The organism is Candidatus Hydrogenosomobacter endosymbioticus (assembly GCF_021654655.1).
Lineage (GTDB): Bacteria > Pseudomonadota > Alphaproteobacteria > Holosporales > GW7 > Hydrogenosomobacter > Hydrogenosomobacter endosymbioticus.
In genome coordinates, this window is the sequence record NZ_AP025225.1 from 288,357 (window position 1) to 749,729 (window position 461,373).

A 461,373-nucleotide genomic window follows, 5' to 3' on the forward strand; every position below is an offset into this window, starting at 1 on the left:
GCAACGTATATGCAAGCTACATTTGGATTTAAAGAGTCGGAATTAACTTTCTTTTGGTTTATTATCGTATCTATTGCTATTGTCGTTTTTCCGGTTTGCCTGTCTCCTATTATGAGTTCGCGCTGACCGCGCCCTATAGGAAACAGCGCATCTATTTCCTTTATTCCTGTCTGAAGAGGCTCTGAAACAGACTTACGATCCATAACACCTGGAGCAGGCTTTTCAACTGGTTCATGAGACGACGCAACTATAGGCCCTTTCCCGTCTATAGGGTTTCCCAAAGCATCCACAACACGGCCCAAGAACCCATGGCCCACAGGAACAGTCATCACAGAACCTATTCTGCGCACTATATCTCCTTGCCGTATTTTTCTGTCATCTCCAAATATAACGACCCCAACCATGTCGCTTTCCAGGTTAAGAACCATACCCTTCATACCGGAAGAAAACTCAACCATCTCGCCAGATTCAACATTATCCAGTCCCCAAACTCTCGCTATACCATCTCCAACAGTAAGAACAAACCCAACTTCCTCAACTTTCACATCTCTGTCAAAACCTAAAATTTGCTTCCGCAGAAGTTCCGACACCTCTGAAGCCCTAATTTTGTGACGCTGCATAAATAGCCCCTTCTTCTATACGCTTAAACGACGTCGCCAAAGACGCGTCTATCATAAAATTGTCCCACAAAAGTATTCCACCAAGAATAAGAGTGCAATCTACCTCTATTTTCAATTCAACCTCTCTTCCAATTTTCCTCGATATTTGATGCGCTAGAAATTTTTCGTATTTTTTCGGTATAGGAAGAGCGGAAATCATATACGCTTTCACTACCCCGTTTTGTTGATTTTTCATAAAGTCGAACAGTATAAGAATACTCTGAAGCGAGCTTACTCTTTCATTGTTCACAAGCAGCTCGAAGAAATTTTCTGTTTCTTTTGAGCACTCGAACTGTTTTTTGAACTCTTCAAAAAACTCATACTTATACCTATGAGACAAATATTCGCTTGAGACCAGGTTCCACAGCTCATCCGTGGTCTTTGCCCACAAAACAAACTCTCCGATCTCTCTTCTTACGCTATCTCTTACATCTTTCGGCAAAGAAAACAGAACTTTCGCATATCTCGAACACACGCTGTCGAACGCTATAAGTTCTTTAGGCAACTTCAAGAAGGCTCCTTACAAACGAAAAGCGCACACAACACACGCGCCACTCGCCTACACTATGAAAACACTACAAACTTCTCGATACTATACTATACAAGTATTTAAAATCATTCAACGCAATAAATAGCTTCAGCATACGTCTAGATATGCCCCTGCAAGCGTAAGCGAATAAATGAAAAATCTCCGATTCTCATGAACATATCCACCCTCCGCCTACAAGAACATCTTCTACGAAGAAAACACACGCCTGGCCAGCAGCCACTCCTTTTTCACAAGAGTCAAATATAACTTTTGCCCTATAGGAAGACATAGGAACTATGATGGCTCCCATACAATTTCCGCATGATCGAACTTTAACTTCTGCGCGAAAGGTTTCGCATTTATCTTCAAACCAGTTGACACGCTCCAAACGGACCTCTTTACGCATAAGCTCTCGCTCCGTCCCAACAACAATAGTCTTAGAAAAAGAATCTATAGAAACAACATAAAGCGGGACAGAAACACCCCCCACTCCAAGTCCTCGTCTCTGCCCTATAGTATATCTGCTGCCACAAGCAGCCTTACTAAGGAAGCGGCCACAAGAGTCCATAATACTCCATTCTTCAGAACTTCTGTCAACGCTGCGCACGCTATCCATTTTTTCTATAACTTCTCTGAAACATATGTCTGCGCTTGATTTTTTGCTGCAAACAGAAACAAGACCAAGCTCCTTAGCTCGAGCTCTGGTTTGCTCTTTAGTCATTTCTCCAAGCGGAAATAAAGCATGAACTATATGCTCGCGCAGAACATTAAACAAGAAAAAGCTTTGGTCTCGCTTCTTACATAGAGCTCTTTTAATAAGGTGCCTTGGGCCGTCTTTCGTTTTCCTAGCATAATGACCAGTAGCAAAAAAATCTGCATCAAACATTTTCATAACGACATACAAAAAACGAATTTTTATATGCCTGTTGCAAACAGCGCAAGGAAGCGGCGTCTCTCCACTGTTATAGCTTTCATTGAAATAATCTATTACCTTTGCTTTGAATAAATCACAAACATCAACGGAATAATGTGCCACCATCAACGAGCCGCATACACTTCGTATGTCGTCCCTTGCCAATTCACATGAGTTAGACTCCGATAAGAACATAACCATGTTCACAGCTATTGCATCAAATCCATCTTTAACGATAAGAGCCACGCAAAGAGAGCTGTCCACTCCTCCAGACACGCCCACGATAACTTTTCTCTTTCTCAAATACGCACACATTTCAACTTAACGCCGCTCGCACAAAGCCACAACCATTTGGTCGAATACACCCGCGCGCTATCACAAAATCTGCTCATCCAAATCTGCGACAACTATGCTGACTCACTTTTATCCCCAACAACTCTCTCCAGCTCTTCTTGGGAGCATAGCCCCATAAGAACCGGATTATTGGGAGAAAGATTCGCCGAATTCCAATATGTTTCATCTTTAATTGCCTGAACAGTTCTTTTAGTAGTCCCCAAGAGGTCGCAAATTTGCTTTATTTCTACATGAGGAAAATTTTTTAGTATCCAAAGTATAGCCTCTGGCCTCTCCTGACGCTTAACAATCGGTGTATATTTTTTCTTGTTTTTGCGCTCCTTCGCACACAGATCATAACGGTGAAGCTTAAGCCTTGCAGACTGATCCTTAGAACACCTTTCTATCTCTTCTTCCGTAAGTTGTCCGTTTGCTATAGGGTTGAGCTCTTGTATGTACGACCCAATTTCATTGGCAAGCGCCTCAACCTCCACGATATGCAAATCACAAAACTCTGCTATTTGCCTAAAAGTAACGCAAGTGTTATTGATTAACCATAAAGCTGTAGCTTTGCGCATCAAAGGCCTATCCATAAAATCCTCGTAGTAATAAACTGGTCTATCCCCAACGGGAATCGAACCCGTGTTTTCGCCTTGAAAGGGCGATGTCCTAGACCGCTAGACGATGGGGACGCTGAGCCAATTCTGCATCAAACAGATAAAAAAAACAAGGCTTGCGAATCATACCAGAACACAGTGTAATTTGGGTTTCTTACAGCTCACTTCTTAGGCTATTTTACTCGATTGTCCCACCAAATTTTATGTCAAATAGGCTCAAACCTTTTGTAAATTTGGGAGTAAAGTGATATGCTTTCATAAGGTTGTTTCGCAGATGTGTTGTTGCACTCATAAATAAGGATTCAAAGGATGTATGTATCTCGGCTTAGAGCGACTTTTTTTGTGTTGATTTCTGCCGCTTGCTTTTTACTGTCTGCGGTTGCTTTTCTGCCAAAACATATAAGAGACAACATGCCACACTGGCTTCCAAGCAAGTCTTTGGTCCTGGGACTGGATCTTCAGGGCGGAGTTCATCTTCTGCTTGAAGTTGGAACAAAAGAACTAATGGCAGAACGATATGCTGGAGTTGCAAAGTCTATAAAGGATGCTCTTCGCAAAGAAAAAATACGATATAGCCGTGTAAAAAGCGACTCTAGCGGTGTATCACTTGCGATTGTAAGTGATATAGGAGCTGGAGCTGCGGCCCAGGTTCTGCAAAAATCTCTTCGCAATTTTTCTGGTCAGCTTGATATTAAGCCTTCTGGATCTGGCATGCATATAAAATTTAATACTTCTACAGCCCAACAGATGGTTTCGCAAGCAGTTGAACAATCGATAGAGGTTGTACGAAAAAGAGTTGATGTTGCTGGAACTGCGGAGATTCTCATACAAAAGCAGGGAGAAGACATGATCGTGCTGCAGATTCCTGGGTTTGATGACCCTCAGAGGGTGCGCAGTCTTTTGGGCAAAACAGCTAAGTTGACGTTTAGGTGGGTGGAAGGGATAGCTAAGAAAGAAGATTCTGGTCAGAGCACTGACTCGGCGTCTGTTTTAGCTCCATACAAACAAGATGGAGAGTCCTATTATATGGTTAAAAAAGAGACTTTGCTCACCGGAGAGGACCTGCTTCGTGCATTCCCGTCTCAAGATGAGCGCGGGCTGCCTGCAATAGGAATTGAGTTTACGTCTCAAGGGGGGCGAGTGTTTGCAGAGGTCACCGACCCATCTATAAATAAAGGAAAAATGTTTGCAATAGTACTTGATGAAAAGGTCCTAATGGCCCCGAGAATTAGCGTTCATATTCAGGATGGAAAAGGCATAATAACCGGTGGACAGTATGGATTTTCTGTTCAGGAGGCTAATGACTTATCTCTTTTGATGCGCTCTGGAGCTCTTCCTGCACCTCTTAAAGTTGTTGAAGAAAAAGTTGTTGGTCCGGGCCTTGGAAGGGATTCAATCTATCTAGGTGGCGTTGCGACTCTGATAGCTATAGCAGCTGTATGCGTTTTCATGCTGTGCGCATACTCTTTCTTTGGAATATTTGCTGTTATAGGCGTGTTTTTTAATTTATGTTTTCTTATGGCGGCCCTGATATATATAGGAGCTACCCTTACTCTTCCTGGTATTGCTGGAATTGCTCTTACCATAGGCATGGCTGTGGATTCCAATGTTCTTATAAACGAGAGAATAAAGGAAGAGGTCAGGTCTGGGCGACGATTGATAAGCGCTATAGATTCAGGACACAGGAAAGCTATGAATACAATAATAGACTCTAACGCTACGACTCTTGTTGGCGCGTTCATACTATATCTACTCGGCACTGGAACGGTACAGGGATTTGCAGTAACTCTCGCGCTGGGAATAATAACTTCTATGTTTACGTCGATCGAACTTACAAAATTTTTTATAGTGCTTTGGCTTCAGAGGTTTAATCCAAAGAAGCTTTGGATTTAGGTATGCGCGGAATATGTGTTGTTGTCTTGCTGGGGTTTTCAAATGTGTTCATCTGATGATTATCTAGAACGTTGTTTAAAGCGGAGGAAGTAAAAAATATGGCAATTATCTCTATACCAAATAATGCTAATTTCCCGTTTGCTAAAAACAAATGGATGCCTGTTATACTGTTCGTAGGTTTCATCGCCGCGTGTTTTATAGCATCATTAATCAAAGGAATAAATTACGGCATCGACTTTAAAGGTGGAATCGTCATAGAGGCAGAGCTTCCCGCAAATCAGTCTATGGACCTGAACGAAATTCGAAGCAAACTTAAAAAAGCTTTAGGTAATCGAGAAATCTCTATCCAGGAAATTGGAGCAAAGTCAGGCAAAGCGCTTATGATACGCACAGAGAAAGACGAAAAAAAAGATGTAGAGCATTCTATAAAGCCAATTAAAGACACGCTAGACCATAAAACAGTGTATCGAAAAATAGAGTTTACTGGACCAAAAGTTGGACAAGAACTAATAAACAACGGGATAAAGTCTGTATTTTGGGCTCTTTTTGCTATAACACTGTATGTATGCGTACGGTTTAAGTGGCAGTATGGCGTTTGCTCTATTCTTGCGTTGCTTCACGATTGTGTTGGAATTATCGGATTTTTCGCTGTTTCTCAGAAAGAATTCAACGAAGGAGCCGTGGTTGCGATACTGATAACGGCATCATACTCTATTAACGACACAGTTATAATATTCGATAGGATACGAGAAAAATTAGCAATGAAAAGAGGAACGGATTTTTCAGAAATAGTAAACAGGGGTATAAACGAAACACTTCCAAGAACTATATTGACATCAACGACCACTCTTTTGGCATTATTCACTCTTTATATGTTCGGCGGGAATATAGTAAGTGACTTTAGTTTACCAATATTGATCGGGATATTCATCGGGTCGTATTCTTCTATATTCATTTCAGGCCCTCTTCTTGTGTGGTTTAAAGAACTTGGAGCTACAGGCTCTCTAGTTACTGACGAAAAATCGAATAAAGAAAGCAATTCACCTGTTACCAGCACATGATTATACAAACCCCTTGCAGAGGGAAATTATAAGAAAACGTTTACGGTGTTTTCGGTATTGATTGTGAAACTGTTATAGTGTTTAAATAGAGCATTGGTAGAATAGTGCGAATAGCATGATATAGACAGCCTGCCGGAGCGGATGTAATGAAAAGTTTTTATGTAAAATGTTTGGTCGTTTTTGGAGTTTTCATAGCGATAGCAGCCGGGTCTGTTAAGTTATATGACGACTACTTTATTTCTAGATATTCACTAGTAAATGGTCTAGATCATTATGGATTCCACGACGAGAAACAGAAACAATCCATACAAAGACTCTTCCAGATGGCGTCTATCATACCAGCTGATAAAACTATAGAAGAGTGCTTTCCTAAAAGAGCTTCTGGAATAGAATTTATTTCTGACATAACAAAAGTTGTAGAAGCCACAAAAACGCATTTTACACTTCGTTCTGGAAACCAGGAAAGGTGGGAGGTTTCCCCTCAGGAATGGATGCTACAGAACAAAGAGAAGATTATTTCTGATTTAAAAACGCTCGGTTTCATATCAGCCATATCGCCAAGACACAAATATACTGATGCTGTATGTATTCTTGGAGCATCTGCGCAGCGTATGGAATACAGAATCAGGTATGCGAATTTCCTTATAGGATCTGGAATGAAGGTAAGATCTGTGATTTTGTTGGCAGGAGAGAGATACGCAACAAAAGGTATAGATGGATCTCAGGAATCGCTTTCTGAGGTTGCAAGGAAGTTCGGTCTTAACGACTGGAAGAAAGTAACGGAGACGCATCTAATCCAATACATATACAGTAAATCCGCCCTAAATAGCCGAAAAGATATATTTGTCCACGTAATAGACACTCCTAGGCGCGATTTGCCAAGACCAACTACTCAGACAACGATCATGGAGCTAATCAAGTGGCTGAAAAGTCACCGAGAGGTTCAGGACATCGTGTTTGTCTCTAACCAGCCATATGTAAAATATCAAAAGGCCGTCATTGACTCTATTTTTAAAGCTCAAAATGTGACAGTAAAGTATGAAGTTGTTGGAGGGCCAGTTCTCGATGCGACCAATCCTCAGGCTATTCTGGAAGGGCTTGGAACGTTTATATGGGCAGCGTCCCCGTCGCTGTTGTATTCAATAAAGACTGAAAGCAAAAATTTGTCCCCAGAATTAATGGCTATAGAAGAAGAAACAAAGCAAAAACTGAAGGATTTATATTCTCAGTCTCCGTTTATTTATCAAACTCTTCCTGCAAACCTGAGACCTTGAAAGAAGTTTTTTCCCCTACGTGTGTGTATGAAAGAAGCCACCGCGCTAGCTATGCAAAGTTTAATCGCACATATGTTTGATGCGAGGTAAAATGGGTAGAAGAGTTGCGGCATTCTGGATATGCCCGTGACCGAGGAAAGCAGGAAGAAATACTATAAATACAGTCCCGAAACACGCAGAAAATTTCCCCATACAAAAAGTCGCAATATCCGCGCTGACGACTAAAGGCATCTCGTGAGACGGGCTCCATGCACGGGGGGGGTTCCCCGCTCATTAAATCGCAACGATAGCCGGGCCAGAAAAACCACGCCAGTACTCCACCACAGAAAAACCGACAGCGCACCCGCTCTTAGTTTCTTCGCATATTTTATCACCACCTAAAACAAAATAAAACTATTACGCCGACAACTAACCTAATCCCACCTTTCTAAAAAAACACAACGACAAACTATCACGAAAATATCGCTTCGTCTAAAGCACAAAGCTCGAAAACCCACGTCTATACTTACATAAAACACGCACAAAACCACCGCAAAGGAAAGGCCAAAAAGCCAAAACCCAAAACAGAGTACAACGCACAGCGACTCACATAAAAGCCACATTCCAAGCTAAGCTGAAGAAACCTCCAGCTCCGCGAGCAAGCTACACGGCTTCTCCAGTCTTCTTAGAATACCGAACTTTCTTATCACCATCAAATCTGAATCCAACCCTTGTGGGAGACCCCGTTTTCGAATCAACCAGAGCAACGTTGGAAATATGTATAGGCGCCTCTTTCTCAACCCTTCCACCTTCGGGATTTTTGTAAGAAGGCTTAACATGCCGGATCACAAAATTCGCACCCTCTACAACCACTTTGCAAGAATCACGAACCACGCGAGCAACCTTACCAACATGACCCTTAGACTTGCCAACCGTAACAACTACGGTATCACCTTTACGAATTTTCCACGCCATATCACCAAACCTCAGGAGCTAAAGAAACTATCTTCAAAAAACCATCACGCAGTTCTCTAGGAACTGGGCCAAACACGCGAGTACCCATAGGCTCGTTCTGCTTGTTAATCAGTATAGCCGCATTATCGTCAAACCTAATCACAGACCCATCTTTCCGCTTGATAGAATTGGCAGTTCTAACGATAACAGCCCGCTGCACAGTTCCCTCTTTCACCTTGCTGTGAGGAATCGCCTCTTTCACAGAAACTATGATAACGTCACCAACAACTGCATATCTCCTCTTAGAGCCACCAATAACTTTTATACACATAAGCTCTTTCGCGCCAGAATTATCCGCAACTTTAAGTCTAGTTTGCATCTGAATCATGATACAAGAACCGCATAAAACAAAACCATCCCTGTGATTATAACCAAAGTTTTCACTAATAGCCAGAAATATATCGCTCCGCCCACAGAGCTCACAGCTATTATCCAGCATTTTCTCTCATAGCTAGCGGCAAAATAAGCAAAACACCAACCTCATCTAGCTATCTTTCATCAGAAATTTCTTCGTTCCGGTCCAAGTAGAGATCCGGGAAAAAATACATGACAAAATTTGGAGTGATAGTCTTTAACGGGTTCACCTCAACCGCAGGAGAACCAGTCGGACCAACTATAGAAAAACTGGTTGATAAAACCCCGTCTTCTCCGCCCAACAGCTTACCAATAAACGGTATATACGAAAACATTCTATTGAACATATAAGCTGGGATCAAGGCCCCAGTCATGTTAAACCTCCCTTTATCTAAGTCTATTTTTCCTTTTGCTGAAATTCCCATATTTATTCCATAACAAACGAACTTCTTTACAAACAATGCTGCCTGAAAAGGATCGTATGAAAATTCGCAAGAAATTCTCCTGAAAAAAAAGTCTCTAGACAATAGTTCCAGCGCTCCAGTCGGAGATGCGATAGCAACAAGCTTAGTAAGCAGAGGAGTCCTAACATATACACCCTTTATTACCATTTTTCCAGAGCATGTTCCGTCTCTACGCTGCAGCGCATTAATTTTTATATTACCTCCACAAAGCCTACTCGATATACCGAAGCCGTTTAAAATGGACCCGGCATTCTTTCCTTCAACCACCACTTTGGTCTCATCACTCCCGTTCGGAATTATGTTGACAGATACGCGTCCGCTGTCAGACAAAATTTTTCCCTTTTCTTTTACAAAACCAGATATTTTTCCTGATCTCAAAAATAGATTTGACAAAAACCCAGAAGACTTCGTGGAACCGATAATTCTGTTCCCCTTTATTACCCCGCTCACCTTATGTATTACGCTATTATCGAGTATAAGCTCGCCGCAGCGAACCTCTGCTATCACATTTTTTCCAAGGCTTGTCACTATTTTTTTACTTTTACTTTTAGATCTCTCAGAATCCTCGGCGTTTTTATTAGCTCTTTTTTCTCTTTTTCCTGGCGCTTTTTCTTCCGAAGAAGGTTCCTCACCAAAAAAACCTCTTGCATCTATAGTGTCAGCTTTTATAACGACCTTTTCCGACAATGCATTCGATGAATAGTTTATAACTTTTACAGTTGGCTTTTGGATATAGCAAGAAAATTCCTTAATACTCTGTCCTTCGCTAAATAATGCATCACACAGCATTGATATACTGCCTGATGTTTCTAGATGCGCGCTAGAAATAACTCCGCTTTTATCCATTTTTATTGAAATTTCGCAGACAAGAGGTTGACTTTCTGATTTTTTCACTTGTATCTCGGGAATTTGAACGCACTGATCTGTAAGGTCCATGTTTATGCTTGCGTATGGCTTTGCTTTTTCAGGACAAATCTCGCTAGTTATAATTATTCCTCCTTTTGTATATGGAGAAACGTCTATCCCAACAAGATCGCTAATCTGCGCGCATGAAATCGGGCCATAACGAAGTCTAAGCGTTCCAGATCCACTTTTCTCAAAATCTTGCCTCCATTTTGCTTGCGCGCACGCTCCGTTAAGAAAACCTCTGGCGTCAAGCTCCATTTCCTTATTACTAACAGATATTTTCATTGCCCCGTCTGTAAGAGCAAATGATTTTCCGCTAAATAACACGCTCATTCCACAGTCATTAACCTCGCTGCTCGCAGAAACTATAACGTCTTTCTTTTTTAGATCCTTAAGCAAAGGAAAATGAAATCGAAGATTTGTAGCGGCAAAACCACGAATCGAGGCTATGTCTATTGGAGATTTTTTCAAAAACCCAAGCGGCGGCTTAGTTATTACTTCTATTATATTACGAAAACCGCCAGTTATATGAAGGTCAAGGTCAATATCAGGCACATCTTGGTCTAAACAACATATTATTATCTTGCTTTTGCCAAGACTTTGCCCGCAAAAAGACCCTGACAAAACATCTATATCAAATTTCTTCTCTGTAAATATAGATTTTGCACATACAGATTTCACTTGTGGCATTTCGTCTAAAAATGAAACGCCAACATTTTTTATGTCAAGATTTCCTCGCACTTCTATAACATCATTTTTGTTTTCTGTATGCTCAACACGGATATTACAAGAAACGCTATTAATTTCTCCACCATGAAAGTTTTTTGTTATCCAATCGCGCGCACCGACGGCGAGATTTTTTGGCCAAATGTTCTGTAGCTTCTTAATGGCTACATGACTTTCAAATTTTAACGAAATATCTGATAGCCACTTTTGACCGCATCTATTCGATGACACAGCTCCAAATGCTTTTTCTCCATCTATGCTGCAAGAAATTTTCGGAATTAAAATAAGATTATCGTCCACATGAAATTGTATTTTAGATTCAGCTATGAATATTTTTTCTCCAATAGCGCCTATTACATATGGAGCTTGCTTCGTAATCTTTGTTTTATAAGCGTTATCAGTATTGTTGATCTGGGCTAGCTCTCCATCAATAACAAATTTCCCGCTCGGGAAAGCGGCCCTTCCTCTAATCTGCCCAGCCAACACAAAGCCAGACGAAGAAAAGCCTATCCTAGCTTCTCGTATAGCCGCAAAATAATTCACAGCTTGCGTAATTCCTTCATTATGTGAAATGAAAAAATCTATATCTGCCATTTTTTTGCCCGTTTCAAAATCGGTTATCTCACAAAAGTCTCTATCTGGAAATGCTTTTATATCGATATCGTTTATACAAAAATTTCTACCAGCCAACGAAACATTTAATGTTGTTTTTCTTGCTATTATAGCTTCTACGTTTACAATCTTTTTTATAAATTCAGCTATATCTGTAAATATAGCGTTCCCGTGCGCTCCTGCTCTTTTGTCAAAATCCACTTTGATCACAGAATCATAAAATTCTGCGCTTTGTATGCGCGACCATGAACTTAAAAGCGCTGAAGGAGAAAAGTTAATTACCGCGTATCTAGAAGAAAAACTTTCTTTTATTATAATATTATATGCGCGCAATTCTATATTCTTGTTTATGCTCGGCCAATATACTGATATATCATCAGCTACTATACTCCCGAAGCTTAAATAACGCACAGCCACTATTACCGACATCGGGGCTATGGAAACCCTGAGAGCCAACACCATCGCAGCGAACGATATCGCTATAAAAATCCACGAAAATCCAGACGCAACAGCACGCACTGACCGAATAATCCACCCAACCCGAACGCCGCGGACTCTATCTTCTTTTCCAGAGTTAGGCTCGTTATTGAGCTCGGCTCTTCGCTTCACTTCCTAGTCTACCGATACAAAGCTTCCGCACAATGATACCATATCAAACCGAAGGTAACATTTTTTTCATCATAAGCTAAAACGTTCTGCGCTATGAAAAAAAAATAGCGACTTCACTGCACCCGTTCTTCTGCCTTCCCTAACCACATAGACGCTTCAGATTTTTCTAACCGCGCACTATAACAGATCTATCTGCTTTATCGTATAATAATTTTTCAGCAAGTATGGTTTCTCCCCCCACCATTCGCTGCCCCACCAGAACTCGAGTTACATAGCTGCTTGGAAGGTAAATTTCCATCCTACTTCCAAAACAGATTATTCCATACCTCTCTCCCATGGTCACTTTATCCCCCTGAAATGCTGAGCACACAATCCTTCTAGCAATAAAGCCGGCGATCTGCACGCATGCTATTCTTTCTCCGTCGTACGCCTTTATAACAAGCCTAAGCTGTTCGTTATCGTCGCTTGCCTTCCCCTCAAAAGCAGCAGAAAACTTCCCTCTTTGATACGCCCTGCTTTCTATAACCCCACTTATCGGTATTCGGTTTACGTGCACATCAAATAAACTCAAAAAAATGCTTATTTTACTGAATTTTTCGCTAGATAAACCGATCCCAGGTGCAAAGTCCACATCAGATATATCGATAATAACTCCATCAGAAGGGCTAAGCACAACGCCTTTTTCCATGGAACTTACCCTTTTTGGATCCCTAAAAAAAAGAGCCACCGCAACCATAATAACAGCTATAAAACAAAACACCGACACAGAAAAAAGGCTTGAAATAAAAGCAACAGCAGCAAGAGAGAGCACCAAAATATACCCTCTTCTATCGATCCTAAAATTCAAAAATCGCACAAAATCAAAAAACATATACCCATTTTTCAGGACTCTTTGTACCTGCAACTCTATACAATAGTCACATTTTCGGCAACTTTTTGAGTTGTTTTTTTGCTAGACGATCAATAGCATCTATATACAAATTCGTGTTTTAGAACTATTTTAAGCCTTTATTGTTAACATAACTATGTGGCAAATAAATGAACATTGCATATAAAAAGCAATGTGCAAAAGAGGATATAATGATGAATAAATTTTTACTAGCTTTGTTGGCATTAATGACGCTATCTTTCGGGGATTTCGCCAAGGCTGAAGGAGACGAGACAACTTCTGCTATCAGCAACGATGACGACGATTCAAATCACAACAATGAAAGCAACGACGACAGCAGCAGCGACGACGATGATGATGATGACGACGATGACGAATAGTAATCGCTAAATACAATAAATACAAAGTATTTTTTACAAACGATTCTTGTTAAAACTTTTTTAGAACAGTGGTATGTGGCAGAGACACCAAGTGTTGATGCCACCGCTTTTTATAATAAAAAAGTTAACACCTGCGATAAAAAAATGTAATAAAAAAAGTATATTATGAAAATGACAAACAATAAAATAACCTACGCAATAGTAGCAGCCTTGCTCACTGCGTTTTTACATTATCACAGCTCCATCGCAAAAAAAGGAGGTAACGAAAACGGAGATAAACCAAAATACTCTGACGCCGCAAAAGAAATGTACAAAGAAATATTAGAAAAAGAAACGGAAGAATTGAAAAACCCAAAAAATAACAAAAAGGTCATCCCGCCGTCGTCGCCTTGGTAACACCAACGCAGACATATAAAACCGCGCATAGCACTGCACAACCTAGACTAGCATAAGAGCGGGTGATGGGAATCGAACCCACGTGATCAGCTTGGAAGGCTGGAGCTCTACCATTGAGCTACACCCGCGTAGCCGTGATTTTCTCAAAATTCCGTCGCGTAGTCAATCTAACAAGAAATAAAATCACATTTTACTTCACAGACATCATCACGCCATATTTTATTTTTCTCTAGGAACGTTGAATAACCGAGCACAAACGATATCTTTCTATAATTCACAAGTTTGACTGACAATATGTATTAGTGTAGAATCGCCCCAGCGGATGTTGTGTTAGAGGTTGGGTTATGGGCAAGTGCTGTCCGGTTCTTTCTAAGAAAAAGGTGTTTGGAAATAATGTTAGTCACGCACATAACAAAACACGCCGAACTTTTACTCCTAATTTTCATAAATTCACTTTTCGAAGCGATGCCATGAACACTGACGTTAGGCTTTTGCTGTCACAGAAAGGAAGGAAAACTATAGAGAAGTACGGCGGGATAGACCAATTTTTGAAATCTGCTCCCAGAAGACAACTTGGAGGCCCGCTTATGAAACTTAAGAAGAGGCTTTTGTCTAGCATTGTCGAGCAGTAAAGGTCAATCGTTGTTTTCCGTATCGGACGCACCAGCGGTTTTTGCACTGTTCTGTCTTGTTTCTGTTTTGTTCTTTTGTGTTCGTATTTGCGGTATGCAGTTTGTTGGTTTCGCTTCTTGTTTTTTGATAGCAAACGTTGCATGCTTCTCTTTTTGATGGCATACTCTATCGGCTAGCTGGTTTGCGTTATGTTACCTAATCTTTTAGGCTAATTTTAATGACGGGCTCTGTCGCTGTTTCCTTCTGTGGGAGGTTATATATGGGGCCCACTTGGTACGACTGTCTCTATAAAGATTAAGTAGTTGCGGCCAGCTGGTTCTTACGTGCTATGCCTGAAACGCTGTGCTATCGTGTAAAGACTCTACGTAACAAACCATGTTACTGTGGCTTCTTGTTTGGGTTTACTCAATCAACCGTCAAATACCTTCAATGGCAACACAAAAGAGGCCCGTATTTACAACTGATAAATAATGGTGTATAGGTATTGAATCTTTTTGGCGCGGCTTTGTTACCGTTTTTCTTGGCAGGCGCTTTTACTAAAATAGAGAGTTTGTTGCAAAATGACCAATTTACGAGATATAAAGTCTAAGTCACCTTCTGAGCTGTTGCGCATTGCAGAGGAACTGCAGGTGGAAAACCCTAGCACTCTTCGAAGGCAGGACCTTGTTTTTGCAATATTGAAAAAACAAGCCGAGTCTGACGATCAGATCATAGCAGATGGAGTTGTTGAGGTGTTACCAGACGGATTTGGATTCTTGCGCTCACCGGAAGCGAATTACCTTCCTGGCCCAGATGATATATACCTGGCTCCACAACAAATAAGGAAATTCTCGCTTAAAACAGGAGATATAGTATCTGGAACTGTTCGCCAACCTAAAGATGGAGAAAAGTATTTTGCTCTAAACAAGATAAGCAAGATAAACTTCTGCGATCCGTCGATGTCTCACTCCAGGATAAATTTCGATAACCTCACTCCACTGTTTCCAAACAGAAAAATAGCTATGGAAGCAGGAATCGATCACGAAAACGGCTATCAGGACCTAACCCTTCGAATAATGGACATTGTGTCCCCAGTTGGATTTGGGCAAAGAGCTCTTATTGTTGCACCACCAAGAACTGGTAAAACCGTTATGCTACAGAGCATAGCAAAATCCATTATACGCAATCATCCTGATGCGTTTTTAATCGTTCTTTTGATTGATGAAAGGCCGGAAGAAGTGACCGATATGGCTCGATCTGTAAAATGTGGAGAAGTTATCAGCTCAACATTCGACGAACCCGCTAGCAGACACGTACAGGTCGCAGAAATGGTAATAGAAAAAGCAAAAAGGCTTGTCGAGTTTAAGATGGACGTTATAATACTTCTCGATTCTATAACGAGGCTAGCAAGAGCGTACAACACCGTTGTTCCGTCTTCCGGCAAAGTTCTTACAGGAGGAGTTGACGCAAACGCTCTTCAAAAACCAAAAAGATTTTTTGGGGCGGCTCGAAATATAGAAGAAGGCGGGTCACTCACTATAATAGCAACCGCTCTTGTAGAAACAGGTTCTAGGATGGACGAAGTGATATTTGAAGAATTCAAAGGAACCGGAAACTCGGAAATTGTGCTAGATAGAAAACTGTCAGATAGAAGAACATTCCCAGCTATAGATATAACAAAGTCTGGAACAAGAAGAGAAGAGCTTTTGGTTGATAGGGCTACTTTATCGAAAATGTGGGTTTTGCGTAGAGTTCTCAATCCTATGGGATCAACAGAGTCTATGGACTTTTTAATAGACAAAATAAAAGTTACTAAGAACAATGCAGAATTTTTCACTGTTATGAACAAATAATAAAAAAATTAGAGCTGCTCTATAGGCAAGACAACAAATATATGCCGCTCAATCGGATATACGCAATAGAGCTGCTCTATGAATTACCACAACAAATCCATCAAAACCAAACTCCCTAACCAAAGAAATAAACAAATTCAAATGCCGCAGCTATCGCTGGAGCAAGCGGCACATATTTGCCTTTTTTTTCGCCTCGCGCACCAAAACAAAGTTTTACTAAATTTCTAATCCCGATCGCAATAATCCCAAAACATCCTGTCAATATAAAAAATACCCATACACCGCTAAACTGAAAAAACAATCCACAAGCAGACGCAAATTTAACGTCCCCTCCACCAAGCCCATTTTCTCCGGTTATTTTTGAGGATATCTTCTTCACCAACAACATGACCACGCATATGAAAAGCGCAGCGGCACAACTCTCAAAAAACGACCCGTCAACCATATACGCAGAGCGCAGCAACCCTAAAGCCGATAAAAAAACAACAGATACATTTGGGATGCGCATCGTTATGATGTCGTATACAGATATAAACAAAAGAGCGAAATGCAGGAAAAAGCAAAACACTACATACAATACTTCCACTGAGCTCGCACCTCATAAATTGCTTTGCTGTTTTATTGCACGTATAACGGATGCACATATTTTTTCTGCAGAAGTCTGCCCAACGTATGCGCTCATCGGCAAGCTTAAAACAACTCGGGACAATTTTTCGCATACTGCAAGCGCACGATTCCCAAATACACTCTCGTGATATTTCGAATATGCCTGCTGAGCATGAAGCGGCTTTTCATAATACACAACGCTTGGGACGCCTTCTTCTTTAAGCGCGCAAATAACTGCCTGCCTATTAATGCTCTCTGGAAGCCTTATTGTATATTGCGCCCACACTGAGACCGCATCATCTCTTATTGTTGGAGTTTCTACATATTCGTAAAGCATTTCATTATAAAGCGCAGCTATTTTGTTGCGCTCCTCTATTTCCCACGGAAATATCTCCAGCTTCTGAAGAAGAATAGCCGCTTGTATCGTATCTAGCCTACTATTAACTCCAACCCTAACATTATCGTATTTATTGGATCCCTTGCCGTGAATTCTTATACTCCGCAAAACAGAAGCAATTTCAGGGTTGTCAGTAAATATAGCGCCACCATCTCCATAGCATCCAAGCGGCTTTGCAGGGAAAAAACTCGTCGTAGATATGTCTGCTAACGTGCCAACCTTTTCTCCTTTATACGAAGCTCCAAAACTCTGGGCTGCATCGTCAATTATCCAAATACCATATGAAGACGCAATATCCCTAATAGCATCATAATCGGCCGGCGCTCCGAACAAATCAACTACAATAAGACCAACTATACGCAGCCCAGACTTTTCACTAGCCTCTATTGCAGAAACTATTTTTTCTGGATCAATATTATATGAATCCCACAAAGAGTCTATAAACACCGGCGTAGCCCCGACGCTAGCTACCACCTCAGCAGTAGCCGTAAAAGTGAAACTAGGTACCAGCACTGCATCTCCGACGCCAACCCCAAGCGCCATCAAACTCATTTCAAGAGCATCTGTTCCATTAGCGCACGATACGACATACTTTGCTCCACAAAAATCAGACAGAGCCCTCTCTAAATCGAAAACCTCTTCTCCCATGACATAATCGCCCCTGTCAAGAACTTTTTTTATAGCAATGTCAATTCCACTTCGTATGTTTTTTTGCTGTGCAGCAAGGTCTATAAAAGGCATACAAGAGGCTGAGCTCTTGTTAACATCGGTGTTATTATTCTGGTTACAATTAGCCATAATGAATTCTGCAGAAAAATTATCTATGAAACTATAGCAAATAACTTGACGATTGTCGCGCGAAGCTAAATCCAGAACAGCGTCTTTTTGAAAATAAAATAATTTTAAGCATTGTGAATCGATGTTTCGTGAGAGCTATGATTCGCACAAAGACTCTAGCATATGGTGTATTTGCTTGCCGACAGACAGCCTGCTATACTTCTCTGAAGCATCCTTCACAGCATTCTCTGCAATTTCTTCCCTAAGCTCGTCCACCCGAATCAACAGCTTTATCGCCGCTGCTAATTCCTTAGCAGATTCTTTACGAACTATTATTCCCGTATGCATATGCTGAATAATTTCCTTAGGACCATCTGTATCGGTAGAAACTACCGCTTTTCCATGCATCATAGCTTCGACAACAACAAGGCTGAAGCTTTCCCTAAGAGACGGAACACACACTATATCAACGGACCTATAAAACTCTTCCCTATCAGAAACAAGGCCAACAAATTCCACATATCCGGAAAGATCTTTGTCTATAACAGTTTTTTCCAGGTGTTTTTTAAACTTTCCAACTCCACCTATTATAGCCTTACAGCTAAATCCAGAATTTTTGAGTATCTGCATAGCGTCGATCAAATACTGGAACCCTTTGTCGCGGCTCATCCTGCCTAACGCCCCAATAACAAGAGTTCTCTCTGCCGACTTCTTGCTGCTAGAACTGGTACAAACAACCTCTCTAGCGTCACAAAACACCATATTTGGAATATATCTAGCGCAAGAGGTCTTACCATATTTTTCTAACACTTCCGCGTGCATAGCCTTGTTTATAGAAACCAGCACATCCAGAGATTTCGCGTGCTTAGCATGTCTTTTATCATGAAGAACAGCTATCGTCTTTCGCTTCTTTGCAACAAACCTAGCTATTTTTATCGCCCTCTTTCCATGAAGTATTACAACATCTATCTTTTCTCTGCGAAGTATTGCGCACAGCTTGGCCGCAGCAACAAAATCCCAAGAGCAAACACAATTCAGCTCTTTTATCTTCACTTTACTTTTGTCTATAAGAGAAATGCATGCAGCACCTTTAGGCGCGACCGCAAGACTGTAATGATTAAAATCAGGAAGAATGTTGCAGTAACTCGCGAACGCCTGCTCTGTTCCGCCAACACCACTCATCAGCATCACATTAGCAACACGCACAACCAGCCCCAGATAAAATAACTCTCCACGGTGAAAATATCACTTTCTTTCCTTAAAAATCAATTGAAATTTCGTAACCATGTTGATCAGAACCATATTCCTAAAAAACTACAAATTTTATTGTGGTTAAAAATTAACAACGATGGTGATAAAATTGCGCCATACATTACTAAATTTTGAAAAAATATGTTCATAGATAGCCACTGCCACCTCGACAGGTATGAAAAACCGGAGCTGGAAGAAATTATAGAAAAGTCCAAGAAAGGCGGCATAGCTGCGATGCTAACTGTGTGCACTTCTATGAATAATTTCCAAGATGTAATAAAAATAGCCGAAAAATACGATAATGTATTCGCTAGCGTTGGAATTCATCCTGGAGACGACTCTCTTAGGGACCTCTCACAAAAACAAGTGTTCGACTGGCTGCTATACAATTCCCAGCATGAAAAAGTTGTCTGCATAGGAGAAGCTGGCGTGGATACATCTTCTCCAAACAACATAGATTTGCAAAAATCCATCTTCAAAGCTCATATAAAAGCAGCTATACACACTTGCTTGCCGCTTTCTGTTCATGTGCGAGACGCTCATAAAGATGTAGTAGAAACTGTTAATGCCGTGAATTCAGAAGAAGGCGCAAAAGCAACCGGCGCTATTCATTGCTTCACTGGAACAAAAGATGAAGCCGCCGCAGAACTTGATGTAGGATTTTTTATCAGCTTTTCCGGGATAGTAACGTTTAAAAACGCTGCCCAGGTCAAAGAAGCCGCAAAATTCACCCCTACAGAAAGAATGCTAATAGAAACCGATTCTCCATGGCTATCTCCAGAACCACATAGAGGAAAGAAAAACGTTCCAATATATGTGAATGAGGTAGCAAAATGCATAGCGGCGCAAAAAGGTGTAAGTGTATCAGACGTCGCCAAAACAACATCAAAAAACTTTTTTTCCCTTTTTGAGAAAGCTTCAAGTCACAAAAACTACCATATTATGAGTGAAAACTATATTGTACAAAGAGACAGAGAAAACAAATGAAGATAATTTTTCTTGGCTGCGGAGCGTCAGTGGGCGTTCCTATAATCACTGGCGACTGGGGAAGCTGTTCGGTAAATAACCCTAAAAACATCAGGACAAGAAGTTCTGTTGCAGTCGAAATCAACGGTAAATTGCTTCTTATAGACATGTCTGCAGATATCAGGCATCAACTCTTGAGAGAAAAGATCCGATTCATAGACTCTGCCCTGTGTACGCATTCCCATTTCGACCACGCAGCAGGAATTAATGAATTAAAACCTTTTTTTGTAAAATATGGTAAAAAAATCCCAGTATATGGACACAAAACGACGATGGACGAACTCTGCAGCTGCTACTCACACGTTTTTACACGAAGCGGTACTCCATGCTGCGAAGATATAACTTTTCTGCCATTCCTCACTCGCCACGACGTTGATGGCGAATTTGAAGTTTTTGGAGAACAAATAATCTCATTCCAACAAAGCCATGGTCTCGAATTTAGCACTGGGTTCAGATTTTCGTCTTGGGCATATTCCACAGACGTAAGCGCTCTTGATGAACACGTATTTTCGCTTCTGAAAAACCTTGACCTTTGGATAGTAAGCTGCCTCTCTCAAAGATGGAAAGCAAAACACGCTCCTCTTGAAGAAGTTCTCGAATGGATCAAACGAGTAAACCCAAAAAGAGCAATAATAACCCATATGTCAGCAGATCTTGATTACAACACCCTAAGACAAACCCTTCCACATAGCATAGAACCTGCGTATGACGGAATGGTGATAGAAGTTACATAACAGCTACGCATAAGCTCCTGTCAATCTTTTCAACACAACAAACCAACAGCGCCAGCTCTATGAGGACCAGTACACACTCAGCTGCTTCGCAACCGCTGTTGAGATATGATAGAGGTGGAAAATGGTTGGGAGAGAGGCAGGCAAACGTCTACCTTTTCTCCAACCTCACAGATGCAAAAAACTCGCTCAAAATAAGCGAACACTCTCTCTCCATAACCCCGCCGATTACTTCTGTCGCAAAAAATCCTCTTCCATGTTCATAAAACAGCCGTGGTCCATGATCTATAGCTCCGCATTTATGATCATACGCACCAAAATAAAGCCTACGAACGCGAGCAAGCCGAATCGCATGAGCGCACATAGCGCAAGGCTCTAAAGTTACATAAATGTCGCAACCGAAAAGATACTTAGATCTAAAGTAAGCCTGAGCAGCTTCTATTACCAGTAACTCTGCATGCGCCAACGAGCTTTTATGTGATTCGCAGATATTATGGCCACGAGCAACAACAGCTCCATCAAAAACCACAACGGCTCCAACTGGAACCTCACCTAAACCAGAAGCGCACCTCGCCTGAGCTAGCGCATCAAACATAAACATAAAAAAAACAAACACACCAGAGCCAAAACGCCGCGCAAAAACCGGCCAACCAGCACACAGAACATCAAAAGAAAAGACCAGAAAAAGACAAAGCGAAGAAAAAAACTAAGCCTGCTGGACGATTTTGTCTTTCTTTTCTTTAATCCTAGCTTTCTTGCCGCTCAATCCACGCATATAGTATATCTTAGAGCGACGAACCTTGCCGCGACGAACATTTTCTATTTTCGAAATTTTTGGGCTATATAACTGAAAAACCCTTTCAACACCAACTCCACCATCAGCAACCCTCCTGATGCAGAAAGTAGAGTGAAGACCGGCATTTCTTCTCGCAATACAAACTCCCTCAAATTTTTGAACACGTTCCCTATCGCCTTCAGAAATTTTCACGTGCACTCGAACCGCATCACCCGGAGAAAACTGATCATCAAGCCTCCCCTCACATAGCTGCGCAATCTGCCCGCTATTAAACTTGTCCAACAAAACAGCCCTACTCACGGCGCTAAACCAGATAACAAACCTACTACAGCACCTTATACCATATTTTGCAAAAATATTCTATAGCTCAAGCCACGGTTGTTCAGCATTCATATATGAATTTTTATCTGCGAATCTAAAGCAACGTTAATAACAGATCGGACTCGTATAGTAATAAATCTATACCATCCACTTCGAGCGCTCTTCTTCTAGATTTCCCAACTCTATGGCCAGCCTTATACAGCCCATCAAATCGTTCATATATCGAACGTTATGGCGCACGATCAGGCTTAAGCCCAAAATTTCTTTTGCTTTCATCAAGTGGTGTAAATATGCTCTGCTGTAACGCCTACATGTCTCGCATTCGCACTCACAATCTATCGGCCTCGTATCTTCTTTAAAACACGACTTGGACAGATTTATGTATTCCCGGTCGTGCACATCTTCCTGTGCGTCCTTCCAATAGCTGGATTTTATAAGTGCGCATCCATGGCGACCAAGCCTTGTCGGAACAACGCAATCAAATGTGTCTATCCCTTCCTTAACACCGTTAAATATATCGCGCACAGCCCCAATCCCTAGAAGATGAACTGGCTTATCGATTTGCTTTAAATGGCTCATAGCCATATTAACGACCTCATACATCTGTGGTTTTGAAGCTCCTAAAGACCCTCCTATAGCAATTCCAAAAAAAGGCATAGAAGCCACAAAACACGCGCTTTCTTTCCTTAGATCTGGATACACTCCGCCTTGAACGATTCCATAAAGCCCCTGCCTCGAAGAAGAGTCATCAATAAAAAACTCATCCATACTGCGCTTCGCCCATCTATGGCTCATCTCCATCGAGTCTTTTGTATATTCTTTGCTTACATTAAACGGGGTGCATTCATCAAGAACACAGATCAAATCTGCTCCCAGTTTTTTCTGTACAGAAATCGATCGTTCAGGAGTTAGCGTATGTCTAGATCCGTCTATATAAGATATGAACGAAGCGCCAGTTTCATTTATGCTAACACCAGCTTTCCTGACCCCAAACTGAAGCCCGCGCTTACCTTTCACCTCGCAAGAAACAGAACCGTGCCCGAAACAGAAAATTTGATATCCGCCAGAGTCTGTAAATATCGGGCCATCCCATCCCATGAAAGAATGAAGTCCCCCTGCCTTAGCTATAAGGTCCTCTCCTGGCTGAAGCATAAGATGGTATGTATTCGAAAGCAAAATCTGCGTCTTCTCTTCTGACATTTGCTGGGCCGACAGCCCCTTAACAGAAGCTTTTGTAGCGCAAAATAAAAAAGCAGGAGTTTTAAAAGAACCGTGGGCAGTTGAAATAATGCCTGTTCTCGCAGCACTTTTTTTATCTGTCGACAACACACCGAATTTAAGCATATTAAAAATCACCAATCACAACCGTTTAAGATTTCATTTTAAAAACGATTACTAAAAGTAACAATAGACGCAAAAAATCACCTCCAAAACGACCTGTATTCAACGCTTCATAAATCTAGCCAAACTTTCATAATAAGGCCTTGGTCTGAAGTTACTCTTGCATTCCGTTCACTATATCGCGAAGCAAATCTTTGTCTCGCTCTGTTCCGCCTGCAGCTGGAACATCTTTTTTCTCTGAAGATACGCCGCTTCGGCCGCTTCGACTTTGAGAATAGTTGTGATGCTTTTCTTCATTAGAAGAGTTTTGCCTTTCAGAAACCTTTGGCTCATCACCGGCATCATCTTCCTCATCATTGTTCTCATCAGCTTCATCATCACTTTCCTGGTCTTCTTCATTCGAGCCATTATTATCATCAGCATCTCCGTCATCAGCTCGTCCATTTTCTCCGGCGCTATCGCTCTTGTCTTTTTCTATATTAGGCAGACCTCTTTCATTGCTTGGGTTTATGTCTTCATCCCATTTCTCGCTTGACGGGTCTTCCATATAGATGAGAGCGCGTTCTGTGAAAGCCTTCCATAAATGACTAGCAGGACTGCCTCCTTTCATCGTCTCAAGTGGTTTCGCGTCATCTCTGCCAAACCAAACGCCAGTAACAAGCTCATCAACCATGGCAATAAGCCACAAGTCTTTGTAGTTCTGAGAAGTTCCAGTTTTCCCAAATGCTGTCTTGCCAGGAATCGCGGCATATCTACCTGTTCCATAAGAGATAACTTGCGCCATCATGGTTTTCATCTTTTCGACAACCTCCTTTTCAAGCACTTTTTTCTCACATGGCGTGTACTTATATAACACCTTGCCGTCTTTGTTTTTTATCAACGCTATCCCATAGGGTTTAGCAAAAGTCCCATTATTTGAGATACAAGCAAATGCACCAGTCATCTGAAGAAGGGTGGTTTCTCCTGTACCAAGAGCTATTGTGAGGTTGCGCGGAAGAGGAGTAGTAATGCCAAGCCTTCTGCTTATAGATATGACCTTTTTAACGCCAATTATGCTGGCCAATCTAGCGGCAACAACATTCACGGAAAAAGTAAACGCTCGAGCAAGCGAAATTTCACCGCAAGAAGTGTATTTATAATTTTTTGGAGACCATCCTGCAAATTCAAATTTTGTGTCGCTAATCTTTGATTCAAGAGAAAAACCACGCTCTAACGCAGCAAGGTAAACAAAAAACTTGAACGTAGAACCGGGCTGACGCATAGCATTAGCAGCTCTATTAAATTTGCTTGTCTTATAGTCAAGTCCTCCAACCATCGCACGAACAGCGCCATCTGGGCTGAGAGCCACAAGAGCTACTTGCTCTGCGCTCCATTTAGATCCAACTTTTTCCATGATACGTCTGGCCTGCTGTTCGGCTATTTTTTGGATAGAAGTGTTAATCGTCGTGACAACTTCTATGTCTTCGTCTGAAAGGTCTATCACTTCTGGAAGAGTATCCAAAACCCAGTCTGCGAAATATCTGGAAGAGCTCATTTTCACACCTTCATCAAGCGGCTCTGGCCTAGCCATTATTGCTGCAACTGCGCCCTCAGAAATAAAGCCCGAGTCCACCATAGCTTGAAGCACCTGCTTCGCCCTCTCCTCAGCCCTCTCAGAACTGCTTGCAGGAGAATACCGTGATGGAGCGCGCAACAACCCAACAAGAACAGCAGATTCGTACAGTCCCAGCTCTGTCGCAGACTTACCAAAATACCTACGAGCAGCAGCATCTATACCATATGCCCCGGCCCCCATATACACTCTGTTTAAATACATCGTAAGTATTTGCTGTTTAGTGAATGTGTATTCTATTTGAAATGCAAGTATTGTTTCAGATATCTTTCTGCTGATAGATCTATCGTATGTGGAATATATTTTTTTCGACTGAAGAAAATTTTTTGCAAGCTGCTGAGTAAGCGTGCTTCCTCCTTGCACAACGCATCCAGCTTTTGCATTTCTAAGTAGTGCTCTTGCGAGACCAAATATGTCGATCCCAAAGTGACTATAGAACCTTCTGTCTTCAGTGGCTAATAAAGCATTTATAACGTGTGCAGGGAGTTCTTCGGCCTTAACGCTGCGGCCATATAAATCTCCATACACAGAAATCGTATTTCCATCACTATCAAGTATCGCTATACTTGGCTGCCTTGGAATCACGCTTATTTCTTCTATATCCGGGAGGTCGTATCCAAACCAGAAAAAAATAGCTATAAGAGCTATAATTCCCCAAAGCGCACACATAGCAAAAAACTTCAGAACATACGACAATACAGAAAATGACCGCCTTTTTTTCTTACTAGATGACGCCTTCTGCGCGCTGTTACTTTTATTAAATCTCGTCAGCATATAACTGCCACAATAACTGGCTCAACAAACCCATTCAACAATTCCAGGAGAATATACACTAGAGATTATGAAAAACTCTATACATTTACAAGACTCCGTCAACAAAATCAGTACATCAGACGAGCCAAACGTAAACGCAACAACGACATAAAAATCTGGACGCTGGAGCTATATGCATCTTTCCACATTTCTATTCCAATTTCGGTCGACTTTTACATGAATAAACAAATGAATACTATGCCCCCACATGTTTTGTAATTCATCTCGAGCTCTCATGCCTATTTTTTTTATCGTGCTCCCATTTTTACCTATAAGAAGCTTTTTCTGGCCCAGTTTTTGCACAAACACAGTCTGAAATATCGAAATACCGTCACGAGCAAGATGGCTAAACCGCCCATCATTATCTGAATTTTCTGCAGGATCATACCACCTTTCAGTTTCGACCCTAGAATTATACGGAAGCTCTTGATGAAGCAAGTTAAATATATGCTCCCGAGTAATTTCCGCGGCCATGAATTGCTTTGTAATTTGCGAAACATACCCATCAGGAAACATCCACTCTCCGCGTGGAAGACAATCAAAAATGCTTTGCACAAGATCATCTATTCCGCTGTTTTTCTTGCCAGATATCATAAAAAACTTTTCTATATTTCCAGAAAATTTGGAATACATAGCAGCGATCTCTAATAACGAATCCTTTTCTACAGCATCTGTTTTATTGAACGCTATAAAAACTCGATTTTTATTTTCAACAAGCCTAGAAATCATTTTACAGTTTTGTTCATAATTTGTACGGACAGCGTCAATGATAACGACGCAAATATCCGCATCTCTTGCCCCAGTCCAAGCCGATTTAGCAAGTACCTTTTGCAAAACATCTGTTGGAGCAAAAATAACACCTGGCGTGTCTATGAAAGCTATTTGTTTATTTCCGCGCGACAATATGCCAAAAATCTTTGTCCTGGTTGTGTTGCTTTTTCTAGACACTATAGAAATCTTCTGCCCTAAAATTGAATTAATGAGCGTAGACTTTCCAGCATTGGGTAACCCCAATATTGCAACAAACCCAAAAAACTCCCCTACTAGTTTCCCGTCAAGCTCTATCCCTTTTTGAAAAGCGTCCCCAGCGTCCATATGCTCAGCAAAACCTCCATCCACACGCTCATTATCCTTCTTTATAACGATTATGTCTAATGACGCTAGTTTATATATACAATCGAATTCTGGTCGGAGCAGACAAAGCTTTTATTTTTATATTAATCATTTTTTTGACAAATAGAAGTAAAATGTTTTCATGGAATAGAAACTATATTATAGCATGAAAAAATTATTACTTATGCTTTTGTCGTTGTCTGCGCTATACGGCTTCCAAGATACTCTTGCCGATACGCCCAGCAAAAAAAAACCAGAAAAACAATGGCCTGCTATATATGCGCAAAAAATGCAAAAGAAGCAGCTCGCGTCAAAAATGCAAAAGAAGCAGCTCGCGTCAAAAATGCAAAAGAAGCAGCTCAAAAAAAGAAAGCCGCTTGCGTCAAAAATGCAAAGGAAGCAGCTCAAAAAAAGAAAGCCGCTCGCGTCAAAAATGCAAAAGAAGCAGATCAAAAAAAGAAAGCAGCTTGCGTCAAAAATGCAAAGGAAAATGCTTAACAAAAAATGTTCACACGTTCTGATAAACGTGAGCAAGCTTCTGAAAAAAGGACAAACAAAACAAGCTTGGGCCGCCTCTGGTACGCTAAAAAATTGCCCTATCGAGTATAAAAATGCGTATAAAAATTTGCTTAGCAAGAATAAAAAACTGACAAAACAAATTTCTCACACACAAATTGCTCAGCCTACATTTATCGCGCCACTTGCACCTATGCCAATCATCCAGACAAAATCCGATAAAATCACACAAACACCTGACTTTCAGGATGAAACTCCAATCATAATGGAGACGGCCAGCTCTCTTCCCATAATATCAGAGCTAGGCGCATATAGACGACAACTGTCTGATATTTCAGACACCGCTCTTGGCATGTTTGCACTATACGCCAAAAATATCCTTCCTAGTATGATAGATAATCTAATAAAAGACCATGAAATACAAAAACTTCTCTACAAAAACATTTTGGAAGCAGTTATATCCCACGATGAGAATGAGTCTTTAACAACGGTTTTATCCGTTATGCATAATGCTATCCAGGGTCTTCACCATACAGAAAACACACAAATTATGACAGACATATCAGACATGATAGCGCAACTACCTGATTCAAAAGATAGATTTTATCATACAATAGTCATGTTGGACTTGCTCTCTGATATTACATCTCATAAAGCCGACCCTGCCAGTATAAAGGTGAAGCTGGAACAACTTACGAATGATGTACTTTCAAAGGCAACCGCCCACGCTGCCCCAGCCCATGAGGAGATTATTTCTTCAAAAATCGACCTCCATGATCCGATGTTAGAGCAGGCTCATATGCTTGACAAACAAGAAGAAGAAGAAAAATTATCAACTGCAACTTTCGGAACACCTATAAACAGAATAATAGAGGATTTTGCTCAAGAACACGCAGAAACAATTAAAGGCGCCGCAATTGCGCAAGACCTCGCAACAATTAATAAACTAGAGCAAAAAATAAAAGAAAACGAGAATAAAATAAATACCTTAAAAAGTCAAAATGTCATAATAGAAGAAGTCAGACCGGAAATTATAGAAGCTTTTAACAGTAGCTCTGCGTCAAAAATAGACCAGGTCGCGAAAATAGTGGAAGAAAAAGCTTTTAAGATTATTAAACCATCGCCACAAAAAAACATAGTGAGATATTTTAGCGCCGCATCAAATATAGTCTCTAACTCTAAACATCTTGAAATGTACAAAGATGCTAAAGTAAGCGGAGAGCTAAGAACTGTCATCAACTCAGATGATGTTTATAAAATACTCGGAATAGACAGAGCAAAAGCCGCAGTAATTTCAGGTAAAGATTTACAACGAGAAACTGTACTTCTAGCTAAAATTTGCGGACAAGAAATCAGAAACAGCGGCCTTCCAAAAGAAATACAAAAACCAGTGATGGAAAAAATAAACAGCGCTAAAATGATTGTATCTACGCAAACCGACTCTTCATCAGAAGAATTACTTTCTGAAATAAGACCTTCAAACATAGCAGAAGACTTAGAAAACGAAAATTCCGCCACCCAGACTACAATAGCAAACTTGGAACTAGCAAACCTGGGAAGATTTGAAAAAGAACTAGAATCAGATGCTCCTATGAATTTTTCAAGAACTCTAGGAATTCCAATGTCTATGAGCGGAGACAAAGCATTGGCTATATCTGCTCTCTATCAGTGGAAAAATTATTTTTTGGATAGAGGCAAAGAAGGGCCTTCGAAGCAAATCATTGACGGCATAATCCAAAAAGCATTAAATCGCGCCAAATAGTTGTAGAAGCAATATTTGGTAACTGTGTGTATACAAGGCGGCGCATCAACAATTGAGCGCGCTCGCCTTGTTTTTTATACAGGGATTTTGATTTACCGTATCAGATCAATAACACCCACAAAGCTAAAATTTCTGCGCAACTTACAACTCAAACAAATTCCAGGATGACTCTAGACGCTAGATATCGATTGCAACAGTAATTATAAAACAGATGTCACCTAAACTCCCCTGCGAAATTTTTTGATCATCATTTCTCTCTTAGACTCAGGAGCTAATTCAATCTCTCGTCCTATTTTCCCGACTTGCTTCATAGCCTTTTTCATTGCCTGAAACTGTTTTAATAGCCTGTTTATCTCTTGCACAGACGTACCGCTTCCAGCCGCTATACGAATTTTCCTGGAAGCGTTAAGTGTTTCTGGAAATTTTCGCTCTTTCTTAGTCATTGACGAAATTATTGCAAGCTGAGACTTAAAAGAAGCGTTCTCTATTCTATCTCCAATTTTCTCTTTTATCCTGCGCGCTCCTGGAAGAGAACCTAAAAGCCCCTTTATACCACCTATTTTTTCTATTTGGAGAATCTTTTTTGCAAGATCGTCGAGCGTAAATACACCTTTTTGCATAGAAGAAAACTCTTTAATCTGGTCTTCCTTCGATGCAGCCTCTGCAGCAGTCTCCACAAGCCCAACTATATCACCCATATCCAGTATTCTGTCCGCAATCCGAGAAGGAGAGAATTCTTCCACTTGATCTGGCCTTTCTCCAACTCCAAGCAATTTTATCGGTTTTCCCGTGACCGCTCTAACAGAGAGAGCGGCGCCGCCCCTTCCATCAGAATCGACACGCGACAAACACACACCGGTTAGCCCAACAGAATCATTAAATGCATTTGCTGTGGATATGATGTCTTGGCCAGAAAGTGAATCTGCCACAAACAAAGTTTCAACTGGCGAAAGAGCTTTGTTCAAACTTCGAGCCTCTTCCATAAGCCCTTCATTAACCTGCATCCTTCCTGCTGTATCGACAATCAAAATGTCATACGCTCCGCCCCTGGCTTTTTCTAGAGCGATTTTAGCTATGCCAACAGGAGAAGCTCCTGACTCGCTTTGAAAAACGTCAACACCTATTTGGGCTCCCAAAACTTCTAATTGCTCCATGGCCGCTGGACGATACACGTCAACAGATGCCATCATACTCTTTTTTCCGTAATTTTTTTTCAGAAAAAACGCTAATTTGGCGCTCATCGTAGTTTTACCGCTTCCCTGAAGCCCAACCATCATGATCACAGCCGGATCGCCACTACGGCTATTTTTTACGCGAAAAGAGCTTTCATCATGAGTCATTGTCTTAATCAACTGGTCGTGAACTATTTTTACAACCATCTGCGCCGGATTAACACTTTTTATAATTTTCATTCCCAATGCTTTTTCTTTAGCAGATTCTATAAACTCTTTAGCTACAGATATAGCCACATCAGCCTCTAAAAGAGCTACCCTTATTTCGCGCATAGCAGAGTCTATATCGGCTTCAGTAAGAGCTCCCTTATTTCTTACTTTGCTGAATATATCCCCAAGTTTTTTCCCAAGCGAATCGAACATCAAATACTTCCAAGAGAGATCATTTGTATATTATAGCTACAAATGAGCCTCTGGCACTCTTTAATATGAAGCAACATAGCAAAATCACATACTAGCATAGAATTAAGAAAAACCAACATAAAAGCAAAAATTAATTTTTTCTTTGTAAAATAGAAATCTAAACCATAAAAACTATAAAAACCATGAAAAAATCAATAATAACATTTTTTATATTTATGCTTGCGCCAACGTCTTACGCGAAGATAACAGTCAAACGTGAAGGGTTTGATAAAGAAGACCTGCGGATTTTTAACGAATTGATGGGGCAAAACGCCAATAATGCCAATAACGCCAATAATGCTAATAACGCCAATAATGCCAATAATGCCAATATCGCCAATAACGCCAATAACGCCAATAATGCCAATAATGCCAATAATGCCAATAATGCCAATAATGCCAATAATGCCAATAATGCCAATAATGCCAATAATGCCAATAATGCCAATAATGCCAATATCGCCAATAACGATGACAATACACATAACCCACGCATAGCTGATAAGCTCTCACAGTCTTTTTATATTCCTGAAAAACCCGACAGTAACGGTCCGATAGCCGGTTCAGACAATGCCTATGGTTATGAAGAAGAGGATCATCCAATAAAAATTACACCAAAAGATATCAAATCCAGAGAGCATCTTATAGCGTCGCTCGTTTCAAAAAAAATTATTAGCGAAAAAGATCTCCGCTCAAAGTCTTTTACAGCATTCTGCAACGACGGAACCGCTTTTCTAGTACCAAAAAAATGGCATAAAATAGACATAATCGGGCTTGGCGGACACATATCACATCCTGGTATGCTAAACGTCATAGTATCGTGCGCGCAACACGGAGGGGTGAACTCAGACAAAATACTAGACAACGAAAACGGAAACACTATACCCGTAAACAAAGAAAAAATAAAAAAGATCATTGAGGAAAGCGCCAGTTATAAAAAAAATGGGCTAAAAGTTAGCAAAGAATGTTTAGCAGCTGCATTTGAGGGAAACGTCAATTTCGACAATACCGTCGGTAAATTTGTATGCGAAGGTAGCGGGAAAAATCTATCAGAAGGACAATGCAAAAACTGTGCTCAATTTTTAGACTCGATAAAAAAGTCTCCATTTGAAGTAAACAATGCATTCAAAGGATACACCGCTTCCTCCAGTGGCTATAAAGCATAATTAATATAATTAATATAATTAATAAAACAAAAATACACGATACCATCCAGTATCACCATCACTTTACAGCGCAACTTTGACGTCAGAAATCGCTCTAAGCTCTGCGCTGAAATTATATTTAACAGCGACTATATTTACGCCATTATATATAAAGCTAATAAAAAATAAATTCTTTTATTATAAAATTAATCTATAAATAAAAAACCACTACCTATTATGAAAAAAATTTCAGCAACACTTCTAGCGCTAATTCTGGCGTCAAACTGCAGCGCGTCAAAATTTTTAGACATGTTTGGCAAAAAAAATAAAAAACAACCAACAGAGTTAACATATCAACAACAAAAACAAGAAGAAGAAGAAAAACAGCTGAGTCCAAAACAAAATCAGTTAAAAAAAAGAGGAGATGCTCTTAATCAGATAGCAGACCACTCCAAACAACAGATCGCGCTTTCTGAGCAACTTTTAGAACGCACTAGGCTTTTTAGAGAACAACAACTCGCACAGCAAGAGCAAGAGAGGCAGGAACAGGTGCAAAATGCCTCTTTCACAGTATTCTGCAAAGACGGAAAGGCCTCTTATATAGTACCAAAAAAATGGCATAAAATAGACGTAATCGGGCTTGGCGGACACCCATCTCACCCAGGTATGCTAAACGCTATATCTGCATGCGTAATGCACGGAGGCATCGACATCAACAACGTCATAGACAACAAGAACAATATTCCGGTCGCCTCAGAAAAAATAAAAAAAATCCTTGCAGAAAGCGCAAACTATAAGAAAAAAGGAGAAATACAAAACTACCTCAGCCAGGCCTGCATCATGGCCGCAGCAGAGGGAAACATAAAAGACAAGAGTTCCTTTATGTCCAAAACAAAAACATACAAATGCAGCGGCAGCGGAGCCAGCCTCAAAGCCGGCGAATGTAACGCCTGCGGAGAGTATTTTTACGGCACGCTCCAACAGTTTCCATCAAGAGTAAGCCATGCTTTTGATGGATATAATTCACAATAAATGATCGCTAGTAACATATTCAATGCGCATAGTTTCGAATAGGCCAGAGAACTCTGATGTTTATTTCGAGATATGCGCACATCAACAACAACAATCATTAGCGCCAATCGCAGCAATTATGATATTATTTTTTTCTCCAGCATAAAAAACACTAAACTCCCGTCTTAGCACAAAAAAATGAAAAAATGTAAAAACAACAGACAGTCCCTTACCATTAAAACGCTTTTGGATGGCTTTGCATACTATGATATACTCATACAGAGAGTCTTTATTATCCGAGTTTTATCAATTAATGCGTTGCGGCAACAAACCAGAATGGCTTAAAGTACGCGTGCGCGCGGATGGCTTCGCGAAAACAACAGAAGCGGCGTGCGCAGGAATCATAACTGTTTGCGCGGAATCTAAGTGCCCTAATATCAGCGAATGTTGGTCTAGGAAACACGCCGCCTTTATGATTCTGGGCGATACCTGCTCCAGAAGGTGCACATATTGCAATATAAAAAAAGGATGCCCTTCGTCTCCTGTCGACCCCAAAGAGCCAGAGAAAATAGCTAACGCTGTTGTAGGACTTGGCTTGAGGCACGTTGTAATAACTTCTGTAACAAGAGACGATCTTCCAGATGGAGGGGCCAGTGCGTTTCGCGACGTAATAGTTTGTGTGCGCACGTTATCGCCAAAAACAACCATAGAAATTTTGGTTCCAGACTTCCTAAACAAGCCTGGAGCCCTAGAAATTATAGCGACCGCTGAACCTAATGTTTTTAACCACAACATAGAGACTGTAGAAAGGTTGTTTGGCATAGTCCGACCAGGAGCAAGTTATAGACATTCCCTAAAGCTACTACAAGAAGCAAAACTGATCATGCCAAAGGTGTTCACAAAATCAGGGCTCATGGTTGGTCTCGGAGAAACAGATGAGCAAATAGAAGAGACCATATGCGATCTGCGCAAACATCATGTGGATTTCATCACTATAGGACAATATCTTCGACCAAGCCAAGCCCACGCCCCAGTAGATAGATATCTGTCACCAGCAGAGTTTGAAAACATAAAAAAGCTCTCTATTGAAAAAGGATTTTTAATGGTGTCTGCGTCGGCCCTAACTCGCTCATCATACCACGCAGATAAAGATTTTGAAAAACTAGTAGCTGCGCGAAGCGGCTTACAAATCTCATCAACTCAAAAAAAATATGGCAGCTCACTTACAGCCTAACGCATCTCTAAAAACCATGCGCCACCTCAATAACTCGCATCTGTTGGTTCGCATTTATAGCTCAGGTCTGATATTGCAAAAAAATCAAACTAAAGGCATATGATATCATTAAGCGCACACGTTATTTTCAAAAAATCATGCGCAATAGCACAATTCAAATAAACAGTGTTCAAGATACAAAAACGCTCGCATTAAAAATAGCGCGCCTTATAAGCTCTCCATGCGCAGTCTTGCTCAAAGGCCAACTTGGTAGCGGAAAAACTACATTTACAAAATTCCTTCTCGAAGAGCTAGAAGCCGATACGCAATTTTTCCAAAGCCCAACATTTCCGATAATGCTTCCATATGAATCTGAAAAATTTGGAACATTGTGGCACATAGATCTATATAGGATAGAGTCTGAAAGCGACCTGGTTGAACTATATCTTCCGGAAATATTTTCTAAAAACATATGTATAGTGGAGTGGCCGCAAATAGCAGAAAACCTTTTTTATGGAACGCGCCGACTATTCGTAGAGTTTTCAATGAATAAAGACGGGACTCGAACTGCCAACGCCGGAGAATTGCCAACCTAGATCTAGAATCATTTTACCTCTCAAATACTTATCTATAGTCGATGCTGTTTGGCAGAATTTCCATAATCTCTCTTGCGCGTTTATAGTAAACATCGCTTTTTGGCAGCTTTTTGACAGCTGTTTCTGCTTCCTTTCTTGCCCTATCTATATCTCCGGAAGCAGCATAAAATTCTGCCAAGCACGCACGCATTCTTCCATGATTATTGAGCTTTCCATATGCCCTTCCCAAAAGCTGCCAAGTGAACGCATCCATATCAGAACCTTTAATAAATAAAACCCGCTCTATGTTTCGTATTGCGGACGAAATATCGTCTACGCAATTAGACTCTACCATTATCCTAGCGGCTCCTTGTATCATGTACTGGTCAGACCTACGGGATTCGAGAGCCAGTTTAATTTCTCTAATCGCATCGTGCATTTTTCCAGCCTCAAAAAGTATTTGCGCTCTAATTTCCTGTATAAATGGTTTATTAAAAGCCCCTCCAGCAGACATTTCAAATTTATTTAGACTTTCCAGAGCGCATCTAGTGTTTCCAAGCCTAAAATTAACTATCGCCATCCCATAATTTTTGAAATCTCCATTTACTTTTAGGTTTTGTACGGCCTGCATAGCATCTGACACCGGAGAAGTAAACGCTGTAATTTTCGTTTTTATAATTTGAAATAATTGCTCGAAATTTTTTGGTAATTTAGTATTCTTGCTTATGTCTTTTTGCTCTAAATACGGGTTTTTTTTCATGTGCTGAAGACGTTCGCTGCTGACGGGGTGAGTACGAAAATATATGTTTTGGTCGTCTGACCTCTCTGTCTTTGCGATATATCCTATGAATCTTTCCAAGCCTGAGGTCGGCCATGAAATTTTCTTGAGAACAGACAAAGCAAATTGGTCAGCCGCAGACTCTTGCATTCGAGAGAATCCGCACAGAGATAACGAATGCACATCATTCGCCATAATAAATCCCTGCCCCAAAGCGCTAACATCCTTCGTAATGCCAGCTACAACTGCAGCTATAAGAATTGGGATTACGCTTTTTGAGCGCGAATTTTTCGCGGCTTCAAGCATTTGTATCGAATGATTGCAAACTATGTGGCCGATTTCATGAGCTAAAACACCAATGAGTTCTTCTGCGCATGAAGACTTCTCTATAAGTCCAACATTTATAAATATGTTGGTGTCGGACGCCATAGCGTTAACGTGCGCAGAGTTTACGAGAAAAAATTGGATCTTCTGCTTAGTGCCGCTTGCTCTAACCATAGGATCTATGAATAGCTTCAAAACTTCCTGAACTTCAGAGTCTGTAAGTATGTCCCCGTCTGCAAATTTTATAGGGAAAGTAAAAGCACACCCGTGATAAAACACAACAGAGAAAGCGAAGGCAAAAAAATATGCCACCACCCTACCACAAAAATCAGATAATAACTTTTTCACGTTTTCCATATTTGACAGATGCCGAAAGCAGAAACACGGCGGTTAGTATAACAAATGATCCTATACCAACCAACACGCTCGGCACTTCTGAAAATAATAAAAACCCCAAAAGCGCGCTCGCAACAACCCTTATCGACCCAAGGGGCATAAGGAATGTGACATCGGCAACATGCAAAGCCCTATTAGCGCCTTCATACGCGCAAGCAGTAAAAATTCCAAGAAAAACAAGCCACCCAACTTGCGTCATCGTTGGCACAGACCAAAATGGCAGACTTAAAGATGAAAATACGCATATGCTCATCATAATAAACGCCGTAGTATGGGATGGTGGCATTTTCTGCACAAGATACTTTGACCCAAGGCTTAAAGCACTAAAAAAGCTCACAGAAATAAGAGGAAGCAATATATAAGCCGCTTTTTGCTCCACAGAAAAATCGATATTCTCTAAACACTGCCCATGAGCAACTATAGCGCCTCCTATAATTCCAAGAACTATGGAAGACGCTCGAAGCCAATTAACTCTTTCCTTAAATATAAATATTCCGCCCATAGCCGTGAATATAGATCCAAGAAACCCGAACGAGACAACATTCACGACTGGAATATTTTTCATAGAATATCCCCAAGCAGCAAGGCTTATAGAAGCACATAACCCTATTGCAACGCACGCCTTGTTTTTAAACAAATGTATTGGCACCGTCCTAGCAATCGGCAGCATAAACAAAAAACCAAACAAAAACTGCAAACAAACTATTTCAAGGACGTAAACTTCCTGCCCAAGCTTTTTGAGTAGAACGTTCACGCACGCAAAGCTGAGAGAAGAAAAAACCCGCCACATCGCGCCTCGGAAATACAAAGACTTCTTAAAATCAAATGCACTCATCACTAACACCTCTTCAGAAACTACAGAAACAACACCAGTACCAATATAGCATCTCACAGTACGCCGCTCTGCACGGGGACAAAGCGGACTGATTACTTTACATCAACCCACCACCAGAACTCCCAATAAACCATTCGCAAATCACACGACGCGCAGGTTTTTATTACTTTACAGTTCGGCGGCTGCGTCACCCACATGGGTTATACAGTAACCGATTATTACCGTCAATACACCGTATCTCATACAGCGAACAACAAAAAAAGCGGACACAGCACAAACCGCGTCCGCTTTTCGCTTAAAAATTAATAGCGAAAGTTTTTCGATTTAAAAGTCCATTCCTCCCATACCTCCGTGCGGACCATATCCGCCGCCTCCAGAACCAACACCAGTCTGCTTTTCAACCTTCTCCGAGCTCATAACCTCTGTTGTAGCCATAAGAGAGGCGATAGAAGCAGCGTTCTGTAAAGCCATTCTAACAACCTGCGTAGGATCTACTATTCCTGCTTTGATCATGTCGCAATAAACCTCATTTTGCGCGTCGTAGCCAAAATTTTTATCACCACTTTCCTTTATTTTATTGACAACAACCCCGCCTTCAAGACCAGCGTTTTCTGCTATATATCGAGCGGGATACTCTATAGCTCGCATTATTATCTGCATGCCAAATTCATAATCCTTAGAGCGGAACGACTTACCCTCTATAGATTTAGAAACCGCTCTACCCGCAGAAATAAGAGCAGACCCACCGCCAGCAACTATGCCTTCCGTAAGCGCCGCTTTAGTCGCAAATTTTGCATCTTCAACGCGATCCTTTTTTTCTTTGACGGCAGTTTCAGTGGCGTCTCCTACGCGAATCACAGCAACTCCACCAGACAATTTAGCCAGCCTTTCCTGAAGCTTCTCTTTATCATAATCAGACGTGGTATCTTCTATCTGACGCCTAATTTGCTCGCACCTTCCAGAAATGGCATCCTTGGTTTTCCCAAGCCCACCTTCAACTATGGTTGTTGTCTCTTTATCAACTACTATCCTCTTAGCATGCCCAAGCATATCCACACGAACATTCTCTAGCTTCACGCCAATATCTTCCGATATGACCTGCCCACCTGTGAGTATAGCTATATCTTCAAGCATAGCTTTTCTTCTATCTCCAAAACCAGGAGCTTTCACAGCTACGACCTTAAGCCCTCCGCGCAGCTTGTTCACCACAAGAGTAGCCAGAGCCTCTCCCTCTATGTCTTCTGCGACAACTACAAGCGGCCTACCAGATTGAACTACAGCTTCCAAAATCGGCAATATGGGCTGAATCGAACTTATCTTTTTGTCGAACAGAAGAAAATACGGACTGTCGAGCTCGCAAATCATCTTCTCTGGATTAGTAACAAAATATGGAGAGATATATCCCCTATCAAACTGCATACCTTCGACGATATCCAGTTCCGTTTCACAAGATTTCGCCTCTTCCACAGTAATTACGCCTTCACAGCCAACTTTTTCTATTGCTTTAGCTATTATATCGCCGATTTCATCATCTCCGTTTGCAGAAATAGTGGCTACCTGACGTATAGCTTTGCTATCGTTCTTGACAGTGATACTATTTTTCTTCAGCTCCTCCACTATCATTTTCACAACATCATCGATTCCGCGCTTAACCTCCATCGGATTCATACCAGCAACAACAGCCTTCATGGCTTCTGTCAATATCGCTTGCGTAAGAACTGTTGCTGTCGTTGTTCCGTCCCCTGCGTAGTCAGCGGTTCTAGAAGCGACTTCTTTAACCATCTGCGCTCCCATATTCTCGAATCTGTCAGCGAGCTCTATGTCTTTAGCAACCGTAACCCCGTCTTTAGTTACTCGAGGCGTACCAAACGACTTTTCCAGTACAACATTGCGCCCTTTCGGACCAAGCGTCACGCGCACAGCGTTCGCAAGTTTATTAACTCCCTCAAGAAGCTTATCTCGAGCCTCTTGTGAAAACTTTAATTCTTTTACAGCCATCTGCGCCTCCTTATCCTATAACAGCCATTATGTCAGAGTTCTTCATGATGAGATACTCCTTGCCACCAAACTTCACCTCAGTTCCAGACCATTTGCCAAAAACGACGATATCTCCAACCCTAACGTCCATAGCGATGAGCTCACCGCCGTCAGCGCGCGCACCAGGACCAACGGCTACCACCTTCCCTTCAATAGGTTTTTCTTTAGCGGTGTCTGGAATTATTATCCCTCCTGCAGTCTTTTCCTCAGGTTCAAGCCGCTCAACTAGAACCCTGTCTTGCAAAGGTTTGAAATTCTCAAGACTTCTGTTTGCACTAGACATATCCCCTCCTTCCTTCATGTTACTTTTAGCACTTTAGCTAAGTGACTGCTAAATAATTACCACATTATGAATGCGTTGGCAATAGAAGTTGCAGGGCTATAAAACCGGCCATCTTTACACCCGCCATAGCGCCCCTTCTCTCTTCAGCATAAAACAAAACTCAAAACCACACCTAGAGCTAAATTTAGGTCAATTTCCACCGCCGCAGAGTTATAAAACCGACCCATATACCGCACAAAGCCATTATTAAACACACCGCCTCCGCGCAAAACAAAAAAACCCTGCCACACTCTTCCGCGGGCAGGGCAACAGGAACCACAGTCTCCTAGGTTTAGAGCTGTATGTTTCCTATTTATCAGTCATAGTTCTTCCTTACTTTTTGTTCTGAGCACCTAAATACGGGTCCTGATCTCTATCGGAACCATATGGCCTTTTAAACTGCTGCCCCTGAGTACCTTGCACTTTATCACTTGGTGCCTTAACTTTAAGCATCCGATTCGCTTGTGACATAAGTTGATTCGTCTCCGTTTCAGCTCTACCTCTAACCATATCGGCCAATCGCAAGTTTTCCTGTTCCAACGAACCGATACGAATCGCCGATTCATTATTGCTCTGTTCTAAAATTGAAGCTCTTTCAGATAACTCGCCATATCGTTGATTAAACGTATTTGACTGTTCAATAATCTTTCTATCTAAAGCGGCAACATCTTCAAACAACTGCCGTTGAGCGCGTGACAATTCGGCCGAAGTTCCATTAACACTATCCATAGTACCAGACAGTCGTTGAATTTTTTTGTCAGTATTATCAAGGTCCATCCTAGCCCGATCAGAAGCAGTTCGATCCCTTTCTAAAGACGCAGCCTCCATTCTTTTCTCAAATTCCGTCATTTCCAGGTCTTTCTGCCGTATAAGATCTTCTAGACCTTTAACAGATAAAACAATATACTCATTACATTCCTGTTTAACGTTTTGTAACGAAGATCCAAACTCGGAAACCCTGCTGTCAATCCCGTCAACCACGCCTCTAATCTCGCCATTGAAAGAAGCCATTCGCTCTTCAAAAGCCTTATAGCGTCCCTCCAGCTCACGGACTCTTTTGGAATAATCACCATCAAACTTATCGGAAACATTTTTAACCTGAGAGCTAATCTCTTCTTTGAAAGAATTCAAGCTTCCCTTAAAAAAGGCCTCCATATCTCCCATCTGCTTGCATTTTTCATCATACATAGATTTATATTGGACGCTTAGCCCCTCATACTGTCTGGCTAAATCATCTTTCTTTTCTACAATTTCCAATCTTCTGATAATGTCTGACGGCAGAACCGCTGAATTCTGCGCGGCAAATTGCTGCGCCATACCATTCTTCTGTTCTTCTGCAATCTTCTCAAGATGAGACTTCTGCTGTTTCAAACATCCTATCTCCTTGAGAGACTCTTGCTGCAACGATAACGCGTTATCAAGCTGAGACTTCTGCTGCGCTAGCATGCTCTCAAGATGAGACTTCTGCTGCGCTAGCATGCTCTCAAGATGAGACTTCTGCTGTTTCAAAGATTCTACCTCCTTGAGAGACTCTTGCTGATGCGATAACGCGTTATCAAGCTGAACATTCTGCTGCTCTAGCATGTTCTCAAACTGAACATTCTGCCGCCCGAAACGCTCCCCCCCATCTGCACCTAGTTTCCGCTGTTGAGAAAACCCAGCTTGAAGACCCCTATCACTACCATCATCCACGATCTCTGCACCAAGACGTTGTTTATCTCCAAAATCCGCGCTGGGATGCCCCTTCAGATAACCGCCCTTCTGGCTCATGGGGTTTAAATCTCCAATTTGTTGATCCTGGCTCCACTGGACCAATCGACCATTACCAGCATTTGCACCTAACGGCTCGCTCTGTAGAAACTGTAGCCTAGAAGATTTATGTCTGCTTTGCGTATCATCATTAACTTTGCTTAAAGTCATAAAAGATTTCGACCGGCCCGAAACCTTTTCTATTTCTACTGCACGCTGAAAGATATCTCTAATAAACTGAGCAATACCGCCATTTTCTTGCAAAAACACACTAACACCGCCATTAGGATCTTTGTAATCCGCCAGAGCTATTGGCAAAATATGACGGGTTTCATCAATCTGGAAACTATCGATATCACCATCGTCAATTTTAGAAAGAGCACTAAAAAACGCATCTGAAAAACAGGAGAGCACAACTGATTTTTTATCAGACCCTTTTGATTGGGCAGATCTATCCGCAAACAATTGTCCCGCAGCTTTCCTTAAACTTTCGCTATTCGGTCCCGCCGCACCAACGCCAGCAAAGCTAAATAAAGCCCCAAAAAGCGCCAACGCTACCGATTTTCTAATCGAATTCATACCTAAATTCCTCCTCAAAACACAATTGGCTCACACCATAGCAGCCATTGTAAATTGGTATATATGATCACAACTGTTTTGTAAAGAGACTTATAAAAACTTTTTACTTTAATTATCTAAGGAGACGCTTTAGTGAACTAGTAAAATCTCCTTGTTAAACCCCAACATACCTCAAAATTCTTCAATATCAATTAGGTTGAGTTCCTTGCTCCAAAAATCTGTTTTATTGTAAGAAATTCCTAATATCAGGAAAAGGATTTCCAAATTTTCAATTCTACGATACTGAACATCCCGCACCATACCATCGAGCTCCGCCCACGCGAAACGCATAGAGCAAAAAAAAACCATAGAGGCATGCACGTAGCATAAACATAAAAACAACCAGCTTACCGTACACACCTTGTAGTACAAATTTCGAAGCGCTTTCAACCGATTCAGGTCAAAAGAGACGCCGAGCTGTCGACATTTGTTAAAGCTCACGGTTTATGAGATAATGCTGCCGTGAACTTTGCTTGTTGCTTTGTTTTTGTGAAAAAGTGTTCCGCTTATTTTGCTCTGCCACTCCGAGATTTAGTTGTGTTCCCAGGAGCCGTAGCGCCGCTGTTCATCAAGCGCGATAAATCCATAGCGTCTCTTCAGGCCGCAGCAGACAAAGGAGAGATGGTATTGCTCGTAACTCAAAAATCAGCGAGAATGGACAACCCCGCGATATCAGACGTATACAGTGTAGGCACCCTTGCGTCAATCGTACAAATAACTCGCCTTCCAGATGGAAGCGTTAAAGCTCTAGTAGACGGAAAAAAAAGAGCATTTATCTCGCAAAATTACGATTTTGAAGGATCCAGCCTGTTCACAGCAATGTGTAGCGAAATGGAAACAGTAGTAGAAGATGAAAAAGAGGTGGAAGCGTTGCGACGGCTCCTTCTGACAGAACTAGAACAATATGTAAAAATAAATAAAAAAAATGAGCTAGGAAATTTATCTTCTATATCGCAAATAAAAAACACAGAACGCATGCTAGACATAATATCGTCCCACCTATTAATGAGCCTAGAGCTGAAACAGGAAATTTTGGAGGCCGTGTCGCTCAACCAACGACTAGAGCTTGTCTTCAGCTATCTTGGAGTTGAAATAGAGGTCGCTCACGTACAACGCAGAATATGGAACAGGGTAAAAGACGACCTTGAAAAACAGCAGAAAGAGTATGTGCTTCAGATGCAGCGCAAAGCAATCGATAATGAACTCGGAGACTTGGACGGAACGTCGCGCAATGAACTGTCAGAACTTGAAGATAAAATAAACGCAGCTACGCTGTCTCCTGAGGCAAAAGAAAAGGCGCTCTCCGAACTAAAAAAGCTGCGCTATATGAACACTATGTCTTCAGAAGCAACCGTTATTAGAAATTATCTTGACTGGATTTTAAGCTTACCCTGGGACAAGCCCACCACACTGTGCAAAGACCTGACTAAAGCACATTCTATTCTCAATAAGGAACACTATGGTCTTGATAAAGTAAAAGAAAAAATACTAGAGTTTCTCGCTGTACAAAATAGAACAGAAAAAACTCAAGGATTTGTCCTTTGCCTAGTGGGGCCACCTGGAGTTGGAAAAACTTCTCTGGCAGAATCGATAGCTAACGCAACTGGACGACAGTTTGTACGGTTTTCATTAGGTGGAATAAAAGACGAGGCTGAAATTCGTGGCCACAGAAGAACGTATATAGGAGCTATGCCAGGGCGCATAATACAAGGAATGAAAAAAGCTAAGACCACTAATCCTTTATTCGCTCTTGATGAGCTCGACAAAATTGGGCAAGATTGGCGCGGAGACCCGTCAGACGCGCTCTTAGAAGTTTTGGACAGGTCGCAAAATTTCGACTTCAAAGATCACTATCTCGAAGTTGGATATGATCTGTCTAATGTTATGTTTGTTGGAACTGCCAATTCTATAAATATTCCACCTGCTCTTCTCGACAGAATGGAGATAATTTGGGTATCTGGATACACGGAAGACGAAAAAGTGGAAATTGCAAAAAAACACCTTATTCCGCGAAAAAAAGAAGAAAGCGGGCTTAAGGGTAAAGAGTTTACAATAAGCGATGAAGCTCTGCGAATTATCATACGCAATTACTGTAAAGAAGCGGGCGTTCGCAACCTAGAGCGGGAAATAGCCTCTCTCGCACGCAAAGCAGTTAAAGAAATGATTCTAAACGGAACAAAATCTGTAAAAATCACGAGGAGCAACATAGCCAAATATGCTGGCGTGCCGAAGTTTGTTAATACTGATTCAGAGCTTGACGATAAAGTCGGCGTTACAACAGGGCTAGCTTGGACAGAAATGGGAGGAGACATACTATACATAGAAGCGCTCGTTCTCTCTGGAAAAGGAAACGTCGTCTGCACTGGAAAACTGGGAGAGGTGATGCAAGAGTCTGTAAAAGCAGCTTTAAGCTTTGTAAAATACAAGGCCACCGATTATAACATAGACCCTTCAGTATTTGAAAAGAGCGACATACATATACATGTTCCAGAGGGAGCAACTCCTAAAGACGGGCCATCTGCTGGCGTTGCTATGTGCGCATCAATGGTGTCAGCGCTCACAGGAATCCCAGTGCGCGGAGACATAGCAATGACAGGAGAAATCAGCCTGAGAGGAAAGGTCTTACCAATCGGAGGACTGAAAGAAAAGTTACTTGCAGCTCTTAGATATGGTATAAAAAATGTTCTTATCCCATTTGGTAACATGAAAGACCTCGAGGAAATCCCTCAAAATGTGAAGAGCGAGCTAAACATAATACCTATAACCACGATATCTGATGTTTTAGAAAATTCGCTAAAAAAACGAGATCTCACAGAAAGCGGCAACGCAAGAAACTCTGTCGGCCACAAATCCAGAAAGAAACCTATCAACACTCCCGATTCAGCAGCTGCTCGGTAACATCGGTAATAGGACATGGCCCGGGCTCTAGTTCAGCTCCTGTATTCATACACTCGTCCCTCTTGTAACTATCCGGGACCTATAAACGTTTCATTATATTATTGAAATTATTCAAAAATTATGCAATCATGAAAACCGTTGTTTTTCTTAGAATTTGGTAGATAAATATGAATACACAGAAGATAAAACTCGTGTTTGCGAGTGCGGTTTTCTTTGTTGCGCTGTGCTCGCCAGCCTCCAGCTTCGGTGTTAAGGTAAGGCCAGAAGATGTTGAATATGCTTGTAGAGCGGTGGGGAAATACACTCGCTATTTTGATGAGAGTAAGAACAACCAATCTCGTAACAACTATCTAGAAACGGTGGCAATCAGAATAAACACGGATAGACCTCTAAAAGAAATAGCTTCTCTTTTAGAATGTGGCGATAACAAACGAAACGATGACGACATAATAAAAGAATTTATAAAAATAGCAAGAGATAGGCGCGAAGAGATTGATGGAAAAACCAAACAATCCTCCCAATTCCAATACGACGACAGCCAATTTGCTGAATTTAAGGCGCAGAGCTCACAAATAACACAATTATCTTCTTTATATAAAAAGCTTAACCACCTGCCTACCAACCTTAACTTCACAGCGGGAGACATCACTCTTAGTAATTCTGGCACATTAATAACTCAACCAAAAGATTGTTCATTAGACCACACACTAGAAGGTAATACAGGTAACATACCATTGCATAGCAAAACAAACACCAATGATCAGCGCGAGACATCTGAGGAATCTGGCGGTTGGTTTAGCACAACAATGAAATTGGTAAAGAGCCTTTTCAATTAGGAGATAAAATATGAATACAAATAAAATACGTAAAATAAAACTCGTGTTTGCGAGTGCGGTTTTCTTTGTTGCGCTGTGCTCGCCAGCCTCCAGCTTCGGTGTTAAGGTAAGGCCAGAAGATGTTGAATATGCTTGTGAAAAGGTAGGAACTTACAAGCATTATAATGGAAAATATTATTTGAGGGAACGTGATAGTAGTTCAAATGAACGTGATAGTAGTTCAAATGAATGTTATGACGTACATAGGTTATCCGAAATTATGGCTGAGATGATAAATAACAAACAGACAACAAAAGAAATACAACGATCTTTATACCTGGGTTCAGGGACAGACTATGGGCTAGAAATAATAATAACTGTGATTGCAACAGCGAAAGAAAAAAGAAGGTCTATAATAGCGAAAAAAAGAGAAGCCAGGGCGGAAATAATTGGGGAAACCCCTTTTCAACGCGGATCCTGTAACCATTTTCGAGGCAGATACCGTAATTACTTTCGAGGCCAACCCTATGGAATAAACATGAGAAATCTTGAAAGCGACTATAGCTCGCAGATATCAAATTTATCTTCTCTATATACAAAAATAGAACAAAAATTCACCACACTGGAGGGTTATGCAGAGCGAAAATTCACTCCTCTGGAGGGTTATGCAAGGCAAATCATTAAAAGTGAAGATGCTCTGCGAGAAAAAATTGATACTGTTATTTTGGAGCTGAATCAAATAAAAAACAAACAGCATTTTCCCCAAGATACATTCAATGCACGAGAGATGCCTTTCTCAGAGAAACACGAAGCGCAAGAACAAAAAATATTCTCAAACATTATTATGCAAGACGAATTTTCTCATCATATAAAATGCGAGAAACACGAAGTGCAAGAACAAAAACCCCTTATTAACATCAAAATGGGAGACATCACTTTTAGTAATTCTGGCACATTAATAACTCAACCAAAAAATTGTTCATTAGACCACACACTAGAAGGTAATACAGGTAACATACCATTGCATAGCAAAACAAACACCAATGATCAGCACGAGACATCTGAGGAATCTGGCGGTTGGTTTAGCACAACAATGAAATGGATAAAGAGCCTTTTCAATTAGGAGATAAAATATGAATACAAATAAAATACGTAAAATAAAACTCTTGTTTACGAGCGCGTTTTTCTTTGCTGCGCTGTGCTCGCCAGCCTCCAGCTTCGGCGTTAGGGTCACCGTAGCCGATGTTGAATATGCGCTTAAAGCAGTTGGGAAAAAAACTCCTTATTTTAATTTTGCTCCATCCAACAAGGATCGTATCGAACACCTTGAAACATTAGTGATAAAAATAAACTCCGACCGCCCAGCAAAAGAAATAATGAGCCTTCTACGTGATGACGGTAATGATCGAAACGATGACAAACTAATAGAAGAATTTATAAAAATAGCACGAGACAGAAACGAAGAGGTTAATGGAAAAACTAAACCAAGTTACAACGACAGCCAAATGGCGTTTATTGAAAAAAATCTTAAAGATCAGGGCATGATAATGAAAGAATTATCAAAAAAAGTTTCCGACTTAGAAAACTATGCTGTAAACAGATTTAATGATGTTGTAAGCAAACTTAATATTTTGGATAACCGAATCGATCTCTTAGCCGAAGAGTTGGCTCAAACAAAAATTAAACAACAAGCTCAAGAACAAAGAATTGAAGAGCTAGAAAAAATTCCATCAACTCAGATCAATAATTTTGGAACAAATAATTTCGGCCTATTGGTGAATGAAACTAAAAATAGCACATATGAAAGTAAAAGAATTAACGATATACATATCTCAGGAGCCCCTCAACAAAACAAGAGTTCGCAATCTAAAGAAAAATGCGATGATTCTGGTTGGCAAAATTCATTCGATAGCAAAACTCCAAGCAGCCAAGCTGTCAGTGTTCGTAAGAGCCCTATCGCTATGTGTACTATCTATTAAACTAAACCCCAAACCAAAAACCCACAGCGCAGCGCTGCCGCCACTTAAAGCAGCGCTGTTTTTCCTGAAAATAACTTGTCCCTACCCTGGCGAAACAAATTGCATAAATTTGCCGAACAGTAAATAAAAGCGTATATTTATCAATCATCAACAGCGGCCCTATTGGCAGTGTCAACATGCTATACATTGAAGCGATAAAAGACATAAAGGATGCGATAATTGAAGAAATTTCTGGCTTATGCAAAGGTTACGACGGCGACGTATCTGTAATACCTCCCGATGACGAAAGCAATGGAGACCTCACAACCAACATAGCGTTTGTCATAGCCAAAACTGTACGGAAAAAGCCCATAGATATTGCTTCTGCGATAGCCTTAAGACTGTCGAATCTTTCAACTGTTAAAAGCGCGTCTGCCGTTGGAGCTGGATTTGTGAATATAACACTAGCGAAAGAGATATGGAGCGACGTTGTCATAGAAGTGCTTAAGGATAGATGCGAGTATGGAAAGTCAGATATAGGAGGCGGCGCTAAGATAAACATCGAGTATGTGTCAGCAAACCCAACAGGACCATTACACGCTGGGCACGGCCGAGGAGCTGTCATTGGCGACTCGCTAGCAAACCTCCTTGAATTTGCAGGATTTGACGTCACACGAGAATACTACGTAAACGATGCCGGAAATCAAGTAGAAATTTTGGCGCGCACAGTATACCTGCATTATAAAGCTCTACTGGAAAACCACGATGCGGAAATTCCAGATGGAATGTACCCTGGAGACTATCTAAAAGATGTAGCAAAAGAAATCATAGCTAGTTGTGATAAAAAATGGGTCAATAGTCCGCAGGAAGAGTGGCTTTCCGAGTTCCAGAAAATGTCTGTTGAGATTTTACTTCTAAAAATAAAAGAAGATTTACGCGAACTAGGAATAAACCACGATTTGTTTTCATATGAAAGCCGCCTCCACCAAAAAAAACCTGATATCCAAATGTCTACCGTTGAAGAAGCGGCAGAAAATCTAAAAAGTAAAGGACTTGTATATGAAGGCGCTCTGCCAAAACCAAAAGGGATAGAAGACGAAAATTGGAGCGAGGAAAAGCTTCTCCTGTTTAGGTCTTCAAATTTTGGCGACGAGCAGGACCGAGCTCTCCAGCGCCCAGACGGAAGTTGGACATATTTCGCTGGCGATATCGCATACCATATGGATAAATTTCGTCGTGGATTCAAAAATATCATAGACATTTGGGGAGCCGACCACGAAAGCCATGTAAGAAAAACCAAAGCAGGAGTATGCGCTGTCACAGATGGAGCCGCAAACATGGCCGTCTTGATTTGCCAAATGGTAGCATTCATGGATAACGGCGCACCGGTGAAAATGTCCAAAAGAGCAGGCACATTTGTAACACTCCGAGAAGTTACAGATGCCGTAGGAAAAGACGTGTTCCGTTTTTTCATGCTGACAAAAAAATCCGATACCCATATGGAATTTGATTTTCAAAAAGTGAAAGAACAGTCGAAAGATAACCCAGTGTTTTATGTGCAGTACGCCCATGCACGCTGCAGATCCGTACTGCGCTCATTCGAAAAAATGTTTGGCAAAAATGTATTTAAAGAAGAAGCCCACACTATAAATCCAAATAAAATAGAATTCCGCAGCCTCTCGGACTATCACATTTCAGTCGCAAAAATTCTCGCAGACTGGCCCAGACAAATCGAGCAGACAGCAAAAACGTATGAGTTGAACAAGATCGCTAATTACCTATATAAACTTTCAAGCGCCTTTCACAGACTATGGCAGCAGGGACGGTCAGAGCCCGCCATGCGTTTTCTTAACCAGAGCGACGAAAGGCTGTCCTTTGCTAATGCTGGGTTCGTTTATGCTGTGGCCTCAGTAATCGCGTCTGGCCTTAGGATATTCGGCGTCGAGCCAGCAGAAGAAATTGTTTAACTCAGCTATTCCCTGTATTATTTTTAGCATCGGCTGTTTCTTTCTCAAAAATTTTTATACAACGGATAGTATGTTGTTCTTATGGGGTTGATTTATGGATAACATTTCTCAAAAATTAACAAAAATTTTGAGCCGCTCAACTTTAAAACGCTCGAAACGACCTTTTTTTTCATCGGGACCATGCGTAAAACATGCAGGGTGGAGTTTACAAAAAAGTCTTCAGTATTTTGAAGAAAATTTGATAGGTATCTCGCACAGATCACCTATAGGCGTTTCAAGAGTAGCTGATTTAATAGGTAAGCTTAGAGAAATACTAGAAATTCCACAGTCTCACAAAATAGCAATCCTACCCGCTTCATCCACAGGAGCCATTGAAACGGCTATTTGGAACCTCCTAGGCAAACCAAGAGTTGGAATAGACTCAATCAGCTGGGACTTGTTTAGCAAAACGTGGGAGCTCGACGTGAGAGAGCAGCTCAAAATTCAAGACGTAACTCCTTTTTGCGTGAAGGATATAGAAAATTTACACAACCGCGACCACTCTCGCGATATCTTGTTTTCATTAACAGGGACTACAAGCGGGCTCAGCCTCAACAAAGAGTCATTGAAATTTTTAGAAAAAAGAAAAGGAATATCGGTGTGCGACGCCGCATCTGCTGTTATGACGTCTGAAATAGACTGGTCTCTTCTCGACGCAACAGGATTTTCTCTTCAAAAAGGATTCGGCGCCGAAGCAGGAACAGGCGTCCTTGTTCTCAGCACCATGGCTCTAAAACGATTGTCAGAGTATACCCCGTCATGGCCGATACCAAAAATATTCAGGCTGAAGTCATATGACGGATCAATTATAGATGGCATATTTCGAGGAGAAATGATAAACACGCAGTCACTTTTATGTATAGAAGAAGCAATAGACGCAGTAACGTATGCGCAAAATTCAGGAGGACTAAAACACGCGCTTTCGCAAATAGAGCAAAACTTTAAAGAGCTAGAAAGTTGGGTAAAAGCAAAAGAGTGGGTAATGTTCCTTGTAGAAGACGAAAGATACAGAGCAAAATCCTGTGTATGCCTCAAGATAACGGACAGCTATTTCAACACATTGACGACAGAAAAACAATGGTTATTTCTAAACGAGATGCAGCTCGGCCTTTCGCATATAAACGCTGCCCATAACATAGTTAATCACCCTCTCTGCGGAACGCCCTCTTTGAGGATCTGGTGCGGACCAACCGTTGAGACAGAAGACATTTCGTCACTTCTTCCATGGATCGAACTCGCCTTCACAGCAATGAAAGGTCTCTGTTCTGAAAAATTATAAAATCTCTACTCGATATCTAGCCTACAAGGTATAAAATATGCGTAATTCATTATACTCTAAAGTATAAAGTCGCTTCCGCAGCAGCATCATATCCGGCTGTTATCGCGCAAATATTTTGTCGAACAACAGAGTAAAATACTATATAATTCATGCGTTATCCCAAACGGAGTAATCATGAACAAATCTGTTTTGTCATCAAAATTAAAAACACTTCTAGCAGACAGCTATGCTCTATATATCAAAACTCAAAATTACCACTGGAATGTTGAGGGCTCTGATTTCGTTGGACTGCATACATTTTTTGAAGAAAAATATCGGGACCTGGCTGAGGCCATAGATTCAGTTGCAGAGTTTATAAGAATGCTTGGAGAGAAAGCTCCAGGAACTTTTGCTGAATTTGCAAGCGCAACATCTATAAAAGACGGAGTGAACTCGATTTCTGCTATGGAAATGGTCAGAGACCTTGCGGATGGGCAAAACATCTTACAAAAAACTCTGCATGAAGTTTATGAAGAGGCAGAGAGATGCAGGGAATTCGCGATTTCAGGGTTTGCTTCAGAGCGAATATCAGCGCATAAAAAAGCAGAGTGGATACTTCGCAGCTTGTTAAAATAGAAAATACAACTTCTTCATAAAGAAGCACACTAGCGCTCCGCTCTATGCTGATTTTTATATGTATAAATACAGCTGCGGAGCTTGAGTCTCGTGTTTTCTTAATAAATTGATTTTAATGAGATTTTTTTCAGGATGAGTCACGCAAACTATACCTTTATGCCTATTAATATCTCACAACTTCTCTTTCATGAATAAATTTCGAAAAAGCTCTACCCAATGCCAAACACAGTGCTGCATATATCGCTCATATCTCGCGGAAGACCAGATTGAAAATCTAACCGCTTCTTAGTTCTTGGGTGTATGAATGATAAAGTTTTAGAGTGAAGGGCATGTCTACCTTGCCGCAATTCCATGCTCGCCCCGTATTTAGTAGCTATGCTGTGTGTTTTTCTCGGAGCGTATGTAATATCCCCAAGAATAGGTGTCTTCATGTAAGAGAAATGCACTCTAATCTGATGCGTCCTTCCAGTCTCCAGCGCACATTCCACGATGCTATGCGAAGCTATAGACTTGATAACCTTATAATTGGTCACCGCTCGCTTACCGCCAACGGTAACCACCGCCATTTTTTTTCTGTTTATATGGTGGCGACCTATAAAAGTTTCTATCACACCCATTGGCCTTGTTGGAACACCTATAGTGATCGCCCAATAAGTGCGCTTTATATCTCTCGTCTCAAATTGTTTGCATATTTCAGTGTGGGAAAAATCATTTTTTGCTACCGCCATAAGACCGCTTGTTTCTTTGTCGAGTCTGTGGACGATTCCAGGCTTTTGCTCACCAGAAATTCCAGATAGCGCCTCGCCACAATGAGACAGAAGAGCGTTCACCAGAGTGCCTCTAATATTACCAGCTCCTGGATGGACAACCATTCCAGCCGCTTTATTAATAATAAGAACGTCCTCATCCTCATAAACGACCTCTATGGGAATTTCTTCCGGTATTAATCCACATTTTTCAGGATCAGGGATAAAAAGCTTTATGACATCACCCGATCTAACCCTATAGTCACATTCAGCTATAACATTTCCACAAACACAGACATTTCCAGATTTTATAAGGCTCTGAATTCTCGACCTGCTAACTTCAGGAGCAGCTCCGTGAAGAAAAATGTCCACACGAACAGGGGCTCGCTCATCCTCCATAAAAAATTCCATAATCTTCATGAAAAACAACCTCAAATACCTGTAAATTCAACGCTATTGCAATAATCCAAAATAAACTTCTTTAAAATTAATCTTTCATCGTAAATAAAATAAGCTCTCCTATCTCCTGTTTATATAGCTTTATTCAAGCTACACCAATGCGATGAACACTCAGGAGGACATTGCAAAGAAAATATAAACCCATCTAGCCAATTGGTATCATAGCTCCCGCTGACTATACCCTCGTTCAACGCCAGGCGCTGATGAAGCGGGATGAGAGTCTTCACCCCAGTAATAACATACTCATCTAACGCGCGCTTCATAGTCATAAGACATTCTTCCCTTGTATTGCCATAAGTTATTAGCTTAGCTATTAGGCTGTCGTAATACGGAGGAATTGTATACCCGGAAAATATAAAGCTGTCCACTCTTACATTAGGCCCGCCAGGAGCAAGATAATCTATGATTTTTCCAGGCTGCGGAAGGAACGTCATCGGATCCTCAGCGTTTATTCTACATTCCATAGCATGCCCTCTAAACCTTACGTCTTTTTGTGAAAATCCCAGCTTTCCACCGCTAGCTATTCGTATTTGCTCTTTTACAATATCAATTCCAGTTATCATCTCTGTTATTGGATGCTCGACCTGAATTCTTGTATTCATTTCTATGAAATAAAATTTTCCATCCTCATAAAGAAATTCCAGCGTTCCTGCGCTATAGTAACCGAAGTCCTTCATCGCAGATATCGCTTTTTCAAATATATACTCTCTTTCATCTCTAGAGAGCGCTGGGCTTGGAGATTCCTCAAACACCTTCTGATGCTTTTTCTGCAGAGAACAATCTCTGTCTCCAAGGCACACCATATTCCCGTGCGTATCGCCAAGCATTTGAAGCTCTATATGCCTTGGCTTTGATAAAAACCTCTCAATATAAACACCGTCGTCGCCAAAACTTGCCTCAGCTTCAGATTTTGCGATTTCGAAATTCTCTTTCAGCTCGTCGAGAGAACGAACAACTCGCATACCCTTGCCGCCTCCGCCAGACCTCGCCTTTATCAGAACAGGAAACCCTATTTCTTTCGCTATACCAGCAGCATCTTTTTCCGACGAAACAATACCCAATGACCCAGAGATCACATCAAATCCCAGCTCTATCGCTTTTTCGCGAGCGCTCACCTTATTCCCCATTACGTCCATATGCTCTGATGATGGGCCTATAAACACCATCTTGTGATCACGAACAACGTTTGCGAAATAACTATTTTCTGACAAAAATCCAACACCTGGGTGAATAGCCTCCGCACCAGACACCTCTGCAGCAGAAATAATCGCTGGGATGTTAAGGTAACTGTCGCATGATAAGCTTGGCCCTATGCATACACTTTCATCAGCCAGCTTAACATGCATTGCGTCAGAATCTGCTGTAGAATGAACGGCGACAGTGCTTATCCCCATCTCCTTGCACGCACGCAAAATCCTTAGTGCAATTTCTCCCCTATTGGCAATTAATATTTTTGAAAACATAAATTCTCGAAACAAACAATTCATCTGTGGAAATGCTACTATATTTTTCGCAAAACGAGAAACCGCGTCATAAACATAAGAGCCACACCAATCTCCAGCTACGAATAATCACACTGCCGGTTTGCAAAAAATGATATTGCATCAAGCTTCTTTCGACCATACAATTCTGGCGTTTTTAATGCTTGCGCTTTAATTTCGGTGCCTGCAAATTCCTCTAGAATGCTGTGATTTTATAATGGTTGACTGCACTGCATATCTTTCATAAATAAGTTATAAAATAGGTCTCGTTAACCTTGCCGTGAAGATATGGAGCGCGCTGTCATCTACGTTCGAAAACTACCGCTCCCATACCTGGATCAGAAACAGTTAATTGAAGGTGTTATCCATCATATTGAGCTTTTTTCTCTTCTTCTGGTTTTTCTTCGCCTTTAGACTGGTTTTTAGATTGGTTCTCCAGGTCGCGAATTATCTGTAATTCTTCTCCTGTTATTGAATCTTGTAGCCCTCGTTGATGAAGTTCTGCTTTTTTTCCTATCACTTTAAGAGGCCTCGCTTCCTGCTGTTGCTGATGAGGATATTGTTGTTGCTGAACATCGTGTTGCTGCTGTTCTGCTTTTTTTCCTATCACTTTAAGAGGCCTCGCTTCCTGCTGTTGCTGATAAGGATATTGTTGTTGCTGAACATCGCGTTGATGAAGTTCTGCTTTTTTTCCTATCACTTTAAGAGGCCTTGCTTCCTGCTGTTGCTGATGAGGATATTGTTGTTGCTGAACATCGTGTTGCTGCTGTTCGAGCTTTTGCAAGGCGGCAAGATCTTCCTGCGCCTTTAACATGTCATCGTCGCCAACATTACTAGACGGCTGAGTACTTTTTTCGCTGTTAAATTCCAAATTATCTGAAAAATCAATATGGACTGGATCGTTTACATTGAAGTCACCGTCTATTTCGCTCAAATTAGGTTCATTATCACTGAATTCAGCAACATTGCTAGAAGCATCAACACCATCTACGTCTAAATGCTCGCTATAATTCGGAACCTGTTCCTGATTATCTTTGCTCTGCTTATCCTGCTTCTTCGGCCCAGCAAAACACAAATCACCTTCTACAATTCCTGCTAGAAAACTGATTGCGGCATACGCTCGTAGTAAAACAAACTTTTTCTTCATTTATATAGTATGTTAATATTGTTACTATATAATTATATCTAAAATTTGTTTACTATTTATTACTCGCCAAGATTAGAGCGCAGATTCATAAATTAAAACCCTTCTCGCTAATGAATAAATTACTTGCCTTGTTCATTCTCGCTATCAGACAAGTCTTCTTCGTTACCTTCTGCAATTGCCTTAATTCCAACGCATAATTTCTCGAGCTTATCATAGTCGCTTTTTAAATCCTTCATATCAGACATCGGATCCTTCTTCAACGCCTCTAGACAATGTCGTATTTTCTCAGATAGATGCAAAATTTCACCGGTCTTCTGCGCTTCGCTGAGATCTTTAAGCAATTTATTCACCTTCTTCGAAAGACTTTTCACGCCCTTATTAATTATATTAATTTGATGTTGCTTGGCTTTTTCAAGAGAAACGGGTGCCTGCTGCTTACTTTGCGCAACATTAACTTTATTGCCAACATTATTGCAAATATTCGTTTTCTTATGGATCGGTTTTGGAGCTGCAAAACAATCACTCCCATAAATAACGGCACAACAAAACACAAGGCTACCATAAAATATTATTTTGCTCTTCATTTTAGTCTCCAACATGAGGGCCCTCCTTCATTGTAGGCGCGTTAATAAAAAAGTCAATATTAATTATTAACGATTGCTCTAATATAAACTGCGCACTACGCCAAAGCCTAGCGCAATAAGAATAATAGTTTACGGAATTCCTTGCGTACACCAAATCAATCGATTAGTTTAATTTTCACTCGCAAAGCAAAAAAGAGCCGTCACAAAAAGTGGCGGCTCAGATATTAATAACAGTAAATGCCGCCGCTAATCCTTGAACTGCTTCCGCGCCACGAGCGCGCCTCTGCCACTATTTCCCAGAGGCTAACTTTTCTGCTACTGCAGAGGGAACCTGCTCATACTGCGAAAACTGCATAGAATACGTTGCGCGCCCCTGCGTGAGAGAACGCAGGTTGTTGATATATCCAAACATCGTAGCAAGAGGAGTTGCAGCTCGTATCAGCTTAGCGTTCGCTTGCTGATCCATTTCTGTAATACGCCCGCGGCGACTGTTTATATCTCCGATAACATCTCCCATATACTCCTCTGGAGTAACAACCTCAACACTCATTATCGGCTCTAATATACGAGGGCCAGCGCTTGGGATTCCCTCTCTAAACGCAGCCTTAGCAGCAATTTCGAACGCCATAGAGCTCGAGTCTACATCGTGGTATGATCCATCAATAAGGGTAGCTTGAAAATCTATAACAGGAGCGCCAACAAGAACTCCTGTCTCCTTTGCGAGCTCGAGCCCTTTTTGCACAGACGGGATATACTCTTTAGGAACCGCGCCTCCGACAATTTTGTTTACAAACACAAATCCGCTTCCTGGAGGAAGAGGCTCAAATATAAGCTTTATGTGCGCAAATTGGCCAGCACCACCCGTTTGCTTTTTATGAACATAGTTTATCTCGTGCTTCTTAGTAATGGTCTCTCTATACGCAACCTGTGGAGCGCCTACAGTAGCCTCAACCTTAAATTCGCGCTTCATCCTGTCGACAATAATCTCCAGGTGAAGCTCTCCCATACCTTCTATGATAGTCTGCCCTGTTTCGTGATCGCTAGAATACCTGAAAGATGGGTCTTCTGCTGCCAAGCGAGACAATGATACTCCCATCTTCTCTTGGTCAGCCTTCGTTTTAGGCTCGACCGCAACAGATATAACAGGGTCAGGAAACTCCATACGCTCTAATATGATAGGCTTGCTCTGATCACACAAAGTATCTCCAGTTGTGGTCTCCTTAAGCCCTGCGAGAGCTACTATGTCTCCAGCTCGAGCTTCTTTTATGTCTTCGCGAGAGTTCGCGTGCATCTGAAGCATGCGACCAATTCGCTCTTTCTTGCCCTTAACGGAATTCAGAACACTTTCTCCCGAGCGCACAGTACCAGAATATATACGCATATAAGTGAGAGAGCCTACAAACGGGTCTGTTGCAACTTTAAACGCCAACCCAGAAAATGGAGCGCTAGCACTAGTTTCACGAACTGCGGACTCTTCTTCGCTTCCCGGAATTATTCCTTGAACAGGAGGAATATCAAGCGGTGATGGAAGATAGTCTATGACAGCATCTAACATAGGCTGAACGCCTTTGTTCTTAAACGCAGATCCGCAAATAACAGGAACAAACGCAAATTTCAGCGTTCCAGCTCGAATACACCTTTTTATGTCAGAAACATCAAGAGTTTTTCCAGACAAATACTTCTCCATCACAGAATCATCCTGGTCTGCTATAGCATCAATCATTTCATGGTGCTTCTCCTTAGCCTCTTCAACCATATTGGTCGGGATGTCTTCTATGGAAAATTTAGCTCCTAAACTATCGTCATGCCAACGCAGAGCTTTCATCTCGACGAGATCAACTATTCCTACAAAATCGCTCTCCGCTCCAATTGGAAGCTGAAGAACAACAGGAGTGCATCCAAGCCTATCTCTAATCATTTTCACACAGCGCGAAAAGCTCGCACCCATACGGTCCATCTTGTTCACGAAACATATTCTAGGAACTTTATATTTGTCAGCCTGGCGCCACACAGTTTCTGATTGAGGCTCAACGCCCGCGACTCCGTCAAATACGGTAACAGCACCGTCCAACACACGAAGAGACCTCTCAACTTCTATGGTAAAGTCGACGTGCCCTGGGGTATCTATAATGTTGATCCTATGATCTGACCAAAAACAAGTGGTTGCAGCAGACGTGATAGTAATTCCTCGCTCTTGCTCCTGCACCATCCAGTCCATTATCGCAGTACCTTCATGCACTTCTCCAATCTTATGAGTCCGTCCAGTGTAATACAAAACGCGCTCTGTAGTCGTGGTCTTTCCAGCATCTATGTGCGCCATAATTCCTATGTTTCTATATCTATTTAAAGGCACTTCCTGACTCATAATTTTTTCCTTTCTTACTTACTTAACATTTCATAACAGTAACTCTGGTAACATACCATATAAGATGAAAAAACACACTAATAAACCTGTTGCTCAACTATTCCACAATACACGTATCTTTTCACATTAGCACACACTAGCTCAAAATATCGCATGGCAAAAAGTTATAAAAACCATACAATTTTCACAGTATTTATTAGCATGACCTATTAGCAATTATCATGCTTGGTAGAATAGTTGTTTTAGAATCAAGATCGACCACCGCCAAGAGCTCTATATACAATCCCACATATTGCTATTGAGGCCGTTACCATACAAAAACTAATAACTATTTTTATAAGTAACCGGTTTATTATAGCATAGTCTGCAATTTCAAGCGAAAAAAGATCTCTTTTTCTAGCTTTTGACACTTCATATCTATCAACAGGAGTTGAAAAAAAACCGACCCCTTCCTTGTTATACAAAGAAGCTCCGCCAACAAACATCCCACACCACGACAAATAGTCATCGTCGCTTTTAAACATTCTAGTTATGAAATTTTTATCAATAACTCTTGAGTCATTATAGTTGTCCGGAAAATTGTATAGCATAAACGGACGCGCTATTGAATTTTCCATAAAATAAATTTTAAAAAAGTCTATGAAGTTGGCTGCCACGCACGTTGTCCCAAATATCGAAAATAATAGCAAAAATGCAGCTTTTTTCTTTCTAAAATAGTTGCTGGAGATTTTGTTTTTAGACTTATTTCTTCTCACAATAATCATACAAAAAACATATAAAATAAAAAAAACTACTGACGAGAGCGCAAAATCCATAACAAAATTCTTTGGAGACACCGTGCCACAGCTTCTTCCAACAAGCGCAAAGCTAAAATTTCGCCCATCGTAAAACGGAGCGACGCTATCTATCAGTTCCCAATCGTCCACTGGTTCGCCGGCTTGCTCTCTAGAACCGCTATCTTCCTCGCCTCTAAACCTTCCGCATTCGGTTGGCAACATAGCAACGCAAGGAATTTTTGAATTATATGTCTGCGAATATATTTCTGGTCTTGTTTTGAATATAGAATCTATTGACTTATTTATAAGATTTATTGCAAAAAAACAGCTTCCAACTCCAGATACATACATGATCATCAGAATAAAGCTAAATGCTGTTGCTTTAGAAAGACTCACAGGGTTGTTTTTTCTCTGCGCAGAAAAGCTAGCCCTAGTTATACTCATCGAACACACCTCCAACAACTTCTTCAGCAACCATAGAATTCCGAATTCTTTTATACATAAACGCATGCAAAACTAGCGCAAATACAAAAACGGCAATATCCAAAAAAGACACCAAAATTCTTATTTTTGCCTCTTCGCGCAACGACGTCAGCGCCCTGGACCTGTAAAACTCCATTGCAAACATCTCTCCACCAGCGCTTTCGAATTCAGGATTTCTGTTAAACTTGTTCCTAAACCATGTTTTATAAAGAGAAGCGTCGCTAAATACGGCTCCGTTTCTTAATTCAGGACTTTGTATATATTCTTCTGAAAACTCTGGTACGACACAATCTATAACTGCCTCAGCGAAAAATCGAGATTCGTTAACAATTAATATGCACATAGAGACAATAACCATGAACAAATACGATATATACATTCTTATGACAATATTTGGCGTAGAAAAAACCTGCATTTACATGAAATTGCTATTGCGCATACAAATAATACTCCTCCCCCACTTAAAAACGAGTGAATCCTGCTCCTAAACCATCCATTTTCTCGTTAGTTACTGAACCGCACATCAACCACACACAGAAGGACATGCTATGCTTACAAATACCATATAAAATCTGAAAAACGTTGCTAGCCAACAAGCTCCTCAAGCATCCCCAGATATACTTTTTTTAACATTTCTATATCTAGTACAGAAACGCATTCGTTTACCTTATGCATGGTAGTCTCTGGGAGGCCGAACTCTATGACAGGAGCTAATACAGATAAAAATCTCCCATCTGTCGTTCCACCATCTGTCGATTCTCGCGGCATACACGTAATTTTTCCAACAGATGATTTCACGAAACCTATCAATCCAGCATCATTTGTAAAAAATGCTTCGCCACTTTTATGAAATGATAAAACATGATCTCCAGCCAATTCCGCACACACAGAAGATATCGCGTCACATATAGAATCGCATGTATGAAGCGGATTAAATCGGACACCAAATCGTGCAAAAACCTTCTCTGGAGTAACATTGACAGCATTGTTTCCAACGTCTATAGACGTAACTTCAAGCCTGCTTTTCTGAAACTCTGGAAAAGTAAGTCCGCAATCAAAGTCAATAGAACACAGCTTTCGCAAACAATCAAGCATTCGAGAAATCGGATTATCAAAAAGGTGTGGGTATGCTATGTGTCCTTGCACGCCTCTGCACACAAGCTCTGCGCATACGCTTCCTCTTCGTCCCACATTCACACATTCTCCAAAAATACCTCCTGTCGGCTCTCCTATAAGAAAAAAGTCAGGTATGTAGTTGTTTTTCTGCAGCCAACCAACCATCTGCTTTATGCCATTAGTCCCTGTTCCCTCCTCATCGCTTGTAAGCAGTATGCTTACCATAAGCTTTTCCTCTCCACTTCCTTCGTCTGTCTCAGAATGTTCGCAGCAACCAAAACCTCTATCTTCTAGCTCGCATACCGCAGATAGAAAAGCTGCTATAGCCCCCTTCATATCAACCGCTCCGCGCGCATACAAAACCCCGTTATCCACGGTTGGGGTGAATGGATCAAATTTCCACATAGACAAATCGCCAGGAGGCACGACGTCAACATGTCCAACAAAACATATGTGGCGAATGTTTGGTTTGCTATAGCACGATTTGCTCTTTCTTAAAGCATACGACCTATATGCATACAAATTTGCAGTGTCCTCAATATTTTTTTCTGCGCACCAAAACCCAAGCAACCTCAGGTCGTGAGCGATGTCAGATATTGCGCCATCGTCATTTGGCGTAATGCTTTTGTAAGATAGAAGCGATACAGCAGACTTAACTGGGCACCTATCGATAATAATCACTTTTTTATACGAATATCGCAGATTTCACATCATACTACACATCCATAATTCTCATGTGAATGCTAAAACGCAAATGACGCGGTGTTCGACTCGGATTCGTGATTTAAAATAGATCGACGCTCACGGTTAAAACGAGCTCCAAAACCATTGCCACTTATACATAATCGTAATCAAGTTGTAAAAATCAAACTCAGCTAACGCCGGAAGAGACTCTGCAAATCTCTAGAAGCTAGACACATATATCATCAGATGAGCGGTAGATCGAAACCGTACCCACTTTTGATATATCAACCTTCTTGAAGTTGAGGCGACGCAGTGCTCGTAGGACGCGGGGAAGGAGTTTCAGAAGATTTAGATTCGCTGCCTTCATTATTTCTTACCGCGCGAGCCGCTTTTTTCTTTTTCGGTTTGCATTCAGCAGCGCCGGGTACAGACGATAAACTGCCCATCGATATTATCTCCTTCACTTGCTCGCCACTGAGAGTCTCATAGACAAGAAGGCTATCAGCAAGAGCGCGTACCTTATCCCTGTATGTCTCTATTAGCCCTTTCGCTTTGGCGTAAGATTCTGTAACTATCTTTTCCACCTCTTTGTCTATTTTGCTCATCATCTCCTCTGATATTTTCTCTGACTTAGCAAACGGATTGTACATATCGGCATCGGCTCCTCCACCGTATGCCACAAGAGAAAGGGCGCTCATTCCCCATTCTCTTACCATTTTATTAGCAATTCTAGTGGCCATTCTAAAATCTGACGCAGCACCGGTAGTGATATTGCCCTCTCCAAAAAAAGCCTCTTCCGCCGCTCTTCCTGCCATAGCTACCACTATATCGTCCCAAAGCTTGTTTTTAGAAACAGAAGAATGGTCCCTCTCTGGGATCCTTATAACAACTCCAAGAGCAGACCCCCTCTGGATTATGGTCACCTTATGTATTGGATCCGACTCTTTCGAGAAAAATGCAGCTATTGCATGGCCCGACTCATGAACAGCGACAATTTCCCTTTCCTTTAGAGATAGGGTGGACGACCTCCTCTTGGGCCCCATAATAAGCTTATCTTTACTCTCTTCGAAGTCCTTCATCCCGACAATCTTTTTTTTATTTCTCGCCGCAAGAAGCGCTGCTTCGTTCACTAGGTTCGCAAGATCTGCCCCAGAAAATCCTGGTGTTCCGCGTGCCAAAACGCTACATGAAACATCATCAGAAGCCTTTATCCTCTTCATATATAGCTGGAGTATTTTTTCTCTACCGCCCACATCAGGAAGCCCGACGTACACCTGCCTATCAAATCTCCCAGGCCTTAAAAGCGCCTGATCCAATACGTCCGCTCTGTTCGTTGCAGCCAACACAATTACTTGCTCTTTCAAGCTAAATCCATCCATTTCAACCAGAAGCTGGTTCAGGGTTTGCTCTCTCTCGTCGTTACCTCCGCCGACCCCGATTCCTCTATTACGACCAACCGCATCTATCTCGTCTATAAAAACTATACAAGGAGACTGACGTTTAGCCTGCTCAAACAAATCCCTAACTCTGCTTGCTCCAACACCAACAAACATCTCAACAAAATCGGATCCAGATATAGAAAAGAACGGAACACGCGCCTCTCCAGACACAGCTCTCGCCAAAAGAGTCTTTCCCGTTCCAGGAGGGCCAACAAGAAGCACTCCCCTAGGTATCTTGCCACCAATTTTCTGAAATCTGTGCGGATCACGTAAAAATTCTACTATTTCCTCAAGGTCTTGCTTTGCCTCGTCTATCCCTTCCACATCAGAAAAAGTAGTAGGGTTTTTATTGGGGTCAGAAAGCTGCGCGCGAGATCTTCCAAACCCCATAGCCCTTCCATTGCTATTGTGCATAGGCCTAAAGAAGAAAAACCAAATTCCACCAAGAAGAATAAGCGGAAGCCATGTCAAAAACACCTGAAGCAGCGAAGGAGCAGGCGACTCCGGCTGTCTCGTTTTGATAAAAACCTTGTTGTTTATCAGATTTTGTATCAGGTCTTTATACTGGTAGGGGATATATGTGGAAAACTTCCCGCCAGACTTATACTCGCCGACCAGGCTCTCCCCACGAATAGTAACTTCTTTCACATCAGAAGAATTAACTTTTGATATAAAATCAGAAAACTCTATGGCCTTCACCTGCTCTGGAGCTCCGCCATGAAAAACGTTAAAAACGGAAATCACCAACAGGACGATTATAGTCCAGATAGCGACATTCTTGCCATTATTCCTAATATTCATACTATATTTTGAAGACAACAGTATAAGCCAAAAAAAAGACCCGCAGGATTGGCGTATTCTATCTTATCCATATATTTTTTGCAACTGCTGCATTCTAACATTATTCGCTTAAAGTTTTGTTTGCTAGGTGCGGCGCCAATCCTACCAGCACACAAGAGACCCTCTAACATCAACATGTATGAACCCAGACTTTCCATAAAATCCAACCCCTCCTCGACCTAGCCTGCACGCAGCTCGATGCGCTTCCCTCAGATAACTGCGAGGAAAACTTATGTCTATAGCCTTTCCAAGAATATGATAACTGTTCTTCGCCACCCCCAAAGAGCGTTTATTTAGTGTGTGGTTTGTTTTCAAAGACCGGTATCCAGATATCACTTCTATACGTTTTTCGTAATTTATCGCGGTTTTTATATCGAATACCAATTCGAATATTCTTATATCTATTTTTTTGTGTTCGCCAGTCCTGTGGTCTCTAAGAAATCTGTTCAGTTGTTTTATAGAAGAATTGATATATTTTCCGTTTTTCCAAAATGTAATTTTTATTTCTTCTTTTGTATGAATATTATATAGCCATAATTTTTTTTCTGTATTTCTTTTTCTTGTTGAACGCTTTCGTGTGTTTTTACAAATTGCCATAGCGGATTTTTCCACCGCGCATATGGCCCCTACTTCTAAAAAAACTGTTTCTATACATATAACGCTTATGAAAAACGTAATTTTAAAAAATTTCATCACACTTTTTAAAAATTCAATCATTTAAAAAACTAAAATAGACAAATTTTTAACCATTTAAAAGATAAAAAATATTTTTCAGTTATATGCTGTTGAAAATTCTTTTTTATTTTTTAAATAAGCTTATTTCTTTTATGAGTAACTAGAAGACTTGTATACAATGGTGATTTAGTATACCCTCCACTCTGTGTTGCCTTTAATGGAGTTTTGTTATGAGTCGATCTTCTATAGGTTTTATATTCGCTTGCTGCATGCTTTTTTTGGATGATGGGAAGGCGGAGGCCCGCAGCTTTTGGAAAAAACTTTTCGGTATAAAGGAGAACAAAAAAGGTCGCGCTCACAGACCGAAGAAAAAATCTCCAGATAGGGATAAAATAGAAAGAAAATGTCAGAAAACAAGGGCGCTTAGAGCTGCACTGTATGCAAAAAAGTGTAAACAAAAAGAGCAGATATTTTTCTGTGATAGGTCTGCTAAATCTGCTGACGAATATCTTCAGTCCCTTGCTGATGCATTTTCTCTTTTCAGAGGAGGTGTTAACAGCGGATATAGCTCTATAGAGTTCAAGCTAGACCTTGAACAGTTTGTACCAGGCCAAGAGCTTAAAAAAGAGCTGGGAAAATTCTTTAACCTCACGCATAAAGAATATGGAAGCGTCGGAGAGTTTTTCGGAGCGTTTTTTAGCAATAAAACATTGGAAGACAAAAGCACTAAGGCAGAAGAAAAAAGTCGTATATCGTATAAAGAATACAACTCTTATGTTAAGTGGACAAACGAACTATTCAACAACTTCAAACTTGTAGAAGGATTGGAATCAGACGAGGCTCTTATACGGTTTTGCGAGACTGTATCTCCGAAAATAAGCAAGAAGATAACGACCCTAGGGCATTTAGGGAATTTTCTTGGCCAATACTCTCCAAAAATAGCAGAGAAATATGAAAAAAGACTGAGCAATGCTAAGAAAAATGGCGCTAATAGCGGATCGGACTCTAAAAAAGTGGACAGAGCTTATAGCCGCAGGAAAGCAAAAGTTCTATCTAGAAAAGCGAGCGATGATCTTCGCGGCATAAAGATCAATCACAGAAAAAGTACACAAAATTTCGACCACGATGTGGGACAAAAATCAGAAATTGAATAGGCTCCCCGTTTGCCTATGGGATGGGTGGGATATAGTGGTTCAGTTCTATATCCCACCACACGTCAGACGTGGGGTTGCGCTGTTCGCCGCGAGCACACTCCTACCATGTGTTTACCTATGTCAGCTCCACATACATTTTCATTTCTCAAGCAGCTGCAGGAAGACTCCAACCGACCAGTAATAGCCAACAGCAAGCCCCCCCTAGAGGCCCCCCAGGGGGCGCGCATTCCAACTAACACCCACACAGCCCCAACCACAGCTCTGTTTATATAAGCATTGAAACTACAGCTCCACTCATACAGCTTGCCAATGTACCGGCAAATAGCGCCCACGCACTCAACTCAACAAGCTCCCTTTTCCTCTCTGGAACAAGAGACCCAATTCCTCCGATCTGTATAGCAATGCTTCCAAAATTAGCAAATCCGCATAACGCATACGTCATTATCACACTAGTGCTGTGCGATATCTCTCCCCCGCCAAGTTTAGTCATATCAATCATAGCTGCAATTTCGTTCAACACTGTTTTCGTCGCTAAAAGCTGCCCAGCTACGTGCGCTTCGCTATAAGGAACTCCCATCAACCAAGCAATAGGAAGAAATACATACCCGAGAATAGACTGAAGGGTCACCTCACATCCGAACAAAATACCAGTAACCCCCGCTAAACATTTGTTCGCCAAAAATACAAGCGCAAGCACAACGATAAGGTTAGACGCAATCCCCCACATCAAGTTCAGCCCATCAGCAGTCCCTTGGGAAACCGCCTCCATACTATTGTTAAATTTGTAAGGCATCTCCATTTTGCCAGATGTTTCCTTTCCGCACGACGGTATCATCACTTCCGCTAAAACCAAAGCCGCAGGAACATTTATGACAGATGAGGTGAGAATATGAGCAACTGCAGCTCCAGGAATCAGTTTTTCCAAGAACGTGCTGTACAGCACCAATAGAGTCATAGACGTAGTAGCCATACCAGCAACCATAACAGAAAATAGCTCATTTCTAGAAAATTTTGATAGATACGGTCTAATCAAAAGAGGAGCATCTGTCTGACCGAAAAATATCTTGGCAGCAGCGCACGTCCCAAGAGCTCCACCTATACCAAGCGCTCTTTGCGCAACAAACGACACTCCGTTAACAACAGCAGGAAGAACCCGCCAGTAAAACAGTAACATAGAAATAGCGCTTATGACGATTATCATCGGAAGCGCCTGAAAAGCAAAAACAAACATGTGGTCCGTGTTCGCAACAGGAAACGGAGAAGCCCCTCCTCCAACATAACCAAACACAAACGAAGTGCCCTCCGCTGTCGCTTTCTTCAAAGCCTCAACACCTCGAGAAACAAACAAAAACGCCCTCTGCGTCTGCGGAGCTTTTATCAAAATTGCAGCCAAAACAACCTGCAAAATAAGCCCACTCAGAACCTTGCGAACAGAAACCTTGCGCCTCTTTTCGCTAAAAACAAAAGCGATCGCCAAAAAACTAACAATCCCTAAAACACCGTGAATACATACTTGAACATCCATACACTACCTGCAAAACCCCGAATTCGTATGATTCTACATCACCAAAAGCACCTCTTTCAACTACAAAATCTATAAAGTCTACAAATTGATAGTCCTAGCCTTATTTGCTAGAATCTGTGAGACATTCTTACGTAAGTTTTTGTTCTATGACCGCTGAAATGCCGTATCCCTTTCGAGATTTTGAAGAAAAATGGAGGAAAATATTCGAAAACGGTGGCCGCGAGCCATTTAAAAATAGGCGCAAAAAATTTTGCATCACAATGCCTCCGCCTAATGTGACAGGCCGCCTCCACCTCGGGCACATAATGTCTTCCACAGAGCAGGACATCGTCATTCGATTCAAATCAATGTGCGGGTATGATGCTATGTGGATCCCGGGCCTTGACCATGCCGGAATAGCTACTCAGATGATGGTCGAAAAAGAACTACAAAAAAATGGGACATCAAGGAAACATCTTGGTCGCGAGAAATTTTTAGAGAAGGTTTGGGAGTGGAAAGAAAAATATGGCGGTTTTATCATAGAACAGATGAAACGCATGGGATTCTTAGCCGACTGGTCTAGCCTTAAATTCACTATGGACAGCGACATAAACAAAGCCGTTACAAAGTCGTTCATAGAGTTATATAAAAGGGGATATCTGTATAGAGACCTTCGCCTTGTAAACTGGGACCCGGCTCTTCAAACAGCTTTATCAGACCTAGAAATAGTAAGCAAAGAAGAGCCCGGGACATTCTGGTACATAAGGTATTTCATAAACAACACGCACCAACATATAGACGTCGCAACAACTCGACCAGAAACGATATTTGCAGACACAGCGATCGCTGTCCACCCGGACGATATTCGTTATTCAGATTTTGTTGGTAAAATGGCCGAGGTTCCGCTTATTGGAAGGAAAATACCGATAGTATCAGACCAAGCAATATCTATGAACAAAGGTACCGGCGCTGTGAAAATTACCCCTGCCCATGACTATACGGATTTCGATATAGCAAAACGGCACAGTCTTCCATTTATTGATATATTCGACGACGAAGCCAAAATAAATCGCTCAGCCCCAGAATGGCTTTTTGGGCTAGACCAACAAACAGCAAGAGCGAAAACTCTAGAAGCACTTAAGGACTCCGGCCACTTAGTACAAGAAGAAAATATCTCAATACCAATACCGAGAAGCGAACGAAGCGGCGCCGTGATAGAGCCCCGTTTAACTCACCAGTGGTTTATAGACACGAAGGCTATGGCCAACAAAGCGATGGCTTCTGTGAAAAACAAAGAAGTCACAATCCTTCAGCCCGAACAAGAGCGAAAATTCTTCGAGTGGATGGAAAATATTCGCCCATGGTGCGTCTCGCGCCAGCTATGGTGGGGGCACAGAATTCCTGCTTGGTTTGCTGAAGATAAAGAAAATGGAAAAGAGTTTGGCTCAGCTAATATAGGAAAAGAAGATTCTCGATATGCAGAGAAAAACTTCTTCATAGCAGAAACAGAAGAAGAGGCAAAAAATCAGGCCAAAGAATTTTTTGGTAAAGATGTTGTCCTAAGACAAGACGAAGATGTGCTTGACACATGGTTTTCATCTGGGTTATGGCCATTTTCTGTGCTGGGGTGGCCAGAAAATTCACTTGAAATGAAAGACTATTACCCAAACGACGTTCTGTTTACAGGACACGATATTTTGTTTTTCTGGGTATCACGCATGATGATGTTCGGCTGCGAGCTCACAGGCAAAGCGCCCTTCTCAAAAGTATATCTGCATCCGCTTATTCGTGACGAGTATGGCAAAAAAATGTCTAAAACAAAAGGTAACGTGATTGACCCTATAGAGCTTGCGGACGAGTATGGAGCAGACGCGCTTAGGCTTTCTATGATGATGATAGCCACTCCGTCTTTGTATGTGCGCTTCGGTCAGCGCAATGTTGAGCAAGCAAAAAGTTTCATTACAAAAATATGGAATGTTGGAAAATTTTGCTCTGCCTATAAAATCTCGCTAAACGAATTCGCACTTGCAACTCAGAGGAGCACTGAGCACCCCAAATGGCCAATCAATTCATGGATTTTAATCGAAACAAAAAAAGCTGCAGATTTGATGCGAGAAATGCTAGAAAATTATAAATTTCACGATGCCTCGCATTATATCTGTCAGTTTACGAGAAATATTTTCTGCGATTGGTATATAGAATTTGCAAAGCACGCTATTTCATGCGAAGACGAACAAACAGCAATCGAAACTAAACGCACCCTCGCCGCATGCTTTTCGGATATACTAAAAATGCTACATCCAATCATTCCATTTGTAACGGAAGAGCTCCATAGCTCTCTGTGCAACGTAGACAAAAAACACCAAGAGCCGTCTCCTTTGTTTAAACAGGAATGGCCATCTTCATATAAAGACACAGACAACGAAAGCGACTCTATAAACGTATATAGACTTATGGAAATAGTAAAATCTATACGCAATTTACGGCACACCTTCAGCATCCAATTTTCTACTCCTCTTTGCGTGTGCATAGCAAACCTCAAGGAAGAGAGCTGTGTTAAATTTTTCAAAAATCACTATGAAATGATAAAAAAACTAGTAAAGTTGTCTTCATTCACGTGCAGCGAAAAAAGAGAGTCTTCTGGGAAAGATTTTGTTGGAGCAAGAATCCCTACGAAATTCTGCATTATATACGTAAATTTAGATGGAATTGTTGATTTTAATGAAGAACGCAATCGACTGAACAACTCTATTCAAAAAACAAGAACAGAGATTGCCTCTATCGAAAAAAAGCTTGAAGATCGAGAGTTTTTGGATAATGCGCCGGAAGATGTTGTAGAGAATATGCGTTCAAGATTAATCGATAAAACTGACGTAGCACAAAAACTTCAAGAGGCACTGTCTGCAATATCTCTATAGGCTGCGTAGGCTATGGGCAGCGCCCGCTGTTTTGCATTACAGAAGAATCACAAAAATAATCAAATAAAGTTGACCGCCTCTATAGTCCACGCTGGCGCGTCCTTCAAAATTGAAGGAGCGCCACTTTCTTATCGCGATAAAAACCCACAACTAGCAACAAACACAAATCAGCCATCGTCCTAAAAACTATCTTCCATCGCTCATCTTCTCAAAAATGCCAGAGTGCATTCCTCCTCGATTTCTCAACAACTATGGCTTCCTATCTCCGTCGTCTTTATACTCGGCGTCAACAACATTTTCTTTATCAGATGCATTTCCGCCCGCTGTTTGGGCTTTAGCAGACTCTTCTTTGTATGCAGCTTCTCCAAGTTTCATAGCAGCGTCTATAAGCGTTTGAGTCTTTTCCTTTATAACCTCTGGGTCTGAGCTATTAAGAGCAGACCTTAAATCAGCTAAAGAGGACTCTATTTTAGATCTTTCATCAGAAGACACTTTATCGCCATACTGCTTCAAGTTTTTATCTGTAGTGTGAACCAATGTCTCTGCATTATTTTTTGCTTCTGCTAGCTCGCGCTTTCTCTTATCTTCTTCTGCGTTCATTTCAGCTTCTTTTATCATGCGCTGTATGTCGTCCTCATCCAGCCCTCCAGAAGATTTTATGCTAATACGCTGCTCCTTACCAGTTGCTGTGTCCTTAGCCGAAACGCTTACAATTCCGTTAGAGTCTATATCAAACGACACCTGAATCTTTGGAACGCCTCTTGGAGCTGAGGGAATACCGACTAAATCAAACTGCCCCAGCAATTTGTTGTCTGCGGCCATCTCTCTCTCTCCTTGAAATACCCTGATCGTCACAGCAGACTGATTATCCTCTGCTGTAGAGAACACTTGAGATTTATTCGTAGGTATAGTCGTATTGCGCTCTATGAGTTTTGTAAACACTCCACCTAAGGTCTCTATTCCCAAGGAAAGAGGTGTTACGTCAAGCAAAAGCACATCCTTTACATCTCCTCGCAAAACACCGCCTTGAATAGCTGCACCGATAGCAACCACCTCATCTGGATTTACACTTTTATTAGGTTCTTTGCCAAACATGCGCTTCACGGCCTCTCTCACAGCCGGCATACGCGTCATGCCTCCAACAAGAATTACCTCTTTTATATCAGACACAGAAATTCCAGCGTCGTTAATCGCCCGCCTACACGGCTCCAAAGTCTTCTCGATCAAATCTCCGCATAACTCTTCAAGCTTAGACCTAGAAATGCTCATCTGTATGTGCTTGGGGCCAGTTGCGTCTGCGGTTATAAATGGTAGGTTTATTTCTGCATTCAAAGTGCTGGAAAGCTCCATCTTAGCTTTTTCAGCAGCCTCCTTTATTCTTTGAATAGCAAGCGGATCTCCGCGCAAATCCATCCCGCTGGATTTCTTAAATTCTTGAATGATATAGTCCATAACCTTCTTGTCGAAATCCTCTCCGCCAAGGACCGTGTCTCCATTTGTGGATTTAACCTCAAAAACACCATCTCCAAGCTCGAGTATGGACACGTCAAACGTACCTCCGCCAAGATCGTACACAGCTATATACCCGCTCTGCCCTTTATCCAATCCATACGCTATAGCCGCAGCGGTAGGTTCGTTTATTATGCGAAGCACATTTAATCCAGCAATTCTTCCAGCGTCTTTCGTGGCTTGACGCTGAGAGTCGTTAAAATATGCTGGAACGGTAATTACCGCATCAGTAACCTTTTCTCCCAAATAATTTTCTGCGGTATCTTTCATTTTTTGCAAGATGAACGCGCTTATTTCGCTCGGACTATAGTCCTTATCTTTTACCCTAACCCACGCATCACCATTAGAAGATGCGACCACCTTATACGGAAGAGAGGCAAAGTCTTTCTTCGCAGAGCCATCGTCGAACCTTCTCCCTATAAGTCTCTTTATAGCGTATAAAGTGTTTTCAGGATTTGTCACAGCCTGACGCTTAGCTGGATCTCCAACAATTCGCTCTCCTGTTTTTGTAAACGCAACAACAGAAGGAGTCGTGCGCAGCCCTTCAGAGTTTTCTATTACCTTGTAATTTCCTCCTCCCTCCATAACCGCTACACAAGAATTAGTAGTTCCAAGATCTATACCAATAACCTTTCCCATACATACCTCCACACATTGCAACGCGCCCAAACGAAACCCCACCTATACGGCATGCCACACAAGCAACCACCGCAGCCAGCGCAACGCCTATGGCAGGACTCAAAAAGCGCCTTTCATACTATATTAATACCAAAAAGGAGCCTATAACACAAAGCGTTTCCAAAAAGCCCGAGATCAAAAAGAGCTTTTAATAGATTCTCTTACAGAAGAAATCAAAGCTTCTATACCAAAATGGTTATGCCCACCTCCTTGAGCTATGTCGTCTCTCCCTCCGCACTTTTCACCTCCTACTTTACCTATTGCAGAACTCAGCAACTTAACCGCAGAAAGCCTGTCAACCAGATCATCAGTAACACCAACTATAACAGTCACTTTATGTTTTGCATCAACAGAACCATCGCTCGCATCTTGTGCCTCTATATTAGAGACCATAACAACTCCGGACCCAATTTTTCTTTTCATATTGTCAACTACAGACTTAAGCGACTTTACCTCGTGATTACTAAGAGAAGAATGCCAAAATTGAGCGCTCCCAATACTTTCGCTAACAACACTTGACAGAGCGCAATCAGACGCGCCCATTCGAATTGCTTCTTTTCTGAGAATCTTGTTTTCGTCTATTAAAGCCTCGAGCTTTTGGGGCAACGAATCAATTTCACTCATTGAAATTTTTGCGACAGACGCAATCGTGCGGACTTTCGAATAAATATCCTGAAATAGCTTAAAAGCAGCTTCGCCAGTGATAGCGTCTATACGTCGTACCCCAGACATACAGCTGCTTTCGCCAGTTATCTTGAACACGCCAATCTCTCCAGTTCTTTTAACGTGAGTCCCTCCGCACAGCTCCATAGAAAACGGCGTTACAAAATTCTCGCACATGCCTATAGATACAACCCTAACAACGTCCCCATACTTCTCCCCGAACAGAGCCATCGCTCCGCTATCAGAAGCATCGCTATAAGACATGACCTCAGTTACCACGCTCGTATTTTGCCTAATGGAATCATTAACAATCCGCTCGACATGGGCTATCTCTTCTGCTGTCATCTGTATACCATGGCTAAAGTCAAATCTTATTCGATCATCTGAAACATAAGACCCTTTCTGCATCACATGCTCTCCAAGAACACTCCGCAAGGCTGCCTGCATCAAATGTGTCGCAGAATGATTTGCCATTATCTTTTTTCTTCTCGCAGCATCGATATTAAGATCAACAGAATCACCCATCCTAAATGCCCCATCGCTAACAATAACTTTGTGAATAAACAGCCCATTTACCTTGATGACCTCATAAATTGATGCAAAAGAAGCGCCAGAACGTGACTTCATATATCCTTTATCAGATGCCTGTCCTCCAGACTCCGCATAAAAAGGTGTAGCGTCGACTACTATTGCTGCGCTCTGTCCTGAAATTACCTCGTTTTTTTCCTCGCCTCCAACTATTATGGCCTTTATAGCAGCAGCGCCCCCAATCTCGTTATACCCTGTAAATACTGTCGCAGGAATACGCTGTGACAACGAAGCATATGCCTGACACTCAGGAGAAACTGACGCACACATAAGAGCTCCTTCGCGAGACCGCCTCCTTTGGTCGTCCATAAGCTCATTAAAAGAGCGTTCATCGAGCAAAATCCCTCTATAAGAAAGCTCGTCATTAATCACGTCTATTGGCATCCCGTATGTATCGTAGAGTCGAAATGCATCAGCGCCGCTGAGGGCCTGACCTGGCAGAAGGTCTGATATTATTCTTTGCAAAACAGGCATTCCATTTTCAAAAACTTTGCAAAAACTGTCATATTCCTGCGAAAAAATAGATCCTATAAGAGGCTGGGCCTGCACAAGCTCTTTATAAAAACCTCCCATGTTGTCCACTAGAGTTGGCATAAGCTTTTGAAACAATTGTCTGTCATCCGTCATAGATCTAGCGTTTTTTATCGCCCTTCTCATGATGCGGCGAAGAACATAGCCTCTTCCTTCATTAGATGGAAATACTCCATCTGCTATCAAAAAGGCCGCGCTCCTCAAGTGATCCACAACAATTCTGCTTGGAACTTTATAAATATCTAGCCGATCCTTTCCAGAGATTTCGAACAAACGCGCGATAAGAGAGCTGAAAATATCTATATCAAAATTGTCATGCACTCCTTGAAGAACGGCAGCGATTCTTTCGATACCCATTCCTGTATCTATCGATGGCTTTGGAAGGCTCACCCTCTTGTCCTTTGACACTTGCTCAAATTGCATAAATACAAGATTCCAAAGCTCAACGAACCTGTCGCCATCAGCATCCGTCTCTCCTGGTTTTCCGCCAGAGATGTGCTCTCCATGATCATAGAAAATCTCTGTACAAGGACCACATGGCCCCGTATCGCCCATAGACCAAAAATTGTCGCTTGTAGATATGCGTATTATGCGATCATCAGAAAAACCGGCTATAGACTTCCACAACCTAACAGCCTCCTCGTCGTCGTGATAAACGGTGACACATAGCCTGTCTTTGCTAATCTCAAACACTTTTGTAAGACACTCCCAGGCATAAAGTATGGCCGACTCTTTAAAGTAGTCACCAAACGAAAAATTACCCAGCATCTCAAAAAATGTGTGATGACGAGCAGTATGACCAACCTGATCAAGATCGTTATGCTTCCCTCCGGCACGCACACTTTTTTGGCATGTAGACGCTCTGGAATATCCTCTTTGCTCTTTTCCTATGAAAATATTCTTAAATTGCACCATACCAGAATTTGTAAACAACAAAGAATCGTCATTTTCAGGAACAAGTGAGGATGGGGCAACTATTTCATGCCCCTTATCTTTAAAAAATTGAAGAAATGAGCTTCTTATATTTGATGTTTTCATAAACCATCCAGTTTGTACAACGTTTTCTATTCAGCTCAATTATACCAGCAACATATGGCTACAACAATAATGTCGATAAGACTCTTGCTGTTAGAAGTATTCTCGTTCAGCCTATTATAAACGCATTTGCTAAAATAAAATCAGAGTTTTAGATATGGATGAAATTTCTCTATACATACATTGGCCATATTGCGTCAGCAAGTGCATATATTGTGATTTCAATAGCTATTCTTTTTCAAGCATAGACTATGCATCAATGGAGCTCGCATACATAAAAGAGATGGAGTATGCCGCCTCTATTTCTGGCCAGCGCAGGCTTCGGACGCTCTTTTTTGGTGGAGGAACGCCGTCTCTTATGCCGCCATATCTTGTCCATAATATCTTGAAGAAAGCTAAGAATCTTTGGTCGCCAGCCCATACTCCCATAGAAATAACACTAGAGTGCAATCCAGAATCAACAAACGAACAAAAACTCATAGATTATAAAAATGCGGGCGTAACAAGAATATCCATTGGAGTTCAGTCGATGCGAGATGAAATCTTGAAATTTATGGGAAGAATTCACTCAGTAGGAAGCGCCATAGACGCAGTAGCATGCGCGAAAGGCATTTTCGATAACGTATCTATAGACATGATCTATGCTCACCACTTCCACAAAGCTCCCTCTTGTTGGACTGATGAGTTAAGTAAAGCTATAGAGACTCTTAGAGTGCCTCATATGTCGCTGTATCAGATATCATACCCGAAAGGAACCAAGATATTTCGACAGTTGCAAGAGGGGAAGTTCATGCCCCTAGATGAAAATGAAGTAGCGGATTTATATCGTTCTACAGACATCGTAACCGAACGTTTTGGTCTTCAAAGATATGAAGTTTCTAATTACTCCATGCCAGGTTATGAGAGCGAACACAACAAATCTTATTGGGAATATAGAGACTACATAGGGATCGGGCCAGGAGCACACGGCAGGATATCTATTAGCGAACCCAATAACAAATTCAGACGAAAATTTGCCTTCCAGGCGCACCTTAATGTAGAAAAATGGAAAAGATCTATCCGATCAATCGGACACGGCTATGAGACAATAACACCGCTCTCAGAAGAGCAACTGTTCTGCGAAATGTTGATGATGGGGCTTCGGATGAGAGAAGGTATTTCTACGAAAAAGATTGATGAATTTTTAAAACAAACTACTCCTCGCGAAAGCTCAAGCGAAAAATTCTCAGAATTTTGGAGCAAAGTTGAGGCTTTACATAGACGAGGCATAATTTCTATGTATGACCACAGAGAACATAAGCAAAATCTAAGAGTATCGCCAAATAGTTCGCTCCTTATAGATGAAATCGCAAGCTTCCTAATCTTCTAAAAGTAGCGACTCTCAGATCGCCATGCGCCTCATAGTAACTAGTTTGTAAGCGTTTATCTTAATTTTGACACCAAAGAGTTTTTTATCCAAGATTTAATTAGATTGAACATATTTATTCAAATGAACATAAATGGACAAAAACGTGAAATACAGAATTCACCTTTCTCCGCCTCATCTTTCTGGAACTGAGACCGAAATGGTAGCGCGCGCCATGGAAAGTGGCTATATCGCACCATTGGGTCCGTTTGTTGATGAGTTTGAAGAAAAATTTTGCAAATACACAGGGTATCCATATGCGCTTGCAGTTTCAAGCGGAACAGCAGCTCTTCATCTAGCACTACTAGCATCCGGAGTTTCACGCGGAGATATTGTGTTTTCTCCAAGCATGACATTCATCGGCGGAGTGTCTCCTGTGTATTTTTGCAGTGCGAAAGCATGGTTCTTTGACTCTGATGAATCGTGGACAATTGATGTAAATTTAGTAAAAGAAAAGCTTTTTGCAGTTGAAAAATCTGGCGCTGATAAGCCAAAAGCTATAATTGCAACCGATATTTATGGAATGGCATGCGACTATGAGGCTCTTTGCCAAATTGAAAAAGATTTTGGTGTTAACGTTATAGTTGATGCCGCAGAATCGCTCGGGGCATCTGATAGATATGGAAAGAGAAACTCACCAAAAACGGCTTTCTATTCGTTCAACGGAAATAAAATCATTACAACGTCTTCAGGTGGTATGCTCGCTAGTCATGATAAAAATCTGATTGACTACGCAAAGCACTTGTCGAGGCAAGCTCGAGAGCCCTATCCATATTATCAGCACAACACCATAGGACATAACTATCGGATGAGCAATATTCTTGCAGCGATAGGAATAGCCCAACTCAGCGACATAGAAGCCCGCATCGAACGCAAGAAGACCATATTCCAGCGCTATAAAAATGCTCTCGGCACAATTCCTGGAGTAGAGTTTATGCCATGCGGAGTATATGGAGAGTCTAATTACTGGCTCTCTGTCATCATTTTAAACAGTGAAAGTAGAATAAGCCCTGAGTTTTTACGAGTTACTTTAGAAGAAAAAGGAATAGAAACAAGGCCAGTGTGGAAACCCATGCATCTTCAGCCAGTATTCTCAGGCGCCAAATTTTTCAGCAAATTTGAGCTTGGCGCCAATCCGCCAATTTGTGAAATAGCATTTGAAAGAGGGCTATGCCTCCCGTCCGGATGCGGACTCTCAGAAGCCGAACAAGAATTCGTAATATCCAGCATACAAAAAGCTCTATACAAATAAACGTCAGAAGAACTCGGCAAGAAGAGCGCAGGGCACCCTTCAAGTTGCTAAGACTTCAATTTTCCACCAGAATGTTCGTCTATACCGTTTACATGATTGAGACTCCAATGAAAAAAATAAGAGGAAACCAAGTTAGGCCAGGAAATGTTATTTTGCTAGATGGAAAGCTTTTCGTAGTAACGAAAGCCCAACACACGCAGCCAGGAAAAGGCGGCGCGTATATGCAAGTGGAGCTAAAAGGAGTGAAAGATGGCTTGAAGAGACGCGATAGATTTCAATCATCTGCAGAGATAGAGCAAGCCTTCATAGAAGAGGTCACCCTTCAGTTTCTTTATATGGACCAAGGCAAAGTCGTTCTTATGAATAAAGAGACATTCGATCAAGTGTCTATCGACGTCGATTGCCTAAGCGCCTCTTCGGATTTTTTAAAAGACGACATGGAAGTGGTGGTGGGGTTTTACGATGGAGAAGCAATATCAGCGTCTCTGCCATCTCAAGTTGTTCTAGAGGTAACCCAGGCAGACCCTGTGACAAAGGGGCAGACGGCCGCATCTTCATATAAACCAGCTCAACTTGAAAATGGTATGCGCGTTATGGTCCCCCCTCACATAGTTGAAGGCGATAAAGTTGTTGTGAGTACCGCAGAATGCGAATATTTGGAAAGGTTCAAGGGATAGCGCTCAAAGGATAATAGGAAACGCCTAATCCACGGAAAAATGTGTCTCAGTCTGCGTCTTGTTAGCGACTGGGGCAAAACCCGGCCGCAGCTTAGTCCTTGTCGGAACTGAAAAGTTCCTCAGTGACCTGAGCCCGCAGCTTTTTCCAATATTTTACATGTAAATCCGTCCTTACAGTCACTGTGTATTCAGGTTTGCTCTGCAAATTCACAAATTGCTATCTAAGCATACGTAGTCCGGTCAATATCCTAAAATTTCTTTTGTTCCAGAAAAAATTGGCTAGCCTCCTGACCGCCCCAACTGAAAAAACACTCTTAAAATCACAGAGCTCAAGATTCTCAAAAACACCTTGTACAATAAATTCTACTTGCGCCAGCCGCCCGAGAGTTTATACATCTCTAATATTCGGCGCTTTTATCTCAAAAAAATATGCCCGCCCACGCAGGAACAGAGAAATTTTTTCATGCTCCTGTTATTATCTGTTATCACTTAAACTTATTGTCTTTTCTTATAGATTGTTTTATCATATGGGCTGCGCAGTTAGCCTACTCTTTAGAAAGGTCAAACTCTGTTTGTTTATGCTCACCTTCTCCGTCAGAAGAAAAGCTTTCAGCAACAACTCCATCATCAAGACAATTAGACGAAGCAGCCACAGACACTATAGACTCGCCGTCATCAAGTTTAAACAGCTTGACACCCTGAGTATATCTGGCAGTGATACGAATATCCTTAACGGGACACCGCAGCAACTGCCCTTTATCGGTCAGAAGAATAATGTCGTCATCTGCAAGAACTGGAAGAACATCAACAAGCTCTCCCGTTTTTTTGTTTATACTCATAGAAGAAACGCCCTGCCCACCGCGACCGCTGCTTCTATATGCATACGAAAGCGTCCTCTTACCAAACCCTTTGCTGCTGACGCTTAATATCATCTGCTCGCTCTCAGTCATAGCCAACTCAACATCTGGGTTAAGGTCATAGTCTGACGCCCCCCCATCTCCCGAAGCCGCCTGGTCAGACACAGTCTCAATTCCATTTTCACCATCAGAGCCTTCGCCTGGTAACGCGTCCTCTCTATCACAACAAGAAGACTCTTTGACAACTCTCTTCATGTATTTCTCTCGCTCTTCATGAGAAAAACCAACCGTCTTCAAAATACTCATAGCGACAACCTCGTCGCCATCCTGAAGTTTTATGCCGCGAACCCCTATAGACGTCCTTCCAGAAAACCTACGAAGTAACTTTGATGAAAACCGGATACTTTTCCCCAGCTTTGTTGATAAAAGAACATCGCTATCATCATCAGCTAAAGCCACAGATATAAGCCTCTCGCCATCAGATAACTTCATTGCTATCTTGCCATTAGACCTTATAGACAGAAAGTCGCGCAGAGAATTTTTACGCACATAACCGCTGGATGTTGAGAAAATTATGTCAGCTCCTTGATTCCCGATACGCCCAGAGCTTTCTTCCGAAGAGCCTTCACTTTCTAGATCTAAGTCATCGTCACTTTCATCGCGCTCTCCGCAAGGCGCACAGCTAATCTCTTCACGCTCAATACATTCGCTTACAGCTATATCTTTCGGTAGCTGCAAAAGTGTAGAAATTGTCTCCCCTTTCTCAACAGGGATAAGAGATACTATCGGCTTTCCTAGAGATGTCGGAGAACAACACGGCAACTCGTGAACCATCATCTGATAGGCTTTGCCAAAAGATGAGAAAAACAACAGAGTCGTATGTGTATCAGTGATGAAAACCTGCTCAACAACATCTTCATCTCGAGTGCTCATGGCGCTCCTTCCGCGGCCTCCACGCTTCTGGCTTCTATATACGCTCAACGGTACACGCTTTATGTATCCGCGAACGCTAACCGTCACGACCATCTCTTCTAGCTGGATAAGAGACAGATCGTTCCCGCCAACCGCTCCATCGTCATCGACAATTTTGCTTTTTCTAGGAGAAGAAAGCGTCGTTTTCACATAAACCAGCTCTTCCTTTATCAGGCTAAACACTTTCTCTGGCGAAGCTAACAAAGCAATATAGCCGCTTATATCGTCACAGAGCTTTTTAAGATCAGAGAAAAGCTTTTCCCTCTCCATTCCAGTAAGCCTTTGTAATCTCAAAGCCAATATGGCTTTGGCCTGTTCTTCCGAAAGGTGATACCCCGTATCATGTAGATCTGAATCATCGCAAAAAACACTACGGCCAGCTGAAGAATCAAGAAGACGAAGGTATGCAGAAATCACATCGTCTATTGGCCATTTCCTTTCCATAAGCTTTTTGAGAGCGTCAGCAGGATCAGTCGCTCCCTTAATCATGGCTATAACCTCATCAATGCTCGATATAGCAACTGCAAGCCCAGCAATTACGCTAGCCTGCGATCTCGCTTTATTCAAAAAGAATTTTGTACGCCTTGTTACAACCTCTACCCGAAACTCTATAAATGCCCGAAGTATTTCTAAAATCCCCATCTGGGACGGCCGCCCATTATGAAGAGCAAGAATATTAGCATTGAAAGATATCTGGAGAGGGGTCGATGCGTATAGTTTGTTTAAAACTACTTCAGGCGTAGCGTCTCGCCGAAGCTCTATCACAACGCGAACACCATTCCTATCAGACTCATCACGTATGTCAGATATGCCATCAAGCTCTTTGTTATTAACAAGGTCTGCTATGCGTTCCACCATACTCGCTTTATTCACTTGGTATGGTATTTCAGTCACTATTATCGCATATCGATCTTTTTTGAATTCTTCTATGTCGGTTTTTGAGCGAATTACAAAAGTGCCTCTGCCGGTTGTGTATGCATTAATGATCCCCTTCCTACCGTATATCGTTCCTCCAGTACAAAAATCTGGCCCTTTTATGTATTGCATAACGCCATCCACAGACAGATCCGGGTTATCTATAAGAGCACAGCAACCATCTATCACTTCCCCAAGATTATGCGTTGGGATATTAGTAGCCATACCGACAGCAATTCCACTAGCTCCGTTCACAATGATATTTGGAAATGCCGCAGGAAGGACCGTTGGCATCGTCAAAGTTTCGTCATAGTTTGGCTGAAAGTCAACGGTATCTCTGTCATAGTCTTCAAGCAAAAAATGCGCCGCTCGCGATAAACGCGCCTCTGTATACCTCATAGCCGCGGCTTTGTCCCCGTCCATAGAGCCAAAATTACCATGCCCATCGATAAGCATAACCGACATGGAAAAATGCTGCGCCATACGAACCATCGCATCATAAATAGCGTCATTGCCATGTGGGTGATACTTCGCGATCACCTGCCCAACAATTCTTGCAGATTTTTTATACGGCTTGTTATAGTCAAACCCATCCTCAATCATTGCATAAAGTATGCGCCTATGGACCGGCTTCAAACCGTCACGTACATCAGGAAGAGCTCTGCTCACAATAACGCTCATAGCATAATCCAGATACGATCGCTTAAGCTCATCCTCAATAGGAACTGTAATTATGTCAGGCTGAAAGATGTCAATGCTCTTCATATAATCTCATGATAAAAATAAAAACCGCGTATACAAAACGCCCATCAAAGCGCCTCTCCATGCGCTCATCGATGCGTCCACTAAAAAGGTATCTCGTCATCAAACACGTCTTGAGCAGAAGCTGCAGGAGGAGCGAATGGTTGCTTTTCGTCTTTAACTCCGTCGACAGGACCGCCGCCAGGACGATCAAGTATCGTGATCTCTCCCTTATATCTTATAACAATCTCTTTTATTTTGTTTTCTGTACCTTCGAGATCCTTCCACTTTCGCGTATGAAGCTGTCCCTCGACATAAATCCTACTTCCTTTTTTCAAAAATTTCTCGCAAACGTCACAAAAATGCGCATTAAACACCACAACCCTATGCCACTCTGTCCTTTCCTTATACTCTCCGCTGTCTCTATCCTTCCACTGCTCAGACGTCGCAACAGACAACGTCACAACCTTGCCACCACCTTCGGGAGCAAATCGCACCTCTGGGTCTCTCCCCAAATTCCCAACAAGTATCACTTTATTAACGCTCGCCATAGCTAAAAACTCGTAACCCCGCATAATTCACGATGATACTCTAGACAATAAAAAAAATCAAAGGCTTGGTAATTTACACCGTATAATTACAATCGCCTCAACACAAAAGATGCCCGTAAAACACCAGTAAAAATGACTCTCCATCCACTTTATGATAGTATTGATGGAGCCAGCCCCGTATAACCGCGATTTTCATGGATAAACATTTAGTGTCTGCCATAGCCCAGTGCGAAGACAATCACTGGTTTTTTATCGCTCGCAGGAAAATAATAAAAAAAATAATTGCTTCCACAGTAAACATCGATAAAAATGCGAAAATGTTAGAAATTGGATGCGGGACTGGTGGAAATCTAAAAATGCTGTCAAGTTTTGCCTCCCTAAACGCGCTAGAGTTTGATGATTTTGCTCGCGAATATGCAGTTAAGAGAAACGTATGCCCGGTATTAAAAGGTAAGCTGCTTCCGTATAAGGATTCTGAATGTGTCGAAAAGTTTGACGTAATTTGCATGTTTGATGTTTTGGAGCACATAGACGACGATGACTCCGCCGTAAATGATCTGCGCAGTATGCTTTCTCCTGGAGGCTTTTTGATAGCGACAGTTCCCTCATACCAGTTTTTATGGAGCTATCACGATATAGCTAATAACCATAAGCGCCGATACACAAAAAAATCTCTCACTAGCCTGTTTAGCAATGATAAATGGGAAATTAAATTTACTAGTTATTTCAATTTTTTCTTATTTCCAGCATTCTTTCTGGTCAGATTCATTGGAAATATATCAGGTAAAAAGCAAAGCGACGACACAAAAATGCCGCCACAACTGTTGAACCGAGCCCTACTCTCCGTGTTTTCTATAGAGGCTTCGATTATGCCAAAAATAACTTTCCCATTCGGGTCCTCATTGATACTCACAGCAAAGAAAAAATAGTATAATTACTTCGTTGATTTATCAGAAAAATCCGATTCTAAGCTTGCAATTGTTACATAAACGTACTTTTTGCAAAATTCTTTCAGATTTTTCCCTATCTTATTGCAAATCGTATTGGCAGCATTTTTTTCTTCAGGCGCGCCGCAAGACGAATAATTCCAAAAAAGCCTCAAAACAGGCAGACTACTAAAAACGTTGAATCTTCTAGCAAAATCTTCTGCTTTTCCATCAAACCCTTGCTTGGCCATAGCCATGTTAACCACTCTATCGATTACAACACCATCCGAAGAAGAGCCTTCTAGTTTCCACGTTTCAACCATCTCTTCAGCTATTGCTTTTGTCGCAGACTCTCTGCATTTTTCATAAAAATTATCGACAAACTTAGATATTGCGCCAGAATGAAAAATAGCGAGCTTTATGGCTTTCTTGAAAAGCTTCCCAATCCCTTTTGGAGATACTTTTGTGTCAGCGGAAACTTCCATACAACTAACTTGCTTCTTAAGCTCTTTTCCATAAATTCTAAGATACAGCGCAACGATTGCAGGTTTGACGACATCTTCATCCACACAAGGCATTTTCTCAATAACGTTTCGCAAACGGACGCACTCTTTTGCGATGACCTCTTTTTGGCGCCCTCCCTCAGGAAAAAAATTTTTTATATTTGACTCAATCTCGCCCCACTCTTTGTTCGTAAAATACACAGCCTCAGCGCGATTGAAAGTTATAATAGCTAGAACCGCCGCTAGCAAAAATTTCTTTGTCCACATCATGTGCGTTCTGATAAAATCTATTTATGCCCCAAAGTTCTTTATAATCTCTCTTCTTCTATTTTTCGTGAAATCGCGATTTTTCATCCATAATCAGCAGCGCCGCTAAAATTCTAAAATCTAGAGCATGCCGGAACCGTTGTGCCGCTGGGGACAACAGTTCTGGGTAGCACAACTGCGTTTGCGCCAATGACGCAGAAATCCCCAACAATCGCCCCTCCCAGAACTTTAGCTCCGGGACAAACGTGGCTTCCTTTCCCTATACATGCATCGTGGCACACAGCAGACCCTATGTTTATGAGAGAGAAGTCTCCTATACGAGCAGCTGCGTCAATCACAGCAGATTGAAAGACAGTAGCGCCAGCTCCTACGCTACTTAGCTCACTGACAACAGCAGACCTAGCAACGACGGATACCCATCGCTTTTCGCCAAATTTTTTAGCCAAGTCATATCTTCTAGAAAGCTGATCAGGGGTCACTCCGCCGACGCCCATCACAAGAGGCACGGACGAATCGATCCACAACCTGTCCTCAGGGATTCTAGGCAAACCAAAAAACTCCATTACAAAACTGTCTATAAAACCGCAACACAAATACCCTCGCGATAAAACAGCATCATAAACCGATTTAGCGTTCCCTCCGGCTCCATATATCGCAACAGAAGAACTCGAAACCTTTTCCATGCCCTAGCCTTTAATAGCTTCCCTCTGAGCACTAAATATGCTTTTGCATCCTTCAAACGATATATTTATCATTTCCGTCAATTGCGCACTGCTTACTATGCTTTTTTCACCTGTAATTTGAGCCTCAACAATTCCGCCAGAAGAGACAAGAACAAAGTTTCCGTCAGCATCTGCTTGACTGTCCTCGTCATAATTCATATCTAAAAGCAATTCTCCATTCAACATACCGCAGGATATAGCCGCGACTTGCTCTACAATCGGATTTCTAGAAAACGAATCCCTGTGTTTTTTTATCGCAAGAGCGAGAGCAACATATCCTCCTGATATCGAAGCAGTCCTGGTTCCTCCATCTGCCTGTATAACGTCGCAGTCTATTTTTACCTGCATCTCGCCAAGAGCGGAGAGGTCCATGCACGCCCTCAGCGACCGTCCTATAAGGCGCTGTATTTCATGAGTCCTGCCAGACTGCTTTCCCTTTGAAGCCTCTCGGTCCATTCGAGAATGCGTCGCCCTTGGGAGCATACCGTATTCCGCAGTCACCCAGCCGCTTTGTCTGCCCCTCAAAAACATAGGCACCTTATTATCAAGCGACGCAGTACAGATCACATGAGTGTTTCCAACCTTTATCAAGCATGACCCCTCAGCATACCGCGAAACGTTAGGAACGATAACGATTTGCCTGTGCTCCATATTACCTCTGTTTGCAGCGCGCATATTCCTTTCTCCTGGCGACAACACACGGACAATCACGATACAATATAACGTATATGCGAAGATAATAATAGTCTAATTCTTAATAATACCCATAAAACATAAAGTCTCTCCTTCCAAAAAGATAAAATTTTTTAAAGTGTTAATTAGAATTTAAGTAAAATTTTTGATATAAAACTCGCGCGCGCGTTAATATCATATTCTCAGCTTCATCAAAAATTTAAACAATTTTAAACACTTAGCACGTTTGAAGTTTATGCATTTTGGCATAGACCATCGGCGGCGCTCAAAACCTATATGAGATTATAGAAACAGCCTAATGGTTCAATTACGACTTCTATACAGCGCCTTTTGCTTTAAAAGATATGACTATTATCGAAAATAAACACAGTTCCAAAAGAGTATAATTGGTGGTATAATGGGCCAATTGGTTGAGAATTTTGGTTGTTTGATGGCTTTGAAGTTGCGTCTTGCTCGCCGCGGAACCACTAACCGCCCTTTTTATTGGATAGTTGTTGCAGATGCTCGCTCTCCTAGGGATGGGAAATTTAAAGAAAATATTGGAACTTACAATCCTCTTTTAGACAAAGATAGTTGCGATAAGGTTGTGCTTAATGAGGAGAGGGCAAGGTATTGGCTTGCTCGAGGTGCGCAGCCGACAGATCGCGTACGCTTGTTTCTTGCTAATATAGGTGCGTTGCCTAAGCATGCCATAAAAGTTACTCCGAAGAAGTCTGCGCCTAAGAAAAGGGCTTTGGAAAGGGCTGCGTCTGCTAAGGTCAGCGCCTAACTCGTTCGTGTGTTTGGATTTGGTTATGATTAACGTAGTTGTTACGAAAAAAGCTTCTGACTATATATTGAAGCTGTTCGGCATGAGAGATCGGCTCCCTTTGGGAGTAAAGGTTTGGCTCAAATCCGAAGGGTGTTCCGGGTTTGTTTATGCTATGGATTATATTGATGAGAGCGATAACGTTAGTGGGCTTACGGCAGTACAGACAGAGTTTGGAATTGTCCTGTTTTTCAATAGTTGTGAGAAGGATATGATGGACGGACTCCAGGTCGATTATAGGGACAGCATTCTTGATCCAGGATTTGTGTTTAGTAATCCCAATGAGAAAGGTCGCTGTTCCTGCGGAAAATCGTTTGGTATATGACAGAAACTCCCAGCAGTCTTATACCTCTATATCTCTCGGAGAAGTTGCTGCATTAGCAGGTCTAGTCGTTTGAATATTATCTAATTATAAATTAGAGTTATTATTTCGAATTTTTAAATGTTTGCATAGAAAACCTATGCACCCAAAGATCCGCGCCGCTGGGAATTAACTTAAAAAAGCAACTTTTTTGCTCAAATAAATAAATCAACACAGCAACATAATAGCATCTCCACCTCTTCATTCTTGCCAACAAGCCCACATCTTGTGGCAAAACCAATTACATCCCCATACACAGCAACTCAAAACACAACCTGCTCATCCTTAAACTACATCTATAACAGACCTAAATAAATCTAAAGTGAAGCCTATGTTTAAATAGAAAAAAGAAAGTATTACGATGTAATAACGGACACTGCCGACACCGCCACCAATACACTCATCACATTCACGATTCACAAACCCCTCCGCACATACGCCTGCTGGTTACTATAATTGCGCCTACAACAACCACATAGGAATATGGGCGCCGAAGAACGGAAAGACGCATCAAATTTAAAGCGCTTTTTCCACCGACCGCACCGATACACATATTAACATGCCTATGCCGAAAGCCACCATAGCGAATAGGTATGGAACCAATATAGCACGAAACTAATATAACGGACGAGGAATAAGCACCACGCAGTCACACTAAAATCTACCATATCATTCCTGTGCCCAAGATATAGAAAACGTTCAGAATAGAAAAAGTTTAAAGTTTGAGTTTGCCATTCCTGGAAACATGAGAGACATCCACGGCACCGCGTCCGGCACCGAATAATCCGACTTTTCAATCTTATTTGTCTTTTCGGCTAGCATCCGGGGCCCTGTTCTAGCCTTCCCGGCCACACACCGGCCCACCGCACAAGCACCAATAATACGCTCTATTCTATTAGACTAAAAAAACAACATCTCCGCCCCGTCTAACGAGCGCCTATAACTCATACCAAACAAAAAGAAAACCGGGAGAATAACGCGAAAACCCACAACTTTAAGACCTAAACCCAACAGCCCATCGGAAACAAAACCACCAAGATCACTCGTCATAATAACAAAAAAAGAAAACCCAACGTCGCTGAACTAACGCCGAAGACAACAAGAAAGTAAGGACACTATCCATGCAGGTCGCAGCTTACCCAACAATAAACTCTGCCACCTTAAGACCGTTAGATTTACAGCCTCCATTTACTAAAAAGATCTGAACTGAATGCGAATCAAGCCAATTGGGAATTAGTACTGGTTAGCTCAAAGGATTACTCCTCTTTCACACCCAGCCTATCAACGTGATAGTCTTTCACGACCCTATAGGGAAAATTAATCTTGAGGTTAGTTTCCCGCTTAGATGCTTTCAGCGGTTATCTATTCCGTACATAGCTACCCAGCGCTGCAATTGGCATCACAACTGGCACACCATAGGTACGTCCACCCCGGTCCTCTCGTACTAAGGGCAGATCCTCTCAATTTTCCAACGCCCACGGCAGATAGGGACCGAACTGTCTCACGACGTTCTGAACCCAGCTCACGTACCACTTTAATTGGCGAACAGCCAAACCCTTGGGACCTTCTCCAGCCCCAGGATGTGATGAGCCGACATCGAGGTGCCAAACCTCCCCGTCGATAAGAGCTCTTGGGGGAGATAAGCCTGTTATCCCCGGCGTACCTTTTATCCGTTGAGTGATGGCCCTTCCACAAGGAACCACCAGATCACTATGACCGACTTTCGTCTCTGCTTGACTTGTAGGTCTTGCAGTCAGGCAGGCTTATGCCATTACACGCTACAGCTGATTTCTGACCAGCTTGAGCCTACCATTGCGCGCCTCCGTTACTCTTTAGGAGGCGACTGCCCCAGTCAAACTACCCACCATGCAATGTCCCAACGCTGGATAACAGCGCCTGGTTAGGTATAAAAAGCATCAAGGGTGGTATTTCAACGGTGACTCCACCTCGGCTAGCGCCAAAGCTTCAAAGTCTCCCACCTATTCTACACATGATACCTCTCACACCAATGCAAAGTTGCAGTAAAGGTGCACGGGGTCTTTCCGTCTAACCGCGGGTACTCCGTATCTTCACGGAGAATCCAATTTCACTGAGTTGATGTTGGAGACAGCGGGGAAGTCGTTACGCCATTCATGCAGGTCGGAACTTACCCGACAAGGAATTTCGCTACCTTAGGACCGTTAGATTTACGGCCGCCGTTTACTGGGGCTTCAATTCAATGCTTTCACATCTCCTCTTAACCTTCCAGCACTGGGCAGGCGTCAGACCCTATACATCGAATCTCTTCTTAGCAGAGCCCTGTGTTTTTGATAAACAGTCGCTACCCCCTCTCATGTGCCACCCCAACCAGGTTGCCCTGGCAGGGCCTCTCTTATCCCGAAGTTACGAGAGCAACTTGCCGAGTTCCTTCAACATCATTTTCTCAAGCGCCTTAGTATATTCAACCAGTCCACCAGTGTCGGTTTGAGGTACGGTCTAAATGCTGAAGTTATTTCCTGGAAGACTCCAGACGCTGGCAACAATCCAATAAGCACCAACATCATTTTGTCCCCGTCACTTTCAGCAGGCTCAGGAATATTAACCTGATTCCCATCGACTACGACTTTCGTCCTCGCCTTAGGGGCCGGCTCACCCTGCGCGGATTAACCTTGCGCAGGAACCCTTGGACTTTCGGCGGAAGTGTCTTTCACACTTCTTTACGTTACTCATGTCAGCATTCTCACTTCCGATATCTCCAGAAGCCCTCGCGGGTCTTCCTTCACAGACTTACAGAACGCTCCGCTACCACCTCTCTTTACAGAGAGATTCGCATCTTCGGTATATGGCTTTAGCCCCGTTACATTTTCGGCGCAGATCGGCTTTCCTAGACTAGTGAGCTATTACGCTTTCTTTAAAGGATGGCTGCCTCCAAGCCAACCTCCTAGCTGTCTTGGCCAATCCACTTCCTTTCACACTTAGCCATAATTTTGGGACCTTAGATGGCGATTAGGGTTGTTTCCCTTTCGACGATGAACGTTAGCGCCCACCGTCTGACTGCTATGCTTTCTCTTTCTGATATTCGGAGTTTGATTGGGTTTGGTAAGAATCGCTTCCCCCTAGCCCATTCAGTGCTCTACCCTCAGAAATGACCACATAACGCTCTACCTAAATAGATTTCGCGGAGAACCAGCTATTCCCAGGTTTGATTGGCCTTTCACCCCTAGCCACAAGTCATCCACACCTATTGCAACAGGATATGGTTCGGCCCTCCAGTACGCATTACCGCACTTTCAGCCTGCTCATGGCTAGATCACCTGGATTCGGGTCTCATCCGTAAAACTATGCGCCCTATTAAGACTCGCTTTCGCTACGCCTACACCTACCGGCTTAAGCTTGCTTTACAGACGAACTCGCTGACCCATGATACAAGAGGTACGCCGTCACGGCCATAATGCCGCTCCGACAGCTTGTAAGCATTCAGTTTCAGATACTATTTCACTCCCCTACTCGGGGTACTTTTCACCTTTCCCTCACGGTACTTGTTCACTATCGGTCATTAAGTAGTACTTAGGCTTGGAGGGTGGTCCCCCCATCTTCAAACGGGATTTCTCGTGTCCCGCCATACTCAAGGATCTGCCATTAAATCTACCTGTACGGGGCTATCACCCTATATCGCTTGCCTTTCCAGACAATTCCAGTTTTTAATAACAGACCACAGGCCTAATCCGCTTTCGCTCGCCACTACTAACGGAGTCTCGTTTGATTTCTTTTCCTCTGGTTACTTAGATGTTTCAGTTCACCAGGTTCGCTTTCTGCACCTATTTATTCAGCACAGAATACCGCTAAAGCGGTAGGTTTCCCCATTCGGAAATCCGCGGATCAACGGAAGTTGACTCCTCCCCACGGCTTATCGCAGTCTGCCACGTCCTTCATCGCCTCTTAATGCCAAGGCATCCACTAAATGCTCTTATACGCTTGATTCACACTCAGTTCAAATCTTTTTGTCTGTGACAAATTGAAATCACAGACACCCATATTTACAATTTCAAAGAACACCTCTTCAAAAGTCAAATTCTGCCAAGCAGCCAAAGAGACAATGGAGACGATCGGGATCGAACCGACGACCTCACGCTTGCAAAGCGCGCGCTCTCCCAGCTGAGCTACATCCCCACAGAACACTAATACCACAATACCGCCACAACGACAAGCCGATAGCAATGGGCCAGGAAGGACTTGAACCTTCGACCTCACGCTTATCAAGCGCGCGCTCTAACCAACTGAGCTACTAGCCCCCTATCAAATCGATAAAACACGAGAAGAAGCCCTAATAACCAGGCAAATAAACAAAGAGAGATAAACGATCGACAAGCCCACGCCATCGAATCCTTAATTTCAAGATCAAGAAGATTCGCAAATCTTCTCATATCCTAGAAAGGAGGTAATCCAGCCGCAGGTTCCCCTACGGCTACCTTGTTACGACTTAATCTCAGTCATCGACCCTACCGTATACGGTCGCCCCCATAAAATGGTTAGCAAACCGGCTTCGGGCAGAACCAACTCCCATGACCTGACGGGCGGTGTGTACAAGGCCCGTGAACGTATTCACCGCGGCGTTCTGATCCGCGATTACTAGCGATTTCGGCTTCATGCTCTCGAGTTGCAGAGAGCAATCTGAACTAAGATGGCTTTTTGAAATCAGCTCCGGGTCACCCCATCGCTCTCCTCTGTCACCACCATTGTAGCACGTGTGTAGCCCAGTCCATAAGGGCCATGATGACCTGACGTCATCCTCACCTTCCTCCAACTTATCGCTGGCAGTCTCCTTAAAGTTCTCAGCTTTACCCGTTAGCAACTAAGGACAAGGGTTGCGCTCGTTATAGGACTTAACCCAACATCTCACGACACGAGCTGACGACAGCCATGCAGCACCTGTGTGGGATCCAGCCGAACTGACGGACTCTGTTTCCAGAGCCCTCGATCCCCATGTCAAGAACTGGTAAGGTTTTTCGCGTAGATTCGAATTAAACCACATGCTCCACCGCTTGTGCGGGCCCCCGTCAATTCCTTTAAGTTTTAATCTTGCGACCGTAATCCTCAGGCGGAGCGCTTCATGCGTTAGCTGCGACACTGAAAAATTTCCAACGTCTAGCGCTCATCGTTTAGGGCGTGGACTACTAGGGTCTCTAATCCTATTTGCTCCCCACGCTTTCGTGCCTCAGCGTCAGTTGTGACCCAGAAAGCCGCCTTCGCCTCTGGTGTTCCTCCTAATATCTACGAATTTCACCTCTACACTAGGAATTCCACTTTCCTCTTTCACACTCTAGTCATTCAGTTTAAAATGCGACTCCCAGGTTGAGCCTGGGGATTTAACACTTTACTTAAACAACCGCCTACGCACCCTTTACGCCCAGTCATTCCGAACAACGCTAGCCCCCTCTGTATTACCGCGGCTGCTGGCACAGAGTTAGCCGGGGCTTCTTCTCCCATTACCGTCATCATCTTCATGGGTGAAAGAGCTTTACGACCCGAAGGCCTTCTTCACTCACGCGGCATTGCTGGATCAGGGTTTCCCCCATTGTCCAATATTCCTCACTGCTGCCTCCCGTAGGAGTCTGGGCCGTATCTCAATCCCAATGTGGCTGATCATCCTCTCAGACCAGCTACGGATCACAGGCTTGGTAGGCCATTACCCCACCAACTACCTAATCCGGCGCGGGCTCATCTCTTGGCGATAAATCTTTACTTGTTTCCAAGCACATGCGGTATTAGCTATGGTTTCCCACAGTTATCCCCCACCAAGAGGTAGATTCCCACGTATTACTCACTCGTTTGCCACTAAAAATAACCGAAATCATTTTCCGTTCGACTTGCATGTGTTAAGCATGCCGCCAGCGTTCGTTCTGAGCCAGGATCAAACTCTCAAGTTCGATAGAAGTCCGGAAAAATCCAAACTCCTGGCTTTTATTTTAAATCTAAAGAAATCAACGGCGCGAACCTTGCCGACCGTTTATCTCTCCTCTTTTTTTAACTTTCTTAAAGAGCAACCAATTAATACCCAGATCATACCTTGCGCCCCCGAAGGTGTCAATACCTATTTTTAAAATTGTTTACAAACAGTGGCGACGTAGACAAAAAGAACGGCTTCGCCTCCACAGCACAGAAAAGACAAGAGGGTATATGAGATCATTTGTTATCCATTCCGCAAAGAAGCTTTGAAAATTCCGTCGCATCGAACTGTGCGAAATCGGAAACCCCTTCTCCAGTCCCTACAAGGCAGATCGGCAGTCCGCTCTCGCGCGCAATTCGCAAAACCGTCCCTCCCTTAGCACTCCCATCTAATTTAGTCATTATTATGGAGATGTCATCCCCACCCATAGAACTCTTAAACTTTTCAGCTTGAACCGAAGCGTGTTGACCTGTTGACGAGTCCAAAACTAACATTTTCTCTACAAAAATATCGCCATATTTGTCGCGCTGCTTTTCAGCCACTCGCACAATTTTGCCAAGCTCATCCATGAGAGAGTTTTTGTTGGGAAGACGGCCAGCAGTGTCAATCAAAACAACATCTTCCTTTAGGTTAACAGCGCTTTGGATACCTTCAAACACTAAACTTGATGGATCTGCCGATATTCCTGCGGAAGTCATATTTGCCCCCACTCTCTCTGCCCACACCTCAAGCTGGCTCACAGCAGCAGCTCTAAAAGTGTCCGCAGCTATGAACCTAACCTTCTTCCCATATCGAACAAACGAAGCCCCGAGCTTACCTATAGTAGTAGTTTTTCCAGCCCCGTTAACGCCAGCAAATATAATAACTCTGAGCCCGTTCTCACAGCTCATATCAAAGCGTTTTTCATATAAAGACAGCTCTTTCTCTATATAGTTTGATATTCGAGCAAGAGCGTCATCGCGCGAAACAGTATTTTTTGCAACTTCCACAATTTCTTTGGCAACGGACGGACCAAAATCAGCACGTATAAGCTCCTCTTCAAGCTCAGCCAATATATCAGCAGAGCACCCTAGCGCTTTAAACCCGCTAATCCTAGAAAAAATCCCATCTGTTACGAAAGAGATAGAGGACCTAAGCGAACCCCACATAGACTCACCCGCCTTTCATCGCTCGCTTTGTATCGAGGTTATAACAAATTCACGCTAAGAATGAAAGAGCATCAGCTATTGTAAGCGCCGCCCAGAAGCGCGAAATTTACAGCATCCCGCAGCCTTATAAGTATAGAACAAGGGTAAAACCCATAGCGCGCAATACAACGGCGCCGGAGGAAGAAATATCGAGGCCGCAGAACGAGCCAAAGCGAAGCACACCCTTACAATTTCGACCGCAAGCCTCATAAAACAGCAAGAATTTTATGATTATTGCATACGCTTCACTCTATTTTGAACGAATCTCCCAAATAAACTCTACGAACAACTTGACTGTTTGCTATCTCTTGCGGAGAGCCTTCTTGCAATATTCTGCCTTCATATATTATGTACGCTCTATCGACTATTTTGAGCGTGTCGCGCACATTGTGATCTGTGATCAGAACACCTATCCCCCTTTCCTTCAAGTGCAAAATAAGCCCCCTAATATCGTCAACAGATTTCGGATCAATCCCCGCAAGCGGCTCATCCAGAAGCAAAAATTTTGGACTGCCAGCAAGAGCGCGTGCTATCTCCACTCTCCTTCTCTCTCCCCCGGATAAAAGCAACGCGGACCTTTTGCGCAAATCTAAAAGGTTGAAATCAGAAAGCAGTTTTTCGAGCTCATGTTTTCTTTTTCTTGCGTTAGGCTCTAGCAGCTCAAGAACTGCCATTATATTGTCTTCCACGTTCATTCCGCGAAATATTGATGACTCTTGCGGAAGATAGCGTATTCCAAACCTGGCCTTCCTATATAGCGGCCACAAACTAGCGTCAATATCACCGATAAATATCGATCCTTTATCTGGAAAAACAAGGCCCGCCATCATAAGGAAACTTGTAGTCTTGCCCGCACCATTAGGGCCAAGCAATCCGACCGCCTCGCCGACAAAAAGTGATATAGAAACATCGCTTACAACATCCTTATCGCGAAATTTTTTATATAAATTTTGTCCAAAAAAACACAGTCTTTTCATAGCTAGCCTCTATTAACAACCCCATTATCTAAAAACGCCTCCGCAGCACAAAAATCAGTCACAGAAATTTTTTGCGTCTCAAATATACTTTTGCAATACACTCAATACTTCGAGCTTTATTAAACCACATATACCTAAGGGTATTGCCAAAGCACAGCCAATGCCGTTATGCAGCGTTTTTTGGCTCCTCCCCAGCCTTATCCATATCATCCCTATCAAGAGACACCCCTAGCTCACCTATAAGGTAATTTTCGAAAAACTCTTGAAAAACATCCACTAATTTTCTAACTTTAGCTCCCATCTTTCTCCGTATACAGAAATGCGACTTTACAGAAGGTCCATCTATATGCGGAAGTATACGTATAAGTTTTCCTTTATAAAACAAATTCGCATTAGTGGTAGCAGAGCAGATTCCAACCCCTTCAGCAGCAGCTAGATACGTTGAATGGGTCGAATTTATGGTAACGCTTGGAGTTAGCTTTGGAAGGCCCGCCCAGCGCCCCTTCAAATGCCAGTCTATATCCGAAACATAGCTAAAAGGATGCTCTCCGTATCCTATTATCGAATGATTTAATAAATCTTTCCCAGTTTCTGGTATCCCAAATTTTTCGAGATATTCAGCGCTAGCAAACAAAGCAAAGTCATACGTAAAATGCCAGCGCCTCTCCAAATAGTCTTTAGGTTCCATAGGCCTCAGCAAAATATCTGCCATCCACTCTGTAGAGCTCATTACATAGTCACTAGCAATTACTTTGACGTTGACGCAGCGATGAGTCTGTCTAAAAATACGTATACACGGCATCAAAATAGTGCTGGCCACGGCACACGTAGTCGATATTAAAATTTCTCCGCTGAGCTCCTTACTTCCAGCGTTCAGTGACTCCTCTATCCCCTGCTCAAAAAGCCCGATTATCTGTTCAGCAAAAGGAAGAAACCGGTCTGCCTCCTCCGTGAACATATTATGCCTCTTTCTCCTTATAACAAACTTTAAGCCTGTTTGCTTTTCAAGGTCATCAATGAAAGTCCATAGACTAGACCTCGGAATACCAAGTTCTTTATGGATACCAAAATCACAATTGTTTTCTGCTAACTTAACAAAAGCCTTAAGCGCGCTTATATTCATCAGTACAACTTTCTGTACACCAGAGATTTAACCGATACGATTTTTGCATATTTTCCAACAAGATGTCTATAATCGACCGCCAAAAACCTATTTCTCTCATTGTTAATATAACACAAATTTTTATATAAAAAATACTAAAATTTTATGGGTTAATTCTTTTTTAAGCGTTTGTTAACCAATTGTTGATAATATATAAACATAAATTTTTATTAAAAAGGAAAAGAGAGTGAATAAAACTAAAACCCGCACACAGATTTTTAGAAAGGCACTGCTGGTTTCATTGCTTTTCGCTAACGCATACGCATCGACCCTCGCCTCCGCAGGATCTGTGGTCAGTACAGGAAACAAAAGCAAAACGTCAAACTCGGACAGATCAAACAGGTCAATAAAAGAACGAAAAGACAGATCAAGCAAAAAAGAAAGCGCTCGATCGAAAGAACGAGGCTCTAGCGTAGGAAAAAGCCATATAAAGTCATACTATACTGAGAGCCAGGGCAACTCACCTAACAACTCGATCCTTGAAAAACATAATTTGAGCAAAAAAAGCAACTTCAAACTAAACAGCTCGCAAAGCTCTTTTGAGCTGTTGGGGGCCTCAAAGCAAAGCAAAAACTCACCCAGCATAAGCAGGAAAAACAGCTCTGAAAGCGAACTAGAATTAATTAATAATATAGATTCATTTGAAATAATACAAGACAAAGAGTCTAAAAGAGACTTAAAATCTTCTGGAAAGCCTTCCCTACTTGACCTGTCAAAAGATCATAGCAACGACCTGAACCAATCAAAGCTCTCTCTTTCAATTATGAAAAATGACGAGCCTAGCTTTTCCAACTCGCTAGCAGGCGGCGCTGAAAAAGCTCAAAACCACTCGATAGAATATAAAAAGCCTGATTCTCAAAAAGAAATAGCAGCAAAAAGTTTATTGAAGTCTAGTGAAAATAAACAAGGCAGCAAATTATCTAACAGCATAAAGCCTGAGGCCAATACCGTAAATAACAATACTCAGCATGCCCTAATAATGAGTGATTCTATGGTCGCAGCAACTAAAAATGATGAAAACAAAAACAACAAAGACGAAAAAAAAGAGGAGAGCGCTCACATTTCCACAAAGCAACCAGAGAGCAAACTGGTAAACCGACCGTCCGTCTCATCTAGTGGGAAAAGTTCTCCAGAAAACGAGAAAAATCCAGATGTAGAGCAAGCAAGAAAAAAAGATTTAGAGGAGCGCATCAAAAATAAAGGTGGCGAAGAAAATAAAAAATCGGTAAAAAATTTCGGACCCCCAATGAAAAAACCAGAAAACAAGAGAGACTTTAAACAAGAGAATGATGCAGGCAAAAAAAATCATGAAGAGAAAAAATACGCAAAAAACCACGCCCTTGAAGCAGGCCGCGCCCACGCTATTCTCGCGCAATCCGCACCTGAACCAATTGCCATCACAAATATCGTCAAAAGCAGCACTCTCACAAAAACAAACGAAAACAGAGATTCAAACAAAGCTCAAGGAGCAGAAAATAATGTCGCACAACAACGCACCACCAAAACGGTATCTTTCTCAAAACCAAAAACCCTAAACTATAAAACAAGCTCAACCCAAACAACCACCCAAGCTGAAATGGCAAAAAAAATTACAAGTAAGGCAGAACGAAGTAAGCTGACAGCTATAAAGCCTACACAGCAAAAACAAACCTCTCCAGCCGAAAGTGAAAAGGTCGCACATGAGAGAAAACTCAACATAAACTATAGGCATGACGGAACGTCTGAAAGAGACCATCGAGTGCGCAGCAAGTCTGTTAGAAAAACAATGCGCCACTCAGATAAAAACAGCAAAAGAAAAAAACCCACCATATATCCAAACTAAATTTATTGAAAAAATAATAGAATAACCGCATAGTGCACCAAGCCACAGCCACATCTTCAAACTATTGAGAAGATGTGGCCTTTTGTAATCCATATTTTATAGTTCCTTAGAATAATTAATAAACATTTCGCACAAAAATTAATAAAAAATTATTGACTATGTCGCGAGCGCGCATAAAATATACTAATGGGTTTTCTTGCGGAACACAAAAATGAACAAACTAACCACTTTATTTTTTTGGTGCACTTTGCTTGCGGTAGCACAGAATACATTTGCAGGCCCAAAGCCTTTAATCAAACATTCTAATCGAGCAAACACATCGAGCATTAAACCCCGCCATCGCTCAGTTTCGCAAAATATTAAATGCTCCGGTCAGATTAATTCGCAAAATAAATGGCAAAAAGTAACAAATCTACCCAACACCAAATATTATAAGCGCCCCGCAGACCAAAGTACTAAATTATTTATAAAGATTGATTCGCAAAATAAATTGCTCCCGCAGCAAAGCCCAGAAATGGACTATTATCTCTCGTATCTTGGTCCAGAAAAAATCCAAGAGCTCTTGACTTTAAAAAAAGATGTTTGTCGCGCGCTTCCTTGGCTAGAAGAAAAATTTCGAGAGATGGGGAATATTAATCTTTCCAATTCGACGAATAATTTAAAGAGCTATATGGAAAAAATGACTGATGCAGCTTGGTTTGAAAATATAGACTTGCAAAATTATTCGAGAGACATATTAAGAAAAGCACATTTAATGGCAGAAGAAGGCGTCCCCATTGACGATGCCGAGACAAAAGCCTCCATCTATGACTTAAGCAGTTTTTCAAAAAATAATTCCAAACAAAACCTAGATGACTTGCTTTTTTAATGGCTGAAACCAACCTTTTCTAGCGCAGCTCAATGCAAAATGTAGTATATATAAGCGCATCTGGGCCGCATTCTTTTTTGTAAACAAAATTTAAATTAAATTTATTTAAAATAAATTTTATAATCAACCAATTTACACTATATCATGAGCAAATCTTCATTTTATCACATATGCGCCATATTATACGCAAGCTTTTTTATAAACAACTATGGTTATTCTGCGCCTAAGAATAGAAGCAAGTCTACCCAACCAAAAGAGTATGGCGGACAAAAACGAATGAATCTTTCTATCTATGGACGCGGCATATTGCCACAACAAGCCGCTAAAAACATTGCTGGAGGGCTTAACCTATATATCAAAAATAAAGAAGACACAAATCAACCTCCAACTCCAAGATTTGGGGGAGTTCATAAACAACAATATAAAGCTCCTGCTAATACACCAAAAAAACAACGCTCTTTTTTTGGCAACCAAGACAACGTAGCTCTATTCAACAATGCAAATCTTCAAGAATTGAATCAAAGTAGGTCGCAAACTCCAAATGTACCCAAAATTTTACTAAGTCAATCAAAATATACTCCATTATACCGATTAGACCCCGCATTATATCCGGTTTTAAATGCGCAGTATAAACAACCCAAAAAATTATCTGTTATAGGAACCTCTTTAAATTCACGACTTAATCGATTTCACACACCAAATGCTCGATTTCACACACCAAATGCTCGATTTAACAATCAACAAAATCTACAACAGCACCAAAACGACCAGTCAAAAATCAGCCTTGGCTCAGACTCTGAATATTCTCAGGAAAATATGATGGGGCCTAAATACAGTAAAAATATAGTCCCATCCAAGCAATATAGAATCTCGCACTATCATTATCGTAACCAAAAAAAATAACATCCCACCACGCCCCCCGACTCACTCACGCCTATATAACACGGCCCCTTAATGCCATGTTGTCATGTTGTATATTTTTTGCGAATAATATATAAGTATTAAAAATATGAATTTTGGGTGATTTATATGGCTGCGTCTGCTAAGCCTACGTGCTCCGGAGGATGTTCTAATTCTGAAAGCAAAATAAGGTCTGTTGTTAGCTCATGCATGATCGGTAACGCGCTTGAGTGGTATGACTTTATACTATTCGGGTATTTCGCAACGATAATAGCGCAGCAATTTTTTCCGTCTTCTGATAATGTTACCGCTCTCCTGAAAAGCTATGGCATATTCGTTGCGGGGTTCGTGATGCGTCCGCTTGGAGCATTTGTATTTGGTTATATAGGCGACAGGATTGGGCGCAAGAAGGCTTTAATGTGGTCCATATACTTCATGGCGGTTCCAACTACAATTATGGGGCTTTTGCCGTCGTATGACCAGATAGGGTGGTCGGCCGCGCTCCTTTTGATACTGCTGCGCCTGTTCCAAGGGTTATCTATGGGGGGAGAGTTTACCGGATCTATGGTGTTTATTGTCGAGAATTCTCCAGATAAGAGCCGTGGATTTTGGGGAAGCTGCGCCTGTTTGAGCGTTGTCATAGGGCTTATAGTGGGCTCTAGTTTGGCGTCATTCATAAGCAGCGTCACCACTCATGAACAACTTATCTTGTGGGGATGGAGAATACCTTTTGTTATAAGCATCTTCGGCAGCATGGTTGGTGCATATATGAGAACCTACCTTGACGATCCAAAAGCGTTCAGCGATTCACGAAAAAATGAGTCTGAAAAGAAAGAGTTTCTTTTTAAAGAGCTTTTCCGAGACCATTGGAAGTCTGTTATAACGATAATTCTTATAGATTTCACGATATCTGTTGGATTCTTTCTTATAACGGTTTTTGTGATGTCGTATTTACAGACTTTTGTTGGGTTTTCATATCTTGAGGCTTCGATAATAAACTCCGTCAGTATGCTTGTGTTTGCTGCTATGATACCTCTTTCAGGGTTGGCTATAGATAAGATAGGAAGGAGGCCTGTTTTGCTTTTCGCCTCTGGGTTATTTTTCGCCCTATCTTATCCTCTTTTTAAAGGACTTTCTTCAGGAAGCTGGAACATAGCGCTCATATCTCAGATAATATTTGCGGTTTTATTAGGAATAAACTATGCTCCCATTCCATCTGTGTTGTCTGAACAATTTCCTACAAAGGTCAGGTTTTCTGGGATTTCAATTGCACATAATTTGAGCATGACCATATTCGGCGGCACCGCTCCAGAGATAGTTACGTGGCTTTTGAAAAGCTATCCAGATTTCCTCGAGATTCCTGGGTTATATCTCATGTTTGCTGGAGCTATGGCGTTTTTAGGGGCTCTATTGATGAAAGACCGTACGGGACAACCGCTGTAATCCGCTTTCGCTCTGCTGGTTTGGCGTTTTACTGATAGTGTTTGTTAGGGGATTTTTTAAACCAGCGGGAGTAATAATAGTCTGTGATTGGTATTAGTGATGAGTTTGCTATATGAGAATTGTCGTACAGAAATTTGGCGGGACGTCTGTAGCTGATATAGCTTGTATACATAGAGCGGCTGACGTTGTGAAGAGAGCCATTAACGACGGAAGCATACCTGTTGTCGTGATTTCAGCCATGGCTGGCGTAACAAACCAGTTGGTGGGCTTTGCGTCAGAAACAGACGTAGATCAAAACAATATATCCATACGAAGCGAGTGCGACACTGTGATTTCATCTGGTGAACAAGTGACTGCTGGGCTTATGGCGCTAGCGCTTTCTAAAATAGGAGTAAAAGCGCGCTCTTGGATGGGATGGCAGGTTCCACTCCTCACAAACAGCGCCTATGGAGAAGCAGAAATATTATCCGTTTCCAAAGCTAACCTTATGAAAGATATAGAAGCTGGAATAATCCCCGTAGTAGCTGGATTTCAGGGAGTAGACGAGCGCGGAAGAATAACCACTCTTGGAAGAGGAGGTTCAGACCTAACAGCAACAGCACTGGCCGCCTCTCTCGGAGCAGATATTTGCAAAATCTATACCGACGTCGACGGAGTATACACTGCAGATCCGCTGTGGGTTAAATGCGCTAAAAGATTTGACGTGTTATCGTACGACGACATGGCAGCTTTGTCACAATATGGAGCAAAAGTACTACATTCTGGCGCTGTAAAATGGGCGCAGAAGCATAACGTCCCCATACAAGTTTTATCAACATTTTCTGACGCCTCTGTTGGCACAATAATTCGCAACGAAAAAAGAAAAATCATGTGCGGCATAACACAAAAACGCGCAATACAATGGGATATTAGTTCCGTAGACGACAGAACCGCAGCGAAAATAGACGTCGTTTTGCGAGAAGAACGTGTGTCGCCCATATGGAAAGACTTTAATGCACAGGACAAAAAGCTATCGTTTCTCACATGGACAGACCAAAATCTTCAGGTAAGGTTCGCTATTTCTCAATGCACGACAAACATTCCATCTTCACAAGAGGTAATGCTGATCGCTCTTGTTGGAGACAACCGCACAAACAGTCTAATAACCAAAAACGTTTGCCTAAACAACCTTGCAATCAACGTTCCAGTTATGAGGTGCTTCAGGTCGCTCTTCATAACAGGAATAATAGTAGAACACAAATACCTAGCAGTTGCGCTGAACGATTTGCATAGCATGCTCAAGCTTCATGAGGTGTTTCAATAGCAAACCACGACTAACTAATAGAAAAAATTACCACATCTACCATTCACACGACCTTGCAAGCTGAGAAAACGGTTTTTCGTATTCAAGAAACTCACCACAAACATACGGTTTTTTTAAAATCTCTTCAAACCAAACAAAAAACGAGTCAATGGAATTTTCTATCAGCTCTAAAGCATCATTTTTATACCGCCTAACCACAAGCTCTCCGCTTTTTTCAAAAAGCCAAAACTCCAAAAACACCGATTCATAGGAGCAAATCGAGCCAACAGCCGGAAACGCCGCAAGAATAGCTCCAAATGAATCAAGATTCTCTATCGATTTCCACGAAGGAGCGCGCCCAAATAACAAAATTACAACTGACACAGACTTTTTAGATTCGTCAAAAGCAAGCATCGCTGAGCCAGCTTTTATCGATATGTTCAAACCTAGCCGCACTTTATCGACCATTACGTTACCGCTGTCTGTACAAACATAGCGTATCCCCAACGAGTCGCTTTGAGTTTTTTTTTCAGTCAAACTTTTAATAACACTGTTCGCAGCCTCTCGAAGAAACAATAAATCTCTGTCCCTAGCAAAAAAATCTTTAAATATTTTTTCTACATAATCAGAAAAACATGAAAAATTCCCTTCGCCCCATTGTTCGCACATAATCATCTTTGCCACTCTGTTGACAGCCAAATTCAGCACCATGTTTCTTCCAATTCCATTGCTCGGAGAAAGACCTAACACCCGAGATACATAAAACACATACGGATTTCGCCTCAACAAATCTATTCCCCTAACAGAAACGCTGCTGATAACGCAAAAAGAAGATGCAAAAGGCTGGGGAGAAGGCTTTTTCATGGAAACCCGGCATATCTCGCCATAAGATCGCAAAAAACCTAAATCTGAACCATTAAAGCGTATATCAGACATGCTCTCCACAGATTCAACAAATTCAAGGAACTTCATCACCTTGCCGCCTTCACAAAAAACCTGTTTATAAAATTTTTCAGCAGCGAAAGAAATGGCCTCATTTTTAAACGCCTTATCTAGAAAAAGTTTATGTTTATTTGCCCAAGCGCTAAATAACAGTTCATCGGTAAAAATCTCTTCTTTACACTGATCAATATATCTCGCAGGGATATCAAAAAACCTTCTGAGCGCCCTAGCTTTCTCTGAAAATTCGCTACGTTTTAGCAAAAGCTCTTCTGCCTCCACCAAAAAGTGCACACCAAGAGAATTTCGTTTACAAAATGTCTCAAGCTCAAATGCCGCTCGGCACATAGCAAACATTTTATCTCGCAAAAACGGGTGCATCATAAGATCTATAAAATCGTTAAATAGAAAACCGGAACGAGCAACTTCCAGAGAGTTCAACATAAATCCACTATCAACAAAATCAGACTTATCTTTCATACCTCAAAAACAAACTATGCTTATCGTATAATTGTACCAATATATTACACATTCAATAAAAATTTTATGCAATTTCCAAAAAATCGTTGATAAATTGTTTATAACAACAACGATTATATTCCAATGTTTAGTGCTTTTATTTTCTAAAAAACTATTGTAATGAAATTGAATAAGTGATATTAGTCTCGTTAATGATTTGTATTATCGGAACCAACAAATGAAACGAACCGTGCTGCTTTTGTGCGGCGGAAAATCGACCGAGCATGAAGTATCTTTAATGTCTGCAAAATTTGTGGCCCAAGCAATAAACAAAAATCGGTTTGATGTTGCTGCAGTTGTTATAGGAAAAGATGGCGCGTGGCATCATATCCATTTGAAAGACTTGATTGAACAAAATTTTGCTGGTTCTTGCTTTAATTCGTCGTCTCCAGATAATGTAATATTTGCAAGAAAATATGGGAATCCAACCCTTATATTTGAAGACGCAAACAAAAACATTCCAATAGACGTTGTGTTTCCAATTATACACGGAGCCACAGGAGAAGACGGAGCGATACAAGGATTTTGCGAAATAGTCGGAGTCCCATATGTTGGCTGCGACGTGTATTCCTCTGCTGTCTGCATGGACAAAATATTTTCAAAACAAATTCTAGGGCAATCGGGAATTAGCGTAGTCCCTTTCATCAGCGTAAACGGACAGCACGAAACCGTCCCTTCTTATAGCTCTGTTACAGAAAGGTTGAAAACAAGCAATCTTATCATCAAACCATCTTCGTCAGGATCATCAATTGGCGTAAGCAAAGTGATTTGTTCTTCGGAGTATCATAAAGCCATAGAAACCGCTTTTGCTAATGGACGTAAGTTGCTCATAGAACCCGCCCTTGAAGCAAGAGAGATAGAAGTTTCTGTTCTAAGCGGCCAAGAGGTACGGGTTGCGGCAGCAGTTGGAGAAATTATTCCTCGTCACGATTTCTACTCTTACGAGGCAAAGTATATAGACCCAGACGGAGCAAAACTCGTTGTTCCAGCAATACTAAGAGACGAGGTGAAAAACCGCGTAATAGAAACAGCCAAGTCCTCTTTCATAGCGCTCGGATGCAACGGAATGGCTAGAGTAGATTTTTTTGTTACAGACGATGACCGCATATATGTGAACGAGATAAACACAATACCAGGGTTCACATCTATCAGCATGTACCCGAAACTTTGGGAACACTCTGGGCTTTGCGGCGAAGAACTTATAGACACTATGATAGAAAACGCGATATCTAACAGCTCCACACGAAAGAGCAAAAGCGCCGCAGCATGATAGTGCGTAATTCTGCACCTATGGTACAGCACAATCATTGTTATTCGTGCGCCATAGGTCCTTCGCCTTCAGTTGTTTTCTCTATCGTTTTACAACTATCCATATTTGCTGTATCCTCCATAACCGGTTTATGTGTTTTTTATGTAGTCTTTTGTGTATGAAATACCTTGTTGTGCTTGCTTCGAGCTCGAATGCGAGGGAGCGTCTCCTCAGGTTGGTATATGACGATTTCATAGTAGCCCCTGCGGATATTGACGAGTCAACAATGAGTGGAGAGAGAGCAAAAGACTATGTGCTTCGCGTCGCAGTTGGAAAGGCAAAATCCATAGCGGAAAGAATGAATGGCGCTTATGTGCTAGGGTTTGATACAGTCGTTGCAGTTGGACGCAGAATATTGAGAAAAGCTCTGTCAGAAGAAGAAGCTTTTTCACAAATGACTCTGCTGTCTGGTCGCAGACACAGGGTATACACTGGAATATCAATCGCTCTTCCAAATGGAAAAATTATAAAAAGAGTTCGAGACACGGTTGTTGTTTTCAAGAGAATAAGCGATATGGAAAAGAAAGAATTCGTTGATAGCCGAGAGTGGGAAGGTGTCGCGGTATATAAATCACAAGGAATAGCGGCAAGGTTTATCAAAAGTATCAACGGATTAGAAACTAACATACAAGGACTGCCTGTGTTCGATGTGTACCAGATGCTATGCGGAGCAGGGGTGATAAAGGGATAGATCGTGTTCGACAGCCGAAAACTCACCGCATCTAAAAAGCTCAATTGGCAGCCTATACTATTTTCTCTCGGATGGATTTACCTGATAGTTGGCGCCTGCGCAGCTATATGCAGCTTTATAGCATTTTTTCTGTCAGAAAAATCCATGGTTTCGTTCACGCTCACTTTTTCAATATTCATAATATTAAGCGCCGGTTTAATAGCGTATTTTAAGGACAACGATAATACACAGCTTAAACAACGCGAAGGATTTGTGCTGACGATAGTATCGTGGGCCTCTATTTCTCTTCTTTCGTGTCTACCGTTTTTTTTGCTCATGCCAGAAGCAAGCTTCACAGATTCCATGTTCGAGTCTGTTTCAAACCTAACGGCCACAGGATTATCAGTTGTTCCAACAGCAGACTATTCTCTCACTAGCGTGCGTATGTGGAAAAATTTGCTGCAGTGGGTTGGTGGATTTGGTCTTATCTTAATGGTTATGACGCTATTCCCTGCGATGAAAATAGGAGGCACTCAGCTTATGTTTACAGAGTTTTCTGATCGATCAGAAAAAATCATGCCCTACGCATCGCAGATAGCTAAGGCATTACTGTTTATCTATGCTGGATTCACTGTTGTGCTGACGATTTTATTGTGGGCTGGAAGTATGTCCTTTATGGACTCTCTCCACTATTCTATGTCTGCAATATCAACAGGAGGTGGAGCTATAGCTGACCAAACAGCGGATATGCTGAGCCCATATAGCAAAATAGTTCTGTCTCTTGGAATGCTGGTTGGAGGGTCCACCCTTATGCTTTTCATAAAAACATTTCAGGGAGATTGGTTCGCATACCTCAAAGACGAGCAGACAAAATGCTTCTACCTTATAATTTCTATAGCCGCTGTAATTGTATTTTTTCAACTATGGGGGACAGACCAAACTCCCGCAAGCAGCTCTTTATTTTTGGTTATATCAACGATTACTACTACGGGATTCAACATAAGCTATCGATACGATAATGTGCTGCAATTCTTGCTGCTGATACTAAGCGTTTTAGGTGGATGCTCTGGATCTACCACGGGAGGCATAAAAATTTTCAGAATACAAATAATATATCGCCTGACAAAAAACCAACTGCTACAGCTTCTAAAGCCGTTCGGAATATTCCCAACATTATATAATCGAACAGAAGTCACAGAATCTATACTTTCTGGAATTCTTATGGCTGTATTTCTGCATATTGCTGGGTTGCTAGCAGTAGCATTCGGCCTAGTGTGTTATGGAAGCGGAATATGGTATAGCTTTTCACTAAGCGCAACCCTAACATCAAACTGCGGAACATTTATGGGAGAATATGCAGAGCACCTGCAAACTCTTTGCACGGAAGCAAAATGGATATGCGTGATAGCAATGCTCATGGGACGATTTGAGTTTGTAACATTCGTTGTGGTGTGCATGATGCCATTTTGGCGTAGGTAAAAAATTTCAAATGAACATAGCCAAAGAAAACGAGTCCATATTTGATAACCGAAAGCGCCGCTACAACAGCAACGCCACACTTTCATCTATGCTTCGAAGACTCTATGGGACATCAAGGTATCAAAATTTTCCTTTAAACGTAAAAAACGATAACATAGAGCGCTGAGCTTTTTTTTGGAAACAGACCTCAAGTGTGCCATACCTACCATCGCACGGAAGCTGTCTTGCAAAATCGTGCTCTACGACAACAATTGCTGAGGCAGATAAAACAGAAGCCCTCATAAAATTGTGCGCAAGCCGTTCTACTACATCTATATTTTTGTATGGAGGATCAACAAACACCAGGTCCAATTGCCCGTCAAATATGGGCAACTCTGGAAGTCGGCTTTGCCATACGCGGACCCTTTTCTCATACTCTTCGTCACCGCAAACTCCCCGCCCAGCTAAACAGATTTGTTCGCAGCACTGAGGAGATGCTTCAACAAAAGAAACGCTCTCCGCCCCCCTAGACAAAGCCTCAAACCCATATCCACCAGTTCCAGCGAATAAATCCGCCACCATAAGCCCCTTCAACTGCTCACCAGCGCTAAGGCCTATCCTCTCAACCAAAAATCTGTGCACTAAAACGTTAAACGCCGTCTCTCTGGTTCTGCAAGATGTTGGCCGCACATCGGCGCTCTGCTTAGCAAGGACCTTTTTCCCGCCATATTTGCCTGCTATTATTCCTATTCTCATTTCACCTACCTATTAAAAACAAATCAAAAACCGCAACAACTATGAAAAAAAACACGCTTTTTTAGAAGATGTATCCGGCCTAATCTTTTTGCTTATGCTGTATGCAGCCTGTATAGATTCGCAAAATCCAGTCATCAATAATGTAAGCTTATTATCATATAGAGCGCAGTCTCCCACAGCATATACTCCAGAAACATTTGTCTCGCACGTAGCTTGACTAACCTCTATCTTATTCCTCTGCATAGACAGCCCCCAATTTTTGATTTCTCCCATATCTGATTCAGACCCCAAAAATGCCAACGCATAATCTGTTTCTATAGCAATGGTATTACAAGAAGAACCTCCTTCGCCCACTATGCCAGCTCTACTTAAAATAATCTTCGTGGAGAGAGCTTCGTCATCATAAAACATTTCTTTAACGCTAAACGGTGTGTATACAGATATTTTCCCGCGTCCCACGAGGTCATTCATGCGCGCTATATTGCCTTGATATGCTCTGAACGTATCCCTTCTGTGCACAACAGAAACTCTACTTGCTATATGTGAAAGAGCGATAGACCAATCAACAACCGGATCTCCTCCGCCTATTACAACAATTCTTTTTCCATTAAATTTTTTCTTATCCTTTATGGAGTAAAACAGCGACTTACCCTCCAGTTTACAAGCGCCCTCAGCAGGAAGTTTTCTCGGCGAAAAAGCTCCAGCCCCAACCGCTATTATCACAGACATCGCTGAAACGATGGCTCCATTGCTAGCCGTTATTATAAACCTTTCGCCAGCTTCGTCTCGCTCAAGCGAAACGGCCCTTTGTCCAGTGACAAAAATTGGGCTAAACTGAGCAATCTGACCTTTTACAGAGACTATAAGATCTTTCGCTAATATAGACTGATGCCCAGGAAGATTGCATATAGGTTTTTCCGGATACAGCTCAGAACATTGTCCTCCAACTTCGTCCATGGACTCTATGACGCAGCATTTAAGCCCCATCATTCCACATGAAAACACAGAAAAAAGACCAACAGGTCCAGCGCCTATAACAGCAACATCAACTAGTTCCATAAAAACAACTCGATCACTATCTCGCAAACCCCACAGTTTCCACGTTTTCCACGCAGGAACTTGATTTTAGCCAAATTTTAACTTCTACTATGCCCCATTCTACACCTCAACGAGAAAACGCGCCACACAAGGCCCTTAAAGCAGAAAAGTTAATTCATAAATAGACTGTTTTCTCATATTGAATTGATTTTGGCGCGCTTTCAATGACACAGCAGCATCCCTACAGCTCGATCACTCAATTAAGAGCCCGCCGTGTTAAGAGCTATAAATCCACCTGGCTCGCGCACTATAAGCCCGTCTATTTCGAGCTCTACAAGTGCGGCCTGAAGAACTGATGGAGACATCCTAACAACATGAAGCAAATCACTAAATGGAATGGATACAGACGAGATTTCTTTCAAAAGAGCCTCGCACGCCATCGCAATCTCGTCGCTATCGTCTTTTAAAGGAAGCATCTGCTGAGGATTTTCTCTGCACCCGCATATACGAGCTCTCATGTCGGCCGAATCCTCAGAGAATACTCCAAATTCTTCTGAATCTTCGGCAAGACTAAATCCTCCCTTATATCCGAACAATTCTTTATACTCTTCTATTATATCGCTAACATCCTCTACAACCTTTGCTCCGTCCTTTATCAAGCTATTAACACCGCGACTTCTAGCGTCAAGAGGATGACCAGGAACAGCGAACACCTGCCTTCCCTGCTCGAGCGCATATTTAACAGTTATAAGCGACCCAGATTTAAGGCCTGCTTCAACAACCACAACGCCCCACGATATCCCAGAGATAATTCTGTTGCGGCGAGGAAAAAGCGTAGCGCTAACCTGAGTTCCTATTGGCGCTTCTGATATGACGGCCCCCTTCTCAGCAATTTCATTGTATAGATCCCGATTCTCTGGAGGGTATACAACGTCAACTCCTCCAGCAAGAACTGCAACTGTTCCATAGTCGACAGACCCCTTATGCGCACACATATCTATCCCACGAGCAAGCCCAGATACTATGACGAATTTTTTTGCAGATAACCTGCGCGCCAACATATCCGCCATCTGTTTGCCAGCACATGAAGCTCCCCTCGAACCAACAATTGCAACGCATGCCCCAGAGAAAAGCTCTGTCCTCCCTCTCACGCTTATGATCGGCGGAGAATCTGGGATATTGCGCAAAGCATCTGGGTATTCAGTATCGACATAAGATATGATCTTAAAGCCCTTAGAAGCGTGCGCCTCATACTCTCGTTCTGCATCGGAGATAGATGGAATTCTGAGCGATCCTCTAGACCGCCTAGCAACGCTAGGAAGTCGATCTAAAGCCTCTCTAGCACTTCCGTATCTTCTTAGAAGATGAAAAAATGAAATAGGCCCAACATTTTCCGAACGAGCAAGCCGTATCCAGTCAATTTTCTCATCGTAAGATTGCTCCACACAGCGCAACCCACCAGCAATCCGTCCAGCGATTTCCATAGCACACGAAGCAGACAACAATCAACACCCGTACGAGTTATACCAACATTTTAACCATTTTAAAAGAACTTAATGTTTATGAGCGGATGAGATGCGGCAAGCGACTAACCTATATAAAAACCACATCAAGGCCCTACTATTGCCGCACTTCTCAAAGATAACAGAAACAACCCCGCGTCAATTACCTGATAAATTTGTGGAAATGGAAACGCTCTTGCTAGAGCCGTATATCATGGCCTCGAGCTTATCTCTTGGCTTTGCTCCAGAAGGAACCTGTTGTTGGTCGCTCACCGGCTCGGGCTCCACGCCAACAATCGGCGCCACTTTTTTCACTATAGCTGCAACTAGAGGAGCAGCAATCATACCAGCCGTTGCAAATCCGTGCGATTTCGCATTCGCCTGTGGTCTGTCAACAGAAACAAGTAAAACATATCTTGGAAGATCTATGGGGAAAACACATACGCACGACGTAAGGTTTTGCTTTTCTGCGTATCTTCCGCGCACACGCACATTGGCAGTTCCAGTTTTCGCTCCTATTTTATAACCTGGAACGCTGGCTTTTTTGGCCTGCCCATCCTTAACAGCTAAAGCAAGAAGCATCCTCATTTTTTCCGCAGTTGCCGGAGAGACTATCTTCTTCGCCCCCCTAGTAACAGACACCCTCGACATCTCTTTCGCATCTTTTTTTAACAAAGTAAGAGCAACTTCTTTTCCAGTTACTATGCCTGCCACGCTTCTAGCCATATGCAGAGGCGTAACGGCTATACCATATCCATAAGACGCTGTAATAACTTGCGCCTTAGACCAGTCAGAAGAATACTGCCGTACGCGCGCCTCCTCCGGCAGTTCTGTTTTAACAGGTTCAAAAAAACCCAACAATTTAAAAAACTGTGTCTGTCTCCACGCGCCAGCATCAAGTGCTATTTTCGCATTTGCAATATTAGACGAGAACAAAAATGACTCTAATACAGTAAGCGGCCTACATTTCCCCCTGAAATCAGTCACAGTGAACCTGCCTATTCGTATTGGGCTAGATGCGTCATAAACAGAATTTAGCGTAACAACATTTCCATCAAGAGCCATAGCGATGTTGTGTATTTTCATTATGGACCCGAACTCATACACACCACTAACATTCCTGTTGAACATAGCCTCCTCATCTATGCCGCTTACATTTGCAGGAGAAAAGTCTGGAATTGATACCATGGACACAATCTCACCAGTTCCAACGTCAACCAACAAAGCATTCGCTCCTTTTGCATTAAATTCGTTTATAACGTTTAGTAACTCTTCGTGTATTGCATGCTGTACCCTGGCGTCTAGAGACAGAACAAGAGGAGCTTTCTTTTTTTTAAGCTCTTTGTTGAATGACTTTTCTATGCCCGACACACCCTCCTGGTCTATATCTGTCACCCCTAGCACATGGCAAAACAGGTTATCCTGGGGATACACTCGTTTACTATCTTTTATCAGCTCTATGCCATTAACGCCAAGAGCGCTTATCATAGATTTTTGTTTAGGACTTATATGCCGAAATAGCCATACAAAGGTTTTTTTGGAAAAAATTTTGGACCGTATAGAATTTTTGTCTATATCTGGAAAAATCCCGCTGAGCAATCTACACGCTTCTTCTTTATCTTCTATAACGTATGGATTTGCATATACGGAATATGTCACAACGCTAGTCGCTAGTATTTGCCCGCATCTATCGACGACGCTCGCTCTGCAAGAGGCAGGCAGCGGATTCTTGTTGACGCTAATAGTTCCAGAGCACACAAACAACAACCTAAGCAAAAGAGCAACAAATGCTATTGCCGCGAAAGTAAACATCGCCCATATACGCCTTCTCACAAACTCTTCACCATCAAAATAGTATAAATTACTCATTACAAAAAAGAACAAAAATCACGCGGCGCTCACATTTCAGTATACTATTAGAAAACACCTTGCATAGACAATGAATATGCTTTTTACAATTTCAATTATAGATAAATTAACAAATTATCAAAAAAGAAAAAATATAATATTTTTTATGGACATTACTTTACAAAGCAAATTATAATGAATAAATTTACATTTTTATTAGTATTCTTATCTCTCGGCGCAACGGAAGCATTTTCACTTTCAGGGACCTTCGGAACTGCAAAAAGATTTGATTTCCCAATTAAAGAAGAAAAGGAAATAAACTTAGACCGCAAAGGTAACGCCGCTTCCGCTAGGCTTTATCAAGACGCTAAAAACAGACAACAAAAGAAATTAAAAGAAGAATTCGATAAAGAATTAAAGGGTGAATATGAGATAGAAATGAGCCCAGTTTCCGTTGCTATAAAAAATGGCTTGGGTTACAACGACGCCTTAAAACAAGCCCTAGGAGAAAGAGGGCGAAATCGTCGACTTTATTTAGAAGACTACTTAACGCAAAACCTTGATAATTATAACAATCATAACTTCAGGTATACCGAAGAATTTTATAAAAATGCAACCGATTGGTATAGCATTATTTCGAAAATAAAAGGCCCAATCACAAATGTACAAAAGCAACTTTTCGATTTTATTATTCCTGTTTTGGCCGCAAATGAAAGTGAATCTATTTTGCGTTTGGCTATTGATAAAGAAATAGATGCAACGCGTAACCTGATCGATATAGCGCAATCATGGTATAAAAACGTCAGAGGGAAAAGACTATCTCTGCTCTCTCAGGAACAACGACAAATACTCGAATTCGTCTATGGTATAGTTGGCGGAAAGCAGAATTCAGCAGATTTAATAAACCGAACTCCGGAAGAAATTTTGTTAGCTAAAGCGCGACGAGAAGAAATTCCAGAGGAGACAGACTATGAGGGCGATGATTAGTAAAACGAAGTCATTCCATCTAAACAACACTTAAACAATTGATAAAAAGGACAGGCTGCGCAACAAAAATAATAAAATATTTTACGACTTGAGAACGCAGCTTCGTCTGCTGCGCGCCACACAAAAACGGATGGGGTGGGATTCGAACCCACGAAATGCTTTCACATTTGCTGGTTTTCAAGACCAGTGCCATCAACCACTCGGCCACCCATCCATTTTGTGATTATAACAGCAATCACACTAGCGCAACAACCGATAAAGACATAAGCTCGAGGCGCATATCCCTATACTAAAGCTCTCTGTGGTGCAATTTAACGCGATATCCATTCGACCTAAGCATCTCATACACTTCTTCCGCAGTAAAAACTGAGCGATGCTTGCCTCCAGTACACCCAAAAGCCAGTATTATCTCTCTCCTGCCATCTCCAGACAGCTTAGGAAGAACTATATCAAGCAACATCCCACGCAAACTATCAAGAAATTTCGCAAAAATAGGCTCAGAGTGCAGATACCCCTTTATTGATATTGCTTTGCCAGTAAGAAATCTCATCTCCTTTTTGTAATACGGATTCGGAAGAAACCTCATATCAAAAACCATATCTGAATGACTGGGAACTCCAAATTTAAACGAAAACGACATTACGTATATGGTGGTTAAATCGCTTTTTATACAAAGCTTCTCTTTTAGCACTTTTCGTAGCTCTGGCGTAGACATAGCAGACGTATCGATAATCCAGTTAGCACTTTTTTTTACGATGCTAAGCATGTCTATCTCTTTTTTCATACGCTCACCAAGGTTGCCGCTCGCGCCAAGAGGATGTATCCTTCTTGTCTCTCTATATCGCTGACGAATGACCTCTTCGCTCGCCTCAAAAAATACTATTTCAACGTCGGCACAATCGATTTTAGCAAACTCGCTGAGGACGAACCCGGGGTCGAAATCTCTTGTTCTAAGGTCTATCCCAATGGCAACAGACCTAGCCATCTCTTTCTGACAGATCAGGTCGCTACAAAGAGACACCGGAATATTATCTATCACCTCATACCCAAAATCCTCAAGAGTTTTGAGAGCTGTCGTTTTTCCAGACCCAGAAATACCAGTAATAACAAGTACCCTAGGCCTATCAGTAGAAAATGGAATCCCGCCGCACTCCACTCCAAACAGATTTTCACAAGATTTTCTCTCGCCTTCTAAACGCTCAGCCATAAACCGAAACCGAAAAAATGCCGAAGAGGTGAATCGAACACCCGACCCACTGATTACGAATCAGTTGCTCTACCATCTGAGCTACTTCGGCACACGCAACCACATACAGGGTATAACCAACGCGAACCAAGGTCAATCGCAGATGCTTGCTCACAGAAAAAGCCTACGATATCACATGCGCTAAGCAAAGCCAAAAATAAAACGCGCCTTGTAGGGCTCGAACCTACAACCCTCAGCTTAGAAGGCTGATGCTCTATCCAGTTGAGCTAAAGGCGCCAGACAACGTATACGATATAAACAATGGAAAAGATAGTCAATGGATTGCGTACGAAGTCAATCCGACGCAAAGGGACACTATACTAAAAACCCGCCCCACCAAGCGTTAGAAACAAGCTTGTGGGACGGTTATCATAAAAATCAGCGATTTAACTATCGATCTGATTATCCAATTTTAGACCTATTCATAATTCTGAGGATTCAAAGGAGCTAGGCTATGCCCCCCCCCCTTCACCTACACCAGCATCTTCTTGCCGCTGATTCTCATGATTATTTTTAAGCTTATCAAATGCTTCGGCAAGCTTTCTTCTCTCTGATATTTTTGCAAAATTATCCAAAGCCAGCGCCTTAGCTTGAGAAGTATTTTTATTTTCTATTAACGCATTAAGTGCAACTTTTTTTGAATTTTGCGCTGTTTTCTCTTTCATTTTCAAAAATTTGTCATAAAACGATATATGTTTTCCAGCCAGCTCATCCATTTTTTTATGCGCATTCATGTGAGGGCGCTCATTATGCTTATTATACGCCTTAGAAGCACTATCTAAAAATTTTTCGTTTTTAGAGTCTATGGTTTCGTCCTCCAAAGCTCTAACTAGTTCTTTCCGATTTTGTTGATCCAAATTCCTAAACCAAGCCATGAAGCTTGCCTGGTTGGCAGGAGGGAAATGAGGCGCGCTTTCAATTTTTCCACGCATACGAATCACAGGATTATCCGACAACGATTTATCAGGCGTTGTATAAGGTTTATTTGTCGCCCTCCCCTTGTTCTTTGGTCCATCCTTGTTCTCTGACACAGTGATTTTATCTCCCTTTCCTTCATTTTGCTTTTGTGAAAGCTCTTGTAACGGAATAAAATTTGAACCGCTTTTCAGCTCTAACTCTTTATTAGCACCATCACTTTTTCCGAAATTGGCAGTTTCGATTGATCGAGAATCAGGGTTTTTATCTTTTGTTTCTTCATCCTGATGTTGTTTTCCGAGAAACGGCAAAGAAAGACTTCTCTTCATCCTGCTAAAAAAGCTCATATCTGACGGGTCTTTTTCGGTTTCTACCTGCTTATCAACGCTTTCATGGATACGTTTGCTAGTGTCGCTCAAATTTTCCCGTTGCAAATAGACACTAGGAGACTCGACTTTGCGAACTGTATCCGTAGTTATTGTTGAAGAAATCTTCACTGGCACCTTCTTTTTCAACAAATCTTTTAGTTGATTTTTAGTTTTTGTAGAATATTTTACAGTACTTTTACCTGTTAATATTTTAGTAACTATCTGAACATCTTGAGGAGTAAGGTTTTTGCGACTCTTAAGCTTTGCTATAACAGCTTTTTCCCTATTTATCGCCGCTTTCTTAGCTGCAGCCGCCTTCTTAGCTGCAGCCTTTTTCTTAGCTAAGGCCCTAGCTTTGGTTTTTGAGTTAATTAGACCGCCTTTTCTTCTTTTATGTTTAAATTTTTTGGTTTTTTTATGTTTAAATTTTTTGGTTTTTTTATTTTTCTCACTTCCATGTTTTTCATCACCTTTACCCGCAATTACACTATCAAAAGACGTTGAAAGCATAAGCATAGAGGCAATAACAGATAATAATTTAAAATTATAATTCATTTTGTATCCTAATAACGTATATTTACCACATGTTAAGAATATATAAAAATTATTAAATATAGGTTAAAAACTTTGTCTTAAAACATATTACTATTGTCCATGTTAATTTTTTAACTACATTAATTTGTAATATTTAATGGCTATAATTTGTCTCAATCGCTATAAAAATAAAAATTTCTATATGTTTGCATCAAAAAAATTCTGGAAAATAGTTATATTAACGGCCCTAGCGCTGGCTGTTATTCTTGACGTAATAGGCTTTTTTTATTTAAGCCATGATAAGATTTTCGTCATAGCAAAAACAAACCTCTATTTTTATTCAAAAAGTATCAACCCGATTCTATTGGCGCCTATTGAATTTTCTTTAGTTTTTTTATTATATGGAGGCATATTTTTATTAACTATATTCGCATCTGGACTTTTTCTTTTCGCATCTTTATCTCTATTCTCTATGCTGTTTATGGTTCTCTCAGTTGCTCCAGACTTGTTTTTAGTACGAATTTTGACTATTTTCATCATAGCGCGAAAAGTTCTTCCAAAATCCACTATTTCTGAAAAGTTAAATTTCCTAGTTCTGCTAGGCTTTAGGAGCGTTTTGGTAAAGATTGTAGTTATCCTCGCGACTATAACCCCATTAGCAGCCCTCTCCGTTCTTTTCTCAGCTCTGATAAAATCTACCTCCATAACCGCCCTCATATTCGCCCCCATAGAATCTTTGCTCTTATGTTTTTTTCTATATTTGATTTCATGCAAAATAGAATCTCGCGGAATGCGAAAATACATACTAAAGCACTCGAAAAATGAAGTTGACATAGAGCGGGCTATTGCTTTTGTAAATTCTGCTCTCGTTGGAACGAATAGGATTATTTTTGCAACGCTAACCATATTAACCAATATTTTCGTGCTCTGCTATGTTTTTTATTAATGAACGCCCATCATCAAAAATTATTAAAAAATACGTTGGCAATGCCCTTTCGTCTTTACTTTGCAAACACCTTTATAATGTGCTATGAGTGTCTTCTATGACAGTCCTTTGCATTTCAAAACCGAGTTGTCCTTACCGTAAAAAGTCCGACAAAGTACAAAAATCACTGGAAGCAAATACGAAAGACAAGAGATCCCGCATAAATACAAGAGTTACAAATGAACAGTGCGACGTTTTACAAAATAGAAGATGAATACGCTATACTCCCTAGGCTGCTAGAAAAAATACACGAACAGGGAAAGCGAATATCTGTCATGCTCGACAACGTTGAAAGAGTAAACTTTGTAAATAACCTTCTTTGGACATATTCGCAAATGTCGTTTTTACCACATGGATGCTATGCAGATGAACTTTACGAACATCAACCCATATGGATAACAGACAAAAAAGAAAATCTAAACAAAGCTAACACAGCTGTGTGCGCATTTAATATAACCGATCATTTAACAGAAGCTCTGTTCGAGCTCGGATTCGAAGAGATAGTTTTCATCACAAATTTAAACGATTTTAAGCAAATGGTCTCTGCTGAAAAAATCGCCCGTTCCTGTATGAAGAACTCTTTCAGCATTACGTTATGGGAAAAACCATACGGAATGTGGGAAAAATTTACGGACAGCGCAGCTTTCCATAGGTTTCAAACTTCTGTACCCCCTCTGACCCACATACGTAATAATACCTACCCTTCTAGTATAAAATGAGCTCAGTATGCGTAAAATACGACCAGCACCATGCGCAGCTCACAGAAAAAGCAAATAGGCCAACATCTTCAGAATAGCAAATTATTGCCACTGCGCTTCTCAGCGTGATTCCGTATAAAACAACTCTCTCCTTTAGGATCATTGGCCTCTGCAGAAAAAGCATATAAAAAAGGCTTCCTTACCTTAGTGCCGAAAGCACAAGCAAAGAAGCCGCCAGTTATATGTTTCATATTATGTTGTGTATAGTGTGCCGCTCACATTTTTTTCACATCTTATCGTGATTTACCACCGTTGGAGTCGACAATCCAAGAAGTTTTACAGCTGTTCAGTACATCGCTAGGTGATGGAGGTGGCGCCGGCGGCGCTGGTGGGAATGGAGGCGCTGGCGGGAACGGCTGCGGAGTTGGAGGGAATGGTGGAGCTGGTGGAGCTGGTGGCGCTGGAGGGAATGGTGGCGTTGGTTGCGGAGTCGGCTGCGGAGTTGGCGTTACCTTACATTTTTCCATATCATATAAACATCCAGAGTTGCACTTCGTTGCTTGCAAGCCGCATTCTGTTATTTGCTTATCAGAATTATTAGAGCATTTTTGCAAGCATGTAGAATAATCTGTCCAACATTTTCCAGCGCCAGAAAAGCCTCCTGAAGCTTGGCGTGACGAAGAATCGGCAGCCACGCTATGGTCACAAAAAACAGCAAACAAAGCTGTAACGAATAATAATTGTGAAATTTTTCTCATTTTTTTGTCTCCAAGTGAATTTTAAACTGCATATATTGACGAACATATTCGCCAAAAACAATTTTTACTTGTTAATAATGATTTTATTATATAGAAATTGCGCTAAAAAAAAGTTATTAACATTTTTGCTTCAATATTGCAAAACATAGCATCCAAAAAAACACAGGCTAACATTTCTTGCGCTTACAATTTTTTAACCATTATGATGTATATGTTGTGCACGTGAAACGCAGCCAACACGGTACATGGCTCTATCGAAAGAATCTATAGTTATGCTCGTGGGACTAGTTAATGAGAAGCTTTCTTATATAGAAAAAATAGGATTGCCAAATGATTGCAGCTATTGCCTACGCGTATCAAAAACCGAGCTCCTGCTCGAGCTTAATGAATGCATAAAGTTCCTACAAAACGGACAAAAAATTGGAGCAGAACACTGCAAGTATCCAACTAAACAATAGCCAGAGCAATTGCCTGGAATTGTATGCGAAACACAAAACGCAGCCCCTTAGACCAGATCGCCGCGAAACTAGCCTTTTTAAACTACCTCTTCTCGCATTGGTTATATGCAAGAAATAAAAGTCTCTATTTGCTCTTCAGTTTTTTTACGCATATATTGGTTGCTCGCTCCTCTGATATATTCTCCATACCAATCAGCAGCAAATCTTATCGACTCGTCAGTTCCTATCGGAGATGTCCATCCAAGCTTCCTACGAGCATAGCTAGAATCAAGCCTTAGGTTTGTGCATTCATACTCTTTCTTAGCCTTTTCGTCTATTCTGTATCTGCCGCGTCCAATCGTACTAGTGAATTTTTCCGTTACGTACTGAACAGTGTGATCATTAGAATTATCATCTAGACTGAAGTTATACGATGAGGAATACAGCTCTTTTTCTTCGTGAAGCTTTGATGCAAGAAGCATATATCCATACACCACGTTAAGAACATGCTGCCATGGACGTATAGCAAACGGGCTACGCAAAACCACCTCCTCGCCACTTTGTATGGAGCGCACTATATCTGGAACTATTCTATGGGGAGAAAAATCGCCTCCACCAATAACATTACCAGCCCTTGTAGACGCAACCCCGACACCAGCTCTTTTTAAAAATGACCTATAATACGAACTGATCGCTATTTCTGCCATAGCTTTACTTGCAGAATAAGGTTCGTGCCCACCAAGCTGATCGCTCTCTCTATACGCCCAAACCCATTCTTTATTTTCATAACACTTGTCAGAAGTGATAATAACGGCTGTCTTAATGGCTTCAGTATGCCTCAAAACCTCTAATACATTCACTGTCCCCATCGCATTTACTTCAAATGTGTATCTTGGATCTGAGTATGAGTCAAGAACAATAGCCTGTGCAGCAAGGTGAAACAGAACATCTGCACCACTCTTTTCAATCGCTTGTTTCAGAGAATCGACATCTCTTATATCTCCTTCTACAGACTCTATAGATTTGCCAATTTCACATATATTAAACAAGCTAAGCTCGCGCGCAGGAAGAGCATACCCGACGACACGCGCCCCTAAAAGCGACAAGAAAGACACGAGCCAGCTTCCTTTAAACCCAGTGTGTCCAGTCACAAACACCTTTTTCCCATTATAAAATTTTCGAAAATTTTCTATATTCACACATCCTCCAAAAGCCTACGAACGCCGGACACAAGCAGAGACAGTAGACTACCACTTTTTCCACGGAGCGCCCCCGTTGTCCCAAATAGATTGAAGCAACTGCCTGTCTCTGAGAGTATCCATGCATTGCCAAAATCCATTGTGCCTAAACGCCATAAGTTGCCCCTCTCTTGCCAAATTACCAAGAGGCTCTTTTTCAAAGCTAGTCTCGTCAGAGTCTATATATTCCAAAACTTTAGGAGACAACACAAAAAATCCTCCATTAACATAGTGACTTTTATCTCCAGACTTTTCTTTAAAACTGGCGATTGTCTTGCCAATACCAGAGAACTCCTCATAAAACTCTAGGATACCGAAGCGTTCTGACGGCTGTATAGCAGTAAGTGTTGCCAACTTTCCATGCCCTCTATGAAACTTTATAAGTTCTGATACATCAACATCACACAACCCGTCTCCATAAGTCATACAGAAAAAAGTCTCTTCCTTGACGTAACCCAAAATCCTCTTAAGCCTTCCGCCAGTCATCGTCTCCAGTCCAGTATCGACGAGTGTAACCGTCCACGGCTCTGCGTTATTGCTATGAACAGTGATGTCATTGGTACGCATATTTATCGTCACGTCACACATGTGAAGCCTATAATTGGAGAAATATTCCTTTATCACATACCCCTTATATCCAAGACATATAATGAAATCATTTATCCCAAACGACGAATAATATTTCATTATATGCCACAAAACGGGCTTACCACCGATTTCCACCATAGGTTTCGGCTTTAAAACAGTCTCTTCGCTTATCCTGCTTCCGAGTCCACCTGCCAAGATCACCGCTTTCAACTTTCTCTCCTGCTAACGGCGCGAACAACAACGCGCACAGACTATCAGCTCAAACTAAAAAATGCTACAATTCGCAAAATCAACGACATTTTGGTGAATTTTAGCATTAAATGAGAAATTTTTCAAAAATGTCCGCTCATACACTTCTTATCTGAGGATTTCTATTTGCAAGCAGCTCCTTTGCGATTGTTTTTTTGTCACAATTTTTAGCGCTAGAAGCTCTAACGCTGCTTATTACCATAACGTTAATCCCTTCAGATAAAAGAGATTCATCGGTAGGAAGAGCGATTTCGTGGTATAAGTCTGCGTCAGAAAGCGGGTTAAAGATGCTCAGAATTAGTCGTATGCTCGATACGAATAATATCTAATATCTCTGCAATCATACTTGCTGATATCTATTTTCTTGTTGATTTTTGCAATATGCTATTCTTTTTTTGTTGAATATAATGACAAATATATCACCTGCTGTTTTATAAAATAGGCGCTATATTTGGCCTCTGCAGAAAGACACGATGTTTTATGGGGAAAATATTTCGCTTATAAATGCAGACCGCGTATCACCAAACATAAGGTATACATATGTGTTGATGAATAAACTCGCGTACAGAAATCTCCCCTTTCGAAAATCAAAACATAAAATCCGAATACCAACCGTTAAAAAAAGCCCTAATGAACGCAGACAAGGAAGGAATTAATGCTAAAAGCGAAAACGCCACACAAAAAATAGAATTTTGCAGGTACTAGCTCCTGCTGGAGAAATAAAAACGACAAAAGTCATTCAAGGAATAGAGCTGATAGGTCCGTTTGTTATAGCAGAAAAGGCGAAAAAAGAAGGCCTAAAAATCATAGAGCATCCATTTCTCACCATCTGGAACGACATAAAACCGATACAACGATAACAATACCTCCGCCGCGCCTACAGATTTTAATCATCTTTCATCCTTGTATGGAGGTTTTTCGTCTGTATAATTTTTGAGTATATTGATGGTATGTTTGTGGCAAGTATGGCTCATTCATTTTATGTTGCTTATTCGCTTCCCCACACGAACACTCCAGCTTGGTCAGCAATGGTGGCCACCTCTAATGGAGAAACTATAATTGTCTTACTAGTCTGAAAAGCTATCCCAGAAAAACCAGCTATTACAATTTTTTTCAAAGTTTGCGGTCCAATTGTCGGCAAATCCATCTTTTCGTCCTGGCCCACTTTTGCCCTTTTCACATATACAGCTCCTTCCTCACCATTTCGTTGAAGAGCTCCGCACCTCGAAATGCACTCATCTGTGCCCTCCGCGGCCTCTACTCCAAGAACCAGACCATTTTGCATTGCCATCCCTTGGCCAAAATCAAGCGCGGACAGATGGCGCAGCATCTCTCTCCCTAAAGCTATGTCTTTAAGCCTTGCTTCGCTAGGAGAAACACGCCCCATAGCCCCTATACAGCTGGACACGAACGAGGGCATAAATTCTTGAGGACTTCTCAAAACAAATCCTTCTTTCTCCAAAAACTGGGATATTTTCACAAGGACATTATTGTCTCCCAGCCAATTCAGGCCAATGATTGACAACAGTTCCATCCCCTTTTTATCCAATTTAAGCCCGAAGAGAGATGGCCGGCGAACAACACCTCCTCCAGCCATAACTATATCCTTCACTCCTAGATTCTTAAGCACGTTTATCGCTCTACCTACTTCCCCAAGAGAAAACCACTCATGGTCGCATCCAGCAACAACGTCTGGATCCGTAAATCCGTGAAACGCCAGCATAAACACAAGAACGCCCCTCTCCTTGCACGCCATCACTACGGCGCGAGGAATTTCGCCAGAACCGGCTATGACCGCAAGTTTCAGCGCGAGCGGAGCCCCGCTATCATTCTCTGGTCCTTTTTCCATACGCAACATCTACCATACACAAATCTCACATGCAAAAACACTATCCAACGCACATAAACATTTGCCTAAAAATCAGCAAACAATCACCTCCTACTGAGGAAGTTCTTTATCAAAAAACTCGAGCCCATTTGACCTTATAAGAGACAATAGTTCTTTTATATATTTATACCCCCTCACTGAATACCCCTGTATTCCACTGACTATTCCAGGACCAGTAATACGAGCATTTCTGTCTCTCATACCTTGACGAAGAGCTCTCATTTTACCGTAAAATCCGTTCACATTAAGGTTATGCATATAGCGAACAACACACTCTTCAATGTTAGAAAATCCCCTAACGCGGCTTTTTGTTGCCATGTGACCAAAACAAGAATTCCTATTAACTGCCGCGCAAGATCGGCCCCAACCGCTTTCCAAAATTCCCTGCGCGAGCGCTAACGACACCGGAATTATGTCCATCTTTTTCAACAGCGCAGTGATATTGTCCATAGAAGGGCTCATTTTATATCGCGCAAAAAGCACATAAGCAAAAGCTCTCTCATGAGGCGTAACCTGCTGACAACATCTCAGCTTATTTTGTATACGAATCATGACAGAACGTGCATATAAAATCCTGTGGTTTTCCTCGCATATGGGCTTTAAGAGTTTCTTTATAAAAACAACCTTTGCAAAAGGCGCTCGCTGTATACTGCTCCATTTTTGCGGAACAGACAAATGCTCAATGGCCCTTTCTCGACAACCAATGGGGCGACACACCCACCTATCATTAGACTCACACACGCCGCACGAACTATCACGGCAATAAGAAAAACCTGCAACACTATCAACAGGCCTGCAACCAAAAACCGCCCACACTAATAAAACAGCAATCATTGGCAAATTTAAATTATACAAACACATACTTCTTTCTCCTTATACAACAAAAACACAAAAACACAACAAAAAATACAAAAAAATAAGGATTAGCGCATAAAAAGCGCTTCTTTAGCCCATCCCTCATCGCCAAAAACCATCCGCGAAGTCTAAATTAAATTCTTAAAATAGTCAAATTTACCACATATCCTAAGGTTGACTAAGACGGAAAAAGGTCAGAATATGCATATATGATATGGTCTGCGAAGTGTCTTATATAACAAAGCTGATGAACGACCGTGATACAAAAACCAAAAGGGCTTTAGACGCGGAAGAGAAAGCCGAGCAGGAGATTCGATATCTGTCTGATCAAATCTCTGAACATGATGTATTGTATTATCAATTCGACTCTCCAAGCATCTCTGATGAGGAATATGACCTGCTAAGAGCTAGGCTTCGTGACTTGGAAATGAGGTTTCCAAAATTAAAATCACAAGATAGCCCTTCTCAACGTGTTGGTCACCTAGCATCCGACTCTGCTTTCAAAAAAATAAAGCACCTTAAGCCGGTTTTTTCTCTAGATAACGCGTTTTCTGATGAGCAAGCCTCGGCTTTCATAGAAAAATCTGCCAGATTTCTTAATTTGGAAAAAAACACACCCATAGAATGGATAGCAGACCCTAAAATAGATGGGTTAGCTATGGTATTGCGTTATGTGAATGGCGAGCTTATAAGTGCCGCCACCCGCGGAAACGGAGAGGAAGGAGAAGACGTTACAAAAAACGCGAAAACCATATGCGATATACCAAATTCTCTCATAAACTATGACGGACCTAGTGAGATAGAAATCAGGGGCGAAGTTTACATAATGGAAGCAGATTTCCAAAAAATGAACGCGGACAGAAAAAAAGAAGACCTTGTTCCGTTTGCAAACTCTAGAAATTGCGCCTCTGGCTCTCTTCGTCAGCTAGATGATACCATAACCGCTTCTCGCCCTCTCAGATTTCTTGGATATGGGTTCACAGATATAGGAGAAAAGTCATACGAGGATGGGATGAAAAGACTAGCTTCTTGGGGAATACCTGTTCAATTATCGCTAAGATGTCGTTCTGTTGATGATGTTATAAAATCTTTTAGATACTTTTCCAGTTTGCGGGAGAAAAACCGTATTGGTTACGCGATAGACGGGGTTGTATATAAAATAAATAATCTCGAGTGGCAAAAAAGGCTCGGCTCATCGGCAAGAGCTCCTCGGTTCGCTTTCGCATATAAGTTCAGGTCTGAGGAGCAGATAACAACAATAGAGGATATATCGGTTCAAGTTGGACGCACCGGAGTTATCACTCCTGTTGCCCACGTGGACCCTGTACTGGTTGGAGGGGTGGTCGTACGAAGAGCATCTCTCCATAACGAGGATGAGATCTCGAGAAAAGACGTAAGAATCGGAGATAAAGTCGTGCTGAGACGCGCAGGCGACGTAATTCCTAAAATAGAGTCTGTAATCGAAAGCATGCGCAACAGTTCTTCGAAACCATTCAATTTTCCAAACCTATGTCCATCGTGCGGATCGGAGCTCTTCAGAGAACCAAGTAAATCAGCTGTAAAATGCATAAATAGCTTCGCTTGCCCCGCCCAATCCATCTGGAAAATACGCCACTTTACTTCAAAACAAGCATTCAATATCGCAGGGATGGGGGAGCAAACAATAAAAACTTTTATTAATTTTGGGCTAATAAGACTCGTAGACGATATATTTGATCTACATCAAAAACGTAACCAAATAGAACAACTAGATGGATTTGGCAAGAAAGCAACAACAAATTTATTAACCGCCATAGAAAATAGCAGAGAAATTTCTCTTGACCGGTTCATATTTTCTCTCGGAATACCAGAAATTGGAGAGTCGGCATCTAAAGAACTTGCGAAACATTATCTGTCAATCGACAACTTGGTAAGTGCCGCATGCGCTCTTTCATCTTCATATGATCCAGCAATAACTCCATTTTCTGATCTTACTAATATTGATGGTATAGGATCGTCTACAGCAACACAGCTACGTGATTTCTTTTCATTCAGAGATAACGAGTGTTTGGTGCGCTCTCTGATCAGCAAAGTAAAAGTTGCTCCGTTTAGTCATGAAAAAATAAAAAATTCTTCACAGTTTTTTGGAAAAACCATAGTATTCACTGGAAGGCTTGAAACCATGAGCAGGAGCGAGGCAAAATCCATAGCTGAAAAACTTGGCGCCAAGGTGATGAACTCTGTTTCATCAAAAACAGACTTTCTTATAGTTGGCAAAGGAGGTGGCTCTAAACTTGAAGAAGCAGAATATATGGGGGTGCAGTGCGTTTCTGAAAGCGAGTGGGCCAGACAAAGCTCTATGCTTATTTAGAGAACTATCGGAGCATAAAGGAAAGTCTTTATATATCGAGTATTAAAGTCCGTATCCATAGCATTTCATGGTGGCCACCCCGCATATTTAAAGAGCCGCCCTTTCCAAACCCACCAAGCTCGGAATATCATATTGATGCGTTGGTGAGATAGGCGCCATTTGAAAATGTCACTACCGCTGTTTATATTCGAGCAACGTCTGGAGCTGGTATGGGTCTGCTTTTTCTTTTTGCCCTTTTATTGGTAATCGCATATAAGCTGCGAAGGGCATTTTTAATGTCAAAGCCTCAAGGCACCATATATGAGAAGAAGACTGACACAATAGAGCTCAGCTCACGGGAAGTAAAAATAGAACGAGTAGAAAAAGATGACAGCAATCAATGATTTAAGCGGCAGCGAAAACAAACGCTAACTATTGCTTTGTGGCAGACCACCTGAAGGAAAAGAAAAGCATAGCTCTGCGTTTAACTCTTACACCAAAAATAAAAATTAGACTCGCTCCGCATAACAAGCACAGATGATATAGACAATAAAAAGATTTAAGAATAGAATGCGTGCGTGGAGTCTTGGTGTTTTCTATGGCTAAGGAAGATATAATAGTCGCGTTCGGAGTTGTATTGGAGAGCTTATCTAATGCTCAGTTCAGCGTCCAGCTAACGAATGGACACTTAATAACCGCTTATGTTTCTGGAAATATGCGAAAAAATCAGATTCGCATACTGGTTGGGGATAAGGTTAAGGTTGAAATATCGACGTATGATCTAACAAAAGGACGGATTTGTTTCCGCGAGAAGTGATTGTTTGTTGTTCTGCGCTTTATTGTATCGCGTTAACTACAGCGGTTTTTGCTGTATAAGTTTAGGGGTTGTAGCTCAGTTGGGAGAGCGCGCCGTTCGCATCGGCGAGGTCAGGGGTTCGACTCCCCTCAGCTCCACCAGCGGCACTTTCACTAATATAGAGTTTTTTTCGTTTTTTTCCTATAAATCTTTCCTAGAAAATTGGAATCGGCTCCACACGCTGACATGCCTAACATTATAGTCAGCATAAACAGGTAAGAACGCATGGCTAGCAACTGCAAACAGTAAACATATTATACTTTTATCCCGTTTTATTAGTTTTATTTCGCTAATTAACAAATAAAACTTGAATGATCAGAGCATTTTTCCCTCATTTCACAGAAAAAACCGCACACTGAAGCAACCCTAACGCAACCAAAGCGCCATCTCTCCAGAAAAAGAACCCTGCACGCACTAACGCGCCACGAAAACCAAGCCGCACAGCCTACACACAAAACCCAAAGCACTGCTGACGCGATGCTTCCAAACAAAACAGCTGATCCTAGACCCGGAATCAGAAACATCGGTCTTACTAGAAAAAGGACCCGCCTCAAAACGGCTCATACACGAGGCCAGCACAAACCTAACGAAACCCAAGCGCCACCTCTCCAGAAAAAGAACCCTGCACGCACTAACGCGCCATGAAAACTAACTAACCCCGATCTCTTTCCTTCACGGTGTGCAAAAAGCCCTAGGAAACAATCTTTTTACCCGACTGACCGATACCGGAACCAGCATCCACATCAGACGACGAGCCGACAAACTCTATAACGGCTACACGAGCATTGTCTCCATACCTAAAACCACCTTTAACTATGCGCGTATAACCTCCAGGCCGCCCCAAATACATAGGACAAATCTTATCGACAAGCTTTTTCTGAGCATCCCAATTTCTCAGAAAAGACCAAATCTGGCGCCTAGAATGCAACGTACCAGACCTGCCTATAGTAACCAATTTCTCGACAATAGGCCTTATCGCTTTTGCCTTCTCAACAGTGGTAATTATCCTCTCAGAAATGATGAGTGAATTCACCAACCCAGAGAACAAAGCCTTCCTCTGACCAACATTTCTGCCAAACTTTTTACCAGCAACACCGTGTCTCATACCAACTCCCGATCACTCAAAAAAACAACCAACGACGCCTCAACCACAAACAAGCGAAACCAAAATCCCCTATAGCAAACGAGCACCATCTTTTAACGAATTATCAGTCTCCGAGTCGCTAAAAACATCAGGGACCTCCTCCATACCGAGCGATAGCCCCAGCTCAGCAAGCCTCTCCTTTATCTCGTTTAATGACTTTCGCCCAAAATTAGGAGTCTTAAGCAAATCAGACTCCTTGTGCTTTACCAAATCTGCAACGTACACTATATCTATGTTTTTCAGACAATTCAAACACCTAACATTCAAATCAAGATCGTTAACTTTCCTAGACAGCAACCTAAGAAGCGCCGCTTTATTCATATCTCCGCCAGAAGAAGCAGTTCCCTGAACCCCCTTCTCGACAGTCGACGAGCCAAAACTAGTAAGAACAGCGAACTGATCCCTCAAAATACACGCCGCTACGCTCACAGCCTCTTTGGGAGTGATAGATCCATCCGTTTCAACATTTATGAAAAGCCTGTCATAATCTGTCATCTGGCCAACCCTTGTCTGCTCCACACTATAAGATACTTTTTTCACCGGGCTAAAATGAGCGTCAACAAGAATTTCACCAATCGCCCTATGTCCAACAACTAACTCTGAGGCCGCTTCCGCTGACAAATACCCACGCCCCTTATCTACCGTAATTTCCATATTAATGGACCCTGTCTCGTCAATCGAACAAATCTTCTGCATAGGCTCCAGCACTTCCAGCCCTTCATCTGAAGATATCATCCCAGCAGTCACCACGCACGGCCCCTTAACTGAAATCCTAACTTTCTTAGGCCCAGCACCATGCATCTTGAACCTAAGCAGCTTCAGGTTAAGTACGATATCAGTAACATCCTCATGCACTCCTGGTATACCGGAAAACTCAGACAACACACCATCTATCTTCACAGAAGTAACCGCTGCGCCCTGTATACTTGAAAGCAATACCCTGCGCAACGTATTTCCAATGGTGTGACCATAGCCCCTTTCTAAAGGCTCAACAACGACCGTTCCACAAAATCTCGAGTCAGACTCTCTTTCAAGAGCAACCTTATAAGGCCTTATGAGGCTCTCCCAATTACGACTTATCACGACAACTCCCTAGAATACACAAAACAAAACCCCTCAACACACTACCAACCACCACTAATCCATCAGTTATATACGACGTTGCTTCCTGGGCTTACACCCATTATGCGGCATAGGAGTAACATCGCGCATAGAGCTTATATTAAACCCAGCACTGTGCAACGAACGAACCACAGCTTCTTTGCCACTTCCTGGACCCTTCATGAGAACCTCGAGCGATTTAACTCCAAACGGCTGCAACTTCTTCGCAACATCCTCAGCTGCGATCTGCGCAGCATAAGGCGTAGATTGCTTAGACCCAGAAAATCCGACAAGACCAGCTGTAGACCAAGCAAGAGCATTGCCCTGCACATCCGTGACTAATATAGTAGTGTTGTTAAAAGTAGACGTTATATACACAACACCCGAAACGACAGTCCTGCTAGGCCTGCGACCACCTTCTCTTGCCATAAATTTATAAATCTCCTCTACTGCTTTTTCTTAGCTGCGATAGGAGCTTTCGCCTTACCCCTGCGAGTTCTCGCGTTGGTATGAGTACGCTGCCCCCTAACTGGCAAACTTTTCCTATGACGAAGCCCGCGATAACAACCAAGATCCATCAGCCTCTTAACGTTCATAGCGATTTCACTCCGCAAAACGCCCTCTACCTTATAATCGCGGTCTATTATCTCACGTATCCTGAGAACCTCCGCATCGGTCAAATCATAAACCCTCTTGGTCTCTAATATATTAGCCTTCTCACATATCTCAAGCGCGTTGACGCGCCCTATTCCATATATGTAAGCCAATGAATACCTAAGAGTTTTACCTGTGGGTATGTTAACACCAGCTATGCGAGCCATAACACCATTCAATACACTACACAATGCGCTGATTATACATTGCGGACATAATTGTGTAAATACGCTTCGACAAGTAATAGCAGTACCTATTTACACACGCGCTAGGTAAATATTCCGCGCCCCTATGCGAAGCCCTCGGCTCTGCCAGCCAAACACAAACCAAAATTAGTTCCAAATCAGAAAAAATAACCTCTCCACGCCGCAGTTCAAAAAATCTTAGATAAAAATTTTATCTTTGACTGATAGCATTAGCATATCCATCGCGTATATTGGAGATTATCATGAAATTTTCTAAATCAATATTTGCGATATCGGCAGTTATACTGTGTTTTCTTGCCGTTATACCAGATCCAGCGTTTTGTCTGAAGGATTATTCTAACTCCAGAAAAAAACCAACAGCAAAGCACTTTCTAGAAACTGATAAAAAAACAAATAATGACGACGAAAAAGACCCCGGTAGGAGTGGAACAAGGGTCTAGGAAAGAGCGATTAAAAAACCGCGAAACCAACACAACTGTCTAGCCAAGAAAAAAGCGCCATGGCGACACAGAAGCAAAACCAATCACAACACACACGCGTACCCGCAATATACCGTACACTCTCGGTCCTGAAAGATCAGCCAAGATCATCAGCTGAGCTATCAGACTCAACCGAATCTTCTCCACATCGTTCATCAGAACCCCCTGCAAAGGTCCCGCCATCAGCCACTTTACCAGATGCATGACCAAAAGAAGCTGAAGAATCTAAAGAACCTGCAGATAAAGACGCCGAATGCACTTGTTTTATAGGAGAAAATATAAGCAAAACCCTCTTAGATTCTTGTTTTGCTGCGCCTTCTTGCTTTCCAACAACAGACAGGTCCCTGACAACATTGTCGAGCAGCTTTTTCCACACATCTTGATGAGCTATCTCTCTGCCGCGAAACTGCATGCTGACCTTAACGTTATCACCTTTTTCTAAAAATTTCACTGCATGAGAAATTTTAACTCTATAGTCGTGCTCTTGTATGGTCGGGCGAAGTTGTATCTCCTTAACATTAACAATTTGCTGCGCCTTTTTGTTTTTGCTCTTCTTCTTCTGTTCCTGGTAGCGCATCTTCCCGTAATCAACCATCTTACAAACGGACACTCCTGGGTCTTGCCTAAGCTCCACAAGATCAAGCCCTCTGCCTTTCGCGATCCTAAGAGCATCATGAAGAGAAAAAATTCCCTCCACTTCCCCTCTTTCGTTTATCATACGAACTCTCTCAGCGCGAATCATACTGTTGACTCGAACCTCTCTACCCTGCTTTTTCTCCAACCAATCCCCTCTAACGATGCGAACGATTATACGATTGTGCACAAAATAATCTCGCTCATCAATAGGATCGAAGATAAAAAATCTCTGTACACACTTTATTTATCAGTTTCTGCATAAAACCTCGAATAAAGTTCACTCTAGACGCAAAATCGGACAAAACAGTAGCTGTAAATGAGTCGTCCATAACAATGCGCTCAACGAAACAAGGTCAAAATAGCCATACAAACAATGATAAAATATAAACACTATTGCTATTAGCTTTGTCGCCAGTTAAAATTTGCATGTCAGGCGGAAGCCTGGCTATGACGATAAACGTTGCGCGTAATAACCGTAATGGACCCGGGGGCAGAGCCCGGCGCCTCCACCAGTTATGGGGGCGACATAGGATCGACATGCGGAGTAAAGGTGTCGCTTTCGTCCGAGATTGTTCCGTCGTTATCGGGCTATAAAGTTGAATGCCAAAACAATAAATGCATTCAGTTCTTTTAAGGATTCGTTTGGCGGATTTGCCAATCAAATCTCTGGTGTCCAGTTAGCTGCTGCTGCGTAAGGGTAGCTTAGGATTCCGAAGAACTAGCGGCTTAAGGGGCGCCGAGCAACAGAAGCCCCTTACCTAATAGTCGGGGGATAGTTGTGTTTAATTACGTCGAATGGCTCGAAGATGGAAAAAGAAGCGTTGTGCGACAAGCGCTGAGAGAGGCGCGAGATAGCGGTATTTCTCCTCCAAACAAGCTGTATATTTCCTTCTCTATCAACTATCCAAAAGTAAAAGTACCTCGAGATATTGCGTCAAGCGACGACGAGATAAAAATAGCTATTTATGATGATTTTTGGAATCTCTCTGTAGACGATGAGTTGTTTTCCGTGGAGCTTCTCGTAAATAACAACCGCCAACTTTTTGTGATACCGTTCAAGGCAGTAAGAACCTTCATTGACCCTGGGGCAGAATTTGCACTTCAATTTGAACCTCCAGAGTTCCCGTTTCTTGGAGATAATGTTATCCCGTTCGAGAGATTCAAGAGCTCCAAGTAAAGCCTGAAGACAGAAAACCATACACATCCGTTAGTTAATGCCTCGCGCATGGCGACTTTTGGCTAGATTCCAGCGGCTCATTAAGCTCATTCCAGTCTTTGCCACTAAAAGTCTTTGCATCAAACCCCTTTTTGCATTATACCCATTATACTTGAGTGCACGTTTAACAGAGTAGACTGAACGGCAACAGACAGAAATAGCAAGCTCCGGCAGATTAAATAATTGGAAAGAACAGAATGATTAAAGAAATAAACCTTTGCAAAACCGCTACCAACAACCCTTGCTCGCGGGCAAAAAATGCATTGCCAGCAATCTCTGGCGCATTGATTAACGTATTCAGCCCACATCATCTGGCAAAAAACATTGATAGATTTATCGACATGGTATTTCCAAAAAAATGCCAGTGCTGCAGAGAGGTGGTACAGTGGGACGGCATATGCCCAAAATGCTGGAGCAGGTTACTGTTTATAAGACCCCCTATGTGCAAGATATGCGGCTCTCCCTTTGACAAAACAGACCAGTTTGACCTGTGCACAAGCTGCATGTCAGGGCTTCCTGTTTTCGATAAACACAGATCTCTCCTAAGCTATGGAGGAAGCGCTCGCAAATTGGTTTTGAGCTTGAAATATAGGAAAGACAATTCTTCCGCTATGTTTATCGCAGAAATTATGCTTCCGATGGTTCTAGAAATAGCTCATAAAGTTGACTATATAATTCCAGTTCCGCTTCATTGGACTCGAGTATCCAAAAGAGGCTTTAACCAATCCGCTCTTATAGCCAGACACTTATCAAGATTCCTGGGAATCCCAATACTAATAGACTCTCTGACTAGAAACAGAAAAACTCCATCACAAGGCAGCTTAACCTCGCATATGAGAGAAAAAAATGTTGCAGGAGCCTTCTCTGTGAAATCATCGAGTTCCAAGATGATAAGCGAAGCAAGAATACTGCTAGTAGACGATGTATATACCACAGGATCAACAATAAACGCATGCTCAGAAGCGTTAAAACTCACAGGAGCAAAAAAAATAATCGCCGTAACTCTGGCAAAAACGACAAAACTCAAAATTTAAGATAAAGAAAAACAAGTTCATCAAAGCTGCATCTCATAACCCCATAAAACAGCTAACATTATCTCAAAATGTTCTCTGAAGTTGCATGGCATTGCCTAAACCGGGTCACTAGTGTTGCGTTTGCAGCGATCTCTGTCATGCCTTATACTTAGTCGGCCAGATAATGAACATACACAGTACATGAGTGATCAAAAACATCAAGGACAAAGACGAGCTCTTGGACGCGGTCTATCCGCGCTTTTCAACGATGAGGAAGAAGAACTGCTTGATTCAGAAAAACTCATGCTGGTATCTGCTGATGAAATAAAGGCAAATCCTAACCAGCCGCGCTCAACGTTCGACGAAATTTCTCTTGGAGAGCTTGCTTTGTCCATTAAGGAAAACGGAGTACTGCAGCCACTTTTAGTGCGCAGAGTGAACGGCCTTTTCGAACTCATAGCCGGAGAACGCCGTCTGCGAGCGGCTATAAGCATAGGCATAGACAAAATTCCTTGTAGGGTGATAGAACTCGATGACAAAAGGTCTCTGGAAGTTGCAATACTAGAAAATGTACAGCGAGACGACTTGAATGCAATAGAAGAAGCTCTTGGGTACAAACGCCTGATAGAAGAATTTAATTACACACAAGAAGATCTCGCCCAACGGATAGGAAAAAGCAGGAGCTACCTTACAAACATACTAAGACTTCTATCACTTCCAGCAAACATACAGCTCCTTATTCGTGATGAAAAACTATCAACAGGCCACGCAAAAGTACTCGTCAGCGCAAATGACCCAGAAAAAATAACTGACGAAATATTGCGAAATAATTGGACCGTCCGCCAAACAGAAGAGCGCCTCCGCTCCGTCCGAGAAAAAAGAAGAAAATCCAATAAGAATCTAGCGCATACAAAAATTTCCACAGAAAACACGCGTTCAGTACATAGCGAAAAACAAGACGGAGTAATCCGATCCGAAAAAGCACAGCTTTTCAACGAGCAAACAATAAACGCAGGATTATGGGCAGAATCCACAGGAGATGAGGAAGAAGCTCAGGTATGCGCAGAACAGCTCGCCAAACTAACTGGCCTACCTGTTATAATTGATATCAAAAAATGCAGGGTGACGTTTATAATAAAGACCGCAGACGAGCTTGATGAATTTATGCGAAAACTAAACTCCTCCATTGACTCTGCATAGAAAACACGCAGCAAAGAGGCCTTTTTTGGGCAGCTGTGTGCGCTTGATTTGCGCCTACGCTCAGCTGTTTGTTTTGTTTTACAGCGCCTATCTTCGATAATGCCATAAATAAAGTAAAACCTTAAGTATTTACCGCTTTTTAACTGAGATATTATAGAATTAGCATACCTAATCATTTTAGGGTGAGCTTATAAAAGATTTTCGCTTAAGCTCCAACTATAGAAGGAGAAAACAATGAATAAATACTTACTTACGGTGCTGGCAGTTATTTTCGGATTTGGTGGAGTTTCTTTCGCCGAAGGTGAACCTACTGCTAACAACGCCGGACCAAGTCAATGCGATGCAGCGCTTACATCATGTAAACAAAACTGCTCTAAAAACCAAACAGGGTGCCTCAACGGATGTGCCTCAACTCTTACAAATTGCGGAACTTCCTGCAAGGACAACCTCAACCAATGCCTGCAGCAATCAGGACAAGTACCTGCAAACTAAGATTTCACGATTCTTTTAGCACGTCGTTTCAAAAACAAACCAGCGCGCCGATCAAAGGCGCGCTTTTTCTTACTTAGCTCTTTTTAAAAACAGCAACAAACATTCGCACCAAACACAACCGAACACAAGAATAGCGCCTTTTGATAAGAACCACACATAAATTTCGCTCCGAGAGCCTATCTTTATGTCACAAAAAACAACACGCTCATTCTTTATTTTTCAAGTGTTCTCCATACAGACTCTGCCACACAAAATAACAGATAAAACTTCATGGCGGAGAAGGAGGGATTCGAACCCTCGATACGTTTTAGCGTATACGCGATTTCCAGTCGCGCGCCTTCAGCCGCTCGGCCACCTCTCCAACGCTCGTTAATTTTAGATTGAATTTGAAAAGTTCTCAATACACAAAAAAACAGACCGTCGTTCGTAATTTGCCAATCTCACCTCTTTTTTATCATAGCTGTATAAACAGCTTGTGCCACTATAGAGCCGTCAACAAGCGCCATACCGGAAAACTTCCAAACACTCCCTCGGCAATGTTCCTTGCTAACAGAAAGACGTATTGTGTCGCCAGGAAATACAGGCTTTCTGAATCTAGCGTCTGATATAGACATAAAATACACTAGGTGATTCTTTTCCGTAATACCCAAAGTCCGCATAACCAAAACCGCTGCCGTCTGCGCCATAGCCTCTATTATAAGCACTCCAGGCATAACTGGCTCTCCAGGAAAATGGCCAGCAAAAAAGTGCTCATTGGAAGTGACATTCTTTACCCCCACAGCACTCTCACCAAGAACAACTTCCTCTATTTTGTCTATAAGAAGCATCGGATACCTGTGCGGTATGGCTCCCATTATGTCCTTTACATTAAAAGATAAGCCAACAACATCACTTTTCTCAGTCATAAGAACTTCCTCCTCCTACAATCGTAGCATAAAGCCAAGCCACTTCCACCAAAGAACCGACGCTAAACACAAACAGGTATTATAAATTAACATCATTTTTATGAAAATTTCCATAGACTATTGGCATTGTACAAAAATTCGCTCCCAGTCGTAGGGCATTGATACCATTTCCAAGTTATGGCAAAAATACTAAAAACGCCTATGCAATCACGCCAATCAAAAGAGTCGACCGAAATCTTACAAGAAGAAGGCCACGCAAGTCGAAACCACCATTAATGAAATAGAAACAAAAGAGACGTTTCCCAAAAACAAGGGTTACCTACCTCTGCCTCTGCGAGCACTTTTTTCTCCGATATCTTCATTTCCAGCTTCTTTTGAGCTATCGCCGCACCCCTGCTCATTTAAAAGCTCTTCTTCCTCCGCGGACTCGAGATGGGACTCTGAGGATTTAGCTTTGTCGTCAGAACCAGAAATAGTGCTCACCGTTCGAACATTTCCAACGCTAAGAACCCTGCTATTTTCCACAGGCCGCGCATCTGCAAGGTACCTTTTAGACAATTTCGCAACTCGCTTAGGGTTAGTGAGATACGCAAGCTCAGCCTGCATAGTTCCTATATTCTCACGCGTTTTAGAGATCATAGTATGCATGTTTTTTATGTTACTCTCTAGAGCTAACACCTCGTGTTTAACGTAAAAGAGAAACCCACCAGAAAACCCAGCCAACGCCAGAACTATAAGTAACAGAACTCTCATTGTTTTTTCCTCCCATCACACACTTTTATGGCCCACCTTAGCTTCGCTGACCTCGAACGAGGATTCTCTCGCACTTCTTCATCAGAAGGAACGACTGGCTTAGAGCACACCTTGAATTTGATACAGCCAACATCATCTTCCCCAGCGCTTTCTTTCTCGTATTTATCCCTCTTTTCACCAGAAGACCTTATGGATCTAAAAAATTGTTTAACTATACGATCTTCAAGAGAATGGAAAGACAAAACGACAATGCACCCATTAAGGGTCAAAAGAGAGCTGGCAAGTGGAAGCGCCTTGCTAAGCTCGTTCATTTCGTCATTCACAGCTATGCGAAGAGCTTGGAAAACTTTCGTAGCCGGATGCAGCCTTCCGGAAAATTTTATTTCGCTTTTAATCACGTGCGCTAGCTGCCCTGTAGAAAAAAAAGGTGCCCTCCTTCTTTCAGAAACAATCCTTCTCGCAATTTTTCTGCTATGGCGCTCTTCACCATAATTGAAAAAGAGATCGGCCAGATTTTTCTCGCTCCAACTGTTCACTATATCTGCGGCAGTGTTGCCGTTTTTTCCCATTCGCATATCGAGCGGACCGTCACGCATAAAAGAAAAGCCACGATCAGCAGAGTCTATCTGCGCTGACGAGACACCTAGATCCATGAGAACGCCAGAAAATAAAGCGCCGGCATCTTCTCCAAGCATGTCAGACAGAATAGTCATCATATCTGAAAAGCACCCGTGTACCAATTTCAACCGGTCTGCATACTTATCACATAAATATCTTTGCCCATATGATATCGCATCAGGATCTCTGTCTATGGCAATAACCTTACATCCTGGAAGCCTCTCCAAAAGCGCACATGTATGCCCTCCGCGACCAAATGTAGCGTCTAAAAACAAACCCTCAGAGCTTTTTTCGTCTGAACACATAAGGTCCAAAACTTCTTTCAACATAACTGGAATGTGGTTCATATTCAGCCTCCGAAGCTCTCGCTACACACGCAGCGACAGCAACATGAGAAACTGAAATCAATACACAACAATCTCATCAAAACTCCATTGTCACCATATTCCATAAACACCTCCACCAAGCGCCATCACGAAAGCGCTCCTATCAACGTTTTGCTCTTAGTACGAAGTCGTTCTCGCGCGTTTTTTATATGTTCATCAAATTTCTCTGGACTCCAAATTTGGAATGTCGGGCCACACCCAACAAACATCACTTCATCTTCTATAAAAGCATGCTCGCACAACACTTCTGGTAGCACGATCCTCCCATCTCCGTCGAACGACAACGAATGCGAGTCGGCAAAAATGCCAGACCAGTCTTGCTGAGCATCAGAAAATAGGTCTAGCTTATCCATATGCGCGCTGAGTTTTTCCATCCTGTCCATACCGAACCCTTCCACTGCAGAAAGAACAAGTGACCGGAACGCAACTATCCCTTGAAAATTTTGAGACGAAAGAACCGCCCGAAACTGGGCAGGCACAGAAACTCTCCGCTTCTTGTCCAGCTTATTTCGAAAGGTAGAGAGAAACACACCAGACACATCCACCCCCCATCAAAGCTAAAGCACAAAGACCCACTATAGAATGGGATACCATGGGATTAAAAGGGAGTCAATGGGATTTTATGGAAATTATACTAATTTCGACAAAATTCTTATTAGAAAAAGTTTCAAACACCTGGCCAATCAGGTAAACGATAGGTAAGCGTGAAAAAACAGCAGCCATATAAACTACACAATTGACACGAGCTTTTTCTCGAATTATTTATTAATAATGGAAATAATGGATATCACTGCTATACAACATTTTCTTCTTTTTCTGTATCTGAGGAATATCCTTCTTCTTGCAAAACCGACGAATCTATTCCTCCAAACAAATTGCCAGTACGCTGAAAATTGTCAAACGCTTTTATTGCCATAGCATCAATTTTCCTGCGCCGCTCCATCGCTTGTTTTCTGAGGAAATTATCAAGAGCTCTTTTTTCTACACGTTTGTCAACCTTTTTCTGCTCATAATGCTCAAACCTTGGAACCCTAGAAAAGCTATAGCCTTTTTGACCGCTTATATACTGAGCTTTGGCTACTTCTGACAATAAAGTTATAAAGACCATTGCGGCACCTATTATATATATAAACATATTTTTCAATCAAAAATAAAACAACGTCTAAAAATCATAGCAATTCTTTATAAAAATTAAATTAATACGCGCCTAATACTTAATGTAAAAATAAAATATTACTATCGGTGCTTGCGTAGCGCGCAAAACTGCAAAAAAGTATAATCGCAATAAAGCTATTTACATATCGTCAAACGAACGCCGCGTATGAATGACTCTCTAAAAATACGTATAGTAACTCTGTTTCCAGAAATGTTCCCGGGGCCTCTTGGATTTTCTGTTATAGGGAATGCAATAAAAAATAGGCTTATACAAATTAGCACAGTTAACATTCGAGACTTTGCGAGCGATAAGCACAAGACTGTAGACGATACAAGCTATGGAGGCGGACCAGGAATGGTAATGCGGCCAGATGTTGTAGATAAAGCATTAAAAAGCGCTATAAAAGGTTTAAAATCGCCCCGTATACTTTTCACCTCTCCGAGCGGAGCAACAGTAAAGCAACATATCCTGAGGACGTGGGCAGATGAGATGAGGCCTCTTGTATTTTTATGCGGAAGGTATGAGGGAGTTGACCAGAGGGTTATAGATGACTGGTCGTATGGGAAAAATGATGATTTCGGCAACAGCATCCAGCTTGAAGAGATCAGTCTGACAGATATAGTCCTGTGCGGAGGAGAAATTGCTGCAATAGCGATGATAGAAGGGTGCGCTAGGCTAATAGAAGGAGTTCTTGGTAATATAGATTCCATAGGCGAAGAAAGCTTTTCAAAAAACCTATTGGATCACCCACACTATACGCGCCCACACATTTGGAATGGAAAAGCCGTTCCAAGTGAGCTCTTGTCAGGAAATCACGCTACTATAAAACTTTGGAGAGAGCAGGAAGCGCGAAGACGAACGGAGGAAAAGCGGCCAGACCTGCTATTATGCGAAAAATAAAAAACTCGTATTCAAACAAAACCGCATTCAGACACCCAACCCAGAAGAAAAACAAGATTTTCATAATTGATGGAGATGCGCAAAATGCAAAATGCGTACAGCATACTTCCACATCGATAGCGCCCCGTACACCGATTCCGCCATACCGATGCCGCTATTAGAAATTCATCCAAAATTTTTCATAAATTTCGTCACCAATTTTGGTTCGAGTCATACTTTTTCTCGTAACCATTCAAAGAATCGCTCGGAGAAAAAGTTTTCTCCTGGACGCTTTTTTCAGGGTCATCAAAAATAGCGTCTCCGCATTTTATACCGGCTAAGCAAAATAAATCACCGCGAGTATAAAATTTCACTATATCGTCAAAGGCACCATTGTCCCCAGCCCTGGGCCTTGCACAAAAAAACAAATCGTCTTTGCAATTTTGTTTTTTGCAGTTGTTATATCCGCTGGAGATTGGCTTTCTGGCTCTACCAGCTCCGCCAATGAAAGCGCCAGCTCCTTTAGGCCCGTGACTTATAAGGACAACAGCAACTCCTCCAACAGTTTTTGCGCAAACATATTTGTTTACAGATTCCGTGTTTCCATCTCTGATATCTAGCGCACAGGGACGTCGCGCACTTTTTGTATATCCATTTTTAGGGAAAAAATCTTCACAGAAAGATTTTTTATTTGGCGTCGGGATGTAGTATGTTAGTGACGGATCAATGCACAGAGTCATCCAATTCCCAAAACCATCTTTTGCAACCCTCTCTGGAACTCCTATTGTCTTAAACGGAACAATACCAATATAGCGCTGCTCGGTGCTCATCTGTCCAACAGCCTCTCCAACAGCAGCTGGGTCAGCTGGACATGGCAGTCTTTGCATTCTTGCAAAAAAGTGCGCAAGAGCCCTCACAATCCTTTCCTGATTTTCTTCCGTCTTGCGAATTCTCATCTGCATATAGAATGTATTCACAGAAGACACTACAGCTCCCATAACAACGCCCATTATAACCAAAACGAAAGCTGTCTCTATCAGAGACATCCCAGAATTGCCAAAATGTTCAACCTCAGAACGACGGCAAGTCGACATCCCTAAGGTATGCCTGATAATAGAAACGAATCTGAATCTCCGGCCGCTAATGACACGACATCCAGAAACCAAAAGGTGGATCAACACAAACCCTGATGGTACAACAACTGCTGCTAGGCATACTATATAAAACAAAACTCTATCAATCGTCATATCAGCATCTGACGCTATACTTCTCTGGAAGCCATCTTCCATAGACCGACAACCTGCCGCCTCCATTTTTTCGCGCACACAGCTGGTATCCCTGCAATAATACTCCTTTCGGAACACGACCTCATGACCCCGCTTTTAGCAGCAACCATGGTCCCGCTCCCAATAGATATGTGCCCAGCCACACCTACCTGTCCTCCAAGAGCGCACCCATCCCCTATTTTAACGCTGCCAGCTATACCACACTGCGCGGCAATTATCACATTTTCGCCTATCGTAACGTTATGCCCAATTTGAGTAAGGTTATCGATCCTAGTATTTTTGCCTATAGTTGTGCTAGTGGACTGAAAAACGCCTCTGTCAACAGACGTTCCAGCTCCGATCTGCACACAATCTCTTATTACCACGATACCAGTGTGCGGTATATCTATCGGGGCCTCACCAGTCACAGAAAAACCAAACCCGCTCTGGCCAATCCTAGCCCCCTGTTTAACGTATACTTTGTCACCGATAGACGAATGCATAACAGATGCGCAAGACTCAAACACACACCCTCTCCCCGTCTCTACATTCGGACCGATAACACATTGAGAGCCCACAACAGACTCTTCTCCTAAAAAAACACGCCCATGAACGATAGAACCGGGAAAAACCTTACATCCCTTCCCCAAGCAAGAGTCTCTATGAATAAGAGCTCCGTCTATTCTGCTATATTCCGCAAAATTACATTCATAAAAAAATTGTGGGTATAAAATTTCCGCCGCCTTTCTTATACCAGCAACCGGGAATTTCGTCACAAGCGGCACACAAGAATCTGGAAGAAGGTGCGCGCTGTCAGAATCAATAAAACACGCAGTCGATTTCGTTTTATTTATAGAGTCGGCGACCCTCGCATTGCGCAAAAACTGTTTAGCAAAGAACGAAACCGAACCACTTACGGCTCTGTCGAGAGGCGCTATCTCACACACAGTCAACTTCTCCGCCTCTGGATGGACAAAAGACGATACCAAATCTCCGCATTCAATGACTATATCACCAATAGCAACGTGACGCCCACCAATTGAGCTCTCTACTCTATCATCTTCATTTGCAAACATTGAAGTTACCTACAGGCTATTTTTCATCAAGCTTCACAGGTATAGTAGGCAAGACCTCGTTCAATTTACCAACGACTTCCTGAGTGATATCCTTTACAGATTTATCGTTAAACCATAGAATCGCACTTTTCTCCATTATAATAGACAGGTCTTGCTTCTGTCCCATTTCTTTCAGTATCCCCGAGACTTTATCATTTAGAAGCAAAAGGACCCCCTGATAGGCCTTTTGAAGTTTGGCTCTACTGTCTTGAACCTTTTTGTTCAAAAGAGAAACTTTTTGGTCAAATGCAGACTTCCTCTCGCGCATTTGTTTTTCAGAAAGCGAGCTCCCAAGAGACGTTATCCGCATTTTTTCTTTTTCCAGGTTCTCATGGATTTTTGCAAATTCTTGCTCATACGCTTTTTCTTTCCCTTCCAACACTTCTGTAACCTTTTTCACCGCCTCACAGTTTTCTATGGCCTTTTGCACATCTACAATAGCAACATTTTTGTGTATTTCTGCATTCGCAACCAGCCCCCAACAAAAGGAAAAAGCCACAGCAACCACTAAACAAAAACCACACTTACTTCTCTCAAAATTCATATAAAGCGGATCTCCTACCCACAATGCCTAAAATCTCTACCGTCGATGGTACATCAAATTTCTTCTCATGTGTACGAAAAACATACCATTTTAAGCAATAAATATTTTATAAAATCGTATACGACGAATGAGCAGCGCCACAAAAACTCTCTTTATCATATGTCGAGCTGAAAATATTAAAAATGGTTAAATGGATGAATGAATTTTGTGATGTCCTGACCGTTATTGACGATTTTCACACCCAATTCTTTTTTTATAGTACCTATTTCGCGAAAACAATAACCAAATGCCTTATCAAAATTCTTGCTAGCCTGTTTGATAAGCGCTTTTGGAACAGAAAAAAGAAGTCCATAGTCCTCTCCTCCCTCAACGCACGCAAACTCAGAGTTTATGCATAGAAAATCGCAGGCTTCCTGAAACGCCAGGTCACATAGAAGAGACCTAACATCTATAATTGCGCCCACTCCAGATTCATTGCACATTTTCCCCGCATCTATAAAGATCCCATCTGACACATCCATCATCGCCGTTGCAACGCCAGCAAGAAACTGGCCCTCATCGACAAGGGCTTTTGGCCATAGAAATGTATTTTTGAATTTATCGAATATTTCAGAAGTTTTGTTCTGCTCAAGAGCTAGAAATCCGACATGAGCAAACCCGGCATTCCCAACGAAGCAGAGAACGTCTCCTACTGAAGCGCCGCTTCTTCTCACGGTTACACTGTCTCCGCGCGCCCCTATTACAGTAGAGTTTATATTCAATCCGCCATACGACTTTGTGGTATTTCCACCAATTATGTACACTCCAGCTTTTTCGCACTCAAAACATAAGCTAGTAATAAATTTGTCCATATATTCCGCGTGAAAATCTAGAGGAATACAAGCGGACAGCAATAAAAATCTTGGGCACCCGCCCATGGCAGCAATATCGCTCATGCTTTGGTGTAGCGCTTTACGGGCGAGACTTCCAGGAGAATGGTAACGCAGCCTAAAATGAACTCCCTCCACCAGGGAATCTGTGCTGATGAGCATTTTCTCTCCTGCGCCACCTCCAAACACAGCAGAGTCGTCTCCAATATAAAGCGGAAAATTTTTCCTAATGCTGTTGATCACTAAATCTTCAGAAATCCTCATATTCACACTTGCGTTCAGGCAAAGGCCGAAGGAGAAGACAGAAATGTCGTCCCGCTTTTGTCGCTTTCATGACACAGTATACTGCATATATTGCCTATTACAGATTTTAGCTCCGTTCTATGCACTATCATATCAACAAACCCATGTGCCTTTTGAAACTCTGCCGTTTGAAACCCATCAGGCAACGGCCGCTTCAGTGTTTCTTGTATCACCCTTGCACCAGTAAAACCTATTATTGCGTTCGGCTCAGCGATTATTATATCTCCAAGAGCTGCGAACGATGCTGCAACTCCTCCAGTTGTTGGATGAGTCATCACAGATATAAAGGGAATTTTTTTTTCTTTGACCCTGATAACAGCAATGACGCTTCTTGCCATCTGCATAAGAGAAAGGATTCCTTCTTGCATGCGCGCTCCACCAGACGACGGAATCACTATATAAGGAGCTCCTAGAGACACAGACTCTTGCGCAGCCATAAGAAGCGCTTCCCCGACGGCAATACCCATAGACCCGCCGATAAAGCTGAAGTTAAAGCAAGAAACCATGCATAATCTGCCATTTATATACCCCTTTGCAACAGTAATTGCTTCTCCACTTCCAGACTTAGCGCTAGCGTCTTTTAAACGATCTACATATCGCTTTTGATCTTTAAAATGAATAGGATCCGATATAACGGAAGGCATCGGCAACACCGAATACTCTGCATTATCAAAAAGCATAGCCATTCTTTTAGTAACAGGAATTTGAAAATGGTGCTGACAATAACGGCACACATAGCTCTGCGAATCGAGGTCTTTGCTAAAAATCATCTGCTCACATCCGGGACATTTAGCCCACAAATTGTCTGGAACATCGCTTTTCTTGACAAAGCTCCTTATCTTTGGCCTCAATTGAGTGAACCAATTCATACTTCCTCCGCACACAGCAGTGATCTAAACATTAAAATACCATATTTCGCGCAAATGGTAACTTTTAACTTACCTTGCATACGTTTTCAATATTTTGTCTGCGCGCATATCACAGCATAATTATACTTCTCCACCCTTGTAATTTTTTGTTAACGAACTTTTATTATACTTTTTTCATAAAATACATAAAATCCAACTAACATGAAATATAATAAAATATTACTAATAAGTGCCTTGATATTGTCAAGCAATGCGTTCGCCGGAAAAGATGACGAAAAAAACAAGGCGGCAGAAAATAGAAAAAACAAGGCGGCAGAAGATAGAAAAAACGAGGCGGCAGAAAATAGGCAAAAAGTACAAGAATTGGCTAAACAGCAGCGTCTCCAGGCAGTTCTACAACTCCAACAGAAACAGGAACTGGAACGGAAGCAGAAACAGAAACAGGAACGGAAGCAGAAACTGGAACTAGAACGGAAGCAGAAACTGGAACTACAAAACCAAACAGCTGGTAGCGCCCAAATAAAACAAACTGAAGATGCTAAACAACCACAATTGACCATGCAACAAATGGAAAAAACACATGCCCCCACGCAATCACTACAAAGTCAAGAAAGTCTAATAGAACCGAGCTTAACTGCGTCAAGAATAAAGGTTAAAGAACAAAATTTAAAATCCTCTCAAGAGGAAAATAAACGGCTAGCTCAAAAAATAGTCAAAACCCTTCAACCTTTAAGCGCAATCTCCCCTAAACAAAGCAGATCAAATTCCCCAAAAGAAGCGCGGTCGGAATTTCCGCATAAAACTGAAGATCAGAAAATAGAGGCACGCTCCATAGTGCAGGAAAAAATAATAGCAAAAATTCCAACGATTATAGAATCCACCTTGACTGGCAATATAAAACAGGTTCAAAAAAAGCTCGCTTTCGAAAATATCTTTAAAGCGCTCATACAAAGGGTAAACCCTGCATCTAATACGCTTACAATAGAAATCCCCGGAAGCAACGAAGAGCAAGTCAACAAAGAGCAAGTCAACAAAGAGCAAGTCAACAAAGAGCAAGTCAACAAAGAGCCAATCAACAAAGAGCAAATCAACGAAGAGCAAATCAACAAAGAGCAAATCAACAAAGAGCAAATCAACAAAGAGCAAATCAACAAAGAGCAAATCAACAAAAAATCAAACAATAAAAATTTGATCATAAAAAACGTTCTCTCAAATTCAATAAACGCCGGAGGAATACAACAAAATTCGCTCCGCAGTCTTGTAACGCTCACTAATAATATCTATGAACATTTATCTTCCATCATCCGCTCCAACAAAATAGACCCTCGTTTTCAAACGAAAATCAATGTAGATGCAAAAATACTATCTTCACAGGTAGACTCTATCTTGCCTGCGTATGAAAAAGGAGCAGAACTTACAAATAAAAAATCGCAAATAGGTAGAAAGCAACACACAGAGATCGATACGCAACTAAAACAGACTCCTGTTGATAATATAGAAAAACAAGCAACTACAACAAACACAAAACAGCAATTAGAGCAATTAGCTGCTGTTGATGATGCAAGGGACGCGAGCCAGTATTTAGAAGAGGAGAAATCTGCACCTGAACAACATTTATCAGATCAAGAATCATCGACGAAACCACAGGAACAAACAACAACCAAACAGAACAAACAAATAAAACTTATAGCGGAAAATCTTGATCCAACAAATCAGCAGCAGGTTAAAGCAACAACATCAGCAAAAAAAGCTCCGCAACAACTTTCTTCAGAAAATAAAACTAACAAACCACAAAATATTCGTGATTTTTTAAAACAGCAAAAATCAGCAAAAAAATCAGATTTACAAATACAAATTTCTGAAAATAAAAAAGAAATGACAGACAAGCAAAAAGCTGCATTCATAGAATTATCAAAAGAACTTAATAAAAATACCGAATTTGATAATACCGCAAACCAGAATTATAAATCAAAACAACAAGAGGAGCAAGCTATAAAGAATAAAGTTGAAAAAGAAAACTTATTAGCTCAGGACGAACTTGCCGCTGACAAAAGCACACAGACGCAACAAGATTTGATTCAGCAACCTGCTGCTACCAGCAAACAACCGTTTTCTGATGAAGGTTTTGAAGAATATGTTGACCAGGCAAACCCCAACGAATCAAATCTTTTATACTCCAAAATCCAGGCCCAAAACCCGGCACAAAAAAGTGGCGTGAAGCAAGCCCCAACTATACCACAAGAACAAAAAAAAATTGAGCAGCTTCAATCCTATGCTGATGAACTGGATAAATTTGCTTTAAAAGCACAAATTCCAGCTACCGGATATATCAATAAATTCAAGCTTCCGCATAAGGGGCTATCCAACGAAGATAAGTATAAAATGTGGGAAAAAATAGCAACTTCAGAAAATATAAAGTCCAACCTAAAAAACCATTGGAAAAGTATAAAAGACGCGCTATCGCAAGGAGACGATTCAAGTATGCTAGCTATCGATCAGCAGAAAGACGAATATGTCGAAGACATATATAGTTTGAAAGAAAAATTACACCCAGTATTAGCGTCTATCGGTAGGGCGACTGATCCTGCATCTCCGCAAGAAATAGACTCTATAAAAACTAGAAAATTCGCCAATTTCTTTAAAAATCAGGCCGAGTTTATTAAAGAGCGCTTAGCTCCTAAAAATAAAAACAAAACTGAAAACGAACTTTTAGAAAAAGCATACGAAGAGTTTAGCAAAATCCTTCCTAAAGAATGGGCTATGGCCAAAGATCTAGTCATAGAAAATAAAAATAAAGATCCCAAAGAGCAAAATGCACAAAACCTGACTGCTGCTAAATCTAATAAAAAACAGCAATCTCAAGAAAAAGCTCTAGGAACAAAAGATCGCGAAGAAAACCCACTCGAATCATCTGAGGAGAGCTATGACAATAAACATCTATCTGAACAAAATCGGCTACAACAGCAGTATGCGCAGACCATGATGCAACAGCAGCAACTATTCAATCCATATTTCATGATGCCAGTTCAATATGCGCAAAATCATCATCCTTATATAGATGAAATTGAGAATTTAAAAAGAAAAATCAAAAAACTTAAAAAATATAAAGCTGCAAATAGACAAAACAAGGGCCAGATAAAAGAAAAACAATTTATAGACTATGACTCAGACTATCAGGGAGACTCCGAATCATCTTCACCCCAAATTCAACCAAAAACACAAAAGCCTATATATAAGGATGCCAGCAGTCAATCAACAGAATCCAAACAATCAAACAAAGAGACAGAAAGCGGAAAGACCTCTGATAAAACAAAAACTGACTCTCCAAGTCAACAACCCCCTGCTAAAAAGCTGACAGAAGCCCAAATAATAAAACAAAAACAAGAGGCTCTAAATAAAAACAGCTGGTTTTTTTAATAGCTCAAAGTAAAATGATACATAAAAATCAATTTCCTATGCAGGGCTTCGGCCCTGTATTTTCTTTTTTATAAGATACAAATTTTAATCAAAATTTCTTGAAAAAATTTATAGAATGTTTTCATTTTTTCGTTTCTGAATTGGTTTTTGTTTCTGAATTAGTCTGTTTTTCCTTCTTCGCTTTCTTTTCAGCTTTTCCAGAATACTCCGTATGCCCTTTAATCTTGTGATATTCCTTCTCTGATGAGGAAACTTTCGCCTTATTTCCGTAAGGAAGGAAGCGAAGCTTTATATAACCGACGATCACTCTGGTTGTTGCGTCAATAATTTTGTAGCTATAAAAAACAGCTTTTCTATTTGCAGAATCTTTATCTATTGGCTTTGACCCCCATGGAATGTTCGTATCAATTCCTATTCCAATTACCTCTGGCTTATGAACGGCTCGATCGCTAACCCGAACCTCAAAATTTCGATAGCTAACAACCGGCATTAACTGCTCTGCTCTAGAGCATATCCAAATTGAATCTAGCTCGAACAAATCATCCGAACTTCCAGAAGAACTAAGTTTAAAAATGGAGCGCGGAGAAGATTTGTATATTTTTAGCATACCTTCTACCTGGTCATGAGACAGCTTCTGAGGAGGAAGAGCATGCAATATTGATGAAAAAACTCCTGCCACTAGGATAGCCCAATAGCAAAACGTCATAAAACACACACGGCAACAAGCCATCCACTTCGGGCCACCAGAGCCAAAATACATATTGAAAGTTCCAGCATTCCGCCGTGAAAAAAATATACACTAACGCGATAAAATTACTGTAAAGCCTATAGCGCCAATAAAAACCAACAGGAGAACAGAAGAAAATAAACAAGACGGGCACAGGTTGGCCCGCCTTAAGCACAACGGACGAAAAGACCACGAGAACACCACATTTCTCACAGTTGGGCGCAGAGCAAAAACAAATCCAACACAAGAACAAACTTGATGCGTTATGCCTTAGTGCCTGCGCCCCCCAACGTCCTATTCTTTCGCTTGTTTTATGCTCAGCTTTATTTTGCCTCGCTTATCAAACCCAACAACTTTAACCACAACTTCCTGTCCAACTGTCAGCACATCCGCAGGACTATCGATTCTTCTATCGCAAATTTCGCTCACATGCACAAGCCCATCCTGCTGTCCGCAAAAATTCACAAACGCACCGAAATCAACAAGCCCCACGACCTTGCCGGTAAAGACATCCCCAACAGAGGGGACAACCGTCGTCCCTCTAATTCTTTCAACAACGCGCTTAGAAATATCGTCAGACGCAGCAAATACCTTAACAACACCATCCTGAGAAACGTCTATTTCAGCCCCCATTTCGCACAAAGACTTTATATTCTTCCCTCCAGCACCGATCAGATCTTTTATCTTATCAACTGGAATCTTTATTGTTGTAATTCTTGGAGCGCTTTCACTTATCTTTTTGCGCGGCTCACTCAAAACCTTTTTCATTTCCGACATTATAAACTCTCTCCCTTCATTCGCTTGCTTAACAGCAGAGCGCAAAATATCCATCGATATACCAGACACCTTCAGGTCCATCTGAAGGGCCGTTATTCCCTTTTCCGTACCGGCAACCTTAAAATCCATATCTCCCAGGTGGTCTTCGTCCCCGCTTATATCAGAGAGAACTACAACTTTACCACCCTCTTTAATAAGCCCCATGGCTATTCCTGACACCATTCTTTTGAGTGGAACACCTGCATCCATTGCAGCAAGAGCCGCCCCACAAACAGTAGCCATAGAGGAAGATCCATCAGACTCTGTGATTTCGGACACCAGCCTAACAGTATACGGAAACTCCTCCTGGCTCGGCAACACAGACTTAAGTGCTCTCCATGCAAGATTTCCATGCCCAACTTCGCGCCTACCTGGAGGACCTACTTTCCCTACTTCTCCAACAGAAAAATTCGGAAAGTTATAGTGCAGCAAGAAAGTCTCATGCCGTACGCCATCAAGCGAGTCAACCATCTGCGCGTCTTTAGAGCTTCCAAGGGTTGCAACAACAACCGCTTGAGTGCCGCCACGCGTAAACAAGGCGCTTCCATGCACCCTCTCGAAAAGGCCCACTCTAGAGTGTATATCGCGAACATCATTAGCTCCCCTGCCGCCAATCCTTTTCCCTTCAGACACAATTCTATTTCTCACAAAAAATTTCCAGCGCTCAGAAAACATCTTGTCAAAACAGGCCCTTGCTTCTTCAAATTCAGTGCCGCAAGACTTTCCGTCTTCTCCTGAAAATCCCAAAGAACGGAACACATCATCTGCTATGAGTTTGAGCAGCGCCTTCCGTCTCTCCTTGTCATTATCATCGCAGACAGAAGAAAGTCTGCCCGACTCAGCATCTATAGCAGAAATAACTTTATCCTCAGAAACACAGCACTCTTGTTCCTTAGACCTATTATAATAGGAAGCGAACTTTCCGCTCTTCTTTCGATCTGTGTGTTCGGAGCATTCCTTGCAGAGCTGACCTATAGCGTCTATAACAGGAGCAAATGCAGACCTACCATGTTCAATAGCAAGCAACATATCCTCATCAGATAGCTCCATAGCTCCAGACTCAACCATGAGAACAGCATCCAGTGTCCCAGCCACCGTCAGATCAAGCTGGGATGCTTCAAGCGATTCTCTCGAAGGATTAAGCATAAAACCTCCGCTCCCCTTCATGCCAACTCGAGCAATACAGGCCGGTCCACTAAATGGTATCCCAGACAACATAGCCGCCGCTGACGCTCCGATTGTTGCTGCAATAACAGGATCCGAGTCATCGCTATAACTAAACACGCTACATATAATCTGTATTTCTCTTCCAAAATCAGAGCTAAATAACGGCCTGATGCTTCTGTCTATTATACGAGAAGCTAAAACCTCATGATCAGACGGCTTGCTCTCTCTTTTCAAAAAACCACCAGGTATTTTCCCAGCGGCGTACGCTTTCTCTTGATAATGAACAGAAAGCGGCAAAAACCCACAATCGAATCCATCCTTATCAGCAGCAGTAGCGACGCACAGAACGCTCGTTCCGCCATAACGCACTAAAACAGCTCCATCTGCCTGCCGAGCAAACTCTCCTGTTTCAAAAACAAGAGAACGCCCCGCCCACTGCACTTCTTTTTTGTGGGTTTTTACCATAAATATCTTCCTTTATTCACTAAACTTTTCCCTTTTGCCAACCTTCCTCGGAACTACCTTCTCAACCCTAACGATTTAATAACGTTTTGATATGATTCAGGGTTTTGTTTTTTCAAGTAGTCCAATAAAGACCTTCTTCTGCTCACTTGCTTTAAAAGCCCGCGCCTACAATGAAAATCCTTTTGATTCAACTTAATATGCTCACTTATGTTATTAATTTGAGCTGTCAAAACAGCTATCTGCACCTCAGGAGAGCCGGTATCACCCTGCTTCCTCTGAAAAGCCTTCATAATTTCTTGCTTTTTCTCTTTAGATATCGACATCTTTTTCCTCCATATTAGCGCCACAAAACAACAAGTATCACAAAAAACACCTCTTAGGAACAATCTCCTCACCGTCGCGATCACATAACGCAACCAGCATATTGTCGCACATACAGGCGACTCTGCCGTCCCCAGAACAACTATTTCCCTTCAACACCGGCAATCCGTGCCACAGCCTGCTTCGTTCCTCTGCTGTCACAGCGCAAACCGGGATGTCGCCCAGCCCAGCACACAAAGAAAACAAAAAGCCTCTATCGCCCTTATACATCATTTCCTGAAAAAAATCTATACTTGTCGCGAGCTCACAACTGAAAGGACCTACCCTAGTTCTTCTAAGCTGAGACAAATGGCCGCACGTGTTTAGGGCCCTAGCTATATCTTCTCCGAGCGAACGAATATATGTTCCGCTTGCACATTTTACCCTAAAATCTGCGGAATCAACCGTTTTCATATCTAAAAATTCAAGCTCAAATATTCGAACCTTTCTTGGCAAGATTTCAAAAACCTCTTTTTTTCTAGCCAATTTATATGCTGGAACCCCACGAATTTTTATCGCGCTAAATGACGGCGGAGTTTGGTCTATCTCTCCTATAAAGCCTCTAATCACAGATACGATTTCGGACTCTCTTGGAATATAGCAATTCCTTTCCTCTTCATCTCCATAGCAATCACCAGTAGAGGTCTTCGCTCCAAATGATAACGTAAACTCATACTCTTTGCTTTGAGACATAAGAATAGGAATAAGGCTCGTAGCCCGCCCAAAAGCAACTGGCAAAACACCTGTAGCGAACGGATCAAGCGTTCCAGCATGACCTGCTCGCACTTTTTTTCCAACAATTTCTTTGATGATCTTTTTAACCCTAGACGTCACACGCATAGAAGTTATTCCGCAACTTTTGTCTATTACAGCCCATCCATCCATTAAACATTCCAGATACGTTTCGCAATTACATAAATATTTGTAAAAATCCCTATAAAGTAAAGCGGTATTTAATCGATTTTTCTTTTACGAATAGCGCAAAACTAGCCGTCAGCATATATTTAATGCAAATGCACAACAGTAATTCAATGCGATACGAATTACTGTTGCGCGAATTAATCAGTTAATAGTAAAATGTCGGAAATAGCTCGATCAGACTTGGCTTTACGCAGCAAAAAGTTGTCCAAAACGTAGCATGCTAGGTTTTTGTAGCAAAAATCTAAACTATTGGAGGATGTTTGAAAAAGGTCAAAAAGTTTGTTTGCGCATTTCCAGGTCAAGGATCGCAGCACGTAGGCATGGGCGCCTCCTTAATAAAGCAGTTTTCGTGTGCTAGAGATATTATGGAAGAAATATCAGACGCGTGTAGCATAGACATCGTAGACGTTATGCTGTCTGGCGCTGAGGAAAAGTTGGCGCAAACAGAATTTTCCCAATTAGCAATTTTTTCTGTAAGCATTTGCTCCGCCAGCGTTTTGCAAAACGAATTTGGGATAGACTTGTCTCAGGCCTGTTTTATGTCTGGCCACTCTGTTGGAGAGTATGCAGCAGTTTGCGCAGCGGGGGTCGCGTCTATACAGCAATGCGCAAAAATTATTCGCCGCAGGTCTCTCGCAATGAAAAAATCGTGCCAAAATAACCCAGGGAAAATGCTTGTAGTTTTGGGGCTAGGGATCTCATCTATAAACGAGATTGTTAAAGAAATAGAATCTTACGGAAAAGAAAAGTGTTATATATCTGTGGATAACATAGACGGCCAAGCCGTGCTAAGCGGAAGCGTCCCCGCTCTTATAGAAGCCGCAAAAATTGCAAAACTAAAGGGAGCAAAAAGAGCGGCAGAACTAAACGTTGAAGGCCCATTTCACTCACCTTTAATGCAAGAAGCTCATGATGAAATAAAAGAGACAATAGAAGAATCGATTTTTATAGACCCAGTGGTTCCAGTCATCACTAATTTCTCTGCACGTCCACAAACATCTTGTTCGGTAATAAAAAACCACCTTATTAATCAAACGACAGGCAAGGTTCGATGGAGAGAAACTCAGGAATTTATGGCGTCCTCCGGAATAGAGGCTTTCATAGAGCTAGGCGCTAGTAGCATCCTTTCTGGAATGGCAAAGAAATGTATCCCTTATGCCTCCTGCTTCTCCGCGCAAGATGCAGAAAGCATGTCTTCAATTTCGGACTATATGAAATCCTGTTAGACTGCAATTCCGTATTTCATATCGATATACTAGCGTATGAAAATCCTTGAGGCGGACTTTGTATAGGAATTTCGAAATGGAACGTTTCTTCAGGAAGAAGGGTTTGCCTTTCCGGAACGTATCTAACCTGACGTAAAACAATTTTTTCTCCCTTTTCCTCTTTTATGAACGATATCAAAAGCGGCGGTAGCGCTTCTTTTTTTCTGGAAGAATTAAACAAATCTCCAACTATTAAAATAGTGTTAGAATTTTTATTGATTTGAGTAGAGAAATACTTAATTTCTATAACCCTTTTATCAGAATACACAACTGGAATTTCCAGCAATGCATATAAATCAACCATCGAAGGGAAAAGCTCAACCAACTTATTACGCATCATAAAAGCAGACAAGAAAAAAAGGCTGGCGGCGAACGCGCTAACTGCTATGTTGAAAAACACCCCTTCGCTATTTTTTTTGCGACCTGTTTGTTTTTCCTCATCAATCACCATAGGAACCTTTCCAAGAGCCACAAGGCTATTTTTTGTTGGCAAAGGAGGGTCTTGTTTCCATACATGCCCGCATGATGTGCACCGCACATACCTGCCCTTAGAGCCGATTACATCTTCATCTATGTGATATCGTTTCGCGCAAGAAGCACACCTTACTATCATACTCGCCAATTATCAACATAAAATCGCCACATACAGAGCGAAAAACAGACCTGAACAAAGGATCGCGCAAAAATAGTTAAATAGTCAAGGCAACGCATAGAGGTTTAAAATTTCGCCACACACGCACCAGCGGTAAACCCTGCTCCAAAGGCAACAAATAACACGGTTTTTCCAGATAGAGCTAGAGCTCCTCCATAATTGGACCAAAGAGCCAATGGAACAGAAGCAGCGCAAGTGTTAGAGTGGCTAGCTATAGAACAAACCATTTTATCTTTCGCGTCAAACCTTTGAGCCAAAAGATCTATAATTCTTTTATTTGCTTGATGGGGAACTATTATGTCAACACCGCTCATATCAATCCCAGCATCGTCTAAAACAGCAAAGCACAGCTTCTCCATTTGCGTCACAGCCTCTTTGAAAACCTCTCGACCGCTCATTTTTATTGTACCAGACGTACGCGTCGTCCCAGGTCCGCCAGACACATATAAAAACCCATATCCTCTACCATTAGTATAAAGCCTAGACGCAATAACGCCTTTCAAGCTATTTTCAGAAGAATGGCCCGCCCTAAGCAAAAAAGCTCCCGCTCCATCTCCAAACAAAACAGCTGTCGACCTATCAGACCAGTCAACAACTTTCGACAAAGAGTCGGCTCCTATAACAAGCGCTGTTTTAATATTGCCAAGTTTTATATAGGACCTAGCAACATCCAAAGCAAACAAAAATCCACTACAAGCAGCGTTTAGATCAAACGCTATAGCCCCAAAAGCACCCAGTTTTTTCTGTACCTTAGTCGCAGCTGCTGGAAAAGTGTTGTCAGCTGTTGATGTAGCAACAATTATAAGATCTATATCTTCTGCTGAAACGCCTGCATCTTCAATAGCAACTTCTGCTGCACTACATGCCATATCTGACGTCGACTCCTCGTCACTTATTATCCGTCTTTCTTTGATCCCTGTTCTTTCAGAGATCCATTGATCGGACGTATCAAGTGTTAGAGACAGCATGTCGTTCGTCACGACATTCGAAGGAAGGTATCCGCCAATCCCACATATAACGCAGCTGCACATAAAATTTCAGCATTAAAACAACTATCGATTATTATACATCACAGCAACCATAAGTAAAAATTCATGTAACTACCCAAGAAAAAAGCGATCGGAGTGGTGGGATTTGAACCCGCGACCCCCGCGTCCCGAACGCGGTGCGCTACCAGGCTGCGCTACACTCCGCAATGAGATGCTATAGCAACAAAAGTGTTTTTTCAATTGGCTCCGACATACACCAGGCATACACCGATCTGCTATTCCATTTTTAAAAATATGGTCTAAAATCTTATCTGAATGTGCTATCAGCGAGCCGATATTATGGTTGAAATTTTTTTATTGCAAAATGGCGCTGAGTCAAAGCCTCAAAAGCTTACATTTGATTTATATGAAGTTTTTGGGCACGACGTAGCTAAAAAAATCGGTGCCGACAAGTCTGCCGTTGCAATAGAAGTTCATGGAGAAATAAAGGACCTATCGAGTAAAATCCCTCATAACTCCAAAGTACGAATGATAATGGAGAACGATAGCGAAGGCCTTCATATAATACGGCATAGCACAGCCCATATACTAGCCGAAGCAGTCAGAGAGCTGTTTCCAGATGTCAGACCAGCTATAGGGCCGGTTATTGAAAATGGTTTCTACTATGATTTTAAAAGCGAAAGACCATTTACAGAGGATGATCTAAAGGTAATAGAAGCAAAAATGCAGGAGCTGGTTGAACGAGACCAAAAATTTGTTCGCTCAGAACAGAGTCGCAACGACGCTCTCGAGATGTTTATGAAAAAAGATGAACCGTTTAAGCAGATGCTCGTTCAGAAAATCCCAGAAAATGAAAAGATATCCATATATCAGCAAGGATCTTTCGTTGATCTGTGCCGAGGCCCCCATATACCCTCTACAGGAAGGCTTAAAGGATGTTTTGCGTTGACAAAGGTCGCTGGAGCATATTGGCTTGGCGACCATAATAATGAACAACTTCAAAGAATTTATGGTACGGCATGGCATAGCAACGCCGCATTGAAAGAGCATTTAGCTAACCTGGAAGAAGCAGAAAAAAGAAACCATATAAAGCTCGGAAAAGAGATGGCGCTTTTTCATACTCAAGAAGAAGCTCCTGGCTGTGTGTTTTGGCACCCAAACGGATGGATAATATACCAGGAAATAATCTCGTATATGAGAAAAAAACTGTCTGCTAATGGCTATTCCGAGGTAAACACACCTCATATAGTATCTAAAGCCCTTTGGGAACAGTCTGGTCATTGGGAAAAATTTCGCGACGTCATGTTCTTGATAGAACAGGAAAAAGCAACTCACGGTGTGAAACCGATGAATTGCCCTTGCCACATACAGATATTCAAGAAAGGACCAAAATGCTGCGGACTTACAAGCTATAAAGACCTTCCCATAAGAATGGCGGAGTTCGGAAGCTGCTCGCGAAACGAGCCGTCTGGATCGCTATATGGGATCATGCGCGTTCGAAGTTTTGTACAAGACGATGCTCACATATTCTGCTCAACCGAGCAAATTGTAGAGGAAACCATTAGATTCTGCTCTCTACTCAGAGAGATCTATAAAGATTTTGGGTTTTGCGATATCATTGTTCGCCTTGCGACGAGGCCAGAAAAGCGGCTAGGGTCTAATGAACTGTGGGACAAGGCTGAACGCTCGCTTATGGAAGCGTCTGATGCTTCTGGTCTTTTATACACAATTTTCCCAGGAGAGGGAGCTTTTTATGGCCCTAAGCTTGAATTTGTATTAAAAGATTCTTTGGGAAGGCTCTGGCAATGCGGAACTTTTCAGATAGATTTTGTTCTTCCCGATCGCATGGGAGCACACTATATAGCTGAAGATGGAAAGAAAAAGCATCCGGTCATGCTTCACCGGGCGATTTTAGGATCTTTGGAGCGTTTTATAGGAATTTTGCTGGAAAATTATGGAGGCTGGATTCCGCTCTGGCTTTCTCCGATACAAGTTTCTGTTGCTACGATAAGCGAGGCTTTCGTTCCATATGGAGAAAAAGTTGTCCAAGAACTTTTGAAAGCAGGGCTCAGAGTAGAGCGAGATTTTAGGAATGAGAAAATATCATACAAAATAAGAGAGCTGCATTCTCAGAAAGTTCCATGCATTTTTGTCGTCGGAGCAAAAGAAGAAGCGTCTGAAAAAGTGTGCCTTAGGGCAGGAGAAACTCAGAAGATATTGGGCTTGCAAGAGGCTATAGATTTGATTAAAAAAGTCATAGCGGAAAAATCTGTTGCAAAGAACTCTATTGTGTGACCTTGTTCTACAGAGCGAACGCCCTTTCCCTAATCCAGAATCTGGAGCAGTCCAATCAAAGCTCTGAAATCACCCACACCAATAACTTAAGTTTTAGTTTCCATTCGCAGAATTAACAGCTTTTTGGCCCTTCCTCCCTCTAAACAACATATACACAACCGGTACTACAAACAATGTAAACAGAGTACCAATGCCCATTCCACCAACTATAACAGCTCCAATCTGCCTCCTAGATTCCGAGCCAGCCCCAGAAGCAAGAGCTAAAGGAAGAGCTCCCAGCATCATCGCGAATGTTGTCATAAGTATCGGCCTAAGCCTCAGGTGACAAGCCTCCAATATAGCATCTCGCCTAGAAACGCCTCGCTCTTCTTGAGCGCGATTGGCAAAATCCGTAAGAAGTATTCCGTGCTTAGCTATAAGTCCTATAAGGGTTATAAGCCCTATTTGACTGTATATATTCAAACTACCAGTAGGCATCAGAGACAACGTCATCATAGCTCCTCCGACTGCAAGAGGAACGCTCATAAGAATTATGAACGGAGCCACCAGACTCTCGAACTGAGCCGCCAACACTAGAAAAATAAACACCAACGACAAGCCAAATATAACGTATATATTCCTGTTCTCATTCAAAAATGTTTTCAGGTCATCTATAGGCTCTATTGAATACCCAGCAGGCAGCTCTGCTTCGATCTTCTGCTTTACATCAGCATATACAGAACCAATACCATACCCATAAATCAGACCAGCACGTATCGGAAAGGATCGTTTCTTTTCATAATGCGCAATCGAAGGCTGCGACTCTTTCTGCTCTATATCTATTATGTTTTTAAGTGGAATCATAACTTCTTCATTACGTTTTTTATATCCCTTTACAGAAAGTTGAAGTATATCAGAAGGAGATTTTCTAAATTGCTCTCCAATCCAGATATGCACAGGATACATTTTGTTCTCCTTCTCGAACTTGGTCGCGTTGCTGCCCCTAATAAGAATTTGCAGCGTTCTCGCAATTGTGTCTGGATCTATCCCAAGCTCGTGCGCATACTCCATATTTTTTGGGATTATAATATACTCTGGAACGGTTGCAAGGCGAGCAGGATCAAGCGTATGACGGTCCACACCATCCTGCTTAGCGATGATCTTTTCCATTATATCAAGACCAACTTTCTCAAGCTCTTGGTATGATTTGTTTGTCAAAAGAAGAAATGAAAGAGGTTTTTCTGCCCCGCCACCTTTCATAGAATAACTCGGACACCCGACTCTTGACGAAATGCCAACAAGGTCCCACAGTTTTGTTCTAAGATTTGGAAGGATATCCCTGCATTTCCTACTACGATTTTCCCATGGAGAAAGCGTGCTTACTATATACGACTCATCATTAGTTTGAGAAATTATAACTCTATTACCAACCTCAGGCTCAGCGGCAAATATTTCATCAATTTTTGCATTATATTTTGTAAGATATTTGAGGTTAGTAGCAGGAGCACTAGAAAAAACCCCCTGCACAATTCCTTGATCTTCCGCTGGAGAAAACTCTTTTTTTATGTGAAACATCGCGAGAAAAATACTTATGCAAAAAAACACTCCCGCAACAGAAAGAACAGTGCTTGAATTATCCAAAGCGCTATTAACATACCTAGTGTATACCAGGTCAACTCTAGCTAAAAACGCCCTAGTCTTTTCTGCCGCCACATCAAGATACTTCAAAAAATAAGACACCCAACCGTAACCTGCAAATTCTTCGCTCACCGCTCCCTCTCCCGCATGAGACTTCAAAAGACGCGCACACATTGCAGGAGACAACGTCAACGCCGCAAACCCAGAAATAATAACCGATGCAGCAAGAGTGAGGGCAAACTCTCTGAACACTCGAGCCATAAGACCTGGAGCGTACGCAATAGGAGCATATACAGCAGCCAAAGTAAGCGTCATAGCTATAACCGAAAACCTAATCTCCCTGCAACCTACTATTGCAGCATCCATCGGACTAAGTCCTCTTTCTATATGCCGATATACATTTTCCATAACGACAATCGCGTCATCAACAACAAGTCCTATCGCCAGCACTAACGCTAATAGCGAAAGAATATTTATAGTAAAACCCATCAGGAACATAACAAACAACGTAGCCACCAGCGAAATTGGGATGGTTATCATAGGAATGATAGATGCCCTTGCCGAGCATAGAAACACGAGTATAACGACAAGTACAAGAGCTATCGCCTCCCAAATAGCTCTATAAACCTGGTTGATAGATTTTTCTATGAATATTGTTCTATCTATAGCGACAGAAAGCTCAACCCCGCTTGGAAGTCCGCTCTGTATGTCGCTCACCCTTTTGCGTATCTCCTTAGATATTTCTATTGGGTTCGACTGAGGCTGTGGGATTATGTTAAAAACCACTCCTGGCTTCCCGTTGAAAGTTACCATATATTTTTCTTCTTCTGGACAAACACTGGCAGAGCCAATATCAGAAACCTTTACTACTCCGCTTTTTCGTTCAGAAATTATCATATCGTTGAAAGCCTGAGGATTATTAAGACATGACCTTGTAGTAAGTATAAATTCCTGTTCCTTCGCAGTAAGCTTTCCTGCAGGTTTTTGCTGAAGATTGTATCTTTTAAGCGCGTCCAATACTTCTATTGCTGTTATTTTATACGCCTCCATTTTCACCGGATCTAACGTCAAATTCATCTGAAACCCACTTCCACCAGCTATGTCAACGGTAGCCACTCCGGCAACAGTTTCGAACGAATTTTTTATAGATCTATCGGCCATATCATACAGCTCTGCTGTAGAGAACCCCTCTCCGGTAAGCGCTATCTTCATTATAGGGTTAGCGTCTGCATCAGCCTTCGTAATAGTCGGCTTGTCCGTTTCCTCCGGAAGCACTCTCGAGTTTTTATTTAATCTTTCAATTATCTCGCTAAGCGCCGCGTCAGCCGACCGGTTGGTGAAGTATAGTTTAATTTTGCTTTGCTCTGGGTCACTATCAGATGTGATATGGTCCAACCCTTCCAGACTGGAAAATATATCCTCTAAAGGGCGGGTGACTTGCGACTCTATTGCAGAAACGCTTGCTCCAGACCAACCTGTCGTTATCGTTATTACAGGATTTTCTATGCGAGGGTATTGTCTTATAGACAGCTGAGTCAACGCAACCAGCCCCATGATTATAAGCATTACATTAACAACCCAAGCAAATATAGGCCTTTTTATAAAAAAGTCAGTAAACGCAAACGAGGTTTCAAATTCGCCAATTTTCCCATTATCACTCATATCGCAGCTTCCATATCAAAAACACCAAACACGCAATCACTACTCACCGAGCATAGATTCCAGACACACAAAAGAACGCACCTCAAAAAAACACTATCTTTCCGAAAAGACCCATTTTCTATCTTTTGCCCTCTTCTTTCTTGCTCCCAGAGCCTCCACCATTTTTAGAAGCCGGAGAGCCGTCTTTTGCGCCTTTTTCAAGCAACTCAGACACTTCCTGAGTCCTGACCATTTGCCCATCAACAAGCAGCCCGCCCCCATCAATCACGGCTACATCTCCTTCGTTCAAGCCGTGCGTGACTTGAACCAAGCCATTCTCGCTAGCGCCCAATATCACAGATTTTTGTATTGCCCTTCCACGCATCACCACAAACACATACTTCTGATCGCCTTCAGGAACAACTGCAGATTCGGGAACTACTATACTGTCAGAATCTGAAGAAAGAGAGATGTTAACGCGAGCAAACATACCAGGCTTAAACTCATTACTTTGATTACGCAGCTCTGCCTTAACGTTAACGCTATGAGACGATGGGCTAGAATAAGGCTCTATCGCAAGAACCGTTGCAGAAACAGGCAGCTCGTTTACACCTTCGACCGTAACATCAATCTCCTGACCAACATCAATAGCGTGTGCTTCGTTTTCTGGAACAGTAAAATTAACCTCAAGAGGATCTGGGCTCACTATAACGGCAAGCTCTTGGTTGTTTGATATGCGAGTCCCAGTGCTTATGTTGTGGTCTCCTGGTCCGATGTTCTTAAATCCCATGTATCCATCAAATGGCGCTCGGATCTGAGTGTACGTGAGGTGAACCTCCGCTTTTTCAAGAGCAGCCTTCGCAGCCTCAAGATCAGCTGCAGCTTTCTCAAGAGTAGCAACAGACCCATATTGCCTATCTGTTAGTATCTTAGTTCTTCTATATTGCGCTTCAAGCTGTTTCACACGAGCCTTTGCCTCTCTGACCTCTGCTATAGCCTGCCTATTGTCAAGCTGGATCAGAAGATGCCCCTCTTTAACCATAGCGCCTTCCTTAAAGTGAATGCTCTTTATCTTCCCAGGGATCTCCGACATAAGAGAAACAGAATTAGTGGACTTTATAGTTCCGCTCAACATTTTCCTCCTACTGACAGAAGCTCGCCTAACAGGCTCCACCGTCACCAAAGGAGGCGTTCTTTTTATCAATTGCTCCTGCTTCTTAGCAAATAAAGAGGGAAACGTTTGCTGGATAGACGGCCAAGCAAAAAACAGCAAGATTATATTAACGCCAATTAGACCTATAACGACGCTAGGAGAAAACCCTTTTCCTTCTTTCTCCCTAAACCTCCTTAACCCCTTCATAAGAACATCTCCACACACAAAAAAGCCACAATTTCAGGCACGATGCTATAACAACGACCGTTAAATTTCTGTTTTTAACATACCATCGCACGGCGACTAAGCTTCAGAAGCGCCAAAAGCATTCTACAGAAAAAATAACTATTTGCACACTCCAACAGTCCTTTTCACACTAGTTATAACGCTGTCGTCATCCCAGTCTCTGGCACCTGTCTTAACATCTACAATTTTTCCTGACACGTCGAACATAACAGCCGTAGGAACGCTTGTTATTCCGCAATCTTTAGCGTTTTTGCTTATGTTCCCGCTCATAAATATCTCTATGCCATTAGACCTAGAAAGTTCAGCCGCAGCATCTTTGTTTCCATCCATACACACAACGACAACATCTACAACTCCCTTAAGCTTCTGCTGCATCACCTTCACAGCTGGAAGTTCGCTCACGCATGGCCCGCACCAGGTGGCCATTATTATAAGAACCACAGGCCGCTTATTCTTTTCTTGGAGCTCCTTTATCGAAGCAACAGCGTCCCCAACTTTGCCTGTACCATATTTCATACATGAGTATAGTCCTCCTGTATCTTTAAACTGCCCGTTAAACACCGCGCATGCATTCAAAACCCCAACGCTCAGCAGTGCCGCAAAAACCATAGATTTCGCCCCAAAAAAACACCCGTTTTTCATGTTTACATATTCCGATTGAACAAAAGACCCTCGAGTGGTATCGTAGCACCATAACGATGCCAGCGATAGTTCAATTTACGATGCACAGTAAAGTTGTTTTCTTCTTCGCACTCGCTACTGTATTTGCCTTCATTCTGTTTCCCGCCTTTATCATTAGCGGGTGCGGAAAGTCTGGGTCATTAGTTCAGCCAGAAACAGGCTATGAGCATAGAGATTATCCACCAAAGACTGAATAATTGGGATTTAAAACAGATATATAGAAAGATCTTAATAAAAATTAGCGGTTTTTTCTCTCGCTTTTTTTATAATAATAAAAACCCACGCAGAGAAAAACCATGACTTTGAGCAACATTTTTAAATTTTCATTAATAATAACGCTTGCTTCAGCTGTAGGCCCGTGCGCTTACTCAAGAAAGCTCAGCGAAAAAGAACTCGTAGAAGTTGTTAGCGACATAGCCGGCACAGTGAAAGTAAGCTCCAACGAAGGCGCTAAAATTTTGACGGCGCTTCTTATGAAAAATCTAAAAGAAATAGACTCTGATGATGAAGATTTATATAAAAAAATAACTGAAAAAATAAGCTCCGCAATTTCAGAAAGCGGCACACAACCAAGAATTTTAAGCAGACCTCTTATTGTTACGTATCTTAACGCCACTACTAAAATAATGAACTTTTTCAGCGATACCAATAACAAACTGGCACTTTTCCAAGCATCAGACAATAGCGACCTGTTTCAAGCCGAAGAAGAAAAAGAAGAAGAATAATAATAAAAGGTAAAATCAGCATTCTATAAACCTTTTCATAAAAACGGCTAGAGCGCTTAATGCGAAGCTATAAGCTGTCTACGGCAAGATTTGGAGACCATGACGGGTCGCACCCTTCATACTGAACTCCGTTTAGAATTGTCGGGACCTTGCGAAGCGCTCTGCCAGAAATCGCTGCTATATATATGCTGAACGGACCATACAGCCTCCCTTGCGATGCAAACACAACAGCCCTGCTGTTTGGACACCACCTTGGGCTGTCAACAACATGGTCTCTAGCTATCATTCTCTCTCCAGATCCGTCTATATTCATGATTCCAACATAATAGCATCCACCTTCCCTTTTCACGAAAGCAACCATACGCCCGTCTGGAGAAATTGAAGGGGCATAATAGTTCCCACGTCCACGAGATATCATCTCGGCAGATCCGCCATACACACCTGACTTATATATCTTTGGAGATCCGCTTCTGTCTGAAGTAAATACCATTGTCCTTCCATCTGGAGAGAAGCTGGGAGAAACATCAATTTTCCCGGGATACGACGTCATACGAGCCAATCCTTTAGAGTATAGATCATAGGAATATATAGACGTAGTGCCATCGACGGCCATACAAAACACTATCCGCCTTCCATCATGAGAAAAGCATGGCGATATGACGGTTCCCCTGCTTGGAAGCGTAAAAGTATCCTGAGTAGAAAGGTCCATAACATGCACTTTCGACGAGTTTCCCTTAAAGGACACAAACGCTATTTGATTTTTTATGGGAGAAAATCTAGGAGAAACGCTAGTATTAGCGGAATTCGTAAGCGCCTTCCCATTAGCGCCATCTTGGTCCATTATGGCAATTATATGTTTTTTCTTGGTCGCTGAGCCATACTGAGCTGTATACACTATTTTGGTATTAAAATACCCATCTTCTCCAGTTATAGCTTTGTATATAACGTCAGATATTTTGTGAGCAAGAACGCGCGGCACACTTCTTGGTGCACGAACAGAAAATTCTGTATATTTCTGAAGCGCAACATTGTAAAGCCTCAACACTGCCTCTGTCCCGTCGTTTTGACGCAACGCACCACATACAACAAAGCAGCCTTTTTTATAACTCCACTCCCAAAAAGAAGGCGACGCTAAAAAATCCTCAGGAGACCTAGTGCCAGAACTCTTGAGAACATCGAACGCTCCGGAATTCGCAAGGTCGTTTTTCACAACTTTCGCTATCTCATCTGCATATTCATCGCCATAAAACCCAATAATTCCTATAGGAGTCGGAGCAAATATGCCCCTTGTTATGTCTATAGTGAGGTCTGCAAAACTGTCCAAGCAAACAAGACACGAAGCAACAAAAACAGAGCAACAAATTTTTCTAACAAAACCCAACATAACGATAACCCAACCAACGCGCCCCACTCTAACGAAGCGCACTTCACGGTAATGTAAGAATTTCTAACAAAACAAACACAAAAATTCAAATATTTTATAGCGTAAAAATAAAATTAAATTCAAGAAAAATCTAGGGTCTTTATAAGACCTACACTGAGAATATAACCACAACTCCAAGCAAAATTCTGTATAAAGCTACAGAAAAAACACCAATATTGAATCTGTTATCGTTTCGGCCGTAAAATTCATAGCTCACCATCTTAACGAATAACGGGATAAAAGCCGCTGTCAACATAGCCGACAAAACGGCCCCCAAAAAAAGCTCCCCTCCAACGCGCACAAAAACTCCTCCAGACTTCACAGCACTAAGAGTGATAGCGCCCAAAATCGTAGGTATACCCATAATAAAGGAAAATGTAACCGAGTCTGGGCGTGAATATCCTAAAATACGCCCAGCCGTGAAACACATTCCAAGCCTACTAGCACCAGGAACTATAGCAAAAGCTTGAAAAGCACCAAACACGAAAGCCTCTATAAACGAGATTTTACATATAGGCCTTTCCCGCTTTTCTGCAAAAAAGTCACAAACGAACATAAGAATTGCAAAAAGCACGCTACTCATAGCTATTACTTTTGGATCATTTAACGATAAGAATTTATTCAAATCAAGCGACTTCACTGCATATCCCACAGCTCCAGCAGGAATAAACGATATAGCGACGGCAAATGCAAACCTCGCTCTTTCCGTATTAAAATTCAAAGCCAGCATATCCGCTGCAGCACGAAATAAATCAGCAACTTTCCCGCGAAAAACAAAAGCTATAGCGGCCAACCCGCCAACATGATACGCAACCTCCAGTCCCATTGAATCTCCAACAGGTATGCCGAGAAAACGCGCAACAATACAAACGTGCCCGCTTGAACTAACGGGAAAAGCTTCAGAGATCCCCTGTATCACGGCCAATAGCACCTTTGCGAAAAAATCGTCCATATTCCAGGCCGCTCTGTAAACAGTGTGGAATTCTGCGATAATTTTCGCTAAAAAACAATTGCTATTTAGGCTCTGTTCAAGTAACAAGATTCAAGGAAACTAGTATTTTGCGCGCTACCTATGTATTATCTTTTTGCGCGCACACTTTCTGTATAAAGTCAGGCAGAATTATGAAATTTTTACCAAATCTTGTAATGCGATCTATTGTTTTCTCTTTCATTATTTTTATCTCTGGTTGCTCAAAAGAAAAATCGTCTACCTTACTCGGTATGGATTACCTAAAGCAAGATAGAATGCTTGTAAATGCTTCGAGCGTTCAGGTCAATTCCAGTGAAATTTCCGCTGACGACACGTCAGGCATCTCTCCTATTTCGCTTTCTGAAATGACCAAACAGTGGGCTAAAGAGTTTTTTCAAACGGACTCCAGAAGCACAAACATACTTCGCGTATCGATTAGTAAGGCCAATATAAGCGAAATACGACTTCCAACCAAAACAGGTCTATCAGCGCCACTATACATAGAAAACAGCGAAAAATATAAAGGAACGCTTGCTGTAACATTCTGTCTTATAGACCCACTTGGAAAAATTCTGAAAGAGACGTCTGTAACGATAAGTGATGAAGAATTTTTACGAGAAAACATACCGTTGTCTGAGAGAAAACTACACGCGACAGCTCTTTGCGAGCGATTAATAAACACTGCAACAAACATAGCACGCAACAGGCTAAGCGATATCTTGATGTAGTTCATTTTTATAACATTAGCTTCAGCTATGGCCGCCATCTTTGCGATGTTCTGGAAGACAGTTGGTAAATTTGAAAGGTTTTATTATAATTTGATTCGCAAATCAGACCTATATTTTCGAAATGCAAAATTATAACAAAAAGGACATGCCGCCGATTATAGGGGTTGTCCCTGATTACAGTTATACGAATGAGCAGTCGCAGCGTCATTATACTCTTCGCGAAAACTATATCACGAGAATACACGAAAACGGCGGAAAGGCCTTCATAATCCCATACTGCTTAGACTCTATAGACTTTTACATAAAAATGTGTGACGGAATAATGTTTACAGGTGGGGGCTATACCATAGATCCTTCTATATTTAACCAAGAGCGTATAACAAGCCTACCAATAAACCACAGGCGCACCGAATTTGAAATGGCCCTTTTCCGTAAAGCGCTCTGCGCAGACAGCTCCTATAGTAGAAGCGCCGAAAATACGAATACAAATCAAATCGATAACTCAAAGAAAAAACTCTTTGAATCAAAAATGATCCCTATCCTAGGGATATGCGCCGGGGCTCAGCTTATCAACGTAGCTCTTGGAGGAGATTTAATACAAGTAGTTCAAGGACACGCTTATAGCAACGCAAAAGAATGCTCTCACGAAATATTTGTATCCGGAGGGAAAATACTTCCATCCATTGCCTGCTCCAAAAAAATTTCGGTAAATTCAAGCCACTCACAAGCTATAGGCCGGATAGGAGATGACATAGTTGCAAGCGCAGTCTGCGATGATGGAATCATTGAATGCATAGAAAAAGTCGGTCACGATTTTTGCCTTGGCGTTCAGTGGCACCCAGAGTATTATGCAAACGAAGCTTTGGACTCTGCGATATTTCGTGCCTTCATAGAAGCTTCCGCCAGATATAAAGCGAATTCCAGCATAAGAGAAGTCGCATGAAGCTGGATCGGTGGTTGTTTACATTCGGGAAATTATCCCGAAGAGAGGCCGATAAAGCAATAAGTGAAGGCAGAGTAACGGTTGATGGGATAGTCACTATAAAACCATTCCTTGACGTAGACGAAAAAAAAACAATTCTTCTAGATGGAGCTCTTGTACAAAAGACCGCTATGGAACCTGTGATCATGAAGTTGTACAAACCGCGCGGAGTTGTAGTTTCTAAGGTAGATCAAAGAGCTTGCAGCAGCACAGTGTTCGACCTATTACCAAAATCTGAAACTCGGTGGATATACGTTGGAAGGCTTGACATAGATTCTGAGGGACTGCTTCTTCTGACAAATGTAGGAAGGATCGCGCATTTCCTCGAATCTCCAAAAACAGCCCTCAAGCGCGAATATATGGTAAAGGTTTTTGGCCACGTTGACGACAGCAAGCTCTCAGCCATCCAGCAAGGCCCAAATATAAAAGGAATAAACTATAGCGCATGCAAAATCTCAGTCCTAAGACAAGCCGAAAAACAAACTTGGCTAAAAATCGTGTTGACTGAAGGGAAAAACAGAGAAATAAGAATATTGATGGACCACATAGGGCTAAGAGTGAGCCGACTGATCCGCACGGCATATGGACCATTCACTATCAACAACATGAAACCAGGAGAAATAGAAAGCATTTTCTGCCGCGCTATAAGTAAAATAAATCTATTCCCCTTAATGTAACGGTTATGAGGCAAATTTTCATGTAATATCGTTAAAATTATACCATTTATTTTTTTTTAGCTTTAATGTATATGTAATTGGGTTCGGCAAATTTGCCGGAGTATATTACAAAAGGAGCACAATATGAATATAAAACTTATAAGCAGATTTTTCTTATCCGTAGCTATTGCGCTGTCGTGCGGGATGAGCGCGCATTCGATAAAACTCACCGAGCAGCAGGAACAAGCTATAAAGTCTGGGATTGAAGAAATTAGCGAGGGTCAGCATCCTGGAGCATATGAAACTGTCGTTAACTTTATATCTCTTGTTGACAGCGAAAAAATTTCTTCCAAACTTTTATCTTCTCTACTAAAAACCCATTTTAAAGACGAAAATTTTGCTAATAAAGTCATTCACATGCTAAAAACCGCTATTCCCGATAATATTAGCGCCGATCAAGTGCAAGAAGAAACCATGTATCAAATGAAAGAAGACAACCAAGCTCTCTATTCAAATCCTAATGGAGCCGAAGAAGTCCATGAAGACGCCTATTTAGATCTAAATCAACAACAGCTTGCATGCCAGCAGCAGCCATACTCTCGCAAACAGATGCTGGCGTTCCAACAATTAGGCAACGATGTTACTAATAAATCTAATATAAAGGAAGAGTTGGTCTCAAAATTCGCTAACCTAAAAAAGCATCTTATAAATAGCGCGTCCGAAAATACTGGAGACACACATGGAATCATTGACCACAATAAAGAGATAAATAAAATTGCCTCGAGCTTCGTTAGTCAAACCAATGAACATGTCGTTGGTAGAGTAATAAACCGCCTTGATACACTTATTAACACATACCAAGCTCCTAAACGGAATCAGATTAATGCAAGAAACTATGAAAACGCGTTCCACTGTGTATGCAATAAGTTTTTTGAAACAATTTGTGGTAATGAAGAGCTAATAGATTATTGCAACACTAAATATAAAAATCAAATACAGGCGTCGTCTAGTAGAGATTTATTAAAACAGGCTTTGCAAGAAAAACTCTCAGAATTAGATGCTTTCGACAACCACGAAACCGAAGCCTCGATAGCTGCACAAGAGCTTCGTGAAGAAAATGCTGCTTTACAGGAAGAAAATAGCCGTTTACAAGAGGCCCTACAGATCCGTGATCTCAAGATAGAAGAACTCGAAGCTTCTATCCAATCAACCAAAAATAATGCTATATCTGAAGAAGACAAAAATTAGCCGATAACTGTAACTATAAAAAAAACAAACTTCCTCTCCGCTTGTTAACTGTTGTTGGCAAGCGGATTTTGTTTCCATGCAATGTCCTTGAAATTATATCATTTATTTTTTTTTACTCTTAATGTATACTACCAAAATATAAGACTTATCGATTCGTTCTTAGAGTATTTTATAAAGGGAGTATTATGAATATAAAACTTATAAGCAGATTTTTCTTATCCGTAGCTATTGCGCTGTCGTGCGGAGTGAGCGCGCATTCGATAAAACTCACTGAGCAGCAGAAACAAGCTATAAAGTCTGGGATTTCGAATGTTAGCTCTATTGAGGATAAAGATGGCGCGTACAACTCTGTTATAGAGCATATCTCTGAAATGGATAGAGAAAAAGTCTCTCTCTATTCTTTGCCTTATTTTTTAAAGAACAAAGGTATGAGCCAAGATTTGATTGTTCCCGTTGTTTCTGTTCTAGAGAAGGCGCTTCGAGATGTCATAACAGATGAGCGTAGGCTTGAAGAATCCATGCACCAAATGAAAGTAGACAAACAAGAGTCTATCAAGCAGTCCTTTTTGGATCCTAAAAGCAGCACCGACGCCGACGGCTTCGAGCATATACAAGAACAAGCCAAACAGCCAGAGCCTAACAAGAACGGATCTTCGTCTAAAGTAGTAGAAAATTCAGACAAAAATTCTTTCCTTCGCTTTTTCCGAGATGAGCTAGAAGAGCTACGTCGCATCGAAGAGAGCAAATCAAACGCCAGTTCGACGCAACAGGTGGAAAAGGAGAACAAGCACCACACACATAAAGAGCACGTAGTCGCAAGAGAAGAAAACCAAGACAAAGATGATCAGTGTCAGCAAATTTGTAGCACGAATATTGACGAACATGACGAAATTCTTGAGGAAAATTTGCGTCTAAAGGAAGAAAACAAAAAGCTTAAACGCCAAATATCTAAATTTAAAAATACGTCTAAACAAGAAAAGCAAGCACAGATTTTTTCTCGAGATTTTCTTGAACATACCCCGCGAGTAGTTTCTGATCAACTAAAAGAATACGCATCGTCTCTGCAAGCGGTCAGAGTTGCTGACCAAAAGCTGCTAGAAGAAAACGAAAACATTTCAGCAGAATTAGAAAAAAGTAAGTATTTTTTACGTCTAATCGAGGAAGCCGGGTTTGTGGAACTCCTGCCAGAAAATGAAGAACTGCAAAATATAAACAAAGACCTAATGAAGATAAACAAACGCCTAAGAAGAAGAATAGCCTTCCTTGAAGAAAAGGTGGATAACGTGAGCGACGCAAGCATCCACTCTCACAGCTCATCGGAAGACTCAGAAGATGAATACGCACGCTATATGGAAAAAATACGATCCATGAGAAAATAGCAACGGCAATAGTTAACGTTAATTATAACTCTAGCGAGCGGGATTTGTTATTTCCCGCTCTTTTTCTTTTCTCAAGCACATGCTGACCTATACCATTACTAAAAAATTTTGACTTAAGATTTTCTACGGTAAGTCGCTACTTTTTTATCCGCAAAAACAGTATAATGGTGCGATTAGAGGCGGTTTAATAACTAGAAGGTAGAGTTTTAAAGCTGAGGCTAAGTGTCTTTTATGTGTTTCCACAAATTTATGCTTATAACCAACCGTACGAAAGAGGACCGCGTCGATCAGTATATCGATTTCGTTACGCGCTGCGCATGCGCCGGAGTCACATCTGTACAAATTAGAGAAAAAAACTCTACCTATAGCGAAGCAGTGTCATTTTCGCTTCAGCTTATGGAGTCTTTAAAACCTTTTTCTGTTCCAGTCCTAGTAAACGACTCTATAAAAATTGCAAAGGCTATAAATGCCGATGGAGTTCATCTCGGACAAACAGATGGAGATATAGCTCTAGCCAGAGACATTCTTGGAAAGAAAAAAATAATAGGAGCATCTGTTGATTCCATATCATCTCTATCTCTCGTGACTGGCCTTTCAGTAGATTACGTCGGCGCTGGACCAATATTCAAAACAAAAAACAAGCCTGACGCGAAAAATATTGTAGGGCTGCGCAATCTAAAAAAAATATGCGAAATCTCGCCGTTCCCAGTCATAGCAATCGGCGGGATTAACGAAAGCAACATAGACGCTGTTATAGCAACCGGAGTCTCAGGAATCGCCTCCATCGAAGCTTTCCACCGCTCGTGTAGCTCCATTATTTCATGGAACAAAAATAGCAAGGCCTCAGAGCATACATAAACAAAGTGTCTCGCTCACACATAGAGAAATTGCATAGATTAGAAAATCCCTTCTTCTTTATGCAAACACAGGCTCATTTCATAACCGAACGCCTTTTTTTGTATAGTTTAAGCAAAAATACAGCAAGAACACAGCCAACAACAACTCCAAAAAATATTTTCTTAAACGAGTCCATCCTCTTTACTATAGTCTCACCTATAAGATAGCCAAGAGAACAGCTCGTAACCGTCCACACAACCGCTGCAATTACATTCAAAAAACTGAATAGTTTAAAAGGAACTCTCTGAGCCCCTATTATTATCGGACTAACAATACGAATGCTATATATGAACCTGAACGTCATGATGTACACAATTCTGTGCCTATGCAAAAAATTGAGCCCGCGATCCATTGGCTTTTCCATTCTCGGAAATTTACGCTTTATATAGCTAATTATCCGATCTCCGTAATAGTATCCAACAAAATATAGACTTTGGTCTGCAAATACAGTTCCACAAAAGGCTATAACCATAACTTTATATATAGACAGATGGCCCAAAGCGGCAAGGGCGCTTGCGGTTAGTATGATTCCCTCGCCCTCTATCAGCGACCCAAGAAATACAGCTATATATCCCCATTGCTGCACAAATTGACTAAACTCAAAACCCATAAAACTCAAACCAATCTCCCCAAACTAAAACGCATTGTTGTATTCCGCACAAATTAACTGACGCCTCTATTTCGCAAGGTCTACAAAATATACTTAGACAAGTCCGAATTTTTGGATAACTTCCCTACAGTAGAAGAAACAAGCTCTTCGTCTATAAAGACCCTTTTTGTATTTCCGTCCGCTATTCCGAAGCTCGCATCTTCAAGAAGATTTTCCATTATTGTATGCAGTCTTCTAGCTCCTATATTTTCCACGCTAGCATTAAGATCTACAGCTATGTCTGCTATCTTTTCCACTGCAGAGTCAGAAAAATCAAGCAGAGCACCTTCAGTTGCAAAAAGCGCCTTATATTGCGTTATAAGGTTAGCTTCTGGCTCTTTTAGTATCCTCACAAAATCCTCTTTTAGAAGTGCGTTTAGCTCTACCCTCACAGGAAGCCTTCCCTGTAGCTCCGGCAAAAGGTCGGAAGGCTTCGAGCAATGAAACGCTCCAGATGCTATGAACAAAATATGGTCTGTGCACACAGAACCATGCTTGGTGGAAACCGTAGTACCCTCTATTAGAGGAAGAAGATCGCGCTGAACTCCCTCTCTGCTCACTCCTGAAGAAGTCCCGCTATCCCGATCACCGCATCTCCCGCAAATTTTGTCTATTTCATCAATAAAAACTATACCGCCTTGCTCTGTTTCCCGAATAGCTTCCTGAATGATTCTATCGCTATCAAGAAGCTTCTCTGCCTCTTCATCTGCAACTACCCTTCGAGCACCAGCAACGCTCATAGTCTGCTCTCTAGTCCTCCCTCCTATCCCTTTGCCAAAAATATCAGAAATGCTCATCATCCCACCATACGAATTAGGCATCCCAGGAATCTCAAACGACGCTAACGGATTCTTATTATCGGCAATTTGTATGGTTACTTCTTTATCATCGAGCTCTCCGATTTCGAGTTTCTTCTCGAAGATTTTTCTCGTTTCCTCTGATGCTGTCTCGCCGACAAGCGCAGTAACTATCTTGTCTACAGAATTTTTTTTAGCAACCGTCTCGATATTTTTTTTCATACCAGATTTCACCATAACAATCGCAGCCTCAAGCAAATCCCTAACTATTTGCTCTACATCTCGCCCAACATATCCTATTTCGGTAAACTTCGTGGCCTCTACTTTTATAAACGGTGCTTTTGTCAACTTAGCAAGCCTACGCGCAATTTCTGTCTTTCCAACACCTGTAGGACCAACCATTAGTATGTTTTTTGGAAGAATTTCGTCGCGCAACTGCTCTGCAACCATCATTCTTCTAAACCTGTTACGAAGCGCAAGAGCGACGCACCGTTTGGCCGCATGTTGACCAACTATAAACCTATCCAGCTCGCGCACTATTTCGCTTGGAGTAAGAGCGCTCATCTTCTTCTGTCCAGTGTTTTCCAACATAAACCTATAAAATAAAACAACGTATCCAAGTTGATTCTATACCAGAACGTTCTTCTTTCAAACCGACAACTGAAGCACAAACAAAAATATAAAATTACCATCTACGAAAATGGCATAAAACCCAGCCGCATAAAAACACTTCTATCAAGATATCGAGCGCAAACATTATGTTTGTTTTTTCTGATAGGTGAGTATGATTTAGCTGAACTAATTCAGGCGCGCTGAAATATACGAGCAGACAGATTGAAATATGTGGCGGCAAAATATAGAATTAATGCTGGGCCCGTTGTGGCCGAGTGGCAGAATGGCTATGCAGAGGACTGCAAATCCTTGTACGTCGGTTCGATTCCGGCCTCGGCCTCGTGTATCTGATTGTTTCGTTGTGCTTTTTTTAGGTATATACCATATGGCGCGAATGCATCCCCTTGCGTGAGCCGCGTACGCATAGATATGAAGAGCGTAACACGTGAAGAAAAAACAGGAAAACATTTTTTGGCTTAAGAATTTCACTTTCGACAGACCGCTTACTGCACGTCTCATAGCTAAACAACAGCCCATCAACAATCAGGCGATGTCAAGATATGGTCATAAGAGGTTCTCCATATTCAACTGGAGCACCATTTTTCACATGAATTTCCGCTATTTTTCCTGAAACTGGTGACTTAAGAGGAGTCAAAACCTTCATCGCCTCTATGATCAACAAGGTCTGCCCCTCCACAACGTCGCTTCCAACATGAACGAAGGCAGGCGTTCCGGGCTTCGGAGAAAGATAGGCCGTACCCACCATAGGAGATGCTATGACATTGCCTGAGGACTTATCTGCAGACACTTCATCACATGCCCCCCTCTGCTGAGCATCACCGCGAGAACCGTCTATACAGCCTCCGCCATGTACACCATGAGGAGCCAGATGAACACCTTGCCCGCAATAAGCAGTAAGCTTTATTCTGATATCAGAATTTGAGTATTCTATTTCGTAGAGACCAGATTCATTCAATATACCAACTAAAGACTTCACAGCCTCCGCATTGACAGAACCATCACAGCAGCGCTTTGACGTATCTTTTTCCTTATCTTCAGAAAACAAACCGACCCCACTAATAACAAAAACCCGCTTGTTAAAATCTATCACACAACTCTGTTAAATAAAACCACGACAAGGCCATAAACACAGACTATAAGCCGCCCAAACAAACACTGCCGCCCACACACAACAATTCTCATCTACACACAAAGCGACCAGCTACTCTATGCTCCTTGGGATCTCTTTTTCTATAAAACATTCAATTGTGTCTTTAAGCTGCGCTTGGTCGAAGCCATTTTCAAGAAAAATACCACATTCGTAACCCTCTTTTGCCTCTTTTATATCATCCTTCGCACGCTTTAGGCTCTTTATAGAATCAGAGTGAATCACAACCCCGTTACGCAGAATCCTAATCTTTGCTCCTCGCCTCATAATACCTTTTCTTACAAGGTTTCCTATAACTCGCCCCACTCTCGATAGATTAAATATTTGTATAACCTCTGAAGTTCCAAGTATTTCTTCTTCATATATCGGCTTAAGCATCTTGGATAACATAGCTTTTATGTCTTCTATTGCTCTATATATTATGTCATACGTAAGTATTTTAACGCCATCTTTCTCAGCAGCAGAGATCGCAGCTGAAGATGCTTTAACGTTAAATCCTATGATTACTCCGCCAGACACGCTAGCCATAGCGACGTCGCTCTCGGCTATATCTCCCACAGAAGCGCTCAACACTTTTACCCCAACCTCTTCATGCTTGATCTTCTCCAATTCGCTTAAAATCCCTTCCATAGAGCCTTGAACATCTGCCTTTACGACAACCCCAAGTTCAGACTTACCTCTTTGCTCTGAAAATTTTTGAAATATATCATCTCCAATTTCCACTCCATGAACAGACATGTTAGCAATCGCCCTTTTAGACTTCCTAAAATTAACAAGCTCTTCGGCAACGCTTTCGTCTCTCACAACTATAAACTTATCTCCAGACTGAGGAAGCCCGCCCAAACCAGCAACTTCAACAGGGACAGACGGCCCCGCAAGGCCAACTTGCTTACCTCTGTCATCAATTAAAGCCCTAACCTTACCATGCTCTTCGCCGGCGACTATAACGTCTCCCTTTTTCAATGTGCCGCTTTCGACAAGAACTGTAGCCACTGGTCCAAACCCTTTTTTAACCCTGGTCTCAACAACTGCACCGACTGCATCTCCGCCGTCATCGGCTTTAAGGTCTAACATCTGAGACAAAAGCAGGATACTATCCTCCAGCTTATCCAGTCCTATTCCCTTCATCGCGGAAACTTCAACGTCTAACACGTCTCCTCCGAGCTTCTCAACTATGATTCCATAAGAAAGAAGTCTCTCCCTGACAAAATCAGCGTTAGCGTTGTATTTATCAATTTTATTGATGGCAATTATCATAGGCACACCAGCGTTCTGAGCATGCCTTATCGCTTCTTCTGTTTGCGCCTTTACACCATCATCCGCAGCAACTACTATGACGACGATATCCGTAACGTTGGCCCCTCGAGCTCGAATCTGAGAAAACGCCTCATGGCCAGGCGTATCTAGGAATGTAATTTTCTCCCCAGATTTGAGGACCACTTGATATGCGCCTATATGCTGAGTGATTCCGCCATGCTCCCCTCCGGCAACGTCGGTATTTCTCAACGCATCTAAAAGAGTGGTTTTTCCATGATCGACATGCCCCATAATGGCCACCACCGGTATCTTGCGCACAGAGCTTCCAACAGCTCTCTGTTCAAGAATTTTTTCTTCTACCGTCTTATTCTTTCCTCGCACTGGTATATGACCAAACTCAGCAACAAGCAGCTCGGCCACATCTGCGTCAATGAGCCTCGCCTCCTTGACACCAATTTTTTCGAGCATACGAACAACAGCATTAAGCTTCACAGACATTCTGTTTGCGATTGCGTCGACGCTTTGCTGCGGAAAAATATCAACTCTTTTCGGAGTAACGAGCTTTCTCTTTTTGCTATTTGATGCCTTGCGCAGCTTTTTGAGACCAACTATCGGCCCCCTTCCCCTAAAATCATCATCCTCACTGATACCAACCGCGTCTCCTCCTCCTCTCTTCCTTTGCGAACTCTTCCCACCGCTTTTATCTCGAGAGTCCCGAGAATCTTGAGGAAATCCTATCCCTTTGGCCTTTTTAGAGGGAACTTGTTGATCCAACAAACCATCTTTGCCAACATCTCCATATTTTCCGTCACCTCCATACCTCGATCCCTTTTTCCCAACATTAGGCTTAACTCTTACCCTGGAGTCTTTTCTCACCTCCAGCGCATCAGGTCCTGTTTTAAAATCAAGACCAGAGAAATCTGTAGCCGCAGCTGCTGAAGCGTCTCCTATTTGGTCTACAGACTCGAAAATCTCATCACTGGCTCTGACGCCAATATCCTCGATAAAAGAAGAGCTTTTATCATCTAGAAATTTCGCAGAACCAGCCTCATCAATCCTACGTTTCTCATCAGCCTCAGCAAGCGCGGCAGCTTCTTCCGCCGCTTTGCGCATCTCTTCTTCCTCAGCTTGGATAAAAGAATTCCTAAGCGCCTGCATACGAGCTTGCTGTTCTTTATCTGTAAGCTTATCGTCAGAACCTTCGTAAGGTTCGCTCTTACCGCCAGAAGAGGATCTCCTTCGCCTTTTAACTTCAATTTCCACAGACTTAGATTTTCCATGGGTAAAGCTCTGCCTAATGTATCCAGGCTCTCCGCTCATAAAGCTAGAGTCGACCGCGCCATGAAGCGTAAGAGGCTTTCTCTTTTTCTTCTCTTCCTTGTCGATAACCTTATCCACCATTTTCATCCTTCAAAGCAATTTCCCTTGCTTTCATTATAAAGTTGCCCATATCGCTATCACGAACTCCACAGGCTTTTTCCCCCGCAAACTCTTTCATATCATCAATAGAAAGATATGCAAAATCTTCTATGGAGCGTATGCCCTTACCAGCCAACTCTATTAAAAGGTCCATAGGAACACCTATTCCCAAGAGCCGTTCGTCCCCGCCAGCATCTTCAACAAATAATTTTCTGTTCTTTTTCTCATCGTTATCATGAGCATCTTTCGCTCTTTCAATAAGCTCATTAGCCAGATCAGAATCAAATCCTTGAAGAGACGAAAGCTCCTCCACCTGAGACGAGGCGATATCTTTTATAGACTCGAACCCTTCAGCCAAAAGAAAATGGGCCATCATTTCGTCTATGTCAAGCTTTTCAGTAAACTCAGCTATTTTGACAGCTACATCATTCGACCTACGAACCTTTTCTTCGGATTCTGACACTATAGACAGGTGACATCCTGTCAACTGGTGCGCGAGTTCAACATTCTGCCCTCTTCTTCCTATAGCAATACTTTGCTGATTATCAGGAACTACAACCGTAATTTTGCTTTCATCAACGTTGTCTATAATAACCTTTACAACCTCTGCCGGAGTCAGGGCGTTCACGACAAACACCGCTTTATCCTGCGACCACAAGATCATGTCTATTTTCTCCCCATGCAACTCCTGGCTAACAGCATTCACCCGGCTCCCTTTAACACCAACGCACGTACCAACCGGATCCACAGACGCATCCCTTGAACACACTGCAACTTTAGCCCTACTTCCAGGCTCGCGAGCAATCGACCTAATTTCAACAACCCCGTCATCAACTTCCGGAACCTCCTGCGCGAAAATTTTCGCAAGAAACTGCGGATGAGCTCGAGAAAGAAATATCTGAGCTCCTCGCTGTTTACGCTCAACAGCATAAACATACGCTTTAACACGATCTCCCACTCTAAAATTTTCCATAGGAATCGATTCGCTATAAAGGATTATCCCTTCAGCACGCACCAAATCAACAAATATGTTTCTAAACTCAACCCTTTTTACAACCCCTGTCACCAAGTCTCCAACACGATTAGAAAACTCCTTAAACTGACGCTCGCGCTCCATCTCGTATATAGAGCTCATCAGAGAACTTTTCACAGTTTGAAGGTATGACCTACCAAGCTTAAGAGGAAGCTCCTCTACAAAATCGTCGCCAATGGAAACCCCTTTATAAGCCACTTCATCAGCAGCTACTTCTTTGAAAACATCGCTAACCTCTCCGACAACTCGCCTATGTCTTGCCACCCTAACTTCGCCAGAGTTTCTATCTATAGACACGCTTATGTCATTTTCAGGGCCATACGCCATGGTACTAACTCGCCTTAAAGCATCTTCCAGCGCGCACACAACAGCGTCACGCTCCAAAAACTTCTCACGAGCGAGAACCTCGGCCTCCCTAAGCAGCACAGAACCTAGTCCCAAATTATCCATATCTATCAAACCTTACCTTGTATCCTAATTTTAGCGTCTAAGCGACAGCTTTTTATATTGTCCCAACCTATCATAACGCCGCTTCCGTCAACAAGAAGCTCTATTCCATCGTCAGTCGCACTCTTCAAAACAGCATATAGCTTCTTTTTGTCACCAACGGCTCGAGAAAGAGAAACCACAACTGACTCTCCAAGGAATCTATCGTAATCAGCCCTCTTTACAAGAGGCCTGTCTATGCCAGCAGAGGAAACCTCCAAAGAAAACCTATCTGCGAATTCTATACCAGAAAACGCCGCCGCTAACCTTCTAGACACAACAACGCACTCATCAATAGACACCGAAGACCCATCCATTTTTTCTATCAACACCTGAAGCCTTTTGCTATTATCTCTGCCTTCGAAAGAAGCCTTCACCAGACAGATTCCAAGCTCCTTAAGCGATTCAGCTATCAAATCTCGTAATTCAAAAATCGTCATAAGTATCTTCGTTTAAAAACAACGAAGGGCAAAATACAGCCCCCCTATAGCACGCAATTTACTATCGACATACTACATAATTTTACCCAGCAATAAAAGGCTTTTACGGCGAAAAGTATATTTTGATATCCAAATGCGAAGTATGCTGTAGGCATTTCTATAACCGCACGCCTGGCAATCTAGTTTTTTCGTTAGTAACAGTTTTTCAAGAAAAATCTCATACCAAAACAAAACCCGCCATTAGCCGATCTGTCCACTTAACGTCACTTGACATACGTTACCAATACGTAAAAAATGGTGTAGCGTACGGAAGGGTGGCGTTGCTTTGTTGTTTCGCGGGTGTAGTTCAATGGTAGAACGAAAGCTTCCCAAGCTTTAGGCGAGGGTCCGATTCCCTTCACCCGCTCTTTACGACACTCAGGTTGTTTGTTGTCGCTTGCTGTCTATTTGTTCCCACTACAAAGCCTTCGGTCAAACTTCACATCACGCTCCGCAAAAAAGTAATTAAAAACGCTTTTCTCCGCGCTGACAGCTCTAGAGCGCAAACAAAAAGCGCGCGCTTAATTTAGCAGAATACTCGCCAACACACACGCGCCTCCACTACACCTCGCATAAAGCGCGAACAATCTTCATTTAACCGCAACCTAACTCATGCAAAACAATTATTAATTAAAATCATACTCTCCACTGTCGTTTGATTTATTATTAGACTTAATCCTAAATTGCTTAGTTTCCTCAAACTGGGAGTTTATAATCAAATTAGCAAGCTCTTTAACTTTATCAGGAGATACAGTCGACATCATTTTTTTTACTGATTCATTATGTTCCCTTATTTCCTTGTTAATATCTTCCCAACTGAAGTCGTCTCTGATGTTAACATTTTTAAATATCAGAGATTGCTTCGAAAATCCAGGTCCAGCGTCAGCGCTAACGCCAATAAATGCACACCAAACCGCACATATCTAAAAAATCTTGTTCATAATTTCTCCCCTCCTTTTATACTCCAAGTGTGTAAGAACTACTTTTGCACCCACTTGGCAACCTTGCTCTAACTAACTCGCGCCATGTTTTAAACTTACTCAGGAGAGCTATTCCGAGCAGTTACGGCAACCACACATACTTCATATAATCATCTAATTCTTCGCAATTCTTCATGAAAGCATTCTTCTGCTTTTTATATTCGTCAAAATTTTGTTGCATGACCAAAGAAAGTCCTGTATCAATTTGTTTCAACATCTCGATATTGTTTTTTTTTGATTTATTCAAATAGAACCCACAGTCCACTCCATTTTCTGAATCTTTTTCAACTTTATATCCCATTCCACCAATCGGAGAATTAAGTTTAAAATTTTTGCTAATCCTGGTCTTTTCAGAATGATGTGTTGCTTCTTTTGAATCTTGTTTTTTTTCGTCTTCTTCTTCTTCATGTTTAGCCTTGCCATCACCATGGCTACCGCCGCTCTTTTTGCCGTCAGACTTTGTTCTAGTTTTTCCAAAAATACGCTCTAAAATAGACATTTTCTTATCTGCCTCTTTTTTATGAACACTTTTTTCACCATCAGAGCTCTGTTCACTTTCTTTAAAATTGCTGTTGCCGCCACCTCCTTCAGCCTCTCTCACAGGACCAAAATATTCAGAAAAAATTCCACAAATATATTAAAACAAACAAAATTTTGTTCAGCGCACACTCCTTAATCGCCACATCTTAAAATCACAGCGCCATAGCAACTTACCGACGATTATCTCTGTCGACGTCGCCGATGGCAGTCGGCCGCAATTATTAAAATTATCAAGCTATAAACATATATAAGTTTTTATATCGATTTTCTTTAAAAACATAGCACGCAAAACCTTTGCCATATTTCCAAATAGAAATCAGTATTTACAATTACCTATAACCCCGCAGCAACAGTAGGCTCATTCCTTCTTGAACACTTCCCTTACATAGGTATAGAATGTGCAGTGATATTTTGTTTTAAGAGATTTTTATGGATAAGAACGTCGCGCTTCAAGCTGCTATTCAACAAATAGAGAAGTCTTTTGGTAAGGGATCTCTTTTAAGATGGGGAGACAGAACTAGCCTGGTCGAGGATGTAGAAGTTATTTCAACTGGCTCGATGGCGCTAGACCTCGCTCTTGGAATCAAAGGCTTTCCTTTAAAGCGAGTGATAGAGATATATGGTCCAGAAAGTTCTGGCAAGACAACCATGGCTCTTCACGTCGTTGCAGAGGCCCAGAAAAAAGGCGGATTGTGCGCTTTCATAGACGCAGAGCATGCGCTAGACCTTGGATATGCAAAAAAGCTCGGAGTTGATGTTGAAAACTTGTACATATCTCAGCCAGACAGCGGAGAGCAGGCACTGGAAATAGCCGATACTCTCGTACGGTCTGGAGCTATGCAGGTTATAGTTATAGATAGCGTTGCCGCCCTGGTCCCTAAGGCAGAGCTAGAAGGTGATATGGGCGATTCACACATGGGGCTACAGGCTCGTTTGATGAGCCAGGCGCTTCGCAAATTGACGGGCTCCATTTCGAAATCCGGCTGTATGATAATATTTATTAATCAAATCAGGCAAAAAATTGGGGTTATGTTTGGAAATCCTGAAACCACCACCGGCGGCAATGCCCTTAAGTTTTATGCTTCTATAAGGCTTGATATCCGCAGAATAGGGGCAATAAAAGACAAAGATAAAATCATTGGCAACCAAACAAAGATAAAAGTTGTCAAAAACAAAATGGCACCTCCGTTCAAAGAAGTTATCATAGAAATATTGTATGGAGAGGGGATATCAAAAATATCAGAAGTAATAGATCTTGGGACAAAGGTTGGCGTTCTTGAAAAATCTGGGTCTTGGTATTCTTATCAAAATGCTAAAATAGGCCAGGGAAGAGAAGCTGTTAGAGACTTTTTGCTGCAAAACCCAGCCAAGGCAAAAGCGATAGAAGACGAAATTTACAGAAGAATGGACTCTGGAGATAGGTCTTGCAATGATCTTATATGCGTCGGCGGAGCAGACCTAGTGGTTTCAGAACCAGAGATTGCTCCTTCTCAACAGGAAGAGTAGAGAAATGCATCACGGTTCTCGTTTGCTATTTTTGTTAGCTGTCATCTTTATAAGCGCATTTTTGTTCGCTTGCCGTTTGATCGACAACACTACATGTCGTTCAGTTTCACATCACACACGTGATAGTCACATAGACAATGAGAAGTTTATAGATTTGAACAGCATCCCAGACATATCAAAAGAACAGCAAGTGCTATTTAAGAAACGTATAGACGACATCTATAAAAAAGAGCGGCATCAGCAGCCATTGCGGTTAATACGAGAAGAGAGCTCTCGTACATAGTGACTATGAAAACAATAGCCATCATAGGCGGCCAGCTCCTTCTAATAGATCCAATCGCTTGCTCTTTCCGCTGTAGACGAATATTCTCAGAGAGCGGGCGGTGTGCGGAAGCCGGACCACGAAAATTGCGCGCTTACATCAATTTATAAAGGCTAACATCAATAACCTCTGCGCCACATGAGCTTAGCAATAAATTCCTAATTATAAAATCGACAGCGGATTATATTGCAGCCGAACTCACCTCAACCTTAAACCCTGGAGAGCGCTTTTCAAAAATCCCAGAGTCAGCGCTTCACGCAGAATCCAGCCGCAAACCGCCTCCTCTTTATAAAAACCCCAACCTGCTGCACTGCCAGCCTCCAGAAAACACATTCTCGCGGTTTTTAAGCAGCACGCGAACCATAGGATCATCAATATCTATCCACTCAACGACCCCAACCTCTCCGCGCAGCGACAACAACAGAAACAACACAAATAAGCAAACAAACGGAGAAACTAAGGATCACCTTCCCTCAAGCAAACATAGTTTCCTCTTCATTCCACTGAATTCATAAACTTCCTTTATGAAAAAATACTTCTCAACGATACTCTTGAAATTCTCCCACGTATATCCAGAAAACACATTCTCGCGGTTTTTAAGCAGAACGCGAACCATAGGATCATCAATATCTATCCACTCAACGACCCCAACCTCTCCTATTTCGCGCAAAAACATGACAAAATATTCAAGCGGGACGTTATTAGATATACATATATGGTGTATCAGGGCGACTGCCAAAAACGCGTCTGACTTAAGCCTATACAAAAGCCCCCTACGCTCTTCCAGATTCCACCCAATCGACGGAGAGAGATGAACAATATTGCCGACAACTGGAACTATCCTAGAAGACACTTTGCCTTGCTGGATTTTGAGATATATTTGGTCGATGCAATCCTGATCATAGTCAACAGAAATGACGTGGGGGACATGCTCAGCAGCAACTTCCGAATATTCTCCAGTGTTACACCCAAGGTCAACAAGCTGGCTTATCTCATACGAAGAGACAAACCGTTTAACAAACTTGTGCTTCTCCTCTCTATCGGACTGAGAATACGAGTTACTCTCAGAATAATCGGTCCACATAGAAGATGAACGATATTCCTTTAAATATTGAACAACATCTTTCAGATTTTTAACAAGTTTAATAATAGACGACTCTGCAGAACGATTCTGAAGCCCCTTTTTATCTATCACCGTTTCTCTGCTTACCATTTTATTGAGGGCGCTCTTCACAAACACGTGAAGAAATACCCCTTTTTTAAACAGATCCGCCTTAGTTAGCAAATTTCTGAAATTCTGCGTAGAAATACCGTCTCCGCAACCTACCCACCAATCCTGGAAATTAATTTTTTTATACGCCTTCAGCATAAGGGGGTACAAAAAATGCTCACAAAACTGATGGTAGCCGTTCCATAAAAGCTCTTTATCTACCTTTCCTATAGACAGTATGTCTATAAACACCATATCGCCCTTATGGTATAAACAGTTATATGCGCTTCCATCCTTCAGTATATACCCATTGGGAACCAGTTCTTCCATTATACTAAGCTGAGTAAGCGCAGCGTTTGCCAACATAGAGAATGACCACTCATATGGATACGTGACGACTGGAACACGCTCATGAACCAGTATATTGTCCAACATACATGTATCAATAAGAAGCCCCTTCAGTTTTCTCTGATATACATCGCTAGTAAGAAAGTCCCTCATTCTACTAACAGCAGCCTCAGAGCTGAGGAACCTCTTAATCTTTCCTTTGTCTAGAAAGACGAACCCCTCAGGATCTCTGAAAGACGAAAGCTCTCTGCCCATCTGCATCGCTCTATTTCCTATTCAAGTCAGAGCTACCGGGCGACTCTTCCGCTCCTGCTCGCTCAGCTTCCTCCATCGCATAGCCAGCGCACCCACAGGCTCCTCCAAGAGACTTTCTGCAAAAAACCTTTGAGAAGAAATTCTTGACATTCCCCCAGCAAAGCCTTAAAACAGCCATTGCGCCGACGACACCACCTACTAGAAGCTGAACCAATATACCTCCAGTACTGGGGTCTATATACGCATGCGCGTCTGCAGAAAACGCAAACATGACGAATAAAACAAGAAGCACAGCAAAAACCACAGCATCCTCCATAAAACATAAACACGTTAATTATGCACTGCTGAAAGGTTATAGTAAATAGAAATATTTTTGTATCGATAAAATTTTAGAAAATTTTTTCGCACAGCAGTAGCAGAGAATTCCCCGAAAAAACTAGACAAGACTTACGCGAGCCCATATGCGTTCTAATTCACGATTTTCTAATACATAATTCAGATGTGACATAACCCATTTCCCAAAATCGCTAAAGGTTTATCAAAAATCCAGTTCTCTATACCAAGAAACAGCAGGAACGCCAGCAAACGATTGAGAAAGAAACTGGCGAAACGAAGGCCTTGATTTTATCTTCATATACCAAATTTTTGCATGAGGATGAATGTTCCACTGAATGTCGCCAATGTAATCTATACACGACACTTGAGAAGCAGCGCTAATATCGGCCCAGGAAAAAAAAGACCCGGCAAGAAATTTTCGCGCATCTGCAAGTTGATTTAAAAAATCCATATATCTGTTTAAAGACGACTTAGCTTCTTTTATTACTTTGGTGTCTGGGCAATTTTTTTCAAACATCCTTTTAAGCGCTTTTTCATAAAACAAAGTCAAATACACGTCTTGATAAAATCCAGAATCAAAAGTATGAAGTATACGCCTTACCTCTGCTCTATTCTTAGGAGACTCTCCCATAAGGACAGGACTTGGATACGCCTCATCAATATACTCGCAAGCGACGTAATCGCTCCCGCAAACCACACTGTGGTCTACAAATGACGGGATATCTCCTCCAGGATTAGCAGAAAGCAATTCTCTAGACGGAGCGCTTAAAACCTCTTGTTTTTCCGAAAACTCTATTTTCTTTTCGCGCAGACCAAATGCAAGCTTTCTAGATAAAGGACAAAACGAAGCAGAATAAAGAACCCTCATAAGAACGCACACGCACCAACTCGACTACGTATAGAGTATATAAAAAAATCATGAAATGCGCTGATTTTTGTTAGAAATAAATTCTCACCTTTAGTCCATAAAATATTTCTCGTTTATGTAAGTCTAGGAAACCAACGAAATCTGTATTGCGGCTAAAAGTTCTTATGTGCTAGATTTCTCGTGTGCCGTTGTAGCTCAGTGGTAGAGCACATCCTTGGTAAGGGTGGGGTCGAGAGTTCAATCCTCTCTAACGGCATTTGCTCTACGGCGAGGTTTGCAAAAATGTATAGCATAACTTGCGTAAAGTAGAGTGTATTTCACTATCTCGTTTTTCTAATGTATCATTTCATTTGCTCGTGAATAAAGTTATGTGACATGAAGGTTCTCTCGCACAATAGAAAAGCAAGATACGACTACGATATTCACCACTCCCTTGAAGCAGGAATTGTGCTAATAGGGAGCGAGGCAAAATCTCTGCGATCAAACAGAGCTTCTCTTGATGACTCGTTTGTGATTGTCAGTGACGGAGAGCTATTTTTGCACAACGCGCACATAGCAGAATACGCTCCTGCTAAGATATTTGGGCACCAACCAAAAAGGCAACGAAAACTTTTACTACACAAACGCGAAATAAAAAAAATCATTGGGCAAATGTCAAAAAAAGGCATGACAGTTGTACCAACGAAAATTTATATCAACGACAAAGGAAAGATAAAAATAGAAATAGCGGTGGCATCTGGAAGAAACAAAATAGACAAAAGAGAGGCGATAAAAGAACGAGACTGGAAACGTCAAAAACAAGGATTGTTCAAGGTGTACCAGAGGGAAAAATGATTAAAGCCCATGTTAAGCCAGTCGCTTTTTTACATACATGCATATGTCTATGGCAATCCAGTCACTTCTCATGCATTCTGAGACCTTCCGATTATCGTGTGCAGACTATACAGGCGATACAGGGGGTTTGATGGTCAGCGGTCGCTTTCGATCTTCTCTCGTAGAGCTTGAAGCATTCCTACACAAAGATATTTCATTCGTGAAAGGAGTAGGACCGAAGCTTTCGTCTGTTCTTTCCAACATAGGAGTTCGCACAGTATGGGACGCACTGTCTCATATTCCACGTACGTACTCTTTGGTACGCTGTTATGAGGATATAAATCAATTAAAAATCGGAGACTCCTGCAATCTCCTCGTAAAAGTAATCCGAAAGAATAAAACAAAAAACGTAGAATCGATATCATGCAAAATCCTGGATCCTGTTTCCAAAACACCCTCTTCTGTCCAATTAGAGCTGCTGTTCTTCCACAGATCAAATCATTGTCATGCCCTTGTTCTAAATACAACTCATATCATTAGAGGAACCATATCGTCCATTGATATTTTTGGTAACCTACAAATCGCTCACCCCGAGTATATAAGCCACGATCTAAGAGCAGCCAGGCTTCATAAGTATATATCACCCGTGTATAGTGTGTGCCATGGAGTAACTAACAAAAAGTTCATAAAAATTATAGCGGAAATACTGCGCGTATTCCCTGAGCAACATCTGCGCGATATACAAGAAATTACAGAGTGCGATAAACTGCCATCGCCATCTTCTTTGCTAGAATGGATAAAGACCATACACGCCGTAACAGATGATGTCGAGGATAAGGCTATAAAATTAGCAAAAGAAAATTTGGCATTTTTAGAAATGCTCTCATGGCAAATTCGATTTTTGAAAGAAAGGTCTCTCTACAAATCGTTCAGGTCGCTACAAATTCCTAGCAGCAACAACACAGCTCGCCTTTTGCAGGAATTCTCCCATTCTCTCACATCTTGCCAAAAAAAAGCGTGGGAACAAATATCAAAAGATTTACAAAAAGAAGAGCCGATGATGAGGCTTATACACGCAGATGTAGGAAGCGGAAAAAGCATAATAGCCTTCCTATCTCTTGTTCAAACCGCAAGCTTTGGCGCCCAGTCTGCTCTTCTCGCTCCAACATCAATACTTGCAAAACAGCATTTCTCAGAGCTTTGCCGATTAACAAAAAATATATCAGAAATCTCTATAGATCTTTTTATCGGAGGGAAAAAAAACAACACAGCAGCTCTGGAAGATGGAAAAACGAACATAGTAATAGGCACTCACGCACTTATTCAAGAAAACGTAACTTTCAAAAATTTATCTCTTGTTGTTATTGACGAACAACAAAGGTTCGGTGTCAATCAAAGGCTTTCGCTTGTCAACAAAGGCCTGGCCCCACACCTATTGCTTCTAAGCGCAACCCCAATCCCAAGAACTTTCGAACTAATGATATACGGAGATCTTGACGTATCTCGCCTTAAAAAAAAGCCTTTCGAAAGCGACATTGATACAAGAATTATACATTCCTCTAAGATCCCGGAATTGATTGATAGAATAAGGGTCGCTGTTCTAAATGGGAAAAAAGTCTACTGGGTATGCCCTTTCATAAGCGGAGATAAAGAAAGCACGGTAGAAAAAAGAGGCCTGTCTCTTACCATAGAGTTTCCTGGAAAGGTTGGCGTCTTACATGGAAGAATGACCCTAGAGGAAAAAACTACCGCGATCGAACAGTTTAAATCAGGAAAAACTTTATTATTAGTGTCCACCACTGTTGTAGAAGTTGGAGTGCATGTCAGCAACGCCTCCATAATGGTCATAGAACGCAGTAATATGCTGGGCCTATCGCAACTTCACCAACTCCGAGGAAGAATCGCACGCGATTGCGATAAAGGATTGTGTTTTTTACTATACGACGACACTCTAAGCGAGGTTGCAAAAGAGCGCCTACAAGCTGTTCGGAATTCATCTGACGGGTTCGAAATAGCAGAAAAAGACTGGTCCCTTCGAGGAGCAGGAGAAATAATAGGCATTCGCCAGAGCGGGCACAAAAATTTTAAATTCATCGATGACTCTGATTTTTTCCATTTAATAGACTCCGCGCGAGACACAGCAAAATACATCGCCAAAAAAACATCTAAATCCGAAAAATCAAAGCTATTCAGCGAGTTTCTGGAAAACCTATTTTTTAAAAACAGCCAAGGAGTCACGAGAGCTGGATGACACTAGGCAAGACCAAACCCTTCCGCCGCTTCACAACAAGCTCGCGATCGCAACACATGCCCTGGGAGAGACTCGAACTCCCATGCCAAAAAAGGCAACAGATTTTGAGTCTGCCGCGTCTACCATTCCGCCACCAGGGCAACAGCTGTCATTATGATATAAAACACCATATTTAACAATAGACGAAAAAGAGCGAAATGTTTCACATTTATCAATGAGTTTACAATTTACTTACAAAACAGAAGGTGGGCCGTGTTTCACCGACGCTCTCTAGATCTTACCGCGCGTTCCAATGCAAAAATCATTTTGGCGGAAATTTTCCCATAGTCATAATTTTGTTTAGCATATAGCCTAGCTGCTTTGCCCATATCATACAGAATTTTTTGATCAAAGCTTGACATCATTTCTATAGCATTAGCAAGTCCAGCTGCGCTTAGGTCGCAAAGAGAAATACCACACCCAGCCTCTTCTACCGGGTTGTTCCTAGCGGCACACCTAAACACTATCGGCTTTCCAGCAGCCATAAAGTCACTTAGTTTATTAGAGCTTATGCCATATCTAAACACATCTAGGCTTCCTGGGTTAAATATAAAAGCATCCGCATTCTCGCAAATATGTTCTATTTCCGATCTAGCTACCGGAGCGATAAACATAACGTTATATATGTTCTCATCGCAAACTCTTTTACGCAGCCTTGCGTTTTCTTGTCCATCTCCGATTATTGTGAGAGAAATTTTTTTATAAGAGCCTTCCGATCTAGCGATTATTATTTTCATAGCATCAAGCAAAACATCAATATCGCTGGCTTTGCCTTGAGTCCCAAAATAATAGAACCTGAAATTCCGAGATTGCTCTGAGGTTCCATACCATTCGCAACCAGCATCGCTACTTACGCCAAGCTCTCGGAAGTCAACGCCATTAGGAACCCACGTCAAATTTCCTTCACATACCCCATACTCCTTTTCAAGATACTCATGGGCGTAAGGAAGCGGAGATATGATATGATCAGATTTTTTCGACAGCAAAGACTCTATGAAAAGAAAAATTTTGTATAGCGGATTTTTTTTGCCAAGAACTCCGAGATCTTCAAGAGTTTTTGGCCAAAAATCTCGTATTTCATATATAAAAGCTGCCTTGCTACGCCGCGCCAAAGTATACCCTGCAAGAGCAGCAAATGGATGAACAGTAGACCCTATAACACAATCTGGCTTTGGAAGGTGCCTTGATGACAAAACTGTCGCTCTATATGCAAATTGAAGCATATTGATAAATCTTGCTATTCCATTGCTTTTATACCTCATGCACCTCAAGCGCAAAAAACTAACATCGTCATACTCGAAACTGTCAAAGCTCTTTCCCTTTTTGATGAGCTGCTCTCTGGTATAGTGGTTCACGCTTGAAGAAACGATATAACATTTCCAGTTGCTTTGTTTTTGTATGTGTTTCGCTAAAGCGAAATGTCGAATCCCACCAGTATCTCTCGGAGTTTGGGCATAATGATTTATTATCCACAAAATTCTTCGCGCTTTATCCACTTTGCAAATAAAAAACGACTAACGCAACTGACACGGTATCACACCATATCCCAGCGCGGCAAACACGGCTCGCGTCAGTCGGTTTTAAGTCATTTTATTCAACAAATAGTTAACAACACTGACTACTATTTATTAAATCTTTCAAGATTACTTTGCAAATCCTTCTAATCTAGCGATAATCACATCCTTGCTCATTATCTCAACCAAATCTTTCATCTTTGGCCCATGTTTTTTCCCAGTAAGAGCAGCTCGCACAACCTGAGATATTTTTTTCGCTCCACTTCCCGTGCCATCTTTTATATAAGAAATCCATTTATCCCACTCATTTTCTACACACTCCGAACAAGAAATTGACTTCATGGCAGCTTTTACAATCGATAAGTCCTCATTTGAAAAATTTGACTCTATTTCTAAGCCTTTATCTTCGCATATCCTAATCCAATCGTATATTTCATTAATAGATGAGATATTATCTTTTATTATTTGCCAAAATTTTTCAGACACCATAGGGCGCCTGTGAAGCTCGCTGAGACTCGACAAAGCCATATCAAACGACATCGCGCCAAGAAACTTTCTGTTAATATTCAACATATCTTCCATATCAAGCCGACAGCTAGCTCCGCCATAAAGCGAAATGTCAAATTCTCTAATAAAATCATTTTTATCAAAGCTGATGATATTTTGCTTGCCGGTTCCAAGAGACACGAGAATACTCCATATCGTGTAATTAAGAACTCCAGCATCCTTTAAATTACGGATGCTAAGGCTAGCGTCGCGTTTAGAAAAGCTTTGCCCATCAACACTTTTTATATATGAGAAATGACCAAAGGTGGGCTCATGCGCACCGAGCGCTCTGAATATTTGAATTTGTGATGCAGTGTTTGTGATATGATCTTCTCCGCGTATTATGTGAGTTATCCCCTCCAAAACATCATCAACAACGCTTGCAAAAGCATAGACTATGTCTCCGTTTTCCTTCACAAGAACTGGGTCGCTTACGCTTTTTAAATCATACCCCATATCTCCCTTCATAAGGTCTTTCCAAAACACCTCTTCTCTGTTGAGTTCAAACCTCCAGTGAGGAGAACGACCGCTGATTTTGCTTATTCTATCCTCAGAGTAACGCGAATACACTGGCGGAAGACCCTGTTCCTGCAACTTTTTCCTTCGATCAGAAAGCTCTTCTGCCGTTTCATAGCACGGATACAAAACACCATTGTCAATCAGCTTTTGAGCAAACGATTTATAAAGCTCGGTTCGCTCAGACTGCCTAAAGCAGCTTTCATAACTTATGTTTAGCCAAGATAAATCTCTCTTTAGCGCTTCTTCGTATGATGTGCTCGAACGCTCGCGGTCGGTATCATCGATTCTCAAAATAAACTCCGCCCCATTCTTTCTGGCAAAAAGCCAATTAAAAAGAGCAGCTTTCACATTGCCGAGGTGAATATATCCTGTTGGGCTTGGGGCGAAACGAACCTTCATCATTAAACCACACCTAAAACACCACAATCTATAGGTTATTAAATAAACGAACCTCTGTCACCATCATAAAAAACGACTAGAACCTTTTAACGCGACAAAAGCGAGCAGCCCCCCGTCAATAAAAATCGTCGCCATCGAATACACAGCACCCTAACTATGCCTTCGCAACGATCCTATGAACAACCACCTCTTCAAGCTCTCCGTCAGGAGCGACCCTATACTTACGCCCTTCCCGAGGACAAACCATATCGTTATCGTCCAACCTCTCTCCAGAATGGCTGACCCAACATATATGGCGAGCAGGATTACCAACAACCATAGAATGCGGCTTAACATCCTTTGTAACAACAGCCCCAGCTCCAACAAAACAATACCTGCCAAGCTTAACACCACACACTATTGTCGCATTAGCGCCTATAGTAACTCCATCTTCAACAACGGTACTGAGAAATTCGTCCTTTCGAGACACATCCGCTCTAGGGTTTTTAACATTAGTAAACACGCACGAGGGGCCGCAAAAAACATTGTTCCCAAGGGAAACCCCCCTATACACGCTCACATTATTCTGAATTTTGCAGCCACTTCCAATTCTCACACTAGGCCCAATGACAACATTTTGGCCTATATTACAGTCTGCGCCTATCGAAGTATTAGACAACACATGGCTGAAATGCCAAATCTTGGTGCCAATACCAATGTCTACTCCATCATCTATTTTTACGGACGAATGAGCCCAAAATCCTTTTTCCTGCGAAAGATCAACCCATTCCTTTACGGCTATAGAAGCGTTAGACGCCTCTAAAACTCTAGCGACTCGAACCCCGTCCTCACTATCTGTAAGAGCAGAACTATTGTTTCTTATACATTCGATGAAATGAGCGCATTCTTCTTTTAGCGGCTCTTTCCGTTCACACTCTATAAACTCTTTGGCTCCGTTAATAATATACGGGGTCTGTCCACCTAAATGCAGCTGATTTCTGTATATTGCCAACTTTTCTTCCCAAGGCGCCGTGTCGTCGAACTCTATGGCCCCGCGCTCACCTATAACAATCAGCCTATGTTCTTTTTTCGGGTGAATCCACGAAGAGTTCACGACAGCAGATAACCCTCCTGGAAACTGCATACATATCAATCCGCACCCTTCAGCACCACGGCTCCCCACTCCGTGAGCGAATATCTTCTCAGGCATCCTTTTGCATATCGCAAGTATCATTGACACATCGTGAGGAGCTAGGCTCCACATAGCATTTTCCTTTTCCCTGAGCTTGCCGAAACCAATTCTGGAAGAGCTTATATATACGACCCTTCCGATATCGCCGGCAGAAATTATTTCTAGAAGCTTGATAAATGCTGGATGATACCGCAGGACATGTCCTACCATCAAAATTCTACCGCTTTTCTTTGCAACATCACAAAATTTACGAGAATCTCGAAGACTAAGCGCCATAGGTTTTTCAACAAACACGTGCTTCCCTGCCATCAGCATTTCCGCACCTATAGCCTCATGATAGCAAGCGCCCGTCGCTATAACACACCCCTTAAGAGACGATTCTTTTATATCGTCAACAGACAAGGCGGGAACACCATACTGACTAGAAACTTCCAGCACAACGTCTGGATTAGAATCACAGACAGCACCAAGGGCACCCAATTCGGCAAAATTTCTCACCAAATTTTTGCCCCAACCACCGCAACCTATTACCGCAACTAACGACACTATGAAAAAAGCCTAAAAAACTTTAGCCCCATTGTGTATGAATATTTTGACAAAATCAAATATCCAGAGCTCGACCAAGAAGACATATCCTATTTTTCCCAAATTAAACAACGCCCGATAAAAAAAAGCGTACCCATAATTGAAGCCTGGTTTATTTTTGCAAGCTTTCCCATCATAGCGCATTTTTTCTCTACAGTATAAAATAAACACAATAACATTTGTAATGGCTCTATGGGCCATGCCCTAAGTTCCTCTAATGCTGCCTTCCATAATTTCACATACTTCACGTATAAGATTTAACGTCTTAATACCAGGCGTCACGTTTGGGCCTCTCACCTATTCACACACAATTTCTCTCGGTAAAAATTTATCTACAGGAGACGTTGTCATGGTTCCTCTTAGAAAGAAAATAGTTTACGGGTGCGTATGGAGCGAATCAGAACAAAATTCGTGTAAGGCAATAAGCGATGATGCTATGAGGGAAATAACTTCCGTATGTAGAGACTTTTCTCTATCAAAAACTTTAGTAGAGTTCATAGATTGGGTGGCTCGCTATACGCTAAGCCATCCAGGGGCGGTGTTAAAATTAGCTCTTCCTCTTCGCAGTTATGATAGAAAAAAAGAACCCGCGTATACTATTGACAGAGAAAAATTTTTAGAAATAGCTCAAAAAAAAACCATCGATCCCAAAAGTCCCATTGGAGCACTTGTTGCCGCTGAGGAAACAACCGCGTGGGGAGAAAGCTACAATGACATAGCCATGCCACTATCAGACTGGCAGCGCGCAACAAAACTATCAAAAACATCTTTACAAAGTCTTATAAAAAATAAAATGTTTATCCACGCGGACGAACGCACAAATGATGCGTTAAAAATACCAATTGCCGATCGTGCACAACCACGCACAACAGGCCTGGAGTTCTTGTCTTCATCCATCCACCTAACAGATGATCAAGACTCCGTTTTCTCTGAAATTTCAGAATTCTTGTGCAAAGACAAATTCACATCCATACTTTTGTCCGGCCCTACAGGATCTGGCAAAACAGAGGTATGCCTTAAAGCATGCGAACAGGTCGCCCTGAAAAAAAAGCAAGCTCTTGTTCTCCTCCCAGAAATAGCTCTTGTGAAACAGTGGAGCGAACGCATTTTAAAATACTTTGGAGCAGCGCCATGCGAATGGCATTCAAATATAACTCCATCAAAAAGATCAGCCGCCTTTTTTTCCATAGCAGAAGGAAGAAGCAAAATCATAATTGGCGCAAGATCTGCTCTTTTTCTGCCGTATAAATCTTTGGGTTTAATTATTGTTGATGAGGAGCACGACCACACATATAAACAAGAAGATCGGGTACTATATCACGCACGCGACATGGCTATTGTGCGAGCCAAACTAGAAAAATGCACAGCGATTCTTGCCTCAGCAACTCCGTCGATAGAAACTCTGTACAATTGCAATTCTGGAAAATTCAAAAATGTGCGCTTAGCTTCGCGCTATGGATCAGGAACTATGCCGTCAATAAAAATAATAGATATGACAAAATGCGAAAGCTGGCTCTCTCCAGAGCTCCACTCCGCCGTCAAAAAAAATTTGGAAGACAAAAACCAAAGCTTGATATTTTTGAACAAAAGAGGGTATTCATCCCTGTTTTTTTGCAAATCGTGTGGATTTAGAGCCTTGTGTCATAGATGTAAGACATACTTATGCGTACACAGATATGGCCCTCTTTGCAAAAATCGCGCCGAAGACAGCCTGGTATGCCATTACTGTGGGTTTAACATAAAAGTTCCAGATATTTGCCCGCGGTGCAAAAGTTATAAAGGGGTGTCGCTGTACGGAATAGGCGTAGAAAAAGCAAAAGAAGAGCTTAGCAAAATGTTTCCATCAGCCCGTATATCGCTCTTCAGCAGCGATCATCTATCATCAGAAAAGCAGCTGTCAGACACAATTTCTCAAATAAAAGAGAACAAGGTAGACATAATAGTTGGTACCCAGATGATAGCGAAAGGTCACCACTTTCCAAACCTAACATGCGTTGGAGTTATAGATGCCGATTCTTCTCTTGCAGTAACCGACCTTAGAATTAACGAGAAGATGTATAACGTCATCTCCCAAGTATCTGGAAGAGCTGGACGAGAAGAAAAGCCTGGAGAGGTATATATACAAACCAGAAGCGCACAAAATCCTGTTTTAGTCAGCATCGTAAACGGCGATTTCGAAAAATTCGCGCAACAAGAAACAAAAAATAGACAAGATTATGGATGGCCGCCATTTTCACGATTAATAGCGGTTACAATAACCGCTACGAAAGATGAAGACGCACACTCCGCAGCAGACGCGCTCAGCAAAGCTGCTCCTAAATACAGCGACATTGATATACTCGGTCCTGCGCCAGCAGCCCTTAGCCCTCTTCGCGGAATGCACAGATGGCGCTTTCTGGTAAAAGCACCCAAAAATGTAAATTTACAAGCTATTGTGAAAAACTGGATAGAATCTTGCAAACTCGCAAAAAATATACGAATTCAAACAGACGTAGACCCTTACAATTTTTTGTGAAACAACAGGTCCACGTTAAAGATTCTTGTCAGAAACAAGCGCAGAAACAGAGTAAACAACCTTCCCATTTCTCGACCTAAACACTCCGTATTCGCAAACACTTCTCTGCATTCCAACATTTTCATTAAGCAAAAAAACTTGCGCGCGCCTAGAATTATTAAATTCTGAGCTAAAATATTTTCTCATAAGATCCCGTTCGTCAAATTGCACCTCGCTACCATTTTCCTTCGCCTGAAGAGCTTCTTGCTTCATATCTCTAAACATACGAAGTATAAGGTTTGGAGCCTTAATGCGCACATACCAGCGATCCAAACGTCCATCAAGAAAGCTAATCGTTTTGTCTGTCCACCTATACCTTGAGATGAATTTTTGTATGGTGTCTTCGCTAGGACACGAGTTGTCTTTGTTCGACGCTTCTGAAACAGAAGCAACTATAATAACTTGAGCCAAAAATAATAAGAAAATTTTTCCATGCCAAAAATATGTATACATTAAAAACAACATAAAAATACGCCCTTATTTTATTATAATTTTTAACAATTAATTGATAGATAAAATTACTTTTTTTTGTCTGCAGATCTTACATTTCTAGCCTGCGTAACATAAGGAGCAAATTTCTGTATTTTTTCATAACATAACCGATACCACTCACTTTTAGGAAAATTATGACCAAGAAAAGATGCCGTATGCCTCGCGCTCTCCGAAAGCCCTAGAGCAATTTTGCACTCCACGATTCTATATAACGCCTCTGGAACATAGCAACTTTGCGGGTGTTGCTCTACAAATGAAGCAAAAGTCTTAAGAGCTCCTACATAGCTCTTCTTATTCATATAAAACCTGCCTGCAACCATTTCCTGAGTAGCCAAATGCTCTCTAAGAAAATTGCACTTAAATTTCGCATCATACGCATATTCCGACGCCGGAAATCGTCGCATCAACTCTTCGAACGAATTTAATGCAGCCTCAGCACTTTCCCTATCAAATAACGCAGCTTGTATGTCGGTATAGTAGCAAAAACCCCTTAAATAATATGCATAACATATAAACGGACTAGCTGGGTGCAATGTTATAAACGTATCTATCGTTGATATTGCTCTGTCAAATTTCTGAGCCTTGTAAAGAGAATACGCCGACAATATCTGTGCACGAGCCGCCCACGAAGAGCTGGGATATTGGCGCTCCACCTCGTCAAACGCGTCTGCGGCGTCGACATATTTGCCGTTTTTATAGAAATTTAACGCCTCGTCATATAAATCTCTTATCGGCTTTTCCACATACGGCTTCTCTTTCTGAGAACATCCTGCGATAGCAACGCAACAAACGCACAGCATAATCGCAAATCTAGACAAATTCATCGACAGACAAAAAAACTAAAGAACCCCACCAGCGTTAATATACAAGAAAACCGTTCACAAACGAAACGACAACAGCAAATTTTAATAAAAATATTCTACGAAGCTTGCAATAAACGCAAAAGCAAAGCGCGCCCGGCGAGATTCGAACTCACGACACCAAGATTAGGAATCCTGTGCTCTATCCATCTGAGCTACGGGCGCCAATTCCCAGCCAGCTTTCACAGCTTTTTGCACAAACAAGACGCTCTCACCTCACATAACCATGCAACATGGATTCGCATCTTATACACAAACAAACAATAGAACAGGCCAACTTGCTAAATACTATACTAAACACTTAACAAAAGCCATATATCGCACCATACCATAAACTATGCAAACATCAGAACACAGCACCCAGCCGCTCTCTCTAGCAACTTTGCGAATTAGAAAATTGAAAATGATTAACGCGTCTTTCCAGTCTATTGCAAACAAATAACGTGTTAGATACCATTACATCGTAGTAAAGTATCAGCGCGACACACTAGCAAGAAAGGGGTTTAATGGAGAGGCAAACCTATATGGAGCTGTGCAAAAGTGAAGATAAACACTGGTTTTTGCTTGGACGACGACAGATAATCTCGAATGTGCTCGAAAAATTTTTCGCTCTGAGCCATGGAAAAACTGCCGCAACGGAAGCGAAAAAAGTTATCGAAATAGGCTGCGGCTCAGGCGGAAACCTAGAGCTGTTGTCGAAATATGGAGACCTTTTCGCCGTAGAGTTTGATGATGAAGCCCGAGAGTTCGCGACCAACAGAAAAGTTTGCGAGGTAAAGAAAGGGCCGTTTCTTCCCAATGGCGACCTTCCATATGATTTTGGATTCGACCTGATATGCTTGCTTGATGTTCTGGAACACATAGACGGCGATAAAAAGACCATAGAAAAGCTTTCTGGAAGCCTTAATAAAAAAGGGAAGATCCTAGTGACAGTTCCAGCGTATCAATGCTTGTATGACGGTTCCGACAGGGCTTGCCACCATAAAAAACGCTATACGTTGACAGGATTGCGAAAAATTTTTTTTGACGCTGGATTTAGGTATATGTATGGCTCGTATTTTGTTGTACCACTGTTCCCTGTCGCAGCAGCAGTGAAACTGGTACACAAATTTTTAATAGATAGAAACAGCGTCTACATCAAAGAAACTAATCCTATAGTGAACTTTATCTGTAAAAAAATATTTTTTTCTGAAATATTTTTTATCCCAAGAATATCGTTTCCATTTGGATACGAAATTGTCGCTATTTTCGAAAAAAACTAAATGCACAAACGCAAACATCCAAAGGAGTTGATTTAAAACTTCATAATTTGCTAAAGTGCGGTTGTGGTTGATGTTAGCGGATAATTCTGTGCAGCTTTTTCGTCTGCTGTTATTACTATTCATCGTCGGAACACATATTAACGAAGTATACGCTATGAAAAATCCTGCAAATGAGCAGCCCCGCTCTCCAGGCGAGCACTTGTATCAAAAAAAAGATTTAGAGCAACTCGAAAACGATACGCTCTCTCAGAAAAACCAGAAAAGCAAAGAAATGACGCAGAAAACCAACTTAATAAGCAAGTTTTTCCATCCGCTGTTTCAAATCCAGGAGTTAAAAAATTACCCTGCCGTTATAAACGATTGCGCAACTTTAGATTTTATTTCTGGAAACTGGGCTGAATTTTTAGAATTCCTCAATATAAGCGAGGACCGATTTCTGTCAGACCCGTCTACGCTAAACGAAGTCATAGATCTTAAATATAAAGACAAAAAACTTATAGGAGAGCAAATAAGAAATAAATTTTCTAATATATGGAAATTTTACCGCGCTGTTCCGAAATCATATCAACTCTCTGATTCATCATATGGATTCGACACCTTAACAGTTTTCTCACCTAACTTTTCACCAAACATAGAAAATTCGTGCAAAGCTCTTATAGCACACTGCATGGGCCTTGACGTATATTCAGCTCTTAGCCAGCTTACAAAGAAAACAGAAACTCAAGTTTCGGCACACTATTTTATCCCTTACTGCAACGCAGCATCTATTATCGTCCTATACCCAGAATTACAAAACATCGACGGAATAGGGAGTTCGTGGAATATAGACAAGCTCAAATTTCCATTTTCTCCTCCTGTGTTTCACATTTTACCAGAAGAAAAAAAGACGGCGCTGGAAAAAACAAAACTATCCACTGAAACCCTTTATACAGAATCATTCCAACGGGCGTGGCATGCAGGAAAAAGTGAATTTAGCCTATCAAGAAAAGTAGATGGGTGTGATTCGGGAATGAACACGTGCTCTATAGGAATAGAATCACAATCTCCAGGATATGGCGCAAGGTTCGGACTCATAGATTTTGATACGTTTTCCAATTTTTCTGTACAGCAAATCTCAACCTTTGCGAAACTAGTCAACTCTCTTCAAAAAAAATTTCCCAACATCAAAATCTTGTCCCACCAAGATATTGCCCCTGAAAGAAAAACGGACCCTGGAATAAATTTTCCTTGGAGGTTGCTTCATGAAAAGCACGGCATAGGCTATTTACCAAGCGGCGATGTCGATGCTATCGAGTTTTCAAACTTTTTGGAGAAAATATGTTCTGCTAATAGTCTAATAGAAGCCATTCAATCACAGCTAAAAAGAATAGGATACTCGTCTATACAAATTTCTGGAGAACTCGACTCCTTAACCAAGCAAATTATCAAAGCTTTTTTGAGGCATTTTGGAGCCCAATCAACGGACATTCCGTTCGAAAATTATGCAACAGATCCTGAGCTTCACATTCTGTCGCTCGCTACCGACCAAAACCTTAATGAAACAAAGGCTAAAATAGCACCTATGCTCAAAAAGCTGCTCTCGTTCGACGCGGACTCAGTAAAAATTGAATAGCCCAAGCAAACAGCCTATAAATTTCGTTTGTATATGATATATTGATTCTGAAAAATACCGAGGTTACAGAGGATAGTTTTAGTGGTTTTTGATGGCAGTTTTTTTTACGAATATTTCTATAGTGTAGAGTCCATAGGATATTTTGCAGGAGTTTTAACATCCACAATGTTTATCCCACAAATCGCTCATATGCTAAAAACAAGGTCAGCAAGAGATGTTTCTTTGACCGCATACGTGATATCGACAACGTCCGGTCTATTATGGATTTTATACGGCGTCCTCAAGGGGTCTGCGGTAATAGTTGTTGTAAACACTGTAATATCTGCTCTTGCAATAACAACGGCATTGATAAAGATAGCGCTCGACAAAAGCAATCTTAGATAAGCAACCCTCACAAAACACACAGCATCCCGTAGTCCAGCTGGCGTTTCTTGTTTAAATAATCGCGCCATACAGAGTCCACACGCCCGCGCAAACGGCAAACCATAATCCAACCAACCACTCTACGCACCATACAATGAAAACATCATCAGATCCATCAACCACCTAGAGCAAGTCTTCCGATAACTTTTCTGCTATGTCATTAGCTTTCAGCGCAGAAACGATTTCATCCAAGGCCTCTCCATCTAAAACCTTGCCAAGCTTATACAAAGTAAGGTTGATTCTGTGGTCTGTGACCCTGCTCTGTGGAAAATTATACGTACGGATTCGCTCAGACCTATCCCCGCTTCCTATTTGGCTTTTTCTAGACGCAGAACGCTCTTTCTCGCTCTCGGCGCGCTTTTGGTCATATAAACGAGCGCGAAGTATCTTCAATGCCTTAGATTTATTCTTGTGCTGAGATTTTTCGTCCTGCTGCTGAACAACAATGCCAGTTGGTATGTGGGTAACCCTTACAGCACTGTCTGTAGTATTGACAGACTGTCCACCGGGCCCACTTGAGCGAAAAACGTCTATTCGCAAATCCCTTTCATCTATCTGCACATCTATCTCTTCAGCCTGAGGAAGGACAGCAACAGTGGCCGCAGAAGTATGTATTCGCCCGCTAGCTTCTGTTTCTGGGACGCGTTGGACCCTGTGAACCCCGGCTTCAAACTTCAAATTCGCGAACACATTTTTACCGCTGATGGACACGCTTGCTTCTTTCACGCCACCATAACTACTATCGCTTACGCCCAATAACTCTGAGCTCCACCCTTTGTAAACAGCATATTTTGAATACATCCTTAGCAAATCACCAGCAAATAAAGCCGCCTCTTCTCCTCCGGTCCCAGCTCGCACCTCTACAATAACGTCTTTAGAGTCGTCTTCGTCTTCCGGCAACAGCATTATTTTTATTTCATTTTCTTTTTTAGGAAGCTCGCTTTCTATTCTTTTTATATCAGCTTCTGCCATCAATCGAATATTTTCGTCTTCGTCACAAGCAAGAACTCTCAGATCTTCAAGCTCTCCCTGAAGACCGTGAAATTCTGATATCAACACCATAAGAGGCGCTAGCCTAGAGTGCTCTTTAGAAGCCTGCACAAAAACCTGCTGATCAGCCGCTCCGTGCTCTTCTATACATTTTTCTAGCTCTCTAAATTTTTCTGCTATTTTCTCAAGCTTTTCCGCGAAACTCACAAAACCACCAACAAGGTTACAAAAACGCACGAAGAACAATGATACAGCAATTATAGCAGATGGGTAAGCGCTTAGCTGTTAATTTAAAAAATCACACCAATTTATTGAGTATTGAGCGTTTTAAAGAGCATGCTTTAAAGCGGAGAACGGAACCGAACCCTTGCATCGATTCCATCCCGTTCTATTCAGAGCATTTGCTGCAATTTTTCCTGAAATCAGACGATTTGCCAATTTACTGCTGCTGTTCCCTCAGCTGTTTCTGTTTTTCTAAAAATTCAGCAATCAACTTCATCTCCAGCTTCTCAGACTTGCTCAAATTAGTCATTTTTTTCATGGCTTCAAGACCTTCAGAAAAAACACCAAAGGCGTAGTCGTCAAATCCTGTCGAATTTATTTTATCGAAAAGCTTTTTCAAATCTATCACACGCAAAACCAATTCTTCAGAACCTGCCGATTGTATCTTAGCCGCCGCTTCGTTGGTTTCCTGAGCGCTTTCTAGCTCCTCTGGCGAATCTTTGTCTATCTGCTGATTTTGCCTTTCAGCATTATACCTTTTCGGCAAAAAATTGTTTTCAGATTTCAAGTATGATTCGTCCTTACCAAGCAGAAGAGCTTTTTCTTTAGCTTCCTTTTTAAGTTGCATTTCTTTAAGCCTATTTGCGCGATCTACAGCATCTCCGTATAGTCTGTCGAACACATTGCCTGCTATAGAGCTTGTTGAAGATACCATCGTTAAAATCAATAATATAAAAGAAATTTTATTCATTAACATTCCTTTAGAAAAACTGGATTAATAATTTAGCATAATAAAAAATAATTAAAATTATGCTTATTTGTAAAAACAAACATAATCCTATCGGCCTCAAATATAGTAATCGTATTTTAACGCCACAGCACATAGCGTCTTGCAACAAAGCCAGAAGAAATCGCATAATTTACGAGCTGTCTGTTGCATAAAAAACAAATGTTGCGTCTATTAAGCGAATTCTCTAAAAGCATCCCGTGCCTAAATGTTTTCAGGTATATAACTTTTCGTTCTATAGCTGCATTTGTTACTGCATTTTTTATAGTTTTTTTCTGCGGTCCTATTTTCATCAGACGTATGCAAAAATTGCAAAAAGCAGGGCAACCAATACGAAGCGACGGACCAGAACAGCACGTGTTCAAAAAAGGAACTCCAACTATGGGAGGCCTACTTATAATCACATCTTTACTGGTGTCTGTGTTCTTATGGGCAGATATATCTAATCAATACATCATTATCGCATGCTGCGTGATTATAGGGTTCGGAGCGATAGGCGCCGTCGACGATTTTAGTAAATTACGCAAATCGAATTCGAATGGACTAAGCGCAAAAAATAAACTGGTCTCACAAATAATAGTCGCTATTTTAGTTGTCCTTTGCGTATACATGATCCAACCTATCGGATTGCGCAGCTCTATCCTTTTTCCATTGTTCAAGCACGCCGCTTTTGATATAGGAGCGCTTTACGTTGCGTTTGCCGCTTTTGTAATTGTCGGAAGCTCAAACGCCGTGAACTTAACTGACGGTCTAGACGGACTAGCTGTCGGCCCAACTATGATATCTTTTTCCGCCCTAGGAGTAATCGCGTACGTTAGTGGCCATGCAATATTTGCCAACTACCTGAAAATTCCGGTGATACAACACGCAGGAGAGCTTTCTGTGCTATGCTGCGCAACCGTCGGAGCCTGCTTAGGATTTTTATGGTATAACGCCCATCCAGCAAGAATATTTATGGGAGACGTTGGGTCGCTCTCACTTGGAGGACTCTTAGGGTTTATCGGAGTCGCGCTTAAACAAGAAATTTTGCTAGCTATAATGGGAGGCGTATTCGTTGCAGAAGCTTTGTCTGTAGTAATACAAGTCGCCTCATTCAAAAGCACAGGAAAACGAGTGTTTCTAATGGCTCCAATACACCACCATTTCGAAAAAAAAGGGTGGAGCGAATCGACAGTAGTAGCTAGGTTTTGGATAATATCAGCCATACTAGCTGCGGCAGCTATGGCCGCTCTTAAGTTACGATAAACGGCTCTGCATTTTCTGAAAACACCATACAAAGCACCTTCCTGCAATAATAACGTATGGCTAGTAAGCAACATTCGTGATAGCATTGGTCTCGTGTCAGTTCGGCATTTTTATGTGATGACCCTACGCATTGCCATATACAACACTCTCTCGAGAAAAAAAGAAGAATTCATACCAATAGTTCAGGAAAATGTCGGTATATACGTATGTGGTCCAACAGTGTATGGCCCCATTCACCTTGGTAATGCAAGGTCTTGCACCATATTTGACTCGTTTGTACGTTTCTTGAGACATGCATTCGCAAGTGTAACTTATGTCCGCAACCTCACCGATGTTGACGATAAGATTAACGACGCAGCTAGGGCGCGCAAAATATCGATCAAAGAGCTCACCGAAGGAACGACAGACATGTTCCATAGAGACTCTGCTCGCATTCTAAACCTTCCCCCAGACATAGAACCAAGAGCAACAGACCACATAGAGGAAATGATCTCTCTTATAGTGCGAATGATTGAGTCTGGCCATGCGTACGCGCGCGACTACCATGTTTTGTTTGACGTGTCATCATTTCCAAACTACGGTTCTTTGTCGCGTATGCCTATGGATCAAATAGTACACGGAGCACGAGTCGAAGTGGCAACATATAAAGATTCACCTGAAGATTTCGTTCTATGGAAGCCGTCTAAAGCAGGAGAGCCTGGATGGGACAGTCCGTGGGGATATGGACGTCCAGGATGGCACATCGAGTGTTCTGCTATGAGCTATAAATATCTAGGGGCTCCATTTGACATACATGGAGGCGGGAACGACCTGATTTTTCCACACCACGAAAACGAAATAGCTCAAAGCTGCGCCGCGCTTGAAGAAGAGCTCTTAGAAGGACAAAAAGGGATATTCGCAAGATACTGGATGCACAACAACATGCTAATTGTCAACGGAGAGAAAATGTCTAAATCTCTTGGCAACTTCATTTTACTAAAAGACGCCCTGGAAAAATTCAACGGAGAAGTTATACGTTGGGCCCTTTTATCTACACATTACCGACATGTGCTCAATTGGGAAGAACAGCTCTTACAGCAGTCACTCTCTTGTATAGACCACCTATACACAAGCATAAGAAAATACGACGATGGCATTCCCGCGGTCATAGACGAGGTCTCGCCAGACGAAGCCGTGTTGGAGTGTTTGTGTGACGATTTCAACACGCCAAGCGCAATGAGGCGACTTCAAGAAATAGCAAAAGAAACAAACAAACTACGCGGAAGCGAAGGAGCTAAACATGCAGCTATTCTTAAAAAATCTGCTCAATTACTAGGATTTTTGCCACAAAAAGCAGATTTATGGTTTAAGTCTATTGATAAACATACGCAAAGCATTTCAACAGATGTCATAGAAGCGCTAATATATGAGAGAGAAAAGGCAAGAAAAGAAAAAGATTTCGCGTTGTCGGACTCTATCAGAAATAAGCTCAACGACCTAGGAGTCGAGCTTGAGGACAGCGCAGATGGAAAAACGTCATGGAAACTGATCCGATGATATTTTGTTGCTCCAACTTCAATTCAAAATTGCTATAGCTATCTCTTACAACAGCGTTCGTTGTTTGCAGAGTTAGTTTCTCGTATTTTCGATTCATCCTAATCACAATATCACCATAGCAAAAATTAAGAAAAAACAATTGTTCAATGTTTTCAATGTACAATTATCCAGTATGGTGGTGACTGTGACTAAAATTTTAACTATCATATAGCTGAGCGGGTGTGGTGGAATTGGTAGACACGCAAGATTTAGGTTCTTGTGGCGAGAGCTGTGGGGGTTCAACTCCCTCCACCCGCACGAAATTGAGTTCTTGATGCTTGAGTATAGGAGGCAGCGTGGAAATGGATATAAGAATAACAGACATTTCTGGTCAAAACGGCGGTTTAAAAAGAGAGTTTCGCGTTGACATTCCGTCTGAGCTCTTGAAATACGGAATGCTTTCGTATCTTTCTAATAAACAAAAAAATTCTAGAATAGACGGGTTCCGGCCCGGCAAAGCTCCGACAAATTTTTTGGTGAAAAATTTTGGCCATGAAGCCATTCAAAAAACTATAGAAAATATCGCGAACGATGCCTCTAACAGGATAGCCCGTGAACAAAATTTTCGCCTTGCGACAAGCCCAAAATATGAAATAGAAACACTCGAATCTGGCGACAGCAACAATGTGCTCGACAGCTCAATAAAAATAGAATTTGAGCTTATGCCTGACCTTCCAGAAATAAATCTGTCAGAAATCACTTTATTCGACTATACCGTCGACATAAACGACACAGTAATATCCGAGCACCTAGAGAATTCCGCAAAATCCAAGACAAAATCTGAGCCTATGAAGGATCCTCGCCCAGCCCAAGTTGGAGACACTCTGTCGTATTTAATAGAATACTCTCTTCCTAGCGGAGAAACACAAACAGCAAGCGGAGAACTTGTTCTCGGACAGTCTATGTTCCCCAAAGAATTTGAAAAAGAGCTGGTTGGAATTTCTGCTGGACACGAAATAACTCAAAAAGTGCGCGTCCCAAAAAGATTTCCAATACAACAGATGTCTGGTCAAAAAGTTGGATTTAAAGTTAAGTTTCTAGAAATAAAAAATACAGTACCGCATAGCGTAGATGAAGATTTCGCTAAATCTCTGGGCTATGAAACTCTTAGCGAGCTCAAAAAAAGCGTCGCTGAAAAAATAAAGAGTTTTTCTGATAGCCTAGCTTCAAGAATCCAGCTAGAAAACTTCATCAAAAAGGCGGCGGAAAAAATAGAAATTGAAACCCCAGAGGGGCTTGTCGAAAAAGAAAAAGAGGCAAGGTGGCTTTCTCTTCTTAGGTCTGCTGCTCACAAAGATGCCAGCTATCAAGACGCCGTCACTATTATAGAAAAAATGCTTGGAAAAAAAGAAAACGAGATTATGGAAGACATACGTAAGCGCTCTCTGTCTTCTGTACGAGTAGGCATTTTGATAGAAGAAACCATACGAACGCAAAATATTTCAGCATCGGATGAAGAAATACGCGAAGAGATAGAAGCCATAGCTGAAAAACACAATGGACAAAGAGAAGAAATTTATAAGTATTACTCGCAAAACAGAGAAGAGCTCTCTAAGGTATACTCTAAAATATGCGAAAACAAGGCCTTTGACTGGTTGATAAGTCAGTGCAAACATGAGAATAAAAATGTGTCGATTGACGAGCTCAAACTGCTAGCAAAATCTGTCGGGGTTTACTCTGCTCATGAAGAATCTGTCGAGAGTAATATTGAGGCCAAAGAGCCCAGTATGGAGAGATCGTTAGCAAATCAGCAATAACGAATGGTGTAGTCTTGTGTAGTTGTATAGGGTAGGTTTAGACATGTACTTTTATAGAGATAAGTCGCAATGTGGCAAAGGGCAGGTCGAGCCTTACTCTTCCTCCCTCGTCCCTATGGTGATAGAAAAAAGTGGACGCGGAGAAAGAGCCTTTGATATTTTTTCCCGACTATTAAAAGAAAGGATAATATTCCTAACTGGAGAAATAAATGACGACACCGCGTCTCTAGTATGCGCACAATTGCTGTTTCTCGAGTCTGAAGACCCCGATAAGGACATTTGCCTGTATATAAACTCTCCGGGTGGAGTTATTACATCAGCGTTTGGAATATACGACACAATGCAATATGTGAGACCAAGCGTATCCACAATATGCGTAGGGCAGGCAGCTTCTGCAGGAGCTCTTCTATTATGCTGTGGAGCAAATGGAAAAAGAATATCGCTACCTAACAGCAGAATCATGCTACACCAGCCTCTTGGAGGCGTCCGCGGCCAGGCCAGCGACATCGAGATTCACGCTAAAGAAATTCTCCTTATGAAAACAATTATAAATAATATAATCTCAGAAAAGACCGGGCTGAGCCATGATAAAGTGAAAGAGATGACAGACAGAGACTGTTTCCTATCAGCTAATGAGGCCCTTGAACTTGGAATTATAGACAAAGTTATAAGCGCTCGCGAATCTGCTATGAAATAGTTATTTGTCATCCAGTAAATCCTTCTGAGCATAGCGTACCATAAATTTTAAGTTTGCTCTTATGTCGTATGCTTTGCGTTGGCGAACAACCCAAAGTGCTGTTATTAAGTTCCGACTCTTAGCGTGCAAAATAATTTTGTCTAGTAAATTCTTGCGCTTTTTACATAAAATAATAGGCATAATAGGCTGGACCGTCGAGCTGGAACAAAGCACATAATGACACTTATAAGCCTATACGATTTCGCTGAAAACACTCGTGGACGAGCCGTTCTAGGAATAGACTGGGGATCCAAACACACAGGAATAGCAGTATCAGATGCTGATCAAAAAATCGCTGCGGCATTAGTTGATTGCCCGACAAAACCGTGGAAAACTTTGTTATATGAGCTAGAGCGCATAATTCACGATTATAAAATAGGAGGAATAGTCATTGGATGGCCCATTGATATGGATGGCGGATTCAACAAAAATTGCCAATCGGTCAAAAGCCTGTCTGAAAACATCTCGAAATCTGTTAACATCAACATTTGTCTTTACGATGAACGTCTTAGTTCACGCGCAGTCGCAGTATACGCTCCTCAAAAAAACACAAAAAAAAAAGTGTTCTCGCATTCCGACAAGCACGCGGCAGCCTTTTTCCTTCAAGGCGCCCTCGACCTATTCTCTAATATCAGAGCGCGCGCAGAACACCCTTAATTCTACAAACAAACACTATACAATTTCTTTCAACATAAGCAAAACCAACCCTTTCTACAGAAATCACTTAAAAATTCTCTAATTTCTCATTGATCTTCGCAAACAAGCGCAACCCCTCTCTCTAAAGACATTTTATAATGTTTTCTGCAAAACGAAATATAGCTTTCATTACCACCAAAAGCCAGTTGCTCTCCGCTGTTAAATACTCTCCCATCAGAGGATACACGAGCAGTCATCGTAGCTTTCTTGCCACAAAAGCATATGGTTTTTATTTCTATCAACTCATCTGCCCATGCAAGAAGATACTTGCTACCTTCAAACAAATTCTGCAAAAAATCCGTACGTAATCCGTACGTCAAGATAGGAATGTTCATGAAGTCAACAATATCCGTCAATTCATACACTTGAAGTTTTGTCAAAAATTGCGCTTCGTCTATAAGCAAGCACGAAATTTTATCTCGAGTAACGTCGCCGTTGACAAAATCGCAGAAAGAAAAGCTTTCATCAAAACAAGTAGCCCCACCATCAATACCTATGCGAGAATGTATCTTTTGTCCTCTTTCAGAAACAGACATACATTTAGGCAAAAAACACAACGTATTCATTCCGCGTTCATTATAGTTGTAACTGGACTGAAGCAAAGAAGTGGTTTTGCCTGCATTCATTGCGGAGTAGTAAAAGTATAGCTTCGCCACTGAAGACTTTCCTTTGCGCCATAAGACCCGAAGCCAACTTACCACAGGACTTATCATAAAGACAAGCTAAAGTATTACTCCGAGCTTCCATAGGCTAAAACCATGATACACACTGTGATGGTCTTTAGAATTTTTCTTGTAATTGCAAGCCATAAATTTTTTTCTTAGGAAAAAATCTGCGCCACATAAACAAACATCTTGCCTCAACATGTTTGCTTACAACAGACGCAGACTTATTCATAAAAACACTTATTGCTGAGGTGGTTTATGCAGCAGCGTCCAGTTGTTTATATCATTACAGTCCGTAGGTGGCTGCGAACATTTTTTTGCTTGATTTTCGCATACTGAGCGACAACTATCACCAGATTTTTGACAGTTCTGCGTGCAGTTCGTGCTTCCAGTTGTGCACCTTTTAGAGCACGAATTATATCCGTCAAAACAAGCCCTTGCAGCATCAGGATTCACTGAAGAAGGAACAACAGGGGTGTTCGGATCAGTTTGAGGTTGACCGGTTTGGCCTCCTCCAGAAGAACTCCCGCCCCCGCTCCCGCCTCCACCACCACTTGCTCCGCTATTAGTATCATAGGTTTTTGGTGTACTTTTTTTACTGGATTTATTTTTATTAGGCTTTTTTTGTTTAGGCTTTTTTGGGTTAGACTTTTTTTGTTTAGACTTCTTTTGTTTATCTATATGTTTCTTAAGGGCCTGTTCGCGGGTCTGCCCCGGTTTGATTTTCACTATTTTTGGCCCTGCGCTTACAACCTGAGCTATCGAAATCGCAGCAAGCGCAAACAGCATAATAATACCTTTTGTTTTATTCATTTATCCCTCCAAATTTTGTGCTTTTGAGCAAAAATTTAAACGCTTTGTATTACCAATAGTACTTATATATTGTTAAAAACGCGTTTAGAATTTAGCGTTTACATATGACCGCTCGTCGTATAAAAATTATACGTTTATAAAGCTTAAAATTTCTAAATTATACTCAACATTTTTTTAATAAAGCAGTCGTATACTGTAATCGTATACAAATACTCTTGCATAAAGAAAATATTTACTGAAATATTTGTTTTCTTGCATAAAATAAAGGAGGAAGAATGAATAAAAATTTATTCGGTCTGTTTGCAGCTATCATACTCGGCATGTCCGTGAACGCATTTGCAGCAGAAGAAGAGCACAAGAAAAAAGAGGGAGAAAACTCCTCTCATAAGAAAAAAGAAAAAGGAAAAAACAAAAAAGTTAGCTCAAAAGAAAAATCCAGTAAAAAAAACAAAAAGCATAAAGAAGAAAAAGGCAAAAAGCAGGAAAAGCATAAAGACAAAAAATCATCCGGAGGAGGCGCAACCACCCCTACGGACAGCCCATCTTCCCAGCCAAATTCAACCCCTAATACAAGCGGAGACACTCCACCAACTCCTGCGCCAACACCAGACTCCCCTTCTGGAGGCGGAACAACTCCTACACCTCCAAGTGGCGGAGGAAGTGGAACGGGCGGAACAACTCCTACACCAACTCCTACACCTCCAAGTGGCGGTGGAAGCAGCACAGGCGGAACTACACCTCCTGGCGGCCTAATACCTCCAAGCAGCGGAGGAAGCAGCACAGGCGGAACTACACCTCCTGGAGGCCTAATACCTCCAAGCAGCGGAGGAAGCAGCACAGGCGGAACTACACCTCCTGGAGGCCTAATACCTCCAAGCAGCGGAGGAATGTTCCCAACTCCAACGGTAACGCCAGTAGTTATACCTGTAAATTCGTCTCCAGAACATGTAAGCAAATGTCTACGCGAATACAATAAATGCTCTAGCAAGTGCAGCGCCGACACCCCTAAATGCGTAAAATTGTGCGACGGAAGCAACAAGAACTGCGCCTCATCTTGTGACCACAATAATCAAATATGCCAGGGACAACACAACTTAAAATAGAAAAGTAAATATCTTGTTATGACAACAAACTATCAGGCCAATGCCCAGACATTGGCCTTTATTTTCTCAATGCCAATCACATCAACCCTATTAAAAGTAAACTACGAAACGCCCATTTCCAAAAGCCTAAAGACACTAAGCCTCGCTCTCAAAAAACCCTAACCTATGACCTCATCGGCATAAGCACATAAACAGAACGATCATCAGATGGATCTCGCACGAGCATCTGCGATGTCGAATCTTTAAAATTCATAACAAGGCCCTCATCAGTGGCCTGTGCACATATGTCCATAAGATAGCGAGGATTAAAGTTTATAGAAAACACGTCGCTGGAGTCATAACCAACCCCATGGATCCTTTCTATCCCAGAACCATACTGTTCGCTATATGCAGAAATCGACATCTGAGAATTTTGCAACGAAACTCTAACCGCACGATTTTTTTCAGGGCTCATCATAGCAACTCTGTCGACGCTGTTAGCAACCTCTTTAGCAACAACAGATATGCTAAACGAAAAATCCTTCGGAATAGCAAGATTATAGTCTGGAAACTTTCCTTCGACGAGTCTTGAAGAAAAGCACACATCTCCAAATTCAACTAATATCTGGCTTGAAGAAAAAGAAATCCTTGCAGAACCTTCGCACCTCTCTAACAGCTTGCTCAGTTCATTTATCGACTTTCTTCCAACGATAATGCTAGGCATGTCCTTTGAGGCCCCAGCAACATTTATACAGCTAAGCGCTAACCTGTGAGCATCTGTTGCAACCGCGCATATTTTCTCGTCGTCTATATGGAAGTATAAGCCATTAAGGACATGCCTAGACTCATCTGTCGACATCGCAAACTTAGTTTTGTTTATCAATTGCCTAAGCAAACTTCCATCGATTGTAATGCTGTTTTGAAGCGCGCGAGGATGAATTTGAGGAAAATCAATAGCAGGAAGTGTAGGCAGTTTGAATTCAGAATCAGCGCTCGTGAGAGTGAGAAACTGGGCATCCCCCTCAGACGTGCACATAGAAATGTCCGAATCCTGCGTAAGCTTACGAACTATATCGAACAGCATATGAACAGAAACTGTTGTCTCCCCTGCAATCTCCATCGAACACGGCACCATCTCAACAAGACTAGCTTCCAAATCAGTCCCAGTTAAAACCAACGCACCTCCACGACCGTCTTGCTCATTGCTAGCAACAATCAAAACATGAGAAAGAATCGGAACAGTGCCCTTACGTTCAACAATACCGCTTTGAAAAGACAGCGCCCTTAAAAACGGCTCCCTATTTATGCATACCTTCATGCATATACCTTAGTCAGCAAAATGCCATAATATATGGAAATTTATCAATTTTTTAACATAAAACGCAAGCTCTTCCGTGAAAAAAGCCAAATAAGCCGAAAATCTACGATCCCACTCGAAAAAATGAACGGCAAAACGCTGCTAAAAATACCAGAAGTATGGAGCTAGGCGGGATCGAACCGCCGACCTCTGCAATGCCATTGCAGCGCTCTCCCAGCTGAGCTATAACCCCTCGATGATAATATACCCTCGGTTTTTATCTCAGTCAAACCTTACAGAAATTTTCATGACTACGCGAAGCAACAAGCCGAGCCCTGGCGGAATCTACTGAAAACAGCAAATACTTTCCACATACAAGCGATAACAAAAATCAAAACGAAACCGTTACGAAAAATTTAACATAAAAAAACCGGCCAGAATGAAACCGACCGGTATACTTCCTCAGTCCATTAAAACAGCAAAGCTTGTTTTTATTAGTGTTGCTGAGCGCCCATTAAAGATGGGGAAGGGCTGAGCAATTGCTGGCAAAACTCTATTTTCTTAGCAATGTTGCTAAATTGAGATGGATCTACATTTCCTGGAGAAGTCGCAAAACCGCCGCCAATCATTGGTGGCTGTCCAAGAGGGGGAGGTCCCATTCTCGACATCAATCCAGGCATTGGAGATAGGCCTGGGGAAAGATTCATCGGAGGTCTTTGTCCAATAGGGACAACCACTCCAGGTCTCTGCATTACTTGGGCCATAGGAGCGCCTGGAGCTGGAGCATCGTCATCATCATCATCTTGCCCTTCAGACTCCGGAGCCTCCGCCTGGGGCAAGTTGCCCTGTTTTGGTTGTTGGATAGCAGCGTTATTCATTTGCAGCTTTGGAGCCTGAATTCCAGGAGCGACTTTCCCGCCAGGATTATTTTTCTGAGCCGCGTTAACGCTTGCTCCAACAGAAGCAACCGCTGCCAATACAGTAATTAACAGTATTTTTTTCATATTATTCTTTTCATTGTCTAGCTAATATAATTAATTATATGCTGCTTATAATAAACAATTAGTTAAAAACAACAAGGAACAAAGTGCCCGTTGCCAGAGTCGAACTGGCACGGCTGTTAACCGGCAGATTTTAAGTCTACTGTGTCTACCAATTCCACCAAACGGGCCTAAGGATATTATATTGCAGATCACGCGGCTCCAGGTCAATAGGCTTAGCAATATGATTCAGATTCTCCAGAAACATCCATAACAAGCAACAAAAGTCGACTTAAACTATGGTATTACAAAGCAGAGCACAAGTCGTGGCTATTTGATAGCTTTTTCCATCATCTGCCTTATATATGCATCTACGCTTTTTTCTATAATACCTGCAAGGTTATGCTCTATCCAGTCTTTGATAAGAGGCTCCGCCAGGTCGGCCAGAAACTCCTCCATACTTTTATTCTTCATAGATGCCTGCTTCCTCTCGTTTCTTATTGACAGAGCTTTAAACAACGGGTCCATCGCTTTCATAATTGCTTCTGACGGCTCCTCCGCTCTATTAAGCTCAGGCTCTTTACTGCCATGAACCTTATGCCTGTCTTTTAATTCTCTTGAATCATCAATAGGACGGTTTAGGTCTATCACGTTAGACTCGTCGAACTGGTCCTGCCCATCACCCTTATAGATCATACCTTTAATAGAAGAAAGAATCTCTTCCATACTCTCGTCTCCTGCATGATCTCTACCAAAAAAATGCTTCTCCATCAATAACAACGACAAAAAGTGAACCTCTGATTTTACCATATACCTTTTGTCAAAACAATAAATTATTATTTTATTTGTAGAAAATTTACACTCGATTTCCAAATTACATTCAATTTCCGAGCGTAAAAAATATTTTTTGCATTTGAGCAAATTTTTACCTCAGATGAATTTTTCCACCAAAATACTTCTATGCGAAAAAAATATAATGCAGGCTAACCTAGACCACAACGCAGCTAAGTATATCTGTGGTATAATTGGGTTTATTTTAGATAAATCTTTTGTGCGTGAGCGTAATCATCGAAGAAAAATGGAAAAAGGCCATCCTATTCGCAATACAACACACTCCGGACGGCCCTGGCGTGTATAAAATGCTCGATGTTGCTGGAGTTGTGATGTATGTGGGAAAAGCAAAAAGACTTCACCCTCGACTTTTGAGCTATACTAGAATCGACTCGCTTAGCAACAGAATCAGACGCATGGTAGTAAGAATCGCGTCTGTAGAAACCATAGCAACATACACAGAAACAGAAGCTCTTTTACTTGAGGCGAACGTAATAAAAAAATCGCAGCCGCAATACAATATACTTCTCAAAGACGGAAAATCCCCATTTTATATAACAATAGACAGCTCTGATTTTCCTCGACTTGAAAAACAAAGAAAACCTTTTAGAAACACATGTAAATCTTTTGGCCCATTTCTTGAGTATGTAGACGAAATGCTGTCGTCGCTCTACCAGATTTTCTGCATCAGATCGTGCAGCGACAGCGTTTTCAAATCGAGAAGCCGGCCATGTCTGCAGTATTATATAAAACGTTGCTCTGCTCCATGTGTAAAAAAAATTTCTCGCGATGAATATACGGCATCTGTGAAATCAGCCATAGAGTTTCTTAGCGGGAAAAATGAAGATATAAAAAAGCAGCTGATAAAAAAAATGGACGAACAAAGCAACAACCAAAACTATGAAGAGGCAGCAAAAACTCGCGATAAAATTAAGGCGGTAACAGCGCTTTTGAAAAAACAGTTCATTCACGCAAAGTCAATCAATAACGCTGACGTATTAGCTGCTCAAGAAGAGCTAGGGGTTGTTTGCGTAGTTGTTGTGCGCTTTCGTTCTGGAGCAAATTATGGAAGCGAAGCGTTCTTTTTTAACGCTCAAGACATTAGTGAAAATATCAGAGCTGATCAAGAATTTGGAAACTCAGAAATTATAAAACACATTCTGCACGCATTCATCGTACAATTTTATGACAAAATTTCTCCGCCAGAATTAATCCTATTAAGTCATGTTCCTCACGAACTTCCGCTTATAAAAAATGCTTTAGAAAAGAGATTTAGCCGCCAGCCCGTGCTTCACGTCCCAAGAAAGGGAGAAAAAAAAGAAATAGTGCAACAAGCGCTTGTCAACGCCGGAATCGCGCTTGGCAAAAAAATCTCCGATTCGCGTAGAGTCGCAGACGCTATTGGCGAAATAAAATCTTTTCTTAAACTCGATAGAGAAATAAAAAGAATAGAGGCGTTTGACAATAGCCACCTGTTCGGAACAGACGCTCTCGGCGCAATGATAGTAGGCGGTCCTGATGGGTTTTATAGAAAATCATATAGAAAATTTTCTATGACAAATTTTATGGGAGACGACTACTGTATGATGAAAACTCTACTCAAGCGCAGACTGGAAGACCAAACCATCAAAAACCTGCCAGATGTAATCATAATAGATGGGGGAAAAGGACACCTTAACGCAGCTATAGAAGCTGTTGCTGATACAGAAGCAAAAAACATACGAATAATCTCAATCGCTAAAGGTGAAAACAGGAATGCTGGAAACGAAGTTTTATATACGGATTCCGGCGATGAAATTCGCTTCAAAAACAGCGACCCAGTTCTTCAATACATCCAAATCCTTCGCGACGAAGCTCATAGATTCGCGATAACATCTCATAGAAACAAAAGAAAAAAGCGAATGATTAAGTCTATACTTGGAGAGATCAGAGGTGTCGGAGAGACGAGGAAAAACGCTCTATTAAAAAACTTCGGGAGTATCGACAAGATAAAAGATGCGAGCATAATCGAGCTAGAAAGCGTTCCTGGGATCAGTCGCTCTATGGCAAAGGAGATTTTTGAATTTTTTCGCCAGAACCGCTAATCATAAGCCCACAACAAACAGAAGACAGCTTAATTTCCTCGCTTGCATATTAATCCCTCAACCTCTCTCAGAAAAATCGCAAAGCAAAACAGCATTATTTGCATCCAAATCTATTCGCAATACGGCTTTGTTCTTATATAAATTTCGGAGATCCTTCTAGCATATTCTCTAAATTCAAGCAGTTGTTTTCCAGAAAGACTGCAAAGTGAGGCCATTTTCACTGATGTAGGATCAATATGTTTCCCTCCTCTGAGAACTTCAAAGTGGAGATGAGGACCTGTTGTTCTTCCAGTAGCGCCAATAAAAGCTATTTTTTGTCCCTGCCTAACAATTTTGCCAACTCTCATACCTTTCGCATAGCTGCTTACATGAGCATAAGCCGTCTGATAGCCTCCGCCATGCCTTATTAAAATGTAATTCCCATATGCGCCGAAAAAACACATTTTCTCTATAACGCCATCTCCAGCAGCCATAATTGGAGTTCCTATCGGAGCCGCAAAGTCAACGCCCTTATGAAGCTTAGTATAAGAAAGTATTGGGTGTTTCCTCTTACCAAACCTTGACGACAAACGCGCTCCATCAACTGGGGTTTTAAGAAACACTTTCTGGTTAGAGACCCCGCATTGATTATAAAACACAGCCTTGGGCGCGCCAGAAGGCCTGTGTTTATAAAGCCTATACTCCCTTCCGCTTACAGTAATCTTGGCGCACATTATCCCGCAAGGTTGTCGAACGCCAGAGTCCTTATCAACGATTTCTTTATATAAAACAGCAAACAAGTCGCCAGGCTGAAGGTCTAATTGAAAATTAACGTCATAGCTAAACGCCTTTATAAACTCGCTCACTACTGCCGGATCGGCCCCTGCTTTTATCATATCCTTGTATATGTTTTTTCTCACCTTGCCATCAATGCGGACATACTCACTCGATATTGTTGTTTTTATTTTTTTGCACAGGTATTTTCCATTCTTGTCGCGAAAAACCCTAAGAGAAAAAGCTATCTCCGGCTTTATTTCAACCGATAGCAGCCTTTTTTCGGATGCCCCCCTCCTGTTTTGAAAACATTCATACGAAACACTTACTTCCTGGCCAGCTTTTATAAATCTCATATCAAGTTTTGATGAGAGGGCGCTTACAGAGGAATATACCTGGTCTCTAGGAAGGCCCATCGATATCAAAAAATCTGAAACACTTTCCCCGCATTCAAGATCGTGCGATTCCTCGACTACCCTTTTGAAATTCCTATGTTTTTGACCTTTTATTCCCATTATGGAATCGTAAGTCTCGTAAATTTCTTTTCGATATTTTTCTACATCTATAAGCTCTATGTCTTCATTATCGCAAAACTTATGCTTGCTGCTCAATTCGCCAGACCTGCTATAAAAATAAACAAGCCCCCAAATATACGTGCAAATCATAAAAAATGTTATGACCGTTTCATTGAATAATCTATTCAACAGAGCTCGACGCACAAACACCACCCAAAAAACAACGGACTTTATGCGTGAACAGAAAATCCTGGTAGTATTAGCAACATGCCCTAAAAACTTTTCTCGAAAAACAAGCCACTTCTCTCTCACGATTAAACCCGCTCACTTACAGTTTTTGGAACTTATATAAACGCCACCAGCACATCTAAGCAGCCCCCCCACACCGCACAGCGCCATGGCCACACCATAGGTCACGCGGAAAATATAAAACATGTTCACACTAATATAGACACATACGCACCCATAGCAAAGCCTTTATTTTCAGAAATAAAGCATCACTATGCTAATGGGCACCTTGGCATCGCTGCATTTTTCTCTATCACAGATGCAAACTGAAACAATTTCCCCTCTTGGAATGGCGCAGCAATCAACTGTAGCCCTATCGGACGCATATGCTCGCTCACTCCACCCGGAACACTTATCGCGCACACACCAGCGACATTTATCGGAAGGGTCAACATGTCATTCAAATACAATGTCACAGGGTCTGTTGGCGCATCGTCAGATCTAAACGCTGTTGTCGGAGACGTTGGACTCAGCAGCACATCTATTCCTCCTGAAAACGTATCCATAAATTCTTTCGCAATCATTGCCCGAACTTTTTGTGCCTTTTTGTAATACGCATCATAATATCCGTGAGAAAGAACATATGTTCCGATTATGATTCGCCGTTTCACCTCCCAACCAAACCCTTCCGCCCTGCTTTTTTTGTATAACCCCTGCACATCTATGAAACTATCGGTCCTGTGGCCATATCGAATACCATCATACCGCGCTAGGTTTGACGATGCTTCCGCCGGAACAAGCACATAGTAGCAAGCCATTGCATATTTCAAGCTCGGTATAGAAACTGAAACTATCTCACATCCAGCTTCGCGGAGCCATCTCTTCCAGTTTTCCCAAGCAGAAGCTACGCAAGGCTCAAGACCGTCGGTTTCCCATTCTTTTGGGATTCCAACTCGCATCCCCTTTATAGATTTGCCTATTTTCTCAGAAAACAGCGGCACTTTCTCTTTAGAAGATGTAGCGTCGCGCGGATCGTGCCCGGATATAACCTGAAGCATCTTTGCGCAGTCTTCTGTAGACCTCGCAAACACTCCGGCCTGATCAAAAGAAGACGCATACGCTATTATTCCAAACCTAGAGCATCTTCCATACGTCGGCCTCACACCAACAACTCCACAAAACGACGACGGTTGACGAACAGACCCGCCCGTGTCGGTCCCGAGCGCTACGAGAGCAGACATAGCTGCGACAGAAGCTGCGCCGCCGCCAGAAGACCCTCCTGCAAGACATTCAGTATCCCACGGGTTACGCACCTCACCAAAAACACCTGTATTACTGGCAGACCCCATCGCAAATTCATCCATATTTTGCTTGCCAACAGATACACAGCCAGCACTTTTAGCAAGCTCTGTCACATGCGACTCATATTGCGGAACGAAATTATAAAGCATACGCGACGCAGCCGTCGTTCGTTCTCCCTTTGTGCAGAATAGGTCTTTTATACCAATCGGAACGCCTTCCATACTGCGAGCCTCGCCCTTAGCTATTCTCCTGTCGCTTTCTCTTGCTGCATCCATAGCGCTCTCCTCAGAAAGCGTAATATATGCATTTAAATGCGCAGTTTCTTTCGCCCGAGATATATACGCGCTTACCAATTCGCTCGCAGAAAAATCCTTATTAGAAAGTCCTTTTTGAACTTCCTCTAAGCCCAGCTTTAATAATTCTCTCATACCATCAACCATCAAAATACTATTATTTCATCCCGAAAAACAAATCTGTTTACACGAGCGAAAATAAACATTAGCTAAATAAATTTTGGAACAACAAATGTTCCGCCCTCTGTAAGCTCGCAGCTTTTCACAGCCGAACAAGATGCAGAGTCAGAATCTTCGGCCAAAACATCCGACCTCATCCCCATCTCTTTTCCTTCGAAAAAATCAGCCTTCGCTGCGTCCGCATCAGACATTTGATCTATCATACCCAGAATACCGTCTACATCCGACGCCATCCTCGCTACTTCATCTTCAGAAAGCTCCACACACGCCAACTCCGAAACTCTTTCTATATCTTTCACGCTCACCATACAGTCGTATAAGCCCACCACACACACTTTTGACGCTATCACGTAAAACCTATTTTTTCAATGGATCGCGCGCGTGTACCATTAACAAAAGCCCCTAGACCGAGCGCTTTACACGCCCTACAGTAAATTATATGGTAAAAATAGGTTTACAAAAACCAGCTCGAAACTATAGCATGTCAAGCTAGTATAATCATTTGAAGATTAAAACCTTTCACAATCTCATCAATATTCAAAAAATGCCGAATGCTTGCATAGAAAAAATAGAGCTCGCTATACAGAAAAGCATGTCTGAAATAGTCAGCAGAAAAAGCGAAAAGATCGCTGTGGGGCTCTCTGGAGGAGTGGATAGTTCATTGCTAACGTTTGTTTTATCCAATAAAGCTTCAATTCATGGCATTGAAGTAAACGCTATTATAATAGACCACGGGCTTCGAGGAGAATCTAAAAGCGAAGCAGAATCTGCTGCAAAATTCGCTCAAGATTGCGGTGCAAAACCAATAATCATTAGGTTGGCATGGGATATCCCTCCGAAAACCCAACTACAAGAGCTGGCACGCAAAAAAAGATATTCAGCGCTTCTTGCTGCATGCAACGCCATAGGCGCGCGCCACATGTTCATAGCCCATCATATGGATGACCTTCTCGAAACAGTGATAATGAGGCAACAAAAAAATAGCTCCAGCCGCGGAATGGCTGGCATTTCTTTGGTGATTCCGCGCCATAACATATACATAATTCGCCCACTGCTCGCAATTCCTAAAAGCTCTATCCTATCCGCCGCAAAAACCATAGGTATACGATGGACAGACGACCCGTCCAACAGCGACCAAAGATTTACTCGCGCTCAAATAAGGCCTAAGGTTGCATCTATGCCGGCCGAAGAAAAAAATTTTTTATTTCTAAGCTCTCGCAGAGCCGCAATTTCCAGAGAAAAGGAAGCTGTGAGAATATCAGAATTCACAGGTCCGCTTATATATTCATGCGATTTTTCAGGCGCGCTCAAAATAAATATCGAACCACTTTTAAAGCATGACCAAAAAGAAATAGAGTGGGCGCTTTGGCATTGGATTCAGCATACTGGCAACTGCTCCTCTGTTAGAAAACTAGGAAGCCTAAAGTTACTGTGGGACAAAATCCGCCGCTATGCATCGAATACATCATATAAAAGCGGGCCTAGGATAATTTCGTGCCTAGGAGGCTGCATGTTCGTAATTTCGAAAGAGGGTCTGCTTTATGTAATAAGAGAAAGCGGAAGAATTTCTTCAAGCCAAAAGGAGCTAATATCTGAAAAAGTGATGATAAATTGCAAGACCCATTTTTTCTGGGATAGAAGATTTTTTTTCTCAACAAGTAATACTGATGATATTATAAATAAAAGACAATATTACGAGGCTGGCACAGGATTTATAAATTCCCTCATACAAAACTCTCTTCCAGACCTATCGCCACAGACAGAGATAGCTTGTTGCAAGCTTTCTCCATACGCTCCGCCACTTCCTGTATTTGTCGCGTATTAAAGTGCATTTATCGATCAACAACAAAACAAAGTCTATCAACTCGCATAAACCCGCCTATGCCAATTTTCTATTTTTCTGAAAAGATTTTAAAAAAATTATTACGTTTTCAAGGCTCATCCCCCTAGAGCCCTTTATCATAACGATATCGCCGCGAGCACACATGTCTTTAATCTCCCGCGCTATATCAACAGCTGGCTTTCCAAAAACGCTTTCACATCTAATAGAATTATTCTTTCCTGCTTTTTCCATATGATGCCCACAGAAATATATCCGATTTACACGATGAGAAATTTCACCAGCAATAAACTCGCACAGTTCGTCATGAAGGCGATCTGAAAGGTCTCCCAGCTCCAACATATCACCCAAAACAATTATCTTTTTACCACTGGTGCTATAGTCTTTAACCCTACTAAGCGCCGCTTTCATAGACGCTATGCTAGCGTTATATGTTTCGTCCATTATTCGCAACCCGCTTTCCAACTCGATGATATTCCCTCTCCCACCAATGGGAGAAAAGTCACGCAAAATGTCACAAAACTCTGCGGGGTCTTCCCCTAAAGACAATATACAAGACAATACTTGCAAGCTAACATACACCCAGTGATAACCGATATCCTGAAGCCTATATGATACAGGCTTTCCACAGATCTCAGCCCGTACAATCACCTCTTGGCATCTTTCGTACCTCTCTGCATCTATAAGTCTAACTATACTTTTTGAGTCTTTGCCAAATGTCACAATGTTAAATGACTCTCTATGCGCTGATGTTCCTATTTTCCTAGCCGCAGCAAACATATAATCAAAAAGAGCAGAATCGGCGTTTAGAATCATACATTTTGTTGCATCGCTCTCAAATACCTCTAGCTTTGCGTCTGCCAAGTCTTCCATGGAAGAAAATTCTCTCATATGGCTTGCCGTAACATCAGTTATTATTGCTGAATCTGGCCTTGCGATCTCAACAAGGCCTCGAATCTCTCTCGCTTTGCTCATACCTAGCTCAAAAATTCCAAACTTTGTGTTCGCCGGCATCCTTGAAATACTAAGCGGAGCCCCGATTTCATTATTTAAATTACCTTTTGATTTATGAGTAGCAAATTTTCTTGATAAAAGCATTGCCACGCCCTCTTTCACAGAGGTTTTCCCAACACTTCCTGTAATAGCAAGGATTTTGGCTTTGCTACGAGCTCTAGCGGACTTTGCTAAAGACAGAAGGGCTCCAAAAGTGTCTTTAACAGATATTAGATTCTGAGACGAAATATCTCTTCTTTTGTTTCGCAAAAATTCCTCATCAACAATTCCAGCAGAAGCGCCAGCATCAAATGCTTGTCCTATAAAATCATGACCATCAAAATTAACTCCGCGCAGAGCTATAAACAAATCGCCTCGCTCTATAGTCCTGCTATCTATGGACACCCCGTAAACACCAGAATTAACAAATCCACACCCTCCAGTGTGTAAAAGTAGCTCTTCTGCGCTCCATAGCACTTTTTTCTCACTATACATAAAAATAAACCTCTGTCATAAGCCAATAACTAGCGCCCCACGATAAGAATAAATCGAAACCGCAGCTATGACCAGAAACAACTCTTTTTCTGAACCAAAAAAAATCAGGCAAGAAATTGCAAACATAGGTTATAACGCCGCCATTTGCTCTGCAAAGCGCACTGCATCGTCAAGTCCTATTTTCACCTCTTTTAAAAATTTTTCTTCATCGCTTAGAAATGACGGAGGATCTATGGGACGGCCCATAACAAGCGCACCTCTGCCAAGCGGAAGCGGCACGATAAATCGATCCCAAGACGAAAGCTTTATGCAATTTTTAGTTGCAAACGACAGCGGATACACTTTTTTTTGAGACAAAAGAGAGAGAGAAAAAATCCCACTGCTAACGTGCCCAAAAGGCCCCCTAGGACCATCAGGAGTAATTCCGATAGACGCACTTCTGGATTTTAGCATCTTAAGCATTGCCCGAAGAGCGCCAGCGCCCCCCCTAGACTTTGATCCATATATCGTATCTATCCCAAGATGAGCAACTGTTTTAGCTATAATCTGTCCGTCAGAATGCCCCGAAATTAACATAAAGAACGGAAATTTCCTATTCCACGTAAACGGAGCCATAGCCATTCTCCCATGCCAAAATACGAATATAGCCGGAACGTTATCAGAGTTCACCTGATCAAGACCATAAACCTTCCACTTTGTTGTTTTATATACTAACAACAAGTACGCAGACAAAATTCTACCCAAAACTCTTTGCATAAAAGAAGATTTTGTAATCCTTTTAAATGTCCGCTTGACAAATCCAACTAGTTTCACAAACCTCACCACAACTAACTGTCTAAAACACATACCATAGTGCTGTTATCCGTCATACACTTCCAGCCAACCTCTTGCATTATAAATCAAATTATTACGCTTCATTTATAAAGCTTCAAAAAAAGCTCTAATAACAAAAATAAACACAATTAAATTTTATTTGCGAAGCAAAATATTGACCGCTATTTCCCCGTCTGACGAACAAAAAGAAACCGACGCCCCTATAAATTCAGCCAACAGCTTTATATACTCTGCATAGCTTTCACTAGCCGAGGAAGCACAAGATCTGCCAGTTAGTATCTCCTCATCCCTGCTCAATAGGGCTATCTTATCAGAAACAAACGACACTTTTATAGAATTTTCATAGAACATAGCTGATATAACGCCGCTTTTCGTAGAAGACTTCTTTACAAACCACAAAACTATGGCAAAGACTAACTGCCCAACAAACGGGTCTGATACAGAAACGTTATCAATATCGAGCGTTATTCTTGTCGTAGCCTTTAGAAAATCTTTTGCATATAGCACGTTCTTAGAAAAGTCAGCTACACGCCCAGCGTACCCAAAAACAGCTCTAAGAAACACGAAAGTGCTTCTTATCTGCATACTTGACCTTATCAACAAAGAGCTAACATCCTTACGAGTTTCATCATCAGCGTCGCTCAAAAGCTCTATCCCGGCAAGTATTGCGCTCATAGGAGATGCCACATCGTGCAACACCTGAGACAACAAAAACTGCTCAGAAGCCAAAATTCTTTTCTCAGTAAGCCTCTGCCCTTCATTACGCGGTGAATCCATATCATGCACAGCTTTCATTCGTACATAGGCAAACAGTCTATACAAACAATCCTTAATAAAAAATTAACAACGGCTGTTGCGGAACTTCCTATGCGCAAAAAACTTCGTATAATTGATTATATCGGAGAGCATCATAACAGATATTTCCCAGAATTCTCATAAAAACAGCCTTAAAAAAGCCACCACCAACAGCAAAGCGCCTCTCGCTAACCCTTTTTACTTCACCAAAAATCTAAGCTTATATCCTTTCTCGCACCATTTCTTCACTTTTATAAAACGTTCTCTGAATTTTTGATCAATCTCGCTAAGCCTAACATACTTCCCATCTGATGTTATTATCAGAGGATCTATGCCTCGAAATTTAGGGCGTATATGCACGTCAAAAGGCCCGCAGACAACCTCTTCAAACGAAGAATGGACAAGTTCGCATGCTCGCATATACTTCCTTATTTCTTGGTCTTGAGAACTTCTCAATGCCTCTATAATCTCACCATCTTTTCCAAAGTGTATCGTATATTGACTTATAAGTCCGAGCTTTATTGCTCTTTTCACCGCCTTTGAAAAATAGTGGTATATAGCCGAATTCCATTGAGCGCCCCACAGCTTTCTAGTAAAATGAAGAGGTAGCATCGCAAATACTTTTGCAACTCTGGCATCGTCAAAAAACCATTTTCCGTCTCTAAAATACAAATGAGCAACTATGTTTTGCGCCTCTGCAGTTGTAATAAGATTAGCTAGCACGGCTGTATGAATATTATACTCTATTCTGTCTGCGCACATATCAGGCAACGGACGCTCCAGCGCTGTGTATTGTGACAACTCTGGGTCAAGTTCTTCTATGGTTGTATTATACGACTGTAATATAGCGGGAACATCTGTTTTGCGCAGATACCTTATGTGTATCAAGTCTTGATAAGAACGCTCTTTCGCTTGGTCTACACCATAAATCGTATCCCCCAAATGCGAAAACGCAGTGTGAGACACGTCGTGCAAAAGCCCAGTAGCCAGTTCTTTTTGGCAGCATTTCACTTTAATGAGCAAAACAAGGACCCCCTTACAATGATCTGCTCTAGAAAAATGTGGAGCTAATCCAAAATACGTAGGAGGGCCAGATTGATCAACGTTATCCATCCTGCTCAGAGCCTTAGAGTCTAGCAGCCTCTCTATCATAGGGTCATCGATTTCAGTCCTCCCCCACTTCACATTTATACCAGCGCTCCCAAGCGCCCCCATAGAAAAAATAACGCTTGCGACACTTACAGCCATTTTCATCTTATACATACAATTCCCCCGATATTTCAATCACTTACGCCTTCCCGGCGCATCACTAATTATTTGTTATATAGCAATAATTTTCCAGCATCTTTCGTGAATTAAATCAGAAAATTTTGTCAAAACACCAGCTATTTCACTCATCCGCTTTTTCCAGTAGAATGCGGTATGGAGCCAGAGGTTTCATCTCTGGGTTATGCGTTTTTTATGAATACAGAAAGCGAGCACTTTTTGTTTATAGGCGGCAACGATGACGCGAAAAAGAAGCGCGCGAATAGGAACATTTGGGCACTAAGCATCGGAATGCTTCTTATGAACGTTTCTTCGTCTCTAGTCTATATTTGCATGCCGTTTTTTTTTAAATACTGCTGTAATTTGAAAAGCGGCTTAGCAGGCGCCATAGAGGGTATTGTAGAGGGGTTTTCTCTTCTAATAAGGACGTTCGCAGGGTCTCTGAGCGATATAGCAAGAAAACGCAGACCGTTTATAATAACAGGGTATTTATTTACGTTCTTAGCGCGCGCTTTCATCGCGGCTTCATCATCCATCGATTCCGTTCTTCTTGTCATATCATCCAGATTTTTGGACAAGCTAGGTAACGGTATTCAAGCAAGCCCAAGAGAAGCGCTAATAAGCGACTCTGTATCGTCCGACATTATAGGAAAGGCATATGGATTTAATAAAGCGTTTGGACTAATAGGGTCGGTCGCAGGCTCTTTGCTAGCCCTTTTGATATTCGTCTGGCTTGATAAAGTTAACTTCACAATTCTCTTCTTCACAGCAAGCTGTCTTTCTCTTTTTGCAATACTTATCGCCGTTGTGTTTGTAAAAGATGTTGATATAGAAGAAAAAAGCTCAAAACGGCAAAAACAAAACCTTTCCAAAAATTCATCTATAAAAATAAAACACGCTGTCGCAAAGCTACGAGAATTTTCATTTGAATATTGGAAGGTAGTATGCGTAGCGTCACTTTTCAAGTTAGGCTATTTCAGCGGAACATACATGATGCTTCTGTTCAGCGATAGCAAAATCGGATCTTTTTTCTTTCTGGATTTTGCCAGAAAACCGCACATAGCGGGCCCTATAGTCATGCTTATACAAAACGTTATGAGCGCCGCGTTTTCTCTGCCATTCGGCAATTTCTCAGATAGACAAGACCGCCGCGCTAGCGTGGCCATTGGTCTTTCTTGTATGCTTGCTTCTCTTTTATGCTTCGGGTTGTTTGCAAGCAGCTCTATCTTTGTGTGTATAGGAGTGGCGCTCTATGGCATACAGATGGGGATGCAAGGAGCCCTTCTTGCCCTTTTATCAGACACAATGCCAAAAGAGCTCTCTGGAACCGGGTTTGGGGTTTTTTATACGTTCACTGGAATCAGTGTTATATTAACCAACTGGGCTATTATGGGACCTATCTGGGACTCATATTCTCCGAGCGCCGCTTTTCTTACTGTATGCATGCCAATAGCGCTTTCTCTTATCGTTCTCTCCTTTGTGAAAGCAAATCCAACTAAGAACCGCTAAACTCAGCCATAGCAAAAAACAAAAAAAAGAGGTAAGAAATGCCGGATGTCGGACTCGAACCAACGACCTACTGATTACAAATCAGCCGCTCTACCAACTGAGCTAATCCGGCCCACAGCTGATACTAAACGCTATACAATAGAAATTTCAATAGCTGCTCTGAATTTTATTGCAGCAGCCCACGCTATGGACCATTTCAAAAGACGCTCTTAAAAACAGATTACCGGCGTAATGCGAGGCGTTTTCCTCGTCGGTTCACCTCTTCTTTGCGCCTTAATTTCCCATGTTTAAATTTCCGCAGATATGCAGCATAATTAATCGATTGTTAAATGCTAGACATTTTCCAAGCTCACAACTAGAGGACAGATGAAGTGCCGCATTGCAGCTCAGCGTCCGTGTACTAGCTGAAAAACGCAGGCTTTTGGAAAAATCTAGGCGCTTTTTTTGGAGGTTTTTATGCCAATTGTTATTTCTATGCCAGCTCTTTCGCCAACAATGGAATACGGACACCTGATTGGATGGCATAAAAAAGAAGGCGACTCTGTCTCTGTGGGAGACGTACTTTTCGATGTTGAAACAGACAAAGCCGTAATGCAGGTTGAGTCTTCAGAAAGCGGAGTAATCGCAAAAATACTAGCGAGTGACGGAACAGAAAAAATAGCCGTAAACACTCCTATAGCTGTTTTGACAGAACGCTCAGACAGCCCCTCTGATGTAACCTCTTTTATAGAAAAAATACTGTCATCGTCAAGCCGGCTAACTAAAAGCGAAGAGCCTTCTGAGACCTCATGTTCTCAAAATGCGTCACCAAACATCAATTCAGAAAATCGCAGAGCCATTTCTCCTCTAGCAAACAAAATTGCTAAGAAAAGCGGAATTGACGCGCTAAGCGAACAAATCACTGGCTCTGGTCCTCGAGGCCGCATTATAAAAAAAGACATAGACGCGTTTATAGAATATTCAAACAAAAAACAGTCTGGTTTGTCGCATACTCGCGCATATATCGACTCTTCTGTTAGTTCTATTAGACGTGTAATTGCAGACGTCCTGGGAGAGTCAAAAAGAACCGTCCCGCATTTCTATGTATCGACCGATTGCGACACAAGCGCGATGCTTGATCTTCGTCAAAAAATAAATGACACCCTGATAGGAAAGAAAGTATCTGTAAACGATATGATAGCCAAAGCGTGCTCTCTCTCTCTTCTGGATGTTCCAGAGATGAACAGCTCATGGAGAGAATCGTTTATACGCCGATATGAGTATGTTGACCTTGGAGTCGCTGTTTCTATGGAAGGCGGCGTAATGACCCCAGTTGTACGAAACTCAGATAAAAAGAGCATAGTGCAAATCTCTGATGAAATACGATTGCTGATACAAAAAACACGTGATAAAAAGCTTCCTCCGGAAGAATTTCAAAATGCAACGTTCACAATAACGAACCTTGGCATGTTTGGGGTTAGTAATTTTGATTCGGTAATAGTTCCACCTCAGGCTGGAATTTTGTCTATAGGAGAAAGCGCGCAAAAACCTGTTGTTCGAAATGGTAAGATAGAAATAGGAAACGTGATGACCGTCACCATAGCAGCCGATCATAGAGTAGCCGACGGAGCCGTTGCAGCTAAATTTTTAGGCGTATTTCGTAATTTCATAGAAAATCCGTTAAAAATGGTCCTATAGACCATGTCATTTCCGCGCCATAGGATGAGAAAGGTTTGCGGTATTTTTCGCAAGATTAATAGCGCATTATTGACTATATACCTTTTTTTAAATATCATTCCAACAGCGCGTCAGGTTCGCGTTTTTTATAAAGGAGGTTATAAATGTTTTATCTTAATAAGTTGGTATTTTTGAGCATACTGTCTTTCTTTGCATGTTCTGCGGCTCAGGCAACTGATGAGCCAAAAAAGGAAGGAACTGAGCAGCAGCAGCCTGTCGAGGAAAAAGACAAGCAGCCAGAAGATCAGAAGAATGGCGAGAAGAAAGACGACAAGTAACAGAGGAATTGTTTCCGTACAAATATGGTCTAGTATTTAGACGATTCGGGTTCAGTTCTGTTTGCCTTCTGGCATTAGGGACTGTTCTCTGTGTTGGAGAGCGGTCCTTTTTTCTTTTTTTTATGTGATAGAACAAGTGTTTGTTGTTGTTCTTAGCGCATAGCGTTCGCGGTCATTTAGCGCCCTTGTTTTTCTATCATCAGGTGCGGAGCTCAGTCCGAGCGGCTTTTGGGCTTTCAGTTTTATGGATTTTATGTATGCGGTGGAAAGATGGAGGCATCGTTATCGGCTCCAAAAATTTCGGGGAAAATAAACAAATAGTAAGCATATTGACAAAAGATCATGGGCTTTATAGCGGGATGCTGCATGGATCGGCCAGAAAAATCGGTCATTTCTTTTGCGGGACGTTTGTATTCGCTGCTTGGAGCGCTCGTCTTGAAGAGCAGCTTGGAGTATGGACTATAGACGGCCTCGACAACACACACATTGTTAGAGCTCTCGACCACAGACTCTCTTTACAAACGGTAACTACATCATGCTTCCTGGTAAAGGAACTTTTACCAGAGAGAAACCAATGCGAGAGTGTTTTTGTATGCTTGTCTAGACTTGTTATTTACGCATCGAACGCAACCGCTATGAACAGGAATGAAGCTGTAAAACGTTTGATTATCGGCTATGCAAGGTTGGAAAATTCCATTCTATATGAGCTGGGCTATCCAAACCCTGCGGTGACAAAATTTCTACTAGAATGCGACGCTCACAGCAACCCAAACGTAATAAAAAGCACTTTACTTCTTCTAAACAAGACCAACTCATTGTTTGAAAGACACTGGCCCAACAAATTCTCACTCCAAAACGCTCGAAAATCCTTTATAGAAACAATAGGAAAAGAAGCGGCTAAAATATAGCGAAACATAAACTAACGCTATGTCGCAGATGATTGCGCAACACACCACAAGTATACGAGCACAATTTAGAGAAACTAGTATATACGAAAACATGGCCTATGCCGTTTAACCATAGGACAGTCGTGGCCTTACAAACTACAAAGGAGCCAATACCGGACTCACGAACTACATATTTAACCATACGCTAAACTACTCTTTGCTCTAGGCTTTGTTTATTTCCAACAGTTTAAAATTTTATACTGATATAAGTGTGTTTGAAAAAAACTGTGCGCCGTCTATGTCAACTCTATTAATATTGGAGCATGGTCGCTGGTTCTTCTAGCAGCTCTATACTCTCTACACACTTCATATGACTTAAGCGCCTCTGCCGCAAATGGTGACAGAAAAAACGCGTCTATTCTTAGGCCGTCATTTCTCTCAAATGACCTACCTCTATAGTCCCACCACGTTGGAGAGTGCCCTTCGCTGCCAGTCGACATTCGAAAATTCTTCGCTTTTTCAGACGAATTCTGCCTCATGTTCGCCACCTCATCAAAACTGTTTACCAATTCGCTGGTATCCGCCCTCTCTGTCAAATCTATGTTTTTTTTAGAAAAAATTTTTTCGCATACGCATAGTCTATCAATCAAAGCCGCATCCCTCCAGCCGCTTATAGCTTCAACAAGCATCTTTCGTTCTTCTTGCGAACACAAAATTTGCCCCTCCCACTTCTCTTTAAATACAACGTCCTCTTGCGAAGGAGTTACGTTATAATCTCCGCCTATAACAGCTTTTTCTTCTAGCTTCAACAAACCGGAAAGGTGCCGTCCCATGTTCTTGAAAAATTCATTTTTATATCCAAACCTGCTAGACCAAAAAGACGTTCCGTTTGGAGCATACACGCTCGCGACTCTCAGATCTCCAACAATACACTCTATATACCTAGCTTCAGATATAGAAGTTGAAAAAGTACATTTATAAACGTCATACATCTGGCGCTTAGACAGTATCGCCACCCCGTGAAAGGACTTTTGCCCATACACAGATGCCTCAAATCCAAGATCTTCGAAAAACCCTATCGGAAACGCCACATCCTCAACTTTTATTTCTTGTAAAAGCAAAATATCTGGAGATTTATTACTTATAAAACTATGTATTACCGGAAGTCTAGCTCTAACAGAATTTACATTCCATGATGCGACTAATGCCACGTTTCCCACTTTTTCTTGAGACCATCCACCTACCGTTAATTATCACGCCACTGTATTTTATGCAAATATTTTTATTATTTCTTTGACAAGTGGTGGAATTTTTGTTAGAGATTTGTCATGTGCCTGCTTGTATTAGTTGGAGTGCAGCGCAAGGTGGTATGAGCGGATAGAGTGTGCGTAATTTGTTGGTTTCGCTTGGTTTATGCTTACATTTTTTTAGAAGTTTTGTGTGATCATGTTGAGGTGTAAGTAGTTGTGTCAATTATGAAAGGGAGATCTTTAATGAAAAAGGATTATAGAAAATTGTTTGGTGCGCTTGTTGTATGCGCGTTGGTAGCCAGTCTTGGAGGCGGGTCTTTCGCTTCTGGCGATGAGGCGCAGTCCAAAAAAGGAGTCGCTAGCGGAGAGGATAGTAAAAGCTTAGATTCTGAGAAAAAGGAAGAAAAGATTGATGGCGCTCCTGGTGCCTCTGGCAAAGAGCCTTCTTTAGAAAGCGGAAAAGAAGGATCGGACAGTAAGATAGAAGATCAAAAAGACAAGAAAAAGTCTTCTAAAGGCGGAAAGAAAGCAAAAAAAGCGAATAGGTCTAAAAGAGCTGGAAAATCCAGGTCTCGCCACCACGCGTCTGCCCAATCTTGCGGATGCTCTGATGCTAACGAATCGAATCAGAATGGCATTTATAAGCAAATAGCCCCTGGATCATCGTGCGAAGCTATGTCAGGAGTTCCTTCAAACTGTTCAGCTACTAAGCCTGCCGCCGAAGAGAAAGCAGCTCTTCCAGAAGAAAAAAAGCAGAGCAAGGATGGTGAGGCTTCCCCGAAAGAGAAGCCCGCAGACAGCGAAAAGAAGTAAAGTTACGCTTTGTTTGACAAAAGGGTGGACAGATTGCTCCTGTTCCTCCCTTTTTTTTACAAAAAAATATAAGGACCTACCTATCAATAGGCGAGGAGGGCTCTAGTCACCGGCCTCTAGCACTTACAAACGCTTTGCACCCACCGCGATATGACCACAGATAGCGTCAAACACAAACAACTTATCCGAGTCCTACCGCTTACGTTAACTATCAGAAACACATAACAGGACCCAGCTCGGTTGTTACGGTTGTTATTCTTGATTTTTTAATAGGCCTTATAGTACCATATATCGTTCGTTCTTAAGTATTACAGGAGATGCAGTGGACATAATCTCGTTTGCGACTTCGTCGTTTGTACAGCTTCTTGTGGTTGTCAATCCGTTTGTAGTTGTGCCCTTTTCAATAGCCCTAACCGCCCACTTGTCTCCGAATGAAAGATGGGACACATCCGTGCGCGCTTGCGTGATTGCTTTTTTAATAATGGCCCTGTTTGCGCTGTTCGGGCAAAGCCTACTAGATGCTATAGGAGTTACTGCTAGCGCTCTTAAAATTGCAGGAGGTATACTGTTATTCCTAGTCGCATACAGCATGATCTCTGGCGGAGGGAAGTCTTCTTCCAAAAACTCCGACGAGCCAAAGCAAGATGTTTCGGTGTTTCCTCTAGCGTTTCCTTTTATATGCGGGCCAGGAGCTCTCACAGTTATAGGAGCTTGCGTGACAAACGCCACAACAGCAGGAGTCATTGTTACCAAGTCCGTTATGGTGGTTGTCATACTTGCAGTGTCTGCTATTATGCTATTCTCTCTCGCTGCGCAAGACATAATAGCTAAAGCGCTTGGAGAGTCTGGGAAAAATCTGTGTCAACGCTTGTTCGGTCTTCTTCTTGCTATGATGGGGGTTCAGCTGACGATAGCTGGAGTTGACAGCATTAATAGGCCCTCCTCCCAAGCTTATTCATCTACAGCGCCCGTGCAAGAGCTAGACAGAAAGCCGTCTTGACCGGTATTGTAGCTGGTAATTTAATATATGCCGCTCGCCTTCTCTTGGCTTTTCCAGTAGAAATTTTAGCGGCGTTTTATGTGTGAGCGCACAAAAATGAAAAATAGTGACAAAATATGTTATGGAGAGTTTGTAGAAAGATTTAAAGGTGGGATACCACTGTACAGCGAGTCCGCGTTCAAATATATGAGAAAAGCCGGAGAAATAGCAGCAGATACGCTGGATTTTGTTGAGAAATTTATAGTACGCGGCACAAAGACTGAAGAGCTAGACGCTTTGTGCGCAGAATTTATAAATAGTCGCGGAGCAACTTCTGCCTGCCTAGGATATAAGGGCTTTCCGAAGTCTGTATGCATATCTGTAAACCATGTCGTGTGTCATGGAATACCATCTTCCAGAGCTCTCGCCGACGGAGATATAGTCAATATAGACGTCACTGTTATATTCGATGGTTGGTATGGAGACACGAGCAAAACGTTTTGCGTAGGGAAAGCGCATCCGAGAATTGAGAAATTAGTAGAAATTTCGAAAGAAGCCCTCGAGGTAGGAATAAAATACGCCGCCCCTGGAAATACCCTATCTGATATTGGAAGAGAAATACAAAAATTCGTGGAAGAAAACGGATTTTCCGTAGTACGTGACTTTTGCGGACATGGAATAGGAAGAGTATTTCACGATCTTCCTCAGGTGCTACACTTCTATGATAAAAATGACAAAGTCATACTGGAAAAAGGAATGATTTTCACGATAGAGCCCATGGTCAATGCTGGGAAACACAATGTAAAATCGCTGCCTGACGGGTGGACAGTGGTCACTAAAGACCGCTCTTTTTCTTCGCAATTTGAACATACCATAGGCATAACAGCAATCGGATGTGAAGTGTTCACGAAAGGATCGGTGCAAAAACAAATACAGCTATAAAAGCCCTACAACAACCGAGAGAGCTCGCCTTATCATGTATAAAGAGGAGAGCAATTAGCAATATCGGAGTCGGGAGAGTCTTTTCGTAATCTTGAGGCATACCGTTGTTCAGCCCGGCATCAACGAAGAGCATTTGGGAAAATATATGTATGCATATCATTTGCTCAAGCCTTTTTCAATTTGCCAATAAAAAACTAAGCGGCATATTGAAAATTACAAATTCAAAAAACAGCAAACGCCTTTCTAAAACAAAAATCCATGCCAGACTCCTATTACCAAAACCGAACACAGGACAGCGCGCGCAGCAGACGCTGCATCAAACTCTTGGCCTAACAACTATAACAATACAACGGCAAACACAAACGCGGCACCACCATGAAAGCACCATAGCAGAGCCGCGAACCATACCGGAGTGCACCGGTAAGCATTTTTACTAACACACAACCTTTTTCTCTTCCACCGCCTTTTTAAATGTCCTACCAAGGTAAAGCGCAAAGAAAAACCATAAAACTACAAGAGGAAACCCAACAAAACCACTCAAAGTTAGGTAATGCACACGCCCAGCAACCTTCCCAAATATTGACTGAAGCGGACCAAGCAACATATTAAACAACGACCCAGTCTCCTTAGACGCGCGCGATCCAAAAGTCTCAATCCACGCCTGAGCTTTAAACTTTACATCTGTGCTCGTCGGAATGTAAAGTTGCTTCAAAGCAGGCCCATTAAGCGCATAATTTATAGCTTTAGACCCAACCATAAGTGCAAACAAAAAGCTAAGAGAGTTGATTGTGAGAAAGCTAAAAAGAGCCGTTCCAACTATAATAGGCATCGCCGCAAGAGCAACCCCAACTCCCAGAAATCTAGTCACATTACTTATCCCAAACAGCAAACACAACAACGAAACTGTATTTACGCTCGACCCATAAATGCTTAGATAATTACTAAGCGCTACACCAGAGTATATGCTACCCGCCGCTAACTTAAAATTAAAATCGAATATAGTAACTATAATCTCGTATATAAAGTTACAAGCAAACATACCAAGAAGATACTTATGAGAAACCATAAGCTTCAACCCTTCCAAGAATCCAGGCTCCTCTTTCTCTTCATGCTTCTTCTTTTCGGCTACCTTCTTATCCGAACCATCCTGAAATGACGCTAACAGATGCTTAGGCGTAATTTTCAAAAACAACTTAAATAAAGGAATTATCGAAAGAACAGCGCACGCAAGAATAACAACAGAGATAGTATCCGTGGCCAATCCCAACCTATGCGGCAAACCTCCTATACTATACGGAAATATTATGCCTCCAATCTGCCCCATAGCAACAACCAAAGGAAATCCTCTTTTTGCAGAAGTAGGGTCAGTTGTATCTGTAGAAAATGCCCAAAACAATGCAACAACAAGAGAACCAAAGCTCTCTACAAAGAAATACCAGATATACCCCAGTGACTTAGTCGCTATGAAAGGAATCATCGAGCGCGCCGCAATTTCCTCGGCCGCCCCCTGAGTCACAAACATAAGAGCAGCAAAAAAGAACAACGATATTCCGTAGAACGACGGTAAAATCACAAGCATCTTCTCGCGAGAAGTGCTTTGAAGAAGCTTTGTATAAAACATAACAAGCGGCAGAAGCGCAAGAACAGAAACCGTCTTTGCGTATGGAAGCTGCATCTTATCCACAAGCTGAATAAATATAGAATCCTTAAGTGGACGAAGCGTCCAATAGGAACCTATTATAAGAGCAAACATAGCTCCTAGGCGTAAAAATTTCTTAAATTCTTCTCTTTCAAATGTCCCAAAGTTGAACTTACATAATCTCATTAAAACTTGAAGCATTTCAACAACATCTCCTTTTCAAAACAACACGCGAACACACTATAGGGAAACTAAACTCCACTCCCAACGCGTCATCACAATAAACTTTCACCGTCAAAATTCTACCACTTTTCCATAGATTTTCACAGCAATTTTATGCAGTTAAAAAGTTTTATCCAGAGATTTTCCAAAATCTCCTTAGCCTTTATTAAAAAAAGATTTTTATTTTAAAATTTTTCATTTTATTCTATTGCTCCAGAAAAATAGCAGAAATACGCAGGTTTATTTTTTTAAGAGAAAAATTTTTATGCAATTGCGCTTTCTACAGCTAGCTCGCTAGTGGAATATTTTAAGCTAACACCACTATACTATATGAGGTTATGACATAGTTATGCTTAGAAAAAATGTCCCCTACAAAGACCATACAAAAGAAACGAAAAAGCGACTACAATGAATGCGAGAACGACAACCATGGGGTGGGCTGAATAATATAAAAATCTTCCGATAAATCGATCATTTTACTGATTTTCTGACAAATTCCATAACAACAGACTTTTCGCATCCATTAGTATCTCCGGCTACGCATCTCTCTCCCGGGCAAAAAACATCTCATAGGAAACGGGGGGCACTCTATATAACAGCAAAAACGACACACCTATGCGTAAACTACCACAAACAATCCGCTCCTCCACAGAAAAAGGCATCAACCAGACTCTCCAACACCAATTCCATCTTTCGTAATTTTTTCTATTATCATCTGAGCATCTAGAAGTTTTTTCTGACAATGCCTATTAAGCTCAGCTCCACGCTCATAAGCTTTTATTGCGTCTTCTAGAGGGATCTTCCCATCTTCTAGCATACGCGCTATCTTTTCCAACTCCTCAAGAGCTTTATCAAAGCTGAGGCAGGATATATCATCAAGCTTATTACTACTTTCCTTCTCCACGCTCACAAATCAGCTCCCCCTAGCATCAACATTCCCTCAAGACGCGACAGCAAAAAACAGCAAACCGGAAGAAAGCAAGAGAGAGCAGCCCTGCAACCACCTCTCCGCGCATACAAGCTTTCAATTACAGAGCAAACAACAGAGATACTGCTATTACTGCCCGCTAAGCCACTTCTTGGCATCCGAAACTTTTTTACCGTCAACATCATACACAACAACTTCTGCCTTATCGCGAATCTCCGCAAAAAATTCCTTAAGAGCAGACTCGAACAAGATATTTCCGGCAAGTTGAGCTAACAGCGCCCTGTCAGACAATTTTCTACGTTCCGCAATTTTTATTATTCTAAAAGCTCCATTTTTATCAGGGATTATCTCTATGCTGTTCGCTGCTGCCTTCCCAATAACATCTCCCATAGTAAATGCTGCCTTCCAGCCAAGATCTATGTCATCCTTCGCCGCAGAATACTGCTGAGCGAGCTTCATAAAATCTTTCCCATTTGATGCTGCTGCTTTCCTTATTTGCTCTGCTTTCTGTTTATCAAACACGACTATTTGTTGAAGCCTTATCTGATCTCCGCCCATCTTTTGTATTTCATCCATTTTCTTTTCAAGAACATCCTTAGAAATCGAGTCTTTTATCGCCTTCTGTTTAGAAGAAATGAACATTTTCACTAAAACTTCGTTTGTAAGCATATCGAGAATCTGCTTAAACTCTGGACTATTTGCAATGCCGGACTTTTTAGCCGACTGAAGAACGGCAGTAGAAAACACCAACCTTCCAACAGATTCCCTATACATGGAGGTTTTCTGAGCTGGATCTTTCGCCCCTTTAAGAGACTCCAACACCTTGCTGCGAGCAATCTTCTCCCCGTTCACAACGCAAGCAATGTCGGATGATCCCGAGCCCTCTTTAGTTTCTTTTGCAGAAGACTCCGAATCCTTTTTTTCTATAGAATCCTTTTTTGCCTTACTTTCAGCTTTATCAGACTTAGAACCAAAAAGCCCCGCGCTCGCATCTCCGCAAACAAGCACCAAAAGAGCGAAAACTAAACATGAACCCCTCATATTTTCCCCTAAAAACCGTATCGCACACAGCGCACGTACCATCTCAACTTCCGGATGGTATCAAAAATTACTTTAATCTACAATATGCTGTGCTATCCAACGAAAACACCCGCGGAAAATGAGTTCATTTTTAACTGGCAACTGTGACCCAATTTTAGGAGCTGCAGCGGAATCTATAAAAAACTCTGGAGTCGTTGTCGTTCCAACAGAAACAGTCTATGGTTTGGCCTGCAACGCTCTAGATGTTTGCGCTATAAAAAAGCTGTTCGTCATAAAAAAAAGAGATATCTCGAAGCAAATTCCGGTTATATGTCAAAGCCAAGCTTCTGCAGAAAAATATGTAGAATTTCCTGCATGCGCAGACCTGCTTGCAAAAAAATTTTGGCCAGGCCCTCTGACTCTTGTTCTGAAAAAATTAAACTACTGTAAAATACCAGGCGCTAGTGATTTCTATCAGAAAAGAGCATCCTCTTTTTCGACAGACGGCACGTTGGCAGTAAGAGTTTCCTCTCATAAAACGCTTCAACTGCTACTCTCTGTCTGCAACGTTCCACTTGCTGTCACAAGCGCAAACATATCCGGAGAAAAAAGCCCTGTTCGAGCCGAAGAAGTAAAAGGGAAATTCTCAGACGATATCATAATTATTGACGGAGGAAAGTGCGAATACTCCGTCGAGTCAACCATAGTAGATGCAACCGAGAACAATTCTCTAAAAATACTTCGTCACGGAGCTATTAACGAAGAGCAAATTTTTAGGGCAGCCTTCTTGTAATCCTTATTCTGTAAGCAAAATTTAGTATATGCGACACAACTAACAATATGATCATACACAAATCCACATTAACGCCTGAAAAATCAAGCAACCCTCTCTCTTTGTTGACATTGAAAGCACCTTTTGAATATCGTGATCGTATTACATGTGTTTTGCTCAGGAGATTAGAAGCTATGGATATTATTTTAGGAAGACCTGTCAGGCTGACTGCGTCTCTTTTCTTTTTGTCTGCTTTAGTGTTGTCTGGTTGCGGCGCTGGCCCAAAACAATCGATAGGAGGAGTGGCCGGAGGGGTAGCCGGAGCCCTTCTAGGATCTCAATTTGGAAAAGGTAAAGGAAAATTGGTAGGAGTTGCTTTGGGCACAATGCTCGGAGCTGCAGCCGGAAGTTCTATAGGTCAGTATATGGATGAACAGGATCGGCAAATGGCCGGGATGGCAGCTCAGAGCGCTTTCAGCAGCGGGCAGACGGCATCTTGGACAAACCCTAATAACGGAAATAGGGGGCAAATCACTCCAGTAGGAAACACGTTTAAGGCTAATGGAAGATATTGCAGAGAGTTCACTCACACTGCCTACATAGGCGGAAAACCTGTCGAAGTTCATGGAACTGCGGCAATGATGCCTGATGGAAGCTGGGAAGCAGTGCAGTAATTTTTGATTCGATTTGCAGGGCGACCGTTGATTGACAGCTCGTCTAATTGTCGCCCGCCTGATATAGATTCTTCCATATATATAAAAAATAATGAATACTCAGATCACGGAATGCAAACATTGTTTGGGAATTACGGATGCGAGACCCTATGCGTTATGTTTGCCAGTCGTGCGGATCTGTATACGCAAAATGGAAAGGAAAATGCGACCAATGCGAGCAGTGGAATTCTCTCATAGCCCAAAACGGAGAAATTTGCTCTGTTGAAGATAGCGCGTATGACCATTCGATAACCCTGAGCCCTGTTTCGTCGAGAACAGAGGCAAAAATAGAAAGAATAACCATAGGAATAGATGAGCTTGACCGAGTCTGTGGAGGCGGAGTTGTTAAAGGATCTGTTTGTCTTGTCTCCGGAGATCCTGGAATAGGAAAATCCACTCTGCTACTCCAAATGGCAGCAGCGCTAAGCGAAAAAATTCCAAGCGCATACATCTCCGGCGAAGAAGGAGTAACTCAAATAAAAATGCGAGCAGAGCGCCTGGGAGTTGGAGCAAGCTCTGTGCAGCTCGCGAGCAGCAGCAATATACGCGCGATTATCTCCGCCATAAAATCTATGATCAAAAGCGAAGCGGGAGCGCAAGAAAGCAAGTACAAAAATTCGATTCCTGCGTTCGTTGTCATAGATTCCATACAAACCATGGCGTCTCCCAGAATAGACGCTTCAGCAGGAACGCTGAGCCAGGTGCGAGAATGCTCAAACGAGCTCGTGAATTTTGCAAAATCAACAGGCGTAGCTGTCGTACTCGTCGGACATATCACAAAAGAAGGGCTGGTTGCCGGACCGAAAGTTTTAGAGCATGTCGTAGACACAGTACTATATTTCGAGGGAGAACGAGGCAATCCATACAGACTTTTGCGCACAGTAAAAAACCGATTTGGCCCGACAGACGAGATCGGCGTATTCGACATGACAAAAGACGGCCTACGCGAAGTAAAAAATCCTTCTGCATTGTTTCTGAGCAGCAGGTCAAGCGGGTCTGTGGGTGCGTGCGTACTTGCGTGTATGGAAGGCTCGCGCCCAATCCTCGTGGAAATGCAAGCTCTTGCCACGAAATCATTCTTAGCCAGCCCAAGACGAGCAGTCGTAGGATGGGACTCAAACAGGCTATCTATGATACTAGCCGTGCTCGAAGCGCGCTGTAAAATAAACTTCTCTCAAAAAGACGTATTTCTAAGCGTTCTCGGCGGGCTCCGCATAATAGAACCAGGAGCAGACCTGTGCGCGGCATTTGCTCTGGTGTCTTGCGTAAAAAACAGGCCCTTTCAAAATGATGCCATCGCTTTCGGAGAAATCGGACTAACAGGAGAAATCCGCCCTGTTGCCTATGCCGACCAACGCATAAAAGAAGCTCAGAAGCTTGGCTTTAAAAAAGTTTTTATGCCTTTTTTCAAGCAAAAATCACAAAAATTAGATTTTCCACTTGAAGTGATTTCTATAAATCATGTAATGCAGCTAATAGACCACATTTAAGCTCATACTCCACAACGCGCCACATAAACGTTTCAGCACAATCACCTTTTATTGTAAACCATTGTAATAATTACAGCATTTACCTTAAGATAAATACGCTTTAAACAAACAAAACAACGGAGGAAATTATGAAAAAAATCTCAATCATTTATCTCGCGGCCTTAAGCGCGGCGACTTTATGCAGCTACGATGCATCTGCTGGGCCGATTTTGAGCAAAGCCAAAGACGGTATTTCGTTTGTATTTGACAATAAAAAAACGGTCATTCCTGTGGTAGGGGTAGTGGGACTCTTTGTTATCAACAATAAATTTAAAATCCTTAATTTTAATAATATTAAAAACCCTTTCAGCAGCGGCAACAATAACGACGATCATAGTATGCGCATAAAGGGCGACAACAATAATATCTCAGGCAATAATAATACCACAACTAATATTTTCAACAACTATCAACACTTTAGTAAATTCGAAAAACAAGACCAGATGGTGACTGAACAAGTCGAAAAAGGGCTTGGGCGCAGATATCAAAAAACTAGAAAATTCGAAGCCTCACTAGAAGAAAAAGAAAATGATTTAAGCAACAAAGCAACAAAAATTGCGAGCAGCGAAGGTGGCTACAAAGGATCAATGGCAGCTGTAATCAAAAAAACATACGATACACATGAACGCGACCAGCAAGAGCTTCAAAGCATCTTCAATGATCACGTAACTAAAAAGGGAAATCTTTCTTTAGAGTGTAAAATTTTCGATGGATATATGATTACTGCCACCGACCAGACCAACACTTCTGTAGATTTATGGGTAAAACAAAAAGAAGAAGCTCTCAATCTCGCTTTAGAGCAATTGGATTGTTTAAAAAATAATAAAAAATATGAGATCAAGCAATATAACGTCCCAATCAATCAAAATAAAGAAGATGCTAATATTGCAAAGAAGAGAGACACGCTTAAAGCTACTGCCTCGGCTATAAAGGAAAGAAAAGACGCGCAGTTAACAGCAGGTGTGAATATGGCCATCTCATCATATAACCTGAACGAAAAACATCAAGCACATAACGAGAGTACGCTTAGCAGCTTATCTATACAAGAAGATATGTTTTTCAAAAACTTCTGCTCTAGCGAACAATACAAAAAATATAAAGAACTAGACGCCGCTTACAAACAAGAACTAGATAAAACATTCTCAAAGCAACGAGAGGCTTCCGTCGATCTCACCTTAGATCAACTGCAAAAGATAAAAAAAGCAGCAACCGAGGAGAAAAGCGACGAACAACAGTTAAAAGATTAAACGCTTTCGGGCACTAGCCTTGGCGAGCAAGCTCTTGGCGACATCAGATTCGCTCGCTATAAAAAATTTAATAAAACAACGGAGGAAATTATGAAAAAAATCTCAATCATTTATCTCGCGGCCTTAAGCGCGGCGACTTTATGCAGCTACGATGCATCTGCTGGACCGATTTTGAGCAAAGCCAAAGACGGTATTTCGTTTGTATTTGACAATAAAAAAACGGTCATTCCTGTGGTAGGGGTAGTGGGACTCTTTGTTATCAACAATAAATTTAAAATCTTTAATAATCTTAAAATCCATTTCATCAGCGGCAACAATAACGACGATCATAGTATGCGCATAAAGGGCGACAACAATATCATTTCCTGTAACCTACCAGGTATATTCAAATCACACGGAAATTATAATAATGCTCCTGCACAAGAAGCAGCAATCGATCTCACATTAAGACGATTGGGCGATCTGCTGAAAAAAGAATCGATAAACGAAGAGAAAAATTGTCCAGCAATCATCAAAAAAAGCAACAGCAAAGATAACGAGGAACATAAAGGCGATGAACAACAGTTAAAAGATTAAACGCGTTCGGACACTAGCCTTGGCGAGCGAGCTCTTGGCGACATCAGATTCGCTCGTTACAAAAAATTCAATACTAAGCGCTACTCTGTTTTTTCTCAAAGAGAGCCAAAAAAGAAACAAAATTCTTCGCTATACCGTCGTTTTGGTATATCATGTGCGCAAAAGCAACTATAACAACGCGCCGGTGACATTTGCAAATATACTAACAATAAGCAGAATAATAATTTCACCAGCGGTCGCCGCTTTAGTTTTTTATGACAAATTTTCTCTAGCCGCAGCAGTGTTTTTAATTGCTTGCATAACGGATTACCTTGACGGCTATTTCGCCAGAAAATTCAATGACAAATCGGCTATAGGAGAAGCGATGGATCCCGTCGCAGATAAAATGCTAGTTGTGTTAACGCTATTCGCTTTGGCAACCTCAGGGAAAATAGGGCCAGATCTGGTTGCTCCATCGACAATTATCATCGCCAGGGAGATCCTGATATCTGGTCTTAGAACCTGCGCTCTGTCAAACGGCCTGTCCGTATTGCGGATTGCAAAATGGAAAACCGGAACGCAAATGGCAAGCATTTTTTTGATAATGTTGTCCTGCTCCTTCCCAAATGGACCCCATATGGAACAGTGTATTGCTAAATTAGCATATGATACCGGAGCGGCGATGCTTTATATTGCGTGCGTTATGTCCGTCCTCAGCGGCCTCTCGTACACTAAATCCCTAACAACTACAACGCTAAAAAAATAACGCTCATTCCCTCAGGTGACACAATCGCATCCTATTGATACCATTAACTAGCAATCTATCAATGACCAGATGCCCACATGTGCGGTGCAACACCTTTAAAAACTTTAAAAACAAACCATTTCTACGGAAGAAGAGTTGGACGAACTATACGAAACTCCAGCAAAACAGCCCTAAGCAAATTACTTCCAGCTGTAAGAATGGACCAAAAACTTTTAGACTTTGCACATTCTGGGCAAAAAAAAATATCTCTTAAAGATGAATTTTCCAGCATACATAATTCCTCTATGACTGACTGCGAAACGAATGGTTGCAGTCCATCAAAAATAATACTAGAAATAGGCTTTGGCTACGGAGAATTATTGCTGCATCACCTATCATATGACAAACACTCTGCAGTTGTTGGAATAGACCTTTTCGAAAACGGAATCGCAAATTTTCTAAAAAAGCTAAACACCGAAGATTTTACAAGAACAAGAATATTCAAAGCGAATGCACTAGACGTTATAGAAAATCTCAAACATGAAGAGCTAGATGAGATAATCATCATGTTTCCAGATCCATGGCCAAAGAAAAAACAACAAAAGCGTCGAATAATTACAGATAGGTTTCTTGTCTCGTGCGCAAATCTTCTACACAGCGGAGGACGCTTGATCATGGCAAGTGATTGCATGGACTATCTATTCAATTGCTTAAAACTTATGGAGCAGTCTGGAGCATTCAAATGGATGGACGGAGCGAAACTGTCAGCTATTTCCGACCATAAACAAACCAGTCATCCGCGATCTACAATAATTATCAACGGATATGAACTTATTATTAGCGAATGGCCTTCGTGGCTTCCTATTACAAAATATGCAAAAAGAGCTCTCGATTTTGGAAAGTCTATTGGTTACACGAGGTGGGAAAAAAGAATCATTTCTAGCTAAATCCATAATCGGAACTCTACAAATTTTCCAGAATATAACAACCTCTCGTCTATTATGAGTTCCATTTGTTAACCATCTTGGCAAAACAGAAACTCTGGCACGAAAAAGGAACAAAGTCCCAGCGCTTTCCAAGACCAGGGTATAATCAAAGGCGCAGTTCATGTTACAATTTGTGAGATGAGAATTAAAAAAATATCATTTATAGGATATGGACGATTCAAATACCATCATTGTAATACCAGCAAGAATGGGCGCCACGCGCCTTCCAGGAAAACCTCTTAAAAAGATTTGCGGCATGCCAATGGTGCTTCGAGTATGGGACCTAGCAGTTAGGTCTAAAATAGGACCCGTCATCATAGCATGCGACAGCGACGAAATATGCAAATCAGTAAGTGCCGCCGGCGGAAGAGCAATAATGACAGACATTAGTCATAAAAGCGGCTCTGACAGGGTAGCAGAAGCAGTCGATATTGTAGATCCTGAAAAAAAATATAGCATAGTTGTGAACCTTCAAGGTGACATGCCTTTTTTTAATCCAGAAATAATCAAAAAATCGTTATCTCCATTTGAGAAAGGTTTAAACATAGACATGTGCACCTTTCTACAGAAGATAAAAAATCCGGAAGATGCAAAAAAGAAAAACATTGTAAAAGTCAGGTTTAAGCACATAGCTAACAACACATCTGACGGTCTCGTGCTATGTACTCAGTTTAGCAGAGAAGATGCACTGGCAGAATATTACCACATAGGTATATATACCTACTCCAGGCCATCTTTAGCAAAATTCGTTAGGCTCCCGCAAACAGAGAACGAAAAAAAAGAATCGCTCGAACAACTAAGAGCACTAGATCATGGATTTAAAATCGCCGGAATAATCCTTAAAAACGAAACTATTTTAAGCGTCGACACAATGGATGATTTTATCGAAGCCTCCGCAAAAATTGCGTCACTCGATTGCGCCAACCATCAATTGTAGCGCAAAATTTAGCACCGTTATAACAATTCCATAGAGCGCTGCCAGTTGTAGTTCTTCTGAATAATTTGTATCCTGAAACCTAGCGAATTTTATGATTTTGTCCATTTTTTATAGTTTTTATAAGAGATAAAAGTTTTATTATGATTTCGTTGCATGTTGTTATAATGATATGCCTAGTGGAATAAATTTTATGTAAAGAGGAATTGGTTTATATGTCTGAAAAAGTAATGTTAATCGATCAGTCGCTAGAAATGGAGGCGAGAGTCGCCGTATTGAACAAGGATGTGTTGGAAGAATTTGATTGTGAGTTTTCGCATAGTAAGTCAAAAAAAGGAAACATATATCTTGCGAAAGTCGCACGTATAGAACCGTCTCTTCAGGCTGTTTTTATAGACTACGGAGACGAGAGACACGGTTTCTTGCCGCTCTCCAACATCCACCCTTCTTACTATAACCTCAGCGAGACGGCAAAAAAACAGCAGGAAATAGCATCTCTCGAAGCAAAGTCGGCGCACACGCAGCGCAGCAGTTGTTCAGACCTGTGCGATATTTCGATCTCTATTGGAGAAGACGAATCGCCTATAAACGAGATCGCCAGCCAACCTCAGGAGCAGCTAGAAAACACCGACTCTGGGACTGATGACGAAGACTGTTCCCCTGCAAGCAACAGCAAACCGGACATTATTTCTCAGCAGTATAATGTGAAAGATGTTATAAAGCGCAACCAAATTCTCTTAGTCCAAGCTATAAAAGACACCAGAAATAATAAAGGCGTTGCGTTTACAACATACCTGTCTCTTCCGGGAAGGCTAAGCGTTCTTATGCCAAACACACCAAAAGGCAAAGGAGTGTCAAAAAAGATTTCAAACCAAGCTGACAGACAGACTCTTAAAGAAATGATCCAAGATCTTGATATTCCAAAAGAAATGGGCCTCATAATAAGAACTGCCGCTCTTGGAAAAAGAAAAACAGAGATAAAGAGAGATTCAGACTATCTACTTAGAATGTGGTCTGACATAACAGAAAAAGTATCTAAATCATCTGCTCCCGCCATTATGCATGAAGAGGGAGATATATTGGTAAAAGCTTTGCGCGATATGTACACATCTGACATTAGCAAGGTCATAGTGTATGGTGACGAAGCATTCAAAAAAGCTAAGGCTTTTATGAAAGTAATGATGCCGAGCCATGCAAGACGCGTCGTTTTACACAAAAAGGAAGAAGGAGACCTGTTTGGAAACCACGGAATAAACCACCAAATCGATAAAATGTACAACCCTACCGTTAGGCTCGCCTCTGGAGGGTCCATAATAATATCACAAACTGAGGCTCTTGTAGCAATAGACGTAAATTCGGCCAAAGCCACAAGATCCAAGAATTTTGATACAACCTCGCTCAAAATAAACCTTGAGGCCGCAACAGAAATCGCTAAGCAAATCACATTCAGAAACTTATCCGGACTCATAGTTATAGACTTCATAGATATGCAAAACAATTCGAGCTGCGCGCAAGTGGAAACCCAGCTGAAAAAAGCTCTTAAAAATGACAGAGCAAATATAACATTCGGAAAGATAAGCCAATTCGGAGTGCTAGAAATGTCAAGACAAAGGTCCACACAAAGCATAGCTGAAAAAATATCTTCATGCTGTCCAAATTGCCTTGGGTCTGGACGTACACCTTCTGTCCAGTTCATGGCCATTCGAATCATCAGAGAAACAAAAGAAATTGCTCAAAAATTAGACCAAGAGACCCTCCATGTTGTAACTTCTGGAGAAATGGCTGGTTATATTTTGAACGATCAAAGGGCAATGCTAGCAGAAATAGAATCTCTATATTCAAAGCGCATATTTTTCTCTTCTGACCAATCTTTCTATAACCACGTGTTTAAAATCCAAGATGTTAAGTACGATATCTGCAACTCAGACACAGACAATAAATCAGCAAAAAATAAAAACGATACAAAAGAATCGAAAAAGCATTTTGATGGCGAGCTGAATAAAAATGAAGCTAGAGAAAAAAGCCGAAAACAAAACCCTGATGACAAAGCGGCATCTGTTGATGCAAAAGGCGGCGACGAGATATCATCATCTCTTATTGCCAATTCACATGAGACCAAAAGAGAGTCTGCCCCCGGTTCTAGCGGCATAGAGGAGTCAGATACCCCTCAAGACACAAAAAAATTAAAAGGAAAAAGAAGGCGTAGGCCAAAACAAAAAAAACATGAAAAACCATATACCGCGTTAGAGAAATCGGAAAAAGAAAACGAAACTATGAAGACAGATAGCGAGCTAGCCGCCCTACAAGAAGGAAGAGCCTCTCAAACCCCGATAATAGACAAAAACGATGAACCCTTTTATAATCACCCAGTTGCTGTCGAAACAGACGATTTATACGGCGCGCGCGAGCTTCAAAAAACTGACGGCGACGCTCGTTTCGAGCAACCTAAACAAAAAAAAATCCGGCCTCAACGCAAAAAATTCAGAAAAAAACATGTAGAACAAGAACAAGGCGCAACTGTTACAGCTCAAAACTATAGCTATAAGGGGTACGAAGATCAAAATCAAAAGGGGATAGCATAAACTCAACAATCCGCGTCACAAGGATGGAAAACCGAACAAAATCGCCCGGGTCCCCCAGCATGTTTTTCGAAAAAAGCGGTCAATTCCCCATCGGCATCTAAAAAACAGAAGACAAACAAAGCCGAGTTACAACAACTTTCTCGCTCGGAATGATCAATATCCATGCAAAATCCAAAACCTATCAGCGCCCCATGGCGTCTATACACTTCCCTATCCTGCAGAATCTTTCTACCCTGTGTTGCCTAACATCAGATACAAGCAGCATATCAGCCAATTTCCTCTTTATCATATCTGACACAGAATCTATAACTGCTATTTGGTTTCTATGCGCGCCTCCAAGCGGCTCAGGAACTATACAGTCTATAACCCTAAGATGAAGCAAATCTTGCGCAGTCAACTTTTGAGCGCTGGCCGCCTCTTCTTTTCTATCTGCCGTCCTCCAAAGTATGGAAGCGCACCCCTCAGGAGAAATAACAGAATACACAGAATGCTCGAGCATGATAACATAGTTTGCGCATGCAAGCGCAATAGCTCCCCCAGACCCTCCCTCACCAATAACTATAGAAATAACCGGAACAGAAACCGACAAGCTCTTTTCTATACAAGAAGCGATGGCCTCAAACTGTCCGCGCTCCTCGGCTCCCGTTCCTGCATATGCTCCTGGAGTATCAACAAACGAAACAACAGGAAGCCTGAACTTATCAGCCAAATCCATTAGCCTAACAACTTTTCTATATCCTTCAGGATGCGCCATTCCAAAATTATGAGCTATCCTGCTATTCATGTCGCTGCCCTTTTCATGCCCTATCACAAGCACAGACCTACCGTACAACTTAGCAATACCAGAAACTATAGCTCTGTCCTCTCCGAACTTCCTATCCCCAGCAAGATGAACAAACTGCTGAAATATACGACTTATATAGTCGCTAGCACGAGGCCTCATTTGGTGACGAGCCACCAACACTTTCTGCCATGGAGACAACTTGCTGTATATGCTCTTTAACATAGCCGTCGCTTTTTTCTCAAGACGCGCTATTTCATCCTGAATTTTAAGGTCATCTATTCCATGAATAGCTTTTAAGCCTTTTATTTTTTCTTCCAACTCTATTACAGGCAATTCAAAATCTAGAAACACAAATTAATCAGCAAACAAATTATACACCGTCGATGCTATACAATTTTAGATAGATTTTCAATGTACAGAAAAACCAGCCACCTATTCTGAAGAGTAACCGCTACTTTTATGCCATCCAGCCCGCTCTACCTATTCTCTAGTCTGCTCATCAGTATAAATAAGAGGAAGTATATTCATAACCTCATCTCCGTTAGCACTTTCTTCACTAGTATTCGCCCCAGCTTCTCTCAGCAGCTCCGCTACTTCCCTTCTTTTTTGCGACTTTTTCAAAGAAGGACCGTGAAAATAGTGATGATATATCCTGTCGTTCAGCAATTTTAATCTACTAGCACCAAGATAGTTGAATACAACTCTAAATATGTTAACGCAAGATACGCGCGGACCAAACATACTCCGCACCACACCTGGTGAATCAGAAAATTCAGGGATCCGCACCGCAACAAGGTTTCTGTATCTGTATTTAAGCACCTTCACAAGATCATTCTGAAAATACATATTCGACCATTCTATCTTTGCGCCATCTGGGAATTCTTTAAGAGCGACGCCATGATCACTGTTCACTATCACCACCGCGCCTTTATCTTTTTTCAATATGCAATCTATAAGGCTAAGTATTTTTGAGTTAAAAGAAAAAACAGCAGCTCTAAACTCCTTTTTGCATTTATCATTTATAAATGCGCACGATCTATTACTTTTTCTAAGACCGGCTTCAGTTATGACTCCGTCGTGCACCTGAAAAAAATGAGCAAATAAAAAAAACGGCTTCTTATCGACCAGCAAACCGTCGAGATTTTTCTCAATAAGCGCCGGTTCTGAATAAACTTCTCCTATTGTAAGAAGCTTAGTATACGTTTTAAGAACAGTTTGCGACAAAAAATTTCTCGAGAAAAAAGCGATTATCATACGCGCTTGTTTCTCAGCGCTTTCGTCAGACCGTATTATTTTGTCCACTATCCCGCGATTTTTTGCGTCTCGAAGCATCTTTCCAATAAACATAAGCAATGGATACTCAGATGCGCAAACATATCTGTACCCGCTGCTTTTAAATGTTGCTATGGTCTCGTTCTCTGTATATATCGTTTTGTATGGAATCTTAGGAATATAAATGTTTCCGTTTCTTTTGCTGACCGCATGATAGTCGCATCTAAGCTGCGAGGTCAGCGAATATATCGTCTCTCCATAGTTAGAAAACGAATTTTTTGCAACGCAAAACCCTCGCCCTCTAAGTTCTTTAGAAAGTTCACCACCTTCGCTAAATATATCGCATAAAGTACTTTCATTGGGATACGCATCAAGTAAAAAGAAATAGACATTAGGTTTTTTCTTAATAACGCATACCGGACTTACATTTCCCGTTCGCGCTGGAAAACTATATGTCCATAAACCATATACGGAATATATACACTCTGAACATACCACTACAACTATTACACTCTTAAAAAATAACCGGCCGACAGCAGTCTTAAGCATAAAATACAATGCAACCGCGCCAGACAACACGCAAACAACCCATGCCAGACCAAATAAAACTGACCCAGACAATACAGTTAAGGCGGATTTTATAGGAAAGTACGTAAAAAACAAAAGAACAAAATACGCGGTTAAAGTTTCTACCGGAAAGTTTCTACCATTTGAAAAAAGCCTAAATAATACAAAAAGCAAGGCATAAACAGCAACAGATATGGCAATAATGAACACAAATGAGGACATAACATACCGCAGCCCACAAATTTCATCAATATTTTTCCTTATAAACTCCAAAACCAGCACAACAGCAGGCGCCACTACATAAAAAACTCTCCAAAAGCCAGCCGCGAAACTTTCATTTACGCTATTATTCATAATTTTTTAAGTGTTCTCATTTATTCCGTATATCCTAACTTTTGTTTTAAGTTTTTCATAGCTGACTTTACCATTTCTATCTTGCTCACATCGTTCCAAGTAACCCATAAAAAGAGCGCCGACAGTAGAGCTATACCAACAGTGGCAAAAACTCCATAGACTTTTTCCGAAAGCGGACTGCCTTTTACCCACTCTATTATGTACAAAACTATGTTACCTCCATCGACAAATGGTATTGGAAGAATGTTTAAAAAACCAATGCTCGCAGAAAGTATCGCGACGAAAAACAAAACTGACTGGACCCCTTGTCCCAAAACTTGCCCAGCCTGATGCGCGATCCCTAAAGGACCACTCAAGTTGCTAACTCCGCCATCTTTTATGACCTTCAAAGGCATTATGGTCAAGTCCACAAGATTGTTAACAGACCTATTGATCGCCCCTGATATAGAATATTTCTTGTTGTAAGCCTTCGTCTGGTCAGGAGTTATTCCAAGCTTCCCAAGCCACTTATACTCTGAAGCCCCGTCTGGAGACCGCGCAACTATCTCCTCCACCTCATCTTTATTTACCTTTTTTATGGAAAGATTCAGATTTTTTCTAAATGGAGCAGAGGAAAGTCTCATCATAATATCTGCAAAATCCCTAACGTTTTCACCATTTATAGACAAAATCCTGTCGCCACTTCCAATGCCAGATACCTCGGCTATTCCGCCAGGAATAACGCTAACAACAGGAGGAAACACCCTCTCTCCGAACATAGAAAACAAAGAAAAAAATATCACGAATGCGAACAGATAGTTGGCAAACGGTCCAGCAGCAGCAACTGCTATTTTTTGCCAAGGCTTTTTGTTATGCAAACACATACTTTTTTCTTCCTCTGAAAGCTCTGACATCTTCTCTCTGTCTGGGGCGCTCGACGCATCAGCATCTGCCAACATTTTTACATACCCGCCAAACAAAAACGCTCTCACTCCCCAGCTCGTTCCGCGCTTATCCTTCCACTCAACTAACTTTGGACCAAACCCTATAGAAAAACTCTCCACATGCACACCGTTGTAGCGCGCAACAAAATAGTGCCCCAGCTCATGAACAAGCACTATTGGCGAAAGCACAAGAAAAAAAGCAATCAAAGATGAAAAAAAACCAGCCATAAAGCAACCCTTAACAAAAATCAATCCTGATAGATGCTATGCCAAAAACAATTAAACTTCAATGAATTGGCCCGCCACCTCTCGAAAAACCGTTTATGTTAATTGGTTTCAAGAAGAAAAAGCGGTCCTATTTCATCTGAAGCTCGTAGGGCCCTATAAGCCATATATCCCTAACATCACGCAACGTATTATAAAAAAACATATCCCCGATATACATAGCGCTTAAATCCTTTTTGGCCCTTAGCATACGAAGTAGCAGCTTAAATTCTTTCGGCAAGTTTTTCGTATCTATAAGTCCATCTTGCGCTTTTCTATATTCTCTTTCGTCAGAAAATATACTCTTCACCTTCATGTTGCTCGCATGACGGCAAAATCTATCAAAACAAGAGTTCGCGCTTTCAGTTCCATAATCGCAAGCCTTCTCAGAAAGAAGCAAAATGTACACATTTCGTATAGACTCGTCCTTCCTATCGATATCCAAAAACGCGCAATTACAATCGTCTATCCCCCTCCATAGATAATTTGTACGCGCATCAGCGTTCCACACGCAACCTAAAGCTTTTACCCCGCTGGCAGCAAGAAATCCACTAGCAAAAGGAAACACAAACACCCTGTCACTCTTAAAGTTGAACCCGATCTTATGAAGCGCATTTATAAAATTGTCTATAGGAGTTACAAAATTCTCCTCTATGTTTATATGCCTCAGATATTTGCTTTGAGACTGATGAGTTTGAAGAAAAAGTTTGCTTGTGTGACAGGCCCTAATGACGTGTAGGGACAATATGTATGAAGATTCCACAGCAAAAAATAGAACTGTCACCATAATGGTATACCAGTTCGCAAAGCTAAATCTTTTAGTGGAGTCTAGCAGCATAATAAGGAACGGCATAGAAAATAATCCAAGAGCGCTCGCAACAAGAGCATGAAAAGACAATGAAGACCCGATAGCGAACATGAACGATGCGCTAACGGCGACCGCAGACGCTATAACCCTGCTTCGCAACGCTCCTTTGCGTTCAGAAAACATGAAAAAATATGCAACAGAAAGAATGGTTAAACCAAGATATATAACAAACACCATCGAATTAACGGTAACCTGGTGCAGCACATAACTGTCAAAAGTTCGCCACGCATTTTGTAAAACAATGAACAAAATAAAAACAGCAGATAATACAGAAAATATAGCAACGGCATTTCTAAAATTTTTTACCTTTTTAGCAGAAAACATAAACAAAAGTGCAAACGGAATCAGCAAGATAAGAGCCCGAGTTCTGAGCGCTGCGCTAAAAGACATATCTATAAATCTTCTAAACACCACTTCGATTTCATACAGCTCTTGCAGCGACGCCACCTCATAAAGACGGGGCAATTGCCTAACTATAGACCAATTGAACCCTATATAACAAAGAGTCATCGCGCCTACAAAAAACAAAAATATTGCCGCTGACACAAAATTACGACATATAGTGCGCCTTCTGCTAAAAGCGACAATCATCAAAACTGTTGCAGCAACCTGAGCGCACGCCTGAGGTATCCTGGCAGTAAACGCAAGAAGCGCCGCAAAGCTTATCGCCAACACAGGAACCAATGCTTTTCTGACAAACCACATACCATTTTGACCGGCGCAGTCATATTCGTCCATTGCATAAAAAAGCATAACCATACCTGTCGCCCAAATAAATGACGATAAAAGAGCAACCGTGTAATAAGAAAACGACGTAGATGTAAAGCTGTAGAAAAATAAAGAATGAATCAATACAATGCCACAAAAAATAGATGCCGCCTTGGATCCCATAGACGTACCCCTACAGACATACTTTAGCACCCATACAGCCCACGCTATAGACGCAGCAACAACAGAAAAAAGTCCTAAAAATCTATACCCAAGAAGAGAGTGACCAAACAAAGCGCCTATATTGTGAAAGAAGGTATAAAAAGTTGTAAGAAAGAGCGGCTTATTTTCGCCCCCATGTATTAAACAGTATAAATGCAAGCTTTCGTCAGACATATCAAAATAAAAGAAAAAAGAAAATGAGATAAGAGCTACAACAGCTCCTGAACAAAAGAACACAACACCTTTAACAAGGTTAGCAGAACAATAAAAACGATTCCTGTTCACGCATCTTCTCGCAAAACCACCCGATATATCAGAGATTCGAGCATCACACAAGTCCACCGCCTTATGCCATTTCTCTCGCGCATTACTAAACATCAGCAGCACGGAACTTAAAGAAATAACAGACGACGCCGCAACTGCAAGAAACCAACCGGTCACGGTCGGGGTGTAAAATATTTTAAAAACAGCAAAGCGCACAACCTCGACCAACACAAGAACAGCCGCCGCAATAAAAACGCCACACCCCTTTGTTTTGCTTTCCATCGTCATTAAGTTCTGCAAATCCTCTGATGCTCTCATATTAGCCATTTTTCAGAAAAATTTTAAAGCGCATCTTGCGCTCTCCATTTTTGAGTCATTCAGAGTCACCGCCATTGCCGGCTTCTCTTTCAAAATCTTGCTGTCAAATGGTGTTAAGTATCTATATTGCCGTAAATTTTTTATTTACATTCCGATAAAAAAGCGTCATATTACCTTATAGGTTATCCTTTTTTCAACAAAATAATATGTTATTAGCTCTTTTTGCATTTTTGGCAGCATCCTGCGGGATTTCTTGTGACGCCAGAGCAACCGTCGGCGTGGACCGCCAACAAAACTATACGACTGAAAGACTCTTTTCCTTCTCAACGGATAAAGATGGGAAGGGTAAAACTCTCATCAAGAGCGGCTCTATCTCTGTCGCCATTGAGAACAGTGCCGTTAGTCCGGATAAAACTGTTATAGCGGTATCTTTCGATCCAAAATCCCCGACTCCTGCAGACGATCTGGGTTTGAAAATTTGTGGACCAATGATGACTGACATTTTTTCTGCTGAAAAAACACGTCCTTCTCTGAATTTAAGACGAGAACTTTTTTCTAAGATTTTTGAAGATTTTGAGAAAGTTTTTTCTGATGAAAAGTTTTTTTCAGAGCGCGGACGCGACGAGATAAGAAAATTTCCAGCGTCTGTCTCTAATGGACCTTTGAAATATAAAGACTTGTTCTCCGCAGCCAATGAGCTTGTGGAGGCCATAAAATTTGCGTTTCCGAATTCTTCTGAGAGCGAAACATTGTCGTATAAAGTAGAAGTAGACGGTAAATTTTCTCTGACTCCAGGTACTGCAAATTATGATTGCCAGATGGAAAAATACCTAAAGAGCGTGGCGACTGGCGTTCGCGGCTTGAAAAATTCAGAAAAAACCTCTTCGGAATAGTCCGAAAGGTTCTGGAAAATGAGAGCCCCCCTCCTCTGCTTTGCGGATATCATCCGATGCTCAGAGGTTGGGGGGTATGCTTTTGTTGTCGCTCAGAGAGCTACTCTTAGAATCGTTCGTTGCGCAGTGCAGCTTTGAGCTTTTTGCTATTCTGCCATATCGTCTTTGCGAGTATTAGTTGTTTTTGTTGAAGGAAGAGTCGCGTCCATGCGTTTTTCATATGCTGCAGCTTCGTCCATAGCCTCTGCAACCGCAGCGTCTATGTTGCCGGCGTCTAGCTCTATTCCAGCGTCTAGCGATCCTACCTTGCTTTCTCTAGCGCTGTTTGTCGAATCGAAATATTTCTTTTCCCAAGACGGATTTTTATGGGATTTATCTCCGGAAGCACCGCTTACCATCCTAAAAGTAGTAGGAAGAGCCGTAGCTCCTTTCGCGCCAGTCGATGCCGCTCCTCTAATAGCCAACCTTAAAACAGGCTTAACCTTTTTTTTCTTTTTCTCATCATCTTTTTTGTTTAAAGGTTTTTTATTATCTCCATCTGCCTTTTTTTCCCCACCACGCCGAGCTTCCGAAACTCCACCAGAACAGGAGCCTCCGCAACACAAACCGCCAGCAATACAAACAAAAAGCAAGCAGGAAAACTTCTTCATGTCAAAACCCATAACGCGCCTACACGGCATTATATTTTCCTATACATTTAAATTCAACTAACAATCAATCAAGCACGCAATGCGAGAAACACGAGATGACAAGAAACCTTAAGATTTGGCAAACAAAAAGGATATTTTCTCTAGCTTTTTGTCATTTCCCGCCGACAATTCCAAAGCAGTTATTTCTAAATTAGCAACCCACAAAACTCTTGGATTACCGTAGCTTTTCAATACAACCCCATCGTTTAAAAATATTTATAGAACTCATTTTTCTGCGACATATTTGCATATCTTAAAAAAGTGGGATAGATTTTGTGCATCACGAGTCGGAGTGTAGCGCAGCCTGGTAGCGCATCACGCTGGGGGTGTGGTGGTCGTGGGTTCAAATCCCGCCACTCCGACCATTTTTATTTTGCGCAGCTTCCATGACAAACGATCGCACTAACGGAAAAAACTTTGGACCTAGCGACAAAGACTCCGCAACCTCATGCGAAAAGAAAAAAATAATAGCTAGAAAAAAGTCTAAAAACATGACCAAAACAAGCGAACAACAAGAACTGTCGTTCAGCGGAATACTTCCGATGATGGCATTCACCGTAAGCCAACTCTCTGGCCTCATACGACAAAACATAGAGAGCAACTTTTCTCATATAGAAGTACAGGGAGAAATTTCAGGACTTAAAGTTCATTCGTCAGGCCATGCCTATTTCGTGTTAAAAGATAAATCCTCTGCTATCGATTGTGTATGCTGGAAGGGGGCCTTCGCAAAGCTAGCAATAGCAATAGAAGATGGAATGGAAGTTGTCTGCCGAGGATCGGTCACGGTATACTCTGCGCGTTCAAAGTATCAAGTCATAGCACAACATATCTCTCACAGCGGACAGGGAGCGTTATTGAAACTTATCGAAGAGAGGAAAAAAAAGCTGGCATCTGAAGGTCTTTTTTCTAGAGAAAGAAAAAAGGAACTGCCATTTTTGCCAAATATAATAGGAATCATAACCTCTCCGACAGGCGCAGTGATACAGGACATTTTACACAGGCTAAACGACAGGATGCCAACCCATGTAATCCTGTTTCCAGTAAATGTACAAGGATCAACAGCAGCTGAGGAAGTTATCGCAGCTATCAGACATTTTAATAGTGCCACAATTAAATCCGATAAAAAGCCAGACGTCATCATAATAGCCAGAGGAGGAGGGAGCATAGAAGACCTGTGGCCATTCAATGACGAGGAGCTCGTAAGAGAAGTAGCTGCCAGCGTAATTCCAATCATATCAGCTATCGGACATGAGACAGACACAACACTTATAGACTATGCATCAGACATAAGAGCTCCAACACCAACAGCAGCCGCTGAGCTGGCGGTGCCTGTAAGAAAAGAGCTCCTATCTTCCCTTAACACTCAAAAAACGCGTATCAGGTCTTCTTGTATATCCATAATGTCGTCTTCATCGATGAAGGCCTCAACAGCGTTTCAAAAACTTTCAACTCTCAAGAATTTTTGCAACAACAAACGCTCTTCTCTATCGATTCGCATAGAAAAGACAAGCAGATCATTTCTAGCATTTTTCCACAAAAAACATAACCGGCACGAGATAGCCTCGTCAAGAATCAAAAAAGCACCCATAAAGGAAGTTGCCCTTTTATCTCAAAAATCGAATTTAACAAAGGAAAAAGTGATAAAGGCAATATACAGGCTGATGCAAGCAAACACAGAAAAAACAGAGTCCTGCGCAAGACTTTTGCACGCGCTTTCGCATAAGAACACCCTAAACCGCGGATTTTCTCTCATATATGATTCTTCGGGCAACCTACTAAAATCCATAACCCAGGTAGACATTTCCTTTGAGCCAAAACCAATAAATATAAAATTTTTCGATGGATCTGCAAACGGAGTCATCAACTATATAGCACGTGACGAACAGGAAATAATTTAAACCATATATAACGACTTCGACCTGTGAATGTCTTTGACATATCGCTGTTTTTTATTTTCAAATTTGATAAGCTTAAAGGATCGTTAAAGCAGGCCAGCGGCACCGTATACAAAGTGACAAGCCTAGATTTTGTTTTTTCTTTTGCTTTTCTGTCTTCATCTCTTGCTTTTTCTTCTGAGAAAGGATTCTCGGGGCCCTACACCCACAAGGTTACGGATAAAAATGATCACGCAAACGAAGACCTTGATAACACAGAGCGCGACGAAAATATTTATTCTGACCATGCAGAAAAAGAAGAGCCCGTAGACAGCGAGGCTATCCCCATAGACGAAGATATAAAAAATTCGGAAAAAGCAAGGAAAGAGCAAAAAAACCGTCTTTCTAAAGATTATAAAAACCAACACAAAACGGAAAAGAGAGAAATGGAACAAGAAAAATCTCATCTCTCTATTGAGAACCTCATGCAAAAACAGCAGCTCTCCCCAGAACAAGAATCTAAAAAGCTTGGCATCGCGTGCGTTAAGTGCAAAGATATTCTTTCAAGCAGACTTCCGCAATCGAAAGACGGGAAAATGAACATGGTCGCACAAGTATGCTACGCCTTGTGCCTTGCTGAATATATCCTTGAGTTTCATAAAAAAGCCGCAGAGGAATCTGGAAATAAAGAAAAAATCACTCTTCTAGAAGCAAAGTTACGCTCTATCAGGTCGATAAATGAAACTCTTTTAACAGCCATCTCAGTGTCATATCAAGCATTTGGCAATGATGACTTTGTAGAAAAGCTTGATAAAGAATGCCAAAACGACAAAGACGCAATAGATCCTGAAAATATGGAAAGCCCTATTGACAGCAGCAGATAATATTTAAACTCCCGCGCAATTACAAGCATCCATATCCCATTTTTATTCTCATCCACATCCTAGTCACCATTCTTTGAGTCTTAGCATCAAGTTCTTGCTCTTGGTAAAGCCTTTCAACAACTTCATCAGTAGGAAATATTGCCGGATCATTAAAAATTTCTGGACTCACAAACTGGTATGATTCTTCTACCGGATTTGCAGCGCGCACAGTATTGCTTATCTCGGCCATATTATCTGGCCGAAGTATGAAATTTATAAATTCATGCGCTTCCAAAACGTGCGGGCTGTCTTTCGGTATTGCAAGAACATCTATCCACATCGTTCCACCTTCTTTCGGAATAACAAATTTTATGTTTGAAAATTCTCGTCCTATTTCCTTTGCCATGTTGACGTATGTAGACCATCCGTGAAGAAGACACGTATTAGAATCAAGCAAATTTGTGACCTGTTGCGATGAGTCGAACCTGCTGATATATGGCCGTATTTTCATGATAAGCAACGCAGCTTTTTCCCAATCTTTAGGGTCTTTCGTGTATGGGTTTATTCCTAAATACAAAAACGCAGCCTGAAAAACTTCAGACGGAGAGTCCAACAAACTAACTCTACCGGCAGCAAGCAGTTTTATTACATTAGGAGAAAATATCGCGCCCCAACTGTCTATCTTCTCCGTTCCAACCAGGGCTCTAACTGAATCTTTGTTATACCCTATACCAGTCATAGCCCACACAAAAGGAACGCCATACTGATTTTTAGGGTCTGCTTTGGAAAGCCTGTCCATTATTTTCTTACTCAAAAATTTCGCATTCGGGATTTTGCTATAGTCAAGCTTAAGAAACAAAGAGCTCTTCACGCCAAGTGAAAACGACGGCCACGCAGACGGAAACACAACGTCATAACCTGAATTCGATATCAGTTTAGCCTCAAGCGCCTCCGGAGAATCAAACACATCATATAACACCTTTATACCAGTTTCTTCAGTAAATCGTTTGATCACGCTCTGAGGTACATAATCTGCCCAGCAGTATATATATACTTCTCTTGGTCCCCTCGCAGCACACGGTGCAAGCTCTAGAAAAATAGCGCACGAAATACTAAGCAGTAAAAAGCAAAATCTTTTTATAACAAACATACCAACGCGCTCTTTTCGTATAATGTTATACGGATTGTATCAAAAATATGGATGCATCACACGCATATTATAAGCGGCACTGAAGCGCTGGAGAAGCAAATTTCCGATTAAAGTCTCTATAGTCTGGATCAATAAATTTTTATTTACCGACCTTTTGAGCCAGGCTGTTCAAGAGCTTTATCTATTAACTCTATAGTTTCGCTTACACCATAAAACGCTATAAATGACCCCATACGAGGGCCTTCTCTCTGTCCGAGAAGAACTTCATACAAACATGAAAACCACTCTCTAAGATCTTGGAATCCATAACGCTTGCCCATCTCATAAACTTCCTGCTGAATTATTTGCTCTAGGTTTTCAGAAGATTCTAGCGCAGACAGCAGGGTTTCCAAATAGCCGCGCAGGTTTAAAATTGCTTCTCGCTCGGTTTGCGAAGGGGCTCTGTACTGCTTACTTGGCTGTATGAAGTCGTTGTAATATCGCACAGCGAATTCTGTTAACCTATCAAAAAACGGCATCGTTTTCGGAGATGCGTCTTTGCAATATCTTGAAATAAACCTCCACAAAGTGCTTTTGTCTTTTGCGCCACACACACTGGCGAGATTTAAAAGCATCATAAAGCTTACAGGACAATCAGCTTTTGGCGGATTTCCTTTATGAATGTGCCACACAGGATTCCCAAGCTTTTCAGTGTCTCTTTGTTGATCAAATCTTTCCAGTCCGCTTATATACTCATCCACATATCTTGGGATTACATCAAAATATAACCTTTTTGCCCGACGAGGAGCGTGATACATAAAGCAAGAAAGACTTTCATGAGGAGCATATTTCATCCAATCCTCAACACTAAGCCCAACATTTCCTTTGGATTTGGAAACTTTCTTCCCCTCTTTATCTAAAAACAACTCAAACGAGAATCCTTCCGGCGGTCTTCCGCCGAGAACTTTGCATATCTGAGAAGACGCTTTTACAGTCGGGATAAGGTCTTTTCCAGACATCTCATAATCAACTCCAAGAGCAACCCACCTCGAGGCCCAGTCGGCCTTCCACTGCATTTTGCAGCGTCCACCAGTGACTGGAACTTCTGTTAATTCTCCATCTTCATCTTTAAATACTATTGTTCCAGCCTCCACCCTATACTCTTCAATAAAAACTTGTAAGACTTTTCCAGTCTTTGGCGATATCGGAAGAAATGGGCTATATGTTTTTTGGCGTTCTTCGCCCAAAGTAGGAAGCATTATATCTAAAATCTCTTCGTGACTCTCCAGAACCTTAAGCAAAACCCCATCCCACATCCCAGAAAAATAACAGTCTGTAGAGCTCATGAACCTATACTCGAATCCGAATGAGTCTAGAAAAGAGCGAAGCATCGCATTGTTGTGATGTCCGAAGCTCTCAAATTTCCCAAACGGATCTGGTATCTTTGTCAAAGGGTAGTTCAAAAATTTGGCCAGCATATCCTGATTTGGAACGTTACCTGGAACTTTTCTGAGTCCATCCATATCGTCTGAAAAACATATGAGGTCGGTTTTCAGTCCAGTCATCTGCTCAAATGCAAATCGAACCATGGATGTGCGCACGACTTCACCAAAAGTTCCCATATGAGGAAGGCCTGATGGACCATATCCTGTTTCAAACAGAACAGTCCTGTTCTCACCATTAAGCCTATCTACAAGCTTTCTCGCTTCCTCAAATGGCCACGCTCCAGCCTTTTCCATAATTTCACGAGATATAGACACAACAGACATAAAACCCTTCAACAAACCACACCAGCCATAGACTAATGTAGACTAATAGGAAATTTGGCACAATATGTCGTCATTACATCTCGTAAAGAAAGATCCAACCACAGAGTCAACAAAAAATCGCAACACCCTACTCGGAAAAGATTTTACCTTTTTTTCTAGCCCCGCCGTATGTTTCTGGTATAAAAAATGTAAGCACTCCAGCAATAATTATGCAGACAACTACCGTAGACATAGCCCACCTATAGTCTGATATTGAGCGTACCGGCGCTCCATTTGGATCTATAGCGCCAGACCACATAACATCAAGTATTTTCCCTATAAGTGGAGCGTGAAGGGCTCCTCCAGCCATATTTATCATATTCACAATTCCTGTAGCTGTTCCTGAAAGCTTTTTTGGCATAAGCTCAGTTCCAATAGCAAAAATGAGTATTTGTCCAGAACAACAAGCGCCAAATAATGTTACAAGAATGTATGTCGTCATAAGAGAATGCTCAAAAAAGAACAAAGAAGATGCTATTAAAAGCGACGCAACAACAGAGGCCTTCAAGCAAATCACTCTTTTCTTTATTCTGTCCGAAATATACGCAACGGCAGGAGCTCCTATACACGACCCAATAAGAACCAACGATGTAGTCTTCGACGCCTCCTCCATCGCCACTCCATGCAAGGTTTTTACAAACGATGGTCCCCACATGTCAGAAAAAACCGATATCGGAAGATACATAGAATAGCCATAGATCCCAACCATCCATATAGCAGGAGAAGAAAATACGGTCTTAAGTTGTCTCGCGATGCTATGAAAAGATATTTTTCCAGATGGAGCAACAAACCTTCCTTCGGGCGTATCCCTCACAAACCTCCATACAGCGAAAAACAATATTATGAAAACAGCCCCAAGAACAATAAAAGCTGCCCTCCATGACGAAAACAGCCCGACAAACCCCAGCAAAAATACACCTGAAAGAGCCCCGCCAACCTTACCAGACGCAGAAACCATGCTAATAGCAAACGCAAGATGATTTTTGCTAAACCATATCGTGCTGAGCCTAATAGGCGCAAGAAACGACGACGCGGCTCCAGCACCTATTAAAAACCTTCCAAAGCACGCAATAAACACATTATGAGCTACGCCCAGAATAAACACGCCTATCATGCACAAAGATAGCCCTAAAAGCGCTATTTTTTTTGGTCCAAAGTTGTCTATTAATAACCCCATAACAACCTGAAGAGGAGAATATGCCCAGTAATACATAGACGCAAACGCTCCTAACATAGCGGCAGACATATGAAGGTCACGCGCAAAAACATCCCCAAGAACAGCCGGAGAATTTCTAAAAATAAATTGGTATAAATGAAAAGAGGTTGTAATGGCCCATATAAGAAGCGCTGTTTTTGTAGTCGGAGACAAAGTCTTTCCAGAAGAATTCCTTTTTTCTTTCATGCCAATCCTAAAGCGCCTTTCATAGTCTAGAATAGCCTACACTACCAGTGTATAAAAATCGCTACACGCTCTCACAAAAATCTTAGCTTTGCGAGATATGCCCTCCCAATAGAACTACAAGAAGACACAATCCACTTTCAATACAACTTCATGCGATGTAGTATGTTGTCGAAGGAGTGTAGCTCAATTGGTAGAGTTCTGGTCTCCAAAACCAGCGGTTAGGGGTTCGAGCCCCCTCGCTCCTGTATCGAATTTCTCGCACACGCTGTTTTGTAGAGCCTTAGATGGATTTTTTGCGAAACGATTGGAAATGGGTTTTATGCCAAGATTTCGAATAGACATAGAATACGATGGCGCATATTTCAGAGGCTGGCAGAGGCAGGCCGGTGAGCTAACTGTTCAAGAATCGATTGAAACAGCTGTTTTTAATGTATCAAGAGAAATTGTATGTGTACACGGAGCGGGAAGAACAGACAGCGGCGTACACGCTCTTGGACAGGTAGCTCATTTCGATATTTCAAAAGACTTAGACCCAGAAAAGCTTCGACTAGGGCTAAATTTTTACTTGAGAAAAGATGAGAGAGCTTGCGTAATAAATTCTTGTAGACTTACAAACTCATCGTTTCACGCTAGATTCTCTGCAACTAAGAGACGCTATATATACAAAATTTTGCAAAGTTCAAGCGACAGCGTGATACTGAAAAACAGAGCCTGGTGGATTCGAAAACACCTAGACATAGAGGCAATGAGGCGTACGTCAAATATGTTTGAGGGAACGCATGATTTTTCAAGTTTTAGGTGCTCCGAGTGTCAGGCCAAATCTCCTATAAAGACTATACTTTCGTCTTCAGTTTATGAAACTAGGCACGAATTTGATCGCACCATCGTGGAGATACATTTCTGCGCCAGATCATTTTTGCATAAGCAAGTTCGAATGATGGTGGGCACAATAGCAGCCGTGGGAGCAGGTAAAATTCAAGAAGATGAAGTCGCGAAAATGCTTGCTCAAAAGACAAACAACCGGTTTGTCGCTCCTCCTTACGGTCTATACTTGTCAAAAATCGAGTACAATTGAAAAAATCTTTCTATAGTTTCTGGTCCTATTTTTCCGAAACATTAGTTTTTGATTCGTACTCAGTCATAAAACTAAACAACAGCTCTGCAGAACTTTCGCACGCAATAGATTTTGCATTATCAGACATAGCAATAACCTCGTCAAACTCGTATAAACACGTGGTTAAAACTCTTGCCATTTGCGAAGCGCAGTAAGAAATTTGATCATTCTGATTTTCTCGCTCAAGAAGGGCGCGCTGATGAAAATTATTAACCGCATCACACCCAGCACCACTCAAGCGCATTGCTTCATTCCTAACACCAAAATCCGAACCATCTGTATCTTTTTCGCAACACATCCACGCAGCTCCTGCATCCACAATCACCTTTGCATTAAAATACTGGTGATTGTCTGCTGCGAATGGATACGGAACAAAAAACGCAGCCCTACCGGAGGCCATGATCTCAGAAATTGTAGAAGCGCCAGCTCTGGAAAATATTACGTGACTTTTAGCAAACTCGCTTGCCATATCGCGTATAAAGCCTGTAACAAAAAACCCGGCTAGCCCCATTTTTTCGTATATTTCTCTCACTTCTGCTACTTGATCGCAGCGACATTGATGGGTGACGGCAATTCGCCTCCGTTCCGAATTAGACAGCAATAGTAACGCTTCTCGCATAGCATTTTGCCAAAATTTTGCTCCTTGGCTGCCTCCAGTTACCAACACATTTATCACGTCATCTGATAAGCGCTTAACACGAGGAATGCTCCAAAAACATTTTCTCACAGGCGTACCTGTATATACTATTCTGAATTTACATTCTTTATAATGCTCGACTGATTCCCTATACCCAACCGCCAAACTACCACAAATACGTGCTATCGCCCTGTTGGCCCTGCCTATTATAAAATCAGACTGATGGGCTCCGAATTTTATTCCAAAAATCCTTGCGGCTACTATGGGAACAGCAGAAATCTTCCCGCCAAACCCCCATACAACGTCTGGTCTATTAGAAACGGCCATTTTTAATGACTCTTTTAATAATCTGATAACACCAAGAAAACTTGATATATCTCCAACATTTAACACGTCATCATATACATTATCTTCGACAAATCTAACGCCTCTATCATCTGTCATAAGCGTCACTCTGTGTCCACGACATTTTATAAATTCAGCCATAGCCTGCGCTGGAAACATATGACCTCCAGTCCCCCCAGCAACAAGAAGAAATTTCATTTTAACCCTATTTTCCTAAAGCCACTTTGGCCACAGATAACACATAGCCAATTATACATCTTCATAGAGATCCGTAACTAATATAGCTCTCCAGCCCTCATATACAAAACCATTCCGAGCTGCCTATTCCATAGCAGCGCACATTATGGCAAAATTACGCCATCCTGTATTAAGTTTTTGCTCATTGGTTGAGATTATGCTGAATATCCGTAATACGCTGCGTTTTATCGCTCTGGCGGCCGCAGTCACAGCGTGTGAAGCGAAAAAAGAGCTTCAAGGAAATATAGAGCTTAACGAAGCTTCCGCCAAAATCCTCAAAGAGAAAAGCTCAAAAATGAGAAAGCAAGACATATTGGACCTCCTAGGAGAACCGAGCTTAGTCTTTAAATACGAACCGAACACCTGGTACTATATTCATCAAGAGATAGAATCTGAAGCTTTTTATGACTACGAAGTTAAGAAAAACTTAGCTTGTGTCATTTATTTTGAAAACGACGGGAGCGTTAAAAAAATAGAGCTCTCAGACAAATATTCGGATATAGGGATGGAAGGCAAAGAAACTAAACAACCAACCTATCACAGAGACAATTTCATAAAGAGGATGTTCAGGAACGTTGGCAGATTTAAGCCTGTTTTACCGAGATAATTCTGTTTTTTTGTAGCGCACACTATGCTCTCTGTAACCGCACTGTGCGTGAAACTCTAATCATGAGGACTTCGACTATTCTGTTGTTATGCAATAGCCTTTCTTTCTTATAGACCTTATTATCAACGGCTCTTTCGGGCATTTCTCTATTTTCTGGCGTAATCGATTTATCTGCATATCTATGGTGCGCACGTTATATTCTTCATATTGCAAATCGTGAGCTATCTTTTCTCTCGAAACGCTTTTATTCGAATTTCTCAACAGCACCTCTAGTAACTGCTGCTCGGTTGAAGACAATAGAACTGTTTCGCCCTTACCATTTTTTAGCGTTTTATTAGAAAAATCGTAAACAAATTCGCCGAAAGAGAAAGAGTTTTTCTCATTTTTATGGCTAAGGATTCTGTTAAGCCTAAGAACAAGTTCTTGAGGCTCAAAGGGCTTTGTAATATAGTCTTCAGCTCCTAGCTTGAGACCATTTATCCTATCAATTCCCGCGCTCATAGCAGACAAAAATATCACAGGAGGAATTGACTCTATCTTACTGTTGGAAAGCAATTCTGTCCCTCGCTCATTAGGCATCATTATATCTGCAACTATACAGTCTATCTCGAATATAGCCATAGCTTTATATGCAGAAGCAACAGACTCCACACAAGACGCGAAAAACCCATTCCCGTTTAAATACCTCGAAAGAAGAGCTCTAAGCCTAGAGTCATCGTCGACTATTAAAATATGCCAATTCTTATTTTGTATAAACGCATCCAACCGGTCCATCCTCTCTTCCCTCCGCAAGAAACTTATACCTATAAAAAACACACATGGCATGGTGGCGTTGCTATATCTCACATATACAAAGAATTTTTTCAATATCCAAAAACTGTATAAACTATTAAACAGAGCCTATATGAGTCGCATTTATTCCTGTTTTGCGCAATAGTGATAAAATGACTCTGTTATGCTACTGGTAGTGTTTTTATGAAATTCCTTGACAAAGCTAAGATAAACGTAAAAAGCGGCAATGGAGGACACGGGTGCGTGAGCTTTTTAAGCGAAAAAAACATAGAATTCGCGGGACCCGATGGAGGAAATGGTGGAAGAGGAGGTGATGTTGTATTCGAAGCAACAAGCGGAATGAACACTTTAACATTTTTCCGCTATCAACAACACTTTAAGGCAAAACATGGAGAAGATGGCAAAGGGAAAAATAAAGCTGGAAGATCAGCAGAAAATCTTGTAATAAGAGTCCCCATTGGAACGCAAATTTGGGATGAATCTTGCAGCTATATTATACACGACTTTAAATCCGACAAAGAAACCTTCATCATAGCTCGTGGAGGGCGCGGGGGCGTAGGAAACGCAGCCTATAAATCCTCAACAAACAGGGCTCCTCGAGTTAGCGGCCCTCGCGAACCGGGTGAAGAAATGTGGGTATGGCTACACCTAAAACTACTTGCAAATATCGGATTGATAGGACTTCCAAACGCTGGAAAGTCGTCTCTTCTATCTAGGCTTACGAAAGCAGCTCCCAAAATATCAGACCACCCCTTCACAACTTTGTTTCCTCAGCTTGGCGCTTTTTCATATAAAAACGTTGACCTAGTAATAGCGGACCTCCCAGGACTAATAGAGAACGCTCATAAAGGAAAGGGCCTTGGCCACAGATTCCTAGGTCATGCAGAAAGATGCGCCGCCCTTTTACATGTAATAGATGCATCAGCGGACAACCCCATAGAATCATACCTCACTATAAGGCGCGAACTAAGCGAATACCATAAGTGCCTTTTTTCTAAAAAAGAAATGGTAGTGCTGAACAAAACAGATCTTATAGATAGCGCCCAACTAGCAGAATGTATAGCTAGACTTTCCGATGTTAATGAAAACATTAAAATCGTATCAGTATCGTGCTTAACAGAGCTCGGAATGGAAAAGCTACGATCTTCTATATGCGATTTTTATGCAGCATAAAATGCTCTGGTAATACCTGCAGAGCTTGTCGAGCTTGTTGCGTTAAGCCAGGTCTCTATTGACACATAACAGCATAAACTATAGAATTCGCGGGGCGTAATCGTTGTTATACGGAGAGATGGCCGAGCGGTCAATGGCAACAGACTGTAAATCTGTCGACGAATGTCTACGTAGGTTCGAATCCTACTCTCTCCATTTTATAGGAGCACAAAGGGCGCCTGTTTGTACGGGTAAGGCGAGAAGATGAGGCTTCTCGGCTTAATAAAGGAAAAAACTTTCAATTCCATATACGAGCTCTGTTCTGCCGCCCTCCTGCTGATAGGTTTTTGGTATTTCGCGCTGTGCTCGTGGCCATCTGGCTTTTTTAAAATAAGATATGTGCTTTCTGGAATGTTTTGTATGCTCGCGTCAGCGCTGTTGTTTTACAAACAATCTAAGGAAAAAACCGTGGACGAGCGCTTTTCGCTCTTTAAAACATTAAACAGCAGCTCACACAAAAAAGAGAAAAAAATACCAAAACACATCTTTGCATACTCCATGGTGGCTCTAGTATCAATTCCTGCGGCCTTGGTCACAGCATCTATGTTCATCGGATTTGATATTTCTGATGAGGGGTTTAACCTATACCTCCTCATGCATGGAAATTCCGACAAACCTTTGTTTTTAAACACATACTATACCATATTTCATAACATAGGTAACGTGTTTGGACATTCTCTTCTTTTGTATAGGCTTCTATCTATCGTTTTCATACTCACCTCGGCTGTTTGCGTCAGTATTATCAGTTTCAAATATTGGTCTTCTTCCGGTAACTCGACTTACGCGTTGTCATTTATCTCCGCTCCTGTGATTTTTTCGTTTCTATTCCCAGCATTTATACCAAAAATACTGTCATATTACTCATTATCAAGCTCAATGGCATACTTCTGGGCTGCTGGAGCCATATCATATATTTCGCGAACAGAGCGCCCGTCCGCCAAAACTATCCACGCAATACTATCAATGTCTATAAGCATTTTTTTTATGGCTACGGCCCGCCCACCAGCTGCAGCCTGTCTTGTTATAGCAACAGCCATAGTCATTGTTACTAGAAAAAGTAAGAAATTTAGCTCCCGCGCTGTCGACTTTATGACATTTTTACTGGTTCTTACTATTATCTCTGTCTCCCACATATACTCTATCGGAACGAAAAGATTTTTCGAAATAATTACCTTGTACAAAGCAGAATCTTGTTTTGGACACTCGGCGCTCCTATCACTCTATGCTAGGCAAGCTATGTCATTTGTGACAAACAACTTGTACGCAATTGTAGGAACAGCTATATCGTACTTTTTTATTTCATACTATTCCCGAAACAAAAATCAGGAGTTTTTCAGATATGTTTCGTGGTACCCAATTTCAACAGCAACGGCATGTGCGATTATCTTATTTTTAAATAGTTACAATGAAATGAGGAACGTCTGCGCACTCATAGCAGAAATGCTAATGACAATTTTTATTTCATCCTGTGTTTTGTATATTACGCATTCGTTAATTCTCCGAGAAGAATCCAAGAAAATGTTAACATTAACATTAGTTTGTTGGTTCGCGGCCATAGCGTCGTGCGCAGGAACCAATTGGAATATATTTCAACTTTCCGGATCAGGAGCAATAGCTTTGTTCGTTGTTCCAGTTTCCGCCATAATCAATGAAGCCTTTGAAAAGCGAATACTCTCAAGCTTTTTTGTTCTGCTACATACTGTCGCGGCCTCTGTTTGCGTCTCTCTAATAGTGTTTCATGGGCCAATTTTATCCCCATTTCGCTGCGGAAATCTCGAATTGTCCAGGTGGAAAGAGAGCCGAAGCGAATTCCTTCATAAAATTTTGATAGACCCAAAATTGGCCGACTGCATTGATTCTCTCCGCTCAACCCTTAGTAAAATAAGGTTCGACATGGAAAAAGACAAAATCCTTTCGATAAATATTCCGGGCATCATAGCCGCATCCGGAGCACAGGCTTTCGGAATGGTATGGTGTTGCGGATCATACAAGCCATACCTAGACATGGAAAATAGAAATAATACTGAAAAAGTATACACGCTACTAAAAGATGATGTTTTTTATGATGACTTAAAGCAAAATTTTTTCAGCAAGTTAGTAAAACATGAAAATCCTCCTTCTACCATTTGTATAGGAACTTTTTCACACTACCAAGACGCTCACGACAACAATACTGTTAGCTCGCTTACTCTGTCAGGTCCATATATGTTGAGAGATTGATTCATGTGTTCCACATTTTTAATTGCCCCTTTTAGCAATTCATAAGCTCTGCAAACCCGCAATTTACTATAGCTATTTGTATTGCTAACAGAATAGGTCTCGTATAGACTACACGATGGAATACCGCTGGCTGTGGGTTGATTATGGTACTAGTTAAGCCGTTTTTAGTAGCTTTGTGCTTTATCTTTTGTACATATGCTGGGTCGTCATACTCTGATCCAACGAAAAAGGAGCTCGAAGACACTCCAAGTGTAACTGTTTTAGAAATGCATCAGGATACACCAAAAATTGAAACTAAGTTTCCTGGCAACGGATACGACCCGAACTCTCCAAAAGGAGGGGTTCTTAAGTTTGGGCTGGTTAAAACCCCGTTCTGCACCCTAAATCCATTCATTCAAAAAGACTGCGCCCCCGGGATAGGTCCTTATAACTCTCTCGTCTTTGAAGCCCTTATGGAAAGAGACCCGATCGCACCGTTCAAGCTCCACATAAGAATAGCAAAATCCGTAAAGTTGGCTCGAGACCGTTCGTGGATGGAAGTTACGTTAAATGAGGATGCTCGATTCAATGACGGAAGCAGAATAACAGCAAATGACGTGATCGCTACATTTAACACATTAGCCGCAGAAGGAAGCCCCTCACGCCAGGCTTTTTCTAAAAAAATAAAAACTATAAAAGCTATAGATAATAACAAAATATTATTTATTTTTAACAAGACGCCGGATAGCACAGATAAGGATCCAAAATACGATCTGGAAGCCCCTTTGGTTACCGCTATGCTTCCTGTTTTGTCAGAAAAAGATATAAAGTCGTTTTCGTTCTCTGAAAGGGGGATGAGACCATTTCTTGGAAGCGGCCCCTACAAAATCAGCAAAATTGACCCAGGGAAGAGCGTAACTTTCGTAAGAAATAAAAGTTATTGGGGGTGGGGAAAGCTTGAGTGCATAAAAGGAAGGTATAACGCAGACACTATTGTCTTAAAGGTGTTCTATGACCCATCAACATTGTTTTCTGCATTTCTCTCTGGCGACATACACTCATTTCAAGAAGAAACCGCAGCAAAGTGGAATAGTCTACAGAATCACCCATATGTAAAACAGGGGAAAATAGTCCTAAGGCAAGTTAATAGAAACGATACTGTTGGAATGACCGGATTTGCCATGAATACAGGAGTAAAACCGTTTAACGACATAAGATTTAGGCGTGCAATAGCTGGTTTTTTCGATGTGTCAAAGTTAATAAATTTGTTAGGCGGAGACCATAAACCTATAACTAGTTTTTTCCACGGAACAGAGTTTGCTGCAAAGACAGAGCCAGACACACGCGAAACAGAAGTATTGAAGAAACTAAGCTGCAAAAATGCTTCTGAGTATGAACTACTTTCTCGAGGAAACAAAGTAGAAACTAAGCCAGGAGATAAAATAGGCGCCTTAAAACAACTAAAAGAGTGTGGTTATGAACTGAACGATAACAAGCTCATCGACTCTAAAACAAAAAAGCCGCTTTCTATAGAAATTCTTATAAATAGCCATGATCAAGAAAAAATAGCGCTCTGCTTTGCGAACCAGATGAAACAAATAGGAGTAGATGTCTTTATAAGGCTTGTCGACGGAGCTCAGTATACTAAAAGGATCGGAATGCACGATTTTCAGATGATACTGTGGCATTGGGGACATAGCCTATCTCCTGGGATTGAACAGCGTTTGTATTGGGGGTCGATGTTTGCTGATAAAGTTGGAAGAAACTATTCGGCCATACGATCTCTTGATATAGACAGGGTGTGCGACATGATAGTAAGCGCAAAAACTAGGTCTGAGTTAGTTTCTTTGCTTAGAGTGTTAGATAGGCTTCTCAGCAAAGGGTGCTATATCATACCGCTTAGCTATGACACTGTGAACAGGTATGCTTACTGGAGCCATGTTGGGGTTCCTCACCTTATAGACGAGGGCAGGGAAGTCGCCGATGTATCTGGATTTTGGGTCAAAAATCCACAAAAGCAAAACCAAAAATGAGACAGTTTCGCGGAGCTGCTTTATAGTTTACTTTCTTTCTTTGCTATAAAGAAGGACGGCAGACCTGCGAGCTCTTTTGTAGCTGAAAAAGTTACATATAATGGTTTCTTTTGTAACAGCCGTCGAAGTCCAAATTCGCGTGTAATGCGGCAAGAAGAGACCGTAAAAAGTCCACAAGGTCAATAGAAACGACCAGGAAGGCTCCAGAAACGAAAAAAGGCTCCTTCAAACACAGCCTCCCCCGGCTATGCGTCGTGGTGCCCAACGCGCAACACCGGAGCGCACATACACAACTCTCCCCACATAGAAGATCTCTATCCCTCACTCAATACCAGAGCCACAAAACACCACCGCCAGCGCGAATGCTTCATAAATCGCTTCTTATTTAATTCTTGTCCCCGGACCAGAAGCTACTTTGCTTCTCGGCCAGAAGAAGTCTTGTTTTCCCGATCGCGTCTCGTCGAAGATAAAGACATTGTCTTACCGAGAATACGCATCTCGCCAACTATTATTTCATTTGTAGACCTACTTGCCTCCCTTATAGATTTAAGAATTTCGTGACACACAACACCCAAATTTCCAAGATGCTCCTTAACAAACACTTGCTCGCTCAAAGACGTCTCTCCAAGCCTATCGCCTATAGCTTCAAAAATCTGTCGATTTTTAGCCTGCTCTTCAACTATCCTGTTCAACAGCATATGCTGCCCTTTCATTAAATCCGATAAAAGAGCTATTTTTTCAGAAAGCTTAATAAAGGCCATATACGAAGCATTTTGCTGCTGCGCACACTTTTCATGCAGCGCTGCAAGTTTAGCGTTTTCTTCAACCAGCTTAGCCATTTGCGACTCAATCACAGCAGAAGCCGCAGCTCCACCAATAACATCCGGCACTTCAATTGCAAATTTCGTATCACACAAGATCCACTCTTCAGCATTTCTCAGAAAATTACTCCCAGCTCTCGCAACAAGCAGATCTGCAAAGCTAACTATAACAGACCCGCATACTCCAAGAAGCGACGAGCTAAACGCAATCCCCATACCGCTTAAAGGACTGCTCAGCTGCTTCTTCAAAGTAACGAAAAAATCCTCCATGCCTGATTCCGTTGGAAGAGAAGAAATGGCGCCAGATATCATAAACACCGTCCTAGATAATCCCCAAAACGTACCGATAAGGCCAAGAAAAACCATAACCCCAGCCATATATCGACACATAGACCTGTCAGAATATATCCTCGCACCGAGCCTATTAATAGCGCTATCAGCATCGCTTCTTGCGATACGATGAAGAGCTTTCATCGAAAAAATCTCGTACAATAAAGCTGTTTTCTTCGGCTCATTTCCTATATCACCGCAAAAATATCTGTCTTCTAATGAAAATCTAAACAGCTGCGTAAACGCCGAAATAACCCCAATTGCAAACGTAAACAAAATAAAACTGTTCAAATACTTATTCGCCAGGAAAATTTCTACAAACGTGCTCGAAAGAGCTCCGGCCACACCTAAGACAAAACAAAAAAACGCCACCATCTGCCATAAAAACCTACTTGTTCTATACATCGCACGCTCCTTCAGCAGCAACTATTTTCAATCATCACAACGAGATATTAAACAGAAAACAGGCCCTCATGTCAAAAGGTCATACATATATCCAATAGCTTCGGCATAAACATACGCACAACCATATGCAACGCCCAATCAACGCCCGTCTCCATATGCTCTCATCATAACCCATTGCTGTAAAACAGTAAGAAAATTACTCGCTGTCCAATATATGACAAGGCCCACGGGAAACTGGGCAAGCATATACGTAAAAATGCAAGGCATTACATACAAAAACATAACCTTCTGGGCAGGGTCGCTTGCAGCGGATGGGTTAAGCACCTGTTGAGCTATCATACTGATACCCATCACCAAAGGCCATGCTCCTATCTGCAAAAAATCTGGAGCGCCCCACGGGACAAGCCCAAATAATGTGAACACGTTTGTCGGGTCAGGAGCAGATAAATCTTTTACCCACCATAAAAACGGTGCATGCCTCATTTCTATAGATACAAACAAAACTTTATACAAAGCGAAAAACACTGGTATTTGCACAAGCATCGGAAGACATCCTGATGCAGGGCTAACCTTTTCTCTCTTGTACAGCTCCATCATTTCCTGATTTATCTTTGCTTTATTAGACCCATTCCGCTTCTTTATCTCTTCTATCTTTGGACTTATCCGCTTTAAAGCAGTCATAGATTTATAAGACTTAAGAGATAGCGGGAAAAACAGGAGTTTTATCATTATAGTCATCAAAACTATAGCCACTCCAAAACTGCCACAGAAATTTTTCATCCATGACAAAAAATAAAACAATGGCTTCGTCATGAAATAGAACCACCCAAAATCGACAGCAAGGTCAAAGTGGGTAATGCCAAGCTTTTCCTCGTATCTGTCCAAAAGCGCTAGCTGCTTCGCTCCTGCAAACACATATACGGTCCCGCTCAGAACCTTAGCACCAACGCCGTTATTTCCTGCATGAAACATTTTACCATTTTCGCCCATACCTCCTTGCAACTCAGAAAGCCTCACAGAAGAACATGCATGAAATACATCCGACGAGCCTCCATCTTGGCTTTTTGAGACATTTATATCAGCAATTCCACCGACTTTATGACTTATAAACTTGCCAACCGCATCTTGCCTATGCGCAGGAGCCAGAGAAACAAGCCAATATTTATCGGTAATTCCTATCCACCCAGACCATTGATCGGAATACCGAGAAATATTGCGCAATGCCGACGCTTCGCCGCCCTTAACAACGTCATCATACGAAATCTCTCTGAGCTTTCCGTCAAATACTCCTATTAACCCCTCATGCAAAACAAACACACCGGCAGTTATAGGTTTTCCCATACGAACTATCCTGCTTTCAACGTCTATCTTCGCTCCACTTGGAGCCCCAATAACTTCATGCCGCACTGTAAACATGTAACCGTCATCAACAGATACAATCTGCCTAAACTCGACTCCATCTGGATTTTTCCAACTAAAAGTTGCGGGCTCCTTTTCACATACGCTGTCTACGCTGGACGCCCACACAGATCTTTCGTCTGGAACAATCACTCCAGAGCCGCCGTCGCTCCAAATGAATTCCACAAAGTAGGGGAACGCGCTTTTTTCTGGAGATAGCAACTCAACATTTTTAGAGCTATTGTTTGTCTCTTGACAATATTCTCTAAGTACTAAATCGTCTATACGAAGTCCTGTCAAGTTAATGGATCCAAACAAAGACTTACTTTTTATACTAACCCTCTCAGACGAGCGCACGACCAATTCCCTGTCTGCAGACTTGTTTATAGGGCCCGTAGAGTCATTTTTAGAGACGCCACAAGAAGTGGACGCGACCTCTTTTCTCCCCGAAGACTTATCTGGCAAACTGCACGAACCACCGCCAGAAGAGCAAGTACTAATCTTTGTCTCTGCCTCCATCAGCCCAGATTTCTTATAGAAAAAATCAAAGCCTGCCATAATAGCAACAGACAAAACAGACGCTATTATTATGTTTTTATATTCTCTCATCACTTAACCTCGAGAAGCCGAGCATCTAATAATAATTTCTTCTCTTTCGTATCTGGAACCGGATCATAACCAAAACCTGAAAACGGATTGCACCTAAGTATGCGCCATGCACACATAAAACCACCCTTAAACAAACCATGCCTTTCCATAGCCTGATGAGCATACGACGAACATGTAGGCGTAAACCTGCAGTTACCTGATATAACAGGCACAAAAAGTAGCCGGAACACCACAAGGCAAAACTTTACCATCCTAGCTTCTATAAAGCCAACAGCAGAAGACCACCTTAATTTGCCGCCACACCCTACCATCCCGCCATCTCCTATCGATCCGCTCAGGTCACCACAAGACTCCAGCGATCTATCTTTTCCACAAGACTCTGCCTCAATTCCACATGAACAAACTATTTCCGCGAAAGGCTTATCCAACACAACCTCATAAAAACCAAACCACTCCAACGCGTAAGACGAATCAACAAACCCCGCCACGTATAGACAGCAGTTTTTTATACACATTTTCGACTATAGCATCAAATGGCACAGAAGAAAAAGTAGCGCTTTTCACTATTACTACACACCTGAACCCTGACTTCAGCCCAGACCTAGAGAACTCGCTGAAAATAGCCCTTAACCTTCTTTTAATGCGGTTTCTAACAACAGCACTACCCACTCTCTTGCTTACAACAGAGCCCCAACGCAAACACGACTCCCCACCAACGGCTGCATCAGCCGTCTGAACAACGCACATCAAGCTTCCACCATAAAAAAATTTACAAGACGAAGACCCGCTCTTCAATGCAAGGAATTCTCTCCTGCTTTTCATGGTAGAAACCTTCATGAAATCCTCAAGCAGACAAAACCTTTCTACCTTTCTGCCTGCGCCGAGAAATCACTTTTCTTCCACCGACAGTCAACATACGCGCCCTAAAGCCGAAGCGGCGCTTGCGCACTAGATTGCTTGGCTGATACGTTCTCTTCATTAGAAAATCTCCTCTAACTTCACAGCGGCCGACAACTTAGGAACCGCATACTGCCACACACTCCACCGAACAATGCCCAGGTCAGCCGCTATGAATCCAAAAAATACACTCGGTGATGCTACAAAAAAAAGCATAACATGTAAAGCAACTCGCACACTGCAGGAGCAGGCTGTTACAATCGACAAAATACGGAGCTCTATGAGAATCCCCCCCCCCCATGAATATTCCCGAGTTTGTCGAAGCGCTGCTAGAATGGTCTAGGGTCTTGAAAAAATGTTCTGTATATTTTGTCATCAGCAACTGGAATTGGGGCCGAGGAATCGAGAATTGTAAGCTTTAACAAAATTACAAGCTCTGTCACCTGACGCTCTTTGCTTCTGGAGCCAAAAATATCGCCTAATATCGGAGTTCCAGCCATCCCAGGAAGACCAGCAGAATCATTGGCGCTCGTTTCCTCCATCAATCCACCAGTTATGATTGTCTCTCCGTGTTTTCCTGTTATCACAGTATCCATTTCTCTAGTTTGAGTTATCGGTATTGATGATTTTGTAGCACCTTTAGAAGATACAGACGCCGCAGGATCGTCTTTATAACACAAAATCCTCGATATAGTTGAGTGCAAATATAAAATAACATCGCCTGTTGAAAAATTAACAGACGGCTGAACAAGAAGAACAAGACCTATAGGTATTGTCTGTATATGACTTTCTGCTTTTTGTATTGTTGGATTTGGGTACGGCATCAACACATCTTCCACCTGAAGTTCAAAAAACACCTCATTTCGCGCAACTTTTAGTATCGCAGGCTGATTGTTCAAAACAGTAAGCCGCGGGTTAGCAATCGTGCGCACCGCTCCAAATTTTTCCAAAAATGTCGCTATAGCAGAAACATTCGGAGACTGAATCGAGAATGAAAACACGTCTTTTTTTGGTACAGACTGAGTTGGATCAACCGCCATAGGCAAAGTATAATCGCCAAATGGAATCTTCATATTTGTTTTATGTTTTTTGTCAAAAAATAGATTCCAATTAACTCCTGATTTAAATTCATCAGAAAGAGTTATCTCTATTATCTTCGCTTCTATAAGTATTTGAGTAGTTATGAGCCTTTGCAGCTGCGCTATGTATGATTCAATCATTTTTTGCTGCCTGTCTGTTCCGCGAACAGATAAAACACCACTGTATTTGTTTAAAGAATAGCTCGCGTTAGAACTTCCTCCTCCAGGCGGAGTCAATATAAGAGAGAGCGCTTTTTCGAGCTCTTGCCAAAAGTCCGAGCTGATTTGATTGTTCAAAACTATATTAGAGCCGTTGTCAGCCGCACTTTTACCAGATTTTGGGCGCGCTCCTTCGGCGAATATGTCTGTCTTCACAGATGTTTGGGTCTGAGTCTTCCTAAGTCCGAGCAAAAACTGAATATTGTGAGTCTTAATATACGGAAGGTCCTCGCATATGTGCATAGTCCCGTTCATAAAGTAATATCTCAAGCCGCTAAGCGCACATATATTGTCGAGCACCTCTATAAAAGACTGACAATTTGCCCTATAAAATACTTGTCTAGATTGTTTGCAAAGACCATCTATAGCAACGCTAACATCTGCTTGTTTAGCAATATCAAGAAAAACGTCAGAAAGTGGAACTTTGCCAGATATGCATATCGATACTTTTTTGCTACAAAACTCTGGCAAAGTTTTTCGCGTAATTTCTGGCTGACGTACTTGCCGCGCTTGCGGAACAGGAGAAAGTATTTCCTCAAATTCTTTCTTTGTCTTTTTCGCATAATGGTCATAGTGGTAAAAATCAAAGTTCTTATTGTCGCAACCTGACATCACAACAACAGAAGCGCAAATCAGCGAACATCGAAAAAATGCATCACCAAACAATCGAAAAACCTTTATAACAAAAATTCCATTCACAATACGCAAGCCAAACCCCTCACACACTGCCACTATAGTTTGCTAATGGTTTATTAACATTATCTTAATGATTAGAGCTCGTATTAAACGTTTTAGCAATGCCCAAATCACAAAACACCCTAAACGCAGGAAAAAACTTTCCATGCCTCTGTTATAATGGATGCAAAATCGTCCACTACCTATTGAAAAAAAGATTTTATAAGTTAAAAATGGCTAGTGTGCCCGAACCTACGGAGATGATTAATGGAAGGAGTTTTTAATATCGCAGAAATCGAAGAAAGTATGAAAAAAGCAATATCTTCGCTCCAGAAAAATTTGTCTGGACTCAGAGCTGGAAGAGCTTCTCCAGACTTACTTGGCCCGGTGATGATTGACGCTTATGGCGGAAAAACACCATTGAGTCAGCTATCCACAATAACCGCCCCCCAACCAAGGACCCTATCAGTACAGGTTTGGGATGCGTCTTTAATAAAACAAGTGGAGAAAGCAATAATAGATTCTGGAATGAGCGCATCTGTAGACCAAAATTGTGTTTTCGTCACTCTTCCTCCGCTCACACAGGAACGCCGACAGGAAATGGTAAAAAAAGCAAAGGAATATGCCGAAAATGCACGCATCTCCGTACGAAATATAAGACACGAAGGGCAAAAACAGATACAGCTCGCGAAAGATACCGGGGCTTCTGAAGATGAGTGTTTCAGGCTTCAGAAAGACCTACAAAAGCGCACAGATGACTTTATAAAAAAAATAGAGGACATCCTTGTGTCTAAAGAAAAAGATATATCTGAGGTGTAGTTCTTTGCAACTCTGCTTTATGTAACTAAAAGGAAATAAAGAGACGAAATATGATGCGTAACCGTGAAAATAGTGACATTAACATATGGCCCGGGTTTGTTGACGCTCTCTCGTCTGTCCTTATAGTTATGCTATTTGTATTCACGGTTTTCATAGTTTCTCAGTTTTATCTGAGCCAAACAGTCGCCATCAAAAGCGCCGCCATCAAAAGTCTTGAGAAAAAAATGCACAGCGTCGAAGGCATCTTAGATAAAGAAAAAGGAGAAAAGAAAAACATAAAACGTGAACTGCTTGAATTCCAACATTGCATACTTCGACTGGAGGAAGAAAAACGCCTAATAGAGCAAGAAGCTGAAATGCTGCGCCAAAAACTAGCTCTCGCCCTAGGAGAAAACGATAAAATGGCAAAAAATGAGGAAAGCCTGCGGCTAACTATAGGGGATCTAAAAGAAAAAACTCAAAAACTAGACGAGAAGCTTCAAGCCGCTCTTGCCGCTCGCGTAAAAGAACTAACAGCTTATAAATCCGAGTTTTTTGGCAAATTAAAAGAAGCTTTAAGAAACAGAAAAGATATAAAAATTGTTGGAGACAGATTTATTCTTCAGTCGGAGGTTTTGTTCGAACAAGGCTCTGCAGACCTGGGCTCAGATGGAAAAAATAAGCTTCAAGAAATAGCAAAAGCAATTAAAGGAATAATAAAAACCATCCCAGAGGAAATTTCTTGGGTTCTTAGGGTTGACGGACATACAGACGACCTGCCAATAAAATCTGGATCAAGATTTGCATCTAATTGGGATCTTTCAACGGCGCGCGCTGTATCGGTTGTCAGATTTTTGATACAACAAGGGATGCCAGAAAAAAACATTGCTGGAGCCGGGTTTGCGGAATTTCACCCACTAGCTAAAGGAAAATCCAACGAACAACGCAAACAGAACCGTCGCATAGAACTTATTTTTGACCAAAAGGCCCCCTATGAAAGACAAAAATAGAAGACTCAGCCTCTTTGTCATAAAATCTTGCTCCAGAAGCAAGTAACAAGCGCCGCTAAAAGAGAATGCTTTTTCCTGAGCCAATTTTTGCCGCATAGCACAACCTACATTCTTTGAACCTTACGAAAAAACGGACCCGTAATAGCCAAAAAACCCTTAGAAGCGAGTCTATTCTAAAATCAATAATACTACTAGAATTGATCCTCTCGAATAGAAACAGTTTCACCATTATGAAGATAATCATATGCGGCGGAGGGCAGATAGGACAAAACCTTATTAGATATTTATGCTTAGATTATGAAGTGACTTTAATCGATACTGACAGAAGCATATTAGAAGAGGCCCAGGAGCAATACGACATACAAACGATACACGGAAGCGCCGCAGACCCGTTCATCCTCAAAAAAGCACAAATACAAGAAGACAGCGTAGTCGTATCTGTAACCGGAAGCGACCATGTTAATCTTCTTGCCTGCCAGATGTCCCATTTTTTGTTTAAAGCATTTCTAAAAGTAGCCAGACTTCGACACGAAAGTTACTTTGCTGATGAGTGGCAAGCTTTGATAAAGAAAAAGCTTGGCATAAGCGTAATCTTGTCCCCAGAAAAAGAGGCGGCAAAAACCATCCTGCAAAATATGGTAGTTCGTCACGCGTTCGACGTAATGCAGTTCGCGGATAAAAAGCTAACGCTTATCGGAGTTCACGCCTATGAGCGCAATTTCTTCCTTAGAATTTCTATAAAAGACCTGGAGGCGTCGTTTCAACTTTCAAATGGAAGAATTGCATGCATAATACGCAACTATAGATTGATAATTCCAGATGCAAATGACCAAATACTTCCAGGAGACGATGTATATTTTCTTATAAACTCTGACGACATTATAGAAATCATGGAGAATCTTGGTTTAAACCAACAAGATGTTCAAAAAGTTATCATTTTTGGAGCAACTGCAATCGGAAAATATATAGCAAAAAATCTTGAAGAACAAGAAAAATACGATGTAGTAATGATCGAAGAAAATCAAGAAGAAATAAAAAAAGCCGCATGTATACTGGAAAAAACAATGTTTCTAAACGGAAGCCCAGATAACCCAGAAGTCCTCCGAGAAGCCGGTATAGACGACACTGGATGCACAATAGCCGTGACAAAAAATGACACTATTAACATGATATCCTCTCTTATGGCGCATAGATTCGGAGTCCAGCACCCTATATCCCTTATAAATCATACGAGATACCTGTCCCCTCTTGCGGTCCTCGGAATAGAAAAAATGATAAACATGGCCCAGCTAACAGTGTCTGTGATACTTCAGCACATAAGCAAAGACTACATAAAAACATTTTTCCCACTCGAAGAATACGCAGGTGTTGTCATAGAAGCAGCCATTAGAAAAACCAGCCCAGCTCTTAAAATGAATTTTGAAAAAATACAACAGAGCGACCGCCTGAAAATTCTAGCCGTAAGGAGGCGTGACAAAATTTTAGGTACGGTATCTAAGCTGGAAGTCGGAGATCACGTAATAGCTATCCTTCTTTCAAACGAATACAAAAGATTTCAAAAAATATTTGAACCAGACTAGCGCTTGCAAAAATGTCCTGCTTTAATAGACGTCTGCATGGTAAATTTACGCAGATTATAAAAGCGGTTATTACAAAATCTTTTACATTCACAAAAATAGGCGCATTCTACTGGAGCAAGCGTACACTACGCGCGTGTAAGAAGTAGCCCTCTGAAAAAATGAGCTATACACATGAAAAAGATTTTCTTGTTAGCTGTTTTAATTTCAGCTGCTGCTGTTTGTTCTAATGGTGCGGAGGCGTCTAATAATAAAGGCAATTGCAGACTGCCTCCAGGAGGAGACGGAAGCAGACCGAAAGGCCCTTTTAGACCTGTGATAGGTGGAGAAGGGGTTTCCAGGCCAATACCGTAGAACCCCGCCTAAAACTGGCGGAGGCCAAGGATCATCAAACAACGACTGCACAATTTTCTAAAGTAGCTTAGTCGTATCCAAACCGCACACCAACTCTGATAGTGTGCGGTTTTTTCATTCCTAAACTTTGTAATACCGCCTTCAAGAAGTTTCGAATTTATAAATCAGCTCTGTAAACAAACATCAGTCAGTCGACCGCTCCACAGCTTAGTTCCGGCGCATGCTCACACAAACAGTTTGCAAATTGCGCCGAGTATACTATAATTCGGGCTGTATGGTTGTAAGAAACACGAATAGACATGTCTGCGATAGTGAAATTAGACGCTGCCGAGAGGAGCAATTTTCAAACTAAAGGTGAAAGAAGCGACCTTAGGAAGAACGGGTATGTTCCTGCAGTAATTTATGGAGGAGGCTCTCCTGCGGAGTCTTTATCTGTACCAGCTAAGGAATTTCGCAAACAGGTGTCTATTGCAGGTATAAGGGCGAGGGTGTTCGACCTTGGGTCGTTTGGCAGAGCGCTTGTAAAGGACATACAATTTGACCCTGTCAAAGACGTCCCTATTCACATAGATTTCTATAGGCTGCTTGAAGGCTCCAAAGTAACTGTAAGGGTTCCGATTAAGTTCACAAACAGCGAGAAATCTCCTGGAATAAAAAGAGGGGGCGTTCTTAATGTAATATCGCACGAGTTAGAACTGTCGGTTGATGCAACGCGCATACCCTCAGATATATCCATCGATATCGGGTGGATGGATATAGGAAAGTCCGTTCATATGAGCGACATTTCTCTTCCGGACGGGTCTGTGGTCATAGGGATAAAAGATTCTGATCCCATAGTTACTATAGTAGCCCCGTCCGGACTCGCGCAGTCCGAGACCAGCAACCAAGAATCCTAGAGCGCGTTCCTTGCGGAAGAAGTCCACGAGCGCCACACTCGACCAGGTTTTCCGATTTACGCTGTGCAGACCCGGAAGAGGTGCGCTATCGTTTGTCGCACTCGAAGCGATTGGCTATGAGTTTCTTGAAAACGTCCCCTCTGTGTTCAAAATTCTTGAATTGGTCGAAGCTGGCGCACCCAGGAGAAAACAGTATCACGGCTTTTTTCAAGACCAAAGAATCTCTAACCGAAGCCCCTTTCATAACTCTGCTCTCACACTCGTATTGCGCCGAACATAGCGCCGTTTCTATATCTCCGCTTTTTTCATACAAGATCCCGCTAGAAGAAGCTATATGAGCATACCTATCAGCCGCCTCACCTATAAAAAATGCCTTTTTAACATATCTTGCGATATCAGATATTGGAGCTAGTGAGTCGTCTTGAACAACCCCGCCACCAATCCAAAAAATATCGTAATCACGAGAAAACGCCAAAACTGCAGATTTTACAGCTTCCGGACTTGTCGCCTTACTATCGTTTACATAAACAACCTCTTTACAGCTTCCAACTATTTCTTGTCTATGCTCAAGACCAAAGAACCCATCAAAACACACATCTTCGACCCCCAAAGAACGACAAACGGCAATAGCTATAGCAGCATTTTGTATGTTGTGAGATCTAGAAAACCATTCGTTCTCCGGTAAAACATATTTGGCCGAACGTCCTTTTTCAAAAATGCCACTCGCACAGTAACAAAAATCAGCTTCTGATCTTTCTGACACATAAACAACCTTGCACTTTCTAGGCCCAGCAAACTCATGAAATTTGCTGCTATTTCGACTTCCGCAAGCGCCATCTTGATTTTGAAAAAAAACTTCTATGTCCTTCTGGCCATCTATTAAATCTCCAACAACTGCTCGCTTGGCCTGAAAAAATATTTTTTTCTTAGCCGCAATATATTCGCCTAGAGTTCCGTGCGCATCTATATGGTGGCTAGATATATTTGTGATCGCCGCAACCTCCAATGGAAGAAAATTCGTCAGCAAAAGCTGATATGACGAGATTTCAAGAATATACACCCCACGCAAATGATCTTCATCTGCAAAATCAAATATTGGGCAGCCAAAATTCCCTACAACTTCTGCGGCAATGCCGGCATTACAAAGAGCCCTCTTAACAAGCGCGCACGTAGTGGACTTTCCGTTTGTTCCAGTAATTCCGGCCATTTTTACATAAGAAAACATTCGTAAAAAAAGTTCTATATCAGACATAATCGCCGCTCCACCGCGCAAAGCGCAAGAAAAACTCGGATGTTTGTCGCGCTTGCTAACAACTCCAGGAGAAACCACCAAAACATCAATTTTCTCCCATGGAACATTTTTCACAAATTTAACGTTACGTGAATTTTGAAATATTTCCCGTGAGGAATAAAATTTTTCATCATTGTCATCGATGCAGAACACGTTGCACCCTGCAATCTCATAGATGCTCGCAAAAAATCGCGCAACAGATAGCCCCGTTTTACCAAGTCCTAGTATGGCTATATTCCGCGGAATATATGACAATTTCATGAGAAAACACCTCTTTCGACGCATCAAACACATAAGAATCCTAGCAAATGTCAGCTTTGTTCAAAAGCGTTTCAGCCTTCTTTCCGCGCACGCTCGTTTCTGATTAGTCAAAAAATTGCAAAAAATCGCTGCACATGAGATAATTTTTAGTAGCGGCAAGTTTAATAATAGATTTTATGACTTTTTATTTACGGAACTCGTTAATTTTTTGCGTAATTATTTTTTCCTCTATTACGTTTAGTTCTGAGGCAAGACAATTTTGTTATAGATACAAGCACTACCACTCTAAAAATCCAATCAAACCACACACTTCCAGCAACAGTTCTAAAAAAAATGAGACAGCCTCTGATAAACAAAAATATAAAGAATTCATGGCCTCTCTGAGTGGAATCGACGTATTTTCAGAGCTAAAAAGGCTGAAGCAGCAAACGAAAACACACCACTCACACTATTTATCGCAAAAAGACTTCGAGTATACACATAAAAAATCCGAATTTTCGAAAAATTTGGTATACAAAGTGCAAAATGACAACCTGGTCAACAAAAAAAGGTCGAAAGCTATTAATGGCTTCTTCCTTATACGGCCAGAAAAAATAGATCAATTCCTCAAATTTGTTTCTGAAAGCATCAAGAACAACAATGTTAGGGTCGTCTCTCTTCAAAAACAGCCGCGAGGAGTGTATAAGGTTGTGTTTAACGTAAAAATCGACAACAACAAAAGAAAAGACCTAAACCTGGTTTCTGATATGCCTCTCGGGGTCTCTATTTCGTTCTCACCAGTAGCGAAAAAAGTGTATTCCATTAAAAGGGCAAACAGCCTCGTAGCAATCGTAGATCCCAAATACAAAATTTTACGCACATTTTATGCGGCCGCAGATCCAAAAACAGCAAAACAGCTTTCTTTAGAAGATTTGGATAAATACAACAAGCTATGCACAGAAAAAATCTCTAAAAAATACACACAAACAGGATTTTTTCCAAACCATTAGGCGCTAGATTTGCGTTACATATCGTTACAAAACATTGGTTTGAATAACAGCAAAAAATAGATTATCTATTGTTATATGTTTTGTTTGCTATGACTTGTTATAGAATGTTTTTTAGGTACCAGAGGACGGTAAAGAAGCCCGTTCACTTTTGCGGCATAGGTCTTCATGGGGGAGCTAAGGTAAGAGTTTCTGTCTCCCCAAGCGATCGTGAATCTGGCGTGGTTTTTATCGACGAGCTGTCCGGACAAGAAGCCGTCGCAAACTGGAGGAACGTAAGCTGTACAAATTTCGCCACGTCTATTGCATACTCTGATGGGTCTTCGCTGTCTACAGTTGAGCATTTGCTTGCCGCTCTGTATGCTCTCGGAGTGTTTAACGCTTTTATAAAAATAGAGGGCTCAGAAGTCCCCTTATGCGACGGAAGCGCAGCAGATTTTGTTAGGGCTATATGCGAAACAGGAACCGCCGACATGCCTTTCGAAACTAAGATTTTGTGCGTAGAGAAATGCGTATTAATAGAAAGCGAGGAAAGGCGAATAAGCATTTCCCCATATAATGGTTTCTCTGTCAGCATGAAAACTCGAGTGAACTCTGAGGTTTGCCACACCCATACATTTGATTCAAGCATAGATTCTTTCGTTAACGACATAGCTCCAGCCAGAACTTTTGTTGAGATGAAAAACATACCAGTTATGAAAAGTGCTGGACTTATAAAAGGGGGCAGCATAAAGTCCGCCGTAGTATTCAACGATGACAAAGTTGTAAACCCGTGCGGTCTTCGATTTAGAAATGAATGCGCAAGGCATAAAGTCTTGGACGCGATCGGAGATTTTTCCCTAGCAGGGATGCCGATATTTGGAAGAATAGAAGGTGTACAGTCTGGTCATATGCTAAACCACTCCGCACTCAAAAAACTTATAGAATCCGAGTCGTTTTCGGTAAAAAAATACAGCGATTTGTTTTGCTGTGACGAGCGTCCTGACCTGAATTCTCTGAGCTCCAATGAGATCCATATAAAAACAGCAAGCTCTCCAGGGAGAAATTCAGCGAGAGCGCGAGAAGAGGCGGCAGCCGTATAAGCGGAGCATATTTTTCCAACAAGATCCGTTCCGCTCCTGCAGGCGTCGGCTTGTTTTTCTGATGCCTATGATAAAGACCACCTGCGCGCACTCTAGCCGCTCATTCTTCTGGCAGTCATTTGCGTTTACGCCATTCTATCTGTTGCCGTTTTATTTAGGCTAAACTATAATTTAACATAATCAAACTAACAGGTAGTGTTTTTTTCCGTATGCCGACCGTCCTAAAGATATTAAAGCTTGACCACGCAAACGATATAGAGCTTCCTTCATATGGGCTGGAAGGTAATTCTGGCATGGACCTAAGGGCCGCCGTATCAGCTCCCGTTGTCATAAACCCTTCAGAAAGGGCTTTGATCCCAACCGGGATACGCATTTTTTTCCCTTTTGGGTATGAGGGCCAAATAAGATCGCGATCTGGGATGGCTGCAAGCAACGGAGTTGTTGTTTTGAATTCTCCAGGCACAATAGACTCCTGCTATCAAGGAGAAATAAAGGTGATACTTATAAACCTTTCCGACAAAAGCTTTGTAATAGATCGCGGAATGCGAATAGCGCAACTTGTAGTCGCGCGGGTAGAAACATGCGACATTATAGAGGTAAACGAGCTGGAAATCCCAAATAAAACAGACCGGTCCGATAATGGTTTCGGATCCACGGGAATGCTATAAAATGTGCAAAAAAGGATGTTGAGATGAACACTTCATTTCTTAGCGAAGATATGTGCAAGGTGCTACAGGTTATCTCGCGCCTTCCAGGTCTGGGCCCTAAATCCGCAAAACGCATAGTCTTGCATTTGATGAAAAACAAAGACGTTGTGCTAGAAAATTTTATAAACAGTTTATCATTTATAAAAGAACGCTCTAGGTGCTGCGAAATTTGTGGATATGTAGACGAGAAAAGCCCTTGTTTTTTTTGTTCTTGCGATCTGAGAGACAAGTCGGCGCTTTGCATAGTGGCCACAACAGGAGATGTGTGGGCAATAGAAAAAGCAGGTTTCTTTAATGGCGCTTATCATGTATTAGGCGGCCTTTTATCCACTTTCGAAGGCTGCTATCCAGATGATTTAAGCATTGATATGCTACTCGGCAGGATAGATGCGTCAGTGAAAGAAGTGATACTAGCGTTAAACAGCAGCATTGATGGCCAAAGCACGATGTATTACATAATTGAGCATATAAAACGCACAGCTCCACACGTCAGGATATCATCTCTCGCAAAAGGGATGCCTATCGGAAGCGAACTCGATTATATAGACCAAGGAACGCTTATGAGCGCTTTCATAGGAAGACGCGACGTCGACGGAGTCGAATACAACCGTCACCATGAACCATCGATAGAAAATTTTTCTGGAAAGAACGAAAAGTATATAGAAATCGCAAGAGCCTAGAAGAATACATATAAACAACAACACAATACTAACACTGTTGGCATCGATGTCATCATTCTTCTGAGGCCCGCAAATTTGAAGCGCCTAAGCTATAGACTTCGTCTATGAAAGATTGTCTAAACGATCCTGGCGCCTTTACCGTTTCAAACGCTTTATCCGCACACATACAAAAGCACGCAGAAGCTAGGCGAGACGCTGTAAACGGGTCCGAAACAGAGCTAAACGCAGCAGCAAGACCAGTAAGAGAGCACCCCATACCGGTAATATTTTGCATAAGCTCACATCCACCAAAAAGCTCGCACGAATTCTCCGAACTTACTATGAGGTCTTTTTCTCCGCTCGCAGCCACAACACATCCTAAATTCCTTACAATTGCAATAGCTGAGGACTTCGCCTGTTCTGAGCTGCTTAGCGAATCAACCCCTCCGATATTTTTACTCTCAAAGCATCCATCAAAAGCCCGGCTTAGCGACATAATTTCGCTTGCGTTCCCGCGAATTATTGTCGCGCATTTTGCGATTTCTACGCTTACACTTGTTCTTAAATTGCTTGCGCCACAGCCAACAGGGTCCACTACAACTGGGATTTCATACCTTAGTGCAAAACGAGAAACATACCGACAAAATTCTAAAAACTGTAGATCCAATGTCCCTATGTTAATATATACAGCGCTTGAAATCCGCACAAGTTCCTCCGCTTCTTCGGCGCATATAGACACTATCGGCGACGCACCAACAGCAAGTAGCACATTCGCTACAAACTCCATTGTAACGAAATTAGTCGCACATAAAACGACAGGCTTTTTTTTTCTTACTTCTTGAATAATTTCACAGACTTCTAATTCTATTTTCTTCATAGCGGCATCACCAGCTTAACCTCCATAACAAGATTTGACTTGATAACAGCGAAAATTGCTAGTAGCATTGTCTAGATTTTTAAACGTCACTCCGTCAAACAAAATTGATTACAATTTTATTAAAATATTAAATATTATTGACGTTTTGTCTTTACAATTTTGTTGTTAATTGTTTTTTAGACGAGAAAATTGAAGAACTGCAGGTTTTTTCATATAAAAGGTGTTGAAAATTTTTTAATGTCGTGTATCATGTTGTTGATTGGGCGCTTTAAGGATAGATATGGTTGCCAAGAGGTTTTTTGAGCAGTTGTTGTTGTCTGTTGTTCCTGCCTTATTGTTTGTTGGGGGATATGCAATAAGGAATTACTATGAAATAGCATCTTTTTATGATCTTGCGGTTGCCTTACTAGCGATGAGTGTCCCGATCGCTGCTCTATTTTCTGTGGCTTTTTTCATATTAAGAAATAAAAAAGTAAATATAGGCTTAGTTAGTATGTATCTAGGGATATTTATTCTAACTTTTTCTTTTTTTCGATCCCATTTTATCGAATTTATTCCATGTAAATCTACGACTTTTTCTGTTCTATGGTTCGTCGCATTAGCGTTATTTATGTGGCTTGTGTATAGATTATCTAAAGGAGAGCTGTTTTGTATTTTTTCTAAGTATACTGCCTTCGCGGCCGTTGGATCTCAGGCGCTTCTTCTGTCGTTTGGAATGGTGGATCAGTCATTTTTTACGAAAGCAAATCGCATCAAAGACCGTTCTTGTAGTCTTGGAAAATTTAGCAAATCTCCGAATATTTATCTGTTTGTAATAGACGCCTTTCCTCACAGAAGCACTGTTAAAGCGCTCTTTGGGTTCAACGATATTTTATCCTCCGAGCTTTCGAAGATCGGCTTTTTTGTGCCTAAAGAATCTTTTTCTAACTATGGGTCTACGCGTTTATCCATAAGCTCTGAGATGAAGTGTGATTATTTAAAGACAAAAAAGGATTTAAAGATACCTTATAGCGAGGCCTCTTCCAGTATATGCTATATATCAAACAAAGTAGTTCAAACAATAAAAGATAATGGTTATAGGTATATTTTTGCCAGCGGACAAATGTTCCCTCTTCCGTTTGTTAGAAAAATTAAAGTTGCAGGAGGAATAGACGACTTAATACTAGCCCCTCGAAGAAAGGACATTATTTCCAGAATTTGCTCAAATGATGTGCTGGCAACCCTTGCTACGCAATCTGTAGCTCATGTGTTTATGCCTAAAAAAAACTTAAGCAAAGTTATTGATAACAGCATTTATATAGAACCTGGAATGATAAAAAGAGCGCTGCCAGACATATTGAGCGCAAAGAAAAAGTTTTTCCTATTCGCGCATTTCTTTCAGATACACGATAACGTCGTCACCAATGCTGATGGAACCAAAAAATCCAGTGGGTTTATATATGTTGGAGGCAAGGAATCAAACACTGCGTTTGTAAAAACAATCCAGGTTTTTAGTAGAAAATTTCTAGACTTGATCAATTTTATAGTTGAAAATGATAAAAATGCATTAATAGTTATTAACAGCGACCATGGTCTTCCTGTTATTCTAAATGGAGAATATTCTGCAGCTACTGGACGGTTAGCGAAATCTATGACTAATTCGCAGTTTATGAACCATTGGATGAGCGATTTCGCCTTTGGAGGTATTGTAAAACAAGTCATTCAATACCGGTATAGGAATTTGATCGCCATGCGGTTTCCTGAAAAAACAAAGCTAGATAGCTGCTTCGCCAAATTTTCTGACGGAGATAGGTTCTCCAATGTAAACATTTTCAGGTGCGTGTTTGATTTTCTGGGAATAAAAAATATTGAAAAGTTGAAAAGTAAGAGTTTTCCAGTTTCTTCTAAATCTTTGTCTCCAGAGGATATTTCAAATATGTATAAAAGTTTAGCAAAAATAAAAGATAGCATGAAAATTACAAAAAGCAGCCCTAAGGAAAACGCGAAGGAGAAAGGTAATAGTGATAGCAACGTTACAGGCAGCAACCAAAGCTCGAAAAATATCGAAGATGGGAACTATACGTCAGATGACCTTGACCTCACCAGCGTAATCTATGCTGATGATTAATAATCTATGCGAGGGAATACATGCGAAAAAATAGAGGCATCCGCACAACAGTTCGATTAAATATCGAAACAGCAGACGAAGACCGGGACACTTTTTCCATAGCAAACGCCTCATCCATAATAGATAGCAAAACACGCAGGTGTCTTTCAATTGCGGGATCTGATTGCTCTGGAGGCGCCGGCATCCAAGCTGATTTAAAAACGTTTGCGTCATTTGGGTGTTATGGAATGACAGTCGTTACTGCGGTTACTGCGCAAAACAGCGTTGGTGTGGCAGATACTTTTGCTATTCCACCAGACGTTATAATTGCTCAGCTTAGTTCGATATTTAGCGACGCTCTTCCAACTAGTATAAAAGTTGGCATGTTGTTTTCGGAAGAAATAGTCTCCGCAGTCTCTGAATTTCTCAAAAAAAACGCGCACGGCATACCGATTGTGGTTGACCCCGTAATGGTTGCAAAAAGCGGACATTTTTTGCTCGCCCCAAAAGCAACCATTGCGTTAAAAAACGAACTCATCCCCCTTGCAACAATTGTTACCCCCAACCTATGCGAAGCCGCTGCATTAGTTGGCATTGAAGACATTCGTTTTTCTGATCAACGAGAATTGGAAAATTACGCAAAATCCATCCTATCGCTAGGAGCAAAGTCAGTTTTTCTTAAAGGAGGACACAGCGCGAACGAGACCAACTCAGACGATTTTTTTATAGACTCGGTTGGAAATAGCGTCTGGATGAACGCCGCCAGAATAACGTCTAAAAATACACATGGAACCGGGTGTACTCTTTCATCAGCAATAGCCGCATCCATAGCCTCTGGGCATTCTGTTACCGAAGCGTGCTCAAACGCAAAAAACTATGTTCTAAAAGCAATAGACTCTGCAAGAAGCTCGACCGTTTGGAAAGGACATGGCCCGGTAGACCATTTTTTCTGGATGAGCCGCACGACGACTTCGTCTAGCCGCCGCTCTCTATCGCAGGCCTCAAAAACCAACCGTTAGCACTAAGAATCGCCTTTTTCTAAATCATTTTTACAACGTCTCCTAGCCACAAACCCAAAAGACAAAATTAACCCTAGTCCACCTCTTTACCTGTTGCGCCTTATCGCTAAACACCATATTTCCCCTCACACAAACTCACTTACCCCTTACACCTATTGTTAGAAAAAAGAAAATAAAGAGATAACCATTGACAAAAAATTTCCCGCAAATAGCCGCTCAAACATAACAATTGGCACTATCATCACATATTTCAGCTATCGAGCCTCCAATAAAATAAAATAAAAACAAACCAACATCGCTCAAAAAACCTCAAAAGAGCGCAACCAAATTACAGCTCACAAGTAAAACAAGCTATTAAAAGGTCTATCTATACGCAATAAACATAAATGCAAAAAGCGCGACCTATAAAAAACAACAAATTAAACATTTTGCAAAACAGCAAAATCACGCCTCTTCCATTTTTTTCTTCAAGCTCGCATATTTCCTGTGAAGGGCGGACCTTTCCATACCTATGACGTTAGCTGCGCTGGAGATATTTCCGCTAAAAGCTGCTATCTGAGCTCTTATATACCTATACTCAAATACCGCCCTAGCCTTGGCTATTGGCATAGATAATAAATCAATAACTTGGGCACTTCCAGATTTATCGCTAAACATTTCCGCTGTTGACCTTACTTCGAAAGGTAAGTCATCAACAGATATTTCGTCTCTAGACCTGATATATGCAGATAAAACAGCATACGATACACTATTTATTAATGAATAAAAATTACCAGGCCAACTGAAAATACTAAGAGCCATTATGGCAGAAGAAGAAAAGGAAATATCTCCTATGCCTATTTTTTTAGTATAGTTATCTGCGATATGCTTTGCAAAAGACGGGATTAACGAGCCCATCTCTCTTAGAGGAACAGTCTTTATCACGAATGACGACAATTTGTCATAAAGATCTCTTCTAAACGTTCTGCTTATCAAACGCTCCTCCAGCTTGCGCCCATCTGCGGCGCATATCACCCTAATTTTATTACCTCCAGGCAAGGCCCCTCTTTTTTCAAGAAAATCCAGGAATGAGTCCTGAGCCTTTTGCGAAAAGTGCTCTACGCCGCAGGCAACCAACGTACCTCCAGGCTCTGGCTCTTTTTTCAATATATTGTTCATCGCGTCGCTATCTGACGCAGCGCTAAAAAAACAAATTCGTTTAGATTTTCTCGATGAGTTGTTATGCACAGCTCTAGCTATTTCTTTTTTAGCTGTTCCAACCTCGCCCAAAATCAATACCCTAGAATCTATGGCCGCAGCCTTACTAATTTCCTCTTTCACGCAACCAATCGGTTTTGAATCTTCTAAAAAAACAAAGGACAAATCGTAAAGATCTTTCTCTACAAATTCCTCCGTTTTTTCCTTGCGCAATCTACCGACCTCTATAACCCTTTTTATGGACATCAAAAGTTTGTCAACATCAAACGGCTTCTCTATGAAATCGTAAGCACCTTTTTTTATTGCCCGCACCGCCATGTCGAACGTACCATGCCCGCTCATCACTATTATCGGCACATCGCGATATTCCCTGATTATTGTATCGAGAAAATGCACTCCATCCCACGAATCTTTTCCAAACCAAACATCCAACAACACCACAGAAAAACCGAACGACAACAATTTTTCCGCCGCTTCTGGAGAAAAAGCATATTGAACCTCATACCCTTCATCCTCCAGAATTCCCTTCAGTGAAAGGCAAATCTGTTTTTCATCGTCTATTATAAGAACACGATCTTTATTGCTGCTCATTGAATAGAAAAGCTCGCTTCAACCAGATCTCCCTAGCAAATCATATCAAACATCTTTACATTGCGGAATGCAGCGCGTTTACCAGTACATCGTAATACGCTCCAAAGACCGCATAAATAACCCAAATTTATGCCATCGCCACCAAAATTTGTCTCAAAAAATTCGCCAAACCTATTTTTTATTGTCTTTTTTATAGCTATGCCGCACATTACGAAAATTCTTTTTCACGGTTTTTTTATAAACCTTTCCATTCGTAAAAAACTGAAGATCTTCGTCCTCTATAACTAACACTACTTGGAATTTTCTATAAAAATTTAAGTCAATCACATTCGACATAGTAGTTGAGAGGTCTTTTGGGCTGCGACCCCATGCTAGCACGCAAGGGTTAAGATAAAATATTTGAGCGCGCAATATCTGTTTGTTTCTGTCGCGAATTTTGGAAGAAAATTTTTCTATGTCCAACGAGTAACGCATCGCACACAAGCAATACGTATGAAATAATTTCTAAAACACGTTGCGAAATATTATAAAAAAAAAGGCGGCCAAAGACCGCCCTGATTTACGACAAAATTCTTGTATATCCCATCATTTTAGTCCCTTTTTACCAGACGGCAATCGCAATGTCATGTTCCTAGTTTCTTTAGAGCTTGGCCTATAAACTAGAAGAAGAACGCTAGTTTGTTGTCGTTCTTTTGCTTCTTTCAAAAGCTCAACAAATTGCGCTGTAGATTGCACTTCTATTTGCCCCACTTGAAGTATGACGTCTCCAGGCATAAAGTCATCTAACTCGCTTTTACTTTGATCTATATCTGTGATAACAACTCCATCCCCGTTCCTCTTTTTAACGGTCAGCCCAAGAATCTTCTTCGCCTCAGCTTCCGGGCCTATGACAGCGCCATTGTTTCTTCCAAAATCTGACCGCTCAAGATCTGCTACAGTGACATCTATGCGAATGATCTTTTTATTCCTCCAAACAGAAAGCCTAATCTTGTCACCGTCTTTAAGCTGGCTGACTATATCTCTAAAATGACGGAGATTTTCTATCGGCTTATCGTTAAGAGATAAAATGACGTCTCCCGGCTTTATTCCGGCCTTTTGTGCTGGACCGTCAGGGCAAACACCATCTATAAGTGCTCCTTTAAGATCTGGAAGCCCAATACTTTTTGCCATATCCTCCGAGAATTGCCTATTTAAAATAACCCCGATCCAGCCCCTTTTTACAAATCCATACTTTTTAAGCTGGTCAACAACTCTTTTTGCAACATTCGATGGTATAGCAAATCCTATGCCTACGCTTCCTCCGTTTTCTCCAGCAGTAAGTATGGAGACATTTATCCCTATGATTTCGCCATTTACATCTATCAGAGGTCCTCCAGAATTTCCTCTGTTTATAGCCGCATCAGTTTGTATAACAGAGTCAAGGTGGGTAGCCTCTCCGCTTTGCATAACAGAGTTTTGGTCTGTCTTGGAAATAATTCCAACGCTAGCAGAGACGCCTATTCCAAACGGGTTTCCTATCGCTATACACCACTGTCCGACTTTCAAAGTTCCAGAATCTCCAAACTTCATGTATTTAAGCGGCTTTTGCGGCGAGACTTTCAGAAGAGCTATATCGCAACGAGGATCAAACCCAACAATTTCGGCCTTCATCTCTAAACCAGACTCGAGAGTGACTGTAATTTCTCCGCCATTTTGTTCTGCGCACATTTTTATGACATGATAGTTCGTTACTATATCTCCGTCCGCGCTTATTATTGCGCCAGATCCAAGAGAGGTCACTTTAACGGGCTTTCCACCTTCTTTCATCAGTTTCCCACCTGGAAATAGTTCTTCGAACAAGTGCTTCATTTCGTCTGGAATGTCCATATTAGGGATTTGCCGTGACTCTTGTTTGCGCACCGTAACCGCTATGTTCACAACAGCTCCGATGTTTTTCGAAATCACATTTGAAAATCCGTTTCTAAATCCACACTGGCACTTTACACTTTCTTCTTCGGTTGACGAGGACGCTTTTTTAAGAAAACCTGTCGCCAAAACCACCCTATCTTTCGGTTTTACAGTGTGAGCTACGCCACCACACAGCGCAACCGCCGTTAAAACGGCCATTAAATGCTTGCTCATGAAATCCATTTGCCAATCGTCTTTACTTTCATAATAAAATTACTAACTATTTATTGTCAAATTTTTTCATAAAACCAATAACCGTTAAATCTGCTTATAATAAAATTCTCTTTTTTCATCATATTTTTCTTATTTATAAACCGGATTTTCTTAAAAATTTTTTATTCCGAACCTATTAATGAGGCAATTTTTCATTTTTTACAGCACTATCCATGATATTCAAATTTTATACTCTATCGAACAACTTCGCGATATCGACCGTTGAAAGCATAAAATAAGCTGGACGCCCATGGTTACAACGATACGAATTTTGCGTAGATTCAATAGACCGCAAAAGGGCATCCATTTCCTCTATAGAAAGTTTTCGTCCAAATTTCACGCTATTTTTGCAAGTAACGTTTGCTAAAATTTTGTGAATACACGACAGCACCCACTCTGCAATTTCTGTTTCTTTATCCCGTTGTACAAGCGCATCTAAAATATCTATCAACACTTGCTTTACATCGCACCCCATAAACACCTCAGGGAAAGAGCTCAATTTAACAGCATTTTTTCCATGTTCAACAGCGCAAGAAAACCCGCTGCTTTCAAGCTGTCCCGCAAAAGACGCTGCTGCGATTGCCTCAGCAGATGACAGGTCGATTTCCATAGGGACAAAAAGAGTTCTTACAGCTCCAGAACTTTCTCCCCAAATTTTTTTTGCTCTTTCATAACAAACCCTTTCGTGCGCAGCATGCTGATCGACAATAACAATACCATTTTCGTTACGCGCCACTATGTATGAGTTATCTATCTGACACACCGCCTTTCCAAGGTGAAAAGTGGCGCCTTGTTCCAGTACTTCACAATGCTCACGATCTCCGAGGTCTTCTTGTGGATCTACACTACCCTGTAAATTTCTCGCGATACCAGCTCCTAACGCTTCCGATGGTGAATCTGACTCCATAACAACACTTCCGCAACCATCGCGACGAAGACTATTAAATAGAAACAACCTCTGTTTGTCCTCATGTAAAGGCAACCACCTTTCGTCATTGTTCTTTATATGCAAACCAGTCGCAACACCATCGCTTGACTCCGCAACTGCAGACCTTCCGAGCCATCTATCTGGCACAGATCTGTTCGCTCTACACTCATACAACGCCTTTTTTACTACACTCACAATAAATCCACGCAAATCCACAGAATTTTTGAATCTCACCTCTGTCTTAGCGGGATGAACATTAACGTCAACAAAATCCAACGGAACTCGCAATTGCACTATAGCCATTGGATATCTGTCTTTCGCAATCAGGTCCGAATAGGCTGCTTTGATAATAGCGCATAGGAACTTATCTTTAACCGGCCTGTCATTAACAAATAGAAACACTCTTTCGGAACTAGCCCTCGTTACATTTGGAGAGCCTAGCCATCCAGAAACTTGAAACTCCCCGGCGCTCTCCTCTATCTCTATTGCCGAGTCACAAAATTCTTGACCGAATATCTTTGCTATACGCGACGACCTCATATTTTCCGCGGAATCTACTTTTGGGTATTTTACAAATTTTTTCCCATAGCTTACACTCCAAGACACATCTGCAAAAGAAATCACCGCGCTTTCAAGAACAGACAATATGCCCGCCCTCTCTCCATCGTCTGACCTTAAAAACCGAAGCCTTGCAGGCGTTGAAAAAAACAAATCTCTTATTTCCACTTTTGTTCCTTGCGCCCTTTGCGCCGGTTCTATAGATATTATTTCGCCCCCCTCAGCAAGCAAGCTCCACGCATGCGGCTCGCTTTTATGCTTTGTAGTTATATGAACACGCGCTGACGCGCAGATCGCGGCAAGAGCCTCTCCCCTAAAGCCAAAAGTGGATATATTAAAAAGGTCATATTCTTGAAGCTTTGACGTTGCATGCCGCTTTGTACACAGCAAAAGATCCTCTTTGCTCATGCCTGCCCCATCATCTTCTACACAAATCAAACTTTTGCCGCCATGATCAAACCAAACACGAACCTCGCTGGCCCCTGCATCAATAGAGTTTTCTACAAGCTCCTTCACAGCTGACGCAGGTCGCTCTATTACCTCTCCTGCAGAAATTTGGTTTATCTCATGCTGTTGAAGAACCCTGATTATATTCACGAAAAAATCCATCAGAATTTACTTAAAATTTGCATAAAATTTTATTTATAGTCAAGGCAACTCTTACGCGGTAAATCTAAAAAGAGCATTGGTTCATCAGAAAAATTCTGTAACACGTTTACAGCAAGAATTATAAATCAGGCAGAATATAAGTTTGCACAATATCTATAAATTTGCTAAATAGTCGGGCAAAAAGTACAATTTAACATCTGTTGTTGAAAAGCGCTTAGCGCCGTGTATTAGCATGCCTGAAAACCGTTCTATCATAAGGATAAAAGATATCGATATAGGAAATTCGCTGCCCATAGTTCTCATAGCAGGACCCTGTATGTTGGAAAGCCGCGACCTTGGGCTTGAAACGGCCGAGTTTTTATGCAATATGGCAGATAAACTTGGGATAAGCCTTATCTACAAAGCCTCTTTTGACAAAGCCAACAGGTCCAGCATAAATGGTGTACGAGGAGTTGGCATCGATGAAGCTATGGATATTTTCATAGAAATCAAAGCTCGGTTTCCATGTAAAATAGTCACAGACATACATGAATCGCACCAAAGCAAAATCGTGGCCGAAGTAGTAGATTTAATTCAGATTCCAGCAATGCTGTGCAGGCAAACAGATCTTGTGGTAAGCGCCGCAAAAACTGGGCTTCCGATCAATATAAAAAAGGGACAGTTTATGTCTCCGACAGAAATGAGAAACATCGTAGACAAAGCTAGACAATCTGGTTCAGAAAACGTAATGCTCTGCGAGAGAGGTACCTTTTTTGGGTACAACAACCTCGTAAGCGACATGCGGTCACTTCCTATAATGTCTTCCTTCGGCTGTCCTGTCATATTTGACGCGACGCATTCCATACAAAAGCCAGGGGCTGGAATATGCGAGAGCGGAGGGGAAAGGTGGTTCGCGGAAACTCTTTCCAGAGCGGCAATAGCTGTCGGTGTCGCTGGACTTTTCGTTGAAACTCACCCAAGACCAGAAAAAGCTCTCAGCGATGGTGCCTGCGTAATTCCTATGCACAGTTTGGAAAAATTTGTATCCGCAATGCAGAAGCTAGACAGCGCTTCAAAAAAAATTGCTTACCAAAGTTTTTCATATCAACAACTTAGTTAGGCCAAAGCGCAGCTCCTGACAAAATTTTGCCAAGTTTCTGCGCTTTTGTACTTATCTTTTTTGTACTATTGATTTTTTGATTTCTCTTTTTCCTGTTTTTCGAGCTCCTTTTTCATCATAGCCTTCAAAAAATTCAAGGCTTTTGTTAGTTCTAAAGTTTTTTTCTCTGAATAGCCTTCCATAACGTCGCTCATAGCCTCTCTCAAATCGTTTATATGTGTGGCCAATTCTTTGCTTTGCAGCTTTTGGGCCTGCTCCAATGTATTAGCGCAGTCCTGTATCAATAAATCAGGATTATTTGCTTTAATTTGATTTTGGACCTGAGCCGAAAGTTTTTGTCTATCTCCACTTTTCTGTTGGCCTTTTTGGTATTGCGCATATTGCGCGCCAGAATTTTGTCTGTATTCCCTCTCGTTATTAGAAATCCATTTTTCTTTCCATTGTTTCCCCATCGCTAAGTCTTCTTTTATGTTTTCTTCGATATTAAGAATTTTCTTTGCTTTTTTGATCCCTTCTTCTGCTCTTTCCATCATGTCAAATCTTGTTTTAACATCATTTTCTTGAATAGAAGCCTCTTGCAAATGCTGCTCTATTTGTCTGAGTATTTCTTCTAATTTCTTGTCGTTTTGCGGATTTTTCAAATTTTCTGTAAAACTAACTACGCTAGGGATTAAGATATGCTCAAAAATCATCATCAGGTTGTTATATTGATTTTCAACTTCAGAAACTATATCGATAGACGCTTTTTTCTCCGCTTCCTTAGCGAGTATATTAAAGGTTTTTACTATATCTGCCAGTTTATTTCTCGCCTCAGGTATATCAAAATATGAGAGAAAAATCGACATTCTATCTGATATCTCGATGGAATGAGCAATATAATCCAGCAAAGCAGCTTTAAGAGCGCCGTCTTCGTCCATTTCCTGGATAAGGCGGTATGATTGGGAGGACGCCTCGCACCATTTTTCCCCTATCTGCGTATGGAGTCTGTTTAAAGCTTCATACGCGCGCCTAGCGTAATTGGTTTGTTTATCCTGGAACTGCTGCTTAGATTGATGGTGGCTTATAACGTCTGGTTTTTGTTCTAGATCGTCCTGATTATGTATTTCGTCGACGATACCAAGCCCCTTCTTTGCCTCTGAAATTGCGTCATTTAGCTCTTTTGTGAAAACTTTTATCTTTTCTGCATCTTGCGATCCAAATGAAGATACAAGTTTGTCCGTTATCGCTCTGATAACTATTTTTGCAGCACTTTTATCTTCTAAAAATCCTAGGATTCCTTCAGCGTAGTCGATAACCTTTTCAGCATTTTCCATAGCTTGCTGCGTATTAACATGTTCCTGCATATCGTATGGCGCTCTTTTTTCTTGTTGCCGCGCTTGAAAAATCCTTTCTTCATCGTAATATCGTTGTTTGTCGCTTGGAAACTGTTGTTTCATCTGATTTTGATGATCGCTCTCCAAGGCTTCTCTAGCTACCTGTGTAAGAGTCATAAGATTTTCAGTAAGCGCTTGAATTTGGTCTTGGTCTTTTTCATTAATCGCTGCAATTAAATCTTCTATAGTTTTTTCTATTTTTATTACCTCGTCCGAACCCTTTGGAAGCGCTTCTTCAACCATTCTAGCTTGAACAACTATAGGGTTTATTATTTCTAATTGTTGATTATATAATTCTATATATTGATCCTCGTTTTGCGGAAATTTTTCTTGTAGCTTCTTAAGTTTAGCATAAGACTCCTCAAAATTTTGCATCTGCACACCGCGTTTATCCTGAGGTTGCTGCCTTTGTCTTCTGCTGACATCATGTCCATACGGTACTTGTTTCTTTTTGTTAGCGGTTGATGGTCGAAGCATTTTGTCATTATTTTCTGATTTTGCTTCTTCTTGTTCATACAATATTCTCAATCTGTTTTCTATTTCTGATATAAGTTTTTTTATAATAGTAATTTTATTATAATTTGACGGATTTTTTAACTCTTGTAGTTTTTTTCCTTGCAATACAAGTTTCCCCTTTGCCTCGCGTAATTGTTTTACATTCGCGGCAGTTCTAAGCATGTTTTCTGCAACTGCGATATCTTCGTCTACACCAGAAAAAGCAGGAGCGCCTGATGTTAATGCAAGAAAAAATAAGAATAAAAATGTTTTGTTCATAACAGTATAAAAATTAATTATCTCATGTCTTATTATATATCCCAAATCTAAAACAATATGATAACAAATACCTAAGATTTTATTAATAATCTAAATTCTATAAGACTGCCTGCGACAAAATATCCCACAGATCTCCCGTCAAGATGACAGCTATTCAGTACAGCAATAGCCCTCTTAACTCTAGAAAAAGTTTGATACCACGAAAGAACAACCGTCGGACGCATGCCAGTGAATATTTGATTTAAGTCAAATTTGTTACGCCACCAAATCATAATGGCGCTTTCTAAAAGAAAAACATTTTCAACCAGCACCTCTATATCAGCAAACGAATAACTTCCCAAAACAATGTTATCAATGGCGGTAATAGAATCTCGCATACGGTCAAACTCTCCGCTTTCCAACATACGAAGGGCAGCACCTATTCTTCCAGACGTATACTCAAATAGCTTAGAAGAAGCATGTGTAGCCATATCTTGCATATATTGGTCGCAATCTCTCAAAATTTCTTTTTTGCAAAGGGATTTAAAGACAGATTGAAAAACTCCTATATCTGAAATTCCATTCAAGGTTTTTAAACAGCAGCGCGACATTATAGTAGGAATAACCGCGGAAGATTTGTCTGCTGTTATAAGAAATAGAGTATTAGCGAACGGTTCTTCGAGAATTTTTAGTAAGTTATTAGCGCTATGATTGCTTAGCATTTGCGCTTTGCAAATGATAACAACCCTATATCCTCCATAAAAAGCAGTTTTGTTCAGAGCGTCTATAATTCTCCTAACAGAGTCGACTATCACCGACTCTTGTTCAGCTGATAAAAAGAAAAGGTCTGGATGACACAAACTAGATATTTGAGAAATGGCTCTATTAAGCGTAAATTTTTCCATCTGCGCCTTGCTTATGTCCGAGCGCATACCCGACTCTGTTTCTTTATTAATATTTTTGAAAAATTTTCTATATTCTTCGCACAACGCCATTCTGGCTATTTGAAAACAGAGAGTTCGTTTACCAATTCCATCATCTCCAACAAAAAGCCACGCATGGGGAATTTTTCCAGAATCTAACATTGAACCAAATTCTGACATTTCTTTTTCAAATCCAAAACAAAAAAAGTGTTGGTGAGGCTCTTTCATATTCAGCGTTTTTTCGAGCTATACACAGCATATACGATCATTCCAACACCAATCGCGAATAGCGGAGCTGAATACGCCTGCCCAAGCGTTACAGACTTCGCAAAGCTACACACCTCTTCCGGCTCTCTAAAATATTCCACTACCCACCTAAAAACGCCATACCCGAAAAAGAAAATACCAGATAATGCAAAATTTTTTCTTGCAAATCCCCTAAAAATAGAAAAATAATTAATAATCACAAACAAAAGAGCCCCCTCCAGCAGCGCCTCATATATTTGGCTTGGATGGCGCGGGATAAGGTCTATTTTTGGAAACACAACCCCCCAAGAAACATCCGTCGACCTTCCATATAACTCTTGATTTACAAAGTTAGCAACGCGCCCGAAAAACAATCCTATAGGGGCTCCACACGAAATACAGTCAGCCATTCTTGCTATATCGACCTTTTGCAGCGCACAGTATATAAAAAGCGCAACCACAACACCCAGCAAACCTCCATGAAACGACATCCCCCCATTCCAGAGTTTTAATATCTCTGACATATGAGAAAAATAATACGATGGATAATAAAGCAACACATTGCCCACACGTCCACCGATTACGACGCCAAGTATACCGTATGTCACAAACTGATCTATATTATCCCTACTAAGCCCGAATAACCCGCTTATTCTCCTGCAGTATATCCAGGCAAAAGATATGCCAACGCTATATGATATCCCATACCAGCTCACGGGCCATGAGCCTATGTAAAAAGCGACAGGGTTAAGCGAATCTAAATTCATAATAGCAGCTCAATTTATCGATCGTACAGACGAATTCTATCCACAAAATAATGTGCAGTAAACGAGCGCATCCCTTCATGCGTAAAATGGATTCTCGTATATCTTACTGTGGTTTCCAGAAATCAACTCTCTTTAGTCAAAATCCGCCATACATACAGCAAGACTATGGGCAAAGCCATCACCATCTGTGCCCTCTATATCCGAGAGCCTCCGCCATGTGCGCTTTCAATATTTGTTCGCAACCCTCTATATCAGCTATTGTCCTGGCGACTCTCAAAAGTCTTGAATGAGCTCGCATAGACAAAGATAATTTTTCAGTCGCCTTTGCAAGAATTCGCATAGCATCATCGCTGCACTCAGACTTACCCCTGAACTCAGAGTCGCTAATATTAGCGTTTAAAAACTCAAGACTATCTGGCACTCCGTATCTTCGTTGTTGAATAGCTCTTGCGGCTATAACTCTTGAACGTATCACATCGCTTTTCTCTTCTTTTCCGATTGATGATATAAGGGCGTTCTTAGTCTGAAATATGTCAATAGATATATCTATTCTGTCGAGAAACGGGCCAGACAACTTTCTTTTATACTGATCTGCGCACTCCGGAGACTGACGACATTGTTTTTCTTTATCTCCAAAATACCCACACCTGCACGGGTTCATTGCCGCTATAAGCTGAAATCTTGCAGGATATGATATATGAGCATTTGCTCTTGATATAATAGCCTCTCCAGATTCCATTGGCTGTCTAAGTGCTTCCATAGCTCCGCGAGAAAATTCCGCCAACTCATCTAAAAACAAAATGCCACCATGAGCCAAAGAAACTTCTCCAGGAACGGCATATATCCCCCCGCCTATCATAGACACTGTAGACGCCGAATGGTGTGGACTTCTGAACGGCCGCTTTCTTGCCAACCTTCCGATAGCTCCTACCTGCGCAACGCTATTAATCATCGTAACTTCAAGAGATTCTCTCGCCGTCAGAGGAGGAAGTATCGTTTGCATACGAGCTGCCAGCATAGACTTTCCTATACCCGGTTGCCCAATCATAAGAACGTTATGCCCTCCTGCTGCCGCTATTTCAAGAGCGCGCTTAGCAATATTCTGTCCCTTTACATCTGAAAAATCTTTATCAAATGAAATAAGAGACTCTGCTTCGCGAGCAGGGGCGCTAAGAACTTGGGCTCCTTTAAAGTGATTAGCGATCTCTATGATATGTTTCGACGCTATGACTTCCAGATTGCCTGCCCACACGGCCTCCCCGCCACATTCATAAGGACAGATAAGCCCTTTCTCGCTCTCCAGAGCACGCAAAGCCGTTGATAAAACCCCGTGAACAGGGACTATTCTTCCATCAAGCGAAAGCTCTCCTATAGCAATATACCGAGACAGATCGCTGTCAACCGCGCCAAGAGAAGACAGAAGGCACAACGCTATCGGCAGGTCGTAATGGCTTCCCTCTTTTTTTATATTGGCTGGAGATAAATTGACCGTGATTTTCTTGGACGGAAGCGCTATCCCAATAGCATGCAGAGCTGCCTTTATCCTTTCCCTTGATTCGCTCACAGCCTTGTCAGGAAGCCCAACAACAGAAAAGCTCGGGAGTCCTGGGCTTATCATTATCTGCACATCTATCGGCACAGCCTCTATTCCCTGAAAGCAAACCGTTTGCATAATCACCTCTCTGAACGCAACCAATATCGACAGTCCATCTATATATTTGACGCACGACTACTAATAAATAAATCTGTTTTTCTTGTTTGTAAAGGGCTAAAAGACTGCGATTTTTGTATTTTATTTTACATTTTATGCAATTATTAGTAAAATTTACACCAAAAATCTTTTTCTTATTTAAACCGCGCGCCAGATAGATTTATATTTTTCTAAATGTTAGCATGGTCGCAATAGTTCGTGTGTATTTGTGATTGTGATGTGTTCAATTATGATAAAATTTGCTCAGCTTTGTCTAAATCAGGGAAACGTTGGGTTTTTGAGGACGTCAACGAGCGCGATATCCTGCACCTGAAGCAGAAATTCAATGTTTCAGATCTGTCCGCCTCAATAGCCCTTAGGCGCTCTTCGTCCGTTCAAGAATGCGAAGAAATGTTCTTCCCTACCATAAAGGAGTTGCTCCCAGATCCAAGCGTGCTTCCTGACAGCGAGCATGCATTTGAATTTGTCTATAATGCACTGCTCGACAAGCGAAAAATGGCCGTTTGGGGAGATTATGACGTTGATGGGGCTTGCTCTGCAGCTCTTTTGATAAAATACTTTAGCTCAATTGGCATAGGAATGACCCCTTATATCCCGGACAGGTTCCAAGAAGGGTATGGACCAAATCAACACGGATTACAACAGTTGAAAAACGACGGGGTTTCAGTTGTTTTCGTCGTAGACTGCGGCACAACAGCTTTCGATCCACTGGAATGGGCAAAATCTAATGGAATAGATGTAATAATCATAGATCACCATAGGGTTGGTTCATCCCACCCTAAGTGTGAAGCGTTCATAAATCCAAAAAGAATGGATTGCGAATGCTCTGACTCGATAAAAAATTTATGCGCAGGCGGGCTTGTATTTCTTTTTCTGGTTGGGCTGAACAGATATCTAAGAAATTCTAGTTACTTCGAAGATATAGACGAACCGAACATGATGCTTCTCATGGATATCGTTGCTCTCAGCACTGTTTGCGATATGGTTTTAATTAAGGGCTTAAACCGAGCCATGGTTAAGCAAGGCCTGAAAGTTATGAGGTGCAGAAAAAATCCCGGAATAAGCGCTTTGTTTGATATAGCCAGAGTTAAGGAAAGTCCAACATTCAGTCACCTTGGGTATGCTCTTGGTCCGAGAATAAATGCAGGAGGGAGAATAGGCGATTCTTCCCTTGGTGTAAAGCTTCTTTCTTCCAAGGACTATATCGAGGCTATGAGATTTGCCAGGCAATTGAACGATCTGAATCAAGAAAGACAAAGAATAGAAAAGTACGTAGAACAACAAGCTTCCATACAAGCCATAGAACAAAAAGATAGACCTTTCATATTTGCTGTCGGAGAAGGCTGGCATGAGGGCGTCATGGGAATAGTTGCCGGAAGGCTTAAGGACGCTTTTTACAAGCCCTCTCTTGCGATAACAATTATTGGAGATTCAGCAAAAGGGTCAGCAAGGTCTATACCAGGCCTAGACATAGGACAGCTCATACATGAAGCGTACGAACAGAGAATTTTGTCTAACGGAGGCGGACACTTTATGGCCGGCGGGTTTCGGCTTGAGAAAAAAAATTTAAAATCTTTCGAAACATTTGCAGAACAATTTTTTTTTACAAATAGACCAACCGATACCATTCCATTAATAAATTTAGATGGAGCCATTTCCCTACAAACTCTGAGAAGCGGAGAATTTTTGCAATCAATAGAAATTATGGAGCCGTTCGGAGTTGGGTATCCGATACCCAAATTTCTAATATCTGATGTGCGTTTCGAAGATGTAATACAGATTGGAGGCGGCCACTTTAATGTTAAGATAGTTCAGCTGGATGATAAAAAGCACTCAGCGGTGTGTTTCAGAGCTGTTGGAAACTCCATAGGAGAGTGGCTGCTAAACAATAAGTCCGAATTAGCAAGCTGCGTCGTGAGCGTATACGTTGACAAAAAGATGGGGCTAAGCAAGGCGCACCTAGTTCTGGAAGACGTGATGTAGCGCAAAACGACAGCTATGCTGGAAATAGCGCAAAACGATAAACGAAACTAGGCGCAAAATCCCGCCGAGTCACATAACAATACCACACATCAACGACTCCAGAACCACGCCCAGTCCCTCGAAGGAAGCCCGCCAGCCCCCTCCCCTCCGAGCAGCAAACATATCTAAGTTTTTTCCACACCCACTCTAACTTGCCACCGAGCAAACAGATCCAGACGCAAAGAAGCCCACCGCAGCAAACAAGGTCTCTTTTAAATAAAATTTATATCTTCGGGGCGACTACTGCAGACGTAATGGAAGTTACATTGCTTCCGGTGACCTGTTGTTGCGCCATGTGCTTTCTCGCATCATCTGGGTCGCTCATAACATATCCTCTGCCCCATATAGTAGCTATATAGCACAGACCGTCATCACCCATTATGTCAACCAACTTTTTCCTTATTTTGCACATAAACACATCTATAATCTTTGCTTCGGGCTCTTCTAACCCGTTATACAGATAGTTTATAAACGCTTCCTTGGTTATGGTGGTCCCCCTTCTCAACATTAAAAGCTCAAGGATTTTATACTCTTTACCAGTCAAAACCAACGGCGTAGATCTAACATCAACTGTTTTCGCATCAAGATTCAGAGAAATTTCTCCAACAGTTATTACAGATGATACATGCCCCTCGGATCTTCTAACAAGAGCCTTTATTCTCGCTATTAGCTCCTGCCTGTGAAAAGGCTTGGTCATGTAGTCATCAGCGCCAAACCCCAGAGCCTTGACTTTTTCTTCTATATCTTGCATGCCGGACAATATGAGTATGGGAGCTCGAATAGCAGACTCTCTTATTTTCTGTAAAAGCTCATGCCCGTTTATATCAGGCAAATTAAGGTCAAGTATTATAGCATCGTAACTATATATTTTCCCTATCTCAAAGCCTTCTTCTCCAGATAAGGTGACGTCACACACAGCCTGCTCTGCACTTAGCATTGTCTTTATTGTTTCGGCTGTAGTTGGCTCATCCTCTATTATCAAAATCTTCATATTACCCTAGCTCCCCAAAAATTTGACGAAATCGCTCTACCCGATTGTTTTATACAAAAAAACACCTAAAAAACTCCTAACAAATCAGGCGCTAACGACCACACAAAGATCTAATCGTATTCCAGCGAATTGTCGCAAAATTTTGTTCAAAAGTCCATAAAAATCAATACAATTGCCATCATAGTTATAAAAATTCCTTATAGGTTACAAAAGATATTTGCAAAAGACGCTGCAAGTATAACATGATAGCAACTTTTAGGCCGCATTTATTTTCTGATTTTTAGATAACAAAAGTCATTCTTGCAAAAGCCGGTAAACCCTGGAACAAAAATAGCCACGGCGATATACACGCTAATATCATGAATACTTGTATCAAATCACGGACTTGGTCAGATAATATTTTTTCCTATTTTCTGACAACTTCTCCGTTGCATATCTAAGCATAGTTCTTGGCATTAGACGGGAGTTACGCGCCAAAAACAGCTCAAGTTGCCCTTGGTTTTGTTTTCCGGCCTCACGAAGCATCCAGCCAACAGCTTTATGCACAAGGTCTTGCTTGTCGCTCAGCAACAGCGCAGCAATTTTGAATGTCCACTCCAAGTCTCCGCGTCGTATGAAATACCACGTTGCGACGATTGAAATTCTCCTCTCCCACAAGCTATCGGATTCTGCAAATTTTTCTAGTAAGTAACGATCTTTATCAAAAAGATGCGCTCCTATAATGGTGTGAGCAGACATATCGACAAGGTTCCAATTATTAACGTAAAATATATTGTCTTTATAAAATTGATAAATTGCGTCTCTCTGTTGAACTGGTGCTGTTTTATATTTTTCAGTCAATATTACAAGAGCGAGCAGGCGTTCTTCGTTCATCGCAGAGCGCATTAGAAAAATCAGATTTTCGAACGAAATATGCATAAATTCCTTTGCAATTTTCCTAATAGCAGGAACGCGAACACCAAGAAATCTGTCATGTTCAGCATAATCGCCCACACCTGTTTTAAATAGAGAAGACACAATGTGTGGCGTAGAATCTATCGATTCTACTAAGACTTTTCGTATTGTTTGAAGCATACTATGCATTGCGATTCTCGTGGTCGATCAGCCACCTTTTTCTCGCCACGCCGCCACCATATCCGCCGATATTTCCATTGCTGTTAACTATACGGTGACATGGAATAGCAATCGCTATTTGATTGAAGCCGTTTGCGTTTGCGACCGCGCGGTAAGAAGTAGGGCTGCCAATGGCTTCTGCTTGACTTTTATACGTTCTCGTTTGTGCATAGGGAACCCGAGAAAGATGCTCCCAAACAAGAATCTGAAATGGACTCCCCAAAGGACGTAACGGAGTCTTAAAGTCTGTCAAATTCCCATCGAAATATAATTCGAGCTCTCTAGCAATAGACTCGATCGGCTTTGTTTCTCCTGATACGATATGCGCATTCAATTTTTTCTCTAGTTTCTCGAATTTACCACCCATGCGGCATCCATCAAGAAACTCCAGAAAACATACATACTCGCTGTCGGAAACCACAACCATAGGACCAAGAACAGTGCTTATGCAGGATTTTGTCAGCTCCGAATTTTGGCCAAGCCCAACAGGCCAAGCAATCATGACTTTAGAAAAATCTCCCACACACCCATAGACTTATACTACTTATAAAGACTTTATTCAATCCATACAATCCCTCTTTCAAATTTACTTTCTAAATCTATTGTTCATCATCATGTAACATTATAGGGTTTTCTATAGGGCGCATCGCATAAAGAAACAGCATATTTTTCTGTCTTTATAAAAGAGTGAGTAATAGCTATGAACTCTTTTTTACTAACCTACAAGAGAATCTATTATTTTCAGCAGAACTGAAATATGGTCAGTCAATTTATACAATAAAGGAATCTTGGTCAACACCCCATAACACTGATATAGAAAAGCTAAAATCAGTTATTGCAAATATCATCGCTTCAAGTGACTCACTGAGGTTTTTTTACTTTTATGATTTGCAGGACAATTGTCTCAAAAAAAGATATCTACCACATATCCAATGAGGACAAGTGAAGATTTTTCATTTGATATGACTGACAATTTACTGTTTGTTGCGGGTATTTATGAATAGCTAGAAAGTAAATATCAAAACTGCAGTTTTATCGTAGTTTATTAGATGGTTGGTCTGTTAGTAAATTGATAGAAAAATCTCCGCTTTATATAACAACCAAGCTGTGAACCAAGTCATTAAATATATCAGCCATGATAATCCCGTGTGTATCCATTCAGTTATCAATGAAGACTCCTTGCAACACTAGAAAAAGACCGGAGAAAAGTTATCCTCAAAAACCTGGCGGAGAGAGAGGGATTCGAACCCTCGATACGCTATAAAACGTATGACGGTTTAGCAAACCGTTGCCTTCAGCCACTCGGCCATCTCCCCCCTCAGCGCAAGTAAGAGCGCCACTTGGTCGAATTTAACATTAATACTAAGATCTGGCAACTCTCTACGGAACAAACACATTTCGTACAGTATTTTAAAGTTTATGTGCAAACAATAGGTCTTTTGCCGATACCTGAACAGCCCGTCTTAGGGGCAGAAAAAGGAATAACGCTCGATATAGAAGGGCCGCTAAGATGTATTCCAAGCCTTGCCGCAACTCTTTGGTAATGAACAAAAGGATCACATTGGCCAGAGAGAATGTGAGTTCCCCCAATTATATCTCCAGTATCAATATCTTCCAAGCAAAACGTCTCTGGGGAAATTTCCCCTGTCAGTATAAACTCAGAGTCTTCATTAATTCCTTTCCCTATGCAGAATGTTATTTCCAGGAGATAGAACCCTATACCTATAAAAAGCCCCCTAAGAAGGCTGGTAGCATGAGACACAATCGAAGCTACCTCATCAAGGTCATCGTGATCAAGCAAAGAAAAAGACAGTATGTTTCCCTCACTTATCGGCTGCCCTTTGCAGGTTGCGCCCAATTCGTCTCGGTTGTTGTCTAGAAAATAGTCTATAGCTAGTTTATCAAGCCGTTTTCCTTCTTGAATTCCATACCTTTTAGCAAACTCTCCAATCGCAGCCGTTCTCGCCACTACACTTATTCCAACGCTATCACATTGGCTAACGACTGACTCCCTCATATTTAAAGCTTTAAAAAAGTGGTTCTCAACTCCAAGAATGCGGAGCTTGGAGAATAAAAGCGCAGAAATTCTGTTCACTACCGCTCCTTTCCCTATGATAGCTTCAGACCTTCCAGTAAAGGCGCATCTATACGTATCGGTAAAATAGTGAAGCAATTTAGAAGGCGCAGAATGCTCATAAATGATTTTTCCAGGCATTTCGTATAAAACTTTTCCTCTATTCATTGGCGGCGCCATTGTTAACAGAACAGTTGAAATTATACTTCCTTGAAAAAGTCAAAGCAACTATTTTTTTCTAATTACAGAAATAATGTTCTCATGAAAAACAAACACCAGCACTACAAAAAAAGAAAATTATCTTAATTTTAATGTTTTATTGCAAAAATTGTCGCATATATTTATAGAAAACTAAGGCGAATTATGAGCAAGAAGGTATATTTACTAATCGCTATCATTGCGTTGCTCTATTGGTGCGAAGGTACATCGATAGCGGCAGGAAATGAGGACGAAGTTAATGAACAAGAGAACAAACAATCGTCGGTTCTGAAAGGAGTGATCGGAGATGCGGTTAAGCAAATTTCAAACGAATTAGCTCACGAAATTACAAAACCATTTTCGTGCCCAGATATACACGTAAAGTGCAAAAATGGCGAAGAAACAACTGTCCACCAATATGGAATACCGTGCAGGCCTAAAAAAGGAACTCTTGAAAAAGCAGAAAAATCATGCGACAGCAAAGGCGGTCTTTCCGGTACAACTGGCGGAGGAGACAATAAGCTTCACAAGGGATTTTTAAAGACCACAAAAAATGCAGCGAAATCCGCCGTGTCCTGCCCAGATGGAAATGTAACGTGCGAAGACGGAACCGTCATCAAGGTACATCAGTTTGGAATTACATGTAAACCGAAAGACAACGATCTCTCTTCAGCAAGACAAAAGTGCAATAAAAGTCATGGAGGGATTTCTGAAGAACATTTCGGGAAGCATTTTATAACACATGCATCAAAACTATTCCATAAGAAAAGCAAAAACCAAAAACGCGACCACGCTAATCAAGAAGTTGTCTATGAAGACGAAAGTGAAGATGAAAGCCAGGAACTAATTTCGCAGCAAAATCAAGATTCTACTCAGCAACAAAATATTTCAGAGAAGCAACCTCGTCACTCTAAAACCTCTCAACAACAAAATATTTTAGAGAAGCAACCTCGTCACCCTAAAACCTCTCAACAACAAAATATTTTAGAGAAGCAACCTCGTCACCCTAAAACCTCTCAACAACCACCACAGATTCAAGAACAAAACGCTGATCAGCAAAGCTACCAGATGGAATACCAACCATTACAAATATATCCGTCAGCATATCCAACACTAACCGCTCCTCAATACCCCAGCATTCAGAATTTTGATTATCCAGTATATGAACAGAGTTCGTATGAACAACAGGATCATCAATATCAAACCGCGGAACCACAAACCGTTCAGCAACCAAAAAAGAAGAAAAAGAAAAATGATCTTCCGACTCAACAACAGCAAGAAGAAACTCAGAGTGAAAGAGTGGCTCCTGAATACTTACAGCAGAACATGGTTCCTCAACAAGGAAACACGTTTATCACAGAGCAATATAGGATTGTAAACCAGTCACCGGTGAAAAGTAGCAGCATAAAGAGGACCAGGAAAAAGAGAAAAAACAGTTCCAGAGTGAATAAAAACGGCGTCAATAAAAACAGTACGAATAAAAAAAAAACACCCCGCCTAAAAGACGGCAGAAAAAACAAACACGACAGTTAAAGAAGAAAGTATCCAGAACGAAACGCAAGATAAAAAACTTTAATAGAAGGAAAAAGAAATTCCCTCTGTATACATAAAATAAAAAGAAACGCCAGCCCGCCTGATGCGCGAGCTGGCATCGTCTATATGACAACAGACAGCAATGGTAGGCCCTACAGGAGTCGAACCTGTGACACCCTGATTAAAAGTCAGGTGCTCTACCAACTGAGCTAAAGGCCCACACAGGTGAATGATAATTGCTTAGCGTCTTAAGGTCAATGATTTAGCATTCTGTTAGTAAATCTTTCCTCAATCATATAAACCTTCTGGCTGTTTTTGTCGACGTTGAGCACAAGAGACACAAATATCCTACTAAAAAGCGCTCTCATCCCGTCTCCATCGAATATAGCGCTTACAATCCCCTCAGGTTGTGATATGTCTTTAACCAATATGTCCTTGAGAGGAATTCCATCTTTCTTGGCCACAATATCTTTCGCCTTTTTTATAGCGTCTGACATACCTCCCATTTCATCTACCAACATCAGCTTTTTTGCCTGCTCACCGGTCCATACACGTCCTTTAGCAGATTTTCTTGCTTCATCGAATTTTATCTTTCTCCTATACGAGACAAGACTTAAAAATCTCTGATATGTACTGTCTATGTGGCTCATCATCTTTTTTATGCCTTCTTTAGTGAACCCTCTGTTAGAGCTACTCATAAATGTATGCTCGGATAGCTTATAATGATCAACACTTATCCCCATAGCAGATAATAGACCAGACAAGTCGAACTTACCTGAAAACACACCTATTGATCCAGTAATTGTTGATGGCTCAGCGAATATATAGTCTCCAGCAAGCGATATAAGATACCCTCCGGAAGCTGCGTAATTTCCCATAGACACTATAACTGGCACGCCACCTACTCTATATTTCTCGATAGCGCCATATATCTCCTCTGAAGCAACTGCATCTCCTCCCGGACTGTCAACTCTTATCACAATAGCTTTTATGCTTTTATCTTCAGCTACTTCCTCAAGCTTTTCTATAATGTCAGCCGCGAATATACCGTTTCCAAAACCCCTGTTGCTTCCTCCAACAATCTCTCCTGATAAAGACATAACAGCTATACACGGAATTCCGCTTTTTCCAATCATTACTGTGGGTTTTATACTCTTTCTTGAATTACCAGCTTTAACTGACTTAGCATAGCTTACCTCTGACACGACATCTTCTGAGAATTTTTTTCTTAACTCTTCTTCTAACTCATACTGCAGTCTTACAGAATCAACAAATTTCATCTCAAGAGATTCGATGGATGTGTATGGTCCATTTCTCAGAAATTTGAATACATCTTTTATATTATGCTTTCCACGGGAGACTCTCGCATCTTCTAACAGGTCATTTGCAACATTGTTTTCCATGGATGTGAGAATGGACGAGATTGCTTCTCTGTTATGCTTGGACATATCGCTTCTTGTATATGGTTCTATAGCAGACTTATACTCTTCCCTTCCGAAGAACTCCGGGTTGACTCTGATTTTGTTAAACATGTTTTTAAAAAACAGCATTTCTATTCCAAACCCGTTTACTCCAAGCCCTCCAACTGGTTGTACACATATATGAGATGCTGCACTTGCAAGGTAATAAGACATATTTCCGCCTGATACATCACCAATTGATGGAGAAAAAAAGTAAACAGGCTTCTTCTTTTTCACTATACTTATGAATTTTCTAAGCTCCTGAGTCTGCGCCATGCCAAAAGGATACGACCTGCACGTTATGTAAACACACCTAATTTTATCTTCAGTAGCAGCCTTTTCTAAAACGTTAATCAGCTGGAAGAAAGAAAGTCTGCAGTCGCCTAAAAAAGCTGCAACAGGATTTTGAGGTCCCTCATGGTCCAACACATTATCCAAATCAATTTTTAGTATACATGGCTTTTTTACTTCGTCTGGTTTACAGACTTTATGTAGAAATACAAATGCAGTGGCAACAGAAATCAGACCTATCAAAAAAGTTATCTTTTTAAAAAACCTCCACAGAAAGCCTAGATATTTTAACAAGAACCTCAGAAAAGCATTCATAAGAGTTACACCTCCTCACAAACATTTGAAGTATCTATCATCTTCATACCAACTATGTGATATCCACAGTCTACATGCAATATCTCTCCTGTAATACCGCTAGCCATATCGCTTAGAAGAAATACAGCGGCTTTCCCAACGTCATCAATAGTAACGTTTCTTCTGAGAGCTGAGTTATTCTGGTTCCACCGAAGGATATGTCGGAAATCTCCAATTCCAGATGCTGCAAGTGTTTTTATGGGACCAGCAGAGATAGCGTTTACCCTTACTCCATCAGATCCTAAGTCGCTTGCTATGTACATTACGCTAGCCTCCAGTGCTGCCTTAGCTATAGCCATACAATTGTAGTGCGGAACAACCTTCTCTGCCCCATAATAACTCATAGTTAACAAACTCGCTCTAGGGGATAAGTAATTTCTCGAGGCTCTTGCTATATCGGTAAATGAAAAACAGGAAATTTCTAAAGTATTGTTAAAATTCTCTCTTGATGTGTATAGATACTCGTTCCTAAGCTCATCTTTATCAGAAAAAGCAATTGAGTGTACTATAAAATCTATTTTTCCGAATTTTTTTCCTATCTCTTCGAAAATTGTGTCAACGCGCGCTTCATTTAAGACATCACACTCGAAAATTCCGATAGCATTAACTTGTTTTGCAAGAGGTTCTATTCTCTTTTTTATAGCCTCGTTCTGATAAGTTAGTATCAGTTTTGCTCCTTGAGAAAACGCGTTTTCTGTTATTCCCCATGCAATCGACATGCTGTTTGCTATTCCGAATATGACTCCTACTTTGTCTTGTAAAATTCCAGCTTGCAAACTCATTATATGTGCCCTTTCTTTTATATAAGGATATAAGGTAACCATAAAAGATGCTAGTAAAAGCTTTTGATTTTGTAAACATATATAATTCTGTGGAAAAAGCTTGTAGTTAGGAGTTTATCAACATACTATAGTTTGTTTTATCCTTTCGTTTCCTAAGAGTTCAAATGCCTTGTGTTGATATGTTGAAATTTTGTTTGTGGTGTTACCGATTGTTATCGTATGTGTTGATGGGTGTGCAATAAGAGGTTCTTGCCGCATATTTCCACATATATCGTCAGTGTTTTGAGTTTCTATTTGAGTTTGTTACATATGATGAAAAAGGAAGGTCGCGTGTTATCATCTCTATGTGTATAGCCTTTATCGTTTTCGCTGTTGCGTCTAAGAGGGTCTTTACATCACTTTCTGTATTAATAGAGGGGATGAAGCTATCTCCTATCCCATCTATGTTGACTAGTATACCTGGGTAGCTTATTTTGCAAACGTTATACACTATTTGCTTGTCAAACCATATGTACGGCGAGCTTGAAACGACAGCATAGGATCCATACTCTATTCTGTATTTTTTACTTCTTTGGTTGTATATCCAAGAGTGTATAGCATCACTTTTAGAACCATATTCATCTTTTCTTGTATTTATTACATCTATTTCTACTAACTGTTTCTTAGCATCTTCGTTTATGTGATCCCTTATTATATTTCTAGCGGCTTGTTTTATTTTTTCGTTTATATGTAATACAAATATTTTGCAAATGTGTCCTTTTTCTTTCTGGATTTTTATGGCTAACTTTTTAAGAGAACATATCTGACTTTTTAGTATCTCTGGGTTATATACAAATAGAAGTATTCCTTTATACTCTGAGTTTGGAGCTTCAACGGATTTGGTCATGTGAAGATCTCTAGAACATATGTCGTATATATATTTATACTGTTTTGCTGAAGCCAGTCTTGGGTATTTAGCTTTTTTATTTCTCGTTTCGTCATATATCCATGAGTAATTCTTATATTTTCTTCCAGTTAATATTTGAGATATGTACTTTATGTGTTGAGACTTTGACACAAACCTAAAACCATGAGCTTGCTCTTTGTGAAACTTTTTTGTATGCAATCCAGTAGCGTATAAAAGGTCTACTACTGGCCGTGTTATCCTCTTTTTATCGTCTATAAACAAAAGACGCATTTCTTCTTGTTGATGTATAACTATACGAGGCCATAAGAATAAAGCCGCGATTCCGACCGCTATCCAGCTGTCTGTTCTATCAAGTATTCCTCCGTGCCCTGGAAAAGCTTTGCTTGTATCTTTTATTCCAGCTCTTCTTTTCATGTAAGATTGTGCTAGGTCTCCAATCTGTGCAAAAATACTCAAAGCTGTACAAACCGCGACTATATAGACGGGTTTTATTATAATTCCACTCGTTTTTGTTTTTCCTATAATAAGAATTATTGAACATATAAAAGAAGCAGTTATTACTGCGCAAATAAATCCAGAAACAGTTTTGTTTGGGCTAATAGTAGGACATAATTTTTTCCCCCCTAAAATATTTCCGAAGAAGTATGCAGATACATCAGAAATTACTGCTATAAGAAAAACAGCAACAACCTGATACATTCCTGATGACAAAAATACCTTAACAAACCCGAAATACCCAACAACTATTGCAATAGCAAGATGCGCAAAAAGGTATAGACTAATTTTCAGTCTACGAAACAGTATAAACAACTCTACAATTGCTGATGTTCCAAGTAGAAATAGGACAGCATATAGTGCTATGTTGCTGTATAGATCATAGATTGGGTAGAAAACTGCGAAGGCGGCGAGAAAAAAGAAAGAAGTAGCTACTCTCTCACGCAAGTCCTTAAATCTGTTGGTTTCGCTGAACTTATGCGACATTTCCAAATCTTCTCGACCTTTTGGAAAAATCATTAACAGCTTTTTCTAGTTCGCCTTCATCAAACTCTGGCCAGTGTTTCGCAGAAAAATACAGTTCTGAATATTCCATTTGCCATAATAAAAAACCGCTTACCCTTTGCTCTCCGCTTGTCCTTATTATTAAATCCGGGTCAGAAACCCCGCTAGTGTCGAGATATGAGGAAATAAGGGACTGGTTTATACATTCAACAGATACTGTGCCGCTTTTGATATCCTCCGATATCTTTTTTACTGCTCGAGTTATTTCGTCTCTTCCTCCATAACTTATAGCTACCTGAAATATTAGTTTGCTGTTATCTTTTGTCTCTTCCTCGGCTTTTCGCACGAGGTTCTGTAACTTTTCAGAAAGATCTAACCTGTTTCCTATAACCCTGAACTTAATTCCTTCCTTTGCCATCTCCTTTGTCTCTTTCCTGAGATATGTTTCAAAGAGGTTCATAAGACCTCCGACTTCCTCATAAGACCTTTTCCAATTTTCTGTGGAAAAAGCGAACACTGTAAGGCAATCTATTCCGAATTTTGGACACGATTCAACTATCTTTCTTAGCGTTTTTGCTCCCTCTGTATGTCCAAACAAGCTTGGTTTGCCAAGAGACTTTGCCCACCTTCTGTTTCCATCCATTATTATAGCAACGTGCATATTTTTTCATTCGATATAGTTATAAGAGACTTATAAATGAATGCTGTTCAAAAATCTATAGAGACATTCACGCAAAGCTATGTAACTCGAAGAAACATATTACTAAAATAACTGATGTTGCAGATGAAAATGTACATGTGGAATAGGTGTATCTCTATGAAAATTTTGTATAAAACAGCTTGAAAATAAATCAATTTAGTAGTATAAGTATTAAGAACTAGGTTTTAAAGAAACATTAAAGGAAACATTATGAATAGACGAGTTTTAGCGTTTTTAGGTATGTGTGTGTTAACTGCAAATGAGGATGCTGCCTTCTCTATGAAGCTGTGGGGCGGCAGTCTGCTTCAGCGGGATCTGCAGAATTCTGACAACAGCAGTAGAGTTTCTACTTCTCTTATGTCGATTTTTATTGGCAATAAAAACATTATAGAGATTAATAGAAGGCTGGAAATAGAAAGCTTAAAGAAAGAATTAGAAGAATCTAAGAAAAATTACAACATACTGCTTGAAAGAGAAAAAGGGCTGGAAAAAAATTTACAGGAAAAAGATCTTGAAATACAAAAGTTGACTCTAGAGGTTACTCAATCGAAAGACCGAGAACAAGGCTTTTTTTTGCAAGATGAGAAAAACAAAAAACAGATAGAGCTCATAGAAAGTGAAAATTACAAAAAAGTAACAGCTCTTCAGCAAAAATTGGATAAAATTTTAAAAGAACGAGGGGCAGATGACATATCCGACAGTTATAGCGCGTATAGCGGTAAGGGCAGGGAAGCCAACCTTACGTCTGCTAAAAGCGTAATTAGCAGTTCCAAGACAACTCGCAGCGGGATAAACAACGATAAGGCTGCGCAACAAAAAGAAATGAAAAAAATGGAAGAAAGTATAACATGCTTAACAAAACAGTTGAAAGACAAAGAGGAGTATCAGAAATCTTTAAGCACTCTTTTTTCTAACCAGATTAATGAGCTCAAAAAAGCAAAGGCAGATCTGGAAATAAGAATTGTTATACGAGAACAATCGGAGAATACATACAAAAAAAAGGTTGCGGATTTGCAGGCTGAGCTTAGTAAGGAAAAAGAGTTTAATAAAAAGTGTAAAAAACAGCTGGAGAACTTTGAGCAGCAATACCAATCTAACGCGCAGTAGACTATATTTTGATAAAGGGACATTTGGCGATGATGACTATGACGCAATTCGAAAAAACTGAAACAAACAATAGTTTTATGTGAAAGGCGCGCGAATGATCACAAAAAGTAGAGGTTAGGTTGTTATGACAGTTTTTGCATGTTTCTGGCGTTGTTTGATAACATATGTCCGGAGTGTGCCGTTTTGGTGTGCGTGCGTACATGGATCAGAAGGTTGTTTTGCGGGATTGTGAGTGCAATCGGGAATGTCTGGTGAAGATGGCTTCATCTGCTGTGAAAAAAGAAGGTGAGGCTATTTCTTCGTTTGCTAGAGATGTTCCGGTTGAAATAGCGGATGTTATTTCTGTTATAGCAGATACGAAAGGTCGCGTTATCACGAGCGCGGTTGGCAAAAGTGGATATATAGCAAAGAAGATGGCAGCTACGCTCTGTGCGGTTGGTGCTCCGTCGTTCTTCATACATCCGACAGAAGCTGTACATGGAGACATGGGAGCTATATGCGATAACGATGCTCTTGTGATTATATCTAATTCTGGCGAAACAGCTGAGCTATTTGAGATATGTCGTTTTGCAAAAGGTAGGAAGATTACCATAATAACGATCACGTCTGGCTGCGAAAGTTTTCTTGCTGCTGTGGCGGACATAACGCTACTTATTCCTAAATCTGAGGAAGTCTGCTCTACGGGACTTCTTCCAACAACGTCTGCGGCTCTTACAAACTCTGTTTGTGATGCAATAGCCGTTTGCGTTGGTTACATAAAGGGGTTTGATAAAGGTTCGTATAGGGAGAGACACATTGGAGGAAGGATAGGGAAAATACTACTGTCTGAATAGAAAAAGCACGATGAGGCCGTTGAGAAAGCGTTAGTTAATGATATTTTGACAGTAGAGTGTTGTTTTTCATACCATATTGTACGGCATCTTGTTAGATCATATTATATTTTTCGCTAAATTTGAGAACTTTGTTTTCTGACCGTCATAGTGAAGCTGTACAGTGGATATGGGACCATGGCGTTGTTTTGCTATTATAATCTCCGCTATGTTGTGTATCTCTGCCATTTGCTTTTGCCACGATATCATTTTTTCAGATCCTTCTAAAGGCTTTTTCCTGGACTCGTAATATTCCTCTCTGTATATAAACATAACGACGTCTGCATCCTGCTCTATTGTGCCAGATTCTCTTAGATCGGCAAGCTGTGGCCTTTTATCATCCCTTTGTTCTACTGCTCGAGAAAGCTGAGAAAGAGCTATAACAGGCACATTAAGCTCTTTTGCTATTGCCTTTAGCCCGCGGGTGATTATAGAAAGCTCTTGAACTCTGTTCTCGCCAAATGAACCAGCGCTTATCGTCATCAATTGCAAATAATCGACAACTATGAGTCCAAGTCCCTCTTTGCGCATCATTCTTCTGGCTTTTGTCCTGAGGCTAGTTATCGATAGTGCGGGAGAATCATCTATTATAAGCGGCATAGAAGACAGTTCTCGAGCAACATCTATAAACAATGGAAGATGAGTTTTTTCTATGGCTCCTCGACGGATTCTATCAGAAGATACCCCTGTTTCTTGCCCAAGAAGACGCATAGCTAGCTGGCTTGCTGACATTTCAAGTGAGAAAAACGCTACCGTTGCGCCTCCGCCGTTATCTCCACGCATTTTAGCGCGCGCAGCATTAAACGCTATATTGGTAGCTAATGAGGTTTTTCCCATTGACGGTCTCCCGGCGATTATTATAAGGTCCGACTCATACAATCCCCCAAGTAATTTATCGAGTGCTATAAAGCCTGTGGTGACCCCGACTACGTGGCTATCCCGACTGAATGCGGACTCCGCTGCTACAACAGCTTGTTCCATCGCGTTTCCGATATGTATGAAGCTTCTCTCGTCTCTGTTAGCGCTTAGATTAAAAAGTTTCTGCTCTGCTGATTCTAGCTGCTCTTTATAACTTGGCCCGTCAATCTCATATTTCTTTGCGTCTTCTGCTATGTCTATTCCTATGGTAATTAGTTCGCGTCTTGCATACATATCGTAAATTTGTTCAGCATAATCTCGTATGTTTCGTACTGGAAACAGCATAGCTCCAAGTTCTGCAAGGTATTCCTGCTCTCCGCTATCCTCATCTGATGAGCCTTTGAAATATTGCGCAAGAGTTATCGGAGTTGCTACGTGATTCTTGCTTATAAAAAGCGAAATGGCTTTGAATATTTTTGCGTGCAAAGGGTTATAGAAATGCTCTGGACGAAGAGAGTCGGGAATCATTTCATGAGAGGAGTTATCGTACAACAAAATACTGAGCAAGGCTTGTTCGATTTCGTTGCTAAATGGTATTTTCCCAGTTGTTATCTCTGATTGCATTATCTGTTGTTATTTGGTGTGCGATAGATTTCCGACTTAATGCTATTATCAAGCCTTAAAAAACTCAACACACATTGTTTAAATATCCTTAAAATAAGGCATATGATAGGACACAATTTAGAGTGGAGAATACTTTCAATGACCGAATATTATCAGTATAATCAGCCACATCCGTAGTTGTTGGCTGCTAGTGTGTGACGGTTTCTGATGTCTGTAATGAGGTAGGTGGGCTTTTTGCTGATCAGGAAACTCCTGGACATGGAGATATTTCTGAGTTTGGGGAGGCTACCCTGTTTCCTGTTGCTCGTTCTCAAAAAAAGCCTCACTATTTGGGGCATAGACGGCGCCTTAGAGAAAGGTTTTTAAAGGCTCCTCGCAGTGTTCCAGATTACGAGGTGTTGGAGATGGCGCTGTATCTCGCATATCCGCGCAAAGACGTGAAACCGCTTGCAAAGGATCTTTTGGATAAATTTGGAAGTTTGCAAAGAGTTGTATCTGCCAGCATAGCTCAGCTTCATGAGCTTGGCGCTACTGGTGCAGCTCCTGCGTTTGCTCTTTTGAAAGAATTATCTAGAAGGCTTGCAGAGGAGGAAATTAGAAGCGCGCCTCTTTTAAATAATTCTGAAAGGGTTGTGAATTATTGTAGGATCACCATGGCGCACCTTCCAGTTGAGCAATTCTGTATAATGTTTCTGGATAAAAAATACTATTTGATATCTGATGAAGCTCAAAGTTTAGGAACAATAGATCAGACATCGCTTTATCCAAGAGAGGTTATGAAGCGAGCGCTTGAACTTAATGCAGTTGGGGTAATTATGGTTCACAACCACCCGTCCGGCGACCCGTCTCCATCAAATGCAGATATAGAGATAACAAAATTGTTGAGCATTTCGTTGGCAGCAGCTGGAATAAAGATTTTAGACCATTTCATAATAGGCAAATATGCTCACTTCTCATTCAGAGAAAACGCGCTTTTGCCTGTTTAGCAGCGTGGCTATGCCTTTTTTGTTTTATTTTGCTATCATGCATGCTGCGGTTATTTTTACAGTGCAATCGTGATGAAAATTGTAATTGGTCTTGGAAACCCAGGAGAGCAATACGAAAACACAAGACATAATGCTGGATTCATGGCTGCCGACTCTGTGTGCTTGCGCTATTCTTTACCAGCGTTTTCGATGAAGGGACAAACTATGATTTCTTCTGGAGAAATTGAAGGAGAAAGAGTATACATATTAAAGCCAATTTCTTTCATGAATCTTTCTGGATCTGCTATAGCTCCGTTAATCTCTATGAACAAAATTTCAAATAAAGATGTTATCGTTATGCATGATGACTTAGACATAGAATGTGGAAAAGTTAAGGCGAAAATGGGAGGAAGCAGCAGAGGGCATAATGGTTTGCGCGACATAGATCGCGTTATTGGAAGTGATTACTATAGAGTTAGAATAGGGATAGGTAGGCCAGCTCTCAAACCTCTTGTGTCTTCTTACGTCCTTAGCAGGTTTTCGGACGACCAGATGGAAAAGATAAACTCAGCTATAGATGAAATTTCTGAGAACATATCGAAGATTTTACACGGAAATATAAATGAATTCGTGAAAGCCGTTGGCAAAATGCAACTGTAATTTTCTGATGTTAGAATTTTTTTGTAGTCGCATGGAAGTAGAGTGTGGTTATGATTTTGGGTACTGTGGAAAAATTTTCCATTTTTTGATATCAGTCTATTTGTGATTTTGTGCGGTGCAGAATAGCTATATATGAAACTGGACACTCGATCGCTTAATGTTCTCTATAGGATAGTCGAGCTTTATTTAGATGGAATCCCGGCGGTGGGGTCGCGTACTCTTTCAGCTCTTATGGCAGGGTCTTTTTCGCCCGCGACTTTGCGTAACACTATGGCCTCGCTGGAGCGAAAAGGGTTGCTGTTTTCCGCTCATGCATCTTCTGGAAGAGCTCCAACGGCTCTCGGTATAAAACTGTATGTTCAGCATCTATTAAGAAATTGTTCATATGATTCAAGACTGCCTAATATGAATGCAAGCATAGCAAGAGGCTCTGATATAAGCGGAATCGCAGAGGTACTTGCTCAGTCGTGCAACTGCATGAGCATAGTGATATCGCAGCACAGCGAGCGGATAATAAAAAGGATAGAACTTATTCGAGCTGATAGCGAAAAATGTCTTGCAGTAATTGTTTCTCAAGATGGACACGTTGACAAAAAACCAGTGTCTATTTCGAGCCATGTTAGTAAGTCGGATATAGATGAAGCGATTAACTGCATAAACGCTTATTCGAATGGAAGAACTTTGCGTGAGGCGCTTAGTGATTTTAATAGAGATATAGCTGAACGACGAAAACAAGTAAGCGATATTTTGTTCAATATGGTTAATAAAGGTCTTGAAGATAGTTCTCCTATACATAAAAAGTCGTTTGCAATAAGCGGGCAAAATAATTTGCTGGATTTTGTGCAAAGCATCGGGGATTTAGAGAAGTTTAAAGAACTTTCAACTTTGATAGAAAAACAAGAAGAGTTTTTGAGTATTCTTGATCAAGTTGTGAGCAGGGAGACGGATGGTGACGGAGCAACTGAGAGCGCTGGAATGAAAGTGCTTATTGGAGGAGAGTCTGAGTGTGAAAAGTTCAGCATAGGCGGATATTCTTTGATAATTTCTCCACACAAGGATGCGTCATTAGGAGACGGAGTTGTTATAGGAATCGTTGGTCCATTGTGCATGAATTACAAGAAGGCCATTTATATGATAAATTCTATAGTAAATGCGAGCGAGGAGATCTGTGAACATGCTTAACTGTGGAAATGAAAATGAGCGAAATGTCGAAGAGATGGCGCTCAAAGATACCGATTCAAAGGGTGAAGTTAAAGAATTGCGAGACGAGATCGATGATCGTGTCGACAACATGGCGAGAGAAATAGATAGCCTTAGGAAGGATCTTTCTGAGTCGAAAGAAAAACTGCTGCTTTCGCTTGCTGATATGGAGAATTTGCGTAAACGCTTCGAGCGAGAGAAAGAGGATACGCGTAAATATGCCATAGCTTCATTTGCGAAAGAGCTATTGTCTATTGTTGACAGTTTCGAAAGGGCTTACGCCTCGTCATTTAAAGACATGTCTGGCGAGAAGTCTGTATTACTGGACGGTATAAAAATAATACAGAAGGAGTTTGAAAAAACGTTTATGGCCTTTGGCATAAAAAAGATAGAGGCGCTGGGAGCAGAATTTGACCATAATTTTCACCAAGCTGTTGCTAGCGTTGAGCGTTCGGCAGAAGATAGACCGGGAACAGTTGCTGAAGTCCTGCAAGAGGGGTATTCGATTCACGACAGGATACTTCGACCTGCTATGGTTAAGGTCTTTGATTGACGTGTGTTTGCTTTACGTTGGTTTGCTGCTTGTATGTTTTTGTTTGTTGCGACTAGTGTATGGATTTGTTTTCATACTTGCCAATTTTGATATACACTATCTCATGGGCTTTCGTTCGTTTTTGACTTTTGCATATGGGGAGCGTCGGATTTCGTTTTCAATACATGGTAATTGTTTTTTTTGCGTGGATGTTTTGTTATTTTTCTTACCACGCAGTGTATGGAAAAAGGGGATATATAGCATGGATAGAACATAAAAATCGTATTTCGGAGGCGAAGAGTGAGCTAGACCTTCTCAGCAGGCAGCGTGCTAAGCTTATGGATAAGATAAGTGTAATGCAAGATGATATAGATAAAGATTCTTTGGAGCAATTGGCATGGGAGCAGCTTAGGTATATAGACAACAAAAAGCTTGTTATTCTACTTCCCGGCGGTAAGGGCAAGAGATAGGTATAAGAGTCATGGTTTTTGGTTCGAAATATGGATTTTCCGATTTGCGTTGATCTTGATGGAACATTGCTTCGTGGAAGCACTTTGCCTATGGTTGCTAGGCTGTATCTGGAGCAACGCCTTTTTTTACTGAAGGATTTTTCGTCAGTGAGGTGGGCGGCTGTAAAAAAGAGCGTGTGTTCGAGGATAGATTTTTCCGGGCAAGTGTTTGAGTTCAGAGCTGGGCTGGTTAGTTTTTTGAAAGAGCGTCGAGACTGTGGAATCAAGATTTTTCTTGTTACTGGCGCAGATCAGAAAGTTGCTGATGAAGTTGCTGGAAGAATTGGTCTGTTCCATGATGCTATTGGTAGTGATGGTTTCCGTCACCTTGTTGGAAGGAATAAGGCTCGGTACCTTGCAGAAAGGTTTGGGAAGTTCCGGTTTGCTTATATAGGAGATAGTTATAGAGACATGTTTGTATGGCGCTACGCATCAGAGATAATTATTGTGAAAAATTCTTGGATTCTTGTTTCTGTTTTGTCAGCAATAAAAAGACGTGAGCAGAATATGATTTGCAGGTTCGTAGACTAGATGTCTGGGCTATTCTGTTGTGAACAGCAAAATATATTGCTAACAAGAGAGGCCTTTGGACTGGTTGTATTGCTTTGTCATAGAAGAAAAAATATAGACGAGAGCCCGCGGATCTTCTGTGTACTGGTTTTTATGAGCGGAGAACCTATTTTCCAATTCCACTGTTAACGCTTTGTTTGACTCCGCCTAGCCCCTTAAATACAACCGAAAATAACACTGTCATCCCGGGCCGCACATCTCTGCTTTTGAATATTGAGTGCTTCAAAGATATTCCTGCAGAAAAACACTCATCGTTGTATGAGATGGAGACAAATTTACTAAGCGTATTATCATGGCGATGATAACGGCCCTCTTTTTTCTTTCTAATTGGCATTATTTTATCAACTTTTTCCAAACTGGTGTGGCGGCGCATACCGTTAAGGTCTAATATGCAACCGGCTGAAGCGCTCCAAAATTCTGCGAATGAGGAACTCAATGCAAACGAAAGCTGTTCGAATCTTTTTTGTTTTTTATCAGTTGTCGCAGGCCTGTTGAGGAAAGTATATGTTCCATGAGCGCGCAGCTCGCTGGGACCAAGCGAGAACGTTGCTTCTTGATACATTGGACTTAGATGCTTATTATTCACCCTGAATCTGTATATAACGTCGACAAATCCATCGAACAAGTCTGCTCGAGCATTTCCAACGACATTTGAAAACCCTTTTTCTATGCCGATCGATTTCATAATCTCTGGAGGTTTTGAGAATGAATAGCTCTGGCCAAGGAATGCCGCTACTGTGCTTGAACATATTCTTCTGCTTATATCGATTCCATAATTGCATCTAGATCCGTAATCGAGCCTGTCCTTCCCAGGAAATCGGTTTTCTTGGAGCACTTGCCCGTCTGTGAAGTCAACCCCTAGACTGTCCTCATTTTGTATTTTGATACTGTCTTTCTTTGTAGTAGATGTTACAATTTGTGCTACTGGACTTATGGTAATGCCGCCTAATTCATCAACGAAAAATGGCATTTTCCAGCCTACTCCGGCCTGCGGGAACATTCTGTTCGCAGAATTTTTAAATTTTTTATTTGTCGATATTTTTCTCATCGGTTTGTATTTTTGAGAAAAAAGAAGCTGATCGGACTGTTGTTGCTCATCGAAGACATCCTCTATATCGTCGTAGAAGTACGTTTCTGAAGATGGTGTTTCCGACTTCTCGCATACCAGAGCTTTAGCTGTTTTCGCTCTGGAGTCGGGACGCTTATTCTTGAAATAAAGGGAGTGTAGTTCATTTTTTATGCGGTTTTGCTTGTTGTGATACACATCTTCTCTTATGTGAACAAAAGGAGTAAAAAGCTGTCCTCCAGGAGCTATGGCGTCCATTGTCCACGAAAGTTGAACAGATGCGCGTTGCATATTGTTTCCGAATTTACGTGCTAAGGAGAGAGCTCCAACATCAACCATTGCTCGGCTGCCCCACAAAAGCGCGGGGCTTACATATGTATAGTTAACAGATGGGAGTATAACGGGCGAAGACTCATGGCTTTGTTTGTATAAAGTGTCGTGGGCTGACAAACTTTGATAGTGAAGACTTTCTACGCGCACATAGTGGTTTTCGAATGAGCGCGGAGTTACGAAGTATCCGTCTATTGATGAATTGGATTCCAGAAATGATGCGTTTCTTTTTCCAAAAAAAGGTCTGGCTCTAAAAAATGTGGGGTCGCTTGCAGCTATTTCATATATGTTTAAGGAAAAGTTATCATTTATCGGAAGAAAAGACTTCATTTCCCCATACCCTCTGGTGGCTGGTACGCGAGCAGCTCTTGCTTTTGATATAGCTCTTTTTTTTAGGACCTTAGTGCCGCGAAGAAAGTATTCGTTTTTATATTGTGCGACGGCTCCACTAATGGAAACTTCTCCGTCGTTAAATTTATGTTTAAATTTTTCTGACAGCATTGCGCCAGCTTTTGCAAAAGCGTACGGAGTTACTTTAAGCTCTGTGCTTTTATTTATAGCGAAGTAATAAGGCGTTGCAGCAAAAAAGCCAGTGGTTTTGTATATACTGGCCTTTGGAAATAAAAAACCACTTTTCCTTCTTATTGGGCAGCAAATGTATGGGGAGTATCCGACTGGAATCCCTAAAAGGTCTATTTCTGCATTTTCATATTCGATCATGTTATTTTTATTGTCTACGTCGATTTTGTCTGCATGTATAGACCAGACCGGCGGGCGAGATCTGCTGTCTCGGCAACGCTCGCATGGGGTGTATGAGGCGCTTGTGAAGCGCTGGTTGTCTCCATTTTTTGTAGCGACTTTTGCTGTAACTCGCTCTCGTTTACTCGTAATGACCATAGGATTAACCACGACTCCGCGCTCTAGGTCTTTTGAAAGATTAACGTGATTCGCGAACGCGATATTAGCGTTATAGTCTTGGAGAAATACTCTCCCGTCTGCAATAATTTCTCCAGCTTTTTCGTTGTATATGGCTTTGTCTGCGAACACAGATTGTCCATCCTGTAGTATTACGACATCTCCCTCTGCAACTACAACGTCTAAGCGTTTGTCATAGCTAACACTGTCAGCCATGAGGACTACGGGCATGCTTTTCTTTTTTTCTATGTCTGCTTTGGATAGGCTAACTCTTTTGCCAGATGGTTTTGTATGAGAATAGACGGTAAACGGAAGTAGAGCTGCGTAAAATAACGTAAACCAACTGTGCCGCAAAGTCACAATTCCTCAAATGAAGCTAACATAACCTAACAACTAGCTATGCTACATCATTAATGGATCTTGATACAAGGAGGTTTTTCCCTGCATTCTGCGGCCCAAAGAACTTTTTAAAAGATTTTTACAGTTTTTTACAAGCGGCTTTTTAGGCAAGCAAAGTTGCCGCTTCTGAAGCTTGTTTCATTCATTTATCAATGTCTCATGGAATTATTATTTATCTGTTCTTCTAGTTTTCTTAAGGCGATTGAAAGAATTTTTCTAGCTGCCATAACTCTAGCCTCTGTAATTTTAGCTTCGTTGTCATTTATTTCCTTGACTAACTTGTCTTCTAGTACATACTCAGTGTCGTCATCATGGATCAGTGTTGCCGAGATTGGTTCTTGGCAAGGTTCGTTTTCTTCATAGCTTTTTTCCGCTTCTGAAGGTATCAATTCGATATCTTTTGGTTGAAATATCATGATTGATTGAGGGGACTCACTTACCGTTTTGTCTTCGAAGCTGCAACGTTCGTTTCTTGGTGCAAGGCAACCATTTGCAATTCCCTCGTTTTCTGGCTTTTGATTGTTCTCAGTCTTTATGGATTCTGCAAGGTTTGGTTGTATGCTTCTTATGCCATGTTTTTCTTTGTTAATATCTATACGAAAAGCATTTTGGGTGCATTCATTTTCTTTTTTTGGTTCTATAGAATAATCGACTATTTTTTTTGAATCGACAGAATAAGGGAAATCGATTGATAGGTTTGTCGCCGCGTCTGCCGTAGTAAATTTTGGTGTTTCAGAATAGTATGTTGAGTCGCATGTTAGATCGTCTAAGCAGCTATAATTGGAAGGGTAATTTTCAGAAGGTAAAGAGAATTTATAAAATTTGAAGAAGCAGCGCTTTGAATTTTTCTCAGCTTGAACTTTTCCTATACATGCAAATATGTGTTCCATAGTTTGAACTATTAGTATGCTAACGCTGTTATGAAAAATCTGTGAGTTAGAGGAGTCATAGATCAAAGAGCTGGTTGCTATGGCCGTCTGTTTAAAGTTATTGCTTTCCTTATAAGAAGAATAAAAAGAAAATTGGCGCTCATAGATTTCTGCTTGTGCGTTCTGGATACTATGAGCAAAAACTCCTAAGGCTCCTAAAAAAGAGGCAAACTTAGTATAGAACAAAGCCATGGCTTCTCAGAAAATTAACAATTCTTAATGAAACACATGCTACACGATTGTTAATTCGTATACAAGTAGAAAATATTAATCATCATTAATATCAGAAAGAGGTTGCTCGGCATCTTCGTCTGAAAAGCTATCACAGCTGTTTTGATAGGCTTCGCCCTCCAACCCGACAGCATTATTCGCTCTTTTTACGCTCAAATCTGGGTATCTGTGACGTAGAGTTTTAAGGTAAGCCGACCAAAAAACTCTCTGCAATTCTGATACAGCTCCGTCTTCAAGAGCAGATCGCTCGTCTTCTTGTATGGTATCTGGGTCTACAACGTCGATGCGGATCAATCCCACAACATACGCGCCATTTTTAACCGGAACCACTGCCAACTCTCCTGGCTTGAGGAAGAAGAAAGCTGCTTCTTTTACTGCTGGTGGGGACGAATTTTCTGAATCTGTAACAGAAATTCCTTGCTCTATTATGCAGTCTGTCTTAGAGATGGATGTTTCATCTATCTTTCCGTTCTGCAATATTTTGTCTTTATACTCGTTTGCCAAGGCCACAGCGGTCTCCCTACGCTTTGCCGCAGTCCACATATTCTCTAGAACACGTTTTGCTTCTGCAAAAGACATTTTTTTCTTTGGGGATATTTTGTTTAGGGCGATCATATATGAAATTCCGCCAAATACATGCTTTAATTCTGGGTCCTGCCCTTTCTTCATTCCAAATATTGCTGATAGCAAAGAGGTTCGAGCGTCCTTAGCCTTTTCCTTCATTTCTATGAACCCTAAGCTTTTTTCCATTTTTCCGCTGGTGTCGTTTCCTTTTTCGTCGACTGTGATTGTTGATATAGGAAGGAAAAGTTGCTTAGCAATGTATTCTATGGATCTACCTTCTCCAAGAAAATCCTCTATTTTGGAAATTATAGACTCTCTTTTTTTCTTAGCGGCAGATGCTTTGAGTTCATTTTCTAGGTCTTGTTTTACTGTTTCAAACTCAGCAGTTATTCCTCGATTTTTATATAGCTCTCGAATTTCCGCTTCTTTTATAGAAATTTTTTTGGCTAAGTCTGTGACGGATATATAAATTATGGAACATGATCTATATTCAGGCGCATAAACCTCTCCATTCATGTCAGAATACATTTTTTTTAAATCTGATTCTTCTGGAGCGCGGACCGTAACAGTGTTTTCGTTGAAAAATTTGTATGCGAAAGAGCGCTTCTGAAACCTCCCCTTTATTATGGAGTTTAGCAGAACATTCGGGCATAAGAGCTGGGCCTTAAGGGCCTGAGTGAGCAATTCTCTAGCTATTGCTTTTTTTTCTTCTTCTATAAAAAGCTTCTCTGATAAACCGAAATATGAAGCTTTATCGCAAAATATCTTAGAGCTAAATTTGCCGTTTTTGTCAAAAAATTCGTGGTTCTTCTTTATATTTTCCATAGCCATGTTATCAGATACTTCAATTCCGAGCCTTTCAAGCTCTAGATCCAAAAGCTTATCATTTATTACAGATTCAATAGCCATTTCCGTTATCTCGCGCCTATGGCTTTCTTTTGAAACGTTTCCATATAATACGCTTAGCATAGAGATTTTGTTTTGAAACAGGCGGCGAAATTCTTTTGTTCTGACCTCGCGGCCACCTATGGTGAGTACGGCAGGATCTCCCATCCTAAGAGCTCCCTGCCTAAACGACGTTGCAACAAAGCTCACCGCTATGGTGATAAAAACAGCCTTTGTTAACCAAGAGTCTTTTTTTTTCGGGGTTTCCATACTTGAGAAGAAAAACAAAGTCATCCAACGAAACCAATGATACATGCTTGCTACATGAGCTTCAATAGATGTGCTTTATTAGGTTGCGTCGGACAATGTTTGGCCAAATTGTAAAAGCGCTATTTTAGAACAGAATTGCCGTCAATACATAGTTAAAAATCAGTATCAGTATTGAAGAAGATACAACAGAGTTAGTAGTTGCAGTACCTACGCCTCTTGCTCCTTTAGACGCATTATACCCGTGATAGCATCCCATAAGCGTGACTATAAGCCCAAAGCATACAGATTTTATGATTCCTGCCGTGATATCTGACAGGGCAACAGTTTGAAAAGTCTCTCCTATATAAGATGTTGCCTCAGAGTGGAATTTGTATACAGATACGGCGCACCCTCCTGATATACCAATAACATCAGCTATTACTGTAAGAAATGGCATGAGAGTGACGCCGCAAAATATGCGCGGAAACACAAGATACTTAATAGGGTCTGTGGATAATGTGTGAAGAGCATCGATTTGTTCCGTGACGCGCATAGTGGCTATTTCTGCTGCTATTGAAGAGCCGATTCTTCCAGATATCATAAGTCCGCTCAGAACGGGGCCAAGTTCTCTTACTATTGATAACGCAACGACATCTGCCACAGATTGGTCGCCTCCGAACCTCGAAAAAGCGGTATATGTTTGGAGAGCAAGGACCATACCGGTGAACAGGGCGGTGAACGATATAATAGCTACTGACATGAGGCCTATGTCTATGGCTTGCTTGAATATTTGTCGAAAATAAACTGGTGGTAGCAGGCCTTTTGTAGAACATTTGAAAAAAAAGCAGACAACGGCGCCAGACGTTCGTATAACTGACAAAATGCACAGTCCTACGTGGCCAACCATGTTGAAAAACCTCATCGTTTCCGATTCCTCACGCGAGCACACAGCAGCATACCATAATTGTTCGGTTGATGTCGTTATTTAACGGAGCCTCTTTTTTCCAGCGGAAGCGGAATGCTGCTTCCAGCGCTAGACAGCAACATATAGATCGTTATATCGAATATTTCTTGGGAATCTAGGTGTATAGGTGTTGGATTCTTGATCCGACGTTTGTCAAAAGTTCCCAAGGAGTTGTTTTTATAGCTTTTGCTGCTTCAGCAAGGCTTATATTATCTCCTATAAACTCTATCCAATCTTTTTTATTGCAGTTAGCGTCTGTTACGTCGATAGTGGAAGCATTCATGGAAATAAGGCCGGCAAATTTACACCTAACGCCATTAATGAAGGCTAAACCACAATTGCTCATAGAGTATGGAAGACCGTCGGCATATCCTATGCCAACAACGGCTATTCGAGAATCTCTGTCTGCTATAAAGGTTCTGTCATAACCAACGCTCTCTCCTTTTTTTATGTGATGGATATGCATGATCTTAGCGTACAGAGAAGCGACATTTTTTGTCGTTTCTTTTATAGGAACGGCCGAATCTAGCCTTGGAACGCCATACAGTGCGCGTCCAGGCCTAACCAGGTCATACAGATACTCATCTCCAAGGTATATTCCTCCAGACGCCGCGACACTTTTTTTTGCTGAGGGCCATTTTTTACATATATCATCGAATTTTTTTATTTGAAATTTATTGAATTCAACGTCGATATATGATGCTGCCAGATGAGTAAATATCAGTGAAATGCTGGTAGATTGCTTAAATGACTGGTCGACAGCTAGCGCAGCCATATCGTTTTCGCTAATTCCAAACTTATAAAGCCCCGTTTCTATACAGGCGATGCAGCTAATTTTTTTTTGCACATTTTTTGCGTATGACTCAAGCATTTTTGCCTGAGAAAAAGAGTTTATGGTCGGAGTAATTCTAAGGCGGTCCATGCATTTCAGAGCCTTATCGCTAAACCAATCTAGACATAAAATTTCTATTGATGGGAAATTTTCTCTGAGACAGATGGCTTCATCGAGAGAGGATACAAAAAATTTTTTGGCACCTTCTTCTTCTAATGCTTGCGTCGCGGCTATCATTCCGGTGCCATATGCGTTTGACTTTACAACAGGTGCGCATTCAGAATTTTTTGCAAGCGCTGCTATTGCGCGATAGTTATATTTTATTGCGTTAAGATCTATTTTTATATACTTGTTTAATTCTTCTTTATATTCGGATGCAAGTTTGCATGGAGTCGATGACTTGATTCCGCAATATCCCTTGTGTAATAAGGTGTTTAAGTATAACACGACTGGAGTTTGTCAAATATGCGATACGAATAACTATACAGAGTTGCTTCAATAAGTGAAAGCGCCGTTAGGATTGTTAATTGCTGGCTTCATTCGATGAATTAGTAGGTATATACGGGCCATATAACTTCAGAAAATTTTCTTTTCTCAGGTGATAGTTTATGCACTTTCCTATGCTTGTCGCCATCGTTTTAGAACAAGGTTTTATCGAGCTAAACAGTTTTTCATGCAGATTTTTTCCCATGGGAACATTTGCAGAAAGTATATACACGTATCTTATGTTTTTTTTCGGCTCAAGGTCTATGAAAAGAGAATCAAGAATCCCAAATTCTGTGCGAGTTTTTTCATCAGGGCTTGAGCATTGAAACGAACACCCAAAAGACTTTGCTCCGCTGAGAGCTGCCATTCCAGCTATATATGGAAATACAAAAAGGCGGTCTCTTTGAAAATCAAACTCTTTCTTGTGTAGAGATGAGATCAATTTATCGATACACTTGCGATTGTCTTTGTCTATGGAAACTCCTTTTAAATAAATGCTATTTTTTGACTGCACTTTATTTTGTGTAATTTTTAAGCAGTTTTCATATCTGTATATGTGATTGCGAATTATGAATGGGAATATGCATAAAAATGACGTTGCCGGTAAGAGCAAAGAATAAAAATTGTTTATTTCAAACGCTTTTGTGACGTCGTATACGAACACGATGATCGGAATACTAAAGATTCCTACGGAGTGACTTATCACATACCACGGAAAACAGGCCGTTCCAAATGAGGACATGATAGATGGAATGGCGCACGCGAATATCAGAAAAATTCTCTTTTTTGAGGAAATTTTTGATATTCCAAGCTGTTTGCTAAACCATGAATATGAAAAGAACGTCACAACTGAGGCGAAAAAGCAAACGGCCGTATACATTCTTCCGCAAGTTTTTGGGCTCCACCATTGGAAACCTATTCGTGAGATGTTCGCAGCTATGAGACTTATTGCGAACAGAAGTGCCGCTAGCCGGAAAAGCTTGCATGGAAGCGGGTATTGCTGACCTTTTTTGTATGAATACATTATCGCTATAACAGCTGAAGTGAAGACAATTATCCAGATGTTATGATGCAGAGCCCACGAAAGGTCAAGCAGATAATTTCGCAGCATGGATGCGTTATATCCACGCAGCTGTGCTCGGTATAGGTCTGGGAAGTGCTTGTATATGCTCCAATTGCTAGCGCAATATATGGAAACTATAATTGCGCTTGAAAATGTTGGAATTGTTAATCTGTATAAAGCTGAAAAGGCTGTCTTTAATGTTTTTATTTCAAGTAAATCCGGATTCATTAATTTATCAGATGCGAACATAAAAATAGGAGTTGTTGCAATCATTGCTAGTCCGAACGATGGACGCGCAGAAAAGGCAACGAATATTGAAAGGCAAATCAACGCGTACGATGCAAAATCCCAATTTTTATTTTGCGCAGCGAGCATGCGCGCAACTACTCCGGCTACCCATAAGTATGACGCGAACACCGCAACGGAAAAATATGATAAAGAATTATTGACGAAGGTGTATATATAGAACGATTGTACAGCAGCAAATGTCTGAAAAATTCTTTTTGCATAGACTTCGCGGTGCCACGGAGCTTCCTGAGCAACATAAACATAGACCACCTTTGCGGTAAATTGAGAAAGCAAAAGAGCAATTAGCAAGACCAAAAATCGATATCCCGCTACGCTGTGGTTAAATATGCGTCCGACATAGTGAAACAGCTGATAATATGTGCTAAGGAACAGAGGGTGTGTATCTCCACCATTTATAAGCAAATACTGGTGATAGCCTTCTGCGCAAAGATCGAAATTAAACAAGGAAGCGAAGGCTATGGCAGAGAATAAGGCAATGACGAACGTCGATGAAAGCATAAAGATCGATTTTTGCGAAAAGTTATCTGATGCGAGCGCTATTTTATTTGCAGACGGCGAGTTAAGTGAGGAGTCAAATGTTCTAGAGATCGACATCATGAGTTTAGCGCCAGAGACTGAAATAGCCATAGGGAAAAGCGATAAAGCTATCAAATAAGAGGGCGAATAACAAAAAGCTCCGATGGAAATCATGTATGTACTGGAGCAAAGAAGAGCTAACGACAAAACAATCGGAGCATTCACTATAATTTTTTCCTAATTCTACCGCCAGACAGCCGCAGGTGTGACGCAACCGTCATCTTCCTATCCTGTGCTGGTTCTGGGATTCTGGTGCGCGCAAAACGTGGCGAACACGGGCACATGATATCAAGCATGAAAAAACGCGTCAATACAGGTGTTATTCGGCAAATAAGTTGGTAAGCCGCCAGCTATTTGGCTTTTTTTACTCTAACGATAGCAGATGGGGATCCGTTGAAGCTGATAGAAAAGTCATAATCTTTAAATAAGTTGGTAAGCCGCCAGCTATTTGGCTTTTTTTACTCTAACGATAGCAGATGGGGATCCGTTGAAGCTGATAGAAAAGTCATAATCTTTGCTGTTTTCAAACTCAGACTCTATGCGTCCGAATCGACCACTCTTTAATTCTGTTCTGCTGCAATTGTGCGAGCGGCTTCTATTCGAGGACTTTTTAATCATGACTCTGGCCGAGCTTGGCATAAACAAACCAACCTCTCCAGATGATATATTTATTTTTATTGACGGCTTTTTTTCCAGCGTTAATCCATTTACCTTTTTTCTTTCCGTAATTGAGTGTTCGGAATATTGGATTTTAGCAACAGCGCTTCTAGATGTGATAGATAAATCTTTCTTTATTGAATCTATACTTACGTCCGTTTTGCAAGAATTTATGGACGCAGACTCTAGGCTGCTTTTCGAGCTTCTAAGAAAAAGCTCGCTCGATTTTACGCGCAGATTCTTTTTCATTCCAAAAAGGCAGACGTTTAACTTTTCGCCCTTTACGAACACATCTATATTTTCAGGGACGTTTATATCGCACGCAACTTCTATTTTTCCAGCATTTTCTCTGGAAACGCCGCTAAGCGCGTCTACTATAATGGCGCCAAAACTTCGTTTTATTAAGTCTTTCCCAAGAGAAGAGTTTTTGACTCTTATAAAGGAAGAAAAAACCCTATCCTTACTTCCAGTCACGACGATTTTAGCGCAAGACGACAACACAACAACCCGTTTAACTGTGTCGTCGAGCAGCATATTACACACAAGCTCTTTTTCGCCGAGATTTTTTCTAGCCGAAGCAGGACAAGACCGAAGCAGCCCAACACAATTATCGCAAGCAAAAAAGCCGCAAACAGCCCAGAAGAAAAGAAGGCCGCGAGACAAAGGAAAAGGACCCATCGGGAACTAGAAACCTTCCTTTTGCATTCTTTTTTGCAAATTTTTCTGCACGCGCTTCATGGCTTCCGCCTTCTTCTTCTTTCTTTTTTCAGATGGCTTAACGTAAAATCTTCTTTCTTTTTGTTCTTTTATTACGCCATCTCTTTGAATTTTCTTCTTTAATACGCGAATAGCGCGTTCAACATTCCCATTTCTAACTATTACAGGAAGCACACAAGACCCCAGTTACAACATCTACCGAACAATTATATTGCAGCTAGACCAGCAATTCAACAGTAATTGGTGCGCTCTATGGTTTTTATAATGGTTATCCGGACAGATTTTTGTAACGTTATAGGGTATTTGTCGAGCACAGTAACTTGAAAAGTTGATTGTTTTGTAGCTAAAATATCGTAAATTTTAATCATACTATTGACAAAGCAAAATTATTAAAACAGACTGCGCGTGTCCCCTGCGGAGGAACCCGGTTCTAGCAAGGAATTTTTCCTGTTGTTTTTAATCTGGGAGCGGCTTGTTGAGCTTAATATCGAAAATTGGGATATGGTTTATAAGGGGAGCGCATGGAAAATAGAGTGCAGCGCGGTCGTGAAGGTGGTGTAGATGGCTTTTGCGACGCTCTTCTCGATAGGCTTGTTGGTGGCGGAGCTTTGTCTGTTGATCAAAAAAATGTCCTTATGACAGAATCGCAGGCTTCTGGTAAGGACATAGAACAGCTTTTGATCGAACTTTCGTTAATAAACGAGAAAGAGCTTAGCGATGCCATGGCTTTTGTGCACGGAAATGTCCGTATAGCTATGTCTGAATGTGATGTAGATTATAACCTAGTGAGACAAGTTCCAGAAGATATTGCAAAGTCGTGCTGCGCGATTCCGGTATCAAAAACGGAAGGAGATGTAAATGGCATAATAATAGCTATGTCTGATATAAATGACTTAAAATCCTACGACGCCATTCGTAAATTTTTTCCAGAAGATTATATGGCTGTTCCTGTGGCGTGCACAAGATCTGAAATTCTCGAAGAGATACATAAGGCCTATTCCAGTAGTCGGGTTTCTGGTGGAGATGATGATTTGTCTCTTCTTTCTTATAACGACGAAAACTCTACGATAGAATTCGTACAAAACGTTCTGGAAGATGCGGCCAGGAAAAAAGCTTCTGATATACACTTTGAACCAGAGAGCATATTTGTGCGAATAAGATATAGGTGTGACGGAATTTTATATGAAAGGTTTTGCTTTCACCAAAAGTTGTGGCCTCCAGTTTGTGTGCGTATTAAGGTGATTTCTGGAATGGATATTGCAGAAACAAGAAGGCCCCAAGACGGACGCTTTTCTCTAGACGTTTTTGGAAGGAAAATTGATTTCAGAGTCGCTTCGCACCCAAGCATTTATGGAGAGAGTATAGTAATACGCATACTTGATAGGGCTAGTTCTCTTATATCCATGTCTAGGCTTGGGTATTCGGAAGACTCTCTTGCAAAAGTGTTCGAATGTCTGGAAAAGCCAGAAGGGATGATAATACTTACCGGACCAACGGGATCTGGAAAAACCACTTCTCTATATGCCATGTTGTCTTTAATAGATGCAAAAAAAACGAAAGTAATGACATTGGAAGAGCCTGTGGAGTATTGCCTTCCTAACATAAGACAAACAGAGATAAAAGATGGCGGACCGCTTACATTTGTTGACGGCATAAGGTCTATTTTGCGGCAGGATCCTGATGTGATTTTAATAGGCGAGATGCGAGACGATGCAACGGCTAATATGGCTATTAGAGCGGCTATGACTGGCCATAAAGTGTTCACCACCCTTCATACAAACAACGCTCTAAGCGCTATTTTCAGGTTTCTTGACTTTCGCGTACAGCGCTCTCTTTTGTCTGGAAATATAAACTGTATAATTGCTCAGAGGCTTGTTAGGGTTTTATGCCCTAAATGCAAGAAGAAAGAGAGATTGCCAGAGAAGAAAGCGTATCATTTCGGTCTTGAAAAAGCCGTAGATGCGTTTGTCTCTGTGGGCTGTGAGTCGTGTAGATTTACAGGTTTTTCTGGAAGGAGGGCTGTTTCCGAAGCTATATTGATGAATGGCGAAATGGAAGAAATGATACTTGGTGGCGGATCTTACGGCGAGATGGCGGATATGCTTTATAGAAGCGGTTTTAAGTCTATGTTTGATGACGGTCTTGAGCTGGCCTTGTCTGGGAAAACAAGTTTTGACGAAGTGCAGAGAGTTGTCGGTGTTAACTCGCTTTCTTTGAGAAGGCGCGTAGTTTTTGCGGAGAATGCTGATGGCTCTGTATAAATACCAGGCGCTTGACGAAAGAGGCCAGTTATTGTGGGGGTATATCAACGGTTCTACACATGACGATGCTTTTAATAAGCTTGTGAACCGTAAACTTGATCCAATAGTAGTGTTTAAAAAATTTGATTTATTCGGAATTTTACGTTCTAAGAGCGCTGCGGAGGATATAGAAAGATTCTTTATGTACCTTGAATACTCCCTAGATGCAGGAGTTTCTATTACTCAGTCTCTTAGAAATATTGCGCCTTCTTTTAACAAAGGGTTTCAGGCGATAGTCCTTAGCATACAAGATGATATTTACCATGGACAAATGCTTTCGAAAGCATGCGAAAGTTTTCCGTTCATATTTCATCCAATAACGCTTTCTCTTATAAAAATAGGAGAACAATCTGGTAAATTGTCTGATTCATGTAGAAAAATCCAAGAATATCTGAAACTTCAAAGAGAGAGAAGGTCTAAGATAGCGAAAGCGTTGAGGTATCCTATCTTTAGTTTTGTCTCATTCATTATGGCTGCGGTATTTTTTGTAACATTTTTTCTTCCGGATTTGATGCAATTTTTCGCTGCGTACAATATACAACCATCATTTTGTACAGCTCTATTGGTATGTATAGTTGAATTTCCTATATTGATGTCGTTGGAAATGTTGCTGTTATTAGTGGCTTTTTTACTGGCTATTTATATTTTGTTTAAGCCTCAATCCGGGATTTTTTTCGGAAAAGTGTTTTTTTCTTTTTTCCCGTTTGCGAAAATAATTGCTGATGCGCATTATTCAAGATTTCTCCAGTCATTAAGCATACTTTGCGGTGAGCATATGCGTCTCGTCGAAGCGATAGTTATATCCAAGGACACCGTTTCGTCTAGCTTTATAAGACGGCAGCTCGACGTGGTGTACGAGAACGTGATTTCCGGGCGTCATTTATACGAGGCTCTTGGTGAGGCGTTACTTTTTAGACCATTTTATGCGCGCATAATTCAGACAGGTGAAGAAACTGGGAGAATATCTCAGGCCCTTTACAGCGCATACGAAGTTTCGTACAGAGATACGGAGTCTACCGTATCGAAAATCATAGCTCTCGCAGAACCAACTCTATTAATAGTGATAGGCGCGATGTTTTTGTTTTTAGTAAACGCAACTATAGTTCCGTTGTACGAACATCTTGGGGCTATGAGCTATGAATAGTAAGATGTTTCGAATGCACGCTGTTGTGAACGATCCAATTCCAATCGAAGGTCTTTCCATTCAAGAGATAGAGCGGTCGAGCAGGTTTACGAAAAATCCTGTTGGAATGAAATTTGACAGAAAAAAGCCGATATTTGTTATATCTACGCAACGATACTATTACATGTACCAGGGAAGAGAAGACGCTGCGCAGCTTCTTACGGCAGTTGATAGCCATACTACTGACGAAATTGTAAAAATTATCAAATTTTTCAAAATATCTTCGATAAAAGTAATAGATTACACTAGCGAGCAGTTTATAAAACTGGAAAAATGTCCTGGCTCTCTTAAATATTGGCAATTTTTTCAGTGGTTTTTGCAACGCAAACGGTCGGCGTTAAGAACATACCTTTATAGCGGGGTATACGCCATAGCGAAGCATCAAGAAATTTTGTCTGTTGGAATTTCGTCGCAATCTGCAACCTCATCTTTAATGAGGGCAATAGAAACAGAAACGAGCTGCGCTTGCAGTTTGTATAGCGGCTTTCTAGAGCAAGGTCGCTTTCTGTTTTCTTTGATATCTCCGCTGAAGCCTTCGTACAAGCAAAAGGTATTGATTGTATCAATAGATCAAGAGATGAACATGGGGCAGTGGCTGTTTTGTTCTGGCCGTGTGTATTTTTGGAGATTTTGGACGCCGTCTCTTAAAGAAAATATAAATCAGCAAATTGTTCCTGCTGTTCAAAGTTTGCTGCGATATATGGAGAAAATTACAAATGTTCAGGACCTAGAAATAGCATTTGTGGCCGAAAGAAAAACAGAAAGCGCTGTGTTTTCTACGTCTTTTCCAATGAGTACATTTTTTCAGCCTGAAGACATATTGCTTTTGATGGAGAGGGAAAGTATTTACGCTTCGCCTAAAATTAGGTTGTTTCATAACCTTGTGTTATCTCTGAGGCGAAGGCCCTATCAAATATATAATCAGGGGTGGCAGATAGCTGGAAAGCTTTTTAAGCGATATGCTCCGCAGGTTCTTCAGGCCTTAAGCGCGCTGTTTCTTTTGACGTCTTCTGGGTTATTTTACCTTTGCCTGGGACTTCGCGAACACAACAAAGTAATATCTAAAAACCTTTCTATGTTGTCGCAAGAGCTTATGCGTATGCGTATCGAAGTTGAAAGCATGCCTTTTTCTATCAGACAGGCAAAGATGATTCAGGATATTCTTCAGTCGTCTGGTATGCAACAAGAGAGATTATGGACTTTTCTAGAGTCTATGACGGAGGTTTTGGGAGACAGTTATCTTCTTGAGTTTTTATCGCTTGAGGAAGAAAAAGTTCGTATCGGAGTTCACCCAATATTTCCACAGCAACAGGCTGTTTTTGATGTTTTTTTTGAGTCGTGGCAAAGAATTTTTCCAAGCGTACAATACCAAATAGTAAGAAGTCCAGAAGACTGCAAAGCAACCGAAGCAACTGCTGACAAAGGAAAATTTGGCGGGGCTGGAGAATTTTCTTCATTGGTAATAGAAGCTCGGTCTCCATTTCAGGAGCAAGTGAAATGATCTCATTTAAAAACTTGAGCAAAGAATCTGCGTTATTCGTGTTTTCCGTATGCGCAATGATAGCGATATATTCTCTTTGGGAATATTTTCGGGCGCTTCAAGTGTCGCTTGTTGATGAAATAGTGACGATCAAGGCTGAGCTCTCGAACGAGCGCCGTAGGTTGAAAACCCTGCGTAATACTATGGAGTCTCTTCAATCTGTTTTTAAGCAAGAAAGGGGCGGGAAAAAAATCTCTCGTCACTATTTGGGGGAGATTTTGAAAAATTTAGCAAATAAAAATAAACTATTGCACATCCACTTTTCTTTCATGCCGGAAAAGTCTATTCACAAAGATGCTTCTCTTACAGTAAAAAAAAGCTTTGTGCGTATAAACTTTTCGTCAAGCACAGACAGAGATGTAATGGAATTTCTCAAAGGGTTATTTAGCAGTTTTCCTGGAATTATTCAGTCAAAAGAGCTGAAATTGAAAAAAGAGGAGCTTAATGAGCAAGATGCCCAATTTCTTGGTATGGATTTATTGATAAGAGGGACTTATAGTTTTGAATGGTTTGATATTTCTTACATTTCTGATAAAGGAGCGTCTTAATGTCTCGCTTTTTGCTCTTGTCTGCAGTCTTTGTTAGCGCGTATTGCGGTGGGGCATACTTTGTTAACGAAAGCAAATTTTCGAAGCAAGAAGAAAAAGATTTTAACGCTATGCCTTCGCTATTTTTAACTCCAGAGCAATTGGAGAAAGCATCGAGACGAAAGCCCCTACAACAAGATTTTCCCGCAGAAATTTCTAATCAAAAAATGAGAACCAGGAAACCATTAAAAGTGGAAGGGATCATGATGTCATCGCAAACAAAAGAATGGATAATTTGGATAAATGGCAAGAAGATAACAAGCGAAAGCGATGACAAAAGTATTGACGGGTGGTCTATAGAGTCTGTTACTGACAGGGAGGTGATAATTTTTTCTCCTGGAGGAGAGAGGCAAGTCCTTGGACTAGAGCAATAAAAAAATTGTTTTTCAGACAGTTAGCTGGCTTTTAAAAGTAAGAAAGTTCGAGCTTTCTTAAGTTTTTTGTTTTATACTGTGGAGGTTGCTTGGCGGATTGAGGGGGGCTTGGATGTATAAAGATGATCAGAGCGAGACTTTACGCAGCGTTGATAAAGAGGAATTTTTATCTCGAATGAAAGAGTTTTATATAGAACTTATAGTATACATAGTTGCCTTTGTGCTCGGAGCTTTTGGTTTTCCTACTTGGGCTCCAATCCTTGCGTGGGGCATACTTTTGTTTGGGAAAGCCGAAAAGTTGGGTTTGTTTGAAGGTGTTTGGAAAAGCTATGTCAACTCGTGGTATAGAAGGAAGCCTCAAGGAGCGGTAAAAGAGGATCGAAAGCAAAGCGACATAAAAGCAGATGAATACGGCGACAAATAGATTCCTGCCTGCGGTTATATACACATAAAGAGATACAAAATATGGGCTACAAAAACAGCGGCTCCCTCTACAAACAGAGAAGGAGCCGTTCTCCAGTTATTGGGTCTGATCGTCTTTATGTATATCTTTTCTAGTAATTTCTTTTGTTTTATCATAATCTCTAGTATTCTCTGAACGATCATTAAGACTTTTTTGCTGTTGAGATATATTTTTTCTAGTAATTTCTTTTGTTTTGTCACAATCTCTAGTATTCTCTGGACGATCTTTTTGCTGTTGATTGGAATTGTTTCCCTTCATCCCGTACGCATCGCCGCATACAGCCAAAATAGCTGCTATTAGGATTAATTTTGTCATGATTTCCTCCCAGGTAAATGTTTCTCTGACGGCTACTTGTACCCCTAACTGTTATTGCAACGAAAAATAGAAAATTGCTGAAAATTTTTGGAAACCGCTCGCCATATCATTATAAACATGGGAATTTTCTAAAAGTGACAAAACCTATGTAATGAGATACCATTTCATGGTTGCCTTGAGCGGTGCACTGCATGAGAATGCGCGCGTAAAAACAGCTCTACAAACAGAGTTTACGAATGAAAGAGTTTTTATCCGATATGACTTCAGGGGATGCGCTGAATCCGCAACAAGAAGAAGCGGTTAACGCTATCGATGGCCCTGTTTTGGTTTCAGCCGCCGCAGGAACTGGCAAGACAAAGGTTTTAACTGTGAGGTTTTCTAGGATAATAGAGCAAGAAAAAGCTCATCCTTGGAATATTCTAGCTGTAACATTCACAAATAAAGCTGCAAACGAGATGAAAGAGAGGGTGTCTTCCGTTGTCTCAGTTCCTGTGAATAATCTTTGGATAGGAACTTTTCATAGCATAAGCCTTAGAATTTTGCGTAAGCATCATGCTCTTTGCGACAGGACGGCGTCGTTCTCTGTTATTGACACCGGCGATCAACTCAGTATAGTGCGCAAGATACTTAAATCTCTTGGTATGGAAAAAAAAGTTTCCCCTCAGGTAGTTGTTGCGCGTATAAACGATATAAAACAAGGAATGTTTGGCTTTAAGCCTAACCTTATTGATGCTGAGACGATGAAAATTTACAACGAATATAAATCGAATATTAAGTCGATGGATGCATTTGATTTCGCAGATCTAATAAATGAAGCAATATTTCTATTCAAAAAATACCCGGAGATACTTGATGAATATAGTAATCAATTTAAATACATCCTTGTGGATGAGTATCAGGATGTAAACAACGTACAGCATGAGTGGATAAAAATGCTTTCGGGTGCGCATGGTAACGTTTGTTGTGTGGGAGATGACGATCAGTCTATATATGGCTGGCGAGGCGCTAATATAGAGAATATTTTGCGTTTTGGAGACGATTTCCCTAATGCGAAGATAATACGTCTTGAGCAAAATTATCGGTCAACTGCGCACATACTATCGGCAGCGAGCGGAGTAATCTCGCACAATAAGCGCCGTTATGGGAAGGTTCTGAAAACCGATAACGGAACTGGTGAAAAAGTGTATGTGTATGGCCTTTCTGACAGCGGAGATGAGGCAAAGTTTATATCTCGCAGGGCGGAAGAGCTAAATAAATCCGGAAAAGCATTTTCTTCAATGGCGATATTGGTGAGAGCAACTTTTCAGACTCGGGAATTTGAAGAGCGCTTTATGATGGACGGTGTGCCATATAAAATCGTTGGCAACTCTCGATTTTATGAGCGTCAAGAGGTTAAAGACTTTCTCGCATACATACGCGTGATATTTTCGTCATATGATAATGTGGCGTTTGAAAGAGTGCTATGCGCTCCGAGGCGAGGTATTGGAGATGCCACGATAGAGGCGCTATATGCCGTGGCCTCTCAGTCGTCTGCGTCTCTTTATAACGCGGCGGAAATTGCTATAGGAGACAAAAGCGATGTTGAGGGAATCAGGAATAGCACGAAAATAAGGCTAAGAACTCTTATTTCAAGTATAAAAAGGTGGCAAGACATGGCGGGTAAAAAAACTCCTATAGAAGTTGCGGAAAATATACTTGCAGAGTCTGGGCTCGTGGAAATGTGGGCAGAACAGGATAATCCGAAGCATGGAACAAAACTCGATAATGTTCGAGACCTCATAAAAACTATGGAAAAATTTTCCAGCATAAGGGAGTTTCTTGAGCATACAAGCTTGCTTCTTGAAACGGGAGAAGATTCTGTTAGCGATAGCATATCAGTTATGACTCTTCATGCAGCGAAAGGGTTGGAGTTTGATGTTGTATTTCTTCCAGGCTGGGAAGAGGGAGTTTTTCCAAATATGCGTTGCATTGAAGAGCTGGGCAATAAAGGGTTGGAAGAGGAACGAAGGCTTGCATATGTTGGTATAACGAGAGCTCGCCAAAAAGCCATAATATGCTTTTGCTGGAGCAGAAGATTGCCGCAAGGATGGACATCTTCATCTCCTTCAAGGTTCATAGAAGAAATTCCTGCTGAAAATGTTATAATTTCTCTAAATCAGCAATACCAGCAAAGCGTCCAACAGAAAGAACGGGGACAGGGGCTTTCTTACGAATGGGCCAATATGTTTGGAAAAAAAAGTTATAAGGAATATTGCGCCTCTTCTCAGCCAGAAAAGCTAAACAATGGTTACAAAGAAGAAAAATTAGAGAGATATACTAGAAAGTCGGCATTTTCTGTTGGGCAAAGGGTTAGGCATCCGTTATTTGGTAAGGGGTCTGTATGCTCTTCTTCAGCGGACACGGTTTTTGTGGAGTTTGAAAATGGAATGGCAAAAAGGATAAGTGCGGGGTTTTTAGTAAAAGAATAGACCTTGCAACGAGACTATTCACAAAATAGTATTTTTTTGGCTGCTCTATAAGAAGTGGCCAGCAAAATGAAACGCCTATATCGAAGATGTTTCAGATTAACTGGCCAAGTTGGTGACCTTTAACGTTTGTCGGCTGATTTGCTGTTTTTATTTTATTTATTTATTTGTTTTGCTCCTCATCAGAATTTGGGTTGTCTTTTTGTTCCATAGATTTTTGCTGAGAGCTTTCGTTGTTTGATATAAGTTCTAGCATTTCTTCTCTTATTTTTTCTAGGCCCAATTTGTTTGTGTCGTTAATTGTTCCATTTTCAGTCTGCCCTGTTACTATTTGCAATAATTTTTCTGCATACTTCTGTTTTTCTTCAGGCAAACGTTGAGCCAGCTCTTCGTAGATATACCTAGAGTTGTCAAGCATATTAACCACATCGTTATCGGTGATATTTTTTATGAATTCGCCTATTTGAGCAATAAGTGCTGTATCTTGTTCATCCAATAAAGCGAGGGACTTTTCCAAATCTTGCATCTGGATAAATTGCTCTTCTGTTGGGATTTGACCTGACTGCTGCTTAGCCTGCTCTTCTTGGCTAAAATGCTGGACGACAGCGTCCATGGAAGCGGCTAATTTTTCGTCGTCTATTGCTTGCTCTTTGTATAGATTGCAGGCCGCAAAAATAACATCTATCGGATGCATATCATAAAAGAACTTCTGGATACCGCCATGCTGTTCCAAAAATTCTTTGACCTCATTACTGAGAGCCTCTTTGCCTGAAAACAGATCCATAATGTCGCTTGGCGACAAGGAGACTGCCGCATCTCTTATTCTTGCCAATGATTCTTCTGTAGACTCGGTGTATGGGCGCCTAATTTCTTGCAATCTTTGCGACAAGTGGTTTTTTATGGAATTTCTTGCGTATTCAGAAAGCATGGTGTCGTCGGCTAGGTCTGCAATCATTTTTGGGTATTCTTGGTCCATATCTTGCTGTTGCTCGTCGGACGCTATTTTGTACGGTGTCTCTGCAGCTTTTATGATAAAGGACATAGCTTCTTTAGATATTTCTCCTGAGTTATACAGGTAGGTTGCCGCATCTATGGTGTCTTGTTTGTATAAGTTATCTAAAAATCCCGGATTTTCCTCTAGAAAAGCTTCGGCGTTGGTGCTTTTTTCAGGTTGGCCAGAGAATAGTGCTTCAAGGGATTCTGGCGGTAATTTTTCTACAGCAAGCTTTATCTTTTCTCGGTGAAGTTCTTCGGCAGTTTGACTGTGCATTTTAGGCTCTTCAGTATCTTGCTTCTGCTGTAGGTCTGCGTTCTCGCCTTGAGGCTGTAGGTCTGTGTTCTCGTCTTGCTGTTGCTGTAGGTCTGTGCTTTCGTCTTGCGTCTGCTGAACTGTGCTTTCGCCTTGCTGTTGAGCAGCTTGTTGCATTTGACTAAACGTCTTCGTTCCATTCAAAATCGCATTCATGGCCTCTTCAGAGATAGAGTCGCCAAGAGCTATCGCCGCCTGCTCCACTCCTTGAGGGGTAAGGTCTTGTAAAAATCCCGGATTTTCTGCTAGAAAAGCCTCGGCGTTGGTGCTTTTTTCAGGTTGGCCAGAGAATAGCGCTTCAAGGGCTTCTGGCGGTAGTTTTCTTGCAATGAACTTTATCTTTTCTTCGTGAAGTTCTTCGGCAGTTTGACTGTGCATTTTGAGCTGTTCAGTATCTTGCTTCTGCTGAACTGTGTCCTCGTCTTGCGTCTGCTGAACTGTGTCCTCGTCTTGCTGTTGCGCAGCTTGTTGCATTTGACTAAACGCCTTCGTTCCATTCACAATCGCATTCATGGCCTCTTCAGAGATAGAGTCGCCAAGAGCTATCGCCGCCTGCTCTACTTCGAGAGAGTTCAGGTCTTGTAAAAATCCCGGATTTTCCGCTAGAAAAGATTCGGCGTCGTTGTTTTTTTCAGGTTGGCCAGAGAATAGCGCTTCAAGGGCTTCTGGCGGTAGTTTTCTTGCGACAAGTTTTACTTTTTTTTCAACATATCTACTGTCGTCGACGCTATTGCTTCTCTTTCGGCCTTTGAGAATGTTCTGGTCTTGAGGGATTTTTTTCTGAATGCTAGAGTCGTCTCTTGCTTTTTTGGGGCCTGCCATAGAAACTTCGGCTTTTGCGGCAAATACCGCTATGGCTACTAACAAAATATTGTATGTATTCATTGTTCTAGTTTTTTCGTTTTTAATGTTTGACCTATATATTACCATATTTTATAAAAATTTTGATTTATATTTTTCTGCTTATAATAGGTCAGTTTTTTAACTATCGCCCTATCTGTGTAAAAGCATAATTTAGAGCAATTTTTCAATGATTTTTGGATCCGTGTGGTGGATGAGCTTCAAAAGCTTTTTATCTTAAATTCTAGAAAATAGGTTCTCATTGTTTTTTTTTTGTGAAGAGATGATATTTCCTGCTGCAATGAATGAATCAGGAGAATTACCATCTTGAAAAGCGAATGATCGGCTGCGACAATGTCAATGACTGAAAGAGTTTGTTATGGCGAGGTCTGGCATGCTTGGAAAATACGAGTTTCGTTCTATAGAAAAGAAGTGGCAAGAGCGGTGGATGCAATCTGGTTGTTTCCGAGCCAATGATTTTTCTGAGAAAAGTCCGTTTTATATACTTGAAATGTTTCCATATCCTTCGGGAACTCTTCATATGGGACATGCAAGAAATTATACGCAAGGCGACGTATATGCTAGATGCAGAAGAATGTTTGGCTATGAGGTTCTTCATCCAATGGGTTGGGATGCGTGCGGCCTTCCAGCAGAGAACGCCGCGATAAAGAATGGCATACATCCGCGCAAGTTTACATACGATAACGCGGCCATAATGAAGAGGCAACTTATAGGGCTTGGCTGCTCTCATGATTGGTCTCGAGAGGTTTTTACATGTGATCCGTCATATTATAAGCATCAGCAGAAAATATTTCTTGATTTATATAGGGCTGGATTGGCATATCAAAAAGAGTCGTTTGTAAACTGGGATCCTGAAGATATGTGTGTGCTTGCCAATGAACAGGTGATCGATGGGCGAGGGTGGAGATCTGGTGCTATTGTGGAAAAAAGGTCGCTGAAACAGTGGTTTTTCCGTATAACGGACTTTGCTAAGGATCTTCTTGAAAAGATAGAATTTTTACGCAAATGGCCTGATTCAGTTAAGACTATGCAGATAAACTGGATAGGAATTTCCAGCGGAATAAGAATTAGTTTCAAATTTGTTGAGCTCGGGGACGAGCTTGAGATTTTCACAACAAGACCGGAAACTTTGTTTGGAGCGAGTTTTTGCGCCATTTCTCCAGATCATAAACTAGCAGATAAGATTGCGAAGTCAAATGCCGACGTGAACGAGTTTATACAAGGACATCGCAAAAAGGGAACGGCGGCAAAGCTGGCAGATATTGAGGAAAAAAAAGGTATATTTTCTGGGCTGTATGTTTTTCATCCGCTTTATCCTGAAGATGAAAGCAAAAAGCTTCCAGTTTACATAGCCAATTTCGTTCTCGCCGAATACGGTACGGGGGCTATATTCGCGGCTCCCGCCCACGATGAGCGCGACTTTGAATTTGCAAAAAAATATGGTCTGAAAATACTTCCAGTGATCAGACCGCTTGATGGGGAACGCGACTTTAACGACAGAGCGTATACGGATGAAGATGGTATCATGATTAACTCGTCTTTTCTTGATGGAGACACGGTTGCCGAGGCTCGGCTCAAAATTATGGATCACTTAGAAGTAAACGCTCTAGGTTTACGCGAATCTGTTTTCCGGCTTCGCGACTGGGGGATATCTAGGCAGCGCTATTGGGGTGTTCCCATTCCAATGATTCACTGCGAGAAATGCGGCATAGTTCCAGTTCCAGAAAAAGATCTTCCAGTTCAGCTTCCTGACGACGTTTCCTTTGATATTCCAGGAAATCCGCTTGACCACCACCTGTCTTGGAAAAATGTTAAGTGTCCGAAATGCAGTAGCGACGCGCTGAGAGAAACCGATACTATGGACACTTTTGTTGATTCTTCATGGTATTTTCTCCGCTTTTGCGATCCGCAAAATCCAGTGGAAGCATTTTGCGAGAAAAAAGTAAACAGATGGATGCCGGTAGATCAATATATAGGAGGCATAGAGCATGCCATACTTCATTTGCTCTATTCCAGATTTTTTACTCGCGCCCTTAAAAAGTGTGGCTACTGCGACATCGATGAGCCGTTTGATGCTTTGTTTACACAAGGGATGGTTTGTCACAGAGCGTATAAAAGCTTCGACGGAGAGTGGGTAAACCCAAAAGACATAAAATATGTCGACGGAATGCCTAGTTTTAACGGAAAGCCTGTTGTTGTTGGCGGGGTAGAAAAAATGAGCAAATCCAAGTGTAATGTTATAGGCGTTGACGATGCGCTTGCGGTTTATGGGGCTGATGCTTTGAGGCTTTTTGTATTGTCCGACACCCCTCCAGAAAAAGATTTCGAGTGGACGGATGAAGGGATAGCTGGCTGCTGGAAGTATATATGCAGGATATGGGCTATGTTCGAAAAACATATCCCGTCTGTGGTTTCGAAAAAAGACTATAAAACAGAGCCGGCGGCGTTTTCTAATAAAGCAGTTGACTTGCGCCGAGTTGTTCATAAAACGGTGGCAAACATAGATAATGCGCTGCAAAACTTTGCTCTCAACAAATATATAGCGCATTTGCGAGAGTGCTCCAACGCGATAGAGATGTTCGATGCGTCGACAGAGGATGAAAGGTGGGTGCTGAGAGAGGCGCTTGAGACGTTTATATGTCTCGCTTCTCCTGCGATTCCTCATATATCTGAAGAGCTATGGAGAGCTGTTGGGAATGACCAATTTATTCACTCGGCTCCGTGGCCGTTTTGCAGGAAAGAGCTTTTGCAAAAATCGTATTGCGTTATGGCTGTTCAGGTAAATGGCAAAACAAGGGGGGTAGTTGAAGTTCCTATAGAAAGCTCTGAAGCTCAAATACTAGCTCTTGCGCAGTTAGACAAAAATGTAGTTAAATTCCTTCATGGAAGGCGCATAGTGAGGACGATTATTGTTCCGCAGAAAGTCATCAACCTTATCGTTGAGTAGGTGTATGCGTCGTGCTTTTTTAGCGTGCGCGGCGGCTATCGTTTTGGTTTCGTGCGCTTCGTCTATTCTTCTCGATGAAAAGACAGAATCTAAGCTGCGCACCGTATGTGTAGGATACATAAAGGGACGGTCTGGACAAGAATTGCGGACTCTGTTAAAAAGCCGAATGGGGCACGATTTCAGATCTTCCAAATATGTTCTTAACATAGAGCTTAAAGAAACGTCTTCATCTATCGGGCTTGGAAGGGATGAGACCGCAAGGAGAATGCGCGTGGAACTTTGCGCTATTTTTACATTGACCAAGATTGACAGCCGGGACTTGGTTGCGTCTGGAAGGCTGTCTGCATATAACTCCTATAGCGTATCTAGTGCGTTTTATTCAAATACTATGGCGAAAAGGTTTGCTATAAAAAGCGGCATTGACCAGCTGGCGACGTCGATTACATTTGAAGTAGCAAAAGCATTAAAAACGGAAGGCGGCAATAGGATCGTCAGAAAATCCTCTGTTCTGCCTGTTTTAAAGCGCAACAAAGACGATGAGGATTACTATTCTCCTCCAAGTTTAGACGATGTATTTAGCGGCAAAATTTAAAAGTGGCGATGGCGGCCGATCTTTTGCTGCTGTATATTGGTCACGTTGTCATTGCTTGGGTCTTCATGGCCAGAGTTTTTGCTAGAGATTTTGTTATATTGGCGTTTCGTTGAGCCAATGGGGAGTTACTGGATGCGCTTTCTTAGGGTTAGGCATACGCATGCGCCGGTGCGGTTTCCGTTTCCAGAGAAAAAAATATCACCTCCGTGGTCTTCTATTGTTTTTTTTACTATCGATAACCCAAGACCTGTCCCAGAAGCTTTAGTTGTGAAATACGGCTCGAAAAATCTGGAAAGAGATTTTTCTGGCGCTAATCCAATACCGTTGTCAGATATCTTAACCAAAATAGACCCATTTGTTTCAGATGCATGAATTCTAATGATCCCAGAAGCGGTTTCGAGATCTGAACTTGCCAACCTCTCTTCTATGGCTTCCGCGGCATTTTTTAATATGTTTGTAAACGCTTGGGCAAGTTGTTGAGCATCGCACATTATACACATGTCTTTGCAGTTGGACGTATATACAAAATTTATGTCTTGGTGTTGCTGTTGCTGCATAAATACAGACTGTTGAATTATATCATGTAAATTATGTTCTGAAAAAGATGGAATTGGCATCCTAGAAAATGAAGAAAACTCAGATATAAGTTTCCCAATATATGTGACTTGCTTTGTTATTGTGTCAATGCATTTTTGAAAAACGTCTTTATCTTGGACGGAGCCAATGTATTTTCTTTTCAGGCGCTCTGCAGAAAGCATTATAGGTGTTAGAGGGTTTTTTATTTCGTGCGCTATTCTTCTTGCAACATCTGCCCAAGCTGATTTTCTTTGGGCAGATATCAGCTCTCCTATTTCGTCGAATGTGATGACGACTTCTCGAGTTTTTGCATCTGATATTGCGTGAACGCGGAACACTCGTCCAAGGTGATCGAGCGGCAACTGTTGTTCTTGAAGTTTATTTGGGTTTTCTAGGGCTCTTATAAATACTGGAAAAAACTCGTCTGCCACTTCTTTTATAAAGCTTCCATCTATTGTTCTTTTTCTAAGAAGTAGCTCTGCCGCTCTTTTATTCGATAGCGCTATTTTCCCATCTGAATATAAGCTCATAACCCCAGACGTAATTCCAGAGAGAGCCTTTTCTATAAAATCGTTGCGCAGACGCAGCTTTTCATTTACTCCTATGAGCTCTTTTTTTTGCATCGAAGTTTCTTCAACCATTGTGTTGAATGCATTTATCAGCGTTTTAATTCCGCTTACTTGAAGTTTAGGGTCTGCTCTTACTGTGCATATATTTCCTGTTCTAAAAGACTCTGCTGCGTCTATGAGATCTCCTATTGGAGAGATTAACTGTTTTGAAAAGCGTACGCCCGCTACTAGAGCCAGCAAAACAAGGAGTATTGTGAGAAGAGCAAACACAACAGTTATCTGTAGCGCGAACATTCCTCTGTTTTTCAATAATTCTGTGTATTTTGATACTGATTCGTCGGCTCTAGCTACTCTTTGCAATACTGTTTGGTCCACATATTTACTAACAAACAGATAGGCATTAAATGGATAAAAAATTGGAACTATAGAAAACGCTCTGTCTGATGATTCGTCGAGCTCAAAAAATATTCCGTCAGAAATAGATTTTTCTATATGGGCCGCGCATACAGGCCTAAAGCTAAGGGCAAACGAATAACGTGAGGACGCAACCACTTCTTTATGCCCATCGTCGAATGTAAAGATGATGGCTTCGTCTATAGACCTTAGGAAAGCTTGCTCTGTTAGGCAGTGTGTTATTATATTCTCGTGTTGTCTGAAAAATTGGTATTTAGTTTGATTTTTAAACAAATCTTTATCTGCTATGATTATATCATTAAATATTTTATCCAACACTTGGGCCATATTTCTAACATTGTGCTCTATTACTTTTTGGTGCTCGAAAATATAGGCTTTTGCAACGTTTTGTGATTCTAGAAGAGCTGTTTGCACCTGACTATGAAACCACGTTTGCATAGCAGACTGAAGAAACAAAACAGCAGAAATGGCGACTATAATTGACGGGGCTATTGAAAATACGCAAAAAATCCACGTGACTCTAAGCTGAAACTGAGCTCCAAGAAGGTTGTGCTTCATTTTTGGTATAACACTTCCGATATAAGTCAGCACTATGGAAATTAGAGCTGCTAGAGAATAAGAAGCCGTTATAAATATGGCGGTATAGTAATAAAAATAATTAAACGCAAAAAATGCGGCAGGAATAATAGAAATAATCAAAGCTATAGAGCAGAGGCTTTTCCAATTTTCCGATAATTTATACTTGATAAAGTTCAGCACCTGCCTATATGACCTTTGAAATTGTTTCGTAAAAATGCCGAATTCCATTAGTAATTTCTTCAGGAGAGCTTTTTTTTAGCATATTATCACGAAATTCTGATGAATGTGGCAGCCTCTTGCTATACCAAGACAGGTGTTTTCTGAATGTCCGCACTCCCTGCTCAATTCCATAATGGGACAAGTTTTCTTCAAAATGTTCTTCTATTATCAGAAGTTGATCTTGTATGCTTGGAGAAGGTTTTAGTGAGCCTGTTTTGAGGAAATGCAGAATTTGTCCTATCAGCCATGGTTTTCCGAGGCAAGCGCGGCCTATCATAATTCCTTTTGCTTCAGATATTCGCAAAATCTCGGAAGCGGTCCATTCGCATCGTATATCGCCATTTGCGATAACTGGAAGAAGGACTGAAGATTTTACTACTTTTATAAAAGGCCAGTCTGCGGCTCCACCATAGAACTGAGCGCGCGTGCGCGAATGTATGGTGATAAGTTTTGCGCCGCTCGATTCGGCTATTTCTGCTAATTTTGGAGCGTTTTGTGCGGCTTCATCCCATCCTTTGCGCATCTTAACTGTCACAGGTATTTTGACAGAGGTCGCAACGCTTTCTATGATTTTTCCAGCTAGCGTTTCATCTTTCATAAGCGCTGCTCCGGCCTCGCTGTTTAGTGCAATTTTTTTTGCTGGGCATCCCATATTTATATCTATTATCTTTGCACCATTCTGTTCGCATATCTTAGCCGCGTCGGACATCACGTTTGGATTGTTTCCTAAAAGTTGAACGGCAAGAGGCGTTTGTGAGTCGCTTGCTATTCTGCGTAAGGACTTTTGTGCGCAGCGCAGCATGGCTTCGCTAGCAAGCATTTCGCAAAATATAAGCGAAGGAGAGCTTATTTTGGAGACGATTTTTCTGAAAGGAAGATCTGTTACTCCAGCCATGGGGGCGAGTATAACTGGAATTTCGCTTTCCAGAAAATCCATAATCAAAGACCTTATTTAGGGTAATTGCTAAACGATACATCGTTGTATTTGTCATATCAACTGATTCCTGGTTTATGGGTTTGTAAGTAGCATAGAGTTTTTACTATATTTCCGTACGGCAAAGGAATATTTTGAAAAAGTGGTATAATCGAGCGACTATTCGTTATATGTTAATCAAGCTGTGATATGTTATTCCGTGTGTAGCTGTTGCGCAGGGGAAAAATGAAATATTCCATTCTATTCGTTATTATTGCTGGTATTGTTGGGGTCGATATGTGCTCTTTTGCATCTGATGATAACTCTGTAAGTCAGGAAGGCAAGCCGAAGAATTGTTCGTCTGTTCATGAGGCCGCAGCGCACACTATAGTCGACTTTTTCTCTAATAAAAAGTTTCGCCATATGAAATATAACATAAAAAAAGATCTATATGAGCCTATTGATATAAACATACCTAAAAAGTATGAGGAGAAAATAAAAGGGATGATTTCTAAAGATGGAAAAGATGCCGCTCTTAAATACCTATTATCAGTGTGCAATATAAACAGTTCTGTTAATAGCGACGTTGTTGCTTCTGCTCATAAAGTTCTTTTTACAGATGAAAAAGGGAAGAAATGCTCAGAGAAAGAAGCTAGATGTATGGTTGTCCTCGGTGTTCCTTTTGACGGAGCTCGTGTGGCTAATAGCTCAGAGAAAAAGGGAGCTGGACTTGGAGAAGGAAAGACGATTTCTGCAGGGGTTGCTGCAGTGGTCGCGGCGTCTCATTTGTATAGCAAAGGTGGCGATAAACCAGACATTAAAAAGGAAAAGCCAGAGGGCCATAAAGAAAGCGGCAAAAGAAAATCTGCTTCTGTGAAAAAACCGATTTTGAAATATTCTTTTTTTAGAAAGAAAAAATAAGGCTTAAATAAATAATTAAAAGATTTATTTAGGTCGAGCTAGAACGCTGCAGATGGCATTAGATATGAGCAAAACTGATAGAGTTAACATGGAAAGTGGTAATTGTTATGCATAAGGGGCTGATGCCGTTGTGGCAATGTTTTGGGTTTTGATATATACTCTCGCAAGCTGAGTCTTGTTTGGTTGTGTTTCAATGTCGCGTGATAATTGCGGTGCTCGGGATTTGCTTCGCGGCATTTGTATGAGGTATGGCGATCTTGAGGTTCGTATAGCGGTCAGCCATGAGGAAGTGTTAGCATCCCAGGAGCTTAGGTATCGGGTGTTTTGCGGTGGAAACGGCGAGGCGTGTGTACAATCAGGAGAAGATGCAAAAAAGATAGACGTGGACAGGTTTGATGACTTTTGCCATCACCTTGTTGTTATAGACTTAAGCAGGTCGGCTCGCGTTATCGCCAGTTACAGGCTTATTACCAGAGATGCTGCTTCAAAGTGCGGAGGTTTTTATTCTTCGTCTGAGTTTGATATGAGTTGCATGGACTTATACAAAGGGAATGTATTAGAGCTTGGAAGGGCGTGCGTCGACCCTCTATATAGGTCGAAAAAGGCTTTCAACATGCTGCTAAAATGGCTTGATAGGTATGTAAAGCTTTTTCATATAGACGTTATGTTCGGGTGCGCTAGTTTTTATGGCACTCAAGAAGAGGATTTTAAAAACGCGCTATCTCTGTTGTATTATAGGCACCTTGCTCCTCCTCAGTTGCGTCCAAAAGTACGGAAGGGGCTAGGAATCGATATGAAAATGCTTCCCGAGGAGTGCATAGATTATGCAAGGGCAGAGCAAGAGATGCCCTCATTGATGAAGGGCTATTTAAAGATAGGTGCAGTTGTCGGCGATGGGGCATTTTTGGATAAGCAGTTTAATTGTATAGATGTTTGCGTGATAGTGTTTGCCAATTCTCTCTCTAGAGATTATTTAAAAAGGTTTTTTGATATATGCTCTTGATTGTTGTTTGTTATTAGAGCTTTGCTGGAACCTTTTGTCTTAGTATGAAATTCAGAGTTGTTTATAGGGCTTTCTTTGTCGTATCTGTAATTGCGTCATGTGTTAGTTTTTGTGCTATTTTTAGAATATTTTTTCCTGGGCCTATAAGCGCTCATACGCTAAGTTTTTTCTGCAGGCTATTATGCAAAGCAATAGGGATAGACTGTGTTGTTGATGGTAGTCTTGATAGACGAAATGTCTCGACGGCGTTCGTCTCTAACCATATGTCTTATATAGACATAGTTGTGATAGGAAGCGTTGTACCAGCGAGGTTTATATCAAAGAGCGATGTGAGGAACTGGCCTATTATTGGATGGCTTTCTGGTATGTTTGGAACAATATTTGTTGATAGGAAGCCAAGCTCTACCAGGGCTTCTGTTGCAAACATATGTAACGCTGTAAACAATCGTGACAATGTGGTGTTGTTTCCTGAAGGTACAACCAGCGATGGCTGCAGAATTTTGCCATTTAAAAGTTCTTTTTTTAAACTGCCGCGAGAATGCGTAATACAACCGATATTTCTCGAATACAAAGAGTTTAATGGATTTCCGGCAAAGAGAGCTGATAAAAAAAACTATAGTTGGATAGGGGCTGAAACTGCTATGCTTCCGCACTTGATTAGGATAATGGAAACTAGAAGAGTAAAGGCGTGCGTACGAATTCTTCCAGTTATAAGCCAAACAGAATCTTGTTGCGACAGAAAGGCTCTTGCTGATCTTTCTCATAAATCTTTATTGAGCGCTTCTCGCGGAGTTCATATATGATATGCTTTGGCATATCGTCAGCGTATTTTTATCGATGCGACTTTGCATATACTTTCTCCAGTTTGTGTGCTAGCATCTACTATGCTCGTTGGTGCAGAGTTGCGTATGTCAGATAGGTCGTTTACTTCTCAGTCTCCTATGGTGAATGTTATGGCAGCCGCGGCGTTAAAAGCATCTAAGGGGCTGCTACGCGATTTTAGAGAAGTTGAAAGCCTCCAAGTTTCCAAAAAAGGACCGAAAGATTTTGTCTCTAATGCGGACAAAAGGTCTGAAAAAATAATATACGAGACTTTACGCTCGTTTTATCCTGGATATAACTTTCTTATGGAAGAGTCTGGGAGGATTTGTGAGTGCAGCGATAACGACTCTCCAGAGTGGGTTGTTGATCCGTTGGACGGGACTAACAATTTTCTCCACGGAGTTCCTTATTTCGCTGTATCTATAGCTCTTAAAGTCAAAGGCGCTGTTACCGCTGGCATCGTGTATGACCCCATAAGAGACGAAATGTTCTGGGCCCATAAAGGAATGGGAGCTTTCGTGAATGACAAAAGGATTAGGGTATCTGCAAGAGCGAATCCTGAAGATTTCATGGTATCAGTTGGGTTTGGGCAAGGGATTTGCATGGAAAATAAAGTAGAATTTTCTGAGTCTGCTAGAGTTATCGCGTCTAAGGTTTGTTCTGTGAGGTCTATAGGGGCAGCCGCTCTTAACCTTGCATACGTTGCGTCTGGAAGATTTGACGGATTTTACGAGCACAAGGCTATAGAGTGGGATATTGCCGCAGGGTCTCTTTTAATTTCTGAAGCCGGCGGCTTTGTTTCCGACATGAGCGGCGGAAGAGACATGCTCAAGAAAAGCGAGATAATAGCAGGCAATCAGTATGTCCATAAGTTTCTGCGAAAAGAAATAATGCAGTTTGCTAGTTAAAGTTTTGCTACTGATCCTTCTATAGAGCTTTTTAGATCCTTCATAAACTCTTTCTTGTCTTTTTTCGCGCGCAACGGTCTACAAAGTACTATCTTTATTGTTCCAGGTGTTTTTATGAATCTTCTTCGAGGCCAAAACTCTCCAGAATTAAGGGCAACCGGTACAACAGGGACTCCAAATTTAACATAGAAATGAAACACTCCGGATTTATATTCAGATTTTTGTCCAACAGAAACTCTGGTTCCTTCTGGAAACATTATTATAGGTCTTTTTTCGTTTACTGCGTTTTTTACCATTGCTTCTGTTTTTTTATAGCGCTTTGCAGACGCTTTTTCTCCTCTGTAAACCGGGATCATTTTAAGTTTTTTAAGATATAAGCCGAAAAAAGGGATTAATAAAAGCTCTTTCTTGAAAAAAAACGCAGGATCTTGAATGAATGTGCTGAATACGATTGTGTCAAAGGCGGACTGATGTTTTGACGCTATTATATAGCTGCCAGAGTTTGGGATGTTTCTTATTCCAGTTATAACAACCTTTATTCCCAATAGTGCTTTTGCTAGAAACAGCATTCCTTTTGCCCATATTCTAGAAAGAAAAAAGCTATATTTTCTTGGGAAAAATATAAAAACTGTAATTGGGAAAAAATATGCGAAACTCCATATAAAAGAACATATATAAAATGCTATATTTCTACACATCAGAAGTGGCGGTATTCTCATATTTTTCACACTAAGCATAGCAAGGAGCTGCGCTCTGCCAAATGTCTCTCTTTTTCCCTCAAAGTTCAAATTTTACCCGTTAAAATGTATGATGTACAATAGAGGCAGTTGTATAGCGCGCCCTTTAGATGAAAATATATAACCGTAGTACAAGATTTGTTATACGCTCGTTTCTTTGGGGCGGCTTTTTTGCTATACTAATCGGCTTGATAACTGGAAGATATATGTATGATGGAGCGTTTCCAAAAAAGGCCTGGAAGTCCGAAAGAGATTCTGTAACTGATGCGAAATTCTTTTCTATAGACGATAAGAAGCGCCAGTATTCTTTTTATGCTAAAAAAGCGCAACGCGAAACATCCTCTCTTTTTACTTTTCTGTTTCCAAAAGTTGAGTTGAAGGACAAGAACATAAGATACTTTTTGGATGGAGAGCGTGCAAGCTATGACAAGGCGAAAGAGGTGATAAAAGTAAGCGGCAATGTGTCTTTTAAGGATTCGAGAAAATACAAAATAACCACTGAAAGCGCGTCAATGGACATGAAGACAAAGGACATTTTTGGTAATGCATTGGTCAAAGGAAACGGGCCGCTTGGTGTTTTTTCTGCTGAAAGATTCAAAATCCTTGATCATGGAAACAGAATTTTGCTAAATGGCAGAGCTAAGATGGTCATAAATGTCAACGAGAAACGGTAAATTTCAGGGAGTCTTTGTTTTCGTAAAATTGAACAAAAGCGTGTAAAAAGGATATGTTTGTGATGTTTTATGCATATTGTTTTATATGTCTGGGCGATAGTATTATCTGGAGGTGTTAATGTTTTTTCATGATGATTCAGCCATTCTTCGAGGGAAGAGGGCGATTGTCGTTCGCGCGTTGACAGGCGGCAAGAAGCATAACGGTATAGAAAATTGCGATTCTGCAACAGACGTATTAGACGAAAAGCAGACTAGCGGAGAAGTTTCTTTTATTGAGCAAAGCGAAAGGGTGGTAGAAACTACTCGTCTTGCTGAAGCTCTTCAGCTTACAGTTGTTTCTAATAAGCTTTTTAATCTGAAGTCTATAAATCCTGCTACGTTTATAGGAAGCGGAGCTGTTCAGAGCATACGGGATGTGTGCGAAAAGTTGTCTGGTGATATTATAGTGTTTGACCCTGATCTTAGTCCCCTTCAGCAAAGGAATTTGGAGAAAAAGACTGGTAAGAAAGTTCTTGATCGCACCGCCGTTATATTGGAAATTTTTGGAAATCGCGCCCGCACATCAGAGGGGATGCTTCAGGTTCAGCTTGCGAAAATGATGTATCAGAAAACTAGACTTGTTCGAGTATGGAAGCATCTCGAAAGGCAAAAAGGGGGATTTGGGTTTATTGGAGGACCTGGCGAATCTCAACTTGAAGTCGATCGGCGGTTGCTTGAAGATCGTATAGTGCGTATAAAGAAAGACCTAGACAAAGTTAAGCGCACAAGATCTATTCAAAGAAGCGCTAGGAAAAAAGTCCCATGGCCAATAATTGCGCTTGTCGGATATACTAATGCCGGAAAATCTACGCTTTTCAACGCGCTTACATGCGCAGAAGTTGAGGCGAAAGATCAGTTATTCGCTACTCTTGACCCTACTATGCGGCGCCTAATACTTCCGTCAAAGAGAATGATTATAATGTCGGACACGGTTGGGTTCATATCTGAACTGCCTCAGCTTCTTGTGGCAGCATTTCAAGCTACTCTGGAAGAAGTTCAAGAAGCAGACCTTTTGCTTCATGTTATGGACGCTTCTAACCCAAATGTACTTGAACAAAAGGTTGCCGTCGAAAATATTTTGTCCGACATGAAATGTTCTGCTCCCGTTATAAATATTTTGAATAAGAGCGATCTTGTTCATAAGTCTTTTTGCGAAGATGGCGTTTTGATAAGCTCTATTTCAGGAGAAGGAATTGGTTTTCTTTTACAAAATATTGATGAATTTTTTGATTCAAAAAGCGCTTACGCTAGTATTTTTGTTTCTCCATGCAATGGAGCCGCTGTTGATTGGCTATATAGTCATTCTCACGTGCTCGGTGTAGGAATGAAGGAGATAGATGGCAAACAGCTAATGATGGCGGAAGTTATGATTACAGATTCGAACGTAATGAGATTTTGCTCTAAGTTTCCTGATGCGGTTGTGTCATAACAAGATTCGCTTTTCTGCAATTCTTTTTTCATATTTTGTATTTTTGCTCAATGGAAATAATGTTTTGCTTAGTGAGAGCGAGCGATTGCGCCAGAAACTAATGCGTGATAGAATCGTCAGAGTGGATTTGTTTTTGTTGAGGGTTTTGTGCCTAAGTTGAAGACCCATAGTGGCTGCAAGAAGAGGTTTCGCTCTACCTCTAGCGGTAAGATAATGCGTGGATGTGCGTTTAAGCGGCACAATTTGCGCAAGAGGTCTAATGATATGAAGAGGGATTCTCGTGGCACTTGCGCTATGGAAGAATGTGATGCGAGGATTGTTCGGAGGTCGTTTGCTCCCTACGGTCTGCGGTAGTTATGTTGGCGGAGGATTACTATGGCTCGAGTTAAAAGAGGCGTTCAAAGCAGGAATAGGCATAAGAAGATTATAGGAATGGCTTCTGGATACAGAGGAAGGTCTGGAAGTTGTTATAGGATCGCTCTGCAGCGGGTGGAAAAAGCTCTTCAGTATGCGTATCGTGACAGGCGTAATAAAAAAAGAGATTTCCGTGCTCTTTGGATTCAGAGAATAAACGCTGCTGTTAGGCAATATGGACTTAAATATTCTGAGTTTATCCATAAGCTTAAAGTTGCTGGCGGGGTCGAAGGTATAGAGCTCGATAGGAAGATATTGGCTGATATGGCCGTGTCTGATCCAAAGGCATTTGAGGCGCTTGTGGAGAAAGTTAGATAGACTGCTTTGCGATTGTATTTTCTGATTGCTTAGTTTGTTTTTTTGTGTAGCGCCCTTTAGAGTCTGCTGTTCTTTCGGTCGGTTGTTTTTGTATCGATGGAGCTGTTTTAGGTGGCTTTTGTTGTTTCGTCATGTGATGAGGCATGTGCCGTGTCTTTTCTGCTTTGTTTATTTGTATGTGTTTCTTTTAGAGTAGATTTTTTGAGATAATTTTCGAAAAACTGTTTTGTCTACCTTTTAACAAGCGTATAAAGCATTTAGAATGTCTGATGAGTCATTAGCTTTGGTGCAGGGGGGCGTTGTGTTTGGGAAAATAATAGGCCTATTTTCGTCTGATATGGCGATAGATTTGGGTACGGCTAATACCCTTATATATGTTAGAGGTGAGGGGATCGTTTTGAATGAGCCGTCAGTTGTTGCTGTGAGCAATAAAGGTGTATCTAAGCAAGTAATTGCTGTCGGGAATGAAGCTAAAGGAATGCTTGGCCGCACTCCCTCGACTATATCCGTTATCCGTCCTATGAAAGATGGCGTGATAGCTGACTTCGAAATAGCAGAGGAGATGATAAAGCATTTTATACAGAAGGTGCATAATCGTAGGAGCTTTATAAGTCCTAGGATAGTCATATGTGTGCCATCTGGTGCAACAGCAGTTGAAAAAAGGGCAATAAATGATGCTGGCCTGAGGGCTGGAGCAAGGAATGTTTATCTGATAGAGGAGCCAATGGCTGCGGCGATAGGTGCCGGCCTCCCGGTCACTGATGCGTCTGGTTCAATGGTTGTGGATATTGGTGGCGGCACGACAGAAATAGCTCTTATATCGCTTGGAGGGATTGTTTCTGTTTCTTCAATTCGAGTTGGAGGAGATAAGTTTGATGAGACTATTGTTGCTTCTGTAAAAAAAGAGTATGGACTGTTTATTGGTGATATTGCTGCGGAAGAAGCGAAGAAAGCGCTCGTTTCTGTGTACTATTCTGAAAAAGGATATGACGAGGGGGTGGAGAAGCAAGAGATCGTTATGCGAGGGAGAGACCTTATTTCTGGAACACCAAAAGAGATGAGCGTCAAAGCTACGAAAATCGTAGATAGCTTAAAGGAGCCGTTGAATTCCATAATTGACAGTATAAAGGCAACCCTTGAAAAATCGCCTCCAGAGCTGTCTTCGGATATCGTTCGCAGCGGCATAATGTTGACAGGTGGAGGAGCGTTTATTAATGGGTTTGATAGGCTTATAAGTGTCGCGACAGGATTGGAAGTGAATGTTGCAAAAGACCCATTGTTGTGCGTTGCCGTGGGGACTGGAATGGTTTTAGAGAAATTGTCCGAGCTTAAAGACTCTGTATTGGCCGCTATATGAGTTTATCTGCTAGGTGTGTCTGTGCATTGACATTTATTGGTAGCTGTTTGTGTTAATGGAGGTTTTTCTGTTTATGTTGAGGTCATATGTTTCTAGATTTGACGGTTGTATGAGGGTTTTGCGGCTCATCGTTTGGAGCATCATTAGGGCGTCGACTGTTGTGAGCGTCCTTTGTTTTGTATTAGCTTATAGCGCGTTTAGTGGGCAGGAGCTCCAGTCTGTAGCCGGCCAGGTCTTTATGCTAGATCTTAGCACTAGTTCTGTGTTATTTGAAAAAAATGCGAATAGCAAAATGCCTCCATCATCAATGACAAAAATCCTAACAGCGTACTTGCTTTTAGAGGCCATAAAAAATGGCGACATAGCGCTGGAAGACGATTTTATTGTCAGCGAGGAGGCAGCAAAACAGCCTGGGACGTCGATGTTTTTAAAATCTGGGCAGAGCGTTAAAGTTATAGACTTGCTTAAGGGGATTGTGGTTTCATCAGCTAATGATGCATGCGTGGTTGTTTCTGAAATTCTTGGGGGATCGGAAAAAGCGTTTGCTGATTTAATGAATAACAAAGCTAAAGAATTGGGAGCTTTAAATTCTAATTTTGTTAATGCGTCTGGTCTGCCTGATTCTGCTCACTATTCTACTTGTAGGGATTTGGCAATGATATCTCGTCGTCTTATTAATGATTTTTCTGGAGAGTATGCCAGATATTTTTCTATGCAAGAATTCTCATTTAACGGAATAAAACAGAGAAATCGAAATATGCTTTTGAAGAATGGTTTTTTGGATGGAGTAAAAACAGGAAAAACGGATCTTGCAAAGTGTGGAATGGTGGCGTCTTCTGTGCGCGGAGGAAGGAGGCTTTTGCTTGTTGTGAACGGGATAGAAAATGAGTCCAAGAGAGCGCAAGAAGTCTCTAGGCTTATGAATTATGGCTTTTCGTGTTTTTTGCCTATTGTTGTATTCGAAAAGGGGGCGGAGATAGAGATGATTCCTGTTTGGAGAGGGGATCATATGGCAGCAGTTTCTCAATCAAAAATTTCCTTCTCTATTCCAAAAAGACTGAAAAATCAAATAAAAGTTAGAATCAAATATTTGGCTCCGCTTGTTCCACCTATTTCTAAAGGACAAAAGATAGGAAATTTGACTGTCACCATTCCAGGTGCTGAGGATAGAGAATTTCCGATTATAGCGAGCGAGGATGCTAGGGAGAACGGAGTTATGTCGTGGATCATGCATATATTTGGTATGCATTAGAGTCTTTGTGCTTCTGATTGGTTGATAGTTAGCTTGGCAAGCTAAGCAGAATATTTCTAGGAAATTTCATGAAAATGGACATCGCTGATTTTATTGGGTCTTTTCCGAAGACAAGCGCGAAGGCGGTTTTGCTATATGGCGGTGGAGTTGGGTTGCAGAACGGGCTTATAGCAGAGATAGGGCGTGTATCGAAATTAAAAACCATTGACGAAGATGAATTTTTCAATTCATTTTACGACCTTACGGCGCCGAGTCTATTTTTTGAGCCAAAGGAGATGGTTTTTGTTATTTTCGAAGCAAAAGAGACAAGTCTGAGCGATTATATTAGAGCTATTGCAGACATTCCAGATGGATTTAAACTTGTGGTTACTAACTCGAAGTCTAAAACATCATCTAAAATGGTCCGTCACTTTGCGCTAGAAAAAAAGCTTTTGGCTATTGCATGTTATGAATGTTCTATAATGCAGTCGCAGCGAATATTTCGCCGTAAGTGCGAAATCTCAAAAATCGATATAGACGAAGACGCTTTGAAAATATGTGGAGAAATTACAATAAATGGTTCTTGGAACGATTTGTTCCAGTTGTTGCGCTTGATCGATGGCGGGATAACCAAAGATATCTTGGAAAAGATAATTTCCTCAGAGTTTCCAGGTATCAATACAGCAATTTTGTCAAACAACAGTGCCGATCTGGTTTCTTATGTTGAGCGTTCGCCTGCGCAATCAGATTTGATAAAAATGCTGCGCGCATGGCAGGTTCAGCTGTATCAACTAATTCAACTTAAAGCGCTTATTAGTGATGGAGTGAGCGAGAGCGAAGCTGAGTCTAAAGTTAGGCCAGCAATATTTTTTAAATATCTTAACGTAACGAAAGAGGCGAGCAAAAATGTTTCTCTTGAATCTGTGACGAAAGCCCTAGAGAAGTTGATATTGGCAGAGATAGCAATAAAAACGGGTTCAAAAGAGCCATTGGTTAGAAGCCTTATGAAAGACGCTATTTCAGCTATCCAAAAAAAATCTTATAGATTATGAATCTTATAGGTTATATTTTGAGAATTTTTGGCAAAGCGTTCGAGAAAATGGGCTCGCAAGGGCGCCTCTGGCCTCTATCAGACCCTTACGGTGTTTGTTTAAAGATATTGGAGATCAGAGCGCGGAAGGACGTATCCGTATAATAAAAGGTGCTGCACTCATTCGTCAGAAGTCCGCCAGATTAGTTGTGTATGCTATTATTTAGTCTCTCAGGATACTCGTGGTTGCAACTTTTTTCCTCGTTTGCTCGCTAACACTTTTCGTTATAACCGCGCACAAAATAGATATTTTTGAATTTTCATCTGCTATAGCTCCCGGGATAACGACGGAATGCGGAGGAACATACCCATACGTTATGTCTCCAGTTTCTCTATGTACTATTTTTGTGCTTGCGCTGAGTGTGACTCCTGACGCTAGTACGCTTTCTTTTCCTATCACAACGCCCTCTAGGATACAACATCCAGCGCCGATGAAACAACCGTCGTCTATTATAACTGGCGTAGCTTGGAGCGGCTCTAGCACTCCTCCGATCATTGCTCCTGAAGATACATGGCACCTGCTTCCAATATATGCGCATGACCCTATAGAGCTTCCAGAGTCTATCATAGATCCCTCTCCTACTCTAACCCCAACATTTACAAACGAAGGCATGACTACAGAAGTTTCTGCGAGATATACTCCACGTCGGACCCAAGCCCCGGGGACTATACGGTTTTTATGAAATGTCGGAGAAAGACTGTCTTTTAATGTTATTTTGTCTCTCCAGAACATGACTCCATCGCTAAAATGCTTAATGTCTAGAAATTTGAACGAAAGAAGAATCGCTTTTTTCAACCATTCATTTACCTTCCACTTGGTGTGTGTTGCTTCATCATGCTCAATAACTTTTTCTGCAACGCTTATCTTCCCAGAGTCTAGCATGTCATATGCTATGTTTATTGCGCGCAGAACTTCTGATTCTTTAAATGAGCCAGAAGATTCCCATTCTACATTTATGATATCGATAACACGGGAAACATTCATTTCAACTCTCCAACAAAAATAAACAACATGATCACGGAACATGGTGCATGATAAATTTTTCCGTTGCAAGTTTTTGAATAAAAATCAATGAGTACTATGCGAGCAGTTAAATGTTAAATAATATATACGATATGGGCTTGCGGTGTCTGGGCGACGTTGTGTTGATTGGAATTTCTTTGCTGTCTGCAGATTTTTCTTGTTTGAAAGAAGAGCTGGAGAGGATTGAGTGCGGAGGCGCAGATTTTTTGCATTTGGATATAATGGATGGGAATTTTTCTCCCGGGTTCATAACTTTTGGTCCAGGAATCATCAAAAAAATGCGTCCTCATACGGGCCTTTCGTTTGATGTTCATCTCATGGTCCATCGTCCTGACCTTTATATATGTTTACTTAAAGATGCCGGTGTGAGTTCGATAGGGATTCATCCTTCAAGCGACGGTAATTTTTTAAAAACGTTGCGTTGTATAAAAGATGTCGGCTGTGAGGCCGGAGTGGTTTTTTCTCCGGATGAAGAATATAAAGATTTGCCGCGAGAGGCCTGGGATGTTATAGATTTTGTTAATATCATGACCGTTTATCCGAAGATGGAAAAACAAGACTTTTTGAGGGATAGGCTTTTTATGATTAGCGCTGTCCGAAAAGCTTTTTGCGATATCAGACCAGATAGAAGGATTAGGGTTATTGTTGATGGAGGGATAACGGATTCCACGGCTTTATTGTGCGTGCAACACGATATAGACGCTGTTATAGTTGGAGGATTCGCGTTTTCTAGTTTTCCTTACAAAATTGCTATAGACAAGATTCGAAAGGCGTGTGCCTTTTGATGACGATTTTTTTCAAGCCATTTCTTTTATCGGGCCCTTTATAATTGGCATTCGTTTTTCGTTCGTTGCAGAATTTTCTTCACAGGCACCGATATCTTCGAGTCTCTGTGAAAGTGCCCGCACATCTGTATTGAGAATTTCTATAGTTTGATTGTATGCTTTCGTTGATTGTCCCATTCCCTTTCCGAGCGCGACTATTGCTGTTCTCATTTTTTCTATAGTTGAGTGCATATCTTTTCCTATCTCACTAATAGCGTGCACATGGGAGCGAAGTTTTTCTTGCTTCCATCCATATGAAATTGTTTTAAGAAGGGCTATTAGAATTGTTGGTGTGGCTAGTATTACATTATTTTTTGCTGCAGTTTCTATGATTGACGGATCTACGCTTAGAGCAGAGCTGAGAAATGCTTCTCCAGGGATGAAAAGAAGCACGAACTCTGGTCCATCTTTATATTTCCAATATTCTTTTTCTCCTAAAAGTTTGGCGTGCATAGTTAGTGTTCGTGCATGATCTTTTAGCTTATTTTTTTGCTCTGTTTCGTTTTTTGATGAGAGAGAGTCGAGATAGTGGCTTACCGGAGTTTTTGCATCTACCACTATGAACCTTCCGCCTGGGAGGCGAATGATGAGGTCTGGACGCGCAGAGGAATTTTCGGATTTCAGAGTTACTTGTTCATCGAAGTCGCAGTGAGGAAGCATGCCTGCAAGCTCAACCACTCGCCTAAGTTGCATCTCCCCCCAACACCCTCTTATATGAGGCGAGCGAAGCGCGCTTACAAGGTTATTAGTTTCTGACTTTAGAAATTTTTGCCCTTCGGATAATTCCCGCAGCTGTTGTATTAATCCTTCATATGCTCCTGCGCGAGTAGATTCTAGCTGGCGAATATGTTCCTCAAGAAGCTTAAGAGAGGCTGTAAGGGGATCTGATATTGTTTTAATCTCGTTTTTGTGCGCGCTTAAGTAAAGCGATGTTTTTTCATGTGTTTTTTCTATTAAAGATTCCGCTACAGACATAAAAGTTCTTTGACTGTTGGATATGGCATTTTGGCATATCAGGTTTGCGGATTTCTCCATTTCTATCTTAGATTCTGTGAGGAAGTTGGATAGGTCTTCTATCCTCTTTTTTAAGTATTCGTTTTCATATTTCATGTTTATAATGGAGTCGATGCATTTTTCATGTTTGATTTTCAGGTTTTTATATTTTTTTGAGGCGAGAAAGCAAAAAAATTCTCTGGTAAGTGTGTAAAATGCAGCAAATAATACAAGTGACAACGTTGCTATATCCATTTTTCTATCTACCTTTTTGAAAGAGCGTCAAGTGCTATTTTTTTCCCTATTTCAACGCTTGGCTGAGTGAGGGGGTCGACATGGAATATCTCAGCGGTTATCAAAGTTTCTATTATAAAGTTCATCATTAAGGCTCCGAGAGTTTGCTCATTTAACACGTGAACGCACAGTATTCTTACAGGCCTTTTTTTCTTCATAAGAGCTTGGCATGTGGCGTTACATTGTGCTGATACAAGGTCTGCTATAGCACTTATGGCGAAGGGACGAAGACTAGGCAGAAAGTCCCATGTATTCGGCGATAGCCGCTCTCTGGCTACTTGCTTTTCAAATAGAACAGTGAATAATTTATCGTCTGGGCCATCCATATACAGTTGCAGTTGGCTATGTTGGTCTACTGGGCCCATGCCATATACTGGAGTGAAACCAACGCCATTTTTCCCTATGCTCTCTGCTATAAGTTGTCTACACCAGAATGTAAACGAGGAAAAAGCGTCGCCATAAGGAAAAAATACGTGCGTTCTTATGTTTTTTGTATTATATAACGCAAGCGCCAGAGCTGCTCCGTCTATCGGAGCCCTTAGTCTTCCAAGAAATATTTGATTGCAAGTTGAAGCTGCGCCATGGAAAAATTTTCGCACGTCAAACCCTATTATCATTGGAGGAAGGATGCTTCCAAGAGAGAAACATGAAAATCTTCCACCTATATTTGTAGGGTGATCCATGCATTTTATTCCAAAATGAGCAGCTATTTTTCGCAGGAAATTATTCTTTGGTTCCGTGATAAACAAAAACTGTTCGCTGAGAGTTCCGATGTCTATTATTCCGCTCCAGTACTCTATGCACCGCATGACTTGTATAAGAGTTTCTGCTGTTTCTCCAGATTTAGAAACGGCGATGACTCCTGTTGTTTTGGGGTTTACTATAGACATTATTTCCCAAAATATTTCCGCATCCAAATTGTCAAGAAAATATAGCTTGGGGAAAGCGTTGTCTGCCATAACCCAAGACTGCAGCAGGGAAGTCATAGTTCTTGCTCCAAGGGAAGACCCTCCGGTCCCTATGACAAGAACTGACTCAAATTTTCTGAAGTGAGAGACTACGCTTTCTGCTTTTTCTATGCATTCTTCGTTGAAAGGAGCTTCTAGAAACGGGAGCATTCTGTTTTCTGCATTTCTTCCTACCGCTCGGAAAGCGGAGTCTGCAGTGTTTCGCGCGATGACAAACTGCTCATCGCTTAATGCGCCATAAAGAAAGCATGGACTTATATCTTGATGAATTATTGGTCCTGTTTTAAACATATAGCTCCAAAACGAATGAGCGCCAGGCTATTTTTTCCCGACAGATAACTTGTTTAACATCAAAGACTCTGTCTCTGAAATCCCATCAACTTTATCGCTTGTGTCGATGGAGCGAGGATCCGCTTCTGCAGGAGCGGCCTCACTGCTGCAACTGCCCTCCGAAACGTTTGGCTTTTTTAGTATATCAAACGGCGGAACAATGAGATCTTTAGCGCTTCCGTGACTAACAGAGAACTCATCTGGCGGTGTTTTTTCTACGCCTATTCCTTTCTTTATCCCCTCGCAACCGCATACTATGCACATACAGACTGCTGAGCATACAAAATGAAACATCTTTGAAAAGTCAACGGCGTATGGACTCTTATACCCGCTTATTTTTGCAGTCATATAAACTCTCCGTTACAGAAATAATAACTCCAACGCTTATTAGGATATCAGCAACGTTAAACGCAGGAAAGTGCCATTCTCCGTGATAAAAATCTAGAAAATCAAATACGGCTCCGTATATTATGCGGTCTATGAGGTTTCCTATAGCTCCTCCTATCATAAAAGAAATCCCTACTTTTCTTACTAGCGGAGCACGATAGAGCCAAAAAACAAGTACTAAAACTATTAACAGCGCCGTCAACACTATCGCAGGCTGCCCGAAAGAAGAAAAAATCCCCCAACTAACTCCTTTATTCCATGAATAAACAAAATTGACAAGCCCGTCTACTATTACCGTATTTGCTTTGATGCACTGTGCGTACCGCTTTGTTATCTGATCTATTAATATAGACGAAACAACAATAACAATACTAATAAATACGTCTCTTTTTCCCATAATGATATTTTATCGATGGAGTCGTACCACATGATATTTGTATAGCCCAGCTATTTCAATAGCCTGAAGGAACCAGAGCAGTCTGGACACAAACGCTACAGACGGCTTATTATGGATTTTATCACTAACACGGCGGCATATCCTAAAACAGACCTCTTAGATATGTTGTTTTCTATGTTGGTTAGCACTTTTCTCGTCATAGAGCTTAGGCTGTCGCCTTCGGTTTTGCTGCTTACAAAGTCTTCAGCGCTTCCTCCCGCTCCAACGGCTTTGTTTAATGCCCTCTCATAGTCTTCAAACTCTTTTGAAGACGTTATTATTTCCTCTATAGATTTAAACGCGTCTTCCATCATGATAGAGCGCTTGCTTATTGTCTCTCTTTCTTCGGGATTTTCATTCCTCATAGTTAGAACATAGGCTCTATATTTTTTCTTTAGTTCGTTTATTGATTGTTGAGCCTTTTGTTTATACTCATTCCAAGCCTGCTCTGGAGTTAGGTATGTTTCTGCTGTATCGTCGTTTGCTATAACTTCTGCTTGTTGCAAGATGTCTGCTAACTGGGCTCCAACGGCTCTGTTTAGGGCTTTGATGTTGTTTCTATCGTTTGGGTCTATGGACTTCATTATGCCAAAAAAGTCTAAGGAAAGGAGTTTGCTTGGTATTTGTATAGAATCTTTAGATGTCGTCTGTGAGTTCATAGGATCAAAAGAATCGCCGAGCAACATGTCTTCTTTTCCGGCGCAAGAAATATTAGTAATGAGTAATGTTGAAAATATTAATGAAATGATTTTGATATGCATTATATGTTTTAGAATTAATATAATAATACGTCATATTTTATGTAAAAAAAGCTAAATAAATCTAAAAATAAAGACTAATTATTCTTAATATGTCCTAATATGCAGAAAAAATGGTTGAAAATTTTCTATTTTAAAAGCGGTCATTTGTAAACGTGTTTTTTTGATATAATGCTTTCAAGAGGTTTTTAGGAATCGCTGTATGAATGATGTTGGTGGAAGCGAGGATAAACTTGAAGAGTCTCTGTCTTTGGGGGTTGCTATAAGTTCAGATGAGCTGTTATACGAATTCTTGGTTTGGATACAGTTTTATAAAGGGCGCTCAGAGATGACGGCCAAAACATATCGAAGCGCTATCGCTGGGTTTTTTGAATTTTTGTCTGAACACTTCGCAGAAGAGGTTACTTTGTCTACTGTGCTTCGGGTGTCTGCTCAAGATATAAGAGCGTTTTTTTCTAGACGCATAGGTATGGACGTTACAAAGCAGTCAAATGCGGTAGGGATGTCTGCGATAAAAATGCTGTATAAATTTTTGGATGAGATAGGGCTTAAGCCGTCATCTAAGATACATGTTATGAGCCGTCCGCGCGTTGGCAAAAAGTTGCCTCGGCCTCTGTCTATGGACGACGCGGTAACTGTCGTTGAAGGCGCAGGCGATAAGTGCTGGAAAGATATGAGAGACGATGCCATTTTTACTCTGATATATGCGTGCGGGCTAAGAATATCAGAAGCGCTGTCTATCAAAATTGAAGATTGGGAAAATATGGACGGCTGTATAACTGTCGTTGGAAAAGGCAAAAAAGCAAGAAAAGTGCCGATTTTAAGAATGGCAAAAGAAAAAATAGATGCCTACTTAACGGAGTGTCCGTATAGCGCAGAAGACAAAAGAAGGTCTCTTTTTATAAGCGTAACTGGAAAGCCGATGTATCCTGGGGCTGTTCAAAAAAAAATGAGGATTATGAGGCGTGCTGTTGGTATGTCTGAATCCGCTACTCCCCACAGCTTAAGGCACAGTTTTGCCTCACATTTGCTGGAGAATGGCGCGAATATAAGGGATATACAAGAGCTTCTAGGTCATGCGAGTCTGAAGGCAACTCAGGTGTATACAAAGGTAAGTGCTTCAGCAATGAAAGAGAGATATATGAAAAGTCATCCAAGCGTATTGATGAGAAATAAAAAAGATCCTGATGAATGAGAGGGTTCAATCGAGAAAATACATAAAAGCAAAACTCTAACTTTTTATTTGCGGAAGAGATTTTGTGAATTGTGTGCAAGTCAGATTAGCTTACGGAGTCTCCGTCGGTTTCTTCACCGCTACTGGCCAAAAAGCCTCCTATTTGAGTGTCCCAAAGTGTTTTATAAAGCCCCTCTTGTTGTATTAAGTCGTGGTGTTTTCCGTCTTCTACCACTTTACCGCGATCAAACACTAGTATGCGGTCCATGTGAAGAAGGGTAGACAGCCTATGGGCGACTACTATCGTTGTTTTCCCCTGCATAAGTTCCCATAAAGATTCTTGGATATAAGCTTCTGTTATAGAGTCTAGTTGCGATGTAGCTTCATCGAGAATCAGGATTGGAGCATTTTTTAAAATTGCTCGCGCAATAGCTATTCGTTGCCTTTGTCCGCCAGAAAGTTTGACTCCGCGTTCTCCGACAAGAGCTCCATACCCATCCGGATTTCTAGAAATAAACTCATGGGCGTGTGCTTTGCGCGCTGCAGAAAACACGTCGTCGTCGCTAGCGCTTACATTGCCATATCGAATGTTTTCGATTATGGACCTATGAAACATAATTGGGTCTTGAGGAATTATTGCAATAGACGACCGTAGAGAATCTTGCGATACATAGCGTATGTCTTGTCCATCGATTAGGATTCTTCCAGCAGATACGTCATATAACCTTAAAATTAAATTTACGAACGTTGTTTTTCCGCTCCCAGAATAGCCAACGAGACCAACTTTTTGTCCGGGAGAAATTGTTACAGATTCGTTATGAAACAAAGGAGCAACACCTTTATAGTGAAACTGAACTGCGTCAAAAACGATTTCTCCATTTCCCACTACAAGAGTAGCAGCTACTCCATGGTCGACGATTTCTATTGGTGATAATGCTATTCGTAGGCCATGAGTAATGTTCCCCCAAGTATCGGCAAATGTTCCTATGTCTTTTGATAAAAACCACAAGCACTCTATTATCGACGAATTTGACATTACTATGAACGCGAAATCTCCGGCTGTTATAGTTCCATCTCTGAAACCGTAAACTAACCATACGAGGCTGATTCCGTAATACGCGGAAAAAGATAGCCCTAAGCATGCAAACATTTTTATGAAAAACCAATCGCGAGCTTGATCTGCGATGACATATTTGTAAAAAACCGACTCTAGCCTTGAACTTTCATACTTTCTTCTAGAAAATAGCCTGATGCTCATCATGTTGCCGAATACGTCTACTATGCTGCCAATAGCTATAGACCTTGCTTCTGCAGATTTATTGCTGAGTAGGCTTGCTTTTTTAGAAAAGGCAACAGATGCCAGAACAAAGAAGATCGCCCATAGAATAAGAGCAACTGCAAACCTTGCATTTATTCTGAACATCGCCATTGAAAAAAATGCAACCATAAGAATGTTGCCCATGAATTTGTCTATGCAAATTTTGAACAGATCTGGAACTCCGCTCATTACATCCTTTATCTTGTTTCCAAGGTCACCGGCCATGTGGTTTTGATAAAGCTGATGAGAGTGGCGCATCATGTGAGCGCACAGCTTATCGCCTATGTACTTTTTCAAAGGTGGGTTTGTCTTGAGCCAAAAATAGTCGTATAGCCTATATAGTATAACCACAGCAATCGAGGCTGATATGCACATCGCAACCGGAAAGATGAGGACATCATAGGCATCTTTTCTGTCGATATGATTGGCGCTGTCAACTATTAGCTTAGTAAAATACGGGACAACTAAAAAATTAAGCGAAAAAACGCATGACAGAACGGCCTGTCCGAGCAGCCACCATTTCGTAAATTTTGCACAATCAACGATAAATGTCCAAGTCTTTTTTACCACTAGATAATAACAGCGATATGCGCGTCTAATGCAGTATAAGGCTTAGTATACATGTAAAATCGATAGAGCGCATATATCCATCGTGGTCTTCGGCGCGAGATACGATATAAATCAATGATATAGCAACTTTACTTTACGAACATCTCGCATTCATAGCGGGAGAGCGCTAATTATGCAGAATTTTAAACAGTTCTTATGTTGAATTTTATATATTTGAAATTTTTGCAAAAAGAATGCTATTTTTCATTATTATTCATTAAATCAATTTATAGAGAAAATTCAGAGGTATCTAGGCAACTACAGGTACGGATTTTGTTAAATCGTCTGTGGTTGCTGATGCTATTTCGTTCATGGTAGCAACGGCACCGGCTGTGTCACCAGATGAAAGAAAATTTTCTATTTTTACTAGCGCTTTTTTAATGTATTCAAAATCATATTTGCAGCCTTGAACGAATAAAATGTCTTCTTCGCTTGTTTTGTGTAGGATGTCTCCGTCCTCCCACAGATATTCGCGCAGGCGTTCGCCTGTGCGTAGGCCAGAAAACACTATCGGGATGTCGACATTCGGTATATACCCAGACAAAAGGAGCATATTTTCTGCTATCGACAATATGCTAACTTGCTCTCCCATGTTCAATATGAATACGTTAGATAATCCGTAATCTCCCGAAGAGCTTATTTGCCCAGACTTGAGCACTAAAGAGACGGCTTCTTGTATAGACATGAAGTATCTTTTTACGTCTTTATGGGTAACTGTGATTGGACGCTTATTTTGTATTTTTTTTCTGAACAATGGAATGACGGAGCCATTAGATTCAAGCACATTGCCGAATCTGACGCTTATAAATCTGGTTTTATTGGTGACGCTGGGAAGTGCATGTGTTGATTTGGAATGGAGCCCATCTATTGCTTGAAAATAGAATTCGGCGACGCGTTTTGTCATTCCTAGTATGCTTTGCGGATAAACTGCCTTATCAGTGGAGATAAATACCACTGTCGATACGCCAGTTTCTTCGCATATGTCTGCCAGCTTGCATGTTGCTATCAAGTTTGTTTCTATGGCTTCTGCTGGATGCGACTCCACTATGTGTATGTGTTTTAGGGCCGCAGCATGAAACACTATATCTGGCTTTTCGCGCTTTATTAAATCCTTCATCTTAATGCTGTCTCGGATGTCTATAAGGCAAATTCTGCGGGAAACTGCCGGAGCGATGTCTTCTATTTCTTGATCTATTGTGTAAAGCGAAAACTCACTGTTGTCTGCAAGGGATACATGGTTAGGGGAAAGGCCTGATATCTGACGAGCAATCTCGCTCCCTATGCTTCCTCCAGCGCCGGTGATTAATACGTTTTTGCCTCGTATCCATTGGGCGAGTTCTTTCATATCAAGCGCAATCTCTTTTCTACCTATAAGGTCTTCTAGGTTTACAGGGGTGACGCGCGGCTCTTTTGCCCCCTCTCCCATCACATTAGACACAGATAGTATTGACGCTCGTTCGACATTAATTCCAAAAGCTACTGCTGAGCGAACAACATCTTGAGTTCTTCTGCCTCGAAAATTTGGATTCGTTATTATAAGCGAGGTTATTGTTCGCGTTGCAGCTGAAGCGCAAAAAATGCGTCGCAATATGTTTTCTATGTCTTTTACATTCCCGAGGATTTCTACTCCACGTATATTGCGAAGATCATGACCTGGTTCTGTGCTTATAATTCCATGTATTCTATATCTATATTTGCTTTCGCCAGAACTAACGGCGCATTGTCGGATAAATAAGTCTGTTTCTGCTCCTGTGCCAAGCAAAATAACGTTTTTTGCTTCTTTTGGCATATTTGCTTTTTCGTATATTGTTTCAAAAAGATACCGATAGGCTCCACGCATGAAACACAGAGAAAATGTGTGTAATAAAAATATTTTTACTGCAAGAGCCTGATAGTCATATAAAAGAGCTGCGGCAAATATAAGAAATCCTATGCCAGCTATTAGACACGCATTAAATACTTTTATCACATCTCTAAGAGATACATAGCGCCACATGAATCTGTGTTGTTTCGCTATTGCCGAGGAGACCGCAAACAATACCCCATAAATCGCGCACATAGTGGGGCACATGTCGTCAAATCCAGATCGCAGAATGATCATACATAGGCAAGCAAGACCGACTATAAAGTCTATGAAAAATATTATCTGCCTCGGTTTTATAAACCTGTATATATTACCGCGGAGAATGGAGACACACTTATATGCTTTTACATAACCCAGTTGCATGAACTACTTCTTGTTTCATCAGAAAATTTGCGAAGAAAAACTGGCTCTTTCTTCATCTGCGTTTCCTTCGTATTCTACCTCTCTTTTTCGAATAGCGCTAGTTGACGTTTTTCGTATCTTGATTTCTTAGTATGAGTTCAGGCGCTAGGTTTACACCGAAAGACAACGATGTTATATTGACACTGTCCATGATGCAGAGTTTTGCTATGCGCCTTTTGTTGTTGGTTTTCCATATAATTGTTACGCTATCCATGATAGGGGTTATACTTTTGCAGAAGGCAGAAAGTATGAGCGCTGGTTTGTCCTCTTCTTCTGGAGGTAGTATGTTTTCTGCGCGCGGGTCTAAGAATTTTCTCACTAGAACTACGTCTGTTCTCGCAGCTATATTTCTGGCTACGAACTTTTTATTGGCTTTGTCGGCTAAGAACCAGCATGTCTTTTCCAAAGATGAGCTGAAAAAGGAAGACAGTAGGAACCTTGAGATAAAGCAAAAGGTCAGGTGACGGTGTCTGATATGGGCTCTGTTGGCTAGGAGATTGGATGTCTAGGTGTAGTGGGAAATCTGCTAGGTTTGTTTTTGTGACCGGTGGGGTTGTATCTTCTGTTGGAAAAGGGATTTTTTCCGCTTCTCTTGGTGCGTTGCTTAAAGCTAGGGGGCTTAGGGTTTTGCTTCGAAAGTTAGACCCATATATAAATGTAGATTCTGGAACTATAAGGCCTGGGCAGCACGGCGAGGTGTTCGTTACGAATGACGGGGCGGAGACAGACCTTGACTTAGGGCATTATGAGAGGTTTTCTGGGATCGACACTAATAGAGATAGCGTTATCACTACTGGTCGCGTGTATATGAACGTTATAAGTAAAGAGCGTCGCGGAGATTATCTTGGGCAAACGATTCAGGTTATTCCACATATTACTGACGAAATAAAAGAGCATATAGCGAAAGGCTCTGATGACGTTGATGTTGTCATATGTGAAATAGGCGGAACCGTTGGTGATATTGAAGGGCTGCCATTTTTAGAGGCTATCCGCCAGATTCGTAATGAAGTGGGTGAAGATAGGTGCCTGTTTATTCATCTTGCTTGGATTGTTTATCTTGAAAATTTGAAAGAATTGAAGACAAAGCCTGCACAGCATTCCGTGAAAGAACTGCAGAGAGCTGGCATTCAGCCAGATATACTCGTATGCAGAGGAGATATGCCGCTTACTCGAGATATAAAGGAGAAGCTTAGCCTGTTTTGCAATGTTTCTCCAGATGATGTGATAGAGGGGAAAAATGCATCAAACATATATGAAATTCCTCTTACATACCACGCAGTAGGGTTGGACTCACGTGTATGTGGGCACTTTGGTAACTGTAGTTCTGATGCAGACTTGGGTGAATGGGAAAATATAGCAAATAACATACGTGAATCAATGGATAATGTCACAATCGGTGTTGTTGGAAAGTATTCGGGGATGGACTCGTATAGGTCTGTATTTGAAGCTCTGAGCCATTCTGGAATATTCAAGAAAAGGAAAGTGCTCGTTGAGTTTTTTGATGGTGAAAAATTTGACAGCGACAATACTGCTGCAGAAATGCTTTCTTCAGTGGATGCTATTCTTGTACCAGGGGGGTTTGGAAAAAGGGCGGTCGATGGAAAGTTGCGCGCTATAAAATTTGCCAGGGAAAACAAAGTTCCATTTTTAGGAATTTGTTTGGGGCTGCAGCTCGCTGTGATAGAGGCTCTGCGAAACATATCTGGTGTTAGCGACGCTAACTCGTCTGAGTTTGATGAATCTTGCAAAAATTTAGCGGTGGCAAGGATTGAGGAGTGGATGTCTGACGATAAAATGAAGAAATGTATGGAGCGGCTTAATATGGGCGGAACTATGCGGCTCGGAGCTTTTTCTTGCGCTATAAAGGAGGGCTCTCTTGCTAACAGAGCGTATAATTCTTGTTTAATATCAGAGAGACACAGGCATAGGTACGAAGTAAACAACAACTATAGGAAAAAGCTCGAAGAGGCCGGGGTTGTGTTTTCTGGTCTGTCTGTAGACGGCGAGCTTGTAGAGATTATAGAAAGAGAAGACCATCCTTGGTTTCTGGCTGTGCAATTTCATCCGGAATTTAAGTCTCGACCTTTTGCCGCGCATCCGTTGTTTATATCTTTTGTTGACGCTGCATGCGAGTTTTGCGCATGTAAAGTTGGCGCAAAAAATTATGCAGAAGTGCTTAATTGCGTTCGTACACGCTGACTGATTGCGCTGCTGCGTAAGGTTCAACATTTAGAGTTGCTAATCGAATCTCTGTTGGGATGTCGGTTGCATGAAAAATCGATACGCGTGCGAGAGTAGCTTGCGTTTGCGTGTTTTTGAATGTTCGGTCGGTCGGTTTATAGATGGCGTTGTTCATGCTAAAATGTGTAATGCGCGTTGGTTGATTTGTTTAGAATGGAATTTCATGGGACTACTATAATATCTGTAAGAAAAGGAAAAGATGTTGTGATTGCTGGTGATGGCCAGGTTTCTATGGGGCATATTGTCGTAAAGGGCAACACAAAAAAAGTTAGAAAAATTGCTAATGGCGCTGTTATTGCTGGGTTTGCTGGCGCCACCGCAGATGCATTTGCGCTTTTTGAAAGGCTTGAGATGAAGCTGGAGCAATATCCTTCTCAGCTTATGCGCGCCTGCGTAGAGCTTTCTAAGGAGTGGAGGATGGACAAAAGTCTTCGCAGACTAGAAGCGATGATTGTTGTTGTCGACGCTAGACATTCTCTTTTGTTGTCTGGAACGGGAGATGTTCTTGAGCCAGAAGATGGTATTGTTGGGATAGGTTCTGGAGGAACATACGCGCTTGCAGCGGCTAAGGCTTTGATCGATAGTCATATGACTGCGGAAGAAATAGCTGTGAGGTCGATGAAAATAGCTTCGGACATATGCATATATACAAATAGCAATTTTTCTATTGAATCTATAAAATGCTAGATTCCGTTTTTAATCTGCTTTTAGCGGTTTTTTAAAAACTGGACGCCGCCTCAAAAGTTTTTAATACCGATGTTAGATTTTCTGCTACAATTCTTGAAAAGAGGCAAAGCCATTTTGCTTATATGAGGTTATTTACTAGTTCGAAATTTGGAAAGGAGTCTTTTTGCAGGAAGGAGAGGATCGAAAATGAACTGCGTTTGAAGATATCAAAAGTCCTTCCTGGTTGTGTTATGTGGAGCAAAGTTTTAGATGGCGCTCTTCTTATGGTTACAGAAGTTAAAGCAAGCAAAGACTTGCGTTTTGCAAAAGTTTTTGTGCGCGCTATGAATTTTGAAGATCCAGATATGAAAAAAGTAATAGATGAACTTAACGGAATGCGACATGTTGTTCAGGGGGCGTTGAAAAAGGAAATAGCTCTGCGATTTTTGCCAAAGCTTACGTTTCATATAGGTAGAAGCTATGGCGATAGTGAGGAGACATGAAACATATTGTTTGGTAGAGCTTTGATACGTTTTGCTCTAAGCATTCAGTTTGAGGGAGCCGTGTGAACAGGGAGTCTCATTTCCGTTGTTTTCGCGAAGTATAGCTCGGCCAAATTCGTCAATCTTTACTAAAATTCCTATTGTTGTCCCATTTTTATGGGATGAAAACGAGGCGCTCCTGCCTCTCCAAAGTAACGCTTTATTTATTCTCTCACATATACCTTCGAACCCACTGCTAAACAGTTCGCCGAAATTTACCAATATTCTGCTTGATAGAGTTTCCCATAATACCTTCATTTCAAGCTTTTTCCCTGTTTTAGATAATATAGAGCTATAATTTTCGAACCCGGTTATGTTTGTGTCTATATTGCAGTTTATGCCTATTCCAACCAAAACATACGAATTGTCTCTGCTATTTTTTACTTCTTCAGACAGTATCCCAGAGATTTTGCATTCGTCTACGAATACGTCATTTTCCCATTTTATTTTTGAAGAAATTCCTATTGACCCGAGCATTTCAGCAACAGAGAGCGCAGCCGTCATTGAAGAAAATCTCACCATACTAGACGCTTGTGATGGATAGCTAATTATGTATGTGCCGCTCATAGCTCCTGGCGGAGAAAGCCAATCAAACCCCTTTCTACTTTGACCATAAACTTGGTTTTCGCTTATCAAAAGCAAGATATTTAAAAAAGTATTTTTTCTGGACAATATCACTTTTGCCATATCCTGAGTGGATGTGCAGCAGAGAAACCTTTCTATACAGACTGATTGGCCGCAGTGGCATTTGAAGTAGGCGTTGTCTTTCAACAAGGGATTGCCTTTAACTGAGAAATTACATATAAGAGATACATGCTATCATGTTTATATTTTTAGAAAAATGGGTGCGAATTTGTTGGCAGAGAGAGCTGGTTGCGGTGGTTTTATTGGTGATTCTGGGTATTTATCGCTTTTTGAGATGCTGAAAAATAAAACGGCTAGGATTTGCGTGATGGGGCTTGGTTATGTTGGCCTGCCTCTTGCTAAGGCTTTGTGTGAAAGCGGGTACCATGTTTTTGGTGTGGATCCAGACTCGTCCAAAGTAAACTCGCTTGTTTGCAAGAAGTCATATATATCGAGCGTAAAAAACTGTGAAGTAGAGTGCATGCTGGACAGCTCTAGGTTTTTTGTTAGCTGCGATTTTGAGCAGGCTATATTTTCTTCGGATGTTGTGATTATTTGTGTTCCGACGCCGCTTACTCAAAACAGAGATCCTGACATGAGATATGTGCTGGCGGCTATGAATGAAATTGCTAACGCTGCTTATGGTTCCGGAACCAAGCTTGTTATATTGGAGTCGACTACATATCCAGGGACAATGAGACAAATAGCAGAGCCAATTTTGAGAAAATCTATGGGAGAGGTGGGAAAAGATTATTTCATGGCATATTGCCCCGAAAGAGAGGATCCGGGAAATAAAGAGTTTCATACAAATTCGATACCAAAAGTGGTTGGAGCAGCAGATAGAGAATCTCTTGAGTTAGCGGCTTCCCTTTATGGTTCTGTCGTTCCTAGCGTTATCAAAGTTTCTTCTTGGGAGACGGCGGAATCTGTCAAGTTGATGGAAAATATTTTTAGGTTTGTGAATATCAGCCTTGTGAACGAAATGAAAATGATATTTCAAAAGTTGGGAGTTGATGTATGGGAAGTTATTGAAGCGGCTTCTACCAAGCCGTTTGGGTATATGCCATTCTATCCAGGTTCCGGGATTGGCGGGCATTGTATCCCAGTGGATCCTGTGTTTCTTAATTGGAAGATTAAGTCTTCTGGTATGAGATCTTTGTTTATAGATGCTGCAATTCAACTTAATGAGGATGTTGAGAATTTTGTTGTAGGAAGGGTCGCCTATGGACTGGACTGGATGTTTGGTAAAGGATTGCGGGGCTCTAGGATTTTGGTTGTTGGTGTTGCGTATAAGGCAAACGTGAATGACTTCAGGGAGAGTCCGGCTCTCAACATATTTAAAAAACTTAACGATAGAGGGGCGATAGTTAATTATTACGATCCTTTTATAGAGCGCATTGACGATGCAGAAGAAAGCTTGTCTTTAAATGGGGTCAGGTCTGTTGAATTGAGCGAAAATTATTTGCGGTCTCAGGATGCCGTTCTTATTTGTACGCCGCATGACGGTGTCGATTATAGAATGATTTTGAATAATTCAAAACTGATAGTTGATTCGAAAAACGTGTATAAAAATGTGAGCGCTAAAAATATTGTAAGAGCATAGCGGTGGAAAGGTCTCCTTTATGAAGTCGTATAGAAGGGAGTTATTAACGGTCGGGCTTGTTGGGGCGTCGGTTTTTTGCCCTATTTTTGTCTTTAGATCTCTGTCTCTGCCGTTTTTTCTTGTGTTGTTTTTAATTACGAATCTGAGAAGCGGGTTTTTGCATGAAAATGTTTTGTTTATAAAAAAGCAATGGCGTATTTTTTTTCTAATTAATTTGTTTTTTTTATGGATATTAGTTAGAAATTTTGATTATTACGTGTGCGTTGCTGGGAATGCAGTAGAGGCCGCAAGGTTGTTGCTCTTGTGGCTTTGCGTGTGTACACTTTTTTTGCAATTTAATGAAAACATAGAACAGAAATTTGTTTTTAATAAGAATTTTTTGTTTGTATTTACAATTTTGATTTCTGTTTTATTGTCGGTGATTATGGTGTCAAAGCAATTTTACATAGAGTTGTTTTTGAAAATGGCGTCTCTATATAGTCCTGACAGGTATGGCGCTTTTACGAAATGTAATTTTCAATACATTTTTAAACAGATGGCATCGATGTATACATATTTTGTATTTTTATCTCTAGCTTTTGCTCTTCAGTCAAGAAGATTTAAATTAGTTTTTTGTTTTATGATTTTTGTTGCCGTTATAAATTATGGCTTTTCTTCTGGGGCAAGCTTTGTTGCGTTTTTTGTTAGCGTTGTAGTGGCGTATGCTTGCGAGAATTTTCCGAAGTTTGTATGCGCTATAAGCCGGGCCGGCATTTTTATATATTGTTTGTTATTGCCGAAGATAATATTTGTGGCAAAAAAGTGGTTTTTTATTTTTCATGATAAGATGGAAAGCTTTTATAATTGTTGGATTTATAGGCGCGTGGTGAGCTTTGGATGTAGGCTTTTAATTTGGGAATTTTGTTTTTCAAAAATATTAAAGAATGGTTTGATTGGCGATGGAGTTATCGCTAAGGACCAGCTGTGCGACGCGGTATTTTATTTTAAAAATCTTGGGAAATTTCCAAATCATCATGGGGATTATTTTTTTTCTAATCATCCGCATAATTTTCTGATTAATATTTGGATGAACGTTGGCGCTATCGGAGTTATTATTTGTGTTTTTTTGTTGAGTTTGCTATTGAAGAACGCCTGCAAACAGTGTCCGCAAAACAGATATTATTTGTACGGGATTTTATGTTTTAATTTTTTGTTGGGGCAGTCGAATGAAGCGATAGAAAGTGTGCATTGGGTGTGCTTTTTAGGAATAGTGGCTTTTATGCGCAAAGCAATAGGGGATGCAGATGTTTCACGTGAAACAATTTAAAACAAATATATCTTTAGACAAAGTTTTTTGGACGGGAATTTTTTTAGGACTGATGGCTTTTTTCTTTTTTTCCAGGGCGTGTATAGTGGTTTGCTTTGCTGCGTTATCAGTTTTTATTTGGTATAAGCTTCCTAAGCTGCGCGGTGAGAAAAAATTTTTTGGAACTGAAAATGGCTCAAAGGCCTTGCTTGTGTTTAACTTTTTGATGGCGTATTTGTTGGTAAGAAGTGCGGTGGGCGCAGAATATATAGTTTCGAAAAAGCCAATTATATACTCTGTGATTATTGTTTGGGCTATTGTGCTTTTGATATATTTCCAACAAAAAACTGAAATTTGTAATTGCGAGAAATTTTTTAAAAAGATTGAGCTGGCTACTGTTCTTGTGTTGGCCGGATGTTTAGTTACAATTGTTGTTTTTGTTTTTAGGTTTGATGTTTTTGTAAAGTTTAGGCAAATATCTAGCATAAAATTTTTTTATAAAATGATTTTTATAAAAATTTTCCCGTTTATGGTTCTTGCGTTGGCTTTGTTATATAATCAAAGAAAAATGGTGTCATTTTGGATAATTTGCGCAATAATGGCTTTGATAAGCTGTTTAACTAGTTCATACTCGATGTTCATAGCCTTTGCGCTGTCTATAACGGCGTTTGTATTGTACGTAAAATATAGCAGGCCTGTTGCTTTTTGCGCCAAGCTTATAGTGTCATCATATGTTTTGCTATTGCCATTTGTTTTGAAATATATAAAATCTGCAACATTAAGCAGCTTTAATAGAAACGATGAAGTTCACAAAGTGCTTCACACTTTGTATGAGCGGTTTTTGATCTGGGACGAAGTTGTTGCTCAGTTAAAAGAAGCTATATTTTTCGGTATGGGGATTGGCCAAGAGCGGTGGGTGGCAGCGAATATGATAATCCCCGAGTATCATGGATTTTCTCCGTTGTTTATGCACAATGCTGCCCTGCAGATTTGGGTAGAGTTTGGGTTTGTCGGGGCTGCGTTAAGTTCCTGCGCAGCTTATTTATATTTAGACAGGATTGTTCGAGGAAATTCTATTATACAAAACGGGTTTGATCTTGCAATCTTTTTGTATTTTATGGTAATGGTGCAGTCATTTCTCAATATATGGCAGCCATGGTTGTTTTGCTATATAGGAACTTTGTTGATAATGAAAAAATACGCGTTTTGCTCTTTGAAGAGCGATGTTTCACGTGAAACATTCAAATGTTCAAATGGTGTTTTGTAAAGGCGGTTGCTGGGAATTAGGATATGAAAGTGAAAAAAAATAGCGCTATAGTTGTGGGGATTTTGAATCAAAAAGGAGGCGTAGGGAAAACGTCTACGGCAGTTAACCTTGCTACAGCATTGGCAATTGTTAACAAAAAGGTCCTTTTGGTTGACCTAGACCCGCAAGGAAACGCGTCTATGGGGTTTGGTTTGAAGGTGCAAAAAGGGGATCAGAATGTATATCACGTAATTTTGCGCTTGGTGGACATAAAATCTGTCTTAGTTCCGTGTTTTATTGCAAACTTAGACATACTGTGCTCGGCGTCGGATTTAGCTGGGGCGGAAATAGAGCTTGTTCCGCTCGAAAATAGAGAAAGTCAGTTGGCTTATGCGCTAAAAAAAGTAACAACTTTGTATGATTACATAATCATAGACTGCCCGCCGTCGTTAGGGCTTTTGAGCTTGAATGCTCTTATAGCTTCTACGTGCGTCATTATTCCGGTGCAGTGCGAATTTTTCGCGCTTGATGGGTTGAGCCGGCTTTTGAATACGATAAAAAAAACACAGAAAGTTTTTAATTCGAAAGTCTATGTGGCTGGAATTTTGTTAACTATGTATGACGGGAGAAATCTTTTGAATCAGCAGGTGGAGAAAGAAGTTAGATCTATGCTAGGGGAGGATGTGTTTTTATCTGTAATCCCAAGAAATGTAAAAATTTCAGAAGCATCGTCACACGGTAAGCCTGCGATAATATACGATAGAAGAGCGCCCGGAGCTAAAGCATATATTGAATTTGCGAGAGAGTTTCTAATAAAGCAGGGAGAAACGTTGGTCTAGGAAAGTTGAATTTGGTTTTTTATAACTGAGATTTGAAGATAGCGGAGGCGGGAGAGATGAGAAAATATGAATTTGGTAATGTATTTGATAAAATATTGAAGAAAGAAATTGCTTGCGATTTTCTTAAAGAACAAAAATATGCGGTAGCTTTTAAAGATATTTCTCCGCAAGCTCCAGAGCACGTTCTTGTTATCCCATCAGGCCCATACATAAATTATATCGATTTTTTTGAGCGCGCATCAATTGAAGAGGTGGCAGATTTATTGGATTTGCTTGCTTGCGTCAGAAAGGAAAGATTTAGTGATTGCGCTGCAATTTCTAATCAAGGAAAGTTCGGAAAACAAGAAGTTTTGCATTTTCACATACATTTGATAGGGGGGATAAAACAAAAAACACCTGAAATCGGCGATCAGTTTTGTGAAAAAAAGTTAATCCCTTACGAATTATCGAGAAATTATTTTGCGCGGTCGAAGAAAATCTTGAGCTTGGAAGATTTTATCATACTAGATGGCGAATATGAGCAGGGTCTTCGCGTCATGTGTGTGCTTTTATCCCCGGCTCGGCGGACATTTTTTGACTGGTGCGCTTCTAGGGATTTTGAAAAAATTAACCGCATGCTTAGGGATATGGCGTCTAAATGTGGAGAGCTTAACATAGAGGCTGGAGGATCTAGGCTTGTTATCGGCGGCTCCACTAACTTTTATGACAACAAAAAAAGGTTTTGTCTTAAGATATTTTACAATGCGTGTGTTGGAAATATGTTGGGCAGAGATTAGAAAATGTATTTTATAAATTTGTATAGCGATAATGACATTTTTTCTAGTATCTTAATTGAACAACTGCGTCTCATTAATATTTGTTTTGATATAAGGGTTTTAGAGAATATCTCGGAAATATTTTTAAGAGATCGGCTTAAAAATACAGTTGCGATTGTTAAGTGCGTTAATCAAAATATTGAAATTATTTCTCCTGTATGTAGTTTGCACATTGCTCGGCCAATAAAAATAAAGCGAATATTGAAGACCATTGTTCAAATATTGCATAGCAGGCTTTTTTTTGTCCGTAATTATGTTTTTGATCCGAATAAACGTCTTTTTTTTGATTTTATCGATAGTTGTGAAGTTTTTTTAACTGAAAAAGAGGCGGAGTTTATTTTGTTTCTGTTAAATTCTCCATGTTGTAAGGCGTCAAAAAGTGATATAATGAGGGGGGTTTGGAGATATAACGATCTTTGTGATACGAGAACGTTGGAATCGCACGTCTACCAGATTAAACAGAAAATAGAGCGTGATCCAAAAAACCCAAAAATACTAATGTTCGATAGAGGTGGTTATTGTTTGAATGAAGTGATTAAATAATGTGGCTGGGAATTTTTGCGATAGGAGATAAAGATGCTCTCAATATCTAGTGGGAAGATGAAGGCTTCAATATGGATGGTGCTTTGGGCTTCGTTTTTTAGCATAGCTATGTTGCACAATAAATCTACGAGCAAGGATGCATCTGTGTGGATGATAGTGTGGATGCGGGCTGCTTTTGGAATGCTGTTTATGATTCCGTTTTTGGTTAAGGAGCGTGTTAGCGTCTTTAAGACGAAGTGCCCGGCAATCCAGCTGGCGAGAGGTGTGTTCGTTGCATGTGCGGCTATGTGTACATATTTTTCTTTCAAAAAATTGCCAATGCCAACGGCTGGGACGATTAACACAAGCTGTCCTTTATTTGTTCTTGTTATGGCAGCGATATTTTTGCGTGAAAAGATCTCGCTAAAAAGATGGGGAGCGGTTGTTATTGGATATATTGGGATACTTGTGATATGTAACCCTAAAAGTGTCGCTCTGGACCCATATATAGTGGTTGCCGTCATGTCGAATATATTTGTAGCGTCGTATGTTGTTCTTGCTCGTATCCTTGCAAAAAACGGAGAAAAATCTCTTACTACTTTGTTTTACAGTTCTGTTATTTCTTTTGCGATATACAGCGCTATATGCGCGTTCAATTGGAAAGCGCCAGAAACCTCTGATGTCTATCATTACATTATAATAGGAGCCTGCGGTTCTGCTCTTCAGTTTTGCTATATAAACGCTCTTCAGTTTGAGCAAGCATCATTTTTGGCGCCGTTTGAGTACTTGAGATTTTGCATGGTGTTATTTCTTGGATGGGTGTATTTTGGTGAAAAATTGTCTCAGAATACCTTTATAGGGGCGTCTTTTATAGTATTTGCTACGGTGCTTCTTATTGTTTTTGATAGGAGTGTCGAGCGAGCTCGAGCGTAGTGCGACGGCGGTATTCCTGTAAAGTATTGGTTGGATTTTCGGATTACGTGGTTCGGAGGTGACATTTAGCAAAGGCGACGGAGGTGGCTCCGCCGCTTTATTTTGCTGATTTTTTTCTGAAGCTAGTCAGGTGGCAATAGGTAAGTTGATACGGGTTATACTGTTTTGCTCTTTTCTTCGATTCCTTTAAACAATTGTTCAAGTGTTAAAGCGGCTTTTTCATCGCCTTTTGCTTTTTCATCGCCTTTTTTTTCTTCATCTTTCTGAGCTGCCTCTCCTTCTCCCTTGGCATCTCCTTCTCCCTTATTGTTTTCTTTTGAAGAATCTGATGTGTCCGCTAATCCTGCAGAGTCTTTGTCCTTATTTTCAGAAATTTTTACAGCTGCGTCTTTTTTATCAGATTCTTTGTGGCAGCCTCCCCCGAGGACTATCGCGACACATACTAGGCATGCGACGGTCTTATAGATGTTTTTCATATTTTGCTCCTATTTTTTCATGATCTTGCTTAATTGTGTCATAAAATAGTTAAAGAAGCATTTGCATGCTGGTAATCGATCAAAGGTTTTGACTTGATTGGAGACGTATTTTTTATGAGTTCCTTTTGTAATTATTCTGCGTTCTGATCGAGGCGCAGACCCTCTTTAGTTTGCAGATAGAACAGTTTGGGTTTCGAGCTGTACACACCTCTCTTCCATGAAGCACAATCCAGAAATGCGAATTTTTTTTCCAGGGATTGGGGATTTTATTGAGGAGTTCTTTTTCGAGTTGTTCTGGAGTTTTTGCTCTTGCAATGCCTATTCTTTGAGCCACCCTAAAGACGTGGGTATCTACCGGTATTGTTGGCTGGCCAAAAAATTCATTCAAGACTATGTTGGCTGTTTTTCTTCCTACTCCAGGGAGAGAAATTAGCTCATCTATAGTATCTGGAACAATAGAAGAAAATTTTTCTATAAGAATGCTGCTTAAGAGCGCTATGTTTTTTGCTTTTGTTCTATAGAGGCCTATTTTTCTGATGTGCTCGATTAGTCTTTGTTCTCCGAGCGTGAGCATTTTTTCTGGGGAGTCTGCGATTTCGAACAGGCCTGGTACGACTGTATTTACAACCCGATCCATTGCCTGCGCAGAGAGGATGGCGCTTATAAGCAGGGTAAAAGCATTTGTATAGTATAAGGTAGTTTTCGGATCTGGATATTTGTTTTCAAAATATTCAAACACTTTTCTAATTTCTGCCATACTCAAAAGTCTGTTTTGCATTGCTAGATTAATAAAAGCCGCGATTTTCGGATTTATACCATACCAAGTAATTGCATTTTGGAAAACTTCAGAAAAAAGGCGCGTTGATGGGCGCGCCTCGATAAGTATAGTGTCATTATTTTTTATATTTATAGATTAGTTTGAGAAGTCTGCTATGTCTGGCAGGTTGGTGCCTTTCGCTTTAGCTGCTTCGCGTATGCTTTCCAGCTCTAGCAAAGCTTTTTCTTCTAGCTCACAAATTTCATCATACATTCCTCCTTTGACGTCTTTGCCAAGATGGACTTGTTCTATTTCGTCATTTTCTACACGGCGAAAGATTTGCTCAAGGGTTAAAAAGTTCGTCGCCATTTTCAGGTATTCTTCTGATACTAGCGACTCATTATAGTCGTCCTGTTCCACCTTTTTACTCAATTCGGCCAGTAAGGAGTTCATGATTTTGAATCCTTTTGACAGGATTTTTGTATTTGATTCTTTCTCTCCATTAGCGTTGTTGAGGCTTTGTTGAGTTATTGTTAGCGGCGTAGACGTCATTGGTACATGAGCGCTCGATTGAATTGAGGTTTTTTTCTTTGAGTAGGATTTTTCTGAAGGCTGGTCTTGTTTTGTTTGCTTTTTTCTTCCTAGTCTTAGCGTTTGTGATTTATTGTTTTTGCGTTTTACTATTGGTGATTTTTTTGTATTCTTGCGAAGAAGCAGGCAGTTTTTATGTGCTTTTTTGTACTTTTTTATAAGAAATTTTTGGGTTAACTTACTTTGTTGCTTATGTTTTTCTGCAGATGCTTTATCTGCGGCTTCTGCAAATAGAAACGCCATTGTTATAGCGGTGAGCGCGTGAGCTTTTGTTTTTTTCATATTTCATTCCTGTGTGGTGCCTTACAGTTGTGCTAGCTTACGAGTTATTAGATAAAAAATCAATTTCGACAAATAAATTGATATGTCATTAATCGAAATACACAAAAAAACAAAATTAAAATTGTTCGAACGAAGCAATAAAAAATTTTTGATTGTGTGTTAATAAAATGAAAAATGCTTTAGGAATACGCTTTTAAAAAAAAGCTAAAAAAGTATATATGATTTTTAGCATTGAGTTTCGCTGCTTGAGCATGTTATGCGTTTGGATGGGTAATGTTTTTACGGCGCATTATTTGCGTTTGAACAGATTCTGTTGACTTTTGTTCAACATGTGTAAACACTCTACAGTATGATTTTGTGGAGTAAGAGATAATGAAGGTGCGTTTTAAAAGCCGGCATGAAGTTGGCGTTCCCATAGTTATCGGTGCTTTTAGTGATGGGAGCTTGACTTCGTCGGAGGAATTTCATCTGTTTAAAAGCGTTAAAAGAGCGGTTGAGAGCTTTTCGGTTCCTTTTGGGAAGGCGTGTTTTTTAGATGTGCGAGATGGGAACGGCGCAAAGGTAATTATAGTGGGGTTGGGAGCAAGACAAGAGGTTTTGTCAAGGAGAGATGCTTCGGAGATAGGCGCTAGGATGTGCGTTGTATGTGAAGATATGGGGATGTTTAATATTTCTATTGCTGCTGATGCTAAATTTATCGGCGAGAGCGCAAATAGCATTGCTTTTGGTTATTTATTGCGCAGTCATAAGTTCGATAAATACAAAATAAAAAAATCAGATGGAAAAAGCTGCGAGTGGTCGTGCAGATTGCTTGATATTGTTACTTTATCTCCTGTCGAAGATGAAAAAGATTTTTTCAAATTCGAAAAAATTGCTGACGCCGTCAGATGGGCGCGCGCGATGTGCAACGAGCCTGCAAACGTGCTCTATCCAGAATCTTTTGCTGCCGAAATATCAGATAAGCTGGTTCCGCTTGGAGTTGATGTTGAAGTTATGGGCGAAAAAATGCTTGTTGATATGGGGTTTGGCGGAATTATCGGAGTCGGACAGGGAAGCGAGCGCCCTCCAAGATTTGTTGTGATGAAATGGAACGGCGCGAAAGACAAAAAAGAGGCGCCAGTTGCTTTTGTAGGTAAGGGAGTTACTTTTGATAGCGGCGGTATATCTATAAAACCGTCTAGAAACATGGATCATATGAAGGCTGATATGAGCGGCGCTGCTATAGTTGCCGCTCTTATGGGGTTTTTGGCTGCTGCAAAAATTTCTATAAATGCTGTTGGCGCAGTTGCTCTTGCGGAAAATATGGTTTCTGGACGCGCGCAAAGGCCTGGTGATATTATTCGCTCTCTTTCAGGAAAAACCATAGAAGTGCTGAATACAGACGCAGAGGGGCGCATAATACTTGCTGACGCCTTATATTACGTGCAAGGGCTTAACCCAAAGCACATCATAGACATTGCTACTCTCACTGGTGCGGCTAGAATTGCGGTTGGTAAATCGATGGCGGCTCTTATATCGAATGACGATGAACTGGCCGGTGTGCTTGATAAGTCTGGCAAAATTGTGGGGGAGAGAGTTTGTCGATTGCCGATCGTAGACGAATATGAGAAAGAGCTAGACAGCCATATAGCCGATGTGAAAAATATAACCAGCGATGGGGTTGGAGCTGGAACCATAACTGCTGCTATGTTTTTGAGGAGGTTTATTCCAGACTGTTCGTCGTGGGCCCATATAGACATAGCTTCTGTCGACTTTGCCGACTCTTCAAATATTCTATGTGAAAGAGGTGCGACGGCGTTTGGACTTCAGCTTTTATGTGAGGCTGTGGAGAAAATGGCAAATGTGTAATAAAAATTTATATAAAAAGTTAGGTGTCTTTATAGTTGCCGCGGCGCTTTCTTGCGGTTGCTCAGAGAAGTACGCTAATAAGGCTGGGAGCGATCCATACGAAGTCATCAGATATGATCTGATAGACGTTAAATATAGGGATGTTGGGTATTTGTTCGACAACAAACCCATAGTGTTGTATGGAGATGATAAAGGGTGCGCGGTTGATGTTGAGTTGTGGAGGGCCGCGGTTGGCGTTATGTCTCGTATTCCTCTTGTCGTAGCAGATTCTCGAGGTGGAATTATAGAGAGCGAATGGTATGGGCCTAGCGAGGCTATTGGAGAGCAGTTCAAGGTAAAAGTGTTGCTTAGAAAGTCTGAAAAAATAGACCTTAAAGCGGTCGACGTTATAGTGTTGCGCAGGATTTGGGATGGATGCAGCAAGTCTTGGCGTGCTTGTCCGGACTCAAAGGCGTTGGGCAAGCTGATAAGGGACAAAATTTTGTGCTCTTTTTGTCGCAAGTGAGGAACGGAAGCATTGCAGGCGTTTTCTTACAGAGGTTGCTAGAGGCAACGGATTAATATTTTTGCTTGAGAAAGGTCGCTTGTTAGGACTGTTGGCAAAGTAGTGATGTTTTGGTAAATTATAGCAAACAGATTACGTTATTTTATATGAAAAGCATAGGATTGAGGCGGTTGAATGTTACTCAGCTTGCGTCTAGCCAGAATGCTATATCGGCCCTTATAGCTGTGGTGTTTCTAGAAAGTTGGATTTTCCCTATCCCGCCCGATCCTTTGTATTTTGCTGTTGTTCTTCACAGAAGAGATAAGATATGGATGTTGGCATATGTGTGTACTGTGGTTTCTGTGCTTGGAGGAATAGTTGGATATGCGATAGGGATGCAGCTTTACGATTCTCTCGGTCTTTGGATACTTGATTTATATAACTGCCGCGCGCAGTTCGTAAGGTTTCAGGAGCAATTTATGGAGTATGGGTTTTGGATAATCCTGATGAAGGGGCTTACACCGATACCATACAAAGTTGTTGCTATTGCGTGCGGAGTTATGAAATTTGATATATGGTCGTTTATATTGGCTTCGGTCGTTTCGAGAGGTATAAGGTTTGTAGGTGCATCGTTTATGTGCTGGAAATATGGGGAAAAGATGCTCGGTCTGATTCATAAACGCGGAGGACTTGTTATGGCGACTTTTGCATTTTTGATAGTAGCTGGCTTTATGGTTTTGAAGGTATTTTTATAGAGACAACATTGGGATGGGTAGTCAGGTCTTTTAGCTGTTTTTTTCTCCGAATTTCGGCATAGTAGCGTGTCCTTTATGCGAAGTCCCGCTAGCTAGAACAACAACAGAGACTGTTTTCGCGATTATATACATATCTAGCAAGAAAGAAGCATTGTGCGTATACCACACATCGTACGCAAATTTTCTTGTCCATTTTAGAGAGTTTCTACCCATAACCTGAGTCATTCCCGTAAGACCAGGCTTAACAGAATGTCTTATTTTTTGTCTTTTTGTGTACAAAGGCAAATATTCTGGAAGCAGTGGGCGAGGACCTACTAGGCTCATGTCTCCTTTTATAACATTTATTATTGTTACTATTTCATCTAAGCTGTGCTTTCTTATAAATTTCCCGTATGAAGAAAGCCTCTGTGCGTCGCTGTTGCTTGATTCCGGGATTCTCATCGACCTGAATTTTATTATGAAAAAAGGTTTTTCTGCATAGCCTATTCTTTCTTGTAAAAAGAACAACGGTCGGCCTAAAAATAAAAAATTTGTTATGCATATTAATAAAATTATTGGAGAAAACAAAATCAAAAAGACGCTTCCGAATATAATGTCTAGAATTCTTTTAAAATATCGCATGTAAATCACGAATTATCGTTGTTAAGCGTTGAGAGGTTTCAGGATTGTGAGTATAATATTGCAATACACGTTTGTAAATTTATTTTTATGCCTATACCAAGTCCATATCCTAGGATTGTTCCTAGGGCTGTTTTGTTTGATTGGGATAACACTCTGGTTGATACATGGAGGAGTTCGTATTCAGCATTAAACTTTGTTCTGGAACAGTATAAGTTAAAAACGATAACAGCTGATGAGTTTGTAAAGCAGCCGTCAGTTTCTATGCGCGATTACTTTGCGAAAATGTTTTCGAAGGAGGAAGCGGAAAGAGCCGAATTTATGTATTATTCCTTTGTGCGTGAGCAGCATTTAAATTCGCTTAGTCCGTTTCCGGGAACTTATAATCTTCTTCAATGGTTGATGAGCAAGGGGATATTTGCTGGGGTTGTTAGCAATAAAGATGGGGTTGTTTTGCGCAAAGAGGTAGAGCATCTTGGGTGGTCAAAATTTTTTGGCCAGGTAATTGGCTCGAGAGATGCCGAGGAGGATAAGCCGTCTCCTGTGCCGCTTTTGACAGCGCTTTCTAGAGAGAATATTTCTGCTGGGCATGACGTGTGGTTTGTCGGAGATTCACATATAGACATGATGTGTGCACAGCGCGCTTTGTGCGTTCCGGTTTCTATTTCTAAGGAAGCAAGAATAGAAGGACATCCTGTTGTAGAGTTAAATGGATGTATGGAGCTGGCAAAATTGCTTTCATCGCTGTATAATGGCACAGAAAAAGGCGCGGCCATTGGGTAGTGTTCGCGCGTTGCTGGCGTTCTTTTGGAGGAAGTTATGGAAAAAAATGTGCTACAGGATGCTTTTCTGAATGGCGTGCGCAAGAAAAAAGTTAACGTTACAGTCTTTTTAATCAACGGAGTAAAATTGTCTGGGATAATAACATGGTTTGACAATTTTTCTGTTTTGCTGAAAAGGGACGGTTCTATTCAGTTCATATATAAGCACGCTATATCAACGATATCTCCTGAAGCGCCGTTTTCTATGTATGACGTTCCGGAAGATGGTGGTTCCGAAAAGACCTCGAGAGATGAGGTTGATGCGTGATGTTTTTGACATTAAATAGGGGTTTTTGTCATGTTTCGCATAGTTGACTGGATGTTTGGGATTAGAAGGTTTCCTCTGGTTTTTTTTGCGATTCTTGCGTCAGCGGTGCTTTCTGGATGCGAGACATGGCATTTTGTTCTTAGCCCGTCGCAAGAGCGTGGGGTTGTCGGGGCCGTCAGAGATAATAGAATACGGGTTGCTATCAACGCGGCGTGGATAAAGAGCGGATTGAGTGATGCCGCAGCGCAGGTTGAGCTTATAGTGTATGGCGGTAACGTGATTCTTATGGGGATTGTCCAGAGCGACAAGATCAGATCTGGAGCTGTTGACGTGGCAAGAAAGGTTTCTGGAGTTAAGCGCGTTATAGATGCTATGCGGATAGGTGACGAAAATATGGGCGATTATGCAAACGATACGTGGCTTACGTGTAAGTTGCGTGGGTTGTTGTTCGCGGATATGCGTATTTTGTCTCATAACTATCACGTCAAGGTAATAGATCGCGTTGCATACATACTTGGGTCTGCGCAAAATAAAGAAGAGTTTAACTGCGTTGTTGGGCACGCAGAGTCACTTCCAATAAGAAAGGTTATTAGTTATGTGGATTTTTAATTTTTTCTGTATAAGTGTCTTTGCGTCTTGCGGCCGTGTATATATATCACGGACCGCCGAGGTCCTTTTGTTTAAAAGTTGTTAAATGTTATACTTCGTCTGATCGATTAAAGGTTTTGGGGTAGTTATGCGTAATATAACCGTACGAGAGGCTCTTAGAGAGGCAATGGCAGAGGAAATGCGCGCAGACGATAGGGTGTTTTTGCTTGGAGAAGAAGTTGCCAATTATGACGGTGCGTATAAAGTAAGCAAAGGAATGCTTGCAGAATTTGGCCCTCGAAGGGTAATCGATACGCCGATATCTGAATATGGCTTCACAGGTGTGTCTGTTGGAGCTGCGTTCAGGGGATTGCGCCCGATAGTTGAGTTTATGAGCTTTAATTTTGCTATGCAAGCAATAGATCATATCATTAATTCTGCAGCTAAGACTTTGTATATGTCCGGCGGATCTGTAAGCTGTCCGATAGTGTTTCGTGGATTAAACGGAACGGCAGTACAAGTTGGAGCGCAGCATTCGCAGTGCTTTGCAAGTTGGTTTGCCCATTGTCCTGGGCTTAAAGTTGTTTCTCCGTATGATTCTATGAGCGCGAAGTATCTGTTGAAAGCTGCTATAAAAGACTCAAACCCAGTTGTATTTCTTGAAAGTGAAATTATGTATGGGAGAAGTTTTGATATTGACGATGAGGCGGGAGAGAGCATAGCGCTGGATAAAAGTGTTGTTCGCAGAGTTGGAAGAGATGTTTCAGTTATATCTTTTTCGGTATCTGTTGATAGGTGTTTGAAAGCTGCCGAAATTTTGCATAACGAACATGGGATTGATGCAGAGGTTATAGACTTAGTTTCTCTTAGACCTATAGATATAAATGGAGTAATATCGTCTCTTAGGAAAACCCATCGGTTTGTTTCTGTTGAAGAGGGGTGGGCTCCATATGGAGTTGGAGCAGAGATAGTTTCGGTGATTAATGAACACGGGTTTGATGAACTAGATTCTCATCCTATAAGAATTTCCGGAGCAGATGTCCCGATGCCATATTCTAAACCTTTGGAAGCGGCAGCTATCCCAAGTGTAGAGTTAATTGTAAAAAGGGTGCTTTCTCTATTCTAATTTGTATTAATATATGTTAACATGATATTTATTTATCGTTGAAAAACCGAAATGGCTGGAATGTCGTATAGAACTGGAGTCGAAGGCGAAAGGCTTGCTTGTGAATTTCTTGAGCGGCGTGGGTACGGTGTCTTACAGCGGAGATATAAAACCAAGGCAGGAGAGATAGACCTGGTTATGAAAGATAAAGACGCTATAGTGTTTGTTGAGGTTAAAAAGAGGAAAAAAATGGCCGATGCAGCAGAGGCTTTGTCAAGAACTCAATTTAACAGGATTGCTGATGCGGCAGCGATTTTTACAGGTAGTTCTGACGTAGAATGTTCAGAGATAAGATTTGATCTTGTTTGTATGTCTTCTGATGGCAACATAAATCATATAAAAAATATTTCAATGGATTTTTGTGATTAAATAAATTTTAATTGTGTTTGTTTTTACTAGTTGTTTGACATAGGATTAATGATTTTGGCTTTCTGTGGAGATATATTTCATAGGTAGCTCTCGCAGCTATGGCTGGAATCTTTGCTTTGAGTTTTTTTGTTGAAATAACCGTACGGAAAGAGGCGCTGGATTTCGAAATTTAGAGTTGTTCGTGGGTAAATTAATAAATTGATATTTTTAGCAATTTATGGCTGTTTTGGTGTAGTGGCTTTTTATGCATTAATTTTTGTATATCTATTCGGCTGCAGCTAAGATCCGCGGCAAACACGCGATTTTTTCGAAAAGCGTGAGCTGGTAAGTGGATCGAATATGACTATAGAAGATGCATAAACTATGCGTTGTTTGACTTTTTTGTGCGATGGGTGTGTTTATTTATAGGTTGATTTGAGTTAGCAAGAGGCTATTTTTGTTTACGTTCGGCGCATTTTAATGCATACTCTGCATAAATTAATGATTGTGACAATTTAATAGCACATGGGATCGTTTTCGCATTACATAATAAGGAGGGTTTTTCTGATAGCGCCTACACTTTTTTGCGTTATGATAGTGAATTTTATGATAATACATTGCGCGCCTGGAGGGCCTGTCGAGAGTATGATGGCGCAGATGAGCGTTGAGGATTTGAGCGTCGGTGTTCAGAGCGGAGACGGTGTAGCAAAAACTCTTGAAGAGCAAATAGGGGATGATCTTAGAAAAAAATATGGACTTGATAGGCCTCTTTTTGAACGATTTTGCATCATGGTCAAAAACTATGTTGTGTTTGATTTTGGAAAGAGCTATTTCAAAAATCAGCCTGTAGCAGATCTTATCCTGAAAGGCGGAGCGATTTCGTTTTCTATAGGTGTATGGACTGTTTTGCTAATATACGTTGCGTCAATTCCGCTTGGAATCGCCAAAGCTGTCAGGAATGGTTCCAAGTTTGACTTGTACTCGTCTCTTATTGTTGTTGCTGGGTATGCTCTTCCCAATTTTCTTCTTGCGATGGTGCTAGTTGTTCTGTTTGCTGGTGGTGGTTTTTGGTCGTGGTTTCCTGTTGAAGGTCTGAGGTCTGATAATTATGAAGAGCTTAGTTTTATATCCAGAGTTACAGATTATTTTTGGCACATAGCTATACCAGTATTTTCAGAGGTGGCGACAAGTTTAGCCGCTATAACGATGCTTACCAAAAATGCTTTTTTGGATGAAATGGGTAAGCAGTATGTTGTTACAGCGAGGGCTCAGGGGCTTAGCGAACGTTCGGTTCTTATTGGGCACGTCATGAGGAACGCGCTACTACTGATAGTTGCTAGAGTTCCTCTTACGTTGGTGACTGTATTTTTTTCTAGCTCTATCCTTATAGAGAGAATGTTTTCGCTTAACGGGCTTGGAATGCTAGGGTTTGAAGCTGTATCAAATAGAGATTACCCTATAATATTTGCAACTCTTTACGTATTCACCTTATTTGGACTGGCGTTGCGGCTGGTAAGCGACATAGTGTATGCTGCTGCTGATCCGCGAATCAGGTTTGAGACTCAGCGATGAATGCCAGGTTTTCTCATATATCGAATAGGGGCACCAGGTCTTTTAGGAAAAATACTTCTGCTTTTGTGTCATTGATTTTGTTTTCTGCTTTGTTTTTTGTATCTCTTATGTCGAACTTAATTTGTAACGATAGGCCATTGGTAGTGGTTAGAGGCTGTGAGGTTTTTTTTCCCGTGCTCAAGAATTATACCGAAAAGTCGTTTGGACTAGATCTTGAGGTGGAACCAGATTATAAGGGTGCTTATTTTTCTTCTATGATGAAAGGTTCGTCAAGCCAGGTGTATATACTATGGCCTCCGATCAGGTATAGTTATCTAAGTGTGGGGGTGCCAGGACGGGGAGAGGTTTTTCCATCTCCTCCTTCGCGAGAGCATATACTTGGAACTGACGATCAAGGAAGAGACGTTTTTGCAAGGCTGTTGTATGGGATGCGTACTTCTATTTTGTTCGGCTTAGCTCTAGCGTTTGCAGGGTGTTTTATCGGAGTATGTATCGGAGCAATTCAGGGATATTTCGGAGGGATAATTGATATTTCTGTACAGAGGTTTTCAGAAGTGTGGTCTGGGCTTCCTGTGCTATTCATAACGATGATTGTCTCTAGTTTTGTGAGGGCGACAGCTGTGTTGCTATTTTTCATAATTTTGGCGTTTAAGTGGGGACGGGTCGCAGATGCGGTTAGGGCAGAATTTTTGCGCTCTAGGAATTATTCTTATGTAAAGGCAGCTGAAGCACTTGGTGCTGGGCATATATCAATAATGATGAGCCATGTGTTGCCGAATTCTATGGTGTCTGTAATTTCATATTTTCCATTTTTAATGAGCTCGTCGATATCATACCTGACGGCACTTGATTTTTTGGGATTCGGCCTTCCGGCTGGAGCCGCTTCACTTGGAGAGCTCGCGAGGCAAGCGAAAAATAATCTTCACGCGCCATGGGTGGGAGCTGCTGCATTTTTTGGACTTGCATCGATACTAATTTTGATAAATTTTATAGGGGAAGGGGTTCGCGATGCCCTTAATCATAAGTCATGACAAGTCGCAATTCTCAGTTGATTGAAGTTTCTGACCTTAAGGTGTCGTTTTTCAGTGATATGGAGACAGTGGAGGCTGTGCGAGGGGTATCTTTCTCTGTCGGGAAAGGAGATGCTTTGGCAATTGTTGGAGAAAGCGGTTCAGGAAAAACTATAAGCTGTCTTTCTTTGGCTAGGCTTCTTCCTAAATCTGCATTATATAGCGGGAAAGTTACAATTGATGGAATAGACATATTCAACGCTTCTGAGCAGGAGCTTTGCGCTCTTAGAGGAAGCAAAATAGCATATATATTCCAAGAACCTTTAGAGTCGCTAAATCCTACTAAAAGCCTATTTCAGCAACTCGCTTCTCCTATACTGGCGCACTCTTCAAGGCGTATCAAACACAAAGAGCTGAAAGAGATTTGCGTAGACATGCTTGATCTAACGGGGCTGTATGGTCTGCGGGACCGACTCAACGCCTTTCCGCACCAGATATCCGGAGGACAAAGGCAACGCCTTATGATTGCTATGGCTCTTTCTTGTTCCCCGTCTCTTCTTATCGCAGACGAACCAACTACAGCTCTTGATGTTTCTATTCAGGCAGAAATACTGGACACAATAGCAAGCATTCGAGAAAAAAGAAGCATGTCGTTGATAGTTGTCACGCACAATATAGGAATCGTTCCTAGAGTAGCAGATACGGTTTGCGTCATGAGAAATGGAACAATAATTGAAAGAGGAAAGGCAAAAGAGATCTCTGTTCATCCTCAGAATCCATATACTATTAAACTGGTAAAAAGCGGTAATTTTGAAGATATTTCTTTATTTTCCGACGATTCTCCAAAAAAAAATTCGAGAAAAATCATTCTTGATGTCAGGCTTCTTAAGGTGTCTGCTCCAGATAGAGAGTCTCTTTTTATAAGTGGAAAAGAGAGACTAATAGTGAATTCTGTGTCTTTTAAAATATCTGAAGGGGAAACTCTTGGTGTTATAGGGGAAAGCGGGTCTGGAAAGACCACTATAGCAATGGCTGTTCTTAGGCTTATAAAAAGTTCAGGAGCAATAATTTTTGATGGAACGGATATATCAAATTTTTCGCACAAAACTATGAGAAAGTTTAGAAGAAATATGCAAATTGTCTTTCAGGATCCTTTTAGCTCGCTCAACCCAAGAAGACCTGTTAAAAAGATCATATCTGAGGGGTTGTTTATCCATAAAATTGCCGATAGTGACAGGGAGATAGATAGGCTTGTTGACGAAGCTTTGTTTGATGTTGGGCTTGATGCAAGATTTAAAAACAGCTATCCGCATGAACTATCAGGTGGACAAAGACAGCGTATAGCAATAGCCAGAGTTCTCGTTTTGAAACCGAAACTCATTGTCCTAGACGAGCCTACGTCCGCCCTTGATATGACAATTCAGCACGAAATCATAAAGTTGCTATTGAGGCTTCAAAAAGAATATACGCTATCCTATATGTTTATCAGTCACGATCTTAATGTTATCAGAGCGGTCAGTCATGAGATAGCAGTTTTGCGTTTTGGTGAAATAATAGAGGTCAAGAAAAATAATGATTTATTTAAATTACCAGAGAATGAGTATACAGTGCAGCTAATAAGGAATTCCTTGTTATGAGCAATGGAGGTCGACTATATGCCGTTTTTGTTTGTTGAAGATAGCATTTCTTGTGGGAATAAGATTTATATTACTCCTTCGCAATCGCATTATTTAAAAAATGTTTTAAAAAGGAGGAATGGGAGAGTCATAATATTTAACGGTGTAGACGGTGCTTGGGAGGCTGATGTTTGTGACCTTCAAGAAAAAAACCCATTTATAGAAGTGTGTTCTCAGGTTTTGGTGCAACCAGAAAAATTTCACCGAATAGAGTTATTTTTTAGCCCAATAAAAAGGAACGGATTTCTTTTTGAGAAGGCAGCAGAGCTGGGCGTTACCGATTTTCACCCTGTGGTATTTTCTAGATCAGTTGTTCGATCTTTTTGTGCTGAGCGCTCTGAGCGCATAATAATAGAGGCGTGCGAGCAAAGTGGACGTATCTCTGTTCCAGCATTGCACGAAGCTGTTTCGTTTGATTGTTTTGTTGATAAGTGCAAAAAAAGTGCGGCAGTCATATTGTTTTGTGAGTTTGCTGGAGGAAAACGAATATATAGTGTCCTAGAGGAGCGTGTTGCGAGCTACAGCCTAGATGATCGCATAAGTATTTGGTGTATAGTTGGCCCTGAGGGTGGATATTCAGAATATGAGAGGCGTTTAGTAGCGAGTTGCGAACACGTGAGCCAGGTTTGTTTATGCGACTCTGTTTTACGTGCAGAGACTGCAGCTCTTTGCGCCGTTTCAGTTGTGAAGAATTTTTTGATACAGCAATGAGGTGATATGACGGCCTGATGGCCGTCATTAGCTGTGTGAAAAAGACTGATTACTGATACCAAATCTCTATGCGAACTTTATTCGAGTTTTGATTTGAAGAATCGCAGATGAGGTACTTTGATTTTACCGGCGTTGTGAGAACGTCGTTTTCTTCCTCTATGTTTTGAGGGAATTCCTCTTCAACCTCCATTATATGTTGAACGCTTTTGCCACAGGAGTTATTATAGATGTCTATAAGCTTATTTTGTATTGTGGCGCTGGGGTAAAACACTGTGTGATGACAGTTTTTTCCTTTTTTAGGAGCTTCTGGTTCGCTGTAGAAGTTTGTTATCGAAAAATCATTGAGTAATTGCTTATCCGCCAAATAGAGTTTCAAAATTTCAGAATGGTACGAGTCATTAATATGTGCGGAAAGGTTGAATATGTTGTACGTTATTCCGCTTATCGTTGTTGAAAATCCATGAAATTCCTGTTGCTCAAGATCGAAATTGTTCACAGCAACAGCGAGAACTTTTTTTAAAAAATCTTCTTTTTGAAGAACTTGCGGATCTTTATTGGCGTTTGCTACGTTAAAAGCGCTTGCGATTGCAAAAGTAGCTAGAAAGTGTTTTAAAATTTTCATTATATTTCAATGTACGGGAACAACAATGCTGATAATACATAATTTAATAATTGAAATATATATTAATGATTCTTAATAAAACAATAAGATATATTAAATGCTAGCGAAAACAAAAGGTTAGCGCTATGCCGCTGAATTATTTGGAAAATATTAGCCAGAGGCGGCGCTAATATGGTGGTATGACCCTGAATCTTAGGGAATAAAAAATTTATGAGTAAGATTACCATGGAGTGAAAGGCGACCAAGGCCATTTGCGCTTCACAAACCCGTTTTTATGATTGAATTTTATTGAGCGATTTATAGAGCACTTGTGACCTGGTTTGCAAAAAGATGGTTCTATTTGCTTTGGCTTCTTATTGTTCTCTGCATATGACAAATGATTGTTGAAGATCAGTAAATTACAAAAAAATAAGCACAATATAGTGCCGTTGGATAAAAATTTTTGCATTTTCTTTTATGATTAACTTTATATATGCAGAATTATATAGAAAAAATGCTAAAAAATTTATAATATTTTCGATGCTTTATGATTGATAATTATTGATAAATTTTCAGTATATTGTTTGCATCAAGATTCAGAGCCTAGTCGTTTCGACCGAGAAAATCACCAAAAAACAGTTGCTTATAAAATAAACGCTATTGTTTTTGTTGGGCTAAAGATATAAAATCGCGCGTGTAGGGGGGCTGTGGAGATAGCTATGTTTAGGCAGCTTAGATTAGCGGCGTTTGTTGTTGTTGCGTTGGTTGTGGTGACGTCGTGCGGCCGACAGGAAAATAAAGAATCGGAACTGAAGATAGGAACGGCCGGGACTTATCCGCCTTTTGAGTTTCGTGACGGGGATAAAATGTGTGGTTTGGCGATGGATGTTTCTAGGGCTGTAGCTCGAGATCTGGGCAGAAAGGCGACATTTGAGGAGATGCCTTTTACGTTGTTGCTTCCAGCTCTTCAGACTGGGTCTATTGATATCGCAGTCTCTTCTTTTAGCATAACGCCTGAGAGAGAGAAGAAATATGGAATGTCGATTCCGTATTACTATGAAACTTTGGCGGTTATATACAGAAAGGATACTCCTATTCTGTCTAAGGCAGATTTCGCGGGAAAGAAGATAGCTTGCTGTCTTGGGTCTACTATGGAGATGTGGGCAAGAAAAAACGCGCCTACTGCAGAAATAACTCCTACTGATACTACCCCTATGGCTATAGAGGCTTTGAAGACAGGAAGGGCTGATGCTGTTCTTACAGATGCTGCGCAAGCAAGCGTGTATAGCAAAGAGAATAAAACGTTGTGGTACAAAGTGCTCGAGCGTTCTGGGGTTGGGCTTGGTATAGTAGTTAAAAAAAGCAACAAAGAACTGTTGAATGCAGTCAACGCGTCACTTAAGAAAATGGTAGATAGCGGTGAATTGAAAAAAATCCAGGATAAATGGGTTGATACGTCTGTTGACAAAGAATCCCAAAGCGTTAAAGGCGGAGAGTCTATAAGCGTTGAAAGCATGCACCAATAAGAGGAAAGGTTTGGTTGTTTTATGATTGCTGGTGTTGACGCTTTATTTATAGCATCCGGGGTGGCGCTCACGATGGAGTTATTGGTGTTTAGCCTTGCGATAGGTTTCGTGCTTGGCGTGTCGATCGCTGTTATTAGGTATATGAAAGTATGCGTAAAAGCGATCGACTGTTTCGTGTCTGTGGCGAGGGGTACGCCAATTATACTTCAGCTTAGTTTTTTCTATTTTTCTATTCCTGGCGCGCTTAATCTTGATGTCAATGTGCTTTTTGCAGGCTCGTTGGCGTTTGGTATTAACAGCGCGGCATATGTTTCGGAAATTTTTAGGGGGGGAATAGAGAGCCTGCCTATAGGGCAGTTTGAAGCTGCGCGCTCTCTTCATGTCCCTAGATTTTTTACTTGGAGGGATATAATTCTTCCGCAGGTAATACGAAATGTATTCCCTTCTTTAGTTAATGAAATTGTTGGATTGCTTAAGACAACGGCTCTTATATCGACGATCGGTGGGCTTGATATAATGCGAAGGGCTCATTGCGTGTCAGCTCTGAGATTTACGTTTTTCGCTCCAATTTGTATTGCTGGCGCCTTGTATTATGCTCTTGTTTTGTTAATAGAATATTTTGGAATGGTGGCTAGCCGGAGGCTTATGCGAAAGGGCTGATTTGCGTTGTTGAATCTTGTTTTCGCCGTTTTCATATGACCTTAGTTTGTATCGGAGATGATTATACGGGGATTTTCAGTAAGTTTCCGTCGTTTTTTTGTGTGAGCTTGGCCCGTTCGTTAAGTGCTGCTGTATGGTCAGACATTGCAAGGCTTATATATGTTTTGGGGACTTTTTTTATCGGCTTTGCTGAGGCGCGTCTTTCTTCCAAGCATACGGCGGATGCGGTTGGTTCGTTTATGTAAAGTAAACAAGCGGCGCAAAAAAAAAGTACTCTAGGTTCTTGCATATAGGTTTCATGAGTTTTTCAAATCTGTATTAGATATTTTATATGATCAAAATTAATATTTTGCTGTCGTTTTCAGGAGGAGTTGTTTTATGTGTTGGCGAGGCCAATTTTATGTTTTCGCAGAAGTAAATGATGAGAAGTATTGATCTACCTGACGTATTAGAATACAATCAGCAACGGGTGCTGCTGTGGGTGGGTGGCCCGATAGCGGCTTTTGCGCCTGTAGCTTAACTGGATAGAGCATCAGACTACGGATCTGGAGGTTGGGAGTTCGAATCTTCTCGGGCGCGTTTTGGCTGGTTTAGAGCTCTTTTTTCATAGACTATGCTGTATGCGCATGAGGTTGGGTTTGAGCGGCGAGAATGTGCATTTTATAGATTGATTGTAAAAGTGTTGCGAATGCTGCTGTTTTTGTTCAGGTTTTGTGTGGCTGGCGCGAAAGGATTCCAGAAGATGGTTACAAAGAGAAAGGGAGTTATTACGTCGGTTTTCTTTTACGCCGGGTATGGGTTTTTATATATTCCGATCTTTTTGGTTGTGATCTATTCTTTTAACGAGGCGCAGTCGGTTTTTTGGAGTGGTTTTTCTTTAAAGTGGTATAGGAAGCTGTTTGAAAATGAAATTCTTATGGGCGCCGCGTTGGAAAGCCTTAAAATAGCTCTCCTCTCGTCCACTCTTGCTGTTATATTCGGGACTTTATGCGCATACTCTTGCGAGCGCACAGACAAGGGCTATAGAGTTCTTGCAATTCTTTCCACAACACCGCTTGTGATACCAGAAATAGTAATGGGGCTATCGATGCTTCTGCTGTTCATATGCATGCAAAATTTGATTGGATGGCCACAGAAAGGGGTTATGACGGTCACAATAGCGCATTCTACGCTTGGGATAGCTTATGTAACTACCATAGTTCGTGCTCGGCTTGCGAGGATAGATAGGTCTATTGAAGAGGCTGCGCTTGATCTTGGGGCTAGGCCTCTTAGCGTATTTATATTTATAACATTTCCGATGATTTTTCCTGCGTTGGTATCTGGATGGCTGATAACTTTTGTTTTATCTCTGGATGATGTGGTTCTTGCGAGCTTTACTTCCGGGCCTGGCGCATCCACTCTTCCGATAGTTATATTTTCTAACTTGCGTTTGGGATACACTCCTCAGATAAACGCGCTTGCTGTGTGCATAATATTGATAGCGAGCTTGTTCATCGTGTGCGCAGATTATACAATGCGGAAGAGAGGTGGAGTTAAAAAGAACGGCGAGTGACTATATGAGTAATTTTTCTGAAAACAATAGTTCTTCCTACGTTATTATATTTAGCAATGAGAAAGGAGGAACCGGAAAGTCTACGCTTGCGGTTCATGTTGTTATTGCGCTTTTATACGCTGGGTATAAAGTTGTTTCTGTTGATATAGACGGGAGGCAAGGGACTTTTTCTCGTTATATGGAAAATAGGTCAATGCTTGGAAATAGAGCAAGTAATAGAGTTCCTGTTCCTGTGCATTTCAGAATAGTGGATGACACGCCAGGAGTTGATACTCAGGAAGAACTTTGTAAAATAGTTTCTAGTGCAGGGGCAGATTTTGTTGTAATAGATTCTCGCGGGGCAGATTCAGGGCTTGTTCGCTATGCGCACTCTCTGGCTGATCTGGTTGTATCTCCGATAAATGACAGTTATATCGACTTGGATTTGTTCATAAAGCTGAGCGATATCAACAATGGTTTTAGCCCTAATGTGTATGCGCAAATGATTTGGGAGCAAAAGCTTAAACGAGCGTCAAAGTCTGGCAAAAGCTTGAGTTGGCTGGTTGTTAGGAACAGACTTCAAGGAATGGCCTCAAATAACAGCAAGAAGGTGGAAGAGATTTTAGAATTGCTTGCCAAGAAGCTCGGATTTAAGCTGGTTAGTGGTTTTAGAGAAAGAACTATTTTTCGGGAGCTGTTTCTTAGCGGGCTTACGCTTTTAGATAAAAAAACGGGAGTAGCAAGAGGGCTGTCGCATGTAGCGGCTAAACAGGAGTTGCGGGCGCTGCTTAATTCTATAATATCTGAGAGCAAGGTGGGCAAACGGAACTTCTAGAAAACTTCCGTAACTAGAGGGTTTTTGTGAGATTTGATGGGGTGGTACAGAGATGTGACTTGGCAGGTGGGTCCTCGAGCAATACTGGTTTATAGAAAATCGTTGGGAGTAGCCGTGGTTCGTTTATGTGCGTATGTAGAGCGTGGTTAGGATACATGTCCGTGCTATTGGCGGATCAAAAAATGCTTTTATTACTAACGTTGTGTGTTTTTGTTGAACGTGTATGGCCCCATAAGATACAGTTTTGATCCATCCTCTATCATTGTATTGGAAGGCCCGATTCCGATATACAGGCTTTTAAACTTTCTGTCTGCTGTGAGAAATTTGTGGAGCATGTTTTGCACAGATTTTCCTAGAGGCTCTTTTTCTGAAAGCAAAAGGTAGACTTTTCTTATATTTTTTCCAAGCTCCAACTTTAAAAAAGCACAGCTGAACATGTCAAAAGATTCTGGCATTCCTTCGAAATAAAACTGAAATGGATTTCCCAGAGTTTTTGCTCCGCTTGCACAAACATATCCTGCAAGGTATGAAGCGACTATTCTATCTTTTTCAAAATCGAATCCTACTTTTTCTAGCGTGCTTATAAGGGAGTCGACAGAATCTGCAAACTCTTGCCTGACAGACACGAATTTTAGAAAAGAGCTATTTTTTGATTTCGCAGTTGGAAACGGATGTCTGTTATTGAGAGTTTGGAATACTGCTATTCTTGGAAATACGAAGAAAAACGAAATTGCGCAAAATACATAGTAAACAAAAAGATTCTTTGAAAATAAGCTGGTTATGTCTGTTATCGCTACAATGATAGGGAGAGAGAATACTGCCATAGAATATAGAACCATGTCGCTGATGCAACATGCTGTGCCTAAAATGGAAATAGCGCATGAACATACGCATACCACGCACAAAAAAAGTCTACGTTTGTATATTTGAGAAAATTCTGTAGCCGTTGTGTTTGTACGGACGAGCGCTTTCCACCAAGTTACGGCGCTTGTGACAAGTATAGCGCCATATACGGCGAATCCAAATCTGAAAAATTCTGTAAGTTTTATGAAAAATCCAAAGTCTTTTTGAGTCGATGTTGCACAGTAAAACGCCCAAATTTTGTATAACAGATATGCTGCGCAGGCTGAAATTATGGATGTACATACCGCTGAATGAGACAAAATTTTACTTATTTTTCTTGCCGCTTGTTTTTTCCATGAGTCTATTTTAGTTCGTGGCATGGAATGTGTGCCAGGCTTTTCTTGCTCAAAGCCTGGGGTTTTTAATTTTTCTGCCAACACTATAAAAGTACAGGCCGCTATCATTGATTTCCAGTTCCGTAATGCGCTCAATAGGTCAGACAAATACTGGAAAAACATATTTTGGTGGTGTGACTTGAATGAGGCCTTGTATAAGTCTGGAAAATGGCGCAAAAGGTGGAAAGTAGCCGCGCAATATACAGCAAAAACTGAAAACGATACATAAGCGAATAGAAGGATGTTTTTGTTGGTCGCGGAATCTTTTTGTATAAATCTGTTATGTAAAGCGATGGCGCTAGGGATGCATACGACAAGAGCTAGTCCGCTTGCTGGACGTGCTGTGAATGCAAGCAATGCGCATATGGAAAGCAGACAAATATGGATACGTCCGCTGCTTTCGTTTTTTCTAGTTAAATATAAAAGCAGAAAAGCAGGCCAAAGGTATGAGGCTACAGAAGAGATTGTGTAGTACGAAAGTGTTTTTAATATATGGGTGTAATAGAAAAACATTTGGATCAACAGTGCGCATGCGAATATGGTTTGTTTTTGATCGTTAAAGGTGCTGGTTTTTTTGTGCTTGTCAGAGTTATATGAATATCTAAACGCAGAGTTCGCCAGAAGCAACGTGGACCCAAAAAGCATGAATAACGCTAGCAACCGATATCCTAGAAGCGAATGTCCGAATATGCGTCCGATGTAATGAAAAAGGTTATAGTAGGTATTTAAATATAGAGGTGTGGGTTCGTTGCCGTGGATTAGTATGTGGAAAAAATATCCATCAGCGAATATATTCAGGTTAAAAAAACTTCCATAAATTATGGACAAACATAAAACGGAAACAGCAGTAATAGCGACTAGTAAAGGAATGATGCTCGCGATTCTTGAACCTGCAATCTTTAAACTTTCTTTTCTATAAGAAATTTTGTTTTTAACCATATTCCTCCTATACAACGTACTTAGCGTTCACACGATTGCTCTATTGTTCGTGTGTGGCTATATTCCATACAGCTTCATGTATTGTTCTACAATTCTTTTATCTGGTACAAATTCTTTATTAAAAGAATACGGTCCGACTAAAAACAGCCGTGAGCCTCTATCAGAAAAAATATTTTCGGGCCCTTCTCCTATGTATATTCTTTTTATTTCTTGGTCTTTTCTCACCATTTTAAGAAAGTGCTCTACGATTCTTGGGCTTAGTTTTTGTTTTTCAGAAAGAAGCACGTATACGTTTTTTATATCTTTTCCTGCCTCTAAGTCTAGAAACATGCAGTTCAGTATGTCATAGCGCTCTAGGTCGCGGATGTTTGCTACGGGGATTTGGAACACGCATCCGAGTGATTTTGCTCCAGATGCGCTGACGATTCCGCCAAGATAACTGGAAAAAATTCTGTCTTTTTCAAAATCAAAACCTTCTTCTCGCAAAGCTTGGATAAGGCCGTCTATGGACGCCGCTTGCTCTTTTTCCATCCTTAATCCGCGAGAATAAACGCTTAAAATCGATTTGTGATTAGGGAAAAACGCTCTGTTGCTGTACGACTGAAAAAATATCATACAAAACAGGGCAGTTATAGAAGAGAAAGATGAAAACAATACCACAATGATATTGTATCGGTCGAATTTTTTTGTAATATCAAATAGGAAGACGACTATTGGAAGAGACAAGGCGCTCATTCCATATAGGGTAACCCTGCTTAGGTAGCCAGCGGTTCCGAACGATGCGCAAAAAGCCGCAAATATAGAAGATGCTAAAATTAGCATGCGAGCCTGAGCAAACGTTTTGTCATTTTTGTTATCGGCTAACAGTGAGAATTTTTTGTTGCGGAAGTTCATATTGATCCATGCGCCAAATATAACAATTGCCATGAACAGGCAAAAAGCAAAATATTCTCTAAAGAAAATGGGGCTTTTAACAAAAAACGCAAAATCCTTTGCCAAACATGCAGAGGCCATGGCTATCCAAACTTTACAACACATCAAAGCAGTTGCGATATACGCAAGCGAAAGCATCCCCGCTACTATCTTACTTTTCCATTTTATTACAAGCATTGAAGAAATAGCTATAGACAAAATAAAAGCATAATAATGTCTGTATAGCATAGTTATAACGTCTTGCTTATAAACAGAAAACATGTTCCAGTGGTTGGCAAGATATTCTCCTTTATAGAGCATTGGAAAATGCTTGACTAAACCCCAAAACACTATACAAGACGCAGCTATCATAGAAACAGACAAAAAGCAGAACGCTACTATATCGATTTTTTTCGGCTTTGAGCCAGAAAAATAGCCAAACACATGTATGAAAACAGGCGTCGAGCACAGCAACATTATTCCAGAGTTTGGTCTTGCTGTGAATGCTATCCAGGTGGCAAATGCTAAAAATATTAAATGTAAAAATCTATACGCCCGCCATTGCGTTGAACTCGTAGAAAAGTCGCTAATATTTGAGCAATATAGAAGAAGTGCGGCAAGCCACAAATATATAGAACATGAAACAACAGTCACGTAAGATAGAGTGGGGATTATATGAAGATAAAAGAAGAAAGACTGAATGACGACAATTCCAGAAAAAATAACAATGTGTTTCGGTTTTGAGAATTTATCTATAAACTTTACTGTTACGACTCCGAGAATCGCAGACGAAGATACAATCATAGGGATGCATAGTAACCTATATCCAACTATGGTGTGGTCAAAAATCCTACCTATGTAGTGAAACAAATTATAGTATAGGTTAAGGTATAGCGGGGTGCTTTCGTCTCCATGAGCTAAGATATAATGCAGATAGCCTTCTCCAAACGTGTTTAAATTGAAGAAAGACATATAAAACGCGGCCGCTATAAGAAGTATAACTTGAAAGGAGACAACAACCAAAACGCAGCGCGCTTTTATATTAGGCACAAATTTTAATTTTTGATTAGTGCTTTTCTCTAAAAACATATGGTCCAACCAGATATAATGTCCTCTTTTCTCCTAGGGTGTTATCATTGTAGAGCGCAATTTTTCCTAAATCAATTTTCTTAGAGTTTTCTTTGGGTTCTAGCATTAGTGATAGCGTTTTAAACTCTAGGAGTTGTGGATTTTCTAGTTCGCTAATTTCTGTCGTAAGCAGATATACATGTCGTACGTTGATTGGTTTTTCTATTTTTAAAAAGGCGCTATTTAATTTATCGTAACCGCGGAACCATACGTTGTTATCTTGCGGAGGGTTATGGGCAGTGCCAAAAGCTGTTGCGCCTGACGCAGCTAAGAGTCCTGTAATAAGAGGATACACAAATATTTTATCCCTTGAGTAATCGAAATGTTCTTTTTGCAAAGCTGCGATTACGCTGTCAATGCTTCTTGAAAAATTGCTATCGATTTTTATGTATTTTAAATATTTACTGTTACAATAGTTTGTTTGGACATTGAATTTGCCGTTGTGTATATATGTTAATACTTGCGTATTTAAAATTCTGTATGAAATTACGCAAAATACAGCAACAATTATTGAGCAAAATATATATATTTTTTTTTTGTCATACAGAAGTCTGTCGGTCATTGCCAAAGCTATTGGCAAAGAAAAAGCTCCTACTATTAGTGGCATACTTATGATCGGAGAGAAAGACGACCCGATAAGTGACGAAAAAGACACAAAACAACATACAACTGAAAGAAATTTGCATCTCCTATTATCGAGCACGAGCATTTTCATAGACATCGCTGTCATTGTTGCAATGATATACGTTATAGAAAACAGCGCATTGAACGATAGATCGCAAATATTTTGGGTGCTCGCAAGGCAAATTAGTCGAAATATTATGATCAAACTAGCTATGAAAGCGGCGCTATAGGCCAATTTTTTTGGAAGGAATGAAAATGACGCTATAGAAAATATGGCCAAAGCTATGATATGCGAGTTTTTTATAAATAAATATTTTATTATACAAATGTTGCGCCAGAATAATCCAGAGTATAACCATGTTGATCGAGCTATCTTTGCTAGGCCAATAACTTGCAAAATTGCCTCAGAGTTTGCTAAAAAAAACGCGCAGGATAGTGAGGTTGTCATAAAAACGTATAAAGACAGGTGTAAATATTTTTTTACTATATGTTTTTGAATTCTTACTTCATGTTTTTCAAAGTAATTGACTGAAAAAAAATATAAAATAGAAATAAAAAACAGTAACGCTCCAAATTGGGGCCTAGAAACCGCGGCTAATATTGTGGCGGCCGACATAAGAAAGATGAAAGACGAGCTGCTTTTTTTGGGTGACAATAAAAAGGTCGCTCCAGCACACCAAAGATAGACAGATATGGTGGTAAGCGTATAGTATGAGAGCGATTTGAAAAAAAAGCAGTAATAAGAAAATAGATGCAAAATTCCAATAAGAATAAACATTGTGAAAACTAGAGGATTGCATGAAATTATTTTAGAATTATTGAGCAATAATTTTGCTGCTGCATAGTAAAACAAAAAGCAGCTGGAAATTAAAAGTGAAAATGAGATCAGCCTATATCCTAGAAGGGTGTGGCCGAAGATAGATCCAATATTATTTAGCGGTATGTAAAAGAGGCTGAGCCAAAGAGGATGCGGCGAGTTTGAGTGAATGCAGCAGTGCAAATGTAATGCCTCGTCGACAAAATCGAAATAAAAGAAAAAAGAAAAAAGGACAATCGCAGAAAGCGCTAGGCATGCCGCAGTAAGAATCCATACAGATATATAAATAGCGTTCTTGGCATGAGTGGCTCGCAGATTAGGACAGAAACTTGCAATCGTTCTATCAAGTGGTTGCGCCATTAGCGATTTTCTCTCTCTAGATTATGCTCTATGTGAAACGTTATTTCTTGATTCGGAACGAAATTTTTATTGAATTCGTAAGGTCCAGCAAGGGTTAGCATGGCTCCGCTCTCAGACATCACATCAATAGGCCCTTCGCCAACTATACTCGTTTTGCGCTTGCCGCAATCTCTAATCATCATAAATAGATGAGTCCAAGCTTTATCCCCGACTTTTTGCTCATTTGACAACAACAGATATACATGGCGAATATTTTTTTTACTTTCTAAATCTAAAAACGCACAGGTAAAAACATCATGGCAATGCAAACTGTTCGGAAGATACAGCTGAAAAGGAGTGCCAAATGAACGCGCTCCGGATGCAGCAACAATACCAGGTATATAAGATGAAAAAATACGGTCCTTCTTCTTGTCAAACCCAAACTCGTTAAGTTTTAGGATAAGAGAATCTATAGTATCTCTTTGTTTTTTTTCTATTTTTATGTACTTAAGATAGGGGCTATACCTAGATTCGCTTCCAGAATAAAAGCATTCTTTTCTGTTATTCAATGTGTGGAAATTATACATGAATGACCCGATAATCGATCCTGAAAACAACACAAATAGGAGCGCGCTAGAATTTTTTTTTGAAAAACCATGCGTATAATCGAACAAAAACACAATAACAGAAAGAATAAGTGCGCTCATAGAGTAAACCATTACTCTGCTTAGTGCTCCTGCCGTTCCAAACGCAGACAAAAACGCAGAGAAAAGAGAGACGCACAAAATAAAAACTCTTTTTCTTATGAATAAAGATTTTAAATTGTTATTTTTTATATCAGCAAAGACATAAGCGCATATCGTAAAAAGAGCTGTATAAAAAGACATGGCTAACCAAACGGCTACACTATGGGAGCGCATAGTTTTTTTGCCTGCAGATCGAAGGGCATTAGTCCAGTCAATGTCAAGCCATAAAAAAACGCTTATAACTATCATAGTTAAACAAACTACAAAATAAAATCTGCAAAAAGCATAGTCATTTTTGAAAAATAGAGCGTCAGTAAAGATGGAATTGCGTGTAATGAACAAGTAAATTTTTGCAGAAATAAGAGCAAAATACGCGTAAATAGCCGTCGCAGCTACCATTTTGTATTCACAAAAGTACCGCTTAAATACGCTGATTATTGCTCCAGTGACCACTATAAAAGCTAGCAGATATCCGCAATTTTCGGCGATAACAACTGCATCATTGAGATACATCCCAAGCACGCCACCGTGGTTAGCGCACATTTCTGCCTTATACAAACTTGGGAAACAGCTTATGACCTCGAAGTACCATGCGCAATGTGCCGTAATTGTTGAAACTGCGCCAAGAAAATACACTCCGCAGTCTGACTTTTTGATCTCTAAGCCAAGAAGCTTGCAAAATAGGTATAGCAACACTGGTGTTGCCACAACAAGCAATACTCCTGTCACTGGCCTTCCTGTAAACGCAAGAAATGTCGCAAAGACAAGCAACGCTGTCGGTGGGAACGTCCATTTGCTGCGTTCTCTGCGCCCAAAATACCAAATATTCCCAGCGCACCAAAGATATAATGATGCGGTTGTCATAGTGTAATACGAAAAAATGGTTAGTATGTGAGTATAATAAAAAAATGCATTTAGAATAGTGAGCAGCAACACAATAGTTGCTCCGCTTTTATTGTCTCTATCTTTAATATACCAAGCTGTTGTCGCTCCAAGAGCCGCAGAAGCTCCCAGTATTGATGCAAGAGCAACAAACCGATATCCGACTAACAGATGTCCAAACGCAGCCCCTACCAAATGCAAAATCAGATAATAGGTGCTCAAAAACAAAGCCGTGGGCTCACTTGCATTAATCAGAGTATAAAGAGTATATCCTTCGAATAGGCCATTATAATTGAAAAAGCAGTTTGTGATGGCGAGAGCTAAAAGAGCAAAAATGAAAATCGCGGTCACGCAGAGCAGAACCGTCGCTGGAATACTAAAACGACTAAGCCCTGAAGTCTTTTCTGCGAAATCACTAAATAACGCAGAAACTCTGTTCAAAACACTGGAAAAACTACCAACGCCAGACGACGATATGCCCTTTCCATCTTCAACGCTCTTCGTGCGAGCAACTACCATAAAACTCTCTCAAAAATAAACGAAAGGAAAGGAAGGGAACAAAAACACTACCCCCCCCTCTTCCCTCTAAAAAAGTCAAGAAAGAATTCCATCCCTTAGGGATTTTCCTGCTTTAAACGCAGGGATCCTTGATTCAGGGATGACCATGCTTTCTCCTGTTCTGGGATTTCTTCCGGTCGTTTGGCTTCTAACTCGAACAGAAAACGTTCCAAACCCAATAACCTGAACTTTATCTCCAGCTTTGAGCGCCTTGGTTATGACGCTAACAGTGGCATCAAAAACCTTACTAGCGTCACTGAGGCTAACCCCAGCCTCTCTCGCTATCGCAGAAATCAACTCAGACTTATTCACAGCGCACCTCCATCAACAACGCGGACAACAACAGCGTTTACCGCGCCTATTAAAACAGCTAAAATTGAACCTTTATACCACACAACACAACCTTCGCTGTATTTCCTTTAACCGCATCAACGCTATGCGAAGAGCTGTCAGCAGCAAGAACTCTATACGCAGCACCATAAGCCCACGCCTTATTCTTCATTTTATACACAGCCCCTTCGACAAAAGGCATAAGTCCAGGAGCAACATTGTATTCGGCGGACAGCACATATGCATCCCCTTTGGCAACTACTGATTTGCTAGCGAGATCTTTAGCAAACCCTGTGTGTCGCTGTGAGTGCAGATACGTAAATGTCAGCTTGCCAGAACCAATTGTATAGCCAACTCCAGCATCCACAGACCAATATTTTCCAGCTTTGTTAGCAAAATAACCCATCGACTGCATAGCTGTTCCATTAACAACTGGGGATATGCCTAACATATTATTAGAGAATGTCTGCGATTTGCCGTTAAATATTCCCTCAACCCCAAACTCAAAAGCTCCAATACCACATGTCATGCCAACAGCGTGAGAAAACGTGTTCCTCCTTTTCAACATGGGGCTATTCGCGAGCTCTGCTTTAGTCTTGCCAGAGACAGCAACCCAAGACATAGAAAAATATCCTCCGTCAACCTTATACAGATAGTTAACTCCGGGAGACCAAACATTAATACAAAACGGAACTGGATGATCTCTGTATGGGCTGGCGTCTGTTTTAAGACCTTGCTCGCCAAGGTGTTGGTTGTTGGGGGCATAGCTAACACCAAGCTGGAACCCATAAAATCTCTCAGAATACGCAGAAAATTTCGTGGCATACCCCGTTTCTCCTATAAGAGTCGGGGCCATCCATACACCAGATGTTCCATTTACAAACCTAAAAAAGTTACCATCAACGCCACCGCTACCAGCTGCAAAGTCAACTGGAGAAACGGCGCACCTATCCTCAACACCTTTTGTGTTGCCAAACATTACTAAACCAACCGATTTCGCACCGCAAGTACCGAAAATTTCTCGTACGCCATAACCTGCATTTTTATCACCCGTAAACGAGCACAAGAAAGAGTAGTCCATCCAATCCTTCGAAGATTTAGCCTCTATGTTTACCTTAGAATTGTCCAGAGCAAACATAACGTGCTGATTCTTGTTTTCCTTATAGGAGGCCGAGACCTTTCCAGAGTCGTCTTTCCTAAGAGAATAGGTGCCAAGAGCCTTCTGATTTCCAAAAAATGCATCCGACAAAAACTTACCGGAAAACGTAACTTCGAACCCGCCATCCTTACCAGCAGCTTGCGAACCAACACCGTCCGCAGCCGCAACCGCAGAAAGCGCAAACCCTAAAAACAAAAACTTTCTAAACATCGCGTAAATCTTTTCACCTACTCCACACGGCCCTTTATACCATTCGTTCCCCAGAAAAACAATACTTTTTTACGATAAATTAAATTTTTTCACCAATCAGCTGGGAATATGTGTTGTTTTTGTAATCGCATAGAGACAGAACTTTAATAGATGTGCGAATGAGGTCGAATAGGCAAGCGTTACGTGAGATAGTCGAATGGCGTATAAACAGGCAAGATTGGTAAATTTTTTGTTACATGATAGCATGTGGGCAAGTTTTTGTGCTGAAGCGAGAATCGTTCTGGCGGTGATATTCGATGAAGAAAGTATTAATAATTTCGTTTACTCACGTTGCGACGTCGCCAAGGGTTGTGAGGCAGGCGGATTTTTTTCTTAGCAATGGATTTAAAGTATACGTTGCTGGCTTTAGCGGAAAGGATAAAGTCGATAGCAGATGGGAGTTTATAAATCTGTCTGGGTATCTTCCACCATATACATATAAAATGTCGCCGTATTTATCAGTCTCTATTGCTGACTTAGCGAAGATGGTATCAAATAAAAAATCTAGAAGAGATTTAATAGATATGTTTTTTGATAGAGCTACAGAGATATACAAGATATTTGCTTTGTCGAAGAGAGCCGCGGTTTTTGCGTATTGGAGGCGTAAGGTATACTGGGATATATTCGAAGTCCTGAAAGATCTGGACATTGATTTCATAGCTTGTCATGACTACCATACGGTTCCAGTTGCTTTTGAGCTGGCGGCCAGAAAAAACATAAGCTACACGCTAGACTCGCATGAATACGGAGTTATGGCTGGAAAAACAGAGTCTTTTTTTACAAACATACTTTGGTTTTTGTTTAGGAAAAACTATATACATTTTCTGCAAAAGGAATATTTTCCGAAGGCTGCGCTAATCACAACCGTTTCCCAGGGGATAGCAGACCTTCTTATGGATGATTATAAGCTTGAAAAGTGTCCAACAGTTATTCGTAGCGTGCCTGTTTACTCTAAGCAGGAAATTAACAAGGTGAAGGCGGACAAATTCTCTATTCTATATCACGGGATTGCTTCTCCGTGCAGAGGTATTGAGCAGATAATAGAAGCTCTTTCTATTTGTAAAAGCAACGCTACTCTTACATTAAGAAGTTCTTGGAAGAGTGGATATCTTGAAGAAATACGAAGGCTTGTTTGTAAATTTCGAGTAGAGCATAAGATAGTTTTCGAGCCTTTGGTAGCATTTCAGGACATAGTGCAAGAGGCGAGCAAATTTGACATCGGTATAATAGTTGTTCCTAAAATAAGTCCGCAGCAAGAATATAGGCTTCCAAACAAATTTTTTGAGTATATCATGGCTGGAATGGCTTTGTGCGTTACTGACTGTAAAGAGATGGAAGAAATACTAAAAAAATATAATCTAGGGAAGGTAATTAAAGGTTCAACCCCTGAAGAAATTGCAAAAACCATAGATTCTTTTGATATAAACAGTATCAATGAATATAAAGAAAATTGTTTGAAGGCGGCCCAGGAGCTGTGCTGGGAGAACGAAAGCCAAAAGCTAAAAGTTCTTTTAAAGGGGATATAAGAACTATGACGGGCCTGAGACTTTCCAAGATGTTTGAATGGCGCGCAGGCCGCTAATCATGTTTGCAATTAATTTATTATATAGATTTGACATTATATAGATTTGACGTTATTCTGTAGGCTACTCACCAAGCGTTTCGCGCCTTAAAATTTGTCTCATAGAGACGCCTTCTTTGGGCATTCCTGTTAGCTCTCTTGAGTCTTCTAGAAGCTCGTCGGCTCTTTTGATATTTGTGATGCTTACATCGAGTAGATCTCTTGCAGATTCCATGTTGTGAATTTTATCTGTAAGAGCAGCAAGCGCTTTATCTGATGGAGAAGTTGCGGCTTCATTATAGGCAGTCATTAATTCGTAGAATCTTTTGCGAAAATCTTCTTCATCAGCGAAAGCCGAAGATGCTGTCGTTAAAGCAAATAAGAATAGAAATAATTTTTTCATTGGTGTTTTAGTGAGATAGATTGATGTTTGAATAATAAAAAAAATAATTTAATAAATCGTTAAAACAATGCTTAATAAGGCGATTTGATTTATTAGTAACAATTAAACCTCTTAGAAATTGTCATTTTATTAATTTGATGTTATAAAAGCCGACAATCAAATTAAATTTGAGAGTAAAGCTTCTTCATTATTTCTATGTTTGTCCGATATAGTTTTAAGTAGCTTGAGCATAGCGATAATATTTTCATTGACAATTTTTCGCACGCAAGCGCTCCGGTTTTCTTTTTAGCTTTTATTTTAAGCCTAGTTTTGAAGAAATCTAATGAGATAAATGCCGTATAAAGTGTTATATGAAATTTTGTCGATAACTATTCTAAGGTGTTAGCTTTTTATGCGGCATTTGATATTTTTTGGTTATTGCATTTGCGGATTCTTATCGAAATCAGAGATCATATTTTTTTGATCTTGCGGTTTTTTATTGACATTTTCAAGATTTTTAAGAATTTCTTGCGCTTTTTTTATTGCTTCACTAGCTCGTTTTATTCCCATTGTTGACATTTCTATTGTGTCGCCAAAAGTGTCTTCATATGAAAGCATTTCTTCGAGGGCTATCTTTAAGCGGATGCGGTCATTTTCTGAGGACTGCCAATTAGAATTTATAGCTGATTTTAGGTTGTTGATTCTAGAGTAAAATTCATCCTGACCAGCAAAAGCTGAAGATGCCGCGGTCAGCGCGAATAAAAATAAAAATAATTTTTTCATGATTAAGTTGAAAATTATAGGCCATATATTAGCGTATAATATAATATGCTAAAATATATTTAAAATGTATATTTGTATATTTGGCAACAAACTCTAAAAAATTGCAATTTCGAATTTTTATAGAGTATTTATTAAAGTTGCGCTGGAGGCAAAATTTTTTTACCATTGTGGGTGGCGCTCTTTTTTATGATATCAGGTGTTTATTCATCCAACGGCGATAGTCAGCTGCGACCTTGTGGCAGGTGAAAATGTGTACATAGGTCCATACTGTACTGTGGGAAGAAATGTTGTTTTTGGCGATAACGTTGTTCTTTTGTCTCACGTTATAGTTCATGACAGAGTGTCTATAGGGAGCGGTTCTATAGTATATCCTTTTGCAACAATTGGCTTGGCTCCTCAAGACATGAAATATTGTGGGGAGGAGTCATTCGTAGAAATAGGGAGAAAGGTTCAGGTGCGAGAGCATGTGACAATACACTCTGGAACTAAGCGCGGGATAATGAAAACGACGATTGGGGACGGCTGCTTGCTTATGGTGGCGTCTCATGTTGCGCACGATTGTGTTGTTGGTGAAGGGGTGATTATGGCAAACAACGCTACTCTAGGTGGCCATGTGTCTGTCGGAGATAAAGCTATTATAGGCGGTCTTGCCGCTATACACCAGTTTGTAAGAATAGGAGCATATGCCATAGTAGCCGGAACGGCGGGCGTCGCTGATGATGTGATACCGTTTGGAAGTGTGATAGGAAGCAGGGCTAAGATAGCTGGGTTGAATATCATAGGTCTCAAGAGAAATGGGTTTTCAAGGGATGAGATACACGCTTTGAGAAAAGCCTTTAGGGCTTTGTTTGTTGACTCAATTGTAGGGAGCGCAAGAGACAAAGTTGTTATGCTTAGCGAGGAGCTTCGTTCATTTAAAACAGTAAGTCTCCTGTGTGATTTTGTGGGCCAAGATTCCTCGAGATCTTTTTGCGCTGTGCGGAATAAAATGATGACTGAGGATATTGGCGAAATCTAAGCGCTCTGTTTTGTTTCGTTTCGTTTCGTGTTTTTTATGCTGAGTGCCGCTGTGTATTCGGCTTTTTTTGGAAACCTTGTTTCTGAAGAATTATGCACTTTCGCGCTATAGTTCTTATATTCATTAGGTATTTCTCGGCTTTATCCGAGGCTACTGGGTTTCTATTTTTCTTTTATGGGCGAATAGGCCTATTGTAAAAGCTGGTTATTTTCATGTACATTTGGAAGCGCGGGGTGTGGCGCAGCCTGGTAGCGCGCTTGCTTTGGGAGCAAGATGTCGGAGGTTCAAATCCTCTCGCCCCGACGTGTGTTTGTTTAGACGCTTGGTTGCTTTGCTTGTTTAAGAGCGCAATCGCGTGGTGTTTTGTTTTGTATAATGTGGTTCGTTTGTTTTCTGGTGGGATCCGCTTTTTCTCAGCCGTCGTTCTTGTTCCGGTTTTTGTGCTTTTTCCAAATCTCGGGGAACCGCGTTGTTTAAGTTAAAGTCTGAGTTTTTCCCCAGCGGAGATCAGCCGGAAGCAATAAGGGAGCTTCTTTGTGGCCTATACCAAAAGCAGAAAAATCAGGTGCTTCTTGGCGTTACTGGGTCTGGAAAAACTTTTACAATAGCAAATGTCATACAGGACGCTGGACGGCCGACTCTTATATTTGCGCCTAATAAGACGCTTGCGGCCCAATTATATGGAGAGATGAAAGAATTTTTTCCAGAAAATGCGGTCGAGTATTTCGTGTCTTATTATGATTACTTTCAGCCAGAAGTGTATATTCCAAAAACAAACACATATATTGAAAAAGATGCGTCAATTAACGAGCGTATAGACAGAATGCGGCACAGTGCTACGCGTGCATTGCTCGAACGCAGGGACGCGATAATAGTTGCAAGTGTTTCTTGCATATACGGTATAGGAGCGGTTGAATCGTACTCTGGGATGTCTTTCGCGATATCTGTTGGCGATAAAGTGTCTTTTCGTGAGCTGTTTGCTAGGCTTACAGAGATACAGTATAAGCGTAATGATATATCATTTGTGCGCGGCATGTTTAGGGTGCGTGGCGATAATGTGGACATATTCCCATCTCACTACGAAAATCGGGCATGGAGGCTTCAGTTTTTTGGAAATGAGCTTGAGCGGATATTTGAGATCGACGTGATCACAGGAGATAAAGAGGCTAGCCTAGATTCGGTTCGCATTTTTCCAAATAGCCACTATTCCACTCCTGGCCCAACAGTTATTCAAGCTTTGCGAGAAATAAAAATAGACCTGGACGCAAGACTTACTGAGCTGAAATCAGAAAATAAGCTCGTTGAAGAACAGCGCCTGCGTGAGCGGGTGAATTATGACATAGAAGTTATGCAGTCCACCGGAACATGCCCAGGTATAGAAAATTATTCTCGTTATTTAACAGGGAGGAGTCCCGGAGAACCTCCCCCAACACTTTTTGAATATTTGCCGCGGGATGCTCTTCTTATTGTAGATGAAAGTCATGTCAGCATTCCACAGCTTCGAGCGATGTATAACGGGGATCAGGCAAGAAAGTCTAATTTGTCTGATTATGGGTTTCGTCTTCCATCTTGCAAAGACAATCGGCCTTTAAAATTTGATGAGTGGGAGGCGCTTCGTCCAGATACTATATTTGTATCTGCTACCCCAGGTTCATGGGAGCTGGAACAGGTAGAAGGAGTTATAACGGAACAAGTTATTCGCCCAACAGGTCTGCTGGACCCCGAGTGTTTTGTCCGTCCAACAGAATATCAGGTGGATGATCTTATTGGTGAATTGAGATCCGCCATATCATCTGGAGGAAGAGCTCTGGTCTTAACGCTAACAAAAAAGATGGCGGAGGATTTAACGGAGTACTTAAGTGCTGCGTCTATTAAAGTTCGATATATGCATTCTGATATAGACACTCTTGAAAGAATAGAAATTTTGCAGGATTTGCGAAGAGGAGAGTTTGACGTATTGGTAGGAATAAATCTTCTGCGTGAGGGGATAGACCTTCCGGAATGCAGTCTTGTTGCGATTCTTGACGCTGATAAGGAAGGATATCTTCGCTCATCGTCTTCTTTGATTCAGATAATAGGGAGAGCTGCGCGAAACGTAGATGGTAAAGTGATTTTATATGCAGACAAAATAACAAAATCTATGCGCTATGCCCTTGAGGAAACCTCTAGAAGAAGGGCTAGACAGATGGAATATAATAATAAACACAATATAACGCCTAGGACCATATGCCGTGTGCGCAAAGATATAGTCAATTTCTGCGACTTAGAAAGCGGTTTACAAGAAGAATCAAAAATAGTGATTAAAGATGCGGGAAATGAATCTGGAATAGCTATGCTTTCAACTTTAGAATTAGAGAAAAAAATGGTTGCGGCTGCTGAAAATCTTGAATTTGAAGAAGCGGCTAGGATTAGGGATATGTTAAAAAAAAGGCGAAAATAAAACAAAATTTACTTTCGCTTGATATAATGTTTGTCTATACATGGTCGGCAAAGACTATTATTTAAAAACTATTGTTTCTATAGCGCTTTTTTTATTATAAAAAACTTAATAAACGTATAGAGTTATAACTTTATTCCTGCTAGGTGTAGAACTGCAGACAGGGTGGAGTCGCATCCCCTTAAAAAGTCGTGATGCTTTTGTAGCTCATTTTGTGCGAGAGTTTTTGTTGCTCCTTCAAGCTGCTGCATAAGCTGGGATTTTATATTGCTATATTGGTCTTTTAGTTGCGATATCTGGTCCTTCGCCTCTCTTTTTGCGCCGTGAAGTTGTTTTGAAATTTCATGAAGTTGGTTTTCTAGGTTTGCTATGGTTGTTCTTACGGCCTGAACGTCAGCTGCTGCTGTCGCTATATCGGACGCGACAGCTGATGCTAAAGGTGCAGATTGCTGAGGCTGCTGCGGTTGTTGAGTTCCGCTTGCAGCTTGATTGTCTGCAACAGCGTTTTGTCCGAACGCAATCAAAGCAACCAAACATGTAACATAAGATTTTGCATTCATGCTTATTCTCCTTGTGGTATTATAACTATTAATTACATACAAACAAGGTATCATTTTACGATTAAATTCTTATTAACATAGATACAAAATAAACAAACCCTAAGAGCGGGCGAAGAGACTCGAACCCTCGACCCTAACCTTGGCAAGGTTATGCTCTACCAACTGAGCTACGCCCGCATCTGGTTAATGATATTTTACAAACTTTTTACCGTCAAGAGCTTTTGCGCCTCTTTCGCGGTATGCGGTATCGTTTAGCTCTTTCTTCTTTCTATATTGGTTGATTGTCTATTTTCATGATGCGGACATAATTCTGTGCATAGTCCACTCTTTTCCTAGAGCGTGGATAACTTCGAAGAGCCCAGGAGATATCCGGCTTCCGGTGACTAATATGCGCAGTGGCTGTGCGACATCTTTAAGCTTGAGACCTTTGGATTCTGCCCAATTTTTTATAAATAGTTCTATAGATTTTATGCTCCAATCAGAAAGATCTTGTAGGTCGTTTGCTATTTTTTGCGCATGTTCTATTTGATCCGATGTTATTAGGTCTAAAATTCCTTCATCGAAGGATTGAAGATCTTTCGTGCAGTATACTTTTGCCATCCTAATAATGTCTGGAAGAATTTTAGAGCGCTCTTGAATTGCCGGGAGTATTGTAATAAGACGGAGCTCTGTTTCTGTATCAATATTTGTATCAACTGCTTTTTCTAGATCCTCTTTTATAAGACCTAATATTTCTCGAGAGCTTTTGTTTTTGATATAGTGTGCGTTTAAGAAAAGTAATTTTGTTTCATCTGCTTTTGCTGGAGACTTTCCTAGTCCGTCAAAATCAAACCATCTTACTGCGTTTTCGAGCGAAATTATTTCTTCATCTCCTCGAGACCAGCCAAGTCGAAGAATATAGTTTAGAAAGGCTTCGCGTAGAAGCCCGCGCTCTTTATACTGTTCGACGCTAACGGCGCCTTCTCTTTTTGAAAGCTTTTTTCCGTCGGTTCCTAGAATGAGAGGTATATGCGCGGTTGTTGGAATAGGCCACCCCATAGCAGCGTATATCTGAGCTTGTCTAAACGCGTTTATGAAATGCTCTTCGCCGCGTATGATATGCGTCACCCCCATATCATAATCGTCTACGACAACTGCTAGCATGTATGTGGGAGATCCATCGGCGCGCAAAAGTATCATGTCATCTATTTGTGAATTATCAACGCTAACTTCTCCCAGCACCTTGTCATCTATCGTCGTTATACCATTTATCGGTGCTTTTAAGCGTATAACCGGAGCAATTCCATCGGGAGCATCTTTTTCTTCGCGGTCTCTCCAGCGCCTGTCATATAACGAAGGCCTCTTTTCTTTTTCAGCCTGCTCGCGCATTTGCTTCAGTTCTTCTTGCGTGCAATAGCATTTATACGCTTTTCCATTTTCTAGCATTCGAGCTACTATTTCTTGATGACGTATTGCTCGTTGGGATTGTATTACAACCTCATCATCCCACAACAATCCAAGCCACCTCATAGTAGACAAAATTTCTTCTTTCGATGCTTCCGTAGAGCGTTCTCGATCGGTGTCTTCTATTCTTAGCAGGAATTTTCCACCGCAGTGTCTTGCGTAGAGCCAATTGAAAAAAGCTGTGCGAATGGAGCCTATATGTAAGCTTCCAGTCGGCGATGGCGCGAACCTTGTTACTATATCTATTTTCATGATTAAGGCGACAAACAATACTCTTCGGACCAAGTCTGAATTAAAACTGGCAAAAATAAAAGCGGTATAACGCAGAGCATGTTGTGTAAATCTCGCGGCATCTGTTGGTAAAATATGGAAAACAAGAGATGTTTGATGATAGAATGCGCATGTCTCTTGTGGTGCATGCTTGTTTTCTAGCTGTTTTGTTCGGAGGTTGCGATGAAGCTGTTTTATGGGGAAAAGATGGAATTTGAGGCTGATATTGGGCTTGAGATTCACGCAAGAATAACATCAGCTAAGACGAAGCTTTTTTCTTCGTCTGCTATAGGGTTTGGAGCTGAACAGAATTCTCAGATAAACGTTGTGGACCTCGCCCTTCCAGGAACGCTTCCAGTGTTAAACGAGTTTTGCTTGGGGCAAGCAATTCTTACAGGTCTTAGTATGGGCGCGACTATTAACAGAAGAACTGTTTTTGAGCGCAAAAATTATTTCTATCCAGATCTTCCTCAGGGCTATCAAATATCTCAAAACGAAGATCCGATTGTGCTGGGCGGCTTTTTAAACATAAAACTTGAGGATGGGTCAGAGAAAAAAATAAATTTACACAGGATTCATGTGGAGCAGGACACTGGAAAAGCTATGCATGATCCTGAGCGCGGGGTGTCGTTTATAGATTTTAACAGGGCAGGAGCTCCGCTTATGGAGATCGTCACTATGCCGGAGATAAAAAGTCCGGAAGAAGCAGGGGCGTTTATAAAAAAGCTGAGAACAATTCTTCGTTATATTGGAACATGCGACGGAAATATGGATGAGGGGCATTTTCGCGTTGATGTGAATATTTCTGTACGTGTACCTGGCGAGAAGCTTGGCACCAGAGCAGAGGTAAAAAATCTTAATTCTGTGCGCTTTGTCCAGCAAGCTATTGTATATGAGATAAAAAGACAAATTTCTCTCATAGAATCTGGGAAAAATGTAGATCAGGAAACCAGGCTTTTTGACGAAAAATCGTGTTCCACAAGAGTAATGCGCGACAAAGAGAATGCGCACGATTATCGATATTTTCCAGATCCGGATTTATATCCGATTATTGTGTCTGAAGAGTATATTATGGATATCGCAAAGGGTATGCAGGAGCTTCCAGAGCAAAAGGCGGCACGATTCGTGAAAGAATTTGAGATTACAGAGTACGACGCAGCTGTTTTGACTGAAGACAAAGACTTTGCTGATTTTTTTGAGGCCGCTGTGATTGAGCTTCCGTCGAGGAGTGAGAAATCGTGCAAGCTAATTGCGAACTGGATCATCGGGGAGCTTTTTGGACACCTTAATAGATATGGTTTGCGTATATCAGAGTCAAAAATTTCTCCTGAAAATATTGCGAGACTTGTGTGTGAAATTTTAAGTGGAAACATTTCTGGCGCTGCTGCGAAGGAAGTGTTCGCGGGCATGTGGGAAACCGGAGATAGCCCAGGTTCTGTGATAAAGCGCAAGGGGCTTGCTCAGGTGTCTTCTCGCGAAGAGCTTAGTTCTATGATAGACAGGGTTTTGGCTGAAGAGCCCGAGCAAGTGCAGAAATTTCTTTCTGGAAAAGAAAAAATATTCGGTTACCTAGTGGGGCAGGCGATGAAAGCTAGCAAAGGAAAAGGCAACCCTCATGTTATACAGGAAATTATGAAAGAGAAGTTAGGGAAAATGAGGTCTGCGCTGTGAAGTTGCGGAGATAGACTGGCTTAGAGATTTATGTGGTTATAGTCTATAGCCAGCTTCTCCTTCAGATATCTATTCTCCCCCGGGTGGAACATGCGCGACTATTTGTGGGGTGCTTTGGCCTGTGGATATGTTGGAGTTGTTGAGCAACAATTCCAATTCGTGTAATGCGGCCTCTTCAGGTATCACTCCTCCATGCGCACCTATTTCTCCACCGGGTGGAACATGCGCTACGCCCTCCACAGGGATCTCTTCTTCCAAATGCGGATTATACCCACCTACTAGTACTTCTCCCTCGTCAATTTGGACATTGTTGCCATAACAACTATCCAATAGACCTTTACAAGCAAAAGAATCGTTATTCTGAACTAACCCAGCGCAAAGCCCTGCGCATATAAATAAAATTAATAATTTTTTCATGTTGGCGATATGTAATATGAACCATATTAATATATTATATTAATTTTATTTAATTAAAATTAAATAAGAGAAAAGCCGAATGATTATGAAAACAAAGTAATGAATAACCGAAGTTATTCATTGCTTTATAAAAACAGGCTTTATGGTAAAGTTTTGCACAACCGCTATTCTTCTTCTTCCGGTATTGCCTGTATGTCATGCGGTTTAGATGATTTTTTATTAGCCTTAAATAATTTTTTCAGTCCAGAATAATATTCTCTTAATGCTAGAAAATCAGAAGCATAATATACATCGCGGATTTTAATTTTTTCTAAATAAAGCTTAGCTTCGTCGGCTAGTCTTTCTAATTCTTGGTTGTGATCAAGTTGCATTTTAAGCATATTGTCTATTTTTTTTAGTAGTTTATTGGACAATTTGATAATCTGCAACTTTTTGTTATTTTGTGCTTTAACAGGGCTTTCGCAATCGAAAAAGTTGTCGTTGACATCGTTAGGGGAAATTTTCTGTAAAGATTGAGGCTTCCATTTTGGCGCAGATAAACAATCGGTATGAGGAGTGGCTGAGATGCAAACAGCGAGCCAAACCGCCGCTGTTGATAAGTTAAATTTATTCATTATTATTCTCCGCATAGTAACCGTTATGATGCATACTACGCCTGTTTATGGAAAAGTCAATATTTTTTTCAGAATAAATATTAACAAAACACAATGGCTGTTGCTTTTACAGTTTTATATTATTGATTTTATCCATAAGATGATTTATGCAGTCTTGGGCCGATGGATATGTGCCGCTTTCTGCCCAGCGGTCTATCCACCAATTGCGAGCATATGCAAGAGAATGCTTGATTTTTTCTCCGGTAAGGCCTAGAGACAGCATATCTTTTCCTGTAATTGGAAATTCTGTAATTTCGTAGGTGTTTACAAACTCTATAGCTTTTTTAAGACGTTCAGCAGAAGAACCTGCTTCATGCTTCTCGTGCATGTTTGCTGCTTGTTGAATCCACAAAGAGCCAATTGTGATATCTTTCCCACAGGTGTAAATGTTTTTTGCTATGCTGGTTTTTGCGTGAGAGATGGATGCAGAGCAGGAATACACAAGGTTAAGAAACTTTTGCTGATTTCTTGACAGGCGGAGCCTCGGGAAATGATGGCCACCTATGCTGCATAATCTTGTTAGATTATCTGATTGCATTCGGAGGGTTTTTTCTAACTGGCAAATGTTTTCGAATATTTGGCTGTTAAAAGAAGGCGCTTGTTCGTTAATAGTGAAGATATGCTTGAAAAAGTCGTTTTTGTGCATTGAGCGGATGCACGGCCACGGATTCTTCGAGCAGAGCATTCTTAAAATTTCTTTTGTAATTCTCTCTCCAGAGATGATTCTAAGATTATGCCTTAGCTCTATGCATGCTGATAGGCATTCTTCATTAAGCTCTGTTTTTGCATAGAACGCATGCATGCGGAAAAAGCGAAGTATTCTTAGGAAATCTTCTTTAATCCTTTGTGTGGGGTTGCCTATAAATCGAACTTTTCCTAGGGAGATGTCTTGTAGTCCATTAAAATAATCATAAAGCTTTCCGTTTGAGTCTACGTAAATAGCGTTTATCGTGAAGTCACGACGAGAAGCGTCTGCTTCCCATGAATTTGTAAATTTTACTTTTGCCCGCCTTCCGTCAGTTTCTTCGTCTCGTCGTAGCGTCGTTATTTCGTAGGGTTGCTTTTCTATTACAGCGGTTACGGTTCCTTGCTCTATGCCAGTTGGTATTACGCAAACTCCCTTGTCTGAAAGGCCTGCCATAAGTTCGTTTGGCAATAAAGTCGTTGCTATGTCAAAGTCATCGAACGGAAGCCCAAGCAGAGAGTTTCTTACAGCTCCTCCAACAAACCGGCCTTCGCCAGATAGTTCAGATATCAGCATGAGGATCTTTTGATGTTTTTCTTGGTGAATCCACGATAATTTTTCTTGTACGTTAGACATTGCTGTTAGCTATGGTTTTTTGTGTTGTCGACTTTATTTCCGCGACGATTTTTTTTGTGTCGTCTATGGAGCTTAATTTTTGTACCTCGTTCACTAGTTCTGTAAGAGCAAATGGCTTTTGTAAAAAATACACATCAGACGTTGTGTTTGAAAGGTGTGCGCGGACCTCATCTTCCGGATATCCAGAAACGAACAAAATTTTTATCTCCGAATTGTTCTTTCTAACTATTTCTGCGAGAGAAGGACCGTCAACGCCAGGCATCATAACATCTGTCACTACTATTGAAACATCAGGGTGTTGTTTTACTATACTAACCGCGTGCTGACCATCTCTAGCTTCGACAACATCATAACCTTTTTCTTTAAGTGCTCTGGATGCGAAAAGTCGAACGGCGTCTTCGTCCTCGACGAGAAGTATTTTTGCTGACGAAGAGCGAATTTTTTGCGGTGCCGCTGTTGTATTTGCTGCATAAGTTACGCTGCCCTCTGTTGGTGCGTCAGCGTATTCTGGGAAATAAAGCGAAAATGTTGTGCCGCTCTTTAGTGCTGTTTGCACGTTAACGCCACCTTTGAATGACTCCATTATCTGTATTACATTTGCCAACCCGAGTCCAGTCCCTTGCCCCGGGTCTTTTGTGGAGAAAAACGGATCAAATATATGCGAGAGGTGTTCTTTTGGTATTCCTGTTCCGGTGTCGATGACGTCTACTACTATATATTTTTGAGCTGACAGGGAACCTTTTGCGACAGGGATTGGCGCGGAGATCAGTTCAGATTTTATAGAAAATATCAACGAGCCGCCGTTTGGCATGGCGTCGCGTGCATTGATCGCAAGATTAAGCAGGACTTGCTCGAGTTGGCCTCGGTCTCCATACGTTTGTCTTATAGAGTGTTGTTGCTGAATTGTAAACATGATCTTAGGGCCTATCATTTTTCGTATCAGAGGCGCCAGGTCTTGTATGCAAGATGGTATGTCTAGTGGCGAGCATACCGGAGTTGTTGATTTCGAAAATGCTAGAAGTTGTTGGATCAGTTTTGCAGCGCGCATGGAGCTTTGCTTTATTTGCATTATGTCTTTAGAGGAATCGCCGTCGGTATGACGCTGCAGTAGCAGGTCGCAAAATCCCATTATACCGGTGAGCAGATTATTAAAGTCGTGTACGATGCCGCCCGATAATTGACCTAAAATTTGCAAGCGTTGAGGATTTGTATCTTTTGCTGGAAGCCTATCTTCCGCTGGTTCGTCGAATACGGCTAGAAACTGTCCTGGAGATCTTTCATCGTTTGGCAGTATGTATTTTAAAAACGCGGTAATCGTTTTATTTTCACGTCCTTTTAGCCTAAGAGAAACAGGGTCTTGCATGGACCTGCTTTTTCTTATCGTTTTAAGGGATTTTGCAAGAGCGCTTTTATCTTTTTCCGCTATCCATTGGCCAAGAGCTGTGTATGTTCCGGAGTAAAAAGGCAGCTTATTTCTTAAAAGGCCGTTTACCGCTTTTATTCCTCCGCGCTCGTCTAAGAATGCGGCAGCTATTGGTATTAGTTCCAGAAGCGCGGGATCATTGACGCTTTTTATTCTGCTCGTAGCTTCCATCGGTGCAAGAAATAATCCTACAATATCAACGCTTGGGAGCGATATTACGTTTGATATGGCTGTTGGTATAAGAGCGCCATTAGCATCTTTAACAAGAAATACTTTCGTATGGAAGTCTTCCCATGAGCTTGGAGGAGTCTCAAATAAATCTAGAAAATCTGACCCGTATAGATATTGTACGGAATAGCCGAGCCATTCTGTAAAAACACTATTTACGAATAGAATTTTTCCTTCATCTGAGGCTATGCATACTGGAAGAGGATGAGACAGAAGCGTGCTTGCAAATTCGCTTAGTATAGATTGAGCCCTATTTTCCTCGAATTGCCAGAGAACTAGGTTTTTCGAGAGAGATATTTTTCTAACAACGAATTTTTGCGAAGTCCCTGCATAATCAAGCTCTATAATCTGAACTCGGTTTATGTCATTAGGTGAGGTAAAAAAATCTCTGTCTGTCGTTTTTGCTATATCTGCAATTTCGCGCATGTGCCGCAGTTTGTGCTCACCGAATAGCCGAGAACTCCTAATAATTTTAGTAGAGAATAAGATAGTTCCGCTTCTGTTTGAACAAATGAACATTCCAGGAAACAAAAATGAGAATTTTTGAAATACACTTACATGATTTAAGAAGGCAACATTTATGAGAAAAAACAAAACGAATCCTGCGGAGAACAATGGCTGACTATTTATGAAAAAATGCCATGAACCGAAGCAAGACAAAGCGAGCGTGAGCAAAAGCCAAACCGATGAAAATAGTTGGAAATCATTTCTCACAATTCCTGCACCCGGCTATTTCACGACTCCTATTTTTGCTGATTTTGTTCAAGACTTCAATGAAGATGTTTTTTCAGTAGAGCATGGAGCTTTCATGAGCTATCAGTTTGTGATTTCTGAAACTCTATGGTTGCGATAAATGGTGAAACATTGCGTGCCTACATGCATGAGACTATTTCATTGGGCAATGACATGGGAAACGCGTGAGCGACCTGTTATTTTTTGAATCCCAAAGAGGGCTCATGCGACGCAAGCGGTTTACAGTTTCTGCTATGTGGTGCGCGGCGAATTCTGCTTCTTCTTCTGTTGTGTTTCGGCCAAAGCTTATCCTGGTTGCTGTGTTTATTAGGTCTTCTGTTATTCCAAGAGCGCATATGACATATGAAGGCTCTAAAAACGCTGAGGAGCAGGCAGATCCGGCGGAAATAGCTACGTCTTTTGCACAAGTCATAAGTCCCTCTGACTCGACGCAAGAAAAGCATAAATTTACATTTATTGGGACGCGTTTTTCCATGCATCCGTTTATGTGAACTTCGCTGCATTCGCGCATTATTATGTCTAAAAATTTGTTACGTAAAATCAGAGCGTGTTGCCAGTCTTTTTCGCGTTCTTTATCCATGATTTCTGCCGCTTCTCCCAGACCTACGCACAGTGCTGACGGTACCGTTCCAGACCTTATCCCTCGCTCTTGTCCTCCTCCGTGTAGAATTGGAAACAGCTTCACCTTTGGACGTTTTCGGATGTAGATGGCGCCCACTCCTTTTGGACCGTATATTTTGTGACTGGAGATACTCATCATGTCTATGTTGTTTTCATCAACATTTATTTTTATTTTTCCAAATCCTTGGGCTGCGTCAACGTGAAAATATACGTTTTTACTTCTGCAAATTTTTCCTATTTCTTTGAGGTTTTGTATGACGCCTATTTCATTATTTACGGCCATTATTGAAACTAAAAAAGTTTGGTCTGTGATATTTTCTGATAGTTGGTCGAGATCTATTATTCCAAGACCATTTACAGGAAGGTATGTGGTATGCACACCGTTTTTCTCAAGCGAGCGGCAGCTCTCCAGCACACTTTTATGTTCTGTCGCGCACGTTAGTATATGATTTTTGGGTCGAATAGGGTGGTTTATCAAAAACTGGGCAGTTCCTTTTATGGCTAGATTGTTTGATTCTGACGCGCCAGAGGTGAAAAAGATTTCTTCTGGCTTTGCTCCTACGACAGATGCAATTTGTTGTCTTGCCGATTCTACTGCTTGAGAGGCTTCCCATCCGTAAGTATGAGTGTCAGAGCTTGGGTTTCCAAAAATATCTGAAAAAAATGGAATCATTTTTTCAACAACCCTCTTGTCACAAGGGGTAGTCGCTTGATAATCTAAGTAAACTGGGAGCTTCGTTAACATTTTTTTGACCTTTTCCTCTTGCCCTGATATACTCCTATGGTATACCAACCTTGTAAAATTTATACTAGTTGAGTAGTTAGTTGTTTTCTTTTGTTGTTTTCGGAGATTTTGAATGTCTAATATAATGATTGTCGGTGCGGACGGACCGGTTGAAGCCAGATACCATGCGCCAGCTTCTAGGAACGCTCCGATTGTCATAATAGCTCCGCCTCACCCGAAGCACGATGGAACTATGGCGCATAAGATAATATATCTTCTGTTTAGAGTGTTTGCGTCTTTAAATTTTGGAGTTTTGAGGTTTAATTTTCGGGGATGCGGCAGGAGCCCAGGGTCGTTTAGTGGCGGAGAAAATGAGATAAGCGATGCGGCCGCTTGCTTGGATTGGCTTTTGGATAATAATAAAATGGCTAGCCAGTGTTGGGTGGCGGGCTATTCTTTTGGCGCTTGGATAGGGATGCAGCTTTTGATGCGCCGTCCTGAATGCGTGAGATTTATATCTATAAGTCCTCCTGCCAACATATATGATTTTGGATTTTTGGCGCCTTGTCCAGTGTCTGGCCTTATACTTCATGGGGAGTGCGATGACATGATTCCTAAGGAAAGCGTTCTGCGACTTGCGTATAATCTGTCGATCCAGAGAAGGAAGAATGCCATAGAGTTTCATATGATAAAGGGTGCAGATCACTCTTTTAGCGAACATATGAAAGAGCTTGAGGACTTTGTCTTTCGGTATTCGAAAGAGTCTTTGCATAGTCTTGATGATGCATATTCGGATGTAGTTTGATTTTGTTGGTCGTTATGTGAAAGGAACATTGGATGGTTGATGGATTTGAGCGGTTTGATGTAGTGGTTTTAGGGGCAGGGCCCGGTGGATATGTTGCTGCTATAAGGGCTGCGCAGCTGGGATTTTCTGTTGCTGTTGTGGAAAAAGACAAGCTTGGAGGGGTGTGCTTAAATTGCGGGTGTATACCAACAAAAGCCTTCTTGAAGAGCGCAAAGTTGCTCCGCCTTCTTTCTGACAGTAAGAAGTTGGCTTTTCATGGAATAAAGACAGGCGATGTGTCTATAGATTTTGCAGAGATGGCTATCAACTCTAGAAGTGTAATTGAGAAGCTTTCGTCTGGGATTGCCGGTCTGCTTAAAAAAAATGGAGTTAGAGTATTTCGTGCTGCTGCATCGATAAAATCGAAATCAGTAGATGGATTTATTGTTTCTATTTTTGAAGGCAGCGGCGTTTCCTCGGAGATAGCAGCATCGAAAGTTATAGTTGCTACTGGCTCGAAGCCGCAATCTATTCCTGGGTTTGATATCGACGGGAAGTATTTGTGGAGTTATAAAGAGGCGCTTTCTGCAGACCGTGCACCTAGATCGATGATGATAATTGGAGCTGGGGCGATAGGGATTGAGTTTGCCAACATTTTTCATTCTTTTGGAACAGAGGTTACTGTTGTTGAGGCTCGTGATAGAATTCTTCCGTCTGAAGATGAAGACGTATCGGGCTATGTTTGCAATATGCTTTCTGAGCGCGGAATAAAGTTTTTCTTTGAGCAGAAAGCATTGTGGTCAAGGCGTAATGATGTTGAGGGAGTCGTCGATGTTGCGATTGAGTCTGTTGACGGGAGTTCGCATGTTTGGAGCGGAGAAAAAGTTTTAGTTGCGGTTGGGGTTGCTGGAAATTCTAGTGGTATTGGGCTAGAAAATACGATGGCAAAAGTTGAAAAAGGAAGAATCGTTGTTTATGATTTTGGCTTGACGGACGAACCTGGACTGTATGCAATAGGAGATGTTGCTAGCACTACGCCATGGCTGGCGCATAAAGCAAGTCATGAGGGAATTTTGTGTGTTGAGCATATGGCTGGCGCAGCCGTGGGGCCTATGGATTATTCCTCGATACCTGTTTGCGTGTATGGGTATCCGCAGACTGCTAGTGTCGGTATAAGCGAGAGACAGGCTCGTGATATGGGGCGCAAAATTAAAGTTGGAAGATTTCCATTTACAGCGAATGGATATGCCGTTTCTCAAGGAGAGTCTGACGGATTTGCTAAGGTAATTTTTGACGAAAATACGGGAGAGCTTCTTGGGGCTCACCTTGTTGGCGCTGAGGTGTCTGAGCTGATACATGCTGTTACTACTGCTAAGGCCGCTGAGGCTACAGATGAGGAGTTGGCCCATTCTGTGTTTTCTCATCCTAGCTTTTGTGAGGCTATTCACGAGGCCGTGCTTAATGCTTATGATCGCGCTCTTCATATATGATGCGATGCAAGTTGATTATTTTCGATTGGCTGGATGATGGATGACTTGAGTGGATGATTTAGTTTATAATCATCATCGTCGACGTGTTTTACGGTCTTTTAATTAAAAAATGAACTTAGGATATTTTCAGCATCCTGCGCTTGGTGAGCGCGAACTGTTTTTTGTTTGTCAAGACAGCGTATGGAAAGTAAGCAAGGGAGGCGGCAGAGCACAAATGCTCACGCATCCTATGCGCGGTGTGTCGTTTATCGCCGTGTCTCCTAATAATCAGATAGTAGCGTTTTGCTCTTGTGGAGAAGTATTCATAATGTCTGCTGATGGCGGGGTCCCTATTCAGCTGACTAGGACTTTTGGTTCTTCTAAGTTAATAGGATTTTTTGGAGATAGGCGTCTTGTAATAGCGTCGTACCATAAATCTGCATTTAGCGTTCCAACTATGTTTTTTATTGATATTGAGAGTGGTAGAGCTTCACAGCTTAACTATGGTCCGTGTGAATTTATATCTTTCAAGGGCGCGGTTTGCGATGATGGAGTTGATTGTAACTTACCAGCAGTAATACAGCGAGGGGGTTATAACTTCATTTCTTGGAAACGTTATAAAGGAGGGATGGCCGCGGACCTTTGGATCGACAGAGACGGGGCTGGAAAGTTTGACAAGCTGATAAAAGAAAAGAACAACTTGTTTAGGCCAATGTGGATAAAAGATCGTGTGTATTTTTTGTCTGATATAGACGGCACTGGAAACATATATTCGTGCGACGAGAAAGGGTCTGATATAAAAATGCATACGAAACATTCCGATTTTTATGCTAGACAGTCGTCGTATAGGGGGGGCGAGATCGCGTATAGTTGTGGAGGAGAAGTTTGGTTATTTGATTCAACGACTGGCGAAAATCGTCTTCTAGCTATAGATGTTTCTATGAGTGGCTCTGAAGACGCGGTTGAGTTTGCAGACCCGGCTAGAGGGGTTACAAGCGTTGGACTCAGCCATAGCGGGGCGGTTATGTCTGTCGCGACTAGAGGCCGTCTTTTTTCTATGACTCCGCATAAAGGACCGGTTCAGCAGATTGGAGATGCCGATGGTGTGCGCTATAGAATTTCTGTATGGATTGATAAAAGCATAATATCCGTGAAAGACATTGGTACGGAGGACGTAATTGAGATTTTCGAAAACGGTGCGCAGTCGGAAAATTCTAAGCAGTTTTATGGCCACCAGTTTGACATGGATTTTGGGAAAATTATCTCGATAAAACCTTTCCCAAAAGGAAAAAAGGTTGTTATGGAAAACCATAAACACGAGATTATATTTTTAGACTTAGAAAACGTAATTGGAAGAATAATAGACAGGAGCCCTTGTGGAAAATCTGCTGGAATAGACGTATCTCCGGATGGCATGTGGATAGCGTATTCGAAGGTTCTTAAGCAGTCTCGTAGGTCAGAGATAAACGTATATGATATTGGTAGAGATGAGGTCAAAACCCTAGTGCCGGCGTTGTTTTTTAATTTCTCTCCAGCGTTTGACAGAAGTTCTTCAAGGATGTATTTTCTTTCTGCGAGGCCATTTGGTGACGTGGAATTTAAGTCGGCGTCGTTTGATGAAGAGGACTTGTTTGGCGTGAGGCCAATGGTTGCGTTGTTAAAAAAGGGCGACGTTTCTCCATTCCTTAGTCCGCTAATGGGGCTCGATGGCGATAAGGAGCGTGATGCGGAAAAAGGCGATAACTCGGAAGGAGCAATAGATGACAAAAGGGATGAATCAGCCGAAAAAAATAGCAGAAAGGGCGATGCCATAGAAATAGATTTCTTTGGCGTTTCAGATAGAATAGAAACTTTTCCTGTCCCTGCGAGAGATTACGAGTCGATCGTGTCTATAGATGGGGGCAGGGTTTTGTATAGCACGAGCAATTCTTCTGTTTTGAAGGATTTGGGGTGTGGTGATGGTTCTGGGTCTGCTGGGGAGCTGTTTGTTTACGATTTTGCATCTTTGAAAGAAGAAGAAGTGCTTTCCGATGTAAGCTTTTTCGGTCTTTCCGGAGACTTGAAGTGGACTATTTACAAAAACGGAAGCGATAGGTTTAGGATCGTGCCTACAGGGTCGAAGCCAGATGACTCTGATACGTCTTTTAGGGATGGCGGCAAGGTAGACATTGGAAGAATTAAATTGCGAGTGTGTCCGTCCAAAGAGAGGCGCTTTATGTTTGATGAGGCGTGGAGGCTACAGAAGCTTTTGTTCTGGAGGGAAGATATGGGCGGAGTTGATTGGGACTCCGTAAGATCGAAGTATTGTTCGTGTGTCGATAAAGTTGGATGTACGTCGGAATTGTTCAGTGTGATAGAGGATATGCATGGCGAACTTGGGACCTCGCATGCGTATGTTCTTGGTCAAAAAAATGAAAACTCTGAGATCGGCTCTCTTGGAGCTGACATTGAGTATGACGAGGCCATAGACGCATACAGGGTTCATAAAATTTATGCCACAGATTCATGGATACCAGAAAAAGCATCTCCGCTCAGAAGGTCCGGTGTTGATGTTAAGGAGGGTGATGTAATCTGGTCCATATATGGACGGAGGCTTTCTAAAAACGTGTCGCCAGAGTTTGTATTGGAGCGCAATGCGAGAAATCCTGTTGATATGGTTATTAGCGAAGGAGATGGATCAAACAAGAGGAACGTAGTGGTTTTCCCGTCTGCTTGCGATGATTACCTGAGGTATAGAGACTGGGTTGAAAATAACAGGAAATACGTAGGAGAGAAAACCTGCGGAAAGGTCGGTTATATACATATTCCTGACATGTCTGGGTTCGGATATGGGGAGTTTTTAAGGGCTTATATTGCTGAGTATGATAAAGACGGGCTCATCATAGATGTTAGGTTTAATGGTGGAGGAAACGCTTCGTCAAAGATTTTCAATTATTTGAATAGAAAGAGGATAGGAGCTGACAAAAGTCGTTTAGAAGGAATTATGCACTATCAGCACGAGGCCCCGAAAGGCGCCATGGTGTGCCTTGCTAATGGGTATACAGGGTCTGATGGGGATTTGTTTTCTTATGGATTTAAGCGGTTTGGGCTTGGCCCCCTTATAGGAACGCGCACATGGGGCGGGGTTGTTGGTATATGTCCGAGGTATGATCTTTTGAATGGAGTGTTCACAAGCCAGCCAGAGTACTCATTTTGGGTTGACGGTCTTGAGTGGGGGATAGAAAACCACGGGGTTGAGCCAGATATAGAAATAGAAATATCTCCTAACGACTATAGAGATGGAACCGACCCGCAGCTTGACAGGGGAATAGAAGAGGTGCTCGGCCTTATACCAAAATATAAAAATTATGAGCACATTTTGAAAAGTTAGAATGATGCTATGCATAGAGAAAATGCAAGGCATAAAGAAAGTAAAACAAAATGAATATATGCGACATCACTTCGTTTACTCTTCAAGATTTTCCAGATAAAGTTGCGTGCATCTTATGGTTTTATGGGTGTAATTTTAGATGCCTATACTGCCATAATCCTGGTCTTGTTATTGGAAATAGAAGTGTGCTTGACGAATCGGAAGTGTGGAGCTTTTTGCAAAGCAGAATTGGGAAGCTCGATGGGGTTGTATTGTCTGGAGGAGAAGCCACTTTAGACAAAGATCTTCTTTGTATAGCGAGAAAGATAAAATCCATGGGGTTTGCTGTAAAACTCGATACAAACGGAAGCAATCCAAGAGTTTTAAGCAATTTGCTTTCTGACAGGTTGCTTGATTACATTGCCATCGATTTTAAAGCTCCAAGGTGCAAATTTAAATACATAACTGGTGTGAATTCTTTTGACAATTTTCGTAGAAGTTTATTGATACTATGCGAATCTGATATAAAATTTGAAGTAAGGACTACGGTTCACTCAGACTTGTTGTCTGAAGATGATGTTTCAGAGATAATAGAAGAGCTTGACGCTGCTGGATTTCGCGGGTGGTATTTCGTACAAAATTTCAAATATGCACAAAATCTTGGTAAAATCCAAGATCAACGAAAGTGTATAGACGTTTCTTTAATACAAAAACCAAAAAATTTTCATGTTGATTTCAGAAATTTTTAGATGTGTTAAAACGTTTATGTTTTTCATGTGCTGTGATGGACTTTTTTTGAGTCGTATTGTAGAATCCTATGGAAGTTGTTGTGGTTAAAAGTCGTATTTATGGCTAAGAAAAAAGCAGGAGCGTGGGTGCGCTTGATAAGCAGTGCTGGGACCGGGTATTTCTATGTCGCAAAGTCAAGTCCAAAACCTAGGACAGAGAAATGGACTCTTATGAAATACGATCCGCGGTGTAGGAAGCACGTTCTTTTCACAGAAGCTAAGATGAAATGATCGAAGGCCGCTCTCGTTTTGGCGTTTTGGTATTTTAAGTGGTAAGCTCGCTTGGTGTTTCTAGAGGGCTAGTTGTGGTCGTGTGTGCTCCGTCTGGAGCTGGTAAGACTTCTATTTGCAAGAAGCTTGTGTCGGAGTGTGCAGATGTTGTTTTTTCTATTTCTGCTACAACTCGGTCGCCTAGGGGAGTCGAAAAGCATGGTCAAGAGTATTTCTTTATGTCTAAAGAAGAGTTTTCTCGAGCATCTTCTGCTGGTGAGTTTCTGGAGCAGTCTTTTGTTTTTGGCAATTTTTATGGAACCCCAAAGGCGTCTGTTGAGCGTTATATTGAATGTGGTATGGATGTTGTTCTGGATGTCGATTGTGATGGCGCTAGACAGATATCTTCTGCGTATCCGTCTGATTCTGTTACCATATACATTTTCCCTCCATCTATTGAAGAGCTAGCAAACAGATTAGTTAGCAGGAACGAAAACTCTGCAGATGAAATTGAAAGAAGGTTGAAAGATGCGGAGCTCTGTGTAGCAAACCTTTCTCTTTTTGATTATATAGTTGTTAATGACAACTTACAGAAAGCTTATGAAGATGTAAAATCTATCATAAGAGCAGAGAAACTGAAGACATCTAGACGTGAGCTTTCCAGCTATTGACTATGGTGACATATTGCCGGCTCGAAGGAGATGAGTTTTCTATATACTCATCGTTTCCTGTGGTCTTTGCGCCGAGGTATGGCTCCCCAAGACGTGAGTCAAGGGGGTATTGAGGGGGGCCGCCCCCCCCAGCCCCCCCCGCGCGTCCCCCTCCTCCGATGAATCGATCAATCTTATAACGGCGCTGTCTCTATCTCTAGCCATTTTTTCGTATTCTCTGGGACAGCGTCTTTTAAAGAGCGAAAGACGTTTTCATGGTACCTGTTTACCCAGCTAATCTCATGATCAGACATCCACTTAGTTTCAATTAAACGACGTCCGAGAGGAACCATTATTATGTCTTCAAGCATAAGGAATCCCTCGTGTCTATCAGATTTTTTAACCATAAGAAGGTTTTCTATCCGTATTCCATATGTGTCAACATAGCACGCTGGTTCTATGGTGAACACCATGTTTTCTTCTATCTGAGTGTGAGTTTCTCTTCCAGATAAAAGTGGTGGATACTCATGAACTGAAATAAAATATCCAACGCCGTGTCCGGTGGCATGAGGAAAGTCAAGCCCTATACTCCACAAAGGCAATCTTGCAAACGCGTCTAGTTGTGCGCCGCTTGTTCCTCGAGGAAAATGAATTGATGCAGCCGATATGTATGATTTTAGTACGTGAGTGAAAAACTTTTTCTGCTCTAGTGTTGGTTCTGTGTTTCCAAGAAAGACAGTTCTTGTTGTGTCTGTTGTTCCTGTAGAATTTTTCTTTTTATGTTCTCCGCTATATTGTCCTCCGGCGTCTATTAGGTATATTCCTTCTTTAATAGCAAGAGTAGACTCTTGCTTAGGACGATAGTGCATCATTACACTGTTTGACGCAAAAGCAGAAATCGATTCAAAGCTCCATCCGTAATAATTTGGAAATTCTCTCCTAAACTCCTCAAGCTTTTTTGATGCGCAAAGTTCTGTATATGTTCCGTCAAGAGGTATCTGAGAAATCCAATGTAGAAACCTTGTGAACGCTATGCTTTCTTGAAGTAGGCAATTTTTCAACCCAGCAATTTCTCCAGAAGACTTTATCGCACGAATGCCTGCAATCGGCGAATGACGTTCTTCGGTGCGGATGTGTTTTGTATACGCGAGCAGCGAGTGTGGTGTTTTCAAAGGGTCATATAGAAACGAGTCATAATTATGCGATAGCTCTGAGACCTTTTCTTTAAATTGATCAAATTTGTACAGGCTTATGTTGGCGTCGTAAATTTCGTCGCATATGGTGCCTGGTCTCAGAAATAACTCACACGAGAATAATCCTGTTTCTTTGCGATATACCATGGCTCGTGAGCGTGCTACGGGGATTGTCGCTATGTCGTTTCCTCTGGTATTGGTAAGCCATGCGATTTCTGTAGCGTCGTACAATATCCATACGGCTCTTTCCGAGCTATGCGCAAAACACTTTCCGCATTTTTCTTGGAATGAAACGTCGCTGTCGTGACTTTTTACGTATGAAGTCTCGGGTTTGTTGGCTTGTTGAACGCTTTCTTCCAGCGAAGAATCAATGACTTTTTTTATTTCGCTAGTATCAAACGACACATAGCATCCGCATTGCTCTGCTATTCTAATATAACGTCTAACCGACGCAACTGTGTGAGACTCTGAGTTCATGCCCAAGACCTGTCCTCTGACTAGGTTTTCAGCAAGCCACTCTTCTACGCTTTTCTTAGCTTTCTGGATCACGGATACAAATTTGAAAGATTGCTTCTGCGATTGAGCAGAATAGATCCTGTCTACGAACAATAGAACGTCGTCTCTAGTTACGATAACCGTTCCGGAGCTTCCGGAAAAATTTGTAAGCCAAAGCATGCGTCGTTTGGCCTCCTGCGCCCACATTTCGTAATCTACTCCAGACACCATAAGCAAATCTATGTCTTTTTCCGCCATTGACTTTCTTATATTTGCTATCTTTCTTGAGACAGCTGTAGAGTCACAAAATCCCATCATTATTGCTGTAAATTCAACATTTTATGACGTACTATAACACATATATCAGTTTTTAAATATAATTGAATCAAATTTTGAAACTATTTTATGTAAAGTTTAGGTTGAAAATAACTTTTGTGGGAAAAATGCTCGCGTAAATTTTATAATAAGCCTTGTTTGCTTGTGAATGGTGCTAAACTAAATGTTAAGTTGCATGATTTTATGGGAAGTTATCTGTGGAGAGCTTTGATCTGCAGGCAGTTTGAGTTGAGCATGACTTCGTTTTGTAGTCTGGTGCGCAGAAGCAAAAGGATGTGGGCATGATACTGCCAAAGGCAGCGGCAAAATGTTTTATTGATGGCCTGAGGTGATGCTGCAGTAAAACGAATCTCTTCCTCTATTATCCGGAGAAAATTTCCATATACTCAAATTTGCGAAAATACGACCCTACGGCTGCGATTTACAAACAACTCCACTCATCCATGAGAAGCGCAAAAAGCAACATACATCTTTCATCCATCGCTTCAACACGCATTTCACACAAACGACCAAAGCCCCATGGGGCAGACCTGAAAGGCCCGAAAGTTCCAAAGGTTACCTAGAATAAAACTCTATTATAAGAGCCGTATTCATTTGAACAGGGTATGGTATCTCAACAGGATCAGGTCGCCTCAAAAATGTTCCGGAAAACTTTTTTGTATCCGAGGATATATAGTCGGGAACATCCCGGTCTTTGCATTCTATGGAAGACGCGACAACGGCGTTCTGGCGGATATTTTCATCTAAAGAAACAACATCTCCATCTCTTAGCCTATACGAAGGAATATCAACTCTCTTTCCATTCACCAAAACGTGACCGTGATTTACAAATTGCCGAGCGGCAAATACAGACGGCACGAACTTCAACCTATAAACTACGGCGTCCAATCTTCTCTCAAGAAGGTCGAGCAAATTTTCGTTAGTGTCTCCTCTGACCCTCACGGCTTCTTGATAAATTTTGCGAAACTGCTTTTCCCCAATATTCCCGTAATACCTCTTGAGCTTCTGCTTGGCCGCCAGCTGCTGTCCATACTCCGTGAGCTTCTTCGCTCCCTTGGTTCCGTGTTGTCCAGGAGGATAATTACGAGTATTAACAGGGTTTTTGCTCTCTCCCCACAAATTGACGCCACACCGACGGCTGTATTTATACTTCGCTTCTAAACGCTTGGTCATGAACTATGATCTGCAACTTTGTTTAACTCCGGAAAGATATAATAGTTTCAGATTTCTGTCAATCAGGGTTTTTATGTGCGTAGCTGGGTAGTGGGTTTAGTGAAGGGAGCGTATCATTCAGACACGCTATATCTTACCATTTCGTTTCGTTTTCTGCGCCGCTTTTGTCTATTGCTACTATTTTATTTGGTTACTAGAAAAACGGTGGAAAACGGCACATCTTTATGGAGTTGACAGAGTATGATAAACTTGGACCCGAAGTTGTGTTTTTATGGTTTCGTTCGATATGAAAAAAGAAAGAACTTTGTCTATACTAAAACCTGATGCTGTTCGCAGGTCAATTACAGGAGCTATAAATAAGAAATTTGAAGACGCTGGGCTTTCTGTTGTTGCCCAGAAAATGGTTCATATAAGTAGGGAGCAAGCGGAGCGATTTTACGCAGTCCACAGAGAGAGGCCATTTTTCCGAGAGCTGTGCGATTATATAAGCTCTGGTCCTGTTGTTGTCCAGGTTTTAGAGGGAGAAAATGCTGTAGCGAAAAACAGAGATGCTATGGGGGCTACGGACCCTCAAAAGGCTGCCGAAGGGACCATTCGTAAAGAGTTTGGTATATCAATTTCTGAGAACACTGTGCATGGGTCTGATGCTCATGATACTGCTGCAGCTGAAATTGCATTTTTCTTTTCTGGATGTGAGATATACTGAGTATCTGTTATTTTATGGGGCGCTTCAGTGGCGATACGTGAGAGTATCACTTTTCCGAATGTTTTGAGCGCTGTGCGCGTTATTATCTCTCCATTTGCATATATATCTATACAACAAAAAAGCCTGTGGTTTTTGTTTATTGTTGCCGTTGCGGCGTTGACAGATTTTCTTGATGGGTTTTGGGCGAGAAGATATGGGGCGCAGACTTTTTTTGGTGAGATTTTAGACCCAATAGCTGATAAGGTATTTGTAATTTCTTCATTTGCAGGAATGTATGCTGTCGGCGCAATCCCAACGTGGTTTTTGTTTCTTACGATTGTTAAAGATAGCTTTTTAGCTGCGGGGGCGTTGATTGTGCTACGAAGAAAAATAGTCGAAAGCGTGTCTGCTTTGTTTATTGGCAAGGTGAATATGTTCTTTCAAATAATTCTGTGTGTTGTAGCATTTTTTTATGTGTTCCTGGATGGGCAAAAAGCTAGCGGAGTGTTTTATGCTCCTCTAAACATATGCGTTGCTATTACTTCTGTAACTACTGTTATGACATGGGCTGTGTATTCTGTGAGAATTTTTCTGACAAGACCGTGAGGCGCGCTTACGCTTGGATATGTTCGGGCGTGTACAGATACGCGCAGCTGTATAGTTTGTGTTGCTGTTGATTTCTATTTATTTGCAGAGTACAATTGCGCGGCCGTTTGTGTGTTGCATATAAATACAAATTGTATTTTGTGTGCAACATTAAAGAATAGGGAGGATGTTATGAACTATTTTGGGAATTTTTGGCTGTCTATGTTTGTGGCGCATGCCGCCTCTATAGCGGGCCCTGTTTATGCTATGAAGTGGCCTGGGGATGATGATGGTAAGCACTGCGCTAAAAAACCAGCTAAAAATCTTGATAACCGCTATCCATACTATAACTATAAGGCCCCGTCTCAGAGTAAGGGAGGCTATGTGAGCGGCAATCAGCAGAGCGTCCAGAGTAAGGGGTATGGCCAAAGTTATGGTAATGATTACAGCAATTACCAGGCTCCGTCTCAGAGTAAGGGAGGCTATGTGAGCGGCAATCAGCAGAGCGTCCAGAGTAAGGGGTATGGCCAAAGTTATGGTAATGATTATAGCAATTACCAGGCTCCGTCTCAGAGTAAGGGAGGCTATGTGAGCGGCAATCAGCAGAGCGTCCAGAGTAAGGGGTATGGCCAAAGTTATGGTAATGATTACAGCAATTACCAAGCTCCGTCTCAGAGTAAGGGAGGCTATGTGAGCGGCAATCAGCAGAGCGTCCAGAGTAAGGGGTATGGCCAAAGTTATGGTAATGATTACAGCAATTACCAAGCTCCGTCTCAGAGTAAGGGAGGCGGGAAAGGTTACGGAGATAATTACACAATCTCACAGAATAAAATATCATCGGCAAACTATGAAAACGAAGATTGTAGTAAAATCTGCGATGAGTATGAAGATCAACGAAGGTGCGACAATAGGGGGCCTTTACAGATTGTTTATGATGTATTTATGGGAAAGACAGATTGCGATAAGGAAGAAGAGCCCGCTAGCAACATTTTCACCAATATTGCTAATTTTTTTGATCCTAAACCAAGTCCTGAAGAATGTGGGTGCCAGCAAGATAACGGCAATGATCGAAATTTGCTGTATTTTTTCGATGACTTAGTCGCAGCGCACCAGGGCGGAAACTCTCAGGCCAGCTTATGCAGTAACGTTGTAGACAACAATAGTGTAGGTGGAGGAGACAACAATAGTGTAGGTGGAGGAGACAACAATAGTGTAGGTGGAGGAGACAACAATAGCGGAGGCGGAGGAGACAACAATAGCGGAGGCGGAGGAGACAACAATAGCGGAGGTGGAGGAGACAACAATAGCGTAGGCGGAGGAGACAACAATAGCGGAGGTGGAGGAGACAACAATAGTGTAGGCGGCTGTGATAGCGGAGGCGGCTGTGATAGCGGAGGCGGCTGTGACGATTGATCAATGTTATATAGGATTTATTTCTGATGCAGAGGCTTTAGGGGCCTCTGCGCGTTATTGGTTCTTTTAGCAATCTAAGAAAAATCATTCATAGAAGCGAATAGAGAGGTTACTAGTCTAGCTTGTTTTTATAGAATACGCTCATTTTCCTAACGGTGGCAAACCACGCGATACATATAATGCTTGTAACAGCCGACAGCATAGGATATATAAGACCTATCGCGCCTACTTTGTTAAGAACAAAATTTAGAGACGTTATGACTACTCCTCCAGAAGATTTCGCTGCTCTGCTGGCGACAAGATCTACCGCCGCCTTTCCTTTCATTTTCAGCTCGTCATTCAGCGGTATATAGGCCATTTCTTTTGTTGGGTCGAACAGAGCGTATTTGCTGCCTCTGCAGAACACATTCTGGAAAAAGCCTACGCATATTATAAGGATTTCTGGACTTGTACCTATTATGCGTGCTATGGAAAGTATGTAAGCAGAGTCTTTACTAAGCATTAACGCGAAAAATAGGCATGAAGTGATGGCCATAATCAGCGGTGTAACGCTTGCAGAGAAAAGCCATCCAAATGCTTTGATGAAATTTTTTGATACAAGGGTGAACAGTATGGTAGTTATGCCAAGAGTTATGTATAGATACCCCATAAAAGCGTTTATGGCGCGTTCGCTCTTGTAGACTTCTCCAATTTGCCCCTTCCAAACGACCTCTGTGATATTTATTGTTAAATTGTATGATACGACCAATATTGCGATACATATTATGTATTTAGAGCTCACAATATGGCGAAAGCTTTCTCGAAGAGATATTGCTTTATGTGTCCGTTTTTCTGCTGGAGCTTTCGCAAGAGAGGCGCAATTTTTGCCACATGTCTTGCAAAGCCAAGAATATGCGGCAAGAATTATTATGCAGCAAAAAACAAAAGACCAACTATAGAGACTGACTTGAGCGCAAAAATTATTGTGTCCAGAGGGCAAGACAAGAATTTTCTCGCTGTATATTGTTAACAAACCAGCAGACACCATCCCTAGGTTAGCTCCGAGACCAAATAAGGGGTATACCCTTTTTGCTTCAGATATGTTTGTTATTTGGTTTGCGAGCTGCCAAAATAATATCTGAAGACCAACGTTTCCCCATATTTCTGCTACTACATAAAACGATGTGTAACACCAGTATCCAATTGCTGGTACCAAATCTTGAAGAGCTGGAAACATCTTTTTAAATTTAAGAACAGTTTCAGGGCTTGCCTGTAGCGCCCATCGATTTGGATATATGAATCCTGCAAAAAGCAGAAAAAACACTGCAAACGGAACAAGGCAGGCTATGTATAGACTAGACTTCGATAACTTGTCGCTGAGCTTTGCATATGTTATGACGAATAGTATGGATGATGGAACAACAAATACTACTTTTATCCATGATATAACTAAATTTCCATTTATAGTGGAAGAAATAATTAAAGAATCTTTTATATTGCGTACTGTGGTATAATTAAATAAAACACAAAACATTATCAGTACAAGAGGAACAAATTTCCTTAGCTCGCTTCGGTATAACGGGCACAATACGCTGCGCCAATATCCGAACCCACAAGCAGAAGAGTCAACATTTTTCTCTTCTTTGAGACTAGGCATATGCTAAGCACTCCAATGCGGCAGCACTAAGCGCACCAAAAAAGCAAAATCTAGAAATGGTTTTGCGCTGAAATAAAATCACACATATATTTTTACTCATAGAGCAAGGTAAAAGCAATATGTAAAAATTTCACATAAAGCGAAAGTCTCTCAGCTTATGGTAGTAAATAAGGTTCCATGGAAAAAGTTAGTTGAAAATGCTGGGTTGTTACACTTGTATAGCATTTACTTAATGTCGAGCCGGGAATATAGATGTAGTTGCGCCTATTTTATTTACCATTTTTGTGATAGCCTTTCGCGAGAGGGGCATTTGTAGAGGCGGCGCTTTTCATAGTGGCTCAGTATCACCAGTTTAATTTTTTTGATGTGTTTCTTCTTTCTGTGGTTTGCGTATCTGCAATTATAGGGTTTGCTAGGGGGTTTGTTAGAGAAGTTCTCGGGTTTTGCTCTTGGGGCGGAGCAGCTTACCTTATGTTTCAAAAATTTGAAGCGCCAATGCAAATTCTTGGTCAGTTTATTAGTAACCAGGTTATGCTTAGGGTTGCAAGCCAAGCGGCAGTGTTTTTAGTTGCTCTGATTTGTTTTTTAGTCATATCTCAGCTTATATCAAGTTTCGTGCAAAACAGTGTGGTGCATGGCATAGACCGATCTATAGGACTTATCTTTGGTCTATTTCGTGCAGCGTTTTTTATATGCGCTTTTTATCTTGCCCTTTTAGTTCTTGTGCCGAATAAAGAGTTGCCGTCCATAGTTGAAGCGTCCAAGAGTATTTCTCTTGTGCAGCGAGGAGCCATTTTTTTGCAATCTCTTTTGCCTGACAGTTTTCGCGAACACTTTGATTTTGACAAAAAGGTGAAATATATAATGGATAAATGGAAGAGTGCGCAGGATCTAACAGATGCTTTGTCAGACCCTAAAGCTTCTTGCGATGACAAAAGCCCGGGAGGAGGCTCTTCTTCTGATAATGAAAATCCCGACAACAGGGATGAAAAAAAAATTGAAGACAAATGATTTTTGGGATTTTTGTTTTAAAACATGAAAAAATAGGAAAAATGATTAAGCGTATATCTGGGGCGATTTTTTTTGTCTCTCTGTGTTTGTATAGGGCTTTTTCCATCTGTTTTTTGTTTTGGGCGTGTGGATTCTTCTTGTTTGCGTATATGGTGCAAGGGTATGATGTCCCGAGCGATATGGTGAAAACAGATGGAATAATAGTTTTTACTGGTGATATGTATAGGGTTGAGGAATCTATCAGGCTGTTTAATAGTCAAAATCCAAAGCCGATGCTTAGAATATCTGGCGTGAGAGAAGATTGTATCGCGAGCATTAAAGGCAGAAGTGAGAAAATATCTTCTGATAATGCGAAAGATACGATCTGTAATTTTGCACTATCTGCGCAGTGGATAGAAGAAAATAATCTCCATTCTGTGCGAATTGTTACTTCAAACTATCATATTCCCCGTTGCGCTATAATTTCTATGCTGTTTTGGCCGACAGGTGTTACAAAGGTGTTTCATCCAGTTTATCAGTCTGCTCTTAAAGGGTCATTAGAGCAGCATTTGAGGACCATGTTTTTGGAATATAACAAACTAGTGGCTTCTATTATTTTGCTTTTAGAATATACGATGGGGGTTTTATAGGAGTGGCCTCGCGACTAGCTGAGCAAAACGCTTCTTAACTCAGCTTTTGGTGTTTTGAGCTCTGCAAAATTACGGCGCAAAACGCAAAAGCTATGTCGAAAGACAATCCCTATGGGAAAAACTGGGGTGCCAGGATTCGAACCTGGGGATGGCGGAACCAAAACCCGCTGCCTTACCGCTTGGCTACACCCCAACAACTACGCTAAGATATATCTAAATACGTATTCAGCGCAAGATGCGACAACATTATTTTGCCACGCTATCTCTAAAAAAACTTTTACCAAATAGTTTGTTTTGGAGGTCTGTTATTATAATCATCGCCCCAATAGTTGCGATGAACCTTATATCTGGGTATGTCTTTTTTGACAGACACTGGAACCCTGTTACTCGTCTTTTCTCCAGAGACATTGCGCGCGAAATAAGTGTGACTATGGGGCTTATAACAAACTCTGATATGCCGAAGGAAGATATACATAAAATAGCGCTTGATAAGTTCGACATGACAATATCAGAAGAGACTTTTATGCCACCAAAGTCTTCTCATGGAGGGTTGGCATTGAGGTTTTTTAAGGCGGCGTTGTCGCAAGAAGTACGTCACAGCTATGTCATAACACAGACGCACAAGTTCATGTATGTGTGGATAAAGGCAGACAGCGGGGTGTTTAAATTTGAGATCCCTAAAAAACGATTTGCAAGCAAGACTTCTCTGTTATTTTTTCTATGGAGTGTAGGGTCTGCTGTCATACTTCTTGTAGTCGCCATAATATTCATGAAAAATCAGCTGAAGCCGCTTTATAGGCTTTCTCGATGGGCGGACTCGATAAAAGATTCCTCTCTGCCTGCGCATATATCTAAAATAGAAGGCGCTGCGGAGATAAGAAAGGTTGCAAATGCTGTTCAGATTATGGTTATAAAGATGAAAAGTACATTTGAGGAGCGCAGCAATATGCTTATGGGGATATCGCACGATCTTCGAACCGTTCTTACACGAATGAAGCTTCAGATAAAGCTTATGCCTGCGTCGCAAGATGCGGACGCCTTGCTGTTGGACATAGATCAGATGAATAAGATGATAGAAAGCTACATAGAGTTTGCTGGTTGTGAAAAAGTTGAGGAATTTCGTTTAGTTAATCTTGTAGATGTTCTTGAAAGAGTTGCTAGGCCATATAGCAACGTATTTATTAAATCTGAAGCTTCAAACTTTGCTGCTATGCTACGTGTTATACAGTTTACAAGGTGTATTCAAAATTTGCTTGATAATTGTTTGCGCTATGCAAAAAGCTCTATATTTATAACTGTTGGAGAGGATAGGGGGTGGTTTTATATAAGAATAGAGGACGATGGACCTGGCATAGAAGAGCAATTTCGTGATGACGTTTTTAAGCCATTTTTTAAAGTTGACAAAGGAAGGATGCTGGATGGGGCTACTGCTGGGTTGGGGCTTGCTATAGTCAAAGGCATTGTCGAGAATCACAGAGGGCAAATAAAGATAGAAGAAGCGGCGTCCGGAGGGGCCGTTTTCGTAATCAAGATTCCTGCAACCATCCATTCAGAAGAAGCCGCTTAAAGAGTCGGACTGTTATATCTGCAGCTAGCGAGCGTTGTTTAGTGGCCTGTTGCTGTTCTTCTTATTAACATAAACACAAACGTCGACTTTCTTCTTTTTTGGGAAAAAAATAACTTCTCCGATGCTGCACAGAATCAATGGAGCAACAAAGAAAAACGAAAAAAACCTTGTAATATAGGCAAACACCATACACTTTCTAACACATGGCTTCCGTTACCCGGTTTTACGCTGGTAGACTGTGCCGCCATATATAAAGTCACAAAACACAATAGACTATATCACAAAAATCCTTCAAATTCTACACAATTTTATATGATATTTTAAATAATTTTTTAAGAAATTTCAGCCGAGATTGAGGCTGAATTTTATGATAGGAAAACGGATATAGGCGAAGATAAGGTAGTAGAGGAATTTGCTCCCCAACCAAAATGCAAGACCTAAGATTCCGACATAAAGTTATGAGCATAAAACATAGCCATAATAAAGCCCCTGTCTGTCTGTTGGCTATGTAGATGTGGAGCATCGTCGTCTGAGGTTGTTGTATATAGCTGTACATTTTATGTTTTAGATTTTTGTCTCGGAGATATACAGAGTGTTTCGTGATTGTAAAAGCGAAAATGCATGTAAACAAGTGTAATACCAAAGTTAAAGGACGCATTGAGTTATCGTTTATCTTTATCTAAAAGCGTCCGCTAACTCCAAAAGCTACCGCAAGCGCCATCCCAATGCCAACCGCATAGAGTTGCGCAGAGATTTTACCAATACTCAACAAAAATTAAAGTCTATTGTAGCTAGCTCTCTATACGGCAGAATGGCAAGAGCTAGCAACTTTACTCACGATAACGCGCTCAGCAATAGTAATGCTACTAAATTCATAATTTTTATCAATGGATTTATAGCCGGGCCAGCGGTGTCTTTATATGGATCGCCGACTGTGTCGCCAATAACAGCAGCTCTGTGCGCCTCAGAGCCCTTTCCTCCAAACATCCCTTCTTCAATGTATTTTTTTGCATTGTCCCAAGCTCCTCCGCCAGATGTCATGGAAATAGCAACAAAAAGACCAGTAACTATTGTTCCAAGAAGCGCCCCTCCAAGACATTCAAATGCTTCAGCCTGTCCTACCATAAAGTTTATAGCAAAATACACGCAAAGCGGAACCGCAACCGGCAACAGAGCTGGCGCGACCATAGCTTTGATGGAAGCCCTAGTAAGCATATCTACAGCCTTCCAATAGTCTGGCCTGGCTGATCGTTCCATTATTCCTGGAATTTCCTTAAATTGTCTCCTAACTTCTACTACAATAGATGAGCCAGCTCTGCACACTGCTTTCATCCCCATAGATGCAAACAGAAACGGAACGGCTCCTCCAACAAACAATCCGACAACCACATAAGGATCGTCTAGTCTGAACGTTAGCATTAGTTGGGGGAAGTAGTATTTCAAATCTTCTGCATAAGCGGAAAACAAAACCAAAGCCGCAAGGCCGGCAGAGCCTATCGCATATCCTTTTGTCACTGCCTTGGTAGTGTTTCCAACCGCATCCAAAGCATCGGTCACTTTTCTCACTCCTTTAGGCAACTCGGCCATTTCAGCTATTCCGCCCGCGTTGTCTGTTATTGGACCATACGCGTCAAGCGCCACTATCATTCCTGTGAGCCCAAGCATGCTTGTGGTGGCGATAGATATTCCGAACAATCCTCCGTTCCAATACGAAATCAATATGGAAGCGCTTATTACTACAACAGGAAGAGCGCATGCTTCATTGGATATAGCAAGCCCCTGTATCAAATTAGTGCCTGCTCCGGTAACTGAAGATTCGGCTATACTCCTAACGGGCCGGTAGCGCGTTGAAGTGTAGTATTCCGTTATCCAAACTAAAAACCCAGTAGCAAAGAGTCCGGTAAAAGCACAAGAAATCAATCTTATTCCAGTGAATACTTGCTGTGAAGAAACCGTATTTGCAAACACGTCCGTTAGGCCTATCATATTCTTTGTCATAATGAATATCCCAACTGCCGACGCAGCGATAGAGCATATAAGTCCTTTATACAGGGCGCCCATTACGTTTTCGGATGACCCCAGCCTGACAAAAAGAGTCCCTATCATACAGCTAAACAAGCAAATAGCGCCTATTACAAGCGGATATAAAGCCATCACATCTTGAATAGCTCCAGTAAACGATATGAGTGCTATCTGTATGGATGAGACAAGAGTCACAACGTAAGTTTCAAATAAATCTGCGGCCATTCCTGCGCAATCGCCAACATTATCTCCTACGTTATCTGCAATGACGGCTGGGTTTCTCATATCATCTTCAGGAATGCCGGCTTCTATTTTCCCAACTAGATCGGCTCCGACGTCTGCTCCTTTGGTGAAAATTCCTCCCCCCAACCTCGCAAATATAGATATAAGAGACGCGCCAAAGCCAAGAGATATGAGCGCCTCTATGATCTTTCTGCTTTCTACCCCATAGCTTTTCATACATGAATAATATCCAGCTATTCCAAGAAGACCAAACCCAACTACCAAAAATCCAGTAACTGCTCCAGAGCTAAATGCAACACCTAGAGCTTCTCTCAATCCGCTTCGAGCTGCTTCCGCCGTTCTAACATTAGCGCGTACAGATATAGACATCCCCGCATATCCAGCAGCGCCAGAGAGTACAGCCCCTATCGCAAATCCAAGAGCTACATGTTTGCCTACGAAAAAAAACAGCCCAATTGCTACAAGAGCTCCAACGGCTGATATCGTCACATATTGTCTGTATAGGTATGCGCGAGCGCCCTCTTGAACTGCTCGTGCAATCTCCATCATTGAAGAGTTTCCAACCGGAAGAGAGAAAACTCTTTTTGTGACTAAAGCGCTATAAAGCAACGACATTAGCCCAGAAAAAAACACGCCATAAAGCAAAACCATCTGATGTCCCATACAAATGTCACCACAGCCTAAAACTACTGCATGAAGATGACAAAAAATAAGCAAAATCGCAATAGGCAACTGATATTTGTTCAAGTTGTATTCGAATGCATTTTGAATACTGTGAAGACAAGTTATTTGGAAAAGGTGTTGCGAGGACTGGTATAAGTTTGTATATTTGACGGTGGTTGATGTAGCTTAAGTGGTTTTTGATAGTTTTTTATGATGTTAATAAAAGCGAAGCAGGTCATTAGTAAATTTTTATGCTGTGATTTGTCGAGAGCGAGTGGTCGGGTGAGCGGTAGGCGCTGTTGGTGTGTGTGTGATTCTGGGATTAGCCTGATAGAGACCATAATAGTTCTTGTGATAGTTGGAATATTTCTTGGATGCGCGTTTAAGGGTATGGAGTTTATAGAACAGGCTCGCCTTCAAAAGGTTGTTACGCAAATTGAAAGCTACATGGCCGCTGTTAATGCTTTTAAAGAAACATATGGATATCTTCCAGGAGATTTTCCTAATGCTAAATCTACCTGGAATAAGAGTGATGTTGAAGATGGCGACGGAGACGGGATAATTGGTGGAGCGTTGTTTGAGAAAGGGAAGGACGCGTCTCTTTTTTGGAGTCATTTGAGTTGTGCCGGATTTATACAGGGGGTTGATAAGAAAACCGATGGGATAGTATATCCAAGCAGCGCCCTCGGTGGCTGTTTTTCTGTCAAGTATAATCCTGCGGAAGGAATGGAGGGACATTGGCTGGTTCTTGGTCAGGAATCAAAGGGTGGAGCAGAGGGAGGACTTCTTACGCCAGCAGAAGCTAAGTTTATAGAGAAAAAATTTGGAAGCGCAGATGCTATGTCTGGATCTTTTCAAGTTCGAAAGGGCTCCGGCGTGGACATAGAATTCGTTAAAAATGGGCAATATGACACATCTATTAAGAAGAAAATTTGTGTTATATACGTTTTTTTATCAAATTAACTTATACAATTTAAAATAAATATTTATTTATTTTTATATATCTTAATGAGGAAAGAATTTTTTTTAAAGCAGCCGGTTGTTTACTCGGTCCCTATTGTCGCTTTAGTTTTTGCTCTGGAGTTTTCCTGTAGTTCGCTGGCAGGACCCCCTCAGCTAGGCCCTACTAATAAAATGCAATTGAGAACTAAGCCTGGAGGTCCTGCAAAAGATGGCGCGGGAAACAAGAATAAGGCGGTCGCTATACCAGACCCCTGTCCAGCGGAATTTCCATCGTCATATGTGATTTCTCGCGTGAATGGAGTTGGAAATTATGCAGAAAAAAGAAAAATAGAACTAGCGGGAAAATCGTGGGATATAGTGGATTTTTTTGTTGAAAGAAATGATTATGTCGGGAAAAGCGATTTTTGGGTTGCCTTTAACAACAGCTATGACACCGATCATGGGAAAGAGACGGCCCTTAATGAGGCATATAAAAATAAACTGAAGCAGATAACTGGGCTTGGTTCGTCCAAAATTCAAGGAAAACTTGGAGAGAGAAAGCCGGTAGAGCGAGGTAAGCTCGGTGATGCGAAAATTAAAACAGAGCTGATAAAGGGCTTAAATCAAGAATTTCCCGGAGCTATTTCATGTAGTTACAAGATAATGGCTATTTCTCCTATTACTAAGGGAAAAAGTAAGAGAATAGGCTCTGTTGGTATTTCTAGAATAGCTCCAGAAAAATTTCAGCCTAAAAGCGGCCCCATAAACAATGTAAAAAGTGGCAAAGATGGGAGCGATAGTAAGGCAAAAAAGGAGAAACACAATGAATAAAAATATTTTTAATGGTTTTATGCTGGTTTTTATGGCGGCTGCGGTATTTTCGTGTGCGCCCATAGCTCCTAGAGCGTTTGGTGATGATTATGGAATCTATCCTAATGTATACGGCTCTTCGTACGCATATGGGGACTTTATCCCATTTTATAGCCAAATTTATAGACAAGATATTTACGATCGCGGAAGGTGGAAGCATCACCACAGACATCATAGTAGTAATACAGATTATAAACAGCATCGAGGGCACTCATTTCATGGACATTCTTTTCACGCAGGAAGGCATATGGGGGGATTCAGAAGGTAGGGATAGGTTATTGTTTACGGTTTTGTCTCGGCTCCTGAAGCTGGACGGAAATTATGGGTTCATTTCTGATGCGTTATTCTCGCTTGTAGTTAACACAATTGTAACAATTAGAAGCATATAATTTCCTGAAAATTTGTTATAGGTGTAAGAGATGCGGGCTATAGCTATAGTTGCCGTCCTTGTTGTGTTTGTTCAGGGAGGGATGACGGCGAGTGCAGGGTTGCGTAAAAACAGCGAGGAAGTATTAAGTGTTTCCAGCGTATACTACGTGGCTCTTTCTGAATTTGGGAGGTGTTTATTCTCTAGTTTTAAAAGAACAAGACAATATAAGGATTCTGAAACCGTATTTTTTGCATATTCTCCTTCGATGCTTCAATTATATAAGAGCATATCAATTGCTTGGGATATTACTAGCGCTGATATAAGTAAAGCTGCAAAAAACGTCAGAAGCTATGATAAAGGATCTTGTCGCGGAGGAGGCAGAGAAGGGTTTTTATGTGCGGCTGGTGGTCTTATCAACGTGATGCTGAGGATTCAGAGCGGCTGCGGTGAGAGATTTGCAATGTCCGAAAGAGCCGTTTACATGATTGTTGCTGCTTTGGAAAAATTGGCCCCTTATGTGGATGAAAGTTTTTTTCGCTACATAATGACGATTTTATCTAATAACATTTCTTCTATAGTGAAAAGCGGAGCTATCGAGAGCCGTTGTGATGCTTGGTATATGGGAAAAATATTAGAAGCCGCTTTTCCGCTTTTGAGCTGTCAGATTGCATACAGTTTTTCTAGTATGTGCGCTGGTGGAAAAGCAAACGTTGAGGATAAGAATAGCGCACTCAATTTTTTGGAGAAAAACAAGTACATCATTCCAACTTATATAAACGGCGTGATAGCAAGGTTGGCAGACTTGTCGAGGTTTTCTAAGAAAAAGTCCAGCGCTAACGCAAAAAAGAAGCCATTTTATAGAAACCATTCGAAAGATGGTATTGATGCCCGTATTGATATTAGAGATGTTGCTTGAAACATATGTGTAAGTCCGCGGTCAGGCAGGGTCAGAGGAAAATTTGTGAGGCATCTCTAGTCTTTATCTTTATTTATTGCCGTTTGTAATTTTTCAAACAAAATCATTGGAATCAGTAAGAGCGCAACCATGATAACTGCTAGCGCGCAAGCCGAGGGCCAGTCTTTGCTTGTGAAAAATTCTGCCCAAAGCACTCTTCCAATCATAAGTGAAGTGGGTCCCCCTAGAAGCTCTGGAATTACATATTCTCCCATTGCTGGAATAAACACAAGGCTGGCGCCAGCGACAAGTCCTGGGAGCGACATTGGAACCGTTATTCTCCAAAAAACGGATGTTGGCTTGCAACCAAGATCAAAGGCTGCCTCAAGAAGAGATCGGTCGATATTTTCAAGCGATACGTATGCTGGAAATATCATGAACGGGAGATAGGTATACGTAACCCCTATGCCAACAGCTAGCTGGTTATTGAGCAACTCCAGCGGTTCTCTGATTAGACCTATGTTAACCAACAAGAAGTTTATTATGCCTCGATCTCCAAGGAGGTTCATCCACGCGTATACTCTCACTAAAAACGATGTCCAAAAGGGCAGTATTGCAAGTATAAGAAAGACCTTTTGCATCTTTTTGCTAGACTGAGCAATGCCATAAGCCATTGGGTATCCTATCAATACGCACATCATTGTTGCTAAGGCAGCAATTTTTATCGAGTTAAAAAAAGCTGTTCGGTAAAACCCGTCACACAATATAGAGCTATAGTTGGAGAACACCATACGTATCTGCAAAAGCTCTCCATCTACTATTTGTATGAAAGGCTTATAAGGAGGTATTCCAACCGCGAGCTCAGAAATGCTTATCTTAAATATGACAAGAAAGGGAAGAACAAGGAAAAGCAAAAGCCAAGTATACGGAATCCATAGGCTGATTTTTTTTTTAATTCTAGTTTGAAATAGCCTCATTTTGTCGATTCCGAGCCATGCATCATACTAGACGACGGTGCGCTTCGCATGAGCAAGATAGTAGCAAAATACCTTTGCTAGTTCAATTTAATCTTGGGCAATTGGTCGTTTTTATATCTCATGTTTTTCGACGATTAATATTGCAAATAAAAACACAGCGATAAACACTGGAGCCCATATTATCATAGCATAAAAACTATTTTTTGCTGAATTAAACATGAACATATACATGAGTTCTTTTTGTAGGTATAGGCAAAAACATGCGATGCTTCCGGTTAAGTTCCATATGAGTGCAGAAGCTCCTCCCCTGCATGATATAGAAAACAACAAAGCCAGAGGACCCAGCAAGGTAATTAGCGCCGCATTCATTAGCAAATAGTGCCATCTTACTATATGAGCGGGCGTGTATTCAGATTTTCTTATCTCGCGCCCTATATCTCTGAATGACGAATTCCCAACATACGCTGTCCTTTTTTTTACAACTATTTCTATGGGGTTGAATTCGCATTTT

396 protein-coding genes, 28 tRNA genes, 2 rRNA genes and 1 other RNA gene (2 of these 427 running past the window's edge) are annotated in these 461,373 nt (G+C 41.3%); 206 read left to right on the forward strand and 221 right to left on the reverse strand.

Translation table 11 applies throughout. The features are described 5' to 3' along the window. The 5 genes from atpA to HYD_RS01370 form a co-directional block, all read right to left on the reverse strand. A protein-coding gene (atpA, locus tag HYD_RS01350) for a F0F1 ATP synthase subunit alpha (protein ID WP_236865585.1) crosses the window boundary here: on the reverse strand, nt 1-620 show its start. Its footprint begins 916 nt before the window's first position; only the first 620 of its 1,536 coding nucleotides appear in the window; its start codon is at nt 618-620; the stop codon falls past the left edge of the window. Then, nucleotides 601-1,170, reverse strand: coding sequence for an ATP synthase F1 subunit delta (gene atpH, locus HYD_RS01355; RefSeq protein WP_236865588.1), 570 nt, complete (start codon nt 1,168-1,170; stop codon nt 601-603). The genes atpA and atpH overlap by 20 nt, the downstream gene beginning before the upstream one ends. A gap of 187 nt (nt 1,171-1,357) precedes the next feature. Further along, a complete protein-coding gene (gene mnmA, locus HYD_RS01360) occupies nt 1,358-2,416 on the reverse strand; it encodes a tRNA 2-thiouridine(34) synthase MnmA (protein ID WP_236865589.1) in 1,059 nt (352 codons plus the stop codon). Nucleotides 2,417-2,508: 92 nt separating this feature from the next. Beyond that, nucleotides 2,509-3,027 (reverse strand): cell cycle transcriptional regulator TrcR, encoded by a 519-nt coding sequence (locus HYD_RS01365; protein WP_236865591.1) that lies wholly within the window; start codon nt 3,025-3,027, stop codon nt 2,509-2,511. A gap of 26 nt (nt 3,028-3,053) precedes the next feature. After that, a tRNA-Glu gene (locus HYD_RS01370) sits at nt 3,054-3,126 on the reverse strand. Between the two features lie 336 nt (nt 3,127-3,462). Here HYD_RS01370 and secD point away from each other — a divergent pair. The 3 genes from secD to HYD_RS01385 all read left to right on the forward strand — a co-directional run bounded on the left by secD (nt 3,463) and on the right by HYD_RS01385 (nt 7,279). Then, nucleotides 3,463-4,944, forward strand: a complete 1,482-nt coding sequence (secD, locus tag HYD_RS01375) for a protein translocase subunit SecD (protein ID WP_236865594.1) — start codon at nt 3,463-3,465, stop codon at nt 4,942-4,944. A gap of 98 nt (nt 4,945-5,042) precedes the next feature. Next, a complete protein-coding gene (secF, locus tag HYD_RS01380) occupies nt 5,043-6,005 on the forward strand; it encodes a protein translocase subunit SecF (RefSeq protein ID WP_236865595.1) in 963 nt (320 codons plus the stop codon). Between the two features lie 146 nt (nt 6,006-6,151). Continuing rightward, a complete protein-coding gene (locus tag HYD_RS01385; RefSeq protein ID WP_236865597.1) occupies nt 6,152-7,279 on the forward strand; it encodes a hypothetical protein in 1,128 nt (375 codons plus the stop codon). A gap of 642 nt (nt 7,280-7,921) precedes the next feature. Here the strand turns inward: HYD_RS01385 and rplX are convergent. The 4 genes from rplX to HYD_RS01405 form a co-directional block, all read right to left on the reverse strand. Next, nucleotides 7,922-8,233: a 50S ribosomal protein L24 gene (gene rplX, locus HYD_RS01390; protein ID WP_236865598.1), complete on the reverse strand. Its 312-nt coding sequence runs from the start codon at nt 8,231-8,233 to the stop codon at nt 7,922-7,924. Between the two features lies 1 nt (nt 8,234). After that, the gene (gene rplN, locus HYD_RS01395) at nt 8,235-8,600 is read right to left on the reverse strand and encodes a 50S ribosomal protein L14 (protein WP_236865797.1); all 366 of its coding nucleotides are present in this window, start codon (nt 8,598-8,600) and stop codon (nt 8,235-8,237) included. A gap of 160 nt (nt 8,601-8,760) precedes the next feature. After that, entirely contained in the window at nt 8,761-11,943 is a 3,183-nt protein-coding gene (locus tag HYD_RS01400; protein ID WP_236865599.1) for a YhdP family protein, read from the reverse strand. Nucleotides 11,944-12,109: 166 nt separating this feature from the next. Then, complete coding sequence (locus HYD_RS01405; protein WP_236865600.1) at nt 12,110-12,814, reverse strand: phosphatidylserine decarboxylase; 705 nt, start codon at nt 12,812-12,814, stop codon at nt 12,110-12,112. Nucleotides 12,815-12,981: 167 nt separating this feature from the next. On the opposite strand from HYD_RS01405, the gene HYD_RS01410 reads away from it, so the two are divergent. Beyond that, nucleotides 12,982-13,212, forward strand: a complete 231-nt coding sequence (locus tag HYD_RS01410) for a hypothetical protein (protein ID WP_236865601.1) — start codon at nt 12,982-12,984, stop codon at nt 13,210-13,212. Between the two features lie 165 nt (nt 13,213-13,377). Beyond that, nucleotides 13,378-13,608: a hypothetical protein gene (locus tag HYD_RS01415; RefSeq protein WP_236865602.1), complete on the forward strand. Its 231-nt coding sequence runs from the start codon at nt 13,378-13,380 to the stop codon at nt 13,606-13,608. A gap of 57 nt (nt 13,609-13,665) precedes the next feature. Here HYD_RS01415 and HYD_RS01420 read toward each other — a convergent pair. Then, a tRNA-Gly gene (locus HYD_RS01420) sits at nt 13,666-13,736 on the reverse strand. A gap of 216 nt (nt 13,737-13,952) precedes the next feature. Here HYD_RS01420 and rpmB point away from each other — a divergent pair. Continuing rightward, nucleotides 13,953-14,240, forward strand: a complete 288-nt coding sequence (gene rpmB / locus HYD_RS01425; protein WP_236865604.1) for a 50S ribosomal protein L28 — start codon at nt 13,953-13,955, stop codon at nt 14,238-14,240. Between the two features lie 561 nt (nt 14,241-14,801). Further along, nucleotides 14,802-16,073 (forward strand): transcription termination factor Rho, encoded by a 1,272-nt coding sequence (rho, locus tag HYD_RS01430; protein ID WP_236865606.1) that lies wholly within the window; start codon nt 14,802-14,804, stop codon nt 16,071-16,073. Nucleotides 16,074-16,188: 115 nt separating this feature from the next. On the opposite strand, the gene HYD_RS01435 is transcribed toward rho, so the two are convergent. The 3 genes from HYD_RS01435 to HYD_RS01445 all read right to left on the reverse strand — a co-directional run bounded on the left by HYD_RS01435 (nt 16,189) and on the right by HYD_RS01445 (nt 19,059). Next, a complete protein-coding gene (locus tag HYD_RS01435; RefSeq protein ID WP_236865609.1) occupies nt 16,189-16,659 on the reverse strand; it encodes a prepilin peptidase in 471 nt (156 codons plus the stop codon). 12 nt (nt 16,660-16,671) lie between these two features. After that, nucleotides 16,672-17,874: a DegT/DnrJ/EryC1/StrS family aminotransferase gene (locus tag HYD_RS01440; protein ID WP_236865613.1), complete on the reverse strand. Its 1,203-nt coding sequence runs from the start codon at nt 17,872-17,874 to the stop codon at nt 16,672-16,674. Between the two features lie 135 nt (nt 17,875-18,009). Then, nucleotides 18,010-19,059, reverse strand: coding sequence for a glycosyltransferase family 4 protein (locus tag HYD_RS01445; RefSeq protein ID WP_236865616.1), 1,050 nt, complete (start codon nt 19,057-19,059; stop codon nt 18,010-18,012). 186 nt (nt 19,060-19,245) lie between these two features. Here HYD_RS01445 and HYD_RS01450 point away from each other — a divergent pair, with 186 nt between their 5' ends. Both HYD_RS01450 and HYD_RS01455 read left to right on the forward strand, forming a co-directional pair. Next, nucleotides 19,246-20,091 (forward strand): TatD family hydrolase, encoded by an 846-nt coding sequence (locus HYD_RS01450; RefSeq protein ID WP_236865618.1) that lies wholly within the window; start codon nt 19,246-19,248, stop codon nt 20,089-20,091. Then, complete coding sequence (locus HYD_RS01455) at nt 20,088-20,864, forward strand: MBL fold metallo-hydrolase (RefSeq protein ID WP_236865620.1); 777 nt, start codon at nt 20,088-20,090, stop codon at nt 20,862-20,864. The genes HYD_RS01450 and HYD_RS01455 overlap by 4 nt, the downstream gene beginning before the upstream one ends. 148 nt (nt 20,865-21,012) lie before the next feature. On the opposite strand, the gene HYD_RS01460 is transcribed toward HYD_RS01455, so the two are convergent. The 5 genes from HYD_RS01460 to era all read right to left on the reverse strand — a co-directional run bounded on the left by HYD_RS01460 (nt 21,013) and on the right by era (nt 26,863). Next, nucleotides 21,013-21,462: a nucleoside deaminase gene (locus HYD_RS01460; protein WP_236865622.1), complete on the reverse strand. Its 450-nt coding sequence runs from the start codon at nt 21,460-21,462 to the stop codon at nt 21,013-21,015. 105 nt (nt 21,463-21,567) lie between these two features. Further along, nucleotides 21,568-21,942, reverse strand: a complete 375-nt coding sequence (gene rplS, locus HYD_RS01465) for a 50S ribosomal protein L19 (protein ID WP_419469451.1) — start codon at nt 21,940-21,942, stop codon at nt 21,568-21,570. Between the two features lie 174 nt (nt 21,943-22,116). Further along, a complete protein-coding gene (gene tgt, locus HYD_RS01470) occupies nt 22,117-23,322 on the reverse strand; it encodes a tRNA guanosine(34) transglycosylase Tgt (RefSeq protein ID WP_236865624.1) in 1,206 nt (401 codons plus the stop codon). Between the two features lie 151 nt (nt 23,323-23,473). Beyond that, complete coding sequence (locus tag HYD_RS01475; protein WP_236865626.1) at nt 23,474-25,705, reverse strand: transglycosylase domain-containing protein; 2,232 nt, start codon at nt 25,703-25,705, stop codon at nt 23,474-23,476. A gap of 168 nt (nt 25,706-25,873) precedes the next feature. Beyond that, nucleotides 25,874-26,863: a GTPase Era gene (gene era / locus HYD_RS01480; protein WP_236865627.1), complete on the reverse strand. Its 990-nt coding sequence runs from the start codon at nt 26,861-26,863 to the stop codon at nt 25,874-25,876. A gap of 160 nt (nt 26,864-27,023) precedes the next feature. Between era and HYD_RS01485 the strand changes: the two genes are divergently transcribed. Then, the gene (locus HYD_RS01485; protein ID WP_236865629.1) at nt 27,024-29,135 is read left to right on the forward strand and encodes a hypothetical protein; all 2,112 of its coding nucleotides are present in this window, start codon (nt 27,024-27,026) and stop codon (nt 29,133-29,135) included. Between the two features lie 218 nt (nt 29,136-29,353). On the opposite strand, the gene ffh is transcribed toward HYD_RS01485, so the two are convergent. After that, the gene (ffh, locus tag HYD_RS01490) at nt 29,354-30,730 is read right to left on the reverse strand and encodes a signal recognition particle protein (RefSeq protein WP_236865630.1); all 1,377 of its coding nucleotides are present in this window, start codon (nt 30,728-30,730) and stop codon (nt 29,354-29,356) included. A 182-nt stretch (nt 30,731-30,912) separates the two neighbouring features. On the opposite strand from ffh, the gene HYD_RS01495 reads away from it, so the two are divergent. From HYD_RS01495 to tsaE, 4 genes are all read left to right on the forward strand, one after another. Continuing rightward, nucleotides 30,913-31,935 carry a hypothetical protein gene (locus HYD_RS01495; RefSeq protein WP_236865631.1) on the forward strand — a complete coding sequence of 341 codons (1,023 nt, stop codon included), beginning with the start codon at nt 30,913-30,915 and terminating at the stop codon, nt 31,933-31,935. 216 nt (nt 31,936-32,151) lie between these two features. Continuing rightward, nucleotides 32,152-32,946 carry a hypothetical protein gene (locus HYD_RS01500; protein ID WP_236865632.1) on the forward strand — a complete coding sequence of 265 codons (795 nt, stop codon included), beginning with the start codon at nt 32,152-32,154 and terminating at the stop codon, nt 32,944-32,946. 229 nt (nt 32,947-33,175) lie between these two features. Next, on the forward strand, nt 33,176-34,159 hold the full coding sequence (gene lipA / locus HYD_RS01505) for a lipoyl synthase (protein WP_236865633.1): 984 nt from the start codon (nt 33,176-33,178) through the stop codon (nt 34,157-34,159). Between the two features lie 137 nt (nt 34,160-34,296). Then, on the forward strand, nt 34,297-34,734 hold the full coding sequence (tsaE, locus tag HYD_RS01510; protein WP_236865634.1) for a tRNA (adenosine(37)-N6)-threonylcarbamoyltransferase complex ATPase subunit type 1 TsaE: 438 nt from the start codon (nt 34,297-34,299) through the stop codon (nt 34,732-34,734). 28 nt (nt 34,735-34,762) lie between these two features. Here tsaE and HYD_RS01515 read toward each other — a convergent pair whose 3' ends face one another. The 5 genes from HYD_RS01515 to HYD_RS01535 all read right to left on the reverse strand — a co-directional run bounded on the left by HYD_RS01515 (nt 34,763) and on the right by HYD_RS01535 (nt 41,733). Further along, complete coding sequence (locus HYD_RS01515; RefSeq protein WP_236865636.1) at nt 34,763-36,172, reverse strand: M48 family metalloprotease; 1,410 nt, start codon at nt 36,170-36,172, stop codon at nt 34,763-34,765. Next, nucleotides 36,144-37,103: a DMT family transporter gene (locus tag HYD_RS01520; protein ID WP_236865638.1), complete on the reverse strand. Its 960-nt coding sequence runs from the start codon at nt 37,101-37,103 to the stop codon at nt 36,144-36,146. Before HYD_RS01520 ends, HYD_RS01515 begins: the two co-directional genes overlap by 29 nt. 267 nt (nt 37,104-37,370) lie before the next feature. Continuing rightward, nucleotides 37,371-39,044, reverse strand: coding sequence for a chaperonin GroEL (gene groL, locus HYD_RS01525; RefSeq protein ID WP_236865639.1), 1,674 nt, complete (start codon nt 39,042-39,044; stop codon nt 37,371-37,373). Between the two features lie 10 nt (nt 39,045-39,054). Beyond that, nucleotides 39,055-39,366, reverse strand: coding sequence for a co-chaperone GroES (gene groES / locus HYD_RS01530; RefSeq protein ID WP_236865641.1), 312 nt, complete (start codon nt 39,364-39,366; stop codon nt 39,055-39,057). Nucleotides 39,367-39,738: 372 nt separating this feature from the next. Next, a complete protein-coding gene (locus HYD_RS01535; protein WP_236865650.1) occupies nt 39,739-41,733 on the reverse strand; it encodes a hypothetical protein in 1,995 nt (664 codons plus the stop codon). 528 nt (nt 41,734-42,261) lie between these two features. On the opposite strand from HYD_RS01535, the gene lon reads away from it, so the two are divergent. The 7 genes from lon (at nt 42,262) to HYD_RS01570 (ending at nt 51,343) form a co-directional block, all read left to right on the forward strand. Further along, on the forward strand, nt 42,262-44,670 hold the full coding sequence (gene lon, locus HYD_RS01540; RefSeq protein WP_236865652.1) for an endopeptidase La: 2,409 nt from the start codon (nt 42,262-42,264) through the stop codon (nt 44,668-44,670). Between the two features lie 167 nt (nt 44,671-44,837). Continuing rightward, nucleotides 44,838-45,506: a hypothetical protein gene (locus tag HYD_RS01545; protein ID WP_236865654.1), complete on the forward strand. Its 669-nt coding sequence runs from the start codon at nt 44,838-44,840 to the stop codon at nt 45,504-45,506. Between the two features lie 10 nt (nt 45,507-45,516). Then, nucleotides 45,517-46,608, forward strand: coding sequence for a hypothetical protein (locus HYD_RS01550; protein WP_236865656.1), 1,092 nt, complete (start codon nt 45,517-45,519; stop codon nt 46,606-46,608). A 10-nt stretch (nt 46,609-46,618) separates the two neighbouring features. Then, on the forward strand, nt 46,619-47,464 hold the full coding sequence (locus HYD_RS01555) for a hypothetical protein (RefSeq protein WP_236865657.1): 846 nt from the start codon (nt 46,619-46,621) through the stop codon (nt 47,462-47,464). A 176-nt stretch (nt 47,465-47,640) separates the two neighbouring features. Then, nucleotides 47,641-49,410, forward strand: a complete 1,770-nt coding sequence (gene argS, locus HYD_RS01560) for an arginine--tRNA ligase (protein ID WP_236865659.1) — start codon at nt 47,641-47,643, stop codon at nt 49,408-49,410. Nucleotides 49,411-49,504: 94 nt separating this feature from the next. Continuing rightward, the gene (locus tag HYD_RS01565) at nt 49,505-50,728 is read left to right on the forward strand and encodes an aminotransferase class V-fold PLP-dependent enzyme (protein WP_236865661.1); all 1,224 of its coding nucleotides are present in this window, start codon (nt 49,505-49,507) and stop codon (nt 50,726-50,728) included. Between the two features lie 174 nt (nt 50,729-50,902). Continuing rightward, nucleotides 50,903-51,343 (forward strand): Dps family protein, encoded by a 441-nt coding sequence (locus tag HYD_RS01570; RefSeq protein WP_236865663.1) that lies wholly within the window; start codon nt 50,903-50,905, stop codon nt 51,341-51,343. A 209-nt stretch (nt 51,344-51,552) separates the two neighbouring features. Here HYD_RS01570 and HYD_RS01575 read toward each other — a convergent pair whose 3' ends face one another. From HYD_RS01575 to HYD_RS01620, 10 genes are all read right to left on the reverse strand, one after another. After that, a complete protein-coding gene (locus HYD_RS01575) occupies nt 51,553-52,509 on the reverse strand; it encodes an RluA family pseudouridine synthase (protein WP_236865665.1) in 957 nt (318 codons plus the stop codon). A gap of 110 nt (nt 52,510-52,619) precedes the next feature. Beyond that, nucleotides 52,620-54,011 carry an acetyl-CoA carboxylase biotin carboxylase subunit gene (gene accC, locus HYD_RS01580; RefSeq protein WP_236865666.1) on the reverse strand — a complete coding sequence of 464 codons (1,392 nt, stop codon included), beginning with the start codon at nt 54,009-54,011 and terminating at the stop codon, nt 52,620-52,622. 379 nt (nt 54,012-54,390) lie between these two features. Continuing rightward, on the reverse strand, nt 54,391-55,176 hold the full coding sequence (locus tag HYD_RS01585; protein ID WP_236865667.1) for a hypothetical protein: 786 nt from the start codon (nt 55,174-55,176) through the stop codon (nt 54,391-54,393). A 119-nt stretch (nt 55,177-55,295) separates the two neighbouring features. Beyond that, nucleotides 55,296-55,760 carry a hypothetical protein gene (locus HYD_RS01590; RefSeq protein ID WP_236865668.1) on the reverse strand — a complete coding sequence of 155 codons (465 nt, stop codon included), beginning with the start codon at nt 55,758-55,760 and terminating at the stop codon, nt 55,296-55,298. A 289-nt stretch (nt 55,761-56,049) separates the two neighbouring features. Beyond that, nucleotides 56,050-58,125, reverse strand: coding sequence for an elongation factor G (gene fusA / locus HYD_RS01595; protein WP_236865670.1), 2,076 nt, complete (start codon nt 58,123-58,125; stop codon nt 56,050-56,052). A 248-nt stretch (nt 58,126-58,373) separates the two neighbouring features. Then, entirely contained in the window at nt 58,374-59,345 is a 972-nt protein-coding gene (locus HYD_RS01600; RefSeq protein WP_236865671.1) for a hypothetical protein, read from the reverse strand. After that, complete coding sequence (locus HYD_RS01605; protein ID WP_236865672.1) at nt 59,332-59,799, reverse strand: hypothetical protein; 468 nt, start codon at nt 59,797-59,799, stop codon at nt 59,332-59,334. The genes HYD_RS01600 and HYD_RS01605 overlap by 14 nt, the downstream gene beginning before the upstream one ends. A gap of 170 nt (nt 59,800-59,969) precedes the next feature. Then, nucleotides 59,970-61,181, reverse strand: a complete 1,212-nt coding sequence (gene dapE / locus HYD_RS01610) for a succinyl-diaminopimelate desuccinylase (RefSeq protein ID WP_236865682.1) — start codon at nt 61,179-61,181, stop codon at nt 59,970-59,972. A 287-nt stretch (nt 61,182-61,468) separates the two neighbouring features. Further along, a complete protein-coding gene (gene ftsH, locus HYD_RS01615; RefSeq protein ID WP_419469455.1) occupies nt 61,469-63,418 on the reverse strand; it encodes an ATP-dependent zinc metalloprotease FtsH in 1,950 nt (649 codons plus the stop codon). Nucleotides 63,419-63,565: 147 nt separating this feature from the next. Beyond that, nucleotides 63,566-64,180, reverse strand: coding sequence for a peptidoglycan L,D-endopeptidase MepK (locus HYD_RS01620; protein WP_236865684.1), 615 nt, complete (start codon nt 64,178-64,180; stop codon nt 63,566-63,568). A 188-nt stretch (nt 64,181-64,368) separates the two neighbouring features. Here HYD_RS01620 and HYD_RS01625 point away from each other — a divergent pair, with 188 nt between their 5' ends. Further along, entirely contained in the window at nt 64,369-65,292 is a 924-nt protein-coding gene (locus HYD_RS01625; RefSeq protein ID WP_236865686.1) for a hypothetical protein, read from the forward strand. Between the two features lie 265 nt (nt 65,293-65,557). On the opposite strand, the gene HYD_RS01630 is transcribed toward HYD_RS01625, so the two are convergent. Further along, nucleotides 65,558-66,817 carry a NupC/NupG family nucleoside CNT transporter gene (locus HYD_RS01630; protein WP_236865688.1) on the reverse strand — a complete coding sequence of 420 codons (1,260 nt, stop codon included), beginning with the start codon at nt 66,815-66,817 and terminating at the stop codon, nt 65,558-65,560. 116 nt (nt 66,818-66,933) lie between these two features. Between HYD_RS01630 and HYD_RS01635 the strand changes: the two genes are divergently transcribed. Next, nucleotides 66,934-69,714, forward strand: a complete 2,781-nt coding sequence (locus HYD_RS01635; RefSeq protein ID WP_236865690.1) for a valine--tRNA ligase — start codon at nt 66,934-66,936, stop codon at nt 69,712-69,714. A gap of 249 nt (nt 69,715-69,963) precedes the next feature. On the opposite strand, the gene dnaK is transcribed toward HYD_RS01635, so the two are convergent. Next, entirely contained in the window at nt 69,964-71,862 is a 1,899-nt protein-coding gene (dnaK, locus tag HYD_RS01640; protein WP_236865692.1) for a molecular chaperone DnaK, read from the reverse strand. A 174-nt stretch (nt 71,863-72,036) separates the two neighbouring features. Then, entirely contained in the window at nt 72,037-74,721 is a 2,685-nt protein-coding gene (gene alaS / locus HYD_RS01645) for an alanine--tRNA ligase (protein WP_236865694.1), read from the reverse strand. Nucleotides 74,722-74,875: 154 nt separating this feature from the next. Here alaS and hemW point away from each other — a divergent pair, with 154 nt between their 5' ends. The 3 genes from hemW to efp all read left to right on the forward strand — a co-directional run bounded on the left by hemW (nt 74,876) and on the right by efp (nt 78,052). Then, on the forward strand, nt 74,876-76,087 hold the full coding sequence (gene hemW / locus HYD_RS01650; protein ID WP_236865696.1) for a radical SAM family heme chaperone HemW: 1,212 nt from the start codon (nt 74,876-74,878) through the stop codon (nt 76,085-76,087). A gap of 130 nt (nt 76,088-76,217) precedes the next feature. Beyond that, on the forward strand, nt 76,218-77,375 hold the full coding sequence (locus tag HYD_RS01655; protein WP_236865698.1) for a DegT/DnrJ/EryC1/StrS family aminotransferase: 1,158 nt from the start codon (nt 76,218-76,220) through the stop codon (nt 77,373-77,375). A gap of 107 nt (nt 77,376-77,482) precedes the next feature. After that, nucleotides 77,483-78,052 (forward strand): elongation factor P, encoded by a 570-nt coding sequence (efp, locus tag HYD_RS01660; RefSeq protein ID WP_236865700.1) that lies wholly within the window; start codon nt 77,483-77,485, stop codon nt 78,050-78,052. Nucleotides 78,053-78,597: 545 nt separating this feature from the next. Here efp and gyrA read toward each other — a convergent pair. After that, the gene (gyrA, locus tag HYD_RS01665; RefSeq protein ID WP_236865702.1) at nt 78,598-81,561 is read right to left on the reverse strand and encodes a DNA topoisomerase (ATP-hydrolyzing) subunit A; all 2,964 of its coding nucleotides are present in this window, start codon (nt 81,559-81,561) and stop codon (nt 78,598-78,600) included. An 80-nt stretch (nt 81,562-81,641) separates the two neighbouring features. Next, complete coding sequence (gene ssb, locus HYD_RS01670) at nt 81,642-82,088, reverse strand: single-stranded DNA-binding protein (RefSeq protein WP_236865704.1); 447 nt, start codon at nt 82,086-82,088, stop codon at nt 81,642-81,644. A gap of 194 nt (nt 82,089-82,282) precedes the next feature. On the opposite strand from ssb, the gene HYD_RS01675 reads away from it, so the two are divergent. Further along, on the forward strand, nt 82,283-83,017 hold the full coding sequence (locus HYD_RS01675) for a class I SAM-dependent methyltransferase (protein ID WP_236865706.1): 735 nt from the start codon (nt 82,283-82,285) through the stop codon (nt 83,015-83,017). Nucleotides 83,018-83,022: 5 nt separating this feature from the next. Here HYD_RS01675 and HYD_RS01680 read toward each other — a convergent pair whose 3' ends face one another. From HYD_RS01680 to rph, 3 genes are all read right to left on the reverse strand, one after another. After that, a complete protein-coding gene (locus HYD_RS01680; protein ID WP_236865707.1) occupies nt 83,023-83,787 on the reverse strand; it encodes a hypothetical protein in 765 nt (254 codons plus the stop codon). A gap of 110 nt (nt 83,788-83,897) precedes the next feature. Beyond that, nucleotides 83,898-84,467, reverse strand: a complete 570-nt coding sequence (locus tag HYD_RS01685; RefSeq protein ID WP_236865708.1) for a PglD-related sugar-binding protein — start codon at nt 84,465-84,467, stop codon at nt 83,898-83,900. A gap of 3 nt (nt 84,468-84,470) precedes the next feature. Then, nucleotides 84,471-85,181 carry a ribonuclease PH gene (rph, locus tag HYD_RS01690; protein ID WP_236865709.1) on the reverse strand — a complete coding sequence of 237 codons (711 nt, stop codon included), beginning with the start codon at nt 85,179-85,181 and terminating at the stop codon, nt 84,471-84,473. Between the two features lie 448 nt (nt 85,182-85,629). Here rph and rpsP point away from each other — a divergent pair, with 448 nt between their 5' ends. Further along, a complete protein-coding gene (gene rpsP / locus HYD_RS01695) occupies nt 85,630-85,968 on the forward strand; it encodes a 30S ribosomal protein S16 (protein WP_236865801.1) in 339 nt (112 codons plus the stop codon). A 25-nt stretch (nt 85,969-85,993) separates the two neighbouring features. After that, complete coding sequence (locus HYD_RS01700) at nt 85,994-86,332, forward strand: HesB/IscA family protein (RefSeq protein ID WP_236865710.1); 339 nt, start codon at nt 85,994-85,996, stop codon at nt 86,330-86,332. Between the two features lie 321 nt (nt 86,333-86,653). Here HYD_RS01700 and HYD_RS03800 read toward each other — a convergent pair whose 3' ends face one another. From HYD_RS03800 to HYD_RS01740, 9 genes are all read right to left on the reverse strand, one after another. Next, entirely contained in the window at nt 86,654-86,788 is a 135-nt protein-coding gene (locus HYD_RS03800; protein ID WP_272876447.1) for a hypothetical protein, read from the reverse strand. Continuing rightward, nucleotides 86,778-86,921, reverse strand: a complete 144-nt coding sequence (locus tag HYD_RS01705; protein WP_236865711.1) for a hypothetical protein — start codon at nt 86,919-86,921, stop codon at nt 86,778-86,780. Before HYD_RS01705 ends, HYD_RS03800 begins: the two co-directional genes overlap by 11 nt. 660 nt (nt 86,922-87,581) lie before the next feature. Continuing rightward, nucleotides 87,582-90,328: ribosomal RNA gene (locus tag HYD_RS01710) — 23S ribosomal RNA — on the reverse strand. A gap of 116 nt (nt 90,329-90,444) precedes the next feature. Further along, nucleotides 90,445-90,517, reverse strand: a tRNA-Ala gene (locus HYD_RS01715). Nucleotides 90,518-90,565: 48 nt separating this feature from the next. Further along, nucleotides 90,566-90,639 (reverse strand) — tRNA-Ile (locus HYD_RS01720). Nucleotides 90,640-90,778: 139 nt separating this feature from the next. Then, nucleotides 90,779-92,274, reverse strand: a 16S ribosomal RNA gene (locus tag HYD_RS01725). Together the 16S and 23S rRNA genes with 2 tRNA genes alongside form the textbook arrangement of a ribosomal RNA operon. Nucleotides 92,275-92,530: 256 nt before the next feature. Then, nucleotides 92,531-93,442, reverse strand: coding sequence for a signal recognition particle-docking protein FtsY (locus HYD_RS01730; protein ID WP_236865712.1), 912 nt, complete (start codon nt 93,440-93,442; stop codon nt 92,531-92,533). Between the two features lie 284 nt (nt 93,443-93,726). Next, a complete protein-coding gene (lptB, locus tag HYD_RS01735; RefSeq protein ID WP_236865714.1) occupies nt 93,727-94,458 on the reverse strand; it encodes an LPS export ABC transporter ATP-binding protein in 732 nt (243 codons plus the stop codon). 166 nt (nt 94,459-94,624) lie between these two features. Beyond that, nucleotides 94,625-95,581, reverse strand: a complete 957-nt coding sequence (locus HYD_RS01740; RefSeq protein ID WP_236865716.1) for a LysR family transcriptional regulator — start codon at nt 95,579-95,581, stop codon at nt 94,625-94,627. 226 nt (nt 95,582-95,807) lie between these two features. Here HYD_RS01740 and HYD_RS01745 point away from each other — a divergent pair, with 226 nt between their 5' ends. The 5 genes from HYD_RS01745 (at nt 95,808) to HYD_RS01765 (ending at nt 101,956) form a co-directional block, all read left to right on the forward strand. After that, a complete protein-coding gene (locus tag HYD_RS01745) occupies nt 95,808-97,442 on the forward strand; it encodes a hypothetical protein (protein WP_236865718.1) in 1,635 nt (544 codons plus the stop codon). A 211-nt stretch (nt 97,443-97,653) separates the two neighbouring features. Then, nucleotides 97,654-98,310 carry a hypothetical protein gene (locus tag HYD_RS01750; protein WP_236865719.1) on the forward strand — a complete coding sequence of 219 codons (657 nt, stop codon included), beginning with the start codon at nt 97,654-97,656 and terminating at the stop codon, nt 98,308-98,310. 144 nt (nt 98,311-98,454) lie between these two features. Further along, nucleotides 98,455-99,213, forward strand: coding sequence for a hypothetical protein (locus tag HYD_RS01755; protein ID WP_236865721.1), 759 nt, complete (start codon nt 98,455-98,457; stop codon nt 99,211-99,213). Nucleotides 99,214-99,339: 126 nt separating this feature from the next. Further along, nucleotides 99,340-100,653 carry an MFS transporter gene (locus HYD_RS01760; protein WP_236865723.1) on the forward strand — a complete coding sequence of 438 codons (1,314 nt, stop codon included), beginning with the start codon at nt 99,340-99,342 and terminating at the stop codon, nt 100,651-100,653. A gap of 112 nt (nt 100,654-100,765) precedes the next feature. After that, the gene (locus HYD_RS01765; protein ID WP_236865725.1) at nt 100,766-101,956 is read left to right on the forward strand and encodes an aspartate kinase; all 1,191 of its coding nucleotides are present in this window, start codon (nt 100,766-100,768) and stop codon (nt 101,954-101,956) included. A gap of 36 nt (nt 101,957-101,992) precedes the next feature. Here the strand turns inward: HYD_RS01765 and HYD_RS01770 are convergent, their stop codons facing one another. Next, nucleotides 101,993-103,354, reverse strand: a complete 1,362-nt coding sequence (locus tag HYD_RS01770) for a hypothetical protein (protein ID WP_236865727.1) — start codon at nt 103,352-103,354, stop codon at nt 101,993-101,995. A 217-nt stretch (nt 103,355-103,571) separates the two neighbouring features. Between HYD_RS01770 and HYD_RS01775 the strand changes: the two genes are divergently transcribed. The 3 genes from HYD_RS01775 (at nt 103,572) to HYD_RS01785 (ending at nt 106,851) form a co-directional block, all read left to right on the forward strand. Then, nucleotides 103,572-104,663 carry a D-alanine--D-alanine ligase family protein gene (locus HYD_RS01775; protein ID WP_236865736.1) on the forward strand — a complete coding sequence of 364 codons (1,092 nt, stop codon included), beginning with the start codon at nt 103,572-103,574 and terminating at the stop codon, nt 104,661-104,663. Nucleotides 104,664-104,820: 157 nt separating this feature from the next. Beyond that, nucleotides 104,821-105,393 carry a Maf family protein gene (locus tag HYD_RS01780; RefSeq protein WP_236865738.1) on the forward strand — a complete coding sequence of 191 codons (573 nt, stop codon included), beginning with the start codon at nt 104,821-104,823 and terminating at the stop codon, nt 105,391-105,393. Nucleotides 105,394-105,537: 144 nt separating this feature from the next. Beyond that, nucleotides 105,538-106,851 carry a TrkH family potassium uptake protein gene (locus HYD_RS01785; RefSeq protein ID WP_236865803.1) on the forward strand — a complete coding sequence of 438 codons (1,314 nt, stop codon included), beginning with the start codon at nt 105,538-105,540 and terminating at the stop codon, nt 106,849-106,851. Between the two features lie 120 nt (nt 106,852-106,971). On the opposite strand, the gene HYD_RS01790 is transcribed toward HYD_RS01785, so the two are convergent. From HYD_RS01790 to HYD_RS01805, 4 genes are all read right to left on the reverse strand, one after another. Further along, nucleotides 106,972-107,586 (reverse strand): RsmD family RNA methyltransferase, encoded by a 615-nt coding sequence (locus HYD_RS01790; RefSeq protein WP_236865741.1) that lies wholly within the window; start codon nt 107,584-107,586, stop codon nt 106,972-106,974. 39 nt (nt 107,587-107,625) lie between these two features. After that, nucleotides 107,626-108,645, reverse strand: a complete 1,020-nt coding sequence (locus tag HYD_RS01795) for an NAD(P)/FAD-dependent oxidoreductase (RefSeq protein WP_236865743.1) — start codon at nt 108,643-108,645, stop codon at nt 107,626-107,628. Between the two features lie 239 nt (nt 108,646-108,884). Then, nucleotides 108,885-110,126 carry a DNA-processing protein DprA gene (gene dprA, locus HYD_RS01800; RefSeq protein WP_236865752.1) on the reverse strand — a complete coding sequence of 414 codons (1,242 nt, stop codon included), beginning with the start codon at nt 110,124-110,126 and terminating at the stop codon, nt 108,885-108,887. A gap of 159 nt (nt 110,127-110,285) precedes the next feature. After that, entirely contained in the window at nt 110,286-111,959 is a 1,674-nt protein-coding gene (locus HYD_RS01805) for a peptidoglycan D,D-transpeptidase FtsI family protein (protein WP_236865754.1), read from the reverse strand. Between the two features lie 210 nt (nt 111,960-112,169). On the opposite strand from HYD_RS01805, the gene HYD_RS01810 reads away from it, so the two are divergent. Beyond that, nucleotides 112,170-112,961 carry a hypothetical protein gene (locus HYD_RS01810; protein WP_236865763.1) on the forward strand — a complete coding sequence of 264 codons (792 nt, stop codon included), beginning with the start codon at nt 112,170-112,172 and terminating at the stop codon, nt 112,959-112,961. Between the two features lie 127 nt (nt 112,962-113,088). Here HYD_RS01810 and HYD_RS01815 read toward each other — a convergent pair. The 6 genes from HYD_RS01815 to HYD_RS01840 all read right to left on the reverse strand — a co-directional run bounded on the left by HYD_RS01815 (nt 113,089) and on the right by HYD_RS01840 (nt 116,930). Continuing rightward, nucleotides 113,089-113,175, reverse strand: a tRNA-Ser gene (locus HYD_RS01815). Nucleotides 113,176-113,250: 75 nt separating this feature from the next. After that, nucleotides 113,251-114,168 (reverse strand): RNase adapter RapZ, encoded by a 918-nt coding sequence (rapZ, locus tag HYD_RS01820; protein WP_236865765.1) that lies wholly within the window; start codon nt 114,166-114,168, stop codon nt 113,251-113,253. Nucleotides 114,169-114,186: 18 nt separating this feature from the next. Then, nucleotides 114,187-114,259, reverse strand: a tRNA-Thr gene (locus tag HYD_RS01825). Nucleotides 114,260-114,370: 111 nt separating this feature from the next. Next, nucleotides 114,371-114,444 (reverse strand) — tRNA-Arg (locus HYD_RS01830). 215 nt (nt 114,445-114,659) lie between these two features. After that, nucleotides 114,660-116,045, reverse strand: coding sequence for a hypothetical protein (locus HYD_RS01835; protein ID WP_236865768.1), 1,386 nt, complete (start codon nt 116,043-116,045; stop codon nt 114,660-114,662). A gap of 315 nt (nt 116,046-116,360) precedes the next feature. Further along, nucleotides 116,361-116,930, reverse strand: coding sequence for a hypothetical protein (locus HYD_RS01840; protein ID WP_236865770.1), 570 nt, complete (start codon nt 116,928-116,930; stop codon nt 116,361-116,363). Nucleotides 116,931-117,188: 258 nt separating this feature from the next. Here HYD_RS01840 and HYD_RS01845 point away from each other — a divergent pair, with 258 nt between their 5' ends. From HYD_RS01845 to HYD_RS01855, 3 genes are all read left to right on the forward strand, one after another. Beyond that, nucleotides 117,189-117,728 (forward strand): DNA polymerase III subunit chi, encoded by a 540-nt coding sequence (locus tag HYD_RS01845; RefSeq protein WP_236865772.1) that lies wholly within the window; start codon nt 117,189-117,191, stop codon nt 117,726-117,728. Nucleotides 117,729-118,019: 291 nt separating this feature from the next. Continuing rightward, on the forward strand, nt 118,020-118,334 hold the full coding sequence (locus HYD_RS01850; protein ID WP_236865774.1) for a hypothetical protein: 315 nt from the start codon (nt 118,020-118,022) through the stop codon (nt 118,332-118,334). Nucleotides 118,335-118,710: 376 nt separating this feature from the next. Further along, nucleotides 118,711-118,923: a hypothetical protein gene (locus HYD_RS01855; RefSeq protein WP_236865776.1), complete on the forward strand. Its 213-nt coding sequence runs from the start codon at nt 118,711-118,713 to the stop codon at nt 118,921-118,923. 101 nt (nt 118,924-119,024) lie between these two features. Here the strand turns inward: HYD_RS01855 and rfbG are convergent, their stop codons facing one another. Together rfbG and rfbF are read right to left on the reverse strand one after the other, a co-directional pair. After that, nucleotides 119,025-120,101 (reverse strand): CDP-glucose 4,6-dehydratase, encoded by a 1,077-nt coding sequence (gene rfbG, locus HYD_RS01860; RefSeq protein WP_236865784.1) that lies wholly within the window; start codon nt 120,099-120,101, stop codon nt 119,025-119,027. Nucleotides 120,102-120,149: 48 nt separating this feature from the next. Then, nucleotides 120,150-120,938, reverse strand: a complete 789-nt coding sequence (gene rfbF, locus HYD_RS01865; protein ID WP_236865786.1) for a glucose-1-phosphate cytidylyltransferase — start codon at nt 120,936-120,938, stop codon at nt 120,150-120,152. Between the two features lie 731 nt (nt 120,939-121,669). On the opposite strand from rfbF, the gene HYD_RS01870 reads away from it, so the two are divergent. Further along, a complete protein-coding gene (locus HYD_RS01870) occupies nt 121,670-121,837 on the forward strand; it encodes a hypothetical protein (RefSeq protein ID WP_236865788.1) in 168 nt (55 codons plus the stop codon). A gap of 128 nt (nt 121,838-121,965) precedes the next feature. On the opposite strand, the gene HYD_RS01875 is transcribed toward HYD_RS01870, so the two are convergent. Both HYD_RS01875 and HYD_RS01880 read right to left on the reverse strand, forming a co-directional pair. Next, entirely contained in the window at nt 121,966-122,826 is an 861-nt protein-coding gene (locus tag HYD_RS01875) for an LpxI family protein (protein WP_236865790.1), read from the reverse strand. Nucleotides 122,827-122,916: 90 nt separating this feature from the next. Continuing rightward, complete coding sequence (locus HYD_RS01880; protein ID WP_236865792.1) at nt 122,917-123,726, reverse strand: glucosaminidase domain-containing protein; 810 nt, start codon at nt 123,724-123,726, stop codon at nt 122,917-122,919. A 241-nt stretch (nt 123,727-123,967) separates the two neighbouring features. Here HYD_RS01880 and ligA point away from each other — a divergent pair, with 241 nt between their 5' ends. From ligA to HYD_RS01900, 4 genes are all read left to right on the forward strand, one after another. Beyond that, on the forward strand, nt 123,968-126,070 hold the full coding sequence (ligA, locus tag HYD_RS01885) for an NAD-dependent DNA ligase LigA (RefSeq protein WP_236865795.1): 2,103 nt from the start codon (nt 123,968-123,970) through the stop codon (nt 126,068-126,070). Between the two features lie 209 nt (nt 126,071-126,279). After that, entirely contained in the window at nt 126,280-126,453 is a 174-nt protein-coding gene (locus HYD_RS01890; protein WP_236864409.1) for a hypothetical protein, read from the forward strand. A gap of 194 nt (nt 126,454-126,647) precedes the next feature. Next, the gene (gene infA, locus HYD_RS01895; protein WP_236864411.1) at nt 126,648-126,866 is read left to right on the forward strand and encodes a translation initiation factor IF-1; all 219 of its coding nucleotides are present in this window, start codon (nt 126,648-126,650) and stop codon (nt 126,864-126,866) included. A 64-nt stretch (nt 126,867-126,930) separates the two neighbouring features. Then, nucleotides 126,931-127,006: transfer RNA gene (locus HYD_RS01900), tRNA-Ala, on the forward strand. 590 nt (nt 127,007-127,596) lie between these two features. On the opposite strand, the gene rplQ is transcribed toward HYD_RS01900, so the two are convergent. The 4 genes from rplQ to rpsM form a co-directional block, all read right to left on the reverse strand. After that, nucleotides 127,597-128,010, reverse strand: coding sequence for a 50S ribosomal protein L17 (gene rplQ, locus HYD_RS01905; RefSeq protein WP_272876435.1), 414 nt, complete (start codon nt 128,008-128,010; stop codon nt 127,597-127,599). Between the two features lie 69 nt (nt 128,011-128,079). After that, the gene (locus tag HYD_RS01910) at nt 128,080-129,132 is read right to left on the reverse strand and encodes a DNA-directed RNA polymerase subunit alpha (protein WP_236864413.1); all 1,053 of its coding nucleotides are present in this window, start codon (nt 129,130-129,132) and stop codon (nt 128,080-128,082) included. Nucleotides 129,133-129,198: 66 nt separating this feature from the next. Next, nucleotides 129,199-129,579: a 30S ribosomal protein S11 gene (gene rpsK / locus HYD_RS01915; RefSeq protein WP_236864416.1), complete on the reverse strand. Its 381-nt coding sequence runs from the start codon at nt 129,577-129,579 to the stop codon at nt 129,199-129,201. A gap of 17 nt (nt 129,580-129,596) precedes the next feature. Next, nucleotides 129,597-129,971, reverse strand: coding sequence for a 30S ribosomal protein S13 (gene rpsM / locus HYD_RS01920; protein ID WP_236864418.1), 375 nt, complete (start codon nt 129,969-129,971; stop codon nt 129,597-129,599). 281 nt (nt 129,972-130,252) lie between these two features. Here rpsM and HYD_RS01925 point away from each other — a divergent pair, with 281 nt between their 5' ends. Next, nucleotides 130,253-130,450, forward strand: coding sequence for a hypothetical protein (locus HYD_RS01925; RefSeq protein WP_236864419.1), 198 nt, complete (start codon nt 130,253-130,255; stop codon nt 130,448-130,450). 136 nt (nt 130,451-130,586) lie between these two features. Here the strand turns inward: HYD_RS01925 and infC are convergent, their stop codons facing one another. Next, nucleotides 130,587-131,312, reverse strand: a complete 726-nt coding sequence (gene infC / locus HYD_RS01930; RefSeq protein WP_272876436.1) for a translation initiation factor IF-3 — start codon at nt 131,310-131,312, stop codon at nt 130,587-130,589. 202 nt (nt 131,313-131,514) lie between these two features. On the opposite strand from infC, the gene ssrA reads away from it, so the two are divergent. The 4 genes from ssrA (at nt 131,515) to HYD_RS01950 (ending at nt 134,554) form a co-directional block, all read left to right on the forward strand. Beyond that, nucleotides 131,515-131,884, forward strand: a transfer-messenger RNA (tmRNA) gene (gene ssrA, locus HYD_RS01935). A 19-nt stretch (nt 131,885-131,903) separates the two neighbouring features. Beyond that, nucleotides 131,904-132,302, forward strand: a complete 399-nt coding sequence (locus HYD_RS01940) for a ClpXP protease specificity-enhancing factor SspB (protein WP_236864423.1) — start codon at nt 131,904-131,906, stop codon at nt 132,300-132,302. Between the two features lie 380 nt (nt 132,303-132,682). Continuing rightward, the gene (locus HYD_RS01945) at nt 132,683-133,375 is read left to right on the forward strand and encodes a ComF family protein (protein ID WP_236865805.1); all 693 of its coding nucleotides are present in this window, start codon (nt 132,683-132,685) and stop codon (nt 133,373-133,375) included. Nucleotides 133,376-133,555: 180 nt separating this feature from the next. Then, the gene (locus tag HYD_RS01950) at nt 133,556-134,554 is read left to right on the forward strand and encodes a ParB/RepB/Spo0J family partition protein (protein WP_236864426.1); all 999 of its coding nucleotides are present in this window, start codon (nt 133,556-133,558) and stop codon (nt 134,552-134,554) included. 763 nt (nt 134,555-135,317) lie between these two features. Here HYD_RS01950 and HYD_RS01955 read toward each other — a convergent pair. From HYD_RS01955 to HYD_RS01980, 6 genes are all read right to left on the reverse strand, one after another. Beyond that, nucleotides 135,318-135,407, reverse strand: a tRNA-Ser gene (locus HYD_RS01955). Between the two features lie 79 nt (nt 135,408-135,486). Further along, entirely contained in the window at nt 135,487-135,951 is a 465-nt protein-coding gene (gene fabZ, locus HYD_RS01960; protein WP_236864428.1) for a 3-hydroxyacyl-ACP dehydratase FabZ, read from the reverse strand. A gap of 315 nt (nt 135,952-136,266) precedes the next feature. Further along, nucleotides 136,267-136,704, reverse strand: coding sequence for a cell division protein FtsL (gene ftsL / locus HYD_RS01965; RefSeq protein WP_236864430.1), 438 nt, complete (start codon nt 136,702-136,704; stop codon nt 136,267-136,269). Next, complete coding sequence (gene rsmH, locus HYD_RS01970; RefSeq protein ID WP_236864432.1) at nt 136,701-137,669, reverse strand: 16S rRNA (cytosine(1402)-N(4))-methyltransferase RsmH; 969 nt, start codon at nt 137,667-137,669, stop codon at nt 136,701-136,703. The genes ftsL and rsmH overlap by 4 nt, the downstream gene beginning before the upstream one ends. A gap of 125 nt (nt 137,670-137,794) precedes the next feature. Continuing rightward, entirely contained in the window at nt 137,795-138,247 is a 453-nt protein-coding gene (locus HYD_RS01975) for a division/cell wall cluster transcriptional repressor MraZ (protein WP_236864433.1), read from the reverse strand. A 254-nt stretch (nt 138,248-138,501) separates the two neighbouring features. Next, nucleotides 138,502-138,843: a hypothetical protein gene (locus tag HYD_RS01980; protein WP_236864434.1), complete on the reverse strand. Its 342-nt coding sequence runs from the start codon at nt 138,841-138,843 to the stop codon at nt 138,502-138,504. Nucleotides 138,844-139,029: 186 nt separating this feature from the next. Here HYD_RS01980 and trmD point away from each other — a divergent pair, with 186 nt between their 5' ends. Then, the gene (gene trmD / locus HYD_RS01985; RefSeq protein WP_236864435.1) at nt 139,030-139,764 is read left to right on the forward strand and encodes a tRNA (guanosine(37)-N1)-methyltransferase TrmD; all 735 of its coding nucleotides are present in this window, start codon (nt 139,030-139,032) and stop codon (nt 139,762-139,764) included. A 191-nt stretch (nt 139,765-139,955) separates the two neighbouring features. Here the strand turns inward: trmD and HYD_RS01990 are convergent, their stop codons facing one another. The 5 genes from HYD_RS01990 to HYD_RS02010 form a co-directional block, all read right to left on the reverse strand. Further along, nucleotides 139,956-141,068: a type II secretion system protein gene (locus HYD_RS01990; protein WP_236864436.1), complete on the reverse strand. Its 1,113-nt coding sequence runs from the start codon at nt 141,066-141,068 to the stop codon at nt 139,956-139,958. Continuing rightward, nucleotides 141,005-142,084 (reverse strand): UDP-3-O-(3-hydroxymyristoyl)glucosamine N-acyltransferase, encoded by a 1,080-nt coding sequence (gene lpxD, locus HYD_RS01995; RefSeq protein ID WP_236864437.1) that lies wholly within the window; start codon nt 142,082-142,084, stop codon nt 141,005-141,007. Before lpxD ends, HYD_RS01990 begins: the two co-directional genes overlap by 64 nt. Nucleotides 142,085-142,100: 16 nt before the next feature. Continuing rightward, complete coding sequence (locus HYD_RS02000) at nt 142,101-142,667, reverse strand: OmpH/Skp family outer membrane protein (protein WP_236864438.1); 567 nt, start codon at nt 142,665-142,667, stop codon at nt 142,101-142,103. A 176-nt stretch (nt 142,668-142,843) separates the two neighbouring features. Beyond that, nucleotides 142,844-143,800 (reverse strand): thiamine-phosphate kinase, encoded by a 957-nt coding sequence (thiL, locus tag HYD_RS02005; RefSeq protein ID WP_236864439.1) that lies wholly within the window; start codon nt 143,798-143,800, stop codon nt 142,844-142,846. Nucleotides 143,801-143,814: 14 nt separating this feature from the next. Beyond that, entirely contained in the window at nt 143,815-144,708 is an 894-nt protein-coding gene (locus tag HYD_RS02010) for an acetyl-CoA carboxylase carboxyltransferase subunit beta (RefSeq protein WP_236864441.1), read from the reverse strand. A gap of 201 nt (nt 144,709-144,909) precedes the next feature. Between HYD_RS02010 and HYD_RS02015 the strand changes: the two genes are divergently transcribed. Beyond that, a complete protein-coding gene (locus HYD_RS02015; protein ID WP_236864443.1) occupies nt 144,910-148,125 on the forward strand; it encodes a hypothetical protein in 3,216 nt (1,071 codons plus the stop codon). A gap of 121 nt (nt 148,126-148,246) precedes the next feature. Here the strand turns inward: HYD_RS02015 and HYD_RS02020 are convergent, their stop codons facing one another. The 4 genes from HYD_RS02020 to truB all read right to left on the reverse strand — a co-directional run bounded on the left by HYD_RS02020 (nt 148,247) and on the right by truB (nt 152,545). Next, a complete protein-coding gene (locus HYD_RS02020; RefSeq protein ID WP_236864444.1) occupies nt 148,247-148,885 on the reverse strand; it encodes a hypothetical protein in 639 nt (212 codons plus the stop codon). A 261-nt stretch (nt 148,886-149,146) separates the two neighbouring features. Beyond that, nucleotides 149,147-151,306, reverse strand: a complete 2,160-nt coding sequence (gene pnp / locus HYD_RS02025; protein ID WP_419469456.1) for a polyribonucleotide nucleotidyltransferase — start codon at nt 151,304-151,306, stop codon at nt 149,147-149,149. A 47-nt stretch (nt 151,307-151,353) separates the two neighbouring features. Beyond that, entirely contained in the window at nt 151,354-151,623 is a 270-nt protein-coding gene (gene rpsO, locus HYD_RS02030; protein WP_236864449.1) for a 30S ribosomal protein S15, read from the reverse strand. A 37-nt stretch (nt 151,624-151,660) separates the two neighbouring features. Further along, nucleotides 151,661-152,545, reverse strand: coding sequence for a tRNA pseudouridine(55) synthase TruB (truB, locus tag HYD_RS02035; RefSeq protein ID WP_236864451.1), 885 nt, complete (start codon nt 152,543-152,545; stop codon nt 151,661-151,663). Between the two features lie 296 nt (nt 152,546-152,841). Between truB and HYD_RS02040 the strand changes: the two genes are divergently transcribed. After that, complete coding sequence (locus HYD_RS02040; RefSeq protein WP_236864454.1) at nt 152,842-153,807, forward strand: ACP S-malonyltransferase; 966 nt, start codon at nt 152,842-152,844, stop codon at nt 153,805-153,807. A gap of 16 nt (nt 153,808-153,823) precedes the next feature. Here HYD_RS02040 and HYD_RS02045 read toward each other — a convergent pair whose 3' ends face one another. From HYD_RS02045 to HYD_RS02055, 3 genes are all read right to left on the reverse strand, one after another. Continuing rightward, on the reverse strand, nt 153,824-154,459 hold the full coding sequence (locus tag HYD_RS02045) for a zinc-ribbon domain-containing protein (RefSeq protein ID WP_236864456.1): 636 nt from the start codon (nt 154,457-154,459) through the stop codon (nt 153,824-153,826). 104 nt (nt 154,460-154,563) lie between these two features. Beyond that, on the reverse strand, nt 154,564-155,529 hold the full coding sequence (locus HYD_RS02050) for a beta-ketoacyl-ACP synthase III (RefSeq protein ID WP_236864458.1): 966 nt from the start codon (nt 155,527-155,529) through the stop codon (nt 154,564-154,566). A gap of 88 nt (nt 155,530-155,617) precedes the next feature. Next, nucleotides 155,618-155,691: transfer RNA gene (locus HYD_RS02055), tRNA-Pro, on the reverse strand. Between the two features lie 135 nt (nt 155,692-155,826). Here HYD_RS02055 and thrS point away from each other — a divergent pair. Continuing rightward, nucleotides 155,827-157,782, forward strand: a complete 1,956-nt coding sequence (gene thrS, locus HYD_RS02060) for a threonine--tRNA ligase (protein WP_236864460.1) — start codon at nt 155,827-155,829, stop codon at nt 157,780-157,782. A 93-nt stretch (nt 157,783-157,875) separates the two neighbouring features. On the opposite strand, the gene HYD_RS02065 is transcribed toward thrS, so the two are convergent. From HYD_RS02065 to HYD_RS02075, 3 genes are all read right to left on the reverse strand, one after another. After that, on the reverse strand, nt 157,876-161,061 hold the full coding sequence (locus HYD_RS02065) for an efflux RND transporter permease subunit (protein WP_236864462.1): 3,186 nt from the start codon (nt 161,059-161,061) through the stop codon (nt 157,876-157,878). A 118-nt stretch (nt 161,062-161,179) separates the two neighbouring features. Continuing rightward, a complete protein-coding gene (locus HYD_RS02070; protein WP_236864464.1) occupies nt 161,180-162,400 on the reverse strand; it encodes an efflux RND transporter periplasmic adaptor subunit in 1,221 nt (406 codons plus the stop codon). 138 nt (nt 162,401-162,538) lie between these two features. After that, nucleotides 162,539-163,081, reverse strand: a complete 543-nt coding sequence (locus HYD_RS02075) for a TlpA family protein disulfide reductase (protein WP_236864466.1) — start codon at nt 163,079-163,081, stop codon at nt 162,539-162,541. A 335-nt stretch (nt 163,082-163,416) separates the two neighbouring features. Here HYD_RS02075 and HYD_RS02080 point away from each other — a divergent pair, with 335 nt between their 5' ends. Then, nucleotides 163,417-163,845, forward strand: a complete 429-nt coding sequence (locus tag HYD_RS02080) for a hypothetical protein (protein ID WP_236864468.1) — start codon at nt 163,417-163,419, stop codon at nt 163,843-163,845. Nucleotides 163,846-163,912: 67 nt separating this feature from the next. On the opposite strand, the gene tolB is transcribed toward HYD_RS02080, so the two are convergent. Then, nucleotides 163,913-165,229 (reverse strand): hypothetical protein, encoded by a 1,317-nt coding sequence (gene tolB / locus HYD_RS02085; protein ID WP_236864470.1) that lies wholly within the window; start codon nt 165,227-165,229, stop codon nt 163,913-163,915. A gap of 148 nt (nt 165,230-165,377) precedes the next feature. Then, the gene (locus HYD_RS02090; protein WP_236864472.1) at nt 165,378-166,220 is read right to left on the reverse strand and encodes an undecaprenyl-diphosphate phosphatase; all 843 of its coding nucleotides are present in this window, start codon (nt 166,218-166,220) and stop codon (nt 165,378-165,380) included. A 170-nt stretch (nt 166,221-166,390) separates the two neighbouring features. Here HYD_RS02090 and HYD_RS02095 point away from each other — a divergent pair, with 170 nt between their 5' ends. The 6 genes from HYD_RS02095 to thiE all read left to right on the forward strand — a co-directional run bounded on the left by HYD_RS02095 (nt 166,391) and on the right by thiE (nt 172,089). After that, nucleotides 166,391-166,966 (forward strand): hypothetical protein, encoded by a 576-nt coding sequence (locus HYD_RS02095; protein WP_236864475.1) that lies wholly within the window; start codon nt 166,391-166,393, stop codon nt 166,964-166,966. 121 nt (nt 166,967-167,087) lie between these two features. Further along, nucleotides 167,088-167,909 carry a gamma-glutamyl-gamma-aminobutyrate hydrolase family protein gene (locus HYD_RS02100; RefSeq protein ID WP_236864483.1) on the forward strand — a complete coding sequence of 274 codons (822 nt, stop codon included), beginning with the start codon at nt 167,088-167,090 and terminating at the stop codon, nt 167,907-167,909. Then, complete coding sequence (locus tag HYD_RS02105) at nt 167,906-168,625, forward strand: pseudouridine synthase (protein WP_236864486.1); 720 nt, start codon at nt 167,906-167,908, stop codon at nt 168,623-168,625. The genes HYD_RS02100 and HYD_RS02105 overlap by 4 nt, the downstream gene beginning before the upstream one ends. A gap of 123 nt (nt 168,626-168,748) precedes the next feature. Further along, nucleotides 168,749-169,852, forward strand: coding sequence for a hypothetical protein (locus HYD_RS02110; protein ID WP_236864488.1), 1,104 nt, complete (start codon nt 168,749-168,751; stop codon nt 169,850-169,852). 185 nt (nt 169,853-170,037) lie between these two features. Further along, the gene (locus HYD_RS02115; protein ID WP_236864490.1) at nt 170,038-171,231 is read left to right on the forward strand and encodes a hypothetical protein; all 1,194 of its coding nucleotides are present in this window, start codon (nt 170,038-170,040) and stop codon (nt 171,229-171,231) included. Nucleotides 171,232-171,480: 249 nt separating this feature from the next. Beyond that, on the forward strand, nt 171,481-172,089 hold the full coding sequence (thiE, locus tag HYD_RS02120) for a thiamine phosphate synthase (RefSeq protein WP_236864492.1): 609 nt from the start codon (nt 171,481-171,483) through the stop codon (nt 172,087-172,089). 73 nt (nt 172,090-172,162) lie between these two features. Here the strand turns inward: thiE and HYD_RS02125 are convergent, their stop codons facing one another. After that, nucleotides 172,163-172,738 (reverse strand): DedA family protein, encoded by a 576-nt coding sequence (locus HYD_RS02125; protein WP_236864493.1) that lies wholly within the window; start codon nt 172,736-172,738, stop codon nt 172,163-172,165. 80 nt (nt 172,739-172,818) lie between these two features. Further along, nucleotides 172,819-174,138 carry an ATP-dependent protease ATPase subunit HslU gene (hslU, locus tag HYD_RS02130; protein ID WP_419469457.1) on the reverse strand — a complete coding sequence of 440 codons (1,320 nt, stop codon included), beginning with the start codon at nt 174,136-174,138 and terminating at the stop codon, nt 172,819-172,821. A 317-nt stretch (nt 174,139-174,455) separates the two neighbouring features. Here hslU and HYD_RS02135 point away from each other — a divergent pair. Beyond that, nucleotides 174,456-174,526: transfer RNA gene (locus HYD_RS02135), tRNA-Cys, on the forward strand. 213 nt (nt 174,527-174,739) lie between these two features. Here HYD_RS02135 and HYD_RS02140 read toward each other — a convergent pair. The 4 genes from HYD_RS02140 to HYD_RS02155 form a co-directional block, all read right to left on the reverse strand. Beyond that, nucleotides 174,740-175,297: an acetyl-CoA carboxylase biotin carboxyl carrier protein gene (locus tag HYD_RS02140; protein ID WP_236864497.1), complete on the reverse strand. Its 558-nt coding sequence runs from the start codon at nt 175,295-175,297 to the stop codon at nt 174,740-174,742. Nucleotides 175,298-175,408: 111 nt separating this feature from the next. Then, a complete protein-coding gene (gene infB, locus HYD_RS02145) occupies nt 175,409-178,012 on the reverse strand; it encodes a translation initiation factor IF-2 (RefSeq protein ID WP_236864499.1) in 2,604 nt (867 codons plus the stop codon). Then, on the reverse strand, nt 178,002-179,513 hold the full coding sequence (gene nusA, locus HYD_RS02150) for a transcription termination factor NusA (RefSeq protein ID WP_236864500.1): 1,512 nt from the start codon (nt 179,511-179,513) through the stop codon (nt 178,002-178,004). Before nusA ends, infB begins: the two co-directional genes overlap by 11 nt. A 5-nt stretch (nt 179,514-179,518) precedes the next feature. After that, nucleotides 179,519-179,989, reverse strand: coding sequence for a ribosome maturation factor RimP (locus tag HYD_RS02155; RefSeq protein ID WP_236864502.1), 471 nt, complete (start codon nt 179,987-179,989; stop codon nt 179,519-179,521). A gap of 335 nt (nt 179,990-180,324) precedes the next feature. On the opposite strand from HYD_RS02155, the gene HYD_RS02160 reads away from it, so the two are divergent. Continuing rightward, a tRNA-Gly gene (locus HYD_RS02160) sits at nt 180,325-180,395 on the forward strand. Nucleotides 180,396-180,654: 259 nt separating this feature from the next. Here HYD_RS02160 and HYD_RS02165 read toward each other — a convergent pair. Continuing rightward, a complete protein-coding gene (locus HYD_RS02165) occupies nt 180,655-180,792 on the reverse strand; it encodes a hypothetical protein (protein ID WP_236864504.1) in 138 nt (45 codons plus the stop codon). A gap of 298 nt (nt 180,793-181,090) precedes the next feature. Continuing rightward, nucleotides 181,091-181,609, reverse strand: coding sequence for a hypothetical protein (locus HYD_RS02170; RefSeq protein WP_236864506.1), 519 nt, complete (start codon nt 181,607-181,609; stop codon nt 181,091-181,093). Between the two features lie 368 nt (nt 181,610-181,977). Between HYD_RS02170 and recA the strand changes: the two genes are divergently transcribed. Then, a complete protein-coding gene (recA, locus tag HYD_RS02175; RefSeq protein ID WP_236864508.1) occupies nt 181,978-183,054 on the forward strand; it encodes a recombinase RecA in 1,077 nt (358 codons plus the stop codon). Between the two features lie 608 nt (nt 183,055-183,662). Here recA and HYD_RS02180 read toward each other — a convergent pair. The 4 genes from HYD_RS02180 to HYD_RS02195 all read right to left on the reverse strand — a co-directional run bounded on the left by HYD_RS02180 (nt 183,663) and on the right by HYD_RS02195 (nt 186,393). Beyond that, a complete protein-coding gene (locus tag HYD_RS02180) occupies nt 183,663-183,809 on the reverse strand; it encodes a hypothetical protein (protein WP_236864510.1) in 147 nt (48 codons plus the stop codon). 30 nt (nt 183,810-183,839) lie between these two features. Next, nucleotides 183,840-185,189: a class I SAM-dependent methyltransferase gene (locus tag HYD_RS02185; RefSeq protein WP_236864512.1), complete on the reverse strand. Its 1,350-nt coding sequence runs from the start codon at nt 185,187-185,189 to the stop codon at nt 183,840-183,842. A 10-nt stretch (nt 185,190-185,199) separates the two neighbouring features. Continuing rightward, nucleotides 185,200-185,493 (reverse strand): hypothetical protein, encoded by a 294-nt coding sequence (locus tag HYD_RS02190; RefSeq protein WP_236864513.1) that lies wholly within the window; start codon nt 185,491-185,493, stop codon nt 185,200-185,202. Nucleotides 185,494-185,727: 234 nt separating this feature from the next. Then, on the reverse strand, nt 185,728-186,393 hold the full coding sequence (locus tag HYD_RS02195; protein WP_236864515.1) for a glutathione S-transferase family protein: 666 nt from the start codon (nt 186,391-186,393) through the stop codon (nt 185,728-185,730). Between the two features lie 184 nt (nt 186,394-186,577). On the opposite strand from HYD_RS02195, the gene HYD_RS02200 reads away from it, so the two are divergent. The 3 genes from HYD_RS02200 (at nt 186,578) to HYD_RS02210 (ending at nt 189,457) form a co-directional block, all read left to right on the forward strand. Further along, a tRNA-Thr gene (locus tag HYD_RS02200) sits at nt 186,578-186,649 on the forward strand. 119 nt (nt 186,650-186,768) lie between these two features. Beyond that, nucleotides 186,769-187,227: an SsrA-binding protein SmpB gene (smpB, locus tag HYD_RS02205; protein WP_236864522.1), complete on the forward strand. Its 459-nt coding sequence runs from the start codon at nt 186,769-186,771 to the stop codon at nt 187,225-187,227. Between the two features lie 130 nt (nt 187,228-187,357). Beyond that, the gene (locus tag HYD_RS02210; RefSeq protein ID WP_236864524.1) at nt 187,358-189,457 is read left to right on the forward strand and encodes an ATP-dependent DNA helicase RecG; all 2,100 of its coding nucleotides are present in this window, start codon (nt 187,358-187,360) and stop codon (nt 189,455-189,457) included. A gap of 57 nt (nt 189,458-189,514) precedes the next feature. Here the strand turns inward: HYD_RS02210 and HYD_RS02215 are convergent. The 4 genes from HYD_RS02215 to HYD_RS02230 form a co-directional block, all read right to left on the reverse strand. Further along, nucleotides 189,515-189,597, reverse strand: a tRNA-Leu gene (locus HYD_RS02215). 117 nt (nt 189,598-189,714) lie between these two features. After that, the gene (locus HYD_RS02220; RefSeq protein WP_236864526.1) at nt 189,715-190,992 is read right to left on the reverse strand and encodes a glycosyltransferase family 4 protein; all 1,278 of its coding nucleotides are present in this window, start codon (nt 190,990-190,992) and stop codon (nt 189,715-189,717) included. Nucleotides 190,993-191,139: 147 nt separating this feature from the next. Continuing rightward, nucleotides 191,140-192,477, reverse strand: coding sequence for a glutamate--tRNA ligase (gene gltX / locus HYD_RS02225; protein WP_236864528.1), 1,338 nt, complete (start codon nt 192,475-192,477; stop codon nt 191,140-191,142). A gap of 151 nt (nt 192,478-192,628) precedes the next feature. Further along, complete coding sequence (locus tag HYD_RS02230) at nt 192,629-194,191, reverse strand: Gfo/Idh/MocA family oxidoreductase (protein ID WP_272876437.1); 1,563 nt, start codon at nt 194,189-194,191, stop codon at nt 192,629-192,631. A gap of 256 nt (nt 194,192-194,447) precedes the next feature. On the opposite strand from HYD_RS02230, the gene priA reads away from it, so the two are divergent. Further along, nucleotides 194,448-196,745 carry a replication restart helicase PriA gene (priA, locus tag HYD_RS02235; protein ID WP_236864531.1) on the forward strand — a complete coding sequence of 766 codons (2,298 nt, stop codon included), beginning with the start codon at nt 194,448-194,450 and terminating at the stop codon, nt 196,743-196,745. A 15-nt stretch (nt 196,746-196,760) separates the two neighbouring features. Here the strand turns inward: priA and HYD_RS02240 are convergent, their stop codons facing one another. From HYD_RS02240 to HYD_RS02250, 3 genes are all read right to left on the reverse strand, one after another. Beyond that, nucleotides 196,761-197,249, reverse strand: a complete 489-nt coding sequence (locus HYD_RS02240) for a hypothetical protein (protein ID WP_236864532.1) — start codon at nt 197,247-197,249, stop codon at nt 196,761-196,763. A 53-nt stretch (nt 197,250-197,302) separates the two neighbouring features. Next, nucleotides 197,303-198,076 (reverse strand): outer membrane protein assembly factor BamD, encoded by a 774-nt coding sequence (locus HYD_RS02245; RefSeq protein WP_236864533.1) that lies wholly within the window; start codon nt 198,074-198,076, stop codon nt 197,303-197,305. Between the two features lie 151 nt (nt 198,077-198,227). Then, a tRNA-Arg gene (locus HYD_RS02250) sits at nt 198,228-198,301 on the reverse strand. 359 nt (nt 198,302-198,660) lie between these two features. Here HYD_RS02250 and HYD_RS02255 point away from each other — a divergent pair. The 3 genes from HYD_RS02255 to HYD_RS03805 all read left to right on the forward strand — a co-directional run bounded on the left by HYD_RS02255 (nt 198,661) and on the right by HYD_RS03805 (nt 201,394). Beyond that, nucleotides 198,661-199,398, forward strand: a complete 738-nt coding sequence (locus HYD_RS02255; protein ID WP_236864534.1) for a class I SAM-dependent methyltransferase — start codon at nt 198,661-198,663, stop codon at nt 199,396-199,398. A 70-nt stretch (nt 199,399-199,468) separates the two neighbouring features. Beyond that, a complete protein-coding gene (locus tag HYD_RS02260; RefSeq protein WP_236864535.1) occupies nt 199,469-201,010 on the forward strand; it encodes an N-acetylmuramoyl-L-alanine amidase in 1,542 nt (513 codons plus the stop codon). 81 nt (nt 201,011-201,091) lie between these two features. Further along, nucleotides 201,092-201,394 (forward strand): SemiSWEET family sugar transporter, encoded by a 303-nt coding sequence (locus HYD_RS03805; RefSeq protein ID WP_272876438.1) that lies wholly within the window; start codon nt 201,092-201,094, stop codon nt 201,392-201,394. A gap of 162 nt (nt 201,395-201,556) precedes the next feature. Here HYD_RS03805 and prfA read toward each other — a convergent pair whose 3' ends face one another. Both prfA and HYD_RS02275 read right to left on the reverse strand, forming a co-directional pair. After that, nucleotides 201,557-202,630, reverse strand: coding sequence for a peptide chain release factor 1 (gene prfA / locus HYD_RS02270; RefSeq protein ID WP_236864539.1), 1,074 nt, complete (start codon nt 202,628-202,630; stop codon nt 201,557-201,559). 232 nt (nt 202,631-202,862) lie between these two features. Continuing rightward, complete coding sequence (locus tag HYD_RS02275; RefSeq protein ID WP_236864541.1) at nt 202,863-203,396, reverse strand: hypothetical protein; 534 nt, start codon at nt 203,394-203,396, stop codon at nt 202,863-202,865. Nucleotides 203,397-203,594: 198 nt separating this feature from the next. On the opposite strand from HYD_RS02275, the gene mraY reads away from it, so the two are divergent. The 6 genes from mraY to ruvX all read left to right on the forward strand — a co-directional run bounded on the left by mraY (nt 203,595) and on the right by ruvX (nt 209,402). Next, nucleotides 203,595-204,677: a phospho-N-acetylmuramoyl-pentapeptide-transferase gene (mraY, locus tag HYD_RS02280; RefSeq protein WP_236864543.1), complete on the forward strand. Its 1,083-nt coding sequence runs from the start codon at nt 203,595-203,597 to the stop codon at nt 204,675-204,677. Nucleotides 204,678-204,794: 117 nt separating this feature from the next. Next, complete coding sequence (gene cysS / locus HYD_RS02285; protein WP_236864545.1) at nt 204,795-206,213, forward strand: cysteine--tRNA ligase; 1,419 nt, start codon at nt 204,795-204,797, stop codon at nt 206,211-206,213. A 215-nt stretch (nt 206,214-206,428) separates the two neighbouring features. After that, a tRNA-Leu gene (locus HYD_RS02290) sits at nt 206,429-206,510 on the forward strand. A 44-nt stretch (nt 206,511-206,554) separates the two neighbouring features. Next, complete coding sequence (tig, locus tag HYD_RS02295; protein WP_236865807.1) at nt 206,555-208,009, forward strand: trigger factor; 1,455 nt, start codon at nt 206,555-206,557, stop codon at nt 208,007-208,009. 43 nt (nt 208,010-208,052) lie between these two features. Continuing rightward, nucleotides 208,053-208,706: an ATP-dependent Clp protease proteolytic subunit gene (locus HYD_RS02300; RefSeq protein ID WP_272876439.1), complete on the forward strand. Its 654-nt coding sequence runs from the start codon at nt 208,053-208,055 to the stop codon at nt 208,704-208,706. Nucleotides 208,707-208,922: 216 nt separating this feature from the next. Next, nucleotides 208,923-209,402, forward strand: a complete 480-nt coding sequence (ruvX, locus tag HYD_RS02305; protein ID WP_236864546.1) for a Holliday junction resolvase RuvX — start codon at nt 208,923-208,925, stop codon at nt 209,400-209,402. 86 nt (nt 209,403-209,488) lie between these two features. Here the strand turns inward: ruvX and HYD_RS02310 are convergent, their stop codons facing one another. Together HYD_RS02310 and HYD_RS02315 are read right to left on the reverse strand one after the other, a co-directional pair. Beyond that, on the reverse strand, nt 209,489-210,097 hold the full coding sequence (locus tag HYD_RS02310; RefSeq protein ID WP_419469458.1) for a thymidine kinase: 609 nt from the start codon (nt 210,095-210,097) through the stop codon (nt 209,489-209,491). 249 nt (nt 210,098-210,346) lie between these two features. Further along, nucleotides 210,347-210,919: a hypothetical protein gene (locus HYD_RS02315; RefSeq protein ID WP_236864548.1), complete on the reverse strand. Its 573-nt coding sequence runs from the start codon at nt 210,917-210,919 to the stop codon at nt 210,347-210,349. A gap of 275 nt (nt 210,920-211,194) precedes the next feature. On the opposite strand from HYD_RS02315, the gene HYD_RS02320 reads away from it, so the two are divergent. Continuing rightward, on the forward strand, nt 211,195-212,022 hold the full coding sequence (locus tag HYD_RS02320; RefSeq protein ID WP_236864549.1) for a hypothetical protein: 828 nt from the start codon (nt 211,195-211,197) through the stop codon (nt 212,020-212,022). Nucleotides 212,023-212,185: 163 nt separating this feature from the next. Here the strand turns inward: HYD_RS02320 and dnaN are convergent, their stop codons facing one another. The 5 genes from dnaN to HYD_RS02345 form a co-directional block, all read right to left on the reverse strand. Beyond that, a complete protein-coding gene (dnaN, locus tag HYD_RS02325) occupies nt 212,186-213,319 on the reverse strand; it encodes a DNA polymerase III subunit beta (protein WP_236864550.1) in 1,134 nt (377 codons plus the stop codon). Nucleotides 213,320-213,478: 159 nt separating this feature from the next. Then, nucleotides 213,479-213,551, reverse strand: a tRNA-Ala gene (locus tag HYD_RS02330). Nucleotides 213,552-213,792: 241 nt separating this feature from the next. Further along, nucleotides 213,793-214,302 carry a hypothetical protein gene (locus HYD_RS02335; protein ID WP_236864552.1) on the reverse strand — a complete coding sequence of 170 codons (510 nt, stop codon included), beginning with the start codon at nt 214,300-214,302 and terminating at the stop codon, nt 213,793-213,795. Nucleotides 214,303-214,386: 84 nt separating this feature from the next. After that, nucleotides 214,387-214,469 (reverse strand) — tRNA-Leu (locus HYD_RS02340). Between the two features lie 139 nt (nt 214,470-214,608). Continuing rightward, on the reverse strand, nt 214,609-215,088 hold the full coding sequence (locus HYD_RS02345) for a DUF2497 domain-containing protein (protein WP_236864554.1): 480 nt from the start codon (nt 215,086-215,088) through the stop codon (nt 214,609-214,611). A gap of 245 nt (nt 215,089-215,333) precedes the next feature. Between HYD_RS02345 and uvrC the strand changes: the two genes are divergently transcribed. Continuing rightward, nucleotides 215,334-217,193 carry an excinuclease ABC subunit UvrC gene (uvrC, locus tag HYD_RS02350; protein WP_236865811.1) on the forward strand — a complete coding sequence of 620 codons (1,860 nt, stop codon included), beginning with the start codon at nt 215,334-215,336 and terminating at the stop codon, nt 217,191-217,193. A 110-nt stretch (nt 217,194-217,303) separates the two neighbouring features. Here the strand turns inward: uvrC and HYD_RS02355 are convergent, their stop codons facing one another. From HYD_RS02355 to HYD_RS02365, 3 genes are all read right to left on the reverse strand, one after another. Beyond that, the gene (locus tag HYD_RS02355; RefSeq protein ID WP_236864556.1) at nt 217,304-218,773 is read right to left on the reverse strand and encodes a M23 family metallopeptidase; all 1,470 of its coding nucleotides are present in this window, start codon (nt 218,771-218,773) and stop codon (nt 217,304-217,306) included. Between the two features lie 188 nt (nt 218,774-218,961). Beyond that, nucleotides 218,962-220,419 carry an Asp-tRNA(Asn)/Glu-tRNA(Gln) amidotransferase subunit GatA gene (gene gatA, locus HYD_RS02360; RefSeq protein ID WP_236864558.1) on the reverse strand — a complete coding sequence of 486 codons (1,458 nt, stop codon included), beginning with the start codon at nt 220,417-220,419 and terminating at the stop codon, nt 218,962-218,964. A 74-nt stretch (nt 220,420-220,493) separates the two neighbouring features. Further along, a complete protein-coding gene (locus HYD_RS02365) occupies nt 220,494-220,772 on the reverse strand; it encodes an Asp-tRNA(Asn)/Glu-tRNA(Gln) amidotransferase subunit GatC (protein WP_236864560.1) in 279 nt (92 codons plus the stop codon). Between the two features lie 236 nt (nt 220,773-221,008). Here HYD_RS02365 and tilS point away from each other — a divergent pair, with 236 nt between their 5' ends. Next, nucleotides 221,009-222,289: a tRNA lysidine(34) synthetase TilS gene (gene tilS, locus HYD_RS02370; protein WP_236864562.1), complete on the forward strand. Its 1,281-nt coding sequence runs from the start codon at nt 221,009-221,011 to the stop codon at nt 222,287-222,289. A gap of 54 nt (nt 222,290-222,343) precedes the next feature. Here tilS and HYD_RS02375 read toward each other — a convergent pair whose 3' ends face one another. The 4 genes from HYD_RS02375 to HYD_RS02390 form a co-directional block, all read right to left on the reverse strand. Then, complete coding sequence (locus HYD_RS02375; protein ID WP_236864564.1) at nt 222,344-223,792, reverse strand: UDP-N-acetylmuramoyl-tripeptide--D-alanyl-D-alanine ligase; 1,449 nt, start codon at nt 223,790-223,792, stop codon at nt 222,344-222,346. Nucleotides 223,793-223,921: 129 nt separating this feature from the next. After that, nucleotides 223,922-224,605: a lysophospholipid acyltransferase family protein gene (locus HYD_RS02380; RefSeq protein ID WP_236864566.1), complete on the reverse strand. Its 684-nt coding sequence runs from the start codon at nt 224,603-224,605 to the stop codon at nt 223,922-223,924. 156 nt (nt 224,606-224,761) lie between these two features. Next, a complete protein-coding gene (locus HYD_RS02385) occupies nt 224,762-225,403 on the reverse strand; it encodes a hypothetical protein (RefSeq protein WP_236864568.1) in 642 nt (213 codons plus the stop codon). A 216-nt stretch (nt 225,404-225,619) separates the two neighbouring features. Beyond that, complete coding sequence (locus tag HYD_RS02390; protein WP_236864570.1) at nt 225,620-226,684, reverse strand: HD domain-containing protein; 1,065 nt, start codon at nt 226,682-226,684, stop codon at nt 225,620-225,622. A 198-nt stretch (nt 226,685-226,882) separates the two neighbouring features. On the opposite strand from HYD_RS02390, the gene HYD_RS02395 reads away from it, so the two are divergent. Beyond that, nucleotides 226,883-228,196, forward strand: coding sequence for an MFS transporter (locus HYD_RS02395; protein WP_236864572.1), 1,314 nt, complete (start codon nt 226,883-226,885; stop codon nt 228,194-228,196). Nucleotides 228,197-228,235: 39 nt separating this feature from the next. Here HYD_RS02395 and HYD_RS02400 read toward each other — a convergent pair. Beyond that, a tRNA-Thr gene (locus tag HYD_RS02400) sits at nt 228,236-228,308 on the reverse strand. A 344-nt stretch (nt 228,309-228,652) separates the two neighbouring features. On the opposite strand from HYD_RS02400, the gene HYD_RS02405 reads away from it, so the two are divergent. From HYD_RS02405 to HYD_RS02415, 3 genes are all read left to right on the forward strand, one after another. Next, complete coding sequence (locus tag HYD_RS02405; protein ID WP_236864574.1) at nt 228,653-229,873, forward strand: dihydrolipoamide acetyltransferase family protein; 1,221 nt, start codon at nt 228,653-228,655, stop codon at nt 229,871-229,873. Nucleotides 229,874-230,016: 143 nt separating this feature from the next. Further along, on the forward strand, nt 230,017-230,190 hold the full coding sequence (locus HYD_RS02410) for a hypothetical protein (protein WP_236864576.1): 174 nt from the start codon (nt 230,017-230,019) through the stop codon (nt 230,188-230,190). A gap of 257 nt (nt 230,191-230,447) precedes the next feature. After that, complete coding sequence (locus tag HYD_RS02415) at nt 230,448-231,098, forward strand: recombination protein O N-terminal domain-containing protein (RefSeq protein WP_236864578.1); 651 nt, start codon at nt 230,448-230,450, stop codon at nt 231,096-231,098. A 275-nt stretch (nt 231,099-231,373) separates the two neighbouring features. Here the strand turns inward: HYD_RS02415 and HYD_RS02420 are convergent, their stop codons facing one another. After that, nucleotides 231,374-232,297 carry an exodeoxyribonuclease III gene (locus tag HYD_RS02420; protein ID WP_236864588.1) on the reverse strand — a complete coding sequence of 308 codons (924 nt, stop codon included), beginning with the start codon at nt 232,295-232,297 and terminating at the stop codon, nt 231,374-231,376. A gap of 273 nt (nt 232,298-232,570) precedes the next feature. On the opposite strand from HYD_RS02420, the gene HYD_RS02425 reads away from it, so the two are divergent. From HYD_RS02425 to map, 3 genes are all read left to right on the forward strand, one after another. After that, nucleotides 232,571-233,140 (forward strand): hypothetical protein, encoded by a 570-nt coding sequence (locus tag HYD_RS02425; RefSeq protein WP_236864589.1) that lies wholly within the window; start codon nt 232,571-232,573, stop codon nt 233,138-233,140. Between the two features lie 322 nt (nt 233,141-233,462). Beyond that, entirely contained in the window at nt 233,463-234,140 is a 678-nt protein-coding gene (locus HYD_RS02430; RefSeq protein WP_236864591.1) for a MarC family protein, read from the forward strand. 96 nt (nt 234,141-234,236) lie between these two features. Next, nucleotides 234,237-235,061, forward strand: a complete 825-nt coding sequence (gene map / locus HYD_RS02435) for a type I methionyl aminopeptidase (RefSeq protein ID WP_236864593.1) — start codon at nt 234,237-234,239, stop codon at nt 235,059-235,061. A 433-nt stretch (nt 235,062-235,494) separates the two neighbouring features. Here the strand turns inward: map and HYD_RS02440 are convergent, their stop codons facing one another. The 3 genes from HYD_RS02440 to HYD_RS02450 all read right to left on the reverse strand — a co-directional run bounded on the left by HYD_RS02440 (nt 235,495) and on the right by HYD_RS02450 (nt 238,891). Continuing rightward, a complete protein-coding gene (locus HYD_RS02440) occupies nt 235,495-236,901 on the reverse strand; it encodes an NTP/NDP exchange transporter (protein ID WP_236864595.1) in 1,407 nt (468 codons plus the stop codon). A 682-nt stretch (nt 236,902-237,583) separates the two neighbouring features. Continuing rightward, nucleotides 237,584-237,832 (reverse strand): exodeoxyribonuclease VII small subunit, encoded by a 249-nt coding sequence (locus HYD_RS02445; protein ID WP_236864597.1) that lies wholly within the window; start codon nt 237,830-237,832, stop codon nt 237,584-237,586. 147 nt (nt 237,833-237,979) lie between these two features. Continuing rightward, complete coding sequence (locus HYD_RS02450) at nt 237,980-238,891, reverse strand: peptidylprolyl isomerase (RefSeq protein ID WP_236864599.1); 912 nt, start codon at nt 238,889-238,891, stop codon at nt 237,980-237,982. A gap of 118 nt (nt 238,892-239,009) precedes the next feature. Here HYD_RS02450 and HYD_RS02455 point away from each other — a divergent pair, with 118 nt between their 5' ends. The 9 genes from HYD_RS02455 to HYD_RS02495 all read left to right on the forward strand — a co-directional run bounded on the left by HYD_RS02455 (nt 239,010) and on the right by HYD_RS02495 (nt 248,933). Beyond that, complete coding sequence (locus HYD_RS02455) at nt 239,010-239,663, forward strand: L-threonylcarbamoyladenylate synthase (protein ID WP_236864601.1); 654 nt, start codon at nt 239,010-239,012, stop codon at nt 239,661-239,663. 173 nt (nt 239,664-239,836) lie between these two features. Continuing rightward, nucleotides 239,837-240,316 (forward strand): RT0821/Lpp0805 family surface protein, encoded by a 480-nt coding sequence (locus tag HYD_RS02460; RefSeq protein WP_236864604.1) that lies wholly within the window; start codon nt 239,837-239,839, stop codon nt 240,314-240,316. A gap of 149 nt (nt 240,317-240,465) precedes the next feature. Next, nucleotides 240,466-241,845 (forward strand): DNA repair protein RadA, encoded by a 1,380-nt coding sequence (gene radA / locus HYD_RS02465; protein ID WP_236864606.1) that lies wholly within the window; start codon nt 240,466-240,468, stop codon nt 241,843-241,845. A gap of 128 nt (nt 241,846-241,973) precedes the next feature. Further along, the gene (locus HYD_RS02470; protein WP_236864607.1) at nt 241,974-243,131 is read left to right on the forward strand and encodes a hypothetical protein; all 1,158 of its coding nucleotides are present in this window, start codon (nt 241,974-241,976) and stop codon (nt 243,129-243,131) included. A gap of 90 nt (nt 243,132-243,221) precedes the next feature. Next, on the forward strand, nt 243,222-243,707 hold the full coding sequence (locus HYD_RS02475; protein WP_236864609.1) for a hypothetical protein: 486 nt from the start codon (nt 243,222-243,224) through the stop codon (nt 243,705-243,707). Between the two features lie 34 nt (nt 243,708-243,741). After that, nucleotides 243,742-244,452 carry a CDP-diacylglycerol--glycerol-3-phosphate 3-phosphatidyltransferase gene (pgsA, locus tag HYD_RS02480; protein WP_236864611.1) on the forward strand — a complete coding sequence of 237 codons (711 nt, stop codon included), beginning with the start codon at nt 243,742-243,744 and terminating at the stop codon, nt 244,450-244,452. 77 nt (nt 244,453-244,529) lie between these two features. Continuing rightward, complete coding sequence (gene trmB, locus HYD_RS02485) at nt 244,530-245,378, forward strand: tRNA (guanine(46)-N(7))-methyltransferase TrmB (RefSeq protein WP_236864613.1); 849 nt, start codon at nt 244,530-244,532, stop codon at nt 245,376-245,378. Nucleotides 245,379-245,586: 208 nt separating this feature from the next. Then, the gene (gene kdsB / locus HYD_RS02490; RefSeq protein ID WP_236864615.1) at nt 245,587-246,354 is read left to right on the forward strand and encodes a 3-deoxy-manno-octulosonate cytidylyltransferase; all 768 of its coding nucleotides are present in this window, start codon (nt 245,587-245,589) and stop codon (nt 246,352-246,354) included. A 212-nt stretch (nt 246,355-246,566) separates the two neighbouring features. Continuing rightward, nucleotides 246,567-248,933: an Rne/Rng family ribonuclease gene (locus HYD_RS02495; RefSeq protein ID WP_236864617.1), complete on the forward strand. Its 2,367-nt coding sequence runs from the start codon at nt 246,567-246,569 to the stop codon at nt 248,931-248,933. A gap of 181 nt (nt 248,934-249,114) precedes the next feature. Here the strand turns inward: HYD_RS02495 and HYD_RS02500 are convergent, their stop codons facing one another. The 4 genes from HYD_RS02500 to HYD_RS02515 all read right to left on the reverse strand — a co-directional run bounded on the left by HYD_RS02500 (nt 249,115) and on the right by HYD_RS02515 (nt 255,486). Next, nucleotides 249,115-250,068 (reverse strand): acetyl-CoA carboxylase carboxyltransferase subunit alpha, encoded by a 954-nt coding sequence (locus HYD_RS02500; RefSeq protein WP_236864619.1) that lies wholly within the window; start codon nt 250,066-250,068, stop codon nt 249,115-249,117. A gap of 129 nt (nt 250,069-250,197) precedes the next feature. Beyond that, nucleotides 250,198-251,910 (reverse strand): hypothetical protein, encoded by a 1,713-nt coding sequence (locus tag HYD_RS02505; protein ID WP_236864621.1) that lies wholly within the window; start codon nt 251,908-251,910, stop codon nt 250,198-250,200. A gap of 20 nt (nt 251,911-251,930) precedes the next feature. After that, entirely contained in the window at nt 251,931-253,061 is a 1,131-nt protein-coding gene (locus HYD_RS02510) for a M50 family metallopeptidase (RefSeq protein WP_236864627.1), read from the reverse strand. Nucleotides 253,062-253,188: 127 nt separating this feature from the next. Next, entirely contained in the window at nt 253,189-255,486 is a 2,298-nt protein-coding gene (locus HYD_RS02515; protein WP_236864629.1) for a hypothetical protein, read from the reverse strand. Between the two features lie 197 nt (nt 255,487-255,683). Between HYD_RS02515 and HYD_RS02520 the strand changes: the two genes are divergently transcribed. Next, on the forward strand, nt 255,684-256,370 hold the full coding sequence (locus tag HYD_RS02520) for a hypothetical protein (protein ID WP_236864631.1): 687 nt from the start codon (nt 255,684-255,686) through the stop codon (nt 256,368-256,370). A gap of 146 nt (nt 256,371-256,516) precedes the next feature. On the opposite strand, the gene HYD_RS02525 is transcribed toward HYD_RS02520, so the two are convergent. After that, nucleotides 256,517-257,050, reverse strand: coding sequence for a hypothetical protein (locus HYD_RS02525; RefSeq protein ID WP_236864633.1), 534 nt, complete (start codon nt 257,048-257,050; stop codon nt 256,517-256,519). Between the two features lie 297 nt (nt 257,051-257,347). On the opposite strand from HYD_RS02525, the gene HYD_RS02530 reads away from it, so the two are divergent. The 3 genes from HYD_RS02530 to HYD_RS02540 all read left to right on the forward strand — a co-directional run bounded on the left by HYD_RS02530 (nt 257,348) and on the right by HYD_RS02540 (nt 259,817). Continuing rightward, nucleotides 257,348-257,424: transfer RNA gene (locus HYD_RS02530), tRNA-Pro, on the forward strand. Nucleotides 257,425-257,445: 21 nt separating this feature from the next. Then, nucleotides 257,446-258,957: an exodeoxyribonuclease VII large subunit gene (gene xseA, locus HYD_RS02535; RefSeq protein WP_236864635.1), complete on the forward strand. Its 1,512-nt coding sequence runs from the start codon at nt 257,446-257,448 to the stop codon at nt 258,955-258,957. 23 nt (nt 258,958-258,980) lie between these two features. Further along, nucleotides 258,981-259,817, forward strand: a complete 837-nt coding sequence (locus HYD_RS02540; protein WP_236864637.1) for a hypothetical protein — start codon at nt 258,981-258,983, stop codon at nt 259,815-259,817. 19 nt (nt 259,818-259,836) lie between these two features. Here the strand turns inward: HYD_RS02540 and HYD_RS02545 are convergent, their stop codons facing one another. From HYD_RS02545 to HYD_RS02555, 3 genes are all read right to left on the reverse strand, one after another. Beyond that, nucleotides 259,837-260,946, reverse strand: a complete 1,110-nt coding sequence (locus tag HYD_RS02545) for an extracellular solute-binding protein (RefSeq protein WP_236864639.1) — start codon at nt 260,944-260,946, stop codon at nt 259,837-259,839. A gap of 143 nt (nt 260,947-261,089) precedes the next feature. Beyond that, a complete protein-coding gene (locus HYD_RS02550) occupies nt 261,090-262,694 on the reverse strand; it encodes a lysine--tRNA ligase (protein WP_236864641.1) in 1,605 nt (534 codons plus the stop codon). A gap of 127 nt (nt 262,695-262,821) precedes the next feature. Then, nucleotides 262,822-264,135 carry an MFS transporter gene (locus tag HYD_RS02555; RefSeq protein WP_236864643.1) on the reverse strand — a complete coding sequence of 438 codons (1,314 nt, stop codon included), beginning with the start codon at nt 264,133-264,135 and terminating at the stop codon, nt 262,822-262,824. A gap of 172 nt (nt 264,136-264,307) precedes the next feature. Here HYD_RS02555 and HYD_RS02560 point away from each other — a divergent pair. Beyond that, nucleotides 264,308-264,380, forward strand: a tRNA-Trp gene (locus tag HYD_RS02560). Nucleotides 264,381-264,454: 74 nt separating this feature from the next. Next, nucleotides 264,455-265,210 carry a tRNA pseudouridine(38-40) synthase TruA gene (truA, locus tag HYD_RS02565; RefSeq protein ID WP_236864645.1) on the forward strand — a complete coding sequence of 252 codons (756 nt, stop codon included), beginning with the start codon at nt 264,455-264,457 and terminating at the stop codon, nt 265,208-265,210. A gap of 25 nt (nt 265,211-265,235) precedes the next feature. Here the strand turns inward: truA and HYD_RS02570 are convergent, their stop codons facing one another. Next, the gene (locus HYD_RS02570; protein WP_236864646.1) at nt 265,236-266,429 is read right to left on the reverse strand and encodes a UDP-N-acetylglucosamine--N-acetylmuramyl-(pentapeptide) pyrophosphoryl-undecaprenol N-acetylglucosamine transferase; all 1,194 of its coding nucleotides are present in this window, start codon (nt 266,427-266,429) and stop codon (nt 265,236-265,238) included. Nucleotides 266,430-266,574: 145 nt separating this feature from the next. Between HYD_RS02570 and bamE the strand changes: the two genes are divergently transcribed. Then, entirely contained in the window at nt 266,575-267,075 is a 501-nt protein-coding gene (gene bamE, locus HYD_RS02575) for an outer membrane protein assembly factor BamE domain-containing protein (protein ID WP_236864649.1), read from the forward strand. 75 nt (nt 267,076-267,150) lie between these two features. Here the strand turns inward: bamE and HYD_RS02580 are convergent, their stop codons facing one another. Next, nucleotides 267,151-267,900 (reverse strand): response regulator transcription factor, encoded by a 750-nt coding sequence (locus HYD_RS02580; RefSeq protein WP_236864651.1) that lies wholly within the window; start codon nt 267,898-267,900, stop codon nt 267,151-267,153. Between the two features lie 150 nt (nt 267,901-268,050). Here HYD_RS02580 and cgtA point away from each other — a divergent pair, with 150 nt between their 5' ends. From cgtA to HYD_RS02600, 4 genes are all read left to right on the forward strand, one after another. After that, nucleotides 268,051-269,040, forward strand: coding sequence for an Obg family GTPase CgtA (gene cgtA / locus HYD_RS02585; RefSeq protein WP_236864653.1), 990 nt, complete (start codon nt 268,051-268,053; stop codon nt 269,038-269,040). A gap of 112 nt (nt 269,041-269,152) precedes the next feature. Further along, nucleotides 269,153-269,235: transfer RNA gene (locus HYD_RS02590), tRNA-Tyr, on the forward strand. A gap of 48 nt (nt 269,236-269,283) precedes the next feature. After that, nucleotides 269,284-271,299 (forward strand): hypothetical protein, encoded by a 2,016-nt coding sequence (locus HYD_RS02595; protein WP_236864655.1) that lies wholly within the window; start codon nt 269,284-269,286, stop codon nt 271,297-271,299. A 143-nt stretch (nt 271,300-271,442) separates the two neighbouring features. Beyond that, entirely contained in the window at nt 271,443-273,311 is a 1,869-nt protein-coding gene (locus HYD_RS02600) for an extracellular solute-binding protein (RefSeq protein ID WP_236864657.1), read from the forward strand. Nucleotides 273,312-273,721: 410 nt separating this feature from the next. On the opposite strand, the gene HYD_RS02605 is transcribed toward HYD_RS02600, so the two are convergent. The 6 genes from HYD_RS02605 to HYD_RS02630 form a co-directional block, all read right to left on the reverse strand. Continuing rightward, nucleotides 273,722-274,867 carry a hypothetical protein gene (locus HYD_RS02605; protein WP_236864658.1) on the reverse strand — a complete coding sequence of 382 codons (1,146 nt, stop codon included), beginning with the start codon at nt 274,865-274,867 and terminating at the stop codon, nt 273,722-273,724. A gap of 138 nt (nt 274,868-275,005) precedes the next feature. After that, nucleotides 275,006-276,874 carry a membrane protein insertase YidC gene (gene yidC / locus HYD_RS02610; protein WP_236864660.1) on the reverse strand — a complete coding sequence of 623 codons (1,869 nt, stop codon included), beginning with the start codon at nt 276,872-276,874 and terminating at the stop codon, nt 275,006-275,008. Continuing rightward, entirely contained in the window at nt 276,874-277,362 is a 489-nt protein-coding gene (yidD, locus tag HYD_RS02615) for a membrane protein insertion efficiency factor YidD (RefSeq protein WP_236864662.1), read from the reverse strand. Before yidD ends, yidC begins: the two co-directional genes overlap by 1 nt. Next, nucleotides 277,346-277,711 (reverse strand): ribonuclease P protein component, encoded by a 366-nt coding sequence (rnpA, locus tag HYD_RS02620; protein WP_336511896.1) that lies wholly within the window; start codon nt 277,709-277,711, stop codon nt 277,346-277,348. The genes yidD and rnpA overlap by 17 nt, the downstream gene beginning before the upstream one ends. A 7-nt stretch (nt 277,712-277,718) precedes the next feature. Beyond that, entirely contained in the window at nt 277,719-277,853 is a 135-nt protein-coding gene (rpmH, locus tag HYD_RS02625) for a 50S ribosomal protein L34 (RefSeq protein WP_236864664.1), read from the reverse strand. Between the two features lie 247 nt (nt 277,854-278,100). Further along, complete coding sequence (locus HYD_RS02630) at nt 278,101-279,768, reverse strand: pilus (MSHA type) biogenesis protein MshL (RefSeq protein ID WP_236864666.1); 1,668 nt, start codon at nt 279,766-279,768, stop codon at nt 278,101-278,103. A gap of 243 nt (nt 279,769-280,011) precedes the next feature. Between HYD_RS02630 and frr the strand changes: the two genes are divergently transcribed. From frr to HYD_RS02655, 5 genes are all read left to right on the forward strand, one after another. Further along, nucleotides 280,012-280,563: a ribosome recycling factor gene (frr, locus tag HYD_RS02635; RefSeq protein ID WP_236864668.1), complete on the forward strand. Its 552-nt coding sequence runs from the start codon at nt 280,012-280,014 to the stop codon at nt 280,561-280,563. A 50-nt stretch (nt 280,564-280,613) separates the two neighbouring features. Then, the gene (locus HYD_RS02640; RefSeq protein WP_236864670.1) at nt 280,614-281,552 is read left to right on the forward strand and encodes an OmpA family protein; all 939 of its coding nucleotides are present in this window, start codon (nt 280,614-280,616) and stop codon (nt 281,550-281,552) included. Nucleotides 281,553-281,782: 230 nt separating this feature from the next. Then, nucleotides 281,783-283,132, forward strand: a complete 1,350-nt coding sequence (gene trkA, locus HYD_RS02645) for a Trk system potassium transporter TrkA (RefSeq protein WP_236864672.1) — start codon at nt 281,783-281,785, stop codon at nt 283,130-283,132. A 171-nt stretch (nt 283,133-283,303) separates the two neighbouring features. After that, nucleotides 283,304-283,483 (forward strand): hypothetical protein, encoded by a 180-nt coding sequence (locus HYD_RS02650; protein WP_236864674.1) that lies wholly within the window; start codon nt 283,304-283,306, stop codon nt 283,481-283,483. Between the two features lie 299 nt (nt 283,484-283,782). Further along, nucleotides 283,783-284,379: a 50S ribosomal protein L25/general stress protein Ctc gene (locus HYD_RS02655; RefSeq protein WP_236864676.1), complete on the forward strand. Its 597-nt coding sequence runs from the start codon at nt 283,783-283,785 to the stop codon at nt 284,377-284,379. Between the two features lie 85 nt (nt 284,380-284,464). Here HYD_RS02655 and murD read toward each other — a convergent pair whose 3' ends face one another. Continuing rightward, complete coding sequence (gene murD / locus HYD_RS02660) at nt 284,465-285,931, reverse strand: UDP-N-acetylmuramoyl-L-alanine--D-glutamate ligase (protein WP_236864678.1); 1,467 nt, start codon at nt 285,929-285,931, stop codon at nt 284,465-284,467. 371 nt (nt 285,932-286,302) lie between these two features. Here murD and HYD_RS02665 point away from each other — a divergent pair, with 371 nt between their 5' ends. The 4 genes from HYD_RS02665 to recR all read left to right on the forward strand — a co-directional run bounded on the left by HYD_RS02665 (nt 286,303) and on the right by recR (nt 289,386). Next, nucleotides 286,303-286,920, forward strand: coding sequence for a hypothetical protein (locus HYD_RS02665; protein ID WP_236864680.1), 618 nt, complete (start codon nt 286,303-286,305; stop codon nt 286,918-286,920). A gap of 104 nt (nt 286,921-287,024) precedes the next feature. Continuing rightward, complete coding sequence (lpxC, locus tag HYD_RS02670) at nt 287,025-287,999, forward strand: UDP-3-O-acyl-N-acetylglucosamine deacetylase (RefSeq protein ID WP_236864682.1); 975 nt, start codon at nt 287,025-287,027, stop codon at nt 287,997-287,999. A 179-nt stretch (nt 288,000-288,178) separates the two neighbouring features. Next, nucleotides 288,179-288,667, forward strand: coding sequence for a dUTP diphosphatase (gene dut / locus HYD_RS02675; protein ID WP_419469459.1), 489 nt, complete (start codon nt 288,179-288,181; stop codon nt 288,665-288,667). Nucleotides 288,668-288,690: 23 nt separating this feature from the next. Further along, nucleotides 288,691-289,386 (forward strand): recombination mediator RecR, encoded by a 696-nt coding sequence (gene recR / locus HYD_RS02680; RefSeq protein ID WP_236864685.1) that lies wholly within the window; start codon nt 288,691-288,693, stop codon nt 289,384-289,386. Nucleotides 289,387-289,438: 52 nt separating this feature from the next. Here recR and thiM read toward each other — a convergent pair whose 3' ends face one another. Beyond that, on the reverse strand, nt 289,439-290,242 hold the full coding sequence (gene thiM / locus HYD_RS02685) for a hydroxyethylthiazole kinase (protein ID WP_236864686.1): 804 nt from the start codon (nt 290,240-290,242) through the stop codon (nt 289,439-289,441). A 280-nt stretch (nt 290,243-290,522) separates the two neighbouring features. Between thiM and HYD_RS02690 the strand changes: the two genes are divergently transcribed. Both HYD_RS02690 and thiD read left to right on the forward strand, forming a co-directional pair. After that, the gene (locus HYD_RS02690) at nt 290,523-292,349 is read left to right on the forward strand and encodes a hypothetical protein (RefSeq protein WP_236864687.1); all 1,827 of its coding nucleotides are present in this window, start codon (nt 290,523-290,525) and stop codon (nt 292,347-292,349) included. A 20-nt stretch (nt 292,350-292,369) separates the two neighbouring features. After that, complete coding sequence (thiD, locus tag HYD_RS02695) at nt 292,370-293,347, forward strand: bifunctional hydroxymethylpyrimidine kinase/phosphomethylpyrimidine kinase (RefSeq protein WP_236864688.1); 978 nt, start codon at nt 292,370-292,372, stop codon at nt 293,345-293,347. Between the two features lie 444 nt (nt 293,348-293,791). Here thiD and HYD_RS02700 read toward each other — a convergent pair whose 3' ends face one another. The 4 genes from HYD_RS02700 to mutL form a co-directional block, all read right to left on the reverse strand. Further along, nucleotides 293,792-295,135 (reverse strand): sigma-54-dependent transcriptional regulator, encoded by a 1,344-nt coding sequence (locus HYD_RS02700; RefSeq protein ID WP_236864689.1) that lies wholly within the window; start codon nt 295,133-295,135, stop codon nt 293,792-293,794. A 171-nt stretch (nt 295,136-295,306) separates the two neighbouring features. After that, nucleotides 295,307-295,609 (reverse strand): hypothetical protein, encoded by a 303-nt coding sequence (locus HYD_RS02705; protein ID WP_236864690.1) that lies wholly within the window; start codon nt 295,607-295,609, stop codon nt 295,307-295,309. 111 nt (nt 295,610-295,720) lie between these two features. Next, on the reverse strand, nt 295,721-297,256 hold the full coding sequence (locus HYD_RS02710) for a trypsin-like peptidase domain-containing protein (protein WP_236864692.1): 1,536 nt from the start codon (nt 297,254-297,256) through the stop codon (nt 295,721-295,723). A 226-nt stretch (nt 297,257-297,482) separates the two neighbouring features. After that, a complete protein-coding gene (gene mutL, locus HYD_RS02715; RefSeq protein WP_236864694.1) occupies nt 297,483-299,378 on the reverse strand; it encodes a DNA mismatch repair endonuclease MutL in 1,896 nt (631 codons plus the stop codon). A 244-nt stretch (nt 299,379-299,622) separates the two neighbouring features. Between mutL and kdsA the strand changes: the two genes are divergently transcribed. After that, a complete protein-coding gene (gene kdsA / locus HYD_RS02720) occupies nt 299,623-300,489 on the forward strand; it encodes a 3-deoxy-8-phosphooctulonate synthase (protein WP_236864696.1) in 867 nt (288 codons plus the stop codon). Nucleotides 300,490-300,554: 65 nt separating this feature from the next. On the opposite strand, the gene HYD_RS02725 is transcribed toward kdsA, so the two are convergent. The 4 genes from HYD_RS02725 to HYD_RS02740 form a co-directional block, all read right to left on the reverse strand. Beyond that, nucleotides 300,555-302,636, reverse strand: a complete 2,082-nt coding sequence (locus HYD_RS02725) for a hypothetical protein (protein ID WP_236864698.1) — start codon at nt 302,634-302,636, stop codon at nt 300,555-300,557. Between the two features lie 71 nt (nt 302,637-302,707). Next, nucleotides 302,708-303,700, reverse strand: coding sequence for a hypothetical protein (locus HYD_RS02730; RefSeq protein WP_236864700.1), 993 nt, complete (start codon nt 303,698-303,700; stop codon nt 302,708-302,710). Nucleotides 303,701-303,768: 68 nt separating this feature from the next. Further along, complete coding sequence (gene lgt, locus HYD_RS02735; RefSeq protein WP_236864702.1) at nt 303,769-304,551, reverse strand: prolipoprotein diacylglyceryl transferase; 783 nt, start codon at nt 304,549-304,551, stop codon at nt 303,769-303,771. Between the two features lie 178 nt (nt 304,552-304,729). Next, entirely contained in the window at nt 304,730-306,223 is a 1,494-nt protein-coding gene (locus HYD_RS02740) for a YifB family Mg chelatase-like AAA ATPase (protein ID WP_236864704.1), read from the reverse strand. 258 nt (nt 306,224-306,481) lie between these two features. Here HYD_RS02740 and recJ point away from each other — a divergent pair, with 258 nt between their 5' ends. Further along, nucleotides 306,482-308,245: a single-stranded-DNA-specific exonuclease RecJ gene (recJ, locus tag HYD_RS02745; protein ID WP_236864705.1), complete on the forward strand. Its 1,764-nt coding sequence runs from the start codon at nt 306,482-306,484 to the stop codon at nt 308,243-308,245. A gap of 262 nt (nt 308,246-308,507) precedes the next feature. On the opposite strand, the gene HYD_RS02750 is transcribed toward recJ, so the two are convergent. The 5 genes from HYD_RS02750 to HYD_RS02770 all read right to left on the reverse strand — a co-directional run bounded on the left by HYD_RS02750 (nt 308,508) and on the right by HYD_RS02770 (nt 312,630). Further along, nucleotides 308,508-309,275 (reverse strand): response regulator transcription factor, encoded by a 768-nt coding sequence (locus tag HYD_RS02750; protein ID WP_236864706.1) that lies wholly within the window; start codon nt 309,273-309,275, stop codon nt 308,508-308,510. A gap of 372 nt (nt 309,276-309,647) precedes the next feature. Beyond that, nucleotides 309,648-310,349, reverse strand: coding sequence for a DNA alkylation repair protein (locus tag HYD_RS02755; protein ID WP_236864707.1), 702 nt, complete (start codon nt 310,347-310,349; stop codon nt 309,648-309,650). 1 nt (nt 310,350) lies between these two features. Then, on the reverse strand, nt 310,351-310,911 hold the full coding sequence (locus tag HYD_RS02760; protein ID WP_236864708.1) for a methylated-DNA--[protein]-cysteine S-methyltransferase: 561 nt from the start codon (nt 310,909-310,911) through the stop codon (nt 310,351-310,353). A 701-nt stretch (nt 310,912-311,612) separates the two neighbouring features. Next, nucleotides 311,613-311,704 (reverse strand) — tRNA-Ser (locus tag HYD_RS02765). Nucleotides 311,705-311,805: 101 nt separating this feature from the next. Next, on the reverse strand, nt 311,806-312,630 hold the full coding sequence (locus HYD_RS02770; RefSeq protein ID WP_236864709.1) for a phosphoribosylaminoimidazolesuccinocarboxamide synthase: 825 nt from the start codon (nt 312,628-312,630) through the stop codon (nt 311,806-311,808). 195 nt (nt 312,631-312,825) lie between these two features. Between HYD_RS02770 and HYD_RS02775 the strand changes: the two genes are divergently transcribed. Next, the gene (locus tag HYD_RS02775) at nt 312,826-314,193 is read left to right on the forward strand and encodes a hypothetical protein (RefSeq protein ID WP_236864710.1); all 1,368 of its coding nucleotides are present in this window, start codon (nt 312,826-312,828) and stop codon (nt 314,191-314,193) included. A gap of 143 nt (nt 314,194-314,336) precedes the next feature. Here the strand turns inward: HYD_RS02775 and HYD_RS02780 are convergent. The 5 genes from HYD_RS02780 to uppS form a co-directional block, all read right to left on the reverse strand. Further along, a tRNA-Lys gene (locus HYD_RS02780) sits at nt 314,337-314,412 on the reverse strand. A 35-nt stretch (nt 314,413-314,447) separates the two neighbouring features. Further along, nucleotides 314,448-316,187 (reverse strand): signal peptide peptidase SppA, encoded by a 1,740-nt coding sequence (gene sppA, locus HYD_RS02785; protein WP_236864711.1) that lies wholly within the window; start codon nt 316,185-316,187, stop codon nt 314,448-314,450. A 77-nt stretch (nt 316,188-316,264) separates the two neighbouring features. Further along, entirely contained in the window at nt 316,265-317,080 is an 816-nt protein-coding gene (locus HYD_RS02790; RefSeq protein ID WP_236864713.1) for an enoyl-ACP reductase FabI, read from the reverse strand. Between the two features lie 274 nt (nt 317,081-317,354). Then, complete coding sequence (locus tag HYD_RS02795; protein ID WP_236864715.1) at nt 317,355-319,001, reverse strand: phosphatidate cytidylyltransferase; 1,647 nt, start codon at nt 318,999-319,001, stop codon at nt 317,355-317,357. Next, complete coding sequence (uppS, locus tag HYD_RS02800; protein ID WP_236864717.1) at nt 318,958-319,647, reverse strand: polyprenyl diphosphate synthase; 690 nt, start codon at nt 319,645-319,647, stop codon at nt 318,958-318,960. The genes HYD_RS02795 and uppS overlap by 44 nt, the downstream gene beginning before the upstream one ends. Nucleotides 319,648-319,896: 249 nt before the next feature. On the opposite strand from uppS, the gene HYD_RS02805 reads away from it, so the two are divergent. Both HYD_RS02805 and HYD_RS02810 read left to right on the forward strand, forming a co-directional pair. Next, nucleotides 319,897-320,793 carry a coiled-coil domain-containing protein gene (locus tag HYD_RS02805; protein WP_236864719.1) on the forward strand — a complete coding sequence of 299 codons (897 nt, stop codon included), beginning with the start codon at nt 319,897-319,899 and terminating at the stop codon, nt 320,791-320,793. Between the two features lie 188 nt (nt 320,794-320,981). Beyond that, nucleotides 320,982-321,626 (forward strand): KpsF/GutQ family sugar-phosphate isomerase, encoded by a 645-nt coding sequence (locus tag HYD_RS02810; RefSeq protein ID WP_236864721.1) that lies wholly within the window; start codon nt 320,982-320,984, stop codon nt 321,624-321,626. Nucleotides 321,627-321,722: 96 nt separating this feature from the next. Here the strand turns inward: HYD_RS02810 and HYD_RS02815 are convergent, their stop codons facing one another. Further along, nucleotides 321,723-323,144 carry a replicative DNA helicase gene (locus HYD_RS02815; protein WP_236864723.1) on the reverse strand — a complete coding sequence of 474 codons (1,422 nt, stop codon included), beginning with the start codon at nt 323,142-323,144 and terminating at the stop codon, nt 321,723-321,725. 194 nt (nt 323,145-323,338) lie between these two features. Here HYD_RS02815 and radC point away from each other — a divergent pair, with 194 nt between their 5' ends. From radC to HYD_RS02845, 6 genes are all read left to right on the forward strand, one after another. Next, nucleotides 323,339-324,130, forward strand: a complete 792-nt coding sequence (radC, locus tag HYD_RS02820; RefSeq protein WP_236864725.1) for a RadC family protein — start codon at nt 323,339-323,341, stop codon at nt 324,128-324,130. 72 nt (nt 324,131-324,202) lie between these two features. Beyond that, the gene (pth, locus tag HYD_RS02825; RefSeq protein ID WP_236864730.1) at nt 324,203-324,769 is read left to right on the forward strand and encodes an aminoacyl-tRNA hydrolase; all 567 of its coding nucleotides are present in this window, start codon (nt 324,203-324,205) and stop codon (nt 324,767-324,769) included. 132 nt (nt 324,770-324,901) lie between these two features. Beyond that, the gene (locus tag HYD_RS02830; RefSeq protein ID WP_236864731.1) at nt 324,902-325,951 is read left to right on the forward strand and encodes an HrcA family transcriptional regulator; all 1,050 of its coding nucleotides are present in this window, start codon (nt 324,902-324,904) and stop codon (nt 325,949-325,951) included. Beyond that, entirely contained in the window at nt 325,944-326,522 is a 579-nt protein-coding gene (locus HYD_RS02835; protein ID WP_236864732.1) for a nucleotide exchange factor GrpE, read from the forward strand. The genes HYD_RS02830 and HYD_RS02835 overlap by 8 nt, the downstream gene beginning before the upstream one ends. Before the next feature lie 164 nt (nt 326,523-326,686). After that, nucleotides 326,687-326,971: an FtsB family cell division protein gene (locus tag HYD_RS02840; protein WP_236864737.1), complete on the forward strand. Its 285-nt coding sequence runs from the start codon at nt 326,687-326,689 to the stop codon at nt 326,969-326,971. A gap of 30 nt (nt 326,972-327,001) precedes the next feature. Next, entirely contained in the window at nt 327,002-327,541 is a 540-nt protein-coding gene (locus tag HYD_RS02845) for a haloacid dehalogenase-like hydrolase (RefSeq protein WP_236864738.1), read from the forward strand. A gap of 145 nt (nt 327,542-327,686) precedes the next feature. Here the strand turns inward: HYD_RS02845 and HYD_RS02850 are convergent, their stop codons facing one another. The 6 genes from HYD_RS02850 to HYD_RS02875 all read right to left on the reverse strand — a co-directional run bounded on the left by HYD_RS02850 (nt 327,687) and on the right by HYD_RS02875 (nt 336,541). Beyond that, complete coding sequence (locus tag HYD_RS02850; protein WP_236864743.1) at nt 327,687-330,251, reverse strand: LPS-assembly protein LptD; 2,565 nt, start codon at nt 330,249-330,251, stop codon at nt 327,687-327,689. Between the two features lie 188 nt (nt 330,252-330,439). Beyond that, nucleotides 330,440-331,411 carry a hypothetical protein gene (locus HYD_RS02855; protein ID WP_236864744.1) on the reverse strand — a complete coding sequence of 324 codons (972 nt, stop codon included), beginning with the start codon at nt 331,409-331,411 and terminating at the stop codon, nt 330,440-330,442. Between the two features lie 75 nt (nt 331,412-331,486). Beyond that, entirely contained in the window at nt 331,487-333,193 is a 1,707-nt protein-coding gene (locus HYD_RS02860; RefSeq protein WP_236864746.1) for a SurA N-terminal domain-containing protein, read from the reverse strand. A 100-nt stretch (nt 333,194-333,293) separates the two neighbouring features. Next, nucleotides 333,294-334,097 carry an MlaE family ABC transporter permease gene (locus tag HYD_RS02865; protein ID WP_236864748.1) on the reverse strand — a complete coding sequence of 268 codons (804 nt, stop codon included), beginning with the start codon at nt 334,095-334,097 and terminating at the stop codon, nt 333,294-333,296. 130 nt (nt 334,098-334,227) lie between these two features. Beyond that, complete coding sequence (gene alr, locus HYD_RS02870) at nt 334,228-335,391, reverse strand: alanine racemase (protein WP_236864750.1); 1,164 nt, start codon at nt 335,389-335,391, stop codon at nt 334,228-334,230. Between the two features lie 76 nt (nt 335,392-335,467). Beyond that, nucleotides 335,468-336,541 (reverse strand): hypothetical protein, encoded by a 1,074-nt coding sequence (locus HYD_RS02875; RefSeq protein ID WP_236864752.1) that lies wholly within the window; start codon nt 336,539-336,541, stop codon nt 335,468-335,470. 79 nt (nt 336,542-336,620) lie between these two features. Between HYD_RS02875 and HYD_RS02880 the strand changes: the two genes are divergently transcribed. Both HYD_RS02880 and HYD_RS02885 read left to right on the forward strand, forming a co-directional pair. Then, nucleotides 336,621-336,959, forward strand: a complete 339-nt coding sequence (locus tag HYD_RS02880) for a hypothetical protein (RefSeq protein WP_236864754.1) — start codon at nt 336,621-336,623, stop codon at nt 336,957-336,959. A 300-nt stretch (nt 336,960-337,259) separates the two neighbouring features. Next, nucleotides 337,260-337,457, forward strand: a complete 198-nt coding sequence (locus HYD_RS02885) for a hypothetical protein (RefSeq protein ID WP_236864756.1) — start codon at nt 337,260-337,262, stop codon at nt 337,455-337,457. A gap of 365 nt (nt 337,458-337,822) precedes the next feature. Here HYD_RS02885 and HYD_RS02890 read toward each other — a convergent pair whose 3' ends face one another. Further along, a complete protein-coding gene (locus HYD_RS02890; protein WP_236864759.1) occupies nt 337,823-338,713 on the reverse strand; it encodes a hypothetical protein in 891 nt (296 codons plus the stop codon). 6 nt (nt 338,714-338,719) lie between these two features. Beyond that, nucleotides 338,720-338,926: a 30S ribosomal protein S21 gene (gene rpsU, locus HYD_RS02895; protein WP_236864761.1), complete on the reverse strand. Its 207-nt coding sequence runs from the start codon at nt 338,924-338,926 to the stop codon at nt 338,720-338,722. A gap of 347 nt (nt 338,927-339,273) precedes the next feature. On the opposite strand from rpsU, the gene HYD_RS02900 reads away from it, so the two are divergent. From HYD_RS02900 to HYD_RS02925, 6 genes are all read left to right on the forward strand, one after another. Further along, on the forward strand, nt 339,274-341,013 hold the full coding sequence (locus tag HYD_RS02900) for a GspE/PulE family protein (RefSeq protein WP_236864763.1): 1,740 nt from the start codon (nt 339,274-339,276) through the stop codon (nt 341,011-341,013). Then, a complete protein-coding gene (locus HYD_RS02905) occupies nt 341,000-342,196 on the forward strand; it encodes a type II secretion system F family protein (protein ID WP_236864765.1) in 1,197 nt (398 codons plus the stop codon). The genes HYD_RS02900 and HYD_RS02905 overlap by 14 nt, the downstream gene beginning before the upstream one ends. Next, the gene (locus HYD_RS02910) at nt 342,189-343,736 is read left to right on the forward strand and encodes a hypothetical protein (RefSeq protein WP_236864767.1); all 1,548 of its coding nucleotides are present in this window, start codon (nt 342,189-342,191) and stop codon (nt 343,734-343,736) included. Before HYD_RS02905 ends, HYD_RS02910 begins: the two co-directional genes overlap by 8 nt. Next, nucleotides 343,733-344,323 (forward strand): hypothetical protein, encoded by a 591-nt coding sequence (locus HYD_RS02915; RefSeq protein ID WP_236864769.1) that lies wholly within the window; start codon nt 343,733-343,735, stop codon nt 344,321-344,323. Before HYD_RS02910 ends, HYD_RS02915 begins: the two co-directional genes overlap by 4 nt. Beyond that, nucleotides 344,323-344,736 carry a hypothetical protein gene (locus HYD_RS02920; protein WP_236864771.1) on the forward strand — a complete coding sequence of 138 codons (414 nt, stop codon included), beginning with the start codon at nt 344,323-344,325 and terminating at the stop codon, nt 344,734-344,736. The genes HYD_RS02915 and HYD_RS02920 overlap by 1 nt, the downstream gene beginning before the upstream one ends. A gap of 112 nt (nt 344,737-344,848) precedes the next feature. Further along, entirely contained in the window at nt 344,849-345,160 is a 312-nt protein-coding gene (locus HYD_RS02925) for a hypothetical protein (protein ID WP_236864772.1), read from the forward strand. Nucleotides 345,161-345,256: 96 nt separating this feature from the next. Here the strand turns inward: HYD_RS02925 and HYD_RS02930 are convergent, their stop codons facing one another. After that, nucleotides 345,257-345,514: a hypothetical protein gene (locus HYD_RS02930; RefSeq protein WP_236864774.1), complete on the reverse strand. Its 258-nt coding sequence runs from the start codon at nt 345,512-345,514 to the stop codon at nt 345,257-345,259. Between the two features lie 236 nt (nt 345,515-345,750). On the opposite strand from HYD_RS02930, the gene HYD_RS02935 reads away from it, so the two are divergent. Beyond that, the gene (locus HYD_RS02935; protein ID WP_236864776.1) at nt 345,751-347,982 is read left to right on the forward strand and encodes an ATP-dependent helicase; all 2,232 of its coding nucleotides are present in this window, start codon (nt 345,751-345,753) and stop codon (nt 347,980-347,982) included. 160 nt (nt 347,983-348,142) lie between these two features. On the opposite strand, the gene HYD_RS02940 is transcribed toward HYD_RS02935, so the two are convergent. Further along, complete coding sequence (locus HYD_RS02940) at nt 348,143-350,173, reverse strand: hypothetical protein (RefSeq protein WP_236864778.1); 2,031 nt, start codon at nt 350,171-350,173, stop codon at nt 348,143-348,145. Nucleotides 350,174-350,507: 334 nt separating this feature from the next. Here HYD_RS02940 and leuS point away from each other — a divergent pair, with 334 nt between their 5' ends. Beyond that, on the forward strand, nt 350,508-353,096 hold the full coding sequence (leuS, locus tag HYD_RS02945) for a leucine--tRNA ligase (protein WP_236864780.1): 2,589 nt from the start codon (nt 350,508-350,510) through the stop codon (nt 353,094-353,096). Nucleotides 353,097-353,100: 4 nt separating this feature from the next. After that, nucleotides 353,101-353,688 (forward strand): hypothetical protein, encoded by a 588-nt coding sequence (locus HYD_RS02950; protein WP_236864781.1) that lies wholly within the window; start codon nt 353,101-353,103, stop codon nt 353,686-353,688. A 125-nt stretch (nt 353,689-353,813) separates the two neighbouring features. On the opposite strand, the gene HYD_RS02955 is transcribed toward HYD_RS02950, so the two are convergent. Continuing rightward, nucleotides 353,814-356,054 (reverse strand): sensor histidine kinase NtrY-like, encoded by a 2,241-nt coding sequence (locus HYD_RS02955; protein WP_236864782.1) that lies wholly within the window; start codon nt 356,052-356,054, stop codon nt 353,814-353,816. After that, nucleotides 356,011-356,982, reverse strand: a complete 972-nt coding sequence (gene dusB, locus HYD_RS02960; RefSeq protein ID WP_236864783.1) for a tRNA dihydrouridine synthase DusB — start codon at nt 356,980-356,982, stop codon at nt 356,011-356,013. Before dusB ends, HYD_RS02955 begins: the two co-directional genes overlap by 44 nt. 222 nt (nt 356,983-357,204) lie before the next feature. Between dusB and HYD_RS02965 the strand changes: the two genes are divergently transcribed. From HYD_RS02965 to HYD_RS02980, 4 genes are all read left to right on the forward strand, one after another. Then, nucleotides 357,205-357,879, forward strand: coding sequence for a hypothetical protein (locus HYD_RS02965; RefSeq protein WP_236864784.1), 675 nt, complete (start codon nt 357,205-357,207; stop codon nt 357,877-357,879). A gap of 193 nt (nt 357,880-358,072) precedes the next feature. After that, complete coding sequence (locus tag HYD_RS02970; RefSeq protein ID WP_236864785.1) at nt 358,073-358,882, forward strand: GNAT family N-acetyltransferase; 810 nt, start codon at nt 358,073-358,075, stop codon at nt 358,880-358,882. 44 nt (nt 358,883-358,926) lie between these two features. Then, a complete protein-coding gene (locus HYD_RS02975; RefSeq protein ID WP_236864786.1) occupies nt 358,927-359,685 on the forward strand; it encodes a lysophospholipid acyltransferase family protein in 759 nt (252 codons plus the stop codon). 105 nt (nt 359,686-359,790) lie between these two features. Continuing rightward, a complete protein-coding gene (locus HYD_RS02980; protein WP_236864787.1) occupies nt 359,791-360,612 on the forward strand; it encodes an inositol monophosphatase family protein in 822 nt (273 codons plus the stop codon). Here the strand turns inward: HYD_RS02980 and HYD_RS02985 are convergent. Continuing rightward, a complete protein-coding gene (locus HYD_RS02985) occupies nt 360,609-361,349 on the reverse strand; it encodes a lysophospholipid acyltransferase family protein (RefSeq protein WP_236864789.1) in 741 nt (246 codons plus the stop codon). The two genes, HYD_RS02980 and HYD_RS02985, sit on opposite strands and share 4 nt — an antisense overlap. A gap of 110 nt (nt 361,350-361,459) precedes the next feature. On the opposite strand from HYD_RS02985, the gene lptC reads away from it, so the two are divergent. The 7 genes from lptC to HYD_RS03020 all read left to right on the forward strand — a co-directional run bounded on the left by lptC (nt 361,460) and on the right by HYD_RS03020 (nt 367,863). Then, nucleotides 361,460-362,023: an LPS export ABC transporter periplasmic protein LptC gene (gene lptC / locus HYD_RS02990; RefSeq protein WP_236864791.1), complete on the forward strand. Its 564-nt coding sequence runs from the start codon at nt 361,460-361,462 to the stop codon at nt 362,021-362,023. 118 nt (nt 362,024-362,141) lie between these two features. After that, complete coding sequence (gene hflX / locus HYD_RS02995) at nt 362,142-363,491, forward strand: GTPase HflX (protein ID WP_236864794.1); 1,350 nt, start codon at nt 362,142-362,144, stop codon at nt 363,489-363,491. A gap of 147 nt (nt 363,492-363,638) precedes the next feature. After that, nucleotides 363,639-363,845 (forward strand): 50S ribosomal protein L35, encoded by a 207-nt coding sequence (rpmI, locus tag HYD_RS03000; RefSeq protein WP_236864796.1) that lies wholly within the window; start codon nt 363,639-363,641, stop codon nt 363,843-363,845. Between the two features lie 21 nt (nt 363,846-363,866). Continuing rightward, nucleotides 363,867-364,223 (forward strand): 50S ribosomal protein L20, encoded by a 357-nt coding sequence (rplT, locus tag HYD_RS03005; protein ID WP_236864798.1) that lies wholly within the window; start codon nt 363,867-363,869, stop codon nt 364,221-364,223. A gap of 301 nt (nt 364,224-364,524) precedes the next feature. After that, nucleotides 364,525-365,580: a rod shape-determining protein gene (locus HYD_RS03010; RefSeq protein WP_336511905.1), complete on the forward strand. Its 1,056-nt coding sequence runs from the start codon at nt 364,525-364,527 to the stop codon at nt 365,578-365,580. A gap of 73 nt (nt 365,581-365,653) precedes the next feature. Continuing rightward, on the forward strand, nt 365,654-366,832 hold the full coding sequence (locus tag HYD_RS03015; protein ID WP_236864802.1) for a D-alanyl-D-alanine carboxypeptidase family protein: 1,179 nt from the start codon (nt 365,654-365,656) through the stop codon (nt 366,830-366,832). 68 nt (nt 366,833-366,900) lie between these two features. Then, on the forward strand, nt 366,901-367,863 hold the full coding sequence (locus HYD_RS03020) for a DNA polymerase III subunit delta (RefSeq protein ID WP_236864804.1): 963 nt from the start codon (nt 366,901-366,903) through the stop codon (nt 367,861-367,863). A 201-nt stretch (nt 367,864-368,064) separates the two neighbouring features. On the opposite strand, the gene HYD_RS03025 is transcribed toward HYD_RS03020, so the two are convergent. Then, nucleotides 368,065-368,886: a 2,3,4,5-tetrahydropyridine-2,6-dicarboxylate N-succinyltransferase gene (locus HYD_RS03025; protein ID WP_236864806.1), complete on the reverse strand. Its 822-nt coding sequence runs from the start codon at nt 368,884-368,886 to the stop codon at nt 368,065-368,067. Between the two features lie 131 nt (nt 368,887-369,017). Between HYD_RS03025 and HYD_RS03030 the strand changes: the two genes are divergently transcribed. After that, nucleotides 369,018-369,710 (forward strand): ribulose-phosphate 3-epimerase, encoded by a 693-nt coding sequence (locus HYD_RS03030; protein WP_236864808.1) that lies wholly within the window; start codon nt 369,018-369,020, stop codon nt 369,708-369,710. A 12-nt stretch (nt 369,711-369,722) separates the two neighbouring features. On the opposite strand, the gene HYD_RS03035 is transcribed toward HYD_RS03030, so the two are convergent. The 5 genes from HYD_RS03035 to HYD_RS03055 form a co-directional block, all read right to left on the reverse strand. Further along, the gene (locus tag HYD_RS03035) at nt 369,723-370,997 is read right to left on the reverse strand and encodes a DNA recombination protein RmuC (RefSeq protein ID WP_236864810.1); all 1,275 of its coding nucleotides are present in this window, start codon (nt 370,995-370,997) and stop codon (nt 369,723-369,725) included. 8 nt (nt 370,998-371,005) lie between these two features. Next, on the reverse strand, nt 371,006-372,295 hold the full coding sequence (locus tag HYD_RS03040) for a hypothetical protein (protein WP_236864812.1): 1,290 nt from the start codon (nt 372,293-372,295) through the stop codon (nt 371,006-371,008). 27 nt (nt 372,296-372,322) lie between these two features. Beyond that, nucleotides 372,323-372,682, reverse strand: coding sequence for a hypothetical protein (locus HYD_RS03045; protein ID WP_236864814.1), 360 nt, complete (start codon nt 372,680-372,682; stop codon nt 372,323-372,325). Further along, the gene (gene lspA / locus HYD_RS03050) at nt 372,657-373,118 is read right to left on the reverse strand and encodes a signal peptidase II (RefSeq protein WP_236864816.1); all 462 of its coding nucleotides are present in this window, start codon (nt 373,116-373,118) and stop codon (nt 372,657-372,659) included. The genes HYD_RS03045 and lspA overlap by 26 nt, the downstream gene beginning before the upstream one ends. Before the next feature lie 95 nt (nt 373,119-373,213). Continuing rightward, nucleotides 373,214-373,843: a hypothetical protein gene (locus HYD_RS03055; RefSeq protein ID WP_236864818.1), complete on the reverse strand. Its 630-nt coding sequence runs from the start codon at nt 373,841-373,843 to the stop codon at nt 373,214-373,216. Between the two features lie 274 nt (nt 373,844-374,117). Here HYD_RS03055 and HYD_RS03060 point away from each other — a divergent pair, with 274 nt between their 5' ends. Next, nucleotides 374,118-375,110, forward strand: a complete 993-nt coding sequence (locus HYD_RS03060) for a tyrosine recombinase XerC (protein WP_236864820.1) — start codon at nt 374,118-374,120, stop codon at nt 375,108-375,110. Between the two features lie 85 nt (nt 375,111-375,195). Here HYD_RS03060 and HYD_RS03065 read toward each other — a convergent pair whose 3' ends face one another. Both HYD_RS03065 and HYD_RS03070 read right to left on the reverse strand, forming a co-directional pair. After that, on the reverse strand, nt 375,196-376,977 hold the full coding sequence (locus HYD_RS03065; protein ID WP_236864822.1) for an ABC transporter ATP-binding protein: 1,782 nt from the start codon (nt 376,975-376,977) through the stop codon (nt 375,196-375,198). A 289-nt stretch (nt 376,978-377,266) separates the two neighbouring features. Further along, nucleotides 377,267-379,075 (reverse strand): polysaccharide biosynthesis protein, encoded by a 1,809-nt coding sequence (locus HYD_RS03070; RefSeq protein WP_236864823.1) that lies wholly within the window; start codon nt 379,073-379,075, stop codon nt 377,267-377,269. A gap of 299 nt (nt 379,076-379,374) precedes the next feature. Here HYD_RS03070 and secG point away from each other — a divergent pair, with 299 nt between their 5' ends. The 4 genes from secG to HYD_RS03090 all read left to right on the forward strand — a co-directional run bounded on the left by secG (nt 379,375) and on the right by HYD_RS03090 (nt 382,692). Continuing rightward, complete coding sequence (secG, locus tag HYD_RS03075) at nt 379,375-379,746, forward strand: preprotein translocase subunit SecG (RefSeq protein WP_236864824.1); 372 nt, start codon at nt 379,375-379,377, stop codon at nt 379,744-379,746. 37 nt (nt 379,747-379,783) lie between these two features. Then, on the forward strand, nt 379,784-381,481 hold the full coding sequence (locus HYD_RS03080; protein ID WP_236864825.1) for a CTP synthase: 1,698 nt from the start codon (nt 379,784-379,786) through the stop codon (nt 381,479-381,481). Nucleotides 381,482-381,676: 195 nt separating this feature from the next. Beyond that, the gene (gene hslV / locus HYD_RS03085; protein ID WP_236865815.1) at nt 381,677-382,210 is read left to right on the forward strand and encodes an ATP-dependent protease subunit HslV; all 534 of its coding nucleotides are present in this window, start codon (nt 381,677-381,679) and stop codon (nt 382,208-382,210) included. Between the two features lie 122 nt (nt 382,211-382,332). Continuing rightward, complete coding sequence (locus tag HYD_RS03090; protein ID WP_236864826.1) at nt 382,333-382,692, forward strand: ribosome-binding factor A; 360 nt, start codon at nt 382,333-382,335, stop codon at nt 382,690-382,692. A 36-nt stretch (nt 382,693-382,728) separates the two neighbouring features. Here the strand turns inward: HYD_RS03090 and HYD_RS03095 are convergent, their stop codons facing one another. Beyond that, nucleotides 382,729-383,505: a biotin--[acetyl-CoA-carboxylase] ligase gene (locus tag HYD_RS03095; RefSeq protein WP_336511898.1), complete on the reverse strand. Its 777-nt coding sequence runs from the start codon at nt 383,503-383,505 to the stop codon at nt 382,729-382,731. A gap of 67 nt (nt 383,506-383,572) precedes the next feature. On the opposite strand from HYD_RS03095, the gene HYD_RS03100 reads away from it, so the two are divergent. From HYD_RS03100 to HYD_RS03130, 7 genes are read left to right on the forward strand one after another with little or no spacing between them, the layout of a single operon-like run. Next, the gene (locus tag HYD_RS03100; protein WP_236864828.1) at nt 383,573-384,958 is read left to right on the forward strand and encodes a nucleotide sugar dehydrogenase; all 1,386 of its coding nucleotides are present in this window, start codon (nt 383,573-383,575) and stop codon (nt 384,956-384,958) included. Nucleotides 384,959-384,977: 19 nt separating this feature from the next. Then, nucleotides 384,978-386,264 carry a hypothetical protein gene (locus tag HYD_RS03105; protein WP_236864830.1) on the forward strand — a complete coding sequence of 429 codons (1,287 nt, stop codon included), beginning with the start codon at nt 384,978-384,980 and terminating at the stop codon, nt 386,262-386,264. Further along, nucleotides 386,242-387,510 carry an O-antigen ligase family protein gene (locus tag HYD_RS03110; RefSeq protein ID WP_236864832.1) on the forward strand — a complete coding sequence of 423 codons (1,269 nt, stop codon included), beginning with the start codon at nt 386,242-386,244 and terminating at the stop codon, nt 387,508-387,510. The genes HYD_RS03105 and HYD_RS03110 overlap by 23 nt, the downstream gene beginning before the upstream one ends. A gap of 29 nt (nt 387,511-387,539) precedes the next feature. Further along, nucleotides 387,540-388,328, forward strand: coding sequence for a ParA family protein (locus HYD_RS03115; RefSeq protein ID WP_236864834.1), 789 nt, complete (start codon nt 387,540-387,542; stop codon nt 388,326-388,328). A 56-nt stretch (nt 388,329-388,384) separates the two neighbouring features. After that, a complete protein-coding gene (locus HYD_RS03120; RefSeq protein WP_236864836.1) occupies nt 388,385-389,104 on the forward strand; it encodes an HIT domain-containing protein in 720 nt (239 codons plus the stop codon). A gap of 3 nt (nt 389,105-389,107) precedes the next feature. Then, entirely contained in the window at nt 389,108-389,686 is a 579-nt protein-coding gene (locus HYD_RS03125; protein ID WP_236864837.1) for a winged helix-turn-helix domain-containing protein, read from the forward strand. A 57-nt stretch (nt 389,687-389,743) separates the two neighbouring features. Next, entirely contained in the window at nt 389,744-390,598 is an 855-nt protein-coding gene (locus HYD_RS03130) for a DMT family transporter (protein ID WP_236864838.1), read from the forward strand. 155 nt (nt 390,599-390,753) lie between these two features. On the opposite strand, the gene HYD_RS03135 is transcribed toward HYD_RS03130, so the two are convergent. The 3 genes from HYD_RS03135 to HYD_RS03145 form a co-directional block, all read right to left on the reverse strand. Beyond that, nucleotides 390,754-391,074, reverse strand: a complete 321-nt coding sequence (locus tag HYD_RS03135) for a hypothetical protein (RefSeq protein ID WP_236864839.1) — start codon at nt 391,072-391,074, stop codon at nt 390,754-390,756. A 112-nt stretch (nt 391,075-391,186) separates the two neighbouring features. After that, nucleotides 391,187-391,831 (reverse strand): endonuclease III, encoded by a 645-nt coding sequence (nth, locus tag HYD_RS03140; RefSeq protein WP_236864840.1) that lies wholly within the window; start codon nt 391,829-391,831, stop codon nt 391,187-391,189. A 156-nt stretch (nt 391,832-391,987) separates the two neighbouring features. After that, nucleotides 391,988-392,704 (reverse strand): hypothetical protein, encoded by a 717-nt coding sequence (locus HYD_RS03145; RefSeq protein WP_236864841.1) that lies wholly within the window; start codon nt 392,702-392,704, stop codon nt 391,988-391,990. A 372-nt stretch (nt 392,705-393,076) separates the two neighbouring features. Here HYD_RS03145 and HYD_RS03150 point away from each other — a divergent pair, with 372 nt between their 5' ends. From HYD_RS03150 to HYD_RS03160, 3 genes are all read left to right on the forward strand, one after another. Further along, nucleotides 393,077-394,552 (forward strand): leucyl aminopeptidase, encoded by a 1,476-nt coding sequence (locus HYD_RS03150; RefSeq protein ID WP_236864842.1) that lies wholly within the window; start codon nt 393,077-393,079, stop codon nt 394,550-394,552. After that, the gene (locus tag HYD_RS03155; protein WP_236864843.1) at nt 394,545-395,057 is read left to right on the forward strand and encodes a DUF3576 domain-containing protein; all 513 of its coding nucleotides are present in this window, start codon (nt 394,545-394,547) and stop codon (nt 395,055-395,057) included. Before HYD_RS03150 ends, HYD_RS03155 begins: the two co-directional genes overlap by 8 nt. 146 nt (nt 395,058-395,203) lie before the next feature. Continuing rightward, on the forward strand, nt 395,204-395,791 hold the full coding sequence (locus HYD_RS03160; protein ID WP_236864844.1) for a YqaA family protein: 588 nt from the start codon (nt 395,204-395,206) through the stop codon (nt 395,789-395,791). A gap of 30 nt (nt 395,792-395,821) precedes the next feature. On the opposite strand, the gene HYD_RS03165 is transcribed toward HYD_RS03160, so the two are convergent. Continuing rightward, entirely contained in the window at nt 395,822-396,412 is a 591-nt protein-coding gene (locus tag HYD_RS03165) for a sugar transferase (RefSeq protein WP_236864846.1), read from the reverse strand. Nucleotides 396,413-396,499: 87 nt separating this feature from the next. Here HYD_RS03165 and HYD_RS03170 point away from each other — a divergent pair, with 87 nt between their 5' ends. The 9 genes from HYD_RS03170 to HYD_RS03210 all read left to right on the forward strand — a co-directional run bounded on the left by HYD_RS03170 (nt 396,500) and on the right by HYD_RS03210 (nt 404,568). Beyond that, the gene (locus tag HYD_RS03170; protein ID WP_236864848.1) at nt 396,500-397,192 is read left to right on the forward strand and encodes an HAD family hydrolase; all 693 of its coding nucleotides are present in this window, start codon (nt 396,500-396,502) and stop codon (nt 397,190-397,192) included. Nucleotides 397,193-397,228: 36 nt separating this feature from the next. Further along, nucleotides 397,229-397,498 (forward strand): RNA chaperone Hfq, encoded by a 270-nt coding sequence (gene hfq / locus HYD_RS03175; RefSeq protein WP_236864850.1) that lies wholly within the window; start codon nt 397,229-397,231, stop codon nt 397,496-397,498. A gap of 30 nt (nt 397,499-397,528) precedes the next feature. Then, the gene (locus HYD_RS03180) at nt 397,529-398,107 is read left to right on the forward strand and encodes a BON domain-containing protein (protein ID WP_236864852.1); all 579 of its coding nucleotides are present in this window, start codon (nt 397,529-397,531) and stop codon (nt 398,105-398,107) included. A 127-nt stretch (nt 398,108-398,234) separates the two neighbouring features. Continuing rightward, complete coding sequence (locus HYD_RS03185) at nt 398,235-399,212, forward strand: pyruvate dehydrogenase complex E1 component subunit beta (protein ID WP_236864854.1); 978 nt, start codon at nt 398,235-398,237, stop codon at nt 399,210-399,212. Nucleotides 399,213-399,263: 51 nt separating this feature from the next. Then, nucleotides 399,264-399,620 (forward strand): YraN family protein, encoded by a 357-nt coding sequence (locus tag HYD_RS03190; RefSeq protein ID WP_236864856.1) that lies wholly within the window; start codon nt 399,264-399,266, stop codon nt 399,618-399,620. Nucleotides 399,621-400,124: 504 nt separating this feature from the next. Then, nucleotides 400,125-401,171 (forward strand): ABC transporter permease subunit, encoded by a 1,047-nt coding sequence (locus HYD_RS03195; RefSeq protein WP_419469448.1) that lies wholly within the window; start codon nt 400,125-400,127, stop codon nt 401,169-401,171. Beyond that, nucleotides 401,168-402,202 (forward strand): ABC transporter permease subunit, encoded by a 1,035-nt coding sequence (locus HYD_RS03200; RefSeq protein ID WP_236864860.1) that lies wholly within the window; start codon nt 401,168-401,170, stop codon nt 402,200-402,202. Before HYD_RS03195 ends, HYD_RS03200 begins: the two co-directional genes overlap by 4 nt. Further along, entirely contained in the window at nt 402,199-403,818 is a 1,620-nt protein-coding gene (locus HYD_RS03205) for a dipeptide ABC transporter ATP-binding protein (protein WP_236864862.1), read from the forward strand. Before HYD_RS03200 ends, HYD_RS03205 begins: the two co-directional genes overlap by 4 nt. Nucleotides 403,819-403,836: 18 nt before the next feature. Further along, the gene (locus HYD_RS03210) at nt 403,837-404,568 is read left to right on the forward strand and encodes an RsmE family RNA methyltransferase (protein WP_236864864.1); all 732 of its coding nucleotides are present in this window, start codon (nt 403,837-403,839) and stop codon (nt 404,566-404,568) included. A 49-nt stretch (nt 404,569-404,617) separates the two neighbouring features. Here the strand turns inward: HYD_RS03210 and HYD_RS03215 are convergent, their stop codons facing one another. Continuing rightward, nucleotides 404,618-405,190 (reverse strand): hypothetical protein, encoded by a 573-nt coding sequence (locus HYD_RS03215; RefSeq protein ID WP_236864866.1) that lies wholly within the window; start codon nt 405,188-405,190, stop codon nt 404,618-404,620. 698 nt (nt 405,191-405,888) lie between these two features. On the opposite strand from HYD_RS03215, the gene HYD_RS03220 reads away from it, so the two are divergent. The 6 genes from HYD_RS03220 to HYD_RS03245 all read left to right on the forward strand — a co-directional run bounded on the left by HYD_RS03220 (nt 405,889) and on the right by HYD_RS03245 (nt 409,721). Continuing rightward, nucleotides 405,889-406,695 (forward strand): substrate-binding periplasmic protein, encoded by an 807-nt coding sequence (locus HYD_RS03220; protein WP_236864868.1) that lies wholly within the window; start codon nt 405,889-405,891, stop codon nt 406,693-406,695. A gap of 21 nt (nt 406,696-406,716) precedes the next feature. Continuing rightward, a complete protein-coding gene (locus HYD_RS03225) occupies nt 406,717-407,355 on the forward strand; it encodes an amino acid ABC transporter permease (RefSeq protein ID WP_236864870.1) in 639 nt (212 codons plus the stop codon). Nucleotides 407,356-407,390: 35 nt separating this feature from the next. Beyond that, the gene (locus HYD_RS03230) at nt 407,391-407,600 is read left to right on the forward strand and encodes a hypothetical protein (protein ID WP_236864871.1); all 210 of its coding nucleotides are present in this window, start codon (nt 407,391-407,393) and stop codon (nt 407,598-407,600) included. A 260-nt stretch (nt 407,601-407,860) separates the two neighbouring features. After that, nucleotides 407,861-407,934 (forward strand) — tRNA-Arg (locus HYD_RS03235). Nucleotides 407,935-408,043: 109 nt separating this feature from the next. Beyond that, on the forward strand, nt 408,044-408,907 hold the full coding sequence (locus HYD_RS03240; protein ID WP_236864873.1) for an ABC transporter permease: 864 nt from the start codon (nt 408,044-408,046) through the stop codon (nt 408,905-408,907). Nucleotides 408,908-408,911: 4 nt separating this feature from the next. Beyond that, the gene (locus HYD_RS03245) at nt 408,912-409,721 is read left to right on the forward strand and encodes a division plane positioning ATPase MipZ (RefSeq protein ID WP_236864875.1); all 810 of its coding nucleotides are present in this window, start codon (nt 408,912-408,914) and stop codon (nt 409,719-409,721) included. Nucleotides 409,722-409,915: 194 nt separating this feature from the next. Here the strand turns inward: HYD_RS03245 and HYD_RS03250 are convergent, their stop codons facing one another. Further along, on the reverse strand, nt 409,916-411,028 hold the full coding sequence (locus HYD_RS03250) for a hypothetical protein (protein WP_236864877.1): 1,113 nt from the start codon (nt 411,026-411,028) through the stop codon (nt 409,916-409,918). A gap of 235 nt (nt 411,029-411,263) precedes the next feature. On the opposite strand from HYD_RS03250, the gene HYD_RS03255 reads away from it, so the two are divergent. Further along, nucleotides 411,264-411,431, forward strand: coding sequence for a hypothetical protein (locus tag HYD_RS03255; protein WP_236864879.1), 168 nt, complete (start codon nt 411,264-411,266; stop codon nt 411,429-411,431). A 524-nt stretch (nt 411,432-411,955) separates the two neighbouring features. On the opposite strand, the gene HYD_RS03260 is transcribed toward HYD_RS03255, so the two are convergent. The 5 genes from HYD_RS03260 to HYD_RS03280 form a co-directional block, all read right to left on the reverse strand. Beyond that, nucleotides 411,956-413,899, reverse strand: a complete 1,944-nt coding sequence (locus HYD_RS03260; RefSeq protein WP_236864881.1) for a hypothetical protein — start codon at nt 413,897-413,899, stop codon at nt 411,956-411,958. Next, nucleotides 413,877-414,653, reverse strand: a complete 777-nt coding sequence (locus tag HYD_RS03265; protein WP_236864883.1) for a hypothetical protein — start codon at nt 414,651-414,653, stop codon at nt 413,877-413,879. Before HYD_RS03265 ends, HYD_RS03260 begins: the two co-directional genes overlap by 23 nt. A gap of 1,085 nt (nt 414,654-415,738) precedes the next feature. Continuing rightward, on the reverse strand, nt 415,739-417,865 hold the full coding sequence (locus HYD_RS03270) for a hypothetical protein (protein ID WP_236864885.1): 2,127 nt from the start codon (nt 417,863-417,865) through the stop codon (nt 415,739-415,741). A gap of 75 nt (nt 417,866-417,940) precedes the next feature. Then, nucleotides 417,941-418,216: an HU family DNA-binding protein gene (locus HYD_RS03275; protein ID WP_236864887.1), complete on the reverse strand. Its 276-nt coding sequence runs from the start codon at nt 418,214-418,216 to the stop codon at nt 417,941-417,943. 58 nt (nt 418,217-418,274) lie between these two features. Then, nucleotides 418,275-419,603, reverse strand: a complete 1,329-nt coding sequence (locus HYD_RS03280) for a hypothetical protein (RefSeq protein WP_236864889.1) — start codon at nt 419,601-419,603, stop codon at nt 418,275-418,277. Nucleotides 419,604-419,899: 296 nt separating this feature from the next. Between HYD_RS03280 and HYD_RS03285 the strand changes: the two genes are divergently transcribed. Further along, nucleotides 419,900-421,168, forward strand: coding sequence for a glycosyltransferase family protein (locus HYD_RS03285; protein WP_236864891.1), 1,269 nt, complete (start codon nt 419,900-419,902; stop codon nt 421,166-421,168). A 120-nt stretch (nt 421,169-421,288) separates the two neighbouring features. Here the strand turns inward: HYD_RS03285 and HYD_RS03290 are convergent, their stop codons facing one another. Continuing rightward, nucleotides 421,289-421,606, reverse strand: coding sequence for a hypothetical protein (locus HYD_RS03290; protein ID WP_236864893.1), 318 nt, complete (start codon nt 421,604-421,606; stop codon nt 421,289-421,291). A gap of 414 nt (nt 421,607-422,020) precedes the next feature. Beyond that, entirely contained in the window at nt 422,021-422,368 is a 348-nt protein-coding gene (locus tag HYD_RS03295; protein ID WP_236864895.1) for a hypothetical protein, read from the reverse strand. A 196-nt stretch (nt 422,369-422,564) separates the two neighbouring features. Here HYD_RS03295 and lpxA point away from each other — a divergent pair, with 196 nt between their 5' ends. The 3 genes from lpxA to uvrB all read left to right on the forward strand — a co-directional run bounded on the left by lpxA (nt 422,565) and on the right by uvrB (nt 425,826). Then, on the forward strand, nt 422,565-423,386 hold the full coding sequence (lpxA, locus tag HYD_RS03300) for an acyl-ACP--UDP-N-acetylglucosamine O-acyltransferase (RefSeq protein ID WP_236864897.1): 822 nt from the start codon (nt 422,565-422,567) through the stop codon (nt 423,384-423,386). Between the two features lie 229 nt (nt 423,387-423,615). Then, nucleotides 423,616-423,689 (forward strand) — tRNA-Pro (locus HYD_RS03305). 166 nt (nt 423,690-423,855) lie between these two features. Further along, the gene (gene uvrB, locus HYD_RS03310; RefSeq protein ID WP_236864899.1) at nt 423,856-425,826 is read left to right on the forward strand and encodes an excinuclease ABC subunit UvrB; all 1,971 of its coding nucleotides are present in this window, start codon (nt 423,856-423,858) and stop codon (nt 425,824-425,826) included. A gap of 122 nt (nt 425,827-425,948) precedes the next feature. Here the strand turns inward: uvrB and HYD_RS03315 are convergent, their stop codons facing one another. From HYD_RS03315 to gltX (HYD_RS03325), 3 genes are all read right to left on the reverse strand, one after another. Continuing rightward, nucleotides 425,949-426,383 carry a keratin gene (locus HYD_RS03315; protein WP_236864901.1) on the reverse strand — a complete coding sequence of 145 codons (435 nt, stop codon included), beginning with the start codon at nt 426,381-426,383 and terminating at the stop codon, nt 425,949-425,951. Between the two features lie 104 nt (nt 426,384-426,487). Next, nucleotides 426,488-426,560, reverse strand: a tRNA-Gly gene (locus HYD_RS03320). 114 nt (nt 426,561-426,674) lie between these two features. Next, nucleotides 426,675-428,078 carry a glutamate--tRNA ligase gene (gltX, locus tag HYD_RS03325; protein WP_236864904.1) on the reverse strand — a complete coding sequence of 468 codons (1,404 nt, stop codon included), beginning with the start codon at nt 428,076-428,078 and terminating at the stop codon, nt 426,675-426,677. 201 nt (nt 428,079-428,279) lie between these two features. Here gltX (HYD_RS03325) and gatB point away from each other — a divergent pair, with 201 nt between their 5' ends. Next, complete coding sequence (gene gatB, locus HYD_RS03330) at nt 428,280-429,767, forward strand: Asp-tRNA(Asn)/Glu-tRNA(Gln) amidotransferase subunit GatB (RefSeq protein ID WP_236864906.1); 1,488 nt, start codon at nt 428,280-428,282, stop codon at nt 429,765-429,767. Nucleotides 429,768-429,836: 69 nt separating this feature from the next. Here the strand turns inward: gatB and HYD_RS03335 are convergent, their stop codons facing one another. The 4 genes from HYD_RS03335 to HYD_RS03350 all read right to left on the reverse strand — a co-directional run bounded on the left by HYD_RS03335 (nt 429,837) and on the right by HYD_RS03350 (nt 434,235). Next, on the reverse strand, nt 429,837-430,184 hold the full coding sequence (locus HYD_RS03335; RefSeq protein WP_236864907.1) for a hypothetical protein: 348 nt from the start codon (nt 430,182-430,184) through the stop codon (nt 429,837-429,839). 164 nt (nt 430,185-430,348) lie between these two features. Continuing rightward, nucleotides 430,349-430,798 (reverse strand): hypothetical protein, encoded by a 450-nt coding sequence (locus tag HYD_RS03340; RefSeq protein ID WP_236864909.1) that lies wholly within the window; start codon nt 430,796-430,798, stop codon nt 430,349-430,351. Between the two features lie 106 nt (nt 430,799-430,904). Continuing rightward, entirely contained in the window at nt 430,905-432,098 is a 1,194-nt protein-coding gene (locus tag HYD_RS03345; protein ID WP_236864911.1) for a CCA tRNA nucleotidyltransferase, read from the reverse strand. A 52-nt stretch (nt 432,099-432,150) separates the two neighbouring features. Further along, nucleotides 432,151-434,235, reverse strand: coding sequence for a PAS domain-containing sensor histidine kinase (locus HYD_RS03350; RefSeq protein ID WP_236864913.1), 2,085 nt, complete (start codon nt 434,233-434,235; stop codon nt 432,151-432,153). A 202-nt stretch (nt 434,236-434,437) separates the two neighbouring features. Between HYD_RS03350 and HYD_RS03355 the strand changes: the two genes are divergently transcribed. Next, nucleotides 434,438-434,662 carry a hypothetical protein gene (locus HYD_RS03355; protein ID WP_236864915.1) on the forward strand — a complete coding sequence of 75 codons (225 nt, stop codon included), beginning with the start codon at nt 434,438-434,440 and terminating at the stop codon, nt 434,660-434,662. A gap of 33 nt (nt 434,663-434,695) precedes the next feature. Here HYD_RS03355 and HYD_RS03360 read toward each other — a convergent pair whose 3' ends face one another. Then, nucleotides 434,696-435,928 carry an IscS subfamily cysteine desulfurase gene (locus HYD_RS03360; protein WP_272876442.1) on the reverse strand — a complete coding sequence of 411 codons (1,233 nt, stop codon included), beginning with the start codon at nt 435,926-435,928 and terminating at the stop codon, nt 434,696-434,698. Between the two features lie 112 nt (nt 435,929-436,040). Here HYD_RS03360 and HYD_RS03365 point away from each other — a divergent pair, with 112 nt between their 5' ends. The 6 genes from HYD_RS03365 to gmk all read left to right on the forward strand — a co-directional run bounded on the left by HYD_RS03365 (nt 436,041) and on the right by gmk (nt 443,178). Beyond that, a complete protein-coding gene (locus HYD_RS03365) occupies nt 436,041-436,712 on the forward strand; it encodes an alpha/beta hydrolase (protein ID WP_236864918.1) in 672 nt (223 codons plus the stop codon). A gap of 32 nt (nt 436,713-436,744) precedes the next feature. Further along, complete coding sequence (lpdA, locus tag HYD_RS03370; protein WP_236864920.1) at nt 436,745-438,181, forward strand: dihydrolipoyl dehydrogenase; 1,437 nt, start codon at nt 436,745-436,747, stop codon at nt 438,179-438,181. 109 nt (nt 438,182-438,290) lie between these two features. Next, the gene (locus HYD_RS03375; RefSeq protein ID WP_236864923.1) at nt 438,291-441,530 is read left to right on the forward strand and encodes a S41 family peptidase; all 3,240 of its coding nucleotides are present in this window, start codon (nt 438,291-438,293) and stop codon (nt 441,528-441,530) included. A 50-nt stretch (nt 441,531-441,580) separates the two neighbouring features. After that, nucleotides 441,581-442,258 (forward strand): anaerobic ribonucleoside-triphosphate reductase activating protein, encoded by a 678-nt coding sequence (locus HYD_RS03380; RefSeq protein ID WP_236864924.1) that lies wholly within the window; start codon nt 441,581-441,583, stop codon nt 442,256-442,258. 99 nt (nt 442,259-442,357) lie between these two features. After that, a complete protein-coding gene (rpmG, locus tag HYD_RS03385) occupies nt 442,358-442,528 on the forward strand; it encodes a 50S ribosomal protein L33 (RefSeq protein ID WP_236864925.1) in 171 nt (56 codons plus the stop codon). Between the two features lie 38 nt (nt 442,529-442,566). Further along, entirely contained in the window at nt 442,567-443,178 is a 612-nt protein-coding gene (gene gmk / locus HYD_RS03390; RefSeq protein ID WP_236864926.1) for a guanylate kinase, read from the forward strand. A gap of 173 nt (nt 443,179-443,351) precedes the next feature. Here the strand turns inward: gmk and HYD_RS03395 are convergent, their stop codons facing one another. Together HYD_RS03395 and rpsD are read right to left on the reverse strand one after the other, a co-directional pair. Then, nucleotides 443,352-445,163: a M24 family metallopeptidase gene (locus HYD_RS03395; RefSeq protein WP_236864927.1), complete on the reverse strand. Its 1,812-nt coding sequence runs from the start codon at nt 445,161-445,163 to the stop codon at nt 443,352-443,354. 573 nt (nt 445,164-445,736) lie between these two features. Further along, entirely contained in the window at nt 445,737-446,354 is a 618-nt protein-coding gene (rpsD, locus tag HYD_RS03400) for a 30S ribosomal protein S4 (protein WP_236864928.1), read from the reverse strand. Between the two features lie 286 nt (nt 446,355-446,640). Here rpsD and ndk point away from each other — a divergent pair, with 286 nt between their 5' ends. From ndk to HYD_RS03415, 3 genes are all read left to right on the forward strand, one after another. Further along, on the forward strand, nt 446,641-447,060 hold the full coding sequence (gene ndk / locus HYD_RS03405; RefSeq protein WP_236865817.1) for a nucleoside-diphosphate kinase: 420 nt from the start codon (nt 446,641-446,643) through the stop codon (nt 447,058-447,060). A 27-nt stretch (nt 447,061-447,087) separates the two neighbouring features. Continuing rightward, the gene (locus tag HYD_RS03410) at nt 447,088-447,645 is read left to right on the forward strand and encodes a CDP-alcohol phosphatidyltransferase family protein (protein WP_236864929.1); all 558 of its coding nucleotides are present in this window, start codon (nt 447,088-447,090) and stop codon (nt 447,643-447,645) included. Between the two features lie 171 nt (nt 447,646-447,816). Further along, entirely contained in the window at nt 447,817-449,037 is a 1,221-nt protein-coding gene (locus HYD_RS03415) for a hypothetical protein (RefSeq protein WP_236864931.1), read from the forward strand. Between the two features lie 112 nt (nt 449,038-449,149). On the opposite strand, the gene HYD_RS03420 is transcribed toward HYD_RS03415, so the two are convergent. Continuing rightward, complete coding sequence (locus HYD_RS03420) at nt 449,150-450,673, reverse strand: Npt1/Npt2 family nucleotide transporter (protein ID WP_236864933.1); 1,524 nt, start codon at nt 450,671-450,673, stop codon at nt 449,150-449,152. Between the two features lie 333 nt (nt 450,674-451,006). On the opposite strand from HYD_RS03420, the gene HYD_RS03425 reads away from it, so the two are divergent. Together HYD_RS03425 and HYD_RS03430 are read left to right on the forward strand one after the other, a co-directional pair. Continuing rightward, nucleotides 451,007-451,684 carry a CvpA family protein gene (locus HYD_RS03425; protein ID WP_236864935.1) on the forward strand — a complete coding sequence of 226 codons (678 nt, stop codon included), beginning with the start codon at nt 451,007-451,009 and terminating at the stop codon, nt 451,682-451,684. Between the two features lie 41 nt (nt 451,685-451,725). Further along, entirely contained in the window at nt 451,726-452,313 is a 588-nt protein-coding gene (locus HYD_RS03430; protein WP_236864937.1) for a YdcF family protein, read from the forward strand. Nucleotides 452,314-452,434: 121 nt separating this feature from the next. Here HYD_RS03430 and HYD_RS03435 read toward each other — a convergent pair. After that, nucleotides 452,435-452,506, reverse strand: a tRNA-Gln gene (locus tag HYD_RS03435). Between the two features lie 96 nt (nt 452,507-452,602). Between HYD_RS03435 and HYD_RS03440 the strand changes: the two genes are divergently transcribed. Next, nucleotides 452,603-453,880 carry an ATP-binding protein gene (locus tag HYD_RS03440; protein WP_236864939.1) on the forward strand — a complete coding sequence of 426 codons (1,278 nt, stop codon included), beginning with the start codon at nt 452,603-452,605 and terminating at the stop codon, nt 453,878-453,880. A gap of 834 nt (nt 453,881-454,714) precedes the next feature. On the opposite strand, the gene HYD_RS03445 is transcribed toward HYD_RS03440, so the two are convergent. Next, nucleotides 454,715-456,808: a sodium-translocating pyrophosphatase gene (locus HYD_RS03445; RefSeq protein ID WP_236864941.1), complete on the reverse strand. Its 2,094-nt coding sequence runs from the start codon at nt 456,806-456,808 to the stop codon at nt 454,715-454,717. A 306-nt stretch (nt 456,809-457,114) separates the two neighbouring features. Here HYD_RS03445 and HYD_RS03450 point away from each other — a divergent pair, with 306 nt between their 5' ends. The 4 genes from HYD_RS03450 to HYD_RS03465 all read left to right on the forward strand — a co-directional run bounded on the left by HYD_RS03450 (nt 457,115) and on the right by HYD_RS03465 (nt 459,906). Next, nucleotides 457,115-457,771 carry a type II secretion system protein gene (locus tag HYD_RS03450; RefSeq protein WP_236864943.1) on the forward strand — a complete coding sequence of 219 codons (657 nt, stop codon included), beginning with the start codon at nt 457,115-457,117 and terminating at the stop codon, nt 457,769-457,771. Nucleotides 457,772-457,942: 171 nt separating this feature from the next. After that, nucleotides 457,943-458,581 carry a hypothetical protein gene (locus HYD_RS03455; RefSeq protein WP_236864945.1) on the forward strand — a complete coding sequence of 213 codons (639 nt, stop codon included), beginning with the start codon at nt 457,943-457,945 and terminating at the stop codon, nt 458,579-458,581. An 83-nt stretch (nt 458,582-458,664) separates the two neighbouring features. Continuing rightward, the gene (locus HYD_RS03460; RefSeq protein ID WP_236864948.1) at nt 458,665-459,009 is read left to right on the forward strand and encodes a hypothetical protein; all 345 of its coding nucleotides are present in this window, start codon (nt 458,665-458,667) and stop codon (nt 459,007-459,009) included. Between the two features lie 30 nt (nt 459,010-459,039). Next, nucleotides 459,040-459,906: a hypothetical protein gene (locus tag HYD_RS03465; protein ID WP_236864950.1), complete on the forward strand. Its 867-nt coding sequence runs from the start codon at nt 459,040-459,042 to the stop codon at nt 459,904-459,906. 56 nt (nt 459,907-459,962) lie between these two features. On the opposite strand, the gene HYD_RS03470 is transcribed toward HYD_RS03465, so the two are convergent. Together HYD_RS03470 and HYD_RS03475 are read right to left on the reverse strand one after the other, a co-directional pair. Continuing rightward, entirely contained in the window at nt 459,963-460,862 is a 900-nt protein-coding gene (locus HYD_RS03470) for an ABC transporter permease subunit (RefSeq protein WP_236864952.1), read from the reverse strand. Between the two features lie 111 nt (nt 460,863-460,973). Further along, on the reverse strand, nt 460,974-461,373 hold the final stretch of the coding sequence (locus tag HYD_RS03475; RefSeq protein WP_236864954.1) for an LptF/LptG family permease. The gene runs 731 nt beyond the window's last position; 400 of the gene's 1,131 nt are visible here — the last part of the coding sequence; the start codon falls outside the window, past its right edge; its stop codon occupies nt 460,974-460,976.

Excerpts from the sequence above, each read along its gene's own strand:
- mnmA (WP_236865589.1), bottom strand. The coding sequence starts at position 2,416 with ATGTGTGCGTATTTGAGAAAGAGAAAAGTTATCGTGGGCGTGTCTGGA.
- HYD_RS01365 (WP_236865591.1), bottom strand. The coding sequence starts at position 3,027 with ATGGATAGGCCTTTGATGCGCAAAGCTACAGCTTTATGGTTAATCAAT.
- secD (WP_236865594.1), top strand. The coding sequence starts at position 3,463 with ATGCCACACTGGCTTCCAAGCAAGTCTTTGGTCCTGGGACTGGATCTT.
- secF (WP_236865595.1), top strand. The coding sequence starts at position 5,043 with ATGGCAATTATCTCTATACCAAATAATGCTAATTTCCCGTTTGCTAAA.
- HYD_RS01385 (WP_236865597.1), top strand. The coding sequence starts at position 6,152 with ATGAAAAGTTTTTATGTAAAATGTTTGGTCGTTTTTGGAGTTTTCATA.
- rplX (WP_236865598.1), bottom strand. The coding sequence starts at position 8,233 with ATGGCGTGGAAAATTCGTAAAGGTGATACCGTAGTTGTTACGGTTGGC.
- rplN (WP_236865797.1), bottom strand. The coding sequence starts at position 8,600 with ATGATTCAGATGCAAACTAGACTTAAAGTTGCGGATAATTCTGGCGCG.
- HYD_RS01405 (WP_236865600.1), bottom strand. The coding sequence starts at position 12,814 with ATGTTTTTTGATTTTGTGCGATTTTTGAATTTTAGGATCGATAGAAGA.
- HYD_RS01410 (WP_236865601.1), top strand. The coding sequence starts at position 12,982 with ATGAACATTGCATATAAAAAGCAATGTGCAAAAGAGGATATAATGATG.
- HYD_RS01415 (WP_236865602.1), top strand. The coding sequence starts at position 13,378 with ATGAAAATGACAAACAATAAAATAACCTACGCAATAGTAGCAGCCTTG.
- rpmB (WP_236865604.1), top strand. The coding sequence starts at position 13,953 with ATGGGCAAGTGCTGTCCGGTTCTTTCTAAGAAAAAGGTGTTTGGAAAT.
- rho (WP_236865606.1), top strand. The coding sequence starts at position 14,802 with ATGACCAATTTACGAGATATAAAGTCTAAGTCACCTTCTGAGCTGTTG.
- HYD_RS01440 (WP_236865613.1), bottom strand. The coding sequence starts at position 17,874 with ATGGCTAATTGTAACCAGAATAATAACACCGATGTTAACAAGAGCTCA.
- HYD_RS01450 (WP_236865618.1), top strand. The coding sequence starts at position 19,246 with ATGTTCATAGATAGCCACTGCCACCTCGACAGGTATGAAAAACCGGAG.
- HYD_RS01455 (WP_236865620.1), top strand. The coding sequence starts at position 20,088 with ATGAAGATAATTTTTCTTGGCTGCGGAGCGTCAGTGGGCGTTCCTATA.
- HYD_RS01460 (WP_236865622.1), bottom strand. The coding sequence starts at position 21,462 with ATGTTTATGTTTGATGCGCTAGCTCAGGCGAGGTGCGCTTCTGGTTTA.
- tgt (WP_236865624.1), bottom strand. The coding sequence starts at position 23,322 with ATGCTTAAATTCGGTGTGTTGTCGACAGATAAAAAAAGTGCTGCGAGA.
- HYD_RS01475 (WP_236865626.1), bottom strand. The coding sequence starts at position 25,705 with ATGCTGACGAGATTTAATAAAAGTAACAGCGCGCAGAAGGCGTCATCT.
- HYD_RS01485 (WP_236865629.1), top strand. The coding sequence starts at position 27,024 with ATGAAAAAATTATTACTTATGCTTTTGTCGTTGTCTGCGCTATACGGC.
- ffh (WP_236865630.1), bottom strand. The coding sequence starts at position 30,730 with ATGTTCGATTCGCTTGGGAAAAAACTTGGGGATATATTCAGCAAAGTA.
- HYD_RS01495 (WP_236865631.1), top strand. The coding sequence starts at position 30,913 with ATGAAAAAATCAATAATAACATTTTTTATATTTATGCTTGCGCCAACG.
- HYD_RS01500 (WP_236865632.1), top strand. The coding sequence starts at position 32,152 with ATGAAAAAAATTTCAGCAACACTTCTAGCGCTAATTCTGGCGTCAAAC.
- lipA (WP_236865633.1), top strand. The coding sequence starts at position 33,176 with ATGGCTTTGCATACTATGATATACTCATACAGAGAGTCTTTATTATCC.
- tsaE (WP_236865634.1), top strand. The coding sequence starts at position 34,297 with ATGCGCAATAGCACAATTCAAATAAACAGTGTTCAAGATACAAAAACG.
- HYD_RS01515 (WP_236865636.1), bottom strand. The coding sequence starts at position 36,172 with ATGGAAAACGTGAAAAAGTTATTATCTGATTTTTGTGGTAGGGTGGTG.
- groL (WP_236865639.1), bottom strand. The coding sequence starts at position 39,044 with ATGGCTGTAAAAGAATTAAAGTTTTCACAAGAGGCTCGAGATAAGCTT.
- groES (WP_236865641.1), bottom strand. The coding sequence starts at position 39,366 with ATGTCTAGTGCAAACAGAAGTCTTGAGAATTTCAAACCTTTGCAAGAC.
- HYD_RS01535 (WP_236865650.1), bottom strand. The coding sequence starts at position 41,733 with ATGAATTCGATTAGAAAATCGGTAGCGTTGGCGCTTTTTGGGGCTTTA.
- HYD_RS01545 (WP_236865654.1), top strand. The coding sequence starts at position 44,838 with ATGAATACACAGAAGATAAAACTCGTGTTTGCGAGTGCGGTTTTCTTT.
- HYD_RS01550 (WP_236865656.1), top strand. The coding sequence starts at position 45,517 with ATGAATACAAATAAAATACGTAAAATAAAACTCGTGTTTGCGAGTGCG.
- HYD_RS01555 (WP_236865657.1), top strand. The coding sequence starts at position 46,619 with ATGAATACAAATAAAATACGTAAAATAAAACTCTTGTTTACGAGCGCG.
- argS (WP_236865659.1), top strand. The coding sequence starts at position 47,641 with ATGCTATACATTGAAGCGATAAAAGACATAAAGGATGCGATAATTGAA.
- HYD_RS01565 (WP_236865661.1), top strand. The coding sequence starts at position 49,505 with ATGGATAACATTTCTCAAAAATTAACAAAAATTTTGAGCCGCTCAACT.
- HYD_RS01570 (WP_236865663.1), top strand. The coding sequence starts at position 50,903 with ATGAACAAATCTGTTTTGTCATCAAAATTAAAAACACTTCTAGCAGAC.
- HYD_RS01575 (WP_236865665.1), bottom strand. The coding sequence starts at position 52,509 with ATGAAGATTATGGAATTTTTTATGGAGGATGAGCGAGCCCCTGTTCGT.
- accC (WP_236865666.1), bottom strand. The coding sequence starts at position 54,011 with ATGTTTTCAAAAATATTAATTGCCAATAGGGGAGAAATTGCACTAAGG.
- HYD_RS01585 (WP_236865667.1), bottom strand. The coding sequence starts at position 55,176 with ATGAAGAAAAAGTTTGTTTTACTACGAGCGTATGCCGCAATCAGTTTT.
- HYD_RS01590 (WP_236865668.1), bottom strand. The coding sequence starts at position 55,760 with ATGAAGAGCAAAATAATATTTTATGGTAGCCTTGTGTTTTGTTGTGCC.
- fusA (WP_236865670.1), bottom strand. The coding sequence starts at position 58,125 with ATGAGTCAGGAAGTGCCTTTAAATAGATATAGAAACATAGGAATTATG.
- HYD_RS01600 (WP_236865671.1), bottom strand. The coding sequence starts at position 59,345 with ATGAGTATAACTAGGGCTAGCTTTTCTGCGCAGAGAAAAAACAACCCT.
- HYD_RS01605 (WP_236865672.1), bottom strand. The coding sequence starts at position 59,799 with ATGCAGGTTTTTTCTACGCCAAATATTGTCATAAGAATGTATATATCG.
- HYD_RS01620 (WP_236865684.1), bottom strand. The coding sequence starts at position 64,180 with ATGATTGAATTTTTAAAAAGTGTGATGAAATTTTTTAAAATTACGTTT.
- HYD_RS01625 (WP_236865686.1), top strand. The coding sequence starts at position 64,369 with ATGAGTCGATCTTCTATAGGTTTTATATTCGCTTGCTGCATGCTTTTT.
- HYD_RS01630 (WP_236865688.1), bottom strand. The coding sequence starts at position 66,817 with ATGGATGTTCAAGTATGTATTCACGGTGTTTTAGGGATTGTTAGTTTT.
- dnaK (WP_236865692.1), bottom strand. The coding sequence starts at position 71,862 with ATGGGAAAGGTTATTGGTATAGATCTTGGAACTACTAATTCTTGTGTA.
- alaS (WP_236865694.1), bottom strand. The coding sequence starts at position 74,721 with ATGAAAACATCAAATATAAGAAGCTCATTTCTTCAATTTTTTAAAGAT.
- hemW (WP_236865696.1), top strand. The coding sequence starts at position 74,876 with ATGGATGAAATTTCTCTATACATACATTGGCCATATTGCGTCAGCAAG.
- HYD_RS01655 (WP_236865698.1), top strand. The coding sequence starts at position 76,218 with ATGGACAAAAACGTGAAATACAGAATTCACCTTTCTCCGCCTCATCTT.
- efp (WP_236865700.1), top strand. The coding sequence starts at position 77,483 with ATGAAAAAAATAAGAGGAAACCAAGTTAGGCCAGGAAATGTTATTTTG.
- gyrA (WP_236865702.1), bottom strand. The coding sequence starts at position 81,561 with ATGAAGAGCATTGACATCTTTCAGCCTGACATAATTACAGTTCCTATT.
- ssb (WP_236865704.1), bottom strand. The coding sequence starts at position 82,088 with ATGGCGAGCGTTAATAAAGTGATACTTGTTGGGAATTTGGGGAGAGAC.
- HYD_RS01675 (WP_236865706.1), top strand. The coding sequence starts at position 82,283 with ATGGATAAACATTTAGTGTCTGCCATAGCCCAGTGCGAAGACAATCAC.
- HYD_RS01680 (WP_236865707.1), bottom strand. The coding sequence starts at position 83,787 with ATGATGTGGACAAAGAAATTTTTGCTAGCGGCGGTTCTAGCTATTATA.
- HYD_RS01685 (WP_236865708.1), bottom strand. The coding sequence starts at position 84,467 with ATGGAAAAGGTTTCGAGTTCTTCTGTTGCGATATATGGAGCCGGAGGG.
- rph (WP_236865709.1), bottom strand. The coding sequence starts at position 85,181 with ATGCGCGCTGCAAACAGAGGTAATATGGAGCACAGGCAAATCGTTATC.
- rpsP (WP_236865801.1), top strand. The coding sequence starts at position 85,630 with ATGGCTTTGAAGTTGCGTCTTGCTCGCCGCGGAACCACTAACCGCCCT.
- HYD_RS01700 (WP_236865710.1), top strand. The coding sequence starts at position 85,994 with ATGATTAACGTAGTTGTTACGAAAAAAGCTTCTGACTATATATTGAAG.
- HYD_RS01705 (WP_236865711.1), bottom strand. The coding sequence starts at position 86,921 with ATGTGTATCGGTGCGGTCGGTGGAAAAAGCGCTTTAAATTTGATGCGT.
- HYD_RS01730 (WP_236865712.1), bottom strand. The coding sequence starts at position 93,442 with ATGTGGGGTTCGCTTAGGTCCTCTATCTCTTTCGTAACAGATGGGATT.
- lptB (WP_236865714.1), bottom strand. The coding sequence starts at position 94,458 with ATGAAAAGACTGTGTTTTTTTGGACAAAATTTATATAAAAAATTTCGC.
- HYD_RS01740 (WP_236865716.1), bottom strand. The coding sequence starts at position 95,581 with ATGAATATAAGCGCGCTTAAGGCTTTTGTTAAGTTAGCAGAAAACAAT.
- HYD_RS01750 (WP_236865719.1), top strand. The coding sequence starts at position 97,654 with ATGAACAAACTAACCACTTTATTTTTTTGGTGCACTTTGCTTGCGGTA.
- HYD_RS01755 (WP_236865721.1), top strand. The coding sequence starts at position 98,455 with ATGAGCAAATCTTCATTTTATCACATATGCGCCATATTATACGCAAGC.
- HYD_RS01760 (WP_236865723.1), top strand. The coding sequence starts at position 99,340 with ATGGCTGCGTCTGCTAAGCCTACGTGCTCCGGAGGATGTTCTAATTCT.
- HYD_RS01765 (WP_236865725.1), top strand. The coding sequence starts at position 100,766 with ATGAGAATTGTCGTACAGAAATTTGGCGGGACGTCTGTAGCTGATATA.
- HYD_RS01770 (WP_236865727.1), bottom strand. The coding sequence starts at position 103,354 with ATGAAAGATAAGTCTGATTTTGTTGATAGTGGATTTATGTTGAACTCT.
- HYD_RS01775 (WP_236865736.1), top strand. The coding sequence starts at position 103,572 with ATGAAACGAACCGTGCTGCTTTTGTGCGGCGGAAAATCGACCGAGCAT.
- HYD_RS01780 (WP_236865738.1), top strand. The coding sequence starts at position 104,821 with ATGAAATACCTTGTTGTGCTTGCTTCGAGCTCGAATGCGAGGGAGCGT.
- HYD_RS01785 (WP_236865803.1), top strand. The coding sequence starts at position 105,538 with ATGGTTTCGTTCACGCTCACTTTTTCAATATTCATAATATTAAGCGCC.
- HYD_RS01790 (WP_236865741.1), bottom strand. The coding sequence starts at position 107,586 with ATGAGAATAGGAATAATAGCAGGCAAATATGGCGGGAAAAAGGTCCTT.
- HYD_RS01795 (WP_236865743.1), bottom strand. The coding sequence starts at position 108,645 with ATGGAACTAGTTGATGTTGCTGTTATAGGCGCTGGACCTGTTGGTCTT.
- HYD_RS01810 (WP_236865763.1), top strand. The coding sequence starts at position 112,170 with ATGAATAAATTTACATTTTTATTAGTATTCTTATCTCTCGGCGCAACG.
- rapZ (WP_236865765.1), bottom strand. The coding sequence starts at position 114,168 with ATGGCTGAGCGTTTAGAAGGCGAGAGAAAATCTTGTGAAAATCTGTTT.
- HYD_RS01835 (WP_236865768.1), bottom strand. The coding sequence starts at position 116,045 with ATGAATTATAATTTTAAATTATTATCTGTTATTGCCTCTATGCTTATG.
- HYD_RS01840 (WP_236865770.1), bottom strand. The coding sequence starts at position 116,930 with ATGGTTAGCGTTGCAAAAATAATCCTATTCGTTCCAACGAGAGCAGAA.
- HYD_RS01845 (WP_236865772.1), top strand. The coding sequence starts at position 117,189 with ATGAACAGTGCGACGTTTTACAAAATAGAAGATGAATACGCTATACTC.
- HYD_RS01855 (WP_236865776.1), top strand. The coding sequence starts at position 118,711 with ATGGCTCTATCGAAAGAATCTATAGTTATGCTCGTGGGACTAGTTAAT.
- HYD_RS01875 (WP_236865790.1), bottom strand. The coding sequence starts at position 122,826 with ATGGAAAAAGGACCAGAGAATGATAGCGGGGCTCCGCTCGCGCTGAAA.
- HYD_RS01880 (WP_236865792.1), bottom strand. The coding sequence starts at position 123,726 with ATGTGTTTGTATAATTTAAATTTGCCAATGATTGCTGTTTTATTAGTG.
- ligA (WP_236865795.1), top strand. The coding sequence starts at position 123,968 with ATGAACGACCGTGATACAAAAACCAAAAGGGCTTTAGACGCGGAAGAG.
- HYD_RS01890 (WP_236864409.1), top strand. The coding sequence starts at position 126,280 with ATGGGTCTGCTTTTTCTTTTTGCCCTTTTATTGGTAATCGCATATAAG.
- infA (WP_236864411.1), top strand. The coding sequence starts at position 126,648 with ATGGCTAAGGAAGATATAATAGTCGCGTTCGGAGTTGTATTGGAGAGC.
- rplQ (WP_272876435.1), bottom strand. The coding sequence starts at position 128,010 with ATGAGACACGGTGTTGCTGGTAAAAAGTTTGGCAGAAATGTTGGTCAG.
- rpsK (WP_236864416.1), bottom strand. The coding sequence starts at position 129,579 with ATGGCAAGAGAAGGTGGTCGCAGGCCTAGCAGGACTGTCGTTTCGGGT.
- rpsM (WP_236864418.1), bottom strand. The coding sequence starts at position 129,971 with ATGGCTCGCATAGCTGGTGTTAACATACCCACAGGTAAAACTCTTAGG.
- HYD_RS01925 (WP_236864419.1), top strand. The coding sequence starts at position 130,253 with ATGAAATTTTCTAAATCAATATTTGCGATATCGGCAGTTATACTGTGT.
- HYD_RS01945 (WP_236865805.1), top strand. The coding sequence starts at position 132,683 with ATGGTATTTCCAAAAAAATGCCAGTGCTGCAGAGAGGTGGTACAGTGG.
- HYD_RS01950 (WP_236864426.1), top strand. The coding sequence starts at position 133,556 with ATGAGTGATCAAAAACATCAAGGACAAAGACGAGCTCTTGGACGCGGT.
- fabZ (WP_236864428.1), bottom strand. The coding sequence starts at position 135,951 with ATGACTGAGAAAAGTGATGTTGTTGGCTTATCTTTTAATGTAAAGGAC.
- ftsL (WP_236864430.1), bottom strand. The coding sequence starts at position 136,704 with ATGAGAGTTCTGTTACTTATAGTTCTGGCGTTGGCTGGGTTTTCTGGT.
- rsmH (WP_236864432.1), bottom strand. The coding sequence starts at position 137,669 with ATGAACCACATTCCAGTTATGTTGAAAGAAGTTTTGGACCTTATGTGT.
- HYD_RS01980 (WP_236864434.1), bottom strand. The coding sequence starts at position 138,843 with ATGTTTATATATATAATAGGTGCCGCAATGGTCTTTATAACTTTATTG.
- trmD (WP_236864435.1), top strand. The coding sequence starts at position 139,030 with ATGAATGACTCTCTAAAAATACGTATAGTAACTCTGTTTCCAGAAATG.
- lpxD (WP_236864437.1), bottom strand. The coding sequence starts at position 142,084 with ATGTTTGCAAATGAAGATGATAGAGTAGAGAGCTCAATTGGTGGGCGT.
- HYD_RS02000 (WP_236864438.1), bottom strand. The coding sequence starts at position 142,667 with ATGAATTTTGAGAGAAGTAAGTGTGGTTTTTGTTTAGTGGTTGCTGTG.
- thiL (WP_236864439.1), bottom strand. The coding sequence starts at position 143,800 with ATGAGGATTTCTGAAGATTTAGTGATCAACAGCATTAGGAAAAATTTT.
- HYD_RS02010 (WP_236864441.1), bottom strand. The coding sequence starts at position 144,708 with ATGAATTGGTTCACTCAATTGAGGCCAAAGATAAGGAGCTTTGTCAAG.
- HYD_RS02015 (WP_236864443.1), top strand. The coding sequence starts at position 144,910 with ATGAAATATAATAAAATATTACTAATAAGTGCCTTGATATTGTCAAGC.
- HYD_RS02020 (WP_236864444.1), bottom strand. The coding sequence starts at position 148,885 with ATGTATTTTGGCTCTGGTGGCCCGAAGTGGATGGCTTGTTGCCGTGTG.
- rpsO (WP_236864449.1), bottom strand. The coding sequence starts at position 151,623 with ATGTCGATATCTAAAGAGAAAAAGCAAGAAATTATGAAGGCTTTTCAG.
- truB (WP_236864451.1), bottom strand. The coding sequence starts at position 152,545 with ATGGATGGATGGGCTGTAATAGACAAAAGTTGCGGAATAACTTCTATG.
- HYD_RS02045 (WP_236864456.1), bottom strand. The coding sequence starts at position 154,459 with ATGATAGTAAGGTGTGCTTCTTGCGCGAAACGATATCACATAGATGAA.
- HYD_RS02050 (WP_236864458.1), bottom strand. The coding sequence starts at position 155,529 with ATGTGCAGCTGCGTTATATGTGGGATTGGCGGATACCTTCCTTCGAAT.
- thrS (WP_236864460.1), top strand. The coding sequence starts at position 155,827 with ATGGTTGAAATTTTTTTATTGCAAAATGGCGCTGAGTCAAAGCCTCAA.
- HYD_RS02065 (WP_236864462.1), bottom strand. The coding sequence starts at position 161,061 with ATGAGTGATAATGGGAAAATTGGCGAATTTGAAACCTCGTTTGCGTTT.
- HYD_RS02070 (WP_236864464.1), bottom strand. The coding sequence starts at position 162,400 with ATGAAGGGGTTAAGGAGGTTTAGGGAGAAAGAAGGAAAAGGGTTTTCT.
- HYD_RS02075 (WP_236864466.1), bottom strand. The coding sequence starts at position 163,081 with ATGAAAAACGGGTGTTTTTTTGGGGCGAAATCTATGGTTTTTGCGGCA.
- HYD_RS02080 (WP_236864468.1), top strand. The coding sequence starts at position 163,417 with ATGACTTTGAGCAACATTTTTAAATTTTCATTAATAATAACGCTTGCT.
- tolB (WP_236864470.1), bottom strand. The coding sequence starts at position 165,229 with ATGTTGGGTTTTGTTAGAAAAATTTGTTGCTCTGTTTTTGTTGCTTCG.
- HYD_RS02090 (WP_236864472.1), bottom strand. The coding sequence starts at position 166,220 with ATGGACGATTTTTTCGCAAAGGTGCTATTGGCCGTGATACAGGGGATC.
- HYD_RS02095 (WP_236864475.1), top strand. The coding sequence starts at position 166,391 with ATGAAATTTTTACCAAATCTTGTAATGCGATCTATTGTTTTCTCTTTC.
- HYD_RS02100 (WP_236864483.1), top strand. The coding sequence starts at position 167,088 with ATGCAAAATTATAACAAAAAGGACATGCCGCCGATTATAGGGGTTGTC.
- HYD_RS02105 (WP_236864486.1), top strand. The coding sequence starts at position 167,906 with ATGAAGCTGGATCGGTGGTTGTTTACATTCGGGAAATTATCCCGAAGA.
- HYD_RS02110 (WP_236864488.1), top strand. The coding sequence starts at position 168,749 with ATGAATATAAAACTTATAAGCAGATTTTTCTTATCCGTAGCTATTGCG.
- HYD_RS02115 (WP_236864490.1), top strand. The coding sequence starts at position 170,038 with ATGAATATAAAACTTATAAGCAGATTTTTCTTATCCGTAGCTATTGCG.
- thiE (WP_236864492.1), top strand. The coding sequence starts at position 171,481 with ATGCTTATAACCAACCGTACGAAAGAGGACCGCGTCGATCAGTATATC.
- HYD_RS02125 (WP_236864493.1), bottom strand. The coding sequence starts at position 172,738 with ATGGGTTTTGAGTTTAGTCAATTTGTGCAGCAATGGGGATATATAGCT.
- hslU (WP_419469457.1), bottom strand. The coding sequence starts at position 174,138 with ATGAGCGCTCTTACTCCAAGCGAAATAGTGCGCGAGCTGGATAGGTTT.
- infB (WP_236864499.1), bottom strand. The coding sequence starts at position 178,012 with ATGGTGGATAAGGTTATCGACAAGGAAGAGAAGAAAAAGAGAAAGCCT.
- nusA (WP_236864500.1), bottom strand. The coding sequence starts at position 179,513 with ATGGATAATTTGGGACTAGGTTCTGTGCTGCTTAGGGAGGCCGAGGTT.
- HYD_RS02155 (WP_236864502.1), bottom strand. The coding sequence starts at position 179,989 with ATGACGATTTTTGAATTACGAGATTTGATAGCTGAATCGCTTAAGGAG.
- HYD_RS02165 (WP_236864504.1), bottom strand. The coding sequence starts at position 180,792 with ATGATGTCGACTGTATCTCCTGATAAAGTTAAAGAGCTTGCTAATTTG.
- recA (WP_236864508.1), top strand. The coding sequence starts at position 181,978 with ATGGATAAGAACGTCGCGCTTCAAGCTGCTATTCAACAAATAGAGAAG.
- HYD_RS02185 (WP_236864512.1), bottom strand. The coding sequence starts at position 185,189 with ATGGGCAGAGAGCTTTCGTCTTTCAGAGATCCTGAGGGGTTCGTCTTT.
- HYD_RS02195 (WP_236864515.1), bottom strand. The coding sequence starts at position 186,393 with ATGAGGGTTCTTTATTCTGCTTCGTTTTGTCCTTTATCTAGAAAGCTT.
- smpB (WP_236864522.1), top strand. The coding sequence starts at position 186,769 with ATGAAGGTTCTCTCGCACAATAGAAAAGCAAGATACGACTACGATATT.
- HYD_RS02210 (WP_236864524.1), top strand. The coding sequence starts at position 187,358 with ATGGTCAGCGGTCGCTTTCGATCTTCTCTCGTAGAGCTTGAAGCATTC.
- gltX (WP_236864528.1), bottom strand. The coding sequence starts at position 192,477 with ATGATGAAGGTTCGTTTCGCCCCAAGCCCAACAGGATATATTCACCTC.
- priA (WP_236864531.1), top strand. The coding sequence starts at position 194,448 with ATGCTGCCTTCCATAATTTCACATACTTCACGTATAAGATTTAACGTC.
- HYD_RS02240 (WP_236864532.1), bottom strand. The coding sequence starts at position 197,249 with ATGTTGTTTTTAATGTATACATATTTTTGGCATGGAAAAATTTTCTTA.
- HYD_RS02245 (WP_236864533.1), bottom strand. The coding sequence starts at position 198,076 with ATGCTGTGCGTTTGTTGCGTTGCTATCGCAGGATGTTCTCAGAAAGAG.
- HYD_RS02255 (WP_236864534.1), top strand. The coding sequence starts at position 198,661 with ATGGAGCTGTGCAAAAGTGAAGATAAACACTGGTTTTTGCTTGGACGA.
- HYD_RS02260 (WP_236864535.1), top strand. The coding sequence starts at position 199,469 with ATGTTAGCGGATAATTCTGTGCAGCTTTTTCGTCTGCTGTTATTACTA.
- HYD_RS02275 (WP_236864541.1), bottom strand. The coding sequence starts at position 203,396 with ATGAATAAAATTTCTTTTATATTATTGATTTTAACGATGGTATCTTCA.
- mraY (WP_236864543.1), top strand. The coding sequence starts at position 203,595 with ATGTTGCGTCTATTAAGCGAATTCTCTAAAAGCATCCCGTGCCTAAAT.
- cysS (WP_236864545.1), top strand. The coding sequence starts at position 204,795 with ATGACCCTACGCATTGCCATATACAACACTCTCTCGAGAAAAAAAGAA.
- tig (WP_236865807.1), top strand. The coding sequence starts at position 206,555 with ATGGATATAAGAATAACAGACATTTCTGGTCAAAACGGCGGTTTAAAA.
- HYD_RS02300 (WP_272876439.1), top strand. The coding sequence starts at position 208,053 with ATGTACTTTTATAGAGATAAGTCGCAATGTGGCAAAGGGCAGGTCGAG.
- ruvX (WP_236864546.1), top strand. The coding sequence starts at position 208,923 with ATGACACTTATAAGCCTATACGATTTCGCTGAAAACACTCGTGGACGA.
- HYD_RS02315 (WP_236864548.1), bottom strand. The coding sequence starts at position 210,919 with ATGAATAAAACAAAAGGTATTATTATGCTGTTTGCGCTTGCTGCGATT.
- HYD_RS02320 (WP_236864549.1), top strand. The coding sequence starts at position 211,195 with ATGAATAAAAATTTATTCGGTCTGTTTGCAGCTATCATACTCGGCATG.
- dnaN (WP_236864550.1), bottom strand. The coding sequence starts at position 213,319 with ATGAAGGTATGCATAAATAGGGAGCCGTTTTTAAGGGCGCTGTCTTTT.
- HYD_RS02335 (WP_236864552.1), bottom strand. The coding sequence starts at position 214,302 with ATGAAAAAAATACTGTTAATTACTGTATTGGCAGCGGTTGCTTCTGTT.
- HYD_RS02345 (WP_236864554.1), bottom strand. The coding sequence starts at position 215,088 with ATGGTAAAATCAGAGGTTCACTTTTTGTCGTTGTTATTGATGGAGAAG.
- gatA (WP_236864558.1), bottom strand. The coding sequence starts at position 220,419 with ATGAGAGAATTATTAAAGCTGGGCTTAGAGGAAGTTCAAAAAGGACTT.
- HYD_RS02365 (WP_236864560.1), bottom strand. The coding sequence starts at position 220,772 with ATGGTGAGCGTGAAAGATATAGAAAGAGTTTCGGAGTTGGCGTGTGTG.
- tilS (WP_236864562.1), top strand. The coding sequence starts at position 221,009 with ATGCCGAATGCTTGCATAGAAAAAATAGAGCTCGCTATACAGAAAAGC.
- HYD_RS02375 (WP_236864564.1), bottom strand. The coding sequence starts at position 223,792 with ATGTATAGTGAGAAAAAAGTGCTATGGAGCGCAGAAGAGCTACTTTTA.
- HYD_RS02385 (WP_236864568.1), bottom strand. The coding sequence starts at position 225,403 with ATGGATTCACCGCGTAATGAAGGGCAGAGGCTTACTGAGAAAAGAATT.
- HYD_RS02390 (WP_236864570.1), bottom strand. The coding sequence starts at position 226,684 with ATGTATAAGATGAAAATGGCTGTAAGTGTCGCAAGCGTTATTTTTTCT.
- HYD_RS02395 (WP_236864572.1), top strand. The coding sequence starts at position 226,883 with ATGAATACAGAAAGCGAGCACTTTTTGTTTATAGGCGGCAACGATGAC.
- HYD_RS02405 (WP_236864574.1), top strand. The coding sequence starts at position 228,653 with ATGCCAATTGTTATTTCTATGCCAGCTCTTTCGCCAACAATGGAATAC.
- HYD_RS02410 (WP_236864576.1), top strand. The coding sequence starts at position 230,017 with ATGTTTTATCTTAATAAGTTGGTATTTTTGAGCATACTGTCTTTCTTT.
- HYD_RS02415 (WP_236864578.1), top strand. The coding sequence starts at position 230,448 with ATGCGGTGGAAAGATGGAGGCATCGTTATCGGCTCCAAAAATTTCGGG.
- HYD_RS02425 (WP_236864589.1), top strand. The coding sequence starts at position 232,571 with ATGAAAAAGGATTATAGAAAATTGTTTGGTGCGCTTGTTGTATGCGCG.
- map (WP_236864593.1), top strand. The coding sequence starts at position 234,237 with ATGAAAAATAGTGACAAAATATGTTATGGAGAGTTTGTAGAAAGATTT.
- HYD_RS02440 (WP_236864595.1), bottom strand. The coding sequence starts at position 236,901 with ATGCTTCAAGTTTTAATGAGATTATGTAAGTTCAACTTTGGGACATTT.
- HYD_RS02450 (WP_236864599.1), bottom strand. The coding sequence starts at position 238,891 with ATGAGGGGTTCATGTTTAGTTTTCGCTCTTTTGGTGCTTGTTTGCGGA.
- HYD_RS02455 (WP_236864601.1), top strand. The coding sequence starts at position 239,010 with ATGAGTTCATTTTTAACTGGCAACTGTGACCCAATTTTAGGAGCTGCA.
- HYD_RS02460 (WP_236864604.1), top strand. The coding sequence starts at position 239,837 with ATGGATATTATTTTAGGAAGACCTGTCAGGCTGACTGCGTCTCTTTTC.
- radA (WP_236864606.1), top strand. The coding sequence starts at position 240,466 with ATGCGTTATGTTTGCCAGTCGTGCGGATCTGTATACGCAAAATGGAAA.
- HYD_RS02470 (WP_236864607.1), top strand. The coding sequence starts at position 241,974 with ATGAAAAAAATCTCAATCATTTATCTCGCGGCCTTAAGCGCGGCGACT.
- HYD_RS02475 (WP_236864609.1), top strand. The coding sequence starts at position 243,222 with ATGAAAAAAATCTCAATCATTTATCTCGCGGCCTTAAGCGCGGCGACT.
- trmB (WP_236864613.1), top strand. The coding sequence starts at position 244,530 with ATGTGCGGTGCAACACCTTTAAAAACTTTAAAAACAAACCATTTCTAC.
- kdsB (WP_236864615.1), top strand. The coding sequence starts at position 245,587 with ATGGACGATTCAAATACCATCATTGTAATACCAGCAAGAATGGGCGCC.
- HYD_RS02495 (WP_236864617.1), top strand. The coding sequence starts at position 246,567 with ATGTCTGAAAAAGTAATGTTAATCGATCAGTCGCTAGAAATGGAGGCG.
- HYD_RS02505 (WP_236864621.1), bottom strand. The coding sequence starts at position 251,910 with ATGAATAATAGCGTAAATGAAAGTTTCGCGGCTGGCTTTTGGAGAGTT.
- HYD_RS02510 (WP_236864627.1), bottom strand. The coding sequence starts at position 253,061 with ATGGCTGGTTTTTTTTCATCTTTGATTGCTTTTTTTCTTGTGCTTTCG.
- HYD_RS02515 (WP_236864629.1), bottom strand. The coding sequence starts at position 255,486 with ATGGCTAATATGAGAGCATCAGAGGATTTGCAGAACTTAATGACGATG.
- HYD_RS02520 (WP_236864631.1), top strand. The coding sequence starts at position 255,684 with ATGTTATTAGCTCTTTTTGCATTTTTGGCAGCATCCTGCGGGATTTCT.
- HYD_RS02525 (WP_236864633.1), bottom strand. The coding sequence starts at position 257,050 with ATGCCGTGTAGGCGCGTTATGGGTTTTGACATGAAGAAGTTTTCCTGC.
- xseA (WP_236864635.1), top strand. The coding sequence starts at position 257,446 with ATGACAAACGATCGCACTAACGGAAAAAACTTTGGACCTAGCGACAAA.
- HYD_RS02545 (WP_236864639.1), bottom strand. The coding sequence starts at position 260,946 with ATGTTTGTTATAAAAAGATTTTGCTTTTTACTGCTTAGTATTTCGTGC.
- HYD_RS02550 (WP_236864641.1), bottom strand. The coding sequence starts at position 262,694 with ATGTCTGTTGTGTCTATATCTCGTGAAATTATGGAAAAGGCTGGAGCG.
- HYD_RS02555 (WP_236864643.1), bottom strand. The coding sequence starts at position 264,135 with ATGAAAGAAAAAAGGAATTCTTCTGGAAAGACTTTGTCTCCGACTACA.
- truA (WP_236864645.1), top strand. The coding sequence starts at position 264,455 with ATGCCAAGATTTCGAATAGACATAGAATACGATGGCGCATATTTCAGA.
- HYD_RS02570 (WP_236864646.1), bottom strand. The coding sequence starts at position 266,429 with ATGAAATTTCTTCTTGTTGCTGGGGGGACTGGAGGTCATATGTTTCCA.
- bamE (WP_236864649.1), top strand. The coding sequence starts at position 266,575 with ATGGCAAAATTACGCCATCCTGTATTAAGTTTTTGCTCATTGGTTGAG.
- HYD_RS02580 (WP_236864651.1), bottom strand. The coding sequence starts at position 267,900 with ATGCCATGTGTGTTTTTTATAGGTATAAGTTTCTTGCGGAGGGAAGAG.
- cgtA (WP_236864653.1), top strand. The coding sequence starts at position 268,051 with ATGAAATTCCTTGACAAAGCTAAGATAAACGTAAAAAGCGGCAATGGA.
- HYD_RS02595 (WP_236864655.1), top strand. The coding sequence starts at position 269,284 with ATGAGGCTTCTCGGCTTAATAAAGGAAAAAACTTTCAATTCCATATAC.
- HYD_RS02600 (WP_236864657.1), top strand. The coding sequence starts at position 271,443 with ATGGTACTAGTTAAGCCGTTTTTAGTAGCTTTGTGCTTTATCTTTTGT.
- HYD_RS02605 (WP_236864658.1), bottom strand. The coding sequence starts at position 274,867 with ATGTATAGAACAAGTAGGTTTTTATGGCAGATGGTGGCGTTTTTTTGT.
- yidC (WP_236864660.1), bottom strand. The coding sequence starts at position 276,874 with ATGAGAGAATATAAAAACATAATAATAGCGTCTGTTTTGTCTGTTGCT.
- rnpA (WP_336511896.1), bottom strand. The coding sequence starts at position 277,711 with ATGAAGGTTTCTACCATGAAAAGCAGGAGAGAATTCCTTGCATTGAAG.
- rpmH (WP_236864664.1), bottom strand. The coding sequence starts at position 277,853 with ATGAAGAGAACGTATCAGCCAAGCAATCTAGTGCGCAAGCGCCGCTTC.
- frr (WP_236864668.1), top strand. The coding sequence starts at position 280,012 with ATGGAAGGAGTTTTTAATATCGCAGAAATCGAAGAAAGTATGAAAAAA.
- HYD_RS02640 (WP_236864670.1), top strand. The coding sequence starts at position 280,614 with ATGATGCGTAACCGTGAAAATAGTGACATTAACATATGGCCCGGGTTT.
- trkA (WP_236864672.1), top strand. The coding sequence starts at position 281,783 with ATGAAGATAATCATATGCGGCGGAGGGCAGATAGGACAAAACCTTATT.
- HYD_RS02650 (WP_236864674.1), top strand. The coding sequence starts at position 283,304 with ATGAAAAAGATTTTCTTGTTAGCTGTTTTAATTTCAGCTGCTGCTGTT.
- HYD_RS02655 (WP_236864676.1), top strand. The coding sequence starts at position 283,783 with ATGTCTGCGATAGTGAAATTAGACGCTGCCGAGAGGAGCAATTTTCAA.
- murD (WP_236864678.1), bottom strand. The coding sequence starts at position 285,931 with ATGAAATTGTCATATATTCCGCGGAATATAGCCATACTAGGACTTGGT.
- HYD_RS02665 (WP_236864680.1), top strand. The coding sequence starts at position 286,303 with ATGGCCTCTCTGAGTGGAATCGACGTATTTTCAGAGCTAAAAAGGCTG.
- lpxC (WP_236864682.1), top strand. The coding sequence starts at position 287,025 with ATGTTTTTTAGGTACCAGAGGACGGTAAAGAAGCCCGTTCACTTTTGC.
- recR (WP_236864685.1), top strand. The coding sequence starts at position 288,691 with ATGAACACTTCATTTCTTAGCGAAGATATGTGCAAGGTGCTACAGGTT.
- thiM (WP_236864686.1), bottom strand. The coding sequence starts at position 290,242 with ATGAAGAAAATAGAATTAGAAGTCTGTGAAATTATTCAAGAAGTAAGA.
- HYD_RS02690 (WP_236864687.1), top strand. The coding sequence starts at position 290,523 with ATGGTTGCCAAGAGGTTTTTTGAGCAGTTGTTGTTGTCTGTTGTTCCT.
- thiD (WP_236864688.1), top strand. The coding sequence starts at position 292,370 with ATGCGAAAAAATAGAGGCATCCGCACAACAGTTCGATTAAATATCGAA.
- HYD_RS02700 (WP_236864689.1), bottom strand. The coding sequence starts at position 295,135 with ATGAGCAGCAATAAAGATCGTGTTCTTATAATAGACGATGAAAAACAG.
- HYD_RS02705 (WP_236864690.1), bottom strand. The coding sequence starts at position 295,609 with ATGCGTTACTCGTTGGACATAGAAAAATTTTCTTCCAAAATTCGCGAC.
- HYD_RS02710 (WP_236864692.1), bottom strand. The coding sequence starts at position 297,256 with ATGAGCAAGCATTTAATGGCCGTTTTAACGGCGGTTGCGCTGTGTGGT.
- kdsA (WP_236864696.1), top strand. The coding sequence starts at position 299,623 with ATGCCTGAAAACCGTTCTATCATAAGGATAAAAGATATCGATATAGGA.
- HYD_RS02725 (WP_236864698.1), bottom strand. The coding sequence starts at position 302,636 with ATGAACAAAACATTTTTATTCTTATTTTTTCTTGCATTAACATCAGGC.
- HYD_RS02730 (WP_236864700.1), bottom strand. The coding sequence starts at position 303,700 with ATGTTAGATTCTGGAAAAATTCCCCATGCGTGGCTTTTTGTTGGAGAT.
- lgt (WP_236864702.1), bottom strand. The coding sequence starts at position 304,551 with ATGAATTTAGATTCGCTTAACCCTGTCGCTTTTTACATAGGCTCATGG.
- HYD_RS02740 (WP_236864704.1), bottom strand. The coding sequence starts at position 306,223 with ATGCAAACGGTTTGCTTTCAGGGAATAGAGGCTGTGCCGATAGATGTG.
- HYD_RS02750 (WP_236864706.1), bottom strand. The coding sequence starts at position 309,275 with ATGAAGATTTTGATAATAGAGGATGAGCCAACTACAGCCGAAACAATA.
- HYD_RS02755 (WP_236864707.1), bottom strand. The coding sequence starts at position 310,349 with ATGCTTCAAACAATACGAAAAGTCTTAGTAGAATCGATAGATTCTACG.
- HYD_RS02770 (WP_236864709.1), bottom strand. The coding sequence starts at position 312,630 with ATGAATAGAGGAAAAGTTTTATACGAAATGCCTGGAAAAATCATTTAT.
- HYD_RS02775 (WP_236864710.1), top strand. The coding sequence starts at position 312,826 with ATGAGCAAGAAGGTATATTTACTAATCGCTATCATTGCGTTGCTCTAT.
- HYD_RS02790 (WP_236864713.1), bottom strand. The coding sequence starts at position 317,080 with ATGAGTTTGCAAGCTGGAATTTTACAAGACAAAGTAGGAGTCATATTC.
- HYD_RS02795 (WP_236864715.1), bottom strand. The coding sequence starts at position 319,001 with ATGATTTTTCCAAAAGGTCGAGAAGATTTGGAAATGTCGCATAAGTTC.
- uppS (WP_236864717.1), bottom strand. The coding sequence starts at position 319,647 with ATGCACGTTGCTATAATAATGGATGGAAACAGAAGGTGGGCAAAGTCT.
- HYD_RS02805 (WP_236864719.1), top strand. The coding sequence starts at position 319,897 with ATGAATAGACGAGTTTTAGCGTTTTTAGGTATGTGTGTGTTAACTGCA.
- HYD_RS02815 (WP_236864723.1), bottom strand. The coding sequence starts at position 323,144 with ATGCAATCAGAGATAACAACTGGGAAAATACCATTTAGCAACGAAATC.
- pth (WP_236864730.1), top strand. The coding sequence starts at position 324,203 with ATGAAAATTGTAATTGGTCTTGGAAACCCAGGAGAGCAATACGAAAAC.
- HYD_RS02830 (WP_236864731.1), top strand. The coding sequence starts at position 324,902 with ATGAAACTGGACACTCGATCGCTTAATGTTCTCTATAGGATAGTCGAG.
- HYD_RS02835 (WP_236864732.1), top strand. The coding sequence starts at position 325,944 with ATGCTTAACTGTGGAAATGAAAATGAGCGAAATGTCGAAGAGATGGCG.
- HYD_RS02840 (WP_236864737.1), top strand. The coding sequence starts at position 326,687 with ATGGTAATTGTTTTTTTTGCGTGGATGTTTTGTTATTTTTCTTACCAC.
- HYD_RS02845 (WP_236864738.1), top strand. The coding sequence starts at position 327,002 with ATGGATTTTCCGATTTGCGTTGATCTTGATGGAACATTGCTTCGTGGA.
- HYD_RS02855 (WP_236864744.1), bottom strand. The coding sequence starts at position 331,411 with ATGGCTTTGTTCTATACTAAGTTTGCCTCTTTTTTAGGAGCCTTAGGA.
- HYD_RS02860 (WP_236864746.1), bottom strand. The coding sequence starts at position 333,193 with ATGACTTTGTTTTTCTTCTCAAGTATGGAAACCCCGAAAAAAAAAGAC.
- HYD_RS02875 (WP_236864752.1), bottom strand. The coding sequence starts at position 336,541 with ATGCTGCGAAATTATCTGCTTGACCTTTCGTGGGCTCTGCATCATAAC.
- HYD_RS02880 (WP_236864754.1), top strand. The coding sequence starts at position 336,621 with ATGGAAACTATAATTGCGCTTGAAAATGTTGGAATTGTTAATCTGTAT.
- HYD_RS02885 (WP_236864756.1), top strand. The coding sequence starts at position 337,260 with ATGGCAGAGAATAAGGCAATGACGAACGTCGATGAAAGCATAAAGATC.
- HYD_RS02890 (WP_236864759.1), bottom strand. The coding sequence starts at position 338,713 with ATGGGTCCTTTTCCTTTGTCTCGCGGCCTTCTTTTCTTCTGGGCTGTT.
- HYD_RS02900 (WP_236864763.1), top strand. The coding sequence starts at position 339,274 with ATGGAAAATAGAGTGCAGCGCGGTCGTGAAGGTGGTGTAGATGGCTTT.
- HYD_RS02905 (WP_236864765.1), top strand. The coding sequence starts at position 341,000 with ATGGCTCTGTATAAATACCAGGCGCTTGACGAAAGAGGCCAGTTATTG.
- HYD_RS02910 (WP_236864767.1), top strand. The coding sequence starts at position 342,189 with ATGAATAGTAAGATGTTTCGAATGCACGCTGTTGTGAACGATCCAATT.
- HYD_RS02915 (WP_236864769.1), top strand. The coding sequence starts at position 343,733 with ATGATCTCATTTAAAAACTTGAGCAAAGAATCTGCGTTATTCGTGTTT.
- HYD_RS02920 (WP_236864771.1), top strand. The coding sequence starts at position 344,323 with ATGTCTCGCTTTTTGCTCTTGTCTGCAGTCTTTGTTAGCGCGTATTGC.
- HYD_RS02925 (WP_236864772.1), top strand. The coding sequence starts at position 344,849 with ATGTATAAAGATGATCAGAGCGAGACTTTACGCAGCGTTGATAAAGAG.
- HYD_RS02930 (WP_236864774.1), bottom strand. The coding sequence starts at position 345,514 with ATGACAAAATTAATCCTAATAGCAGCTATTTTGGCTGTATGCGGCGAT.
- HYD_RS02935 (WP_236864776.1), top strand. The coding sequence starts at position 345,751 with ATGAAAGAGTTTTTATCCGATATGACTTCAGGGGATGCGCTGAATCCG.
- HYD_RS02940 (WP_236864778.1), bottom strand. The coding sequence starts at position 350,173 with ATGAATACATACAATATTTTGTTAGTAGCCATAGCGGTATTTGCCGCA.
- leuS (WP_236864780.1), top strand. The coding sequence starts at position 350,508 with ATGGCGAGGTCTGGCATGCTTGGAAAATACGAGTTTCGTTCTATAGAA.
- HYD_RS02950 (WP_236864781.1), top strand. The coding sequence starts at position 353,101 with ATGCGTCGTGCTTTTTTAGCGTGCGCGGCGGCTATCGTTTTGGTTTCG.
- HYD_RS02955 (WP_236864782.1), bottom strand. The coding sequence starts at position 356,054 with ATGGAATTCGGCATTTTTACGAAACAATTTCAAAGGTCATATAGGCAG.
- dusB (WP_236864783.1), bottom strand. The coding sequence starts at position 356,982 with ATGGATTTTCTGGAAAGCGAAATTCCAGTTATACTCGCCCCCATGGCT.
- HYD_RS02965 (WP_236864784.1), top strand. The coding sequence starts at position 357,205 with ATGAAATATTCCATTCTATTCGTTATTATTGCTGGTATTGTTGGGGTC.
- HYD_RS02970 (WP_236864785.1), top strand. The coding sequence starts at position 358,073 with ATGTCGCGTGATAATTGCGGTGCTCGGGATTTGCTTCGCGGCATTTGT.
- HYD_RS02975 (WP_236864786.1), top strand. The coding sequence starts at position 358,927 with ATGAAATTCAGAGTTGTTTATAGGGCTTTCTTTGTCGTATCTGTAATT.
- HYD_RS02980 (WP_236864787.1), top strand. The coding sequence starts at position 359,791 with ATGTCAGATAGGTCGTTTACTTCTCAGTCTCCTATGGTGAATGTTATG.
- HYD_RS02985 (WP_236864789.1), bottom strand. The coding sequence starts at position 361,349 with ATGCTTAGTGTGAAAAATATGAGAATACCGCCACTTCTGATGTGTAGA.
- lptC (WP_236864791.1), top strand. The coding sequence starts at position 361,460 with ATGAAAATATATAACCGTAGTACAAGATTTGTTATACGCTCGTTTCTT.
- hflX (WP_236864794.1), top strand. The coding sequence starts at position 362,142 with ATGTTTTTTCATGATGATTCAGCCATTCTTCGAGGGAAGAGGGCGATT.
- rplT (WP_236864798.1), top strand. The coding sequence starts at position 363,867 with ATGGCTCGAGTTAAAAGAGGCGTTCAAAGCAGGAATAGGCATAAGAAG.
- HYD_RS03015 (WP_236864802.1), top strand. The coding sequence starts at position 365,654 with ATGTTGAGGTCATATGTTTCTAGATTTGACGGTTGTATGAGGGTTTTG.
- HYD_RS03020 (WP_236864804.1), top strand. The coding sequence starts at position 366,901 with ATGAAAATGGACATCGCTGATTTTATTGGGTCTTTTCCGAAGACAAGC.
- HYD_RS03025 (WP_236864806.1), bottom strand. The coding sequence starts at position 368,886 with ATGAATGTTTCCCGTGTTATCGATATCATAAATGTAGAATGGGAATCT.
- HYD_RS03030 (WP_236864808.1), top strand. The coding sequence starts at position 369,018 with ATGGGCTTGCGGTGTCTGGGCGACGTTGTGTTGATTGGAATTTCTTTG.
- HYD_RS03035 (WP_236864810.1), bottom strand. The coding sequence starts at position 370,997 with ATGGATATAGCAACGTTGTCACTTGTATTATTTGCTGCATTTTACACA.
- HYD_RS03040 (WP_236864812.1), bottom strand. The coding sequence starts at position 372,295 with ATGTTTAAAACAGGACCAATAATTCATCAAGATATAAGTCCATGCTTT.
- HYD_RS03045 (WP_236864814.1), bottom strand. The coding sequence starts at position 372,682 with ATGACTGCAAAAATAAGCGGGTATAAGAGTCCATACGCCGTTGACTTT.
- lspA (WP_236864816.1), bottom strand. The coding sequence starts at position 373,118 with ATGGGAAAAAGAGACGTATTTATTAGTATTGTTATTGTTGTTTCGTCT.
- HYD_RS03055 (WP_236864818.1), bottom strand. The coding sequence starts at position 373,843 with ATGTTGCTCGGCGATTCTTTTGATCCTATGAACTCACAGACGACATCT.
- HYD_RS03060 (WP_236864820.1), top strand. The coding sequence starts at position 374,118 with ATGAATGATGTTGGTGGAAGCGAGGATAAACTTGAAGAGTCTCTGTCT.
- HYD_RS03070 (WP_236864823.1), bottom strand. The coding sequence starts at position 379,075 with ATGTGCGCGATTTATGGGGTATTGTTTGCGGTCTCCTCGGCAATAGCG.
- secG (WP_236864824.1), top strand. The coding sequence starts at position 379,375 with ATGAGTTCAGGCGCTAGGTTTACACCGAAAGACAACGATGTTATATTG.
- HYD_RS03080 (WP_236864825.1), top strand. The coding sequence starts at position 379,784 with ATGTCTAGGTGTAGTGGGAAATCTGCTAGGTTTGTTTTTGTGACCGGT.
- hslV (WP_236865815.1), top strand. The coding sequence starts at position 381,677 with ATGGAATTTCATGGGACTACTATAATATCTGTAAGAAAAGGAAAAGAT.
- HYD_RS03090 (WP_236864826.1), top strand. The coding sequence starts at position 382,333 with ATGAGGTTATTTACTAGTTCGAAATTTGGAAAGGAGTCTTTTTGCAGG.
- HYD_RS03100 (WP_236864828.1), top strand. The coding sequence starts at position 383,573 with ATGGGTGCGAATTTGTTGGCAGAGAGAGCTGGTTGCGGTGGTTTTATT.
- HYD_RS03105 (WP_236864830.1), top strand. The coding sequence starts at position 384,978 with ATGAAGTCGTATAGAAGGGAGTTATTAACGGTCGGGCTTGTTGGGGCG.
- HYD_RS03110 (WP_236864832.1), top strand. The coding sequence starts at position 386,242 with ATGTTTCACGTGAAACAATTTAAAACAAATATATCTTTAGACAAAGTT.
- HYD_RS03120 (WP_236864836.1), top strand. The coding sequence starts at position 388,385 with ATGAGAAAATATGAATTTGGTAATGTATTTGATAAAATATTGAAGAAA.
- HYD_RS03125 (WP_236864837.1), top strand. The coding sequence starts at position 389,108 with ATGTATTTTATAAATTTGTATAGCGATAATGACATTTTTTCTAGTATC.
- HYD_RS03130 (WP_236864838.1), top strand. The coding sequence starts at position 389,744 with ATGAAGGCTTCAATATGGATGGTGCTTTGGGCTTCGTTTTTTAGCATA.
- HYD_RS03135 (WP_236864839.1), bottom strand. The coding sequence starts at position 391,074 with ATGAAAAACATCTATAAGACCGTCGCATGCCTAGTATGTGTCGCGATA.
- nth (WP_236864840.1), bottom strand. The coding sequence starts at position 391,831 with ATGGCAGAAATTAGAAAAGTGTTTGAATATTTTGAAAACAAATATCCA.
- HYD_RS03145 (WP_236864841.1), bottom strand. The coding sequence starts at position 392,704 with ATGAAAAAAACAAAAGCTCACGCGCTCACCGCTATAACAATGGCGTTT.
- HYD_RS03150 (WP_236864842.1), top strand. The coding sequence starts at position 393,077 with ATGAAGGTGCGTTTTAAAAGCCGGCATGAAGTTGGCGTTCCCATAGTT.
- HYD_RS03155 (WP_236864843.1), top strand. The coding sequence starts at position 394,545 with ATGTGTAATAAAAATTTATATAAAAAGTTAGGTGTCTTTATAGTTGCC.
- HYD_RS03160 (WP_236864844.1), top strand. The coding sequence starts at position 395,204 with ATGAAAAGCATAGGATTGAGGCGGTTGAATGTTACTCAGCTTGCGTCT.
- HYD_RS03165 (WP_236864846.1), bottom strand. The coding sequence starts at position 396,412 with ATGCGATATTTTAAAAGAATTCTAGACATTATATTCGGAAGCGTCTTT.
- HYD_RS03170 (WP_236864848.1), top strand. The coding sequence starts at position 396,500 with ATGCCTATACCAAGTCCATATCCTAGGATTGTTCCTAGGGCTGTTTTG.
- hfq (WP_236864850.1), top strand. The coding sequence starts at position 397,229 with ATGGAAAAAAATGTGCTACAGGATGCTTTTCTGAATGGCGTGCGCAAG.
- HYD_RS03180 (WP_236864852.1), top strand. The coding sequence starts at position 397,529 with ATGTTTCGCATAGTTGACTGGATGTTTGGGATTAGAAGGTTTCCTCTG.
- HYD_RS03185 (WP_236864854.1), top strand. The coding sequence starts at position 398,235 with ATGCGTAATATAACCGTACGAGAGGCTCTTAGAGAGGCAATGGCAGAG.
- HYD_RS03190 (WP_236864856.1), top strand. The coding sequence starts at position 399,264 with ATGGCTGGAATGTCGTATAGAACTGGAGTCGAAGGCGAAAGGCTTGCT.
- HYD_RS03195 (WP_419469448.1), top strand. The coding sequence starts at position 400,125 with ATGGGATCGTTTTCGCATTACATAATAAGGAGGGTTTTTCTGATAGCG.
- HYD_RS03200 (WP_236864860.1), top strand. The coding sequence starts at position 401,168 with ATGAATGCCAGGTTTTCTCATATATCGAATAGGGGCACCAGGTCTTTT.
- HYD_RS03205 (WP_236864862.1), top strand. The coding sequence starts at position 402,199 with ATGACAAGTCGCAATTCTCAGTTGATTGAAGTTTCTGACCTTAAGGTG.
- HYD_RS03210 (WP_236864864.1), top strand. The coding sequence starts at position 403,837 with ATGCCGTTTTTGTTTGTTGAAGATAGCATTTCTTGTGGGAATAAGATT.
- HYD_RS03215 (WP_236864866.1), bottom strand. The coding sequence starts at position 405,190 with ATGAAAATTTTAAAACACTTTCTAGCTACTTTTGCAATCGCAAGCGCT.
- HYD_RS03220 (WP_236864868.1), top strand. The coding sequence starts at position 405,889 with ATGTTTAGGCAGCTTAGATTAGCGGCGTTTGTTGTTGTTGCGTTGGTT.
- HYD_RS03225 (WP_236864870.1), top strand. The coding sequence starts at position 406,717 with ATGATTGCTGGTGTTGACGCTTTATTTATAGCATCCGGGGTGGCGCTC.
- HYD_RS03230 (WP_236864871.1), top strand. The coding sequence starts at position 407,391 with ATGACCTTAGTTTGTATCGGAGATGATTATACGGGGATTTTCAGTAAG.
- HYD_RS03240 (WP_236864873.1), top strand. The coding sequence starts at position 408,044 with ATGCTGCTGTTTTTGTTCAGGTTTTGTGTGGCTGGCGCGAAAGGATTC.
- HYD_RS03245 (WP_236864875.1), top strand. The coding sequence starts at position 408,912 with ATGAGTAATTTTTCTGAAAACAATAGTTCTTCCTACGTTATTATATTT.
- HYD_RS03250 (WP_236864877.1), bottom strand. The coding sequence starts at position 411,028 with ATGATAGCGGCCTGTACTTTTATAGTGTTGGCAGAAAAATTAAAAACC.
- HYD_RS03255 (WP_236864879.1), top strand. The coding sequence starts at position 411,264 with ATGCATACGACAAGAGCTAGTCCGCTTGCTGGACGTGCTGTGAATGCA.
- HYD_RS03260 (WP_236864881.1), bottom strand. The coding sequence starts at position 413,899 with ATGTTTTTAGAGAAAAGCACTAATCAAAAATTAAAATTTGTGCCTAAT.
- HYD_RS03265 (WP_236864883.1), bottom strand. The coding sequence starts at position 414,653 with ATGAAAATGCTCGTGCTCGATAATAGGAGATGCAAATTTCTTTCAGTT.
- HYD_RS03270 (WP_236864885.1), bottom strand. The coding sequence starts at position 417,865 with ATGGTAGTTGCTCGCACGAAGAGCGTTGAAGATGGAAAGGGCATATCG.
- HYD_RS03280 (WP_236864889.1), bottom strand. The coding sequence starts at position 419,603 with ATGTTTAGAAAGTTTTTGTTTTTAGGGTTTGCGCTTTCTGCGGTTGCG.
- HYD_RS03285 (WP_236864891.1), top strand. The coding sequence starts at position 419,900 with ATGAAGAAAGTATTAATAATTTCGTTTACTCACGTTGCGACGTCGCCA.
- HYD_RS03290 (WP_236864893.1), bottom strand. The coding sequence starts at position 421,606 with ATGAAAAAATTATTTCTATTCTTATTTGCTTTAACGACAGCATCTTCG.
- HYD_RS03295 (WP_236864895.1), bottom strand. The coding sequence starts at position 422,368 with ATGAAAAAATTATTTTTATTTTTATTCGCGCTGACCGCGGCATCTTCA.
- HYD_RS03315 (WP_236864901.1), bottom strand. The coding sequence starts at position 426,383 with ATGAATGCAAAATCTTATGTTACATGTTTGGTTGCTTTGATTGCGTTC.
- gltX (WP_236864904.1), bottom strand. The coding sequence starts at position 428,078 with ATGAAAATAGATATAGTAACAAGGTTCGCGCCATCGCCGACTGGAAGC.
- gatB (WP_236864906.1), top strand. The coding sequence starts at position 428,280 with ATGAAGCTGTTTTATGGGGAAAAGATGGAATTTGAGGCTGATATTGGG.
- HYD_RS03335 (WP_236864907.1), bottom strand. The coding sequence starts at position 430,184 with ATGAAAAAATTATTAATTTTATTTATATGCGCAGGGCTTTGCGCTGGG.
- HYD_RS03340 (WP_236864909.1), bottom strand. The coding sequence starts at position 430,798 with ATGAATAAATTTAACTTATCAACAGCGGCGGTTTGGCTCGCTGTTTGC.
- HYD_RS03345 (WP_236864911.1), bottom strand. The coding sequence starts at position 432,098 with ATGCTGATATCTGAACTATCTGGCGAAGGCCGGTTTGTTGGAGGAGCT.
- HYD_RS03350 (WP_236864913.1), bottom strand. The coding sequence starts at position 434,235 with ATGCGCGAAATTGCAGATATAGCAAAAACGACAGACAGAGATTTTTTT.
- HYD_RS03355 (WP_236864915.1), top strand. The coding sequence starts at position 434,438 with ATGAAAAAATGCCATGAACCGAAGCAAGACAAAGCGAGCGTGAGCAAA.
- HYD_RS03360 (WP_272876442.1), bottom strand. The coding sequence starts at position 435,928 with ATGTTAACGAAGCTCCCAGTTTACTTAGATTATCAAGCGACTACCCCT.
- HYD_RS03365 (WP_236864918.1), top strand. The coding sequence starts at position 436,041 with ATGTCTAATATAATGATTGTCGGTGCGGACGGACCGGTTGAAGCCAGA.
- lpdA (WP_236864920.1), top strand. The coding sequence starts at position 436,745 with ATGGTTGATGGATTTGAGCGGTTTGATGTAGTGGTTTTAGGGGCAGGG.
- HYD_RS03375 (WP_236864923.1), top strand. The coding sequence starts at position 438,291 with ATGAACTTAGGATATTTTCAGCATCCTGCGCTTGGTGAGCGCGAACTG.
- HYD_RS03380 (WP_236864924.1), top strand. The coding sequence starts at position 441,581 with ATGAATATATGCGACATCACTTCGTTTACTCTTCAAGATTTTCCAGAT.
- rpmG (WP_236864925.1), top strand. The coding sequence starts at position 442,358 with ATGGCTAAGAAAAAAGCAGGAGCGTGGGTGCGCTTGATAAGCAGTGCT.
- HYD_RS03395 (WP_236864927.1), bottom strand. The coding sequence starts at position 445,163 with ATGATGGGATTTTGTGACTCTACAGCTGTCTCAAGAAAGATAGCAAAT.
- rpsD (WP_236864928.1), bottom strand. The coding sequence starts at position 446,354 with ATGACCAAGCGTTTAGAAGCGAAGTATAAATACAGCCGTCGGTGTGGC.
- ndk (WP_236865817.1), top strand. The coding sequence starts at position 446,641 with ATGAAAAAAGAAAGAACTTTGTCTATACTAAAACCTGATGCTGTTCGC.
- HYD_RS03415 (WP_236864931.1), top strand. The coding sequence starts at position 447,817 with ATGAACTATTTTGGGAATTTTTGGCTGTCTATGTTTGTGGCGCATGCC.
- HYD_RS03420 (WP_236864933.1), bottom strand. The coding sequence starts at position 450,673 with ATGCCTAGTCTCAAAGAAGAGAAAAATGTTGACTCTTCTGCTTGTGGG.
- HYD_RS03430 (WP_236864937.1), top strand. The coding sequence starts at position 451,726 with ATGATTAAGCGTATATCTGGGGCGATTTTTTTTGTCTCTCTGTGTTTG.
- HYD_RS03445 (WP_236864941.1), bottom strand. The coding sequence starts at position 456,808 with ATGGGACATCAGATGGTTTTGCTTTATGGCGTGTTTTTTTCTGGGCTA.
- HYD_RS03455 (WP_236864945.1), top strand. The coding sequence starts at position 457,943 with ATGCAATTGAGAACTAAGCCTGGAGGTCCTGCAAAAGATGGCGCGGGA.
- HYD_RS03460 (WP_236864948.1), top strand. The coding sequence starts at position 458,665 with ATGATTATGGAATCTATCCTAATGTATACGGCTCTTCGTACGCATATG.
- HYD_RS03465 (WP_236864950.1), top strand. The coding sequence starts at position 459,040 with ATGCGGGCTATAGCTATAGTTGCCGTCCTTGTTGTGTTTGTTCAGGGA.
- HYD_RS03470 (WP_236864952.1), bottom strand. The coding sequence starts at position 460,862 with ATGAGGCTATTTCAAACTAGAATTAAAAAAAAAATCAGCCTATGGATT.